Here is a 368,278-nt window from a genome sequence, read left to right on the forward strand (position 1 = left end):
CAGTCGTGGACATCGAGGTCGTCCGCGCCGACGGGTCACGCATCGGAGTGGAACGCGTCCCCAGCGGCAATGCGTTCAGCGGAAATGATCCTCATGACGATGGCGTGATCATGGTTCTCCACACCGAGGAGATGCTCGATCCGTCACCCGATGAGCGGCTGCTGTTCATGGTGACGCTGGACGTCGCCGATGGGCGCACGCAGACGTCGCGTGTGCGAGCAGACGTCATACGTTGAAGCGGAACTCCACGACGTCGCCGTCCTGCATGACATAGTCCTTGCCCTCCAGGCGCGCCTTGCCCTTGGCGCGCGCCTCGACGACAGACCCCGTCGCGACCAGGTCGTCGAACGAGATGACCTCGGCCTTGATGAACCCTCGCTCGAAGTCGGTGTGGATGACGCCTGCCGCCTGCGGCGCCTTCCAGCCCTTGCCGATCGTCCACGCGCGGGCCTCCTTGGGGCCGGCGGTGAGGTAGGTCTGAAGGCCCAGGGTGTCGAACCCGATGCGGGCCAGCTGGTCGAGGCCCGATTCGTCCTGACCGGTGGATGCCAGCAGCTCCGCCGCGTCTGCGGGGTCGAGGTCGATGAGCTCCGACTCGATCTTCGCGTCGAGGAACACGGCCTGGGCGGGGGCGACGAGGGCTTCAAGCTCGGCCTTGCGGGCAGCATCCGTCAGCACGGTCTCGTCCACGTTGAAGACGAAGATGAAGGGCTTCGCGGTGAGCAGGCCCAGCTCCTTGATCGGTGCGAGATCGATGCGCGAAGCCGAGAGCAGTTCGCCGCGCTGAAGCGCGTCGCGCGCCTCGACCGCCGTGGCCAGCACGGAGGGGTCGAGCTTGCGGCCCTTGACCTCCTTCTCGTACCGCGTGATCGCCTTCTCGAGCGTCTCGAGGTCGGCCAGCTGCAGCTCGGCGTTGATGGTCTCCATGTCGCTCGCCGGGTTCACCGCGCCGTCGACGTGCACGACGTCGTCGTCAGCGAAGCCGCGCACGACCTGCGCGATGGCGTCTGCCTCGCGGATGTTCGCGAGGAACTTGTTGCCGAGCCCCTCGCCCTCGCTCGCGCCGCGGACGATGCCCGCGATGTCGACGAACGAGACGGCGGCGGGCAGGATCCGCTCGGAATGGAATATCTCGGCGAGCGTGTCGAGCCGCGGGTCGGGCAGGTTGACGACGCCGATGTTGGGCTCGATCGTCGCGAACGGATAATTCGCCGCAAGCACCTGGTTCTTGGTCAGCGCGTTGAACAGGGTCGACTTGCCGACGTTGGGGAGACCGACGATTCCGATGGTAAGAGCCACGGGACTCGAGTCTACGCGGGCTGCCCGGGCCGTTCAGTCCGGATCGACCCGCCACCGCATCAGCACGTTGCCCGATTCCTCCCACACCCGGGTCTCGAGCAGCTTCAGCGCGACCGCCGGCCGCTCGTCGAACAGCGCCACTCCCCCGCCCGCGATCAACGGGAAGGTCACGAGGTGCAGCTCGTCGACGAGTCCCGCGCGCATCAGGTCGTTCCACAGCACGCGACCGAGCAGGACCAGGATGCTGCGGCCCTCCGCCTCTTTGAGTGCGGCGACCTCGGCGCGGGCGTCGGCGACCCGCACGATGCGTGTGTGCGGATACGGAGCGATGTCGTCTTCGGTGATCGTGTCGGAGACGACGATCTTCTCGACTCCGAGAATGAGGTCGGCGAACTCGCGGCGGATGGCGGTGGCCTCCGGATCGTCGCGCACACCCGTCCAGTACCCCAGGTTGCCCAGGAAGGACCGCCTGCCGCTCAGCAGCAGTGTGTCGGCATCGCGCAGCAGACCGGTCGTGTAGTGATCGAAGGTGTCGGCGCCCCCGTAGTCAGGATGCTGGTGCTCGAAGAACGACCCGATGTCGTGGTCGTCGTCTTCGTAGAAGCCGTCGACGGTGGTGAAGTTGCAGACGGTGAGGGTGCGCATGCTCACTCCCTGATCGCTCGGAACGCCTCGGTCACGTAGGGCAGCTCGACGGCAGCCTCGCCGACTGCTCCGACCTCGTCGAACAGCGCCGCGAGCTCGCTCTCGATGCGCGCGCGCTCGACCGGCTCGGCCGTGATGACGTAGCTGCGCGAGCGGACCATCGCCAGCAGCCCCGCGCGGGTCATCGGGCGCGACCAGGTCCAGCGCGCCCGCTCGAGCGCGCCGAACGGCGCCGCCACGCGCACGTCGTCGTCCGAGATCATCTGCTCGGCGTTGCTGCCGTGCATGATCGCGGTCATCCGCCTCACCCAGTCGACGCCCTCGTCGCGGATGTTCCACACGAGACCCAGCACCCCGCCCTGCCGCACGACCCTGCCCACTTCGAGCGACGCGGCGCCCGGTTCGACCCAGTGCCATGCCTGCCCGAACACGGCCGCATCCAGGCTCGCATCGGGCAGCGGCAGCGCCTCGGCCGAGCCGACGAAGGTCGGCACGGTCGGCAGCACGGCGTGCAGCCGGGCGAGCATCTGCGCGTCCGGATCGACCGCGACCACCTGTACCGCCTGATCGACGAGCGCCCTCGTCAGCTTGCCGGTGCCGGCCCCGATATCGGCCACGCGCGGCGCGTGCGTCGTCGCGCCGAGCGGCTGCAGCATCCACTCCACAGCTGCGACCGGATACCCGGGCCGCCCCTGTTCGTATGCCTCGGCGGCGGAGCCGAAGGAACGGGACATCTCGTCGCGAGTCGCCATGATCGCACCCTACTCGCCGCGCTCGACGCAGAGCCATCGGCCGCGGCGCGTGGGACTCCCAGCTACTCGTGATGCAGATGTGACCGCGTGTTCCCAGGGTTCTCTGGCAGAATCGATCCCGGTGTCAACGTGGACGCATCCGCCTTTCCGAGGATTCACCCAGGGGGTCTCGATGTCTGTTCAGGTGAACGGTTCCGCGCCGCAGACCGGCGCGCACGCGGTCATCGCCGACGCGACCGACCCCTCTCGCCGCCCTGACGTTCTCTTTCGCGTGCGTCGCGATGAGGGCCACCAGGTGTCGGCGTGGTGGATGATCGGCGCGTTCGTCGCCGTCTCCGGCGCCGTCATCGCACTGCTCAGCCTCGTCCCCGGCGGCGCCTGATCACAGGCGCTCGCGCAGTTCGCCCAGGTCGGCCGTCGGCAGCGAGTCGGTGGTCGTCTCGAGCAATTCGGGCGCGGTCAGTCGACGGGCCGCCTTCTCGATCGGCTCTGGGCCGTTGACGGCATCGAGCTTCGTCTCGTCGATGCCGGGGAATCGCCGCGCCGTGACGAGCACGCGCGACTCCAGCGACCCGACGAACCGGTTGTAGCTGTCGACCGTGCGCTCGATCGCCTTGCGCAGATCGTCGGCGTGACCGGCGAGTCCGCCGAGCCGTTCGTAGAGCTGCGTGCCGAGGTCGAACAGCGTGCGTGCCTCGGCCGACACGCTCTGCTGCGTCCACGTGTAGGCGATCGTCTTGAGCACGGCCCACAGGTTGACCGGCGATGCGAGCGCGACGCGCTTGCCGAACGCGTAGTCGAGCAGGCTCGGGTCGGCCTCCAGCGCCACGGCCAGGAGTGACTCGCTCGGCACGAAGCAGATGACGAACTCGGGGCTGGTCGGAAGACCGGCCCAGTAGGCCTTGCCGGCCAACGCGTCGACATGCGCGCGCACGGCCTTCACGTGCTTGTCGAGCAGGCCCTGGCGGCGGCGGGCCTCGTCGCCCTGCGCCGTGAGCGGAATCGCGCTGGCCTCGAGGTACGCGGCCAGCGGCACCTTCGCATCGACCGCGATCGCCTTGTCGCCCGGCAGGTGGATGACCATGTCGGGGCGGCCGGCACCGGCGTCGGACGAGATCGAGGCCTGCAGATCGAAGTCGACGTAGCGGGTGAGCCCCGCCGCCTCCACGACACGCCGCAGCTGCGTCTCGCCCCACACCCCACGGGTCGAACTCGAACTCAGCGCACTCGCGAGCGACTCGGTGGTGGCCCGCAGGACCTCGTCGGATTCCTGGGCACGTCGCAGCTGCTCTGCCAGCGTGCCGAACTGGCTCTGCCGGTCGCGCTCGAGGTCGTCGACTTTGACCTGCATCGTCTGGAGAGTCTCGCGCACGGGTTCGAGCGCCCGCAGCACCGCCTGTTCGCGCCGCTCGCGCTCTTCGCGCGATGCCTGGTCGTGCCGCGTCTGGGCAGCCAACTCGCGATAGAGCGTCTGCTGGTGGTCGAGCTGAGCCTGCACGCCCGCACGCGCCGCTTCGGCGGCGGCCGCGCGGGCCGTCAGCTCCGACTGCGCGCGCGCCGCGCGGGCCGTCGCCCGCGCATGACCCAGCGCCCAGCCGAAGAGGGCTCCGGCCAGAAGGCACCCGATGACGATGAGCGACAGCATCCCTGCATCCATGACGACAGCATGACGCGGGCCTCCGACATCGGAGCGCAGCCGCGCTCAGGCTGCGGCGAAGTGCGCCGGCTCTTCGGCGGGCATCGACATCTGCGACACCTTGACCCCAGACAGCGCCGCGAGCTCGACGATGTCGGCAGCCCCCGTGCGACGCGCCGCATCGATCATGATGTGCGCGCAGGCGAGCGCATCGGCCGAGGCGTCGTGATGAGCGAATCCGGTGAAGCCGGCTGCCTCCGCGGCCAGCGGAAGGCGGTACGAGGCCAGGTCGTAGGTCTTCCGTGCCACCTGCAGGCTGCAGACGTACCGGTAGGGCGGGTGCGCATCACCGGTCGCCTCGCACGCGCGGCGGATCACCGTCATGTCGAACCCCGCGTTGTGCGCCACGAGCACATCGGCGCCCGCGAAGGCGGCGAGATCATCGAGCTGATCGCTCCAGCCCTTCGCGCCGACGACGTCTTCTGCGCGGATGCCGTGGATGCGGGTGTTCAGCTCGAAGAACCGGTCGTGGCCGGCGGGAGGCCGGATCAGCCAGCCGGCCGTCGCCACGACCTGACCGCCGCGCACCCGCGCGAGCCCCACCGCGCAGGCGGACGCATTGGAGGAGTTCGCCGTCTCGAAGTCGATCGCGGTGAAGTCCAATGCCACGCCCCCACCCTCGCCCCGAGAGCCTGGTCGATAACGGAGGCGCGCCGAGGACGCGGATGCTGCGGGCTCAGCCCTCGGGGGTCGTCACAGCCACTTCGACGTGAGGTGCTCCGACGTGATGCGACGCAGGGTTCCCGATGCGCCGCGCAGCACGACGCTCTCGGTGAAGAGGTAGTCGGGTCCGGCACGCCGCACCCCCGCGACCAGCTCGCCGTTGGTCACACCCGTGGCCACGAAGATCGTGTTCTTGCCCTTGACCATCTCGTCGGCTTCGTAGACATAGCCGTCGAGCTTGAGTCCCGCATCGACGCCCTTCTGCTTCTCGTCGTCGTCGCGCGGCCACAGGCGCCCCTGGATGTGGCCGCCGAGGGCCTTGATCGCGCACGCCGTGACGATGCCCTCGGGGCTCCCGCCGATGCCGACGCACATGTCGGTGCGGGCGTTGTAGCGCGCGGCGTTGATGCCGCCGGCGACGTCGCCGTCGCTCATGAGGCGCGTTCCGGCACCCGCCTCGCGGATCTCGTCGATGAGGCTCTCGTGCCGGGGGCGGTTCAGCACAGAGACGACCATCTCGTCGACCGGCTTGCCGAGCGCCTTCGCGAGCAGGCGGATGTTCTCGCCGATCGGCAGCCGGATGTCGACCACCCCGACGCCGGCGGGACCGGTGACGAGCTTGTCCATGTAGAAGACGCTCGAGGCGTCGAGCATCGTGCCGCGGTCCGAGACCGCGAGCACCGAGAGTGCGTTGTTGCGCCCCTCGGCGGTCAGCGACGTGCCGTCGATCGGGTCGACGGCGATGTCGCACTGGGGCCCGCGGCCCGTGCCGACATGCTCGCCGTTGAAGAGCATGGGCGCGTTGTCCTTCTCGCCCTCGCCGATCACGATCACGCCGTCGAAGTTCACGGTCGTCAGGAACGCCCTCATCGCGTCGACGGCGGCGCCGTCGGCGGCCTCCTTCGCACCTCGGCCGATGAACGGCACCGAGCGGATCGCCGCGGCCTCGGTGGCCCGAACGAGTTCGAGGGCCAGATTTCGATCGGGATGCAGCGGGCTCATGTCCGCGGTAAGGCTCACCATGCCGCCAGAGTACCCATTTCAGGCGCCTCACACGGCGTCTTTCGCCGCAACCGGCGCGAAGGAATCGTGTTTCTTTCACCACCGGCAGGACGCCGACGGCCCGTCATTTGTCCGGGCGACGGCATCCCCCGCGCCCACCCTCCTTCGCTAGGCTGGCCATGAACGCACGCCGACCGGAGGAGCTGTCATGCCCGTCGCCACCCCAGAGCAGTACGCCGAGATGCTGGACCGCGCGAAGGCGGGTGGCTTCGCCTACCCCGCCATCAACGCGGCCAGCTCGCAGTCCGTCAACGCGGTCCTCCAGGGCCTCACCGAGGCAGGTTCCGACGGCATCCTGCAGGTCACGACGGGAGGTGCCGACTACTTCGCCGGCCACACCGTCAAGGCCCGCGCCACGGGCGCCCTCGCCTTCGCCGCCTATGTGCACGAGGTCGCCAAGAGCTACCCCATCACGGTCGCCCTGCACACCGACCACTGCCCCAAGCCCGCACTCGACGACTTCGTGCTGCCGCTGATCGCCGCGTCGGAGCAGGTCGTCGCCGACGGAGGCCAGCCCATCTTCCAGTCGCACATGTGGGACGGCTCGGCCGTGCCGCTCGACGAGAACGTCGAGATCGCCAAGGAGCTGCTGCCGCGGCTGAAGGCCATCAACGCGATCCTCGAGGTCGAGATCGGCGTCGTCGGCGGTGAAGAGGACGGCGTCAAGCACGAGGGAACCAACGACGCACTGTACACGACCACCGGTGACGTCGCGAAGTTCGTCGAGGCTCTCGGCCTCGGCGAGAACGGCCGCTACATCGCCGCCCTCACCTTCGGCAACGTGCACGGCGTCTACAAGCCGGGCAACGTCAAGCTCAAGCCCGAGCTGCTCGGCGAGATCCAGGCGGGCATCGCCGAGCGTTTCGGCACCGGCCCCAAGCCCCTCGACCTCGTCTTCCACGGCGGCAGCGGCTCGACTCCGGAAGAGATCGCCGAGGCGGTCAGCAACGGCGTCGTCAAGATGAACATCGACACCGACACGCAGTACGCCTTCACGCGCTCGGTCGCGGGCTTCATGTTCCAGAACTACGACGGCGTGCTCAAGGTCGACGGCGAGGTGGGCAACAAGAAGGCCTACGACCCTCGGGCCTGGGGCAAGGTCGCCGAGTCGGCGATGGCCGCCCGCGTCGTCGAGGCGACCCGCGAGCTCGGCTCCTACGGGCACTCGCAAAGCTGACACACCGAATGACGAAGGCCCGGGGAACTACCCCGGGCCTTCGTCATCTCGGGTCCCGATAGCCCTCGAGCAGCCCGGGCGCGCCCTCGGGGCGGTGCACGACGACGATCTCGTCGCCCGCGCGCACGCGACCACCCGTCACGACCCGCAGATACGGTCCGAGGCGGCGTTCGGCCGAGAAGCGCTTGACCCAGCCGCGCTCGTCGGGCCCGCCCACCCAACGCGCGAAGGTCTGGCACGGCGTGCGCGGCATCGTGACCTCCACCTCGACGCGGTCGCCGATGCGCCAGCGCTCGCCGATCAGTGCGGCGTTGACGTCGATGCCCTCGGTGCGCAGGTTCTCGCCGAAGAATCCGGGCGGCAGCTCGCGGCCGAGCTCCCCCTCCCAGTGCGCGGCGTCTTCCTGCGCGTAGGCGTAGAGCGCCTTGTCGAGCCCCCCGTGATGCTTGCGGTCGGCCTGCACGTCGGCGTAGACGCCGTACGGCCCGATCTTCACGGCGCCCTCGACCGGCTGCTTGTCGATCGCGGTCACCCCGATCGTGCCCGCATCGGGCAGCAGCTGGCGGACGACGCAGACGGCGAGGAGGCGCGGCATGCTCCGAGGCTACCGTTCCTGCGCGGCGCCCTCAGGCGCCCGCGAGGACGTAGTCGATGAACCCGGGATCCGACAGCAGCGGGACGAGCAGGCAGGCGTAGACGCCGATGAAGCTGACGACGGCTCCGACCAGCGGGATCCACCACGCGATGCGCCCAGAGCGCATCACGCGGAACGAGATGAAGGCGGTCGCCAGGTAGCCGATCACCAGCACGCCGGCGGCGATCGGGCCCCACAGCTGTGCCGAGGCGGTGTTGGTGAAGCTGCCGTCGATGCCGATGATCTCCCACGCGTTCTGGATGACGGCAGCCAGGTCGAGATAGCCGAACGCAGAGAAGAGCACGTTGACGAAGCCGAAGCCCAGCAGGCCCGTCGTCACGACGCGGTCGACCGGATGCTGCCGCGTCGCGGCCGCCGGCGCCGCCTGCGGGTCGTGTCCGACGCCGTTCGGCGACGGAGCCGTGGTCGGCGCCGGCACGGCGTGCCCCGCATCGTAGGCGGCCGTCACGTCGGGCTGCCGGATGCGGGCGCGCTGCTCTTCGGGCGTCGCATACTCGCCGTAGCGGGGGCGCGACGGCGCGCCGCTCGCCGGGTGCTCGTCGGGCGCGGGCGTCGCGGCGTCGGTCACGCGCGGGTCCGTCCGCCCAGCGCGCGCGCGTCGCGGGAGCCGGCGGCATCCTGCCGGAGCTCCTTGGGCAGCGAGAACATCAGGTCCTCCTCGGCCGTGCGCACCTCTTCGACGTCGCCGTACCCGGCGGCGGCCAGGTCGGCGAGCACCTCCTGCACCAGCACCTCGGGCACCGAAGCGCCACTGGTGACGCCCACGGTCTCGACGCCGTCGAGCCACGCCTGCTCGACCTCATCGGCATAGTCCACCCGGTAGGCGGCCTTGGCGCCGTACTCCAGGGCCACCTCGACCAGTCGCACGCTGTTCGACGAGTTGGCCGAGCCCACCACGATCACGAGGTCGGCATCCTTCGCGACCTTCTTGATCGCGACCTGACGGTTCTGCGTCGCATAGCAGATGTCGTCGGAGGGCGGATCGTGCAGCTCGGGAAAACGCTCGCGCAGACGCCGCACCGTCTCCATCGTCTCGTCGACCGAGAGCGTCGTCTGCGACAGCCACACGACCTTCGATGGGTCGCGCACCTCGACCAGCGCCGCCTCTTCGGGCGAGTTCACGACCGTGACATGGTCGGGGGCCTCCCCCGCCGTGCCCTCGACCTCCTCATGCCCGGTGTGGCCGATCAGCAGGATCTCGTAGTCGTCGCGGGCGAACCGCACCGCTTCGCGGTGCACCTTGGTCACGAGCGGACACGTCGCGTCGATGGCGCGCAGGCCGCGCTCCGACGCCGCGCTGACGACCGCAGGCGACACGCCGTGGGCGCTGAAGACGACGTGGGCGCCCTCCGGGACTTCATCGACCTCGTCGACGAAGATCGCCCCCAGGGCTTCCAGCTCGGTCACGACGTGGATGTTGTGCACGATCTGCTTGCGCACGTACACGGGGGCGCCGAAGCGCTCGAGGGCCTTCTCGACCGCGATGACCGCGCGGTCGACGCCGGCGCAGTATCCACGGGGCGAGGCCAGCAGCACCCGCTTGTGTCCGGGCACCGGGATATCCTGAAGCAGCTCGCGGCGCCGCGGTACGCGGGGCACGGGCATGCGGATCGCTGTGCTGCTCATCGACAAGAGTCTACGGCGACCGCCCTGGGCGAGCGCCGCATGACGGCGGGCCCCTGCCCGGCGACGAACACCGAGAGGACCGGATGACGACCTTCCAGGCCGAGCCCGTGCCGGGCGAGCCGCCCCCAGCCGACTCGGTCTCGCCCCGCGACTCGACGCTCGACGCGCCGACCTCGGTCTCACGGCTCAACGACACCATCCGCGGATTCATCGAACGCTGGGGGTCGGTGTGGGTCGAGGGTGAGATCACGTCGTGGAACGTGCGCGGCGGCAATGTGTTCGGCCGCATCAAAGACCTCGTCACCGATTCGACCATCTCGATCCGCATCTGGTCGAGCACCCGGCAGCGCCTGCCCGCCGATCTCAAGGTCGGCGATCACGTCATCACGTGCGTGAAGGCCGACTACTACCCCCGAAGCGGCGACTTCACCTTCGCCGTCTCGGCCATGCGCCACGTCGGTCTCGGCGACCAGCTCGAACGGCTCGAGCGGCTGCGCGCCCAGCTGAAGGCGGAGGGGCTGTTCGACTCCGCCCGCAAGAAGCCGCTGCCGTTTCTGCCGCATCTCATCGGGCTCATCACGGGAGAACGGTCGGATGCCGAGAAGGACGTGCATCGCAACGCCGAGCTGCGCTGGCCACAGGTGCGCTTCCGCACGCAGCACGCGGCCGTGCAGGGCGACCGGTGCGTGCCGGAGACGATCGCGGCACTGAAGGCGCTGGATGCCGATCCCGACGTCGATGTCATCGTCATCGCCCGCGGAGGAGGCGACCCGCAGACCCTGCTGGGCTTCAGCGACGAGCGGCTGCTGCGCGCGGTGGCCGCGGCATCCACCCCCGTCGTCAGCGCCATCGGCCACGAGAACGATCACCCCCTGCTCGACGATGTCGCCGACCTGCGCGCCTCCACCCCGACCGATGCCGCCAAGCGCGTCGTGCCCGACGTCTCGGAGCAGCGGGCGCTCGTGGCTCACCTGCGCTCACGCCTGACCGGCCGGCTCACGCAGCGGGTCACCCACGACATCGCCCAGCTCGAGCAGCTGCGCTCGCGACCCGTGCTGCGAGCGCCTGACACGCTCATCGACGCGCGCGCGCAGCAGCTGTGGCTGCAGGTGTCTCGGGGCAGAGACCTCATCGACCGCCGCATCGAGACCGGCGCGCGGCGCGCCGCGGAGCTGCGGGCGACACTGCGTGCGCTCTCACCCGCGTCGACGCTGGCGCGCGGCTATGCGATCGCACACCTCGGCGACGGCGTCATCGTGCGCGATGCCGCGCAGGCGCCGAACGGCACGACCGTCGTCGTCACCGTCGCCGAGGGGTCGTTCGCGGCCCGCTCGCAGGGACCCGTCGCCGAAACCGGCGATGCCGTGTCGAACTAGGATGGACACCGTGACCGAGACCTCCCCGGCCAGCACCGACGTGGCGAGCATGTCGTTCGAGCAGGCCCGCGACGAGCTCGTGCGCGTCGTCGCCGAACTCGAGCAGGGCGCGCCCACGCTCGAGCAGTCGCTCACCCTCTGGGAGCGCGGCGAGGCCCTCGCGGCCCGCTGCGAGGAGTGGCTGCTGGGCGCCAAGCGGCGCCTGGATGCGGCGCGGGCCGAGGCCGAGGGGCCGGAGGCCTGATGGCGCAGCGCATCGTCGCCGAGCTCGGCCGGCCCGAGACGCCGGACGAGACCGCCGCGCGCAAGGCGGAGTCGTCGCGCGTCTACCGTTCGTCGCAGACGGCGCGCAACCTCGTCGCCGCACTGATCGTGACCGTCGCCGTGGTCGCCGTGATCTTCTTCGCCGTCCCCAGAGGCACTCTCGCGGAGGCCGATCCGATCGACGTCACCGCCGTCGCGGCGCAGGTCGCCGACACCGAGGGTCAGCCGATCGTCGCGCCCGACATGGGTGAGGGCTGGGTCGCCAACCTCGCGCAGCTCGACGACGTCGGGGGCCTGCGGGCCTTCGCCGTGGTCTGGGCGCAGGACGACGATCAGGGCACGAGCTTCGTGCGGGTCGCGCAGGGCTTCGAAGCCGATGCCGGCTGGCCCGCCCGCGTGCTCACCGGCGCCGCCGTCGGCGAGACCGTCGTGATCGACGGCATCGACTGGATCCGCTACGAGATCTCCGATGCTCAGCGCGCGGGCAACATCTCGGCGGCCCTGAGCACCCAGGCGGGCGCCGACACCGTCATCGTCTACGGCTCCGACGACGCGAGCCTCGAGACCGCCGCCGCCTCGATCGCCGACGATGTGTCGGCCCTGCGTGAGGAGACCCCGTGACCGAGCAGCAGACCCCTCGATCGGTGTGGCACGACATGCGCGCCGGCAACGCTCGCTTCGTCGACGGGGCGCCGCAGCATCCGCGTCAAGACGCCGACCGCCGCCACGAGCTGGCCACCGTGCAGACTCCGCGCGCGGTGCTCTTCGGCTGCTCCGACTCGCGACTGGCGGCAGAGATCATCTTCGACCAGGGCCTCGGCGACCTGTTCGTCGTGCGCAACGCGGGCCAGGTCGTCTCCGACTCGGCCATCGCGAGCCTCGAATACGCCGTCGCCGTGCTGAAGGTGTCGCTGGTGGTCGTGCTCGCCCACGACGGATGCGGCGCCGTGCGCGCCGCGATCGACTCGACGGACCCGGAGGCGGCGGAGCTTCCTCCGGCGATCTGGCGCCTCATCGCCCGCATCGTGCCGGCCGCGCGCACCGTGCTGAGGGCCACCCCCGACGCGACGGCGCACACCGTCGACGCCGAGCTGGTCGGCCGCGAGCACCTGCGCAACACGGTCGACGACCTGCTGGCGTCGTCGAAGCTCATCAGCGACGCCGTGGCCGAGGGGCGCCTCGGCATCGTCGGGGCCAACTACCGGCTGGCCGAAGGCACCGCCGTTCCGCACGTGAGCGTCGGGCTCGACGCCTGACGCCGCACAGACACCACCACCAGGAAACGAGGACGTGACCGAGATGACCGACGCGATCGAGTACCGCATCGAACACGACACCATGGGCGAGGTGCGCGTGCCCAAAGACGCGCTCTACGCCGCTCAGACGCAGCGTGCCGTGGAGAACTTCCCGATCTCGGGCAAGGGGCTCGAGCCCGGTCAGATCGCCGCGCTGGCGCGCATCAAGAAGGCCGCGGCCCTCGCCAACAAGGAGCTCGGCACGCTCGACGGAGCCATCGCCGACGCGATCGCGGCCGCCGCCGACGAGGTCGTGACCGGCGCCTACGACGCGCACTTCCCCGTCGACACCTACCAGACCGGCTCGGGCACATCGTCGAACATGAACATGAACGAGGTGCTCGCGACACTCGCGACCCGTCTGCTCGGCGCCACCGTTCACCCCAACGACCATGTCAACGCCTCGCAGTCGTCGAACGACGTCTTCCCGACGTCGGTGCACATCGCCGTCACCCAGGCGCTCATCGACGACCTGATCCCGGCGCTCGACCACCTCGCCGTCGCCCTCGAGGCGAAGGCCGAGCTGTGGAAGGACGCCGTGAAGTCGGGCCGCACGCACCTCATGGACGCGACCCCGGTCACGCTCGGCCAGGAGTTCGGCGGCTACGCCCGCCAGATCCGCCTCGGCATCGAGCGTGTGCAGTCCGTCCTCCCCCGCGTCGGCGAGGTCCCGCTGGGCGGCACGGCCGTCGGCACCGGCATCAACACGCCTCTCGGTTTCCCGCAGAAGGTCATCGAGCTGCTCGTCGCCGAGACGGAGCTGCCGATCACCGAGGCGAAGGACCACTTCGAGGCTCAGGCCAACCGCGACGGCCTCGTCGAGGCATCCGGCGCGCTGCGCACGATCGCGGTGTCGCTGACCAAGATCAACAACGACCTGCGCTGGATGGGCTCCGGCCCCAACACCGGACTCGGCGAACTGCACATCCCCGACCTGCAGCCCGGCTCGTCGATCATGCCGGGCAAGGTCAACCCCGTCGTCCCCGAGGCGACCCTCATGGTCTGCGCACGCGTGATCGGCAACGACGCGACGGTCGCGTGGGCCGGCGCCTCCGGCTCGTTCGAGCTGAACGTCGCCATCCCCGTGATGGGCACGGCGCTGCTCGAGTCGATCCGCCTGCTCTCCAACGCGATGCGCGTGCTCGCCGACAAGACCGTCGACGGGCTCGAGGCCAACCTCGAGCGCGCCGCGGCGTTCGCCGGCATGTCTCCCTCGATCGTGACGCCGCTGAACAAGGTCATCGGCTACGAGGCCGCCGCGAAGATCGCGAAGCACTCCGTGGCCAAGGGCATCACGGTGCGCGAGGCCGTGATCGACCTCGGCTACGTCGAGCGCGGCGAGATCACCCTCGAGCAGCTGGATGCCAAGCTCGATCTGCTCTCGATGACGCATCCGGGTTGACCCGCGCGGAACGGGCGAGCGCGCGCGATAATCAGGGGGTGACCACGTCGTCCCGCCCGATTTCGGCGCGCGCTCGCATTCTCGCGGCGATCCTCGCCGTGGCGTGCGTCGGCCTCGCCGTGGTCGGCAGCGTCACCTTCCTCGTGCAGCGCGACCGCGTGCTCACGGCGGTCAACGCCCGCCTGCAGGACCAGGTGACGAGGCTGCAGACGGTCGCGACCCCCGATCCGACCGCGTCGGCGACGCCGAGCCCCTCTGGCACGCCCGATCCCGACGGCGAGGTCACGGCGACCGAGACGATCAACCTCGACCAGTTCGACTCGGTGGAGGACTATCTGCACGCCGTCGTCGCCCGACTCGTCCCGGCGCGCAACGAGGGGTCGGTCGCCGTGATCGACGGAGAGCCCCGGTTCAAGCCGTCGACGCTGTCGGGGTTCGATCTGTCGCAGAATCAGGCGCTCATCGATCGCGCCGTCGCCGAGACGGCCGACGGTGAGGTCAAGCGCGGCACGTTCAACGACGGGACCGCGTCGCTGCGCTACATCGCCATTCCCGTGACGATGGAAGGCGACCCCGAGCAGGGCGTCTACATCAGGGCGATCGACCTGGGCGCCGAGCTCGAGCCGGTCACCGCCACCATGACGACCTTCGTCGTGGCGGCCCTCGCGGTGCTCGCCGCGATCGGCGTCGTGGGCTGGTTCGTCGCCGGGCGGCTCCTCTCGCCGATCCGGTCGCTGCGCGACGCGGCCGACTCCATCACGATCGCCGACCTGTCTCCTCGCCTGCCCGCAGAGGGCAACGACGACATCTCCGACCTCACCCGCACGGTCAATTCGATGCTCGACCGACTCGAAGGGTCGGTCGACGTGCAGCGCCAGCTGCTCGACGACGTGCGGCACGAGTTGAAGACGCCCATCACCATCGTGCGCGGCCACCTCGAGATGATGGATCCCACAGATCTCGACGACGTCGCCGCGACGAGGGAGATCGGCATCGCCGAACTCGACCGCATGACCCGCCTGGTCGACGACATCGACCTGCTCGCAGCCGTGGAGGGCGACGCGTTCTCGATGGGTGAGATCGACCTCGCCGCGCTCACGGCACGGGTCGGCGAGCTGGTCGCCGTGATCCCCGGGCACACGTGGGAGGTGGCCGACACCGCGCAGGGCGACATCGTCGGCGACTCCGACCGGCTGCTGCAGGCGTGGCTGCAGCTGGCCGACAACGCTGCCAAGTACACCCCGGCCGGCTCCCCCATCGAGATCGGGAGCGTGCGCACCGCCGATACGGTGCGGCTGTGGGTGCGCGACCACGGGCCGGGAATCCCGCCGGCCTACCGCCACCGCATCTTCCGTCGTTTCGATCGGGCCCAGGGCAAGCGCACCGTGGGCGGCTCGGGGCTGGGGCTGGCGATCGTGGATGCGATCACCAAGGCTCACCACGGTCAGTGCACGGTCACCGACACGCCGGGCGGCGGCGCGACGTTCACCATTCAGCTGCCGGTGGCCGCAGCGGAGCTGCCGGCACCGGTGCGCGCCGGTGACGTGGTGTTGCAGAGAGAGGCTGCCGAATGACCAAGATCCTCATCGTGGAAGACGAGGCACGGATCGCTTCGTTCGTCAGCCGCGGACTCCAGGCGAACGGCTACGAGACGACGATCGTCGACGACGGCGCGGTCGCCTTGGAGCGCATCGTGCGCGACGACTTCGACCTCGTGCTCCTCGACATCGGCCTTCCCTCGCTCGACGGCTACGAGATCGTGCAGCAGGCGCGCGCGCAGGGCATCGGCATCCCCATCATCATGCTCACGGCCCGCACGAGCACGCGAGACACCGTCGAAGGACTCGATTCGGGTGCCAGCGACTACGTCGCCAAGCCGTTCACCTTCGAGGAGCTGCTGGCGCGCGTGCGCTCACGCCTGCGCGAGAGCTCCGTGCCCACCGGCATGGTGCTCACGCACGGTGACGTGGTGCTCGACATCCTGGCGCGCAAGGCGAGCGTCGACGGCGTCGAGGTCGAGCTGTCGACGCGGGAATTCGCGCTGGCCGAGCAGTTCCTGCGCAGCCCCGGTCACGTGCTCACCCGCGAGCAGCTCTTGAGCCGGGTGTGGGGGCTCGATTTCGACCCGGGCTCCAATGTCGTCGACGTGTACGTGCGGTACCTGCGCGGCAAGCTCGGCGCGCACCATATCGTCACGGTGCGCGGAGCCGGCTACCGCTGGGAGTAGCGGGTATCGCCCGCCGACGAGGAAGCCCCCGGTGCTGGGGGACACCGGGGGCTGGGGAGGGGCCGCGCTGGGGACGCAGGCCCATCATCAATCGCGATCGCTAGGGGAATCGTGCGATTGACCTTTCCTCCATCCGTCGTGCGAGCTTCGTCGGTCGCTCGCGGATGATTCCTCCGTGGGGTCGGAGGAAGACTGTCGTGCCCTGTCGGCTCTGTCGCCCACGCGAGCATCGTCGCCGCCCATGGTGGCCTGAACCTTCTCGAGCCAGGCTGCCGTGCGCTTCTGCGACCACCCCTGGTTCTGCGCCCACTCGCGCACCGCGTCGGACGCGCCGCGCTCGCCCGCACTCTCATCGCGGCTCTTCTCGGAGCGCGAAGACGACGATGTCGAGGACTTCGACGAGGTCGAGGTCGACGACGTCGCGGGCGACGTCTGGGTCTGTGCGACCGGCGCGACGACCACCGGCTCGGGAGCCGGGACCGTCTCAGGGGCGTCGACGTGATCGATCTGAGGCGCCTCCGCGCTGGCCGAAGCAGACGGCGACGGTGCCGGCGCGGCGGCCGTCGACGCGGAGGGAACGACGACGCGCGCTCCCGTGAGCGTCACGCCGCTCGAGTCCGCCAGGGCGGCGCCGTTGGAGAGGGCGACGGCGCACACGACGGCGACACTGGCTGCGACGGTGGCCGCGCCACCGAACGCCAGTCGTGCCCGACTGTCCACTGTGCACTCTCCCCGCAGCGCGCCCCTCGCGCTTCTCATCCATGGTCGCACTACACGGTGAGACTGGGAGGAGATGGGGATGAGACTCTTCTCATCTCCATCTCCTCCACACAGGACGCGGAGCCGGTCAGGCCAGTTCGCCCGCCTCCAGCAGGTCGGTGACGAGCGCCGCGATCGCCGAGCGCTCCGAGCGCATGAGTGTCACATGACCGAACAGATCGTGCCCCTTGAGCGTCTCGATCACCGAGGCGACGCCGTCATGGCGGCCCACGCGAAGGTTGTCGCGCTGGCCCACATCATGGGTGAGGACGACCCGGGAGTTCTGCCCCATGCGGCTGAGCACCGTGAGCAGCACGTTGCGCTCGAGCGACTGCGCCTCGTCGACGATCACGAACGCGTCGTGCAGAGACCTGCCGCGGATGTGGGTCAACGGCATGACCTCCAGCATCCCCCGTTCGACGACCTCTTCGAGCACGTTGCCGGAGACCACCGAGCCCAGCGTGTCGAACACCGCCTGGCCCCAGGGGTTCATCTTCTCCTGCTGGTCGCCTGGAAGATACCCGAGCTCCTGCCCGCCGACGGCGAACAGCGGCCGGAAGACGATGATCTTCTTCTGCTGCTGACGTTCCAGCACGGCTTCGAGACCCGCGCACAGCGCGAGCGCCGACTTGCCGGTGCCGGCGCGGCCGCCGAGCGACACGATGCCCACGTCGGGGTCGAGCAGCAGATCGATCGCGATGCGCTGCTCTGCCGAGCGCCCGTGCAGACCGAACACCTCCCGGTCGCCGCGCACGAGCCGGAACTCGCCGTCGCCGCTCACCCGGCCCAGGGCCGACCCCCGTTCGGAGTGGATGATCAGGCCCGTGTTGACGGGAAGCCCCCGCACGTCGTCGCTCGAGGCGACTTCGCTCTCGTAGAGGTCGCTGATGTCGTCGCCCGAGACGTCGATCGTGGCGATGCCTGTCCACCCCGAGTCGACGGCCTGCTCGGCCAGGTACTCCTCCGCACTGATACCGAGCGATGCGGCCTTGACGCGCATCGGCAGGTCCTTCGAGACGACGGTCACCTCCTGCCCGTCCTGGGCGAGGTGCATCGCGACAGCCAGGATTCGGCTGTCGTTGTCGTTCAGGCGGATGCCCGAGGGCAGAACCGAGGAGTCGGTGTTGTTGAGCTCGACCCGCAGCGTGCCACCCGCGCCGACCGGCACGGGAAAGTCGAGCCTTCCGTGCTCCACACGCAGCTCGTCGAGGTGACGCAGCGCCTGCCGGGCGAAATAGCCGATCTCCGGATCGTGGCGCTTGCCCTCCAGTTCGGAGATCACCACCACGGGGATGACGACGCTGTGCTCGGCGAAGCGGAAGAACGCCCGCGGATCGCTCAGCAGAACCGAGGTGTCCAGAACATACGTGCGCAGATCGGTCTGATCATCGACCCCCTGCGCACTGTCGAGACGGTGCTGCTGATGTGGTGCTCGTGTGGTCACAACCCACTCCCGCCCCGGGTGTTGCACCCGGCTGTCGCGAGTCGACCGTGGTCACGAGTCGTGTACCGCTGGGCCGACCCGACCGGGCTCCTTGCCCGATGACGCCAAGCTACGTCCGCCTGGCACAACGGCGGTCAGCGACACGCTGGCGTGTCGGTTACGTCCGCGTTAATTCCGCGGTGCCTCGGCACTCACCACGCGCGGCCCGACGCCGCCGTCGCGAGCGCGTCGACCAGCATCCGCATCGTCGCCTCGTCGGTGCCGGCGTGGGGGGCGATGCGCAGCACACCCTCGCGGGCGGTGAAGACGAGCCCGTGGTTGGCCAGCGCCGCAGCGATCGGGCCGGCGTCGGCCGGTTCGGGGGCGAGCGCGACGATGCCCGCGCGGCGCACGGGGTCGCGAGGGGTCACGACGGCGATGCGGTGCGAGTCGGCGATGGCGATGACCTCGTCGACCCGCTGCCGCAGTGCGGCTTCGATGGCGTCGAGCCCCGCATCGCGCACGTCACGGAGGGCGGTGGTCAGCCGCGCCGCCGCGAGCGGGTCTGGCCTGCTCACGCTGAATCCTCTGGCCGCCCGCGCGGCCGGCGGCAGCTCGCCGGGCTGATCGGCCTCGCCGAGACCGGTGAGCCCCGAGAAGACCGGGGTGAGACGCTCGAGCGCGCGATCGCCGAACCACGCGAAGCCCGTGCCCCTCCCCGCCCGCAGCCACTTGTAGCCGTGCGCGCAGACGACGTCCGCGGCGGCGTAGTCGGCGTCGACGACGCCGAACCCCTGCACGGCGTCCACGATCAGCAGGCGGTCGCCGATGACCTCGCGCAGCCCTGCGAGGTCGGCACGGTAGCCGGTGCGGAAGTCGACGAGGCTCACCGCCACTGCTGTCACGTCGTCGGTGAGGGCTTCGCGCACCGCCTCGGGCGAGACGACGGCGTCGTCTGGTTCGAAGCGCACCACCTGCAGATCGGGTCGCGCCTGCGCCGCCCGCGCGGCCGCCACCCGCAGGCTCGGAAACTCCGCGTCCGAGACGAGCACCGCGCCCGACAGCCCGAACAGCGCCTGCATCAGTCCGTCGGTCGTCGACGGCTGCAGCACCACCTGGTCGACCGGCACGTCGAGCATCTCGGCCACCAGCGCGGCGGCATGACCCGGGTTCTCACCGACGAGGTCGATGCTCGAGCGTCGCCCCGTGCCCAGCAGATCGGCGTCTGCTCGCACCTCGGCGCGCACCGAGGGCGAGAGGGGCCCGAAGGCCGCCCAATCGAGATACCCCGGTTCGCCGTCGAACGAGGCCAGATACGACTCGATCGTGCTCATCGTCCGATTCTCGCAGTTCAGCCGCCGTAGCGGCGATCGCGGGACCCGTAATCGCGGATGGCCCGGAGGAAGTCGACCTCGCGCAGGTCGGGTCCGAGCGCCTCGACGAAGTAGAACTCGCTGTGCGCGCTCTGCCACAGGAGGAAGTCGCTCAGCCGCTGCTCCCCCGACGTGCGGATGACCAGATCGGGGTCTGGCTGACCGCCGGTATAGAGGTGCTCGCCGATCTGCTCGGGCGTCAGGCTCGCGGCAAGGTCTTCGAGCGAGCCGCCCTGGGCCTGATGGTGGCCGATGATGCTGCGCACGGCATCGACGATTTCACCGCGCCCGCCGTAGCCGACCGCCAGGTTGACGTGCAGACCCGCATTGCCCCGCGTTCGCTCCGCCGCGTCGGCGAGCACACGCGCGAGGTCGGGCGGCAGCAGATCCGCCCTGCCGACGTGCTGCACCCGCCAATCGGGCTCGCGGGAGAGCCCGTCGGCCAGCTCGGCGATGATCTCGATGAGATCGCTGAGCTCCTGGGTGTCGCGCTTGGTGAGATTGTCGGTCGACAGCAGGTAGAGCGAGACGACGCGGATGCCGACGGCGTCGCACCATCCCAGGAACTCCCGCATCTTCGCGGCCCCTGCCCGATGCCCGTGCGCGGCCGAGTCGTAGCCGAGCTGGCGTGCCCACCGGCGGTTGCCGTCGATCATCATCGCGACGTGACGCGGCACGGCCTCAGGCCGCAGCCGACGCCGGAGTCGACCGATGTAGAGCCGATAGAGCGGCCCTCTCCCCTCGTTCGACGCAGCCACGGCTCTACGCTACCGTCCACCGCCTACGAATCCCCTGCGGGTCTGCGGCCGCGTGCCCGGCTCGGCATATGCCACGGCGTAGGCTCGGCAGCGTGACCCGACCCCGCGACGCCGCGCTGCCCGACGACGGCGCCGAGATGCCCCAGCTGCCCCTGCTCGAAGCCGGCGCCGTCAGCGCGCAGGTCGAGCTCAAGCCCTCGTGGCGCGGCTGGATCCATGCCGGCACGTTCCCGGTCGCGATCGCCGCCGGCATCGTGCTGATCTGCCTCGCGCACAGTGGTGCGGCCAAGTGGGCGTCGGCCGTGTTCATGGCCTCTTCGCTGCTGCTGTTCGGCAACTCCGCGCTCTACCACCGGTTCAACTGGGGCCCCACCACCAAGGCGGTGCTCAAGCGGATCGACCACGCGAACATCCTGCTGCTGATCGCCGGCACCTACACGCCGCTGGCCGTGCTGGCGCTGCCCCCCGACCAGGGCAAGATCCTCCTGATCGTCGTGTGGACGGGGGCCCTCCTCGGCATCCTCTTCCGCGTCTTCTGGATCGGCGCCCCCCGCTGGCTGTACGTGGCGCTCTATCTGCTGCTGGGCTGGGCCGCCGTGATGTACATCGTGCCGCTGTTCCACGCGAGCGCTCCGATGATGGTGCTGGTCATCGTCGGCGGACTGCTCTACACGGGGGGCGCGATCGTCTACGGCCTCAAGAAGCCCAACCCGTGGCCCGGCCACTTCGGCTTCCACGAGATCTTCCACGTGTGCACGGTGCTCGCGTTCCTGTGCCACTGGACCGCGTGCCTGATCATCGCCCTCGACCCCGTGAGCCCGTCGCTCGGGGCCTGACGGCTCAGCGGCGCGCGTCGGGGTCGATGTCTTCGTCGTCGGTCTCGGTCGCGCTCTCGGCCGCATCGGCCTGCGCTGCCGCCTCGGCGTCGAGCTGCTCGTCGATATCGGCGCGCACGCGGCCTCGCCGGATGCGACGCATCATGTCCCACACGAGCAGGATCACCGCGACGGCGATGAACACGATCGCGGCGAACCCCCACGGGCCCGGCGTCACCAGATCGGGGTCGACCGTCGAGGTCGGCGTGGGTGTCGCTGAGGTCACTGCCACCGCGAAGGCGACGAGTGCGTCGTGCATGGGATTCCTCGTTCCGCGCCGAAGCGCCTAGCCTGGAAGTCCAGCCTAGATCGCACGACCGGAACCCGATGACGACCACTCAGCAGAAGCTCGACGACCGCTACGGTCGGCGCAGCCCTGCGCGCACGCGCTGGACGCTCGGGATCGTCGGCGCCATCGCGGCGGTCGTCGTCGTGCTGTTCGCGTGGATGACGGTCGCCGCCGCGATGGACGACGTCAGCGCGGATGCCACGGGCTTCCACATCGTCGATCAGCACAGCGCGACCATCTCGTTCCAGATCACGGCGCCTCCCGGCCGCACGGTCGCGTGCGCGCTCGAAGCACAGGATGTCGAGCACGGGGTCGTGGGCTGGAAGATCGTGGAGTTCGCAGCATCCGAGCAGCACGCGCGCGCCTTCGAAGAGACGATCCCGACCGTCGCCGAAGCGACGACCGGTTTGGTCAACTCGTGCTGGGTGACGTAATCTGACCACACCGCAGTCGACGCCCTGGCCCAACGCCGGGGCGTCTTGCCATATCGACCCCCGTCGCCGTTCGAAGGAGTCTGACGTGTCCGCCGATGCCCCCGTGACCTTCCTCACCCAGGAGGCGTACGACCGCCTCGCCGCCGAGCTGGAGCACCTCTCCACCGTCGGCCGCGAAGAGATCGCCAAGCGCATCGAGGCGGCCCGCGAAGAGGGCGACCTCAAGGAGAACGGCGGCTACCACGCGGCCAAGGACGAGCAGGGCAAGCAGGAGGCGCGCATCCGCACCCTCCAGCAGCTTCTCAAGGACGCCACCGTCGGCGAAGCGCCGGAGAGCAACGGCGTCGTCGAGTCGGGCACCGTGGTGACCGCCGTCGTCGCCGGAGGCGAAGAGGTGTTCCTGCTGGGCAGCCGCGAGATCGCGGCGAACTCCGAGCTCGACGTCTACAGCGAGGCTTCTCCGCTGGGCGCCGCCATCCTCGGCCTCAAGGAGGGCGAGAAGACCTCGTACACGGCCCCCAACGGCCGCGAGATCGCCGTCGAGGTCGTCAAGGTCGAGACCTACGCGGGTCAGTAGGCCCGGCTCTCACCCCGCCTCGAGGTGCTCAGTCCTCGACGACGCGCGGAGCGAACCCGGCGTCTTCGAGGGCGGCGATCACCTGCGCGCGGTGCTCTTCTCCGCGCGTCTCGACGCTCAGCTGCAGGATGACCTCGCTGATCTGCAGCCCCTGGCCGTGGCGCGTGTGCAGCACCTCGATGACATTGGCACCGACCTGTGCGAGCAGCTCGGAGACGCGCGCGAGCTGCCCAGGACGATCGGGCAGCGGGATCTGCAGCGACATGTACCTGCCGGATGCCGCCAGCCCGTGCGCGACGACGCGCTGCAGCAGCAGCGGGTCGATGTTGCCGCCGGAGAGGATCGACACCGTGGGGCCCGTCGCATGGATCTTGCCGGCGAGGATCGCCGCGACCCCGACCGCACCCGCGGGCTCGACGACCTGCTTGGCACGCTCGAGCAGCACCAGGAGCGCTCGGGCGATGTCGTCGTCGGTGACCGTGACGACCTCGTCGACGAGATCTCTGATGATCTCGAACGGGATGTCGCCGGGGCGGGCCACCGCGATGCCGTCGGCGATCGTCGGGGTGGTCTCGACGGTGACGGGCTGTCCCTCGACCAGCGACGACGGGTACGCCGCGGAGTTCTCGGCCTGCACGCCGATCACCCGCACCGTGCGACCGTCGGCCGCCGCGCGAGCCTTGACGGCCGCCGCGACGCCGGCGATGAGGCCTCCGCCGCCGATGCCGACGATCACGGTGTCGAGGTCGGGAACCTCGTCGTAGAGCTCGAGCCCGAGCGTGCCCTGCCCCACGACGATGTCGTCGTGGTCGTAGGGGTGGATCAGCACCGCGCCGGTGCGCTCGGCGAACTCCGCCGCCAGGCGCAGCGGCGTCTCGACGGTCGCACCCTCGAGGATCACGTCGGCGCCGTAGCCGCGCGTCGACAGCAGCTTGGGCACGGGCACCCCCAGCGGCATGAAGATCGTCGCGGGGATGCCGAGGGCCTGTGCCGCCATCGCCACGCCCTGCGCGTGGTTGCCGGCCGAAGCGGCGACGACGCCCCGCGCCCGCTCCTGGGCGCTCAGTCGCGAGAGCCGATAGGCGGCGCCGCGGATCTTGAACGAGCCGGTGCGCTGCAGGTTCTCGAACTTCAAGTGCACGGGCACCCCGAGCAGATCGCTGAGGTACTGCGATTCGTCGAGCGGCGTGTGCACGATGACGCCATCGAGCGTCGCGGCGGCGTCTTCCAACGCCGCCAGGGTCGGGCGGGTCACTGCGGGGTCCTCCTCGGGCGGGGCACGGTGCTCCAGATGAGATCGCCGGTGGGTCTGGCGCCGGGCTCCCACGCCCGGGACCCGACATAGACGGCGACGACGTTGACGAATGCGGCCAGCGGCACGGCGAACAGGGCGCCTGGGATGCCGGCGATCATGGCGCCGCCGGCGACCACGAGCACGACGGCGAGCGGGTGCACCTTGACAGCGGAGCCCATCAGCAGCGGCTGCAGCACGTGGCCCTCGAGCTGCTGCACGCCGAGCACGACCACCAGCATCCACAGCGCGATCCACGGTCCGTTGTAGACCAGGGCGAGGAAGACGGCGAGGGTGCCGGTGACGACGGCACCGACGATCGGCACGAAGGCGCCCAGGAAGACGAGCACGGCGATCGGGATCGCCAGAGGGACCCCGAGCAGGAAGGCGCCCAGCCCGATGCCGACGGCGTCGATCGTGGCGACAAGCAGCTGCGTGCGCGCGTAGTTGACGACGGTGACCCAGCCGGCCCGGCCGGCGCCGTCGGCGGCCGCCCTGGCGCGCCGGGGGAACAGCCGCACCGTCCACCGCCAGATGCCCGACCCGTCGGCGAGCAGACACAGCAGGATGAACAGCGACAGCACCGCTCCGGTCGCGACGTGCCCCACGGTCGTGCCGATCGCGAGGGCGCCCGACCACAGCAGCGAGGCCTGCTGCTGGATGAAGTCGAGCCCCTGCGCGAGCAGTTCGTCGATCTGCTCGGCGGTCAGATGCAGCGGGCCGTCGATGAGGTAGGCGCGCAGCTGATCGATCGCGACGACTGTCTTGGCCTGCACGCTCGCCCACTGCAGCGAGATCTGCCAGCCGACGAGCCACAGGAGTCCGGAGATCACCACGACCGTGCCGATGATCGCGACCACGATCGCGAGCCAGCGCGGCACGCGGTGCCGCAGCATCCACGCGAATCCCGGCCACAGCAGCGCCGTCACGAGGATCGCGACCAGGAGCGGGATGACCAGGAGCTTGAGCTCGATGACGAGCCAGATCGCGACGCCGATCGCCGCGGCGATCACGAGGAACCGCCACGCGTAGGCCGCCGACAGGCGCAGGCCGTGCGGCAGGGCCGAGACGACGCTCTCTTCGCCTGCGCGCCGCTCGGTGCGAACGGTCGCCCGCACCGCGGGCCGACGCGACGGATGCTGACGCGCACTCATCTGGCCAGTCTAGAGTCGCGCGGCGGCTGTGCCGTGTCGGTGGCCGTGGTTAGGCTCGTCGGCGTGAAGGAGTCGCTGAGCGCCGCCGAGGCCCGCCGCATCGCCCTGGCCGCACAGGGCTTCGGCCGCCCCCGTCCCACGGCCCCCGGCACGCGCCAGCTCAACATCGAACTGCGGCGCATGCGGGCGCTGCAGATCGACTCGGTGAACGTGTTCGCCCGCTCGCACTACATGCCGCTGTTCTCGCGGCTCGGCCCCTACGACACGGCGGCACTCGACCGGCTGCTGTTCGCCCCGCGTCCGCCCTATGTCGAATACGTCGCCCACGAGGCGGCGCTCGTGCCCGCCGCCGACTGGGCGCTGTTCGGCTTCCGCATGGACGAGATGCGCGCGAAGTACGGCACCTCGGCCGACGGCTGGTACCAGCGGCACCGCGAGATCGTGGACTGGGTGCGGGCCGAACTCGCCGAGCGCGGGCCGCTGCGCCCCGCGCAGATCGACCACGACGCCAAGCAGGCGCGCCGCGGCCCGTGGTGGGACTGGGACGTCGTCAAGCACGCGCTGGAGTTCCTGTGGATGTTCGGCGACGTCGCCATCGCCGGGCGCCGCGGTTTCGAGCGGCGTTACGGCCTCGCCGAGCACGTGATCCCCGCCGAGGTGCTGGCCGCCCCGGTCTCGCGCGACGAGGCGATCCTCGAACTGGTGCGCCGTGCCGCCGAAGCCTATGGCGTCGCCGGCGCGGCCGATCTCGCCGACTACTGGCGCGTGCGCGACAGACGTGCCGTCACGGCGGCGGCCGAGACGCTCGTCGACCTGGGCGAGCTGCAGCGGGTGACCGTCGAGGGCTGGACCACGGGCGGGCGACCGATGCCGGCCTGGGTGCACCGCGACGCGCGGCTGCCGCGGCGCATCGAGGGCGCGGCGCTGCTGACGCCGTTCGACCCCGTGGTGTGGTTCCGCGATCGGGCCGAGCGCCTGTTCGACTTCGAGTACCGCATCGAGATCTACACACCGGCCGCCAAGCGCCGCTTCGGGTACTACTCGCTGCCCGTGCTCGTCGGAGACGACATCGTCGGCCGGGTCGACCTCAAGGCCGACAGGGCGGGCTCGACGCTGCGTGTGCAGTCGGCGTGGTGGGAAGACGGCCGCCCCGCCCATGCCGCCGAGCTGATCGCCGGCGAGCTGCAGGCGGCGGCCGAGTGGCAGCAGCTCGAACGCATCTCGGTCTCAGACTGGGGCGACGCCGTCGACGAGCTCGCCGACGCGCTGCCGGGGGCCGCCCGCCACGACCGAGGTGCCGCCGATGCGGTCGCACTCGCCCCCGACGAGCCCGACCCGCTGCCGACCATCGCCTAGCCGGTGCGGACGACCTCGAGACCCAGCCAGTGGGCCAACTCGGCGATCTCGCGGTCGACGTCGGCGGCGGCCTGCTCGTCGAACACCACATCTTCGTGCACGGCCGCGACCCGCAGCACGCCCGCCTTGCGGTCGGCTCTGGCGTCGAGCTTGCCGACGAGCGCATCATCGCGCAGGATCGGCAGCGCGAAGTAGCCCCAGCGGCGCTGGGCGGCCGGCTTGTACATCTCGAGGATGTACTCGAAGCCGAAGATGTCGGCGATGCGGTCGCGGTCGAACACCAGGCGATCGAACGGGGAGAGCAGCGCCGTCCGACCGGCGAACGGCGCATCCCGCAGCACCGGATCGAGGTGCCACTCCCCCTGGGTGCCCGCCACCTGCACGATCTCGCCGAGCTCGGCGGGATCCACGTCGTCGCCGCGCTCGGTGAGCGCCTTGCGCCGGGCGATGCCGAGCGAGCCGAGGCGCCGCCATGCGCGACCGAGCGCAGCATCCGCCTCGGTCAGGTCGTCGACATCGGCCGGATATACGCGCTCGGCCAGATCGAACAGCCTCCCCTTCGCGTCGCGCCCCGACACCGCCACCTGGCCGCACGCGAGCAGGATCTCGAGCATCTGCGACGAGTTGCGGTTGTTGGTCCACCCGGTCGATCGCCACGAGACCTGCGCCGTGTCGGGGATGTCGACGGGATGCTGCGGCCCCCGCTCTCGGAGCTGCGCGAGCACGTCGCGGCGGAACGCGGCGTTGGCGTCGAGCCACTCGCGCGGCTCGCGGTAGCGCGGCCCTGCCCGCATCACCGGCAGGAACAGCGGCAGGTCGGCCATCGGGCGCAGGAACCCGCCCCACTCGAAGACGGCGCGATCCTGCTCGATTAGCCGCGCCAGATCGGAGGGCTGATAGGGCCAGCCGAGCCGCGTCCACAGCACGAGATCCGTCGCACCGGCGACCGCGGCGGTGGGCTCGGTGTCGATCGCGCCGAGCCCGTCGAGGGCCTCCATGATGTCGGCGGGGCGCTCGGCGCTCAGAAGCTGCGCCGTGACCGCGACGCGGCGGGCCTCGCCACGGCTGAGCGTGCGCATCTCAGAACTGCCCGCCGATCGTGTGCAGGCGCGCGATGCGGTCGGCGATCGGCGGATGCGTGGCGAACATGCGCGCCATCGCGTTCGGCCGCAACGGGTCGGCGATCCACAGATGCGCCATCGAGGTGTTCGCCCGCGTCAGCGGCTGGGCGTGCTCCTGGAGCTTCTCCAAGGCCGAGGCGAGACCGTCGGGATCGCGCGTGGTGAGCGCACTCGTCGCGTCGGCGAGATACTCGCGCTGCCGCGAGACCGCCGCCTGCACCGCTCCCGCCAGCAGGGGCGAGACGATCGCGGCGACGACGCCGAAGATGAGGAACAGCAACTGGGCCTGGTTGTTGCCGCGGCCGCGGCCGCCGAAGAACGCGATCCGCATCATCGAATCGGCCAGCACGCCCACGGCGACCACCAGTCCGAAGACGATCAGCGAGACACGGATGTCGTAATTGCGGATGTGCGCGAGCTCATGGCCCAGCACGCCCTCGAGCTCGCGGTCGGTCATGATCTCGAACAGCCCCGTGGTCACCGTGATCGATGCCGTCTCGGGGGTGCGACCCGTCGCGAAGGCGTTGGGTGCGGCATCGGTCACCACGAAGAGCTTCGGCATGGGCGTGCCCGTCGAGATGCAGAGGTTCTCGACGAGCCGATAGTACCGCGGGGCATCTGCCCTGCTCACCTCGACGGCGCCCGACAGCGCGAGCGCCTCGCGGTCGGCCATGAAATACTGCAGCGTCGCGTAGCCGGCCGCGAAGATCAGGATGAACGCCGTGATCCACCAGTTCTCACCGGCGAGCCACCCCGCCACGAGGCCGATCGCCCCGAGGAAGAGAACGAAGGCGATGACGATGAACCAGGTGTTGCGCTTGTTGCGGGCGATGGCTGAATACACGCTCTATCTCCCGGGTTTCGATACGGCCGCCTTCGGCGGCCTACTCAACCTTGACCCGTGACGCCTCAACGCCGCTGCGCGGCATTGACCCGTCACGCGTCAAAACTGCACGCGCGGCGGCTCACTGATCGCGGCGCCGTCGACGACCTCGAAGAACTCGCGCTCGTGGAAGCCGAGATTGCGGGCGAACAGGTTGTTCGGGAACACCTTGATCTTGGTGTTGAGCTCGCGGACGCCGCCGTTGTAGAAGCGGCGGGAGGCCTGGATCTTGTCTTCCGTGTCGACGATCGACTGCTGCAGTTGCAGGTAGTTCTGACTGGCCTGCAGCTGAGGGTACGACTCGGCCACGGCGAACAGCGATCGCAGCGCCTGCTGCATGTGGCCTTCGGCGACGCCCGCCTCGGCGGGCCCGCCGGCGCCGAGCGTCTCGGCGCGGGCACGCGTGACGTTCTCGAACACGGCCTTCTCGTGGGCCGCGTAGCCCTTGACCGTCTCGATCAGGTTCGGCAGCAGATCGGCGCGTCTCTTCAGCTGCACCGTGATATCGCTCCACGCCTCATCGACGCGCACATTCAGCGCGACGAGCGAGTTGTAGGTCGCCCAGAGGTAGATGCCGACGATCGCGACGAGAGCGACGACGATCAGGACCGGAATCAGCCATTCCCACATGTGCACATCCTATCCACGCGCCTGCGCGCGCCCAGGGGAGCCTGCGCGACTCCCAGTCGTTACTCACCCAGCACGCGATCGAGGTACCGGTTGCGGAAGAGCCGGTCGGGGTCGAGCCGGTCGCGCAGCGCGACGAAGTCGTCGAAGCGGGGATAGCGCCCCCGCAGCACCGACGCGTCGAGGGTGTGCATCTTGCCCCAGTGCGGCCGACCCCCCAGCGACAGCATGATCTGCTCGACCGCCTCGAAGTATTCGGTCGGGTCTTCGCGCCAGTACCGGTGCACCGCGAGGTAGCCCGACGCGCGCCCCGATGCCGTCGACAGCCACAGGTCGTCGGCTGCGGCGAAGCGCACCTCGATCGGGAACGAGATCCGCCAGCCGCGGTCGTCGATGAGGGCCCGAACGGCATCGATCGCAGGCCGCAGGTTGTCGGCGGGCACCGCGTACTCCATCTCGCGGAAGCGCACGTCGCGCGCCGTCGCGAACACGCGGTGCGAGCGGTCGGTGAACTCGCGGTCGCCCCAGATCTTGGCGGCGGTGCGGTTGACGAAGGGGATGCTCCCCGGCGCGATCTTGCCCAGGCGGCACACGGCTTCGTGCACCGCCGTGCCGATCAGCACGTCGTCGACCCATTTGCCGGCGGCCGACAGCGGATGCAGCGGCGCGTCGGCGGGAAGCCGCGTGTTGGTCTTGGTCATCGCCACGTCGGTGTGCGGAAACCAGTACAGCTCGAAGTGGTCGGCGCCCGTGCCGCGCTCGTCGAGTTCATCGAGCACCGCTTCGAGCGGCTCCGGGCGTTCGAGGGCGTGGATCACGAACGCCGGCACGCACTGCAGGGTGACCTCGACGAGGATGCCCAGTGCACCGAGGCCCACGGCGACGGCGGGCAGCAGGTCGGCGTTCTCGTTCTCGTCGACCGTGAGCAGCTCTCCCGTGCCGGTGACGAGCTTCGCGCCCACGACCTGCGTCGAGATGCCGCCGAAGCGGGATCCGGTGCCGTGCGTGCCGGTGGAGATGGCGCCGGCGATCGACTGGCGGTCGATGTCGCCGAGGTTCTGCATGGCCAGGCCATAGGGCGCCAGGAGCGCCGGGATGCGGTGCAGCCGGGTGCCGGCCAGCAGCGTCACGCGGCTCCGCTCGCGGTCGACCGAGACGATCCCCGACAGATCCGTGAGATCCAGCAGCACCCCGGGGGCGACGGCGATGCCGGTGAAGCTGTGCCCCGCCCCGACGGCCTTGATCAGCATCCCGCGCGTCTTGGCCGCCTCGACGGCGCGCACGACCGCGCCGACCGAGCGGGGGAACTCGACCCGCTGCGGGCGCACGCGCGCCGAGCGACCCCAGTTCTGCCACGTGCCTTCGGGTCGAGTCATAGGAACGCCTTTCCCTCTCCACGGTAGGTCGCGCTCTCGCCCACGACGCGATCGCCGTCGACGAGGTGATAGCTCTCGACGCGCTCGGCCAGCTCGCCGCTCTTGGCGTGACGGAACCAGACGCGGTCGCCGACCGACAGCGTGCGGGCCGCCTCGCCCTGGAGCGGAGTCTGCACCTCGCCCGCACCCTCGCGCGCGAGCGTCTTCAGCCCCGCGGGCCATACCGGCAGCGGCTGCCGCGAGGCCACCGGCGGCCCCGAGGCGATCCAGCCGCCGCCGAGCACCGTCGCGATGTCGGCCGCGGGCTTGCGCACCACTTCGAGCGAGAACGCCGCGGCCGGTGCGGGGTCGAACACCCGGTAGCCGTCGAACAGGTGCCCGGCCAGCAGCCCGCTGCCCGCCGTGAGCTCGGTGACCGACAGGTCGGATGCCGTGTATTCCAGCGATCCGGTGCCGCCGCCGTTGACGAACTCGAGCGGGGCGACGGCGTGCACGGCCTCGACGATCGCGCCTCGGCGGTCGAGCAGCTCCTGCGACGAGCGGCGCTGCATCCAGCGGATGACGGCGTCGCCCGAGCCCGTGGCATCCGGCTGACCGGCGATCTGCGCCTCGTACATCATGAGGCCGACGAGGTCGAAGCCCGGTCGCGCGGCGATCGAGCGGGCCAGGGCGGCGACCTGTGCCGGCTCGTGCACGGGAGAGCGCCGCACGCCGATGTGGCCGAGCCCGGGGGCGCGCCACGACGCATCGGCGTCGATCGCGAGGCGGATGCGGTGGCGCGCGGTCGGCGCGACGACGCCGTCGACGAGATCGAGCTGGGCGAGATCGTCGACCATGAGGGTCACCCGAGCCGCCGCGCGCTCGTCGGAGGCGAGCGCTGCGATGGCGGCACGGTCGGCCGTCGGGTAGCCCAGCACGACATCGTCGTGGGTCTCGGCCAGCCACAGCGCCTCAGGGAGCGTGAAGGCGAGGATGCCCTGGTAGCCCGCGAGATCGAGCGTCGCGTCGAGCACCTCGCGCACCCGCACCGACTTGCTCGCGACACGGATCGGAACGCCTGAGGCGCGCACCCCCATGTCGAATGCGTTGTAGGCGAGGGCGGGGAGACTGATGGCGGCCACGGGGCCCGAGAGGTGCGCGACGGCGCGTGTCATCGCCGGCCAGTGCGCGGCCGGGTCTTTCCAGGTCTCCGCGGGCGCGCCTGTCGCACGCCTGAGGTCGATGCTCATCGGTTCGGGCTCCTTCGCGCTCGACGCAGACGCCCAGACTACGCCGTCCCGCGGGCTGCTCCGGCACGACGCCACGCCGCGCGTGAGCCGGTGCCGGGCGGTGCGCGGCGGGGGCCGGAGGCACCGCCCGGGGATCGATCAGCTGCGGGCGACGGCCGCCTCGGCCTCGCCCGTCGATGCGGCCTCTGACCCCGCGCCGGCCATGTGCCTCGCGGCGATGAGCCCGAAGACGCAGGCGGGGCCGATGGTGGAGCCGGGGCCCGGGTAGGTGTGTCCCATGACCGCGGCCGAGTTGTTGCCGGCCGAGTAGAGCCCCTCGATCACGGAGCCGTCTGCGCGCAGCGCCCTGGCGTGCTCGTCGGTGACGACACCGCCCTTGGTGCCGAGGTCGCCGATCACGACCTCGTACGCCGTGAACGGGCCGTTCTCGATCGGGGCGAGGTTGTTGTTGGGCAGAACGGTGGGGTCGCCGTAGTAGCGGTCGTAGGCGGAGTCGCCGCGGTTGAAGTCCTGGTCGCGTCCCGTGCGGGCGAAGCCGTTGAACTTCTCGATCTCGGCGGCGAACTTCTCCCGGTCGACGCCGATCTTCTCGCCGAGTTCGGCCAGGGTGGGCGCCGTGACCTTGATGCCCTGAGCGACCATCGCCCTGTTGGCCTTGGGGTCGACGGCGAACGTGAGGAAGTAGCGCTTCGTGTACCGACCGTCGAGGATCATCCAGTAGGGCCCGGTCGCACCGTCGTGCTCCAGCATGTGGTGACCGAGGTCGACATACGACTCCGACTCGTTGGCGAACCGGCTCCCGTCCTTGTCGACCAGGAGCGAGTGCGGCATCGACCGCTCCCCCACGATGAAGGAGCTGAGACCGCCCTCGACCGGGCGCACGGTCGCGCCCCACCAGGCATCTTCCATGTACTCGAGGTCTGCCCCGACCTCGACCGCCATGTCGATGCCGCCGCCGAGCGCCCCGGGCGACCCGGCGGGGTTGCCCTCGACGCCCTGCAGCTGCTTGCGTCGCTGCCGGTCCTGATCGAACCCGCCGGCGGCGAGCATGACGCCGCGGCGGGCGCGCAGCGTGACGGCCCGCCCCTCGTGCTCGACCTCCACACCCACGACGCGGTCGCCCTCGACGACGAGGCGGCGCGCCGGCGAATCGAGCCACAGCGGCACCTTGCCGTCGACGACGACGGTCCCCGCGAACGACGTCGCCACCGCGGCGCCCATGCCGACCAGGATGCGGCCCGTCACGAGCCCGCCGAGAGTGCGGAAGACGAGGCGCACCCCCTGCCAGAAACCCGAGAAGGTCGACCAGGCACGGCCGAGCAGATACATATCGCTGTTGAGCATCGGGAACGGCAGCAGCGCGCGCGACTTCTTGCGCCAGGGGCCGATCTTCCTGCTGTCGACGGGGGCGAGCTCGATGGAGCGGCCGATCTTGCCGCCGGGGAGCTCCGGATAGTAGTCGGGGTACTTGTCGGCGCGGATCCAGCGGAACCCGTGCTTCTCGGTCGTGAGCACGAAGTCGGCGACGCCGTCGACGAACGCCTCCTTTCGGGCGCGGTTCGACGAGCGTCCCGGCTCGCCCACCGTCTCTTCGAGGTAGCGAAGGGCCTCCTCGCGCGAGTCGCCGGCGCCGTCGCGCTGCATGAGCGGATTGTTCGGCAGCCAGAGGCCGCCGCCCGACATCGCGGTGTTGCCGCCGAAGCGGTCGGTGCTCTCCACCATGATCGCGGTCAGGCCCTCGTCGACGGCGCCGAGCGCGGTGGCGAATGCCGCCGCTCCTGAGCCCACGACGACGACGTCGTATTCGAGAGCGGATGCTGCAGGGTCGGTCATGAATCCTCCTTGATCGATGACGCGACTCATATTACGTAACGGAACGTTTTGTGAATAGTGCTACTGTCGGCGCCATGTCGGGGCGAGGCCGTGGGGCGGTGCGCAGCGAGGTCGCACGTGTCGCCGTGCTGCAGGCGACGGCCGCTCAGCTGGCCGAGCGCGGCTGGGACCAGCTCACGATCGAGGGCATCGCGGCAGCTGCCGGGGTGGGCAAGCCGACGATCTACCGCTGGTGGCCGTCGAAGAGCGCGCTGATCGCCGATGCGCTGCTGGAGGGCATCCTCACTCCCCCGTCGCCCGTCCCCGGCGACACCGGCGACCTGCGGGTCGACCTCGTCGCATGGCTCGATGAACTGCTGCGGCTCTCGGCCGACCCCGAGTCGACCGCGCTGACGCGCTCTCTGATCGCCGCGGCGGCCGAAGACGAGGTGGTGGGGCGCCGACTGGACGCGGCCGATCCGACGTCGCGCGTGCTCACGGAGCGGCTCACCAGGGCGCACGAGAGAGGTGAGCTGGCAGCATCCGCGTCGGTCGAGATGATCGTCGACGCGCTCATCGGAGCCTTCGTGCTGCGCGTGCTGCGGCGCGCGGTCCACGCGCCGGGCGAGGCCGAGGCCCTCGTCGAGACGGTGCTGGCCGACCAGCTCGGGTGACCATCGGGGCGGAGATGTCAGCCGAGTCCCATCGCGGCCAGCACGTCGGTGTGCGTGCGCGTGAACGCTCGCACCCAGCCCTCGCTGTGCTCCCCGAAGCTGACGGAGAACGCGGTCGCCTCGTCGTCGTCTGCGAACAGCGCCTCGACCGACGCCGAGAGGTCGGCCAGCGGCGTGATCTCTCCGACAGGCACGCCCAGCCCCGGGACGACGTAGACATCGACGTGCTGCTGTTCGGCGACGGGGACCGATGCGACGAGGGCGGCCTCGAGCACCGCGCGGGGAACCTCGTACCGGGGGAATCCGTTGTCGGGAAGATCGGATCGGTCGATCTCGGTGAGCGCCGAAGGATCGACAGGCTCGATACTGACCTCCACCCTGAGATTGCAGGCGCCTTCACAGTTGTCAGCCCCCGACTCGGCCACGGCGCGCCACGCGGGATCGACGTCGCCGACGTCATCGAGTGCGTCCTGAACCAGCGGCAGCGCCGCGGCGATCTGCGCCCGACTCGCATTCGACGGCTCGTCGAACGGCGATCGGCCGTCGAGGAGGGGACCCATGAAGCAGCCCGTCGTCATGACCGCGGGGACCACCAGGACCAGCGACAGGGCGATGATCCTGACCCGTGCGCGCACGTACTCCTCCATTCCGGGTTGCGGGGCCGGGCCGACGGCCGGCTCGCGGATCACCCATGCTAGCGTTGCCCGGCGGCGTGCCTCTCGGCGGTCGTGCCCCGTCGCCTCGAGCACGGAACATGCGCCGAAGCCCGTCTGCCGACGAACGACGGGAGATCGCGTGTATCGGATGATCCTCGCCGAGACGATGCCCGATGTGCTCGTTGCCGAAGCGGGTGCCGACCGCGATGTTCGCCCCGTCGACGCCGACGCAGCGGCGGCGCGCACGCGCGAGGACTACGGTCGGCTGACGCGATGGCTCCTGGGTCTGCTGGGCACATTCGGCGCGCTCATCGCGACCGTCGTCGTCAGCATGGCCGCGTGGGTCTTGACCGAACCCGGCGACCCGATGACCGCCGTCACCGTCGCCGCCGTCCTCGTGCTCGCGCTCGCGCTCGGCATCCCGTCGATCTGGCTCCTGCTCAGCCTTCACCGCTCCGGCCGGCGCCTCGCGCGCGCCGCCGGCTACTGGGCGGGACTGCCCTACCGGAGTGGTCGACGCCGGCCGACCGGAGGCGACTGGTTCGCCGTGCGCTTCCTCTCATTCTCACCGGACCTCTTCCTGCGCGTGACGACCTCGGCACTGGCCGCCTTGGCGACGACGTTCTTCGCGGCGCTCGCGGTCCGCGCGCTCGTCATCGGCGCCCCAGGATGGGAGCTCGTGCTGTGGGCAGGCGGGGCGCTGCTGTTCGCTGCTGTGTGCGCCGGCCAGTTCGGAGGAGTCCAGCGCATCCAGAACGGCCACCTCGCGCGAGAGCCGCGACGCCAGCCACGGTGAGGCGGGTGGCGCACGTGATTGGCCCGTTCAGGAGTCGCGTGCGACGATGCAGGAATGATCGTCGACGCGTATCGCCTCGTGCGGCCAGGATCTGAACCTGCGATGCGCGCTGCCAGGCGATCGCGGCGCGCGATCGCGACGGCGGGCACGGCGCTCGGCATCCTCGCGGGATCGGCGGCGGCCGCACTCGCCCTCATGATCACGGTGCCCGCGGCCCTGGGCCGCGACAGCGTGCTGCCGGCGTCGATGCGGCTCATCTGGCCGGTGTTCGTCGCCCTGCTCCTCGTGGTGGTCTGTGCCGTGGGCGCCTGGCTGATCTCGCTGCGCATCGCGGAGGCTCGCTATACCCGCCGCCGAGATGCGCTGACGCGGAGTGCGTACTCGATGTACGACTACTGGGCCGCCATTCCGGATCTTTCCCCGGCCGAGCTGTGGGCGCTCTTGGACCGCTACGAGAACGAGGGCCCCTCCGCCTACGCCGACGTCCCCTCGCCCTGGGGTCCGTCGCCTCAGCGCTGAGCAGGCATCGATCGAGTCACCGAGCGATCCGAACGTACCCCCGCTGGGACTCGAACCCAGACTGAAGCGATTTTAAGTCGCCTGCCTCTGCCGATTGGGCTACGGGGGCCCTGACACCAGGCTAGCCCGCCGGAACGAGCGAACCCCCGCGCGGGCGTGCCGCGGCGGGGGTTCGATCATGACGATGCGTCAGGCAGAAGCATCCGCCTTCTCTTCCGTCTTGGATGCTGCGGCCTTCGCCTTCGCGGGCGCCTTCTTGGCCGGCGTCTTGCCGGCCTTCTCGGCTTCGACCGACTTGGGATCGATGGCCGCAGCAGCGGGCGCCGCGGCAGGGGCAGCGGGAGCGGCCGGACGCGGGCGCGCGGCGAACTCCTCGAACACGTAGCGAGGGTTCTGCACGGTCTGCAGCGACACGTTGTCGCGGTGCAGCCAGAAGTTGTGCCACCAGTCGCCGATCACGCGCCACTTGCGCTCCCACGACGGCATCGCCAGGCCGTGGTAGCCGCGGTGCGCGCACCACGCGAGGAAGCCCTTGAGGGCGAACTTGCCGGACTGGAAGACACCGCTGTACAGACCGAGACCCGCGACGGCACCGAGGTTCTTGTGCACGTACTCGTGCGGGGCCTCGCCGCGCAGCACCGCGACGATGTTCTTCGCCAGAAGCTTCGCCTGCCGAACCGCGTGCTGTGCGTTGGGCACGCAGTAGCCGCCCACACCGCCGCCGGTGAGGTCGGGCACCGCCGCGACGTCGCCGGCCGCCCATGCGCCCTCGACGGCCTCTTCTGGCGTGCCGACGCGCAGGTCGGCGCGGGTGCGGATGCGGCCGCGCTCCTCGGCGGGCAGGTCGCTGCCGCGCACCACCGTGGGGTTGGCCATGACGCCGGCCGTCCAGATGATCAGGTCGGTGGGGATCGTCTCGCCCGTGGACAGTTCGACGTTGCCGTCGATGGCGCCCGTGAGCTGGGTGTCGAGGTGCACGTTGGCACCACGGGTCGCGAGGCTCTTGAGCACCCACTCGCTCGTCTTCAGCGACACCTCGGGCATGATGCGGCCCATCGCCTCGACGAGGTGGAAGTGGGTGTCTTCGAAGCGCAGCTGCGGGTAGTCCTTCAGCAGCGACGATGCGAGCGCGCGGGTCTCGGCGAACACCTCGATGCCGGCGAAACCGCCGCCGACGACCACGACGGTCAGCAGCCGGTCGCGCTCGGGGCCCGGAGGCAGGTTGGCCGCGCGGTCGAAGTTGGTCAGGATGCGGTCACGGATCGCGACGGCCTCTTCGATGGTCTTGAGCCCGATCGCATTGTCGGCGATGCCGGGGATCGGGAAGGTGCGCGAGACGGCGCCCGCGGTCACGACGATCTGGTCGTAGCTCTGCTGCCACGGCTCGCCGTCGGCCGGCGTGATCGTCGCGGTCTTGGTGGCGTGATCGATGCCGGTGACCTTGGCGGTGACGACGTTGGTGTGCTTGAGGTGGCGACGAAGGCCCACGATGACGTGGCGAGCCTCGATCTCACCCGCGGCGACCTCGGGCAGGAAGGGCTGGTAGGTCATGTAGGGCAGCGGGTCGACGATCGTGACCTCGGCCTCACCCTTGCGCAGGTGCTTCTCGAGCTTCCATGCCGTGTAGAAGCCGGCGTAGCCTCCACCGACGATGAGGATCTTGGGCACAGCGGTGACGGTGCTGGACACGATGGGTGGGACTCCTCGCGGATCAACGGCTCGGCGTGCGGGATGCGCGCGCCAATCGGATGCGTCGGACAGCAGCGGTGACGCCGAGCCCGATCAGTATACCGCCCACCGTGAACCCCATCAGCGGCACCGACCCGTAGAGAAGGGTCTCGCGCGACGGCAGCAGGGGCGAGGTCGCGCGCGTCGGCACGTCCGCGGGCGGCAGCGGATCGAGGGCGATCGGCGTCGAGGTCGGCGTGGGCGCCGGGGTGGCGTCGGCCCGACGGTACAGCCGGATCCAGTCCTTCAGGCTCCCCATCGGGTTCGCCGTGACCGACGGCACGTCGGCCTCGACGGCGGCAGCGGCATCCACGAGTCCGTAGCCGTAGATCGGATCGGGCACCGCTGTGGCGTCTTCGGCCGGATCGGCCGTGCGGATGATGCGGTTGATGACGTTGGCCGCATCGAGCTCGGGGTGGGCCGAGCGCACGAGGGCGGCGATGCCGGCGACGATCGGCGCGGCGCCGCTCGTGCCGCTCCACTCGACGAGGTCTCCGTCGGCCGACACCCCGAGCAACTGCTCGCTGGGGGCTGCGACGCCGATCGTGATGCCCTGAGTGGATGCTTCGACACTCGCCTCACCGTCGCGGTCGACGCCCGCGACGGTGAGAACACCGGGGATCGTGGCAGGGGCGCCCACCCTCGACGTGCCGCTGCCGCGGTTGCCCGCTGCCACGACGACCACGACATCGTGGTCGAACGCGTACAGGAACGCGTCGTCCCAGCTCTGATCCCAGTCGGGCATGTTGGTGGTGAGGGACAGGTTGATGACGTCGGCGCCGTGGTCGACGGCCCAGTACATCGCGTCGGCGATCTGCTCCGAGAACGGCACAGTGGCCGATGCGCCGAACCCGACCGAGATCGAGAGAAGCTGCGCCTCCGGCGCGACGCCGATCATGCCGGTGTCCTCACCCGTGCCTCGAGCCGCCGCCAGCGAGGCGACCCAGCTGCCGTGGTCGCCGTCGACGGCACCGACCGGCGTGCGGCCGTCGTCGGCGCCGACGCCCGAGACATCGGTGCCGTCGACGACGGCACCCTGGAACTCGACCGGGCCCCTGCCGATGCCGGTGTCGATGATGGCGATGCGCACGCCGGCGCCGCGGCTGGTCTTCCACGCGTCGGAGATGCCGTAGTCGTCGAGCCAGTACTGCGCGGAGCGCACCGGATCGGGTTCGGGTGTCGCCTCCACCTCGACATCGGGATCGGCGACGTCCGGCACCGGCACGGCTGCGCCGGTGAGCAGGAACGCCGCCAGCAGTGCCGCGACAGCGGCGCCGGCCCGAGCGATCATGCGCCCCCGCCGGGGTGGGCGCAGACGCAGCGATCGGGCGACCAGTCCGACAGCGCGAGCGCGCGATCGCCGATCGGGTTCACGCCGGGGCCGGCCGCGAGCGCGTGTGCGGCGAGGGCGTGCAGGCACTTGACCCGCGTCGGCATCCCGCCGGCCGAGATCCCGTCGATCTCGGACACGTGCCCGTAGGGCTCGCGGTCGTGCAGGTAGGCCACGTGGGCGGCCGCATAGGCCGCAGCGAGCTCTTCGTCGTCGGCGAGCTCGTCGGTCAGCATCCGCATCACCTGCGTGGCTTCGAGCGTCGACATCGCGGCGGTCGCCCCCGGATGCGTCAGGTAGTAGAAGGTGGGGAACGGCGTGCCGTCGGGAAGCCGCGGCGCCGTGGCGGCGACAGTCGGATTGCCGCACACGCAGCGGGCGGCGATCCCCACCACTCCCCTGGCGGGGCGTCCGAGCTGCTCGCGGAGGGCCGCGAGGTCCTCGTCGGTCACGGGCGGATACGGCGGGGTGCTCACCTCGCCAGGGTACCGGGCGCCGGCCGCGAACCGGCTGTCAGCCCTGGTCAGCGGCCACCGACTGGGCGAGACCGGCCTCGGTCACCGAGCGCACCAGCTGCGACATCCAGTCGGTGCGGGTCGCCTCGACCTCGGCGCTGACCGGCGCCTCCTCCTGCGGAGTCGCGGACTCGGGCAGGTCGTCGTCGACGAGGAAGACGACTTCGCCGGGCTTGACGTAGTAGAGCCGCTCGCGCGCCTGCGTCGTGATGTAGGCGGGGTCGCGCCAGCGCTCACGCTGCTCTTCGAGCGCCGCGACCTCGTCTTGAGCGAGAACGACCTGCTGCTGGAGGGCGGCGACCTGCTGACGCTGATCGACGTAGGTGCCGACGGTGGGCACCAGCACGAAGGCGGCCAGCACGACCAGGCCCAGCATGATCACCGTGAAGCCCGAGAGACGGATGCCGCCGAGCCAGCCGCGCACGTCGACGCGGCGAGGAGCCTGCCGGCGGGCACGGGAAGGGGGAGCCGTCGTATCGCTCACGGCTCCCCCTCTCGTCATGCGTCAGCCCTTGTAGCGCGGGAAGGCCTTGCGGCCGATGAACTCCGCCGCGTCGCCGAGTTCCTCTTCGATGCGCAGAAGCTGATTGTATTTCGCGACGCGCTCGCTGCGAGCGGGCGCGCCGCTCTTGATCTGACCCGAGTTCACCGCGACGACCAGATCGGCGATCGTGGTGTCTTCGGTCTCACCCGAACGGTGCGAGAACATCGTGGTGTAACCCGAGCGGTGGGCGAGCTCGACGGCGTCGAGCGTCTCGGTGAGCGAGCCGATCTGGTTGACCTTGACCAGCAGCGAGTTGCCGACGCCGAGGTCGATGCCCTTCTGCAGGCGCGCCGGGTTGGTCACGAACAGGTCGTCGCCGACGAGCTGCACCTTCTTGCCGAGGTCGTCGGTGAAGGCCTTCCAGTTGTCCCAGTCGTCCTCGTCGAGGGCGTCTTCGATCGTGACGATCGGGAAGTCCTTGACGAGCTGGTCGAAGTACGAGATCAGCTCGGTGGCCGACCAGCTCTTGCCCTCGACGGTGTACACGCCGTCGTTGTAGAACTCGGATGCGGCGACGTCGAGGCCCACCCCGATGTCGCGTCCGGGGGTGAACCCTGCCTTCTCGATGGCCTTGACGAGGAAGTCGAGGCCGTCGCGGTTGCTGGGCAGGTCGGGAGCGAAGCCGCCCTCGTCGCCGAGGCCCGTGTTGTAACCGGCTGCCTTCAGTTCGCCCTTGAGCACGTGGTACACCTCGGTGCCCCACCGCAGCGCCTCGGAGAAGCTCTCGGCGCCGTAGGGCGCCAGGAAGTACTCCTGGAAGTCGATGCCGTTGTCGGCGTGCTCGCCGCCGTTGATGACGTTGAACAGCGGAACGGGCAGCACGTGCGCGTTGGGGCCGCCGATGTAGCGGAACAGCGGAAGGTCGGCGCTGTCGGCGGCCGCCTTGGCGACCGCGAGCGAGACGCCGAGGATGGCGTTCGCGCCCGTGCGCGACTTGTTCTCGGTGCCGTCGGTGGCGATCAGGATCTCGTCGACAAGGCGCTGCTCGCTGGCCTCTACGCCCTCGATCGCGGGGCCGAGCTCGTCGATGACGGCGGCGACGGCCTTCAGGACGCCCTTGCCGCCGTAGCGGCTCTTGTCGCCGTCGCGCAGCTCGTACGCCTCGAATGCGCCCGTGGATGCGCCGGAGGGGACGGCCGCGCGCTGGACGATCCCGTCGTCGAGCAGCACCTCCACCTCGACGGTCGGATTGCCGCGCGAATCCAGGATTTCGCGCGCGCCTACTGCCTCGATAAGTGCCACTGGGGACTCCTCGTGTTGTGGGTGGATCGCGGAGCGTCGTCGGTCCGGTTTCGAGTCTAGTGAGATGGATGCCGTCGCCACAGGGTCCGCCGACCGGGAGTTCTCACACCACGACGGCCAGTGCCACCCCGTCCCATCCCTTGAGGTCGAGGGTCTGCAGGGCCGTCGCATCGAACCGCGGATCGGCGCCGAGCATCTCGAGTCCGCGGCGCACGCCGTCGATCTGCGATCCAGGGTCCGCGGGAGCGGCCACCCGCCCTGCACGGCCGATGTTGTCGACGACGACCACGGTGCCCGGCCGACCGAGACGGGCCGCCCAGTCGAGGTAGAGCGTGTTCGACTCCTTGTCGGCGTCGATGAAGACGAGGTCGAACGGCGCCGAGCCGGCGAGGGTCGGCAGCACGTCGGCAGCGATCCCCTCCACGACCTCGACCTTGTCGGCCACCTCCGCGCGCTCGAGGTTCGCCCTCGCGATCGCGGCGATGCGCGGCTCGGCCTCGATCGTGACGACTCGGCCGTCGGCGGGGATGCCGCGGGCCAGCCAGATGGTCGAGTAGGCGCCGAGCGTGCCGATCTCGAGCACTCTTCTCGCCCCCGAGATCCTGGCGAGCAGGTGCAGGAATTTTCCGTTCAGCGGCGCCACCTCGATCGCCGGCAGATCGGCCGCGTCCTGGTCGCGCACGGCGGCCTCGAGGGCCGGGTCGTGCCCGACGAGCGTCTCTGTGAGGTAGGCGTCGACGGCGAGCCACCCCTCGGGCGTGGGCAGCGGATCGGGTTCACTCATCCCCCCACCCAACCGCTACCGCCCTCGGGACTGCAACGGGGCAGGAGCGAGAACGCTCGGGCGGAACTGCCCGCACAGCGCCAGCACCGCGACCACGACACCCAGCACCGCCCACGACAGCACGCCGAGCGGGCCGACGACGGCCAGATCGGGCTGCTCGCCGGCTGCGGCCAGCAACACGATCAGACCGCCCACGGCGTTCAGCGAGCCGTGTGCGAGCGCGGCGGGCCACACCGAGGCACTGCGCAGCCGCATCCATCCCAGCAGCACTCCCCACGCGACGCAGCCGCCCACCATGAGCAGCAGCCCCCACACGTCGGGGCGCGCGAAGTTGTAGCCGAGCAGGATGACCGGCGCGTGCCACAGCCCCCAGATCGCACCCGTGATCAGCAGTGCCGGCCACACCCCGAGCGGCCGCAGCGCCGGCAGCAGCCACCCGCGCCACCCGATCTCTTCGCCTGCGGCCGGGATGAGGTTGACGACGGCCCCCACCGGGACCAGAAGCAGCTGCAGCCCCACGAGCACCTCGACGGGCGGGAGCGGCGTGCCGGCCGGCACCGCGGCAGCGAGGGTCTGGGCGAAACCCGAGAAGCCGACGAGGTCAAGCCGCACGATCCCCAGAGCACCGGCGAGCAGTGCCACCGCCGCGACGATCAGGATCGGCGCCACGAGGGCGATCGCCATCATCGCGACTAAGCGGCCCGTCGGCCGCAGCGGCCAGATGCCCAACCACCGCCGTCGATCCGTGGCGGGAACGCGCATCGCGAGGACCACCAGCAGGGTCGCCAGCGTCGGCGTGAACATCATCGCCGGCAGCAGCACGACGGCCCACGGGTTCGCCAGTCCGCCGTCGAGCCACAGCGGGAGCGCAGCCAGCCAGGCGAGCGCCATGGCCGTGAGCGAGAACACCGCCACCGCCCGCACATCCACACCGGGGCGCGGGGCGCTCAACGCAGGCTCCCCGCGCGCTCGGCGAGGGCAGACAGCAGCGCGGCGCCGGTTGCCGCGTCATCGACGGTCACGACGAAGCGCCTGCCGCTGCGGCGGGTCACTTCGATCGCCTCGCCGGTGCGCAGCACGATGCCGAAGCGGCCCGGCGCCGAGCGCAGGCCCCAGCCGCCGAACTCGCCCATCGGGTTCACCTGCGAGACGCCGACCTCGACGATGTCGGAGAGCCCCACGCGGAACCGCGGCAGACCCGCGATCGAGGTGACGGTGAGGCCATCGGCATCCACCCGCACGTGGAAGACGACCGTCGTCGCCGCCAGCGCGACCATGACCAGGGCGAGGATGCTGATGAGCACGGCCGCGCCCAGCGGTGCGCCGAAGATCCACATCGCGATCGCCACGAGCACGAGCACGGCGCACGCGGCGGCGATGGCGATCGACGCAGCCCGCGACAGCGCCGCCGTGCCGAGCCACACGGCACGCTCCCCCGGCGCGAGGACCAGCGGGTCGACGGCGGCTCCGCGGTGCTGCGGCTGCTCCTTGGGCTGCAGGAACCACGCGCCGACGCCGGCGAGCACCGCCAGTGCGATCGACACGACGCCGGGCACGAGGATCGACCCCGCGGAAGCCGCATCGTCGAGGCCCACTTGGACGACGAGCATCCAGGTGAGCAGCACCACCCCGAGCACCGAGGTGCCGGCGGCGACGGCTCCCATGAGCCGGTAGCTGCCGCCCCGGTCGCCTCGGCGCAGGCCCGCGACGGAGGTCAGGGCGATTCCGAGCGGGATGCCGAGACCGATCACGACGGTCACCACCGGCTGCAGCCACGCCGGCCCGAACGCGTCGGGGGCGCCGCTGACGCCCCAGTGGATCGCGATCGGCGACGGCACCAGCGGCAGCGCGATGAGCTGCACGATGACGGCCGCGACGGTGAGCACGATCGGCAGTGCGATCGCGACGAGCACGAAACGGCGGACGGCGAGCGGTGGGCGCTCAGCGGTCATGGGAGGTCTCCTTCACGAGTGAGGCGAGGGCTTCGGGCGAGAGCCCGGCCTCGCGGGCCTTGCGGACGAGTGCGGCCACGTCGTCGCGCAGCGCGGCGAGCGGGGCCGCGGCATCGGTCACGACGGCCCCGCGCCCCCGCCGCATGTCGACAAGGCCCTCGTCTCGCAGCTCCTGATAGGCGCGCAGCACCGTGTGCAGGTTGACGCCGAGGCCGTCGGCGACCTCGCGGGCGGCCGGAAGCCGGTCACCCGCACGCAGCCGTCCGGCTGCGGCGTCGGCGCGCACCGATGCCGAGATCTGGGCGAACAGCGGCACGTCGCTGTTCGGATCGACTCTCAAGAGCATGCGTCTATTCTATAACAACTAGAACAGTTGTAGGGATCGCACGAGCGAAGTGCGCAGCATCCGTCGCATCGGGCACACTCTCGCGCATGCGCATCACGCCCCGACGCCTCGCCATCGGCATGAGCCTGTGGATCCCGAACCTGTTCAGCGGCATCCGCGTGCGGCGGTTCGCCGACGACTGGACCACCGCCGACGTCGAGCTGCACGTCAACGTCTTCACTCGCAACTACGTCAAGACCGCGTTCGGCGGGTCGATGTCGGCGATGACCGACCCGTACTTCTTCATGCTCGTGATGCACCAGCTCGGCCGCGACCACGTCGTGTGGGACACGCGGGGCGAGATCGAGTTCGTCAAGCCCGGCCGAGGTGTGCTGCGCGCGCACTTCGCGGTGCCGCGGGAGAAGGCCGACGAGCTGCGCGAGCGGGCGCGCGGCGGCGCGAAGGTGCTCGAGTGGTTCGAGACAGACATCGTCGATGCCGCAGGCGACGTGGTCGCCCGGGTGCGCCGAGAGGTCTACGTGCGCGAGAAGAAGCGCGTGACTGAAGCCGGCATCAGCTCAGCGGCTTGAACTCCAGGCCGTCGGCCACAGCCCCGGCCGAGACCGTCGCGAACGACGTGTAGCCGTCGGCGGCGGCGCGCTCGAGCAGCCCCTTGAGGTTCTTCGGACGCTGCTCAAGCCGCACGCGGGCGCCGCCGGCGACGACGGCCGACTTCAGCGCGAGCAGTTCGCCGAGCGGCAGGTCGCGGTCGTGCACGAGCACGACGGCGGGCGCGGCATCCGGCTCCGCCGCCGCCACGAGGTCGACGAGCCGCTCGAAGCCGATCGAGAAGCCGACCGCCGGCACCTCCTGCCCGAGGAACCGCCCGATCATGCCGTCGTACCGGCCGCCGCCGCCGAGCGAATACGGCACGCTCGGGTGCGCGATCTCGTAGATCGTGCCGGTGTAGTAGCCCATGCCGCGCACGAGGAAGGGGTCGAAGACGAGGGGCACTCCCCCGGCCTCGCCGCCGGGCCGCGCGGCTGCGACCGCCTCGCCGAGCGCGACCAGGTGCGCCACGACGTCGTCGGGCGCCCCCTCCGGCAGCGCCTTGCGGATCTGCCCCTCGCCGTACGGTCGGTACTCGAGGGTCTGCGGACGGCGGAGGAACGCGCCGAACGCATCGACGGCGGATGCCGTGGCCCCGCGCTCCGCGAGCTCGGCGACCACCCCCTCTGCGCCGATCTTGTCGAGCTTGTCGATCGTGATGAGCACGCCCGGCTTCTCGTCATCCGAGAAGCCGAAGCTCGCCAGCATCCAGTCGAGTGCCCTGCGGTCGTTGATGCGCACGGTCGCGCCGTCGAGCCCGAGGGCGTCGAGGGTGTCGAGGGTCGCCGTGATGAGCTCGGCCTCTGCACGCGACGAGCCGTCGCCGATGATGTCGATGTCGCACTGCACGAACTGGCGGTAGCGGCCCTTCTGCGGGCGCTCGGCGCGCCAGACCGGCGCGATCTGCACGGCGCGGAAGACGGCCGGCAGCTCGGAGCGGTGACTCGCGTAGAAGCGCGCGAGCGGCACCGTGAGGTCGTAGCGCAGACCGAGGTCGCTGAGGGCCGCCGGGTCGTCGGCCGCGGCGCGGATCGCGTCGGCGTCGAGCCCGCGCCGCAGCAGGTTGAAGGCGAGCTTCTCGTTGTCGCCGCCGATGCCGGCGTGCAGGCGTTCGTAGTCCTCGACGACCGGGGTCTCGATCTCGTCGAAGCCGTGCGCGCGATAGCGCTCGCGGATGACGGCGAGCACGCGCTCTCGGCGGGCCTTGTCTGCGGGCAGGAAGTCGCGCATGCCGCGCGGCGGGTTCACGGTGGGCACGGCTCTATTGTCCCTGTTCGGCCGAGCGGATGCTGTCGCGCAGGGCGCGGAGCCGCTCACGCAGGGCCCGCTCGGCGTCCCACCCCTGGGCGCGGGCCGTCGCGACGAGCTCGAGCAGGGCGTCACCGAGCTCTGACTCGCTGGCCGGCTCGGCGACCTCCGATCCGCGAGACTGCATCTGCCCGCCGAGACCGCGGGCGGCCCCCGCATCCTCGTCCGGCGATTGCAGTCTCGCGGTGGCGGCGGGCTCGAGCCCGACCTGGGCGGCCTTCGACAGCAGCTTGTGGGCGAGGGCGAGCGACGGCATCCGCTCGCTCACACCGTCGAGCACGCTCGTGCGCTCGTGCTTCTCGAGCGCCTTCGCCGCGTTCCAGTGCACGAGCACCTCGGCGGGCGTCTCGGCCGTCTCACCGGCGAACACGTGCGGATGCCGGCGCACCATCTTGTCGGTGAGACCCGCGGCGACGTCGTCGATGTCGAAGGGGTCGTCGGGGTCGCGCGAGGCGATCTCGGCGTGGAACAGCACCTGCCACAGCAGGTCGCCGAGCTCTTCCCGGAGGTCGGCGCGCGACCCCTCTTCGACGGCGTCGATGAGCTCTGCGCTCTCTTCGACGAGGTAGGGCACGAGGTCGCGGTGCGTGATCTGCTGGGTCCAGACGCAGTGGTCGCGCACGGCGTGCATCGTCTCGGCGGCGGCGCGCAGGGCGTCGGCGGTCGTCTCGCGCGGGTCGGGCGCCTGGCTCATGCGTCGATCTCCATGCTCCGATGATGCCGTGCCCTCAGCGACACCAGCACGGCTGCCGCGACGAGGGCGACGAGCGAGCCGGCGAGCACGCCGAGGATCGCCTGGTCGCGAAGGCCGGCGTCGGAGGCGAAGGCGAGCCCCGCCAGCAGCAGCGAGACGGTGAACCCGATGCCGCCGAGCGCCCCCGCAGCGGCCAGGTCGCCGAACGCGATGCGCGGTCCGCCGAGGAGGCGCTGCCCGATCCACCCGGCGCCGGCGATGCCGACGAGCTTGCCGATCGGCAGGGCCACCGCGATGCCCCAGAACACCGGCGAGAGTCCGGTGCCGGCGGCGGGGATGACCACGAGCGCGGCGAGGAAGGCGAACAGCGGCAGCACGACGCCGTTGATCCACGGCTCGAGGGTGTGGCGGGCGATCAGGGCGGGGCTCTGCGCCATCGCGAGCCCCAGCACGACGCCGGCGATCGTGGCGTGCACGCCGGAGAGATAGACGAGCACCCACGTCGCCACACCGAGCACGATGAGCGCGACCACCATCCACGGTCGCACCCGCTCGCCCATCACCCGGCTCACGATCGCGAAGCCCGCCGCGGCGAGCAGGGCCAGCAGCAGCATGACGCCGTCGAGGTCGGTGGCGAAGAGCACCGCGATGAACACGATCCCCACGATGTCGTCGAGGATCGCGAGGGCCAGCAGGAACACGCGCACCCCGGAGGGCAGGCCGCGACCGAACACCGCGAGCACGCCGAGGGCGAAGGCGATGTCGGTCGCGGTGGGCACCGGCCACCCCTGCGCGAGTCCGGCAGGAGCGGCGACGGCGAGATACACCGCGATCGGCACCAGCACTCCCCCCGCAGCAGCGATCGCCGGCAGGGCGGCGCGCTTCGGGGAGCGCAGTTCACCCCGTGTGAGCTCGAACTGCAGCTCGACCGACACCGAGAAGAAGAAGATCGCCAGCAGCCCGTCGGAGACCCAGTGGGCGATCGACAGGTCGAGCGGCGCGATGCCGACGTGCACGTGCGACAGATCGATGACAGCCTGCCCGACGGGCGAGTTCGCCACGATCAGGCCGAGGGTCGCTGCCGCCAGCAGCAGCACGGCGGGAAAACGGTCGGAGCGGAGCAGTCTCATGCAGAGCGGCCTTCCAGGGTCGGTGAGCGGACGCCGACCAGACTTCCCGGCACACCTCCCGGCATCGTAGTCCGTCACGAGCACGTAACAGCGCGCCGGTAGCGTGGAGGGATGCGCGAACTCACCCAGACCGAGGCCATCGACCTCGTCGGCCGCTTCGAAGCAGGTCAGGAGATCCCGGCCCGCATGCGCAAAGACGTGCGGATGCTGGGGGCCCTCCTCGGCCGTGTGCTGCGCGAGAGCGGCTCCGCGGGGCTGTACGACGACGTCGAGCGGCTGCGGGCGGCAACCATCCAGGCCTACACCGACGAGACGCCGGAGGCGTTCGAGCGGGCCGCCGCCATCGCCGACGGGTTCACGATCGAGCGCTCCGCCGAGGTCGCCCGCGCCTTCACGTGCTACTTCCACCTCGTCAACCTCGCCGAGGAGCAGCAGCGCGTGCGCGTGCTGCGCGAGCGCGACGGACGCCCCGACCGCGAGGATGCGACCGACTCGGTCGCCGCCGCCTTCGTGCGCCTGTCGGCCGAGGTCGGCGACGAGACGGCGCTGCAGCGCCTGCAGGGGCTGCGGTTCCACCCCGTGTTCACCGCCCACCCGACCGAAGCGCGCCGGCGCGCGGTGTCGTCCAGCATCCGTCGTTTGGCCGCGCTGCTGGGCGAGCACGAGGCGTCGCTGCAGGGCGGCGCCGACCAGCGTCGGGCCGAGCGGCGGATGCTGGAGGAGATCGACACCCTGTGGCGCACGGCGCCGCTGCGGCCAGAGAAGCCGACGCCGGTCGACGAGGTGCGCTCGGTGATGGCGGTCTTCGACGAGACGCTCTACACGGCCGTGCCGCACGTCTATCGGCGTGTCGACGACGCACTGCAGGGTCCCGCTGCGGGCAGCCGCGAACCCGTCGTAAAGCCGTTCGTGCGGATCGGCTCGTGGGTCGGCGGCGATCGCGACGGCAACCCGTTCGTCACGGCGTCGGTGACCCGCACCGCGGCCGCGATCGCGAGCGAGCACGTGCTGCGAGGTCTCGAGAACACCGCGGCGCGCATCGGGCGCACCCTCACCGTCGACGGCGAGAGCACTCCCGCCTCGCCCGAACTGACGGCTCTGCTCGACGACCTGGCGGCGGCAGACCCCGGCGCCGGCACCGCTGCCGCCCAGCGCTCCCCCAACGAGCCGCACCGCGCCGCGCTGCTGCTGATCGGCGCCCGCATCGCCTCGACGCGCGCGGGCGACAGCGAGCACGCGTACACGGACCCCGAGGAGCTGCTGGCGCACCTGCGCACGGTGCAGCAGTCGCTGGCGGCCGCGGGCGCCGGGCGGCAGGCCTACGGCCACCTGCAGCAGCTGGTCTGGCAGGTCGAGACCTACGGGTTCCACCTCACCGAGCTCGAGGTGCGTCAGCATTCCGCCGTGCACGCGCGCGTGCTCGCCGAGCTGGAGGCCGGCACGGCGCGCACCGAGCTGACCGAGGAGGTGCTCGAGGTGTTCCGCACGATCGCGCACCTTCAGGAGGCCCACGGCCCGCGTGCGGCCGGTCGTTACATCGTCTCCTTCACGCAGTCCGCGGCCGACCTCGACGCCGTGCATCTGCTCGCCCGCCACGCGGTCGGCCCCGACGCAACGCCGCCCGTGCTCGACGTCATCCCGCTGTTCGAGACCTTCGCCGACCTGCAGGCCGCGCCGCAGATCCTCGCCGAGGTCATCGGGCACCCCGCGTTCGCGGAACGGCTCGAGGCCACCGGGCGGCGCCTGGAGGTCATGCTCGGCTACTCCGACTCGTCGAAGGACGTCGGTCCCGTCGCCGCCAACCTCGCGCTGTACGAGGCCCAGGCGAGGATCGCGGCCTGGGCCCAGGAGGAGGGCATCGAGCTGACGCTCTTCCACGGCCGCGGCGGTGCGCTCGGCCGCGGCGGCGGCCCCGCCAACTCGGCGGTGCTCGCCCAGCCGCCGCACTCGGTCGACGGTCGGTTCAAGCTCACCGAGCAGGGAGAGGTCATCTTCGCCCGCTACGGCGACCCGGCCATCGCCATGCGCCACATCGACCAGGTCGCCGCGGCGGTGCTGCTGGCCTCATCGCCCACCATCGAGCGCCGCAACCGAGCCGCCGCCGAGCGGTACGCCGACATCGCCGAGGTGATGGACCGCACGTCACGGCAGCGCTTCTTCGATCTCGTCAAGGCACCGGGCTTCGCACCGTGGTTCGCCCGGGTGACCCCCATGGAAGAGATCGGGCTGCTCGCCCTGGGCTCGCGGCCCGCCCGCCGCGGCCTGTCGGTCGAGTCGCTGGAGGATCTTCGGGCGATCCCCTGGGTGTTCGCGTGGACGCAGGCCCGCATCAACCTGGCCGGGTGGTTCGGCCTGGGAACGGCGCTCGAGAGCGTCGGCGACGAAGAGCGGCTCCGGGCCGCCTACGACGATTGGCCGCTGCTGCACACCCTCATCGACAACGTCGCGATGAGCCTCGCCAAGGCCGATGCGCGCATCGCGCGGCGCTACCTCGACCTCGGCGACCGCGCCGACCTCGCCGAGCTCGTGATGGAGGAGATGGAGCTCACCCGCTCGTGGGTGATCCGCCTCACCGGCGGCACGGAGCTGCTCGGCAACAAGCCGGTGCTCCAGCGCGCCGTCAAGATGCGCAGCCCGTACGTCGACGCCCTCTCGCTACTGCAGCTGCGCGCACTCCGATCGCTGCGCGATGCGCCGGAGACGGCCCCCGCCGATCCCGACGTGCAGCGCCTGCTGCTCCTGTCGGTGTCGGGCGTCGCCGCCGGTCTGCAGAACACGGGCTGACCCGCATCCCACCCCGCGACCTGGCACCTGTTGCCGCTCGAACCCGCCCCGAGGCGACCGGAAGTGCCAAGTCGCGGGACACGGGGCGTGCTGTCAGTCGGCGGGGCGGTCGGCGCGGTGCCGGCCGAGGGCAGAGCCGTAGCGCTCGGTGAGCTGCACCATGTAGTCGGGCGCCGAGCGGTCGAGCCCAAACACGTACCCGGGAAAGTCGAGCTCTTCGCGGGCGGCGCCGATCGCCTCGGCCTCGGCGGCGGGCAGCAGCTGCACCGGGTCGCCGATCGCGACCCAACCGAGGGGCACGACGGTGCCCTCGGGAAGCGTCGTGCGCAGATGCACGACGGCGTTGGTGCGCACGAGGCTCCCCCGGCCCACCCGCGCGCCGTTGACGACGCGACTGCCGGTGGCCAGATACACCTCGTCTTCGATCTCGGCGCCCGAGATCGAAGCCATGGGGCCCACCAGCACGTGGTCGCCGATGTGCACGGGGTGCACGGCGCTCGCGCGGATGAGCGCGTTCTCCATGACGATCACGTGCGCGCCGATGCGGATCGGCGACCCCTCGGCGGTGATCACGGCACCGTGCAGGATCTGGCATCCCGCCCCGATCTCGACATCGCCGCTGATGACGGCCGTCGATGCGACGACGGCGTCCGGGTGGATGCGGGGGCTCGCCCCGAGATGTTCGAACCGCACTGTTCCTCCTCGCTGTCAGCGTAATCCCCCTCCGCGACCTGGCTAGAGTGAGGACGTTCTATCCGACGCGTCGCGTCCCCCCAGAGAGCTCCACCCCCATGCCCGACACCCTCGTCGCCCTGCCCGCTTCCGTCTCGACCGTCTTCGACTCGGTCGTCACCCGCAATCCGCACGAGCCGGAGTTCCAGCAGGCGGTCCACGAGGTGCTCCACTCGATCTCCCCGGTGCTCGAGGCGCATCCGCAGTTCGAGGAGGGCGGCATCCTCGAGCGCATGGTCGAGCCCGAGCGGCAGATCATGTTCCGCGTGCCGTGGGTCGACGACGAGGGCACGCTGCAGGTCAACCGCGGCTTCCGCGTGCAGTTCTCGTCGGTGCTCGGCCCGTACAAGGGAGGGCTGCGCTTCCACCCGTCGGTGAACCTCTCGATCGTGAAGTTCCTCGGGTTCGAGCAGATCTTCAAGAACGCGCTCACCGGCCAGGGCATCGGGGGCGCCAAAGGCGGCAGCGATTTCGATCCGCACGGGCGCAGCGACCGCGAGATCATGCGCTTCTGCCAGTCGTTCATGAGCGAGCTGTGGCGTCACCTCGGCGAGCACACCGACGTGCCCGCCGGCGACATCGGCGTCGGCGCCCGTGAGATCGGGTACCTCTTCGGCACCTACCGCAAGATCACCAACCGTCACGAGTCGGGCATGTTCACCGGCAAGGGCGTGCAGTGGGGCGGCGCGGAGGTGCGCACCGAGGCCACCGGCTACGGAGCCGTGTACTTCGCTCAGGAGATGCTCGCCGTCCACGGCCGTTCGCTCAGCGGCACGCGCGTCGGCGTCTCGGGGTCTGGCAACGTCGCGATCTACGCGATCGACAAGGCCTACCAGCTCGGCGCGACGCCGGTGACGGCATCCGATTCGTCGGGCTATGTCGTCGACGACGCGGGCATCGACCTGGCGCTGCTGCGCCGTCTCAAAGAGGTCGAGCGCGAACGCATCTCAGCGTATGTCGCCCACCGCCCTGGCGCGCGCTTCGTCGAGGGCGCCAGGCCCTGGGAGGTCGCCGTCGACGTCGCGATCCCCGCCGCCACCCAGAACGAACTCGACGAGCTCGACGCCCGCACCCTCATCGGCAACGGCGTGCGGGTCGTCGTCGAGGGCGCGAACATGCCGACGACTCCCGGCGCGATCAGCGCACTGCAGCAGGCGGGGGTGCTGTTCGCCCCGGGTAAGGCCGCCAACGCGGGCGGAGTGGCGACCTCGGCGCTCGAGATGAGCCAGAACGCCGCGCGCCAGCGCTGGAGCTTCGCCGACAGCGAGGCCAAGCTGCACGCCATCATGAAGGGCGTGCATGACGCCGCCTTCTCGGCCGCCGAACGCTACGGGCGGCCGGGCGACTACGTCGTGGGCGCGAACGCCGCCGGTTTCGAGCGGGTCGCGCACGCGATGCTCGCCCAGGGCGTCATCTGACCCGGAGGCGGCCCGCTCTGCCATTGTGGAGGGCGTGAGCGCAGACGAGGCGGCGCCGGCCGCGAAGCTGTCGATGCCCACGATGGGCGGGCTCGTCGTGGGCTCGATGGTCGGCGCGGGCGTCTTCTCGCTGCCGGCGCGGTTCGCCGTCGAGACGGGGGTCGCCGGCGCCCTCATCGCGTGGGCGGTCGCCGGCGGCGGCACGTTCCTCCTCGCGCTGGTCTTCCAGCAGCTCGCCGTGCGGCGCCCGCACCTCGACGCCGGCGTCTACGCCTACGCGCGGGCCGGCTTCGGGGAGTACTTCGGGTTCTTCTCGGCGTTCGGCTACTGGGCGAGCGCCTGCGCGGGCAACGTCTTCTACCTCGTGTTCATCATGTCGACGCTCGGCGCCTTCTTCCCCGCGCTCGGGGCGGGCGACACGCCACTGGCGATCGGCATCGCCTCGGTGCTGCTGTGGACGTTCTTCCTGCTGATTCGCGGCGGCGCGCGCCAGGCCGCGGCGATCAACCACGTCGTCACGGTGGCCAAGGTCGTGCCGATCCTCGTGTTCGTCGCGCTGTGCGCGTTCGCCCTCGACCCCGCCGTGTTCGCGGCGAACTGGGGCGGCGGAGCGGATGCCGGATCGCTCCTATCGCAGGTGCAGGGCACGATGCTCGTGACGGTGTTCGTCTTCCTCGGCGTCGAGGGGGCGAGCGTGTACTCCCGCCACGCGAAGCGTCGCCGCGACGTCGGCCGCGCCACGACGCTCGGCTTCCTCAGCGTCTTCGCGATCTTCGCATCGGTGACGATCGTGTCGTACGGCATCCTGCCGCGCGACCAGATCGCCGCGCTGCACCAGCCGTCGATGGCGGGCGTGCTCGAGGCGGTCGTCGGTCCGTGGGGCGGGATGCTGGTGAGCATCGGCCTCATCGTCTCGGTGCTCGGTGCGTACCTGGCGTGGGTGCTGATGGCCGCCGAGGTGCTCCTGGTGGCCGCCCGCGACGGCGACATGCCCCGGTTCCTGCGCGCCGACGACCGCCGAGATGTGCCCACCTCCGCTCTGCTGATGTCGTCGGCCGTGGCGCAGGTGGGCCTGATCGTCGTGCTCTTCTCGGCCGACGCGTTCGATTTCGCCCTCAACCTCACGAGTTCGCTCGTACTGATCCCGTACCTGCTGGCCGCCGGCTACGGCGTGCGCGTCGCAGCGGGCCGGGATGCCGCAGCGCCGGATGAGTCCCGCCGCCCCGGGGCGCTCCTGATCGCCGTCGGGGCGGCCCTGTACGCGGTCTTCCTCCTCGTGGCCGCCGGGGTCACCTATCTGCTGGTCTCGGCACTCATCTACGCCCCCGCGACGGTACTGTTCGCGATGACCAGGCGCGAGGCGGGCCGAAGGGTGTTCTCCCGCCGCGAGGCGGTCGTGTTCGCCGTCGTGCTGGTCGGCGCGGTGGTGGCCATCGTCGCCCTCGCCGCGGACTGGATATCGATCTGAGGCCCGCACCTCGCGTGGGCCTCCGCGCACCTGCGACGTGCGAGACCGGCCGTCCCCTGCGGTCTCAGATCCTGCGGTTGTGCCGCCGCCACCTCACACCTTCTGCGACTGCCCCGTCCGGGCGGTCACAGAACCGGCGCCCACCGCGCGCTGAAGTCGCACGTTGTGCGACCGGGTGGGCGGCTGGGTCGCAGAAGCGGCGCGAGGTTACACCGCGGGCGAGGCCGCGGCATCCTTCGCCGGCCACAGCTGATCGATCAGCTGGCCGACCCATGCGATGAGGTCTGCGTCGCCGACCGGCTCCCCGCCGGCGCTCGGCAGCGGCACGACCAGCGCGTCGCCGCCTGCCAGCAGCTTCGCCTTGGGGTGCAGCCGCTGCAGGCGCACCCGCATCGAGTCGGGCAGGTGCGCCGGGGCGATCCGCAGGTTCGGGCCCATCGCCACGACGTCGGCGAGTCCCGCCTTGGCCGCCCGCCGGCGCAGCCGCGCGACCGCGAGCAGCCCCTCTGTCTCGGCGGGCGGCTCGCCGTAGCGGTCGCGCAGCTCGTCGATGACGAGGTCGATGGCGTCGTCCTTCGCCGAGGCGGATGCTGCGGCAGACAGCTTCTGGTACGCCTCCAGTCGCAGCCGCTCGCTGTCGATGTACTCCTCGGGGATGCGGGCCTGCACGGGCAGCTCGAGCCGCAGCTCGGTGGGTCCCTCGGTGTCCTCGCCGCGGAAGGTGGCCACGGCCTCGCCGATCATGCGCAGATACAGGTCGAAGCCGACCCCGGCGATGTGGCCGGCCTGCTCGGCGCCGAGGAGGTTCCCGGCGCCGCGGATCTCGAGGTCTTTCAGCGCCACCTGCATGCCGCTGCCGAGGTCGTTGTTGACGGCGATGGTCTCGAGCCGGTCGGCGGCGGTCTCGCTCAGGGGCTTGAGGTCGTCGTAGAGGAAGTACGCATACGCCCGCTCACGCCCTCGGCCGACGCGCCCTCGCAGCTGGTGCAGCTGCGAGAGGCCGTACTTGTCGGCGCGGTCGATGATGATCGTGTTGGCGTTGGAGATGTCCAGGCCCGTCTCGATGATCGTCGTCGAGACCAGCACGTCGCTCTTGCGCTCCCAGAAGTCGTCGACGACCTGCTCGAGCTGGTGCTCGCCCATCTTGCCGTGGGCGACGGCGATGCGCGCCTCCGGCACGAGCTCGGCGAGGTCGGCTGCGACGCGCTGGATCGACTGCACGCGATTGTGCACGTAGAACACCTGCCCCTCACGGAGCAGCTCGCGGCGGATCGCGGCGGCGATCTGCTTGTCGTTGCGCGCGCCGACGTACGACAGGATCGGGTGACGGTCCTCTGGCGGCGTCGCGAGGGTCGACATCTCGCGGATGCCGGTCACCGCCATCTCCAGCGTCCGAGGGATGGGCGTCGCGCTCATCGCGAGGATGTCGACGTTGGTCTTGAGCTTCTTCAGCTGGTCCTTGTGCTCGACGCCGAACCGCTGCTCCTCGTCGATGATGAGAAGGCCCAGGTCTTTGAAGATGACCTTCTCGGTGAGGATGCGGTGGGTGCCGATGACGAGGTCGACGGTGCCGTCGGTGAGCCCCGCGAGGGTGTCGGCGGCCTGCTTGTCGGTCTGGAAGCGCGACAGCGGTCGCACCTTCACCGGGAAGCCTGCGAACCGCTCGGTGAAGGTGTCGAGGTGCTGCTTGACCAGCAGCGTCGTCGGCACGAGCATCGCGACCTGCTTGCCGTCCTGGATCGCCTTGAACGCGGCACGCACCGCGACCTCGGTCTTGCCGAACCCCACGTCGCCCGACAGCAGCCGGTCCATCGGGATGGGCTTTTCCATATCGGCCTTGATCTCGTCGATCGTCTGCAGCTGATCGAGGGTCTCCGCGAACGGGAACGCCTCTTCGAGCTCGCGCTGCCACGGGGTGTCGGGGCCGAAGGCGTGCCCCTTGGCAGCCATCCGCGCCGAATAGAGCTTGACGAGCTCCACCGCGATGTCGCGCACGGCCTTCCGTGCCTTGCCCTTGGCGGCCGCCCAGTCGCTGCCGCCCATCTTCGAGAGCACGGGGGCCTCGCCCCCGACGTACTTCGACAGCAGGTCGAGTTGATCTGTGGGAACGAACAGCTTGTCGCCCGGGTAGCCGCGCTTGCTGGGGGCGTACTCGAGCACGAGGTACTCGCGCTTGCTCTTGACGGGATTGCGACCGCCCGACGACACCTCTCGCTGGGTGAGCTCGACGAAGCGCCCGATGCCATGGGTCGCGTGCACGACGACCTCGCCGGGCTTGAGCTGCAGCGGGTCGACGACGTTGCGCCGCCGCGAGGCGAGCTTCTTGACGACGCGCGTGTCGCCGCCGATCGTGCGGCCGTAGAACTCGCTCTCGGTGAGCACCGCGAGCTTCGCCTCCGGCGACTCGAAACCGCGCTCGAGCGTCGCGGCCACGACGTGCACGACGCCCGGCTCGGGGGCCGTGAGCACCTCGTCGACCCGGCGCGCCGCGATGCCGCGCTCGGAGAGCACGTCGCGGGCACGGTCGACCAGGCCTGCGCCCGACGCCGCCACGACGACCCGCCACCCGTCGGCGACGAGCGCACCGACATGGGCGGTGGCCCCGTCGACGTTGCCCTGGAAAGAGGGCACCGCGGTGCCGGGCACACGCACGACGGCCGCGTTCTCGAGCGCCGCATCGATGTCGATGAGGCCGTCGGCCGCCGCATCCGCCTCCCCTGAGTCGAACGCGGAGAGCCCCCACCACACCTGCTCGCGCTCGCGCGCGGCCGCATGCAGGGCGGGAAGCGTCAGGAAGTCGCCCGAGCCGAGGTCGACGGGAGCGCTCGCCCCCGCCGTCGCCGCGCTCCAGGCCGCCTCGAGGAACTCGCGGTTGGTCTCGCCGAGGGTCATGGCGCGCGTCACCGAACGCTCGGGGTCGAGCAGCGCGATCGCACCGCCGACCGGCAGGTAATCGGCCAGCGACACCACACGGTCCACGAGCGCCGGGGTCAGCGACTCCATCCCCTCCACGGGGATGCCCGCCGTCATCTTCTCGAGCATGCCGGCAAGGCCGGGGAAGGCCGCCTTGAGCTGCTCGGCGCGTTCGCGCACGGATGCCGTGAGCAGCAGTTCGCGGGCCGGCACGAGCTCGACGGTGGCCACAGCCTCGGGCAGCGACCGCTGATCGGCGACCGAGAAGGCCCGGATCTGGTCGACCTCGTCGCCGAAGAACTCGACGCGGCAGGGGTGGTCGGCCACGGGAGGGAACACGTCGAGGATGCCGCCGCGCACCGCGAACTCGCCGCGGCGCGAGACCATGTCGACGCGGTGGTAGGCGAGCTCCACAAGGCGCTCGGTCACGGCACGCAGCTCGTGACCCCTGCCGCCGACGGTGAGGGCGAGCGGCTCGACGTCGGCGAGGCCCGCCGCGAGCGGCTGCAGCGCCGCGCGCACCGATGCCGTGACGACCAGGGGCGACGCGGCGTCCCATCGGGCGATGCGCCGCAGCACATCGAGTCGCTGACCGACCGTCTCGGCGCTCGGGCTCAGCCGCTCGTGCGGCAGCGTCTCCCATGCCGGGAAGTGCAGCACCTCGGCGCCGGGCAGCAGCGCCGAAAGAGCAGGGCCCAGGGCATCGGCGCGGCGGCCGGTGGGAGTGATCGCCAGCAGCACGCCCGGCTTGCCGCCTGCGCGCCGCCGCTCGATGAGGGCCGCCAGCAGCGGTGCGTCCAGGCCCTCGACGAGCGAGAAGTCGCCGTCGCGGGATGCCGCGACCACCGCCTCCCGGAACGGTTCAGCCTGCTCGAGGGCGCGCACGATCCCGGGAACTGTCACCGGACGAGTCTACGCGCCGCCTCTCACACCCGGGGCGCGTGGTGGCGCTGCTGGGCGGCCAGAAGCCCCTCGTCGATGAGCTGCTCGACGGCATCCGCCGCGTCGCCGACGAGGATCGGCAGGTTCTGGCGCTCGGCGGCGCCGAACGGATCGAGCACCCAGTCCGCGGCCTCCTGACGGCCGACGGGCCGCCCGATGCCGACCCGCACCCGCGGGAAGTCGGCGGTGCCGAGCGCCTTGGCGACGTCGCGCACGCCGTTGTGGCCGCCGTGGCCGCCGCCGGTCTTGAGCTTGATCGTGTCGAACGGGATGTCGAGTTCGTCGTGCACGACGACGATGCGCTCGGGGGCGATCCCGTAGAACTTCGCGAGGCCCGCGACGGGGCCGCCGGAGACGTTCATGAACGAGGTGGGCTTGGCGAGGATGAGCTTGGCCGCCCCGGGGCGCAGCCACGTCTCGGCGACCCGCGCGTTCGCCTTGTGCGCCTTGAAGCCCTCGCCGCGGCGGGCGGCGAGCTCGTCGATCACCATCTGGCCGACGTTGTGCCGGGTCGCCTCGTAGCGGGGACCGGGGTTTCCCAGTCCCACGACGAGCCAGGTCTCGGCCATGGTGCTCCTTCCGACGACGGAGCCCGCCACCGCCGGTCAGGCGGCGACGGGCTCCGTCACACGATGAATGCTTACTCGGCGGCTTCGGCCGACTCCTCGGCCTGCGCCTCGGCCACAGCCTCGTCGGCCTCGGCGATCTCCTCTTCGGCGGCCAGCGCGGCGGCGGGCACCGAGACGGCGACGATGAGCAGCTCGGGGTCGGCGACCAGCGCCGCGCCCTTGGGGAGCGTCAGGTCGGCGGCGGTGATGCGAGCGCCCTCTTCGAGGCCCTCGACGTCGACCTCGATGTGCTCGGGGATGTGCGTGGCCTCGACCTCGAGCGCGACCGAGGTGTTGTCGAGGTTGGCGATCGTGCCGGCGAACGACTCGCCCACGACGACGATCGGCACCTCGACCTGCAACTTCTCGCCCTTCTTCACGACGAGCAGATCGATGTGCTCGATGATCTGGTGCACCGGATCCTTCTGCACGTCCTTGACGAGCGCGAGCTGGCTCTTGCCGGCGATGTCGAGCTCGAGGAGGGCGTTGGCGCGACGCAGCAGCAGCGCGACCTGGTGGCCGGGGAGGGCGACGTGCACCGGGTCGGTGCCGTGGCCGTAGAGCACGGCGGGGATCTGGCCGGTCGCGCGCAGGCGACGGGCGTAGCCCTTGCCGAAGTTCTCGCGGAGCTCCGCGGTGACCTTGTTGTCGGTCTCGGTCGACATTCTGATTCTCCTTGCAGGGCACACGGGCCCGGGATGTGGGGTCTGTGGTTCGACTCGAACGCATGCGCGTGAGGAAAGCCGTGAGCCTGCTTCACCGCGTCGATCACGGATGCGCTCGCTCCCTCTCGGGCAGCGGAGGCATCCCTCGCCGAAGTACGATCGTCAAGTCTACCAGCGCCACGCCGGGCGCGCCGACGATGCCCGCAGCCCCACCCGGAGGAACGATGATCGACAGCCAGACCGCCACCAACATCCTCATGGGCGTCATCGCCCTCATCGCCCTCGGCGGCGTCGTGGGAACGGCCGCCGCGTTCTTCTCGCTGGGTCGCGCCGGCTACCGCAAGGACTGATCCAGCGCCGCCTGCGCGGCCGCGGCGACGCCGTCCACGTCGCGCCAGGCGACGGCGACGCGCACACCCGGCTCATCGGCGGCGAGGTGCTCCCACACGGCCAGCTGCGAGTCCAGCAGCGCCGGTGGCATGAAGTGGTCGCGCGCTCGCATACGCCGCTCCAGCTCGGCCCGCTCGACGTCGAGCTCGACGAAGATCGCCTCGTGCGCCACCGCGAGGATCCGTTCGCGGTAACGCCGGGCGAGCGCCGAGCAGGCGACCACGACGTCGTCGTGTGCGGCCAGGGCGGCTCCCACGAGGTCGAGCCACGGCATCCGGTCGTCGTCGTCGAGCGGCACGCCCGCCGTCATCTTGGCGACGTTCTCCGGCGGATGCAGGTCGTCGGCGTCGATGAAACGCAGGCCCGATCGATTCGCGAGCGCCGCTCCGACGGCGGATTTTCCCGACCCCGAGGGCCCCATCACGACGATGCGCACGTTCAGACTCTAGGCTGGAGGCGACCCCCTCTCGATTCTCTCTGTCAAGGAGTGCGTGTGTCCCAGGCCAACATCGGAGTCGTCGGTCTTGCCGTCATGGGCTCGAACCTCGCTCGCAACCTCGCATCACGCGAGGGCAACACCGTCGCCGTCTTCAACCGCTCGCGCTCGAAGACCGACGAGCTGGTCGCGGCGCACCCGGAGGCGGAGTTCGTGCCCGCCTTCACGTACGACGAGTTCGCGGCGTCGCTGGCCAAGCCCCGCACGGCGATCATCATGGTCAAGGCGGGCGCGGGGACGGACGCCGTCATCGACGCGCTCGTCGACGTCTTCGAGCCCGGCGACATCATCGTCGACGGCGGCAATGCCCTCTTCACCGACACGATCCGCCGCGAGAAGGCCGTGCGCGCCACGGGCATCAACTTCGTCGGCGCCGGGATCTCCGGCGGCGAGGAGGGCGCCCTCACGGGGCCCTCGATCATGCCCGGCGGCTCGGACGAGTCGTGGGTGACCCTGGGGCCGATCCTGCGCTCGATCGCTGCGGTCGCCGAGGGCGAGCCGTGCGTGACGCACGTCGGCCACGACGGCGCCGGCCACTTCGTCAAGATGGTGCACAACGGCATCGAGTACGCCGACATGCAGCTCATCGCCGAGGCCTACGACCTCATCCGCCGCGGCACCGGCAAGAGCCCCGCCGAGATCGCCGACGTGTTCGCCGAGTGGAACCGCGGTGAGCTCGAGAGCTATCTGATCGAGATCACCGCCGAGGTGCTGCGGCAGACCGACGCCGCCACGGGGCAGCCCCTCGTCGACGTCATCGTCGATCAGGCCGGAGCCAAGGGCACGGGAGCCTGGACGGTGCAGACCGCGCTCAACCTGGGCACCCCGGTCTCGGGCATCGCCGAGGCCGTGTTCGCGCGGTCGCTGTCGAGCCACCCCGAGCAGCGCAGCGTCGCGGGCGCGCTCCCCGGCCCCGTCGAGGCGCTCACGGTCGACGACGCCGACGCGTTCATCGAAGACGTGCGGCTGGCCCTGTACGCCTCGAAGATCGTCGCCTACTCGCAGGGCTTCGACGAGATCCGCGCCGGCGCCGCCGAGTACGACTGGTCGATCGACCTGGGCGCGATCGCCAAGATCTGGCGCGGCGGCTGCATCATCCGCGCGCAGTTCCTCAACCGCATCTCCGACGCCTACGCGGCGACCCCGGAGCTTGCGGTGCTCATGACGGCGCCGTACTTCGTCGAGGCGCTCGGGCGCGCACAGGGTGCGTGGCGCCGCATCGTGTCGACGGCCGCGGGCGCCGGCATCCCCGCTCCCGCGTTCGCCTCATCGCTGGCCTACTACGACGGGCTGCGCGCCGACCGGCTGCCGGCCGCCCTCATCCAGGGGCAGCGCGACTTCTTCGGCGCCCACACCTACAAGCGCATCGACCGCGAGGGCACGTTCCACACCCTGTGGTCGGGCGACCGCACCGAGGTCGAGGCAGAAGACACGCACTGACCCTCAGAGCCAGTCGCGCTTCTTGAAGACGACGTAGAGCAGGCTCGAGACCGCGATCATGAGCCCGAGGGCGAACGGGTAGCCCCACGGCTGGTCGAGTTCGGGCATGTAGCGGAAGTTCATGCCGTAGATGCCGGTGATCACCGTGGGGGCGAGGCCGATCGCCGCCCACGACGAGATCTTCTTCACCTGGTCGTTCTGCAGCAGGCTCTGCTCGGTCATGCGGCGCATCGACTCGTTGTTCTGCTGCTCGACGAGGGTCGCGTGCACGGTGAGGGCGGACTCCAGCGTGTGACGGAAGCCGTCGACGCGCTCGACGACATGCTGCGCCCGCTCTCGGCTCAGCCGCAGCGCCTCCGCCCGCAGCGGTGCCTCGCGGTCGGCGACCACCTGCTCGAGCTGCTCGAGCATGTCGACCAGCGGCGTCGTGGCGTGCTGCAGGTCGATGACCTCGCGCTGCAGCGCGAAGATGCGGTGCGAGACCTGCGGCTGCTCGCTCAGCAGCTGCGCCTCGATCTCGTCGATGTCGTTCTCCACGCCGTCGGTGACGGGGCGATACCCATTGATGACCTCTTCGATGAGCGCCCACACGATGCCGTACGACCCCCTGCGGAGCACTTCGGGATGCGTCTCCAGCCGCGCCCGCACGGCGTCGGTGTCGACCGCATCGTCTTCCTGCACCGTGACGATGTAGTCGGGCCCGACGAACAGGTCGACCTCCGAGACCTCCACCGTCTCGGTGTCGTCGTGGTACTGCGCCGGCTGCAGCACGAGGAATGCCATCTCGCCGAACTTCTCCAGCTTGGCGCGCTGGTGTCCGCGCAGGCAGTCGCGCACGGCGAGCGGATGCAGCCGCAGCAGGTCGGCGAGAACCTGCAGCTCCGCCGCATCCGTCCTCCTCAGGCCGATCCAGACGAGCCCGCCGCGCGAGCGTGCCTCGTGGATCGCCGCGAACGGGTCGGATGCGCGCGCGACGAGCTCCCCATCGAGGTAGACCGCGGTGTCGATGACAGACATGTCGCCACCCTACGACCACCTCGATCGCAGACTCACAGCCATCGCATAACATCCCCCATAGGAATCGCATAGCCGGCAGAGCACAATGGTCCCCATGACCGCCACAGCCCCCGCCACCTCCCTGCACCGCCCCGACGGCTCCGCGCTGCGTGTGCTCGTCGTCGACGACGAGCAGATGCTCACCGACCTGCTCTCGATGGCACTGCGGATGGAGGGCTGGGACGTGCGCACCGCGGCGAGCGGCTTCCAGGCGCTGCAGTCGGCGCGCGAGTTCGAGCCCGACGCCATGGTGCTCGACATCATGATGCCCGACCTCGACGGCATGGCCGTGCTGCAGCGGCTGCGCCAGTCGGGCAACGACGTGCCGGTGCTGTTCCTCACCGCGAAGGACTCGGTCGGCGACCGCGTCGCGGGCCTGACCGCCGGCGGTGACGACTACGTCACCAAGCCCTTCAGCCTCGAAGAGGTGGTCGCGCGCCTCCGCGGCCTCATGCGCAGGGCCGGCAGCGCCCTGGCCGACGAGTCGGAGCCGATCCTGCGGGTCGCCGACCTCTCGCTCAACGAAGACAGCCACGAAGTGGAGCGGTCGGGCCGCCAGATCGAACTGACCGCGACCGAGTTCGAGCTGCTGCGCTACCTCATGCGCAACCAGCGCCGCGTCGTCTCGAAGGCCCAGATCCTCGATCGGGTGTGGAACTACGACTTCGGCGGACGCTCGAGCGTCGTCGAGCTGTACATCTCGTACCTCCGCAAGAAGATCGACGCCGGCTTCGAGCCGCTCATCCACACGGTGCGCGGCGTCGGCTACATGATCAAAGCGCCGCAGTGACCTCCGCCACCGCGGAGGCGACGACGCGTCGACCCCGCCGGCGCTGGAGCCTGCAGACCAAGCTCATGATCACGATCACCGGGATCGTGGCGCTGATCCTCATCGCGGTGGGCCTGGCCACCAGCGCGATCCTCGGCAGCATCCTGCAGCAGAACCTGCGCTCGCAGCTGAAGGACACCGCCAATCGCGTGCAGCTGTTCCAGCCCGGCTACCCGATCGACTCGCGCGATGCGGCCACCGTGCTGCAGGAGAGCAGGGTCGAGCAGGGTTTCCTCCTCGTGCTGAGCTCGACCAGCGGTGACCCCACCGGCGCCTACATCGACGCCGACGACGAGGTCGTCGAGCTCACCTCCGCCCAGATCGACCAGCTCGTGGCGGGAGTCGACGACCCCAACGGGAGCGTCGTCGACGTGACGGGCCTGGGCGACTACCTCGTCGCCCCGATCGGGCTGGGCAACAGCAACACCGTGGTGGGGCTGGCCGGCGTGCCGATGAGCGAGATGCGCACGACGATCGCGCAGATCCTCACGACGGTGGGCCTGGTCACCGCGGGCGGCCTCGTGCTGCTGGCCCTCGCGATCGCCGTCGTGGTGCGCGTGAGCCTGCGTCCGCTGCGCTCGGTGGCCGACACCGCCACCCGTGTCGCGGCCATGCCGATGTCGGAGGGCTCCGTCACGATCGCCGAGCGCGTTCCGGCCGATCAGACAGACGAGCACACCGAGATCGGCCGGGTCGGCCACGCTCTGAACACACTGCTCGACCATGTCGACGCGTCGCTGGACGCCCGCCAGCGCAATGAGGAGCGGATGCGGTCGTTCGTGGCCGACGCGAGCCACGAGCTGCGCACGCCCCTCGCCTCGATCCGCGGCTTCTCGGAGCTGTCGCTGCGGGCGCTCCGCCAGCCCGGCGCACAGAGCGCCACCGAGACGACGGAGTCGTCGCTCGAGCGCATCCAGGCCCAGTCGCTGCGGATGACGACGCTCGTGGAGGACCTGCTGCTGCTGGCCAGGCTCGACGAGGGTCAGGAGCTGGTCTACGGCACCGTCGACCTCTCGCAGCTGGCGATCGAAGCCGTCGCCGACGCGCGGCCCGCGGGGCCCGACCACGTGTGGAAGCTCGATCTCGGCGAAGAGCCCGTCGTCATCGCCGGTGACGGCGCACGGCTGCACCAGGTGGTCGCGAACCTGCTCGCCAACGCCCGCACCCACACGCCGGCAGGGTCGGTCGTGACGGTCTCGGTCGCCCGCGACGGGCGCGAGGCGGTGCTGCGCGTGCACGACGACGGCCCCGGCGTCGACCCGGCGATCGCCGACGCGCTGTTCGAGCGCTTCTCCCGCGCCGACCGCTCCCGCGCCCGCAAGACCGGAGGCACGGGCCTCGGGCTGTCGATCGCGAAGGCGATCGTGAGCGCGCACGGCGGCAGCATCCGCGTCGACAGCGTGCAGGGCGACACGACCTTCGAGGTGCGCCTGCCGGCCAGGCCCGCGGTGCCCGGCGCCGATCAGTAGCCGCTGAAGGCGTCGGTGGTCAGTCCGTGTGCGCGCTCGAGCGCGGGGGCCAGGTCGGCGATGAGCCCAGGAGGGCCCGAGATGTAGGCGTGGCGCCGCGCGAGATCGGGAACGGCGCGCTGAAGCGACTCGACGGTCAGCCGCTCGCCCTGCGCCCACGTCCACCGCTCGGGAAGACCCGCCGGCTCGTCGCGGGTGAACACGACGACGGGGATGCCGGCGTCTTCCAGGTCTGAGCGGAAGGCGAGGTCTTCTGCCCCCGACGCGACGTAGACGAACACGACGTCGCGCGCGTCGCCGGCCAGCCGCAGGTGGCGCAGCTGCGAGACGAACGGCGTCACCCCGATGCCGGCGGCGACGAGCACGACGGGTGTCTGGGCGTGACGGGGCAGCACGAAATCGCCCCACACCCCCGTGACCGACAGTTCGGCGCCCGGTGCGGCCTCGGCCAGGGCCTTCTTGTAGGTCGACTGCGACCCCCGGCGCATGGCGATCTTGACGACGGGCAGCTCCTCCGGAGCCGAGACGATGCTGAACTCCCTGCGCGTGCCGCGCGCGTCGGCGTGGGCATGCGGCACCTCGAGCTCGAGGTACTGCCCCGCCTCGAAGCGCAGCATGCGGCTCGCGCGGAACGAGAGCTCCTCGACGCTCGGGGTCAGCTGCTCGCGGCCGATCAGGGTCAGCGTGAGCCTGGCACGGGTCGCGAAGGCGAAGGCGAACGCCACGATGTTGCCGGCGACGACCGCCGCCTCCGGCCCGAAGGTGAGGATGCCCACCGTCAGCGGCCAGCCGGCCAGAAGCCCCACGACGACGGCGACGATGTACTGCTGCCAGCGCCGCGGCGGCTGGGTGAGGGGCTCCGAGAACATGAAGGCCGCGAGGAAGAAGAAGGGCGACGACAGCAGCGCCATCGACACGATCTGCCCGGGCGGCACCGACTGTCCCGCCGACGCGTAGGCGGTGGCGACGCGCAGGGCGTAGACCGGCAGGGCGATCACGAGGAACAGCAGCACGGGGCGCAGCTTGTCGGCGCGGGCGACGACGAGGAACCCGAGCACGATGACGGGCGCGGCAAGGGCGGGCGTGCCCACCCACCAGCCGGCGGCGCCCAGCGCGTAGAGGCCGGAGACCGCCGTCACGATCGACAGCACCGTCGCCCCGAGCGCGGCCGGATTGAGGATGTGCCGACCGCGCCACGCGATGAGGTACTTCGATGCGGATGCGGCGGCGCCCGCGATCGCGATGCCCGCCAGGCCCGCCGGCTCCACCGTGGGGTAGAGCACGAACACCAGAATCAGCGCGGTGATGAGCGACGACTCGTAGCGCCAGACGCGACCCGTGACCCGCTGGCCGATGAGATCGACGACCAGGCACGACACCGCCAGCACGGCGGAGGTGGCCAGGAGCGCGAGCGGAGAAGGCGTCACGAGCTGGAAGAACGAGAGCACGAAGGCGAGCGACTCGAGCCCCACCAGTGCCAGCAGCACGAGGCGATACATCGAGAAGCGGCCGACGAGCGACAGCAGGCGGTTCCAGACGGCAGCGAGGCGAGACATCGTCTTCCAAACTACCGGCCGCAGGTCACTGTGGGGCGAAGACGTCGGCCGTGCAGCCCGGCGACCACTGCACCGCGCCGTCGGTGGTCATGCGCACCCACTGCACGCCCCACAGGTGCGCGAGAGCCGGTCCCCCGTCGAAGAACAGGGCGGTGGCCGCAGCATCCGCCGTCATGGCATCTGCCGCCAGCGCCCACGTCGCCGCGAAGGCGCGCACCGGCTCGCCAGTGCGCGCGTCGAGCACGTGGTGGAGCCCCTCGCCCCACGCGCGGCGATTCACCGCGGAGGCGCACAGGGCGGCATCCGTCACCTCCCACACGCCGATCGCGCGCCGCGTGTCGAAGGGGTGCTCGAGCGCGATGCGCTCGGTGCGCCCCCGCACCGCGATGTCGCCGCCCGCGTCGACCGTGACGGCGCCTCCGAGGTGCGCCGCGACGGCATCGGCGACGAGGTCGACCAGCCGCCCCTTGCCCAGTGCGCCGACATCGATCGTCGCGGCCGCGCGCAGCGCGAGCCGCCCGCCAGACCACGAGAGCACGTCGCGCCAGTCGGCAGGCGCCGGCTGCGCACCGCTGTCGACGAGCCGGTACTGCGCGTCGTAGCCCCGGCGGGCGAGCGCGTCTCCGACGAGCGGATTGACAGCGCCGCCTGTCGCCTCGTCGAGGGCGAGATACAGCTCGAGCATCGCGGCGGCGTCAGCGGGAGCGTCGACCTCTCCCCCGGCAGCCGCGAGGCGGGAGACGACGGAGTCGCCTCGGAACCGCGACCACTCCCGATCGAACCGATCGATGATGGCCGCCACCGCGGTGCGCGTGTCGAAGGGGAGCTCGCCGTCCGTGTCGATCTGCCAGCGCGTGCCGATGGCATCGAAGCGCCACACGGCAGGGCTCGGGGTCATGCCGCCGCTTCGGCCTTGATCGTCTCGAGCGCCGCGTTGAACCCGCCGCTGGTCAGCGAGGATCCGGCCACCTTGCTCACCGCGAGATCGTCGATGTCCTTGCCCACGACGACGTCGGCGACGCCCCCGATGAAGGCCTCCTGGTACTGCTGGGACTGCGGGCTCTTCGCGTCGCCCGACACCTGCACGTCGGTGACGACGTCGCCTTCGAGGGTGAGGGTGACGCTGATCGTCTCGCTCTGTCCGCCGCCGTCGACGTAGGTGCCGTCCGCCGTGTAGGTGCCGTCGGCGTAGTCGCCTGTAGCGGTGGAGTCGGTCGTCGACGAGTCGCTCGTGTCAGCCGTCGCCGCGGTCGACGGCGCCGTCGTCGCGGCGGTGTCGTCGGTCGTGTCCGTCGTGTCGGCGGCGCCGGCGGAGCACCCCGCGAGCACGATGACCCCCGCGACGCCGACGAGGGCGGCGGAGGCGCGGACGGGTCGGGGGGCGGCCTGGATGCGGTTCATGCGGTCCTCCTGGTGCGGCTCGGCTGGATGGCCCACGCTATGCGGGCACCTCTGCGATCCTCCAGGAGCAGCCTATGAACCGGCTTTGAGCGCGGCCGCCTCGCGTGCTCGGAGCACCGCCTTGAGCGCCTCGACCGCGAAGAAGATCACGATCGACAGCAGGATCGGGACGATCCACGACTGGGCGCCGATGGGCGCCGACTCGAAGAGCACGTTCATGAAGGGCACATACGTGAACGCGAGCTGGAGCACCAGGAGCCCCGCGGAGCAGATCCAGATCATCCGGTTGCCGCGGAACACATCGACGGTGATGCTCGAGCGCCCCATGAAACGGGCGTTGAAAAGGAACGCGAGCTGACCCAGCGCCAGCATGAGGACTGCCTCGGTGCGCGCGTAGACCAGGTCGGCGCCGATCGCCAGCTGCGTGTAGAACAGTCCCATCGTCGCGGCCGCGATGATCGCCGACACCATGAGCACGAAGCCCAGCTCGCGCCCGTCGATGATCGGTCCACCCGTCTTGCGCGGCGGACGCGACATGATGCCGCGCTCGGCCGGCTCGTAGGCGAGGGCCAGCGACAGGGTGACGGCCGTGATCATGTTGATCCACAGCACCTGCACGCTGGTCAGCGGCAGAGTGAGGCCGAAGACGACCGCGATGAGGATCACGAGCGATTGCGCGCCGTTGGTGGGCAGGATGAAGACGATCGACTTGCGCAGATTGTCGTAGATGCGCCGTCCCTCGTGGATGGCGCTGCGGATGGTGGCGAAGTTGTCGTCGGCCAGCACGATCTCGGCGGCCTCTTTGGTGGCCTCCGTGCCCTTGATGCCCATCGCGATGCCGACGTTCGCGCGCGTGAGCGCGGGGGCGTCGTTGACGCCGTCGCCGGTCATCGCGACGATCTCGTCGTGTGCCTGGAGCGCCCGCACGATGCGGATCTTGTGCTCTGGACTCGTGCGGGCGTAGATGTCGACGTCGCGAACGATCTGGGTGAGCTGGTCCTGACTGAGGGCCTCGAGTTCGGCGCCCGTGAGCACCCGGGGGTTCTCGCCGCTGACGATGCCCATCTCCCGGCCGATCGCGAGTGCCGTGCCGGCGTGGTCGCCCGTGATCATCTTGACCGCGACACCGGCGTGATGACAGTCGGCGATCGCATCGATGGCTTCGGGCCGCGGCGGATCGACGATGCCCCAGAGCCCCAGGAACTCGAGGTCGTGCAGGTCGTCGATCTCGACGCCGTCGGTGTCGGAGCCCACGGGGCGACGGGCGGCGGCGAGCACGCGCAGGCCTTCGGAGCTGAGCTCGTCGATCGCACCCTCCCACCGCACGATGTCCAGGGCCTCCGGCCCGCCGGCACCGCGCTGCGACGCCGATCGCTCCAGCAGCCGGTCGGGGGCGCCCTTGACGAGGATCGCGCGCGAGCCGTCGGCACCCTGGTTGAGGGTCGCCATGAACTTGTTGGCCGAATCGAAGGGCACGACGGCCACCCGCTTCGAGCCGTCGGCGCTCGCGCCGCCCTTCATCGCGACGACCTTGAGCGCGCCCTCGGTGGGCTCGCCCACCAGGGTCCACAGCTGCGGCGCGCCGGCATCGCTTCGGACGATGTGCGCGTCGTTGCAGAGGGTCGCCACCGCCAGCACCGCGGCCAGGTCGCCTCCGGCCGTCCCCGCTCGCGCGACGATCTCGCCGTCGGGGTCGTAGCCGAGACCTGTCACGTCATAATCGGCGACGGGAGTGACGACACGGCGCACCGTCATCTCGTTCTTGGTGAGCGTGCCGGTCTTGTCGGAGCACACCGTCGTGACCGACCCCAGCACCTCGACTGCGGGGAGCTTGCGGATGATCGCGTGGCGGCGGGCCATCTGCTGCACGCCGAGCGCGAGTGTGATCGTGACGAGTGCGGGAAGGCCCTCGGGGATCGCCGCGACGGCGAAGCCGATCGCCGCCGAGATGAGGTCGTCGAACGGCATCTGATGCAGGAATCGGCCGATCATGAGCATGACGGCGGCCATGCCCAGGATGATGATCGTCAGCAGCTTGCCGAACTGGTCGAGCTGGCGGGTCAGCGGCGTCGCGAGCGCGCCCGCCTCGTCGGCGAGGGTCTGGATCTTGCCGATCTCGGTCGTCACGCCCGTGCCTGTGACGACGCCGCGGCCCTGACCGGCGGCCACGATCGTGCCGGAGAAGGCCATCGACGATCGGTCGCCGACGCCGGCGTCAGGGTCGACCGCGTCGAGCGACTTCGACGCCGGCACCGATTCGCCCGTCAGCGCCGACTCGTCGATGCGCAGCTGGAAGGTCTGCGTGAGCCGTACGTCGGCGGGCACCCGGTCTCCCGGCATGAGCCGCACGATGTCTCCGGGGACGAGGTCGGCGGCGGCGACGGTGGCCCACCCGCCGTCGCGGCGCACGCTGGCGTCAGCCGAGAGCATCGCGCGGATGCCCGCGAGCGCCTTCTCGGCCCGACCTTCCTGGATGTACCCGATGATCGCGTTGATGATGACGACCGCCATGATGACCCAGAAGTCCAGCCAGTCCCCCATGACGGCCTTGATCACCGCGGAGGCCAGCAGGATGTAGATCAGAACGTCGTTGAAGTGCGACAGGAAGCGCACGATCGCGGGCTTGCGTTTCGGCTCGGGGAGCTGATTCGGCCCCACCACCTCGAGTCGCTCTCGCGCCTCGTCCGAGGTCAGCCCCGACGTGCTCGAGTGCAGCGATGCGAGCGCGTCGTCGACGTCGCGCGCGTGGGGGCGGACGAGCGTGAGATCCGCATCGGTGAGCTGAGCTGCCATGAGTCCTCCGAATCCGATGCCGTCAGGCTAGTGGTCAGGCGGCCCCGTCGAACATGCTGGTGACCGATCCGTCTTCGAACACCTCGCGGATCGCGCGCGCCAGCAGGGGCGCGATCGGCAGGATGGTCAGCGTTGGGAAGCACTTCTCCTCGGGCAGCGGCACCGTGTCGGTGACGACGACCTCGTCGATGGCCGGGCTCTGCAGGCGCTGCGCTGCCGGATCGCTGAAGATCGCGTGGGTCGCCGCGACGATGACCCGCTCGGCCCCGTTGGCCTTGAGCGCTTCTGCCGCCTTCACGATCGTGCCGCCGGTGTCGATCATGTCGTCGACGAGCAGGCAGACGCGACCGGCGACCTGACCGACGATCTCGTTGACGGTGACCTGGTTGGCGACGTTCGGGTCACGACGCTTGTGGATGATGGCCAGCGGCGCGCCGAGGCTGTCGGACCACTGATCGGCGACGCGCACCCGGCCGGTGTCGGGCGAGACCACGGTGAGCTTCTCCCGGTCCTCGGGCGAGAGGGTGCGCTCGAAGTAGTCCAGCAGCACGGGCTTGGCGAAGAGGTGATCGACGGGGCCGTCGAAGAAGCCCTGGATCTGCGCCGCGTGCAGATCGACGCTCATGACGCGGTCGGCGCCGGCGGTCTTGAGCAGGTCGGCCACCAGACGCGCGCTGATGGGCTCTCGTCCGCGGCCCTTCTTGTCCTGGCGGGAGTAGGGGTAGTACGGCGCGACGACCGTGATGCGCTTCGCCGAGGCGCGCTTGGCGGCGTCGAGCATGATGAGCAGCTCCATGAGCCACTCGTTGACGGGCGGGCCGAACGACTGGATCAGAAAGGCGTCGCATCCGCGGATCGAGACCTCGAAGCGGGTCAGGATCTCGCCGGAGGCGAAGGTGCGGTGCTCGGTCGGAACCAGCTCGGTGCCGATCGCCTCCGCCACCTGCCGTGACAGCTCGGGATGCGAGCTCCCCGACGCGATGACCAGTCGCTTCTTGGTCTTCGCCACCACGCCGGGCGCGATGTCGTGTTCGCGATCCAGGTCAACCGTCTTGCTCTTGCGTCCCATCGTCCGCTTTCTGTGACGACCCGGCCTGCGCCGCAGCCTGCGCCGCGCCTGTTCCCGGTCTGTTCTTCTCGACCCACCCCTCGATGTTGCGCTGAGGGGCCACGCTCAGAGCGAGGGCACCGGCGGGCACATCCTTGCGGATGACCGCTCCGGCACCGGTCTTCGCTCCATCTCCGATCCTAACCGGCGCGACGAACACGTTGTGCGAGCCGGTGTGCACCTCGTCGCCGATCTCGGTGCGGTGCTTGGCGAGGTCGTCGTAGTTCGCCGTGATCGCCCCGGCGCCGAGGTTGACGTGCGCGCCGATCGTGGTGTCGCCGATGTACGACAGATGCGGAACCTTGCTGCCGGCGCCGATCGTGGAGTTCTTGGTCTCGACGAACGTGCCGATCTTGCCGGAGGCTGCGAGCACGGTTCCTGGGCGCAGGTACGCGAAGGGCCCCACCGTCGCGCCGGCGCCGATGACGGCGAGCGTCGCATCGGTGCGCTTGACCGTCGCGCCCTCCCCCACCTCGCAGTCGACGAGCGTCGTGTCCGGGCCGATGACCGCGCCGGCGGCGACCGCCGTCGAGCGCAGGATCTGCGTGTTCGGCAGCACCGTGACATCGGGCGCGAGCGTCGCGGTGACATCGATCCACGTCGTCGCGGGGTCCACGATCGTCGCGCCCTCGAGCTGCCACCGCCGCACGGTGCGGGCATTGAGCAGTCGTCCGGCCTCCGACAGCTGCGCGCGGTCGTTGACCCCCAGCGTCAGCGCGACGTCGCGGACGACGGATGCCGCCACCACCCGGTCCGCCGAGCGCAGGAGCCCGACGACATCGGTGAGGTACTTCTCGCCCTGCGCGTTGTCGGTTCCCACCAGCGACAGCTGGGTTCGCAGCGAGGCCGCCTGGAAGACGTAGACGCCGGCGTTGACCTCCGTCACCGCCGCTTCCACCGGGGTGGCGTCCTTCTGCTCGACGATGCGCGCGACGGTGCCGTCGGCGTCGCGGAGGATGCGCCCGTACCCGGTCGGGTCGTCGAGCACGGCCGTCAGCAGCGTGGCCGCGGCCGCCGAAGCGCGGTGGTCGTGCACGAGGGCCTCGAGGGTCTGCGCGTCCAGCAGCGGCACGTCGGCGCTCAGCACCAGCACGTCGCCGTCGAAGTCGGGCACCGCCGTCAGCGCCACCTCGACGGCGCGACCGGTGCCGGCGATCTCGTCCTGGTCGACGACGACGACCTCGGGGGCCACGCCCAGCACCGCGTCGGCGACCTGATCGCGCTCATGCCGCACGACGACGACGACGTGCGCGGGCGCGAGATCGCGCGCCGTGTCGAGCACGTGGCCCACGAGGGGCCGGCCGCCGATGCGGTGCAGCACCTTCGGCAGCGCCGACCGCATCCTGGTTCCCTGCCCCGCGGCGAGGATGATGACGGCCAGGGACTCGTCGATGCGCGTCTCAGTCATGCTCCGCCGCCAGGATTCGAACCTAGACCTCACAGCTCCAAAGGCTGTCGTGCTGCCATTACACCACGGCGGACCGCGGCCGGATCGGGCCGCCCCTCAAGTCTGCCAGGCCGGGGCGCCGGTTCCGGCCACCGCGATCATCGGGGCGGCCGATGCGCGCCGGAGAGATCGCCCACGGCGATAATGGGCACGTGCCGCACCATTCCGACGAGGTCGACCGCATCGTCGAGGCCTGGCTCGCCCAGCGACCCGACCTCGACTTCTCTCCGCTGGAGGTGCTCTCACGCGTCGACCGGCTCTCGCGCCACCTCGACCGCGCGCGCAGGGAGGCGTTCCGCCGCAGCGAGCTCGAACCGTGGGAGTGGGACGTGCTGTCCGCGCTCCGCCGGGCCGGGGAGCCCTACCGCCTGAGCCCGAAGCAGCTGCTGCAGCAGACCCTCGTCTCCAGCGGCACGATGACCAATCGGATCGACCGCCTGGTCGGGCGCAGGCTCGTGCGCCGCGAAGCCGACCCCGACGACGGGCGCAGCATCCTGGTGATCCTCAGCGAAGACGGGCGGGTGCGCGTCGATGCCGCCATCACGCGTCTCGTCGACGCCGAGGCGGCGCTGCTGGGGTCGCTGTCCAAGAGCGACCGCGAGCGGCTGGCCGCGCTGCTGCGCAAGCTGAGCCTCAGCTTCGGGGTGTGACGGACCTCAGTCGAGCTGCTCGGTGATCTCGAACCACCGCGTCTCGGCCTCGTCGCGCTCGGTCTCCAGCGCCCCGATGCGCTGCATCTCGGCGCCGAGGCCCACATAGTCGGACTGGTCGTGATCGGCCAGCGCCGCGCGGGCCGTCGAGATCTGCGCCTCGAGCTTCTGCATGCGCCGCTCGAGGGCTGCGAGCTCCTTCTGCGCGGCGCGCAGCTCGGCGCCGGAGAGACCGGTCGAGACCGGGGCGGATGCCGTCGGCGCTGCCGCGTGGGCCTCGTCGAGGGCGCGCAGCCGCAGGTATTCGTCGACGCCGCCCGGAAGGTGCCGCAAGCGCCCGTGCAGGATGGCGAACTGCTGGTCGGTGACCCGCTCGAGGAAGTAGCGGTCGTGCGAGACGACCAGAAGGGTGCCGGGCCACGTGTCGAGCAGGTCTTCGAGGGCCGCGAGCATGTCGGTGTCGAGGTCGTTGGTGGGCTCGTCGAGGATCAGCACGTTGGGCTGGTCGAGCAGGATCAGCAGCAGCTGCAGTCGCCGCTTCTGCCCTCCGGAGAGGTCTTTCACGGGTGTGGACAGCTGCGCGCTGGAAAAGCCCATGCGCTCCAGGAGCTGCCCCGGGGTCAGCTCGGTCGCCTTCGATCCGGTGCCGAACGAATAGGTCGTGCGCAGTCGCCCGATCACCACCCGCACCGGGTCGTCGAGATGCGCGTCGAGCTCGTCCATCCGCTGAGTGAGGGTCGCGACCTTGACGGTCTTGCCCCGCTTGACCCGCCCGCTCGTGGGCTCGACGGTGCCGGCGATGAGCCCGAGGAGCGTCGACTTGCCGGCGCCGTTGACGCCCAGCACGCCCGTGCGCTCGCCAGGGGCGATGCGCCATTCGACGTCGCGCAGCACCTCACGCGCGGGGTCGGCCCCGACCGGAGGGTAGGTGACGCCCGCGTCGAGCAGGTCGACGACGTCTTTGCCCAGCCGCGAGACGGCCAGCGACTGCAGCTCGGTCTTGTCGCGGATCTCGGGCACGTCGGCGATGAGGGCGTTGGCCGCATCGATGCGGAACTTGGGCTTGGAGGTGCGGGCCGGAGCGCCGCGGCGCAGCCACGCGAGCTCTTTGCGGGCGAGGTTCTGCCGACGCGCCTCGATCGAGGCCGCCTGCCGGTCGCGTTCGACCCGCTGCAGGATGTAGGCCGCATAGCCGCCGTCGAACGGCTCGACGATGCGGTCGTGCACCTCCCACGTGCGTGTGCACACCTCGTCGAGGAACCAGCGGTCGTGCGTGACGACAAGAAGGCCGGCCGCGTTCGCGGCCCAGCGCGTCTTCAGGTGGGCCGCGAGCCACGCGATGGCCTCGACGTCGAGGTGGTTGGTCGGCTCGTCGAGCATGATGACGTCGTCGTCGCGCACCAGGAGCGCCGCCAGTGCCACCCGTCGGCGCTGCCCGCCCGAGAGCGTGTCGACCTGGGCGTCCCACGGGATGCCGCCGAGCAGCCCCGCGATCACGTCGCGCACGCGAGCGGAGCCCGCCCACTCGTGCTCCGGGGTGTCGCCGACGACCGCCTCGCCCACGCTCCGGCCGCTCTCGAGGGTGTCGGCCTGGTCGAGCACGCCGACCCGCACGCCTCCTCGGACCGTGACGCGCCCCGCGTCGGGCTCGAGCCGCCCGGCGAGCATCGCCATCAGGCTCGACTTGCCGTCGCCGTTGCGGCCCACGATGCCGATGCGGTCGCCCTCGTCGACGCCCAGCGAGACGGAGTCGAAGACGATGCGGGTGGGGAACTCGAGATGCAGGGCTTCGGCCCCGAGAAGATGCGCCATGTCCCTACCAGGGTAGGCGCTCGGCCGCCGCGGCCCGCTCAGTACCAGTAGCTCAGCCGAGGGGCGCGGTGCCACGAGAAGGCGGATGCCGTCGCCTCGACATCGTCAGAGCGCAGCCGCCCCGCCGCCGCCAGGGCGATCGCCGACACTCCGCCGAGATACAGCGCCGACAGCTCGGCGGTGCCCAGGCTCACCCCGACCGCGTCCGTCGGCGCGTCGCCGGTGAGCGGATCGACGGATGCGGCGCCCTCGGCGTCGATGCGCAGCAGGAATCTGCCCCCGCCGATCCCCAGCGGGTCGTGCACGTCGAGGGCGAAGACCCCCGGCCGCGCGTAGCGGCGCGCGGTGAGCGCCGCGGGCACATCGAGGATCCGCACGTAGTGGTGGTCGGTGACCGTCACCGTCGCCGCCCGCTGGTCGGCGATCATCCACAGGAGCGCCTCGTCGACGGCGAGCTCTCCTGCACGCACCTCGGCGACGAGGTCGAGCTGCAGCAGGAACCGCCACAGCGCCGCGGAGGCGTCGTCCGTCTCGGCCATGAGCGCCGCGACCTCCACCGTCCACTTCGTGAAGTCGTCGTGGTTCTCGCTCAGCGTGTACAGGGCGACGCCGCGCACCGCGCCCTCGGCATCGGTGTACTGCACGGCGCGGAGCTTGCCCGCCTCTTCGGCATCCGGCCGCGTCCGTGCGAATCCGTCCCAGTGGCCGGGGGGGAACCGACAGCTCGCCGGGGCGCGAGGGGCGCAGCCGCTCGTGCACCGCAGGGGCGACCTCGCGCCAGCGCTCGCGCGAGATGAAGTCCACCCGCCCTGCCGGCTCCGGCCCGACCCATCCGGCTCGGCGAGCCTCGATGCGCCAGCTCGCCCCGGCCGCCGCCGGTGCGAAGCCGTAGCGGCCGTAGAGGGTCGACTCGCTCACGGTGAGGGTCGCGATCGGCACGCCCACCGCCGCGGCGTGACGCAGCTCGCCCTCCATCATGGCGCGGGCGATGCCGCGGCGGTGGTGGGTGGGGGCCACGGTGACCGAGCTGACGGCGCACGCGGGCACGATCGCACCGCCGGGGACCGTGAGCTCGGCCACCCACGACGCGAACGTGCCGACGGGCGTCTCGGGTTCGGGCGCCGTCGTGTCGAACACGCCGATCAGCCGGCGGTAGCCGAGCCGCTCGTGCGCGGCGTCGCGCTGCACCTGAGTGCGCTCGCCGCCGAGAAAGCCCCTCGTCATCGCCTCGAGCCACCGGTCGAAGGCCGCGCGGTCGTCGTGGGGCACGGTGCTCAGGTCGAGCCCGCGCTCCGCGAGCGCCGTGCGGGCGGCGGCATCGGCGGGCGCGCGCAGATGCGCGGCGACGACGGTCTCCGAGTCTTCATCGTGCGACATGATCTTCTCCGTTCAGCCGGCCATGACGCGCGCGCCGGCCACCGGACCGTGCACGTGCAGCGAGCGGTATCCGGTCGCCGTCAGCGTCACCTGAAGTTCCAGGGCAGACTCGGCGTCGGCGGTCAGCAGCGCGAGGGTCGGCCCCGACCCCGAGACGATGCCCGCCAGCGCGCCCGAGCTCTCCGCCGCCTCGAGCGGCTCGCGCAGATCGGGGCGCAGCGACAGCGCCGCGGCCTGCAGGTCGTTGCGCACGTACTCGGCCAGCGCGACCGGATCCCCCGCGCGCAGCGCGTGCAGCACTCCGGCGTCGACGGTGGGCACCTCGGGGGCGGGGCCGATGTCGGTGCGGGCGCGCAGGTCGTCGAGGTGCCGGTAGACCTCGGGCGTCGAGAGTCCGTGCTCGCTCGTCACGATGACCCAGTCGAAGCGCCCCTTCGCGAGGGCAGGGCTGAGCTGGTCGCCGCGGCCGGTGCCGACGGCCGTGCCGCCCATGAGCGCGAACGGCACATCGGCGCCCAGTCGCGCCGCCAGCCGATGCAGCCCCTGCGTGCCGAGGTCGCCGCCCCACAGCGCATCGCACGCCACGAGGGCGGCAGCAGCATCCGCCGAGCCTCCGCCCATGCCGCCGGCGACCGGCACGTGCTTGACGATCTCGAGGTGCACGCCGCCGTCGTGGCCGAGCTCCCTGGCGACCAGACGCGCCGCGCGCAGGGCCAGATTGCGGTCGTCCTGCGGCACGCCGGCGGTGTCGACGGACCCCGAGACCGACACCGTGAAATCGTCGCCCGGCTGCGCCCAGACGTCTTCGTAGAGCGAGACGGCCTGATAGGCCGACGCGACGTCGTGGTAGCCGTCGCTGTGCACCCCGCCGACCTCGAAGAACACGTTGAGCTTTCCCGGGGCGCGAACGTGCACGCGAGGAGGCGTGGCGGGAAGCGTCACCGGGTCGTCGATTCGGCCCACAGGTCGACGTCGAGGTCCACGCCGTCTGCGAGCGCGTCGATCTGCTCGAGCTCTTCGGTGGTCAGCGCGGGGCCGTCGAGAGCCGCGAGGTTCTCGTCGAGCTGATCGGGCCGCGAGGCGCCGATGAGCGCGGAGGCCACCACGCCGTCGCGCAGCACCCACTGCAGCGCGAGCTGGGCGAGGGTCTGACCGCGCTCCTTGGCGATGACGTCGAGCCCGCGCAGCGTCGCCAGGCCCTTCTCGGAGACGCGACGCTGCGGCAGCGACGCGCGCTGCTGCGCACGCTGCGCCGTACCGTCGCCGAGGTACTTCTCGGTCAGCAGGCCCTGCGCCAGCGGGGTGAAGGCGATGGCCCCCATCCCCTCCTGCCGCAGCACACCGGTGAGACCGTCTTCGACCCAGCGGTTGAGGATCGAGTACGAGGGCTGGTGGATCACCAGCGGGGTGCCGAGGTCGCGTGCGACGGCCGCCGCGACGGCGGTGCGCTCGGCGCTGTACGACGAGATGCCGACGTACAGGGCCTTGCCCTGGCGCACGAGGGTGTCCAGGGCCCCCACGGTCTCTTCGATCGGGGTGTCGGGGTCGACGCGGTGCGAATAGAAGATGTCGACGTAGTCGACGCTCATGCGCTTCAGCGACTGCTCGCAGCTGGCGATGAGGTACTTGCGCGAGCCGTTGTTGCCGTAGGGACCGTGCCACATGTCGTAGCCGGCCTTCGACGAGATGATGAGCTCGTCACGGCACGGCGCGAAGTCCTCGCGCATCATCCGGCCGAAGTTGGTCTCGGCCGACCCGTACGGCGGGCCGTAGTTGTTGGCCAGGTCGAAGTGGGTGATGCCGCGGTCGAAGGCGTGGCGCAGCAGTGCACGCTGGCTGTCGAACGGGATGTTGTCGCCGAAGTTCCACCACAGGCCGAGCGAGATGGGAGGCAGCAGCAGCCCGGAGGCGCCGACGCGGCGATAGGTGGCCTGATCGTAGCGATCGGATGCGGCGGCGTAGGGCCGGAGGAGGTCTCCCCCGCGGGACAGGTACGGCGAATCGGTCACGTTCCGAGCGTATCGGCCGCGCGCGCGATGCGCTGGAAGTCGGAGACGTCGAGCTCTTCGCCGCGTGCCGTGGGGGCCACCCCTGCCGCCTCGAGCACGGCGGACGCCGTCGCCGCCGAGCCGCCGAGCAGGCCGGAGAGCCCTTGGCGCAGCATCTTGCGCCGCTGCTGGAAGGCGGCGTCCACGACGCGGAAGGTGCGGCGCCGCTCGTCGTCGTCGCCGCGGGCCACGGCATCCCGTTCGAAGGCGACCAGGACGCTGTCGACGTTGGGCACCGGCCAGAACACCTGCCGCGAGACGGTTCCGGCCAGTCGCCATGGCCCGTACCACGCGGCCTTGACGCTGGGCGCGCCGTAGATCTTCGACCCGGGGGCGGCGGCGAGGCGCTCGCCGACCTCGGCCTGCACCATCACGACCCCGCGCTGGAGCGACCCGAACGTCTCGAGGAAGTGCAGCAGCACCGGCACGCTCACGTTGTAGGGCAGGTTCGCCACGAGCACGGTCGGGTCGCCCGGCAGCTCGGCGACCCGCAGCGCGTCGGCGTCGACGACCGTGAGGGCGCCCCCGGCGACCCCGTGGGCAGCGGCGGTCGACGGCAGCCGTTCGGCGAGGCGGTGGTCGATCTCGACGGCGGTCACCGCAGCGCCCGTCTCGAGGATCGCGAGGGTCAGCGAGCCCAGGCCGGGCCCCACCTCGACGACCCGCTCGCCGGCCTGCACGCCGGCCACGTGCACGATCTTGCGCACCGTATTGGCGTCGACGACGAAGTTCTGCCCGAGCCTCTTGGTGGGGGTGACGTCGAGTTCAGCGGCGAGCGCGCGGATCTCGGCGGCGCCGAGCAGGGAGACGGGCATGGCCTCCACAGTACCCACCGGGCTGCGCGCGATCGTCCAGCCAATCGTCACGCAGCGTTCACACGCGCGGAACACCGCGGATGCGCCGCGGCGCGCATGCTGGTCTCGGGAAGGGCGGCGGGTCGGTCGTCGCCTTCGCACACAGGTGTCGCACTCACCTGTGCGGCGCTGATCATCTGATCCGGGGGGACAGGATGACGATCCCAGCAGAGGCTCGAACCCATCTGACGAGATTCGATCGCAACGGGCGCACCGTGCGTGTGAGCGAGACCTCGGCCCTGTTCGTGCTCGTCTCGGTGCTCGCGACGCTCGGGGTCGTCGCCTACGCGCTGTTCCTGCTCGACCCGAGCCACCGCGGCGACCTGCTCCCCTACGGCCTGGTGATCGTCGCCGAATCGGTGCTCGTCGTGCAGGCGCTGCTGTCGATGTGGACGATCCTCTCGTCGGGATACGAGCCGCGCGACTTCCCCTATCACGAGGCCAGGCGCACGCTGATGCCCGCCGCCGATCTCGGCGACGACACGATGCGACTGGGCGCGGACGATCTGCTCGTCGACGTGTTCGTCACGGTGTACGGCGAAGACATCGACACGGTGCGCCGCACCGTCGCGGCGGCCGTCGCGATGCGCGGCGCGCACCGCACGTGGGTGCTCGACGACGGCCGATCGGATGCGGTGAGGGCGGCAGCCGAGCAGCTCGGCGCCTGGTACATCCGCAGGCTCAGCCCCAACGGGGCCAAGGCCGGCAACATCAACCACGCGCTGTCGGTGGCCAAGGGCGAGTACTTCGCCGTGTTCGACGCCGATTTCGTGCCCGATCCGGAGTTCCTCGTCGAGACCGTGCCGTTCTTCATCGACGGCAACGTCGCGTTCGTGCAGACGCCGCAGGCCTACGGCAACCTGCACACCGTCATCGCCAGGGGCGCGGCGTTCATGCAGACGGTATTCTACCGCTTCGTGCAGCGCGGCCGCAATCGGTTCAATGCGGCCTTCTGCGTGGGCACCAACGTGATCTTCCGCCGGGCCGCGATCGACGAGATCGGCGGCATGCACACCGACTCGAAGTCGGAAGACGTGTGGACGGCGCTCACCCTGCACGAGCACGGCTGGCGCTCGGTCTACATCGCCGACATCCTCGCCGTCGGCGAGGCCCCCGAGACGATCGAGGCCTACAGCAAGCAGCAGCTGAGGTGGGCGACCGGCGGCTTCGAGATCCTGCTCACCCACAACCCGCTGAGCCCCCGGCGGCGCCTGACCGGCGATCAGCGCGTGCAGTACTTCGTCACCGCGACCTTCTACCTCACCGGCATCTGCCCGCTCCTGCTGCTGCTCGTGCCCCCGCTGGAGATCTACTTCGACCTGCGCCCGATGAACCTCACGATCACCCCGGTGACGTGGCTGCTGTACTACGCGGGGTTCTATGTCCTGCAGATTGTGCTCGCCTGGTTCGTCGTGGGCTCGTTCCGCTGGGAGACGCTGACGCTTGCCACCGTGTCGTTCCCGATCTACGCGAAGGCGCTGTGGAACGTCGTGTGCGGACGAGACGTCGGCTGGCACGTCACCGGGTCTGGGTCGACCCGATCGCCGTTCGAGTTCATCGTGCCGCAGGTGCTGTTCTTCGTCTTCCTCGCACTCACCTCCGTCGTCGCGATCTGGCGCGACGTGCAGAACGGCACACTGACCCTCGCCACCGCGTGGAACGTGACCAACACCGCGATCCTGGGAGCCTTCGTCGCGACCGCCCTGCGCGAGGGGCGGGCGGTGCGGAGGGCGGCGGCGCCGCCGGCCGCCGCCGCGCCGCCCGCGCCTACGACGATCGTCGCGCGCCCCCTGCCGCGCATTCCGGCGCCGGTCCCGGCGCTCACCGCGACGCGCCTGATCGACGACGCTCCGCGCTCCCGCGCCGCCGCCCGAGCGGTCGCCGCCGGTGGAGGTGCGCGATGACGTGGGCCGGCCGCATCCGCCTCGCCGTGGGGCTTCTCGTCGTGTTCGCCGTCGTCGGCGCGTGCACGCTCGTGTTCACCCAGCGCCAGACCAGGGCCGACAGCGTGAGTGCCGCCATGACCGCCGATGCGTTCTCGCTGGGCAGCGTCTATGCGGGCACGGTCGTCGATCAGAACGTCTCGGCGGGCGACACCGTGGCGCAGGGCGACACGCTGTTCACGGTGCGCAGCCCGCAGCTCGCCCGTGATCTCGAACAGAAGGCGATCACCGCCGACGACCTCGGCGTGCCGGTCGACGACGACGGCACCTACGAGGTCGTCGCGAGCGTCGACGGCGTCGTCGCCGAGGTGCTGGCGCCCGCCGGCGACTTCGTGCAGGCCGGAGAGCTGCTGGCGACGATCGACCAGGCCGGTTCTCTGGCCGTGGCGGCGCAGTTCCAGCTGACCGCCCGCGACTACGGCAGGGTCGAGGCCGGCAGCACGGTGGAGCTGCTGCTGCCGGACAACCGGCGCATCTCGGGCCGCGTCGCCGAGATCGACGTCGAGACCGACAGCGGCTCGGCCCGCTCCACGATCGTCGTGGAGAGCCCGGCGCTGGCCGCGCACGCGATCGGCGGCCTCTATCAGCCGGGCACCCCGGTGACAGCGACGCTGCAGCTGCGCGACGACGGCCCCCTGGCGGGCATCACCGACGCGTTCGGCGACTTCGTGCGGAAGATCGGCCTATGAGGCGGGCCCTGCGCGCGGCCGGCGCGGCCGGCGCGATCGCGGTGGCGCTCGTGGCGACGGCGTGCGCCCCGATGCGCGACGCGGGGCCGGCGGCCGGCCCCACGACCGTCGCCTCGCTGCCTGTGCAGCGCGTCGCCGACACGGGGACCGTGCGCGTCGCCGACGGCCTCGCTCCGCCGACCAGCCGGTGGTTCTCGGGTCTCGCCTTCGGCGAGGCGCCGCAGCCGGTCTACCCGTACCCGATCGCGTTCGCCGTCACCGGCGGCGGGTTCGCGATCGACCTGCCCGCCGTCACCGCGACCGCCGACACGATCGCGGCGGGCTTCGCCGGTGGCCTCGAGGTCGACCTGGGCGCGAGCGGATTCGAGATCGTCCGCTACGACCCGGTCTCGGTGACGCTGCGCCTGTGGGACGCCGCCGGCGACCTCGGCGACCTCACGATCGCCGAAGGCTCCCCCGTCGTGGCGTTCACGGCCTCCCGTGCGCTCACCCTCCGCGTGGGGGCGGAACTCTCCCCCGTCGCGGGAGGCTGGACGGCGACCGCCGACGACACCGTCTTCGCCCTCTCGGCCCCCGGCGCCGCCGTCAGCGGGACGAGCGTCGGGATGGATGCCGGTGGCACGGCCCAGTTCGTCGCGCCCGCTCCGGGGGCCGATCCCGCAGAGTGGCTCGCGGCGCTCGCCGCACCTGTCGCCGCCGTCGATGTCACATGGTCGACGGGCCCCACCGAAGTCCGCACACGCCTGACCTACCAGGGCACCTCGTCGACCGTGCTGGTGTCCTTTCCCGGCCACGACGACGCCGGCGGGCCCGACTGCGGCCTCGGCACGTACGACACCGCCTACGGCCGGGCCACGGCCTGTGCGGGCACCGAGCTGACCTGGTCGACGGCGGCGCTCACCCCCACCGATTCGTACGACCTCTCCGGACTCCCCACGGCCGATCGCCGTCAGCTGGTCGACCAGGTGGCGGCCGATCTCGACGCCACGGCGCCGGCACCCGGCGACATCTATTACGGCGGCAAGGCGCTCTCGCGACTGGGCGCCCTGCTCTCGATCGCGCGGGGCCTCGGCGACGAGGCGCTCGCCGAACGGACCGCCGACAGACTCGAGACGGAGCTCGACCCGTGGGTCGACGCAGCGGCCTGCTCGGCGGCGAGCGCACGCTGCTTCGTCTACGACGACGCGCTGCACCTGGTCGTCGGGCGCACACCGTCGTTCGGCTCGGAGCAGGGCAACGACCATCACTTCCACTACGGCTACTTCTTCAGCGCGGCCGCGGCCCTCGTGGAGTACCGACCCGACGCGGCAGAGCACCTCGCCCCCGTGATCGATGCGCTCGCCGCCGACGTCGCGACGGGCTCGGTCGATCCCGAGATCCCGGCGCTGCGCGTCTTCGACCCCTACCGCGGACACTCGTGGGCGTCCGGACAGGCGCCCTTCGCCGACGGCAACAATCAGGAGTCCAGCTCCGAGGCGGTCGCCGCGTGGAACGGTCTGGCGCTGTGGGCAACGGCGACCGGCGACGACGATCTCGCGGCGCGGGCGACGTGGATGCTGTCTGTCGAAGCCGCGGCCGCGCTGAGCCTGTGGCTCGCCCCCGCCGAGCTTCCCTCCCCCTACGCCCACCAGATCGTCTCGCTCAGCTGGAGCGCCAAGCGCGACTACGCGACGTGGTTCAGCGCGGAGCCCTCGGCGATCCTCGGCATCCAGCTGCTGCCGCTCGGGCCGATCGCCCTGCAGTACCTGGGCGGCGACTCCGAGCAGGTGGCGCGCGCCGTCGACGAGGCGGGCGGTGCGGCGGCGTTCCCCCGCGCGCTCGGCGACTATGTGCTGATGTATTCGGCGCTCGGCGGTGACGAAGCGGCCGCCGCGGCCGCCGCGGCTCTCGACGCACTGCCCGACACCGCGATCGACGACGGCAACTCGCGGTCGGCGATGCTGGCGTGGCTCGCGGGGGTCAGCAGCCGTCACTAGGGTGACAGGATGAGCGACTCCGGCACGATCCCCTCCGACGCCTTCTCGCTGCGCAGCCCCTACGGCCGCCGTGCGATCGCGCTGTCGATCGCGGCCGCCGTGGGCGGATTCCTCTTCGGCTTCGACTCGTCGGTCATCAACGGCGCCGTCGACTCGATCCAGCAGGATTTCGGCCTCAACGACGTCGTCACGGGGTTCGTCGTCGCCGTCGCGCTGCTGGGCTGCGCCGTCGGCGCCGTGCTCGCCGGCAACCTCAGCGATCGGTGGGGGCGGCTGAAGGTCATGCTGCTGGGCGCCGTGATGTTCTTCGCCAGTTCGATCGGGGCCGCGTTCGCGTTCTCGGTGTGGGACCTCGGGCTCTGGCGCGTGATCGGGGGCCTGGGCATCGGCATCGCCTCGGTCGTGGCGCCCGCCTACATCGCCGAGGTCGCCCCTCGCCAGATCCGCGGCGGGCTCGCCTCGCTGCAGCAGCTGGCGATCACCCTCGGCATCTTCACGGCGCTGCTGAGCGACGCCCTGCTGGCGGGCACTGCGGGCGGCGCCGACGAGGTGCTGTGGTTCGGCATGGAGGCGTGGCGGTGGATGTTCCTCGTCGGCACGATCCCGGCGGCGGTCTACGGCATCCTCTCGTTCACGGTTCCGGAGTCGCCGCGCTTCCTCATCGCGCAGGGGCGGTCGGACCAGGCCCGCGCGATCTTCGAGCGCCTCGTGCCGCCCGCCGATCTCGAGCACACGATGCGCGACCTGCAGACCGCGATCGAGGCCGACCGGCGCAACGCCGGCGTCTCGCTGCGCGGGCCGGTGTTCGGGCTGCAGCGCATCGTCTGGATCGGCATCATCCTGTCGGTGTTCCAGCAGTTCGTCGGCATCAACGTGATCTTCTACTACTCGACGAGCCTGTGGGCCTCGGTCGGGTTCGACGAGAGCGATTCGTTCACGATCAGCGTCGCGACGGCCGTGACGAACGTGCTCGTCACCCTCGTGGCGATCTTCCTCGTCGACCGCATCGGGCGAAAGCCGATCCTGCTCACCGGATCGGTGCTGATGGCGGTGTCGCTCGCGACGATGGCGGTGGCCTTCGTCTTCGCCGAGGGCACGGGAGACGACGTGTCGCTCCCCGGAGCGTGGGGGCCGATCGCCCTCGTCGCCGCGAACGTGTTCGTGGTCGGGTTCGGTGCGTCGTGGGGCCCGCTCGTGTGGGTGCTGCTCGGCGAGATCTTCCCGAGCCGCATCCGCGGAAAGGCGCTGGGCGTGGCGGCGGGCGCCCAGTGGATCGCGAACTTCCTCGTGACGGTCACCTTCCCCGCCATGAGCGGCTGGTCGCTGCCGGCGACCTACGGCATGTACGCGGTGTTCGCGGCTCTCTCGTTCGTCTACGTCGCCTGGCGCATCCCCGAGACCAAGGGCATGGAGCTGGAGCAGACCGAGACGCTGTTCACGAGGTGATCGGGGAGTTCATCGCGCCCCGGCGTCTGGGCCGGGACTTCCGGTGGCTGCTGGCGTCGTCGTGGACGAGCAACCTCGGCGACGGCATCGCTCTGGCGGCCGCTCCGCTGCTGATCGCGTCACTGACCTCGTCGCCGCTGCTGGTGGCGGCGGGCGCCATGATGCAGTACCTGCCCTGGCTGCTGTTCGGCCTGCTCGCGGGGGCCGTCGCCGACCGGCACGACCGGCGCAGGCTCGTGATGCTCGCCAACGGCCTGCGTGCGGTGATCGTGCTCGCGCTGGTCGCCGTGCTGGTGACCGGCCACGCCACCGTGTGGATGGTGCTGGCCACGGCGTTCCTCTACGGCACGGCCGAGGTCTTCGCCGACTCGGCCGGCAGCACGCTGCTGCCGATGCTCGTGGGCCCCGCCGACCTCGGCATCGGGAACGCGCGGATGCAGGCCGGATACCTCGTCGCCAATCAGCTCGCGGGGCCGCCGCTGGGTGCCTTCCTGTTCGCGCTCGGGTCGTTCTGGCCGTTCCTGCTGCAGGTGCTGTGCGTCGCGCTGGCGGTCGTGCTGATCTCTCGGATCGCGCACACTCCCGTCCCCGACCGAGGCGCAGGCACGGCCACGACGCACGCCATCCGCGAAGGCCTGACGTGGCTCAGACACAACGCCCCGGTGCGCACCCTCGTGATCATCATCCTGGTGTTCAACATCACCTGGGCGGCCCCCTGGAGCGTGCTCGTGCTCTATGCCACCGAGCGGCTGGGACTGGGGCCGGTCGGCTACGGCGCCCTGACGACCGCGACCGCCGTGGGCGGAATGATCTCGGTGTTCGCCTTCGGGTGGCTCGAGCGCCACGTGTCGTTCTCGACGCTCATGCGGGTGTGCCTGTCGGCGGAGGTGCTCATGCACCTCGGGTTCGCCCTGACGACCTCGCCGCTCGTGGCGTTCGCGATCATGTTCGGCTTCGGTCTGTATGCGTTCGTCTGGGGCACGATCTCGACGACCGTGCGTCAGCGGCTCGTTCCCCTCGAGCTGCAGGGACGCATCGCGTCGGTGAACATGGTGGGCGTGTTCGGCGGGCTCGTGATCGGGCAGTTCATCGGGGGCCTGCTCGCCCAGAGCTTCGGGCTGACGGCGCCCTGGTGGTTCGCCTTCGCCGGCTCCGCACTCACGCTCGCGATCGTGTGGCGACCGATCACGGCCATCGCCGCCGCCCCGCCGGTGCGGGAGGGGTGAGTCGCCGGCTCAGGCGCCCTCAGTCGTCGAACGAGCCGTAGACGGCGAGCGTGTTGGCCGCCAGCTGCGCGCACAGCTCGTCGATGTCGACGTCGAGTTCGGCCGCCATGAAGCGCACCGTCACCGGCACGAGGTAGGGCGCGTTCGGGCGCCCGCGGTGCGGCGTGGGCGTGAGGAACGGCGCGTCGGTCTCGACGAGGATGCGATCGCGCGGCGTCACGGCGAGGGCATCGCGCAGGTTCTGCGCGTTCTTGAAGGTGATGTTGCCCGCGAACGAGAGGTAGCACCCGCGCCCGGTCGCGATGCGGGCCATCTCGGCGTCGCCCGAGAAGCAGTGGAAGACCGTGCGATCGGGCGCCCCGACGCGTTGGAGGGTCTCGAGAACGGCGTCGTGGGAGTCTCGGTCGTGGATCTGCATCGCGATGTCGTGCTTCTTGGCCAGCGCGATGTGCGCCTCGAAGCTCGCGAACTGCGCCGGCAGTCCCTCATCGCCGGTGCGGAAGAAGTCGAGTCCCGTCTCGCCGATCGCGCGCACGCGCGGCTGTGCCGCCAGCTCGTCGATCACGGCGATCGCCTCGTCGAGCATTCCCTGCTCGGCATAGGCCGGCGCCTCGTTCGGGTGGATCGCCACGGCGGCGAGCACCCGGGGATGGGATGCCGCCGCCCACGCCGACCATCGGCTCGAGTCGATGTCGCCGCCGGCCTGCACGACGCCGGCCACCCCGACCGCGGCGGCGCGGTCGAGCTGCTCGTCGAGCGACAGGCCGCCGGTGCCGGAGCCGGCCGAAGGGCCGTCTTCGATCTCGAGGTGCGCGTGGTTGTCGTACACGGCCACGGCGAGCGGCTCGGGCGCGTCGGGGTAGGTCACATCGCGCGCGCCCTTCTCGCGCTGCCGCACGTATTGGCTCGGATCGGTCATACCGACTGCTCGACGCGGGGGAACAGCGGCGCGAGCCCGTTGACCGACGTGCCGGGGCGCAGCACCCCCCACCGACCCGCCTCGCGCAGCGGCTGATCCTGCAGGCGGCCGATCGCCTCGGCGGCACCCAGGGCGATCCACAGCTTCTCGGTCGAGATCGGCATCACCGGCGACAGCAGCACCGCGAGCGCACGCAGGCCCTCCGCCGCCGTGTACAGCACAGTGCCCAGGCGCGCGCGCTGTGCGTCGTCTTTGGCCAGCGCCCACGGCTCGTTGTCGGTGATGTAGCCGTTGAGCGCATCGACGATCGTCCAGATCGCCGAGATCGCCTCATCGATGCGGAATCGCTCGATGGCGTCGTCGGCGGCGGCAGCCGCATCCGCCACGACCTTCTGGATCTCGAGGTCGCCCTCGAGGTAGTCGGCCGCGGGCGGCAGCACGCCCTCGTAGTAGCGCTCGATCATCGCCGTCGTGCGCGAGGCGAGGTTGCCGAATCCGTTGGCGAGCTCGGCCTGGTAGCGGGCCGAGAGGTCTTCCCACGAGAACGAGCCGTCCTGACCGAAGGCGATGGCAGAGAGGAAGTAGAACCGGTACGCGTCGGAGCCGAACACGTCGGTGATCTCGGTGGGTGCGATGCCGGTGAGCTTCGACTTCGACATCTTCTCACCGCCCACCAGCAGCCAGCCGTGCGCGAAGACGCCGCGGGGCACGTCGAGGCCGGCAGCCATCAGCATCGCCGGCCAGATGACGGCATGGAAGCGCAGGATGTCTTTGCCGACCACGTGATAGGCCGGCCAGCGTCGCGCGAACTCGGCCTGATCCTCGCCGAAGCCGACCGCCGTCGCGTAGTTGAGCAGCGCGTCGACCCACACGTAGATGACGTGCGACGGGTCCCACGGCACCTCGATGCCCCAGTCGAAGGCGCTCCGCGAGATCGAGAGGTCCTTCAGACCCTGCTTGACGAACGAGACGACCTCGTTGCGCGCCGAATCGGGGCGGATGAAGTCGGGCTGGGTCTTGTAGAGCTCGAGCAGGCGATCGCCGAACTCGCTGAGCTTGAAGAAGTAGTTCTTCTCCTGCAGCAGCTCCAGCGGCTTGGAGTGGATCGCGCAGACCTTGAGCCCCTCGAAGGCGCCGGTGCCGTCGACGATCTCGGACTCGGGCTTGAACTCCTCGCACCCCACGCAGTACAGCGCCTCGTACTCGCCGGCGTAGATGTAGCCGCGGTCGTAGATCGCCTGCACGAACTTCTGCACGCGCTCCTCGTGACGCGGCTGGGTCGTGCGGATGAAGTCGTCGTTGGCCACGTCGAGGGTCTGCAGCAGCGGGAACCACGCCTCGGTCACGAGCTTGTCGACCCACTCCTGCGGGGTGACGCCGTTGGCCGCGGCAGCACGCAGCATCTTCTGGCCGTGCTCGTCGGTGCCCGTCAGCATCCAGGTGTCGTCGCCCGACTGGCGGTGCCAGCGCGCGAGGGTGTCGACCGCCACGGTCGTGTAGCCGTGGCCGATGTGGGGCACGTCGCTCGGATAGTAGATGGGCGTCGTGATGTAGAAGGAGCGGCCGGAAGTCACCAGTGAATTCTAGTTCGCGCGGATGCCGCCGCTTCGCGTATGACGTGGCCGGCCAGGCGAGGGCTCAGGCGCTGACGCGTCGAACGAGGGTCGTGGGCAGTACGACGGACTCGCGCGGGTGACCGGCGATCAGGTCGAGCACCATCTCGACCATCATCGTCGAGATCTCCGGCCAGGGCTGTCGCATCGTCGTCAGCGGCGGATCGTGGGTCTCGGCCAGCCCGGAGTCGTCGAAGCCCGCGATGGCGAGGTCTTCCGGCACCCGCCGGCCGAGCTTGCGGGCCGCGGCGGTCGCACCGACGGCCATGATGTCGGACGCGGCGAAGACGGCGTCGATGTCGGGCGCGCGCTCGAGCAGCCGCGTCATGGCGGCAGCGCCAGCTTCGCTGTCATAGCGGTCCTGCTCGACCAGCCCGGGGTCGAACCGGTCGCCCATCACCTCGCGGAATCCGTCGAGCCGGTGGCGACCGCCCGGAGTGTCGTTGGGGCCCGTGATGATGGCGATCCTGCGGTAGTCCTGCTCGAGGAGGTAGCGCGTCATGACGCGCGCAGACTCGACCTCGTCGACCGACACGGTGGGAACGTGGATGCGGTCGCCCAGGGGAACGCCGGTGCACACGGTCGGCACTCCCGCGGCGATGAGCGAGGCCAGCAGCGGGTCGGACTCGTGCGACGAGATCAGCAGCACGCCGTCGACGTGGCCGGCCCGCACGTAGTGCTCGACATTGGCGCGCTCGGCGGGGCTGTCGGCGATGAGCAGCACGAGGGTCATCGACCGCTGGGCGAGCGCTTCGGTGGCCCCCCGGAGCAGGAGCGCGAAGGTGGGGTCGGCGAACAGCAGATGCTGCGGCTCTGTGAGCAGGAACGCGACGGAGTTCGCCCGCCCGGTGGCGAGGCTGCGTGCCGCGTGATTGGCCGTGTACCCCGTGCGACGGATGGCGTCGTCGACGGCCGCCCGCGCGTCGGGCGACACCCAGTGCCCGCCGTTGATGACGCGCGAGACGGTGCCGCGCGAGACGCCCGCCGCCGCCGCGACGTCGCGGATCGTGGGGCGCCGGCGTCCGTCGGCGGACTCCGGCGACTGTTCCATGACTCGTGACTCTACATCGTCGGCGGCGCGAGGGTGGGACCGGTCACAGTTCGATAACGGCATGTGGTCTGACCTTGCAATCCGGAAACACGTACGTAACACTGGGACCGGTCACAGTTGGCGAAGAGAGCCAGGTGACCGTGAGAGTCCGGCGGAGATCCCGCCCCCTGATCCGAAGGAGGGTCTTCATGACCTCGACGCCCGCCTGGCCCGACCTGGGTGGAATCGCCTACGGCGGCGACTACACCCCGGAGCAGTGGCCCCGCGAGACGTGGCTCGAGGACGTGGAGCTCATGAAGCAGGCGGGGGTCAACCTCGTCAGCATCGGCATCTTCTCCTGGGGCCTCCTGGAGGTGCGCGAGGGCGAGTACGACTTCTCCTGGCTCGATGATGTGATCGAGCTGCTGCATGCGAACGACATCCGCGTCGACCTCGGCACTCCCACCGCCTCTCCCCCCGCGTGGTTCTTCGCCCACCATCCCGACGCCCGCGCCGTCACGCGCGACGGCGTCGTGATGGGCTTCGGCGCGCGCGGCATGGCCTCGCACTCCGCCCCCGCGTATCGCGAAGCCTCCGTGCGCATCGCCTCCGAGCTGGCGCAGCGCTACGGCGACCACCCCGCCGTCGTGCTGTGGCACGTGCACAACGAGTTCGGCGTCCCTGTGGGCGAGGACTACTCGGCGCACTCCGTGCGGGAGTGGCGCCTCTGGCTGCAGCAGCGCTACGGCTCGCTCGACGCCCTCAACGCCGCGTGGGGCACCGCCTTCTGGGGTCAGCACTACGGAGAGTGGGATCACGTCGGCGCGCCGGCGGCCGCACCCTCCGTCGTCAACCCCGCCCAGCGTCTCGACTTCGCCCGCTTCACCGACCACCAGCTGCGCCAGTGCTTCATCGCCGAGCGCGACGCGATCCGCGCGCACAGCGACCGGCCGATCACCACGAACTTCATGGCGAACCAGCACAACGGCTGCGACCTGTGGGCGTGGGGCCGCGAGGTCGACATCGTCTCGGACGACCACTACCTGTGGGCGGCCGACGAAGAGGGCGAGATCGGCCTGGCCATCGCCGCCGACCTCACCCGCTCGGTCGGCGGCGGCGCCCCGTGGATCCTCATGGAGCACTCCACGTCGGCCGTCAACTGGCAGCCCCGCAACGTCGCCAAGCGCCCGGGAGAGATGGCCCGCAACTCGCTGTCGCACCTCGGCCGCGGTGCCGACGGCATCCTCTTCTTCCAGTGGCGCGCCTCCCGGTCGGGCGCCGAGAAGTTCCACTCCGCGATGCTGCCGCACGCCGGCACCTCGTCGCGCGTCTTCCGCGAGGTCGTCGACCTCGGTGCCAAGCTCGGCCGGGTCTCCGACATCCGCGGTTCGCGCGTGCACGCCGACGTCGCGATCCTGTGGGACTTCGAGTCGTTCTGGGCGCAGGATCTCGAATGGCGCCCGTCGGAGGACGTCACCCACGATGAGCGCATCCGCGCCTACTACGAGCGGCTCTGGCGCGACGGCATCACGGTCGACTTCGCCCTGCCCGGCCAGGACCTCTCCGGCTACAGACTCGTGGTCGCCCCCGCGCAGTACCTGCTGAGCCGCGCCGACGCCGACAACCTCAACCGCTATGTCGAAGCCGGCGGCACGCTGGTCGTGTCGTTCTTCTCCGGCGTGGTCGACGAGCACGACGCCGTGCACGAGGGCGGGTTCGCCGCCCCGCTCGAGCCCGCGCTCGGCCTCACCGTCGAAGAGCACCTGCCGCTGCGTCAGGGCGATGTCGCCGAGATCTCCTTCGCCGGCGCGACCTACCCCGCCGACGTATGGCAGGAGGACCTCGCGCTCACGACGGCCGAGGTGCGCGGCACCTATCTCGACGGCCCCGCCGCCGGGCGCGCCGCCGTCACCCGCAACGTCCACGGCGCGGGCGCCGGGTGGTACGTGGGCACCCGACCGGATGCGGCGGGCCTGGCCGCAGTGATGACCGCGGTCTACGCCGACGCCGGCGTCGCTCCCGCCGGACTTCCCGAGGGGGTCGAGACCGTGCGTCGCCACGGCGACGACGCCGACTTCCTCGTGGTGATCAATCACGGAACCGAGACGGTTTCGTTGCCTGCTTCGGGCCTGAACCTGCTGACGCAGGAGCAGACCGAGGACAAGCTGGTGCTGCCGGGTGGGGACGTCGCCGTCCTCCGTCAGCCGCACACAGCCGAAGGGGGTGGTCATTGACCGACCACTCTCACGCGGGGAGACTCGCAAATCAGCAGCACTGAGAGAAACACCCGTCACGGCTGACCGGCCGTGACACCCACCATCGGTCGTGACGACGCGACCTCGCACAGAGGCCGCGTCGGATCGTCCACCCTATGGAAGGAAAATCCATGCGCAAGTTGGGTATCGGCATCGCTGCACTCGCAGCGGGCACCCTTCTGCTGGCCGGTTGCTCGGGCAGCAGCACCCCCACCGCCACCGAGTCAGAGGACACGGCGATCGACGCCTCCGGCGTGACGCTGACGATCTGGACCGACGAGAACCGCAAGCCGGCGATCGAAGCGGCCGCGAAGGTCTTCGAAGAGGAGACGGGCGGCAAGATCGAGCTCGTCCAGAAGAACTTCGACGACATCCGCACCGACTTCATCAACCAGGTCCCCACCGGCAACGGCCCCGACCTGACGATCGGCGCGCACGACTGGCTGGGCGCCCTCGTGGCCGCCGGTGTCGTCGACACGATCGACCTCGGCGACAAGGCCAGCTCGTTCGAGCAGGTCGCCCTCGACGCGATGACCTACGACGGCCAGCTCTACGCGCTGCCCTACTCGTTGGAGACCATCGCGCTCATCCAGAACACCGACCTGGTCGGCGAAGACGTTCCCGCCACGTGGGACGACCTCGTCGCGCAGGCGGATGCCGCAGGCGCCGAGCGTCCGATCGCGATCAACACCGCCGGCCAGACCGGTGACGCCTACACGATGTACGGCTTCCAGACGTCGTTCGGCGCCCCGGTGTTCGTGCAGGACTCGTCGGGCTCGTACACCACCGAGGTGGGCATGGGCGGCGAGGCCGGCGAGGCGTTCGCCCAGTGGCTCAGCGACAACGGCAAGAAGGGCACCGGCTACATCTCGACGACTGTCGACTACGACATCAACAACGAGCTGTTCGCCAGCGGCAAGGCCGCCTTCACGGTGCAGGGCCCCTGGGCCGTCGAGGCGCTCACCGCAGACGGCGTCAACATCAAGGTCAGCCCGATCCCCTCGGCCGGCGGCGAGACCGCTTCGCCGTTCGTGGGCGTGCAGGGCTTCTACCTGAGCTCGCAGAGCAAGAACGCTCTGGTCGCCCAGGAGTTCCTCGTGAACTACATCGCCACCGAAGACGCCCAGCAGGCGCTCTACGACGCCGACCCGCGCATCCCCGCGTGGAGCACGGTCGCCGAGAAGGTCTCGTCCGACCCGGTGATCGCCGGCTTCCTCGCCTCGTCGCAGAACGGCGTGCCGATGCCCTCGATCCCCGAGATGGGTTCGGTCTGGGACCTCTGGAACGCCGCTCAGGTGCAGATCATCGACGGCGCTGACCCGGTCAGCACGTGGAACAAGATGATCGACGACCTCAACTCGGCGCTCGGCTGATGACACGCGCGGGGGCAGGGTGCCTCGGCATCCTGCCCCCGCTACATTGAACCCAACTCGTCCCACGAAGGAGACGCCCATGTCGACGCCGAACGGAACGGTCGCCGCACCACCCACGCCCTCCGGCGACGACTCGACACCCCCCGCCGCCCGCGAATCCCACGCGCGCAACTGGAAGGGCATGGGCTGGGCGTTTCTGGTCAAGGTGCTGCTGCTGGCCGTCATCAACGCCTTCGGCATCTTCACGATCATCGCCGGCATCGAAGCCGGCAACTGGATCGTCGTCGGCGCGATGGTGCTCATCGTCGTCGCCGCCGACTGGATCTACTTCTCCAAGCGCCCCATCGCGCTGAAGTACCTCTTCCCCGGACTCGTCTTCCTCTTCGTCTTCCAGGTCTTCATCTTCGGCTACACCGCCTACATCGCCTTCACCAACTACGGCACGGGCCACGTCGGCACGCAGGAGCAGGCCGTGCAGGCCGCCCTCATCCAGGGCGAGCGCCGCGTCGAGGGCTCCCCCACCTATCCGCTCGTCGTCGTCGAGCAGGGCGACACGCTCGGCTTCGCCATCAACGACGAGGGCGAGGTCAAGGTCGGCAGCGAGGAGCAGCCTCTCGAGACCGTCGCCACGACCGGCGACTCCGGCGCCCCCACCGAGGTTCCGGGGTGGACGATCGTCCCCCGCAACCAGCTCATCAGCGACCCCGACATGGCCACCGCCGTGCAGGATCTGCGCGTGCCCGTCTCAGACGACCCGAACGACGGCTCGATCCGCACCCGAGAGGGCAGCACCGGCGCCGTGTACACCTCGACGATGGTGTGGGACGCAGAGGCGCAGACGATCACCGACACGACCAGCGGCACCGTCTACACCGCAGACGATCACGGCAACTTCGTCGCCGAAGACGGCACGACCCTTCCCACCGGCTGGGTCGCCCACGTCGGCTGGGAGAACTTCGCCCGGCTGTTCACCGACCCCGCGATGGTGCAGCCGCTGGCGATGGTCACGGCCTGGACCTTCGCCTTCGCGATCCTCTCGGTGTTCGTGCCGTTCGCGATGGGCCTCGTGATGGCGATCATCTACAACGATCCGCGCGTCCGAGGTCGCAAGATCCTGCGCACCCTGTTCGTGCTGCCCTACGCCTTCCCCGCCTTCATGTCGGCGCTGCTGTTCCGCGGCATGTTCAACGCCGAGTTCGGCATCATCAACGAGCTGTTCTTCGGCGGGGCCAACATCAACTGGCTGGGCGATCCGTGGCTCGCTCGAGGCGCCGTGCTCTTCGTGAACATCTGGCTCACGTATCCGTACTTCTTCCTCGTGTGCACGGGCGCCATCCAGGCCCTCCCCGCCGACGCGCTGGAGGCGGCATCCATCGACGGCGCGAGCAAGTTCCGCCAGATGCGCTCGATCATCCTGCCGCTGGTTCTCGTGTCGACCGCGCCGCTGCTGATCTCGTCGTTCGCGTTCGCGTTCAACAACTTCACGATCATCTACATGTTCAACAACGGCGGGCCCGCGATACCAGGGGCGCCATATGCCCTGGGTGCGACCGACATCCTGATCTCGGCCATCTACGACATCTCCGGCGTCTCGGGAGGCGCCGCCGACTACGGCCTGGCGAGCGCCCTGTCGATCCTGGTGTTCATCGTCGTCGGAATCATCGCCGCGCTCGCCTTCCGCCAGACCAAGAAGCTCGAGGAGTTCTAGAGATGTCTGCGACCACGACTCAGGCCCCTGCCACCTCCGCCTCCCCTGCGCGGGAGAAGCGGCGGGCCGGTCAGAACCGCCGCTGGTTGCTCGAAGTCGGCTGGAAGTACCTGCTGGCCCTGGTGATCCTGTTCTACGCGATCTTCCCCCTGCTGTACGTGCTGTCGGCCTCGTTCAACCCGAAGGGGAGCCTCGCCGCCTCGACCGCGATGTTCTCGGCCTTCGACCTGTCGAACTACGCCGCGCTCGGCGACACCCGCTACTGGACCTGGTACGCCAACACCCTCATCGTCGGCATCTCGGCCGCGGTGGGTGCGGTCATGATGGGAGCCGCCGCCGCCTACGCGTTCTCGCGGTTCCGCTTCAAGGGGCGCCGCACGAGCCTGACGGCGCTGCTGATCATCCAGATGTTCCCGCAGGCCCTCGCGTTCGTCGCCATCTTCCTCATGCTGCTCTCGCTCGGAGAGGTGATCCCGGCGCTGGGCATCGACTCGAAGATCGCCCTCATCTGCATCTACCTCGGCGGCGCGCTGGGCGTGAACACCTTCCTCATGTACGGGTTCTTCAACACGATCCCGATCGAGATCGACGAGTCGGCCAAGATCGACGGCGCCACCCACGCCCAGATCTTCTGGCGGCTGATCATGCCGCTGGTGACCCCGATCCTCGCGGTCGTCGCCCTGCTGGCCTTCATCGCGGCCTTCGGCGACTACATCATCTCGAAGATCGTGCTCGTCTCGGAGCAGAACTGGACGCTCGCGGTCGGCATGTTCCAGTGGGTGTCGAACCAGCTCTCGGCCAACTGGGGCATCTTCGCCGCCGGTGCGGTGCTGGCCTCGATCCCCGTGCTGGTGCTCTTCTTCTCACTCCAGCGCTACATCGTGGGCGGCCTCACGGCCGGATCCGTCAAGGGCTGATCCCTCGACTTCAGGCGGCGCTCGCCGTCAGTTCCTGACCGCGAGCGCCGCCTGATAGAGCTCACGGGACGAATGCCCGGTGTGCGCCGAGACCTCGGCAGCGGCATCCTTCAGCCGTCCGCCGTCTCGGACGATCTCGAGCACCTGCGTGACGGCGTCGGGGAACGCCACCTCGCGTGCCTGCGCCCCCGCCACGACGATCACGAGCTCGCCCCGCGCGCCCGCCTCGGCCCACGCGGCGAGCTCGGCGAGCGTGCCGCGGGCGACCTCCTCATGCAACTTGGTGAGCTCGCGGCACACCGCCGCCCGACGGTCGGCGCCGAAGCCATCGGCCATGTCGGCGAGGGATGCTGCGACCCGGGTCGGCGCCTCGAAGAACACCATCGTGCGCTGCTCGGCCGACAGCGCACGGAAGACGGAGCGCCGCTCCCCCTGCTTGCGAGGGAGGAACCCCTCGAACGTGAAGCGGTCGGTGGGAAGGCCCGAGACCGCCAGCGCCGTCAGCACGGCGCTGGGGCCGGGGATCGCGGTGACCGTGACCCCCTGCGCGGCGGCTTCGGCGACCAGGCCGTATCCAGGGTCGCTGACGGTGGGCATGCCCGCGTCGCTGAGCACGAGCACGTCGACGCCGCGCGCGAGCTCGACGATCTCGGCCGCCCGCTGCTTCTCGTTGTGGTCGTGCAGCGCGATCAGCCGCGGCCTGTTGTCGATGCCGAGCGCGGCGAGCAGGCGCTGGGTCGTGCGGGTGTCCTCCGCCGCGACCACCGACGCCTCGGTGAGCGCCTCGACCAGGCGGCGGGAGGCATCGCCGAGGTTTCCGATCGGCGTCGCGGCGAGGATGATCACCGCCCCAGCATAGGCTGGGGCGGTGACGACGACCGCCCCCGCCCAGCACGCGGAGCGCCTGCCGCTGCTCGACCGCGTGCGACTGCAGATCGCCGCCGACCCTCGGCGCGTGCGGCTGTGGCGCTGGCTCGCGCCGACCCTCATCGTGCTGCTGGCAGGCATCCTGCGGTTCTGGAACCTCGCCCACCCGCACGCGCTGATCTTCGACGAGACGTACTACGCGAAAGACGCCTGGACGCAGTGGAATCTCGGATACCCCTCGACCTGGCCCGAGGGCGCCGACGAGCGCTTCCTCGCCGGAGAGACCGACATCTTCTCGGCCGACGGCAGCTACGTCGTGCATCCGCCGCTGGGCAAGTTCCTCATCGGCATCGGCTTCGCCCTCTTCGGCCCCGACACCGCCCTCGCCTGGCGCTTCATGCCGGCCGTGTTCGGCACGGCCCTCGTGCTGCTCGTCTACCTCGTCGCCCGCCACCTCACCGGCTCGATCGCGTTCGCGAGCGTCGCGGGGGTGCTCCTGGCCGTCGACGGCCTCGCGATCGTGCTCAGCCGGGTGGCGCTGCTCGACATCTTCCTCGCCTTCTTCACCGTGCTGGCGTTCTGGTTCGTGCTGCTCGACAGACGCCGGCACCTCCCGCGGCTGACACGGGCGATCGGAGCGCGAGCCGAGACGCCTCCCGCCTGGGGTCCGCTGCTGTGGAACCGCCCCTGGATCATCGCGGCGGGTCTCGCCGTGGGGGCGGCGACCGCCGTCAAGTGGTCGGGACTCTACGTCGCGGCCGCCCTCGGCATCTACCTCGTGGTCACCGACGCGCTCGCGCGGAGGCGCCTGGGGGTGACGTTCTGGCCGATGGATGCGGTCCGTCAGGGTCTCGTGGACTTCGTGCTGTTCGTGCCGGTGGCCGCTCTCGTCTATCTCGCCTCGTGGACGGGCTGGCTCACGACCGACGGGGGGTACGGCCGGCACGCCCTCGACGAGACGCCGTGGAGCGGCTTGTGGTCGTGGGTGCCGCTGCCGCTGCAGAACCTGTGGGCGTACCACGAGCAGATGTACGGCTTCCACGTGGGGCTGACCTCGGGGCACAGCTACGCCTCACCGGCGTGGCAGTGGCCGCTGCTGACCCGCCCGACCTCGATGTACTACCAGCAGGACGGCGACCTGGTGCAGAACATCTACAGCATGCCCAATCCGCTCATCTGGTGGGCGGGCGTGGCGGCGGTGCTGTGGCTGACCTACCGGTTCGTCGTCGCCCGCGACTGGCGGCACGCGGTCGTGCTCACCGGCATCGCCGCGACGTACGTGCCGTGGCTGCTCTACCCCGAGCGCACGATCTTCCAGTTCTACACGATCGCGATCGTGCCCTTCATGGTGCTCGCCCTCACCTTCGCGCTGCGCGACGTCGCCGGGCGCCCCGACGACTCGGCCTCCCGCCGCATATCGGGCCAGCGCGTCGTGATGGTGTTCCTCGTGGTCGCCGTCGCGATCTCGGCGTTCTGGTACCCGATCCTCACCGCGACCAGCGTGCCCTATGAGTTCTGGCAGCTGCACAACTGGATGCAGAGCTGGATCTGACGCTTCGACAGGCTCAGGGACCACCCTTCGACAGGCTCAGGATCAGGGCGCCGTGGCGGATGCCGCCGCCGTGGCCGCGACCGGCAGTGCCGCCCGGATGCGCTCGAGCGCCGACTCGTCATGCGCCGCCGTGAGGAACCACGCCTCGAACACGCTCGGCGGCAGGGCCACGCCTTCGGCGAGCATCGCGTGGAAGAAGGGCGCGTAGCGCCACGCCTCCTGCGCCTTCGCGTCCGCGTACGTGCGCACAGGGTCGGCGCGGAACGCGATCGAGAAGAGGCTGCCCGCACGCGAGATCGTGTGTGCGACGCCTTCGGCCGCCAGCGCCGCATGCGCGGCGTCGGCGACGGCCGAGGCAGCCGCATCCACGCGTCGGTAGACCTCCGCGTCGGCGAGACGCAGCGTCGCGATGCCCGCGGCGACGGCGAGCGGATTTCCGCTGAGGGTGCCCGCCTGATAGACGGGGCCGAGCGGCGCGAGGAGGTCCATGATCTCGGCGCGCCCGCCGATGGCGGCCAGCGGCATGCCGCCGCCGATGACCTTGCCGAAGGTGACGAGGTCGGGGGTCCATCGCTGGCCCGCCTGCTGCTCGAGCCCCCACCAGCCGGCGGAGCCGACGCGGAAGCCGGTGAGCACCTCGTCGAGGATGAACAGGGCGCCGTGGGCGTGAGCGGTGTCGACGAGGAAGGCGTTGAAGCCCTCGTCGGGGGCGAGGACTCCGGCGTTGGCTCCTGCGGCCTCCGCGATGATCGCGGCGATGCGGCCGGGGTGCGCCGCGAAGGCGGCCTCGACCGCCGCGCGGTCGTTGTAGGGCAGCACGAGGGTGAGCCCCGCGATGTCGGCCGGGACCCCCGCCGAGCCCGGCAGCCCGAGGGTCGCGACGCCCGAGCCCGATTCGGCCAGCAGGCCGTCGGAGTGGCCGTGGTAGTGGCCGGCGAACTTGATGATGACGTCGCGGCCCGTCGCCCCGCGGGCGAGGCGGATGGCGGTCATCGTCGCCTCGGTGCCGGTCGAGACCAGGCGCAGGCGCTCGATCTCGGCGCGCCGGCCTGTCTGCAGCCGGTCGATCACGAGCTCGGCGAGCTCGGTCTCGCCGGGGGTGGAGGCGCCGAACGAGAGGCCGCGGGCGGCCGCCTGCTGCACGGCGGCGACGACCTCGGGGTGGGCGTGGCCGAGCAGGGCCGGCCCCCACGATGCGACGAGGTCGACGTAGTCGCGGCCGGTCACGTCGCGCACGGTCGCCCCCGAGGCGGAGACGATCGACAGCGGCGTGCCGCCGACCGAGCCGAAGGCGCGGACGGGCGAGTTCACGCCGCCGGGGATGACGGCGCGCGCGCGGGCGGCGGCCTGTTCGTTGGAGGTCATCGATTCCATCTCTCGGCGAGCTCGAGAGCCCAGTAGGTGAGCACGGCGTCGGCGCCAGCGCGGAAGATCGAGACGACCGACTCCTCGACGGCGCGGTCTCGGTCGATCCAGCCGTGGGCGGCGGCGGCCTCGATCATGGCGTACTCCCCCGACACCTGGTAGGCCCACACCGGAACGGGAGAGGATGCGGCAGCATCCGCCAGCACGTCGAGGTAGCTCATGGCGGGCTTGACCATGACGACGTCGGCGCCCTCGGCGACGTCGAACGCCACCTCCCTGGCGCCCTCGCGACGGTTGGCGGGGTCGAGCTGGTAGGTGCGGCGGTCGCCCTCGAGCGACGACTGCACGGCCTCGCGGAAGGGGCCGTAGAAGGCCGACGCGTACTTGGCGGCGTAGCCGAGGATCGCGACGTCGCTGCGGCCCGCGCCGTCGAGCGCCGCGCGCACGACAGCGGTCTGGCCGTCCATCATGCCCGACAGGCCCAGCAGGGCGGAGCCCGCCTCGGCCTGAGCGAGCGCCATGTCGCGGTAGCGCTCGAGGCTCGCATCGTTGTCGACGCGACCCTGCGCATCGAGCACGCCGCAGTGGCCGTGGTCGGTGAATTCGTCGAGGCACAGGTCGGTCTGCACGACGAGGGCATCGCCCACCTCGGCCACGGCGACCCGGGTCGCGACGTTGAGGATGCCGTCGGGGTCGGTCGCGCCCGAGCCCTGCGCGTCTTTGCGCGTCGGCACGCCGAAGAGCATGACGCCGCCGATGCCGGCCGCGGCCGCCCGGTTCAGTTCGGCTTTGAGCGAATCGAGCGAGTGCTGCACGACGCCGGGCATCGACGAGATCGGCACGGGCTCTGCGCTGTCTTCCCGCACGAACAGCGGCAGCACGAGCTGCGCGGCCTGCGGTCGGGTCTCGCGCGCCAGCCGCCGCCAGGCGGGGCTCTGGCGCAGGCGGCGCAGGCGAGCAGTGGGGAACTCGGCGGTCATCTCTTCTCCTCGAGGTTCGGGCGGCGCCCGATGCGGGTCAGTTCAGCGGCGCGAGGTCGGCCGCGCCCTGCGCGAGCAGCTCGTCGGCCACGCGCACGGCGAGCTCTTCGGCCACATCGACGTCGTCGGCGGCGGCGTGCGAGCTCGTCAGGTGCGCCGAGCCGTCGGGCGCATAGACGCGGGCGCTCAGGAACACGAGGTCGTCTTCGAAGAACGCGTGCACGCCGATGGGTGCGGCGCAGCCCGCCTCGAGACGCGCGAGCACGCCCCGCTCGGCCTCGGCCGTGACGCGCGACGGACGGTGGTCGATGCGGCGGGCGAGCCGCTCGTCGCCCGCGCGCACCTCGATCGCCAGCGCCCCCTGCGCCGCGGCAGTGGGCCACGCGTCGGCGTCGAGCAGCTCGGTGGCGGCCTCGTCGAGGCGACCCAGGCGCTTCAGGCCCGCCGCCGCGAGCACGACGGCGTCGAGGTGGCGTTCCGGATCGGTCGCGGCGAGGCGCCCCAGGCGCGTGTCGACGTTGCCGCGGATGTCGACGAGCACGAGGTCGGGGCGTCTGGCGGCCAGCTGCGCCCGGCGCCGCGGCGAGCCGGTGCCCACGCGCGCGCCCTCGGGCAGTGTGTCGAGGGTCAGTCCATCGCGCGCGCACAGTGCGTCGCGCACATCGGCGCGCCGCGGCACGGCGGCGATGGCGAGCCCCGGCTCGGGCGCCGTGGGGAGGTCCTTAAAGGAGTGCACGACGGCATCCACCTCGCCCGCCAGCAGCGCATCGCGCAGCGCCTTGGCGAACACGCCGGTGCCGCCCAGCGAGGCGAGAGAGGCGGTCGAGGTGTCGCCCTCGCTCGTGATCTCGACGAGCTCGCCGCCCAGCTGCTGGGCGACGGTGCCGGCCTGCGCCGTCGCGAGTGCGCTGGCGCGGGTGCCGATGCGCAGGGTCATGCCGACTGCGCCGCTTCGCTGCGCACCGAGCCCTGCGGCTCGTGGTCGGGCCAGGGGCCGAGGTCGGTCAGGTGCGGACGCTCCGCATGCGGGATCTCGTTGACGCGCTCGAGCACGAGGTCGACGAGGCCGCTCACGAACACGGGGTCGACGCCGGGGGTCGGGATGCGCTCGACGTGCAGGCCGTGCCCGGTCGCCGTCTCGACGGCTTCGGTGTCGAGGTCCCACATGACTTCCATGTGGTCGCTGATGAAGCCGAACGGCACGATGATGACGCCGGGCACGGCGCCTGCGAGCTCGTCGATCGCGTCGTTGATGTCGGGCTCGAGCCACGGGATGTGCGGGGCGCCGCTGCGCGACTGGTAGACGAGCGACCACGGCGCGTCGGTCGCGCCGGCCTCTCGGAGGATCGCCTCGGCGCCGGCCAGGTGCTGAGCGACGTAGGCGCCGCCCTCGCCGTGCTCCGGACCGGATGCGGCTGCCGCGGCCGTCGGGATCGAGTGCGTCACGAACATGACGTGCGTGCCCTCGGGAGCCCGATCCAGGGCCGCCCGCAGGTTGGTCGCGAACGGACCGATGAAGCCCGGGTGGTCGAAGAACTCGCGGATGCGCGAGATCTCGAGCTCGTCGCGCAGCCCGGTCTCGTCGAGAGTGCGGTCGAAGTCCTCGCGGTACTGCCCGACGCCCGAATACGACGTGTAGGCGCTCGTGATGAGGGCGATGACGCGGCGGTGGCCTGCCTCGTGGAGCTCGCGGAAGGCCTCGTCGAAGTAGGGCGCCCAGTTGCGATTGCCCCAGACGACCGGCAGGTCGATGCCGCGCGCCTCGAGCTCGGCCTCGAGGGCCGCCTTGAGGTCGCGGTTCTGCTGGTTGATGGGGCTCACCCCGCCGTTGGCGCGGTAGTGGTGGGCGACCTCTTCGAGGCGCTCGTCGGGGATGCCCTTGCCGCGGGTGACGTTGCGCAGGAACGGGATGACGTCGTCCTGGCCCTCCGGGCCCCCGAAGCTCGCGAGCAGGATCGCGTCGTAGGCACCGGCGCTCATCGCAGCACCTCCGCGACCTCTGCGGCGTCGATGCGGCGCCCGGTGAAGAACGGGATCTCTTCGCGCACGTGGCGGCGGGCCTCGGTGTTGCGCAGGTGCCGCATGAGGTCGACGAGCTCGGTCGGGTCGTCGGCCTCGAGGCCCAGGAGCCACTCGTAGTCGCCGAGGGCGAAGCTCGCGACGGTGTTGCTGAGCACCTCGGGGTATTCGCGGCCCTTGAGGCCGTGGTCGCGCAGCATCGCACCGCGCTCGGCGGGGTCGAGCAGGTACCACTCGTAGCTGCGGACGAAGGGGTAGACGGTGAGCCACTGCTTCGGCGCGAGTCCGCGGGCGAAGGCGGGGGCGTGGTCGCGGCTGAACTCCGCGTCGCGGTGCACGCCGAGGGCGTTCCACGTCGGAAGCAGCGCGTGCAGCTCGGCCGTGCGGCGCAGCATCCGCAGGTCTGCCTGCAGCTTCTGCGCCGACGAGCCGACCAGCCAGATGAGGATGTCGGCGTCGGCACGCAGGCCCGAGACGTCGTAGAGGCCGCGGACGGTGTCGCCGAGCTCGGCGACGGCATCGGCCAGGGCGGGGCGGGTCTCGGTGTCGACCGAGGGGTGCGGGTCGCGCCGCAGCACGGCCCAGAGGGTGTAGTGGTGGGTCTGGTCGCTCACCCTTCCATCCTCCCCCGGATGCCGCGACGAGGCGAATCAGGTGTGCGTTTCGTGCACGAGCTCCACGATGCGGGTGAGCACCCCGGGGTCGGTCTCTGGCGGAACGCCGTGGCCGAGGTTGACGATGTGCGCGGGGGCCGCGCGGCCTCGGTCGACGACGTCTTCGACGTGGCGGGCGATGAGGTGCTCGGGCGCCGTCAGCATCGCCGGGTCGATGTTGCCCTGCAGGGGCACCCTGTCGCCCAGGCGCTCGCTGGCGACATCGAGCGGGAGGCGCCAGTCGATGCCGACGACATCGGCGCCGAGGCCGGGGATCAGGTCGAGCATCTCGGTCAGCCCGAGTCCGAAGTGGATGCGGGGAACCTCGAGCCCCCGCAGGGCGTCGAAGGCACGGCGGCTGTGCGGCGCGACGCGGCGCTGGTAGTCGGTGCGCGAGAGCGAGCCCGCCCACGAGTCGAACAGCTGCACGACGCTCGCGCCCGCCTGCACCTGGGCCAGGAGGAAGGCGCCGGTCACGTCGGCGCACCAGTTCAGCAGCGCCGCCCACGTCTGCGGGTCGGTGCGCATGAGCGCCCGCGCCCGCAGCTGCTCGCGCGACGGCCCGCCCTCGACGAGGTAGCTGGCCAGCGTGTACGGCGCGCCGCCGAAGCCGATGAGCGGCGTCGAGCCGAGCTCGGCGACCGTGATCGCGACCGCCTCGCTGATCGGCGCGAACGCCTCGGGGTCGATCGGGCGCAGCGCCAGCACGTCGGATGCCGTTCGGATCGGCTGGTCGATGACGGGGCCTCTGCCCGGCACGATCTTGACGTCGATGCCCGCCAGCAGCACCGGCACGACGATGTCGCTGAAGAAGACGGCGGCATCCACCCCGTGGCGTCGGACCGGCTGCAGCGTGATCTCGGCCGCGAGTGCCGGATCGAGGCACGCGTCGAGCATCTCGGTGCCCGCCCGCGACGCACGGTATTCGGGGAGCGAGCGGCCCGCCTGGCGCATGAACCACACCGGCGGCTGCTCTGGGCGGTCGCCGCGGGCGGCGCGCACGAGGGGCGATGACGCCGTGCGCCCGTCGACGAGCGGATGCTGGGCGGGCAGGGTCAGGGGCTCGAACGGCATGTCTCCAGGCTAAGCGCCCGGGGCCCGTGCAGACGGCGGGTAGAATCACCTGGTGCTGTTCTGCGTCACGGCGAATCATCGAAACACCGAGTTCGACGTGCTCGACCGCATCTCCCAGGTCTCCGCCGCCACGGCCGCCGACGTCCTGCACGCGCACGAGTTCGTCCGAGGTGCCGTCGTGCTCTCCACCTGCAACCGCTTCGAGGCCTACCTCGAGCTCGACGAGCCGGTCACCGGCGCCGCCGCTCTGGCCCACGAGGCCGTCTTCGACGCCGTGGCCGCCGCGGCGGGCGACGACGCCGAGGTGCTGCGCGCCTCCGCGACGGCCCTGGTCGGCGACGACGCCGTACGGCACCTGTTCGCCGTCTCGAGCGGCCTGGAGTCGATGGTCGTGGGCGAAGAGGAGATCACCGGCCAGGTGCAGCGGGCCCTCGCATCCGCCCGCGACAACGGCACGACCTCGACCGAGCTGGAGCAGGTGTTCCAGCGCGCGGCCTACGCGACCCGCGCCGTTCGGGCCAAGGCCGACCTCGCCGGCGCCGGCCGCTCGCTCGCGCGGCTCGCGCTCGACCTCGTCGACACCCGCGTGACCGACTGGGCGCACACGCCCGTGCTGCTGGTGGGCACCGGGCAGTATGCCGCCACGACGATCGCGGCGCTGCAGGCCCGCGGCGCCGCCGACATCCGGGTGTTCTCGGCCACGGGGCGCGCGCAGCAGTTCGCGGCGCGCTACGGCGTGCGGGCCGAGTCGGAGCTCGCCGCCGCGATCGCGAGCGCCGATATCGTCATCACCTGCACGGCCCGCTACGTCATCACCCCCGACGACATCCCCGATTCGCGCGAGCGCCTCGTGATCGACCTGGGCCTGCCCCGCAACGTCGACCCCGCCGTCGGCGAGGTCGGCGGCATCGAGCTGCTCGATCTCGAGCTCATCGGCCGGCACGCGTCGCTGCCCGAGCTCAGCGCCGGGGCGCACGAGGTGGTGGGGTCGGCGGTCGCGACGTATGCCGCCGAGCGCGCCGCTGCGCCCGCCGTCGTCGCGCTGCGCTCACACATCCAGCAGTCGCTGCTGAGCGAGCTCAGCCGCCTCCGCGTGCGCGAGGACGAGCCGCGGACCGAGGCCGCCCTTCGTCATTTCGCCGGGATGCTGTCGCACGGCCCCTCCGTGCGCGCTCGCGAGTTCGCCGCCCAGGGCCGCATGGCCGAGTTCGAGGCCGCGCTCGAGATGGTGTTCGGCGTGGCCGTGGCCGAGCTCGCCTCCGACGAGGCCGCCGGCGACGAGGGACTCGCCGCCGGCTGAGCCGCGTCAGTTCAGCTCGTCGGGGTGGGCGCTGACGCGCCCCTTGCCCTCCGGCACCTCGAGGCCGTCGATCGCCGTCATCTCGTCGGCGCTCAGCTCGAAGCCGAACACGTCGAGGTTCTCGGCGAGGCGCTCGCGGCGCACCGACTTGGGGAACACGATGTTGCCGTGCTGCAGGTGCCAGCGCAGCACGACCTGCGCGGGGGTGCGCTCGTGCGCCGCGGCCGCGTCGGCGACGGGAGCGGCGCCGAACAGGTCGTACTTGCCCTGCCCGAGCGGGCCCCACGCCTCGATGCGCACGCCGTGGGCGGCGGCCCAGTCGGTGATCTCGCGCTCCTGGTAGGCGGGGTGCAGCTCGATCTGGTTCACCGCGGGGGTGACGCCGGTGGCGGCGACGATCTTCTCGAGGTGCGGCACGAGGTGGTTCGACACGCCGATCGAGCGCGCCAGGCCCTGCTCGCGGATCTCGATGACCTTCTCCCACGCGTGCACGTAGTTGTCGCGGGCCGGCGTCGGCCAGTGCACGAGGTAGAGGTCGACCTGCTCGAGGCCGAGCTTGTCGAGGCTCTCGCGGATCGCGGCGTGCGGCTCGTCGCCGTCGTGGCGGTCGTTCCAGAGCTTGGTCGTGACGAACAGCTCGTCTCGGGCGATGCCGCTGGCGGCGATCGCGGCACCAACGCCCTCTTCGTTGCCGTAGATGGCAGCCGTGTCGATGTGGCGGTAGCCGAGCTCGAGGGCTTCGCTCACGGCCTTCTCGGTCTCGGCGGGCGCGACCTTGAAGACGCCGTAGCCGAGCTGCGGGATCGTGTGGCCGTCGTTGAGGGTGATGGTGGGAATGCTCATCCCTCCAGAGTATGCGGCGCTACCGCTCGGCGGCGCGGCGCGGTAGACTCGTGTGGTCCGACCACAGAGGGAGAAGCTGTCGTGCGCACGATCGAAGACGCACTGGACGTGCAGGCCGACGCCGCCGTGCACAAGGCCGACGGCCTGCGCACCCCCGGCCGGTTCGCCGTGTCGGGCATGCTCGCGGGCTCCTACATCGGCGTCGGCGTGGTGCTCATGGTCTCGACCGCCGGCCCGCTCATCGCGGCGGGCGACGGGCTCGCGAAGCTCGTCGCGGGGCTCGTGTTCGGCGTCGCGCTGACGATCGTCGTGTTCGCGGGAGCCGACCTCGTGACCTCGTCGATGATGACGCTCACCCAGGGCGCCGCGATGCGCGCGATCGGCGCCGGTCGCGCGGCCGCGGCCCTCGTGTTCACGTTCGTCGCCAACCTCGTCGGCGCCGTGCTCTTCGGTGGCCTCATCGCGCTCTCGGGCGTGCTGCACACCAACCCCGCCGCAGGCGCCATGCTCGACGACATGCTCGCCGCCAAGGCAGCCGAGGGTCCGCTCGAGCTGTTCGTGCGCGGCGTGCTCTGCAACGTGCTGGTGTGCGTGGCGATCTGGATGTGCGCGCGCCTGACCAGCGACGGCGCCAAGATCGCCGTGATCTTCGCCGCGATCCTCGCCTTCATCTCGTCGGGCTTCGAGCACGTCGTGGCGAACATGACGACGTACTCGATCGGTCTGTTCACCGGCTCCCCCGACGCGACCCTCGCACTCTTCGGCTCGAACCTGCTGTGGGTGGGCCTGGGCAACCTCGTCGGAGGGGCCGTCGTGATCGGCCTGGGCTACTGGCTGCTGGGCGGTTCGCCGCGCGTCGCAGCCGCAGCATCCGCCCTCGCCTCCCCCGCAGAGGAGCCCACCCTGCGCTGACCGGGCCGCCTGGCGGATACGATGTAAGGCTGTGTCTGCGCCCGCCCCCGTCATCATCTACCCGCCCGAGCTGCCCGTCAGCGCCGCGCGGGACGAGATCGCGCGCGCCATCGCCGACCACCAGGTCGTGATCGTCGCCGGCGCCACGGGCTCGGGCAAGACGACGCAGCTGCCCAAGATCTGCCTCGAGCTCGGTCGCACCGCGATCGCGCACACCCAGCCCCGACGCATCGCGGCCCGCACGATCGCCGAACGACTCAGCGAAGAGCTGCAGGTGCCGCTGGGCTCGACCGTGGGCTTCACGGTGCGCTTCACCGACACCGTCTCGGCCGACACCCGCATCCGCGTGATGACCGACGGCATCCTCTTGAACGAGATCCATCGGGATCGGATGCTGCGCCGCTACGACACGATCATCATCGACGAGGCGCACGAGCGGTCGCTGAACATCGACTTCTTGCTGGGGTATCTCACGCAGCTGCTGCCCAAGCGCCCCGATCTCAAGGTGATCATCACCTCGGCCACGATCGATCCGGAGTCCTTCGCCCGCCACTTCGGCCGTGGCGAGACCCCCGCCCCGATCATCGAGGTCTCCGGCCGCACCCACCCCGTCGAGGTGCGCTACCGCCCGCACGACGAAAACGCCGACGACGACGTCGACGGCATCACGGCGGCCCTCCGCGAACTCGATCGGGAGCCCGCGGGCGACGTTCTCGTGTTCCTCCCCGGCGAGGCCGAGATCCGCGATGCGGCCGATGCCGTCCGCGGCATGTACGCGAAGGACGCCGCACCCACCGAGGTGCTGCCCCTCTACGGCCGGCTCAGCGCCGCCGAGCAGCACCGGGTGTTCGAGCGGTCGCGGGTCGCGGGCGTGCGACGGCGCGTGATCCTGGCGACCAACGTCGCCGAGACGAGCCTCACCGTCCCCGGCATCCGCTACGTCGTCGACACCGGCACGGCGCGCATCTCGCGCTACAGCGCGCGCACCAAGATCCAACAGCTGCCGATCGAGGCGATCTCGCAGGCCTCCGCTCAGCAGCGCTCTGGCCGCGCAGGCCGCACGGCGCCCGGCGTCGCGATCCGCCTCTACGCCGAAGAAGACTTCGACAGGCGCCCCGAGTTCACCGAGCCCGAGATCCTGCGAACGAGCCTCGCCTCGGTCATCCTGCAGATGCTCTCGCTCGGGTTCGGCGACATCTCGTCGTTCCCGTTCCTCACTCCGCCCGACTCGCGCGGGGTGCGCGCTGCGATGGACCTGCTCGTCGAACTCGGCGCCGTTTCGTCTCGCTTCGTTCGCGGGGCGCCCGGTTCAGGTCGGGCGCCGAAGGACACGGCACCCAGCAGAGCCCGGGCGTTGAGCGAGGAGCGCAGCGACGAGACGAAGCGCCGCAGCACCCTCACCGACCTCGGCCGGCGCATCGCCCGCCTGCCGATCGACCCGCGGTTCGCGCGGATGCTGGTCGAGGCCGAGAAGCGGGGTGTGCAGCGCGACGTGCTCGTCATCGTGGCGGGGCTGTCGATCCAGGACGTGCGCGAGCGGCCGGAGGAGCAGCGCGAGCAGGCCGACCGGCTGCACGCCCGCTTCACCGACCCCACGAGCGACTTCCTGAGCCTCCTGAACCTGTGGAACCATCTGCAGGAGCAGCAGGCGGCGCTCGGCTCGAGCGCCTTCCGGCGGCTGTGCCGCAGCGAGCACCTCAACTATGTGCGCGTGCGGGAGTGGCACGACGTGCACCGACAGCTGACGAGGCTCGTCGGCGCGAAGACGCGCAAGGGCGAGGCCCAGGCCGCCGACCCCGACGAGATCCATCGCGCGATCCTCTCCGGCCTGCTCTCGCACCTGGGCATCCACGACGCCCGCGACAACCCCAAGGGCGACTACGTGGGTGCGCGGGGCGCCCGATTCGCGATCTTCCCCGGGTCGGGGCTCAAGAAGAAGCGCCCGAACGCGGTCATGGCCGCCGAGCTCGTCGAGACCAGTCGCCTCTTCGCCCGCACGGTCGCCGCCGTCGACCCCGCCTGGGCGGAGCAGCTCGCGGGCGACCTCGCCAAGCGGCAGCTCAGCGAGCCGCACTGGTCGAAGTCGGCGGGGGCGGCATCCGCCTACGAGAAGGTGACGCTGTTCGGCGTCGAGATCATCCCGCGGCGGCGCGTGCAACTGGCCCGCTTCGATCGACCCCTCGCCCGGGAGCTGTTCATGCGGCATGCGCTCGTCGACGGCGAATGGGACTCGTCGCACCTCGACAAGCGCCTCACGGCGTTCGAGCGCCGCAACCTCGAGCAGCGCCGGCGCCTCGAGAAGATCGAGGAGCGTGAGCGGCGCCGCGACATCCTAGTCGGCGACGAGGCCGTGTTCGCGTTCTACGACGCCCGCCTCCCCCGCGACGTCTTCGACGCGCGCTCGTTCGAGGCGTGGTGGACGGATGCCGTCGCCCGCACGCCGCGTCTGCTCGATCTGACCGAGGCCGACCTGCTGGGCGATGCCGCACGCAGCGGCGAGGGCGAGTTCCCCCCTCGGTGGACGCAGGGCGACCAGGTGCTCTCGCTCGCCTACCGCTTCGAGCCAGGGGCGCACGACGACGGCGTCACGGTCGTCGTGCCGCTGGCCCTGCTCGCGCAGCTGCGCCCCGACGGGTTCGACTGGCAGGTCCCCGGCATGCGCGATGAGCTGATCGCGGGGCTCATCCGGTCGCTCCCCAAGGCGATCCGCCGCCATGTCGTGCCCGCCGCCGACTGGGCGTCGCGCTTCGCCGAAGAGCTCGCGGGCCAGGGGCCCGAGAGCAGCGACGGGCTTCCGGGTTCGCCGCTGCGACAGGCGCTCGCCACGCGCATCCAGCGCGTCGCCAATCAGCCCGTGACCGCCGACGACTTCGAGCTCGACCGTGTGCCGGGGCACCTGCAGGTGTCGTTCCGCGCCGTCGACGAGCGCGGGCGCACGGTCGGCTCCGACCGCGACCTCACGGCGCTGCAGCAGCGCCTGTCCGGCCGCGCCCGCGCCTCGGTGTCGCGCTCGATCGCGAAGGGCCGGCAGCGCGTCGAGGGTGCCACCCCGGCACCCGGCGTGCACACGTGGGGCGGCGCGTCCGGCGGCTTCGCCGAGCGCACGGGCCTGACCACGTGGGACCTCGACGAGCTGCCCGAGGTCGTCGACACGCGCGTCGCCGGCGGCGTCGTGCGCGGCTACCCCGCGCTCGTCGACGAGGGCCCTGGCGTCGCCTCCCGCATCGAGGCGACGCCCGAGGCCGCCGATGCCGCCACGAGGGCTGCCGTGCGCCGCCTGCTGCTGCTGGCGGTGCCCTCCCCCGCCGCCCACGTGCTCGAGCACCTCACGGCGCCCGAGAAGCTCGCGCTGGCGGCCTCGCCCTATCCGTCGGCGAAGGCGCTCATCGAAGACGCGCGCGCCGCCGTCGCCGACGCGGTGACCGCGCGGGTCACCGGCGGCCGCCTCGTGCGCACCCGCGCCGAGTTCGAGGCCCTGCGCGAGGCCTTCTCGGCAGCCGTCGTCGACGACCTCTTCGCCGCCGTGTCGCTCACCGCCCGCATCCTCACCGCCGCGCGCGAGGTCGAGCGGGCCGTGCGAGGGCAGAACTCCCTGACGCTGCTCGGGGCTCTGAACGACGTGAAGTCCCAGCTGGCGGGCCTCGTCTTCCCCGGCTTCGTCGCGCGCATCGGCCTCGTGCGCCTCGCGCACGTGCCCCGCTACCTCGCCGGCGCGCTCGCACGGGTGCGGGCCCTCTCCGACAACCCGGGGCGCGACCGGCAGCGCATGAGCGAGTACGAGCGCGCGAGCGCGATCTTCGCCGACGCCGGCGGCACGATCCCGCCGGGGCCCGCCGCATCCGCCGCGCTCGTGCACACCCGGTGGCTGCTCGAGGAGTACCGGGTGAGCCTGTTCGCCCAGCAGCTGGGCACCGCGGAGCCCGTCTCGCTGCAGCGCGTGCAGAAGGCGCTGAAAGAGCAGCCGGTCACACCCGGCTGAGCGGGCCGTCGGGCGAGGGACCGCCGGCCGCGAACCTGCCGGGCGTGTTCGCCCATTGGCTCCATGATCCCGCGTACAGCGCGATCTCGATGCCCGCGAGCTCGCCCGCCAGCACGGTGTGCGCGGCGGTCACCCCCGACCCGCAGTACGCGGCCACCGGGATCGAGCCGTCGGCGCCGACAGAGGCGAACGCGGCGCGCAGCTCGGCCGGGGGGCGCAGGCGTCCGTCTGCGAGGTGGGTCGTGGTCGGGAGGTTCACGGCGCCGGGGATGTGCCCGGCGACAGGGTCCATCGGCTCGACCTCTCCCCGGTAGCGCTCGGGCGCCCGCACGTCCAGCAGCACACCCGTCGCCGACCACCGCTCCGCCTGATCGATCGTGATGCCCTCGGTGATCTCCGCCAGCACGACGTCGCCGCGCGGCGGCTGCACGTCGCCGGTCTCGACGGCGCCGCCGCCGGCGACCCACGCGCGCCATCCGCCGTCGAGCACGCGCACATCGGCGACACCGCTGCGGGTGAGCAGCCACCACGCGCGGGCCGCGGCGACCGAGGCGACGTCGTCGTAGACGACGACGGTGTCGCCCTCGCGCAGCCCCCAGCGGCGGGCGGCGTCTTCGAGGTCGTCGCGACGCGGCAGCGGATGCCGCCCCTCGGCCGGTTCGCCTCGCCTGCTCAGCTCGCGATCGAGGTCGACATAGACGGCGCCGGGAATGTGCCCCTCGAGGTAGTCGGGCCGCCCCTCCGGACGGTCGAGCCGCCAGCGCACATCGAGCAGCCGCGGGTGGTCCCCCGACGCGCGCAGCGCGGTGACCTGAGCGGGCGAGATGAGAACGGCCATACCCCATGGTGCCCCCGCCGCGACAGGGCCGGCGGCGACGCGCTGCAACAGTTCGACACACGGGCAGTCGGCGGCGGCATCCGACCACGAGAATGGTCGTCATGCCCGAAGGATCCTGTCACCCCGCGTTCGCCACCACCCAGGTGCAGGCCGGCTATGTCGCCGGCGCTCCGGTGGCCAGCGCCGTGCCCCCGATCCACCAGTCGAACGCCTACGAGTTCGGCTCCCTCGCCGAAGCGAGGGACCTGTTCGCGCTGCGCCGCGAGGGCAACGTCTACAGCCGCACGGGCAACCCCACCGCGACGGTGCTCGAGACCCGCGTCGCCGCCCTCGAGCACGGCGTCGGGGCCGTCTCGGTCGCCTCGGGTCAGGCGGCCGTCGCGCTGGCCCTGCTCACCCTCGCCCGTCAGGGCGAGCACATCGTGGCGGCCAACCAGCTGTACGGCGGCACGATCTACCTGCTCAAAGACACCTTCGCCGACTGGGGCATCGAGGTGAGCTTCGTCGACCTCGACGACCCCGACGCGTGGCGGGCCGCCGTGCGCCCCACCACCCGCGCCTTCTTCGCCGAGACGATCACCAACCCGCTCGCCCAGGTGCTCGACGTGCGGGCGCTGGCCGACGTCGCGCACGAGGCCGGTGTGCCGCTCGTGATCGACAACACCGTCGCGACCCCGTTCCTGCAGCGCCCGAAGGAGTTCGGCGCCGACATCGTCGTGCATTCGGCGACGAAGTTCATCGGCGGGCACGGCTCGTCGCTGGGCGGCATCGTCGTCGATCTCGGCACGTTCGACTTCGCCGCCGACCCCTCCCGATGGCCGCAGCTGAACCAGCCCCTGCACCGCGTGCCCGGCGCGTCGCTCGTCGAGCAGTTCGGCGACCGCGCCTACCTCACGCTCCTGCGCACGAAGTACTCGCAGGACCTCGGGCCGTCGCTGCCGGCGTTCAACGCCTTCCAGCTGCTGCAGGGCCTGGAGACCCTCGACCTGCGCATGGCACGGCATTCGTCGAGCGCCCTCGCCGTGGCGGAGGCGCTGGAGACCCACCCCGCCGTGGCGAAGGTGCACCACCCCGGGCTCGCCTCCAGCCCCGATCACGCGCTCGCCCAGACCTACCTGCCGCGAGGGGCCGGCTCGGTGTTCGCCTTCGAGCTGCACTCCACCGGCGACCCCGACGACGATTTCGCGCGGGTGGCATCCGTCATCGATGCACTGCGCGTCGTGCGCCTGGTCGCCAACATCGGCGACGCGCGCAGCCTTGTCGCCCACCCCGCCTCGATGACGCATGCGCACCTGGATGCCGAGCAGCTGGCCGCCGGCGGCATCTCGCCGACCACGATCCGGCTCTCGATCGGGCTCGAAGACGTCGATGACGTCATCGCCGACCTCACGGTCGCGCTCGACCGGCGCTGACCCCTCCCGCGAACGCAGAAGCGCCCCGCCGATCGGCGGGGCGCTTCTGCTGGTTCGGGGCTCAGCTGTTGCCGGAGCGCCGCTTGTTGTAGACGTCGAAGGCGACCGCCAGCAGCAGCACGAGGCCCTTGACGGCCTGCTGCCACTCGATGCCGATGCCCATGATCGACATGCCGTTGTTGAGCACGCCGATGATGAGACCACCGATGATCGCGCCGCCGATCGTGCCGACGCCGCCCTGCACCGCCGCGCCGCCGATGAACGCCGCCGAGATCGCCTCGAGCTCGAAGCCGTCACCTGCCTTGGGGCCGGCGAGGTTGAGGCGCGCCGTGAAGATGAGGCCGGCGAGGGCCGCGAGCACGCCCATGTTCACGAACAGCCAGAAGTCGACCCGACGGGTCTTGATGCCCGACAGCTCGGCCGCGTGGCGGTTGCCGCCGATCGCGTAGATGTGACGGCCGAACACCGTGCGGTTCATGACGACGCCGTAGATCAGCACGAGCGCGGCCAGGATGATGAGGGTCACCGGGATGCCCTTGTACGACGCGAGCGCCCAGCTGAACCAGCCGATGACGACGGCGATCAGCACGAGCTTGGCGACGAACCACACGCCGGGCTCGACCTCCTGGTCGTACTTCTGACGGCCGCGGCGGGTGCGCACCTGCTGCACGACGAACGCGACGATGGCGATGGCGCCGATGACCAGGGTGAACAGGTCGGGGTCGGTCTCACCGAAGATGCCGGAGAGGAACCCGTTGCCGATCGCCCGATATTCCGTGGGGAACGAGCCGATGTTGGCGTTGCCGAGCACGACGAGTGCGAGGCCGCGGAAGATGAGCATGCCCGCCAGGGTCACGATGAACGCCGGGATGCCGACGAACGCCACCCAGAAGCCCTGCCACGCGCCGACGAGGGCGCCGATGAGCAGCGACAGCACGATGGCGAGGAACCACGGGAGCTCCCACTTGACGGCGAGCACACCGGAGACGGCACCGATGAAGGCGGCCACCGAGCCGACCGACAGGTCGATGTGGCCCGCGATGATGATCATCACCATGCCGATCGCGAGCACGAGGATGTACCCGTTCTGCACGACGAGGTTCGAGATGTTCTGCGGGCGCAGCAGGATGCCGTTGGTGAGGATCGTGAACAGCACCACCACCGCGATCAGCGCGAGGAAGATGCCGTTCTTGCCCAGGTCGCTGAGCACGTGGCTGAGCCAGCTGGTGAACTTGTTCTCGGTCGGGTTGACGAGTCCGCCGGCGGCGGTGGACTCGTTCGAGAGGTTGTCGTTGGACATTTCTGTGTCTCCTGCGGGCCCCGTCAGCGGGGCTTCTCCATGGTCATGAGCTTGAGGACGGATTCGGGGGTGGCCTGTTCGACGGGGAGCTCGCCGGTGATCCGGCCCTCCGAGATCGCGTAGACCCGATCCGAGATGCCGAGCAGCTCAGGCAGCTCGGAGGAGATCACGATGATCCCCTTTCCGGATGCTGCGAGCTTGTTGATGATCGTGTAGATCTCGTACTTCGCGCCGACGTCGATGCCCCGAGTGGGCTCATCGAGGATGAGCACGTCGGGGTCGGAATAGATCCACTTCGACAGCACGACCTTCTGCTGGTTGCCGCCGGAGAGCTTGCCGGTGGGCACCAGCACGTTCGGCGCTTTGATGTTCATGCTCTTGCGGAACTCGTTGGCGACCTTGAACTCCTCGTTGTCGTTGACGAGGCCGCCCTTCTCGAGCTTTTTGAGCGAGGCCATCGAGATGTTGCGTTTGATGTCTTCGATGAGGTTCAGGCCGTAGGTCTTGCGGTCTTCCGTCGCATACGCGATGCCGTTGTCGATGGCCTCGGCGACCGTGCGGGTCTTGATCTCCTTGCCGCGCATGAAGACCCGGCCCGAGATGCGCGAGCCGTAGCTGTGGCCGAACAGGCTCATCGCGAACTCGGTGCGTCCGGCGCCCATGAGTCCGGCGATGCCGACGATCTCACCGGCGCGCACGTTCAGCGACACGTTGTCGACGATGACACGAGAGGGGTCCTGCGGGTGGTGCGCCGTCCACTCCTCCACCCGCAGCAGCTCGTCGCCGATCTGCGGTTCGTGGTCGGGGTATCGGTGCTCGAGGTCGCGGCCCACCATGTCTTTGATGATGCGGTCTTCTGTGACGTCGTGCTTGGCGATCGTCTCGATGGTCTTGCCGTCGCGGATGACCGTGACGGTGTCGGCGACCTTCTTGATCTCGTTGAGCTTGTGGCTGATGATGATCGACGTGATGCCCTCTTCGCGGAGGCTCAGGATCAGATCGAGCAGGTGATCGGAGTCCTCGTCGTTCAGGGCGGCCGTCGGCTCGTCGAGGATGAGGAGCTTGACCTCCTTCGAGAGGGCCTTGGCGATCTCGACGAGCTGCTGCTTGCCGACGCCGATCTGGTTGACCTTCGTGGTCGGGTTCTCTTTGAGCCCGACGCGGCGCAGCAGGGTCTGCGCCTCGAAGTTGGTCTTGTTCCAGTCGATCAGACCGCCGGCGCCCTTGCGCTCGTTGTTGAGGAAGATGTTCTCGGCGATCGAGAGATAGGGGCTGAGGGCGAGCTCCTGGTGGATGATGACGATGCCCTTGGCCTCGCTGTCGCGCAGGCTCTTGAACGCCACCTCCTCACCGGCATAGACGATGTCGCCGTCGTAGGTGCCGTGCGGGTAGACACCCGAGAGCACCTTCATGAGGGTCGACTTGCCGGCGCCGTTCTCGCCGCAGATGGCGTGGATCTCGCCGCGCTCGACCTCGAAATTCACGTTCGCGAGCGCTTTGACGCCCGGGAACGTCTTGGTGATGCCGCGCATCTCCAGGATGTTGTTCGTCACGTTTCCGACTTCCTCGTGGTCCCGTCACCGGGAGAGTACTGGAGGCGACGGCGGTGGGGAGGTATCCCCCACCGCCGCCGCCGATTCGACGGGGTGCGTCGGCCTCTTACAGGCCGAGCTCCTCGGCGGTCCAGTAGCCGGTGTCGACCAGAGCCTCCTGGACGTTGTCCTTGACGACCGGGACCGGAGCCAGCAGGTACGACGGGACGACCTTCACGTCGTTGTCGTACGTGGTGGTGTCGTTGACCTCGACCTCTTCGCCGTTCAGGATCGAGATCGCCATGCCGGCGGCGACCTTGGCCAGCTCACGGGTGTCCTTGAAGATCGTCGCGTACTGCTCGCCCGCGAGGATCGCCTTGACCGAGTCGACCTCGGCGTCCTGGCCCGAGATGATCGGCCACTCGTCACCGGTCGAGTAACCGGCGTCGGTGAGGGCCGAGATGATGCCGCGCGAGATCCCGTCGTAGGGCGAGAGCACCGCGTTGACCTTCGTGCCGTCCGAGTAGTTGGCCGTCAGGATGTCCTCCATGCGGCTCTGGGCGGTCTCGCCGTCCCAGCGCAGCGTGGCGGCCTGCTCGATCGTCGTCTGGCCCGACTTCACGACGAGCGTGCCGTCGTCGATCAGCGGCTGGAGCACGTCCATGGCGCCGTTGAAGAAGAAGAAGGCGTTGTTGTCGTCGAGCGAGCCGGCGAACAGCTCGATGTTGAACGGACCCTCGGGTGCGCCGTCGAGCGGGTTGCCCTCGAGGTCGGTGAGGCCCAGGCCGTTGAGGACCGTCCACGCCTGCTGCTGGCCGACGAGGAAGTTGTCGAACGTCGCGTAGTAGTCGACGTTCTCGGTGCCCTTGATGAGACGGTCGTAGGCGATCACCGGGATGTCGCTGTCGGCCGCGGTCTGGAGCACCTCGGAGAGGGTGGTGCCGTCGATCGAGGCGATGATCAGCGCCTCGGCGCCCTTGGTGATCATGTTCTCGATCTGCGAGACCTGGGTGGGGATGTCGTCCTCTGCGTACTGCAGGTCGACCGAGTAGCCGGCGTCTTCGAGCGCGGCCTTGACGGCGTCGCCGTCCTGGATCCAGCGCTCCGAGCTCTTGGTGGGCATCGCGACGCCGATGAGGCCGCCGTCGCCGGAGCCGCCGTCGCCCGCGTCGCCGTTGTCGGTCGAGCCCGAGCAGGCGCTCAGCATGAGCGCGCCCGCGGCCACGGCCGCGATGGCGATCTTCTTGAACTTCACTGTGGTTCCTTTCCAGTGGACATCACTGTCTTGGTGTCGATATTCAGTTGTGACCGCGCTCGGCCTGACGGGTCAGGAGAGCTACCGGCGGTCGTCGGTGGCCTGTCCGTAGACGTTCTGGTACCGGGCGTAGAGCCCGTCGATCGCGTCCTGCGGGATGGGGATGAGCGGGCCGCCCTGCGCGGCGACGTGCACCGTGCGGGCGACGTCTTCGAGCATCACGGCGGCCTTGACGGCGTCCTTCGCCGTCGCGCCGATCGTGAACGGACCGTGGTTCTGCATCAGCACGGCACGGCTGCGATGCCCGGTGAGCGTCTCGACGATGCCGCGGCCGATCGAGTCGTCGCCGATGATCGCGAACGGCCCGACCGGGATCGGTCCGCCGAACTCGTCTGCCATCGCCGTGATGACGCACGGGATCTCTTCGCCTCGGGTCGCCCACGCCACGGCGTAGGTCGAGTGCGTGTGCACGACGCCGCCCACGTCCGGCATGTTGCGGTACACGTAGGCGTGGGCCGCCGTGTCGGAAGAGGGCGAGCGGTCGCTCCCCGGCGTTCCCTCGATGACGGTGCCGTCGAGGTCGCACAGGATCATGTTCTCGGGCGCGAGGTCGTCGTACGAGACGCCGGAGGGCTTGATCACGAAGAGGTCTGCGCCCGGCACGCGGGCCGAGACATTGCCGCCGGTCCAGACGACCAGGCCGTAGCGCACCAGCTCGGCGTGGAGGGCCGCGACGTCGGCGCGCACTCGCGCGATCGCGACCTCCGTCTTCACGCCCGCGAGGTAGCTGTCGCTCTCGGGAACACTGGCACCCTGCACCACTGCGCCGACTCCTTTGTCTGATCTGTTGCGTGAGCCGTCATGTGACAGCCGATGTGACAGTCCATGTGACCGTTCACATCGAAACTATAGTCAGCCGGTGCGCACCCCTGTCAACACGACATGATCTCGGGTTGGTAACGGATGCCGCACGCTCACCGCAAGGGCGCCGTGGAGCGCCGGACGATCAGCTCGGGCATGATCGTGGGCAGCGGCGCGAGATCGCCGTCGTGCGGGCCCAGCAGCAGATCGACGCAGCGGCGACCGAGCTCGCTGAAGTCCTGCCGCACGGTCGTCAGGGGCGGCCAGAAGTGCGCCGCCTCGGGAATGTCGTCGAATCCGACGATGCTGATGTCGCCCGGCACATCGAGTCCCGCGTCGCGGATCGCGTGCATCAGGCCCAGCGCCATCTGGTCGTTCGACGAGAAGATCGCCGTGAAGTCGCGCACCCGCAGCAGCTCCTGGCCGGCGTAGTAGCCGAACTGCGCCGTCCAGTCCCCCAGGATCGGCGCGGTCGTCGGGATGTCGTTGGCGCTCATCTCGTCGAGGAACCCGCGCATGCGCGCTTCGGCCTCGATCCAGTCCTGCGGACCGGCGAGGTGGTAGATCGCCCGATGTCCCTGGCTGATCAGGTGTTTGGTCGCCAGGCGCGCCCCGGCGATCTGGTCGACGGTCAGGGTGTGGTCGGGGTCGAGCCCCGTCGACTGCAGCGTGACGTAGGGCACGTCGAGGTGCTGTGCGGCGAGCGCCCGGAAGACGCGCACCTGGGGCGCGATCACGACGACCCCCTCCACCGACTGCGCCGTCAGGTGCGCGATGCCGTCGGGGATCGACTGCGGATCGTGCGCGTCGATGTTGGCCGTGCTCACCCAATAGCCGCGCCGCCTGGCCGCCTCCTCGATGGCGGCGATGCTCGAGGCCGGACCGTACTGCTCGCTCGAGGCCGACAAGATGCCGATCGTCTGCGAGCGGCTCGTCACGAGCGCCCTCGCCGCGCGGTTGGGGCGATACTGCAGGTCGCTCATGACCTGCTGCACGCGCTGCTTGGTCTCGGGGCGGATGCTGGGATGCTCGTTGAGCACACGCGAGACCGTCTGATGCGAGACTCCGGCCAGCCGTGCGACGTCGCGGATGCTGGGCCTGCGGCCGCCGGCGTCGTCGCTCATGTGGTGCTCTCCGTGGGGAACGGCCATGTGCACGGTCACACGGCCCCGGTGCCATTATGCACGGGCGCTTCGGCGCGCGCCTACACTGGCGGGGTGTCGGACTTCGCGCGCTTCCTTCCGCTGAACGGCCGCCCGCACGGCGACGAGGCCGCCGTCTCGAGCGACCGACGCGCGGCCCTCGCCGATGTGGTCGCCGAGGCCGCACATCTGCTCGAGCGGACGGAGCTCCCCCGGCGCGCCGAACTCGCCGCGGCCTTCACCGCCGACGCCCGCCTCGACCTCGACCCCACGGCGCTGTCCGCCGCGGCCGATCACGTGCGCGCGGGCCGCAGGCGCAGCATCCGCTCGCTCGCCCGCGCGACGCGTGCGCTGCTCGTGCTCGGCGAGGCGGTCGGCGCGGCGCCGGAGCTGTCGGCGGCGACGACCGGCGCCGTGGCGCTCTACGGCGCCACGAGCGGTCCGTTCGATCGGCGCGCCGTGCTCAAGGGCCGCACGGTGGCCGCCACCGACGCCGACTGGTCGTTCGGCCGCGGCCCGACCGTCAGCGCGCCGGCGCTGCAGATCGTGGCTTTCGTGCTCGGGGTCTCTGACACGCCGCCCACCGCGCCGCGGGCGTGAGTACGCTCGAGGACATGACCGGACTTCGCTGGGGAATCCTCGCCACGGGCCTGATCGCCCGCCTGTTCACGAGCGACCTGCGCACGGCAGGGCTCGACGTCGCCGCGGTGGGTTCGCGCAGCCCGGGGTCGGCCGAGCGCTTCGCCGAGGAGTTCGGCATCGCCCGCGCCTACGGCTCGTACGAAGAGCTCGTCGCCGATCCCGACGTCGACATCGTCTACGTCGCGACGCCGCACCCGATGCACGCCGAGAACGCGCTGCTGGCGATCGCGGCGGGCAAGCATGTGCTGGTCGAGAAGCCCTTCACGCTGACCGCGGCCGAAGCACAGCAGGTGCGCGATGCGGCCGCGGAGCGCGGAGTGCTCGCGATGGAGGCGATGTGGACGCGCTACCTGCCGCACATGGCGCGCATCCGCGAGATCATCGCCGACGGCACCCTGGGCGAGGTGCGCACGGTGTTCGCCGACCACACGCAGCAGATCTCGGCCGACCCCGCGCACCGCCTGAATGCCCTCGAGCTCGGCGGCGGGGCGCTGCTCGACCTCGGCATCTACCCCGTGTCGTTCGTGTGGGACGTGCTCGGCGCGCCTTCGACCGTCGTCGCCTCGGCACGGCTCGGCGAGACCGGCGCCGACACCGAGGTCGCGACGATCTTCACGCACGCGAGCGGCGCAGTCTCGACGACGGTGTCGTCCTCGCGCGCAGCCGGCCCGAACACGGCGCACGTCGTGGGCACGAAGGCCCGCATCGACATCGACCGCGTCTGGTACAACCCCACGACCTTCCGCATGACCGCCCCCGACGGCACGGTGCTCGAGGAGTACGTCTCCGAGGTCGAGGGCCGTGGCATGCAGTACCAGGCGATCGCCGCCGAGCGGCTGGTCGCGGCGGGCCTCACCGACAGCGACCTGCTGCCGATCGACGAGACGGTCGCGATCATGGGCACCCTCGACGAGGTGCGCCGGCAGATCGGCGTGCGCTACCCCTCGGAGCACTGACCTCCACCTGTCAGACTTGAGCCATGCCGGATCTGCAGAACCCCCGCGTGGCCGTGTACCTCGACTTCGACAACATCGTCATGAGCTGGTACGACCGCGTGCACGGGCGCAACTCGTATTCGCGTGATCGGCAGCGCATCGTCGAAGATCCCACCGTGCCCGAGATCGCCGAGCGCCTGGCCGCGGCGACCGTCGACGTAGGCGCGATCATCGACTACGCGGCCTCGTTCGGCACCCTCGTGCTCACCCGTGCCTACGCCGACTGGTCGCAGCCGGTCAACGCCGACTACCGCTCGCAGCTTGTGGCCCGCGCCGTCGACCTCGTGCAGCTGTTCCCGGCCGCCGCGTACGCCAAGAACGGCGCCGACATCCGCCTGGCCGTCGACACGGTCGAAGACATGTTCCGCCTGCCCGACCTCACCCACGTCGTGATCGTCGCGGGCGACAGCGACTATGTGCCGCTCGCACAGCGCTGCAAGCGCCTCGGCCGGGTCGTCGTGGGGGTGGGCGTCGCCGGCTCCACCGCGAAGTCGCTGGCCGCCGCGTGCGACGAGTTCACCGCGTACGACACCCTCCCCGGCGTCCCCCGGCCCGAGACGAAGAAGGCGGATGCCTCGGCCCCCGCGACCCGGTCGCGTCGCAAGAAGCCGCAGGATCCGGCGGCGGGTCTGCTCGAGCGCGCCATCCGCCTCGAGACCGAGCGCGCCGACGAGGAGTGGGTGCACCTGTCGGCGGTCAAGAACCTTCTCAAGCGCATGGACCCCTCCTTCAGTGAGAAGGAGCAGGGCCACCGCGCGTTCTCCGACTTCGTGAAGGCCTACCCCGCCGTCGCCGAGCTCGACGAGTCGACCAACATCGTGCGCGTGCGGCTGTCGCCCGACCGCTGAAGGCCGGGCGACAGAATCCGGTTCTATGCCGCGAGCGGAATGGAACCCACGAGCACTCCGACGGCGAGCATCACGAGCGAGACGATCGTCGCGCGCCACAGCACCTTCTTGTGGTGGTCGCCGAGGTTGACGCCCGCCAGCGACACCAGCAGCAGGATGGCCGGCACGAGCGGGCTCTGCAGGTGCACCGGCTGGCCGGTGATCGACGCCCGCGCCATCTCGACGGGGGCGATGCCGTAGTTCGCGGCGCTCTCGGCGAGGATCGGCAGGATGCCGAAGTAGAACGCGTCGTTCGACATGAAGAACGTGAACGGGATCGACAGGATGCCGGTGATCACGGCCATGAAGGGTCCGAGCGACGGCGGGATGACCGTCGTGATCCAGCTCGCCATCGCGTCGACCATGCCGGTGCCGCCGAGGACTCCCACCAGCACGCCGGCGGCGAGCACCATCGAGACGACCCCGACGATCGAGGGCGCGTGCGCGACGATCTCGTCGGCCTGGCTCTTGAGCTTCGTGAAGTTCACGACCAGGGCGATCGCCGCGCCCACCATGAACACGTAGGGCAGCGGGAACAGGTCGAGCACCAGCAGCACCATCACGGCGACGGTCAACGCGAGGTTGAACCAGATGAGCTTCGGCCGCAGCGTCGGCCGGTTCGGGTCGAGCATCGTGTCGGCCATCGCGGTGTCGGTCTGGTCGACGAGCTCTGCGACGGCGACGCCGCCGCGGCCGCCCTGCACCGTGACGATGTTGCCGGTGCGCAGCGACGCGCGTGCGCCGGGCTTCGACTCCGCGCCGCGGAAGATCCGCGGGCCGCCGAGCACACCGTCTCCGCCGCTGAGCTTCGAGGTGTCGATCGAGCCGGCGAGCCGGCGGCGCTCCGAGAGCCCCAGCATCCACGAGAACGTGAGCGCGATCACCAGGCCGGCCGCGAGCGACGGGAGCATGGGCACGAAGATGTCGGTGGGCTCCAGGCCCAGCGCGGTCGCCGCCCGCACGGTGGGCCCGCCCCACGGCACGATGTTGAGCGTCCCGTTCATGAGGCCCGCGACGCAGGTGAGCACGACGGGGCTCATGCCCAGGCGCAGATAGATGGGCAGCATCGCCGAGGTCGTGATGATGAACGTCGTCGACCCGTCGCCGTCGAGCGAGACGGCGCCCGCCAGCAGCGCCGTGCCGAGCACGACCTTGGCGGGGTCGTCGCCCAGCACCCGGGTGATGACGCGGATGAGCGGATCGAAGAGTCCGACGTCGATCATGATGCCGAAGTACATGATCGCGAACATCAGCAGCGCCGCCGTGGGCGCCATGTTGCCGATCGCGTCGATGACCATGTCGCCCAGGCCCAGCCCTGCCCCGGCGAACAGGCCGAAGATCGTCGGCACGAGGATGAGGGCGACCATCGGGGTGAGGCGGCGCGTCATGATGAGCGCCATGAAGGTGAGCACCATCGTGAACCCGAGGATCACGAGCACGGCGTCCGGCGGCACGAACGCCGTGGCGTAGGCCTCGTCGGCCTCCGCCGCGAGGGTGAGCGTGGTGGCGAGCATCTCGACTCCTTCGTCCTGGCACACTCCGCCGTGTGCGATTGTGCGAATCTAGGCGGGCCGCGGGTGCGGCGCGGGGTATGTCGCATTGCCGCGGCTTGTGCGCGTAGCGTGTGTTGAGCGCATTGTGCTCACGAGCGGAGGAACCGGTGCGATTCACGACGAGGGTGCTGGTGCTGCAGCTCGTGCTCGTCGCCGCGGTGGTGGCGGTGTGCACGACCGTGTTCGTGGTGCTCGGCGTGCAGCAGCTGCGCGCAGAGTCGGAGGCGTCGGCCCTCAACATCGCCCGCACGGTCGCGGAAGACCCCGATGTGCGCGCCCTCGTCGCGGAGTTCTCGGCCGACCCCGGCACTCCCGCCGCCGCAGAGCTGCGCGACGGCCCGCTGCAGGAGCTGGCCGTCGACGTGGCGGTGCGTACGGATGCGCTGTTCGTCGTCATCACCGATGACCACGGCATCCGTCTCGCCCACCCCAACCAGGAGCTGCTCGGCCAGGAGGTGTCGACCCCGTATGCCGAGGTGCTCGCCGGCAACGAGGTCGTCGACTGGGAGCGCGGCACCCTCGGCGAGTCGGCTCGGGCGAAGGTGCCGATCTGGCCGGAGAGCGGGGGCGAGCCGGTCGGCGAGGTCAGCGTCGGGTTCGAGCGGGCGAGCGTGTTCGACGACCTGCCCGCGCTCATCGTCGCCGTCGGCCTCGCCGCCCTGGGCGCGCTCGCGCTGGCGGTGCTGGCGACGCTGCTCATGCGCCGCCGCTGGGAGCGACTGACCCTCGGCGTGCAGCCGGAGGAGCTCGTGGCGCTCGTGCAGAACCAGGCGGCCGTGCTCGACGGCGTGGGCGACGGCGTCATCGCGCTCGACCCCGGCGACGTCGTGCGCGTCTGCAACGCGGCGGCGGCGCGGATGCTGGGGCTCCACGACCCGGTCGGCAGGTCGCTGGGCGACCTCGGCGACGCGGCGGGGCTCATCCGCTCGGTGCGGGAGGGCGGCCCCGGCGACGGCGTCGTGCTTGGCGACCGTGTGCTCTACCTCGATGTGCGCCCCGTCGCGCGCGAGGGCCGCGCCCTCGGCGACGTCGTGGTCGTGCGCGATCGCACCGACCTCGTCGCCCTCAGCGAGCGCCTCGACACGGTGCGCACGATGGCGGGAGCGCTGCGGGCGCAGCGGCACGAGTTCGCCAATCGCCTGCACGTGGCGACGGGCCTCATCGACGCGGAGCGCGTCGGCGACGCCCGCGCCTTCTTGGCCGAGCAGGGCGAGCGCGGGTCGGTCGACTTTCCCGTCGAGGGCGTCGAGCGGGTCGGCGAGCCGTTTCTGCAGGCCTTTCTCGGCGCCAAGGCGATCGAGCTCGGCGAGCGAGGCGTCGCGCTGCGAGTCGACGACGACACCCTCGTGCTCGGAACGATCGAGGCCGCAGAAGACGTCGCGGCGATCCTCGGCAACCTCGTCGACAACGCGGCGACGGCCGCCGTGCGCGCACCGGAGCCGCGCGGGGTGAGCGTCGCCTTCTTCACCGAGGCGACCGAACTCGTCTTCACCGTTGCCGACTCCGGCGGCGGCGTGCCCGACGGTGTCGATGTGTTCGCGCCGCGTGCCGGCGGCACCGCAGAGCATGCCCTCGAGGGCGAGACGGCGGGACGGGTGCACGGCCTGGGCATCGGCCTGCCTTTCTCGCGTGAGCTCGCCCGCCGCCGCGGCGGCGAGGTGTGGCTCATCGACCGGGGCGGCGAGGGCGCCGGCGCGGTCTTCGGCGCGCGCCTGCCGGATGCGGTGCGCCCCGCATCCGAGAAGATCTCGAAGGAAGGCCCCACCCCATGACCATCCGCGTGCTCGTGGTCGACGACGACTTCCGCGTCGCCGGCCTCCACCACGGCATCGTCGCCGCCCACAGCGGCTTCACGGCCCTCGACCCCGTGCGCTCGGTGGGCGACGCGGTGTCGGCGATCCGGGCGCACCGACCCGAGCTGCTGCTCGTCGACGTGTATCTGCCCGACGGCGACGGGGTCGAGCTCGTGCGCTCGGCCGACACCGACGCGTTCGTGCTCTCGGCGGCCGACGACCCCGCCACGATGCGCCGCGCCCTGCGCGCGGGTGCGCTCGGCTATCTCGTCAAGCCGTTCGAGGCGCGGCTGCTCGAGGACCGGCTCGACCGGTACGCGCGGTTCCGCAACCTCGTCGGCGGCGACCGCGCCCTCGGGCAGGAGGAGTTCGACCGTGCACTCGCGATCCTGCACGGCGGCGGCGAGCAGCCGTCGGCCTCGCGGTCTGCGACCGAGCAGTTGATCCTCGAGAAGCTCGGCGAAGGCGAAGCCTCAGCGCTCGAGGTCGCCGAGCGGGCCGGCATCTCACGGGCGACTGCCCAGCGGCACCTGTCGACGCTGGCCGCCCGCGGGTTCGTCGAAGTGCGGCTGCGCTACGGCACGACGGGGCGCCCCGAACACCGCTACCTCGCCGTCGGCGGCTGATGCAGGGACTCTGTCAGGGGCGCGTGCTCCACCACGCCCACGCCACCAGCACGGGCTGGAACACGAGGCGCACGAGGCGCTTGAGGTCGGTGTCGAGCCCGAAGCCGTCTCGGCGATTGATGTACTGCGAGATGTTGCCGGGGAAGACGGCGACGAAGAAGGCCGCGAGGATGAGCCCGACGCGGCTGCGCTCCTTCGGGAAGATCACGAGCGCTGCGCCCAGCGCGATCTCGACGACCCCCGAGGCCACGACCACGCCGTCTTCATCGATCGGCACGAGCTCGGTGACGAACTCGGGCACCTGCGCCTGGAACTCCTTGCGCGCCCAGAACAGGTGACTGACGCCGGCGAAGATCATGGAACCGGCGAGGAGGAGGCGCGCGAAGGTCTTCATGCGTCGAGTATTGCGGTCACCCGGTGATCTCGTCGACCCATTCCGGCACGATCATCGTGGCAGGACCTGCGCGCACCTCGCGTTCGGCTCGGCGGATGCGGCAGCCCGCCGCCGCGCGTCAGAGAAGCGCTGCACGCGATCGGGATCACCGGCGAAGCCCTCCGGGGTCGCGACGTCGTCGACGCGCTGCCCCTCCCACAGTCCTCCGGCGCCGCGGAAAGTCGCCAGCCCGCTCTCGGCCGAGATGCCGGCACCGGTGAGCACGACCACACGCATAACCCCATTGTCGCGCGGGCGCCGTCGTAGGCTGGCGGGGTGAGCGAAGACGCGTCATCGACCCCGCTGCGCCGGCTGCCCGACGGCACCGTCAAGCAGATCGGACCGCTCACGGGAACGCGCGTGTGGACGGTGCCGGGTCGCGGCAACAGGCCTCTGGCCGCCGCACGCGACGAGCCGCGGCGACTCGGCCGCGGCGAGGAGCGGCGCCTCTGCGCCTTCTGCGAGGACCGCTACCTCGAGACCACGCCCGAGAAGACGAGGCTCGTCGGCCCCGACTACGCCGAGCTGCGCCGGGTGCCGGCGCGTGAGCTGCACGACACCGTCGCCGAGTTCCGCCGGTTCGGCAACCTCTTCGAGATCGTCTCGGCCGAGTACTGGCGCGAGGACCACGGGTTCCGCCAGCCCCGCGAGATCGTGGAGTGGGCCCGCGAGTATCTCGCCGACCCGCAGGGGCGGGCGCACATCGCGGCGCTGCAGCAGGTGCGCGAGCGGGCGTCGGGTGCCGCGCAGAGTATCGAAGAGGCGGCGCTCGACCTGGTCGGCGGATCGCACGACGTCGTGGTGGCGCGCCGGCACGTCGTCGACGGCGCCCGCACCGATGCCGAGCTCGTCGGCTCGGGGGTTCTCACCGCCGACGAGCACGCGCAGTACTTCGCGCTCACCGTGCGCTCGCTCGCCGAGATCGCCGCGGCGCAGCCGAATGCCGCCTCCGTCGCGGTGTTCCAGAACTGGCTGCGACCGGCCGGAGCCTCGTTCGACCACCTGCACAAGCAGCTCGTCGCGATCGACGAGCACGGCCCGCAGGCCGAGCGGGAGCTGCGGATGCTCAGCGAAGACCACGATCTCTATCAGCATGCGATCGCCGATCTCGCCGTGCGCGAGGGGCTGCTGGTCGCCGCGAACGACGGGGCGGTCGCGTTCGCCGGCGTCGGCCATCGCTACCCCGCGTTCGAGGTGTACTCGACGTCTCGGGCGAACCTGCCGCAGGAGCATTCCGCCGACGAGGTGCGTGCCGTCTCCGATCTCGTGCACGCGCTGCACGCGGCGACCGGAGTGTTCGTGCCCACCAACGAGGAGTGGCACTACCGCCCTCCGCGTGCGGGGTGGCCGATGCCATGGCGCGTGGTGCTGAAATGGCGCATCTCGAACCCGGCGGGCTTCGAGGGCGGCACCAAGATCTACGTCAACACGATCGACCCGTGGGAGCTGCGCCGCCGCGCAGTCGAGGCCCTGCGGATGCTGCGCGATGAGGGGCGGGTGGCCGACGGCATCCGCACCGGCGACGAGGTGACGGCAGTCGACGCGCGCCTGCGCTACGCCGAGTGACCGCGGTTCACCCGCGCAGCAGCAGCCGCAGATCCTGGATCGTGTCTGCCTCGTCTGCCCGCTTGTCGGGCCGGTAGCCCTTGACCCTGGCGAATCGCAGCGCGACGCCGCCGGGGTAGCGAGAGGAACGCTGCACGCCGTCGATCGCGATCTCGACGACCGTGACCGGTTCGACCTCGAGGGCGTAGCGTGTGCGGTCGGTCGCGATCGTGGGAAAGTGCGCCGTCTGCCACCGAAGCAGCTCGTCGGTGAGCCCCTTGAAGGTCTTGCCGACCATGACGAACCCGCCGCCGAACTCGCCCGTCGCATCGCGCGCACCGAGGTGCAGGTTCGAGAGCAGCCCCGTACGCCGCCCCGACCCCGGCTCGACGGCGAGCACGACGAGGTCGAACGTCAGCACGGGTTTGACCTTGATCCAGCTCTTGCCGCGCCGCCCGGCGGCATAGGGGGCATCGAGCGCCTTGACCATCACTCCCTCGTGGCCGGCGGCGAGGGCCTCGCGCGAGAAGGCGGCAGCCGCGTCAGGGTCGTCGGTCGTCGTGCTCGGGATGCGCAACGCGCCCGCCACCCGCTCGAGTTCGGCGCGGCGCACGTGCAGCGGCTCGTCGAGGAGGTCGCGGCCGTCGACATGGAGGATGTCGAAGAACCACGGCCGCAGCGCGAGCTCTCGGGTCGCGTCGGCCCCGAAGCGCGCCATGGTGTCTTGGAACGGCCGCGGACCGCCGTCTTCATCGAGGGCGAGCGTCTCGCCGTCGAGGATCACCGCGGATGCCGGCAGCTCCCGCACCGCCGCGACGATCTCGGGTACCCGGTGGGTGATGTCGGCGAGGCTCCGCGTGAACACGCGCACCTCGTCGCCGTCGCGGTGCACCTGGATGCGCGCACCGTCGAGCTTGTACTCGACCGATGCGGGACCCGTGATCGCCACGGCCTCGTCGGTGGTCGCCGCCGTGGAGGCGAGCATCGGGGCGACGCCCCGGCCGACGACGAGTCCCACGCCCTCGAGCTCGTCGACGGTGCCGGTGAGGGCGATCACCGCCGTCTCGCCGAGGTCGCCCGTGAGCATCGCGGCGCGCCGCACGGCCGCGATCGGCCGATCCGCGGCCTTCGCGACGGCGTCGGTGAGCACGCCCTCGAGGGCTCCCGTACGCAATTCCCCCATGATCACGCGGGCGATGAAGTCCCATTCACCCGGTGCGGCGCGAGCTGCCAGACCGTCGAGGATCGCTCGGCGCGCCGCCGTCGATCCCTCGCCCTCGGCCGCGGCCAGCGCGTCGAAGGCGGCGTCGACATCGAGGATCGTGAGCGCCGGCTCACGTTCGAACTCGCGCTCGGGCCCGGCGGCTTGCTCGCCGATGGCGGCGAGCGTGCGCCAGCCGACGCCGAGCCGACCCTGTCGCGGCCGCGCGGTCAGGAGCCCGACCGCCGGGCGGATCTCATCGGCCTCCAGCTCCGACAGCATCGCCGCGAGCATGGCGACCTTGGCGAGCCGCGACGGTGTCGACGTCACGGCGCCGACGGCCTCGACGAGCTGAGCGAGCAGCATCTTCGCATTCTGGCACCGACCTGCGACATCGGCGCCCGAAGGGGTGATCCCCCGTCTACCCACGCCTCCCGATCCGGATCGCTGCCGGACCCCCCGGGTCAGAAGGGCGGCGGGGGCCCGATATCCTCGCCGGCGGCCGCCGCGGGCAGCGGCGCCGCTGCCCGGTGGTCAGGATCCGGCAGGAATCTCACCATCCCCGGCGGCCGGTCCCGGTGGGTGCGGCCGGTCGGACTCGTCCATTCGAGCACTCCCCCGCCCAGTTGGCGCACCCGCCAGTCGGTGTGGTGCTTCATCGTGTGATGCCGTCGGCACAGGTGGGCGAGGTTGCACGTGCTGGTCGCTCCACCGGTGGCCGCATCGACCGTGTGGTCGACGTCGCACCGTTCGACCCGGCGTCGGCACCCGGGGAACCGGCACCGTTCGTCGCGGGCCGCGAGAAAGCGGCGCTGCGCCGCCGTCGGCTGGTAGCTGTCGACGGTGAAGACCTGGCCGCTGAACGGATCGGTGAACAGTCGCGACCAGGTGGGAATGGCCGCCGCGAGCCGCCGTACCGTGGCCGCGCACACCACGCCGAACCCCGCCAGCAGCGCCGGACCGTCGGGCTGCCCCTCGGACCGCGGCTGCGACGTGGAGCCCTGGTCGTCGAGAGGGACGAGCGCATCGCCGGCGTCGGCGTCGGCGTCGGCCAGCAGCGTCATTGCCGGAATCATGACCTGCACGCGCCCGTGGACCGCCGTGTCGGGGTCGCCGTGGGCGATCGGGGTGGCGGTCAGCAGCAGATCGGTGAACGCATCGGCCCGCAGCTGGTCCATCGTGCGGCCATCCACCGGGGGCTCGGCGCTCGCGCCGCCACCCTGGACTCCCCCGGCTGGTGCGCCCTCGCGTGTCTCGCCCTCGACCGCGCCGCCCTCTACCGCGCCGCCCTCAAGGTCGCTCCGGCCCTGCGGGCCGCCGGTGCGCACGACGACGGCCCCGCCCTCGCGTGGCGCGTCGTCGCCGGCGAGCGGCTGCCGATACATGCTGCGGGCGATCTGCGTGAGCCGGTCGTCGATCGCATAGGCGAGCACGGCGTCGATGTCGGCCTGCACGCGCGCGAGCCCGTCGCCGAGCGGTCGCACCCGAGTGTTGCGCTCCGACGCTGCACGCCCGAGACGCGCGGCCGTCGCTTCCGGGTCGATCCGTGCGGCGATCACCTGGGCGGGTTCCCGCAGCCGGCCCGCAGATTCGACGAGTGCGACCTTGAGCACCTTCCGCTCGAAGCGGCGGCGCCCCTTCTCGGTGGAGATCGTCGTGCCGGTCTCTCTGATCACGGCGACGTGTGCGGCGTCGATGCGCCCCTTTCGCCAGGCGCGCAGCACCTTGGGAAACTGCGCCACGACGACCGCGGCGTCGCCTATGCGGCACTGCATCGCCTGATCGCCGACCCTCACGGCCGCACCGAGCTCGGCGCTGACCTCGCGCACCGCGAGACGTGAACTGAGTCCAGGGGCTGCCGCTGCCAGGCAGTGCCGCTCGCGCTCGGCGATCAGATCCACGGCCCGTGCCAGCACCTGCGCCTCTGCGGCCTGCGCCGCCGCCAGCGTCGCCCTGGCCGAGGCCACCTCGATCACCAGCGCGTCCAGATCGTTCCGCCAGATCTCCTGGTCGACCGCGTCACCGCGAGGTGCACCCATACTCGACTCCCACGTCGGGCTCTTTCGAGCCGTTCACGTGGAGGATCGGGCACTACCCTCCGACTACCACTCCATCATCGTATACCGTTTCGGATTTCGCAAGCATTCAGGATACATTATTCGTTCCTATGTTCTCCCCAGTCCACAGCGCCCACGCCACCGGCACCGGCTGCAGCAGCAGCCGCACGAAGCGCGCACGATCGGTGCGCAGCAGCGGTGCCGAGCGCCGGGTGCGCCACTGATGCACGTTGCCGGGGAACACGGCCATGAAGAAGCCCGCGATCAGTGCACCCACCGTGCGCCGCTCGCGCGGCAGCGCGACCAGCGCCGCTCCGAGCATGATCTCGGCCGCACCCGAAGCAACCACGATCGCATCCTTGTCGAGGCGCAGCCCCCGCACCGCCCAGTCCGGCACGACGATGCGGTACCCCCGGCGACCCCACGTCAGGTGGGAGACGCCGGCGGCCACCAGCAGTGCCGCCAACAGCAGGCGGGCGACAATCCGCACCGCTCTCACTCCCGCACCGCCCTGGCCACCTCGCCGGCTGCGGCGAAGAACTCCGACAGCACGGCATCCGCCGTCGGCAGCAGAACCACCGAGTCCACGCCTGCCGTGGCGTACCCGCGCACCGCCGCCACGACGTCGTCGACCGACCCGGCGGCGACCCTGGCTGCCGCATCCGCCGGCGCCTCGGCTCCGAACACCGCGAACTCCGCGCTCGCCCGCGCGACCGCATCCGCTCCGAACGCCGTGAGCACATAGGCGACGATGTCGGGAGCACCCGAGCGCCGCGCGGCGGCCCGGGCCGACCGCACCGCAGCGACTGCGGCGGCGATCTCGTCCACGGTGTGCCGGCTGTCGAGCACGACGCCATCAGCGACCTCTCCGGCCAGGACGAGCGTCTTGGGCCCCTCCGCCGCCGCGTACACGAGCGGCGCGGCGGCCGGCGGCCAGTCGAGTCGCACCGCATCGAGGTGCACATAGCGCCCATCGGCCGTCACCTCGTCGCCGGCGAGCAGCGTCCGCAGCGCCGGCACGTACTCGCGCATGAGGGTGAGCGGCGACGCCACCCGTGCCCCGACCTGCCCCATCCACGGCAGCACGCCGTGGCCGACTCCCGGCAGCAGGCGACCAGGGAAGAGCCGCTCCACCGTCGCGATCTCCATGGCCCCGATCGCGACGTTTCGCAGCGGCATGGGTGAGATGCCGATGCCGACCTTCAGCCGCGTCGTCCAGGCGAGCACGGCGGATGCCGCGGCATACGCCGACTGGCGGAAGCAGTCCTCCCACAGCCAGAGTTCATCGAGCGCCGCGCTCTCTGCGGCCAGCGCCGCGTCGTGCAGCGCCTCGGGCGCGTTCGGGTAGGGACTGAAGATCGCACCGATGCGGGTCATGCATCGACTCTGCCAGAGACCCCCGACCTCACCAGCCGCCCATGCGGCGCCGCGCGAAGGTGTCGAGGCGCTCCTGCTTGGTGCGCGCCAGGTGCGCGACGATCGCGCGGCCGGCGGCGTCGGCATCGCGCGCTCGCAGTGCCGCGAGCACCAGGTCGTGCTCACCCGACGTGTCGACCCGGTCGTCGCGATGCTGCGTCTCCTGATCGAAGATGCGCAGGCGCGCAACGAGGCCCGCGAGCATCGACTGCAGCGTCGCGTTCTGCGACGCCTCCCACAGCACCTCGTGGAAGCGCGAGTGCAGCCGTCGCGACAGCGCCGGGTCGCCCGCGGCCTCGGCAGACTGCCGCTGCAGCTGATCGAGTTCGGCGAGGTGCAGTTCGGTGCGCACGGATGCCGCAGCCTCGGCCGCGGCCCGCTCGAGCGCGATGCGCACGTCGTAGATCTCGATGACATCCTCTGGGCTGCCCGACCGGATGCGGAAGCCGCGAGAGGCGCGCACGATGAGCCCCTCCTGCTCGAGCCTGTTCAGCGCCTCCCGCACCGGGGTGCGCGAGACGCCGTAGTGGTCGGCGATCCGCGCCTCGACGAGCTGATCGTCGGCGGCGAACCGCCCGGCCACGAGGTCGGAGCGCAGCTGCGTGTGGAGGGAGGCGCGTTCAGTCATCACCTCAACTGTATACATCTAGGCCCCCACTGCATACGCCAGCTACACATGACGACACATTTGCACACCGATCACTCCCGCCGACGCATACTTGAGCGTCCCGAACCCGCTCCGCACCGAGGAAGCACCATGACCGACCAGCAGACCACCACCCGCGGCGAGACCTCCGCGGTCGCCGCGCCCGCTCCCAGCCTGCTGCGCTGGCGTGTCATCGACATCGTCGTGGCCAGCGTCGTCGCCGTCGCCGCCGGCCTCGTCTTCGTGCTGTGGAACATCGCCTCCAACCCGATCAGCGCTCCGCTGAGCGCACTGCTGCCGGGGCTGCAGGGACTCGTCGCCGGCGGGTGGCTCTTCGCCGGCGTGCTCACGGCCCTCATCATCCGCAAGCCCGGCGCCGCCCTGTACGGCGAGCTGCTCGCCGCGAGCGTGTCGGCCCTCGTCGGCAACCAGTGGGGCGTGCTGACCCTCGAGTCGGGCCTCGTGCAGGGCCTGGGCGCCGAGATCGTCTTCGCGGTCTTCCTCTACAAGCGCTGGAATCTGCCGGTCGCGGTGCTCGCCGGGGCCGTCTCGGGTCTCGCGCTCGCGATCAACGACCTCATCCTCTGGTACCCGGGCTCGGGCACCGCGTTCACCGTGATCTACACCGTCTCGGCGATCGTCTCCGGCGCTCTCATCGCCGGCGTGCTGTCGTGGTTCGTGGTCAAGTGGATCGCCAAGACCGGAGCCCTCAGCCGCTTCGCCGCAGGTCGCGAGGCCCGCACGGCCGGTCGATGACGGCGGCTGCAGCAGCCCCGGCCCGCGGGGCGCAGATCAGCGCCGCGGGCTGGGGCTGGCGCCACGCCGGCCGCGACGACTGGGCGGTCGAGGGGCTCGACCTGCGCATCGGCGCGGGCGAGCACGTGCTGCTGCTCGGGCCCTCGGGCGCCGGCAAGTCGACGCTGCTCCACGGCATCGCGGGCCTGCTCGGCGGCCACGAAGACGGCGACGAGACCGGCGCTCTGCTGGTCGACGGCGCCCGACCTGCGCAGCGCCGCGACCGCATCGGCATGGTGCTGCAGGACCCCGATTCGCAGGTGATCCTCTCCCGCGTGGGCGACGACGTCGCGTTCGGCATGGAGAACCTGCGCGTACCACGAGGGAGCATCTGGGCGCGCGTGCGCACGGCCCTCGCCCGCGTGGGTCTGGTCGCCCCCGACGATCACGACACCTCCGAGCTGTCGGGCGGGCAGAAGCAGCGCCTCGCCCTCGCGGGGGTCATCGCCATGGAGCCCGGCCTCATCCTCCTCGACGAGCCGACGGCGAACCTCGACCCGGCCGGCGTGCGGGAGGTGCGGGATGCTGTCGCCGCCGTCGCCGACGAGACCGGCGCGACGCTCGTCGTCATCGAGCACCGCACCGAGATCTGGCTGCCGGTCGTCGACCGCGCCGTCGTCTTCGGCGAAGGAGGCATCATCGCCGACGGCCCCGCCGCCGCCACGATCGAGCGGGAACGGGAGCGGCTGCTGGCCGCAGGAGTCTGGGTGCCCGGCGCGCCCCTCCCCCGGCTGCAGCGCACCCGCAGCGCCGACGATCGGGTCGTCCTGACCGCATCCACTCTCGCCGTCGGGTATCCGTCGGCGACCCACCTGCCGCCGCGCTTCGACTTCGAGATCCGCCGCGGGCGCACCACGGTGGTCACCGGTCCCAACGGCGCGGGCAAGTCGACGCTGGCGCTCACCCTCGGCGGCCTCATCCCCGCCGCGGCGGGCGAGCTGGCCGCATCCGCCGACTTCGCCCCCGATCCGCGCCGGCCAGCTCCCGCGACCTGGAAGTCGCGCGAGCTGCTCACTCGCATCGGCAGCGTCTTCCAAGACCCCGAGCACCAGTTCCTCGCCGCCACCGTGCGCGACGAGCTGGCGATCGGACCCCGCGCGCTGAAGTTCGACGACGCGCGCATCGCCGAGATCACCGACGACCTGCTGCGCCGCCTGCGCCTGGGCCACCTGGCCGACGCGAACCCCTACACGCTCTCGGGCGGCGAGAAGCGGCGGCTGTCTGTGGCCACGGTGCTCGCCACCGCGCCGAGCCTCATCGTGCTCGACGAGCCGACCTTCGGGCAGGACAGACGCACGTGGGAAGAGCTCGTGCGCCTCATCGCCGGGATCGTCGACGCCGGCACCGCCGTGGTCGCCGTCACCCACGACGAGGAGTTCGCCGAGCTGCTCGCCGACGACCGCATCGAACTGCCCGCGTGGGCGAGCGCCGAGGAGGTGGTCGTGCGATGACCGTCGCCCTGGTCGACGTCACCCGCGCCAACCCCGTCGCGAGGCTGCTCTCGGCGCTGCTGATCGCCGTCGCGCTCGTCTTCAGCATCGACTGGGTGTCGGCTCTGACCGCCCTCGTGCTCGAGACGATCGTGCTGCTGACCAGCGGCATCGCGCTGCGCAAGTTCGTGCAGCGGAGCCTCCCCGTCGTGATCGCGGCGTTCTTCACCGCGGTCACGATCCTGCTCTACGGACAGGCCAGCGGCACCGTGCACGCGCAGTTCCTCCTCATCGTCGTCAGCGACGGCTCGATCGCGCTGGCCGCGGCCACCTTCCTGCGGGTGCTGGCGATCGGCCTTCCGTCGATCCTGCTGTTCCTCGACATCGACCCCACCGATCTCGCCGACGGTCTCGCGCAGATCCTGCGGCTGCCGGCGCGCTTCGTGCTCGGTGCGCTGGCCGGCTTCCGGCTGATCGGGCTGCTGCAGCACGACTGGCAGTACCTCGGCTACGCGCGCCGCGCGCGCGGCGTCGCCGATCACGGTCGCGTGCGCCGATGGGCGGGGCAGGCGTTCGCGCTGCTCGTGTTCGCGGTGCGCCGCGGATCGAAGCTCGCCACCGCGATGGAGGCGCGCGGCTTCGGCGCCTACCCCGACCGCACGTGGGCACGCGTGTCGACGCTGTCGCGCGCCGACATCGTCGTGATCGCGCTCGGCGCGCTCATCGGCATCCTCTCGATCGCCGCGGCGGTCACGGCAGGCACGTGGAGCTTCATCGGTGCTCGCTGACCTCCTCACCGCGTTCGACGGCGCGCGCACGCTCCTCATCGACGGCCGCTCGGGCTCGGGCAAGTCGAGCCTCGCGGCAGCGATCGCCGCCGCGCGCCCCGGCACCGTCGTCGTGCGCCTCGACGACATCTATCCGGGCTGGGACGGCCTGCAGTGGGCGAGCGACCACGTGCGCGCGTCACTGCTCGAACCGCGCGCACAGGGCGATGCCGGGCGCTGGCGCGCGTGGAACTGGGCCGGCTCCTCCCCCGCGGACTGGAGCACCGTCACGGCCGATTCCGCCCTGATCGTCGAGGGCGTCGGCGCGCTCACCCCTGCGAACCGCGCCCTCGCCGACCTCGCCGTGTGGGTCGACGCGCCCGACGACGTGCGCAAGCGTCGCGCCCTCGCCCGCGACGGTGCGACCTATGTGCCGCACTGGGACCGCTGGGCCGCGCACGAAGACCGCTTCATCGCCGCCCACCGTCCGCAGGACGCCGCCGACCTCATCGCCCACGCCGCCGACGGCGGCTTCCGCCTCATCCCCACCGGAGTGACCGTATGACCCGCCTGAGCCTCGCCCTCGAGTACTTCCACCCGTGGCCCAACTCGGTGGGCTTCTACGTCGCCCGTGATCAGGGCTGGTACCGCGACGCCGGCATCGAACTCGAGATCCGCACCGTCGACCCCGGCATCGGCGACACGCTCGAGCACCTCGTCACGGGCCGCGCCGACCTGGGCATCTTCCCGACCAACCGCCTGCTCGTGCGGCGCGAACTCGGCCAGCCGCTGCGAGCCGTCGCCGCCGTCAATCAGCGCGGACTCGAGACCGTCCGCACACTCGAGAGCTCCGGCATCCGCTCGCTCGCCGACCTCGCCGGCCGCCGCCTCGCCCTCAACCCCACGCCGCGGGGACTCGCGATCGTGCGCGACCTCGTCGCGCGGGCAGGCGGCGACCCCGACGCCGTCGAGATCGTCGACGCGGGGGCACGCGAACTCACCGCCGACGATCTCGAGGCGGGGCTGGCCGATGCGACCTTCGGCTCGTACTGGTCGTGGGACATCCTGCTCTCGGAACGCGCCGACCGCCCCGAGCGGGTGTGGCGCGTCGACGACGAGCTCGGCATCCGCTATCACAGCTATCTGCTCGGGGGCCGCGACGATCGGCTCGACCCCGGCCTGGTCGCCGCCTTCGTCGAGGCGACCGCGGCGGGCTTCACCCACGCCGCGGCGCATCAGGCCGAGGCGGCTGCGCTGTTCGCGACGGTGACGCCCTATTTCGCGGATGCCGTCATCCGCCGCTCCGTCGAGCTCATCGCCCCGACGTGGTTCCACGACGGCACGTGGGGTGAGATCAGAGGCGAGGCGATGGAGCCCTACGCGCAGTGGCTCGTCTCGCACGGGATCCTGCAGCATCCGCTGGCGTGGACCGACGCGATCGCGCCGCTGTCTGGCGCCGCGGAGACAGCCGCATGAGTGCGGTCTTCGTCTCTGCGGCCGAGCTGCGCTCCGAACTCGCCGGCGCCACGCCCCCCATCGTCTTCGACGCGACCCTCGTGCTGCGCCGGCCGCGGCACGACGGCGACTTCACCGCAGAGAGCGGGCGCGCACGGTGGGCGGCCGGCCATATCCCCGGGTCGCGCCACGTGGCGATCGACTCCGAGTTCTCGGTGCCGCACCCCGTCACCCACGACCACCACCCCGAGCCGCAGCAGCTGGCCGATCGGCTCGCGGCCCTCGGCGTCGCCCTCGGCGACCGCGTCGTCGCGTACGACACCGTCGGCGGGCTGTGGGCGGCGCGGCTCTGGTATCTGCTGTCGGGCATCGGCGTCGACGCGCGCGTGCTCGACGGCGGCCTGGCCGCGTGGCGCGACGCCGAGGGCCCGGTGAGCGACGACGACGCCCCCGCACGGCCTCCCGTCGCACCGTGGCCCGCGCGAGCGATCCGCCCGCAGTGGGTCGAGCGCGACGAGATCGTCGCGCTGCCGCCGCACGGCAACCTCGTCTGCGGGCTCGGCCGCGCCGCGTTCGCCGGCGCCGAGCCGACCCGATATCACCGCCGCGGACACATCCCGGGGAGCGTCAACGTGCCGGCCCGTGAGCTGTTCGACGACGACGGACGCGTGCGCTCCCCCGACGAGATCCGCGACGCCTTCGCGGCGGAAGGCGTCGACCTCGACGCGGAGGTGCTGCTGTACTGCGGCGGCGGCATCTCGGCCACCGCGAACGCCCTCGCCCTCGCGCACGCCGGCGTCGATGACGTGCGTGTCTACGACGGGTCGCTCGAGGAGTGGAGCGCCGATCCCGTGCTCCCGCTCGTGACGCTCGCGCCTGCGCTCTGAGGCGCGCGCCGCATGGCGCGCGTCAGCCGGCCGCGCGGTCGGTTCCGCCGTATGGCTCCTCGTGCAGGCCCTGCAGCGCGTTGGACAGGGTCGGCACTCCGGCGCGCAGGCGCGCGTCGAGCGCGGCGAGGCGCACCTCGGCCTCGGCCAGCGCACGGCGCCCCTTCGCCGTCACCCGCAGATCGGAAGCCGCCCCGGCGTGCGACATGTCGTCGCGGGCGAGCCCGTCGTTCACGAGTGCACGAACGGCGGTGTGCGCCGTCTGCACCGTGATCTGCGAGCGCCGCGCGAGCTCCGAGAACGAGATCCCCGGGGTCGCATCGATGTGCGCGAGCAGGCCGTACTTGCGGGTCGTCAGCCCCAGGTCCTTCAGCGCAGCGCCCAGCTGCGCGTCCCACACGCTCGACACCGTCAGCAGAGCGATGACGGGGCTGAAGGGCGGGCGCTCTGGCATGGCTCTCATGGTATCGACCCCGACCCCTTCGCGGCGGTGCCGCGCGGCGCATTACCGTGGGCAGGTGACCTTCCCCTTCGATGCCCTGCGCCGGTGGCCCGACATCGAAGCGCCCGAGCTTGTCGCGGCGGATGCTGCCGACCGCCTCATCCTCGACGAATCGGCGTCGGCGCGGGCCGGGCTCGGGGCGGAGGAGTTCGTCGTCATCGGCGACGCGTACGGTGCACTCACCCTCGGCGCGGCGGCCGCGGGGGTCACCGGCATCCGCGTGCATCAGGATCCCCTCACCGGCGAGCAGGCCCTCGCGGCCAATGCGGCCGCCCTCGGCGGCGCGGAGGCGTTCCGCTCGCTGCCGCTCGAGCCCGCGCTCGTGCGCGGCGCCCGCGTCGTGCTACTGCGCCTCCCCCGCTCGCTCGACGCGCTCGACGACATCGCGGGGCTCATCGCGGCGCACGCCGCGCCCGACGTCACGGTGTTCGCCGGCGGCCGCCTCAAGCACATGACGGTCGCGATGAACGGTGTGCTCGGCCGGAGGTTCGCGCGGCTGGATGTCACCCACGCGCGCCAGAAGTCGCGTGTGCTCGTCGCCCGCGAACCGCACGACGGCGTCGATCCGCAGCCGCGGCGCTCCGAGCACGACGGACTCGTCGTCTGCGCCTACGGCGGGGCCTTCGCCGGTTCCGCGATCGACATCGGCACGCGTCTGCTGCTCGAACACCTGCCCGCAGCGATCGACGGTGACGGGATGCTGGTCGATCTCGCGTGCGGGACGGGTGTGATCGCGACGCGGCTCGCGCTGCAGCATCCGTCTCGACGCGTGCACGCGAGCGATCAGTCGGCGGCCGCCGTGGCGTCGGCACGCGCGACGGTCGCCGCGAACGGCGTGGCCGACCGAGTGGACGTCGTGCGCGACGACCTGCTGTCGTCACTGCCCGCTGCCTCGGCCGACTTCGTGGCGCTCAACCCGCCCTTCCACTCCGGCGCGGCCGTGACCGACCTCATCGCCCCCCGGATGTTCGCCGACGCGGCGCGGGTGCTGCCGCCCGGCGGCGAGCTGTGGGTCGTGTGGAACTCGCCGCTGCGCTACCGCCCCGCACTCGAGCGGCTCGTCGGGCCCACGAGGCAGATCGCGCGCAACGCCAAGTTCACCGTCACTGCGTCGGTGCGCCGCTGACGATGCGCGATGCCACAGGTCGGCGGGTTATGCTCGCCGACGTGTTCTCCACCGCCCGCGCCGCCGTGCCCCTGCTCGCCCTGACCGCCGTGCTGCTGGCCGGCTGCTCCGCCGCCTCCGAGGCCACGGCCGCCGAAGTCGCCGAGAAGTGCGGCGGCGAAGACGCCGGCATCGTCGTCTCGGGCGATGGGATCGCCTACACGCAGGCGCAGGACACCACCGGCGACGCCTACACGTGCCTCCTCGACGAGCTGCTCGACGACCAGGCCGACCGCGACGAACTGCTCAGCGCGATCGAGACGGGCGCGAGCGCCCCGCAGACCACGAGCTACGGCGACCTCGCGATCGCGTGGAACAACACCGACGGCACCGACATGTGGATCGCGTTCGACCCGCAGTAGTCGCCGCTCAGTCGGTCGTGCTCCGCTCCTGGCGTCGCTCGACGCGCCGCCGGTCGTCTTCGTGCGCGCCGCGAAGCGCCTCGACCGCGCGATCGAGCGTCGCCGAGTCCGGGTTCACGATGCTCACCCACCCGTAGGCGCCGTAGAGCGGATGCGGGATGAACACGTCGACGGCGCTGTAGTCCACCGCTGCATCGTCGGCCTGCTCGGGGGCGCGACCGATCAGCTCGGTGAAGACGGCCGATCCGACATGGATGTTCAGCCGCCAGCGGTCGGGGGCGCCGAGGCGCGACTCCTCGTCGTCGGGGTAGTCCTTCGTCACGATCGTCGCGTACGGCTGACGGTTGCGCGGCACCTCCCCGTCGGGCGCGTAGTAGAAGAAGTGATCGCCCCACGAGATCTCGGGGTGCTCGCTGCCCGGCCCGGGGGCGAGCTCGAGGATGCCGTCGAATGCGCGGACGGCGGTGAGGATCGGGGTCATCGACATGACTCCAGTGTGCTCTCGTGCCCGCTCTGCCGCCGCGCCGCACGGCAAGAGCACTCGGCATACCGCGGATGCGGTACGCCCCTGCCTGCGCCAGGGCGACGCGACGAGCCAGGGGGCGAAGCGAAGGTTGGTGATGCGGGCCTCGCTCGCGCCGCTTGTCGAAAGGACGTCCCCCATGGCTGTGCTTCTTGCTCGTCTCGGCCGCTTCTCCGGCCGCCACCGGCGGTCGATGCTGGTCACCTGGCTGACCGTGCTCGTCGCAGCGGGCGGCATCGCGATCGCCGGCATGAGCTTCGCCGATGGTGGCTTCGACGTGCCGGGCACCGACTCGAGCCGCGCGATGTCGGCCCTCGAAGACGCGTTCGGCGATCAGGATGCCGCTCCCACGCTCCAGCTGGTGGTCGAGCACGACTCCGGGGCGATCGCCGACGAGGCCGCGCAGCTGGAGGCGGCGAGGCAGGAAGCGGCAGAGCTGACACACGTGACGTCGGTGTCCGACCCGCTGGACCCCGCTCGGCCCGTCGTGTCGGAGGACGCCACGACGGTGGTGATCCAGGTCGAGTTCGACGAAATGGATGAAGAGCAGGCACACGTCGCGGCCGACGGCCTCTCGGCGATCGCAGACGAGCTGCGCGCCCACGGCCTGACCGTGGAGGTCGGCGGATCGCTGGCCGGCGGCGTCCCCGAGATCCTCGGGCCGAGCGAGGTCGTCGGCGCAGCCGTCGCGTTCCTCGTCCTGTTCCTCACGTTCGGCTCCCTCGTCGCCGCAGGAGCGAACATGCTCGTGGCATTGGTCGGCGTCGGTGTCGGTGTCCTCGGCATCCTCGCGTTCTCGGCACTCTCGCCCATCGGCACCGTCACCCCCATCCTCGCCGTCATGCTCGGCCTGGCCGTCGGCATCGACTACGGACTGTTCATCCTGTCGCGATTCCGCAGCGAGCTCCAGCACGGACGGTCGGTCGACGAGGCTGTCGGACGCGCCGTCGGAACAGCCGGCTCCTCGGTCGTGTTCGCCGGTACGACAGTGATCATCGCCCTGGTGGGGCTCACCGTCGTGGGCATCCCCTTCATCGGCGAGATGGGGCTCGCCGCCGCGTTCGCCGTCGCGGTGGCGGTCGTCATGTCGCTCACCCTGCTGCCCGCGCTGATGACGTGGATGGGACCCCGCGCGCTCTCCCGCGCGCAGCGCGCCGCGAGGCGCACCGCGGAGCGCACTCCGCGGTGGGCTGGTCTGTGGGCGCGCAACGTCACCCGCCGGCCGTGGGCCGTTCTCGTAGGGACCGCCGCCATCCTGATCATCGGCTCGCTGCCCGTGCTGGACATGCAGACCACCCTCTCCACACCGGGCGGCGAAGACCCGCAGTCCACGCAGCGCGCTGCCTACGAACTGGTCGCTGAGAAGTTCGGCGACGGCGCGCAGGATCCTCTCGTCGTCCTGGTCGAGACGGACTCCGACGTGACCCCGGCGCAGGCAGATGCGCAGGAGGCGATCAGCGACCTGTCGGATGTCGCCTCCGTGATCCCGAGCGGCGTCTCCGACGACGGACGCACGGCCATGCTCACCGTGTTCGCCGACTCCGGCCCCCTCGACGAGAGCACCGTTCAGCTGGTGCGCGATATCCGCTCTCTCGACATCGACGATGCGGAGCTGGCCGTCACCGGCGCCACCGCTGTGGGTCTGGATTCGGACGAACAGCTGCGCACCGCACTCGTGACCTACCTCGCCGTCATCGTCGGCCTCTCGCTGCTGCTTCTGGTCTTGCTCTTCCGTTCGCTGCTCGTGCCGCTGATCGCCACGGCGGGGTTCCTCCTGTCGTTGGGCGCAGGACTCGGGGCCACCGTCGCCGTCTTCCAATGGGGGTGGCTGGATGCCTTCGTGCAGGCTCCGCAGGGCAATCCGCTGCTGAGTCTGCTGCCCATCGTGGTGACCGGCATCCTGTTCGGCCTGGCGATGGATTATCAGGTCTTCCTCGTCTCGCGGATCCAGGAGGCGTACCGGCACGGCCTGACCCCGCGCGATGCGATCCGTGCCGGATTCGAGCGTTCTGCCCCCGTTGTGGTCGCCGCGGCGGCGATCATGACGGCCGTGTTCGCCGGCTTCGCGCTCAGTCCGTCGTCTCTTGTGGGCTCGATCGCCCTGGCGCTGGCCGTGGGAGTGCTCGCCGACGCCTTCCTGGTGCGCATGGTGCTCGTGCCGGCGACGCTCAGCATCCTGGGACGATCCGCATGGTGGCTGCCGCGGTGGCTCGATCGCATGCTGCCCGACCTGGACGTCGAGGGTGCGGGGCTGGACGTCTCACCGACCCCTGCCCCCCATGTCGAGCCGGTCGGCGCACGGTGACGGGCGGGCCGCGCCCGGGGAGAATGGAAGGATGACGTCGACGCGGGCGCGGCTGGGGTCGCGGTGGGAGGAGTTCTTCGACCTTGTCGGCGGAGTGACGCTGGCCGGTGTCGTCGGGATGCAGGTGATCAACGGACGCCCCCTCGCGCCGCACTGGGCAGCCGCTGTGCTCCTACTCACATCGGTCGCACTCCTCGTCGTCCGCAGGCGCGCGCCCCTGGAGGCCGCGGGCGGATCGGTCATCACGAGTGCGCTCGCCCTGCTGTTCCCGCAGACGGCGCTGGTGGTCTGGGTACTGGCGGAGGTGTGCCTGTTCTCGGTACCACTGCGCCGATCACGCGGTGCGACGGTCGTGGTCGGTTCCGCGCACGCAGCGGTGCTGTACTTGGGCGCACCGCTGGCGTTCGGCGTGCCGCTGTGGGACCCCGTCGCACTCGCGCTGCCGGTGTGGACCGGAGCGGTGATGGCGTTCGGCACAGCCCTTCGCACGCAACAGGACCACGTCGACTCGCTCGAGGAGCAGGCCCGCACATCCGCCGCGGTGCGGGAGAGCGAGGTCCTCCGGCGGGTGGGAGCCGAGCGGCTGCACATCGCGCGGGACCTGCACGACTCGGTCGCGAACTCGCTCGCCGTCATCAACCTCGAGAGCACCAACGCGCGCCGCCACCTCGAAGACGACCCCCAGCGGAGCCGCCGCTCGCTGGAGGTCATCCGGGCGGTCACACGATCGACCATCGGTGAGCTGGCCGACATCCTCACCGTGCTGCGCGAGACCGAGGACGACTCCGACCGCACTCTGGCAACCGCCGCGAACATCCCGCGCGTGATCGAGCTGCTCGCCCGCTCCGGTCGTCGGATCGAGGCGAGCCTGGGCGCGCTGGAGACCGCCAGGCTCGACCCGCTGGCCGACGCCGCACTGTTCCGCGTCGCGCAGGAATCCCTCACCAATGCGCACCGACACGGCGCAGGCGACATCTCGATCTCGGCTGAGACCGACGTGGGCATGGTGACCCTCACCGTCGCGAACGACCTGGCATCCCCACTGGAGCGGAGCGGCGAATCCGGTTTCGGCCTGGTCGGCATGCGCGAGCGGGTCGAACTGGCCGGCGGCAGCATCCAGGCCGGTCTCCGCGACGGTCGCTTCGTGGTTCGCGCGCGTCTGCCCCTCACCCCGGGCGAGAAGGAGAATCCATGACCACCGTCGTGCTCATCGACGACCAGGCGATGATCCGTGCCGGGCTGCGCGGCATCCTCGAAGATGCCGGCATCTCCGTGGTCGCCGAGGCCGCTGACGGCAGGCAGGGTGTCGAGGCGGTCCAGCGCACCCGGCCCGATGCCGTGCTGCTCGATCTGCGGATGCCGATCATGGACGGAGTCGAGACGGTGCGACGGCTTCGCGCCGACGAGGGGACCACGGGCGTGAGAATCCTCGTGCTCACGACGTTCGACGCCGACCAGGATGTCATCGCGGCCCTCAGCGCCGGTGCCGACGGATTCCTCGGCAAGACGGCGGAGCCCGAGGAACTCGTCGCGGCAGTCGGCGCCGTCGCGCGCGGCGAAGCGAGTCTGTCGCCGCGCGCCGCGCGGGCGGTGATCGCCCACCTGGGATCGCGAACGGCGCAGCCCGCAGACCCCGCACTCGTCTCTCGGGTCGAGAGCCTGACCGCACGCGAGCGCGACCTCGTCCGCTACGCAGCAGAAGGCTGGGACAACCAGCGCATCGCCCGCGAACTCGTCATCTCGCCGCACACCGTCAAGACCCACCTGAACCGGGCGATGATGAAGCTCGATGCCCGCGACCGCGGCCAGCTGGTGGCCTTCGCGTTCAGATCGGGGATGCTGCGCGACGCACCGACCGGCCACTGACCGCGGCGCCTTGTCCGCTCATCCGTGAGCGGCACCCACACACATCGTCCGGGCTCTCCTCGATTCAGCCGACCCAGGGGGATTCGACTCCGAACGCATCGGCGACCGCGCGGACCTCCTCGGGGAGGAGACCTTCGCCCCTGCCCCCGGCGAGAAGATTCATGTATTCGTACTTGGCGCCGGTCTCCGCGTACTCGACGCGGTCGACTGCCCGTGTCACCGAGACGTCGGATCGAGACATCGTGCCGTGCTTGCTCCACAGGACGATCTCGACGTCGCGCAATCGGGCCACGTTGGCATCCATCAGAGTCGTGGACCCCGGCACCATGAATTCGAGCACACCGATCCCCTTCGACAGCGCGACGATCGACTCGGGTTCCCACCGAAGGATCGCGGCATTCATCGCACGATCGCTGCGGTAGGCGGGGATATGGCTGAGGTGGGTCAGATGCGGCGGCTGCGCGTGGACGACGGCGTGGAACGGCAGGTCGCGCCGACCCACCTGGTCATCGTGCACGCCGAGGTGCGAGTTGAACTCGCTCGTGAGTCTGTCGAACGCGCGTCGCGGTGAGGTGAGCATCTCTGCCCGCAGACCGTCCCCGTCCACGACGACCGCACCGATCGCAGCCGCAGGATCGTCGGCGATCTGACGCAGGCGCCGACCCGAGCCCGTCACGAGAAGCGTGCGACCCACGAGGTGCGGTGCGGGCAGCGGCAGTTCGATGCGCTCGGAGATCGGAAAGACGTCGCGCAGGCGCGGCAACTCGTCGACGCAGATCGAGATGTTGCCGGCGCCGGCTTCGCTCGCGTCGATCTCGCAGATCCGGCGGCCGGCGGCACCCATCGACGCCAGGTGCTCTTCTACCGTAGGCCGCTTGTTCATGACTGCACTCCTCCATGCCTGAAACGATTCATTTCACCCTATCAGTGGTCCGACCACACTGGGTGTCCTCCGTATTCCTGGAACGCGAAAAGGGGCCGAGGACCGCACGATGCCGCGGTTCTCGGCCCCTTTCAGGCGTCTCGCGTCAGAAGTCCCAGTCCTCGTCTTCGGTGGCGACGGCCTTGCCGATGACGTAGCTCGATCCACTCCCGCTGAAGAAGTCGTGGTTCTCGTCGGCGTTCGGCGAGAGGGCCGACAGGATCGCCGGGTTGACGTTCGTCACCGTCGAAGGGAACATCGCCTCGTAGCCCAGGTTCATGAGGGCCTTGTTGGCGTTGTAGTGCAGGAACTTCTTGACATCTTCGGTCAGTCCGATGCCGTCGTAGAGGTCCTGCGTGTACTGGATCTCGTTGTCGTAGAGCTCGTACAGCAGCGAGAACGTGTAGTCCTTGATGTCGTCGCGCTCGGCCTGCGAGATGCGCTCCAGGCCCTTCTGGAACTTGTAGCCGATGTAGTAGCCGTGCACGGCCTCGTCGCGGATGATGAGGCGGATGATGTCGGCCGTGTTCGTGAGCTTGGCCTTCGACGACCAGTACAGCGGCAGGTAGAAGCCCGAGTAGAACAGGAACGACTCCAGCAGCGTCGAGGCCACCTTGCGCTTGAGGGGCTCGTCACCGCGGTAGTAGTCCATGACGATCTGAGCCTTCTTCTGAAGGTTCGGGTTCTCCACCGACCAGCGGAACGCGTCGTCGATCTCGGGCGTCGAGCACAGCGTCGAGAAGATCGACGAGTAGCTCTTGGCGTGCACCGACTCCATGAACGCGATGTTCGTGTAGACGGCCTCTTCGTGCGGGGTGATCGCATCGGGGATGAGCGAGACGGCGCCGACCGTGCCCTGGATGGTGTCCAGCAGGGTGAGCCCCGTGAACACCCGCATCGTGGTGGTCTGCTCTTCAGGCGTCAGCGTCGCCCACGACTGCACGTCGTTGGACAGCGGCACCTTCTCGGGCAGCCAGAAGTTGTTCACCAGGCGGTTCCAGACCTCGAGGTCCTTGTCGTCCTGGATGCGGTTCCAGTTGATCGCCTGCACGTGGTCGACGAGCTTGAGCGGTTCGGGAGTCATGTCGATGTTCCTCGGTCTTCTGAGTCGATGAGGGCGGTGGTGCGGCTGGTCACAGCATGCAGCTGACGCAGCCGTCCACTTCCGTACCCTCGAGGGCCATCTGGCGCAGGCGGATGTAGTAGATCGTCTTGATGCCCTTGCGCCACGCGTAGATCTGCGCCTTGTTGATGTCGCGCGTGGTGGCGGTGTCTTTGAAGAACAGCGTCAGCGACAGACCCTGGTCGACGTGCTGGGTGGCCGCCGCATACGTGTCGATGACCTTCTCGTAGCCGATCTCGTAGGCGTCCTCGTAGAACGGCAGGTTCTCGTTCGTCATGAACGGCGCCGGGTAATAGACGCGGCCGATCTTGCCTTCCTTGCGGATCTCGATCTTCGACGCGATCGGGTGGATCGAGCTCGTCGAGTTGTTGATGTACGAGATCGATCCGGTCGGCGGAACGGCCTGCAGGTTCTGGTTGTAGATGCCGTGCTCCTGGATCGAGGCCTTGAGCTCGCGCCAGTCGTCCTGCGTGGGGATGTCGATGCCGGCGAACAGCTCGACGACCCGCTCGGTCTGGGGCACCCACTCCTCGTCGATGTACTTGTCGAAGAACTCCCCCGACGCGTAGGTCGAGTCGGCGAAGCCGTCGAAGGCCGTGCCGCGCTCGATCGCGATGCTGTTCGACGCGCGCAGGGCGTGGAACAGCACCGTGTAGAAGTAGATGTTCGTGAAGTCCAGACCCTCTTCGGAGCCGTAGCGCACGTGCTCGCGGGCGAGGTAGCCGTGCAGGTTCATCTGCCCCAGGCCGATCGCGTGCGAGCGGTCGTTGCCGTCTTCGATCGAGCGGACGGAGGCGATGTGGCTCTGGTCGCTGACGGCGGTGAGGGCGCGGATGCTGGTCTCCACCGTGCCGGCGAGGTCCTTGCCGTCCATCGCGAGCGCGATGTTCATCGAGCCCAGGTTGCACGAGATGTCCTTGCCGATCTCGGCGTACGAAAGGTCTTCGTTGTACGACGTCGGCGTGTTGACCTGCAGGATCTCCGAGCACAGGTTCGACATGTTGATGCGGCCCTTGATCGGGTTGGCCTTGTTCACCGTGTCTTCGAACATGATGTACGGGTAGCCCGACTCGAACTGGATCTCGGCGAGGGTCTGGAAGAACTCGCGCGCATTGATCTTGGTCTTCTTGATGCGCGCGTCGTCGACCATCTCGCGGTACTTCTCGGTGACCGAGATGTCGCCGAACGGCACTCCGTAGACCTTCTCGACGTCGTACGGCGAGAACAGGTACATGTCTTCGCCGTTACGTGCCAGCTCGAAGGTGATGTCGGGGATCACGACGCCGAGCGACAGTGTCTTGATGCGGATCTTCTCGTCGGCGTTCTCGCGCTTGGTGTCGAGGAACTTGAGGATGTCCGGGTGGTGCGCCGAGAGGTACACGGCACCCGCGCCCTGACGTGCGCCGAGCTGGTTGGCGTACGAGAAGGAGTCTTCGAGCAGCTTCATCACGGGGATGATGCCGCTGGACTGGTTCTCGATCTGCTTGATCGGGGCGCCGGCTTCGCGGATGTTCGACAGCAGGAGTGCGACGCCGCCGCCGCGCTTGCTCAGCTGGAGGGCCGAGTTGATGCCGCGGGCGATCGACTCCATGTTGTCTTCGATGCGCAACAGGAAGCAGCTCACGAGCTCGCCGCGCTGCGCCTTGCCGGTGTTGAGGAAGGTGGGGGTCGCCGGCTGGAAGCGACCGGAGACGATCTCGTCGACGAGCGCGACGGCCAGCTGCTGGTCGCCGTCGGCCAGGCCCAGCGCCGTCATCACGACGCGGTCTTCGAAACGCTCGAGGTAGCGCTTGCCGTCGAAGGTCTTCAGCGTGTAGCTCGTGTAGTACTTGAACGCCCCGAGGAACGTCTCGAAGCGGAACTTCGCGCCGTAGGCGCGGTCGTTGAGCTGCTGGATGAACTCGAAGGGGTACTTCTCGAGCACGGCGCCTTCGTAGTACTGCTTCTCGACGAGGTAGTCGAGGCGCTCCTTGAGGGAGTGGAAGAACACCGTGTTCTGGTTCACGTGCTGCAGGAAGTACTCCCGCGCGGCGCGCTTGTCGGCGTCGAACTGGATCTGGCCGTCGGCGCCGTAGAGGTTGAGCATCGCGTTGAGCGCGTGGTAGTCGAGACCCTCGAATCGCGGGTCGGTCTTGAATTCCGCCTCGGTCTTCACTGCAGATTCCACCATCGTTCCAATCCGTCGCTCACGCGATCGACGTCGTCCTGCGTGCCGAAAAGTTCGAGCCGGTACAAGTGCGGCACACGGCACTTGCGGCTGATGATGTCTCCGGCGACGCAGAACTGCTCGCCGAAGTTGGTGTTGCCCGCGGAGATGACCCCGCGGATCAGGCTCCGGTTGCCCTCATCGTTGAGGAATCGGATGACCTGCTTGGGAACGGCGCCCTTCTCCACACCGCGCCCCTGGCCTCCCCCGTAGGTGGGGGTGACCAGAACGAACGGCTCCTCGACGGTGAGCGGGCCGTCCGACGCGTGGAGAGGGATGCGCACCGCCCGCAGATCGAGCTTGTCGATGAAGCGGGCGGTGTTCCCCGAGATGCTGGAGAAGTACACGAGCAGCGGGGCGCTCGTGGCCACCGTGCTCATGAGGGTCAACCCAGGCGCGAGGCGAGCTCGTCGATCTTGTCGGGGCGGAAGCCCGACCAGTGGTCTTCGTCGGTGATCACGACGGGCGCCTGCAGGTAGCCGAGCGCCTTGACCTGCTCGAGCGCGGCCGGGTCCTGCGACAGGTCGTGAACCTCGTACTCCAGGCCCTTGGAGTCCAGCGCGCGGTACGTCGCGGTGCACTGCACACAGGCCGGCTTCGTGTAGACGGTGATCGCCATGGTGTCCGTCTCTCCCCTCGTTCTCAACGTTCTGACCGGCAGAGCCCCCGCCGGGAGTCCAATACTACATATGGGTGCCGACATTGGATAGCACCACAAGGGATAGTAGTTACATCCGTGTAGTTTTCCACCGCTCTCCCCATGTACAACACAGGTTCTCCACCGTTTCATCCACAGTCGACAGGTTCGCCAAAACGCCTGAATCATGCGGAATTCGGATGCCGCCGCATCCGCTGTCCACAGATCACACGCTAGAAGGGGCCTCCGACATCGCGAGAGCCTGTGGAGGACGCCCGTCGGCGTGTCGCGGCTGCGGCCGGGGCGAGTAGCGTTGAGGAGTGCCCACCTACCGCGAACTCCTGCGCACTCCGGGTGTCGGGCGCATCATCGCGGCGCAGCTGACGGCGCGGTTCCCCAACGGCATGACGAGCCTGGCGATCCTGCTGCACATCGAGCACGTCACGGGCTCCTACGGCGCGGCAGGGCTGGTGTTGGCGGCGACCTCCGTCGGGCAGGCGATCGCCGGCCCCGTCACGAGCCGGTGGATGGGCATCTGGGGCATGCGCAAGGTGCTCACCCTCACCCTCACGATCTGCGCCGTCGCCCTCACGGTGCTCGCCCTCGGCGAGATGGTGCTGCCGGCCTACATGGCGCTGGGGCTCATCGCGGGGCTGTCCACGCCGCCCGTGCAGTCGGCGGTGCGCACGATCTATCCGAAGCTCGTCAACTCCCGCCAGCTCACTCCGCTGTTCTCGCTCGACGCGTCGTTGCAGGAGATCATCTGGATCCTGGCGCCCGTTCTCATCACCTTCGTCGCGACGCAGGCGGGTACGGTGCCCGCGCTGCTGCTGATCGTCGTCATCCTGATCGGCGGCGGGGCGTGGTTCATCCTCTCCCCCGAGGTCGGGCGTGTGCGCATCCCGCGCAGCCGTCGCAGCTTCGGCAAGGTGCTCGCCAAGCCCGCCGTGCTGCTGGCGACGATCATCGGCCTGCTGCTCATCGGCGCCTGCGCGGCGGTCGAGGCCGGCGTCGTGGCCTCGTTCGGCCATGGGGGGCTGGAGGCCGGCATCGTGCTGGCCCTCTTCTCGGTGGGGAGCCTCGCCGGCGGCCTCAGCTTCGGACACGTGCCGATCGGGCCGTGGGCGATGGCGCGGCGCCTCGGGATCGTCACGGTCGGCATCGCCCTGACGACGGTCTCGCTCAACGTCTGGTGGCTGGGCGGCACCCTCGTGCTCGCCGGCATCGGCATCGCACCGGCCCTCGCGGTGCTGTTCGCGATGACCTCTGCCAGCGTCAAGTTCAGCGACACGGCAGAGGCCTACGGCTGGGTCGGCACGGGCCAGCTCATCGGCGCGGCCGCCGGCTCCGCCGTCGCGGGCTTCCTCATCGACGGCACCGGACCGGTCGGCGCGTACTGGGCAGCGGCCGGCTTCGCCGCCGTGGGCCTGATCGTCTCGGTCGTCTTCGTGCGCGGCTTCCCCGACCTGAGGGGCCGCGACGCGAGCCCCATCCCCGACACCGAGCCGGTGCCCGTCATCACCTGAGCGCGCGGTCGTAGGCTGAAGCCATGCCCGCACCCGTCACGCTCCCCCGCCTCTCGTGGGGCGACCCGCTCGCTCCCCGTCGTGCCCTGCTGGTGCACGGCCTCGGCTCGAACGGCGCACTCATGTGGCGCTACGGCGCGGCGCTGGCCGATGACGGCTGGCGGGCCGACGCCGTCGACCTGCGCGGCCACGGCGCCGCTCCCCGCGCGCTGGACTACACGATCCCGGCTTACACGGCTGATATCGCCGCCACACGCCCCGACGGCGCGGCCGGCAGGTGGGACCTCGTGATCGGCCACTCGCTCGGCGGCGCGGCCGCCACCCTCGCCGCGGCCGACGACCCGGAGTGGACCCGCCGCCTCGTGCTGATCGACCCGGCGATCCACCTGTCGGCGCACGACCGCGAGATCGTCCGCGAGAGCCAGGAGGCGTCGTTCGCCGATCCCACGGTCGCGTTCGTGCGCGCGGAGCATCCGAACTGGCATCCCCAAGACATCGAGCTCAAGGCGGTGTCGGCCCAGCAGGCCAGTCGATGGGCGGTCGAGCAGACCAGCATCCAGAACTCGCGCTGGGACGTGCGTGAGGCCGCCCTGCGTCTGCGCGTGCCGACCCACGTCATCGCGAGCGATCCGCGGGTCTACTCGATCTTCGCGGGCGCGCTCGTCGACGAGGTGCGGGCCAATCCCGTCGTGACGGTGTCGGTCGTCGCCGGCGCCGGGCACTCGCCGCACCGCGACGACCCCGACGAGACCCTCCGACAGCTGCGCGAGGCGCTCGCATGAGCGGCGTCTTCGATCCGGCGTCGATCCTTCCCGACGACCTGCTCGACCGCATCCGCGAGCGCGCCGCCGTGCACGACCGCGACAACACCTTTCCGCAGGACGACCTCGACGAGTTGACCGCGGCCGGCTATCTCGCGATCCTCGTGCCGACCGAGCTGGGCGGCGCGGGACTGGGGCTCGCCGAGGCCTCGCTGCTGCAGCAGCGTCTCGCCGGCGCCGCGCCCGCGACGGCGCTCGCGATCAACATGCACCTCGTCTGGACGGGCGTCGCCAAGGTGCTCGCCGACCGCGGCATCGACGACCTGACCTTCGTGCAGGCCGGCGCCGCCGCCGGTGAGGTGTTCGCCTTCGGCATCAGCGAGGCCGGCAACGACCTGGTGCTCTTCGGCAGCGACACGGATGCCGCACCCCAGCCCGACGGCGGCTACGCGTTCACCGGCACCAAGATCTTCACCTCGCTCGCCCCGGTGTGGACGCAGCTGGGCCTGCACGGCCTCGACACCACTTCACCAGGCGCCCCGAAGCTCGTCTACGCCTTCGTGCCGCGCACCGAGGCGGTCGTGACCCGCGGCGACTGGGACACCGTGGGCATGCGCGGCACGCAGTCGCGCACGACCGAGCTGCACGGGGCCGTCGCCCCCGCCGACCGCGTCGTGCGGCGGGTGCCGCCTGGGCCCACCCCCGACCCCATCGTGTTCGGCATCTTCAGCGTCTTCGAGCTGCTGCTGGCCTCGGTCTACACCGGCATCGCGCGACGCGCGCTCGACCTCGCGGTGGAGACGGCGAACAAGCGCCCCTCGAAGAAGACGGGTCGCAGCTATGCGCAAGACCCCGACATCCGGTGGCGCATCGCCGAGATGGCCCTCGCCTACGACGCCCTGCCCCCGCAGATCGAGGCCCTCTGCCGCGCCGTCGACGAGGTCGCGCCCACCGACGCCCGCTGGTTCTCGTACATGAGCGGCGTCAAGCACCGCGCCGTGACGACGGCGAAGTCGGTCGTCGACGAGGCCGTGCTGGTCGCCGGCGGCTCGTCGTACTTCTCCCGCTCCGAGCTCGGCCGCCTCTACCGCGACGTGCTCGCTGGCCTCTTCCACCCCTCCGACCCCGAGTCGGCGCACTCGACCGTGGCCGCGGCGTGGCTGGGGCCGGCGGAGGACTGAGCCGATGGCACGCCCCGCCGCCGCGCCGCTGAGCCCCGCCGACCTCGAACGGCGCCGCGGGCTGCGCACGATGAAGGGCGTGGCCCTCGGTGCGCTGCTGTTCATGGCGGTGCTGTTCGTCGTCGCGTTCACGCTGCAGACCACCTACCCCGCGATGGCCTACGTGCGCGCGGCGGCCGAGGGCGGCATGGTGGGCGCGCTGGCCGACTGGTTCGCGGTGACGGCGCTGTTCCGGCATCCGCTCGGCATCCCCATTCCGCACACCGCGATCATCCCGAACCGCAAGGACGAGATCGGGGCGACCCTCGGCGAGTTCGTCGAGACCGAGTTCCTCCGCGGCGACGTCGTGCGCGCGAAGCTCGAGACGACGGCGATCGCGGCGCGCCTGGGCGAATGGCTCGCGGTGCCCGAGCATGCCGAGCGTGTCGGCGCCGAGGCGTCGCTGATGGCCTCGGGCGTGCTCGAGGCGCTCAGCGACGACGACGTGCAGGACGTGTTGACCGACCTCGCACGCGAGCACCTCATCGCCCCCGAGTGGGCGCCGGCCCTCGGCGGATGGCTGGAGCGGATCGTGGATGCCGGCGCCCACCGCGGCGCGGTGGACCTCGCCGTCGACAGCATCGCCGTGTGGCTCGCCGCCAATCGGGCGGCCTTCGGCGGCCTCGTCTCCCGACGGCTTCCCGGGTGGGTGCCGTCCATCGCGCACCGCCTCGTCGACGACACGGTCTACAGCGAGGCGGTGAAGTTCGTGGCCGCCGTTCAGGCCGACCCGCAGCATCCGGCCCGCCGCGCCGTCGACGGCTACCTCGCCCGGCTCGCCGACAACCTGCAGCACGACCCCACGACGATCGGGCGCCTCGAAGACGCGAAGGGATCGGTGTTCGACAGCCCGCGGGTGCGCGAGCTCGCGGCGCAGGCGTGGGAGACCGCGAAGGCCGGGCTCCTGACGTCGCTGGCCGATCCGGGCAGCGCGCTGCGCCGGCGGCTGGCCGACGCCCTCGGCGAGATCGGCACGCGCCTGGCCACCGAGAGACCGCTGCAGCAGCGGGTCGACGGGTGGGTGACCGATGCCGCCGTCTTCCTCGTCGATCGCTACCGTCACGACATCGCCTCGATCATCACCGATACCGTCGAACGCTGGGATGCCGCCGAGACGACGGCCAAGATCGAGCTCATGGTGGGGCGCGACCTGCAGTACATCCGACTCAACGGCACGATCGTCGGAGCCCTCGCCGGACTCGCGATCTTCACCATCGCGCACGCCCTCCTCGGCTAGGTAGCCTGAGCGCATGAGCACGACCGCCGACCAGCTGCTGTTCAGCTACGGCGCGCTGCTGGGCGACGATCTGCGCAGACTCACCTTCGGGCGCATCATCGCCACGGAGGCCGCCGTGCTCACCGGCTACACCGTCGACTACGTCGAGGTCGAAGACACCCGCTTCGGCGAGCTGACCGGCCTCGCCTCGCACCCCATGCTGCGACGGACAGGCAACTCGCACGACAAAGTGGTCGGCGAGCTGCTCCTGCTGACCGAACAGGAGCTCGACGCGGCCGACCAGTTCGAGATGTCGCTGTTCCGCCGGGGCACCGTGACGCTCGACAGCGGCCGCGAGGCGTGGGCCTACTTCTCGAGCCGATGAGCCCTCCCTTCGACCACCACGACCACTCCGACGACGGAAGCCGATGAGCCTCAGCCACGACCCCTTCTGGCCCCGCGCAGGCGGCTGGCCTGCCTTCGACGACCTCGCGGGCGACCTCGACGCGGCCCTGCTGGGCGTGCCCGCCTGGCGCACCTCGCTCTCGCCGACGGGCGCCCACGAGACTCCCGCCGCTGTGCGCGCGGCGCTCGCCCGTTACAGCCCGACGCTCGTGGGCGAAGCGCTCGACCTGAACGAGGCGCTGCGCATCGTGGACGCCGGCGACATCGTCGAGCCCGACGGCGCCGAGGGCGAGGCGCGCACCCGCGCCCGCGTCCGCGAGCTCCGAGAGCGGGCGGGTTTGGTGATCGCCCTCGGCGGTGACAACTCCGTCACGGTCGCTGTCGCACAGGGGTCGGCCGCGGCGGGCCTCGTCACGCTCGACGCGCACTTCGACCTGCGCGACGGCGTCTCCAACGGCTCGCCGGTGCGCCGGCTCGTCGAGGGCGGGCTCGACCCTCGACGTATCGTGCAGATCGGCATCGCCGACTTCGCCAACTCCGTGGCCTATGCCCGGCGCGCCGCCGAATGGGGCATCACCGTCATCACGCTCGACGAGGTGCGCAGGCGCGGGATCGACAATGTCGTGGCGACCGCGCTGGAGGTCGCCGGGGCCGGCGGCGGCAGCATCCATCTCGATGTCGACGTCGATGTGTGCGACCGCGCCGTCGCCCCCGGCTGCCCCGCGTCCGTGCCCGGAGGGCTGGCCGCGTGGGAGCTACGCGCGCTCGTTCGGGGCATCGCCCGCGAGCCCAGAGTGGTCAGCGCCGACATCGCCGAGGTCGATGCGACCGCCGATACCGACGATCAGCGCACGGTGCGGCTGGCGGCGCTGTGCGTGCTGGAGCTTCTCGCGGGGAGGGTCGGATGACGATCGAACTGGTGCTCGTGCGGCACGCCAAGAGCGACTGGGGGCACGCGGGTCTCCCCGACCACGATCGACCGCTGAACGCCCGAGGGCGCCGGGACGCGCCCGCGATGGCGCGGCGTCTGGTCGCCACCGGATTCCGCCCCGACGTGCTGCTGGCGAGCACCGCCGTGCGCGCGCAGTCGACGGCGGCGGCCTTCGCCGACGCCCTCGGGCTCGCGGTGACCAGCGACGAGGAGCTCTACGGCGCACCCGCGTCGGTGCTGCTCGAGGTCGCGGCGGCTACCGGGCTCGGGTCGGTCATGGTCGTGGCGCACGACCCCGGCATGACGGTGCTCGCCGAGCGGCTGTCGGACGGCGGCATCTCGCACATGCCGACCTGCGCCGTCGCGCGCTTCATGTGGGCGGCCTCCAACTGGGACGTCGCGACCGCGCTCGACCCCGACCGGTGGGAGTTCGACGCCCCCGGCATCGGCTAGAGGGGCGAGCCGCTCTTCCACACGGTGCCGACGAGCGGCACACCGGGCCGGTAGGCGAGGTGCGTGCGGCTCGGAGCGTCGAGCAGTACGAGATCGGCGCGCGCCCCGGGCGTGATGACGCCCACGTCGTCGCGGCGCAGTGCCCGCGCTCCGCCCGCGGTGGCCGCCCAGACCGCCTCGGCGGGTGTCATCCCCATCTCGCGCACGGCCAGGGCGATCATGAGCGGCATCGAGCTCGTGAAGCTCGACCCCGGGTTGCAGTCGCTGGCGATGGCCACCGTCACGCCGGCATCGATGAGCCGCCGCGCGCTCGGATAGGGCTGGCGGGTCGAGAACTCGACGCCCGGCAGCAGCGTCGCGACGGTGTCGCTCTCCGCCAGCAGCGCGATGTCGTCGTCGGTCAGGTACGTGCAGTGGTCGACGGATGCCGCGGCGTACTCCACCGCGAGACGCACACCGTCGCCGGGGCCGAGCTGATTGCCGTGCAGCCGCGGCGCGAGGCCGTGCGCGATGCCGGCGGCGAGGATGCGCTCGGTCTCGTCCGGGGTGAAGGCGCCGGTCTCGCAGAACACGTCGATCCAGCGGCTGTGCGGCGCGCAGGCGCGCAGCATGGGGCCGGTGACGAGGTCGACGTAGTCGTCTCGTCGGTCGGCGTACTCCGCGGGCACGACGTGGGCCCCCAGGAACGTGACCTCCGGCGTGACTTCGGCTGCCAGCCGGGCGAGGCGCTCCTCGTCGTCGACCGTGAGCCCATAGCCGGTCTTGATCTCGAAGGTCGTCGTGCCCTGCCCGTGCAGTTCGGCGACGAAGCCGGCCAGGCGGCGGCGCAGCTCGTCATCGGTCGCGGCGCGGGTGGCTGCCACCGTCGTGCGTATGCCGCCGGCGGCATAGGGCTGCCCCGCCATGCGCGCCGCGAACTCCTCGGCCCGGTCGCCGCCGAACACGAGGTGCGTGTGCGAGTCGACGAATCCCGGGATGACGGCGCGTCCGCCCGCGTCGACGACCCGTACGTCCAGCGGGGCGTCGGCGGCAGGGCCCACCCACGCGATGCGGTCGCCGACCAGCAGCACGGCGGCGTCCCGCAGCGTGCCGCACGGGTCGCCGTCGGAGCCGACGTTGGTGGTCAGCTCGCCGATGTTCGTCAGCAGCGTCGCCGCCGCATCCGCCTCGCCCGCCGGTATGCCGTTCACAGCATCGGCACCTTTAGGCCGCGCTCGGCGGCCACCTCGCGGGCACGCTCGTAGCCGGCGTCGACGTGGCGCATGACGCCGGTGCCGGGGTCGTTGATCAGCACCCGCTCGAGCTTCTCGGCGGCGAGGGCCGACCCGTCGGCGACCGTGACCTGCCCGGCGTGGATCGAACGGCCGATGCCCACCCCGCCGCCGTGGTGCAGCGACACCCACGAGGCTCCGCTCGCGGTGTTCAGCAGGGCGTTCAGCAGCGGCCAGTCGGCGATCGCATCCGAGCCGTCGGCCATCGCCTCGGTCTCGCGGTAGGGCGAGGCGACCGAGCCCGAATCGAGGTGGTCGCGACCGATCACGATGGGCCCTGCCAGTTCGCCAGAGGCGACCATCTCGTTGAACTTCAGGCCCGCCAGGTGCCGCTCCTTGTAGCCGAGCCAGCAGATGCGCGCCGGCAGCCCCTCGAAGTGCACCTTCTCGCCGGCCTTGTCGAGCCAGCGGTGCAGCGCGGCGTCTTCGGGGAAGAGCTCGGCGACGGCCCGATCCGTCTTGGCGATGTCCGCAGGGTCACCCGAGAGTGCGACCCAGCGGAACGGTCCCTTGCCCTCGGCGAACAGCGGCCGGATGTAGGCGGGCACGAACCCCGGGAAGGCGAAGGCGCGGTTGAAGCCGCCCAGCTCGGCCTCGCGGCGGATCGAGTTGCCGTAGTCGAAGACGGCGGCCCCGGCATCCTGGAAGCCCACCATCGCCGCGACGTGCGCCGCCATCGACGTGCGGGCGCGCTCGGTGAAACCCTCTGGGTCGGCGGATGCGGCGGCCTTCCAGTCGTCGAACGCCACCCCGATCGGCAGGTACGCGAGGGGGTCGTGGGCGCTCGTCTGATCGGTGACGATGTCGATCGGCACCCCGCGGCGCAGCAGCTCGGGGAAGATCTCAGCGGCATTGCCGACCAGGCCCACAGACAGCGCCTCGCCGGCCTCCTTCGCACCGACCACCCGCGCGATCGCGGCGTCGAGGTCGGTCGTGTACTCGTCGAGGTAGCCGTGGGCGACCCGGCGGGCGAGCCGCGACTCGTCGACGTCGACGATCAGCACGGCGCCGTCGTTCATCGTGACGGCGAGCGGCTGCGCGCCGCCCATGCCGCCGCAGCCGGCCGTCAGGGTGAGGGTGCCGGCGAGCGAGTCGCGGCCGAGCGACCGCGCGACCGCCGCGAAGGTCTCGTAGGTGCCCTGGAGGATCCCCTGCGTGCCGATGTAGATCCACGACCCGGCCGTCATCTGGCCGTACATCGTGAGTCCGAGCTCTTCGAGCCGCCGGAACTCGGGCCACGTCGCCCAATCGCCCACCAGGTTCGAGTTGGCGATCAGCACCCGCGGCGCCCACTCGTGCGTGCGGAACACGCCGACGGGCTTGCCCGACTGCACGAGCAGCGTCTCGTCGGGCTCGAGCTCGTCGAGGGTGCGCACGATCGCATCGAACGCCTCCCAGCTGCGGGCCGCGCGTCCGGTGCCGCCGTAGACGACGAGGTCCTCAGGATGCTCGGCGACCTCGGGGTCGAGGTTGTTCATCAGCATCCGCTTCGCCGCCTCGGCTCCCCAGCTCTTCGCGGTGCGCTCGGGGCCGCGCGGTGCCCTGATCGATCGTGTCATCTCGTCTTCCCCTTCTCTTCCCATCCGATTACGGTCACGACGCGCCGTCCGACCTCGCGCCCGCGCGGCGCGTCGCGTCCGTAGACGGAAGCCCGGCGCGGGCTACGTCGCCGGCGCGCACCAGTGCGGTCACGGTCTCGATGTCGGGCGAGACCCAGTGGTCGGGCCCAGGGCCGGCGACACCGGCCGCACGCACGAGGTCGCGCACGGCGCCGGTGCCCGGCCCCGGCTGCAGCGGAGCGCGCAGGTCGAGCGCGCGGGCGCCCGTGATGACCTCGACAGCCAGCACGCGGGCCAGACCGTCGAGCGCCCGGCGCAGCTTGCGCGCGGCCGACCAGCCCATCGACACGTGGTCCTCCTGCATCGCCGACGACGGGATCGAGTCGACCGACGCGGGCACGGCGAGGCGCTTGAGCTCCGAGACGATCCCCGCCGCCGCGTACTGCGCGATCATGAGCCCGGAGTCGACGCCGACCTCGTCGGCCAGGAACGGCGGCAGGCCGTGGCTGCGGGCGACATCGAGCGCGCGGTCGGTGCGCCGCTCCGAGATCGAGGCGACGTCGGCCACCGCGATCGCGAGGAAGTCCAGCACATACGCGACCGGAGCCCCGTGGAAGTTGCCGTTCGAGCGCACCCGGCCGTCGTCGGCGATCACGGGGTTGTCGACGGCGGCCGCCAGCTCGCGCGAGGCGATGAGCGCGGCATGGTCGGCGGTGTCGCGGGCGGCGCCGTGCACCTGCGGCGCGCAGCGCAGCGAGTAGGCGTCCTGCACGCGGCCGTCCTCGGGGCCGGCGTGCGAGGCGACCATGGGCGACGAGGCCAGCAGCGCACGCAGGTTCGCGGCCGACGCCGCCTGCCCCACCTGTGGCCGCAGCGCCATGAGGTCGGCGGCGAAGACGGCATCGGTGCCCAGCTGGCTCTCGATCGACATGGCCGCCGCGATGTCGGCGGTCTCGAGCAGCACCGACAGGTCGTCGAGGGCGAGCAGCAGCATCCCGAGCATGCCGTCGGTGCCGTTGATGAGGGCGAGCCCCTCTTTCTCCTCCAGCACGAGCGGGGAGAGGGATGCCGCCGCGAGCGCCTCTGCGGCGGGCTGCACGACTCCGTCCACGCGCACCTCACCCTCGCCCATCGCGGCCAGGGCCACGTGCGACAGCGGCGCGAGGTCGCCAGAGCAGCCGAGCGAGCCGTACTCCCGCACGAGCGGCGTGATGCCGGCGTCGAGCATCGCGGCATAGGTCTCGACGACGACCGGTCGCACGCCGGTGCGGCCCGACATCAGAGTCTGCAGACGCAGCAGCTGCAGAGCGCGCACCACTTCGTCTTCGACGGGGTCGCCGGTGCCGGCGGCGTGCGAGCGGATGAGGCTCGCCTGCAGCTGACGACGGCGCTCGGGCGCGATGAAGGTCGTCGCGAGGGCGCCGAACCCGGTCGAGACGCCGTAGTGCGGGTGCGGGTCGTCGGCGAGGCGCTCGATGAGGGCGCGAGAGGCCGCCACCCGCTCGAGGGCCGCGGCGTCGAGCGAGACGCGGGCCCCGTGACGGGCGACGGCGACGACGTCGGCGGGGCTCAGCGGCGCCGCGCCGACCAGGACGGAAGTGCTCATGCCTCGATTCCACACCCGCGGGGTCGCCGTTGGCAGCGTGTCGTGTCATGCTGTGTCTGGTATGCCAGACAACTCACCGGTCCCCGCGGCCGACCAGACGCTGCGGATGCTGTCGTTCCTCGCCCGCCAGCGCGGCCCGGTCGCCGCGCGCACCCTCGCCGAGCAGCTGCAGATCCCCCGATCGAGCGTCTACCACCTGCTCTCGGTGCTCGCCGCGCACGGCTACGTCGTGCATCTGCCCGCCGAGCGCCGCTGGGGCTTGGGCACCGCGGCGTTCGAACTGAGCGGCGGCTTCGCCCGGCAGGCGCCGCTCGCGCGGGTCGGCCGCCCCCTCATCGCGGGGCTGGCCGACAGGGCGGGAGAGAGCGCGCACCTCGCTGTCATGAGCGGTCGCGACGTCGTCTACATCGTCGAGGAGCGCGCGCCTCGACGTCCGGCTCTCGTGACCGACGTCGGCGTTCGGCTGCCGGCGCACCTGACTGCGACCGGTCGCGCGATGCTCGCGGCGCTCCCGGCCGAGCAGGTGCGTGCGCTCTTCCCCGATGCCGGAGCCTTCGCCGACCGCACCGGCCGTGGCCCCGGCACCCCGGGCGCGCTTCGGGCCCTGCTGAGGGCCGTGCGCGCCGACGGATACGCCTCCGAAGACGGCGAGATCACGCTCGGCCTGCGGTCTGTCGGCGTCGCGGTGCGCGACCACACCGGGTGGCCCGTGGCTGCGGTCGCCGTCACCTGGCCCGCGGAACAAGGCCGGGAGGCGGCATCCCTCGTCCCCTTCGTCGAGGCCGCGGCGCTCGAACTCTCCCGCCGCCTCTACGGTCGCGCCTAGGTTCCGCGACTTGGCAGCTCTTGCCGCGTGTACCTCGGCAGCAGCGACCGAAGCTGCCAACTCGCGGTGAGTGGAGACCGACGGCGGGCCTGGCGGGGTGGGGGTCAGCGCAGGATCAGCCGAGGCGGAACCAGCACGTGCGCTTCGCCGGGCACGGCGGGCCGCGGCGCGATCTGGCGGCCCTGAGCGCCCATGAGCAGGTTCAGCACTCCGGCGGCGACGAACTCGGGGCGCTGCTCGACGCTCGCCAGCCCCAGCGCCTCGGCGGCCGGGGTGTTGTCGAACCCGACGATCGGCAGCCCCGGAAGCCCCGCGGCGACGGCGGCGAGATGCGCGCCGATCGCCAGCGAGTCGCTCGCGCACACGAGGGCGTCGAACTCGTGCACGCGCAGCGCGACGGCCACGGCCTCGCGGGCCAACGCCACGCTCTCCTCGCTCGACAGCCGCACGCCCGCACGCTCCCCCATCGCCTGGAGCCAGCCGCGCTCGCGGTCATCGCCGGTCTCCGAACCCGCCGGCCAGCCGACGAAGCCGACGCGGTCGCCGAAGCCGAGGGCGTGTGCGGTCGCCTCGCGGGTGCCTGCCGCCCCGTCGACGTCGACCCACAGATGCGCCGGGTCCGCGATGTCGTCGGCGCCCCATGGCCTGCCGAAGGACACGAACGGCACGTCGCGCTCGGTGAGCCATCGGGTGCGCGGGTCGTCGTGGAAGGTGCCCGTGATCACGACGGCGTCGATGTCGCCGCCATCGCGGAGGTCTGCGATGCGCCGGATCTCCTCTTCGGGCGATCCGGCGGCATAGACCAGCACCCGCATGCCGCGCGCCCCCGCCCGCTCGGTGAGCGCGTGCACGAAGCGGTCGAGCACGACGCCGGAGATCCCCCCGGCGTAGGGATCGAGGTGGATGCCGATGGTGGAACTGCGCCGAGTGCGCAGGCGCCGAGCCGACGCGTGCGGCGCGTAGCCGAGTTCGGCGATGGCGGCCTCGACCCGCTCGCGCGTCGAGAGGCGCACGATGTCTGGCGCGTTGAGCACGTTGCTCACGGTCTGCCGCGACACTCCCGCGACCCGCGCGACATCTTCGATCGTGGCGGGATGCTGCATCCCGGCCTCCTTCGCAACCCCTTGACAGTCCTGTCGAACCGGCTCTAGCTTGGCACCACTTCCCAAATTTGAACGATCAAACCACGGCACGCGACATCACGGTTTGAACGATCAAGAGTTTCGTGATCGAAGGAGATGCGATGCAACGGCACACAGCACAGCGCCTGCTGGCCACGGGAGGGCTCGCGGTCACCGCGATGCTCGCCCTCAGCGCCTGCGGCGGGCAGGGGTTCGACAGCGACACCGGCGGCGGCTCCAGCGAGGGCCCGACCGAGCTCACCTCGTCGGATGACCCGCTGACCGTCATGATCGGCTCGAGCGGCGATGCCGAGACGAAGGCGGTGCAGGACGCGACGGCCGCGTGGTCGGCCGATTCCGGCGTCGACGTGACAGTCGTGGCGGCCACCGACCTCACTCAGCAGCTCTCGCAGGGGTTCGCCGGCGGCTCGCCGCCCGACCTCTTCTATCTTGCGCCCGAGCTGCTGGCCGGCTACGCCGACAACGGCTCGGTGATCGCCTACGGCGACATGCTCGAGAACAAAGACGACTTCTATCCGTCGCTCGTGCAGAACTTCACCTACGACGGCGCCTTCTACTGCGCCCCGAAGGACTTCTCGACGCTTCAGCTCATCGTCAACAAGGGGCTGTGGGAAGACGCGGGGCTCACGGATGCCGACCTCCCGACCGACTGGGACGGCCTCGCCGATGTGGCTGCCACCCTGACGCAGGGCGACACCACAGGGCTCGTCTTCAGCGGCGAGTACGCCCGCCTGGGCGCGTTCATGGCCCAGGCCGGCGGCCGGCTCGTCTCGGAAGACGGCGCGACGGCCACGGCGAACAGCCAGGAGAACGTCGACGCCCTCACCTACGTGCAGGAGCACCTCGCCGACGGCTCGTTCGCCTATGCGTCGGATGTCGGCGCCGGGTGGGGCGGTGAGGCGTTCGGCAAGGAGCTGGGCGCCATGACGATCGAGGGCAACTGGATCACCGGAGCCATGGGCGACTACCCCGACGTCGACTACGAGGTCGTCGAGCTTCCCGCCGGCCCCGCGGGCCAGGGCACCCTGCAGTTCACCAACTGCTGGGGCATGGCAGCCGACAGCCCCAACCAGCAGGCTGCGCTCGACCTCGTCCAATACCTCACCTCGGCCGACCAGCAGCTCGCCTTCTCGGAGGCGTTCGGCCCGATGCCCTCGGTGCAGTCGGCCGCCGACCAGTGGAAGAGCGACAACCCCGACATGGCGGCGTTCCTCGACGGCGCCGACTACGCGCAGGGCGTGCCGTTCAACAAGGGAGTGGCCGACGTCATCAGCGACTTCAATGCCCAGCTGGCTTCGCTGAAGACCGACGATCCGAAGACCATCCTCGATTCGGTGCAGACCAACCTCGAGGCGATCATCGGGTGACGTGATGACCGCGACCGCGACACCGGCGGCCCCGGTCACGAACCCCTCCTCTCGGCGCAGGCGCACTTCGGGCCTGCGCCGGGGGGAAGGGGTGGCGGGATGGATCTTCGTCCTGCCGATCCTCGTGATCCTCGGCGTCTTCCTCTTCCTCCCCGTGCTCATGGCGCTGTGGGTGAGCTTCTCCGACTGGTCGGGCAGAGGCAGCCCGCTCTCGTCGAACGTGAGCTTCATCGGCCTCGACAACTACGCCGCCATCACGGTCGACGGGGGCCTTCCCACCCGCGACTTCGGCATCGCCCTTCGCAACAACTCCTGGTACGTGCTGCTGGTGGTGCCGCTGCAGACGGCGATCTCGCTCTTTCTCGCGGTGCTCGTGAGCCGGCGCATCCTCCGTGGCCGCGGCTTCTTCCGCACCGCCTTCTACTTCCCCTCGGTCACCAGCTCGGTCGCGATCGTGGTGCTGTGGCTGTTCCTGTTCTCGTTCACCGGTCCGGTCAACGCGATCATCGCCGCGCTCGGCGGAGAGGGACCGAACTGGTTCAACGACCCTCGGGGCATCGTGCACATCGCCCTCGGTCAGGTCGGGATCACGGCGGGGCCCGACTGGCTCGTCGACAACCGGTTCCTCGGCATCTCGTGGTGGGAGTGGCTCGCCGGCCCCTCGGTGGCGATGTCGGCGCTCATCCTCATGGCCGTGTTCACCACGAGCGGCACCTTCATGCTGCTGTTCATCGCGGCCCTGCAGAACGTCGGCTACGAGCTCACCGAGGCCGGAATGATGGACGGCGCCAACGGCTGGCAGCGCTTCTGGCGCATCACCCTCCCCCAGCTGCGCCCGACGCTGTTCACGGTGCTCACGCTGGGATTGATCGGATGCTGGCAGGTCTTCGACCAGATCTACACCGGCACGCAGGGGGGTCCTGCCAAGACGACGATGACCCCGGCCTACCTGTCGTACTCGGCCGCCTTCATCAACCAGGACTGGGGCGTGGGCGCGGCGATCGCCTTCATCCTCTTCCTCATCATCATCGCGTTCACGATCTTCCAGCGGTGGGTGCTCCGAGAGCGACCGGTCTCGAGGCGCCGCATCCGCGCGATGCTGCCGCAGGGCTACAGGTCGAAAGGAGGCGCGCGATGACCGACACCGGCACGTCCGCCGCGCACGCGGCGACGGCGGAGCAGACAGCATCCGCCGCTCCCCCGCGTCCGCATCGACGCCACCTCACACCCGGCCAGCGGGCCTCGCAGCTGCTGCTCTACGCACTGCTGGCCGCGCTCGCGCTCGTCTACATCTACCCGTTCCTCGTGCAGGTGGCGACGTCGTTCAAGACCGAGCCCGAGGCCGCCGCGAACCCCATCTCGCTCATTCCGCAGACCTTCACGGTCGCCGCGTACGAGCGGCTGTTCCTGCACAGCGACTTTCCGCTCTGGTTCGCCAACTCGGCGATCGTGACGATCTGCGTCACCATCGGGCGGGTCTTCTTCGTCTCGCTCGCCGGCTACGCCCTGGCCCGTCTGCACTTCCGCGGGCGCGGAGTCGTGTTCGCCCTCGTCGTCGCCGTGATGGCGGTGCCGGCGGTCGTGCTGCTGATCCCGCGGTTCCTCGTGCTCAATCAGCTCGGCCTGTACGACTCGTATGCCGGCATGATCCTGCCGCTGCTGGTCGATGCGGCGGGGGTGTTCATCATGAAGAACTTCTTCGAGTCGATCCCCGTCTCAGTCGAGGAGCAGGCGCGCATCGACGGCGCCGGCTCGTTCCGCGTGTTCTGGTCGGTCGTGCTGCCGATGGCACGGCCGGCCCTCATCACGATCGTGATCCTCTCGTTCCAGGGGTCGTGGAACGAGCTGAACCACTTCATCGTGTCGACCCAGTCCCCCGAGCTGACGACGCTGACCAAGGGCGTCGCGGGCCTGGCGTCGGGGCAGCTCAGTCAAGGCACGCAGTACCCCCTCAAGCTCGCGGCCGCGGCGATCATGACGATCCCGGTCGCGGTGATGTTCTTCGTGTTCCAGAGGCGCATCATGAACACCAGCGAAGGGGCGGTGAAGGGATGAGCGCGCCACGACAGCCCTTCCTCACCGATGCGATCATGACGCTGCACGCGCCCACCCAGGTGTGGAGCGCGCGCGACGGCGATCTGGGGACGGGTGCGATCGAGGGGATCTACCACGGCGACACGCGATTCGCGCACGTCGTCGAGCTCACGAGCGCGGGTGCACACCCTGAGGTGATCTCGACGGCGTCGCCGGCGGCATCACGGCTGAAGGTCGAGGCCGTGCTGCGCGATGTCGACGGCGACCAGCCCGACCCCCAGGTGCGCCTGAGCCGCGACCGCACCGTCGGCGACGGGCTGGTGCGAGAGCGGATCACGGTGCGCTCGCACCGCGACGCCGAGATGCGGGTGGCTCTCGAACTGCGCCTCGTGCCCGAGTTCGCGCCTCTGCAGGAGGTGAAGGCCGGCGCCCCCGCGCCACGCGAGTGGACCGCCGAGGTCGGTGACGGGCTCGTCACCGTGACCGGCACCGGCAGCCGCATGACGCTCTCGGCCCCCGCCGCGCGGCTGAGCGCCTCCGGGGCGGTGCGGGCGGAGTGGATGCTGGTGTGCCCCGCCCGCGGTGAACTCTCAGTCGAGTGGGCGATCGCCCTGCACGATCCGTCGCTGGTGGTGCGCGGTGCTCCTCCCGCAGGCTGGGAGGCCGAGCTCGCACCGGAGGCCGACCCGCGGCTGCGCCTGTGGGTGCGCCGTGCGCTGAGCGACCTCGAGGCGCTGAGGCTCGTCTTGCCCGCCCATCCCGACGACGTCTTCGTCGGAGCGGGGGCGCCGTGGTTCCTGACGCTGTTCGGCCGCGACTCGCTGTGGGCGGCGCGCCTGCTGCTGCCGCTGGATGCCCGACTGGCGGCATCCACGCTGCGCGTCCTCGCCCGCCTCCAGGGCACGACACACGCTCCGGAGCGCGCCGAGGCGCCGGGAAAGATCCTGCACGAACTGCGCGCCGGCGCTCTGGAACTGCCGGGCGAAGGGGTCGTGCTGCCGCCGCTGTACTACGGCACCGTCGACGCGACGCCGCTGTGGGTGTGCCTGCTCGCCGAGGCCGCCGAGCGCGGCATGCCCGATGACGAGGTACGCGCGCTGCTGCCGGCCCTGCGGGCGGCGCTCGACTGGATGCTCGAGAGCGCCGGTGACGACGGCTTCCTCGATTACGTCGACGAGACGGGCCACGGGCTCTCGAACCAGGGTTGGAAGGACTCGGGCGACTCGATCCAGTGGCGCGACGGCACGCTCGCGGCGGGGCCCATCGCGCTGTGCGAGGTGCAGGGCTACGCCTACGAGGCCGCTGTCGAGGGGGCGCGGCTGCTGGAGCGGTTCGACGAGCCGGGCGTCGCGCGCCTGCGCGCGTGGGCCGCCGGGCTGCGGGCGCGGTTCGCCGAGCGGTTCTGGGTGACCACGCCCGAGGGCACGTATCCCGCGATCGCGCTCGACCGCGACGGCTCGGCGGTCGACACGCTCACCAGCAACATCGGGCATCTCCTCGGCACCGGCATCCTCGATGCCGACCAGGAGCGCGCCGTCGCCGGGCTGCTGGTCGGCCCGACCATGTCATCGGGGTTCGGCGTGCGCACGATGTCGACCGCTGCCGCCGGCTACTGGCCGCTCAGCTACCACGGCGGGAGCGTGTGGGCACACGACTCGGCGATCGTCGCGCACGGCATGGCGAGGGCGGGCTGCCGCGCCGAGGCCGCCGCAGTCGTCGCGGGGCTCCTCGCCGCGGCCGAGGCGTTCGATTATCGGATGCCGGAGCTGCACGCCGGCGATTCCGACGCCGACGCGCCCGTTCCCGCTCCCTATCCCGCCGCGTGCCGGCCGCAGGCGTGGTCGGCCGCCGCCGCCGTCACGTGCTGGGACGTGTCGAGGGAGTGAGGTCAGTCGACCTTCGCGACCGTGCCGCCGGTGAGCGCGATCAGCTCGTCGTAGGTCAGCGGGAAGACGGTGTGCGGGGTGCCGCCGGCCGCCCAGATCTCATCGAAGGCGGCGAGCGCCTCGTCGACGACCGTCGTGATCGGCTGCGGGTGACCGGTCGGGGCGACACCGCCGATCGCATGGCCGGTCGCCTCACGCACCTGATCGGGCGTGGCGCGCGCGATCGTGCCGCGCCCGAGGCGCTCGGCGAGCGCTGCCGTGTCGACCCGGTGCGCGCCGCTGGTCATCACCAGCAGCGGCGCGCCGTCCGAAACGAACACGAGGCTGTTCGCGATCGCGCCCACCTCGACGCCCAGCGCCGCGGCCGCGAGCACGGCCGTCGATGCGGCGTCGGGCAGAACAACGATGTCTCCGGCGATCCCCGCCTCGCGCAGTCGGTCGTGGACGAGTCTGCTGCGTGCGGGGAGGTGTTCGGTCACCGCCCCAGCCTACGGCCGCGGTGAGGTCGCAGATGCAGGGCGAACCGAGCGCCGCCGGGCGACTCCGGCGGCACCCGCGCGATCCTCCCTGTGTCTGTGACACCTCGCGCCGCGGTACCCGGGTACGACCCCGGAGTCAGAGACTGCGCGCCGTCACGAGTCCGCGCAGCGCACGCAGCACCGCCTCCGGGTGCCAGAGGATGTCTTCCGCCACGACCCTGAGCACGGCGTACCCGCGCTCGGCCGCGGCAAGATCTCGCCGTCGATCTTTGAGTTGCTCCTCCCACGACGAGTGGAAAGCCTTGCTGTCGCACTCGACGATGAGCCACCCGTCGACGACGAAGTCGACGCGTCCCACCGCCGTGATCTTTACCTGCAGCTCGAACCGGCATCCGAGAGATCGGAGCATCAGCCGCACCATCGTCTCGGGGCCGGACTCCGCCCGGCCATCCACCAGCCCACGCAGTCTGCGGTAGCGCCGGGGCAGGGCGTCGAACAGGTCGTCCAAGTCGTCGGCCCCGATGACGCGGTGATGGAGCGCGGAATCGATCGTCGCGATCCCCGCCCGGGGCGGTTGACATCTGACGGCCTGCACCACCGCGTCGAGCACTTCGACACTCATGGCGCACGGGTCGGGTGTGCGCACCAGCCGACAGCGGTGCACCGTGTGCCCTGCCGGCATTCTCGGCAGCCGAGACGAGGTCGACGGAACGTGGATGTGAGGCTTGCTGCGCTCGAGCACGAAGATCCCGCGCCGTTTGAGTTCGGAGACGCAACTGAGCCGCCCGTGCAGCCGAGCAGCGCCTACGCACCCCTGATTCTGATCTGGAGTGCTGAACGCCCCCTCGCGCAGACGAATCAGCGTGCCATCCGCAACGGCCGCGCGGATCGCGCGATCGCTCATCCCCTGCGCCTTCAGCTCACGTGTGCGCAGCAGCCTGGGCCCGGGTCCTGCGTCGACAACATGCTGCGTCGCCATGAGGCGAGCATGCCCATCGCGCGATCACGCCGGGACCGCAAGGCCTCTGATCGCGTGCAATTCGACGCGAGGTCCGAGCTGGGGAGGAGCATTGCGCCGCTCAATGGCGCCCGCCCACCTGTCACTGTCGCAGGCGCAGGCCCGATCCGATGTCGTGAGGCACCACGAGGCCACACAGCCGATTCCGACCTGCATCTGCAACTCCACGGCCACGAGCACACCCGATCCGACCTACCGCCCCGCCGCAGAATGCCCTGGATTCGCTCAGGAAGTCGTGCACAATGAAGAGCGGATGCGGCAACGCCGCCGCATCCTGAGTGCACAGCCCACAAGGCCGGCCGAAAGAGGATGCGATGACCGCTCTGCCCCTGCCCGATCTCACGCACGAACGCGTCGAGGTGATCACCGGCCCTCGGAGCGGCCTCGAGATCGTCGTCGCTCTGCACTCCTCGACGCTCGGGCCCGCTCTCGGCGGCGCGCGTCTGTGGTCGTATCCTCGCTGGAGCGACGCGCTCGGCGACGCCCTGCGCCTGTCGGCGGCAATGACGTTGAAGAACGCGACGGCCGGACTCGACGCCGGCGGCGGCAAGGCCGTCATCCGCATGCCCGAGACCGGCGAGCTCGACGCGGAGCGCCGACGCGCAGCGTTCCTCGACCTCGGCGACGCCGTCGAGTCGTTCGGCGGCCGCTACCGCACGGCCGAAGACGTGGGATCCACCGCCGACGACATGCTCGTCGTGAGCGAGCGCACCGCCCACGTCGTGGGCCTGCCCGACGCCGTCGGCGGATCGGGCGAGCCCGCCGGCCCCACGAGCCTGGGCGTCTACGAATCGCTGCGGGCGACGCTCGACGAGGTGTTCGGCTCGCCCGAGGTCGCGGGTCGGCACATCACCGTGTCGGGGCTCGGACAGGTCGGCAGCCGCCTGGCCGTGCGGCTCGCCGCCGAAGGCGCCGTGCTCACCGTCACCGACGTGAACCCCGCCAAGCGCGACCTCGCCGCAGAACTGGGTGCCACGTGGGCGATGCCGGGCACCGAGCACCTGGTGCCAGGCGACGTGCTCGTGCCGGCCGGCATCGGAGGACTGCTGACCCCCGACGTGATCGCCAGCCTCGGCGTGCGCGCCGTCTGCGGTCCCGCCAACAATCCTCTGGCGGAGCGATCGGGCGCAGAGCTGCTCGCCGAGCGCGGCATCCTCTATGCACCCGACTTCGTGGTCAACGCCGGAGGGGTGATCTGGCTCGATCTCGAAGCGCGCGGCGTCGACTCGCGCGCCGAGATCATGCAGCGCGTCGCAGGGATCGGCGACACGCTGCGGCGCATCTACGACGATGCGCGCGAGCGCGGCATCCTTCCCCTGATCGCCGCAGAAGAGCTCGCCGCCGACCGCCTGGCCCGTGGCACATCCATGCTGGCGCGCTGAGCGGATCTCCTGCTAGCCTCCCAGCCGGGGGGAGATCAGGAGACTCCTCGTCGTGCCTTCCCCCCGCACTTCGCGCCGCCAACCGTCCAGAATCGTCGCACTCGTCCTGACCGCCGGCCTCGCGCTGACCGGGGGGACGACACTCGTCGTCGCGCCCGCCGTGCCCGCGCAGGCAGCCGTCACGGTGTCGGGGCTCAGTACGTCGCAGATCCAGAAGCTGATCTTCGACGAGGTGAACGCGCAGCGCAAGAAGGCCGGCGTGAAGCAGCTGACGATGAACAGCGGCCTCAACTCGGTCGCGACATCGTGGTCGGGCAAGCAGGCCAAGGCCAAGACGATGTCGCACAATCCGAACTACTCGTCGCAGATCCCGAAGGGCTGGAAGGCCGCCGCCGAGAACGTCGCCGCCGGTTTCAGCCCCGCGGCGGTGGTCGATGCCTGGATGAACAGCGCCGGCCACAAGAAGAACATCCTCAGCACCTCCTACACCCACATCGGCATCGGGGTGGGTGTCGACAGCAACGGGCGCGCCTATTACACGCAGAACTTCGGCGGTTACACGTCGGCACCGGCCGGCACCAACACCGCCCCGAGCGGTGCGACGACGACCAGCTACACGCGCTACCTCACCAAGAAGGTCGCCCTGCGCGCTTCCGCCTCGACGTCGGCGAAGGCGGTCGTCACCAAGGCCGCCTTCACCAAGGTCACCGTCACCGCGTCGAGCGGCTCGTGGCGCAAGGTCAGTGTGTCGGGAAAGACCGGCTGGGTGGCCGCGTCGAACCTCGTCGCGGGCAAGAAGACGACCGCGAAGCTCAATATGCGAAGCGGCCCGAGTACGAGCAAGAAGGTCGTACTCGTGATCCCGAAGGGCGTCTCGGTCGGTCCCGTCAAGGCGACGAGCGGCTCGTGGCGCAAGGTCACCTACAAGGGCACCACCGGCTGGGTGCACAAGGACTACCTCAACTAGACACCCGGTTCCACGCTTCGAGATACCCGGTCTCGCGAGCCCGTGACATGATGGTCGCCACGGCGACGATGCCGCACGCACGCGATTCGAAGGAGACCACGTGTTCGAAAGCCCGTACCCGGATGTCGAGATCCCCGATGTCACCGTCTACGACTACCTGTTCGCAGACCTCTCCCCCGAAGACGCCGCGCGCATCGCGCTGATCGATCCGGGAACCGGCGCCGAGACGACCTATGGGGCACTCAAGGCGCAGGTCGACGCCTTCGCCGGCGCACTGGCGGCCCGCGGGGTCACCGTCGGCACGGTGGTGGGCCTGCTCTGCCCGAACGTCCCCGCCTTCGCGACCGTCTTCCACGGCATCCTGCGCCTGGGGGCCACCGTCACCACGATCAACTCGCTCTACACCGCCGGTGAGATCGAGAAGCAGCTGAAGGATGCCGAAGCCACCTGGCTCATCACGGTCTCGCCCCTGCTCGCACAGGCCGAGACCGCGGCGGCGGCATCCGGCATCCCCGCCGATCGGCTCATCGTGCTCGACGGCGCCGAGGGCCACCCCAACCTGCGGGAGCTGCTCACCTCCGGTGCCGTGCCGCCGGCGATCGAAGTCGACCCCGCGACGCATGTGGCGGTGCTCCCCTACTCGTCGGGGACGACCGGCATCCCCAAGGGCGTGATGCTCAGCCACCGCAACCTCGTCGCCAACGTGCAGCAGTGCCGCGTCAACATCGACCTGCGCTCGAGCGACCGTGTGCTGGCGGTGCTGCCGTTCTTCCACATCTACGGCATGACGGTGCTGCTGAACCTCGCGCTGCGCCAGCGCGCGAGCCTCGTGACGATGCCGAAGTTCGATCTGGTGGAGTTCCTCACCAACATCCAGACCTTCCAGTGCACCTACCTCTACATCGCCCCGCCGATCGCGGTGGCGCTGGCCAAGCACCCGATCGTCGATCAGTTCGACATCTCGAGCGTGCACACCGTGTTCTCGGGCGCCGCCCCGCTCGACGGTGAGACGGCGGAGGCCGCGGGCGCCCGCATCCACGCACGCATGATGCAGGGCTACGGCATGAGCGAGCTCAGCCCCGTCTCGCACGCCATGCCCTACGAGCGCGACGACATCCCGGTCAGCTCGGTCGGAGTGGCTCTGCCCAACACGGCATGCAAGCTGATCGACACCGAGACCGGCGACGAGATCACCGAGCTCGAGAACGGCCAGACCCGCCCCGGCGAGCTGTGGGTGAAGGGCCCGAACGTCATGCTCGGGTACCTGAACAAGCCGGAGGCCACCGCCGAGACACTCGATGCCGACGGGTTCCTCCACACCGGCGATGTCGCCGTCTACCACGAGGGCGGCTACTTCTCGATCGTCGACAGGGTCAAAGAGCTCATCAAGTACAAGGGCTACCAGATCGCACCCGCCGAGCTCGAGGCGCTGCTGCTCGGTCACCCCGCCGTGCTCGACGTCGCCGTCATCGGGGTTCTCGACGACGAGCGGCAGGAGATCCCGAAGGCCTTCGTCGTGGCGGCGCCCGATTCGGCGCTCACGCCGGAAGACGTCATGACCTTCGTCGCCGAGCACGTCGCGCCCTACAAGAAGGTGCGCAGGGTGGAGTTCGTCGATGCGATCCCCAAGTCGAGCTCGGGCAAGATCCTGCGCAAAGACCTGCGCGCGCGAGAGACCGCGGCGGTCTGACGCGTCGGCATCCCGCCGCCGTAGGGTGAGGCCATGGGAGTGTGGCTGGCCGCCCTGAGCGGTGTCATCGGCGGCGGGATGCTGTTGGTCGGTGCCGCGATCGCGTGGTTCGTCGAGATCCCTCAGCGCGTCGTCGCCGCGATCATGGCGGTCGGCGCAGGCGTGCTGATCTCGACGCTCGCCTATGAGCTCGTCGCGGAGGCCGCAGACGACGGAGGGCTGTGGCCGACCGTGGCGGGCTTCCTCGCGGGAGCGCTCATCTACACGGTGGCCGACTGGGCCGTCTCCCGGCCAGCCAAGCCGCGACCCGCCGACGCACCGGCCGGTGTCGTCGCCCGCCGCTCCGCCGCCAAGCTCGGCGGAGGAAGCGGGGTCGCGATCGCGATCGGCGCCCTGATCGACGGCATCCCGGAGTCGATCGTGATGGGGCTCTCGGTGATCGGCGGCAGCCTCAGCATCCCCATCGTCGCCGCCGTCGCGATCAGCAACATCCCCGAGGGCCTCGGATCGACCGCCGCTCTCAAGCGCGGCGGAGCACCGGCGGGCAGGGTGTTCGCGCTGTGGAGCGGCATCGCCGCGATCACCGTCGTCGCCGCTGTCGTGGGGTTCACGGCCTTTCAGGCGGCTCCGCCCGAACTCACCGCCGTCGTCACAACAATCGCCGCCGGCGGCCTCCTGGCGATGGTGTGCAGCACGATGATCCCGGAGGCGTTCGAGCAGCAGCACCTGCTGACGGGGCTGTGGGCCACGGCCGGCTTCCTCGCCGCCTTCGTGCTGCACGAGGTCTCGTGACGGGCGTCCCCTGAACCAAGAGAGAAGCGCCCCCTCGCGGAGGCGCTTCTTCGTTTCGGTGGACCTGAGGGGACTCGAACCCCTGACCCCCTGCATGCCATGCAGGTGCGCTACCAGCTGCGCCACAGGCCCATCTTCTGCCGCCCCGAACCTGCCGGGGCAACTCGTCCAGCTTACTACATGCCGGGCGATGCTCCGCACCACCGGTGCCCGTCAGGCCGTCGGCGACGCCGGCTCCGGCAGGTCGAACGGCACCACGGGGCAGTCCTTCCAGAGGCGCTCGAGACCGTAGAACACGCGCTCCTGCTCGTGGAAGACGTGCACCACGAGGTCGCCGAAATCGAGCAGCACCCAGCGGGCCTCGGTGCGGCCCTCACGGCGCAGCCGCTTGTAGCCGGCCTCGACCATGCGGTCCTCGATCTCGTCGGCGATGGCGGCGACGTTGCGCTCGCTGCGCCCCGTGACCAGCAGGAAGATGTCGACGAGCGGCAGCGGCTGCGACACGTCGAGCGCAACGAGGTCTTCGCCGCCCTTGGCGTCGGCCGCCTCGACGGCGATCTGCAGCATGCGCTTCGCGTTGTCGGTCGCCGTCACTGGAACACTCCGGTCACGATCGCCACGATCAGCACACCCACGAGCGCCACCGCCAGCACACCGGCGGTGATGGCGAGCGTCAGCATGAGGCGGCTGCCCTTCTCAGGCGCCGGCGGCTGGATGATCTCGCCCGCGCTCTTGACCGTGCTGATCGCGGCGCTGGCGGCGATCGGCGTGGGCGACGAGTGCGCGGGAAGCTCGCCGTCGACCAGGACGGCGTCGACCTCTTTGCCGTCGGCGGTGCCGACGGCGTGCCCCGTCGAGCCCAGCCCCTCTGGCAGGTTGAACGTGCCCGTGATGAGGATCTCGCCCGTCGAGGTGACGGGGCCGTCGATGGGAGCGCTCGCGGGCGTCTGCGAGAGGATCAACGCGTTGGTCGCGGCGACCGACCCCGTCGCCGAACGCGACAGCAGCTGATCGAACGAGGGCGGCGTCTCGATCGACACAGGTTCGCCGCCGAGCAGCTCGGCACCCAGCTCGGGGTGCACCAGCGGGCGATCCTCGATCTCGGCGGGCGACTCGGCGACCACCGATGCGTCCTGCAGGGCGGATGCCGCCTCTTCCGGCTGCGTGTCAGGGGTTTCCTCGACCGCTTCCGCCTCGGCGGCGGTGTCGGCGGCCTCGATGTCGGCGGCGGCCTCGGCGGCGCCGTCGGCCTCGGCGGCCGGTGCCTCGGGCTCTGCGGCCGGCACGGCGTCGACGACGGGTGCGGGTTCGGCCAGCTGCGACGCCAGGTCGGGGGTGATCACGGGCACCGACGCCGTGCGGATGCGCTCCTGCTGCCGCGCCTGGCGTCGGGTGAGGGGCGAAGTGCCCAGATCGACCGCGGCGTCTGGGGTGGGCGCCGGCGGGATGACAGCGGGCTCGGCGGCCCGCGGCAGGGGCGCCGCGACGGGAGCCGGCGCCTCTTCGACGGCCGGCTCGACGGCCGCATCGGCAGCCGAGGGCTCGTCGGAGGTCGCGTCGTCGGGGGTCACGACGGGAACGGCGCCGGTCTGGCGCAGCTCGCGCAGCTGCCTGCGGGTCAGCGCGGGGCTGTCCGGCTGGTCGGGTGTGCTCATGCCTTGCTCCGATAGAGGTGGTGCTTCGCAATGTATTGGACAACCCCGTCGGGAACGAGGTACCACACCGGGTGTCCGCGACGAACACGGTCCCGGCAGTCCGTGGAAGAGATCGCCAGTGCGGGGATCTCGAGCTGGCTGACGTCTTCGGTGGGCAGGCCGTCGGTGTTGAGCACGTGCCCCGGCCGCGACACGGCCACGAAGTGCGCCAGGTCCCACAGCTGGGCGTGGTCGCGCCAGCTGAAGATCTGGGCGACGGCGTCTGCTCCCGTGATGAAGAACAGCTCGGCCCCTGGGCGCTCGGCCTGCAGATCCCGCAGCGTGTCGATCGTGTAGGTCGGGCCCGACCGGTCGATGTCGACCCTGCTCACGGTGAACCGCGGGTTCGATGCCGTCGCGATCACCGTCATGAGGTAGCGGTGCTCGCTGGGACTGACCTTGTGCTTCTGCCACGGCTGGCCTGTCGGCACGAACACGACCTCATCGAGGTCGAACGACTCGGCGACCTCGCTGGCCGCGACCAGGTGACCGTGGTGAATGGGATCGAACGTGCCGCCCATGACCCCGATCCGCGGGGCGCGTGCCACCGTCATCCAGCCGGCCTAGTGGCCGTGCCCCGCCTGCTGCACGTCGTTCGCGTGCGCGCGGGCATACGCCTCGGCCTTGTGCGCGTGGCGGTTGGCCACGTTGCGGTACGAGAGGGTCACGACGGCCAGTGCGCCGAAGACGAGCAGCGCCACGATGCCGTAGCCCACGGTCTCGAGGGCCACGTTGCCGTGGTGCTCGGCCTCCTCTGCGGCGAAGGCGAGAAGCGTGGCGAGAGTCATACGTGCTCCGTTTCGGGTCTGCGCCGGGGGGCGGCGCGCGGGTATCAGTCTAGGCGCTCAGGCGCGCACCTGCCCGGCGCCTCGCGCGAGCCATTTGCTGCTCGTCAGCTCGGGGAGGCCCATGGGACCCCTGGCGTGCAGCTTCTGGGTCGAGATGCCCACCTCTGCGCCGAAGCCGAACTCGGCGCCGTCGGTGAACCGCGTCGACGCGTTGGCCATCACGACGGCCGAATCGACCTCGGCCAGGAACCGCTCGGCGGAGGCGTCGTCATCCGTGATGATCGACTCGGTGTGGTGCGTGGAGTAGGTGCGGATGTGCTCCAGCGCCTCGTCGAGGTCGTCGACGACGCGCATCGCGAGGTCGAGGCCCAGATACTCCGTCGCCCAGTCCTCGTCGGTGGCGGGCAGGATGCCGTCGGCCCTGGCCGCGACGTCGGCATCGCCATGGACCGTCACGCCGCGCTCCTGCAGCGCGGCCACGACCGGCCCGATCAGCCGGTCGGCCGCCGCGCGGTGCACCAGCACCGTCTCGACGGCGTTGCAGACGCTCGGGCGCTGCACCTTGGCGTTGACGACGATGTCGCGCGACCATTCCAGCGGGGCGGAGGCATCGAGCACGATGTGCACGACGCCCGCTCCGGTCTCGATCACGGGCACCGACGACTCGGTGACGACGGTCTCGATCAGCTGGGCGCTCCCCCGGGGAACGAGAACGTCGACGATGCCGCGCGCCTGCATGAGTTCGCGCGCACCCTCACGGCCGAACTCGTCGACCGTCTGGATGCCCTCAGGGTCGATGCCCTCTGCCGCCAGCGCCGCGCGCATGGCGGAGACCAGCGCCGCGTTGGTCTTCTCGGCCGCGGTGCCGCCGCGCAGCACGACCGCGTTGCCCGAGCGCAGCGCGAGGGCCGCGATGTCGACCGTCACGTTGGGGCGGGCCTCGTAGATCGAGCCGACGACGCCGAACGGCACGCTCACCTTGGTGAGCTCCACCCCACCGGCCACCGTACGGCGGTCGAGTACGCGGCCGACCGGGTCGGGCAGCTCCGCGACGTCTCTGACCGCGGCCGCCAGCGCAGCCACGCGCGCCTCGTCGAGCCGGAGTCGGTCGAGGAGGGCCGCACTGAGTCCCCCCGCCTCGCCGCGGGCGAGATCTTCGGCGTTGGCGGCGACGATGTCGGCCGAGGCCGCCTCGATGGCATCGGCGATCGCGCGCAGCGCGGCGCTCTTGCGATCATCGGAGAGCAGACCGATGGTGCGGGCCGCACGCTGGGCCGCCAGCATCCGATCCCGCGCGGAAAGGGCCGTCGTGGTCATCCGGTCAGTTTACCGAGGCGACCGGTATCGCGGCCGTGGGCGCGGGGTTGGCGGCGAACCAGGTGCCGATATCGGCGCCCTCCAGCGCCTCCGCCACACGATCGGCGCTTGTGACGAGCACTCCGACCCCGGCGGATGCGGCGAGCCTGGCGGCGGAGACCTTCGTCGCCGCTCCCCCTGTGCCCACGCTGTTGACCACCGTCGAGCCGAACTCGAAGTCGTCGAGGCTCTCGCCGTAGGCCACCTCGCGGATCGGCCGGGCGCCCGGCTGGTCGGGCGGGCACGTATAGAGCGACTCGATGTCGCTGAGCAGCACGAGCGCGTCGGCACCGATGAGCTGGGCGACGAGGGCGGCGAGCCGGTCGTTGTCGCCGAAGCGGATCTCGTGGGTCGCGACGGTGTCGTTCTCGTTGACGATCGGAAGGATGCGCAGGCCCAGCAGGCGGTCCATGGCGCGGCGCGCGTTGGAGCGGTGCGTCGGGTTCTCGAGGTCGCCGGCGGTGAGCAGCACCTGCCCCGCCACGATCTGGAACTCGCGCAGCGCCGCCTGATAGCGGTAGATCAGCACGTTCTGGCCCACCGCGGCCGCGGCCTGCTGGGTGGCGAGGTCGTTCGGGCGCTCGTCGAGCTTCAGGAACGGCATTCCCGTCGCGATGGCGCCGGAAGAGACCAGCACGATCTCCACTCCGCGCCCGTGCGCGGCGGCGAGCGCCTCGACGAGGGGCTGGATGCGGTGCGCGTTCTCTCCGCTGATCGACGACGAGCCGACCTTGACCACGACCCGGCGAGCCGTGGCGATGCCGGTGCGATCGGCGAGGCTCACTTCTGATCGTCCTCGTCGGCCAGGGTGGCCAGGCGCTCGGCCTCGAGCTCGGCGCGGGCCTCGGCCTTGGCGTCCATGCGCTCGTGGTAGCGCTCGCGGCGCTGCGACGTCGTGCGGCGCGTGCTCTGGTCGAGTCGGGGGTCGGTGCCTCGGGGCGCGGTCATGAGCTCGGCGGCCGAGCTCAGCGCCGGCTGCCAGTCGAACACGATGCCGTCGCCCTCGCCGATGACGACGGTGGCACCGGCCACCGCGCCGGCGCGGTAGAGCGCATCCTCGACGCCGAGCTTCTCGAGGCGATCGGCCAGGTAGCCCACGGCCTCTTCGTTCTGGAAGTCGGTCTGCTGCACCCAGCGCACCGGCTTCGCGCCCAGAATGCGGTAGATGTCGCCGTAGCTGCCGCCCTCGACGCGGATGCTGAACTCGGCCTCTGAGCCCTTCGGGCGGATGACGACGCGCTCGGCGACGGGCTCCGCCGCCGCCACGGCACGATGCTCGGCGACGATCTCGCCGAGTGCGAAGGTGAGCTGACGCAGCCCCGCATGGCTGACCGTGGAGATCTCGAACACGCGGAAGCCGCGCGCCTCGAGCTCGGGACGCACGAGGTCGGCGAGATCCTTCGCCTCGGGCACGTCGACCTTGTTGAGCGCGACGACCTGCGGGCGCTCGAGCAGCGGCACCTGGCCCTCGGGCACCGGGTAGGCGCCGAGTTCGGCGAGGATGACGTCGAGATCGCTCAGCGGGTCGCGGCCGGGCTCGAGCGTCGCGCAGTCGAGCACGTGCACGAGCGCCGTGCAGCGCTCGACGTGACGGAGGAACTCCAGGCCGAGCCCTCGGCCCTCGCTCGCGCCCTCGATGAGGCCCGGCACGTCGGCGACCGTGAAGCGCACATCGCCGGCCTCGACGACCCCGAGGTTCGGGTGCAGCGTCGTGAACGGGTAGTCGGCGATCTTCGGACGCGCAGCCGAGACGGCGGCGATGAGGCTCGACTTGCCGGCCGAGGGATAGCCCACCAGGGCCACATCGGCGACGGTCTTCAGCTCGAGCTGGACGTCGCCCTCCCACCCGGGGGTGCCCAGCAGCGCGAAGCCGGGAGCCTTGCGCTTGGGGTTGGCCAGCGACGCGTTCCCGAGTCCGCCGATGCCGCCGGGGGCGACCACGACGCGCATTCCCGGCGTCAGCATGTCGGCGAGCACGTCGCCGTCGGCGCTCTTGACCACGGTGCCCAGAGGCACCGGCAGGTCGAGCGATTCGCCGGCGGCGCCGGAGCGGTTGTCGCCCATGCCGAAGCCGCCGTTGCCGGCGGCGCGATGCGGCGAGTGGTGGTACGACAGCAGCGTCGTCACCTGCGGGTCTGCGACGAGCACGACCTCGCCGCCGTGACCGCCGTTGCCGCCGTCGGGGCCCGCGAGAGGCTTGAACTTCTCGCGCCGCACCGAGACGCATCCATTTCCGCCCTTGCCCGCACGAAGGTGCAGGGTCACGCGATCGACGAACGTCACCATGACGGGCGGCTCCTCACTTGTCGGTGAAACAGACGAGGGGCGAGCCGAAGCCCGCCCCTCGTCGAAGAATCAGTCGGATCCCGCGATCACTCCGCGGCTGCGACGATGTTGACGACCTTGCGGCCGCCCTTGCTGCCGAACTCGACAGCGCCCGCCGCGAGGGCGAACAGCGTGTCGTCGCCACCACGGCCGACGTTGACGCCGGGGTGGAAGTGCGTGCCGCGCTGACGGACCAGGATCTCGCCGGCGTTGACGGTCTGGCCGCCGAAGCGCTTCACGCCGAGACGCTGTGCGTTGGAGTCACGACCGTTGCGGGTGGAGCTTGCGCCCTTTTTGTGTGCCATCTCTCGTGCCTCTTCCGCTTACTTGATGCCGGTGACCTTGACGCGCGTCAGGTCCTGACGGTGACCCTGGCGCTTCTTGTAGCCGGTCTTGTTCTTGAACTTCTGGATCACGATCTTCGGGCCGCGCTCTTCGCCGAGCACCTCGGCGGTGACGGTCACCTTCGCGAGCTTGTCGGAGTCGGTCGTCACGGCGTCGCCGTCGACCAGGAGCACAGCGGGAAGCTCGATCTTCTCGCCGACCTTCGCCTTCTGACGGTCCAGGACGACGATCGTGCCGACCTCGACCTTCTCCTGCCGGCCGCCGGCGCGCACTACTGCGTAGACCACTTCACACCTGTTTCATCTGGGAGCGCACCGCTCCGGTTCTGTCTGGAAAGACTTCGTCTGGGAATTCCCGAGAGTCACGGTGCGGAACCACAGCTCTCGACTGGTCGCCGTTGCGGCGGCGACACGCCACGCACCAAGGATCGAGTTTACCCGATGCCTGCCCGATCCTCCAAAGCGTGCCGCCGGTGGCGTGTCGGCCGAGGCTCGGGCTCCCCTAGGATCGCCCCGTGACCATCCTGATCGACGACCCCCGCTGGCCGGCGCACGGCAGGCTCTGGGCCCATCTGGTCAGCGACACGTCGCTCGACGAACTGCACGCCTTCGCCGCGGCCAACGGCATCACTCCGCGCGGATTCGACCTCGACCACTACGACGTCCCCGATGAGATGCACGCCAGGCTCGTGGCCGCCGGCGCCCGGCATGTCGACGGGCACACGCTGGTGCGTGCGCTCATCGCATCCGGGCTGCGCGTCACGACGCGCGAGCGCCGCGGACGCTAGCGCCGACTACTCGTCCGAGGCCGTCGCCTGCCCGACCGGCGGGTGGGCGACCGGCGTGCCGGTGAGCGCAGCCGTCGTCACCCGACGACGGGAGCGCCCCTCACCGGGAGCCTTGGGCTCTGGGAGCGCATTGAGCACCGAGTCCAACAGCAGGTCGGTCTCGGTGCGCGCACCCGCACGGGCCGGCTCCTTGCGCTTGCGGCGCGGCTTCTTGGGCCGGTCGGCGGCGGGCTGGTCGGCGGCGGATGCTGCCGGCACCGGCTCTTCGACGGTCTCGATCGTGCCGGTCGTCGGGTGAATGGTCGAGGCCGCGATCTGGGCGAGGGCGGACTTCATGCCCTCGGTGATCGTGTGCGTTCCGGTCGACGGGGCCGCCGAGCTCGTCGGAGCGGGGCGCGAGCGGCGGTTCGAGCCGTTGGAGCCGTTCGAGGCGCCGGAGCCCGACGGGCGGTGCTTGACGACGGGGTCGTGGTGCACGATGACCCCGCGGCCGGCGCACACCTCGCACGCCTCGCTGAAGGTCTCGAGCAGCCCCAGGCCCAGCTTCTTGCGGGTCATCTGCACGAGACCGAGCGAGGTGACCTCGGCGACCTGATGCTTCGTGCGGTCGCGGCTCAGGCACTCGACGACGCGGCGCAGCACGAGGTCGCGGTTGGACTCGAGCACCATGTCGATGAAGTCGACCACGATGATGCCGCCGATGTCGCGCAGGCGCAGCTGGCGCACGATCTCTTCTGCGGCCTCGAGGTTGTTCTTGGTGACCGTCTCTTCGAGGTTGCCGCCGGTGCCGACGAACTTGCCGGTGTTGACGTCGATGACCGTCATCGCCTCGGTGCGGTCGATCACGAGCGATCCGCCCGAGGGGAGCCACACCTTGCGGTCGAGCGCCTTCTCGATCTGCTCGGTGATGCGGTACTCGTCGAACGGGTCGCCGTCGCCCTCGTAGGCGGTGACGCGCTCGAGCAGGTCGGGCGCGACGCCCTCGAGGTAGCGGGTGATCGTGTGGTGCGCCTCTTCGCCCTGGATCAGCATCCGCGAGAAGTCCTCGTTGAACACGTCGCGCACGATCTTGACCAGCAGGTCGGGCTCGGAGTGCAGCAGCGCGGGCGCCTGGCCGTTCTGAGCCTGGGCGCTGACGTGCTCCCACTGGCTGGTCAGACGCTGCACGTCGCGGGTGAGCTGCTCTTCGGTGGCGCCCTCGGCGGCGGTGCGCACGATGACGCCCGACGACTCGGGCAGCACCTCTTTGAGGATCTTCTTCAGGCGCGCCCGCTCGACGTCGGGGAGCTTGCGCGAGATGCCGTTCATCGCCCCGCCGGGCACGTACACGAGGTAGCGGCCGGGCAGTGAGATCTGGCTGGTCAGGCGGGCGCCCTTGTGGCCGACCGGGTCTTTCGTGACCTGGACGAGCACGCGGTCGCCGCTCTTGAGCGCCAGCTCGATGCGGCGGGGCTGATTGCCGGTCTCGACGGCGTCCCAGTCGACCTCGCCCGAGTAGAGCACGGCGTTGCGACCGCGGCCGATGTCGACGAACGCGGCCTCCATGCTGGGCAGCACGTTCTGCACGCGGCCGAGGTAGACGTTGCCGATGAGCGACGCCTCCTGGCTGCGCGCCACGTAGTGCTCGACGAGCACGTTGTCTTCGAGCACGGCGATCTGGATGCGGCCGTTCTTCGAGCGCACGATCATGTCGCGGTCGACGGCTTCGCGGCGCGCGAGGAACTCGGCCTCGGTCACGACAGCGCGGCGGCGACCGGCTTCACGGCCGTCGCGGCGGCGCTGCTTCTTGGCCTCCAGGCGCGTCGACCCCTTGATGCGCTGCGGCTCGGTGATGAGCTCGACCGGGCGCTGACGGGGCTGGCGCTCGGTCGGAGCGGATGCCGCCTCCCGGCCCTCCCCCGAACCGCTGCGCGAGCGACGACGGCGCCGAGACGAGCTCGACGCGGGCTGCGCCTCGTCTTCGGGCTCTTCTGGGGGCGCCGGCAGGGCGATGACCTCGGGGGCATAGAAGTGCAGCTGCGTCGTCACCGACGAGACGAACACCTCGGGCAGGAGGCCCAGCGTCACGGCGGTGACGGGCTCGGGCGCCGTCTCGGGCTCGGTCTCCGGCTCGGGCGCGGGGTCCTGGCCGGGCTCGGGCTCGGCGGTCTCCGACTCGGGCGCGGGGTCCTGCCCGGTCTCCGACTCCGGGGCGGAGTCAGCCTCGGGCGTCGCCTCGGCCTCGGGCGTCGCCTCAGCCTCCTGCTCGGACTCGGGCTCTTCGGCGGCCTGGGGCGCGGCGTCGGCCTCCGACTCTGCCGGGGCCTGCTGCTCGTCGGGCGCCGCGGCATCCGCTGCCGGTTCGGCCACCGTCTCGACGGGAGTCAGCGACGCGTCGCCCGCCATGTCGAGGGTCTGATCGTCGTGTGCATCTGTGCCATCGGCCATCACTGGCTTACTCCTAGCGGGGCGACACCGCGCGTCGCCCGGCGAAATCTCGGCGGCGCCGCACCTGCGGTGCCGCGAACTCACTCGGTCTGCAGCGAGCCCGTGGCTCAGGCTGCGAAGGGCGGTCGTCGCCCTGAAGTCTTCTGTGATGTCTGTCACGGCGCGGCCGCGACACATCGACAGCCATTATCGCACCTTCGGGCATTTCTCGCTCGTTCGGCCGTTCGGCCGTGTCGTCGACGTCCACCGAGAACCCCGCTGGCACCGCCGACGGGCACTCCGATGGGATAATCCGACCATGCCCGCAGAGCCCTCCCGCACGCGTCCCACCGCCCTCGCCGTCTGGCTCGTCCTGGCCGGAGCGATCGGCTGGTGGGCGGCGTTCTCGCTGACCATGGAGCGCTTCCACCTGCTGATGAACCCCGGCGCGACGGCATCCTGCGACTTCTCCCCGCTCGTGCAGTGCACGGCGAACCTCGAGTCGTGGCAGGGCAAGGTGTTCGGCTTCCCGAACCCGATCCTGGGTCTTGCCGGATGGGTCGCGCCGATCGTGGTGGGCATGGCGATCCTCGCCGGGGCACGCTTCGCCCGCTGGTTCTGGTGGGCGTTCACCCTGGGCATCACGTTCGCGTTCGGGTTCGTGGTGTGGCTGATCAGCCAGAGCATCTTCGTGCTCGGCACCCTCTGCCCGTGGTGCATGGTCACGTGGGCCGTGACGATCCCGACGTTCTACGCCGTGTGGCTGCACGTGCTGCGCACGGGCATCGTGCCGTCGCCGTCGGCTCTGCGGCGCGGCGCGGGCACCCTGATGAGCTGGGTGCCGCTGCTGGCGGTCGTCAGCTACGCGATCATCGCGGTGCTCGCCCAGGTGCGCCTCGACGTGCTCGGCGCCCTGTTCTGAGCCGCGCCGCGGCCCTCGCCCGGCGCCATCCGCCCCTTCAGCCGTTCAGGCGTCGGAGCGGTGGGGCGGATGCTGCCGCCTGCGGCTCATCAGACAGCACCGGCGCCACGCATCCGACAGCTGAACGGCACGCACGCGCGCGACGCGCGTCAAAACCAGATCGCGAGCTCGCGGGCGGCCGACTCCGGGCTGTCGGAGCCGTGCACGAGGTTCTGCTGCACTTTGAGGCCCCAGTCGCGGCCGAAGTCGCCGCGGATCGTGCCGGGGGCCGCCGTGGTGGGGTCGGTGGTGCCGGCCAGCGACCGGAAGCCCTCGATGACACGGTTGCCGGCCAGGCGGATCGCCACCGACGGGCCCGAGAGCATGAACTCCAGCAGCGGCTCGTAGAAGGGCTTGCCCTCGTGCTCGGCGTAGTGCCGGGCCAGGAGGTCCCGGTCGGGTTCGACGAGCTTGATGTCGACGAGGGCGTAGCCCTTGGCCTCGATGCGGGCCAGGATCGCGCCGGTGAGGCCGCGGGCCACGCCGTCGGGCTTGACGAGGACGAGGGTTTCTTCGGTGGCCATGAGGTCAGTCTCCGTTCGAATCTGCGAGCTCTGCCGCCAGCCGCGCATTGCGGCGGTCGAGCGAGGCCCCCTTGATGGTCGCATACGCCCACATCGCCCCGAAAATGAGACCCACGAGCGCGAGGGCCGGCACGAGCAAGCCGGCGAGCACGACGAGCAGCTGCAGCATCCATCCGACCGCCATCGCCCAGCGGTGCCGCAGCAGACCGCTGACAGCGATCATGAGCACGGCGAGCACCGTGCCGCCGACGATCCCCCACCAGGGGGCGATGCCCGCGGGCAGCACCCGCAGCCCGTAGACGGTGAGCCCGCCCAGGAACACCACGATCGACTCGAACACGAGCACGATCGACCCGAGCGACTCGGCGGCGCCGCGGCGCCGCCGCTCGCGCGGCGCGCTCACGACTGCCACCCGCTCTTCCAGTCCTCGTCCTGGGCGAGCGTGATCGCCTCCCCGGCCAGCACGACCGAGCCGGCGATCACGACGGCACGGCCCTCGTGCCCCGCCGCCCACTCGCGCGCAGCCTCGGCCGCGTCGTCGAGCCCGGGGTGCACCGTCACCGGCAGCCCCGCGGCCTCGGCGAGATCGGCGACGGCCTCGGCATCGCTCGCCCGATCCGAGGCGGGCGAGGTCGCGAAGACATGCGTCGCGACGGGGGCGAGCGCCGCGACGATGCCGGCGGCATCCTTGTCGGAGAGCACGCCCAGCACGACGCCCCACTCCTCGAAGGCGAACGATTCGCGCAGCGCCGAGGCCAGTGCACGCGCGCCGTGCGGGTTGTGCGCGGCGTCGACGAGCACGGTGGGCTCGACGCCGACCAGCTGGAGGCGGCCGGGCGACGTGGTCTCGGCGAGGCCTTCGGCCAGCACTCCCTCGTCGATCGGCTGCGACGCGCCGCCCACGAGCGACTCGACGGCGGCGATCGCCAGCGCCGCGTTCATGCCCTGGTGGGCGCCGTACATCGGCAGGTACAGCTCGGGGTAGTCGCTCGCGAGGCCCCGCACCGAGATCTGCTGACCGCCGACGGCGAGCCGGCCCTCGCGCAGGGCGAAGTCGGCGCCCTCGAAGGCGATCGTCGCGCCGGCGGCGGCGGCGGCCGCGCGCAGCACGCGTTCGGCATCCGGATGCTGGCGCGCCGACACGGCGGCGGCGCCCGGCTTGATGATCCCCGCCTTGACCTCGGCGATCGCCTCGATCGTGTCGCCGAGCCGGTCGGCGTGGTCGATGTCGATCGGTGCGAACACCGCGACGTCGCCGTCGGCGGTGTTCGTCGAATCCCACGCGCCGCCCATGCCGACCTCGATCACGGCGACGTCGACCGGAGCGTCCGAGAAGACGACGAAGGCGAGCACCGTGAGCAGCTCGAAGAAGGTCAGCGGCGGCTCGCCGGATGCGGCGAGCTCGTCGTCGACGATCGCGACGAACGGCGCGATCTCGTCCCATGCGTCGGCCACGGCCGCGTCGGCGACCGGCTCGCCGTCGACCATGATGCGCTCGGTGTAGCGCTCGAGATGCGGACTCGTGAACAGTCCGGTGCGCAGCCCGTGGGCCCGCAGCACGCTCTCGACGATGCGACTGGTCGAGGTCTTGCCGTTCGTGCCGGTCACGTGCACGACGCGGTAGGTGCGCTGCGGGTCGTCGAGGTACTCCAGCACGCGGCGGGTGCGCTCGATGCGCGGCTCGACCCAGCGCTCGCCCTGGCGCTGCAGCAGCTGCTCGTAGACGGCGTCGGCCCTGCGGCGGTCGTTCATGCCGTCACCTCCGATCGGCTCACGGCGACGGCGAATGCGCCGCGGTTGGCGTAGGTGCCGGCGGTCACGAGACCGACGTATTCCGGCGCGAACCCGGGCGAGGGCGGCCAGGCGGCTGCCGCCGCCTCGGCGGTGCCCTCGACATCGGCGCCCGCCTGCAGCAGGACGAGGTCGACGGCGAGCGTCTCACCGGCGACGTCGGCCGCGCTCTGCCCCAGCCCGACCGCGACCGCGTCGGCCGCGTCGTCGAAGACGAGGCGCAGGCGGATACGGTCGCTGACCTCGAAGCCTGCGGCCTTGCGGGTGTCCTGCACGGCGCGGATCACGTCGCGCGCGAGGCCCTCGGCCTCGAGCTCGTCGGTCGTCGTGGTGTCCAGCAGCACGAAGCCGCCGTCCTTGAGCAGCGCGATCGCGGTGCCCTCCGCGACCCCGCCGGCCTCGAGGGTGAGGTCGTACTCCCCCGGCTCCAGGGCGACGCCGTCGACGACGACGCCTTCGGCGGTCGCCTCCCACAGCCCTGCGCGAGCGCCGGCGATCACGTGCTGGACCTGCTTGCCCAGCCGCGGACCCGCCGCGCGGGCGTTGACGCTCAGGCGCTGCGAGATGCCGTAGCGGTCGGCCACCTCGTCGCTCAGCTCGACCAGCTCGACCGCCTTGACGTTGAGCTCGTCGCGCACGATGCCGTCGAACTGCGCCAGGGCGGCAGCATCCGTCACCGCGACGGTGAGCTTCGGAAGGGGCAGGCGCACGCGCTTGCCCTGCTTCTTGCGCAGCGCGTTGGCGACGCTCGAGACCTCGCGCACGGCGTCCATCGCGTCGCGGATGTCGGCAGCGGGGGCGAAGGCGTCGGCATCCGGCCAGTCCTGCAGGTGCACACTGCGCCCGCCGGTGAGCCCCTGCCATACCCGCTCCGCCACGAGCGGCAGCAGCGGCGCGGCGACCCTCGTGAGGGTCTCGAGCACCGTGTAGAGGGTGTCGAAGGCCTCGGTGGATGCGGGGGCGTCGGTCACTCCGACCCAGAACCGGTCGCGCGATCGACGGATGTACCAGTTGGTCAGCACCTCGACGAAGTCGCGCAGCTTGGCCGCCGCCGTCGTGGAGTCGAGGGCCTCGAGGTCTTCGGCGACGCCGCGCACGAGGTCGCCGGTGAGGGCGAGGATGTGGCGGTCGAGCACATCGGTCGAGTCGGTGCGCCAGCGTGCCTGATATCCGCTGCCTTCGGGGCCGCCGGCGGCAGATCCCGCTGAGCCTGTCGAAGCGGACCCCGCTGAGCCTGTCGAAGCGGACCCCGCTGAGCCTGTCGAAGCGGACCCCGCTGAGCCTGTCGAAGCGGACCCCGCTGAGCCTGTCGAAGCGTTCGCGTACGTCGCGAAGAAGTACCAGGCGTTCCACAGCGGCAGCATGAACTCGCGGACCCCCGCGCGGATGCCCTCTTCGGTGACGATGAGGTTGCCGCCGCGGAGCACGGAGCTGGCCATGAGGAACCACCGCATGGCGTCGGAGCCGTCGCGGTCGAACACCTCGGAGACGTCGGGGTAGTTCCGAAGCGACTTCGACATCTTCTGTCCGTCGCTGCCCAGCACGATGCCGTGGCAGGCGACGCCGGTGAAGGCGGGGCGGTCGAACAGCGCGCCCGAGAGCACGTGCATGACGTAGAACCAGCCGCGGGTCTGCCCGATGTACTCGACGATGAAGTCGGCCGGGGCGTGCGAGTCGAACCACTCGCGGTTCTCGAACGGGTAGTGCACCTGCGCATAGGGCATCGAGCCCGAGTCGAACCATACGTCGAAGACGTCTTCGATGCGCCGCATCGTGCTCCGGCCGGTGGGGTCGTCGGGGTTCGGGCGGGTGAGATCGTCGATGTAGGGGCGGTGCAGGTCGACCTCGCCCTGCTCGTTGCGGGGCAGCCGGCCGAAGTCGCGCTCGAGCTCTTCGAGCGAGCCGTACACGTCGACCCGCGGGTGCTCGGGGTCGTCGCTGCGCCACACCGGGATGGGCGAGCCCCAGTAGCGGTTGCGGCTGATCGACCAGTCGCGCGCGCCCTCGAGCCACTTGCCGAACTGGCCGTGCTTGACGTTCTCGGGTGCCCACGTAATCTGCTCGTTGAGCTCGACCAGGCGGTCCTTGATCTGCGTCACGCGCACGAACCAGCTCGAGACGGCCTTGTAGATGAGGGGGTTGCGGCACCGCCAGCAGTGCGGATACGAGTGCTCGTAGCTCGCCTCGCGCACAAGACGCCCGTTCGCCTTCAGCAGGCGGATGAGCGGCCGGTTGGCGTCCATCCACAGCTCGCCGGCCACATCGGTCACCTGCGGGAGGAACCTGCCGCCGTCATCGAGCGAGAGGATCGTCGGCATGCCGGCGGCCTCGGCGACCCGCTGGTCGTCTTCACCGTAGGCGGGCGCCTGGTGCACGATGCCGGTGCCGTCGGCGGTCGTCACGTAGTCGTCGACGAGGATGCGCCACGACGTGCCGGTGCCCCACGTCTCGGCGTCGGCGTAGTAGTCGAACAGGCGGTCGTACGACACGTCCGCAAGGTCGGCGCCGAGCACCGTCGCGGTCACGGCGTCGCGCGCAGCATCCGCCGATTCGTAGCCGAGGTCCTTCGCATAGCCGCCGAGCAGGTCTTCTGCCAGCAGGTAGCTGTGCGAGGTCGCCTCGAGCGGGTCGTCGCCGGCGTGCACATCGGCAGCGCCCAGCGGGCCGCCCGGCACCACGACGTAGCGGATGCCGGGGCCCACGGCCAGGGCGAGGTTGGTCGGCAGCGTCCACGGCGTCGTCGTCCACGCCAGCGCGCGGACGCCGGTCAGGCCCAGCGCCTCGGCCTTGACGCCGACGAGCGGGAACGACACGGTCACCGACGGATCCTGCCGCATCTTGTAGACGTCGTCGTCCATGCGCAGCTCGTGGTTCGACAGGGGCGTCTCGTCTCGCCAGCAGTAGGGCAGCACGCGGTAGCCCTGGTAGGCGAGGTCTTTGTCGTAGAGCTGCTTGAACGCCCACAGCACCGACTCCATGAACCCGGTGTCGAGCGTCTTGTAGCCCCGATCGAAGTCGACCCAGCGCGCCTGGCGGGTGACGTAGTCCTGCCACTGCTGCGTGTATTCGAGCACCGACTCGCGCGCCTTGCTGTTGAAGGTGCCGATGCCCATCTGCTCGATCTCGCTCTTCTCGGTGATGCCGAGCTGCTTCATCGCCTCGAGCTCCGCCGGAAGACCGTGCGTGTCCCACCCGAACACGCGGTCGACCTTGTGGCCGCGCATCGTCTGGAACCGCGGGAAGAGGTCTTTGGCATAGCCGGTGAGCAGGTGCCCGTAGTGCGGCAGGCCGTTGGCGAAGGGCGGGCCGTCGTAGAAGACCCACTCGTCGGCGCCCTCGCGCTGCGAGATGGAGGCGCGGAAGGTGTCGTCGCGCTCCCAGTACTCGAGGATCTCGCGCTCGACGTCGGGGAACCGAGGACTCGGGACGAGCGGCTCGCCGGTCCCTGAGGGTGTCGAAGGGTCGAGAGGATAGGTCATTGTCACTCCGGCAGGTTGCGATGCTTCCTGCGAGGACGATCGTGCGACCGCGGTACCACCCCGCTTGCGGACTCCAGACCTTCTGATCCGTGGTCGCGCCACTCGTGCTGCGGCTGTGACGGGCCTGCCCCGCTCGGTTCTACTGGGCGGCGGACCGCTGTTCTTCCGAGAGCTCCCCGGTGATGGCCGGATCGATGCTTTCGCGCCAGTCTACCCGGCCGCGGAGTACTACGACCATCGGGCAATGGTGCTCGTCCGCGCGGCCTCGAAGACTGGTGGGCGATGAGAGATGCCTCATACAGCCCATGCGGTTGCATGCGGCACGACACAATCGACGAAGGACGATGACATGAAGCGACTGATTCTCGGAAGCACCGCCGCCCTCACCATCGCGGCGGTACCCGCCGTGTTCGGACTGTGGGGCAACGCCTCGTTCTCCCAGGAGGTGCCCGTCGTGGTGCCGGCGTCCGCAAAGATCGTGGAGGCGCCGGCATCCACTCCCACGGCCACGCCGACGGCCACGCCGACGGCGACCCCCACAGCGACGCCGACGGCCACGCCGACTCCGAAGCCGGACAAGACGAAACAGGACCACGTCAAGGGCGACCCTGCCGCGGTGAAGCCCGACAAGACCAAGAGCGACGACGAGCGCACGAAGAACGACAGGGAGTGCGACGACCGCGACGCGAAGAACGACGGGTCTCGCGACACGAAGTCGGAGCGCGACGACAGGAGTTCGAGCGATCAGCAGGCCAAGGGCGACCGCAGCGGGAAGAGCGGCGGTCATGGCGACAAGCGCGGCGGCGACCACGGCGGTGATCGCGGCGGCAAGGGCGGCGGCGACCGCGGAGGGCGCGGCTGAGTGACCCCGGATGCGCCGGTCGCGGCCCCGACGGAAGACGTCGTCGGGGCCGCGACTGCGCGCGCGGAGTGGATCGTCGTCGCCGCTGCGGACGGCGCGTCGGCGGCGCGGCCGCGGATGCTGTCGACCCGACGCGTCGTCTGGGGGCTGGTCGGCGGGCTCGCGCTCGTGCTGGTCGCGGTGTCGCTGCTCGGGATCTGGGCGGGGCGGCTGCTCGCCGAGCGCGAGGCCGTCAACGGGGCGGCGGGATTCGCCGATCTGTTCGCCGAGGCGATCGTGCAGCCGGCCCTGGGCGAGGGCATCGCCGAGGGTGACGACGAGGAGATCGCGGCGTTCGGCAGAAGTGCACGGGAGGGCATGCTCAGCGACGCCGTGCTCGGCATCCGCCTGCAGACCCCCGAGGGCACGATCCTCTTCGACGCCGACCCGTCGCTGATCGGGCAGACGCGGCCGCTCGACACACCGCGCGCCGCCGCGCTCAGCGACCCGCAGACCCGCGCACAGGTGATCGACGCGGAGGAAGGCGAGCGCATCGTCGACGTCTACCGCCCGGTGTGGACCTCGTCGGGCCGCGAGCTGCTGCTGGAGCTGCACCTGCCCTCGTCGTCGGTCGCCGGGCGTTCGGCCGACCTCTCGCGCGGCTTCGCCGGCGTCACCCTCAGCAGCCTGCTGCTGCTGGCCGCGCTGGCCGCTCCCCTGGTCTGGCAGCTCGTGTGCCGCGTGCGCGACGCCGAGGCGCAGCGGGCGATGCTGCTGCAGCGGGCGATCGACGCCTCCGACGCCGAGCGGCGGCGCATCGCCGGGTCGCTGCACGACGGCCCCGTGCAGGAGCTCATCGCCACGAGCCTGGCCCTCGAAGGCTCGGCCGCGCAGGCCGCGTCGGAAGGCGACGGCGACGGGGCCGCGCGGCTGCGCCGGGTCGCCGGCCAGGTGCGCGGCGGGGTGCGGGCGCTGCGGTCGCTGCTGGTCGACATCTATCCGGCTACCCTCGCCCGCGCGGGGCTCGGCCAGGCCCTCGCCGACCTCGCCGATACCGTGACGACCCACCGCACCCGCGTCGAGCTCGACCTTGCCCCCGTCGCGCTCACCGAGCGGCAGCAGAAGCTCGTCTACCGGGTCGCCCAGGAGTGCCTGCGCAATGCCGCCGCCCATGCCGGCCACTGCACCGTGACGGTGCGGCTGAGCGCCGAGCCGCGCGGCGTGCAGCTGGAGGTCGCCGACGACGGAATCGGGTTCGACCCCGCGCTCCTGAACAGCCCCGCCGAGGGCCATCTCGGTCTGCGTGTGCTCGCGGACCTCGGCGAAGAGGCCGGCGCCGAACTCTCGCTGCGCACGGCACCCGGTGCCGGCACCGCCTGGCGCCTCGTGATCCCGGACGGCCTCACGTGATCCGCGTGCTGGTGGTCGACGACCACGCGATGGTGCGGGCGGGCCTGTCGGCCGTGCTCGCGACCGACGGCGACATCGAGGTCGTCGCGCAGGCCGAGAACGGCACGGATGCCGTGGCCCAGGCCCGCACGCAGCGCCCCGACGTCGTGCTGATGGACCTCTCGATGCCCGTCAGCGACGGCATCGAGGGAACCCGCGGCGTACGCGCCGCGGTTCCCGATGCGGCGGTCGTGGTGCTGACGTCGTTCTCCGACCGCGAGCGCGTCGAGCGCGCGCTGCGCGCCGGAGCGGTGGGCTACCAGCTCAAGGATGCCGAGCCCGAGGCCCTGCGGGCCGCGGTGCGGGCAGCATCCGTCGGTCAGGTGCCGCTCGACCCGCGGGTCGCGGGCGCCCTGCTGCCGAACGCGCCCACGCATGCGCTCAGCCCCCGCGAGCGCGAGGTGCTGCTGCTGGCCGCGAAGGGCCTCGCCAACAAGCAGATCGCGCGGGCGCTGGAGATCACCGAGCGCACCGTCAAGGCGCACCTCGGCAGCGTCTACCGCCAGATCGGCGTCGCCGACCGCACCAGCGCCGCACTCTGGGCCCGCGACCACCTCTCCGCCTGAGTCTCCTTCTCCGGGCCAGGGCGTAGAATCGAGCCACATCCCACACTCAGGCACGCTCACACAGTGCCGCACATAACGCTCTGGAGACTCCCATGGCCGACGCCACCATTCCCGACAAGCCCGCCCTGGAAGGTCTCGAGCAGAAGTGGGATGCCGCCTGGAGCGCGCAGGGCACGTACCTGTTCGACCGCGACGCCGCCAAGGCCAAGGGCCGCGCGGGCGTGTTCTCGGTCGACACGCCGCCGCCCACGGCATCCGGATCCCTGCACATCGGGCACGTCTTCAGCTACACGCACACCGACGTGAAGACCCGCTTCGAGCGGATGCGGGGCAAGACCGTGTTCTATCCGATGGGGTGGGACGACAACGGGCTTCCCACCGAACGCCGGGTGCAGAACTACTACGGCGTGCGCTGCGACACCTCGCTGCCCTACGACCCCGACTTCACTCCCCCGTTCCGCGGCGACGCCAAGAGCCTGAAGCCCTCGGATCAGGTGCCGATCAGCCGCCGCAACTTCATCGAGTTGTGCGAGGCCCTCACCGAAGAGGACGAGAAGGCGTTCGAGGCGGTCTTCCGCCAGCTGGGTCTGAGCGTCGACTGGACCCAGACCTACCGCACGATCTCCGATGAGACGATCCGCACGAGCCAGCTCGCGTTCCTGCGCAACCTCGAGCGCGGCGAGGCCTACCAGTCGCTCGCGCCGACCCTGTGGGACATCGACTTCCGCTCGGCGATCGCCCAGGCGGAGCTCGAAGACCGCGAGCAGCAGGCCAGCTACCACCGCATCGCGTTCCACAAGACCGACGGCTCGGGCGACATCCACATCGAGACGACCCGCCCCGAGCTGCTGGCGGCCTGCGTCGCCCTCGTTGCCAACCCCGACGACGAGCGCTACCAGCCCTACTTCGGCAAGACCGTGCGCACGCCGGTCTTCGACGTCGAGGTGCCCGTGCTCGCCCACCACCTCGCCCAGCAGGACAAGGGCTCGGGCATCGCCATGATCTGCACCTTCGGCGACGTCACCGACATCGTGTGGTGGCGCGAACTCGACCTGCCCAACCGCACGATCCTCGGCATGGACGGCCGCATCATCGCCGAGGCGCCGGAGGCGCTGACGACGGATGCCGCCAAGGCCGCCTACGCCGAGCTCGCGGGGCTCACCGTCTTCAGCGCGAAGAAGAAGATGGTGGAGCTGCTCACCGCCTCGGGCGAGCTTCTCGAGGTCTCCAAGCCCTTCAGCCACCCCGTGAAGTTCTACGAGAAGGGCGACCGGGCGCTCGAGATCGTCTCGACGCGCCAGTGGTACCTGCGCAACGGCGCCCGTGACGAGGCGCTGCGCGACAAGCTCATCGCGTTCGGCCGCGAGATGGACTGGCACCCCGATTTCATGCGGGTGCGCTACGAGAACTGGACGAACGGCCTCACCGGCGACTGGCTCGTGAGCCGCCAGCGCTTCTTCGGCGTGCCGATCCCGGTCTGGTACGGCCTCGACGAGAACGGCGAGCGCGACTACGACCGCGTCATCACGCCCGACCTCGCCGCCCTGCCGGTCGACCCGACCACCGACGCGCCGCACGGGTACACGGAAGACCAGCGCGGCGTCCCCGGCGGATTCGAGGGCGAGAAGGACATCTTCGACACGTGGGCGACCTCGTCGCTCACGCCCCAGCTCGCCGGCGGCTGGGAGCGCGACGAGGAGCTGTGGAACCTCGTGGCGCCCTTCGACCTGCGCCCGCAGGGGCAGGACATCATCCGCACGTGGCTCTTCTCGACCATGGTGCGCTCGGTGCTCGAAGACGACCGCGCCCCGTGGACGGATGCCGCCATCAGCGGCTTCATCGTCGACCCCGACCGCAAGAAGATGTCGAAGTCGAAGGGCAACGTCGTGACCCCGGCCGACATCCTCGAGGCGCACGGCACGGATGCGGTGCGGTATTGGTCGGCCTCCAGCCGCCTGGGCGCTGACGCCGCCTTCGACCCGCAGAACCCGACGCAGGTCAAGATCGGCCGGCGCCTGGCGATCAAGGTGCTCAACGCCGCCAAGTTCGTGCTGTCGTTCCCGGTGCCGGAGGGTGCCGAGGTGACCCACTCCCTCGACGCAGCGATGCTCGCGACCCTCGATCGGGTGGTGCGCGAGGCGACCGCGGCGTTCGAGGCCTACGACCACGCCAAGGCCCTCGAGGTGACCGAGGCCTTCTTCTGGACGTTCTGCGACGACTACCTCGAGCTCGTCAAGGAGCGCGCCTACAACCGGGCGGATGCGGGCCAGGCTTCTGCCGCCCTCGCGCTGCGACTCGCGCTGTCGACCCTCCTGCGCCTGCTCGCCCCCGTGCTCGCGTTCGCCACCGAAGAGGCGTGGTCGTGGTTCGAGGAGGGCTCGATCCACACCTCGAGCTGGCCGGAACCCCTCGGCATCGAGGGTGACCCGGCGGTGCTGAGCGCCGCCAGCGCCGCACTCATCGGCATCCGTCGCGCGAAGACCGAGGCCAAGGCGTCGCAGAAGACGCCGGTGAGCCGGCTGGTGCTGCGCGCCGACGACGTGACCATCGCGGCGCTGCGCCTGGCCGAGGGCGACCTCAAGGCCGTCGGCCGCATCGCCGAGCTCGAGCTGCTCGACGGCGCCGAGGCGCTCGTGGTCGACACGGTCGAACTCGCCCCGCAGGAGGCATGATGCAGCTCGGAACCCGCTGGGCCGCCCGCACGCAGCCACCGGCTGCCGTGCCGGCCGCGCTGCACGCTCAGATCGCGGCGGTGGAGGCATCCGTCCCGCCCGATGCCCTCGGGCAGCCGGCGCCGTACTGGACGCTGACGTGGCTCGAGGGGCGGCCGGTCGTCGAGCTCGACACCGGCGTGATCGTGACCCTCGATCGCGACGGCACGGTCGTCGTGCGCCACGACGACGAGGACGAGTTCGCCTAGGAGTCTGCGGCGAACTCCGCACCCGCGCGACGGGTGCCGCCGATCAGCAGCGGCAGCGACACGAGCACGGCCACGAGCATGATCGCACCGGCGAGGTAGAACGGCAGCCGCAGATCGAAGCGGCCGATCCACCCGCCGATCAGCGTCGCGATCGGGAAGAGCCCCCACGTGAGCGTGCGGATCACCCCGAGCACGCGGCCGAAGATCTCGCCGGGGACGATCTGCTGACGAAGCGCGCCCCACGGCACGTTCCACACCGACACGGCGCCTGCCGCAAGTGCGAAGAGCGCCACGGCGCTCATCGCCTCGGGTGCGGCTCCGGTCGCCGCCGTCATGACGGCCCCGACGACCACCGACCACACCATCACCCGCCCTCGTCCGAACCGGTTCACGAGCCGCGGAGCGATCAGCGACCCGGCGAGGGCGCCCACGCCGATGCCGGCGGTGACGAACCCGACGGCGGCGTACGGGATCTGCTGCGTCTGCAGGAAGAACAGGATGATGACCGCCTGCGCCAGCGACAGCGCCGAGCCGATGACCGAGGTGAACACGACCATCGCCCGGAGGTAACGGTGGTGCCACAGGTAGCGCAGCGCCTCGCGCGTGGTCGTCGCCGATGCGGCCTCGGGCGTCGCCACAGGCTCTGCCATGACGCCCACCGTGACATCGGGCGCGTCGGGGTCGACGGCCGCCGGTGTGCGCAGCGCCCGCGCGGCACTCACCGGCAGCAGCAGGGCCAACACGATCGGCACGATGAAGCCCGCAGCCCCCGCCCACAGCGGAACGGCGAGTGACAAGGCGAAAAGCACGCCGGCGATGGGCGTCGCGATGAAGTTGTCGATCGTCACCTGCGCGGCCTGCAGCCACCCGTTCGCGCGATCCAGCTGCTCGCGGCGCACGACGCCCGGCACGACCGCGTTGGTGGCGTTGTCGAACAGGGTCTCGCCCAGACCGAAGACGAGCGTGCCGACGATGAGGGCCCACAGGCTCAGCTCTCCCGCGACCCCCAAAGTCGCGAGCCACACCGCGACGGCGCCGCGCAGCGTGTTGGCGAGGGCCATCACGATGCGACGGTCGAAGCGGTCGACGATGATCCCCGCGGGGAGGCCGAACACGAGCCAGGGCACGAAGGCGACGGCGCCGATCGCAGAGATCGCCAGCGGATCGTGCGTGAGCGTCGTCGCCACGAGCGGCACGGCGGTGCGCCCGAGGCCGTCGGCGAGGTTGCTGAAGGCGGCGGCGGTCCAGAGCTTGCCGAAGTCCCGCCCCAGTGGTGCGCGGCGCGCAACGCGCTCGGTCACGGCGGCGGTCATCGGGGCAGCAGGCCCACGTGGCCGGCGGCCAGGGCATCCCGACGGCGATCGACGGATGCCGCAGCCACCGACGCGGCCGCGATGGCGGCACGCCGGTGCGCGATGCGCGCGAGGGCGAGGCGCTTCAGACGTCGCGAAGCGGTCAGCAGCAGTCGGTCTGCGGAAGTGAGCTGCGCAGAGCGGGGTGCGCTCAGTGCGATGGAAGCCATGTCAGTTCCCCTCGGTGGGAAGCGGGAAGACGTCGGCGCGCAGCGTGAACGGACGCACCCCGTCTCCTTGCTGGTCTCGGTACTTCTCGACGGTCTCGTCGATGACGGCCTGCAGCTTATCGATGAGCGCGATCGTCTGCTCATCGGTCATCCGCGCCGTCGCGGTGGAGATCATCGCCTCTTCCGCCTCCGGCGGAATCGAGGCGAGACTCTGCGACACATAGCGCATCAGCTGCTGGTGTCGACGGTTCAGGAACTCGGTCATCACGACCTGGGTGGCGGCGCGCCCCGAGGGCGTCTTCATCGCCTCGGGGTTCGTGAACGAGATGCCGCCCTTCGGGCGCTCCCACCAGCGCTCGCGCGCGGAGCCTCGGCCTTCGACCTCGCGGATGAGATCGTGCTTGGCCAGGGCCCGCAGGTGGTAACTGGTGGCACCCGAGGACTCCCCCGTCATCTCCGCCAGCGTGCTGGCGGTCTGCGCGCCGTACTGCGACAGGATGTCGTAGATCTGCACGCGCAGCGGGTGCGCGAGCGCGCGCAGTGCGCCGGCATCCAGCATCCGGTCGGCGCGTGCGGCGGTGGTCTTCGGCTCGTCCATAGATGCAAAGATATCTTTGCAATAGGAGTTATGCAAGCATTTCTTTGCAAGAGATTCTTTGGATGCTGACGCCCTACGCTGGAGGGATGACCGACACCACCGCGAACCCCCTGCTGGCACCGAGCACGCTCCCCTATGGACTGCCCGACTACTCGCGGATCCGCCCCGAGCATTACCTGCCCGCGTTCGAGGAGGCCTTCGCCCAGCATCGCGCCGAGATCACGAACATCACCCGCGTGCGCTCGATGCCCACCTTCGAGAACACGATGGTGCCGCTCGAGACCGCCGGCAGGCTGCTGAGCGATGTGGCGCACGCCTTCTACACGGTCTCCTCCGCCGATGCGACGGCCGAGATCCAGCAGCTCGACGAAGAGCTGGCACCGCTGATGGCCGCCCACCAGGACGCGATCCAGCTCGATGCCCAGCTGTACGCGCGCATCAGAACCCTCCACGAGCAGCTCGACGCGCTCGACCTCGCCCCCGAGGCGCGCTACCTCGTCGAGCGGCACTTCCGCGAGATGACCCACGCCGGCGCGGCGCTCGACGACGGCGCGAAGGAGCGCCTGACCGCCCTGAACCAGCGGCTGTCGACTCTCACGACGACCTTCGAGAAGAACCTGCTGGCCGACACGAACGACCTCGCCGTGGTCTTCCACGATGTCGCAGAGCTCGACGGGCTCACCGAGGGCGAGCTCTCGGCGGCCGCGCAGAACGCCGTCGACCGCGGGCTCGAGGGTACGTGGGTGGTCACGCTCACCCTCTTCACCGGGCACCCCTACCTCTCGACTCTGACGAACCGCGAGAGCCGCCGCCGCATTCTGGAGGCCTCGCGCGCACGCGGGTCGCGCGGCAACGAGCACGACAACCGCGCCGTACTGCGCGAGATCGTGCGCCTGCGCGCCGAGCGCGCGGCGCTCCTGGGCTACGACTCGCACGCCGCCTATGTCACCAGCGACGAGACGGCCGGCTCCCCCGAGGCCGTGCACGCGCTACTGCGCCGCCTCGCCGTGCCGGCCGCGGCCAACGCACGCCGCGAGCAGGAGGCGCTGCAGCGCATCATCGATGCGGATGCCGCCCCCTTCGCCCTCGAGGCGCACGACTGGGCGTTCTACACCGAGAAGGTGCGTGCGGCCGAGTACGACCTCGACCGCACGGCGCTGCGCCCCTGGTTCGAAGCCGAGCGGGTGCTGCAGGACGGCGTGTTCCGCGCGGCCACCGAGCTCTACGGCGTGACCTTCACCGAGCGGGCCGATCTGTCGAGCTACCACCCCGACGCCCGCACGTTCGAGCTGCACAACGCCGACGGGTCGGCGCTGGGGCTGTACGTGCTCGACCTGTATACGCGCGACACCAAGCGCGGCGGCGCCTGGATGAACTCGATCGTCGCCCAGTCGCGGCTGCGCGGCACCGCGCCCGTGGTCGTCAACAACCTCAACGTGCCCAAGCCCGCGGCCGGAAAGCCGACTCTCCTCACCCTCGACGAGGTGACGACCCTCTTCCACGAGTTCGGCCACGCCCTGCACGGGCTGTTCGCCGTGGTCACCTATCCGCACTTCGCCGGCACCAATGTGTTCCGCGACTTCGTGGAGTTCCCGAGCCAGGTCAACGAGATGTGGATCTACTGGCCCGAGATCCTCGACTCGTACGCGCGGCACATCGACACCGGCGAGCCGCTCCCGGCCGAGGTGGTGGAGAAGATCCAGGCCTCCGAGAGCTTCAACCAGGGCTTCGCCACGAGCGAGTACCTCGCCGCATCCTGGATCGACCAGGCCTGGCACTCGCTGACGCAGGCCGAAGCCGCGGAAGACCTCGACGTCGCGGCGTTCGAGGCGGCAGCGCTGGCCGATATCGGCCTCGACAACCCCGTCGTGCCGACCCGCTACTCGTCGACGTACTTCGCCCATGTCTTCTCCGGCGGCTACAGCGCCGGCTACTACTCCTACATCTGGAGCGAAGTGCTCGACGCCGACACCGTCGAGTGGTTCCGCGAGAACGGCGGACTCACGCGCGCGAACGGCGACCGGTTCCGCGAGCGTCTGCTGGGCGTCGGCGGCTCGAAGGATCCCCTGGAGGCCTACCGCGACTTCCGCGGACGCGCTGCCGAGATCGAGCCGCTGCTCACGCGCCGCGGGCTCGACGCCTGACGCGCGGGGGCGCCTGGCTCCCGCGCGGGGTCAGGCGCTCTTGCGCTTCTGCCGCAGCACGACGGTGGGCGGCGCGCCCTCGTCGACCGAGGCGCGCGTGATGACGACCTTGGTCACGTCGTCGGCCGAGGGGATCTCGAACATGATCGGGCCGAGCACGTCTTCGAGGATCGCGCGCAGGCCCCGGGCGCCGGTCTTGCGGCTGACCGCGAGGTCGGCGATCGCCTCGAGCGCCTCGGTGTCGAACTCGAGCTCCACGCCGTCGAGCTCGAACATGCGCTGATACTGCTTGACGAGCGCGTTCTTGGGCTCGGTGAGGATCTCCATGAGCGCGGCGCGGTCGAGCGGCGCCACCGAGGCGACGACCGGAAGACGGCCGATGAACTCGGGGATGAGTCCGAACTTGTGCAGGTCTTCCGGCTGCACCTCGCTGAACAGCGTCAGGTCGTCGCCCTTGTTGTGCAGAGGTGCGCCGAAGCCGACGCCGTGCTTGCCGACGCGCGACGAGATGATGTCTTCGAGGCCGGCGAAGGCGCCCGCCACGATGAACAGCACGTTCGTCGTGTCGATCTGGATGAACTCCTGGTGCGGGTGCTTGCGCCCGCCCTGCGGCGGCACCGAGGCGACGGTGCCCTCGAGGATCTTCAGCAGGGCCTGCTGCACGCCCTCGCCCGACACGTCGCGCGTGATCGAGGGGTTCTCGGCCTTGCGGGCGATCTTGTCGACCTCGTCGATGTAGATGATGCCCGTCTCGGCGCGCTTGGTGTCGAAGTCGGCGGCCTGCAGGAGCTTCAGCAGGATGTTCTCGACGTCTTCGCCCACGTAGCCGGCCTCGGTGAGCGCCGTCGCGTCGGCGACGGCGAACGGCACGTTGAGGCGCTTGGCGAGCGTCTGGGCGAGGTAGGTCTTGCCGCAGCCGGTGGGGCCGAGGAGAAGGATGTTGCTCTTGGCGATCTCGATCTCGTCGGCGCGCTGCTCGGCGCTCTGCAGGGTGCCGTGCGCGCGCACGCGCTTGTAGTGGTTGTAGACGGCGACCGACAGCGCGCGCTTGGCGTCATCCTGCCCGACGACGTACTCGTCGAGGAACGAGAAGATCTCGCGCGGCTTGGGAAGCTCGAACTCGCTGACCTCGCCCGACGACGACTCCGCCATGCGCTCTTCGATGATCTCGTTGCACAGCTCGACGCACTCGTCGCAGATGTACACGCCGGGGCCGGCGATCAGCTGCTGCACCTGCTTCTGGCTCTTTCCGCAGAACGAGCACTTGAACAGGTCGGCGCTCTCACCGATGCGAGCCATGTGCAGCCTCCAGATCCCCCAGCGCCCTCCCGGGCCCCGACATGGTTCGAGCCTAGACGCTCCCGACGACACCGGCGGGCATTGGCGACACGCGGCGCAAGGTTCGCCGGCCGCGAACGACGAAGGAGAGGATGCCGCAGCATCCTCTCCTTCGTGCGAACGGCGTTACTTGGTGATCGCCGCGGGCGTGCGCTTGCGCGTCGTGAGCACCTGGTCGACCAGACCGTACTCGACCGCCTCGGTGGCCGAGAGGATCTTGTCTCGGTCGATGTCGCGGTTGACCTGCTCCTGCGAGCGGCCGGAGTGCTTGGCCAGCGTCTCTTCGAGCCACGTGCGCATGCGCAGGATCTCCTGCGCCTGGATCTCGATGTCGGACGCCTGGCCGTGGCCGGCCTCCCCCATCGCGGGCTGGTGGATGAGGATGCGGGCGTTGGGAAGCGCCAGGCGCTTGCCGGGGGCACCCGCGGCCAGCAGCACGGCCGCGGCGGATGCCGCCTGACCCAGCACGACCGTCTGGATCTGGGGCGAGATGTACTGCATCGTGTCGTAGATCGCCGTCATGGCCGTGAACGAGCCGCCGGGCGAGTTGATGTACATGATGATGTCGCGATCGGGATCCTGCGACTCGAGCACGAGCAGCTGCGCCATGACATCGTCGGCCGAGGCGTCGTCGACCTGCACGCCGAGGAAGATCACGCGGTCCTCGAACAGCTTGTTGTACGGGTCCTGGCGCTTGTAGCCGTAGGCCGTGCGCTCCTCGAACTGCGGCAGGATGTAGCGGCTTCCGGGTGCCTGCAGGCCACCGTGTGCCGTGCCTCCGAAGGTGGGGACGTTCATTCGGGTTTCTCTCTCTTTCGCCTTCGGATCGTTCAGGCCGCGGTTCCGCCGCCGCCGATGACGTCGGCCGCCGACTCGCGGATGTGGTCGACGAAGCCGTACTCCAGCGCCTCCTGGGCCGTGAACCAGCGGTCGCGGTCGCCGTCTTCGTTGATCTGCTCGACCGTCTTGCCGGTCTGGGCCGCAGTGATCTCGGCGAGGCGGTTCTTCATCGAGACGATGAGCTGGGCCTGCGTCTGGATGTCGCTCGAGGTGCCGCCGAAGCCGCCGTGCGGCTGGTGCAGCAGCACGCGGGCGTTGGGCGTGATGTAGCGCTTGCCCTTGGTGCCGGCCGTGAGCAGCAGCTGGCCCATCGAGGCGGCCATGCCGATGCCCACCGTGACGATGTCGTTGGGCACGAACTGCATCGTGTCGTAGATGGCCATGCCGGCCGTGATCGATCCGCCGGGCGAGTTGACGTACAGGTAGATGTCCTTCTCGGAGTCCTCCGCGGCCAGCAGCAGGATCTTCGCGCAGATCTCGTTCGCGTTCTCGTCGCGCACCTCCGAGCCCAGCCAGATGATGCGGTCCTTCAGCAGCCTGTCGAAGACGCTCGTCGCGACAAGGGGTTCGGCCATGTTCACTCCCGTTCCGGTGTTGTGCTTCGAATCTACCGGCGCGTCGCGACCGACCCGCCCGTGTTCGCCGTGGGCAAAGCGATGGGGGACGGATGCCGTCGGCATCCGTCCCCCGAATCGCTGCTGCGGGCGCGCGCCTTACTCGGCGGCGGCCTCGTCGGCCTTCTTCTTGGCGGCGGGCTTGCGCGCCGGCGCCTTCTTGGCGGGCTTGGCGTCGGCGTCGTCGGCGGGAGCCTCGGCGGCGGCCTTCTTGGCGGCGGGCTTGCGCGCGGGAGCCTTCTTGGCCGGCTTCTCCTCGGCCTCGATGATCGCGTCGGCGTCGGCTGCGGCATCCGCAAGCTCCTGCGCCTCTTCGACGACCTCTTCTTCGTCGTCGAGCGCGGCGAAGCCGGTCAGGTCGACCGCCTTGCCGTTGGTGTCGACGACGGTGACCTTGCCGAGCGCGACCGCGAGGGCCTTGTTGCGGGCGACCTCGCCGATGACGACGGGCAGCTGGTTCTGCTGCTGCAGCGCGTCGACGAACTCCTGCGGGGCCATGCCGTACTGCGCGGCCGACTGGATGAGGTACTGCGTGAGCTCGTCCTGCGACACCTGCACGTTCGCCTTCTCGGCGATGGCGTCGAGGATCATCTGGGTGCGGAACTGCTTCTCGCTGGCCTCGGTGACCTCGGCGCGGTGCTCGTCGTCCTCCAGGCGACCCTCGCCCTCGAGGTGCGCGTGCACCTCGTCTTCGACGAGCTGGGCCGGCACGGGGATGTCGGACTGCTCGAGCAGGGTCTCGACGAGCTTGTCGCGCGCGGCCGAGGCCTGCGTGAACGCCGACTGCTGGCCGACGCGCTCGACGAGGCTCTCGCGGAGCTCTGCGATCGTGTCGAACTCGCTGGCCATCTGAGCGAAGTCGTCGTCGGCGTCGGGGAGCTCGCGCTCTTTGACCGCCACGACCGAGACCGAGACCTCGGCCTCGTCGCCGGCGTGGTCGCCGCCGATGAGCTTGGAGCGGAAGGTGGTGTCTTCACCGGCGGTGAGCGAGTCGATGGCCTCGTCGATGCCCTCGAGCAGCTCGCCCGAGCCGATCTCGTACGACACGCCCTCGGCGCGGTCGATCTCGTTGCCGTCGATCGTGGCGACGAGGTTGAGCTCGACGAAGTCGCCGGTCGCGGCGGGACGGTCGACGGTCACGAGCGTGCCGAAGCGGGCGCGCAGGCGGTCGACCTCGGCGTCGATGGCGGCCTCGTCGGTCTCGACGGCGTCGACCTCGATCGTGGTGCCCTCGTAGGCGGGGAGCTCGAACTCGGGGCGCACGTCGACCTCGACGTCGACGATCAGGTCGCCCGAGAAGTCCTTCTCGGCCGGCCACTCGACGATGTCGGCCGACGGGCGGCCCAGCACGCGCAGCTCGTTGGCGGTGACGGCCTCGCGGTAGTAGCCGTCCAGGCCCTCGCTGACGGCGTGCTCGAGCACGGCGCCACGGCCCACGCGCTGGTCGATGATCGGCGCGGGGACCTTGCCCTTGCGGAAGCCGGGCACCTGCACGTCCTGAGCGATGTGCTCGTAGGCGTGTGCGATGGCGGGCTTGAGCTCGTCGGGCGAGACCGTGATGTGCAGCTTGACCCGGGTGGGGCTGAGCTTCTCGACGGTGCTGTTGACCATGCCTGTTCGTTCTCCTTCTGATCGCCGCGCACGTGCAGCACGGCTGAGATCTGGGTTCGTGGGGCCGACAGTCGGGGCGACAGGATTTGAACCTGCGGCCTCCCGCTCCCAAAGCGGGCGCTCTACCAAGCTGAGCTACGCCCCGGGCGGGTGCGCACGCGCGCGTGCGCCCTTTTCGACCCCCACGAGTCTAGCCGACGCGCCCGCATCCGGATGTCGCCGGTGCACAGGGGGGTCTCGACGTCCAGTAGACTCGTGGATGCTGTCGCCTCGGCGGCCGCGGGGATGTAGCTCAATGGTAGAGCCTCAGTCTTCCAAACTGATTACGCGGGTTCGATTCCCGTCATCCCCTCGCAATAGCAGAGAGGCCCGGAAATCCGGGCCTCTCTGCTATTGCGGCTGTCTGGTGGTCACTGCTCGATAGCCGGTCGTGCCAGATACGTGCCCGCCGGCGCCGCCGGCGTGTGAAGGGGTGGACGTGAGGAGAGGCGGAGTGACCGATTCCCGTCATCCCTCTCGCGCTAACCCCGTCGCGCCTGCTCGAGTCGCCGGGCGACCTCTTCGATGCCGGCGAGCACCACTGCGCCGACGGCGCACGTGATGCCGGCGGTGACCGTGACGGCGGCCCACACCATGAGATCGACCTTCGTCGAGGGATCTCCGCCTGCCGCAAGGGCGAGGACCACGGCCAGAGCGATCAGACCGATCGCCGAGTAGGCCAGCACGTGCAGGTGCCGCAACGGCGCGCTCAGCGGGGAGGGAGTACGGGGCCTGGCCGCTTCGGCGGGGTCGGGCGATGAGGTCATAGCCGGATCATAGATCCCTGCGGCCCGCCGTCTCACTCGGTCGTCACACACGGCGACCGCGTGGCCGATCGAGCCGCCATTTACGACGACTGAGGCTTCCGGCATCCGCTTCGGTCGTCACATACGGCGACCGCGAACGCGCCGGAGCCGCCGTATGTGACGACTGAAGCAAGGGCGGGCGGGGCGTCAGCCGCCCAGCACCTCGACGAACTCCGCGGGGAGCACGACGTTCGGCCCCGCGCCGCGGAAGAACGGTGCGACCTGGGCGGGCACATAGCCGGCGATGCCGCAGCCGACCTTGGTGACGAGGAACGTCAGTTCGGGATGCTGCGCCGCGAACGCGACGAAACGCGCCGCCTGCGCGGCGAACACAGCCGGCCCCGACATCGTGTCGATGCCGTACGACTGCCCCTGCATCCCCTCGGACTGCCCCATGATCGCACCGAAGTTCTGCACGGCGTACAGCGCGGCGCCCGCCCCGTGGATCCCGCCGCCGTTGGAGCCGAAAACGAAGATCTCGTTGGGGGCGAGTCGGGTGATGTGCATCAGCGGGCCTCCTCGGCGGCGATGTGGTTCTCAAGATGCGCGCGATAGGTCTCGGCATTGCGCAGGATGCCGGCCTTCTCGTCGTCGGTCAGCTCGCGCCGCACCTTGGCGGGCACCCCCGCCACGAGCGAGCCGGGCGGGATCACCGCGCCCTCGAGCACGACCGCTCCCCCGGCGACGAGAGATCCGGCGCCGATGACGGCGCCCGACAGTACGACGCTGCCCATGCCGATGAGGCACCCGTCCTCGATCGTGCAGCCGTGCACGACGGCGTTGTGGCCGACCGAGACGTCTCGGCCGATCACGACGGGAAGACCGCGGTCGACGTGCACCGAGACGTTGTCCTGCAGGTTGCTGCCGGCTCCCAGGGTGATGCTGTCGCCGTCTGCGCGCAGCACCGCGTTGTACCAGACGCTCGAGCCCTCTTCGAGGGTGACGGCGCCGATCACACGGGCGCCGGAGGCGACGAACGCGCTCTCGTCGACGACGGGCGCGTGGCCGGAGACGGACAGGATCGAGGCATCGGCGGCGATGGTCATGATCAGACGATAACGGCTGATTAGCCCAGCCTTCGCTTGCTTGCGGAATGCCCCGCCCTGAGTAGCGTTGACACCATCGAGGCCACTGCCTCTCGAAGGGAGACGAGAACATGACCAAGAACCAGACCATTTCCGCCACCGCCGCCGACCCCACGGTCGCCGCAGGCACCGCGCAGTTCCTCACTCCCGTCGTGATCGGACTGCAGGCGCTCGTCGTCAACGGCAAGCAGGCCCATTGGAACGTGCGGGGCACGAACTTCCTGTCGATCCACGAGCTGCTCGACTCCGTCGTCGACCACGCCCAGGCCGCCTCCGATGAGGCCGCCGAGCGGATCGTCGCCCTCGGCCTTCCGGTCGACGCGCGACTGTCGACGATCGCGTCCAAGGCGCCCGCATCGACGATCGCCGCCGGCTTCTCGCAGTGGGACAAGACGGTCGCCGCCATCGTCGCCGACATCGACGCGATCCTCGCCGACGTGCAGGCCGCGATCGACGGTCTCGACGAGGTCGACCTCACGAGCCAGGACGTCGTGATCGGCATCAAGGCGACGCTCGAGAAGGACCGCTGGTTCCTCTCGGCGCACCTTGCGGAGTGATCTCGCGCGACCCAGAGTGAACGAAGCCCCGGCCCGACGGCCGGGGCTTCGTGCCGTTCAGGCCAGGTGTGTGAGGCGTCCGCCGAGCAGCGTCGCCGTGACCTCCATGCCGCGCATGGCCGGCTCGTCGGCGGTCAGCGGATCGGCCGCGCACAGCGCGAGGTCGGCGACGACTCCCGGTGCGATCACGGCCGGATCCGCCGAGCCGCCTCGAGTGGATGCCGCCAGCGCCGTCGCCGCATCCAGCGCCTGCTCGGGGCGCCACGCCGGCCGGCCGTCGCGCGTGCGGAAGACGGCTGCGGCCATCGCGGCCCACGGGTCGAGGGGCGACACGGGCGCGTCGGAGCCGAACAGCAGGTTCGCACCGGAATCTGCGAGCGCCCGGAGCGGATAGGCCAGCGCCGTCTGATCGGCCCAGATCGTGTCGGTGAGGTCACGGTCGTCGACGGCGTGCTCGGGCTGCACACTGGCGCCCACTCCGAGACGGGCGAACCGCGGGATGTCGGCGTGCGCGACCAGCTGCGCGTGCTCGATCGTGCCGGTCGCCCCCGTCGAGGCGAACGCCTCGAGCGCGTGGGAGTTGGCGACGTCGCCGATCGCGTGGATGGCGCACGAGAGCCCACCGGCCGTCGCTCGCGTCATGAGCTCGAGCAGTTCGGCGGGCGGCACCGTCAGCATCCCGTGGTCGTGTCCGTCTCCTGGGTAGGGGTGCGAGCATGCCGCGGTGCGGGTGCCCAGCGACCCGTCGGTGATGACCTTGAGCGAGCCGACCGTCACCAGCCCACCCTCGCCGACGGCGTCGCCGGTGCGCAGCCCCTCGGCGAGCGCGCGGTCGAGCAGGTCGGGATAGATGCCGAACTCCGCCCGCAGCGTGTCGAACCCGCCGGCGAGCCTCCGCGCCCACGACTCGACGTTCCATGCCATGTCGAGGTCGACGAGGCCGACCACGCCCCTGCGTGCGGCCGCGCGAGCCGCATCGGCGACCAGCCCGTCGGCGATGATCGGGTCGGCGGCGTTGAGCCGGCGCGAGATCTCGAACGCGGGCGCTTCACGCAGCATCCCGTCGGGTCCCGTCTGCAGTCCCTCGCGGTGCTGGGCGGCCGAGTTCAGCCACACGCTGTGCACGTCGGCGTTGATGAGATAGGTCGGGATGCCGCCGGTGGCGGCATCGAGCAGCTCGAGGTCGGCGGCGTCGGGCCAGAGGGCGTCGCGGAAGCCCGTGCCGATGCGACGACCGTCGGCCAGCACGGGAGCCCCACCCATCACGCGCGCGGCACCGGCCGCCGAGCCGACGGAGCCGAGGTCTTCGCGCTGCGCGACGAGGGCCCACTGCACGGTGTGCACGTGGTGGTCCCACAGTCCAGGGATCAGCCAGCCGCCGTCGGCGCGCAGTACGTCGCCGACGGGGCGCAGTGCGCGCGTGGGCGCGATGTCGACGATGCGGCCGTCGGCGATGACGACGTCGAGCAGTCCCTCAGGGAGCAGCTCGCTACCCGGCCCGGAGACGCGGGCGCCGACGATCGTGCCGACCGAATCCCCCACGTTCACCTGGGCCGCCTGGCGTCGCGCGCGCGAACCATCTCGGCGGCGAGCGCGGGGTTCGCCCACGCCGCGTCGCCTGACAGCTCCGCGATCACCGTCTCGACGACCTCGTCGGTCTTGTTCTGGCTCAGCTTTCGCTTGGCGACGACCGTGCTCGGCGTGAGGCGGAAGCCGACCGTGCCGCGCTCGAGCCGCCGCACGTAGTCCTCGTCGTTGGGGCGCTCCCACATGAGCCGGGGCTGCGGCATCCCGCCCTCGAAGTGGGCCACGAGCCGGTCGAGCACCCGGAGGTTCTCTTCGGGGCTGAGGATCTCGGGGACGCCTGTGAGGTGGGCCGACACGAAGTTCCAGGTGGGCACGCTCGCGACGTCGCCGTACCAGCCGGGTGAGATGTAGCCGTGCGGCCCCTGCACCACCACCATCAGCTCCCGCTCCCCCAGCCCGTGGATGAGGTCGTCCGGCTTGCCGACGTGGCCGACGATCGTGAGGTCGTCGCGCTCGTCGTCGAGCAGCACGGCGTAGTGCGAGGCGACGAGTCCGTCGTCGGTGTGCGAGACCAGCGTCACCCACGGGTTGCGGGCGATCAGCCGCCGCAGCTCGGCCGTGTCGGTGAGCGCGAAGCTCGGATTCTGTCTCATTCGTTCACCTCTGCACCATCAGCGCTGGCACGACGGGCACCAGTACAGCTTGCGGGTCGCCATCTCTTCGAGGGCGATCTCGGTGCCGCACACGCGGCAGGGGAGCCCCGCACGGTGATAGACCCAGTGCCGATCGTCGCGGCTGGCCATCGCCCTGCGGTAGTCGTCGGGCGACAGGTCGTCCATCGTCATCATCTGGCCCGTCTCGACGCCGATGCGCAGCAGCCGCGTCCAGTCGTGCCACAGGCCCCGCACGACCTCTTCCGGCACGTCGCGCCCCGGGGTGTGCGGGTTCAGCCGGGCACGGAACAGCAGCTCGGCGCGGTAGACGTTGCCGATGCCGCTGACGACCGACTGATCCATCAGCAGCTGCCCGATCGCGGTGGGCTTGCGGCGTACGACGGCGGTGAAGCGCTCCTCGCCCTCGGCGAGATCGTCGACGAGCGGGTCGGGGCCGAGCTTGGCGATGGTCGCCGCCACCTCGTCGGCGGTCTGCAGTTCGCACGCGGTGGGGCCGCGGAGGTCGGCGCAGGTGGTTGGGCCCACGCGCCCCGAGGCTCCGCCCGACGCGTCAGCGTCGAGCGGAGAGGGCGTGGGGACTGTCATGAGGCGCAGCCGCACCTGCCCGACCACCGGCGGCGGCCACTCGGTCTCTTCTGCGAGGCCCGTCGTCTGCTCCGACATGCGCACGTGCACTCGGGTCCTGCGCGGTGCGCCGATGGAGGTCAGTGAGTTCTCGCCCGCGGCATCCATGATGGCGTCGAGGTCGGTGCCGCGCTGATTGGTCTGCCCCATCCGGCCGTTGGCCGAGGCGATGGTCGGGTCGACGATGATCTCGCCGGCGAAGTCCCACGCGCCGTACATGCCCAGATGCACCCGCAGCCAGATGTCGTCGTCGAACTCGAGGAACATCTGCTTGCCGACGGCGCGCACGGCGGTCGCCTCACGGCCGTCGATGACGGTGGCGCCTTCGGCGAACCTGCCCTGGGGACTGGATGCCGACACCCGGCGCCCGACGATGTTGCGGTCGAACTGCCGGGCGATGCGGTGGACGGAGTGCCCCTCGGGCATCAGCCGGCTTCGGGGTCGAACGAGCTGTCGGAGGCCGCGAGCACGTCGGGGCCCCCCGCCGTCGCCCGCGGGTCGGGTTCGAGGATGCCCTCGGTCTCATAGGCGGCGAGCTGCGCGATGCGCCGGGCGTGCCGCTCCTCGCCCGGGAAGGGCGTCGCGATGAAGCGGTCGATGAACGTCGTCGCCTCGTCGAAGGTGTGCTGGCGGGCGCCGATGGCGATGACGTTGGCGTCGTTGTGCTCGCGGGCCAGTTCTGCCGTGGCGAGGTTCCAGACGAGGGCCGCGCGGATGCCGCGCACCTTGTTGGCCGCGATCTGCTCGCCGTTGCCCGACCCGCCGAACACGACGCCGAGCGTGACGATGCCCGCCTCCTGGTCGCGCACGACCGCCTGGGCGGCGCGGATGCAGAACGCCGGGTAGTCGTCGAGCGGGTCGTACTCGATCGGACCGTGGTCGACGACCTCGTGCCCTTGCGCGGCGAGGTGGTGCTGCAGCTGCGTCGAGAACTCGAGGCCGGCGTGGTCGGTCGCGATGTGGATGCGCATGGGTCCATCCTACGGAGCGCCACGGGCGGCTGTGCCGACGGCATCGCTCGATATGATGACTTCATCATGCCGCTAACACGTGTTCAGAAGCCGCTCTACGAGGTCAAGGCCGGGCTGTTCAAGGGGCTGTCGCATCCGCTGCGCATCCGCATCCTCGAACTGCTCAGCGCAGCCCCCGAATGCACGGTCGCCGAGCTCCAGCACGAGACGGGGCTCGAGCCGTCCCACCTCTCGCAGCACCTCGCAGTGCTGCGACGTCACCGACTCGTCGAATCGGAGCGCCGCGCGAGCCACGTGTACTACCGGCTCGCCTCCCCCGCCGTCGCCGACCTTCTCGCCGTCGCCCGTGGCCTGCTGCTGAGCCTGCTCGCCGGCGACCGCGACCTGCTCGCCGACGCCGCGACGCTGCCCGCCCTGCCGGGCGAGGCCACCGGGTCGCGATGACCACCGCGGCGCGCACGCTGCGCGGCCTGCTGCCGGCGGCATCCGACTACCGCTCGATCGCCCGCACGTGGCGCGCCGATCTGCTGGCGGGAGTGACCGTCGGCATCGTCGCCCTCCCCCTTGCACTCGGGTTCGGGGTGAGCGCGGGCCTGAGCGCCGAGGCCGGCCTGGTCACCGCGATCGTGGCGGGCCTCGTCGCGGCCGTGTTCGGCGGCTCGAACGTGCAGGTCTCCGGACCCACCGGCGCGATGGTCGTCGTGCTGATGCCGATCGTCGCCACGCACGGCGCCGCGGCGGTCGCGGCGATCAGCGTGCTGGCCGGTGTCGTGGTGGTGGCGGCGGGGATGCTGCGACTCGGCCGTGCCGTGTCGTTCATCCCCTGGCCGGTGATCGAGGGGTTCACCCTCGGCATCGCGACGATCATCTTCTTCCAGCAGGTGCCGCTGCTGGCCTCGCCGCACACGGCGGCGGCCGGCGAGCACAGCTCGAACGCCGTCGTGGCGGCCGTGCAGGCGCTCGTGGCCGCCGACCCCGGCTACCTGCCGTGGTCACTGGCGGCAGCCGGTCTCGTCGCCGTCTGCATGGTGCTCGCTCCCCGGCTGCGTCCTGGCCTGCCGGGCTCGCTCATCGGCATCGCGCTGGTGACGGTGATCGCGCTGGTCGTCGCCACCCCGCTGGCGACGATCGGGGCGCTGCCGGCCTCGCTTCCCGCGCCCGCGCTGCCCGACATCGACCTCACAACCCTGGGCGCCCTCGTCGGCCCCGCCCTCACGGTCGCCGCCCTCGCGGCGATCGAGTCGCTGCTGTCGGCGCGGGTCGCCGGCGCCATGGCCGACACCGGTACCTTCTACCCCGACCGCGAGCTGGTCGGGCAGGGGCTGGCCTCGATCGGCTCCGGTTTGTTCGGCGGCATGCCCGCGACGGGGGCGATCGCCCGCACCGCGGTCAACGTCCGCTCGGGTGGCCGCACGCGACTCGCGGCGATCACCCACGCCGTCGTGCTGCTGCTGGTCGTGCTCGTCGCCGCCCGGCCCGTCGGCTTCATCCCGCTGGCGGCGCTGGCCGGTGTGCTCATGGTCACGGCGGTGCGCATGGTGCACCGCGCGACGGTGCGCTCGATCCTGCGGTCGACCCGCGCCGACGCCGTCGCGTTCGTCGTGACGGCGCTGGTCACGGTGTCGTTCGATCTCATCGTCGCCGTCGCGATCGGCGTCGTCTTCGCCGGCGTCTTCGCGCTGCGGAGTCTGTCGAAGGCGACCACCGTGCACCGCGAGCCGCTCCCGGGCGATGCCGAACCCGGCGACGAGCGCATCGCGCTGCTGCGGTTCGACGGGCCGCTCTTCTTCACCGCCGCCGACCGGGTCTTCGACGAGGTCACCGCGACCAACGGGGTCTCGGTCGTGATCCTGCGCATGTCGCAGCTCGAGCTCGTCGACGCGACCGGCGCCAGGGTGCTCGGCGACATCGTCACCTGGCTCGAGCGCCGCGGCGTCACGGTGCTGATCAAGGGGGTGCAGCCCGGCCACGAGGAGCTCTTCCGCACGGTCGGGGTGCTGGATGCGCTGCGGCATCACAAGCACCTGTTCACCCGACTGGAGGATGCGGTGGCCCACGCGCGCAGTCACGTCGCGCGCGAGCGCGCGAGCGGTGCCGCCTGAGGGCCGATGTCAGCCGAAGCGGCCGTGCACGTAGTCGGACGTGCGCGGATCCTGCGGCGCCGAGAACATCGCCGCCGTGTCGCCGTGCTCGACGATGACCCCCGGAGTGCCCTGCGAGGCGAGGAAGAACGCGCACTGGTCGCTCACGCGCTGAGCCTGCTGCATGTTGTGCGTGACGATGACGATCGTCACGTCACGGGCGAGCTCGCCGATCGTCTCCTCGATCCGGCGGGTCGAGGTAGGATCCAGCGCCGAACACGGCTCATCCATGAGGAGCACGCGAGGACGCACCGCCAGGGAGCGGGCGATGCACAGGCGCTGCTGCTGCCCGCCCGACAGGCCCCCTCCCGGCTGGGCGAGTCGGTCTTTGACCTCCTTCCACAGCCCTGCCTTGATCAGGCACTCCTCGACGAGGTCGCGCTTGGCCGTCTTGGTGGCGCGGATGCCGGTGAGAGTGAGTCCCGCCAGCACGTTGTCGGCGATGCTCATCGCGGGAAAGGGGTTGGGCTTCTGGAACACCATGCCGATCTGGCGCCGAGCGTCGGTCACCCGAAGGGTCGCGTCGTAGATGTCCACGCCATCGATGCGCACCTCACCGGCGAGGCTCGCGCCGGGGACCAGCTCGTGCATGCGGTTGAGGATGCGCAGAAACGTCGACTTGCCGCATCCGGACGGGCCGATCAGTGCGGTGACCTTTCCCGAGGGCATGGCCAGCGAGACCTGGTCGAGCACCTTGCGATCGCCGAACCAGGCAGAGACCGCCGAGGCTTCGAGCGCAGCGGGAACGGCCGTCGTGATGACCTCGGTGGGGGCGGTGCTGACGGCGGGCGTCTCGATCATGGGGTCCTCGGTTTCGGGGGTGGGAGTCAGAACAGGTTCGGAAGCAGAATGACCGTCTGCGTGGCCACGAGCGCTCCGGCGACCAGCAGCACGGGTGCCGCGGCGACCCAGACGTGCCATCGCCCCCAGCGCCTGCGCCCCACGGCGCACGCCCAGACGGCGACGACGGCGAACTCGAGGCTGAGGAGCAGCGGAAGCCCGGCGGACGGGTCGGGCGCCATGGCCTCCTCCGCCGCCGTGAGCGAGCCCACCAGCAATGCGCGCTGCGGTGTCGCGTACGGTGTCGAGATCAGTTCGGCATCGATCCGCAGGATCCCCTCCGGAAGCCACGGGTCACCGCCGGCGGTGACCAGCGTGAGCCGGCCGGCCCCGTCGACGGCGGCCGGCGAGGTGGCGGTATCGCGGATGCCGACCACACGGTAGGTGGAGGTGCCCTGGCCCGTGGTCGCCGAGATCGCGTCGCCCACGGCGAGTTCGTGCAGGCGCGAGAACGGGCCGCCGTAGGCGCCCTGCCTGCCCATGATGACCGAAGTGCCGCTCTGACCGGGGAGCACGCTGTCGCGGCGGTGACCGGGACCGGCCAGGAGAGCAGCCGAAGTGGTGCCTTCGACCACCACCTCCTTCACCCCGATCGAGGGGATCGAGAGGATCGCCATCGGCGTGCCGAGCGGGTACAGCGCACCCTCGGCGTCGACCTGTCCGACAGGGGCGGTGGCGTCTGCGAGCGAGTGTCGGTACTGGTCGTACAGCGTCGCCTGGGTGCGGGTGTGGCTGAGCGCAGAGACGCCGGCCGCCTGCACGACGAAGCCGAGCATGATCACCCCGACCATCGTCAGCACTCCTCCGGAGAGGCGGAACAGCGACCTGTCGCTGGGGCGGCCGACGGCTCGCTGCAGGGCCGGTTCGGAGTGCGTGCCGGCGGCGGCGGCGCGATCGGCCGCTGCCGCGGCTCGCGCGGAGACCGCGTGGACGGGGCGCAGCACGGTCGCGGCGGCGCGGCGGAGCGCCGACCGGGAGTCCCGGCCGGCGCCCCGCACTGAGGTGGTGCCGATCACCGATTACTTGGTGATCTTGGAGGTGAGGGTGCCCGTGCTCGAAGCCAGCGTCGAGCTTCCCGAGTAGACCACCGTGAGCTTGCGCGTGCCGGCTGCGAGCTTGGGCAGCACGATGCTCGCCTTTCCGCTCTTGACGGTGGCCGATGCGAGCGTCTTCGTGCCGCTCTTGACCGACACCGTTCCGGTCACCGCGACACCGCTCGGGCCCGTCACGGTCGCGACGACCGTCTGCCGCTGCGACGCCTTGACCGACTTGGCTGTGGCGGTGACCTTCGTGCTGCCCTTCGCCACGACGATCGACGCCGCAGGCGAATCGGCGGCGGCCACACCCGAGAGGGCGGGGATGAAGGTCGCCACGATCGAAGACGTGCCCACGCCGAGCGTCTTGGACGCGAAGGTGGCCTTGGCGGTGGTGGCGCCGGCGGCGATCTTCACCGTCGCAAGCACCGTGGTGCCCTTGGCGAACTCGACCGTGCCGCCCTTGTCGGAGTTCGAGGCGACGGTCGCGGTGACCGTGGCGTTCGAGCCGTACTTCACCGAGGCGCCCCCGAGCGTGACGGTCGGGGTGCTGGGGCGGTAGGCGCGCACCGACGTGTCGCCGCACGCGCTCGGGCCCGATGCGTCCGTGAGCAGGCCGAACCCGTACCGGGAGATGACCTCCTTGTTCGAGCAGACCAGGGACCCCTTGCCGACGAACATCCAGTTCGTCTTCGAGTCGGGATCGTCGGCCTGTGCGGACGGCACGATGTTGTAGACCAGTCGGGTGAGCGCCTTGGTCGCGGCGCTCGTTGCGAACTCGGGGTTGAGCGCGAACGAGGCGCCAGAGCCGGTGGTCGCCGCGACGCCGCCGAGCTCGCCGAGCACTGCTCCGTGGCGTCGATCGGCCGAGACGTCGTTGGCCTGCGCGACCCACTGCGCCACCGAGAACGGGGCGATCGCGTACGGATCGCCGACCAGCGCCGAGCCGTCGTGCTCCTGCACCGCCGAGTTCGACGGGCCGTAGATGGCCTTGAGGGGGAAGGTGCTGTCGGCGATCGCCGTCTCGGTGATGCCGAACTTGCCGATCCAGAAGCTGCGCGTACCCGAGCCCGCCTGCGGGATGTAAGCGTTGATCGCGTGCTCGGTCTGGCCGGCCGCCGCGGTGTAGGCCGAGGCCTTGACCAGCGCGACGAAATCGCCGTCGGCGTCGACCACGACCGAGTCGACGACGTTGCGGTAGATGGCGTAGAGCGTGTTCGGACCGACGCCGGAGGCGTCCACCGCGTCGCTGGCCGAGCCGTACGACAGCGCGGGCAGCTTGGAGTCCGACGAGACCGCATAACTGACCGCGTCGCGGGCGAACGGGATGTAGGCGAGCGTGCCGTCGGAGGCGACCTCCGTCGCGGGCGCGCCCGACGACGAGCGGGCGAAGTCGATCTGGCCGACGGTCTCGGCCCCCCAGGTGCCCGCGGCGCCCGAGAAGGTGGTGCCGGTGGCGCCCGCGCTCTGACCGATCGCGACACGCAGCGCATCGCGGCCCTGACCGGAGCCGTTCGGTCGGAAGATCTGGGCGCCGCCCGCGCGCGTCACGATCTGCGCACCACCGGTGGCGTCGTACGAGGCCAGACGCAGGCCGGAGGTGCCGCCGATGGCGGTCGACAGCCCGCCGAGCACGTCCTGAGTGGTGTCGGAGCCGACACCGACGAGGGTGCCGTAGGTGGAGTCGGCGGGGTCGGCCGATGCCGGGGCGGCGATGCCGGCCACGACGAGTGCGGACAGACTGATCCCCATTGCCACAGTGCTGAACGCAGAGCGCTTCATGCGATGTATTCCCTTCGGGTGATGATCCGGCTCAGAGCGACGGGCGTCGTTCCTGTGCGGACGCTGAGAATGTAGGGACGGCGAGCGAACGCGCGGAACACCGCCGGGTGTACGGATGCTGAATATTCGATGGCGAGCATGCTCAGCGCCCCCTGCGCAGCAGGAGCGGGCCGCCCAGGAGGCAGGGCGCGGCCAGCAAGGCGCTCGCGAGGAACGCGTAACGCGCCGCTCCCCCGGTCTGGTTGGCGGCGAACTCGGCAGGCGCCGACGCCTGGGCACCCGCCGTCGGGCTCGGCTGCGGCGCAGGGGTGTTCTCCGTCACGGGTGCCGGATCTGCCGGAGTGTCGACGGAGGCCGGCGGGTCGGCTGAGGCATCCGGTGTCGGCGTGGGGGTCGGCTGCGGTTGATGCTCATCGCAGGTCGGAGTCTTCACCTCGGACCGAAGCGCCGCGGCCGCGGCCGCCAGCGTCGCCCTCTGCTCCTCGTTGAGCGGCACGTATCCGCGCGGCAGCGCCCCGACGCCGTCGCCGGCCACCTGCCCGGCTCCCCCGACGTAATCCAGCAGCCCCGCGTAGGAGGTCAGCGACGAGAGCGAGGCGCCGCAGACGTCGACGACCGCGTACTCGGTGTAACTGAGCGGGTACGCGGACTTGGATCGCACGTCGGGATCGGTGACCCTGACCTCCGCCACGTCGCCGGGCTGCATGACCTCGACGCCGGCGGCGACGGCTGCCGCGGTCGGCGCGAGCGCGACACCCGCCGCGTTGACCAGGCGCGCCATCGTCAGTCCGTAACGCTGCGCCGACGCGGTGTCGGTGATCGCCAGCTCGAAGCGGCTGCCCGGCAGCTGCGGTGCAGCGGCGACGAAGCCCGCCGGCGTCTTGGCCGCATCCCACACGATCTTCATGCCGGCGTCGGCGCGACGCGCGCGGTATGCCGCTTCGTGCATGTCGTTGACGTAGGGACGCAGATCAAGGGTTCCGTAGCCGGGCACGCCGGTCGCCTGGTCGCCCGCAGTCGTCGTCAGATCCGCCTTCGGGAAGCTGTCCGAGCCCGCGCCGGCGAGCCCGAGAGCGAGATAGGCGTCGTTGACCGTCATCCCCCACGCGTCGGGCTGCCCCTGGAGGAAGGCCGCGGCGTCGGGGTCGGAACGCACCCAGTTCCACACCAGCTCATTGGCATCGGAAGACCCGAGCGCGACGATGAGGCCGTCGGGCCCGGCGCTGGAGAGGAAGTCGGCGAACTCCGGATTCAGCGCCAGGAACTCCGGGTCGTTGCGGATCGTCCGCGGGTTTCCGGCGACCTGGGCCGCGGCGTTCCCACCCGGCACGTCGGCCCGGTAGCTCTGCGTCAGGAGCTTGGCGACCAGCCGCGGATTGAGCACGAGGTCGGTGACGGGCGTGCCGTTGCGCCCGTAGATCTGCGAGGTGCGCCCGAGGGCGTAGTCGATGTTGAACGCGATGCCGATCGACCCGTTCACGACGGGTGCGTACCGCAGCGTCTCGCCCTCACTCTGCTCGGCGTCGAGCGCGCGGCCCACGAAGGCGAGACTCGCCGCCCCGTCCATGTCGCTGACCAGCTGGGTGCGCGCCTCGTCATCGCCGATCTGCGAATAGCCGTACACCGAGCCGTCGGAGCAGAGGGCGGCCTGCCACGACGTCATCGCTTCGGCGACCGGCTCCGAGCCGACCGTGCGCACCTCCTGTGCGCCGATCGGGCATGACGTGCTGACCGCGCGGAACCCGAGTTCGACCGCGATGCGGTTCTTCCACGCGGATGCCGACAGCGCCGATCCGCTCAACCGTCCGTTCGACGACGTCGTGGCCGGCGTGCCGTCGAGATTGGTCGAGCCGCGCGGCACGATCACGAGCCAGCACGATCGGGGCTCCCCGGTGGCGGCTTCCGTCGCCCCGCACCCGAGGTGGGGAGCCTCGAGCGAGGTCTGCGTCTCGAACACTGCCGTGCCGGTGCCATCGTCACCGGTGCGCACGGCGGTGAGCTCGTTGGTCGTCGCTGCCGACCAGTACGGCGAGATGTCGAAACCGCTGGTGCCCTTGACACTTGTGAAGGGCATCGCGAAGCTGCGCAGCCAGGGGTTCGTGCGCGTGGGCGGCACCTTGACATCGTCGTCGTACGGCTGCTCGGGGTCTTCGCCCTCGACGAATGCGCGGCCGCCCACGTTGGGGCCGGTCAGCGCACCGAGACTCGACGACGGAGCGCCGAACTGACACTGCTGCGGCTCGGGGGCGACGCCTGCGTCCGACCAGCACTGCATGATCTGCAGGAAGTCGCTCGTGAAGTCGCCTTCGCTGGTGGGGACTCCGCCGGTCCACGACACCGTGATGCCTTGATTGGTCAGATCCTCGGTCTGGCTGACGGTCACCGACAGCTGCTCGAAGGCGGCGTAGTCCGGGGCGTCGGCGTCGCGGGTGCCGTCGTTCCACAGCATCGTCACGGCACTGGATGCCGTGTCGTCGTCTGCCGCTGCCGCGCTCACGGCCAGGCCGGCGAACACTCCCCCGGCGGTGAGGTCGACGGCCAGCGCCGTGGCGGCTAAGAGGACGAGTCCGCGACGGCGGGTCCAGGTGCGCAGGCGCATCTAGCGCCTCCTTCCGAGCATCAGAGCCAGAACCGGCGGTCCCACGATGAGCAGACCGATCAGCGCGACGATGAGCAGCACGATCGTGTGGGCGAGGCTCCACCCGACGGGAGCCGGCGCCTCCACCGGAACCGCGGCGACGGCCGAGCACACGCCGGTGTCGGCGTCGCAGGCGGTGGGGCCGACGAGTCCAGACGTGACACCGGCGACCGAAGCGTCTTCGCCGGCGGCGACCTGGGCGTCGCCGTCACCGGATGCCGCAGCATCCGCCGCGGTCTGCGCGGTGTCGACGTCGGAGCCGGTCGTCGATCCACCGGAGCCCGACGACGCCGTCGTGCCGCCTCCGGCACCCGCTGCCGCGCCGCCCGTCCCCTGCGTGCACTGCGTCACGCCCTTCTTGTCGCACTCAGAGGGCATGGCGGCCTTCTTCGCGAGCGTGTTGGTGCCGTCGGAGGAGAACGTGGGGTTGTTGCACTTCTTGATGTCGACCTTGACGCTGCCGGCGCCCGGAATCCGCTCCACCTGTGCGAGCCCCGCCTTGACGAGGTTGATCGGCAGCGGCGAGTACCCCAGCACCTCGGCCTGCTGCTGCCCCTCGCACAGGAAGTACGAGGCGAACGCGGCCAGCGTCTGGCCCTTGTCGGTCGTGAACGACCCCTGCGCCTGGGTGGGGACGATCATGTAGGAGTAGCTCGACAGCGGGTAGGACCGAGGGTCGGTCGAGCGGTAGACGCCCTCGAGCTTCTGTGTGAGGTACTGCGCAGACCCCTCGTCCTGGTTGATCTTCGCGCCGAGCAGTCCGACGGCGACGTTCGACGCCGTCGGCTCCACGTAGTATCCGGCCGCATTGAGCACCTTCGCCACGGGGAACCCCGTCTTGAGCGCGTAGGAGTACTCGACGTACGTGATCGTGCCCTCGTTCGCCAGCTGCGCGACGTAGCCCGACACGCCCTGCGAGTTGGGTTGGGCGACGAAGCCGGCCCCGGCGAGCACGGGGAAGTTCGAGGTCTGCCCGCACGGCGTCGAGCGCCCCGCCCTCTTGCAGTACGCATCCCAGGCCTTCTGGTGCTCGGTGGCCATCCACAGCGTGAACTGGGCGGTCGATCCCGACCCGTCCGACCGCACGACGGGCACGATCTTGCGCTTGGGCAGCGTCAGCCCCGGGTTGTCGGCGGCGATGCGCTTGTCGTTCCACTGCGTGATCTCGCCTGTGAAGATCAGGGTGAGCACGTCGCCCGACAGTCGGAGGTTGGTGATGCGCTTGCCGCCGGAGGTGAGGTTGTACATGAACGACGTGCCGCCGGCGACGATCGGCATGTACGCGAAGCCGCGGGAGGGAAGGGCCTCCACGATGCCGTTGTCCTTCAGCCCGTACGGCGTCTCGGACACCGCGAAGTCGACCGTGCCCGCCTTGAACTGATTGCGTCCGTCGCTCGACCCTGTCGAGGCGTAGTTGACCCGCATCCCGTACTGCTGCACGTTGCGGCGCCACTGGTCGACCGCGTTCGACGACCACGACGACCCCGCACCGTTGATGGGGACGTAGTCGGCCGCCGCGGCCGGGGTGGCGGGAGCCGCGATCAGCCCCACCAGAAGCAGCGCGAAGAAGGCGCTCAGTCGTCGCATGGTCGGTCGTCCTCGGTTCGGGGTGAGAATGCTCGGTCCAGTTCGGCGATCTCGGGGCTGCCGGCGCTGGCCGGGTCGTCGAGGGGAAGTGTGCGATAGCCCGCGAGCAGCCGATCGCTGAGCGCGAGCAGCCGAAGGTGCCCTGCGCGCGCACGGTCGGCGAGCCACGCGCCGGCGGGCGCCGCGCTGCGCGCGAGCAGTCTCCGCAGCGGCGCCAACGCGTCGTGCACGCGCCGGGGCACCGCGCCGATCGCACGTCGTGCACGCGCCCAGCGGGCAGCCCGACGTGCGCGCGCAGCGACATCGTCGCGACCGATCATCCTGGCGACCACGAAGAGGATCAGCACCAGCAGCATGAGCACCGCGGCCGTGCCGAACCCGCGGGCGACCATCGAGGGCTCGGGCGACTTGACGAACTCGAACACGGCGAGGGGCAGCGAGACCATCGGGTCGGCGGTGGGATCGAGATTCAGCGCCGCCGTGAAGCCGCTCGTCAGCAGCACGGGGCTCGTCTCGCCGATGCCGCGCGCCGTCGCGAGGATCACGGCGGTGGTGAGCCCCGACTTGGCCGTGGGCAGCGTGACGTGCCACACCGTGTGCCACTGACCCGCCCCGAGCCCGATGGAGGCCTCCTTGAGGGTCGCCGGAACCAGTCTGAGCACGACGTCGGCCGAGCGGATCATGATCGGCAGCATCATGACGCTGATCGCCAGGGCCGCAGCGAGCCCCGATTTCTGCACGCCGAGCACGAGGATGAACGACGCATAGACGAACAGTCCCGCCACGATCGAGGGCAGCGCGGTCATCGACTCGACGATCGTGCGCACGAACCGCGAGAACCGCCCAGGCACCTCGGTGAGGAACAGCGCCGTGGTCAGCCCCAGCGGGATGGTGATCACCAGCGCGATCGAGATCTGGATGAGGGTGCCCGCGATCGCGTGGACGATGCCGCCCGCGGAGAGCGGATCGAGCGGACCCGCCAGCGACATGTCCTCGACATAGAAGTTGGAGTACGTCAGCGCTTCGGCGCCGCGCGCGAGGGTGAAGCCCACGACGAAGACGAGAGTGGCCAGCACCGTGAAGGCGAGGCTGTGGATGACGACCGCGATCAGCCGGTCGGCGACCACCGGCCCCGGCTCGTCGAGCGCGACGATCAGCACATAGGCGGCCACGAAGAGCACATAGGCGATCGCCGCGAACGCGATCGGCCCCTCCAGCGGCGCGATCATGAACAGGAACACCGTCAGCGAGACCGCCGACATCGCCGCTCCACCGATCGCGAGCAGGTCGGCGGCGCGTACTCCCCCGGTCTGCCGGCGCGGCGGATCGGATGCCGGAGCGCGGGCGGGCAGCACCGTGCGGGGTTCCGATACCGGAGCGCCGGTGCCGGCGGGCGCTCGGAGCGCGTCGTCGACGACCGTCATCAGCTGCTGGCCCCCGAACGCGAACGCGCCACGATCGCGGATGCTCCGAAGTTGACCACCAGGGTGAGCCCGAACAGCGCAAGGCCCGCCGCCATCAGCGCCGACATGCCGAAGGGGCTGGCCTCGCCGTAGCGGAGCGCGATGAGACTCGACACCGAGCTGGTGCCGTTCTTGAGGATGAACGGCTGGATCGCGAAGACCGGCGAGATGATCATGTACACCGCGATCGTCTCGCCCAGCGCGCGGCCGAGTCCGAGCATGGTGCCGCCGATCATCCCGCCGCGCCCGTAGGGCAGCACGACTCGTCGGATCATGCCCCAGCGGGTCGCTCCGAGCGCGAACGCGCCCTCCCGTTCGCCGATCGGCGCCTGGGAGAACACCTCGCGCATGATCGAGGTGACGATGGGGGTGATCATGAGAGCCACCACGATCCCCGCGATGAAGGTGGAGCTCGTGAAGATCGTGGTGGTCGCCAGCGGATCGGACGGGTCGTACTCGTCGACGCGGAAGAGCGGGATCCAGCCGAGGGTGACGGCGATCCAGCGTGCGACGGGGGTGATGGCCGCCTGCAGGAAGAAGAAGCCCCACAGCCCGTACACGACGCTCGGGATGGCCGCCATCAGATCCACGAGCGCGATCAACGTGGCGCGCAGCCGACGCGGAGCGTACTCCGAGATGAACAGGGCCATCGAGGTGGCCAACGGCACGGCGACAGTGATCGCGACGAGCGCGATCAGGATCGTGCCGACCAGCACCGCGGCGATGCCGAAGGTGCCGGAGTCGGGCTCCCAGCGCTGCTCCGTCAGGAACGACGGCCCCGCGGCGGCGAGCGCCTCTCCTGCGCGCACCGCGAGGAATGCCCCGACCGCGCCCATCGTGACCAGAACGAGAACGCCGCCGGTCCCGGCGACGCCGCGGAACACCGTATCGACGGGCGCGCGCAGGGTCGTGAGTGTGCGCGGAGAATCCACTGACACGTCCTTCGGGTCGACGAGTGCGCTGCAGCTCCGACTCGGGTCGGCCGGAGCGAGATGACCGTGACAGCGCAGGATGACGCGGCACATGCATTCGCATGTCGTGTCGGTGAACTCTCCGTTGACGGACGATGCCGCCGCTCCCGCCGACCTGCGCAGACCGGCTTCGTGCCCGCGCAGGCAAGGCGCGTAGGCTGATCAGGTTGCGGCAGCATCCCCGCCGCACTCAGACTCACCCCACGGGAGCAAAGCAGTGCCTGGAGAGAACCTCACCCGCATCGAGGCGCAGGAGCGCCGCGCGATCGTCTCGACCGACTCCTACGAGGTCACCCTCGACCTCACCACGGGGCCCGAGACCTTCCGCTCGCGCACCGTCGTCCGGTTCACCGCGACCGAGGGCGCGTCGACCTTCATCGACCTCATCGCCCGCACCGTGCACGAGATCACCCTCAACGGGCGTGCGGTCGACCCGAGCGCGGCCTTCGCCGACTCGCGCATCGCGCTCGACGGGCTGGCTCAGAGCAACGAGCTCGTCGTCGACGCCGACTGCCTCTACACGAACACCGGCGAGGGCCTGCACCGCTTCGTCGACCCCGTCGACGGCGAGGTCTACCTCTATTCGCAGTTCGAGGTGCCCGACTCCCGACGCATGTTCGCCGTGTTCGAGCAGCCCGATCTCAAGGCCACGTTCCGGTTCACCGTGACCGCGCCCGCCGCCTGGAAGGTCGTCTCGAACTCGCCGACGCCCCAGCCCGCCATCGACGGCGACAGCGGCACCTGGGAGTTCGAGCCCACCCCGGTCATCTCGTCGTACATCACGGCCCTCATCGCCGGTCCCTACGAGGCCACCTTCTCTGAGCTCACCAGCGCCTCGGGTCGTGTGATCCCCCTCGGCGTCTACGCCCGCAAGAGCCTGTGGCCGTTCATGGACGCGGACTACGTCTTCGACAAGACCCGCGAGGGCTTCGCCTACTACGAGGAGAAGTTCGACTACCCCTACCCCTTCGCCAAGTACGACCAGCTGTTCGTGCCGGAGTTCAACGCGGGCGCGATGGAGAACGCGGGCGCGGTGACCTTCACCGAGACCTACGTCTTCCGCAGCAAGGTGACCGACGCCGTCAAGGAGCGGCGCGTCGTCACGATCCTGCACGAGCTGGCCCACATGTGGTTCGGCGACCTCGTCACCATGAAGTGGTGGAACGACCTGTGGCTCAACGAGTCGTTCGCCGAGTGGGCGTCGACGATCGCCACCGCCGAGGCGACCGAGTGGACCGAGGCGTGGACGACCTTCAACGCGATGGAGAAGACCTGGGCCTACCGTCAGGACCAGCTGCCGTCGACCCACCCCGTCGTCGCGACGATCGACGACCTCGAAGACGTGCAGGTCAACTTCGACGGCATCACCTATGCCAAGGGCGGCTCGGTGCTCAAGCAGCTGGCGGCGTGGGTCGGCATCGAGGAGTTCTTCGCCGGGGTCTCGGCCTACTTCAAGAAGCACGAGTACTCGAACACCGAGCTCGTCGATCTGCTGCGCGAACTCGAGACGACGAGCGGTCGCGACCTGAGCGGCTGGTCGAAGAAGTGGCTCGAGACGGCGGGCGTGAACACCCTCGCCCCGGCCATCACGACCGACGCGAACGGCGTCATCACGCGCTTCGCCGTCGTGCAGACGGCCCCAGCCGACTACCCGACGATCCGCCCGCACCGTCTCGGCATCGGCTTCTACGACCTGCAGGGCGACGCGCTCGTGCGCACGCACCACATCGAGCTCGACGTCGACGGCGACCTCACCGAGGTCGCCGAGCTCAAGGGCCGACGCCAGCCCGACCTGGTGCTGCTCAACGACGACGACCTCGCGTACGCCAAGATCCGCCTCGACGACCGGTCGCTGGCCACCGCCGGCGCACACCTCGCGAAGATCTCCGACCCGCTGGCACGGTCGCTCGTGTGGGGCGCCGCGTGGGACCAGACGCGGGATGCCGAATCCGCCGCATCCGACTACGTCGATCTCGTGCTGCAGAACATCGGCTCCGAGACCGAGTCGACGACGGTGCGCACGACGCTCGCGCAGCTGCAGCTCGCCGCCAACTCGTACGTCGTCGCCGACAGGCGCGACGCGACGCGCGAGAAGGTCGCCGACGGTCTGTGGGCGCTCGCGCAGCAGGCTGCGGCCGGCAGCGACAGCCAGCTGCAGTTCGTGACGGCCTTCGCATCGGCCGCAGCCACCCCCGCGCACTGGGAGACCGTGCGCAAGGTGCGTGACGGCGAGATCGCGTTCGACGGCTTGGCGATCGACACCGACCTGTCATGGCAGCTGCTGGTCTCGCTCGCCGCCGGCGGCGCAGTCACCGCCGAGCAGATCGATGCCGCGCTCGAGGCCGACAACACCGCCAAGGGCGGCGAGTTCGCCGCGCAGGCCAAGGCCGCCCTTCCGACGGCAGAGGCCAAGCAGGCTGCCTGGTCGTCGCTCATCGACAGCGACGACCTGCCCAACACCATCGTGCGCTCGGCCGCGCTCGGGTTCACCCACCCCGCCGGCCGCGATCTGCTCGGCGAGTTCGTGCAGCCCTACTTCGACATGCTGCTGCCGGTGTGGGACTCGCGCACGTACAAGATCGCCGAATACCTGATCGCGGGACTCTACCCGGCGGCTCTGGCCAGCCGCGAGCTGCGCACGGCGACCCGCGAATGGCTGGGCGCCCACACCGGGGCCCCTGCGGCCCTGCGACGCCTCGTCAACGAGAACCTCGCCGGTGTCGAGCGGGCACTCGCGGTGCAGGAGCGCGACGCCCAGTGAGCCGCCGTCACGCGAACTGATGCACCTCCGGCCCCGGCCCCGCTCTCAGGCGGGACCGGGGCCGCATCGTTAGGATCGGGACGATGATCTCCCTCGATACCCTCGTGCTCGCCGCCGACGACGCCGACCCCACCTTCTGGGAGAAGGTCGGCTCGATCGCCTGGACGGTCGGCGGCCGGCTGCTCGCGGTCGCCGTGATCATCGTGAGCGCCTTCGTCGCGGCATGGCTGCTGCGGTTCGTGATCCGCCGGGTCGTGAACCGCATCGTCTCGGGCGCCAAGAGCAAGGCGAACGTCGACGACACGCAGGCGCTGGAGCGGTCGCCGCTCGCGTCGATGCGCCTCGTGCAGCGCACCCGCACGCTCGGGTCGATCCTGCAGAACATCGTCAACGTCATCATCGTGATCATCGCGATCGTGCTGATCGTCAATGTGATCGACCAGTCGATCCTGGGGTCGTTCGCGCTGCTGTCCGCCGCGATCGGCGCGGGCCTCGGCTTCGGGGCGCAGAACATCGTCAAAGACGTGCTCAACGGCATCTTCATCGTCGCCGAAGACCAGGTGGGCATCGGCGACGTCGTCGACATGGGGCTGGCGACCGGCATCGTCGAATACGTGAGCGTGCGCATCACCCACGTGCGCGACGTCAACGGCACGCTCTGGTACGTGCGCAACGGCGAAGTGACCCGCATCGGCAACATGTCGCAGGGCTGGTCGCGCGTCATCGTCGACCTCGCCGTGCCGGTGGATGCCGACATCTCCGAGGTCGAGCGCGTCATGCTCGAGGCGGCGCTCAGCATCCAGAAAGACCCCAAGTGGCGCACCCGCGTCATCGAGAAGCCGGAGATCTGGGGCCTCGAGTCGGTCTCCGGCGATGCCCTCGTCATCCGCGTCGTCATGAAGACGCGCGCAAACGCGAAGGACGACGTCGCCCGCGAACTGCGCATGCGCCTCAAGCACGCGATCGACGAGCTCGGCCTGACGCTCCCGGCCCTGAACACCATCACGCTGGCCGGCATCGAGGGCGCCCAGCGGGTGCGCGGCGCCAATCCGCCCAAGACCAAGCCCACCCCCACGCCCGCCGTCGAGCGGCCGGTATGGAAGCCCAAGAAGACCGGCAAAGCCGCGAACGCCGATCAGGGCGCGGCCGACGAGGGCGATGCGTCCGGCTCGACGGGGACGGCGAAGCCATGACCGACGAGCCGATCAGCTTCTACGACGAGATCGGCGGCCACGACACCTTCGTACGGCTCGTCGACGCGTTCTACCGCGGCGTCGCCGACGACGAGGTGCTGCGCCCGATGTACCCGGAGGAGGACCTCGGGCCGGCGAAGGAGCGCCTCACGCTGTTCCTCGCGCAGTACTGGGGCGGACCGTCGACCTACAGCGAGCAGCGCGGGCACCCGCGGCTGCGGATGCGGCACGCGCCGTTCCACGTCAACCCCGACGCCCGCGACCGCTGGCTGGCCCACATGCGCGTCGCCGTCGACGAGCTCGGCCTGTCGGCGCTGCACGAGGCGACGCTGTGGGATTATCTCCAACGTGCCGCGTTCGCGATGGTGAACACCTTCGAGCCGACCGGCATCGGTGCCGACGCGCAGGGGCGCGCAGCATCCGGGATCCCCCTCCACCCGACGACGAAGGAGTCGCCATGACCACAGCCACCCATTCCGCCGATCTGCTCGTGATCGGCTGGGGCCTTGCCGGCCTCGTCGCCGCGTCGGAGGCCGCGGCACTCGGCAAGAGGGTGGTGATCGTCGATCAGGAGCCGCGGACGAACCTCGGCGGCCAGGCCTGGTGGTCGTTCGGCGGGCTGTTCTTCATCGACTCGCCCGAGCAGCGACGCCTGGGCATCAAGGACTCACTCGAGCTCGCGCGGCAGGACTGGTTCGGCAACGCCGGGTTCGACCGCGAAGAAGACGCCTGGCCGAAGCGGTGGGCCGAGGCCTATCTGCAGTTCGCGCACACCGAGAAGCGCGCGTGGCTGCGCGAGAAGGGCGTCGGGTTCTTCCCGATCGTCGGGTGGGCCGAGCGCGGCGGCTACACGGCTCTCGGGCCAGGCAACTCCGTGCCGCGTTTCCACATCACGTGGGGCACCGGGCCGGGACTCGTCGCCCCGTTCCAGGCGGCGGTCGAGAAGGCAGAGGCCGAGGGTCGCGTCACGATCCTCCCCCGCCACAAGGTCACCGCGATCACGATGGCGGACGGAGTCGTCACCGGCGCCTCCGGAGACGTGCTCGGTGCGTCGGACGCGCAGCGCGGTGTCGCGACCTCCCGCGAGGTCGTCGGATCGTTCGAGGTGACCGCCGCGGCGACCCTCGTCTCGTCGGGCGGCATCGGCGGCAACCACGACCTCGTGCGCAAGCAGTGGCCCGCGCGGCTCGGCACGGCGCCGGAGACCATGATCACCGGGGTGCCCGCCTACGTCGACGGCTCGATGTACCCGGTCGCCGAGGGCGCGGGGGCACGCCTGATCAACGGCGACCGCATGTGGCACTACGTCGAGGGCATCCAGAACTGGGATCCGGTCTGGCCGCAGCACGGCATCCGCATCCTCCCCGGCCCGTCGTCGGTGTGGCTCGATGCCACGGGCACGCGGCTGCCGGTGCCGCTGTTCCCCGGCTTCGACACGCTCGGCACGCTCGCGCACCTCCGGCAGACCGGCCACGACCACTCCTGGTTCGTGCTGTCGCAGAAGATCATCGAGAAGGAGTTCACCCTCTCGGGGAGCGAGCAGAACCCCGACCTCACCGGCAAGGACGTACAGCTGCTCGTCAAGTCGCGCCTCGGCAAGGGCGCGTCCGGTCCCGTGCAGGCGTTCATGGACCGAGGTGCCGACTTCGTCGTGCGCGACACCCTCGACGACCTCATCGCGGGCATGAAAGCACTCCCCGGTGGCGAGGCGCTCGACGGCGATCGCGTGCGACGCGAGGTCGAGGCCCGCGACCGCGAGATCGACAACGACTTCACGAAAGACGCACAGATCGCGATGCTGCGGTCGGCGCGCGCGTTCACCGGCGACAAGATCATCCGCACCGCCAAGCCCCACCGCATCCTCGATCCCGAGTCGGGGCCGCTCATCGCGGTGAAGCTGCACGTGCTCACCCGCAAGTCGCTCGGCGGCATCGAGACCGACCTCGATGGTCGCGCGCTCGGCGCCGACGGCGCGCCGATCCCCGGCCTCTACGCCGCGGGCGAGGCCAGCGGCTTCGGCGGCGGCGGCGTGCACGGCTATCGGGCGCTGGAGGGCACGTTCGTCGGCGGCTGCCTCTTCTCGGGCCGCACGGCGGGCCGCGCCGCCGCTCGCGCCGTCTGAGCCCTGGCTCGCGGCTGCGGCTCGGTCCCGGGCAGCTCGGTCGCACTAAAGTGCGACCCCCGCCGGGCGCCGGTCGCACAACCCGCGAGCTGCGCCCCCATAAGCCGCAGGTACTGAGACCGCGCCCCGAGGCGGGTCGCACAACCCGCGATTTCCCCGACCGCCGGTCGCACTAAAGGGCGACCGGCGGTCGGGGCGCACGCCGCCGCTCACCGTGGTTCGCCGACTCAGGTGTCGGACGGGTGGGGCGGATGCTGCGTGCCGTGCCGTCCGAGCAGACACTGGCCCCGCCGATCCGACGGCTGGGTCAGTCCGCCGCGCCCGTGGTGCGCACGGGGGTCAGCCCGACCCGCTGCGGACCGCGCACGAGCACGTGCCCCCTGGCGAGGGTGAAGCGGGTCCAGACGCCGGACGACAGCATCCGCGCGTCTTCCTCTCCGCCGATGAAGCCCATCGCGAAGGCGGCGAAGGCCGCCCCGAGCGGGCGGCCGGCGAGCTCGGCGTCGGGCGCGCCCCACACGTCGGCGCGCACGATGCGCACGACGTCGTCGCCGGGGTCGGCCGGAAGCGCCTCGGCGACCGCCGCGATCCCCCACTGGGCACGGGAGGCCAGCGTCGCGGCGGGCACGGCGCCGACAGGCTCCCAGCCGCCGCGCGGCGGAGAGACGCCGGCCCACGCGGGCGCGAGCCCCGCCTCGGGCAGTACGAGCGCCGCGGCATCGTCGGCGGCCGCGCTCAGCGACGCCGCGTCGACCACGAGGTCGCACACGAGTTCGGGGTCGACCTGCAGTGCGCGCATCGCCAGCACCGTCGGGGTCGCGTCGAACAGTCCGCGCGGCGCGAGGGGAGCTGCGGTGAGCACGATCGTGCCGGCCTCGGCGCGCAGCCGCACCGAGCCGTCGCCCACCGTGCGCGCGCGCCCCGCGAAGGTGAGCACGTCATGCGCGGAGGCCGCATCGGGAAAGATCAGGCGCTCGGACACCCGCCCTAAACTACCAAGGTGACCGCCTCGCCCGAACTCGACCCCGTCGGAGCCCTGCTGCGGGTGCTCGACCTCTCGGGGTCGGACGCCCGCACCACCGAAGACATCTTCACCGGGCAGTCGCAGGCCATGCCCCTCGGCCGCGTGTACGGCGGACAGGTGCTCGCCCAGGCGATCGTCGCGGCCGGTCGCACGACGGCACCCGACCGCGTGGTGCACTCGATGCACGGCTACTTCCTGCGCCCAGGCGACTCGTCGCAGGGAATCACCTTCGCCGTCGACCGCATCCACGACGGCCGCTCGTTCTCGACGAGGCGCACGCAGGCGTTCCAGGACGGCGTGCCGATCTTCTCGATGATCTCCTCGTTCCAGGACGAGGACCCGGGGCTCGAGCACCAGCAGGACCGTCCAGAGGGGATCCCCGAACCCGACGACCTGCCCGATCTCGAGGATCACCTCACCGGGCTCCACCCCGTCTCACGGCGCCTCTTCACCGACCGGCCCGCCGATGTGCGCCACGTGCCGTCGCCGATCTATGTCGCCGTCGACGGCGAGCGGGTGCCTCGCCAGGCGGTGTGGATGCGGATCCGCCGCGCTCTCCCCGACGACCCCGCGATCCATCGTGCCGCCCTCGCCTATCTCAGCGACCTCACCATCCAGGAATCGATCCTGCGCGCCCACGGCGTGCCGTGGTCGACCCCGGGGCTCAAGGTCGCGAGCCTCGACCACGCCATGTGGTGGCATCGCCCTGGGCGCGTGGACGAGTGGATCCTCTATGTGCAGGAATCCCCCAGCGCCCGCGGCGGGCGGGGGCTGGCGACCGGGCGCATCTACACGCGCGAGGGGATGCTGATCGCCAGCGTCGCCCAGGAGGTCATGGTCAGGGTGCCAGAGGCGGAGTGATCAGCTGCGGTGGGCGTGACGGATCGGCTCGCCCAGGTACGGCTCCCAGGCCGTGCGCTCGACGTCGCTGAGCCGCTGCGGGCGCCCGGTGGCAGCATCCACCTTCACGACGACCGTCGTCGCGCGCGCATACACCGTCTGTCCTTCGGCGCCCGCCGTCTCGATCGGGCTGCAGACCTCGTAGCAGACCTCGATGCTCGAACCGCCGAGCTTGCCGAACCACAGCTGCACGTCGAGCGGGTCGCGCTGATACGGCACCGGCGCGAGGTACTCGATCTCCTGCCTGGCGATGAGAGTGAGGGTGCCCACCGCCAGTCCCGACTCGATGACGGCTGTGGGCGGCGCCGTCTCGCCCGGCTGCGGCAGCCAGAAGGCGCGCACGCGCGCCTCTTCGAGCAGCTTCAGCATCGACGTGTTGTTGACGTGGTTGAACGCGTCGAGGTCTCCCCATCGCAGGTGGATGGGGATGTGGAGTCGCCCATGGGGCCCGATGACTGAGCCTGCCGAAGGATCAGTCACGCGTGAGCTTGCGATACGTCGAACGGTGGGGCTTGGCAGCGTCGGGGCCCAGACGCTCGATCTTGTTCGCCTCGTAGGCCTCGAAGTTGCCCTCAAACCAGTACCACTGGTCGGGGTTCTCGTCGGTGCCCTCGTAGGCGAGGATGTGGGTCGCGATGCGGTCGAGGAACCACCGGTCGTGGGTGATCACGACGGCGCAGCCGGGGAACTCCAACAGCGCGTTCTCGAGCGACTGCAGCGTCTCGACGTCGAGGTCGTTGGTGGGCTCGTCGAGCAGCAGCAGGTTGCCGCCCTCTTTGAGGGTGAGGGCGAGGTTGAGCCTGTTGCGCTCACCGCCCGAGAGCACGCCTGCGCGCTTCTGCTGGTCGGGGCCCTTGAAGCCGAACTTCGACACGTACGCGCGCGAGGGGATCTCGGTCTTGCCGACCGTGATGATGTCGAGCCCGTCCGAGACGACCTCCCACAGCGTCTTCTGCGGGTCGATGTTGGAACGCGACTGGTCGACGTAGCTGATCTTGACGGTCTCGCCGACCTTGAGGTCGCCGCCGTCGAGCGGCTCGAGACCGACGATCGTCTTGAACAGCGTGGTCTTTCCCACGCCGTTGGGGCCGATGACCCCGACGATGCCGTTCGGCGGCAGGCTGAAGCTGAGGCCGTCGATGAGCGAGCGACCGTCGAAGCCCTTCTGCAGCTTCTTGGCCTCGATCACGATCGACCCCAGGCGCGGCCCCGGCGGAATCTGGATCTCTTCGAAATCGAGCTTGCGGGTGCGGTCGGCCTCGGCCGCCATCTCCTCGTAGCGCGCCAGACGCGCCTTCGACTTGGCCTGACGGCCCTTGGCGTTGGAGCGCACCCACTCGAGCTCCTCGGCGAGACGCTTGGCGAGCTTCGCGTCTTTCTTGCCCTGGATCGCGAGGCGCTCGCCCTTCTTCTCGAGGTAGGTCGAGTAGTTGCCCTCATACCCGATGAGCCGCCCGCGGTCGACCTCGGCGATCCACTCCGCCACGTTGTCGAGGAAGTACCGGTCGTGGGTGATCGCGATCACGGCGCCGGGGTACTTCTGCAGGTGCTGCTCGAGCCAGAGCACGCTCTCGGCGTCGAGGTGGTTGGTCGGCTCGTCCAGCAGCAGGAGGTCGGGCTTCTGCAGCAGGAGCTTGGTCAGCGCCACGCGGCGCTTCTCACCGCCGGAGAGGTTCGAGATCTCGGCATCGCCCGGCGGGGTGCGCAGGGCGTCCATCGCCTGTTCGAGCTGGGAGTCGAGGTCCCACGCGTCGGCCGCGTCGATCTCCTCCTGCAGCACGCCCATCTCGGCCAGCAGCGCATCGAAGTCGGCGTCGGGATCTGCCATGAGGCCCGAGATCTCGTTGAAGCGGTCGACCTTCGCCTTGATCGCGATGCCGTCCTGGATGTTCTCCAGCACCGACTTGGACTCGTCGAGCTCGGGCTCCTGCATGAGGATGCCGACGGTGAAGCCGGGGCTCAGCTTCGCCTCGCCGTTGGAGGGCTGATCGAGCCCGGCCATGATCTTGAGGATCGTGGACTTTCCTGCGCCGTTGGGACCGACCATGCCGATCTTGGCGCCCGGCAGGAACGCCATCGTCACGTCGTCGAGGATCAGCTTGTCGCCGACCGCCTTGCGGGCGCGGACCATCGAGTAGATGTATTCAGCCATGGGTGGAACGAACTCCTCTGAGCGACGACGTCAGCCTCCAAGCCTACCGCCGCCCGGCGGACTCCCCCGCCGGGATCACCAGTCGATGGGGCGCGTCTGACCGAGCAGGCAGGCGCCGCCCGCGAGCCCGGGCAGCACCACGGTGACGGGATCGCCGGTCGCGGGCCCCACCTGGCCAACGAGGCACTCGTCGCCCCAGCGCACCGAGAACTGGATGCTCTCGGCCGGGTTGCCCACCGTCGACTCGTCTTCGGTGACCTGCATGGCCGATTTGTCGAACCCGGCTTTCACCAGGGCATTGATGTAGGCGCGGCCCTTGACCTTGTCATCGCCCTTCCACACCTTCGCGACGACCGCCGTGAACAGCGGCAGGTTGTCGTTCGCCGTGCCGTCGGCGACGAAGACCGGGCCGGTCGGGGTCGGCGTGGGCGTCGGGGTGTCGCTCGCGGTCGCGGAGGGCGTCGCGGCGGCCGTGGATGCCGTCGGCTGCGGCGTCGCCGAGCATGCCGCGAGTCCGAACACGAGCAGTGCGGCCACCGACGACGCGAGCAGCGGCACGGCGACGATCGGGCGTCGGGTCGGGGGGCGACGGGGCACGAGTCGAGTCTACGTGCCGAGGTGGTGGTCTCCCCTCGGTCAGAACGGCACCGTCTCGGGCTCGGGATCGCGCGCGGCTTCGCGCTCGGGTTCGGGGGTCGGCGGCTCTGCCGGTGCGCCGCCGGTCGATGCAGCCGGCATCGGCTCGGCGCCAGGCACGGCCCACCCGGCGGCCCCGCCCGCATCGGGCGCTCCTGGCACCGCCGGCGTCGCCCACGCGTCGGTGGGCGACGCCGGCGCGGCGCCTGTGGGCGGGGCGTCTCGGGTGAACAGCGTCGTGCCCCACAGCAGGTCGTGGCCGACGGCATCGGCGTCGATGTCGACCGAGGTGCCGTGCTTGTCACCGGCCTCCCAGTCCCGGATGCGCAGACGCCCGGTCACGATGACGCGCTCGCCCTTGCGCAGCGACGCGAAGGAGTGGTCGGCGAGGGCGCGGTAGGTCGACACCGAGTACCAGTTGGTGTCGCCGTCGCTCCAGGCTCCAGTAGCCCTGTCTTGCACCCGCTGGGTGCTCGCCAATCGGAAGGAGGTGATGGTCACGCCGTTCTGCGATCGACGGAAGTGGGGGTCTGTCGCGATGTTGCCGACGATGGTGATGGAATCCGACATGGGATGCGCCTCTCGGTGTGCGTGGGCCGGGTTGGGAGTCACCGCATCGGCGCCTGCGTGCCCGTCAGGCGCCGATGCCCCTCCAGGGTGCGCGTGCCGACGCATCCGTGGGGCGCCGGAGGCGGGATTCGGGCAGAGCGCGGCAGAACCCGTCGTTGGGGAGGAGCAGGCACCGCCCGACCGTGTGCGCCGCCGGCGCCCACGGGCGCGGCGATGTCGGAGGTCGCCCGTAGCGTCGTGGGCGAGGAGGACCATGAGCACACTCACCATCCGGGCACTGCAGTCGGCGCCCGAACTCACCCGCAACCGCACGGTGCGCCTGGCCGCCGCCGGCCCGCAGCTGTGGCGCGTGCTGGGCCCCGATGCGCGCGTGATCGGCCACCTGCACCGCCTCGCCCACGCCGACGGCACGCGCTTTCGCGCCCGGCGCTTCCACGAGGGCGCGCGGGCGTTCCTCGATCTCGGCGACTTCTGGTCGGCCGACGACGCCGTCGACTGCCTGCGCCTGACCCGCTGATCAGACGACGGCGTCGTACAGCTCGTGCACGGCCACCGGCGCGCCGGAGCGCACCCGCTGCCAGCTCTGCTCGAGCACCGCGACGGCCCGCACGAGTTCGTCGGCGGGTGCGGTGAACGGCAGCCGGAGGTGCCTCTCGTATCCGCCGTCGACCGAGAAGCGCGGACCCGCGCTCAAGAGCACCCCGTCGGACCGTGCCGCCATCACGAGCGCCGAGCTCAGCGGCGCGTCGAGCTCCACCCACAGCGACACACCGCCGTCGGTGTGCGGCACCCGCCAGCGCGGCAGGTGCTCGGCCAGCGCCGCGCTCAGGGCGTCTCTGCCTTCACGCAGCACGTGGGCGCGTTGCGCGACGATCTGCGGATGCTGTGCGAACAGCGCCGCGGCCACGGCCTGGTCGAACTCGGGTGTGCCCAGATCGTGCGCCGAGCGGGCCGCCACCAACCGTCGGATCACGTCGCGCTCCGCCCGGATCCACCCCACCCGCAGGCCGCCCCAGACCGTCTTGCCGAGCGAGCCCAGGCGCACGACGCCGGTCGGATCGCCGTCGAAGCCCGCACGCACGGGCCCCCGATCGATGTCGAGCTCGGCGGTCGTCTCGTCGATGACCAGCATCGTGCCTGCCCGTTCGGCCGCCGTCTGCACGGCCGCGCGCTCCTGGTCGGTCATCGAGCGGCCGGTCGGGTTGTGGAAGTCGGGCATGAGGTAGGCCAGCACGGGCAGCGTGCGCGCAAAGGCCTGCTCCATGCGATCGAGGTCCCACCCGGCATCCGTCGTCACCGGCACCCCGACGAGCCTTGCTCCGGCGCGCTGCAGCGCTTCGGCCGCGTGCGGATAGGTGGGCGTCTCGATCAGCGCACGGTCGGCGCGGCCGAGCATCACGGTCGCGAGCAGATGGATCGCGCTCTGCGCTCCCGTCGTGACCATCACTTCGGTGGGATCGGTCGCGATCCCCCTCGCCGAGTAATGCGCCGCGATCGCCTCACGCAGCTCTGGCGCCCCCACGACGTCGTATCCGACCCGCGAGATGAGGGCGGCCGACGAGGAGGCGACCTCGGCGAACACTCCGGCCAGTCCCGGCCAGGCCGGAGGACTCGCCTGCTGCAGGTCGATCGCCCCGGGGAACGGAGTGGCTCGCCCGGGCACGCGGTCGCGAGAGGGCAGCGTCACGCTCCCCGATCCGCGCACGCTGTCGATGTGACCCGTCTCGCGCAGGCTCCGATAGGCGGCGGTGACGGTGCTGCGGCTGACCCCCAATGCCGCCGACAGCTCTCTCTCGGCCGGCAGTGCGGTGCGGGGAGCGAGCCGATTGTCCAGGCACAGCAGGCGGATGCCGTCGGCGAGCGCCTCGTAGGCGGGTTCGCGCGTGCGCCACCCGCCGAGGGCTGCCGAGAGAGCACGCGCGGAGATGCGGTAGTCCATGCAGACCAGCCTACGCAGATTGGCCTGATAAGCGTAGGCCAATTCTGCGATTGGATGGGCTCATGACACGGAGGATCGTCCAGCTTCTCGTCGGCCTGGTGCTGTTCGGCATCGGCTGCGCACTGACCGTCGAGGCGGGGCTGGGCGTGGACCCGTGGACCGTGCTCGCACAGGGCATCTCACTGCGCACCGGCATCGGCATCGGCTGGGTCGCCAACATCCTCGGCGCCATCGTGCTGCTGGCCTGGATTCCGCTGCGCCAGAAGCCGGGTGCGGGCACGATCGCCAACATCCTCCTCGTCGGCACGAGCATGCAGTTCGCACTCGACGTGCTGCCGGTCGCATCGGGCTTCGGCTGGCAGCTGCTCACGGTGCTCGCCGGCATCTGCCTGGTCGCCCTGGCCTCCGGCCTCTACATCGGCGCGCGGTTCGGCCCAGGACCCCGCGACGGCCTCATGACCGGGCTGAACTCCCGCTTCGGCTGGCCGATCTGGCGCAGCCGCGCCATCGTCGAGATCACCGTGCTCGTGATCGGATGGATGCTGGGCGGCACCGTAGGCCTGGGCACCGTGCTGTTCGCCGCCCTCATCGGGCCGCTCGTGCACGTCGCACTGCCGCTGTTCGACACGCGTCCGCGGGCCACCGCATCCGCCTCCGTCGCCGCGGAGGCCTGAGGGGCGTCGCGTCGACGCTCAGTGCTCCTGGAATCGCGGCCAGTCGCTCCCAGGGGGCATGTGCGCGTGGAGGGCGCTCTTGGCGACCTCCATGGTCGGATAGGTGCCCGTCGAGGCGTCGGCACCCGCCATCGTGACGGTGTAGCCCTCCTCGGACTTCCTGATCGTCCCTGCCACCGCACCGCCAGAGCCATAGGCGAGCCAGAGGGCGTGGTGGGTCTCGGTCGTGCTCATGGGAACTCCTTCCGATGTGAACGACGGTACGCCGTGTCGCCAGACGGCGCTAGGCTGGTCGCACCCCATCCCTCCGTAGCTCAGGGGACAGAGCGAGCGGTTTCTACCCGCAAGGTCGGGGGTTCGAATCCTCCCGGGGGGGCTCGCACTGTGCGCCGGCAGCATCCGCACCGGTCGCTCCACGAGAGGAACACATGGTCGGCGCTTCCGAGAACGACAGGCTCGTCTGGATCGACTGCGAGATGACCGGTCTCGACCTCGAGGTCGACGAGCTGGTCGAGATCGCCATCGTCGTCACCGACTTCGAGCTGCGCCCGCTCGACCCCGGGTTCCAGGTCGTGATCAAGCCCGACGCGTCGGCGCTCGAGCACATGAACGACTTCGTCACCGCGATGCACGAGAAGTCGGGGCTGTTGCAGGAGATCCCGCAGGGCGTGAGCGTCGCCGAGGCCGAGTTCGAGGCGCTGCAGTACATCCAGCGCTTCGTGCCGCAGGCCGGCAAGGCGCCGCTGGCGGGCAACACGATCGGCACCGACCGGATGTTCCTGGCCAAGTACATGCCGCGCATCGACCGGTGGCTGCACTATCGCAACGTCGACGTGTCGTCGATCAAGGAGCTCTCCCGGCGCTGGTATCCCCGCGCCTACATCCACGCTCCCCGCAAAGACGGGGGCCACCGCGCCCTCGCCGACATCCTCGAATCGGTGCAGGAGCTGGCCTACTATCGCGCGGCGGTGTTCGTCGCGGAGCCGGGGCCGACCAGCGACGACGCGAAGGCCGCAGCGGCCGCCGCGGTGTCATCGTTCGCTCCACGGGTGTGAGAGAATGGTGAGGTTGTCCGCTCAGGCGGGCGCTTGGTGGGTATAGCTCAGTTGGTAGAGCACCTGGTTGTGGTCCAGGGGGTCGCGGGTTCAAGTCCCGTTACTCACCCCAAGATGGAAATGGATGCCGAGGCTTTCGAGTCCCTCGTCGTGCAGGAGCTCGATCTGCTCCCCGACGACATGGTCGAGGGACTCGACAACGTCGTGTTCGTGGTGGAAGACCGTCCGGACGACGGGAGCCTCGACCTCCTCGGCCTCTACGACGGCTGGGCGCTGACCGAGCGCGACCGGTACGGCGTCGGCGAGCTCCCCGACCGCATCCTGATCTACCGCGAGCCGCACCTGGCGGTGTGCGACGACGAAGACGAGCTGCGCGACGAGGTGCACACGACGCTCGTGCACGAGATCGCGCACTTCTACGGCATCGACGACGAGCGCCTGCACGAGCTCGGGTGGGCCTGATGCCGCTGGCCGCGCCCGAACTCGACGACCTGACCATCGCGCAGGACGCCGTCGATCCGGCACGACCGTGGCAGACCGTCGTGTGGGACGATCCGGTCAACCTCATGAGCTATGTGACGTATGTCTTCCGCGAGTACTTCGGGTTCCCGCGCGAGCGGGCGGAGCAGCTCATGCTGGCCGTGCACCACGAAGGGCACGCGGTGGTGGCCGAAGGTGCGCGCGAGCAGATGGAGCTTCACGCCAGGGCGATGCACGAATACGGCCTGTGGGCGACGGTGCGGGAGGCGCCGCGATGAGCGAGGACGCCGCGGTCGTGATCGAGTTGGCGCGGGGCGAGGCGGCGCACTTGGCCGCACTCGTCGAGCAGTTCGTGCGGCTTCTGTCCGAATCCCCGCCGGCCGATCCGGCACTGCAGCGCCTCTCTCCGCCGGTGTACCCCGACGACGCAGAGGCCAGCGCCGAGTTCCGCGCGCTCACCGCGGACGATCTGCACGATCGGCGCCGTGCCGACGCGCAGCTGCTGCTGACCTCGCTCGGCGAGCTGGCCGAACCGACCGCCACCGACCATGAGCCGGCGCAGCATCCGCTGCCGCTCGATCGGCTCACGGCGCAGGCGTGGCTGCGCACCCTCGCGGGCGTGCGGCTCGTGCTGGCCACCCGCCTGGGCGTCGCCGATGACGACGCGCACGACGACGATGACCCTCGGTTCGCCGTCTATGACTGGCTGGGCTACCGCCTCGACAACCTCGTGGGAGCGCTCGAGGGGCGCTGATCAGGGCACGTCGAACACGTGCGTGGCGAGCTCGCGCGGGCGGTCGCGCTCGAGGTGCGCGACTTCTTGCGCCGCCCACCTCTGCCAGTGCGGTCGATAGGTGTCGCCGTCGCGATCGAGCGCGCGATGCCGGCGCGACCGTTCGGGCGACTCCAGCCACACCCGCACGTCTCCCAGTCGCGCCGTGCGAGCGGTGAGCAGTCCGGACCCCTCGATGATCAGCGGCAGCGCGGGGTCGATCGCGTGCGCCTCGGCGAGCTGTTCGGTCGGCCAGTCCCAGCGCTGCCAGACCCCCAGCATTCCGCGCGCGTGCGGGATGAGGACCGCGTCCAGTGCGGTCGTGACCCCCGCTTCGAGCCCGTCCCAGCCGGGATAGAGCGAATCGAGGGCCACCAGCTGCACCCTCCCCCGCAGCGGCCACGCCGCCACGAGCAGGCGGGCCAGCGACGACTTGCCCGCGCCGCTTCGCCCGTCGATCAGCACGACGGGGTTCGTCGCACCGAGCGCGGTCACCCGCGAGGCGAGCGACGTCGCGGCGGCGGACAGCGCCGCGGTGACCGGGTCGCTGCTACTTCTTGATGGCGCGGACGACACGGCTGAGGGCTCGCCCGGCGAGCCACACGAAGGGGATCGCGACGGCCAGGAGCGAGATGATGTTCGGCTCGAAGCGCAGATCGTCGCCGCGGCGGATGTAGGCGCCCAGCGGCACCGAGACCCCGCCGCCTCCGCCCCCGCCGTTGCCGGAGTCGTCGGATCCGCCGCCGTAGCCTGACCACGTCAGCGCCACCGGAACGATGCGGACGCCGTCGACGTCCTGCTGCTCGCCGTAGGCGGCCGAGACCCCGAACGATGCGGACTGCTTGCCGAGATCGAGTGCGATGTTGGGCATGCTCCCACCGTAGACCGTCGGGCCGAACGTGTCAGGCGCCGGATTCGAGATCGCGCAGCCGCGGGTTCGTGGGCAGGGCATCCACGTCGCGCCGCGCACCCAGCACGCTCGCCCTCGTCACGGCGCCACGGCCGAAGCGCTCGCGTGCGCCGTCGAGCGCCTCGTCGACGCGACGCCACTCCTCGTCGTCGTCCCACAGCGCTGCCCCGGCGAACCCCGCCGCCCGCAGCTTCTCGCCTCGCACCCCGATCAGCCGCACGGGCTGGTCGAGAGGGATGCGCTCGAACAGCTCGATCGCCGTGTCGCCGATCCGCTGACCGACGTTGGTCGGCTCGCCGAGCGTCTGCGAGCGCGAGAGGGTCGTGAAGTCGGCGAAGCGGAGCTTCAGGGCGACGGTCGCCGCCTCCCACCCGCCGTCGCGCAGCCGCGCGGCGACCCGGTCGGCGAGGCGCCGCAGCTCGGTGCGCAGCACGACCGCGTCGCGGATGTCTTCCAGAAAGGTCTCTTCGTGGCCGACGCTCTTCTCGATGCGCTCGGTCGAGACCTCACGCGCGTCGAGGCCGCGGGCCAGATGCCAGATGCGCTCGCCCATCGCGGGCCCCAGCGCCCGGTTGAGCACGGCGCGCGGGGTGTCGAGCACGTCGGCGACCATGCGGATGCCGCGGGCTTCCAGCGCCTCGGCAGCCTTGGGCCCCACGCCCCACAGCGCCCGCACCGGCCGCGCCGCGAGGAAGGCGGCCGTCTCGGGCTCGCTCACGATGAGCAGGCCGTCGGGCTTGGAGATCGTCGAGGCGATCTTGGCGACGTGCTTGGTGGCGGCCACCCCGATGCTGCAGGTGAGCCCGGTCTCGCTCTTGACGCGGGCGCGCAGCATCCGCGCGATCTGGGCAGGACTCCCCCAGAGCCGGCGTGCTCCCGAGACGTCGAGGAAGGCCTCGTCGATCGACAGCGGCTCCACGAGCGGAGTGACGTCGTGGAAGATCGCCATCACCTGCCGGGAGAGCGCGGCATAGCGGTCGAAGTGCGGCGTGACGACGATCGCCTGCGGGCACAGCCGCAGGGCGACGCCCATCGACATCGCCGAGCGCACCCCGAACTGCCGTGCCTCGTAGGACGCGCTGGAGACGACCCCACGCCCCTCGGCGCCCCCGACGATGATCGGCTTGCCGGCCAGCGACGGGTCGTCGAGCACTTCGACCGACGGATAGAACGCATCCATGTCGACGTGCAGGATGCGGGTGCCTCGGTCATCGGCGCCGTCGGGCGAGACGAGCCTGCCCGTGCCGTCACCGCGTCCCATGCACCCATTCTCCGCTCCCCCGCCGACATCCGCGCCGAGGCGAAGGGTCAGGCCGAGGCGCGCTCCAGCACGAGCTCGCGCACGCGCGCGGCGTCGGCCTGGCCGCGCATGGCCTTCATGACGGCGCCGATGACGGCGCCGGCGGCTTGCACCTTGCCGTCGCGGATCTTCTCGAGCACGTCGGGCTGGGCCGCCAGTGCCTCGTCGATCGCCGCGATGAGCGCCCCGTCGTCGGAGACGACGGCGAGCCCGCGGGCGTCGACGATCTGCTGCGGCGTGCCCTCGCCGGCGATCATGCCCTCGAGCACCTGGCGCGCGAGCTTGTCGGTGAGAGTGCCTGCGTCGACGAGCTTCTGCAGCTCGGCGACGGCAGCCGGCTCCACCAGAGCGGCGGGCTCGGTGCCGGCGGCGTTCGCGACGCGGGTGAGCTCGCCCGTCCACCACTTGCGGGCGGCGGCCGGTGCTGCTCCCGCGGCGACGGTGGCCTCGACCTCGGCCAGGAGGCCGCCGTTGACGACGTCCTGGAACTCGAGGTCGGTGAAGCCCCAGGCCGTCTTCAGACGACGACGGTGCGCGGCGGGCGCCTCCGGCAGCGCGGCGCGCAGCTGCTCGATGAGCTCGGGCGCCGGAACGACCGGCAGCAGGTCGGGCTCGGGGAAGTAGCGGTAGTCGTCGGCGTCGGACTTGGGGCGACCGGGCGAGGTCGTGCCGGTGTCTTCGTGCCAGTGCCGCGTCTCCTGCGTGATGGTGCCGCCGGCGGCCAGGATCGCGGCCTGCCGCTGGATCTCGTAGCGCACGGCGCGCTCCACCGAGCGCATGGAGTTGACGTTCTTGGTCTCGGTGCGGGTGCCGAGCTTCTCCTGGCCCCGCGGGCGCAGCGACACGTTCGCGTCGCAGCGCAGGTTCCCGCGCTCCATGCGGGCCTCCGAGATGCCCAGGGCCCGCACGATGTCACGGATCGTGGCGATGTAGGCCTTGGCGATCTCCGGCGCACGCTTCTCGGCGCCGAAGATCGGCTTCGTCACGATCTCGACGAGGGGAACGCCCGCGCGGTTGTAGTCGACGAGCGAATACTCTGCGCCCTGGATGCGGCCGGTCGCGCCACCCATATGGGTGAGCTTCCCGGCATCCTCCTCCATGTGCGCGCGCTCGATCGGGATCGTGACGATGTCGCCGCCGTCGAGCTCGATCTCGACCTCCCCCTCGAAGGCGATCGGCTCGTCGTACTGCGAGATCTGGTAGTTCTTGCCGAGGTCGGGATAGAAGTAGTTCTTCCGCGCGAACCGGCTCGACGGCGCGATCTGGCAGCCGAGGGCGAGGCCCAGGCTGATCGCGTAGCGCACAGCCGTCTCGTTGACGACCGGCAGCGAACCGGGGAGCCCCATGTCGACGGGGGCGACGAGCGTGTTCGGCTCGGCGCCGTGGTGCGCCTCGTTGGCGGGGTTTCCCGCGGCCGAGAACATCTTGGTCCCGGTGTTGAGCTCGACGTGGATCTCGAACCCGAGAACGGGCTCGTAGATCTCGAGCGCCTTGTCGTAGTCCATGAGCGCGACCTTGGCCATCAGCGTGCCCCTCCCGCGCCGAGCGACGGCGCCCTGTCGAGGAGCGGGCCGCCCCATGAATCCACCAGCACGGCCTCGAGCGCCGCGCCCACGCGGTACAGCCGCGCATCCTGCATCGCCGGCGCGAGGAACTGGATGCCCACCGGCAGCCCGTCCTCCTCGGCGAGCCCCGAGGGGATCGAGATGCCAGGCACCCCGGCGAGGTTCGCGGGGATCGTCGTGACGTCGTTGAGGTACATCTGCAGCGGATCGTCGATCTTCTCACCCAGGCGGAAGGCCGTCGTCGGCGCCGACGGCGTCGCGATGACGTCGACCTGCGCGAACGCGGCGTCGAAGTCGCGCTGGATGAGCGTTCTGACCTTCTGCGCCGAGCCGTAGTACGCGTCGTAGTAACCGGCCGACAGGGCGTAGGTGCCCAGGATGATGCGCCGCTTGACCTCGTCGCCGAAGCCCGCGTCGCGCGTGGCCGCCATGACGTCTTCGACGGTGCCGCCCGGCACGTCGACGCGCAGACCGAAGCGCACCGAGTCGAACTTCGCGAGGTTGCTCGATGCCTCGGCGGGGAGGATCAGGTAGTAGGCGGCGACGCCGTACTCGAAGTGCGGTGCGCTGATCTCGACGATCTCTGCGCCCTGCGCCTCCATCGCCGAAAGGGCGGCGCGGAACGATGCCGATACCCCGGCCTGGAAGCCGGAGTCGGGCAGCTCCGCGATGACGCCGACCTTGAGCCCCTTCAGCACGTCGCCGCGGGCGCCCTCGCGGGCAGCATCCGCGAACGACGGCCAGGCGTGCGCGAGCGAGGTCGAATCGTGCGGGTCGTGGCCGCCGATGACGTCGTGCAGCAGACCCGCGTCGAGCACCGTGCGGGTGACGGGGCCGACCTGGTCGAGCGAGGAGGCCAGCGCGATGGCGCCGAAGCGGCTCACGCCGCCGTAGGTGGGCTTGATGCCGACGGTGCCCGTGACGTGGGCGGGCTGGCGGATCGATCCGCCGGTGTCGGAGCCGAGGGCCAGCGGTGCTTCGAAGGCGGCGACGGCCGCGGCCGACCCTCCGCCCGAGCCACCGGGGATGCGGTCGAGGTCCCACGGGTTGTGCGTGGGGCCGTAGGCGGAGTGCTCGGTCGACGAGCCCATCGCGAACTCGTCCATGTTGGTCTTGCCGAGGGGCACGAGCCCCGCGGCGCGCGAGCGCGCGACGACGGTCGCGTCGTAGGGCGACAGGTACCCCTCGAGGATGCGGGAGCCGCTCGTGGAGGGCATGTCGGTCGTGACCAGCACGTCCTTGACCGCGAGAGGCACGCCCGCGACGGGGCCGAGCTGCTCGCCGGCCGCGCGGCGGCGGTCGATGTCGGCGGCGACCTGAAGAGCATGGTCGCTGACGTGCAGGAAGGCGCGGACGTCGCCGTCGACGGCGGCGATGCGGTCGAGATGGGCCTGCGTGGCCTCGACACTCGAGACCTCGCCCGCGGCGAGACGGTCGGCGAGGTCGGCGGCGGTGAGCCTGGTGAGATCGGTCATCACTGCTCCTCCCCCAGGATCGCGGTGACGCGGAAGCGACCGTCGGCGGCATCGGGGGCGTTCTGCAGCACCTCGCCGAGGGAGAGCATGCCACCCACGACGTCGGGGCGGAAGACGTTCTCCAGCGCGATCGGGTGGCTCGTGGCCGGCACGTCGGGCGTGGCCACCTCCGCCACCTTCGCGATGTTGTCGACGATCACATCGAGCTGGCCGGTGAGGCGCTCCACCTCGTCGTCGCTGAGCTGGATCCGGGCGAGCACACCGAGGTGCCGCACGAGGTCGGGGGTGATTTCAGACACCCGACCATTCTAGGCGGGGCCCGGTGCGCGGCCTGCCCCCGGCGTAGGCTGGGGCCGTGACCGCGTACGACCCTCCTCGCCCCTGGATCGCCAGCTACGCCGCGGGGGTGCCGGAGGATCTCGCACCCGTCACCGGCTCGCTCGTCGACATCGTCGACGCGTCGGCACGGGACTACCCCGACGCCCCGGCGCTGCAGTTCTTCGGCCGTGAGACCTCGTACCGGCAGATGCACGACGCCATCGAGCGCGCGGCGGCCGGCCTGCGCGCGATGGGCGTGAGCGCGGGCGACACCGTCGCGATCGTGCTGCCCAACTGCCCGCAGCACATCATCGCGTTCTACGCGATCCTGCGGCTGGGTGCCGTCGCCATCGAGCACAACCCGCTCTACACGGCGCGCGAACTGCGCAAGCAGTTCGAAGACCACGGCGCCAAGACGGCGATCGTCTGGAGCAAGGTCGTGAGCACGGTGCAGGAGTTCCCCGCCGACCTCGCGGTGCGAAACCTCATCTCAGTCGATGTCACCAAGGCCATGCCCCCGCTCATGCGACTGGCGCTCAAGCTCCCGATCGCGAAGGCGCGCGAGTCGCGCGAGGCCCTCACCGAACGGGTCAGCGGAACGACCCACTGGGAGAAGCTGGTGCAGCACGAGCCGCTCCCGGCATCCTTCCCCCGGCCCGCCACCGACGACCTCGCGATCATCCAGTACACGAGCGGCACGACAGGCACGCCCAAGGGCGCCGCCCTGACGCACCGCAACCTCATCGCCAACGCCGCGCAGGCGCGCGCGTGGGTGCCGTCGATCCAGCGCGGCAGGGGATGCGTCGTCTACGCCGTGCTGCCGATGTTCCACGCCTACGGGCTCACCCTCTGCCTGACCTTCGCGATGTCGATGGGCGCGCGCCTCGTGCTGTTCCCGAAGTTCGACCCCGACATGGTGCTCGAGGTCACCCGCAAGCACCCCGCGACCTTCCTGCCGCTCGTGCCGCCGATCGCCGCCAGGCTGCTGGCGGCCGCGAAGGAGAAGGGCGTGTCGCTGAAGGGCACCGAGGTCGCCATCTCGGGCGCCATGGCTCTGCCGCACGAGCTCGTCGTGCCGTTCGAGGCCGAGACCGGCGGCTTCCTCGTCGAGGGGTACGGCCTCTCGGAGTGCTCCCCCGTACTGATGGCCAACCCCGTCGCCGACAACCGCGTGCCCGGCACCGTGGGGCTGCCCATCCCCGGCACCGAGTGCCGCGTCGTCGACCCCGACGACCCCACGAAAGACGTGCCGGCCGGCGAGCGCGGCGAGCTGATCGTGCGCGGCCCGCAGGTGTTCCAGGGCTACTACGGAAAGCCGGAGGAGACCGAGGCGGTGTTCGTCGACGGGTGGTTCCGCACCGGCGACATCGTGCAGATCGACGAGGCCGGGTTCGTGCGCATCGTCGACCGCATCAAGGAGCTCATCATCACGGGCGGCTTCAACGTCGCCCCCACCGAGGTCGAGAGCGTGCTGCGCCAGCACCCGCAGGTCGTCGACGCCGCCGTGGTGGGGCTGCCGAACGAGAAGTCGGGCGAAGAGGTCGTCGCGGCGGTCGTCGCCGCGCCCGGTGCCGAGGTCGACGTCGAGGCGATCCGCACCTTCGCCCGCGGCATCCTGACCCCCTACAAGGTGCCCCGGCGCATCTTCGTCGTCGACGAGCTGCCCACATCGCTCATCGGCAAGGTGCTCCGTCGCCAGGTGCGCGACTCGCTGCTCACGCTCACGACCGGAGCGTAGCCAGGGCGGTCAGCCCGCGTCGGGGTCGAGCGCGTCGAGGGCGGCGGGCCCCTGCTCGATGAGGATGCGGAACTGCGCGGCATCGAGGATGCGGATGCCGAGCTCTTCGGCCTTGGCGAGCTTCGAGCCCGCGCCGGGCCCCGCGGCCACGAAGTCGGTCTTCTTCGAGACGCTCGAGGCGGCCCTGCCGCCCGCGGAGATGATCGCCTCCTGCGCGCCATCGCGGGTGTAGCCCTCGAGCGAGCCCGTCGCCACGACCGTGAGCCCATCGAGCACACCCCCGGCGGCCGCCGCGGCGCCCGGCCCCGGGTGTCCGGGGATCTCGAGCCTGGCGCCGGCCGCACGCCAGCGGTCGACGATCTCGCGATGCCAGTCGACCTCGTACCACTCGCCCAGCGAATCGGCGATGATGCCGCCGACGCCCTCGACGGCGGCGAGATCATCCCTCGAGGCCGCGAACACGGCCTCGAGGGAGCCGAACCACTGCGCGAGGGCTCGGGCCGCAACGGGGCCGACGTGGCGGATGTTGAGGGCGACGAGGAACCGCCAGAGGTCCTTGGTCTTGGCCTTCTCGAGTTCGTCGAGCAGGGTCACCGCCTGCGCCGACGGCTGCGGGCCCTCGAGCCCCTCCTTCTTCTCGGCCGCGCTCGGATTGCGCCGGAACGGCGCCCGCCGCACGAGCTCGCCGGTCTTCTCATCGACCTTCTGCTCGCCCGTCTCGGCGTCGCGCACGACGACCTCGATCGGCACGAGCTGGTCGAGGGTGAGGTCGAACAGGCCCGCTTCGGTGTCGAGGGGCGGCGTCTCCGGCACCTCGGGCTGGGTGAGCGCCGACGCCGTCACCTCGCCGAGCGCCTCGATGTCGAGAGCCCCGCGCGACCCGATGTGCTCGACCCGCCCTCGCACCTGGGCGGGGCATGAGCGCGTGTTGGGGCAGCGCAGGTCGATGTCGCCCTCTTTGGCGGGCGCGAGCGGCGCCCCGCACTCGGGGCACTCCGCCGGCATGACGAACGCGCGCTCGGTGCCGTCGCGCAGTTCGACGACCGGTCCCAGAACCTCGGGGATGACGTCGCCGGCCTTGCGCAGCACGACGGTGTCGCCGATGAGCACGCCCTTGGCCTTGACGACGTCTTGATTGTGCAGCGTCGCCTGCCGCACGACGCTGCCGGCCACGCGCGCCGGGGCCATCACGGCGAAGGGCGTCGCACGGCCCGTGCGTCCCACCGACACGACGATGTCGAGCAGCTTCGTGTTGACCTGCTCCGGCGGGTACTTGTAGGCGATCGCCCAGCGCGGCGCGCGGCTCGTGGCACCCAGCTCGTCGTGCAGGGCCAGCTCGTCGACCTTGACGACGATGCCGTCGATCTCGTGCTCGACGTCGTGGCGGTGCTCGCCGTAGTGCGCGACGAAGTCGAGCACGCCCTCGACGTCGTCCGAGGTGCGGAAGTAGGGGCTCGTCGGCAGCCCCCACTCGGCCAGCAGCGCATAGACCTCGCTCTGCGAGGCGACCGGCGGATGCTGCCACGCACCGATGCCGTGCACGAACAGCCGCAGCGACTCGAGCCTCGCGCGGCCCGCTTCGAGCTCCATGCCGCTCTTCTTGTCGAGCTGCTGGCGCAGGCCCCCGCTTGCGGCGTTGCGCGGATTGGCGAAGGCGGGGAACCGCCGCAGCGCGCTGCGGGTGGCCTTCTCGTCGTCGACGCCCTTGGCGCGCGCCTCGTCGAGCACGCGGTCGCGCAGCCGCGACTGCAGCGCGTTGAGCTCGTCGAAGGCCGCGACCGGGATGAAGACCTCGCCGCGCACCTCGACCAGCGCGGGATGGCCCGTGCCAGACAGCCGCTGCGGGATGCCGGCGACGCGCACGGCGTTCTCGGTGACGTCCTCCCCCACGCGCCCGTCGCCGCGGGTGGCCGCCGAGGTGAGCACGCCGTTCTCGTAGCGCAGGCTGATCGCGAGTCCGTCGATCTTCAGCTCGGTGAGCCAGCGCACGCGGCGCCCTGCGCCGGCTTCGGCCTTGAGGCACCACTCCCGCAGCTCGTCGAGGCTGAACACGTTGTCGAGGCTCAGCATGCGCTCTGCATGCTCGACGGGCGCGAACATCGAGCTCTGCGCGGCGCCCACGGTGAGAGTCGGCGAGTCCTGCCCCTGCAGCTCGGGGTGAAACCTCTCGAGCTCTTCGAGCCGCCGCATCCACTCGTCGTAGGTGGCGTCGTCGACGAGCTCGGCGTTGCGGCCGTAGTAGGCCTCGCGCGCGTCGAGGATGCGCTCGGTGAGCGCCTCGGCCTCGCCGCGGGCGTCGTCGAGAGAGATCGTGGGGCCGGTCGCTTCGGTCACTCCGTCAGTCTACGAGCGGGCGCCGACACGGCTCAGCCGACCGGCACCGCCGAGACGGTGCGGGCGATCGTGAACTGCCCGAGCACCCGGGTGCCGTCGTAGAGCACCGCCGTCTGTCCCGGCGCGACGCCGTCGAACGGCGCGGCGGGGACGACCGCGAGTTCGCCGTCGCGCAGGGTGGCGACCGCGTCGACCGGGTCGGCGTGCGCGCGGATCTGCACCTGGCAGTCGAAGGTCCCCTCCGCCGGCGCGTGCCCCGTCCAGCTCATCCGGTCTCCCGCGATCTCGGCGGTCGCGAGAGCCTCCTTGGGGCCCACGACGACGGTGTTGCTCACCGGGCGCACCTCCAGCACGAACCGCGGCTTGCCGTCCGCGGCGGGAACCCCCAGCTGCAGCCCTCGGCGCTGACCCACCGTGAAGGCGTGCGCCCCCGCGTGGGTGCCGACGACGGCGCCCGTTCGGTCGACGATCTCGCCCTGCTCGGCGCCGACCTTGTCGGCGAGCCAGCCCCGGGTGTCGCCGTCGGGGATGAAGCAGATGTCGTGGCTGTCTGGCTTGTGCGCGACCGTCAGGCCACGGGCCTCGGCCTCCGCGCGCACGAGCGCCTTGGAGGGCGTCGAGCCGAGCGGGAAGTACGTGTGCGCGAGCTGGGCGGCCGTGAGCACCCCGAGCACGTACGACTGATCCTTCGCACTGTCGGAGGCGCGGTGCAGCTCGAGACCCGCCGGCCCCTCGACCAGCGTCGCGTAGTGCCCCGTGCACACGGCGTCGAAGCCGAGTTCGAGGGCGCGCTCGAGGAGGGCGGCGAACTTGATCTTCTCGTTGCAGCGCATGCACGGGTTCGGCGTGCGGCCGGCGCGGTACTCGGCCACGAAGTCGTCGATCACGTCGTCGCGGAAGCGCTCGGAGAAGTCCCACACGTAGAACGGGATGCCGAGGCGGTCGGCCGCGCGACGCGCGTCCATCGCGTCTTCGATCGTGCAGCATCCGCGGCTGCCCGTCCGGAGCGTCCCTCCCGCCCGCGAGAGCGCCAGATGCACCCCCACGACCTCGTGCCCGGCCTCGACGGCGCGCGCAGCGGCCACCGCGGAGTCGACTCCACCGCTCATCGCCGCCAGCACACGCATCCCACGATTCTACGGCGGGCGGATGCGGCAGGGCCCAGGCGACTGTCAGCGTCGGGCGTGGGCGGCTCGCGCCCGCGCCACCGCATCCGGCAGCGCCGCCACGAAGGCGTCGACGTCGGCCTGGGTCGAGGGGCGGCCGAGGGTGATCCGCAGCACGTGGCGGGCGTCGTCGTCGCTGCGGCCGAGGGCGAGCACGACATGGGAGGGCTCCGGCACCCCTGCCTGACAGGCGGAGCCGGTCGACACCGAGATGCCGGCCTGATCCAGCAGGAACAGCAGCGTCTCTCCCGCCGCATCGTCGAACAGCAGGTGCGCGTTGCCCGGCAGCCGATCGTGAGGGTCGCCGAGCAGCGTCACACCGTCGACGGCCGCCCGCACCCCCGCCACGAGCCGGTCGCGCAGCGCCGCGAGGCGGGCCGCCTCCCCTTCGCGCTCCGCTTCGGCGAGCTCGGCCGCCACCGCGAAGGCGGCGGCTCCGGCGACGTCCTGCGTGCCGGCGCGCAGTCCCCGCTGCTGGCGCCCGCCGTGCAGCAGCGGGTCGGGGGTCGCACCGCGGGCCACCACGAGCGCGCCGACGCCGGTGGGGCCGCCGATCTTGTGCGCCGAGACGCTGAGGGCCGCGAGCCCGGTCGCACCCCGCGCGTCGGCGCGCCAGCGCGAGAACGCGACAGGCACGTGCCCGAAGGCGGCGACGGCGTCGAGGTGCAGCGGCACCCCCGCATCCGCGGCGAGCGCGGCGAGGGCGGCGGCGGCGTTGAGGGTGCCGACCTCGTTGTTGGCGACCAGCGCCGTGGCCACGGCGGCGCCTCCCAGCGCCGCACCGAACGTCTCATGGCCGATGCGCCCCACCGCATCGAGGGCGACGGGGCGCACGGCGGCGCCCTCGTGGGCGGCGAGCCAGGCGACGGCGTCGATCGTGGCGTGGTGCTCTCCATCGGGCAGGACGACGGCATCCGCGCCGCGGGGGCGCGCCCACCACAGTCCCTTGAGGGCGAGGTTGACCGCCTCGGTGCCCCCCGAGGTGAAGACCACCTCGATGGGGTCGCATCCGAGCACCGCCGCGAGCCGCTCCCTCGCCTCTTCGAGAAGGCGGCGCGCGGCCTGACCCGCCCCGTGGATCGACGACGCGTTGCCGCCGACTCCGGCGGCCGCGAGCCACGCGTCGCGCGCCTCCGGCCGCAGCGGAGCGGTCGCGGCGTGATCGAGGTAGACGACCATGGGAGCCTCCCTGCCGCACGGACCGCACGGCGTTACTACTGTAGAACCCATGGCTCAGCCCGATCCCGCGACGCCCATCGAGCCGAACCTGCTCTCGACCGATCTCGACCGGCTCGGCGTGACGCTGCACTCCGGCGGCGGAACCCTCCGCGTGTGGTCGTCGGCTGCCACGTCGATGGAGCTCGTGCTGTTCGACGACGTCGACCTCGACTGGGCGGTCGACACGCTGCCGATGACGCGCGCCTCCGGCGACGTGTGGACCGTGACGACGCCGCTCCTGCGCCCGGGTGCCCGCTATGCCGTGCGCGTCGACGGCCCCAGCGGCGGCGGCGACGCCTTCAATCCGCAGACGCTGCTGCTCGACCCCTATGCGCGCGGCCTCATCAGCGGGGGCCTCGGCGACTGGCGCGCCGCGGTCATCGACGACGGCTTCGACTGGGGCGGTGTGGCCAAGCCCCGCATCCCGTGGGACCGCACGGTCGTCTACGAGGCGCACCTCAAGGGCCTCACCAAGCGCCATCCCGACATCCCGCCCGCCCTGCACGGCACCTATGCCGGGCTGGCGCATCCCGCGATGATCGCGCACCTGCGGGGCCTCGGGGTGACCGCCGTCGAGCTGCTCCCGGTGCAGGCGTTCCTCAGCGAACCGCGCCTGCTGCAGCACGGTCTGGTCAACTACTGGGGCTACAACACGCTCGGCTTCTTCGCTCCGCACGCGCCGTACGCCACCGAGGCGGCCAGGCACGAGGGGCCGGACGCCGTCCTGCGCGAGTTCAAGCAGATGGTCAAGGCTCTGCACGAGGCAGGGCTCGAGGTGATCCTCGACGTCGTCTACAACCACACCGCCGAGCTCGAGCTCGGCGGCCCTCGGCTGAGCTTGCGTGGCATCGACAACCGCGCGTACTACCGGCAGCATCCGGACGGCGCCTACATCGATGTGACCGGATGCGGCAACGCCGTGGACACCTCGACGGATGCGGCCGCGCGCCTCGTGCTCGATTCGCTGCGGTACTGGGCCGACGACCTCCAGGTCGACGGGTTCCGCTTCGACCTGGCGGTGACCCTCGGCAGAGACGCGACCCACAGCTTCACCCCAGAGCATCCGCTCCTGCAGGCGATCACGACCGATCCGGTGCTGTCGGGATCGAAGATCATCGCCGAGCCGTGGGACGTCGGCATGGGCGGGTGGCAGACCGGCGCGTTCGGCCGAGGCTGGCACGAGTGGAACGACCGCTACCGCGACGGCGTGCGCAACTTCTGGCTCAGCGACATCGACTACGCCCGTCGCGCGGCGGTCTCGCCCGTCGGCGTCGGCGGGTTCGCGACGCGGCTCGCGGGCTCCTCGAACGTGTTCAGCCGCGAGCGGGGGCCGTTGGCGGGGGTCAACTTCGTGACCGCCCACGACGGGTTCACGCTGCACGACCTCGTCGCCTACGACGTCAAGCACAACATGGGCAACGGCGAGCAGAACCGCGACGGCACCGATACGAACCGCTCGTTCAACCACGGCGCGGAGGGCGCCACCGACGATCCGGCGATCCTCGCGACCCGCCGCCGCGCGATGCGCAATCTGCTGGGCACGCTCCTGCTGTCGGCCGGGGTGCCGATGATCACGGCGGGCGACGAGTTCGGCCGCTCGCAGCGCGGCAACAACAACGCCTACTGCCACGACTCCGCCCTCACGTGGCTCTCGTGGACGCACGCGCCGTGGCAGCGCGACCTGCACGCGCACGTGCGCCGGCTGCTGCAGCTGCGCCGCGACAACCCGGCCCTCCGGCCGAGCCGATTCGCCCACGAAGAGCTCGAGGTGCCCAACGCCTCGGTGATCGACTGGTACGACGAGCACGGACGCACGATGTCGCAGCAGCAGTGGACGGACCCCTCCCACCGCACTCTGCAGTACGACGCCGAGGCGACCCCCGACGAAGAGGCGGCCAACCGCATCCTCCTCATCGTGCACGGCAGCGAGACCCCCACCGAGGCGACGCTGCCGGTGGTGGAGGGCGTCACCCGCTACGTCTCGCTCTGGTCGAGCGTCGACGACGTGCCCGACACCCGCGAGAGCGTGCACCTGCCGGGCGAGACCGTCGCGCTCCCCGGCACCTGCCTGCACCTGTTCCGGGCCGAGTGAGCGGGGCGGCGACGGCGCGGAGGGTGCCCTCCGAGCAGGTCGCGCGATAGGTTCGCATCGTGGCAACGACGACTCGCACCGATCCCGCCGCCCGCTGGCGCAGCGCCGACGCGATCCCCCTCCGCCCCCTCGATGCACCGGCCTCGCCCGCCGGCACGCGCACGTCCCGCATCCCGCTGACGGCGCTGCATCCCGCCACTCCAGGCGACGTGTTCCCCCCGAAGGCGTATGCCGGCGAAGTCGTGCCGTTCCGTGCCACGGCGTTCCGCGAGGGCCACGACCGCATCGGGGTGCAGCTGCGGCTCACCTCCCCGTCCGGCGACGTCTCGCTGCACCGCCTGTCGCCCCTCGACGACGGCTTCGACCACTGGCAGAGCGAGGTCGCCCTCCTGGAGGAGGGATGCTGGAGCTTCCGGTTCGAGTCGTTCGCCGACGACTTCGCCACGTGGGAGCACGCCGCGGCGGTCAAGATCGCCGCGGGAGTCGATGCTCCCCTCATGCGCGAGATGGGGGCACTGCTGTTCGATCGGGCAGGCACCGAGAAGTCGCGCCCGATCGCGGAGCGCCGTGAGCTGGCCGCCGCCGCGGAGCGGCTGCGCGATCCCGCCGTCGACGACGACGCCGCGCTGAGCGTGGTCGGGAGCCCCGCGATCGCCGCGTTCTTCCGCCGCCGCCCCGTGATGTCGCTCGCCTCGGCCGGAGCCGACCGCGTCATCCGGGTCGAGCGCACCCGCGCGGGTGTCGGCGCGTGGTACGAGTTCTTCCCGCGCTCCGAGGGTGCCAGGCGCCTCCGAGACGGATCCATCAAGAGCGGCACCTTCCGCACCGCGATCAAGCGGCTGCCGGCAGTCGCCCAGATGGGCTTCGACGTGCTCTATCTGCCGCCCATCCACCCGATCGGCCGCATCAACCGCAAGGGACCCAACAACACGCTCGACGCCGGCCCGGCCGACCCGGGGTCGCCGTGGGCCATCGGCGCCGCCGAGGGCGGGCACGACACCGTGCACCCCGACCTCGGCACCCTCGCCGACTTCCGCGCGTTCGTTCGCGCCGCCGCCGCCGAAGGCATCGAGATCGCCCTCGACTTCGCCCTGCAGGCAGCCCCCGACCACCCGTGGGTGGCACAGCATCCGGAGTGGTTCACGACGCTTCCCGACGGCACCATCGCCTTCGCCGAGAACCCGCCGAAGAAGTATCAGGACATCTATCCGATCAACTTCGACAACGACCCGGAGGGCATCAGGACCGAGGCGCTGCGGATCCTCGAGCACTGGATCGCACAGGGCGTGCGCATCTTCCGTGTCGACAACCCGCACACCAAGCCCCTGCAGTTCTGGGAGTGGCTGATCGCGGCGGTGACCGCCGCGCACCCGGAGGTCGTCTTCCTCGCCGAGGCCTTCACGCGCCCCGCGCCGATGCAGGGCCTGGCGATGGCCGGATTCCAGCAGAGCTACTCCTATTTCACGTGGCGCAACACGAAGGAGGAGCTCGAGGAGTTCCTCACCTCGGTGTCCACCGAGACCGCCGACTTCATGCGGCCCAACCTGTTCGTGAACACCCCCGACATCCTCACCGAGTACCTGCAGTACGGAGGGCGCGCCGCCTACCGCATCCGCGCCGCCGTCGCCGCCACGGCCGCGCCGTCGTACGGCGTGTACGCCGGCTACGAGCTCTACGAGAACGTCGCGCGCCCGGGCGCCGAAGAGAACATCGACAACGAGAAGTACGAATACAAGCTGCGTGACTGGGCGGGCGCCCTCGCCCGCGGGGACTCGCTGGCCCCCTACCTCACCCGCCTCAACGAGATCCGTCGCGCCCACCCCGCACTCGGGCAGCTGCGCAACTTCTCGGCGCACTGGAGCGATGACGACGCCATCCTGGTGTACTCCAAGCACCTCGACGCCGCGGTGTCGCAGACCGGTCGCGCCGACACGATCATCGTGGTCGCCAACGTCGACCCGCACTCGGTGCGCCAGACGATGGTGCACCTCGACACCCGCATCTGGGGCGTCACGCCGGGCGACCCGTTCGAGGTGCACGAGCTCGTCACCGACCAGCACTGGACCTGGTCGGATCACAACTTCGTCCGGCTCGACGCGTTCAGCGAGCCGGTGCACATCCTCCACGTGAAGGGCACCCGATGACCGCGATCGACGACCATATCCTCAACGCCGTCTCCTCGGGTTCGTACTACGCACCGCACGACGTGCTCGGCATCCATGAGGGCAGGGATGCCGCCGGCGCGTCGGTCTGGACGGTGCGCGCCCGCCGGCCGCTGGCCACGAGCGTCACCGCCGTCTTCGCCGACGGCGAGGAGGTCGCGCTGCACCACCTCGCCTACGGAATCTGGGAGGGCGTGCACACCGGCAGCCCCGGCGCCTACCAGCTCGTGACCGCATACGACGGGGCGCCCGATTTCGTCGCCGACGACCCGTACCGGCACACGCCGGTGATCGGCGAGCTCGACATCCACCTCATCCGCGAAGGCAGGCACGAAGAGCTCTGGCGGGCGCTCGGCGCGCATCTGCGCGACCACGGCGGCTCGCGGGGCGTCGCGTTCGCCGTCTGGGCGCCCAACGCCCAGGCGGTGCGCGTGGTGGGCGAGTTCAACACGTGGGACGGCAAGGGCCACGCGATGCGCTCGATGGGCTCCAGCGGCGTGTGGGAGCTGTTCGTCCCCGGGCTGGGTGCGGGCTCGACCTACAAGTTCGAGATCCTCACGCGCGACGGACGCTGGATCCTCAAGGCCGACCCCCTCGCCCGTGCCGCCGAGGTGCCGCCGGCGACGGCATCCGTCGTCACCGAGTCGACGTACGAGTGGAGCGACGGCGCGTGGATGGCCAGAAGGGCGTCCTCGCAGCCGGTGTCCGAGCCGATGTCGGCCTACGAGGTGCACCTGGGGTCGTGGCGTCAAGGGCTGTCGTACCGCGATGCCGCCGACCAGCTCATCGACTACGTGGGTGCGCAGGGCTTCACCCACATCGAGTTCCTGCCGCTGGCGGAGCACCCCTTCGGCGGTTCGTGGGGCTACCAGGTCAGCGGCTACTACGCGCCCACGAGCCGGTTCGGCCACCCCGACGACCTGCGCTACCTCATCGACCGCCTCCACCAGGCCGGCATCGGCGTGATCATGGACTGGGTGCCCGGGCACTTCCCCAAAGACGCGTTCGCGCTGGCCCGCTTCGACGGCGAAGCGCTGTACGAGCACCCCGACCCCCGCCGCGGCGAGCACAAGGACTGGGGCACCCTCATCTTCGACTACGGCCGCTCGGAGGTGCGCAACTTCCTCGTGGCGAACGCGCTCTACTGGTTCGAGGAGTTCCACGTCGACGGCCTGCGCGTCGACGCCGTCGCCTCGATGCTGTACCTCGACTACTCGCGCGAGCCCGGCGAGTGGGAGCCGAACGTGCACGGAGGGCGCGAGAACCTCGAGGCGATCGGGTTCCTCCAGGAGGTCAACGCGACCGCTTACAAGCGCTATCCGGGTGTCGCGATGATCGCCGAGGAGTCGACGAGCTTCCCCGGGGTCACCGCACCCACCGACCACGGCGGACTCGGCTTCGGGTTCAAGTGGAACATGGGCTGGATGAACGACTCTCTCGAGTACATCAAGCGCGACCCGATGTACCGCTCGTACCACGAGGGCGAGCTGTCGTTCTCGTTCGTCTACGCCTTCAGCGAGAACTTCGTGCTGCCCATCAGCCACGACGAGGTCGTGCACGGAAAGGGGAGCCTGTTCGGACGGATGCCGGGAGACCACTGGCAGAAGCTCGCCAACATGCGCGCCTTCCTGGCCTACATGTGGGGACACCCCGGAAAGCAGCTGCTGTTCATGGGGCAGGAGTTCGGGCAGATGTCGGAGTGGTCCGAGGCCAGGTCGCTGGACTGGTGGACCCTCGACCAGCCCGCGCACGCGCAGCTGCAGGGCTTCGTCGCCGCACTGAACCGCACCTATCGCGACCACTCCGCGCTGTGGGCGCGCGACCACGACGGCGAGGCGTTCTCGCGGCTGGGGGCGCCCAGCTGGAACCCCAACGTGCTCGCCTTCGCCCGCCGCGACTGGCACGGCAACACCGTCGCGGTGGTGTGCAACTTCTCGGGCGCTCCGATCGACGCGTACGAGCTCGATCTGCCGGAGCAGGGCGTATGGCACGAGGTGCTCAACACCGATGCGCAGGCCTACGGCGGTTCAGGCGTCGGCAACCTCGGCACGGTCACCGCCGGCGCGGGCGGACGCGCGCGCATGGTGCTGCCGCCGCTGGGCGTGCTCTGGCTGCGGCACGAGAAGTAGCGAGATCAGAACAGGAGCGAGGCCAGCCGGCCGCGTGCGCGGATGACGCGCGGATCGGCGTCGCCGATGAGCCCGAACAGCTCGAGCAGTCGCTCGCGCACCGGGGCGCGGTCGTCGCTCGGCAGCGCCGCGAACAGATCGAGCAGCCGGCCGAACGCATCGTCGACATGCCCGCCGGCGACGTCGAGGTCGGCGGCGGCCAACTGGGCGGGCACCGACAGCGGCTCGGCCGCGGCGGCCGCGCGCACCTCGTGCAGGTCGAGTCCCTGCACCCGCTCCAGCATGCGCACCTGGCCGAGCCCTGCGCGGGCCTCCTCGTCGCGGGGGTTCTCCACGAGGGCCTTCTCGTAAGCGGTGACCGCCGCCGCGTAGTCGCCCGCCTCGATCGCGGCGAACGCCTCGGCGTGCAGCGGAGGAAGGGGCGCGGGGGCCTCGGCATCGTCGGCCGGTGCGGCGTCGCCGACCGGCACCGTGCCGGTGATGCCGTTCTGCGCCGCGACCTCCAGCAGCTGGGCGAACACGTCGCGCACCTGCTGCTCGGGCACCGCGCCGGTGAACATCGGAACCGGCTGTCCTGCCAGAAGCGCCACCACGAGCGGGATCGACTGGGCACGGAAGCTCTGGGCGAGCTGCGGGTTCGCGTCGACGTCGACCTTGGCCAGCACGACCCGGCCGGCCAGCTCGTTCACGACCTTCTCGAGGATCGGCGAGAGCTGCTTGCACGGCCCGCACCACTCGGCCCACAGGTCGACCACGACCGGCACGCTGCGCGACAGCTCGAGCACCTGCGCGAAGGTCGCGTCGGTGACGTCGACCACGAGCGAGGGTGCGCCGGCCGGCCGGTCGCCCGACGCACCGGGAGCAGCCGCCGCCGGTCGGTTGCGCAGTGCGGACAGGTCGACGGCACCTCGCAGTGCGGCCCCGTTGAGTGCATTGCTCACTTGTCGATCACCTTTGCTCCGAGGATGTCGCTGGAATAGCCCAGCAGCTGGATCTTCTCGTTCGAGCCCTGACCCGGCACATAGAAGAACAGCTGATCGCTGAAGGTCGTCGTGAAGCCGGTGGCCGACTGCGTCTTGCCGGCGAGAGTGGCCACCGTGGGGTTCTTCGGCAGCTTGATGACGGCGGCACTGTCGGTGGGCTTGGCGATGTCGGTCTCGTGGGTGGTCACCGCGACGATCGCTCCGCTTTCCAGCGTCGCCAGCGACACGGGGCTCTCGGGCCCGGCCGCCGACGAGAAGCTCAGCTTTCCGGTGTCTTCGCCGGTCTTCTCGAAGTCTTCGAGGCGCTGCGCGCGGTCTTCGGCGACACTCTGGCGGAACATGTCGGTGTCGGCGTCGAACAGGCCGTAGTACTCGCTCTTCTCGCCCTTGGTGAGGATGTCGGCGTACGCGCCGGCGACGTCCTGCGGCGCCAGCAGCAGGAACGACGAGTCGGGCGGCACAGCGCTCGCCCCGACGTACTCGGGCGCCAGCGCCGGCATCTCGGTGGCGGCCTCGAGGTTCGCGCTGTAGACGAGCTTGTAGTTCGACCACGGGTCGTCTTGAGTGAGCATCATGATGTTGGCCGTCTTGGCCTCGGCGTCGTTGACGACCGCCATGAAGGTGCGCGGCCACGCGTCGTACGCCTGCGGCAGCAGGATCTCGACCGGTTTGGTCGGAATGGCCGCGGGGGCGTCGTAGTCGTCGATCTCGTCGCGCAGCGTGTAGTTGGTCTTGCGCACCGCGAGCACCGCTCCCCCTGCCCGCTCTGCGAGCTGGGAGGCATCCATCGCCTCGTCGGCCGCGGCGATGGTCTCCGAGACCTCCTGCAGGATGCGGCTCGCCTGAGCTTGTGTGACCGCCGGCGCCTGCTGGCCCTCCGGCACGAGGGTCGTGGTGGGCGTCGCAGTGGGGGTGCTGCCGAACTGCGGCCACGCGTCGGCCGAGCAGCCGGACAGGGCCAGTGCCGAGACCAGCGCGATCGGGACGAGCGCGAACGGCCGCTTGCCGCCGGTGATCGCGCGGCCGCGCCGCGTCGCACTGATGACGCCCTTGTCGGCCTGCTCGACGCTCAGGTCGATGGGCTCGGTGACCGGCACCGGCAGGCCCTTGCGGCGCGGCCCGCGCGAGCGGCGCACGTGGCGGATGCCGAGGATGTACAGGAACACGCCGAGCGCCATGAGGATGCCGCCCAGCACGATGAGGGGTCCGGCCCAGGGCGTCGGGTTCGCGATCGGCCAGGTGATCGTGATGTCGGTGGGTGCGGCCGCCGTGCCGTCGGTCGCGATGAGCAGGCTCATGTCGGTCGGCAGCTGCAGCGGCGCGATGAGCACGTCGTCCTGCTGGAACTCGTCGAGCCACAGGTCCGAGCCGACCGGGTCGCGACCCTGCGCCTGGGCGGCCTCATCCGTCGGCGCGGCCGACTCCTCGCCGGCGGCGTCGGTCGACTCGGGCGCGGGGGCGGTCACGAGGGCGGAAGCGAGCGTGCCGTCGGCACCCGCCGTGACGGCGGTGTAGTCGGAGTCCGCCAGCCAGGCCTGCACGTCGGCGGTGCGCCCGTAGGCGGCGAAGATGGTGCCCTCGCCCTGCGCCCGCAGCGTCTGAGCTCCCGGAACGGCATTGAGCGCCGCGCCGTCGATCAGCACGAACGGCGTGCCCTCTTCGACGGCGACCGCGGCGGTCGTCTCGGTGTCGCCCTGGAACACGGTGCGCTGGGCGATGCCCGCCCCGATCAGCAGCGCGGCGAGCACGAAGGCGGCGACCGCCCAAACGAAACGCACGGATTTCACCTCTTCCCGGCCCGCTCGCGCTCCGGCGGCCCGTCGACTCGACGTTCCAGACTAGCGAACCACGGCTGAAAGTCCCCAGAGAGCAGCCGAGGTGCGCCTATTCTGGCCAGACCGGCCGACCGTCAGGAGTGCTCATGAAGATCTACAACCCGTTCCGGGTGGCGTTCGTGGCGACCCTCGGCGTGGGACTCGGCCTGCTGCTGATCGGCAGCGTGCAGACGCTGTCGACGATCCTGCTCTACGTCGGCACGGCGCTGTTCCTGTCGTTGGGCCTCGAGCCCGTCGTGTCGTGGCTGGAACGGCGACGGCTCCCCCGCTGGGCGGCCGTGCTCATCACGATCCTCGCCCTTCTCGGGCTGTTCGCGGGGATCATCCTCATGGTCGTGCCGATCATCGTCGGGCAGATCTCGCAGCTCGTGGGTCAGATCCAGGACCTCGTCGACTCCGGCTCATGGGATCCGATCGGCACCATCAAGTCGTGGCTGCACTCCACCTTCCCCGCCCTCAACGTCGACCAGGTCTTCGAGTACCTCGAGGAGTGGTACTCGTCCATCGACTTCGGGCAGGTCGGCGAGACCGTCGGCAGCAGCATCATCGCCATCGGCGGTGCCCTGATCGCGGGGTTCACCGGCGCGTTCATCGTGCTGATCCTGACCATCTACTTCACGGCATCCACCCCGTCGCTCAAGGCGGCGGTCTACCAGCTCGTTCCGGCCTCCAAGCGTGCACGGTTCATCGACCTCGCCGAGCAGATCACCGACTCGGTCGGCCACTACGTGATCGGCCAGCTCACCCTCGGCGCGATCAACGGCATCCTCAGTGCGATCTTCCTCACGATCATCGGGGCGCCGTTCCCCGCCGTCCTCGCCGTCATCGCGTTCTTCTTCTCGATCATCCCCCTGGTGGGAACGCTCACCGGCTCGATCATCATCGTGCTGACGTGCTTCATCCCGCCGGGCGGCCCGACGACGGCCCTGATCGCGGCGATCTACTACCTGATCTACATGCAGATCGAGGCCTACATCATCTCGCCGCGCATCATGAACCGCGCCGTGTCGGTGCCAGGCGCCGTCGTCGTGATCGCCGCCCTCGCCGGTGGCGCGCTGCTGGGCCTGCTCGGCGCACTCGTGGCGATCCCGGTGGCCGCCAGCATCCTCATCATCTATCGCCAGGTGATCATCCCGCGGCAGAACGAGAGGTAGCGCGTCAGCGCACCTGCGATCCGTCGCCGTGCCATTCGGTCGGCAGCGGCAGCGCGTCGGGGTTGACGGCCGCGACGATCTCGGTGAGCACGCGCCTGGTCTGGGTCTCGCCCACCCACAGATGCTTGCCGCCCTCGACGGCGATCAGCACCGCCTCGGGGATGGCCGAGAAGCGCTCCGCGGCCTCGGCGGGGCGCAGGTAGTCGTCGAACTCGGGCACGAGCGCGATCACGCGACGCGCGTCGCCCGCCCATGCGGCGACCTCGTCGGCCGTGGCCCGGTGCAGCGGCGGCGAGAGCAGCACGACGCCTTCGACGTCGTGGTCCCTGCCGTACTTCAGCGCCAGCTCGGTGCCGAACGACCATCCCACCAGCCAGGGGCGGGGAAGCCCCGCCTCCCGCACGAAGTCCATCGCGGCGGCGACGTCGAAGGCCTCCGCCCTGCCGCCGTCGAAGGCACCGTCGCTCGTGCCCCGCGGAGACGTCGTGCCGCGCGTGTTGAAGCGCAGCACGGCCAGGTCTGCGAGGGCGGGCAGGCGCCCGGCGGCCTTGCGCAGGATGTGCGAATCCATGAAGCCGCCCGCCGTGGGCAGCGGATGCAGCGTCACGAGCGTCGCGACGGGGTCGCGCTCGAGGGGCAGGGCTAGTTCGCCGACGAGGGTCAGCCCGTCGAGCGTGTGCAGTTCGATGTCTTCCCGGCGGGCGGGAAGGGCGAGGGGTCCTCGGATCTCCATGTCAGGCGATGCTCCAGCAGTGTGTGTGCCAATGGCGGCGGGCGGCGAGGTCTGCGGCGTCGCCGAGCACGCCGTCGGAGCGCCACGCGACGATGTGCGCGACACCTGCCGCGACGGTGCGCCCGCATCCGGGGCAGGTGTACTCCTTGACGGCCTGCGCGGCACTGACCGGCTGCACGGTCCAGGCGACGCCGCGTCGCGTCTCGGTGCGCTTCCAGCCCGCCAGCATCCGCTCGAACGAGTCGTCACCTCCCGGCGTCTGCCGACGCCGGTTCGCCCGCGGCATGGATCAGTACCAGCCGGCGCTCTGCGAGTGGCTCCACGCGCCGCAGGGCGTGCCGTAGCGACCCGAGATGTAGCCCAGGCCCCACTTGATCTGGGTCGCGGGATTGGTCGCCCAGTCGGCGCCGGCCGACGCCATCTTGCTGCCGGGGAGAGCCTGCGGGATGCCATAGGCACCGCTGCCGGAGTTGTAGGCGTTGACCCGCCAGCCCGACTCCTTCTTCCACAGCGCGACGAGGCAGTCGTAGTCCGCATCGTCCCAGCCGCGGGCGATCACCATGTCGTACGCGATCGCCTGCGCGCTGCCGGGGTCGGGCGCGACGGCGGGGGGCGCCCAGCCGGTCGTGGCCGTCGTCGTGGTCGCGGCGACGGCGGTGGGAGTGGGCGTCGGGGTCGGCTTGACGTAGACGGAGTAGCCGGCCCGATCGAGGTCGGTCGGCTCAGCCTCGGCCGCGGGGTCGCCCTCCATCGACTGGGCGTCGTCGATCGTGCTGGCGTACAGCGTCACGGCCGCGTCGTCAGGTGCGGCGTCGGCGAGAGCCATGCCGGTGGGGCCGACCGATGCCGCCACGAACCCCATCGCCGCGAGCGCCGCGAAGACCCCGAGCACCCCGCGACGGCGCGACCAGCGCGCCGTGCGTGGGGGTGACGGATGCCGTCGCGACACCGCCGTCGGGGGCATCGGCGTCGCGAGATCGGCGCGCTGGGCGCGCCGCGAGGTCATCTCGTTGCCTGAAGTCACAGTCGTCCGAGTCTACCGACGCCATGCTGAACGCGCCATCCGAGTGAACGCATCCTCATGAGACGGCGAGCATGACCTCGATCACGGCATCGAGCAGAGCGTCGACCTGCGCCTCTCGATATCCGCGGCGCTGCATGCGGAAGGCGACCGCACGCACCTGCTCGAGCGTCACGGCGTCGCCGGTCTCGAGGTAGCGTGCGATCTTGTCCGTGACGAGGTCGACCTCGTCGCGGCGATAGCCGTAATGCAGGACGCCGACGCGGTCGAACCGCTCCCCCGCCGGGCGGCTCACCCTGTCCAGGATCTCCTGCGCGCTCGTGCGGGCCTGATCCACCCACTCGTGCGCACCCGAGACGGCCAGAGCACTGTCGCGCTCCCGCGCGGCGAAGGCGTCTTCGATGCGCCCGAGTGCGGCATCCACGGGGGCGACCTGGTACCCGTGGCGGCGCAGCGGAAAGGCGGCCTGACGCACCTCGACGGCCGTCAACGAGCCGTCGGCCCGTTCGAACGCCTCGCGCGCGCGCTCGAGGAAGGCGTCGACCGCGGCCCGGTCGTAGCCCTTCTCGCGCCCCCGCACCTCGGGGAACACACTCGTGGGGGCATCAGGGGTGATCGTCATATCGTCGCCATAGGTGAGAGCAGGTAGTACAGCGCGAGCGCGCTGATCGTGGAAGGGAGGATCGAGTCGAGCCGGTCGAGGACGCCGCCGTGGCCGGGCAGCCACGAGCTCATGTCCTTGATGCCGAGGTCGCGCTTGATCATCGACTCGCCGAGGTCGCCCGCGGTGGCCGTGAGCAGCACGGCTGCGCCGAACACCAGGCCCGCCCACCAGGGCAGACCCAGCATGAACAGAGCCAGCAGCACGCCCGCCGCGAGCGCCGCAGCGGCGGCGCCGGCGAAGCCCTCCCAGGTCTTGTTGGGGCTGATCCGCGGCGCCATCGGGTGCCGGCCGAAGGCGAGCCCCGACGCGTAGGCGCCGGTGTCGGAGACGACCGCGACGATGATGAACCCCAGCACCCACCACTCGCCGTGGTCCTGTCGGAGAAGGACCAGGCACAGGCTCGCCAGGAACGGCACGTACAGCTGCAGGAGCGAGCCGGCCAGCACGTCGTCGAGCACGGCGCCGTAGGTGCGGCCGTCGGCGGCGATCATCTGGGCCACCAGACGCCAGACGATCACGAGCGCCACCGCGACGAAGACGACGACCCAGTGCAGCCCGACATCGGCGAAGTAGCCCGAGAGGGTCAGGGCGACGCCGGCCACCAGCTGCGGCACGATGTCGATGCGGCGGCCAGAGGCCGTCAGCGCCCGCGAGAGCTCGAAGATGCCCAGCACTGCCGCAGCCAGGGCGAACAGGATGAACGCCTGCTTGAAGAACAGCAGCGACGCCAGCAGCACCAGCCCGATCGCCGCGCCGATCGCGATCGCCTTGAGCAGATCACGCCCGGTGCGCTTGTTGATGCGGTCGTTGACCTCTTCGAACTCGGCGCGGGCGTGCGCGACCTGCGACTCGAACTCCGCGCGCGCGTGCGCGACCTGCGACTCGAACTCCTCGCGCGCCGCCCGCCGATGCGACGGCGCCTCCGCACTGTCGCCGGAGGGCGCGACGGAGTGCCGATCGACGCCTCTGCGCCTGAGCGGCGGGTCGCTCTCGGCGGCCTCGTCGCGCGATCCACCCGCGTCGGTCATGGCGGTCTCGTCAGACCTCGAGCAGCTCTGCTTCTTTGCGCTTGAGCGCCTCGTCGATCCCGTCGACGTGCGACCGCGTCAGCGCGTCCAGCTCCTTCTCGGCACGGGCGAGGTCGTCATCGCTGACCTCCCCCTTCAGTGCGTCGAGGTCGTCCTTCGCCTTGCGGCGGATCCCTCGGACGTGCACCTTGGCGTCTTCGCCCTTGGAGCGCACGAGCTTGACGTACTCCTTGCGCCGCTCCTCGGTCAGCTCGGGAAGCGTCACCCGCACGAGGTTGCCGTCGTTGGTCGGGTTCGCGCCGAGGTTCGGCGTGCTGCGGATCGCGTCTTCGATCGCCTTGAGGGCGGACTTGTCGTAGGGCGTGATCACGACGGTGCGCGCCTCGGGGTTGTTCAGCGACGCGAGCTGGGCGAGCGGGGTCGGCGTGCCGTAGTAGTCGACCAGGATCTTCTGGAACAGCTGCGGGTTGGCGCGTCCCGTTCGGACGGTCGCGAAGTCCTCCTTGGCGGCCTCGACGGCCCGATCCATACGCGAACCGGCATCAGCCAGAGCTTCGGCGATCACAGTGTCTCCCATCAGATATGACCAGAACAGCAAGTCTAGTCGGGGCGGTGCGGCTCAGACCGTGACGACGGTGCCGATGGACTCGCCCAGCAGCGCCCTGGTGACGTTGCCGGCCGGCTCCATGCCGAACACGCGCATGTCCATGCCGTTGTCCATGCACAGGCTGAACGCGGTCGAGTCGACCACCTTGAGGCCACGCTGCAGCGCATCCTGGTAGGTGATGCGGTCGATGCGGGTGGCCGAGGCATCCTTCTTGGGATCCGCCGTGTAGACGCCGTCGACGCCGTTCTTGGCGACGAGCACCTCGACGGCGTTGATCTCGAGGGCCCGCTGGGCGGCGACGGTGTCGGTGGAGAAGTACGGGAGCCCGGCGCCGGCGCCGAAGATGACGACGCGGCCCTTCTCCATGTGTCGCTCGGCGCGACGGGGGATGTAGGGCTCGGCGACCTGCGTCATCGAGATCGCCGACTGCACCCGGGTGGCCGCGCCCGCCTGCTCGAGGAAGTCCTGCAGGGCGAGGGCGTTCATGACCGTGCCCAGCATGCCCATGTAGTCTGCGCGACCGCGGTCCATGCCGCGCTGGCTCAGTTCGGCCCCGCGGAAGAAGTTGCCGCCGCCCACGACGATCGCGACCTCGACGCGGTCGACCGCCGCAGCGATCTCCCTGGCGATCTGACTGACGATGTCGGGGTTGACGCCCAACTGGCCTCCGCCGAACGCCTCTCCGGAGAGCTTGAGCAGAACGCGTCGGCGTCCCGTGGCCTCATCGATCACAGTGGGTTTCCTCTCGTCGCGTACAACTTATCGAAGCGGGCATGGAAAGGGCCCGCATCGACTCATCGATGCGGGCCCTTTCGAGGCGTTACGCCCCGACCTTGAAGCGGGCGAAGCCCGTCAGGGTGAGACCGGCGTCCTTGGCGACCTGGGCCACGGACAGCTTGTTGTCCTTGGCGTAGTCCTGGTCGAGCAGCGACACCTGCTTGAAGAACGCGTTGACGCGTCCCTCGACGATCTTGGGCAGAGCCGCCTCGGGCTTGCCCTCGTTGCGGGAGATCTCGGTGACGATCTCGCGCTCCTTCTCGACCTCGGCCTCGGGCACCTCGTCGCGCGAGAGGTACGAGGGGTTGGCGAACGAGATGTGCTGCGCGAGGCTGCGCGCCGTCTCGGCGTCGTCGCCCGTGTAGGCCAGCACCACGCCGACCTGCGGGGGCAGGTCCTTGTTGGTGCGGTGCAGGTAGATCTCGAACTTGTCGCCGGTGAGCGTGCGCACGCGGCGGAGCTCGACCTTCTCGCCGATGATGGCGGCGTCGTCGGAGATCAGCTGCTCGACGGTCTTGCCGTCGACCTCGGCGGCGAGGGCTGCCTCGACGGAGTCGGCCGAGACCGCGGCGGCGGCGTCGGCGACCTTGTCGGCCAGCGCGATGAAGCGGTCGTTCTTCGCGACGAAGTCGGTCTCGCAGGCGAGCTCGATGAGCGTGACCTTGCCGTCGCCCTCACGGGCGGCGATCAGGCCCTCGCTGGTGGAACGGTCGGCGCGCTTGGCGTTGCCCTTCGCACCCTTCAGGCGCAGGATCTCGACGGCCTTCTCGACGTCGCCGTCGGCCTCTTCGAGAGCCTTCTTGGTGTCGACCATGCCCGTGCCGAGCTGCTCGCGCAGGGCCTTGATGTCGGCGATGGTGAAGTTTGCCATGTGTGGCGGCTCCTTGGATCGGATCTGGATGCCGGGGGCGCGGCGGGCGCCCCCGGCGAAAGGGTGTGTCTTACTCGGCGGTCTCGACGCCGGCTGCCTCGGCCTCGGCCTCGGCGACCTCGGCCGGAGCGTCGGTGGCCTCGGCGACCTTCTCGGTCGACGCCGACGACTGCTCGGGGGCGCCCTGCTCGAGGAGCTCGCGCTCCCAGTCGGCCAGCGGCTCGGCCTCGGCCGACTCGTCGGTCGGGTTGTGACGCTGGATCAGGCCCTCGGCGGCAGCATCCGCGATGATGCGCGTGAGCAGGCTCACCGAGCGGATCGCGTCGTCGTTGCCCGGGATCGGGTACTGGAACTCGTCGGGGTCGGCGTTGGTGTCGAGGATGCCGATGACGGGGATGCCGAGCTTCTTGGCCTCGTCGATGGCGAGGTGCTCGCGCTTGGCGTCGACGACCCAGATGGCCGACGGCGTCTTCTGCATGTTGCGGATGCCGCCCAGCGACTTGTGCAGCTTGTCGAGCTCGCGCTTCTTGAGCAGCAGCTCCTTCTTGGTGAAGCCGCTCTCGGCCGGGTTCTCGTAGTCGAGCTCCTCGAGCTCCTTCATGCGCGCGAGGCGCTTGGAGACCGTCTGGAAGTTGGTGAGGAGGCCACCGAGCCAGCGCTGGTTGACGTAGGGCTGGCCGACGCGGGTCGCCTGCTCGGCGAGCACTTCCTGGGCCTGCTTCTTGGTGCCGACGAAGAGGATGGTGCCGCCGTGGGCGACCGTCTCCTTGACGAACTCGTACGCCTTGTCGATGTACGACAGCGACTGCTGGAGGTCGATGATGTGGATGCCGCTGCGCTCGGTGAGGATGAAGCGCTTGACCTTCGGGTTCCACCGGCGGGTCTGGTGTCCGAAGTGAACGCCGCTGTCGAGCAGCTGGCGGATGGTGACGACGGCCATGGCCGTTCTCCTGTTCTCGGCGCGATGCGCCGCTTGCGGTTGTTCCGCCGGACGGTTCCGGCGAGCCTGGTGCCCGACACACTCCCGCCTCGAGAAGAGGACCGATGGGAGGATGTGCCGCGGATCCGGAGGATCGCTGCGGGCACGCGTAGTCACCCCGAAGTCGAGGTGCGGTCTCCAGTGTATCAGCAGGCGCCTCCTCCCCGCTGTGCGCGCAGCGGCGAACCGTCCACAATCCGGGTCGCGGTGCGCCCCGGCGCACGGCACCCGCGGCAGGCTGGGCGGATGCTGCTGCGCTGGGGTCTGATCGGAGCGCTCGTGATGGCGCTCGCGGCCCCACCAGCGGCACCGGGCTGGCAGTGGCCGGTGTCGCCCGTGGCGGCCGTCCGCGAGTACGTCGCGCCCGCCCACGCCTACGCTCCCGGGCACCGCGGCATCGATCTGCGGGTGGGCGCCGGGGAGCCGGTGCACGCTCCGGCGGCCGGCGTCGTCGCGTTCGCCGGCCAGGTCGCCGGGCGCCCCGTCGTGACGATCGACCACGGCGGGGGTCTGGTCACCACGCTCGAGCCGGTGCGCACCGATCTCGCCGTGGGCGCGGCGGTCGCGCAGGGCGCCGTGGTGGGCCTGCTCGCCGAAGGCGGCCACGCGGCCGCCGGCGACCTGCACTTCGGCGTGCGCCGTGACGGCGCCTACATCAACCCGCGGCTGCTGCTCGGAGGCGTTGCACGGGCGGTGCTGCTGCCGTGCTGCTAGCTGCCGGACTCGTAGACGTTCGCGTTGCCGTTGTCGAAGACGTGCGGCAGGTGCAGCGCCTCGATGCTGTTCTCGTTGCCGTTCACGGTGAGGGTCTCGATGGTGCCCGCCGCGTCGATCTCGTTGCGGTCGCCGCTGATCGTCGCCGAGCCGATGGCCCCGGCATCCACGTCGTTGTCCTGCCCGGCGATCGTGAGCGTCTCGACGTCGGCGGCGTCGATCTCGTTGCGGTCGCCGCTGACGGCGAGGGCTCCGACCTCGGCGCCGCTGAGGTCGACCTCGATGTCGGCGCCGCTGAGGGTCACCTGCGGGCAATCGCCGGTGATGACATAGGCGGCCCCGCCGGAGAGGGCGAGCTCGTCTCCCCCGCAGTCCTGGTCCGCGTCGACGGGATCGGCCGCCGAGGACTCAGACGCCGGCGTCGAGGCCGCGACGGGGGTCTCCGGTGCGCCGGGGCGCACGGTGGTGATCGGGTCGGCACTCGCGACGCATCCGGCCAGCGCGAGTCCGAGCACCAGCAGCAGGGTCGGGGCGGCGATGCGGGGGCTCATGCGCCCCACGGTACGCGGCTCAGGCGCGCGGATGGGCGAGGCGGTAGGTCGCGGCGAGTCGCTCGCTGGAGACGTGGGTGTAGATCTGGGTCGTCCCCAGGCTCGCGTGCCCCAGCAGCTCCTGCACCGTTCTGAGGTCTGCGCCGCCGTCGAGCAGGTGGGTCGCGGCCGAGTGGCGCAGCGCGTGCGGCCCCGCCGTGCCGCCCACGAGCGGCCCGACGGCGCGTGCGACGACGTCGTAGACTGCGCGGGGCCCGATCGGGCCTCCCCTGGCACCGAGGAACAGCGCGGAGCCGGCCGTGTCGGCGCGCGCCGAGAGGGCCGGGCGCGCCCGCACCAGGTAGGCGTCGAGGGCGGCGGCCGCCGGAGCGCCGAAGGGCACGACGCGCTCCTTCGCGCCCTTGCCGAGCACGCGCACGGTGCGCCGGTCGTGGTCGATGTCGTCGAGCCCCAGCCCGCACAGCTCGGCGACCCGCACGCCGCAGCCGTAGAGCAGTTCGAGCATCGCGTGGTCGCGCAGCGCCAGCGGGTCGCCCGCAGCGGCCTGCTCGCGCAGTCCGTCGAGCAGACCCGCCAGCGCCGGGGCCGCCGCGACGCGCGGCAGGTGGCGTCCGCGCTTGGGCGTGGTCAGCCGCAGCGCGGGGTCGCCGTCGAGGTGACCCTCCTCGAGCGCCCACGCGAAGAATCCGCGCGCCGCCGCCGTGCGCCGAGCGATCGTCGATCGCGCATCACCGCGCTTGGTGGCCGCCCACAGCCATTCGCGCAGCACCTCGATGTCGACCGTCGACAGCTCGGGGTCGCCGGTCGCCGCCGCCAGATCGGCGAGATCCCCCCGGTAGGCGCGCACCGTCGCCGGCGACAGCCGGCGCACCTGTGCGAGCCCGCGCAGGTACGACTCGGCGGCGTCGGTGATCCTCACCCTGCCAGCATGCCCCCCGCACCGCCGCCGCGGCGGCACCGTCGACGCGCGCCGTGCCTCCTCCCCAGCGAGCGCGGACCGCCGATCGGTCCACGGATGCGGTCGGCGCCCGCACCCGCATGCCGCGCGCACGCGAGCATGCCGTCATGGCGCACAAGGACATCCTGGGGCGAGCGGGCGAAGACCGCGCAGCCGACCACCTCCGCTCGATCGGCTTCGACATCGTCGCGCGCAACTGGCGGTGCCGGCTCGGCGAGATCGACATCATCGCGCTCGACGGCGACGACCTGGTCGTGATCGAGGTCAAGACGCGGCGCGGCGTCGGCTTCGGGCATCCGTTCGAGGCGATCGACCCTCGGAAGCGCCGCCGGCTCTGGCGGCTCGCGATGGCGTGGATGCGCGAGCACCCCAATGCGGCGCGCGGTCGCCGCCTGCGCTTCGACGCCGTCGGCATCATCGGCGAGGTGCCGGCGCTCGCCCCCGTCGAGCACCTGCGCGATCTGGAGATCGCGTGAGCGTCGCGCGCACGTGGTCGGTGGCGCTCGCCGGCGTCGAGGGCACGATGGTCGAGGTCGAGGCGTCGCAGTCGAACGCGACCCCCGAGCTGCGCATCATCGGCCTGCCCGACAAGGCGCTCGGCGAGGCCGGCCACCGCGTGCGCAGCGCCTGCGCCAACCGCGGGCTGCCGCTGCCCCGCCGCAAGGTCACCATCAACCTGTCGCCGGCGAGTCTGCCCAAGCAGGGCTCGGCGTTCGATCTCGCGATCGCGATCGCCGCGGTGGCCACGGAGCTCACGATGGCCGCCGAGCGGCTGGCCGAGACGGTGCACCTGGGCGAACTCGGCCTCGACGGGCGCCTCCGCGCCGTGCCAGGTGTGCTGCCGGCCGTGGTCGCCGCGGCCGCGGCCGGATTCCGCCGCGTCGTCGTGCCGGTGGCGAACGTCGCCGAGGCGGAACTCGTGGCGGGCATCGAGGTGCAGGGGGCGGCGACCCTCAGCGAGGTCGCGCGCAGCCACGGCGCGATCGTCGACGTAGATGAACCGCCTGCCGCCCCCGAGGCGGCGCCCGACGAGCCCGCGCCGCCGCCGCCGCCCGACCTCGCCGAGGTCATCGGGCAGCGCGAGGCGGTCGAGGCGCTCGTGACCGCCGCCGCCGGCGGCCACCACCTGCTCATGTGCGGGCCGCCGGGGGCGGGCAAGACGATGCTCGCGCAGCGCCTCCCCGGCATCCTCCCCGACCTCGACGATGCGGCCGCGCTGACGGCGGCCTCCATCCGATCGCTGACGGGGGTGCCGGTCACCTCTCTCGAGCGCACGCCTCCGTTCGAGGCACCGCACCACTCGGCGAGCATCGCCGCGCTCGTGGGCGGAGGCAGCCGCGGCGTGCGGCCGGGGGCGATCGTGCGCGCCAGCGAAGGCGTGCTGTTCCTCGACGAAGCAGGCGAATTCGCCGCGAGCGCCCTCGATGCGCTCCGCCAGCCGCTCGAGAGCGGCCGCATCGTCATCCACCGTGCGGCCGGCACGGCCGCCTTCCCCGCCAGGTTCCAGCTCGTGCTCGCCACCAACCCCTGCCCGTGCGGCAATCACGGCATCCGCGGCGCGGTCTGCGAATGCCCGCCGGCGGCGATCCGGCGCTACCTCAACCGGCTGTCGGGGCCGCTGCTGGACCGCATCGACATCCAGCTCACGATGACCCGCGTCGTCGTCGCCGACAGCCGCCTGCTCTCGCCGGGGCCGACCACCGCGCAGGCGCGTGCCCAGGTGCGCGAAGCCAGGGCGAGGGCCGCGCACCGGCTGCGCGACACCCCGTGGCGCACGAACGCCCAGGTGAGCGGTGCGTGGCTGCGCGACGGCCCGCACGCTCCGCCGCCGGTGATCCGCCGGCCGCTCGACGCGGCCCTGCACCGCGGCGCCCTGACCCTGCGCGGATTCGATCGCGCCCTGAGAACGGCGTGGAGCATCGCGGACATCGCGGCCCGGCCCCAGCTGTCGCTCGACGACATCGCCCATGCCCTGTACCTGAAGAAGGGATTCGCCTCATGACCATGCCCAGCGACGACCTCGCCGCCGCGCGCGAACTGCTGCGGCCCGTCGCCGACGTCGACGCCCTCTCCGACGAGGCGATCCGCGAGCGACGCGCTCTGCTGGAATGGAACGCGGTGGCGGAGCCAGGAGACGGCGTGGCCGGTGCGCTGATCGCCGCGGTGGGCGCGCACGAGGCGCTGCACGTCGCGCACGACCGCGGCCTGCTGCGCCACGAGATCGAGGGCATCCCGGCCGACGCCCTGCGCGACGCGCTGGCCCGCTGGCAGCCGCGGCTGAAAGCCGCGTCGGCCGTCGAGGCGCTGCGCGCTGCGGCGCGCGTCGGCGCGCGGATGCTGACCGCCGCCGACGCCGAGTGGCCACCGGGTGCGACGCTGCTGAGCGCCCACGCGCCGCTGTGCCTGTGGGTGCGCGGCGACGCCTCGCTGCTCGCGCAGCCGACGCCCGCCGTCGCCATCGTGGGGGCGCGGGCGGCGACCGGCTACGGAGAGCACGTCGCGATGGAGCTGGCTGCGGCGCTGGCCGCCGACGGCACCCGAATCGTCTCGGGCGCCGCATACGGCATCGACGGCTGCGCCCACCGCGCGGCACTGCACGTCGACGGGCGCACCATCGCCTTTCTCGCCGGGGGCGTCGACCGCCCCTACCCCGCAGGGCACGCCGAGCTGATCGGCCGCATCGTCGCCCACGGCGCCGTCGTCAGCGAGGTGCCATGCGGCACCGCCCCGACCAAGTGGCGGTTCCTGGCGCGCAACCGCACCATCGCCGCCGTATCGGATGCCGTCGTCGTGGTCGAGGCGGGATGGCGCAGCGGCTCGCTGAACACGGCGGCCCACGCCTCTCAGCTGGGCATCCCGCTCGGGGCGGTGCCTGGGCCGATCACCTCCGCGGCCTCTACCGGGTGCCACCGGCTGCTGCGAGAGCACGACGCACGGTGCATCACCGGTGTCGACGACGTGCGCGAGCTGCTCGGCGGCGCGGGGGCGCAGCATCCGTCGCCCGACGGCGCAGCGGCCGCGCTGACCCGCGTGGCCGACGCGCTCAGTCGGCGTGTCGACCTCACCCCCGACGAGATCGCCGCACGCGCCGGAATGGACCCCGCCGACGTGCGCGAAGCGCTGCTGACCCTGCAGCTGTCGGGCGTCGCCGAGCCCGCGGGCAACGGCTGGCGACGGCTGACCGCTCGGCGCTGACTCAGCTGTCGAGCGAGAGCTCTTCAGGCAACTGGAAGTCGCGGCGCTGGAGCTCTTCGACGTTGACGTCTTTGAAGGTGAGCACCCGAACGCTCTTGACGAACCGGTCGGCGCGGTAGATGTCCCACACCCAGACGTCGTTCATCGACAGCTCGAAATAGAAGTCGTGCTCGGTGTCCCGACGCACGACGTTGACCTCGTTGGCGAGATAGAAGCGCCGCTCGGTCTCGATCACGTACTGGAACTGCGAGACGACGTCGCGGTACTCCCGGTACAGGGCGAGCTCGAGCTCGCGGTCGTAGTCTTCGAAGACCTCGTCATCCATGGTGAGTCCATCCTACGGCCGCTTCAGAACAGCGTCGGCGCATCGGCGATCGACCACGACGCCCGGTGCAGCGGGCTGAGCCCCTGGGCCCGGATCGCCTCGCGGTGCTCTGGGCTGGCATAGCCCTTGTTGCGGGCCCAGCAGTAGGCGGGATGCTCGTCGTGCAGGCGCACCATCAGCTCGTCTCTGGCGACCTTGGCGATCACCGATGCCGCGGCGGCGCTCGCGCAGTCGCGGTCGGCCTTGATCACGGGTCGCACGTCGAGTCGCGTGCCGGCGGCCGGATTGATGTAGTCGTAGTTGCCGTCGAGCACGACGACCGCGTCGGCTGCCACCACCCCGTGGGCCTCGAGGTCGGCGAGGGCGCGCGCGGTGGCGAGACCCAGTGCGCGCATGATGCCGATCTCGTCGATCTCGGCGGCGCTCGCCCACCCGACGGCGCTCGCGGCCACCCAGTCGGCAGCCCGGCGGGCGAGGTCGGCCCGGCGAGGCTCCGGCACGAGCTTGGAGTCTCGGAGCCCCACGGGGATGCGCTTTCGCGCGCGCGGCGCGTCGATCATGACGGCGCCGACCGCGACCGGACCGGCCAGAGCCCCTCTCCCGACCTCGTCGCACGCGATCACGAGCGCGTGCTCGCGCAGCAGGCGGCGCTCGAGGGTGAGGCGGGGCTCGACGACCGTCACTGCGAAGACGCCTCCGGATCGGGTACGCCGGCGAAGACGTCGTGATGACTGTCGAGCGGGCCGAATCTGTCGAACGGCCAGGTCAGCAGGAACGCGCGGCCGACGACGTTGTCGAGGGGCACGAAGCCCTTGCCCGGCTGGTCGGTGTTGTAGCGGGAGTCCTTCGAGTAGTACCGGTTGTCGCCCAGCACCCACAGGCTCCCCTCGGGCACCGTGACGTCGAACGGGTCGGCCGAGGCCGCCGTCTGCCCCTCCGGGAGCTTGAGGTAGGCGGTCTCGTCGATCGGCACGCCGTTGACGGTGATCTGACCGATCGCGTTGCAGCACACGACGTGGTCGCCGGGCAGTCCCACCAGTCGCTTGACGAGGTGGTCGTCGCTGTCGGAAGCCGAGAGCCCGACGAGCGAGAGCACCCAGTCGACGGCTTCGACGAACGGCGACTGCTGCTCCTGCGGGCTCACCGGCAGCCATCCGCCCGGGTCTTCGAAGACGATGACGTCACCGCGCTCGTAGCCGCCGAAGCGCGGCGTGAGCTCGTCGACGAGGATGCGGTCGTTGACCAGCAGCGTGTCTTCCATCGACGACGACGGGATGTAGAACGAGCGCACGAGGAACGTCTTGACCAGGAACGAGACCAGCACCGCGATGATGACGATCACCACGACGTCGCGCGCGAACGAGAGCCAGCCGCGCCGGCGGTCGCGGCGGGTGGCGGGTGCGGCGGTCTGCTCGGTGGTCATCGGTACCCTCCCCGGCGCACGTGCACCGCTGGTGTCAAGGTTCGCACATTCTGCAGCGACGACGACGCCCCGAGGACGGATCCTCGGGGCGTCGACGTGAAGTCGCGGGGCGCGTCAGTTGTCGCGCTTCTCCTTGATCTTGGCCTTCTTGCCGCGGAGCTCGCGCAGGTAGTACAGCTTGGCGCGGCGGACATCGCCACGGGTGACCAGCTCGATGTGGTCGATCACGGGGCTGTGAACCGGGAAGGTGCGCTCGACGCCCACCTGGAAGCTGATCTTGCGCACGGTGAAGGTCTCGCGCACACCGTCGCCGGAGCGGCCGATGACGACACCCTGGAAGACCTGGATGCGCGAGCGGTTGCCCTCGGTGATGTTCACGTGCACCTTGACGGTGTCACCGGGGGCGAAGGACGGGATGTCCGAGCGGAGGGATGCCGCGTCGACGGCGTCGAGGATCTGCATGATCGTCACTCTCTGCGACCGCCACAGGTCGAACGCGAAGGATTGGGTAAGAGGTCGTTCCGTGCCCGAGGTCGCTGACGATTTCTCCCGCGACCGCTCCCCTGTGGCAGAGCCGATCAGGGCACAAACGTCAATTCTGCCATGGATGCGGCATACCCGCCAAAACGGGTCAGCTCCGCTCGTCGGTGCGCTTCTCGTTGATCACGAAGATCTCCGGCTCCCCCGCCCGCGCGCCGGGCGCGGCATCCGTGGGCGGCGGGATGTAGGCGGCGCCGGCGCTCGTGCGCAGCGTCGCACCGGGTCGCGCCTCGCTCCACAGCTGCGACAGCAGCATCCAGAACATCGCGATGCCGACCGCGACGGTGATGAAGAACACCGGCCACCACCACGACGGGTCGAAAAGGCCCAGCGCGATGATCAGCACGTGCCAGGCGCCGAAGCCGGCGACATCGGTCCAGGAGACGGCCCGGTGCGCCCGCACGGTGCCGCGGGCACGCACCAGAAAGGTGAACACCAGCTGCAGCACGAACACGATCGGGATCGAGAGGAACACCCACAGCAGCGCCCAGGCGCTCGCCCCGAACGCGATCCAGCCGATCAGCAGCCATGCCGGCAGAACGAACGCCGCCGGGATCAGCCAGCCGTACATCGCGCGACGCACCCACATGCCTCGATGCTACGCCCCGCGCGCATCGGCGAGAATGGAAGTCGTCGAGAGGAATCCCATGATCGAACTGCGCACCCCGGCCGAGATCGACGCCATGCGCCCGGCCGGCCGCTTCGTCGCCGAGACCCTGGCGACTCTGCGAGCCGAGACCGCGGTGGGCACCAACCTCCTCGCGATCGACCGCCGCGCCCACGAGTTGATCCGAAAGGCCGGAGCGGAGTCGTGCTACATCGACTACCACCCCTCGTTCGGCGCCAGTCCGTTCGGAAAGGTCATCTGCACGTCGGTCAACGACGCCGTGCTGCACGGGCTGCCGCACGACTACGCACTCAGGGACGGCGATCTCGTCTCGCTCGATTTCGCCGTGTCGATCGACGGCTGGGTGGCCGACTCCGCCGTGTCGTTCGTCGTCGGCACGCCGCGCGACGAAGACCTGCGGCTGATCGAGACCACCGAGCGGGCCCTCGACGCCGCGATCGCGGCCGCCACGGTCGGGCACCGCATCGGCGACATCTCGCACGCGGTCGCGCAGGTGGCGCACGGCGAAGGCTACTCGATCAACACCGACTTCGGCGGACACGGCGTGGGCCGGGTCATGCACGGCGACCCGCACGTGCCCAACGACGGCAAGCCGAACCGCGGCTATCCGCTGCGGGCCGGCCTCGTGGTCGCCCTCGAGCCGTGGTTCCTGGCGACGACCGACGAGCTGGTCACCGACCCCGACGGGTGGACGCTGCGCAGCGCCGACGGGTCGCGCGGTGCACACTCGGAGCACACCGTCGCGATCACCGCGGACGGACCCATCGTGCTCACCGACCGTTCGTTCCTCGGCGTCGACTGACGACGCCTCAGCGCGGCGCGACGACGATCGCCGAATCCGGCGGCAGCCGCACGTCGCCCGCGGCGACGGCGACGGCCTCGACCGTGCTCAGCAGCACGTCGACGTCGCCGACGGCGAACGCCACCGCATCCGCCGTGAGGTTGACGAGCACCTCCAGCTCGCCCCGACGCAGCCGATAGCTGCGGTGAGCGGGATCGATGCCCTCGTCGGCCTCCGCCGACAGCGACGACAGCGCAGGGTCGGTGAGTTCGGGACGCATGCGGCGCAGCCGCGCCAGATCGCGATACAGCGCGAGCAGCCGCGCATGGTCGCCGCCTGTCGCCTCCGCCCAGTCGAGGTGCGAGCGCTCGAAGGTCGCGGGATCCTGCGGGTCGGGCACCACAGACGGATCCCAGCCCATCTGCGCGAACTCCCTGACGCGGCCCTCCGCCGTGGCGGCGCCGAGCTCGGGCTCGGGATGCGAGGTGAAGAACTGCCACGGCGTCGAAGCGCCCCACTCCTCGCCCTGGAAGAGCATGGGCGTGCCGGGCGCGGTGAGGGTGAGCACGGCCGCCACGGCGAGCCGTCCGTACGGCATCGTCTGGCTGAGCCGGTCGCCGGCGGCGCGGTTGCCGATCTGGTCGTGGTCCTGCGCGAAGGTCACCAGCCGCCACGCCGGCAGGTCGTCGGGCAGCGGCGCGCCGTGGTCGCGGCCGCGGAACGACGAGTGCGTGCCGTCGTGGAAGAACCCGCCCACCCACACCTTTGGCAGCGCCTCGAGGGCGGCGAAATCGGCGTAATAGCCGACCGTCTCTCCGGTGAGGGCGACGTGCACGGCGTGGTGCCAGTCGTCGCTCCACTGCGCGTGCAGGCCGTAGCCGCCGGCCTCGCGCGGCAGGACGAGGGTCGGATCGTTCAGGTCGCTCTCGGCGATGAGCGCGAGCGGCCGGCCGAGGTGGGCCGACAGCGCGTCGGTCGCCTCGGCGAGCTGCTGCAGCACGTGCGGCGAACGCTCGTCGTGCAGCGCGTGCACGGCATCGAGCCGCAGCCCGTCGACATGCAGATCGCGCATCCACATCAGCGCGTTGTCGACGATGAAGGCGCGCACGACGTCGTCGTCGAGGTTGACGCTGAGGCCCCACGTGTTGCTGTGCGCGTCGCGCAGGTACGGGCCGAACTCGGGCAGGTAGTTGCCGCTGGGACCGAGGTGGTTGTAGACGACGTCCTGCACGACGGCCAGGCCCTCGCGGTGCGCGGCGTCGACGAACCGCTGATAGGCCCGCGGCCCCCCGTAGCCCTCGTGCACGGCGTACCAGGCGACGCCGTCGTATCCCCAGTTGTGGGTGCCGTTAAATCCGTTCACCGGCAGCAGCTCGATGTGGGTGACCCCGAGTGCGGCGAGGTGCCCGAGCCGGTCGATCGCCGCGTCGAGCGTTCCCTGCGGGGTGAAGGTGCCCACGTGCAGCTCGTAGATGAGCCCGCCCGCCAGCTGGCGCCCCGTCCAGCGCTGATCCGTCCACTCGAACGCCCGGGGGTCGAACCACGCCGACGGCCCGTGCACGCCGTGCGGCTGACGCCGCGACCGCGGGTCGGGGCGGGCGGCCTCGAGCTCGCCGAGCACGAAGGCGTATTCGGCGCCGTCGGCCAGTTCGATGCCGGCGCGCCACCATCCGCCCGCGGATGCCGTGAGCTCCAGATCCTGCTCGCCCTCGCGGCGCAGCCGCACCCGCTCCGCCCGCGGGGCCCAGACTTCGATCATGACTCCTCCTCGGTCGCCAGCAGCGCCACCGGATAGTCGGCCAGCACCTCCGCCATCGGCACTTCGCCGCCGCCGAAGCGGCGCCCCGTGATGACGTCGACCGTCGGCCCCTCGTGCCTCAGCAGCACCGCGTCGCCCCAGCCGCCGCGGTCGGCCAGGCCCGCGGGCAGCCGTGTGGCCACCGCGACCGCTCCCCCTCGATCGAACGCGACCGCGTGCGCGGCGGCCGCGCCGGTGATCGTCATCGGCGTGCATCGGGTGAACAGCTCCGGCCGGCCGCGGCGCAGCCGCAGCGCCCGGCTCGTGACCAGCAGCTTGGCGGCGCCGATGTCGTCGATCAGCGGCAGCGGGTGTTCTGCGTCGAGGTCCGCCAGCATCCGCCGACGTGCGTCGTAGTCGACCGGGCGCCGGTTGTCGGGGTCGACGAGCGAGAGATCCCACAGCTCGGTGCCCTGGTAGACATCGGGCATGCCGGGCCCGGTCAGCTGCAGCAGCTTCGCCGAGAGGGCGTTCGACCGGCCGAACCCGGCGATCTCGGCGACGAACGCGTCGAGCACCGTGCGCGCCGGACCGACGGCCGCATCGACGACGGCGTGCACGGCGCTCTCGAAGGCCGCATCGGGCTCGGTCCAGCTCGTGCGCTCCTTGGCCTCGCGCGCCGCCTTCTCGGCGTAGGCGTGCAGGCGGTCGGCCGATGCCGGCCACACCCCCACGACCGCCTGCCAGAGCAGGTTGTCGAAAGGTCCGTGGCCGGTGGTGGCGACCTGCCGCAGCTGCGTGAGCACGTCGCTCCAGCGATCGGGGCGCTCGCCGAGCACCGCGATGCGCGCCCGCGCGTCTTCCGACCGCTTCGTGTCGTGCGTCGACAGCGTCGTCATGGCGTGCGGCCACTGCGCCTGCCGCAGCGCGAAGGCGCGGTGCAGCCCGTCGACGTCGAGGGCGAACACCGACGGATCACCGCCGACCTCGGTCAGGCTCGTGAGGCGCGTTCGACGGTAGAACGCGGTGTCTTCGACGCCCTTGGCCATGACCGGCCCCGTCGTCTGCTCGAAGCGCACGGCCAGGGCGGACCCTGCCGCCCCGACGGCCGGCAGCAGGTCTTCGATAGCGGCGGCGAGGTCGGGGCGCCGGCGGGCGGCCTCGGCCGCCGTCTGAACCAGGATCGCGCGACCGGCGGGCAGGTAGCTGCGGTACACCGGGAAGCAGGCGAGCAGCTCGGCGACGGCATCCGCGCGCACGGCGTCGGGCGTCGACGAGGCCGGGAGCTCCCGTACGAGGCGGGCGACCTCCGCGGCGAGCGCCGTGTCGGCGACGGCGCGTTTGGTGTCGTGCGCCTCGTCGAGCCAGGGCTGCACGGGGGCGAGCCCCGTCTCGGCGCGCAGGCGGGCGTCGAGTTCGGTGAGCGCGCGCTCCCCCGCCGGGTCGACCAGCACTCTGTCGATCTCGGCGAGCGCGTCGTACCCCGTCGTGCCGTCGGTCGCCCACCAGCCCGGCAGCGCCTCGGGGTGGTCGGTGGCGGCGTGCTCGAGGATCTTCTCGACGACCACATACGGCTCGCGGCGCCCGCGCAGCGCTGAGCGCAGCGCACCGTCGAGCCGGTCGAGGTAGCCGCCGGGATCGGCGAGTCCGTCGGGGTGGTCGATGCGCAGGCCGTCGACGAGGCCGTCGCGCACCCAGCCGAGGATCTCGGCGTGGGTCTCATCGAACACCCACGGCACCTCGACCCTGACCCCGGCGAGCGAGGTCACGGTGAAGAACCTGCGGTAATTCAGCCGGGCGTCGCCGTCGCGCCAGAACAGGAGCCCCCAGTGCTGAGCCGACAGCACCTCGGCGACCGTTCCCGCCCCGGTGCCTTCGGCGAGGGGAAGCTCGTGCTCGAAGTAGCGCACGACGCCCTCGTCGGCGTCGACGACGACGTCGCCGAGCGCGTCTTCCAGGGGCGCGCCGAGGATCGGCAGCAGCACCCGCCCCTCGCCGGCGTCCCAGTCGATGTCGAACGCCTCGGCGTAGCGCGATGCCCGCCCGCGGGCCAGCACGTCCCACCACCACGCGTTCTGCCGCGGGTCGCCGACGCCCATGTGATTGGGCACGATGTCGACGACGACGTCGAGGCCCGCCTCGTGCGCCGCGTGCGCGAGGCGCTCGAGCCCCGCTCGTCCGCCGCGCGAGACGTCCACCCTGCTCGGGTCGACGACGTCGTAGCCGTGCGTCGAGCCGGCCGATGCCTGCAGCAGCGGCGACAGGTAGACGGCGCCGACCCCGAGATCGCGCAGGTACCCCACGACGTCGGCGGCGGCATCCAGATCGAAGTCCGCCGTGATCTGGAGGCGGTACGTCGACGACGGGAGTCGGGTCACCGCGAGACTTCCGCCTTCGGAGCGGCCGCCGGCACCTCGTCGATCGAGACGGTGTGCGCCTGCGCGAGCGATGCCGCGACCGAGTGGTCGCCGTCGGTGTCGGGCACCGTGTGCTCGCGCAGCACCATGAGCGAGCGGGGAAGCAGGGTGACGACGTCGCCGGGGGCGAGCGTCAGATCGCCTGCGTGCTCACCGGCGGTGTCGACGATGACGTCCCAATCGGGGCTGAACGACACGTCGGGCACCTGGAACTCGACCGCGCCGTCGCCGGCGTTGAACAGCACGAGGAAGTGCCGGTCGGTGATGGCCGACCCTCGGCGGTCGCGCTCGCGGATGCCGTTGCCGTTGAGGAACATCCCGACCGCCCGGCCGAAGCCCGATTCCCAGTCCTCGGGCTGCATCTCGGTGCCGTCGGGGCGGAGCCATCCGATGTCGGGGATCTCCTCACCCTCACGTCGGCCGACGGGTCGACCGTCGAAGAACCGGCGGCGGCGGAACGAGGGGTGCTCCCTGCGGAGTCTGGCCACGGCCGCGGTGAACTCGATCAACGGCAGATCCGCGGACTCCCAGTCGACCCAGGTGAGCTCGTTGTCCTGCGCGTAGCCGTTGTTGTTGCCCTGCTGCGTGCGGCCGAGCTCGTCGCCGTGCAGCAGCATCGGCACGCCCTGACTCAGCAGAAGGCTGGCCAGCAGATTGCGCTGCTGGCGCGCGCGGAGGGTGAGCACGGCGGTGTCGTCGGTGGGGCCTTCGACGCCGCCGTTCCACGAGCGGTTGTCGTCGGCGCCGTCGCGGCCGTCTTCGCCGTTGGCCTCGTTGTGCTTGTCGTTGTACGAGACGAGGTCGCGCAGGGTGAACCCGTCGTGCGCCGTGACGAAGTTGATGGATGCCACGGGGCGCCGCCCCGAGTGCTCGTAGAGGTCGGCCGAGCCCGTGATGCGCGAGGCGAACTCGCCGAGCGCCTGCGGTTCGCCGCGCCAGAAGTCGCGCACCGTGTCGCGATACTTGCCGTTCCACTCCGTCCACTGCGGCGGGAAGTTGCCCACCTGATAGCCACCGGGGCCGATGTCCCACGGCTCGGCGATGAGCTTGACCTGGGAGACCACCGGATCCTGCTGCACGAGCTCGAAGAAGGCCGCCAGGCGATCGACCTCGTAGAACTCGCGGGCGAGGGTGGCCGCCAGGTCGAACCGGAACCCGTCGACGTGCATCTCGAGCACCCAGTAGCGCAGCGAGTCCATGATCAGCTGCAGCGTGTGCGGGTTGCCGACGTTGAGGCTGTTGCCGGTGCCCGTGTAGTCGGTGTAGTAGCGCTTGTCGCCGTCTTCGACCCGGTAGTACGCGAGGTTGTCGATGCCCTTCATCGACAGCGTGGGGCCGAGGTGATTGCCTTCGGCGGTGTGGTTGTAGACGACGTCGAGGATCACCTCGATGCCGGCCGCGTGCAGGGCCCGCACCATCCCCTTGAACTCCTGCACCTGGCCGCCGCGCTGCGCAGAGGCGGCATAGGCGTTGTGCGGTGCGAGGAAGGCGATCGTGTTGTAGCCCCAGTAGTTCGACAGCCCCTTCTCCTGCAGCGTCGAATCGTTGACGAACTGATGCACCGGCATGAGCTCGATGGCCGTCACCCCGAGCTTCTTGAGATGCTCGATGATCGCGGGGTGGGCGATGGCGCTGTAGGTGCCGCGGATCTCTTCGGGGATCGCCGGATGCCGCATCGTCAGGCCCTTGACGTGCGCCTCGTAGATGAGGCTCTCGGAGTAGGGCGTCTTGGGCTGGCGATCGCCTCCCCAGTCGAAGAAGGGGTTGATCACGACGCCCTTCATCATCGCCGCGGCCGAATCGTCGTCATTGCGCGAATCGGGGTCGCCGAAGTCGTAGCCGAAGACCGACTGGTTCCACTGAACCTGACCGTCGACGGCCTTCGCATAGGGGTCGAGCAGGAGCTTGCTGGGGTTGAAGCGCCGACCGGATGCCGGGTCGTACTCGCCGTGCACGCGATAGCCGTACCGCTGCCCCGGGCCGATGTTGGGGAGATACGCGTGCCACACGTAGGCGTCGACCTCGACGAGGTCGACGCGTGTCTCGCCGCCGCGCTCGCCGAACAGGCACAGCTCGACGCGCTCCGCGCCCTCGCTGAACAGCGCGAAGTTCGTGCCGTTCCCGTCGAATGTCGCCCCGAGGGGATAGCTGGATCCTGGCCAGGTGTGCATGCGAACCTTCCGCTCGGGTGCTCCCCACCCTAGTGCCGGAGGATTCACCCGCAGGGGGGCTTGCGCCGGTCAGCCGAGCAGGTCAGGACGCCGCTCGCGGGTGCGCTCGAGCTGCTGCTCGCGGCGCCACCGGGCGATCTCGCCGTGGTTGCCGCTCAACAGCACGGGAGGCACCTCCAGCCCCCGCCACTGCTGCGGCTTGGTGTAGACGGGGTACTCGAGCAGGCCGTCTTCGTGCGACTCCTCGACGAGGCTCTCCGGGTTGCCGACGACGCCGGGGATGAGGCGGGTCACCGCCTCGACGACCGCCATCGCGGCGACCTCTCCGCCATTGAGCACGTAGTCGCCGAGGCTCACCAGACGCACCCGCCCGCGCTGGGCGTAGTGATCGACGACCCGCTGGTCGATGCCCTCGTAGCGGCCGCAGGCGAAGACGAGCTGCGCCTCGTCGGCGAACTCTCTGGCCAGCTTCTGCGTGAACGGCTCGCCCGCCGGGGACGGGACGATGAGCACGCCGTCGTCGGCGAGGATCTCATCGAGCGCCTCACCCCACGGCTCGGGCTTCATGACCATGCCGGCACCGCCCCCGTAGGGCGTGTCGTCGACCGTGCGGTGACGGTCGTGGGTCCACGCGCGCAGGTCGTGCACGCCGATCGTGACGATGCCGCGCTCACGCGCCTTGCCGATCAGCGAGACGTCGAGCACATCGAAGAACGTCGGGAAGATCGTGACGATGTCGATGCGCACCGGCGTCAGTCCTCGTCGGAGTCGTGCGGGCCTTCGTCGGGCTCGGTGTCGCCGTCGGGCAGCGCCTCGAACAGGCCAGCGGGCGGGGTCACGACGACGCGACCGGCTGCGACGTCGACCTCAGGCACGATCGCCTTGACGAACGGCACGAGGATCTCGTCGTCTTCGGCCCCCTCGACGGGGCGGACGATCAGCAGATCCTGAGCGGGCAGGTGGTCGACGCGGGTCACGCGGCCCACGACCTCGTCGTCGCGCACGACGTCGAGGCCGACGAGCTGATGGTCGTACCACGCGTCGTCTTCGACCGGGGGGGCCGCGGCATCCTCGTCGATCCACAGGATCGCGCGCACGAGTTCGTCGGCGCCTGAGCGGTCGTCGACGCCCTCGAAGAAGGCGACGGGATGACTATTCATCCAGCGGAACTCGCGCACCGTGAGGGTCTTGCCGTGCCACGGCGACGAGGTGGGCACCTGCAGAGTGAAGGTGGCGCCGGGGACGAAGCGCCCGTCGGGGTCGTCGGTGTAGAGCTCGAGTTTGAGCGCACCCTTGAGACCGTGCGCCTTGACGAGGCGGCCGACGCGCAGCTGCGTCTTGCCTGACCCCTTCGAGCCGGAGGCCTGTGCGGCCACGTCAGTCGTCCGCGACGTCGACGCGGACGCGCTTGCCGTCGGCCAGCGCAGCGATGAGGGTGCGCAGGGCCTTGGCCGTGCGTCCGCCGCGCCCGATCACGCGCCCACGGTCGTCGGGGTGCACACGCACCTCCAGCACGTCGCCGCGGGGCGACGTGGACGAGTGGATGCGGACGTCGTCAGGGTGATCGACGATCCCCTTGACGACGTGCTCGAGCGCGGCGGCCAGCACTTACTCGGCCGACTCGTCGGCGGCGTCCTCGGCGGGCGCCTCGGCGGCGGGAGCGGGCTCCTCGGCCTTCTTCTCAGCCTTGGGCTTGATGACCGACTTCTTGGCGGCGTCGACCGAGAACTCGGCCTTGGCGTCGGCGGTCTTCACGGTCGAGACGGCGTTCTTGTCGCCCTTGAACTTGCCCCAGTCGCCCGTCAGCTTGAGGATGGCGGCGACCTGCTCGGTCGGCTGCGCGCCGACCGACAGCCAGTACTGCGCGCGCTCGGAGTCGACCTCGATGAACGAGGGCTCCTCGGTGGGGTGGTACTTGCCGATCTCTTCGATGACACGACCGTCGCGCTTGGTGCGCGAGTCGGCCACGACGATGCGGTAGTACGGCGCACGGATCTTGCCCAGGCGCTTGAGACGGATCTTGACAGCCACGATTCTCCAGAATGTGTGAAAGGAAACGAACCGGTCGCCTGGAGCGTGGGGTGCACACCCGGCGGAAGCTCTGCGGAGGACACCCACACCGGATAGAGGGTCGAGCGGGGCGTCCGACCCTCTATTCTGCCAGATCACGACGCACGTCGCGAACACCGGGGCGCGCGAGAGCCGACGTGTCAGACTGTGCCGATGACCGTGCCCTTCGCACCCTCCGCCCGATCCTCGGTGGGCCTGGAGTGGGAGCTCATGCTCGCCGACGCCGAGACGGGCGACCTCGTGGCTCGAGGGCCCGAGATCCTCGAGGGGCTCGAAGAGGCTTCCGCGCTCGAGCGGTACACCGTGACCGGAGAGCTGCTGACCAACACGGTGGAGGTCACCAGCGGCGTCGGCGACACGGTCGCCGCCGCCGTCGACGACATCGCCGACGCGATCGAGGCGGTGCGCACCGTGTCGGACCCCGCCGGCATCGCCCTGCTGTGCGCAGGGAGCCACCCGTTCGCCCAGTGGTTCGACCAGAGCGTGACCGACAAGACCCGCTACCACAAGCTCATCGAGCGCACGCAGTGGTGGGGGCGCAACATGATGATCTGGGGCATCCACGTGCACGTCGGGGTCGACGATGTCGACAAGGTGCTGCCGATCGTGAACGCGCTGGCCACGTATCTGCCGCATCTGCAGGCGCTGTCTGCCTCGAGCCCGTTCTGGGCGGGCGAGCGCACCGGCTACGCCTCCAATCGCGCCCTGGTGTTCCAGCAGCTGCCGACCGCGGGGCTCCCTTGGCCGCTCGAGACCTGGGCGGAATACGAGTCGTACCTCGACGACATGGTGCGCACGGGGGTCATGGAGGATGCCACCGAGGTGCGCTGGGACATCCGGCCCGCTCCGCGCTGGGGCACCATCGAGGTGCGCGCGTGCGACGGCATGTCGACGCTGCCCGAGCTCGCCGCCGTCGCGGCGCTCGTGCAGACGCTCGTCGAAGACTTCTCCCGCCGGCTCGACGAGGGCGAGACCCTGCCGCGCCTGCAGCCCTGGTATGTGCGCGAGAACAAGTGGCGCGCGGCCCGTTACGGCCTCGACGCGCGCGTCATCGTGGATGCCGAGGGCACGCAGCGCCCCGTCGTCGAGCACCTGCGCGAGACGATGGAGCGCATCGGCGACATCGCCGTGGAGCTCAAGTGCGCCAAGGAGTTCGCCGGCGTCTCGGCCATCCTCGATCAGGGCGCCAGCTACGCCCGTCAGCTCATGGTCGCCGATGCCGCCGAGGGCGACCTGCGCGAAGTCGTGCAGCACCTGATCCGCGAGTTCCGCGCCGGTCCCACCCTGCGCGAGCACCTGGCTCAGCTGCGCTGAGCGGCAGCATCCGCCGTCTTCTCGTGCGCGAGATCGGGAGACCTCGCCTCTCCCGGCCCGCGAGATCAGGAGATCTCGCCTGGACAGGACGATCGGATGCTGAACGACCTGTCCCGGCCGGATCACCTGATCTCGCACAGGCCCCGGAAGCCGGCCTCAGCGGCGGCGCAGCTCCCACAGAGCGACGGCGCTGGCGGCGGCGACGTTGAGGGAGTCGACCCCACCTGCCATCGGGATCGTCACGACCGTGTCGGCCTCGGCGAGCGCGCGGCGCGAGAGCCCATCGCCCTCGGCGCCGAGCATGAGGGCGACGCGCTCGTGGCCCGCGGCGGCGAAGTCGTCGAGGGCGACGGCGCCGTCGGCCAGGGCGAGCGCCGCCAGGTGCAGTCCCGCCTCCCGCAGCATCGGGCCGGCCTCGGTCCACTCGGGCAGCCGGGTCCACGGCACCTGGAAGACCGTGCCCATCGACACCCGCACGCTGCGCCGGTACAGCGGATCGGCGCACCGCGGCGCCACCAGCACCGCGTCGGCGCCGAGCCCGGCGGCGGCGCGAAAGATCGCGCCGACGTTGGTGTGGTCGACGATGTCTTCGAGCACGACGACCAGACGCGCCCCGGCGACGACCTCGGCGACCGGGCGCATCGCCGGGCGGTGCATGGCGGCGAGGGCACCGCGGTGCACGGCGTAGCCGGTGAGCCGCTCGGCGACCTCGGCCGTCACGACGAGAACCGGCACATCGCGCCCGGCGAGGAGCTGCTCGAGGTCGCCCAGCCACTTCTCCTGCACGAGCACCGAGCGCGGCGCATGCCCCGCGGCGAGCGCCCGCGCGATGACCTTCGCCGATTCGGCGATGTAGAGGCCGCCGGCCGGCTCCTGCACGCGGCGCAGGGCCACATCGGTCAGGTCGCGGTAGTCGGCCAGGCGCGCGTCGGCGGCATCGTCAACTCGTTCGATCCGCACCCGTCCACTCTCGCACGCCGTAACACGCCCGAAAACCGCGGAGCCTAGACTCGCGGCGAGGGGATGACGTGACCACCACCGCAGCTTTCGACACCGCGACGACGGATGCCGTCGCCGCCGCCGTCGACGCGCTTGCAGGGCGCCGCATCGCCGTGCTCACCGGCGCCGGCGTGTCGACCGACTCCGGCATCCCCGACTATCGCGGCAAGGGAGCGCCGGTGCGCACGCCCATGACGGTGGACCAGTTCCTCGGCAGCGACGCGGCCCGCCGCCGCTACTGGGTGGGCAGCCACCTCGGCTGGCAGTCGTTCGCCGCAGCCTCCCCCAACACCGGCCACCGCGCCCTCGCCGACCTCGAGCGCAGAGGCATCGCCTCGGGGATCGTGACGCAGAACGTCGACGGACTGCACGTGCGCGCCGGAAGCCGACGCGTCGTCGAGCTGCACGGCACCATGCGGCGCGTCTTCTGCACCCACTGCGGCCAGGTCTTCGACCGCCGCGACCTCGCCAGCCGGGTCGAAGCCGACAACCCGTGGATCACGGTGCCCGAGAACGTTCCGCTCGGCCCGGACGGCGACGTGCTGCCCGAGAGCACCGAGGGCTTCCGCATCCCCGCCTGCAGCGTCTGCGGAGGCATGCTCAAGCCCGACGTCGTGTTCTTCGGCGAGTTCATCCCGGCCGAGAAGTTCCGCGAGGCCGAGCAGGTCGTGCGCACGAGCGATGCGCTGCTGATCGCAGGATCCTCGCTCGTGGTCAACTCCGGCATCCGACTGCTCGAGCGCGCCCGGCGGCGCCGGCTGCCCGTCGTCATCGTCAACCGCGGCGCGACGCGGGCGGATGCTCGGGCCACCGTCAAGATCGACGCCGGCACGAGCGAGGTGCTCGCCGCCCTCGCCTCGGCGCTGCCGGAGCTGTGAGCCCGGTTACCCTCGAAGGGTGACGATCCTCACCCTCGTGCGCCACGGCGAGACCGACTGGAACAGCCAGCGCCGCATCCAGGGCTCCACCGACATCCCGCTCAACGACACGGGGCGGGCGCAGGCGCGGGATGCGGCGGCCTCGCTGCGCGAGCTGCTGCCGGCCGATGGGCCCATCGCCATCGCGACGAGCGATCTGTCGCGCGCGCGGGAGACGGCCCAGATCATCGCCGAGGGGCTCGGCGTCGACGGGCTGCGACTGTACCCGCAGCTCCGCGAGCGCGGCTACGGCGAGGCCGAGGGGCTCGACGTCGCCGAGTTCCGCAGCCGATGGGGTGAGTGGCACGATGCCGAGGTCCCCGGGGCCGAGGCGTGGCCCGACGTGCGGGTGCGGGGCCTCGAGGGCCTGCGCGCAGCCGTGCGCGACGCGCACCTCGACACGGCGCCGGTGGCGGCATCCCTCATCGTCGTGAGTCACGGCGCACTCATCCGCGAACTCATCCGCCACGCGACCTCGGGCGAGTTCCCGCTGCCGGGCGAGCGGCTGGGCAATGCGTCGCTGCATTCGCTGCGCTACGAGCGCGACCGCATCACGCTGCTCTCGTACGACCCCGTCAGCGCGTAGCCCTGGCGACCGTCTCGCGAGCGTGACGGAGCACGGGCTCGTCGATCATGCGCCCGTCGTGCACGAACACCCCGTCGGCGTGCGCAGCGGCCGCCGCCAGCAGCGCTTCGGCGGCACGCACCTGCGCCGCCCCCGGCCGGTAGGCGCCGCGGATCACCTCGACCTGCCCCGGATGGATGCAGGCGGTCGCCGCGAAGCCGGAGGCCGCGGCGTCGCGCGCCTCCTGTCGCAGGCCCCTGAGATCATCGATGTCGAGGTGCACGGCGTCGATCGCGGCCTTGCCTTCTGCCCCCGCCGCCAGCAGCACGCGGGCGCGCGCGTGCCGCGCCACGTCGCGATAGCGGCCAGAAGGCCGGCGGCTCGACGTGCCGCCGAGGCTCGCGACGAGGTCTTCTGCACCCCACATCAGCGCCACGACGTTGTGCTGCTCGGCGATGCGCTCGGCGTGCACGACGCCGCGCGCCGTCTCGAGCAGCGCGACCACCGCGAAGCGCGGGTCGAGCCGTGAGATGCGCTTGGGCGATTCGGCCTTGGCGAGCATGATCGTGCGGTAGTCGGTCTGCGACAGCGTCGCGAGGTCGGAGACGAACTCGGCGGAGCCCAGCGGATTGACCCGAACGATCACGCGGTCGGGGTCGAGGTGGCTGTCGATGAGCGCGCCGCGGGCGGCGGCCTTGGCCTCGCCCGCGACGGCGTCTTCGAGGTCGAGGATCACGGCATCCGCGCGGTCGAGGGCCTTCTCGAACCGCTCGGGCCTGTCGGCGGGGCAGAACAGCAGGGCGGGCCCGAGAGAGAAGGTCGGCGTCGACGTCATGCCTTCACGCTACCCGCGTGCACCGGGGACGTCGGATGCCGGCCGGCACCGCACCAGCACGGTGCGGGTCGCGACGGCGACGATCTCGCCGTGCTGATTGCGGCCGGTGTGGGTGAGGGTGACGATCCCCTCGCCGGGGCGGGAGGCCGACGGGCGCGCGGCGACGACCTCGGTGTCGGTCGACAGGGTGTCATCCGGAAACAGCGGCGCCGGGAACGAGATGTCGCCGAAGCCGAGCTGGGCCACGAGCGTGCCCTGCGTGAGCTGGGCGACCGACATGCCGACCATCGTCGCGAGGGTCCACATCGAGTTGACGAGAGGGCGGCCGAACGGCTGGGTCTGGGCGTACGCCACGTCGACGTGCAGCGCCTGCGGGTTCATCGTCAGGGCGCTGAAGAGGGCGTTGTCGGCCTGCGTGATCGTGCGGCCCGGTCGGTGCGCGAAGCGGGCGCCGACCTCGAACTCCTCGAACCAGAGGCCGCGCTGCTCGATCGGCTCGCCCACGGCGCTCACGCCACCCCGAGTGCGCGGGCGATGACGAGCAGCTGCACTTCGCTGGTGCCCTCGCCGATCTCGAGGATCTTCGCGTCGCGGAAGTGCCTGGCCACCGGGTACTCGTTCATGAAGCCGTTGCCGCCGAAGATCTGGGTGGCGTCGCGCGCGTTGTCCATCGCTGCGTCGCTCGCGGTGAGCTTGGCGATGGCCGCCTCGGTCTTGAAGGGCTTGCCCGCATCGCGCAGGCGCGCCGCGTGATGCCAGGCGAGGCGCGCATTGTGCACGCGCAGCTGCATGCGGGCCAGCACGAACTGCGTGTTCTGCCGCCTCGAGAGCGCCTCGCCGAAGACGGTGCGCGTGGCGGCGTAGTCGAGCGCTGCCTCCAGACACCCCTCCGCGGCGCCGGTGGCGAGGGCGGCGATCGCGATCCGCCCCTCGTCGAGCGTGTACAGGAAGTTGGCGAACCCTCGGCCGCGCTCGCCGAGCAGGTTCCCCTCCGGAACGCGCACGTCGGCGAAGCTCAGCGGGTGGGTGTCGGAGGCGTGCCAGCCGACCTTGTCGTAAGCCGGCTCGACGGTGAAGCCGGGCGTGCCGCCCGGCACGATGATCGTCGAGAGCTCCTTGCGCCCGTCGCGCTCCCCCGTGACGGCGGTGACCGTCACGAACCGCGTGATGGCGGTGCCGGAGTTGGTGATGAACTGCTTGGAGCCGTTGATGACCCACTCGCCGCCGTCGAGGCGCGCCGTCGTGCGGGTGGCCCCGGCATCCGACCCCGCTTCGGGCTCGGTGAGCCCGAAGCCGGCGAGCGCGCGGCCCGCGAGCAGGTCGGGCAGCAGCTCCGCCCGCTGCGCGTCGGTGCCGAACCGGTGGATCGGCATGGCGCCCAGGCCCACGGCCGCCTCCAGGGTGATCGCGAGCGACTGGTCGACGCGGGCGATGCCCTCGATCGCGAGGCCCAGCGCGAACAGGTCGCCGCCCTGGCCGCCGACCTCTTCGGGGAAGGGCAGACCGAACAGGCCGAGTTCGCCCATCTGCGCGACGACGTCGAGCGGCAGCGTCTTGGTGCGGTCGGCCTCGTACGCCACCGGCGCGACGACGGTGTCGGCGAACTCGCGCACCATCGCGGAGAGCTCGCGCTCCTCGTCGGTCAGGTCGTAGCTGATCATGCGGTCTTCCCTTCTGGGGTCTCGGCGACGCGGGCCAGCACCTGGTCGCGTCGCACCTGGTCGCCGGCGGCGACCAGCAGTGTCACGGTGCCCTCGTGGGGGGCCGTGACGGGGTGCTCCATCTTCATGGCCTCGATCGTGAGGATGCGGTCGCCTGCGGCGACGGAAGCGCCCGGCTCGACGTGCATCGCGACGACGGCGCCGGGCATCGGCGCGCGCAGATCGGGGTCGGCCGCGCCCTGCGGGCGGTGGGCCTCGGCGAGCCGCCGCTCCATCGCCGCGCGGCGGTCGATCGGCCGCAGCCGCCACATGCCGCCGTCGGCATGTACCCATACACCTCCCTCCGCGTCGATCGCCGCGGTGGCCCCTGCATCCCCCCGCAATGTGGCACTTCCGGCCGCTCCCCCCGCCGCCGAGCGACCGGAACTGCCAACTTGCGGAGAGGAAGTAGTGACCGCGGCGGCCGGCGAGCCGGAGCTTCCGTGCGGGGAGGGAGGCGCGGTGTGCACGCGCCCCGCGTCGTCGAGCAGGGCGATCGGCGCGGGCTCGGCGTCGACGCCGAGCCGCCAGCCGGGCAGCGCGTGCCACGCTTCACCCGCGCGAGACCCGTGTTCGGCCGCGAAACCACCCGCGGGAGCGAGGGTCTCGCTCACGCAGGCGGGTCTCGCCGGGGCAGATGCGGGTCTCGACGAGCGGAAGGGCGCGGATGCGGATGCCGCGAGCGTGGCGGCGGCAGCCGCCTCGAGCACGGCGCCGGTCGGCGCGGGGTCGCTGTAGGGCGGGAGGCGGTCGATGAGGCCCGTGTCGAGGTCGCCCTCCTGAACCGCGGGGTCGGCCAGCAGCATCCGCAGGAAGCCGACGTTGGTGTCGACGCCCAGCACCACGGTGCCCTCGAGCGCCGCGTCGAGCCGCTCGAGGGCGCCCGCACGATCCGCGTCGTGCGCGACGACCTTCGCGATCATGGGGTCGTAGTCGGCGGTCACGCTCGAGCCCGTATCGACAGCGCCGTCGGTGCGCACCCTGGGGGCCGCGCGCCAGGCGAGCACCTCGCCGGTCGCGGGGAGGAACCCTCGGGCGGGGCTCTCGGCGTAGACCCTCGCCTCGATCGCGTGGCCGGTCAGCACGACGTCGTCCTGCGCGAGGGCGAGCGGGAGGCCCGCCGCGATCCGCAGCTGCTGCTCGACGAGGTCGATGCCCGTGACGAGCTCGGTCACGGGATGCTCGACCTGCAGCCGCGTGTTCATCTCGATGAAGAAGAAGTCGTCCGGCCGATCCCCCGCCACGAGGAACTCCACCGTGCCGGCTCCGCGGTAGTCGACGGATGCCGCCGCGGCACAGGCCGCGGCTCCGAGCCGCGCACGGGTCGCCGCGTCGACCACCGGCGACGGCGCCTCCTCGATCACCTTCTGGTGGCGCCGCTGCAGCGTGCACTCGCGCTCGCCGACGTGGATCACGGCGCCGTGCGCATCGGCGAGCACCTGCACCTCGATGTGCCGCGGGCGCTCGATCAGGCGCTCCAGCAGCAGCGTGTCGTCCCCGAACGCGGCCGCGGCGACGCGCCGCGCGGTGGCGAGCGCTTCCGGCAGCTCGGCCGCGTCGCGCACGATCTGCATGCCCTTGCCCCCGCCGCCCGCGGAGGGCTTGACCAGCAGGGGGAGCCCCGCGGTCTCGGCGGCGACGGCGATCTCGGCATCCGTCATGCCGACCGCGCTGAACCCCGGCACCGTCGGCACGTCGTGCGCGGCGACGTGCGCCTTGGCACGGATCTTGTCGCCCATGACTTCGAGGGCCCGCTCCTCCGGCCCGACGAAGACGATGCCGCGCGCAGCACACGCCCTGGCGAACGCCGCGCTCTCGGAGAGGAAGCCGTAGCCGGGGTGCACGGCCTGCGCCCCCGTGTCTTCGGCCGCCGCCAGCACCGCGTCGATCGACAGGTACGACTCGGCGGCCGCGGCCGGCCCGATGCGCACCGCGACGTCGGCCTCGCGCGCGTGCGGCGCATCGGCGTCGGCGTCGCTGTAGACGGCGACCGAGCGGATGCCGAGGCGACGGAGCGTGCGGATGACGCGGCGCGCGATCTCGCCGCGGTTGGCGACCAGAACGGTGTCGAAGAGCGGTTGGTGAGCCTGCCCCGGTTGGTGAGCCTGTCGAACCACGGCCATCACATCCGGAAGACGCCGAAGCGCGGGTCGGGAAGGGGAACGCGGGAGACGACGTCGAGGGCGAGCCCGAGGAGGTCCCTCGTGCGCAGCGGATCGACGATTCCGTCGTCCCACAGCCGCGCCGTCGCGTAATACGGGTCGCCCTGCCGCTCGTACTGCGCGCGGATGGGCTCTTCGAAGGCGGTGCGGTCGGCATCCGCCCACTCCTGCCCGGCCGCGGCGAGCTGGTCGCCCTTCACCGTCGACAGCACCGAGGCGGCCTGCGGCCCTCCCATCACCGAGATGCGCGCGGCGGGCCAGCTCCACAGGAACCGCGGCGAGTAGGCGCGGCCGCACATCGAGTAGTTGCCGGCGCCGAACGAGCCGCCGATGATGACGGTCAGCTTGGGCACGCGCGTGGTCGCGACGGCGGTGACCATCTTGGCGCCGTCTTTCGCGATGCCGGCGACCTCGGCGTCGCGGCCCACCATGAACCCCGAGATGTTCTGCAGGAACAGCAGCGGAATGCCGCGCTGGTCGCACAGCTCGATGAAGTGGGCGCCCTTGAGGGCGGACTCTCCGAAGAGCACGCCGTTGTTGGCGACGATCCCCACCGGGTGGCCGTGCAGCCGCGCGAAGCCGGTGACGAGGGTCGTGCCGTAGAGCGCCTTGAACTCGTGGAACGACGAGCCGTCGACCAGCCTCGAGATCACCTCGTGCACGTCGTAGGGCTGGTTGACGTCGACCGGCACGAGGTCGTAGAGCTCGGCCGCGTCGGCCGAGGGCGCGACGACCGGCTGCACCTCCCAGGCGGGGGCAGCGGGCGCCGGCAGCGTCGCGACGATGTCGCGCACGATCTCCAGCGCGTGCTCGTCGTCGTCGGCGAGATGATCGACGACGCCCGAGCGTCGCGCGTGGAGGTCTCCGCTTCCGAGCTCCTCCGCCGAGACGACCTCGCCGATCGCGGCCTTGACCAGCGGCGGGCCGCCGAGGAAGATCGTGCCCTGCTCGCGCACGATCACCGTCTCGTCGCTCATCGCCGGCACGTAGGCGCCGCCGGCGGTGCACGATCCGAGCACGGCGGCGATCTGCGGGATGCCGGCCGCCGACATGCGCGCCTGGTTGAAGAAGATGCGCCCGAAGTGATCCCGATCGGGGAAGACCTCGTCCTGCATCGGCAGGAACGCGCCGCCGGAGTCCACGAGACTGATGCACGGCAGCCGGTTCTCGAGGGCGACCTCCTGCGCACGCAGGTGCTTCTTGACGGTCAGGGGGTAGTAGGTGCCGCCCTTGACGGTCGCATCGTTGCAGATGACCATGACGTGGCGGCCGTGCACCAGCCCGATGCCGGCGATGACCCCGGCGGCGGGCGCCTCCGCCCCATAGAGGCCTTCGGCTGCCAGCGGCGCGAGTTCGAGAAAGGGACTGTCCTCGTCGAGCAGCCGCGTGACGCGGTCGCGCGGCAGCAGCTTGCCTCGGGCGACGTGCCGCGCGCGGGAGGCCTCGGGACCTCCGAGGGATGCCGCGGCCAGCCGCTCGCGGAGACGCTCGGCGAGCTCTGCCTGGGTCGTGGCGGTCGCCACAGCATCCATCGTCATTCCTGTCTCCGTCGACAGCCGGGCGGCTCGCGCCCTATAGTTAGTGCCCATTAACCGGACTCAATCAGGTTAGCGAGGATTAACCGAAATGACAACCACGTCGCGAGAGCGCGCCAAGGCCGATCGCCGCACCGCCATCGTGCGCGCCGCCGCCGCACAGTTCGCGCGACGCGGCTTCAGCGGCGTGAGCCTCGAAGAGATCGGCGCGGCCGTCGGGGTGAGCGGCCCGGCCGTCTATCGCCATTTCGCCAGCAAGCAGGCGCTGCTGGGGACGATCCTGGTGGAGACGAGCGAGGGGCTGCTCGCCGGCGGCCGGGAGGTCGCGGCGGCGCACGCATCGGCAGAAGACACGCTCGCGGCGCTCATCGGGTTCCACCTCGACTTCGCCCTGTCGAGCCCCGACGTCATCCGCGTGCAGGACCGTGACCTGGCGAGCCTCGGCGCAGCCGACAACCACGCCGTGCGGCGCCTGCAGCGGGAGTACGTCGACCTGTGGGTCGAGGTGCTGGCGAGACTCCATGCCGAGTGCACCGGCGACGACCTGCGCGTGCGGGCCCAGGCGTGCTTCGGCCTGCTCAACTCGACACCGCACTCCACCCGCACCTCCGATGCGCGGGCGCGCGGCATCCTCACCGCGATGGCCCTCGCCGCCCTCTCCGCGTGAACGTCAGGGCAGCCTGATCACCGCAGCAGCATCGCCCTGCCGGGCTCGCGCAGCACGTCGCCCACGGCAGCGAGGAACCGCGCGCCCTGCTCGCCGTCGACGAGCCGGTGATCGAACGACAGGCTGAGTGTCACCACGTCGCGCAGGACGATCTCGCCTCGGTGCTCCCACGGCAGGCGCCGCACCGCGCCGAGGGCGAGGATGCCGGCCTCGGGCGGATTGAGGATCGGCGTGCCGGCATCGACGCCGAACACCCCGACGTTGGTGATCGTGAACGTGCCGCCGGTCATCGCCGCGGGCGCCGTGCGCCCCGCCCGCGCTGCCGCCGTCAATTCGCCGATCGCCTCGGCGAGCGCGTCGAGGGCCAGGGTGTCGGCAGCGCGCACGTTCGGCACGACGAGCCCGCGCTCGGTCGCCGCCGCGATGCCCAGGTTCACGCGGTGGTGCTGCACGATCTCGCCGGCCTCGTCGTCCCACCGCGCATTGAGCATCGGATGCTGCGGCAGCGCCAGGCAGACCGCCTTCGCCGCCAGCGCCGTGATGCCGATGCGCTGCCCCTGCCGGGCGCGGTCGGCCGCGAGCGAGGCGAGGAGCTCCATCGAGGCGGTGACGTCGACGGTGAGGAACGTCGTGGCGTGCGGCGCCGTGAAGGCGCTGCGCACCATCGCCTCGGCGGTGAGGCGGCGCACGCCCTTGATCGGGATGCGGGTCTCTCCTTCCGCTGTCGACCGGTGGGCATCGGCCATGGGGCCAGCGGGCGCGAGCGGCGCCGCTCCGACCCGCGCGGCGTAGGCGTCGACGTCGGCGCGCGTGATGAGCTCACCGTCGCCGGAGGGCGTCACCAGGGCGAGGTCGACGCCGAGCTGCTTGGCGTGCGCGCGCACCGGCGGAGTCGACCGCGGGCGCTCGCGCAGCGCGTCGTCGCGCGCGGCCCCCTCGCACTCGGCTGCCTCGGCGCGTCCCAGCACGTCGTGGGGTGCCGCCTCGAGCACGGCCGTGTCACCGGCGGCGATCGCGGCGACCGTGCGCGCCCGCCGCCGAGGGCGCCCGTCGGCGCGCGCGGCCGCACCATAGCCGACCAGCAGCGGCGTGGCGGGCTCGGCTGCGCTCTCGGGCCGGTCGTCGGCGGGCCCGTCGACCTCGAAGGAGATGAGCACCGCGCCCACCGCCACGACGTCTCCCGGCTGTGCGCGCAGCTCGCGCACGCGGCCGGCGTGCGGCGAGGGCAGGTCGACGACGGCCTTGGCCGTCTCGACCTCGGCGATCGGCTGGTTGAGCGACACCTCGTCGCCCGCCGCGACGAGCCACTGCACGAGCTCTGCCTCCGGCAGCCCCTCACCGAGGTCGGGAAGTCGGAACTCGGCGATCATGACCGCTCCACCCCCGACAGCGAGTTCGGCCGATCGAGCACCCGGTCGACGCCGTCGAGGATGCGGTCGAGGTCGGGCAGGTGATGCTTCTCGAGCTTGGCCGGCGGGTATGGGATGTCGTGCCCCGTGACCCGCACGGGCGGCGCCTCGAGGTGGTGGAAGCAGCGCTCGGTGACGCCGGCGACCAGCTCCGCCCCCAGGCCCGCCTCCTTGGCCGCCTCGTGGGTCACCACGACCCGGCCGGTCTTGCGGACGGATGCCGTGACCGTGCGGTAGTCGACGGGCGACAGCGAGCGCAGGTCGATCACTTCGAGCGAGATGCCCTCGTCTTCGGCGGCGGTCGCCGCATCCATCGCCGTCGTGACCTGCCCGCCGTACGTGAGCACCGTCACGTCGGCGCCCTCGCGCACGACGCGCGCCAGGCCCATCGGCGGCGCGTCGGCGAGATCGGCGTCGACGTCGACCTCGCCCTTGGCGTGGTAGAGCCGCTTGGGCTCGAAGAACACGACGGGGTCGTCGCTCGCGATGGCCTGGCGCAGCATGACGAACGCATCCTGCGGGTTCGAGACCGCGACGACCCGCAGGCCGCTCGTGTGCACGAAGTAGGCCTCGGGCGACTCGGAGTGGTGCTCGGCCGCTCCCACCCCGCCGGCCCACGGCACCCGGATCGTGATCGGCATGCGCACGGCGCCGCGCGTGCGGTAGTGGAGCTTGGCGACCTGCGCGACGATCTGGTCGAAGGCGGGGTAGACGAAGCCGTCGAACTGGATCTCGACCACCGGCCGGTAGCCGCGGTAGGCCAGCCCCACCGCCGTGCCGACGATGCCGGCCTCAGCCAGCGGAGTGTCGACGACGCGCTGCGCGCCGAACTCGTCGAGCAGGCCATCGGTGACGCGGAAGACGCCGCCCAGGCGCCCGATGTCCTCCCCCATGAGCAGCACACGCGGGTCGTCGGCGAGCGCGCGGCGCAGCCCCGCTCCGAGCGCCTTGACCATCGTGAGCTCCGTCATGACTCCTCCTCTGGGGCGAAGCCGGCCAGATAGCCGGCGTAATCGGCCCGCTCCTGGTCGAGACCCGCATGCGGTTCGGCATAGACGTGGTCGAACACCGACAGCGGGTCGCGGTCTGCCGCGGCCAGGCATGCCGCCCGCATGCCGGCGCAGAACTCGTCGGCGGCCGCCTTCTCGTCGGCGGCGAACTCGTCGTCCCAGCCGCCCTCGGCGCGCAGCAGCGCCTCGAGCCGGGCGATCGGGTCGCGCGCCTCCCAATGCTCCACCTCGGCGGCGTCGCGGTAGCGGCTCGGGTCGTCGGACGTGGTGTGCGGGCCCATCCGGTAGGTGACCGCCTCGAGATAGGCGGGGCCGGCGCCCGAGCGCGCGTGGTCGGCCGCCCACCGCATCGCCGCGAGCGAGGCCAGTACGTCGTTGCCGTCGAAACGCAGGCTCGGAATGCCGAAGCCCGGCGCGCGGTCCGCCAGCGGAAAGCGGCTCTGCACGCCGACGGGCTCCGAGATCGCCCACTGGTTGTTCGTGCACACGAACACCACGGGGGCCTCGAACGACGCGGCGAACACCATCGCCTCGTTGGCGTCGCCCTGACTGGTCGCTCCGTCGCCGAAGTAGGCGACCGCGATGTCGTCGACACCGTCGCGCTGGATGCCCATCGCGTACCCCACGGCGTGCAGCGTCTGCGCGCCGATGATGATCTGCGGCGTCGCGACGCCGATGCGATAGGGGTCGTAGCCCGAATGCGCCTCGCCACGCCAGTTCGGGATGAACTCGTCGGGGCGCGCGCCCCGCACGAACAGCACACCGGCCTCGCGGTAGCTCGTGAACGGGAAGTCCCCCGTCCGAAGCGCGTGCGCCGTGCCCACCTGGGCGGCCTCCTGGCCCCGGCACGGAGCCCACAGCCCCAACTGCCCCTGCCGCTGCAGGGCGATGCCCTCGGCGTCGAGGCGGCGCACGATCGTCATGTCGCGATGCAGCATCCGCAGCATCGGCACGTCCACGTCGGTCAGCCAGGCGTCCAGCTGCGGATGCGGGATGCGGCTGCCGTCGGTTGCGAGCACTCCTGCGAGTTCGTCGGTGCCTGTTGTCAGGTCGTGGTCGGTGCGGGGATACATCATCGTTCCTCCTTGTTCGATGCACCCTCGTGAGGCGATCGGACGAAAGACCGCCGGCAGCGTCGCCGACAGCCCGACGATACGTCCGACATGCACCTAGCTCAAGCATCCGAAGACTCGTTGAGCATGTTGCGCAACTACGGGCGAGGGTGACCTGCTATCTTCGGGCACTATGACCACGCTGGATCACATCGACCTGGAGCTTCTCGCCGCACTGTCGGCCGACCACCGCGCCACCGTCGTGGCTCTGGCCGAGCGCCTCGGGCTCTCGCGCAACACCGTGCAGGCGCGCATGGCGCGGCTCGACCGCTCCGGCGTGTTCCTCTCGTTCGAGCGGGCGATCTCGTCGGCGGCGCTCGGCTTTCCCATCGAGGCGTTCCTGAGCGTCACGGTGCATCAGGCCGCCCTCCCGCGGATCACCGAGGAGCTCGGCAGGATCCCCGAGGTTATCCAGGCGCACGGACTGAGCGGTCAGGTCGATCTGCTCGTGCGGGTCGCCTGCCGCGACACGCAGCACCTGTTCGACACCGACGCCCGCATCCTCTCGATCGACGGCGTCGAGCGCACCGAGACGTCGCTGGCGATGGGCGAGGTGATCGGCTACCGGGTCGCGCCGCTGCTGGAGCTGGCCAGAGCCGACTCCTGACCCGAGTCGGCGCGCACCAGCACGACGCCGGCGAGGATGAGCACGCCGCCCACGAACTGGATGGGCGCCGGCACCTCGCTCAGGAAGATCCACGAGAACATCAGCGCGAACAGCACTTCCGAAAGCCCCACGAACGACGCCACCCGCGAGCCGAGCCGCGGCACCGCGCCGACGCCGAGCGCGTAGCCGAGGGTCGTGCCGACGGCGGCGACCCACAGCAGCGGCACCCACCAAGGCACCGTGACGCCGGCCAGCACGACGTCGACCGTCGGCGCGGCGAAGGGCAACACGCCCGTGGCGATGAGCACGACCATGAGTGCCGCACCCACCAGCAGCCCGCCCGAGGCGAGGGCGAGCGGCGGCAGGTCGTCGCCGGCGCGCTCGGAGACGAGGAAGTACGCCATGACGCAGACCGCCGCACCGAGCGCCAGGAGCGTCCCGAGCAGATCGAACCGCGCGCCGGCGATGTCGACGACGAGCACGAGCCCCGCGACCGCCACGATCGAGCCGATCACCACGAGGCGCGAGGGCGCTCGGCGGGTGCGCAGCCACGTGAGGCCGACCAGCAGCACCGGGGCGAGGTACTGGATGAGCAGGGCCACGGCCACCGGCATCCGCTGCATCGCCGAGAAGAAGAGCAGCTGGCAGCCGGCGACGGCGGTGAGCCCGAACGCGACGATGATGCGCCAGTGGCGACGCAGGAACGAGCGCTCGCGCAGGATCGCGCGGACGAGGAAGGGCGCGAGGATGAGCCCCGACACGCCCATGCGCACCTGCAGCGCCGCTCCGAGCGACCAGCCGGCCTCGAGCAGGGGCTTGACCAGCGGGCCGGACGACGAGAACGCGAGCGCCGACACGACGCCCATGATGAGCCCAGACGTGCGATGCGACGAGGGCGCGATCTCGCGGCCCATGGTCGGGATGACGGCGATCGGGGCGGTCTGCGTTGACATGGCGGCATCCCACTGTCAGGAGTGAACTGTGACTACACTGGTGACACCAGCGAGACGACACTAGTCCCCCGGACTGTCAGGAGTCAACATGGTCTTCATTCATGACACCAAGCGCGCCCTCATGGCCGCCGTCGACCTCGTCAACACCCTTCCCGGCACCGACGGCGACGACCGGATGCTGACGGCCCGAGACCTCGACGACTACGTCGCCGCCAACCCCTACTCCGGCCCCATCCCCCGCGACGACGCCTCGCTCGCGGCGATCCGGGACGTGCGCTCGCGACTGCGCGGCCTGTGGAACGTCGGCCGCGACGACGCCGTGCCGCTCGTGAACGCCATGCTCCGCGACGGCGGCGCCCTCCCCCGGCTCGTGATCCACGAGGGCTACGACTGGCACATCCACGCCACGAGCGACGACGCGCCGCTGGCCACCCGCATCCTCGTCGAGGCGGCGATGGCCTTCGTCGACGTCATCCGCTCCGACGAGTACGGCCGCGTGCGCGTGTGCGCGGCCGACGACTGCGACGCGGTCTACGTCGACTACTCGCGCAACGGCTCGAAGCGCTACTGCGACACCGGCAACTGCGGCAACCGCATGAACGTCATCGCCTACCGAGAGCGCAAGGCGCAGGCCTGAGGCTCGGCATCCGCCCTCCGCCCCTCGCCGAGATCAGGTGATCTCGCCAGGACAGGACGATCAGACACGAAACGACCTGTGCCGGCGAGATCTCCTGATCTGGATCCCGGATGCCGGGGCCGCTGCTCTCAGTGCGCCCCGAGAAAGCGCTCGATCGCGGCGGCTGCGGGCACCGGCGTCTCGTAGTGGATGAGGTGCCCCACATCGGGGATCTCGACGAGCTCGGCGGCGGGGAAGATGCGCGCGAGTTCGCGCTCCTTCTCGATGGGGGTGATGTCGTCGCGCACCGCGGCGATCAGCAATGTCGGCTGGGAGATCGCGGCGGCGAACTCGCTCACGTCGTGCGACACGCTCGTCACGAAGGCGTCGTGCAGCACGTCGCGGTCGGCGAAGCGCGAGAAGTAGGTGTCGTGCTGGTCGTGCACGAACCGGCGCAGCTGCGGGTCGCGCGTCTTGGCCATCGACACGCTCATGACGCGCACGATCAGGCGGTTGCGCAGCAGTGCGTCGCCGAGCTTCGCGGGGAGCTTCGCGCCCGCCCAGTAGTAGAAGACCGCGAGCCGGGTGAGGATGCCTCGGGGGCCCTCCAGCGCGGGCGCGCCGATCGGGTTCACCAGGATCAGTCTCGGAGTCTCGAGACCTCGGCTCACCGCCGCCGCCGAGACGATCGATCCGAAGCTGTGGCCGAGCACCACGGCACCGGGGGCGACGGCCGCGGCGAAGTGCTGCAGCCACTGCGCGTACAGATCGAGGTCGTGCGCGCGTCCGGGGATCGGCTCGGTCTCGCCGAACCCCGGCAGATCGGGCATGACGACGCGGATGCCGTGCAGCTGCGCGACGACCGGCTCGAGGCCGTGGTGCTCGCCGCGGAAGCCGTGCACGGCGAGGATCGTCGTGTCGGCGTCGGCCGGGCCGTAGACCCAGTAGGCCGTCGTGCCGCCGAGCACCTCCGCCTCGCGACGCTCGACGGGAGTGCGCGTGAGCTGGTCGGCATAGGGGTTCACCACGGTCACCCGCCCAGTCTACGGGCGGGCCAGCGGCGCGCCTGGGCGGCGATGTCGGAGGGGGTGCATACCGTTGGCGGCATGGAAGCACTGCGGATGGTGGGGGTCTTCGACCTCGAGACGACGGGAGTCGATGTCACGGCCGACCGCATCGTGACAGCGCACGTGGGCCTCCTCGACGCGTCTGGAACGGCGCTGCGCGCCAGGGACTGGCTCGCCGACCCCGGCGTCGAGATCCCCGAGGGCGCGGCCGCCATCCACGGCGTGACCACCGCGCGCGCCCGCGCCGAGGGGCGCCCCGCAGCAGAGGTCGTGTCCGAGGTCGTCACGGCCCTGCGCGACCTGTTCGCCGCCGGCATCCCGGTCGTCGCCTACAACGCGCCGTTCGATTTCTCGCTGCTCAAGCACGAGGCGGTGCGTCACGGCATCGCCCCGATCCTCGAGCCATCGCCGGTCATCGACCCGCTCGTGGTCGACAAGGCCTACGACCGCTACCGCCGCGGCAAGCGCACCCTCGAGGTGGTCGCCGCCCACTACGCCGTGACCCTCGAGGGCGCACACGAGGCCTCGGCGGATGCCGTGGCCGCCGGCCGCGTGGCACAGGCGCTCGCCGCGCGCTTCGGCGGGCAGCTGCCGCCGTCTGTCGACGAACTGCACTCGCAGCAGATCTCGTGGGCGCGCGCGCAGGCGGCGAGCCTGACCGACTACTTCATCCAGATCGGCCGGCTCGCCCCCGACGAGACCGTCGACGGCAGCTGGCCGATCCGCTGACGCACAACGACGAAAGCCCCGCCGAGGCGGGGCTTTCGCTGGTGGCTGCTTACTTGGAGGAGCCGCCGAAGTTCTTGAAGCGCTGGTTGAACTTCTCGACACGACCGGCCGAGTCCATGATGCGCTGCTTGCCCGTGTAGAACGGGTGCGACGCCGACGAGATCTCGACGTCGATGACGGGGTACTCGACGCCGTCGAGCTCGATCGTCTTGTCGCTGGTCACCGTCGAGCGGGTGAGGAACGTGTCGCCCGAGCCGAGGTCGCGGAAGACGACCGCGTGGTAGTCGGGGTGGATGTCAGTCTTCATGAGGAGTCCTTTGTGGGGATGGCGTCCCTGCCGAGAACCAGGGACCAAGTCCGCGGTGCGAGAATGCACCAAGTAGCGATTCTATCAGGAGCGAGCCCTGGCCGCGAACCGGCCCTCGTCCTCGGTCAGGGCGATCTGCATTCCGAAGGTCGCCGTGAGGTTCTCGGCCGTCAGCGTCTGGGCGATCGGCCCTGCCGCGACGGCGGCTCCGTCGCGCAGCAGCAGCACGTGGGTGAAGCCCACCGGGATCTCTTCGACGTGGTGGGTGACCATGACCATCGCGGGCGTGCTCGGGGCCAGCGCATAGCCGCTGAGCAGGCTCAGCAGCTCTTCGCGCGCCCCGAGGTCCAGGCTCGCGGTCGGCTCGTCGAGCAGCAGCAGCTCGGGGTCGGTCATGATCGCCCTGGCGATCTGCACGCGCTTCTGCTCGCCGTCCGACAGGGTGCCGAACGTGCGGTCGGCGAGGTGGTCGAGCTTCCACTCGGCGAGCACCCGCAGCGCGCGGCGCTCATCGAGGTCTTCGTACTCCTCGCGCCAGCGACCCGTGACCGAGTACGCCGCCGTCAGCACGACATCGAGCACGGTCTCCTCCGGCGGCAGCCGCTTGGCCATCGCCGACGAGGCGAAGCCGATGCGAGGGCGCAGTTCGAAGACATCGCTGCGGCCCAGCTGCTCGCCGAGGATGCGCACGGTGCCCGATGTCGGGTGCATGAGCGTGTCGGCCAGCTGCAGGATCGTGGTCTTGCCGGCGCCGTTGGGGCCGAGCACCACCCAGCGCTGGTCGTCGCCGACCGTCCAATCGAGGTGGTCGACGATCTCCCTGGCGTTTCGGCGGACGACGACGTCGGAGAACTCGAGCACCTCTGGCATGCCGCTAGCCTATCGGCCGCTCGCGGTCACCTCGCGGTACAGGTCCTGGGCCTGCTCGGCGATTCGCGCCCAGCTGAACTCCTGTGCGGCACGCTCGCGGCCGGCCCTGCCGTACGCCGCCGCGCGGTCGCGGTCGGCCACGACGTCGGTGAGCACTCGGGCGAGATCGTCGACGAAGCGGTCGGGGTCGATGGGGGTGCCGGTGCCGTCCTGCACCTGCTCGATCGGCACGAGCCGACCGGTGACCCCGTCGACGACGACCTCGGGGATGCCGCCGGTCGCGGTGCCGACGACGGCCGCGCCGCAGGCCATCGCCTCGAGGTTGACGATGCCGAGCGGCTCGTAGACGGAGGGGCAGACGAAGGTCGTCGCGGTGGTGAGGATCGCGCACAGCTGATCGCGCGGCAGGAACCGGTCGATCCAGATCACGCCGTCGCGCTCGGCCTGCAGCCCGCGCACGAGCCCCTCGACCTCGGAGAGGATCTCCGGGGTGTCGGGCGCGCCGGCACACAGCACGAGCTGCACCTCCGGCGGCAGCTTCGCCGCGGCGCGCAGGAAGTAGGGCAGCCCCTTCTGGCGGGTGATGCGCCCCACGAAGACGACCGAGGGCCGAGCGGGGTCGATGCCCAGCTCGGCGAGCAGCGCGGGGTCGTCGACCGGCCGCCAGGCCTGCACGTCGATGCCGTTGTAGATGACGCGCACCTTGGCGGGGTCGAGGCTCGGATAGCTGCGCAGGATGTCGTCGCGCATGCCGTTGCTGACGGCGACGACGGCGGCCGCGCCCTCGTAGGCGGTCTTCTCGATCCAGCTCGAGACGGCGTAGCCGCCGCCCAGCTGCTCGGCCTTCCACGGCCGCAGCGGCTCGAGGCTGTGAGCGGTCACGACATGCGGGATGCCGTGCAGCAGCGAGGCGAGGTGCCCTGCGAAGTTGGCGTACCAGGTGTGCGAGTGCACGACGTCGGCACCGGCGACGTCCGACACGATGTCGAGGTCGGTGCCGAGCGTCTGGATGGCGGCGTTGGCGCCGGACAGTTCGACCGGAACGCCGTACGAGGTCGTGTCGATCTCGTCGCGTTCGGCGCCGAATGCGCGCACCTGCACCTCGACGCCGTCGGCGCGGAGGGCCTTGACGAGCTCGGTCGCGTGCACGCCTGCGCCGCCGTAGATCTCCGGTGGGTATTCCTTCGTGACGATGTCCACCCGCATGTCTGGAAACGCTAGTACACGGCCCGGAGGGCGGCATAGTGTGGTGCCATGCCTGCAGAGCCGAAGGTCTTCGGAATCGTCCTCGCCGGTGGCGAGGGAAAGCGCCTCATGCCGCTGACGGTCGACCGCGCCAAGCCCGCGGTGCCGTTCGGGGGGCAGTACCGCCTGATCGACTTCGCGATCTCGAACCTCATCAATTCGGGACTGCGCCAGATCGTCGTGCTGACGCAGTACAAGTCGCACAGCCTCGACCGCCACATCTCTCAGACCTGGCGCATGTCGGCGCTGCTGAACTCGTATGTCGCGTCGGTCCCTGCCCAGCAGCGCCTCGGCAAGCGGTGGTTCTCCGGCTCGGCCGACGCGATCCTGCAGTCGCTCAACCTCGTCAACGACGAGCGCCCCGACATCGTCATCGTCATCGGCGCCGACCACGTGTACCGCATGGACTTCCAGCAGATGCTCGATGCTCACATCGCCTCCGGCGCGCGGGCGACGGTCGCCGGCATCCGCCAGCCGATCTCACTGGCCAACCAGTTCGGGGTGATCGCCGTCGACGACGACGACCCCACGAAGATCAGCGAGTTCCTCGAGAAGCCGCAGAACCCCAAGGGGCTGGCCGACAGCCCCGGCGAGGTGCTGGCTTCGATGGGCAACTACATCTTCGACACCGACGCCCTCATCGAGGCCGTGCAGACCGACGGCGAGCTGCCGACGTCCAACCACGACATGGGCGGCGACATCATCCCCTACTTCGTGGGCCGCGGCGAGGCCGGCGTCTACGACTTCAAGCGCAATGACGTGCCGGGGTCCACCGACCGCGATCGTGACTACTGGCGCGATGTCGGCACGATCGAGTCGTTCTTCGACGCGCACATGGATCTCATCTCGACCCTGCCGATCTTCAACCTCTACAACACGAAATGGCCGATCCACTCGCAGTCGGTCAACTCTCCGCCGGCGAAGTTCGTGCGCGACAGCGTGGGCCGCATGGGCAATGCGATCGACTCGATCGTCTCGCTCGGCTCCGTGCTGTCGGGCACCCACCTCGAGCGCAGCGTCGTGGGCCCGTGGACGCTCTCTGGCGGCGGCTCGACGGTCACCGACTCGGTGCTGTTCGACTACGTGTCGGTCGGCGCCGGCGCCCGCGTGCACCGCGCGATCCTCGACAAGAACGTCGTGCTCGCCCCCGGCGCCACCGTCGGCGTCGACCGCGAGCGCGACCTCGCCCGCGGATTCACGGTCACCGACTCCGGCATCACCGTCGTGGGCAAGAACGTCGTCGTCGAGGCGTGAGGGGCATCGCCTGCGGCCGATAGCGTAGGAGGGTGGCAGCATCCCCCTTCCTTGTCGTGCTCGACGCCGACTCGACGCTCATCCGCAACGAGGTCATCGAGCTGATCGCCGACGAGGCGGGCCGCGGGCCCGAGGTCGCCGCGGCCACCGAGGCGGCGATGCGCGGCGAGGTCGACTTCGCGACGAGCCTGCGCTCGCGAGTGGAAGCGCTGCGGGGCGTGCCGGTCACGGCCTTCGCCCGTGTGCTGGCCCGCATCGAGCCGACGCCGGGCGTGCGCGAGCTCGTCGACGCCGTGCACGCGCGCGGCGGCACGGTCGCGGTCGTCTCCGGGGGCTTCCACGAGGTCCTCGACACGGTGGCGCCCGACCTCGGAGTGGATCTCTGGCGCGCGAACCGCCTGCACGTCGACGAGGGGATGCTGACCGGTCTGGTCGACGGCGACATCGTCGACGCCGAGGGCAAGGCGGCAGCCCTGCGTGAATGGGCGGGTGAACTCGATGTGCCGCTGCGTTCGACGATCGCCATCGGCGACGGCGCGAACGATCTCAGGATGATGGATGCGGCGGGCCTCGGTCTGGCCTTCAACGCCAAGCCCGCCGTGCGTGCGCAGGCGAACCTCGTGGTCGGCCCCGTCGACCTGCGCGCCGTCATCCCCCTGCTGCCGTAGCCGGTGTCGGAGGGCCGGCGTAGCGTGGCGCCATGGACGTCATCCTGATCCCGGGCCTGTGGCTCGACGCAGACTCGTGGAGCGACATCGCTCCCGCCCTCGCGGCGGCCGGGCACACCCCTCGACCGCTCACCATGCCGGGCGTCGGGGTCGCCGCGCCCGAATCCAGCGGCATAGGCATCGCCGACTGGGTGGCCGCCGTCGTCGCCGAGATCGACGAGACCGAGGGCCCGGTCGTGCTGGTCGGCCACTCCGGGGGCGGCAACGTCGCGTGGGGCGCCGCCGACGCCCGCCCCGACCGCGTCGCCAGAGTGGTCTTCGTCGACACGGTGCCCCCGCCGGACGGCGGCGACATCTCCGAGTTCGACCTCGTCGACGGGGTCGTGCCCTTCCCGGGGTGGGACTTCTTCGACAGCGACGAAGAAGACGGCGCGGCCGACCTCGACCAGGCGACCCGCGAGCGCACGGCCGCCCTCACCCGCAGCGTGCCCGCGCGGGTGCCGTCCGATCCGATCGCGCTCGGCGACGAGCGCCGATGGAACGTGCCGGTGACGCTGCTGTCGGGAGCGATGGACGAGCAGCAGTTCCGCGAGGCGATCGCGCAGTGGGGCCGCTACGCCGCCGAGTTCGAGGCGATCCGCGACGCCGAGGTCGTGCGGCTGGGCACCGGCCATTGGCCGCAGTTCTCGAATCCCGCCCTGCTCGCAGACAAGCTCATCGCCGCGATCCGCTGAGCGTCAGTGCCCCATGCCGAGGCCGCCGTCGACGGGGATCACGGCGCCCGACACGTAGGCCGCATCGTCCGATGCCAGCCACGCGACGACCCCGGCGACCTCGTCGGGGGTGGCGAAGCGCCCGGCGGGGATGTTCTTCTTGTACTCGGCTTGGGTGTCCTCGGGCAGTTCGGCCGTCATGTCGGTCTCGATGAACCCCGGCGCCACGACGTTCGCGGTGATGCCGCGCCCGCCGAGCTCCCGGGTCAGTGAGCGCGCGAAGCCGACCAGGCCGCTCTTGGACGAGGAGTAGTTGATCTGACCGGCTGAGCCGTAGAGCCCGACCACGCTCGAGATCAACACGACCCGGCCCCAGCGAGCTCGCAGCATCCCCTTCGACGCGCGCTTGACGACGCGGAACGCACCGCCGAGGTTCGTGGCCACGACGCTGTCGAAGTCGTCTTCGCTCATGCGCAGCAGCAGGGTGTCCTTCGTGATGCCGGCGTTGGCCACGACGATCTCGACGGGGCCGAGCTGCTGCTCGACCTCGGTGAACGCCGCGTCGACGGCGGCGGCATCGGTGACGTCGGCCCGGACGGTCAGCGTGCCCTCCGGTCCCTCGCCGCTGCGCGCGGTCACGGCCACCTTGTAACCTTCGCGCACGAAGCGCTCCGCGATGGCGCGGCCGATGCCGCGGTTTCCTCCCGTGACGAGCACGACGCGATCGGTGGACATGGAGCACTCCTGTTCGGCGGACGATCCGCACCAGCCTACCGGCGGGCGTTTGACACGCTCCGCGACGCCCGGAAAGCTGGAGAGCACCAGACGAAAGGCGCCCTCCGTGAGCGACCAGAACCCCACTCCCCCGGCCGCCGACCAGCCCGAGCCCCCCGCCGCTCCCGCCGGATACCCGCAGACGCCGCCGCCCGCGGCGCCGACCTACGGCCAGCCGACCCCCGGTGCCGCACCCGTCTACGGCCAGCCGCCCGCGTACGGCGCAGCCCCTGCCTATGGTGCGCCGCCCGCCTACGGCACCGGCCCCGCCTACGGCTCGGCTCCGGCCTACGGCGCCTACGCCCCGGCCAAGACGAACTCGCTGGCGATCGTCTCGCTCATCGCGAGCATCGCCGGGCTCACCGTGATCCCGCTCATCGGCACGATCGTCGGCATCATCACGGGCCACATGTCGCTTTCGCAGCTGAAGACCAGTGGCGAAGGCGGCCGCGGCATGGCGCTGGCCGGCGTCATCATCGGCTGGGTGAGCCTGGCGCTGGGCGTGCTGTTCGTGATCCTCGCGTTCGCGCTGTTCATCCCGCTCGCGATCGCCGGCAGCACCTACTCGGCCTGAGGGGCATCCGGCCTGCGCCGCGCGGCGTAACCTGGATGCACCGTGAAGCACACCCCTCACCCGCAGTCCGCGACGTCGCTGCCCCGTGCACCGCGCGACGACGCGGGAGCGCGCTCCAAGCGCTACCTGACGATGATGGGGGTGCGCATCGCATGCTTCATCGCGATGGTGCTGATCACCCCCTACGGCTGGTACACGTGGGTGCTCGGGGCCGCCGCGATCTTCCTCCCGTACATCGCCGTGGTGGTGGCCAACGTCGGCTCCGATGTGCGTGGCACCACCCCGGAGTCGCCGGAGCGCGCTCTGCCGGCCGCCGCCCCGAAGCCCGATGCCCGCCCCGACACGGGCACGCAGCATCCGGTCATCCGCATCGACGAGAAGCGATCCGACCCCGACGAGCGCGCATGAGCGCCGAGTGCTCCCGGGCGGGCTGCCGGGATGCGGCCACGTGGCGCATCGAATGGCGCAACCCCCGCATCCACACCGATGGCCGCAGCAAGACGTGGGTCGCCTGCGACGCGCATCGGGGGTTCCTCACCGAGTTCCTGGCCGCGCGCGACTTCCCGCTGCAGGTCACCCCTCTGGAAAGCGCAGGAGAGACCGCGTGAGCAGACGCACCGCCCCCGCCGCCGTGCGATGGACCGCCTACGTCGCCGTCGCGATCGTGTTCGCGATCGCCTGCGCCTTCCTGTCGAACTGGCAGTTCACCCGCAACGCCGAGCGCGCGAACGAACTCGCCCTCGTCGAGGCCAACTACGACGCCGAGCCGGTCGCCCTCGCCGACGTGCTGCCCGAGGGCTCGCAGCTCGCGGCGACCGACAAGTGGCAGCCGGTCGTGCTCACCGGCACCTACCTCAGCGACCAGCAGCTGCTCGTGCGCAACCGCGCGCACGGCGGCACCGCCGCCTACGAGGTGCTGGTGCCGCTGCAGCTCGACGACGGCCGCGTCATCGTCGTCGACCGGGGCTGGCTGGCACCCGGCAGCGCCCAGCCCGAGCCCGACGAGATCCCCGCCGCGCCCGAGGGCGACGTCACCGTCGTCGCCCGGCTCATGCCCGGCGAAGCGCTCCCGTCGTCTGGGCGCTCCGCCCCCGAGGGGCAGGTGCCCACGATCAACCTGGCGCTCATCGCCGAGACGCTGCCCGCCGCGCAGGCCGACCGCCTCGAGCTCTCGGCATACGCGCTGATGGCCTCGGAAGACCCGGCTCCCGCCACCAGCCCGCAGCAGATCGACGCCCCCGATGCCGACCCCGGCCCGCACCTGTCGTACGCGATCCAGTGGATCCTGTTCGCGATCATGGGCTTCGTCTTCATCGGCTACATCATCCGCACCGAGAAGCGCGCGCGCCTCGAAGACGCCGAGGAGCGCGAAGAGCGCGAGCACCGCGCGCGCCTGCGCAAAGACCGCGACGCCGCAGAGGAAGATGCCCTGCTCGACGCCGCCGAGCGCTGAGCACGCCGCTCCCTGTCCAGGCGTCGGAGCCGTGGGGCGGATGCTGCCTGCCGTTGCACTCCCGACGCCACCGGCCCCAGGCATCCGACAGCTGGACGGGCCCTCTCGCTGGCACGAGCGTGTGATCTCGATACGCCGCGGCTGAAACCGCGGCTACTCGATCAGCGTGCTTCTGATCCCGCTCGCTAGCGCGAGCGGAATCAGGCGAGCGTGATCAGGTCGATGTAGTCGCGGCCCCAGATGTCTTCGACGCCGTCGGGCAGGATCAGCACGCGTTCGGGGTTGAGAGCCGTCACAGCGCCCTCATCGTGCGAGACGAGCACGACCGCGCCCTCGTAATGGGCGAGGGCACCCAGGATCTCTTCTCGGGAGGCCGGATCGAGGTTGTTGGTGGGCTCGTCGAGCAGCAGCATGTTGGCGCTCGAGACCACGAGGGTCGCCAGCGACAGTCGGGTCTTCTCGCCGCCGGAGAGCACTCCTGCGGGCTTGAGCACGTCGTCGCCGGTGAACAGGAACGAGCCGAGCACCTTGCGCGCCTCGGTCGCGTTGATGTCGGGCGCGGCCGACATCATGTTGTCGAGCACCGAGCGGTTGACGTCGAGGTTCTCGTGCTCCTGCGCGTAATAGCCGATCTTCAGGCCGTGCCCCGGCTCGATGACCCCGGTGTCGGCCTTGTCGACGCCGGCGAGGATGCGCAGCAGCGTCGTCTTCCCCGCACCGTTCAGGCCCAGCACGACGACCTTCGAGCCCCGATCGATCGCGAGGTCGACATCGGTGAAGATCTCCAGCGACCCGTACGACTTCGACAGCCCCGACGCCATGAGCGGAGTCTTGCCGCACGGCGCAGGCTTGGGGAAGCGGAGCTTGGCGACGCGGTCCTCCTGGCGCACCTCCTCGAGGCCCGAGAGCATCTTCTCAGCGCGGGCGACCATCTGATGGGCCGCGGCGGCCTTCGACGCCTTGGCGCCGAATCGGGCCGCCTGCAGCTGCAGCGCGGTCGCCTTCTTCTCGATGTTGACGCGCTCCTTCTTGCGGCGCTCCTCATCGGCCACCCGCTGGCGCAGGTAGTTCTTCCAGTTCATGTTGTAGACGTCGATGACCTGGCGGTTCGCATCGAGGTAGAAGACGCGGTTGACCGTCTCGCCGACGAGCTCGACGTCGTGCGAGATGACGATGAGCCCGCCCTTGTAGCCCTTGAGGAACTCGCGCAGCCACACGACGCTGTCGGCGTCGAGGTGGTTGGTCGGCTCGTCGAGGATCATCGTCTGCGCATCGGAGAACAGGATGCGGGCGAGCTCGATGCGTCGGCGCTGACCGCCCGAGAGGGTCTTCAGCGGCTGGTCGAGGATGCGGTCGGGCAGCGACAGGTTGTGCGCGATCGAGGCGGCCTCCGCCTCGGCGGCGTACCCGCCGAGCGCCTCGAAGCGCTCGGTGAGGTTCGCGTACTTGCGCATGGCGCGTGCCGCGGCATCCGCGTCGTCGTCGCCCATCGCGAGCGATGCCTCGTGCATGCCGATCGCGAGGGTGCCCAGGCCCCTGGCGTCGAGGATGCGCGTGCGCGCGAGCATCTCGGGGTCGCCCGAGCGGGGGTCCTGCGGCAGATAGCCGAGTTCGCCCGAGCGGTCGACGCGCCCGTCGGAGGGCAGCAGATCGCCCGCGAGCACCTTGGTCAGCGTCGTCTTGCCCGCGCCGTTGCGGCCGACGAGTCCGATCTTGTCGCCGTCGGAGACGCGGAACGAGACGTCGGACATGAGTACGCGGGCGCCCACGCGGATCTCGAGGTCGTGCACGGCGAGCACAGCGATTGTCCGTTTCGTTCGGTGAAGGGGTACAAGGGGCGGCCGATGGCCAGCCCCCTAGTATAAGTCGCGACGGCCCAGCGCTGCTTCCCGGGCCCCCACCCAGAAGGAGTCCCATGTCGCTCGCCGCCCCCGCGCCCCGTGTGCTCGCCGATGTCATCGTCCGCCCGTCCAGCCGCGCCCGCGCCTTCGCCGTCGACGCCGTGCTCGTCGCCGCCGGAGCAGCGATCGTGGCCGCGCTCGCCCAGGTGACGATCCCGATGTGGCCGGTGCCGATGACGGGCCAGACGCTCGGCGTGCTGCTGGTGGGTGCCGCTCTGGGCGCGGGCCGGGGCGCGACCTCGATGGCCCTGTACGCCGCACTGGCCCTGGCCGGACTCCCCGTCGTCGCCCCGCAGACCGACGGCAGTCACATCACCGGCCTCGCACTGCTGGCGACGCCGAGCTTCGGCTACATCGTCGGATTCGTCCTGGCCGCGGCCGTCGTGGGATGGCTGGCCGCCCGTCGGTGGGACCGCAGGGTGCCGCGGGCGATCGTGGCCTTCGCCGCAGGATCGGTCGCGATCTACGCGGTGGGACTCCCCTGGCTCGCGGTCGTTCTCGCCAACCTCGGCGTGGCGCAGGGCGACCTCCTGGCGACGACGCTGAGCGCGGGTCTCGTGCCCTTCGTGCTCGGCGACATCGTCAAGGCCCTCGTCGCGGCAGCCCTGCTCCCGCTGGCCTGGAAGGGCGTGCGCGCGGCCGACGCCGCAGCCCGCGACTGAGTCCCCCCAGCAGCCGCATAGGCCCTTCATGGGTTTGTGGGGGTGCGGACTCTGCGGATAAGGTTAGGCGACCCTTACACCTTCACCGGGAGTTCACCGTGCCCAGAATCCGCACCGCCGCCGGCATCGCCGCGGCATCCGTCCTGCTTCTCACCGGCTGCGCCACGGGATCCTCGACGGCCGAGCCGTCGAGCGACTCGAGTGCCGCTGCCGAGGACACCTTCCCCGTCACGATCACGCACGCCCTCGGCGAGACCACCATCGACGCGAAGCCCGAGCGCGTCGCGACGATCGGCTGGAGCAACCAGGACGTCGCCCTCGCCCTCGGCGTCGTGCCGGTCGGCATGGACACGCAGGTCTGGAACTGGACCAACGACGCCGACCTCGGCGTCTACGAATGGACGCAGGACGCGATCGACGAGCTCGGCGGCGAGGCCCCCGCGCTGTTCTCGACCTCCGACGGCACCGACTTCGAGGCCGTCGCCGACACCGCCCCCGACGTCATCCTGGCCGCGCAGTCGGGCCTCGACGAGGCGAGCTACGCCACGTTGAGCGAGATCGCCCCGGTCGTGGCCTACCCCGACGTCGCCTGGTTCACGTCGTGGCGCGACACCATCACGCTCAACGCCGAGGGACTCGGCCTCTCGGCGCAGGGCGATCAGCTCGTCTCCGACCTCGAGGACCAGATCGCCGACGCCACCGCTGACGCCGACTTCGCCGGCAAGACGGCGGCGTTCTTCTCCATCAGCGCCTCCGACCTGTCGTCGGTGTACATCTACACCGGCGGCGACGCGCGCACCGCGTTCCTCGGCGACCTCGGGTTCGACCTGCCGCAGGTCGCGATCGACGGCGCCGAGACCGGCTCGTTCTACGAGCAGTTCAGCGCCGAGAACGCCGACAAGATCCAGGACGTCGACGTGATCGTCACGTACGGCGACGGCACGGTCCTCGAGGCCCTGCAGGCCGACCCGCTGTGGAGCACGCTTCCCGCCGTGAAGAACGGCGCGGTCGTCGAGGTCGGAATGGGCGACGCGTACAGCGCCGCCGTCAGCCCGACCGCGCTGTCGATCCCGTGGGTGCTCGACCAGTACGTCGGCGACCTCGAGGCCGCGGCCGCGAAGGTCCAGTGACCTCGGACACCGCGACTGCGCGCCGCGCGTCCACCCCTGCGGTGGGCGCGCGGCGCCGCGTGGTCGTCCTGGCCGTCGCCGTCGTCGCGGTGCTGGTGTCGGTGGTGCTCTCGCTCTCGTTCGGCTCGCGCCCGGTCTCGTTCGACGAGGTCGTCGAGGGCATCTCGGCGTGGTTCCGCGGCGAGATCCCGACCGACATCGGCGCGATCGCCGTGCAGAGCCGCATCCCGCGCACCACTCTGGCCCTGCTCGCCGGGGCAGCGCTCGCCCTCTCCGGCGCCCTCATGCAGGCGATCACGCGCAACCCGCTCGCCGACCCGGGAATCCTCGGCGTCAACACCGGCGCCGCCCTCGCCGTCGTCATCGGCATCGCCTTCCTCGGCATCTCGTCGCCCTTCCAGTACCTCTGGCTGGCGATGGTCGGCGCCTTCCTCACGGCGTTCTTCGTCTACTTCGTCGGCTCGGTGGGGCCAGGCGGCACGACGCCGATCAAGCTCGCCCTCGCCGGCGCGGCGACCACCGCCGCGCTCTCCTCGCTCATCTCGGCGATCCTGCTGCCCCGCCAATCCGTCATCGACGAGTTCCGCTACTGGCAGGTCGGCAACGTCGGGCGCGCCGGGTGGGACACGATCGGCGTCATCGCCCCCGTGCTCGTCGTGGGAACCCTCATCGCCCTGCTGTGCGCGTCGTCTCTGAACGCGCTCGCCCTGGGCGACGACGTCGCCGTGGGGCTCGGCGTCCCGGTCGGGCGCACCCGCATCGTCGCCGCGATCGCCGGCGTCACGCTGTGCGCCGCGGTCACCGCCGTCGCCGGCCCGATCGGCTTCGTCGGTCTCATGGTGCCCCACGCGGTGCGCCAGGTCGCCGGCACCGATCAGCGCTGGCTGCTGCCCCTCTCCGCCCTCGGCGGCGCGGTGCTGCTCACCCTCTCCGACACGATCGGTCGCATCGTCGGCTCCCCCGGTGAGGTCGAGGCCGGCATCATCACCGCGTTCCTCGGCGCCCCCGTGCTCATCGCGATCGCCCGCCGCACCCGCATGAAGGCCCTGTGATGACCGCTGTCCTGCCCCGCATCGACGACGCCACCCTCGAGGTGGTGCGCACGGGCCGACGTCGGCGTGGCCGCCGGCGCGCGGTCGCGGTCGCCGTCATGGTCGCCCTCATCGTCGTGCTGTTCGGCGCGATGCTCATGCTCGGCAACACGATCTACCCCGTCTCCGACGTGATCGCGGTGCTCACCGGGCAGCAGGTGCCCGGGGCGTCGTTCACCGTGGGCACTCTGCGCCTGCCCCGCGCCCTCACCGCCGTGCTGGTCGGCATCGCGTTCGGCGTGGCTGGGTCGACCTTCCAGACCATGCTGCGCAACCCCCTCGCGAGCCCCGATGTGATCGGCATCACCTCGGGGGCCAGCGCCGCCGCGATCCTCTCCCTCGTGGTGCTGCACTGGAGCACCACCGCCACGATGGGGCTGTCGCTGGTCGCGGGGATCGCCACCGCCCTCGTGATCTACCTCGCGGCCCGCGGCGGCGAGTCCACGGGCGGCCGCCTGATCCTCATCGGCATCGGCGTGGGAGCGATGCTCGACGCCGTCGTGGCCTTCCTGCTGCTGCGGGCGGCCGTCTGGGACGTCGCGGTCGCGATGCGCTGGATGACCGGCAGCCTCAACGGCTCGCGCATGGAGGCCATCCCGCCACTGGCGATCGCGGTGATCGTGATCGTTCCCGTCGTGCTGCTGCTCGGTCGCAATCTGCGGATGCTGGAGCTCGGCGACGCGTCGGCGACGGCCCTGGGGGTGCGGGTCGACCTCACCCGGGTGCTGCTCGTGGTCGCCGCCGTCGCGCTGGCGTGCTTCGCCACCGCCACGACGGGGCCGATCGCCTTCGTCGCCTTCCTCGCCGGCCCGATCGCCGCCCGCATCGTCGGGCCCGGATCCCCCGCGATCGTCCCTGCGGCTCTCACCGGCGCGATCCTGGTGCTCGGAGCCGATCTGCTCGGCCAGTTCGCCTTCGACACCAAGTTCCCGGTCGGGGTGATCACCGGCATCCTGGGCGCCCCGTATCTCATCTATCTGCTCATCCGAACCAGCCGTCGCGGAGGCTCCTCATGACCACGCTGCACACTCTGCGCACCGAAGGACTCGTCGCCGGCTACGGACGCACGACCATCATCGACGGCATCGACCTCGAGATCCCGACCGGGCGCATCAGCGTCATCGTCGGGGCGAACGCGTGCGGCAAGTCGACGCTGCTGAAGACGATCTCGCGTCTGGTGCCCGCGCAGGGCGGCGCCGTCGTGCTCGACGGCAAGCGTATCGACCAGATCCCCACGAAAGAGCTCGCCCGCACTCTGGGCCTGCTGCCGCAGCAGCCGATCGCACCGGAGGGGATCGTGGTCGCCGACCTCGTCGGCAGAGGACGCCACCCCCACCAGAAGCTCTTCCGCTCGTGGACGGCAGACGATGATCGCGCCGTCACGGAAGCCCTCGCCGCCACCGGTGTGCTGGAGCTCGCCGATCGCGCCGTCGACGAGCTCTCCGGCGGGCAGCGCCAGCGCGTCTGGATCGCGATGGCCCTCGCGCAGCAGACCGATGTGCTGCTGCTCGACGAGCCCACGACCTTCCTCGACGTCTCGCACCAGATCGAGGTGCTCGACCTGCTCACCGATCTCAACGCCACGCGCGGCACGACCATCGTGATGGTGCTGCACGACATCAACCTCGCCGCACGCTACGCCGATCACCTGTTCGCGCTGCGCGAGGGGCGCCTCGTCGCCGACGGCGCACCCCGCGACGTCATCACAAGCGACCTCGTCAGAGAGGTGTTCGAGCTCGACTGTCGTGTCATCGACGACCCCGTGTCGGGCACTCCCCTCGTCATCCCCCGCGGACGCCACCGCATCCTCCCCGACCCCTCGAACTGACGGAGCCCCATGTCCCTGCCGATGAGCGCCTTCTTCCGTGCCCGTGTCTCGAAGATCGTCGATGTGACCCCGAGCTTCCGACGGTTCACCTTCACCGGAGACGACCTCGCCGACTACGGCGACCCAGGACTCGACCAGCGCATCAAGGTCGTGTTCCCGACCGCCCAGCTGAGCCTCGACGCGATGCCGCTGGGCGACGACTGGTACGCGCAGTGGCGCGAGCTGCCCGAGGCCGACCGCCTGCCGTTCCGCACCTACACGACCAGGTACGTGCGCAACGACGTCGCCGAGGTCGACATCGACATGGTCTCGCACGATGTGCTCGGGCCGGCCTCGGACTGGATCTCGCGCGCGCAGATCGGAGACGAGGTGCTGATCTACGGCCCGACGACGGCGCACACCGGCGTCAGTTACGGGATCGACTTCGTGCCGCCGGCGCAGAGCGAGCAGATCCTCCTCGCCGGCGATGAGACCGCCGCGCCGGCCATCGCGGTGATCCTCGAGCAGCTCCCGGCCGAGGCGCGCGGCGTGGTCGTGCTCGAGGTGCCCGCGGCCGGAGACGTCGACTACCTCCCCGCCCACCCGGGCTTCGAGTTCCACGTCGCCGCCCGCACCGGCGACGACGGCCGGCACGCCCACCTGGTCGCCGGGGTCGAGGCCGCCGCCGAGCGCCTCGTGCCGGCGGGCCGCGGCGCCGAGGTCGAAGAGGTCGACATCGACCACGACATCCTCTGGGAGGTGCCGCGCACCGCCAAGGGCGGCGCCGCGCTGAAGAGCGCGCCGCTGTACTCGTGGCTGGCGGGCGAGGCGAGCGCGATCAAGGCGCTGCGACGTCACCTCGTGACCGGCATGGGCGTCGACCGCCGCGCGGTCGCGTTCATGGGCTACTGGCGGCTGGGCAGGGCCGAAGGCGCCTGAGTCCCCACCTCGTGCGCGTGCCCGAGCCGCAGCCCGGGCACAAGGGCGGCGAGGGCCAGCACGAGAGCCACGAGGAACACGGCGGGGAACGCGAGACCCGAGCCTGCCAGCGCCGTGAAGACGAGGCCCATGACCGCGATCGAGGTGGCAGACCCCACCGCGTCGAAGATCGACAGCGCCGCCGAGTTGAAGCCCTGGTTCTGGGGTGTGGAGTAGGCCAGCGTCAGCACGGTGAGGCGCGGGTACATGAGCCCCATGCCGGCGCCCGCGAGCGCCCAGCCGACGATGACGACGGCGGGCGGCAGGTGCCACCACGCCGTCAGTGCCGCCGCGATCGTGGCTGCCGACAGCATCCCGAGGCCGACCAGGGTGATGCGCGCGTTGCCGATGCGGTCGCCGAATCGTCCCTGCACGTCGGCGGCGCCCGCCCACGCGAGCGCCGCCGCCGTCAGCCCGAGCCCCGCCCACGTAGGCGAGAAGCCGTAGTCGTCGATGAGCAGGTAGGGCACATAGATCTCGGCCCCGAACAGGGCTCCCGCGATGAGCCCGCGCATGAGCACGACGCTCGGCAGTCCGCGCGCCGCCCTGAGCGTCCCGCGGGGCACCAGCGGGCGCACCGCGATGACCACCAGCAGGGCGGATGCCGCCACCACCGCGGGTGCCCACGCACCGGCTCCGCCGGCCAGGCTCAGCGCGAGAGCGCCGGCGGCCACCGCGACGGCGCAGGCCAGCCGCGCCCCGATGCGCGCCCGCACAGGATCGTCCGTGTGCAGCGGGAGGGCGTGCAACCGCACCGCGACCGCGGCGAAGGCCAGCACCGTCAGCACTGCGACGCCCAGGAACACCCAGCGCCAGTGCAACAGCTCGGTGACCGCTCCCGCCAGGAACGGCCCGATCAGCGACGGCACCACCCAGGCGGCGGAGAACGCCGCGAACACGCGCCCGTGCAGATGCGCGGGATACACCCGCGCGACGACGACGTACAGGGCGACCGTCTGGCCTCCCGTGCCGAGTCCCTGCACGAGCCGCCCGACGACGAGCAGCTCCATCGTGGGCGCGAGGCCCGCGATCAGGAGGCCGACGGTGAACAGCGCGACCGAGGCGTAGAGCGGCCCCTTCGGACCCGACCGGTCGCACCACGCTCCCACGGCGACCATGCCGATCACGCTCGTCGCGAGCGTGCCCGCGAACGCGACGGCATAGAGATGGTCGCCGCCGAGGTCCGCGCTGACGACGGGCATGACCGTCGTCAGCGCCAGCGCCTGCAGCGCAGCGAGGAAGATGAGCGCGACGGCACCCGCCGTCACCCCGACGTTGCGCGGCGACCAGATGCTCTCCGCCGTGACGTCGCTCACGATGCCGCGAGCGCTCCGATGCGGGTGATCGCCTCGCGCAGCACCTCGGGTGCGCAGGCGAAGTTGATGCGCACGTGGCCGGCGCCCTCCGCCCCGAAGTACGGGCCGAAGTGCAGTGCCACTTTGGCCTCGCGGAGGATCTTGACGGCGGGATTGTCCCCCCAGCCGAGGTCGGTGAGATCGACCCAGGCGAGGTAGCCGGCATCGGGGATGCGGTAGCGCGCCGCAGGCAGGTGCTCGGCGAGCAGGTCGGCCAGCAGTCGTCGGTTCTCGTCGAGGGCTGCCAACAGGCTGTCGAGGTAGGCGTCGCTCTCGGGGCTCAGCGCCGCCACACCCGCGAGCGCGCCGAACAGTCCGGTGCGCCACTCGACCTCGTCGGGCATGTCGGCGACGATCTTCGCGGTCTCGTCGCCGGCGGTGACCATGACGGCGCACTTGAGGCCCGCGAGATTGAACGCCTTGCTGGCGCTCGTGACGGCGAACCCTACCTTGGCCGCCGTCTCAGAGGCCGCGAGGAACGGCGTGAACGACGCTCCGGGCTGCACGAGCGGCGCGTGGATCTCGTCGCTGATGACGGCGGCGCCGAAGCCGGCGGCGAGGTCGGCGAGGGCCGCGAGGGACTCGCGCGCGTGCGCCGTGCCAGTGGGGTTGTGCGGGTTGCACAGCAGCACGGCACGCGCTCCGCCGGCCAGGGCCGCCTCGATGCCGAGCAGGTCGAGCTCCCATGCGTCGCCGGTGTCGACGAGCGGCACGGTCTCGGGCTCGGCGCCGACCTCGCGCACGCAGTCGTAGAACGGCGGATACACGGGAGGAGTGACGATGACGCGGTCGCCGGGGTTCGTGACGACGCGCAGGATCTCGACCACGCCCATCATGACGTCACACGTCGAGCGCACGCGGGCGGGGTCGACCTCCCACCCGAAGCGGCGCAGCGCGAACTGCGCGAACGCGTCGCGGATGCCGGGGTCGGGCGGCGTGTAGCCGGTGTCGCCCAGGCCGACCGCCTCGGTCAGCCTCGCCGTGATCGCCGGCGCCAGCGGGTAGTCGGTCTCGGCCACGAACAGCGGCAGCACGTCGTCGGGATAGCGGCGCCACTTCGTGCTCGAGCGGCGGCGCAGCTCATCGACGGACAGGGCCTGCAGGGGGGCGACACTCACCCTCCGAGCCTATCGGCGGCGGCGGATGCGGGAGCCTCCGCGTGTCGTCAAATGGCGAAGCCCAACGCCCGCATCATGTCGCGCCCGTCGTCGGTGATGCGCTCGGGGCCCCACGGCGGCATCCACACCCAGTTGATGCGGAAGCGCTCCACGACGCCGTCCAGCGCCTGAGCCGTCTGCTCCTCGAGCACGTCGGTCAGGGGGCACCCGGCCGACGTGAGGGTCATGTGGATGACCAGCGCGTCGTTCTCGTCGTCCCACGCGAGGTCGTAGATGAGCCCGAGGTCGACGACGTTGATCCCGAGCTCGGGGTCCATGACGTCTTTGAGGGACTCGGTGACCTCGTCGTACTTCTCCGGCGTGAGGGTCGCGGTCATGGGTGCGATCCTACGCTCAGGCCTCGACGGCGGGCTCGGGCTCGCCGGCCAGGAACCGGTCGTAGCCCTCATCCTCGAGGCGCTCGGCCAGCTCGGGCCCGCCTTCCTCGGCGATGCGGCCGGCGACCATGACGTGCACGAAGTCGGGCTTGATGTACTTGAGGATGCGCGTGTAGTGCGTGATCAGCAGCACGCCGAGGTCGGTCTCGGTCTTGGCGCGGTTGACGCCCTCCGAGACGATCTTCAGCGCGTCGACGTCGAGGCCGGAGTCGGTCTCGTCGAGCACCGCGATGGCGGGCTTGAGCAGCTCGAGCTGCAGGATCTCGTGGCGCTTCTTCTCGCCGCCGGAGAAGCCCTCGTTGACGTTGCGCGCGGCGAACTTGGGATCCATGCGCAGGTTCTTCATCGCGCCCTTGACGTCTTTGGTCCAGGTGCGGATGGAGGGCGCCTCGCCGTCGATCGCGGTCTTGGCGGTGCGCAGGAAGTTCGTGACGGTGACGCCGGGGATCTCCACCGGGTACTGCATCGCGAGGAACAGGCCCGCACGGGCGCGCTCGTCGACCGACATCGCCAGCACGTCTTCGCCGTCGAGCGTGATCGTGCCGCCGGTCACGGTGTACTTGGGGTGGCCGGCGATCGTGTAGGCCAGCGTCGACTTGCCCGAGCCGTTGGGGCCCATGATGGCGTGCGTCTCGCCGGTGCGGATGGTCAGGTCGACCCCGTTGAGGATCGGCGTGGTGCCGGCCTCGGTCTCGACCGTGACGTGCAGGTCGCGGATCTCCAGAACAGTCATCTTCGGTTCCTCACTCAGTTCACTTCTTTGGTCACGGCAGGGTCGATGAGCACATCGTCTCCGTCGATCGTGACCTCGTAGACGGGCACCGGCTCGTAGGCCGGAAGGTTCAGGGGGCGGCCGGTGATCAGCGAGAACGCCGAGCCGTGCGCCCAGCACTCCAGCGTCTCGCCCTCGACGAAGCCGTCGGCGAGCGAGATGTCGCCGTGCGTGCAGGTGTCGCCGATCGCGTGCACCTCGCCGTTGGAGTCGAGCACGACCGCGATCGGCACTCCGTCGACCTCGACGCGCACGGCGGCGTCCTGTTCGAGGTCGGACAGGCTCAGCACCTTCTGCGCGGTCATCCCTGCGCCCCAGCGGCCAGCTCCGCCTCGACGGCCGCCGACAGCTCCTCCTCGAGGGAGGGCACGCCGATCTTCTGGATGATCTCGGCGAGGAAGCCGATCACGACCAGGCGCCGCGCCTCCTCCTCCGGGATGCCGCGGGCCTGCAGGTAGAAGAGCTGCTCGTCGTCGAACCGGCCGGTGGCGCTGGCGTGGCCTGCGCCCTGGATGTCGCCGGTCTCGATCTCGAGGTTGGGCACCGAGTCGGCACGGGCGCCGTCGGTGAGCACGAGGTTGCGGTTGGCCTCGTACGAGTCCGTGCCCACGGCATCCGGTCCGATCAGCACGTCGCCGATCCAGACGCTGCGCGCCCCGACGCCCTGCAGAGCGCCCTTGTAGAGCACGTCGCCCTTGGTCTGCGCACCCTTGTGGTGCAGATACACCTGGCTCTCGAGGTGCTGGCCGGCGTCGGAGTACGACAGGCCGTACAGCTCCGCCTCCGAACCGGTGCCGGCGAGCTCGACCGAGGGGTTCACGCGCACGACGCCGCCGCCGAAGCTGACGACGATGTGACGCAGGTAGGCGTCCTTGTCGACGCGTGCCTGGTGGGATGCCGCGTGCACGGCGTCGTCCTGCCAGTTCTGCACCGTGACCACCTCGAGGTGGGCCCCGTCGCGCACGATGATCTCGACGTTCTGCGCGAGCTGGGCGGTCCCCGAGTGGCGGATGACGATGGTGGCGCGGGAGTTCGGGAGCGCCTCGACCACGACGTGGGCGTGGGCGCGACCGCCGTTGCCGTGCACGTCGACGACGATGGGCTCGGCGAGCTCGGCATCCGCCGGCACCCGCACGAGGTGCGCCTCCTGCTCGCGGCTCCACGCGATCGCGGCGGAGAGGTCTTCGGGGGTGAACACCTCGCCGCGCGGGGCGTCGCCGACGGCGAGGAGCCCCGTCTCGGGGGCGCCTGTGACCGTCACGGCGACCGCATCCGGGTCGCCGGCGACATCCTCGAACAGCGCCGAGAGCCGCGCGACGGGCGTGTAGCGGAAGTTGACCTCGCGGCCGGTCGGCGTCGCGAAGTCGGCGGGGTCGAACGAGTGCGGCCGCTCCGAGCGGGTCTGCACGGGCACGAACGCCCCTGCGCCGTCGGAATGCGCGGTGGAACCCGGCACCACCTGGGGTGCCTCTGTCGTGGTCGTCATGTCAGCCGACCGATCCTTCCATGCCCATCTCGATGAGCTTGTTCAGCTCGAGGGCGTACTCCATGGGCAGTTCGCGGGCGATCGGCTCGATGAAGCCTCGGACGATCATGGCCATGGCCTCGTCTTCCGGCATGCCTCGGGACTGCAGGTAGAACAGCTGCTCTTCGCTGACCTTGGAGACGGTGGCCTCGTGGCCCAGCTGCACGTCGTCGACGCGGATGTCGATCGCCGGGTACGTGTCGCTGCGCGAGATCGTGTCCACCAGCAGCGCATCGCAGCGCACCGTGTTGGCCGAATGGTGGGCGTTCGCGTCGACGCGCACCTCGCCGCGGTAGCCGGCGCGACCGCCGCCTCGCGCGATCGACTTCGAGACGATCGAGGACTGCGTGTAGGGCGCCATGTGGATCATCTTCGCGCCCGCGTCCTGGTGCTGGCCGGGGCCGGCGAAGGCGACCGAGAGGGTCTCGCCCTTGGCGTGCTCGCCCATCAGGAAGATCGACGGGTACTTCATCGTGACCTTCGAGCCGATGTTGCCGTCGACCCACTCCATCGTGGCGCCCTCGTGGGCCATGGCGCGCTTGGTGACGAGGTTGTAGACGTTCGTCGACCAGTTCTGGATCGTCGTGTAGCGCACGCGGGCGTTCTTCTTGACGATGATCTCGACGACGGCCGAGTGCAGCGAGTCGCTCTGGTAGATCGGAGCGGTGCAGCCCTCGATGTAGTGGACGTAGGAGTCCTCGTCGGCGATGATCAGCGTCCGCTCGAACTGACCCATGTTCTCGGTGTTGATGCGGAAGTACGCCTGGAGCGGGATCTCGACGTGCACGCCCTTGGGCACGTACACGAACGAACCGCCCGACCACACGGCCGTGTTCAGCGCGGCGAACTTGTTGTCGCCGGCGGGGATGACCGTGCCGAAGTACTCCTCGAAGAACTCCGGGTGCTCCTTGAGAGCCGTGTCGGTGTCCATGAAGATGACACCCTGCGCCTCCAGCTCCTCCTGGATCTGGTGGTAGACGACCTCGGACTCGTACTGCGCGGCGACGCCGGCGACCAGGCGCGCACGCTCGGCCTCGGGGATGCCGAGCCGCTCGTAGGTGTTGCGGATGTCTTCCGGGAGGTCTTCCCAGGTCTGCGCCTGCTTCTCGGTGGAGCGCACGAAGTACTTGATGTTCTCGAAGTCGATGTCGCTGAGGTCTGCACCCCACGTCGGCATCGGCTTGCGGCCGAACAGCTGCAGACCCTTCAGACGGGTCTTCAGCATCCACTCCGGCTCGCTCTTGAGGGCCGAGATGTCGCGCACGACGGCTTCGCTGAGCCCGCGTTTGGCGCTGGCTCCGGCGGCATCGGGGTCGTGCCAGCCGAACTCGTACACCCCCAGGCCTTCGAGCTCGGGTCGGTCGATCAGCACATCGGACATCGTCACACTCTCCTCAATGGGCCTCAACGGTGTCATCCGCCCCGGCATTCCGGTTCTTCCTGGGAGTTCGGAAGGGGGATGCCGCTCTGCGGGCCACATAAACCGGCGCTGTCCATCGCGCCTAGACTGTCAGGGATGCGGTGCGCATCACGCGCCCGCCATCCAACCCCTCAAGTCTACAGGCAACGCCTCACCCGCGGCGTGCCCGGCGTCCACTCGGACGCGCCACCCAGGAGGACCGGCGCATGACCCTCGCGCAGACCACGTCCAGAACACGCTTCTCGCCCATGCCCGGCGAGATCACCGGCTGGACGAGGGCGATGGCGTGGCTGCTGCTGATCGTCAACATCGGCATCGTCGGCACCGGCGGCCTCGTGCGCCTCACCGGCTCCGGCATGGGCTGCGAGACCTGGCCGTACTGCACGTCCGAGTCGCTCGTGCCCACTCCGGAGCTCGGCATCCACGGCCTCATCGAGTTCGGCAACCGCACGCTCACCGGCGTGCTCGTGATCGTCGCGCTGCTGGCGTTCCTGTCGGTCGTGCGGCTGCGCCGCGAGCGCCCCGAGCTGATGTGGCTGACCTTCGCGGTCGGCATCGGCATCATCGTGCAGGCCGTCGTGGGCGGAATCACGGTGTGGATGCACCTGCACCCGAGCGTCGTGGGCGTGCACTACCTGATCTCGGCGGCGCTCGTCGCGATCGCGACGGTGCACCTCGTGCGCGTCTACGCCGTGCCGGGGCCGCGCGAGCGCCTCGTCGATCGCGGCTACGCGATCCTCACCCACGTGGCCTCGCTCGCCGTGCTCGTCACCGTGATCGTCGGCATCCTGCTCACCGGGTCGGGCCCGCACGCGGGCGACGACGCGGCGGCGCGCAACGGCCTCGACCCGATCTTCTGGCAGCACGTGCACAGCTGGCCGGCCTACGCGACCCTCGCTCTGACGATCGCGATCTTCGCGTGGTCGTTCCGTCAGCCGCGGCAGCTGCACCTCACCCGGTGGACGGGGATGCTGCTGGGCGTCGAGTTCGTGCAGATCGGGGTGGGCCTGTGGCAGGCCCGCACGGGTCTTCCGATCGCGCTGGTGAACATCCACATGGTGCTCGCGGTCTGCCTGGTGGCGGCGATGACGGTCGTCGTCATGCACCTCAAGGCGCCGATCGCGCGTTCATAGCGAACTCATCGCAAACTCCGACCGACGGCCCATTCGGGCGGGTGACACTGGAACACGCCGTGCCGCCCGGGCGCGGCGTTGAGGAGTTCGCACACCATGCACACCCGTACCCGCCTGCTGCGCAGCATCCCGTTCTGGGTGCTCGTCGTCGGCTCGCTCGCATCCATCGTCTACGGCGTCCTGCAGCTGATCGAGAAGCTCTCGGTGATGGAGACCACACTCACCGACGGCACCGCCACCGGCGTCGAGGTCTACGTCGGTCAGTCGGTCGTCGTGGTCGCCGCCATCCTGATCGGCGCCGGCATCGTGGGCCTGGCCCTCGCCCTGTCGCTCGCGACCGCCGCGAAGGTGTTCGCCCCGGTCGCCCCCGCCGTCGAGGTCATCGACTGGGACGCCGACGAGGTCGCCGACGAAGAGCCCGCCGCCGAAGCCCTCGAGACCGAGCAGCCCGTCGCAGAGGAGCTCGACGCCGACGCCGCCGAGGTGGAGGCCGCACCGGCCCGCTGACCCGCAGCATCCGCGAGACCCGCGGTTCCGCACGAGACCCCGCTCCCCCCAGCGGGTCTCAGCCGGGATCGCGGGTCTCAGCTTTGCACGGGAGGGTTTCGACTCGCGCCTGCGGCCCTCGCTCAACCTTGACCCGCGCCGCATCAACGCTGCTGCGCAGCATTGATCCGTCACGCGTCAAAACGGCAGGAGCGGGTCGATCGCGATCGCGACGAACAGCAGCGTGAGATACGTGATGGATGCGTGGAACACGCGCATCGGGCGCGGCTCGGTGCCGCGCACGGCGCGGTTGTAGAGGCGGTGCGACTCGTAGATGAACCAGCCGCCGAACACGATCGACGACGCCGTGTAGACGAGTCCCATCTGCGCGACCGGGATCAGCAGCAGCGAGCATGCGACCGTCGCCCACGCATAGAGGATGACCTGAAGGCCGACCTGGGAGCCGTTGCGGGTCGCGCCGAGCATCGGCACGTCGGCCTCTTCATAGTCGCCCTTGTACTTCATCGACAGAGGCCAGTAGTGCGGCGGAGTCCACAGGAACACCAGCACGAACAGGATGACCGGCGGCCAGGCCAGCGAACCCGTCACCGCGGTCCACCCGATCACGACGGGGAAGCAGCCGGCGATCCCGCCCCACACGATGTTCTGCTCGGTGCGGCGCTTGAGCACCATCGTGTAGATCACGACGTAGAAGAAGATCGCGGCCGCCGACAGGGTCGCCGCGAGCCAGTTGGTGGTCAGCCACAGCCACACCGTCGAGAAGACGGCGAGCGTCCACGCGAAGATCAGCGCACCGCGGGGCGACACCTCGCCGGTGACGAGCGGGCGACCGGCCGTGCGCTGCATGTGCGCGTCGATGTCGCGGTCGATGTACATGTTGAACGTCGCGGCGGAGCCGGCGCTCAGGGATCCGCCGATGACGGTGGCCAGCACGAGCCACAGCGACGGCATGCCGTTCTGCGCGAGGATCATGACCGGGACCGTGGTCACCAGCAGCAGTTCGAGCACGCGGGGCTTGGTGAGCGTGATGTAGGCGCGGACCGTGCGTCCGATCGAACGCGGGGCCGTCGCCACCGGTTCGTACGACGTCGTCGAGATGTCCATCGTCCCCCGCATCAGCCTCTTCGGATCGCCGTCCAGTCTAGGGCACGACGGCGTCACAGATCGTCTCCGACCGCCGCAGCGCCACCCCCCTTCGCTATGCTGGGACCACGCGCGCCCGCGTTGCGCCGATCCCCCTTCTCCCGCTCGGACGAGGGCCGCGACCGGACATGAAGGGCGCCCCACTGAGAAAGGCGGCCGCGTGTCGGAGCTGGTTTGGGATGAGATCGATCGGCGCGCGGTGGACACCGCTCGCGTGCTGGCTGCCGACGCGGTGGAGAAGGTCGGCAACGGCCACCCCGGCACCGCGATGAGCCTGGCTCCGGCGGCCTACCTGCTGTATCAGCGGGTGCTGCGCCATGACCCGGCGGATGTCGACTGGCTGGGCCGCGACCGCTTCATCCTCTCGGCGGGCCACTCGTCGCTGACGCAGTACGTGCAGCTCTACCTGGGCGGCTTCGGCCTAGAGCTCGATGACCTGAAGTCGCTGCGCACGTGGGGATCGAAGACTCCCGGCCACCCCGAGTACGGCCACACGAAGGGCGTCGAGATCACGACCGGCCCGCTCGGCCAGGGTCTGTCGTCGGCGGTCGGCTTCGCGTACGCGGCGCGGTACGAGCGGGGTCTGTTCGATCCGGATGCTGCCGCCGGCACCTCTCCGTTCGACCACTTCGTCTACGTGGTCGCCGGCGACGGCGACCTGCAGGAAGGCGTCACGAGCGAGGCGTCGTCGCTGGCGGGCCACCAGGAGCTCGGCAACCTCATCGCGATCTACGACTCGAACCAGATCTCGATCGAAGACGACACCAACGTCGCCTTCACGGAAGACGTCGCGAAGCGCTACGAGGCGTACGGCTGGCACGTGCAGACGGTGGACTGGAAGAAGACCGGCCAGTACGTCGAAGACGTCGCCGAGCTGCACGCGGCCATCGAGGCCGCGAAGGGCGAGACGGCCAAGCCCTCGCTCATCATCCTGAAGACGATCATCGGCTGGCCCTCCCCGGGCAAGCAGAACACCGGCAAGATCCACGGCTCGGCCCTGGGCGCCGACGAGCTGGCCGCCACTAAAAAGGTGCTGGGCTTCGACCCCGCCGAGACCTTCGTCGTCGCCGACGACGTCATCGCGCACACCCGCGCTCTGGCGGACCGCGCCGCCGACGCCCACGCGGCGTGGCAGGAGTCGTTCGACGCCTGGGCTGCCGCGAACCCCGAGCGCAAGGCGCTGCTCGATCGCCTCGAGGCGGGTGAGCTGCCGGCGGACCTGTCGGTGCCGTCGTTCGAATCGGGCAAGGACGTCTCGACCCGCGCCGCCGGCGGCGTCGTGCTCAACGCGCTGGCCGACCAGCTGCCCGAGCTGTGGGGCGGCTCTGCCGACCTCGCCGAGTCGAACCTCACGACGATCAAGAGCGCCAAGAGCTTCATCCCGGCCGAGTGGTCGACCCACGAGTGGTCGGGCGACCCCTACGGGCGAGTGCTGCACTTCGGCATCCGCGAGCACGCGATGGGCGCGATCGTCAACGGCATCAAGCTGCACGGCCCCACCCGCCCGTTCGGCGGCACGTTCCTGATCTTCAGCGACTACATGCGCCCCTCGGTGCGGCTGGCCGCCCTCATGGACATCCCGTCGATCTTCGTGTGGACCCATGACTCGGTCGCCCTCGGCGAAGACGGCCCCACCCACCAGCCGATCGAGCAGCTGGCGACCCTGCGCGCGATCCCGAACTTCACCGTCGTGCGCCCCGCCGACGCCAACGAGACCTCCGCCGCGTGGCTCGAGATCGTCCGCCGCACCAGCGGCGGCCCTGTCGGCATCGCCTTGACCCGCCAGAACATCCCGGTGTTCCCCCGCGGCGAAGAAGGATTCGCGACCACCGACGGCGTCGCCAAGGGCGCCTACGTGCTCATCGACGCCGACGGCACCCCCGACGTGATCCTCATCGCCACCGGGTCCGAGGTGCAGCTGGCCGTCGCCGCCCGCGAGACCCTCGCGGCCGAGGGCATCCAGGCCCGCGTCGTGTCGGCTCCGTCGCTGGAGTGGTTCGCCGAGCAGGACGAGGCGTACCGCGAGAGCGTGCTGCCGTCATCCGTCACCGCGCGCGTCTCGGTCGAGGCCGGCTCCGCCCTCACCTGGCGAGGCATCGTCGGCGACAAGGGCCGCTCCGTCGCGATCGACCACTTCGGCGCCTCCGCCGACTACAAGACCCTGTTCGAGAAGTTCGGCATCACCGCCGAGGCCGTCGTCGAGGCGGCACGCGAGTCCCTCAAGGAGAACGCATGAGCACGCCCACCCAAGACCTCGCCGCCGCCGGCGTCAGCATCTGGCTCGACGACCTGTCGCGCTCCCGCATCACCAGTGGCAACCTCGCCGAACTGATCGCCACCCGCAACGTCACCGGCGTCACCACCAACCCGTCGATCTTCCAGGCCGCCATCGGCAACACGAGCGACGACTCCTACGCGGCCGGCCTCGCCGAGCTCGCGCAGCAGGGCGCCGACGTCGACGCGGCGATCTTCGCGCTGACGACCGAGGACGTGCAGGCCGCGGCCGACATCTTCCGCCCCGTCTTCGACGCGACCGGCGGTGTCGACGGACGCGTGTCGATCGAGGTCTCCCCCGACCTCGCGCACGACACCGAGGCGACGATCGTCGAGGCGAAGCAGCTGTGGGCGAAGGTCGACCGGCCCAACACCCTCATCAAGATCCCCGCCACGAAGGCGGGCCTTCCCGCGATCACGGCCGTGATCGCCGAGGGCATCTCGGTCAACGTGACCCTCATCTTCAGCCTCGACCGGTACGCGGCGGTCATCGACGCATACCTCGCCGGCCTCGAGCAGGCCAAGGCCGCGGGCCGCGACCTGTCGCAGATCCACTCGGTCGCCTCGTTCTTCGTCTCGCGCGTCGACACCGAGGTCGACAAGCGCCTCGCCGCGCTCGGCGCTGCCGACGCGCTCAAGAGCAAGGCCGGTGTCGCCAACGCTCGCCTGGCGTACGAGCTCTACGAGAAGGCCTTCGCCGCCGACGGCGCGCGGGCGCTCGTCGCCGCCGGCGCCAACGTGCAGCGGCCGCTGTGGGCCTCGACCGGTGTGAAAGACCCCAACCTGCCCGACACGCTCTACGTCACCGAGCTGGTCGCCCCCGGCACCGTCAACACGATGCCCGAGAAGACCCTCGAGGCCACCTTCGACCACGGAGTCGTCACCGGCGACACCGTCACCGGCGCCTACGCCGAAGCGCACGGCGTGTTCGACGACCTGGCCGCCGCCGGCGTCGATTTCGCCGACGTCACCCAGGTGCTCGAAGACGAAGGCGTCGACAAGTTCATCGCCTCGTGGCACGACCTCCAGAAGACCGTCGCGGACGCCCTCGCAGCGGCGCCCGAGGCCGCGCGATGAGCGTTCGCCTCCACCTGTCGGGTCACGTCAAGTCGGTCGTCGACGAGGCGCTCCCCCGACTGACGGCCGAGCTGGTCGCCTCCGGCATCACGGCGGGCGACCCCACCCTGTGGGGCCCCGCGGCCGAGGCCGAGGCGAGCAAGCGCCTGGGCTGGGTGCAGGCTGTCAGCGTCTCGCGGCCGCTCGTGGCCGAGATCGCGGCGCTGCGGGCCGAGTTGGTCGCCGCCGGAGTCACCCGCGTCGTGCTGGCCGGCATGGGCGGCTCCTCGCTGGCACCCGAGGTCATCGCGCAGACGGCCGGCGTGCCGCTGGTGATCCTCGACACCACGGTTCCCGGTCAGGTGCTGGCCGCCATCGACGGCGACTCCGAGAGCGGCGGGCTCGCCGAGACCGTGCTCGTGGTGGCGTCGAAGTCGGGTTCCACGATCGAGACCGACTCCGCGAAGCGCGCGTTCGAGGCCGCCTTCCGCGACCTCGGCATCGACCCGGCCGAGCGCATCGTCGTCGTCACCGACCCCGGCTCTCCCCTGGACGAATCCGCGCGCGCCGAGGGCTTGCGCGTCTTCACCGCCGACCCCACCGTGGGCGGGCGCTACTCCGCACTCACGGCGTTCGGCCTCGTGCCGACGGGCCTCGCCGGCGTCGACCTCGACGAACTGCTCGACGAGGCCGAGGCGTCGCTGCTCGAAGTCGCGATCGACAGCCCCGACAACCCCGCCCTGGTGCTCGCCGCCGCGATCGCCGGCGGCAGCCCCCGCAAAGACAAGCTGGGACTCATCACCGACGGCACGCACATCGTCGGCCTGCCCGACTGGATCGAGCAGCTGATCGCCGAGTCGACCGGGAAACAAGGCACCGGCATCCTTCCCGTCGTGCTGCTGCCCGTCTCGCCCGAGGTCGAGAACCCTCCCGCCGATCTGCAGATCGTGCGCCTGGTCGACGAAGCCGACGAGTTCCACTTCTTCGAGCACCACGAGAACGAGGTCCTCGTCAGCGGCACCCTCGGTGCACAGCTGATCGTGTGGGAGTACGCGACGGCGATCGCGGGGCGGATGCTGGGCATCAACCCGTTCGACCAGCCCGACGTCGAGTCGGCCAAGGTGGCGGCCCGCGGGCTGCTCGACGCCCGTCCTGAGCCGTCGGCGCCGGCCTTCACGGTCGACGGCGTCGAGGTGCGCGTCTCGGATTCCGCACTGGCGGCATCCGGCACGATCGCCGGAGTCCTCGACGCCCTGTGGGCGCAGCTGCCGTCCGACGGCTATGTCTCGGTGCAGGCCTACGTCGATCGACTGCGCCTGCCCCAGCTGCAGGGACTGCGCGAGCTCGTGGCGGCCGACTCCGGACGCCCCGCCACCTTCGGGTGGGGTCCTCGATTCCTCCACTCCACCGGCCAGTACCACAAGGGCGGTCCCGCGACCGGCGTGTTCCTGCAGATCCTCGAGCGCACCGACGTCGACCTCGAGATCCCCGGGCGCCCCTTCACGTTCGGCCAGCTGGTGCAGGCCCAGGCGCTCGGCGACGCGAGCGTGCTCGCGGCGCACGGCCGCCCGGTGGTCACCCTCACCCTCACCGACCCGCAGACCGAGGTGCTCTCGCTCTTCGAGGCCGCCCAGTAGGAGCAACTCCCCTATGACCGTGAACACCTCTGAGGCGAGCGGCGCAGCATCTTTCGCGCCCGCCGAGATCTCGCGCGGACACAATCCGCTGCGCGACCCGGACGACAACCGCCTCAACCGGATCGCAGGGCCCAGCGCCCTGGTCATCTTCGGTGTGACGGGAGACCTCTCCCGCAAGAAGCTCATGCCCGCCGTGTACGACCTCGCCAACCGTGGCCTGCTGCCGCCCGGCTTCGCGCTGGTCGGATTCGCGCGCCGAGACTGGGCGGACCAGGACTTCGCCGACGTCGTGCAGGAGGCCGTGAAGGCCCACGCCCGCACCGAGTACCGCGAAGAGACCTGGCAGCAGCTGCTGCAGGGCATCCGCTTCGTCTCGGGCGAGTTCGGCGACGACGACGCGTTCCGTCGACTGCGCGAGACCGTCGAGCGTCTCGACCTCGAGCGGGGGACGATGGGCAACCACGCGTTCTACCTGTCGATCCCGCCGAAGGACTTTCCCATCGTGGCCGACCAGCTCAAGCGCTCCGGGCTGGTCGACGACACCGCCGACCAGCCAGAGCGCTGGCGACGCGTCGTGATCGAGAAGCCGTTCGGCCACGATCTGGCCTCGGCCCGCGAGCTCAACGACGCGCTGCGCAGCGCGTTCCCGACCGACTCGATCTTCCGCATCGACCACTACCTCGGCAAGGAGACGGTGCAGAACATCCTCGCGCTGCGCTTCGCCAACGAGCTGTACGAGCCGATCTGGAACCGCAACTACGTCGACCACGTGCAGATCACGATGGCCGAAGACATCGGCGTGGGCGGACGTGCGGGCTACTACGACGGCATCGGCGCGGCGCGCGACGTCATCCAGAACCACCTGCTGCAGCTGCTGGCGCTCACGGCGATGGAAGAGCCGATCAGCTTCGACGCGACCCAGCTGCGGGCGGAGAAGGAGAAGGTGCTCGCCGCCGTCACCCTTCCCGCCGACCTCGGCGCGACCACCGCGCGCGGGCAGTATGCGGGCGGCTGGCAGGGCGGGGAGCAGGTCACGGGGTTCCTCGACGAAGACGGCATGGACCCGGCGTCGACCACCGAGACGTTCGCCGCCGTCACCCTCGAGGTGAACACCCGCCGCTGGGCCGGCGTGCCGTTCTATCTGCGCACCGGCAAGCGACTGGGCAGGCGCGTCACCGAGATCGCCGTGGTCTTCAAGAAGGCGCCCGACGTGCTGTTCCGCGAGACGGGGGGCCAGGGACAGAACGCCCTCGTCATCCGTGTGCAGCCCGACGAGGGCGTCACCATCCGGTTCGGATCGAAGGTGCCGGGTGCGGGAAGCCAGGTGCGCGACGTCACGATGGACTTCGGCTACGGCCACGCCTTCACCGAGCAGAGCCCTGAGGCCTACGAGCGCCTCATCCTCGACGTGCTCCTGGGCGACCCGCCGCTGTTCCCCCGGCACGAAGAGGTCGAGCTCTCGTGGAAGATCCTCGACCCCATCGAACAGTACTGGGCGGCCGAAGGCGGCACGCTCCAGCAGTATTCGCCTGGTTCGTGGGGGCCGCCCTCGGCCGAAGCGATGCTCGCCCGCGACGGACGCGTCTGGAGACGACCGTGATCATCGATCTGCCCGACACCACTGTGAGCAAGATCACGCGTGCGCTGGTCAGCGTGCGCGAAGAGGGCGGCGCCGTCGCCCTGGGCCGCGTGCTCACCCTCATCATCGCGACACGCCACGGTGCAGAAGAAGAGGTGATCGACGCCGCCAATGCCGCCTCCCGCGAGCACCCCATGCGCGTCATCGTGCTGATGATCGGCGACGAGGAGGGCGCGCCGCGCCTGGACGCCCAGATCCGCATCGGCGGGGATGCCGGAGCCAGCGAGGTGGTCGTGCTGCGGGCCCATGGGGCCGCCGGATCGAACACCGAGAGCCTCGTGACGGGACTGCTGCTGCCCGACGCGCCTGTGATCGCGTGGTGGCCGGGCGAGACGCCCGACGTGCCGTCGACGACGGCCCTCGGCCGCATCGCGCAGCGCCGTATCACCGATGCCTCGTCGCAGACCGATCCGGCCGCCTGGGTGCGGTCGCTGGGCACCCACTACGCCCCCGGCGACACCGACTTCGCCTGGACCCGCGTCACCCGCTGGCGCGAGCAGCTGGCCGCCGTGCTCGATCAGCCGCCGTACGAGCCCGTGCTGTCCGCCACCGTGCGCGGCGCCGCCGACTCGCCGTCGACGAGCCTGCTGGCCGCATGGCTGCGCCTCAAGCTGGGCGTGCCGGTGACCTACGAATACCTTCCGACCGACGACTGGGCGCACGGCATCAAGTCGGTGCGCCTCGAGCGACCGAGCGGGGCCACCGTGCTGGAGCGCCCCGAGGCCGGCGTCGCGGTGCTGACCCAGCCCGGACAGCCGAGCCATGACCTCGCCTTCCCGCGCCGCACCCTGCGGGAATGCCTGGCAGAGGAGCTCCGCCGGCTCGACCCCGACGTCCTGTATGGTCGTGTCATCACCGAGGGCTGGGAGCTCTTGGGCCGGCCGCAGGAGAGCGATGTCTGAGTTCGGTGCAGAGAAGCGAGTGGTGATCTCCCCGGATCCCACCGCGCTGGCCGAGTCCGTCGCGAACCGGCTGCTGCATCGTCTGCTCAAGCGCACGCGCGCGGGAATCGTCGAGCACATCGCCGTCACCGGCGGCGACATCGCCCTCGCGGTGCTGGCCGCGGCGGGAGCCTCTCCCGTGCGAGAAAAGGTCGACTGGTCGCTGGTGCACGTCTGGTGGGGAAACGAGCGCTTCGTCGCCGCCGACTCGCCTGAGCGCAACGAGTGGCAGACGCGCCGCGCTCTGCTCGATCACATCGCCGTGCCGGCAGAGAACATCCATGCGGTCGCCGCCGCCGACTCCGGCCTCGACCTGGATGCGGCCGCGGATGCGTATGCGCAGGAGCTCGCCCTGTTCGCCGCCGACGGGAACCCGTGGCCGCACTTCGACATCTGCCTCTTGGGCGTCGGCTCGGACGCTCACATCGCGTCGCTGTTCCCCGATCGCGCCGAGATCACGGTCACGGATCGGAGCGTGCTCCCGGTGCGCGAATCGCCCAAGCCGCCGCCGGAGCGGGTCACGCTCACCCGGCCCGTCATCAACTCGGCAGCGCGGGTGTGGCTCGTGCTGGCCGGCAGCGACAAGGCATCGGCGCTGGGCCTGGCACTGGCCGGCGCCAGCTACACGAACGTGCCGGCGGGCGGCGCGAAAGGCACCAAGCGCACGATCTTCTTCGTCGACGCCGCGGCCGCCGAGCGCGTTCCGGCCGAGCTGATCGACCAGGAATACTACTGACGCTCCGGCGACGCCGAAGCGTCGCCGAAGCGAGGCCGAGGGCTACTGGCCTCGGCGCTCGCGCAGCTGCTGCAGCGCGTCGTCGAGCAGGCTCTCGGCCTCTTCTTCGGTGCGGCGCTCCTTGACGTAGGCCAGGTGCGTCTTGTACGGCTCGGTCTTGGCGACCGCCGGCGGGTTCTGCTTGTCGCGCCCGGCCGGAAGTCCGGAGTGCGGCGAGTCGATGACGTCGGGGATCTCGTCCTCGGGGATGCCGGCGGCGAAGTAGCGCACCGTCTCGTTGCCGAGGGCGTCCCAGTACGAGATGGCGACGCGCTCGGCGTGGAAGCCGTGGTCCTGCTCGCCCATCGGGCCTGCGCCCACCCGCGTGCCGCGGATCGCGTTTCCGCCGGTAGCCATCAGACCATCCCCTGGAACTTGGTGATGAGCCCCAGCGCGACGATCGCGACGAACCACACGAGCGCCAGGATCACGGTGAAGCGGTTGAGGTTGCGTTCGGCCAGACCCGACGAGCCCAGCGCGGAGGTCATGCCGCCGCCGAACATGTCGGACAGGCCCCCACCGCGCCCCTTGTGGAGCAGGATGAGCAGGGTCAGCAGCAGGCTGGTGATGCCCAGCAGCACCTGCAGGATGAGCTCGAGGATCTGCACGGACCTCCGCCTTTCGCCGCGCCCGAGCGGGCGCACAGTCTCCCAGTATAAAAGGTCTGCGCGACCGATCAGACGCCGACGTGCTTCTGATAGCGGATGATCGAGGCGAATTCGTCCACGACGAGGCTCGCACCGCCCACCAGGGCACCGTCGACATCAGGCTCTCGCATGAAGCTCGCGATGTTGGCCGCCTTGACGGATCCGCCGTACAGCACGCGGGTGCGGGCTGCGGCATCCTCCCCCAGCGTCTGCGCGATGACGCCGCGCAGGGCAGCGCAGACCTCCTGGGCCTGCTCGGGCGAGGCCACCTGGCCGGTGCCGATCGCCCAGACCGGCTCGTAGGCCACGACGAAGTCCGCATCGGCGGGCACATTCGCGAGGGCCGCCTGCAGCTGGGCCACCGAGACCGCGGTGGGTCCGGACTCTTCGCGCTGCTCCAGCGTCTCGCCGACGCAGATCACCGGCACGAGACCGTGCTTCAGCGCCGCCTGCACCTTCGCCGCCACGACATCGTCGCCTTCGGCGTGGTACTCGCGCCGCTCGGAGTGCCCGATGATGACGTAGCGCGCGTCGAGCTTCGCCAGGAACGCGCCCGAGACCTCGCCGGTGTACGCACCGGAGTCGTGCGTCGACAGGTCCTGCGCCCCGAGGGCGAACGGGATCTTGTCGGCGTCGAGCAGCGTCTGCACCGTGCGCAGGTCGGTGAACGGCGGGAAGACCCCGACCTCGACTCTCCCCTGCTCGTGTCCGGCGTCCTTCAGCGTCCAGTGCAGCTTCTGCACGAACGCGACCGCCTGCAGGTGGTCGAGGTTCATCTTCCAGTTGCCGGCGATGAACGGGGTACGGGGCGTCACGCCCATCCGAGGACCTCCAGTCCGGGGAGCTTCTTTCCTTCGAGGAACTCGAGGCTGGCGCCGCCACCCGTCGAGATGTGGCCGAACTGGTCGTCCGAGAAGCCGAGCTGACGCACGGCGGCCGCGGAGTCTCCGCCGCCGACGACGCTGAGTCCGTCGACCTCGGTCAGCGCCTGCGCGACGGCCTTGGTGCCGTCGGCGAAGGGCGCGAGCTCGAACACGCCCATCGGACCGTTCCAGAAGACCGTCTTGCTGGCGCGGATCGCGTCGGCGAACAGCGCGGAGGTCTTCGGCCCGATGTCCAGGCCCAGCCCGTCGGCTCCGGCCGGGGTCTCTTCCAGCGCGTCGGCGTCGGCGACCTCGTGGGCGGCATCCGCCGAGAACGAGGCAGCCACGACGGCGTCCACCGGCAGCACGAACTCGACGCCGCGCTCGGCGGCCTGCGCGAGGTAGCCCTTGACGGTCTCGATCTGGTCCTGCTCCAGCAGGCTCTTGCCGACCTTGTGCCCCTGCGCGGCGAGGAAGGTGTACATCATGCCGCCGCCGACGAGGATCTTGTCGGCCCGCGGGAGGAGGTGCTCGATGACACCCAGCTTGTCGCTGACCTTCGAGCCGCCGAGCACGACCGCATACGGCCGCTCGGGGTTCTCGGTCAGGCGGTCGAGCACGTCGACCTCCTTCTCGATGAGGAACCCGGCGGCCGACGGCAGGAGCTCGGCGAGGTCGTAGACCGACGCCTGCTTGCGGTGCACGACACCGAAGCCGTCCGAGACCAGCACGTCGCCGAGGGCGGCGAGCTGCTCGGCGAACGCTCGGCGCTCGCCCTCGTCTTTCGCCGTCTCGCCCTGGTTGAAGCGGAGGTTCTCGATGACGGCGATCTCGCCGTCGGCAAGGCCCGCGGCCGTGTCGGTGGCCGAGGCGCCCACGGTGTCGGCGGCGAACGCCACCGGCTTGCCCAGCAGCTCGCTCAGGCGCTCGGCGACGGGAGCGAGGCTGTACTTGGGGTCAGGGGCTCCGTCGGGACGCCCGAGGTGCGAGCACGCGATGACACGCGCTCCCTGGTCGAGCAGGCGCGTGAGCGTGGGAAGTGCCGCCCGGACACGCCCATCGTCCGTGATGACGCCGTCCTTCAGGGGGACGTTGAAGTCAACACGGACGATGACGCGCTTACCGGCCAGCGAACCCAGCGAATCGAGGGTGCGCAGTGCCATCGGTCTGCCTCAGAGCTTCTCGCCGACGAGCTCGGTGAGGTCGACCAGGCGGTTCGAGTAGCCCCACTCGTTGTCGTACCAGGCCGACACCTTGACGAGGTTGCCCGACACGTTGGTCTGGCCGGCGTCGAAGATCGACGAGTACGGGTCGTGCACGATGTCGGTCGAGACGATCGGGTCGGTGTTGTACTTCAGGTAGCCGACGAGGGCTCCCTCGGCCGCAGCCTTCTCGTACGCCGCGTTGATCGTCTCGACGGTCAGGCCGTCGGTGGGCGTGATGATCGTGAGGTCGACGATCGATCCCGTGGGGATCGGCACGCGGTACGACGAGCCGCTCAGCTTGCCGTTGAGCTCGGGGATCACCAGGCCGATGGCCTTGGCGGCACCGGTCGAGGCGGGGACGATGTTCAGCGCCGCCGCGCGGGCACGGTGGAGGTCGCTGTGCGGGCCGTCCTGCAGGTTCTGGTCGGCCGTGTAGGCGTGTGCGGTCATCATGAAGCCGCGCTCGATGCCGAAGGCGTCGTTGAAGACCTGCGCGAGGGGCGCGAGGCAGTTCGTCGTGCACGAGGCGTTGGAGATGATGTTCATCGTCGCCGAGTCGTACTCGCCGTCGTTGACGCCCATGACGAAGGTGCCGTCGACATCGGTGCCGGGGGCCGAGATGATGACCTTCTTCGCGCCGCCCTCGATGTGCTTCTTGGCGTCGACGGCCTTGGTGAACCGGCCGGTCGACTCGATGACGATGTCGACGCCCAGGTCGCCCCAGGGGAGGTTGGCGGGGTCGCGCTCTTCGAAGACCTTGATCGCCTTGCCGTTGACCGTGATGGAGTCCGCGTCGTACGAGACGTCGGCGTCGAGGCGTCCGCCGACGGAGTCGTACTTCAGCAGGTGTGCGAGGGTCTTGTTGTCGGTGAGGTCGTTCACCGCGACGATGTCGAGGTCCGCGCCCTGCTCCAGGGCCGCGCGGAGGAAGTTACGCCCGATTCGGCCGAAGCCGTTGATTCCGATCTTGACAGACACGTTGTCTCCCGTTTCCTGTCGCGCCAGCCGCGCCTGTTCGGCGCGCTGAAACGCGATCGTTTCATGAAAGAGGAAAGGATGCCGGATGGCTCCCGTCACCGGGAGGAACCCGGCATCCTCACCTTTCTTGCGACACTACTACGCGAGCAGCCCGGCCGTCTTGTCCTTTGCCGTCGAAAAACGCTCGGCGACGTTCTGCCAGTTCGCGATGTTCCAGATCGCCTTGACGTAGTCGGCCTTGACGTTGAGGTAGTCGAGGTAGAAGGCGTGCTCCCACATGTCGACCTGGAAGATCGGCACGGTGCCCATGGCGGTGTTGGCCTGCTGGTCGAACAGCTGCTGGATGATCAGCTGCGATCCGATCGGGTCCCAGCTGAGCACGGCCCAGCCCGACCCCTGGATGCCCGTCGCGGCGGCGGTGAAGTGGGCCTGGAACTTGTCGAATCCGCCGAAGAACTCGTCGATCGCCGCCTTCAGCTCACCCTCGGGCTGACCGCCGCCCTCGGGTGAGAGGTTCGTCCAGAAGATCGAGTGGTTGACGTGCCCGCCGAGGTTGAACGCGAGGTCCTTCTCGAGCTTGTTGACGTTCGCGAGGTTGCCGGTCTCCCGCGCCTCGGCGAGCTGCTCCAGCGCCGTGTTCGCGCCCGTGACATACGCCTGGTGGTGCTTGTCGTGGTGCAGCTGCATGATCTTGCCGCTGATGTGCGGCTCCAGCGCTGCGTAGTCGTAGGGGAGGTCGGGCAAGGTGTACTGCGCCATGTTCTCTTCTTCCTGTCGGCGCCGCGCCGAAGACCTCGACGCGACGAGGGGACGCTCTCATCCTACTGAGCGGCAACCCCGTCGGGAGGGGGTTGATTCCCCGAGAGACGGCGGGTAACGATCAGTCTTCGAGGCCCGCGGGAACGGCCGACTCGGTGTCGGGGATGCCGTCGTGCTCGGCCTTCTTGTCGGCCATCGCGAGGAGGCGCCGGATGCGGCCGGCCACGGCGTCCTTCGTCAGCGGAGGATCGGCGTGATGGCCGAGTTCGTCCAGGCTCGCGTCGCGGTGCGCGAGGCGCAGGTCGCCGGCCTCGCGCAGGTGATCGGGGACGTCGTCGCCGAGGATCTCGAGTGCGCGCTCGACGCGCGCGCACGCGGCGACGGCGGCCTGGGCCGAGCGGCGGAGGTTCGCGTCGTCGAAATTGACGAGGCGGTTGACGCCCGCGCGCACCTCGCGGCGCTGACGCAGCTGATCCCACGCGGCGGCGGCCTTCTGCGCCCCCATCTCGGCCAGCGCCGTGCGGATGGGCTCGCCCTCCCGCACGACCACGCGCGGGACGCCGCGCACATCGCGGGCCTTGGCGGGGATGCCCAGGCGATGCGCCGCGCCCACGAGGGCCATGGCCGTCTCGCCCGAGGGGCAGCTGATCTCCAGCGCCGCCGAGCGACCGGGTTCGCTCAGCGCACCCGACGCGAGAAAGGCGCCGCGCCAGATCGCGGCGAGGTCGGCGCGCGAACCGGTCGTGAGCTTGTTGGGGAGCCCCCGCACGGGGCGGCGTCGCTGGTCGAGCAGCCCGGTCTGGCGGGCCAGGGTCTCGCCGCCGTCGATGACCCGGACGGCGTAGTGGCTGCCGCCTCGCCCTCCGGAGCCCTGCACGTGCACGAGCTCTGGACGCACTCCGTAGAGCTCCATGAGGTCGCGGGCGACGCGGCGGGCGAGCAGATCGCTCTCGAGCTCCGCCTCGACGGCGACGCGACCGGCGATCGAGTGCAGCCCTCCCGAGAACCGCAGCAGCGCGGTCAGCTCGGCGACCCTGGCGGTGGGGCGGGGGTCTCGGACGGCAGCGAGCTCTGCCTTCACGTCAGCGGTCAGCGACACGGATCTCCTCGCGTGGGGTCAGGGGGTGAACAACAAGCCTAACCGGCGCGGACTACTCCCGCCCGAGGTCGCGATGCGTCACCCGCACGGCGATGCCCGGGGCGTCCGACAGTCGGGCCGCGAGCGCGCGGGCCATCGCGACCGAGCGGTGCTTGCCGCCGGTGCAGCCGATCGCGATGACGGAGTGGCGCTTGTTCTCGCGCTGGTACCCCTCCAGCACGGGCAGGAGCGCTGCGGAGTAGGCATCGAGGAACTCGGTGGCCCCCTCCTGCGCGAAGACGAACTCCGCGACGGCGTCATCTTCGCCGGTGAACCCGCGCAGGCTCTCGTCCCAGAAGGGATTCGGCAGGAAGCGCATGTCGGCCACCATGTCGGCATCCGGCGGGAGTCCGTACTTGAAGCCGAAGCTGACCACCGTGAGGGTGTGCCGCGCGGCGCCGTCTTCGCTGAACAGCTCGACGACGCGGGTGGCGAGCTGGTGGATGTTGAAGCGCGACGTGTCGATGATGACGTCGGCGCCCTCGCGCACTGCCGCGAGGCGATCGCGCTCGCGGTGGATGCCGTCGACGATCGTGCCGTCGCCCTGCAGCGGATGCGGCCTGCGCACCGCCTCGAACCGGCGCACCAGCACGTCATCGGAGGCGTCGAGGAACACCACGCGGATCTGCCGGCGCTCGCGCAGCGCCCGCATCGCCTCAGGGAGGTCGGCGAAGAGGTCGCGCCCCCGCACGTCGACGACGACGGCCACCCTCGGCAGCGCGCCGCTCGCGAGCTCGGTGAGATCCAGCAGCGGCCGCAGCATCTGCGGCGGGAGGTTGTCGACGACGTACCAGTCGAGGTCTTCAAGGGCGTCGGCGACGGTCGATCGCCCCGCGCCCGACATGCCGGTGACGATCAGCACCTCACCGGTCTCGTGCTCGGACATTCCCGCTCCCTCGTCGCGCCCAGCCTACCCGGCGGCCAGGTGGCCGTGGACGGCGGCGGCCAGCGTGGGACCGATGCCCGGCAGCTCCGCGATCTGCTCCGGCGTGGCCTGGCGCAGCGCCGCGACCGATCCGAAGTGCCGCAGCAGCGCCCTGATGCGGGCGGCCCCGAGCCCTGGCACCTCCGAGAGCACCGACTGGATGTCGCGCTTGCGGCGCTTGCGCTGGTGGGTGATGGCGAAGCGGTGCGCCTCGTCGCGCAGTCGCTGCAGCAGATAGAGCGCCTCAGAAGTGCGAGGGAGCACCACGGGATAGTCCTCCCCCGGCAGCCACACCTCTTCGAGTCGCTTCGCGATTCCGCACAGGGCGATCTCGGGGTGCCCGGCGTCGGCGAGTGCGCGCGCCGCGGCGGCGACCTGCGGCTGCCCGCCGTCGACCACCAGCAGCTGGGGTCGATAGGCGAACCGCGGGCGCTTGCGGGTCGTGACCACCTCGCCGTCGGCGGTGACCTCGGGTTCGGGGTCCGCCTCGGCCTCGTCAGGGCGATCGAGATGCGCGAGCCGGCGCGTGAGCACCTGGTAGAGCGAATCGGTGTCGTCGGTGGTCTCGGGCACGCCGAACGAGCGGTACTGGTCCTTCCGAGGGAGCCCGTCTTCGAACACGACCATCGAGGCGACGACGTTGGTGCCCGACAGATGGGACACGTCGAAGCATTCGATGCGCAGCGGCGCCTCGGTCATGCCCAGCGCCTCCTGCAGGTCGGTGAGCGCCTGCGAGCGGGCGACGTAGTCGCTCGTTCGGCGCGTCTTGTGCAGCATGAGCGCCTGCTGCGCGTTGAGCGTCGCCGTCTTCATCAGCTCGGCCTTGCGGCCGCGCTGGGCGACCTGCACGGTCACCCGCCGCCCGCGGCGGCTGCGCAGCCACTCCTCGAGCTCGGCCGCGTCGTCGGGCATCACCGGAACGAGCACCTGCCGCGGGATGTCGTCGGCGGATGCCTCGCCGTAGGCGCGCTGCAGCACCTGGTCGACGAGCTCCGCGCCGGATGTGTCGATCTCCTTCTCGATCGTCGTGGCACGCACGCCCCGCACGCGGCCTCCGCGGATGACGAAGTGCTGCACCGTCGCGGCGAGCTCGTCTTCGGCGATGCCGAAGAGGTCGGCATCCGTGTCCTCCGCCAGCACGAGCGCGCTCTTGCTCAGCACGGCGTCGATCGCCTGCAGCCGGTCGCGGTAGAGCGCGGCGGCCTCGTAGTCCATGGCGGCGGCGGACTCCTGCATCCGCTTCGTGAGCTCGCGCGTGAAGCGCTCATCGCCTCCCGACATGAAGGCGACGAAGTCGTCGACGATCGCGCGGTGCTCTTCGACGGTGACCTTCATCGAGCACGGGCCGCCGCAGCGGCCGATCTGCCCGGGGAAGCACGGGCGCCCCGTGGCCATCGCCTTCCTGTACGACGCGTCGGAGCAGGTGCGGATCGGGAAGACCCGGATCATGAGGTCGATCGTGTCGTGCACGGCCCACACCTTGGGGTACGGGCCGAAGTACTTCGCGCCCGGGATGCGGCGATTGCGCGTCACGATCACCCGCGGCGCCTCATCGGCGAGGGTGATCGCCATGAAGGGGTACGACTTGTCGTCTTTGTAGCGGACGTTGAAGGGCGGCGAGAACTCCTGGATCCACATGTACTCGAGCTGCAGCGACTCGACGTCGCTGGCCACGACCGTCCACTCCACCGATGCCGCGGTGGTCACCATGCGCCGCGTGCGCTCGTGCAGCGTATGCAGCGGCGCGAAGTAGTTCGACAGCCGCGCGCGCAGGTTCTTCGCCTTGCCGACGTAGAGGATGCGCCCGTCGGCGTCGCGGAAGCGGTACACCCCGGGGTTGGTCGGGATCTCGCCCTGCTTCGGCTTGTATGCGAGCTGGTCGGCCACGTCAGCCGGCCTTGCGGCGCGGCTCCGCTCGCACGCCGAGCACTTCGGCCAGGAACGCGCCGGTGTGGCTGGCCTCGGTGCGCGCGACCTTCTCGGGCGTGCCCGTGGCCACCACCTGCCCTCCGCCCGAACCACCCTCTGGGCCGAGGTCGATGATCCAGTCGGCCGACTTGATCACGTCGAGGTTGTGCTCGATGACGATGACCGTGTTGCCCTTGTCGACGAGGCCGTTGAGCACCTCCAGCAGCCGCGAGACGTCCTCGAAGTGCAGGCCCGTCGTCGGCTCGTCGAGCACGTAGACGCTGCGGCCGCTGCTGCGCCGCTGCAGCTCGGTGGCGAGCTTGACGCGCTGCGCCTCGCCGCCCGACAGGGTCGTGGCGGACTGCCCCAGCCGCACGTAGCCGAGCCCGACGTCGACGAGGGTCTTGAGGTAGCGGTGGATCGCCTGGATCGGCTCGAAGAACTCGGCGGCCTCCGCGATCGGCAGCTCGAGCACCTCGGCGATGTTCTTGCCCTTGTAGTGCACGGCCAGGGTGTCGCGGTTGTACCGCTTGCCGTGGCAGACCTCGCAGTCGACGTACACGTCGGGCAGGAAGTTCATCTCGATCTTGATCGTGCCGTCGCCCGCGCACGCCTCGCAGCGCCCTCCCTTGACGTTGAAGCTGAAGCGCCCAGGCTGGTAGCCGCGCGCCTTCGCCTCCGGGGTCTCGCTGAAGAGGGTCCGGATGCGGTCGAACACGCCCGTGTAGGTCGCCGGGTTCGACCGCGGGGTGCGGCCGATCGGGGCCTGGTCGACGTGCACGACCTTGTCGAGGTTCTCGAGGCCCGTGATGCGGGTGTGCTTGCCCGCCACGCGCCGGGCGCCGTTGAGCTTGGTGGCCAGCACTTCGTAGAGGATGCCGTTGACCAGCGACGACTTGCCCGACCCGCTGACGCCGGTGACGGCGGTCAGCACGCCCAGCGGGAAGTCGACCGTGACGTTGCGCAGATTGTTCTCGCGGGCGCCCACGACGGTCAGCTGACGCTTCTTGTCGATCGGCCGCCGCTTGGTCGGCACCGGGATGGCGCGGCGCCCTGCGAGGTAGTCGCCGGTGACCGACTCGGGCTCTTCGAGCAGCTCGGACAGCGGACCCGAGTGCACGACGGCGCCGCCCTCGACGCCGGCCCGAGGGCCGATGTCGACGATCCAGTCGGCCGCGTGGATGGTCTCCTCGTCGTGCTCGACGACGATGAGCGTGTTGCCGAGGTCGCGCAGGGTCACGAGCGTCTCGATGAGGCGCCGGTTGTCGCGCTGGTGCAGGCCGATGGAGGGCTCGTCGAGCACGTACAGCACGCCGGTGAGCCCAGATCCGATCTGCGTCGCCAGACGGATGCGCTGGGCTTCGCCGCCCGAGAGCGACCCGGCCGAGCGGCTGAGGCTCAGATAGTTCAGGCCCACCTGGATGAGGAAGTCGAGCCGCGCGCGGATCTCGCGCAGCACCTGCGCGCCGATCTTCGCCTCGCGGGCGGTGAGCTGCAGGTCGGCGAAGTAGCGCTGCGCGTCGCCGAGGCTCAGCGCCGAGGCATCGGCGATCGAGTGGCCGTGCACCGTGACGGCGAGCACCTCGGGCTTCAGACGCGCGCCCTGACACACGGGGCACGGCACCTCTCGGAGGAACTCGCCCCAGCGCTGGCGCTGCGTGTCGGACTCGGCCTGCTGGTACTGCCGCTCGATGTAGGGCACAACGCCCTCGAAGCCCGAGGCGTAGCGCATCTCGCGACCGTAACGGTTCTTCCAGCGCACCGTGACCTTGTAGTTGTCGCCTCGGAGCACCGCCTCTTTCACGTCGGCGGGCAGCATGCGCCACGGCGTCTCGAGCGAGAACCCGAGGTCGTCGGCGAGACCCTCCAGCAGGCGCTCGTAGTACTGGAACAGGCCCTTGCCCTGCGTGGTCCACGGGATCACGACGCCCTCGCGGATCGAGAGGTCCTCATCGCCCAGCAGCAGGTCGGTGTCGACCGACATGCGGGTGCCCAGGCCCGAGCAGGCGGGGCATGCGCCGAACGGCGCGTTGAACGAGAAGGTGCGCGGCTCGATCTCGGTGAGCTGCAGCGGGTGGCCGTTGGGGCACGCGAGCTTCTCGCTGAAGCTCTGCCAGGCGGCATCCCCCTCTTCGTCGACGAAGTTGACCTGCATGATGCCGCCGGCAAGACCCAGCGCGGTCTCGACCGAGTCGGTGACGCGACCCAGGATGTCGGGGGCGGCGACGAGGCGGTCGACGACCACCGCGATGTCGTGCTTGTAGCTCTTCTTCAGCGTCGGCGGCTCCGACAGCTGCACGAGGTCGCCGTCGACGACGGCGCGGGCATAGCCCTTGGCGGTGAGCTCCTTGAAGAGGTCGACGAACTCGCCCTTCTTCTGGGTCACCACCGGCGCGACGATCTGGTAGCGGGTGCGCTCGGGCAGCTCCATCAGCTGGTCGGCGATCTGCTGCACGGTCTGACGCTGGATCTCCTCGCCGCACTCGGGGCAGTGCGGCACGCCGATGCGCGCCCACAGCAGACGCATGTAGTCGTGGATCTCGGTGATCGTTCCGACGGTGGAGCGCGGGTTGCGGTTGGTCGACTTCTGGTCGATGCTCACGGCGGGGCTGAGCCCCTCGATGAAATCGACGTCGGGGCGGTCGACCTGACCGAGGAACTGGCGGGCGTAGGAGCTCAGCGATTCGACGTAGCGGCGCTGCCCCTCGGCGAAGATCGTGTCGAATGCGAGGCTCGACTTGCCCGACCCCGACATGCCCGTGAAGACGACGAGCGAATCGCGCGGGATGTCGAGGTCGACGTCTTTGAGATTGTGCACGCGGGCGCCGCGAACACTCAGCTTTCCGCTGGTGTGGCCGGGCAGGGAGACAGGGACGATGGGCACCACACAAGTCTAGGCGGGGCCTCCGACACTTCGGCCGGGCTCAGTGCATCGCACTCGGGCCGGGGCCTCCGCCTAGACGCGAGAGTCAGCGGACGATCACCGGCACCCGCGGCCCCGTCGAACCGGCGTGGTCGTCGTCGCCGCTGTAGGTCGCCGACAGCAGATGCACGCCCTTCGACAGCGCCGGCAGCGTGACCTTCGCCGTGCCCTTGCCCGTCAGCTCCGCCTCGGCGATGGCCTTCTTGCCGTCGGAGACGACCACGGTGCCGGTGGGTGCGGAGCGGTCGGCCGCGAAGACGCGCACCGTGTAGGTGATCGTCTGCCCCTTCTTCGCGAAAAGCTTCGAGGGGGCGCCGATCGTCGTGGTCTTCGTCTTCTCGTAGACGGTGATCGGCACCTGGGCGACGGTGCCGGTCGGCGTGGTCACCTGCAGCGTCGTCGATCCCTTCGCACCGCGGGGAACGACGACCGACAGCGAGGCCGTGCCGGTGAGGTCGTTCGCCGTCGTGAGTGTGCGGTCGACGTCGGCTCTGCCGACCTTCTTGCCGCCGATCGACAGGGTCACCGTGCCGGCCGGGGTCTCGGTGGTCGTGAAGTCGAGCGAACTGAGATCGACGTCGATCGTGCTGCCGACCGCGTAGCCCTTGTCGGTGGGCGCCGAGAGGCTGATGCCGACCGCACGCTGGGCGAGATCGGGCGTCGCCGTCTCGTTCGCCTCGAACCACTGCACGGCCGACTCGAGATCGACCTTGCCGGAGTCGGCCTTGCCCGTGCCCAGCGTGAACGCGCCGAAGTTGTCGCCGCCCGCGGCGAGGAAGCTGTTGACCACGACTCCGTACGACGCGTCGGGGTCGAGGGCAGCGCCGTCGAGCGTGATCGAGGTGATGCGCGAACCGGCGGCCGCGGTCGGGTCGAAGGTGTACTTCAGCCCCTCCGAGACGCCGAGCTTGAGGAAGGGCCGCGAAGCGGCGGCCGGCTGCCACTGCTGCTCGAGCACCTGACGGATCTGGTCGCCGGTGAGGCTCAGCGTCACGAGGGTGTTGGCGAACGGCTGCACGGCGGCCGCCTCTTTATAGGTGACGTTGCCGTCGGGATCGGTGGCGGTGCTCGACGCGTACTTCATGTCGGCGCGCAGGCCCCCGGGGTTCATGAACGCGATCTGCGTGTCCGGCTTGTCCTGCTGTGCAGCCCACAGCTGCACGTCGGCCACCCAGTTGCCGAGGGTCGACTCACCGCCGCGGTTCTCGACGAGCGCCGGATTGCCGTTCGCATCCAGCCCCGGCTGCAGCGCGCGGTTGAAGTCGGCGGTGATGGAGCCCAGACTCACGGCCCCCTTCTCATCGGCGACCTTCTTGGCGGGCGCCACGATGTCGCTGAGGATCTGGGGGTCCTCCGGGTACTGCAGCACCCCGCCCACCTTCATGTCGTGGATCGTGTTGACCATCGACAGGATCTGCTTGGTGTCGGGGTCGACCTGGATCACCATGTCGCTGAACTTCTCGCCGTACTGGCCGGAGGAGATCACCGGCCGCCCGTCGATGACGTGGTTGTAGGCGAGGTGGGTGTGCCCGGAGACGATCGCGTCGACGTCGTCGTCGACGCCGTTCACGATGCGCCCGAAGGGTGAGGCGGGGTCCGTCGCCGACGATTCGGCCGTCGTCGCCGCGCCCTCGTGCACGAGCAGCACGACGACATCGGCCTCTCCGTTGGCCGGGTCGCCGTCGCTCAGGTCGTCTGCGACACGATTGACGTTGTCGGTGACGTCGCCCACCGTGACATCGGCGATGCCGGCCGGGCTCACCAGGCTCGGCAACTCGTTCGTGACGGCGCCGACGAACCCGATCGAGACGCCGTCGAACTCGGTCACCCAGTACTCCGGCAGGATCGGGTCACCCGTGGCCTTGTCGAAGAGGTTCGCAGCGAGGTAGTCCCAGTCGGCGAGCGGCTCGACCCGGTCGCGCAGGTCTGCCCAGCCCTTGTCGAACTCGTGGTTGCCGACCGAGCTGACGTCGAGACCCGCCGCGTTGAGTCCCGCGATGGTGGGCTCGTCCTGCTGGATGAACGACGTGAAGGTCGAGGCGCCGATGAGGTCGCCCGCCGCGGCGAACACCGTGTTCGCATTCTTCTCGCGGATGCTGTCGACCGCCCCCGCGAGTGCCGCGATGCCCGCAGCGCTCCCCGACTCGTTCTCGAGGCGACCGTGGAAGTCGTTGACCGTGACGAGATCGATGACGACGGGATCGGCGGCCTGGGCGGCGGGAGCCGCCAGAAGCGCGGCGGTGACGGTCAGAGCGGTGGCTCCGACGGCGATGCGCGCACGGTGGGCGCGACGAGGGGGGAAGGAGGGGGTGTCCATGGAACCGACCCTATGAATGTGCTGAACGACCCGCTACGAAGATGAGAGAAGCCTCACCATCGCGCGGCGGCGGTTGACCGGTCCGTCAGCGGCGTCGACCGGCGAAGGGCTGCAGCGCGTCGCGCAGGCCGCGCAGGGCCGCCGCGTCGGCGCCCACCTCGGTCATCACCCGCTGCGGAACCTCCAGCGCGCGCTCACGCAGCGCGCGACCCTCGTCGGTGAGGGTGATCGACAGCATCCGCTCGTCGATGCCGTCGCGGGCGCGGGCGACCCTCCCCTGCGCCTCGAGGCGCTTGACGAGCGGCGAGAGGGTCGCCGGCTCCATCGCGAGCTCGTCGGCGAGCTCGCCCAGCGAGCGCGGCGTGCGCTGCCACAGCGCGAGCATGACGAGGTACTGCGGATGCGTGAGCCCCAGCGGCTCCAGGATCGGCCGGTAGATCGCCACGACATTGCGGGCGGCTGTCACGATCGCGAAGCACACCTGGTTCTCGAGCGCGAGCGGGTCGTCGTTCTCGACCATCGGGCCTCCCGTCGATTTCATTAGTACACTAATCATCATGACACGAAAGGATGCTGCGCCGCTGCGCGATCGGATCCGTGCCGCAGGCGGCCTCTACGCCTGGATCAACGCTTCGCTGATCCGCGTCGCGGGGCCCGCGTCGGTGGGTCCGTATGAGACGACGCCGGCTCCGTCGCAGGCCGAGCGCGCCGAACGCGCCTGCCCCCTCTGCGGCCGTCCGATGAGCGCGCACACGTTCGATCGGTCAGGTCCGAAGCCCCTCATGCACTGCCCCTGATCAGGTTCTGTCCAGGTTCTGCCCAGGTCAGCGAACAAATGCACGGCTAAGGTCTCAGGGTTCGGTTCCGGTTCGGGTTCCGAACTACCCGAGAGAACGGATCCGTGCATGCGCAAGCGCACGTTCACCACCGCCCTGGCTCTGACCCTCTGCGTGGGCCTCGCCCCCGTGTCCGCCACCCTCGACGCGACGCCCGCGAGCGCCGCGAGCGTGGCCAGCCCCACCGCCGCCAAGAAGATCGCCAAGACGCTCGTCGCCAAGCGCGGCTGGAGCTCGAAGCAGTACAGCTGCCTCGTCAAGCTGTGGCAGCGCGAATCGGGCTGGCGGGTCACCGCCGGCCGTACGTCGAGCGCCTACGGCATCCCTCAGGCCTACCCCGGCAAGAAGATGGCCTCGAAAGGCAAAGACTGGCGCACCGGCGCGACCACCCAGATCAAGTGAGGCCTGGGCTACATCGACTCGCGCTACGACACCCCATGCCGCGCCCTGAGCCACTCCAACCGCTACGGCTGGTACTGATCGGACTCGTCGAGGCTGACGGTTCCGTCGAGCGCGAGCGGCCACCCCGGGTTGTGCGCGACCTCCCACGGATGTCCGTCGGGGTCGATGAACACTCCTGAATAGCCGCCCCACTCGGTGGGCGCCCCGCGGCGCGCGATGACCGCGCCGGCCTGGGCGGCGGCCTCGAGCACGACGTCGACGTCTTCGGGCGTGCGCACGTTGTGGGCCAGCGTGATGCCGCCCCATCCGCCGCCGTCGGCGACCCCCGAGTCGGCCGCCAGCGCCGCCCTGCCCCACAGAGCGAGCGCCATGCCGCCGACCTGGAAGAAGGCGACCTCGCCCGGAACCGACGACGGATGCGGCTCCCACCCCAGCGCGCGATAGAACGCGAGAGCGCGCTCGAGGTCGGCGGTGCCGAGGGTCACCAGGCTCAGTCGCTGCTCCATCGATGCTCCGTTCAGGCGTGCCCGGCGCGCTCCATGGCGCGCAGCTCCTTCTTGAGGTCCTGCACCTCGTCGCGCAGCCGCGCGGCGAGCTCGAACTTGAGCTCTTCGGCGGCGCTGAGCATCTGCGCCGTGAGGTCGCCGATCGTCGCCTCCAGCTGATTGGCGCCCTCGGCGGCGATCCCCTCGCGGCGGAGTGCCGGCGTGGGGCTCTTGCCCTTGCCGCTCTTGGTCTTGCCCGCGCCCCGGCGCGACAGCATCCCGTCGGTGTCGCTGGCCTCTCGCGACAGCGCCTCGGTGATGTCGGCGATGCGCTTGCGCAGCGGCTGCGGGTCGATGCCGTTGGCGGTGTTGTAGGCGATCTGCAACTCGCGGCGACGTTCGGTCTCGTCGATCGCGTTGCGCATCGAATCGGTCATCGTGTCGGCATACATGTGCACCTGACCCGAGACGTTGCGCGCCGCGCGCCCGATCGTCTGGATGAGCGAGGTGCCGCTGCGCAGGAAACCCTCTTTGTCCGCATCGAGGATGGCCACCAGAGACACCTCGGGCAGATCGAGGCCCTCGCGGAGCAGGTTGATCCCCACCAGCACGTCGTAGACGCCGCTGCGCAGCTCGGTGAGCAGTTCGACGCGGCGCAGCGTGTCGACATCGGAGTGCAGATAGCGCACCCGTACCCCGTGCTCGCCGAGGAAGTCGGTGAGCTCTTCTGCCATCTTCTTCGTCAGGGTCGTCACGAGCACCCGCTCGTCGCGCTCGACGCGCACCCGGATCTCTTCGAGCAGATCGTCGATCTGCCCCTTCGACGGCTTGACGACGATCTCGGGGTCGATCAGGCCCGTCGGGCGGATGATCTGCTCGACGACGCCGTCGGCGATCCCCATCTCATAACGCCCGGGGGTCGCCGACAGGTAGACGGTCTGGCCGATGCGGTTCTTGAACTCGTCGAACCGCAGCGGCCGGTTGTCGAGGGCACTGGGCAGTCGGAAGCCGTGCTCGACGAGCGTGCGCTTGCGCGACGCGTCGCCCTCGTACATCGCCCCCACCTGCGGCACGGTGACGTGCGACTCGTCGATCACCAGCAGGAAGTCGTCGGGGAAGAAGTCGAGCAGCGTGTGCGGCGGCTCGCCGGGCCGCCGCCCGTCGAGGTGCCGCGAATAGTTCTCGATCCCCGAGCAGAAGCCCAGCTGCTGCAGCATCTCGAGGTCGAACGTCGTGCGCATGCGCAGCCGCTGGGCCTCCAGCAGCTTGCCCTGGCGCTCGAACTCGGTCAGGCGCTCTGCCAGCTCGGTCTCGATCGTGCCGATGGCGCGCTGCACCGTGTCGGTTCCCGCGACGTAGTGCGAGGCGGGGAAGATCGGCACCGAATCCATGCGCTGCACGACATCTCCCGTGAGCGGATGCAGCATGTAGAGCGCCTCGATCTCGTCGCCGAACAGCTCGATGCGCACGGCGTACTCCTCGTACACCGGAATGATCTCGATCGTGTCACCTCGGACCCGGAAGTTGCCCCGCGAGAAGTCGACGTCGTTGCGGTTGTACTGCATCGCGATGAACTTGCGGATGAGCGCGTCGCGGTCGTACCGCTCCCCCACCTGCAGGGCGACCATGGCCCGCAGGTACTCCTCCGGCGCACCCAGACCGTAGATGCACGAGACCGTCGAGACCACCACGACGTCGCGGCGGCTCAGCAGCGAGTTCGTCGTCGAGTGGCGGAGGCGCTCGACCTCGGCGTTGATCGACGAGTCCTTCTCGATGAAGGTGTCGGTCTGCGGCACGTAGGCCTCTGGCTGGTAGTAGTCGTAGTAGCTGACGAAGTACTCCACCGCGTTGTGGGGCATGAGGTCGCGGAACTCGTTCGCCAGCTGCGCGGCGAGGGTCTTGTTGTGGGCGAGCACGAGCGTGGGCCGCTGCACCTGCTCGATGAGCCAGGCGGTCGTCGCCGACTTGCCGGTGCCGGTGGCGCCCAGCAGCACCACGTCGGTCTCACCGGCGTTGATGCGCGCCGCGAGTTCGGCGATCGCCTGCGGCTGGTCGCCGCTGGGCTGGTATTCGCTCACGACCTCGAACGGCCGCACGGATCGCGTGGTCTGCATCACTCCAGCGTAGGCCTGGGCACGGACACTTCGGCGGGCTCAGTGCGGCGCACTTCGGCCGGGAGCTCTTCCCACAGCCGGTCGACCTGCCGCAGGGTCGAGTCGAGGTCGCCCGAGGTGTCGATCACGACATCGGCGATCGCGAGGCGGGCCTCGTCGCCCACCTGCGACGCCATGCGCGCCGCCGCGTCGGATGCGGTCAGTCCCCGCAGCTCGACCAGCCGCCGCTCGCGCTGCTCGGCCGGCGCATGCGCGACCACGATCAGATCCCACGGATCGTCCGCCCGCGCCTCGACCAGCAGCGGCACGTCGTAGACGACCACGGCGGCGGGGTCGGCGGCGAAGGCCTCGGCGAAGCGTCGCGCCGATTCGGCGCGTACGGCGGGGTGCACGATCGCGTTGAGGGCCGCGATGCGGGCGGGATCGCCGAAGACGTGGCCGCCGAGGGCAGCGCGATCCAGCGTGCCGTCGGGGCGCAGCATCCGATCGCCGAACTCCGCCGCGATGGCGGCGAGCACGGGCGACCCCGGCTGCTGCACGTCGCGCACGATCGCGTCGGCGTCGACGATGACGGCGCCGTGTGCGGCCAGACGGCCGGCGATCGTGGACTTGCCGGAGGCGATGCCGCCGGTGAGCGCGACGAGGGGCATGCCTCCGAGGATGCCATGAACCGGTCGGCAGGTGGGCACGGGGGCGGACGAGTACGATGGGACGGTTCCGCCAGCCCACCCGAACGCAAGGCCACCCGTATGCAGCCCACAGCCGTCGTCGTCGAAGACGAAGCCGACATCGGCGGTCTCATCGCGACGGTGCTGGAGTCCAGCGGCTACCGCGTTCACACCGCCGCCGACGGACTGGCGGCCGTCGAGCTCATCCGCGACGTCGCCCCCGACCTGATCACCCTCGACATCGGCATCCCGGGCATCGACGGCATCGAGGTCGCCCGCCGCGTGCGCGCCTTCAGCGACGCCTACGTCATCTTCATCTCGGCGCTGAGCGAGCCCGCCGACGCCGAGCGCGCCCGCGCGGCAGGCGGCGACGAGTACTTGGGCAAGCCCTTCCGCCCGCGCGACCTGCGGGCCAGGGTCGCCCACATCCCCGCGCGGCACGCGGCCGAAGGGTTCTCGACCGCGCCCGATGTCTCCGGGCTGCGCAGCGGCTCAGACCGGCTCGGAGAGCAGAACGGCTGAGGCGAGACCGGAGGCCGCCCTGGTCGCGGCCGCCCTGGCGTGCCGCACGAGTCGGTCGGGGTCGTAACCGGCACCGTCGCTCAGGGCGATGCCGACGCCGATCGCCGGCAGCACGCCCCCCGTGACGTCGCTGAGGTCCTCGAACAGCGATCGGTACAACCGCATGCCCTCGCGGCGCGCGTCGGCCGGAGCGAGCACGATCGAGACCACCGCCAGCTCACCCGGACCGATCTCGCCGGTGGCCGACAGCGTCGGCGCCGACCGCAGCACCGAGCTGCGCCAGGTGAGCAGCAGCTCCTCCTGCACGTCGAGTCCGAAGGCGGCGGCGATGTAGTCGAGCTCCTCGAGGTGGAGCACGGTCACGGCGACCAGCTGCTGCCGCGCACGCGCCTTGTCGCAGATCGCCGCGAGCGCCGCCGAGAATCCGGCCTCCGAGCGGATGCCGTCCACCGCTCCGGCCGCCAGCGGAGCCGTGCCGCGCAGCGATGCCCTCGAGGCGCGCAGCAGGCACGTGCACACGACCGCCGTGATCGTGAGCACGACGGTCAGACAGCTCGTCATGAGTGTGCCGAACCAGGTCTGGAAGAGATCAGATTCGGGCCCCGCCGCGAAGAAGACGACCGTGCGTGCCGTGTAATAGGCGGCCTGCAGTCCGAAGACCAGCCCGAGGGCGACGGCGGTGCCGGTGGCTCCGAGCGCGCCGCGGAAGCACTCCACGCAGGCCGCGCCGGCGCCCAGGGCGAGGGCGATGAACATCCACGCCGCGCCCGCCCAGTCGCCGCCATCGGCACCGGGGAGGGCGGCGGCGACGCCCGCGGCCGCCGCGGCGGCGGCGACGAGCACCCCGCTGACGATGACCGAGCGGTCGTTGAACTGCCGGCAGCCCAGCCACATCGACCCGGTGCCGATCACGAACGAGGCGTTCCCCAGGGCGACCGCCCACCAGATGTCGGGCTGCCACGCCCACACGAGATAGAGCAGCGTCGTCAGGATCGCGGCGAGATACCCCAGCGCCCAGAGCTGACCCGACCGCTCTTGTCGGCGCAGCAGCGTCTCGAACACGAACAGCACGCCGCTGACCACCACGACCAGCGCGGTGACCACCGAGACCGAGAACTGATCGATCATGCGTCGCCCTCCCGTTCCAGCGTGCCGGGGCGCGCTGCCGGCAGGGTGACGGTGAATGCCGTGCCGACGCCCACCGTGCTGCGCACGGTGATGTCGCCGCCGTGCCGACGCACGATGTCGCGACTGATCGCGAGGCCCAGTCCCGTGCCGCTGACGTCGCTGCGCCGCACGGCCGCGCCGCGGTAGAACCGCTCGAAGATGCCGGTCAGATCCTCCGGCGTCATTCCGACGCCGGTGTCTTCGACCAGCACGGTGGTGCGGATGCCGTCGCTCGCGGTCGCGACCGAGACGCGGCCGCCGACGCGGTTGTACTTGACGGCGTTCGAGAGCAGGTTGTCGAGCACCTGCTGCAGCCGCCGGGGGTCGGCGTGGACGGGAGCCTGGGTGAGGCGCGACGTGTCGATCGCGATCTGACGCCTGCCCGCGCTCACGAGGATCGACTCGACCGCCGCCCGCGCGATGGGCGCGATGTCGACCTCCTGCGGATCGATCGACAGCTCGGCCGAGCGTGCCGCGGTGCTCGAGGCGGCCATGACGTCGCCGACGAGCTCGAGCAGGTGCTCCGCATTGCGGTCGGCCACCTGCAGGTGGCGGGCCGCGGCCTCAGGAAGCCCCGGCGTATCGGCTGCCAGTTCGATGTAGCCCATGATCGAGGTCAGCGGCGTGCGCAGCTCGTGCGAGACGGTCGCCACGAGGGCATCGCGCTCGCGCATGGCCTCGAGCTCGGCGGTCACGTCCCTGGAGACCACGATGGCCCCGGCATCCGCCCCGTCGTCGTCGAGGATGCGGTGACATGTGACGCTCAGCACACGGGCGGTGGCCGGGTCGGCGCCCAGCCGCACCCGCGCGTCGTCGAAGGCCTCCCCTCGACGAGCCCTGGCCAGCGGATAGTCCTCGGCATCCAGAGGGGTCGTGCCGTCTGCCGCGAACATCTCCGCCTCGGACCCCCCGGCGCCCGTCGCCCACTGCAATCGGGTGTGCGCGTCGTTGGCGAGCGACGTCGTGCCGTCGCGTTCGATGCGGGCCACACCGAAGTCGATGCCGTCGAGAGCTTCGGTGACCACGTGCTCGTGACGGCGCGCGCGCTCGAGCGAACTGGTGAGCATGTGCGCCTGACGATCCAGGAGCAGGCGCTGCGCGGCGGCGCGGCGCGCGCCGATGTACGAGATCGTGCCGACGGCGATCATCAGCAGCGGAAGAAGCAGAAAGGCGAAGGACGACGACTGCCGGGGGTCGATCGCCGACGAGATGCCGAACGCGGTCAGCGCGGCGGCGACCCCGCCGATGTAGCCGGCGAGCCCGAAGCTCGTGGCCAGCCAGATCACGGGGAAGACGAACAGCAGCCCGAACCCCGCGGTGGGGTCGCTGAGGCGCAGCAGGCCGAAGGCGACGACGTCGCCGAGCGGGATCAGCGCGAGCGCACCGGCCGGCAGGCGGTGCCACGGCAGCAGGAAGGTGCACGCCGTGAGCACGAAGATGAGCACGACAGCGGCGAAGAACAGGTCGATGTGCAGGGCCACCCCACCGGCGAGCACCATGATGGCCACGACCATGATGACGGCGCAGATGAGGATCTGGTTGAGCATGGCGGTGCGGGCGCGGCCGCGCTCGCCCTGCACGATGTCGCCCCATCGCGGCGCCGGCACGGCCTCGCCGTGCGGCGCCTGCGTCTGGATTCCCACCCCACGACGCTACCGCGTGGCGGTGCCGCGGCCGGGTCTGACACGGCCCCGGAACGGCCACGGGGCCGGAACCCGAAGGTTCCGGCCCCGTGGGGTGAACTGCGTCGACTCAGCGACCCGAGAGCTTCTCGCGAAGCGCTGCGAGCGCCTCGTCGTCGGCCAGCGTGCCGCCGGCGCTCGACGAGTCGGAGGAGAACGACGAACCGCCGAGCTCCACGGGAGCGGCGGCCTCGGCCTCGAGGGCCTTGGCGACGGCGGCCTTGTGAGCCTCCCAGCGACCCTGGGCGGCGGCGTACTCGGCCTCCCAGGCCAGACGCTGCTCGTCGAAGCCGTCCTTCCAGGCACCCGACTCGGGGTCGAAGCCCTCGGGGTACTTGTACTCGCCGTTCTCGTCGTACTCGGTCGCCATGCCGTACAGCGCCGGGTCGAACTCGGTGCCGTTGGGGTCGACCGACTCGTTGGCCTGCTTGAGCGACAGCGAGATGCGGCGACGCTCCAGGTCGATGTCGATGATCTTGACGAACACCTCTTCGCCGACCGAGACGACCTGCTCGGCGAGCTCGACGTGCTTGCCCGAGAGCTCCGAGATGTGCACGAGACCCTCGATGCCGTCTGCGACGCGCACGAACGCACCGAACGGAACGAGCTTGGTGACCTTGCCCGGCGCGACCTGTCCGATCGCGTGGGTACGGGCGAACACCTGCCATGGGTCTTCCTGCGTCGCCTTCAGCGACAGCGAGACGCGCTCGCGGTCGAGGTCGACCTCGAGGATCTCGACGGTGACCTCCTGGCCCACCTCGACGACCTCGCTGGCGTGCTCGATGTGCTTCCACGACAGCTCCGAGACGTGCACGAGGCCGTCCACGCCGCCGAGGTCGACGAACGCGCCGAAGTTGACGATCGACGAGACCGTGCCCTTGCGCACCTGACCCTTGTGCAGGTTGTTGAGGAACGTGGTGCGCGACTCGGACTGCGTCTGCTCGAGCAGGGCGCGGCGCGAGAGCACGACGTTGTTGCGGTTCTTGTCGAGCTCGAGGATCTTGGCCTCGATCTCCTGGCCGAGGTACGGCGTCAGGTCGCGCACTCGGCGCAGCTCGATGAGCGACGCCGGGAGGAAGCCACGCAGGCCGATGTCGACGATGAGGCCGCCCTTGACGACCTCGATCACGGAGCCGGTGACCACACCGTCGTTCTCCTTGATCTTCTCGACGTCGCCCCACGCGCGCTCGTACTGCGCGCGCTTCTTCGACAGGATGAGGCGGCCTTCCTTGTCCTCCTTCTGGAGAACGAGGGCTTCGACCTCGTCGCCGACCTTGACGACCTCGTTGGGGTCGACGTCGTGCTTGATGGAGAGTTCGCGCGAGGGGATGACGCCCTCGGTCTTGAAGCCGACGTCGAGCAGAACCTCGTCGCGGTCGACCTTCACGACGGTTCCTTCGATGAGGTCGCCGTCGTTGAAGGACTTGATGGTCAGTTCGACCGCGGCGAGGAAGTCCTCAGCGGATCCGATGTCGTTGATCGCGATCTGCTTGGTCGCCGGGGCGGTCGTTGCGGTAGTCATGTAGTGGGTTGTCCTTGGATGGTTTTGTGTTCGGGCTGCGCCTCGCCGGCACGCGCGAAGGCGGACGGATGCCGAGTGCAGCAGGTGGATTGTTCGTGCGATGTCGCCCGTGCATGCCGAAACGGCCACATGAGTGACACTCCAGAGTATCAGAACGCCCGTGTCGCCTGGGAGATTCCCCCGGGTCAGCCCCGCAGTGGATCGGCAGGGTGCTGCGGGTCGAGCGCCGGTGCTCCCGGACGGGAGAGGGTGAGCACCGCCCACGCGACCCGCGGGCTCTTCGCCATCGCATCCTCGATGTCGTTGAGGGTCGCCGCGACCTCGTGCTCGGCGGTGTCGCCGACGAGATCCACGGCGGCGACGACGAAGACGCGCCCCGGGCCGACGTACTCGATGTGCAGATAGGTGATCTGGGCGATCGCCGGGTGCTCGAGCAGCTTCTGCAGAGTCGCCGCGCGGATCGCGGGGTCGACGACGACCCCGACCAGGAACCGTCGGTTCTGCGCGATGAGCACGATCGCGACGACGGCCAGCAGCATCCCCACGAGGATCGACCCCACCGCGTCGGGCACGGGCGAGCCGGTGAGCTGGTGCAGCAGGATGCCGGCGAACGCGATCACGAGGCCGATGAGCGCCGCGGCGTCTTCGAAGAACACGGCCCGCAGCGTCGGGTCGGAGGTGCGCATGACGTGCTCGAGCAGGTCGTGGCCGCCGCGGCCGGCCTCGCGCTTGCCCTGCCTGGTCGCCTGCAGAAAAGACGTGCCCTCCAGGGCGAAGGCGATCGCGAGCACGATGTACGAGATGAAGAAGTCGCTGGCCGGCTCCGGGTCGAGCAGCTCCTGCACGCCGTGCACGATCGACACGACCGACCCGACGGCGAACAGCCCGAACGCGGCGAACAGCGCCCACACATAGGCATCGCGCCCGTACCCGACCGGATGCCGGGGGTCGGCCGGTCGCGCAGACCGGCGGTTGGCGATCCACAGGAAGATCTCGTTGCCGGTGTCTGCCCATGAGTGCGCCGCCTCGGCGACCATCGACGCGGCGCCGGTGAGGCCGGCCGCGATCGTCTTCGCGATCGCGATGAGCGCGTTGGCCCCGAGCGCGATGAGCACCGTTGTCAGCGACTCCGGCTGCGCGGCGTCGTCGACGGCGCGGGCGGTGTCGGGTCTCGTGGGCGTCATGCCGTCATCTTGGCACCGGCCGTGCATCTGAGGCAGACCGGTTCAGCGCACCCGGCCGTCGAGGTACCACCAACGGCCCGACTGCTTCACGAAGCGGCTGCGCTCGTGCAGCACGCCCGACGCACCTCCCTCGCGCCAGTGGGCGCGGAACTCCACGACGCCGCGCGTGTCGTCTGGACCTCCGGCATCGACCTCGACGATCTCGAGGCCCGTCCAGCGGAGCCCCTCGTCGAGGTCGAGGGAGTCGGGGCGGGTGCCGGGGTGCCACGACTCCGACAGATACCGCGCGTCGCCGACCGCGAAGGCGGTGTAGCGCGACCGCATGAGGGCCTGCGCCGTCGCCGGAGGCGTGCCGCGCAGGGCCGGGGCGCAGCATCCGCCGAAGGGTTCTCCGCTGCCGCACGGGCAGGGGTCGGTGTCGCGCACGGGTGAGCCGCCCACGTCAGAGGCCCGCCCTGGCGGCGCAGTCGATGCAGCGCACCGCCGTCGGCCGCGCCGCGAGACGTGCCGCGGGGATGCGGCGACCGCAGTCGACGCAGACGCCGTAGGTCCCCTCCTCCACACGCGCCGACGCCTGCTCGACCTCGGCGCGCTCGCGGAGGGCGTCGTCGCGCAGGCCCGCGATGCGCGACCACTCGCCCGACAGCGTGACCCCCTCGGGGTCGTGTTCGTCGTCGGCCGACTCGGCGCCGCGGTCGGCGCGCAGCTGGGCGATCTCGACGTCGAACGCGGCAATGCGCGCCTCGACGTCGGCGGCGAGCGCGGCCAGCGCAGCAGCGGCAGATCCCATGGCGCTCGAGCCTACGCCGCGTGTGGATAACTCCGGCGCGATGACGGATGCCGTCGCTACGGTGATCTCGTGATCCGTCGCCTCGTCGCCACCGCCCTCGCGGTGCTCGTGGTGGTCGCCGCCGCGAGCGGATGCACGCCGGAAGCGACCCCGACACCGACGTCCACGGCGCCGACGTTCGCGACGGAGGAAGAGGCGTTCGCCGCAGCCGAGGCGACGTATCGCGCGTACGTCGACGCCCTGAACCAGGTGGATCTCAGCGACCCGGAGACCTTCGAGGCCGTGTATGCACTCACTACGGGCGACCAGAACGCTGCGGACCGCTCCAGTTTCTCGGAGTGGCATGCGGAGGGCATCGCCATGACAGGGAATGCAGTCGTCTCATCGGCGCAATTGGAAGACGTGAGCGGGCTTCGGAACGGAGATCTGGAGGTCGGCATGCTTGTCTGCTATGACGTGAGCGCTGTCGACGTCGTCGATTCGTCGGGGCAGACTCTGGTGTCCGAGGACCGCCCGTCGATTCAGCCGCTCCGAGTTGAGGTCGTCGCAACTAAGAATGGCCTCGGCATCGCACTGATTGAGAATGCAGATGGGGCAATCTCATGCGACTAGCAGTCGCTCTGTTACTGGCGTCCGTCGCACTCGTCTCGCCGCCCATTGTCCACGACCAGGCCTGCACTCCTCTCGAGTCAGCAACCACAGGCTGCGCCACCACCACCAACACCGGAACCCAGCTCGACATCTCGGGCTCCGAGACCCGCCCCGGCGGCGATCCCGACGGCGGCTCCGGCGCGCCGCCGGTCGTGACGCAGCCCGTCGTCGACCCCGACTACGAAGACACCTGCGAAGACAGCCTCCTCGGCTGCCGCGCGCAGTACGCCGTCGACGCGCCGCCCGACGTCACGCTCGAAGATCTCGCCTCGTTCGTCCCCGACCGCCCGACCCTCGTGGGCGAGCCCGAGGGCTTCGGCGTCGTGGGCATGCCGACGAACCTGGTCGCGGCGGCATCCGAACAGCACCTCACCGGCGAGATCCTCGACTGGCCCGTGACGGTGCGGTTCACGCCGGTCGCGTTCGTCTTCGCGCACGGCGACGGCACCTCGGCGCGCTCGGCGAGCGGCGGGTCCAGCTGGCAGGCGCTCGGGCAGGGCCAGCTGACGCCGACGGCGACCAGCCACGTCTACCGTGAGCGGGGCACGTACACGGCCTCGGTCACGGTCGAGTTCGCGCCCTACGTCGACTTCGGCGGCGGGTGGGTGCGGGTGCCCGGTGTCGTCACCGCCACGACCGGGGGCTACGGCATCCGCGTCGTCGAACTGCACACCGCGCTGGTCGACAAGACGTGCCTCGAGAACCCGACCGGGCCGGGCTGCTGACGGCGCGGCGGGCCGGCGTGTCAGGATGAGGCCGTGACCGACCGCCTCATGCTCCTCGACAGCGCCAGCCTCTACTTCCGGGCGTTCTACGGCGTGCCCGACAAGGTGCGCTCCCCCGACGGCACCCCGGTCAACGCCGTGCGCGGACTGCTCGACATCATCACCAAGCTCGTCACGATCTACGAGCCGACGCACCTCGTCGCCTGCTGGGACGACGACTGGCGCCCGCAGTGGCGCGTGGATCTCATCCCCTCGTACAAGGCCCACCGCGTCGCCGAACAGGTCGCGACCGGGCCGGATGTCGAAGAGGTGCCCGACCCGCTCGAGACGCAGGTGCCGATCATCCGCGACGCCCTCGCGGCCTTCGGCCTCGCGGTCGTCGGGGCGCCGGAGCACGAGGCCGACGACGTCATCGCGACCCTCGCGACCACCGCCGCCATTCCCGTCGACATCGTCACGGGCGACCGCGACCTCTTCCAGCTCGTCGACGACGCCCGCGACGTGCGCGTGATCTACACCGCCCGCGGCATGAGCAACCTCGAGGTCGTCACCGACGAGGTGGTGGTCGCCAAGTACGGCGTGCTGCCCATCCAGTACGCCGATTTCGCGACCCTCCGCGGCGACTCTTCCGACGGCCTGCCCGGCGTCGCCGGCATCGGCGAGAAGTCGGCGGCGACCCTGCTGGCAGCCCATGGCGACCTCACCGGCATCGCGGCGGCGGCCGCCGCCGGCACCGGCATGTCGGCCGGCGTTGCCGCCAAGCTCACCGCCGCGCACGACTACCTCGCCGTCGCCCCGACGGTCGTCAAGGTCGTCACCGACCTCGAACTGGCCGTCGGCGACACTCGACTGCATCCGCTCGATGCGCAGCAGAAGGCGGATGCCGACGCCCTCGCAACCCGATGGGGCCTCGGCGCGGCCGTCGAGCGTCTCGCCGCCGCCCTCGAGCGCACGGCCTGACCCCCCTCGCCCCGCCCCGCCCGGCCCGCCCGCCAGATCAGGTGATTCGGCCAGCACAGGCCGATTCGCCGCCGAACGACCTGCATCGGCCAAAGCTCCTGATCTCGCCCCCAGGGCATGGTCGGATGCCGGGGCCACCGCATCCGCCCGCCAGATCAGGTGATTCGGCCTACGCAGGACGATCGGATGGGCGGTCTCAAGGGGTCAGTGCAACACCCTGATGTGAGGGGTGTCGATGCTGTTGGTGTTGAGGTCGGTGAAGCGGGGGTTTTGGCGGG

At 70.7% G+C, this 368,278-nt stretch carries 350 protein-coding genes, 7 tRNA genes and 1 pseudogene (1 of these 358 only partly in view); 143 read left to right on the plus strand and 215 right to left on the minus strand.

Annotated features, from left to right (window positions below):
* A protein-coding gene (locus OAW74_RS06845; protein ID WP_262873557.1) for a hypothetical protein crosses the window boundary here: on the plus strand, positions 1 to 236 show its 3' portion. 157 nt of this gene lie to the left of the window's left edge; only the last 236 of its 393 coding nucleotides appear in the window; the start codon falls outside the window, past its left edge; it ends in the stop codon at positions 234 to 236.
* Here OAW74_RS06845 and ychF read toward each other — a convergent pair.
* The 3 genes from ychF to OAW74_RS06860 are packed head-to-tail and all read right to left on the minus strand — an operon-like array spanning position 226 to position 2,696.
* Positions 226 to 1,299: a redox-regulated ATPase YchF gene (ychF, locus tag OAW74_RS06850; protein WP_262873558.1), complete on the minus strand. Its 1,074-nt coding sequence runs from the start codon at positions 1,297 to 1,299 to the stop codon at positions 226 to 228. The two genes, OAW74_RS06845 and ychF, sit on opposite strands and share 11 nt — an antisense overlap.
* 33 nt (positions 1,300 to 1,332) lie before the next feature.
* Positions 1,333 to 1,944 carry a dihydrofolate reductase family protein gene (locus OAW74_RS06855; RefSeq protein ID WP_262873942.1) on the minus strand — a complete coding sequence of 204 codons (612 nt, stop codon included), beginning with the start codon at positions 1,942 to 1,944 and terminating at the stop codon, positions 1,333 to 1,335.
* 2 nt (positions 1,945 to 1,946) lie between these two features.
* Positions 1,947 to 2,696: a class I SAM-dependent methyltransferase gene (locus tag OAW74_RS06860; protein ID WP_262873559.1), complete on the minus strand. Its 750-nt coding sequence runs from the start codon at positions 2,694 to 2,696 to the stop codon at positions 1,947 to 1,949.
* Between the two features lie 172 nt (positions 2,697 to 2,868).
* Between OAW74_RS06860 and OAW74_RS06865 the strand changes: the two genes are divergently transcribed.
* Positions 2,869 to 3,078 (plus strand): UDP-N-acetylmuramyl pentapeptide phosphotransferase, encoded by a 210-nt coding sequence (locus OAW74_RS06865; protein WP_262873560.1) that lies wholly within the window; start codon positions 2,869 to 2,871, stop codon positions 3,076 to 3,078.
* Here OAW74_RS06865 and OAW74_RS06870 read toward each other — a convergent pair whose 3' ends face one another.
* The 3 genes from OAW74_RS06870 to glpX form a co-directional block, all read right to left on the minus strand.
* Positions 3,079 to 4,353, minus strand: a complete 1,275-nt coding sequence (locus OAW74_RS06870) for a DNA recombination protein RmuC (protein ID WP_262873561.1) — start codon at positions 4,351 to 4,353, stop codon at positions 3,079 to 3,081. It abuts the gene before it with no gap.
* A 45-nt stretch (positions 4,354 to 4,398) separates the two neighbouring features.
* A complete protein-coding gene (locus tag OAW74_RS06875; protein ID WP_262873562.1) occupies positions 4,399 to 5,001 on the minus strand; it encodes a 3'-5' exonuclease in 603 nt (200 codons plus the stop codon).
* A gap of 84 nt (positions 5,002 to 5,085) precedes the next feature.
* On the minus strand, positions 5,086 to 6,078 hold the full coding sequence (gene glpX, locus OAW74_RS06880; protein WP_262873563.1) for a class II fructose-bisphosphatase: 993 nt from the start codon (positions 6,076 to 6,078) through the stop codon (positions 5,086 to 5,088).
* A 187-nt stretch (positions 6,079 to 6,265) separates the two neighbouring features.
* Between glpX and fbaA the strand changes: the two genes are divergently transcribed.
* Positions 6,266 to 7,294 carry a class II fructose-bisphosphate aldolase gene (gene fbaA / locus OAW74_RS06885; RefSeq protein ID WP_262873564.1) on the plus strand — a complete coding sequence of 343 codons (1,029 nt, stop codon included), beginning with the start codon at positions 6,266 to 6,268 and terminating at the stop codon, positions 7,292 to 7,294.
* A gap of 43 nt (positions 7,295 to 7,337) precedes the next feature.
* On the opposite strand, the gene OAW74_RS06890 is transcribed toward fbaA, so the two are convergent.
* The 3 genes from OAW74_RS06890 to OAW74_RS06900 are packed head-to-tail and all read right to left on the minus strand — an operon-like array spanning position 7,338 to position 9,575.
* Complete coding sequence (locus OAW74_RS06890) at positions 7,338 to 7,889, minus strand: MOSC domain-containing protein (protein WP_262873565.1); 552 nt, start codon at positions 7,887 to 7,889, stop codon at positions 7,338 to 7,340.
* 31 nt (positions 7,890 to 7,920) lie between these two features.
* The gene (locus tag OAW74_RS06895) at positions 7,921 to 8,517 is read right to left on the minus strand and encodes a DUF6264 family protein (protein ID WP_262873566.1); all 597 of its coding nucleotides are present in this window, start codon (positions 8,515 to 8,517) and stop codon (positions 7,921 to 7,923) included.
* A complete protein-coding gene (locus OAW74_RS06900) occupies positions 8,514 to 9,575 on the minus strand; it encodes a 4-hydroxy-3-methylbut-2-enyl diphosphate reductase (RefSeq protein WP_262873567.1) in 1,062 nt (353 codons plus the stop codon). The genes OAW74_RS06895 and OAW74_RS06900 overlap by 4 nt, the downstream gene beginning before the upstream one ends.
* Positions 9,576 to 9,658: 83 nt before the next feature.
* Here OAW74_RS06900 and xseA point away from each other — a divergent pair, with 83 nt between their 5' ends.
* From xseA to OAW74_RS06940, 8 genes are all read left to right on the plus strand, one after another.
* The gene (gene xseA / locus OAW74_RS06905; protein WP_262873568.1) at positions 9,659 to 10,951 is read left to right on the plus strand and encodes an exodeoxyribonuclease VII large subunit; all 1,293 of its coding nucleotides are present in this window, start codon (positions 9,659 to 9,661) and stop codon (positions 10,949 to 10,951) included.
* 10 nt (positions 10,952 to 10,961) lie between these two features.
* On the plus strand, positions 10,962 to 11,195 hold the full coding sequence (locus OAW74_RS06910; RefSeq protein ID WP_378733527.1) for an exodeoxyribonuclease VII small subunit: 234 nt from the start codon (positions 10,962 to 10,964) through the stop codon (positions 11,193 to 11,195).
* Positions 11,195 to 11,836, plus strand: coding sequence for a DUF4245 domain-containing protein (locus tag OAW74_RS06915; protein ID WP_262873570.1), 642 nt, complete (start codon positions 11,195 to 11,197; stop codon positions 11,834 to 11,836). The genes OAW74_RS06910 and OAW74_RS06915 overlap by 1 nt, the downstream gene beginning before the upstream one ends.
* 35 nt (positions 11,837 to 11,871) lie before the next feature.
* Positions 11,872 to 12,471 (plus strand): carbonic anhydrase, encoded by a 600-nt coding sequence (locus OAW74_RS06920; RefSeq protein WP_262873943.1) that lies wholly within the window; start codon positions 11,872 to 11,874, stop codon positions 12,469 to 12,471.
* A gap of 43 nt (positions 12,472 to 12,514) precedes the next feature.
* Complete coding sequence (locus OAW74_RS06925) at positions 12,515 to 13,912, plus strand: class II fumarate hydratase (RefSeq protein ID WP_262873944.1); 1,398 nt, start codon at positions 12,515 to 12,517, stop codon at positions 13,910 to 13,912.
* Positions 13,913 to 13,950: 38 nt separating this feature from the next.
* Positions 13,951 to 15,486 (plus strand): sensor histidine kinase, encoded by a 1,536-nt coding sequence (locus OAW74_RS06930; RefSeq protein WP_262873571.1) that lies wholly within the window; start codon positions 13,951 to 13,953, stop codon positions 15,484 to 15,486.
* Entirely contained in the window at positions 15,483 to 16,139 is a 657-nt protein-coding gene (locus OAW74_RS06935) for a response regulator transcription factor (RefSeq protein ID WP_262873572.1), read from the plus strand. The genes OAW74_RS06930 and OAW74_RS06935 overlap by 4 nt, the downstream gene beginning before the upstream one ends.
* Positions 16,140 to 16,413: 274 nt before the next feature.
* Positions 16,414 to 16,641: a hypothetical protein gene (locus OAW74_RS06940; RefSeq protein WP_262873573.1), complete on the plus strand. Its 228-nt coding sequence runs from the start codon at positions 16,414 to 16,416 to the stop codon at positions 16,639 to 16,641.
* A 345-nt stretch (positions 16,642 to 16,986) separates the two neighbouring features.
* Here OAW74_RS06940 and OAW74_RS06945 read toward each other — a convergent pair whose 3' ends face one another.
* The 3 genes from OAW74_RS06945 to OAW74_RS06955 all read right to left on the minus strand — a co-directional run bounded on the left by OAW74_RS06945 (position 16,987) and on the right by OAW74_RS06955 (position 20,452).
* Positions 16,987 to 18,342 (minus strand): PhoH family protein, encoded by a 1,356-nt coding sequence (locus tag OAW74_RS06945; RefSeq protein ID WP_262873574.1) that lies wholly within the window; start codon positions 18,340 to 18,342, stop codon positions 16,987 to 16,989.
* Between the two features lie 191 nt (positions 18,343 to 18,533).
* A complete protein-coding gene (locus OAW74_RS06950) occupies positions 18,534 to 19,655 on the minus strand; it encodes an aminotransferase class V-fold PLP-dependent enzyme (protein ID WP_262873575.1) in 1,122 nt (373 codons plus the stop codon).
* Positions 19,656 to 19,672: 17 nt separating this feature from the next.
* Positions 19,673 to 20,452 (minus strand): isoprenyl transferase, encoded by a 780-nt coding sequence (locus OAW74_RS06955; RefSeq protein WP_262873576.1) that lies wholly within the window; start codon positions 20,450 to 20,452, stop codon positions 19,673 to 19,675.
* A gap of 137 nt (positions 20,453 to 20,589) precedes the next feature.
* On the opposite strand from OAW74_RS06955, the gene trhA reads away from it, so the two are divergent.
* Entirely contained in the window at positions 20,590 to 21,288 is a 699-nt protein-coding gene (trhA, locus tag OAW74_RS06960) for a PAQR family membrane homeostasis protein TrhA (protein WP_262873945.1), read from the plus strand.
* A gap of 4 nt (positions 21,289 to 21,292) precedes the next feature.
* Here trhA and OAW74_RS06965 read toward each other — a convergent pair whose 3' ends face one another.
* On the minus strand, positions 21,293 to 21,586 hold the full coding sequence (locus tag OAW74_RS06965; RefSeq protein WP_262873577.1) for a hypothetical protein: 294 nt from the start codon (positions 21,584 to 21,586) through the stop codon (positions 21,293 to 21,295).
* Positions 21,587 to 21,654: 68 nt separating this feature from the next.
* Between OAW74_RS06965 and OAW74_RS06970 the strand changes: the two genes are divergently transcribed.
* Together OAW74_RS06970 and greA are read left to right on the plus strand one after the other, a co-directional pair.
* On the plus strand, positions 21,655 to 22,050 hold the full coding sequence (locus tag OAW74_RS06970; protein ID WP_262873578.1) for a DUF4307 domain-containing protein: 396 nt from the start codon (positions 21,655 to 21,657) through the stop codon (positions 22,048 to 22,050).
* Between the two features lie 85 nt (positions 22,051 to 22,135).
* Complete coding sequence (gene greA / locus OAW74_RS06975; RefSeq protein WP_262873579.1) at positions 22,136 to 22,627, plus strand: transcription elongation factor GreA; 492 nt, start codon at positions 22,136 to 22,138, stop codon at positions 22,625 to 22,627.
* Positions 22,628 to 22,655: 28 nt separating this feature from the next.
* Here greA and ilvA read toward each other — a convergent pair whose 3' ends face one another.
* Together ilvA and OAW74_RS06985 are read right to left on the minus strand one after the other, a co-directional pair.
* Entirely contained in the window at positions 22,656 to 23,882 is a 1,227-nt protein-coding gene (gene ilvA, locus OAW74_RS06980; RefSeq protein ID WP_262873580.1) for a threonine ammonia-lyase, read from the minus strand.
* On the minus strand, positions 23,879 to 25,072 hold the full coding sequence (locus OAW74_RS06985; protein WP_262873581.1) for an AI-2E family transporter: 1,194 nt from the start codon (positions 25,070 to 25,072) through the stop codon (positions 23,879 to 23,881). The genes ilvA and OAW74_RS06985 overlap by 4 nt, the downstream gene beginning before the upstream one ends.
* A gap of 63 nt (positions 25,073 to 25,135) precedes the next feature.
* Here OAW74_RS06985 and OAW74_RS06990 point away from each other — a divergent pair, with 63 nt between their 5' ends.
* Positions 25,136 to 26,428, plus strand: coding sequence for a winged helix-turn-helix domain-containing protein (locus OAW74_RS06990; RefSeq protein ID WP_262873582.1), 1,293 nt, complete (start codon positions 25,136 to 25,138; stop codon positions 26,426 to 26,428).
* Here OAW74_RS06990 and OAW74_RS06995 read toward each other — a convergent pair.
* The 6 genes from OAW74_RS06995 to OAW74_RS07020 all read right to left on the minus strand — a co-directional run bounded on the left by OAW74_RS06995 (position 26,425) and on the right by OAW74_RS07020 (position 33,497).
* Positions 26,425 to 27,507, minus strand: a complete 1,083-nt coding sequence (locus tag OAW74_RS06995; protein ID WP_262873583.1) for a DNA glycosylase AlkZ-like family protein — start codon at positions 27,505 to 27,507, stop codon at positions 26,425 to 26,427. The two genes, OAW74_RS06990 and OAW74_RS06995, sit on opposite strands and share 4 nt — an antisense overlap.
* Position 27,508: 1 nt before the next feature.
* The gene (locus tag OAW74_RS07000; protein WP_262873584.1) at positions 27,509 to 28,393 is read right to left on the minus strand and encodes a M48 family metalloprotease; all 885 of its coding nucleotides are present in this window, start codon (positions 28,391 to 28,393) and stop codon (positions 27,509 to 27,511) included.
* Positions 28,394 to 28,492: 99 nt separating this feature from the next.
* Complete coding sequence (locus OAW74_RS07005; RefSeq protein WP_262873585.1) at positions 28,493 to 29,062, minus strand: LemA family protein; 570 nt, start codon at positions 29,060 to 29,062, stop codon at positions 28,493 to 28,495.
* A 59-nt stretch (positions 29,063 to 29,121) separates the two neighbouring features.
* Complete coding sequence (locus OAW74_RS07010) at positions 29,122 to 30,435, minus strand: D-arabinono-1,4-lactone oxidase (protein ID WP_262873586.1); 1,314 nt, start codon at positions 30,433 to 30,435, stop codon at positions 29,122 to 29,124.
* Positions 30,432 to 31,664, minus strand: coding sequence for an alanine racemase (locus tag OAW74_RS07015; protein ID WP_262873587.1), 1,233 nt, complete (start codon positions 31,662 to 31,664; stop codon positions 30,432 to 30,434). Before OAW74_RS07015 ends, OAW74_RS07010 begins: the two co-directional genes overlap by 4 nt.
* Before the next feature lie 138 nt (positions 31,665 to 31,802).
* Positions 31,803 to 33,497, minus strand: a complete 1,695-nt coding sequence (locus OAW74_RS07020) for an FAD-binding protein (protein WP_262873588.1) — start codon at positions 33,495 to 33,497, stop codon at positions 31,803 to 31,805.
* Positions 33,498 to 33,571: 74 nt separating this feature from the next.
* Here OAW74_RS07020 and OAW74_RS07025 point away from each other — a divergent pair, with 74 nt between their 5' ends.
* Positions 33,572 to 34,150 (plus strand): TetR/AcrR family transcriptional regulator, encoded by a 579-nt coding sequence (locus tag OAW74_RS07025; RefSeq protein ID WP_262873589.1) that lies wholly within the window; start codon positions 33,572 to 33,574, stop codon positions 34,148 to 34,150.
* Positions 34,151 to 34,167: 17 nt separating this feature from the next.
* Here the strand turns inward: OAW74_RS07025 and OAW74_RS07030 are convergent, their stop codons facing one another.
* Entirely contained in the window at positions 34,168 to 34,839 is a 672-nt protein-coding gene (locus tag OAW74_RS07030; protein ID WP_262873590.1) for a hypothetical protein, read from the minus strand.
* A 115-nt stretch (positions 34,840 to 34,954) separates the two neighbouring features.
* Between OAW74_RS07030 and OAW74_RS07035 the strand changes: the two genes are divergently transcribed.
* Positions 34,955 to 35,602, plus strand: coding sequence for a hypothetical protein (locus OAW74_RS07035; RefSeq protein WP_262873591.1), 648 nt, complete (start codon positions 34,955 to 34,957; stop codon positions 35,600 to 35,602).
* Positions 35,603 to 35,656: 54 nt separating this feature from the next.
* Entirely contained in the window at positions 35,657 to 36,121 is a 465-nt protein-coding gene (locus OAW74_RS07040) for a hypothetical protein (RefSeq protein WP_262873592.1), read from the plus strand.
* A gap of 35 nt (positions 36,122 to 36,156) precedes the next feature.
* Here the strand turns inward: OAW74_RS07040 and OAW74_RS07045 are convergent.
* The 10 genes from OAW74_RS07045 to OAW74_RS07090 all read right to left on the minus strand — a co-directional run bounded on the left by OAW74_RS07045 (position 36,157) and on the right by OAW74_RS07090 (position 44,562).
* Positions 36,157 to 36,230, minus strand: a tRNA-Leu gene (locus tag OAW74_RS07045).
* 80 nt (positions 36,231 to 36,310) lie between these two features.
* Positions 36,311 to 37,789: an NAD(P)/FAD-dependent oxidoreductase gene (locus tag OAW74_RS07050; RefSeq protein WP_262873946.1), complete on the minus strand. Its 1,479-nt coding sequence runs from the start codon at positions 37,787 to 37,789 to the stop codon at positions 36,311 to 36,313.
* A gap of 43 nt (positions 37,790 to 37,832) precedes the next feature.
* Complete coding sequence (locus OAW74_RS07055; RefSeq protein WP_262873593.1) at positions 37,833 to 39,140, minus strand: S8 family serine peptidase; 1,308 nt, start codon at positions 39,138 to 39,140, stop codon at positions 37,833 to 37,835.
* Entirely contained in the window at positions 39,137 to 39,655 is a 519-nt protein-coding gene (locus tag OAW74_RS07060; protein ID WP_262873594.1) for a DUF501 domain-containing protein, read from the minus strand. Before OAW74_RS07060 ends, OAW74_RS07055 begins: the two co-directional genes overlap by 4 nt.
* Positions 39,656 to 39,692: 37 nt before the next feature.
* Positions 39,693 to 40,178 carry an FtsB family cell division protein gene (locus OAW74_RS07065; RefSeq protein WP_262873595.1) on the minus strand — a complete coding sequence of 162 codons (486 nt, stop codon included), beginning with the start codon at positions 40,176 to 40,178 and terminating at the stop codon, positions 39,693 to 39,695.
* A gap of 21 nt (positions 40,179 to 40,199) precedes the next feature.
* Positions 40,200 to 41,480 (minus strand): phosphopyruvate hydratase, encoded by a 1,281-nt coding sequence (eno, locus tag OAW74_RS07070; protein ID WP_262873596.1) that lies wholly within the window; start codon positions 41,478 to 41,480, stop codon positions 40,200 to 40,202.
* Between the two features lie 103 nt (positions 41,481 to 41,583).
* Positions 41,584 to 42,264, minus strand: a complete 681-nt coding sequence (locus OAW74_RS07075; RefSeq protein WP_262873597.1) for an O-methyltransferase — start codon at positions 42,262 to 42,264, stop codon at positions 41,584 to 41,586.
* Between the two features lie 15 nt (positions 42,265 to 42,279).
* On the minus strand, positions 42,280 to 43,215 hold the full coding sequence (locus OAW74_RS07080) for a CPBP family intramembrane glutamic endopeptidase (RefSeq protein ID WP_262873598.1): 936 nt from the start codon (positions 43,213 to 43,215) through the stop codon (positions 42,280 to 42,282).
* Complete coding sequence (locus OAW74_RS07085; RefSeq protein ID WP_262873599.1) at positions 43,212 to 44,216, minus strand: DUF1648 domain-containing protein; 1,005 nt, start codon at positions 44,214 to 44,216, stop codon at positions 43,212 to 43,214. Before OAW74_RS07085 ends, OAW74_RS07080 begins: the two co-directional genes overlap by 4 nt.
* Positions 44,206 to 44,562, minus strand: a complete 357-nt coding sequence (locus OAW74_RS07090) for a GntR family transcriptional regulator (protein WP_262873600.1) — start codon at positions 44,560 to 44,562, stop codon at positions 44,206 to 44,208. Before OAW74_RS07090 ends, OAW74_RS07085 begins: the two co-directional genes overlap by 11 nt.
* A gap of 86 nt (positions 44,563 to 44,648) precedes the next feature.
* On the opposite strand from OAW74_RS07090, the gene OAW74_RS07095 reads away from it, so the two are divergent.
* Entirely contained in the window at positions 44,649 to 45,131 is a 483-nt protein-coding gene (locus OAW74_RS07095) for a DUF4442 domain-containing protein (RefSeq protein ID WP_262873601.1), read from the plus strand.
* Here OAW74_RS07095 and hisS read toward each other — a convergent pair.
* Genes hisS through OAW74_RS07110 form a run of 3 tightly spaced genes read right to left on the minus strand, consistent with a single transcriptional unit; the run spans position 45,115 to position 48,282 of the window.
* Complete coding sequence (gene hisS, locus OAW74_RS07100) at positions 45,115 to 46,380, minus strand: histidine--tRNA ligase (RefSeq protein WP_262873947.1); 1,266 nt, start codon at positions 46,378 to 46,380, stop codon at positions 45,115 to 45,117. The genes OAW74_RS07095 and hisS overlap by 17 nt on opposite strands.
* 31 nt (positions 46,381 to 46,411) lie before the next feature.
* Complete coding sequence (locus OAW74_RS07105; RefSeq protein WP_262873602.1) at positions 46,412 to 47,152, minus strand: MazG family protein; 741 nt, start codon at positions 47,150 to 47,152, stop codon at positions 46,412 to 46,414.
* The gene (locus OAW74_RS07110) at positions 47,149 to 48,282 is read right to left on the minus strand and encodes a Na+/H+ antiporter NhaA (protein ID WP_262873603.1); all 1,134 of its coding nucleotides are present in this window, start codon (positions 48,280 to 48,282) and stop codon (positions 47,149 to 47,151) included. The genes OAW74_RS07105 and OAW74_RS07110 overlap by 4 nt, the downstream gene beginning before the upstream one ends.
* Before the next feature lie 111 nt (positions 48,283 to 48,393).
* Between OAW74_RS07110 and OAW74_RS07115 the strand changes: the two genes are divergently transcribed.
* Positions 48,394 to 51,066, plus strand: coding sequence for a phosphoenolpyruvate carboxylase (locus OAW74_RS07115; RefSeq protein ID WP_262873604.1), 2,673 nt, complete (start codon positions 48,394 to 48,396; stop codon positions 51,064 to 51,066).
* A 93-nt stretch (positions 51,067 to 51,159) separates the two neighbouring features.
* Here OAW74_RS07115 and OAW74_RS07120 read toward each other — a convergent pair whose 3' ends face one another.
* Positions 51,160 to 51,759, minus strand: a complete 600-nt coding sequence (locus tag OAW74_RS07120; RefSeq protein WP_262873605.1) for a gamma carbonic anhydrase family protein — start codon at positions 51,757 to 51,759, stop codon at positions 51,160 to 51,162.
* Between the two features lie 98 nt (positions 51,760 to 51,857).
* Here OAW74_RS07120 and gdhA point away from each other — a divergent pair, with 98 nt between their 5' ends.
* Together gdhA and OAW74_RS07130 are read left to right on the plus strand one after the other, a co-directional pair.
* Positions 51,858 to 53,216, plus strand: coding sequence for an NADP-specific glutamate dehydrogenase (gdhA, locus tag OAW74_RS07125; protein ID WP_262873606.1), 1,359 nt, complete (start codon positions 51,858 to 51,860; stop codon positions 53,214 to 53,216).
* 34 nt (positions 53,217 to 53,250) lie between these two features.
* Positions 53,251 to 54,684 (plus strand): basic amino acid/polyamine antiporter, encoded by a 1,434-nt coding sequence (locus tag OAW74_RS07130; protein ID WP_262873607.1) that lies wholly within the window; start codon positions 53,251 to 53,253, stop codon positions 54,682 to 54,684.
* Between the two features lie 207 nt (positions 54,685 to 54,891).
* Here the strand turns inward: OAW74_RS07130 and mfd are convergent, their stop codons facing one another.
* The 3 genes from mfd to OAW74_RS07145 all read right to left on the minus strand — a co-directional run bounded on the left by mfd (position 54,892) and on the right by OAW74_RS07145 (position 59,812).
* Positions 54,892 to 58,500: a transcription-repair coupling factor gene (gene mfd, locus OAW74_RS07135; protein ID WP_262873608.1), complete on the minus strand. Its 3,609-nt coding sequence runs from the start codon at positions 58,498 to 58,500 to the stop codon at positions 54,892 to 54,894.
* A 23-nt stretch (positions 58,501 to 58,523) separates the two neighbouring features.
* Entirely contained in the window at positions 58,524 to 59,108 is a 585-nt protein-coding gene (gene pth / locus OAW74_RS07140) for an aminoacyl-tRNA hydrolase (RefSeq protein WP_262873609.1), read from the minus strand.
* A 71-nt stretch (positions 59,109 to 59,179) separates the two neighbouring features.
* On the minus strand, positions 59,180 to 59,812 hold the full coding sequence (locus OAW74_RS07145; protein WP_262873610.1) for a 50S ribosomal protein L25/general stress protein Ctc: 633 nt from the start codon (positions 59,810 to 59,812) through the stop codon (positions 59,180 to 59,182).
* Positions 59,813 to 60,036: 224 nt separating this feature from the next.
* On the opposite strand from OAW74_RS07145, the gene OAW74_RS07150 reads away from it, so the two are divergent.
* Positions 60,037 to 60,162, plus strand: coding sequence for a hypothetical protein (locus OAW74_RS07150; RefSeq protein WP_262873611.1), 126 nt, complete (start codon positions 60,037 to 60,039; stop codon positions 60,160 to 60,162).
* Here OAW74_RS07150 and OAW74_RS07155 read toward each other — a convergent pair.
* On the minus strand, positions 60,147 to 60,623 hold the full coding sequence (locus OAW74_RS07155) for a gluconokinase (protein WP_262873948.1): 477 nt from the start codon (positions 60,621 to 60,623) through the stop codon (positions 60,147 to 60,149). The genes OAW74_RS07150 and OAW74_RS07155 overlap by 16 nt on opposite strands.
* Positions 60,624 to 60,695: 72 nt before the next feature.
* Here OAW74_RS07155 and gndA point away from each other — a divergent pair, with 72 nt between their 5' ends.
* The gene (gndA, locus tag OAW74_RS07160; protein ID WP_378733545.1) at positions 60,696 to 62,138 is read left to right on the plus strand and encodes an NADP-dependent phosphogluconate dehydrogenase; all 1,443 of its coding nucleotides are present in this window, start codon (positions 60,696 to 60,698) and stop codon (positions 62,136 to 62,138) included.
* Positions 62,139 to 62,141: 3 nt separating this feature from the next.
* On the opposite strand, the gene OAW74_RS07165 is transcribed toward gndA, so the two are convergent.
* A complete protein-coding gene (locus OAW74_RS07165; RefSeq protein WP_262873613.1) occupies positions 62,142 to 63,155 on the minus strand; it encodes a magnesium and cobalt transport protein CorA in 1,014 nt (337 codons plus the stop codon).
* A 94-nt stretch (positions 63,156 to 63,249) separates the two neighbouring features.
* On the opposite strand from OAW74_RS07165, the gene OAW74_RS07170 reads away from it, so the two are divergent.
* Positions 63,250 to 63,984 carry a response regulator transcription factor gene (locus tag OAW74_RS07170; protein ID WP_262873614.1) on the plus strand — a complete coding sequence of 245 codons (735 nt, stop codon included), beginning with the start codon at positions 63,250 to 63,252 and terminating at the stop codon, positions 63,982 to 63,984.
* The gene (locus OAW74_RS07175; protein ID WP_316250207.1) at positions 63,981 to 65,492 is read left to right on the plus strand and encodes a sensor histidine kinase; all 1,512 of its coding nucleotides are present in this window, start codon (positions 63,981 to 63,983) and stop codon (positions 65,490 to 65,492) included. Before OAW74_RS07170 ends, OAW74_RS07175 begins: the two co-directional genes overlap by 4 nt.
* Here the strand turns inward: OAW74_RS07175 and OAW74_RS07180 are convergent.
* The 7 genes from OAW74_RS07180 to OAW74_RS07210 form a co-directional block, all read right to left on the minus strand.
* Complete coding sequence (locus OAW74_RS07180; RefSeq protein WP_262873615.1) at positions 65,486 to 67,048, minus strand: FAD-dependent oxidoreductase; 1,563 nt, start codon at positions 67,046 to 67,048, stop codon at positions 65,486 to 65,488. The genes OAW74_RS07175 and OAW74_RS07180 overlap by 7 nt on opposite strands.
* A gap of 25 nt (positions 67,049 to 67,073) precedes the next feature.
* Entirely contained in the window at positions 67,074 to 67,946 is an 873-nt protein-coding gene (locus OAW74_RS07185; RefSeq protein ID WP_262873616.1) for an FAD:protein FMN transferase, read from the minus strand.
* Positions 67,943 to 68,449: a hypothetical protein gene (locus OAW74_RS07190; protein WP_262873617.1), complete on the minus strand. Its 507-nt coding sequence runs from the start codon at positions 68,447 to 68,449 to the stop codon at positions 67,943 to 67,945. The genes OAW74_RS07185 and OAW74_RS07190 overlap by 4 nt, the downstream gene beginning before the upstream one ends.
* Before the next feature lie 72 nt (positions 68,450 to 68,521).
* Positions 68,522 to 71,242, minus strand: a complete 2,721-nt coding sequence (locus OAW74_RS07195) for a cation-translocating P-type ATPase (protein ID WP_262873618.1) — start codon at positions 71,240 to 71,242, stop codon at positions 68,522 to 68,524.
* Positions 71,243 to 71,276: 34 nt separating this feature from the next.
* On the minus strand, positions 71,277 to 72,311 hold the full coding sequence (locus OAW74_RS07200; protein WP_262873619.1) for a ribose-phosphate diphosphokinase: 1,035 nt from the start codon (positions 72,309 to 72,311) through the stop codon (positions 71,277 to 71,279).
* Positions 72,286 to 73,758, minus strand: a complete 1,473-nt coding sequence (gene glmU, locus OAW74_RS07205) for a bifunctional UDP-N-acetylglucosamine diphosphorylase/glucosamine-1-phosphate N-acetyltransferase GlmU (protein ID WP_262873620.1) — start codon at positions 73,756 to 73,758, stop codon at positions 72,286 to 72,288. Before glmU ends, OAW74_RS07200 begins: the two co-directional genes overlap by 26 nt.
* 1 nt (position 73,759) lies before the next feature.
* Positions 73,760 to 73,831 (minus strand) — tRNA-Gln (locus OAW74_RS07210).
* A gap of 79 nt (positions 73,832 to 73,910) precedes the next feature.
* Between OAW74_RS07210 and OAW74_RS07215 the strand changes: the two genes are divergently transcribed.
* Entirely contained in the window at positions 73,911 to 74,447 is a 537-nt protein-coding gene (locus tag OAW74_RS07215; RefSeq protein WP_262873621.1) for a MarR family winged helix-turn-helix transcriptional regulator, read from the plus strand.
* A gap of 6 nt (positions 74,448 to 74,453) precedes the next feature.
* Here OAW74_RS07215 and OAW74_RS07220 read toward each other — a convergent pair whose 3' ends face one another.
* From OAW74_RS07220 to rsmA, 6 genes and pseudogenes are all read right to left on the minus strand, one after another.
* A complete protein-coding gene (locus OAW74_RS07220; protein WP_262873622.1) occupies positions 74,454 to 76,259 on the minus strand; it encodes an ABC-F family ATP-binding cassette domain-containing protein in 1,806 nt (601 codons plus the stop codon).
* 38 nt (positions 76,260 to 76,297) lie between these two features.
* Complete coding sequence (locus tag OAW74_RS07225) at positions 76,298 to 77,023, minus strand: sterol carrier protein domain-containing protein (RefSeq protein ID WP_262873950.1); 726 nt, start codon at positions 77,021 to 77,023, stop codon at positions 76,298 to 76,300.
* Between the two features lie 172 nt (positions 77,024 to 77,195).
* A pseudogene (locus tag OAW74_RS07230) lies at positions 77,196 to 77,636 on the minus strand (GNAT family N-acetyltransferase); the annotation flags it as partial.
* A 12-nt stretch (positions 77,637 to 77,648) separates the two neighbouring features.
* Entirely contained in the window at positions 77,649 to 78,578 is a 930-nt protein-coding gene (locus tag OAW74_RS07235; RefSeq protein ID WP_378733550.1) for a 4-(cytidine 5'-diphospho)-2-C-methyl-D-erythritol kinase, read from the minus strand.
* Complete coding sequence (locus OAW74_RS07240; RefSeq protein ID WP_316250208.1) at positions 78,575 to 79,645, minus strand: aldo/keto reductase; 1,071 nt, start codon at positions 79,643 to 79,645, stop codon at positions 78,575 to 78,577. Before OAW74_RS07240 ends, OAW74_RS07235 begins: the two co-directional genes overlap by 4 nt.
* Positions 79,642 to 80,499: a 16S rRNA (adenine(1518)-N(6)/adenine(1519)-N(6))-dimethyltransferase RsmA gene (rsmA, locus tag OAW74_RS07245; protein ID WP_262873624.1), complete on the minus strand. Its 858-nt coding sequence runs from the start codon at positions 80,497 to 80,499 to the stop codon at positions 79,642 to 79,644. Before rsmA ends, OAW74_RS07240 begins: the two co-directional genes overlap by 4 nt.
* Before the next feature lie 254 nt (positions 80,500 to 80,753).
* Between rsmA and OAW74_RS07250 the strand changes: the two genes are divergently transcribed.
* From OAW74_RS07250 to OAW74_RS07270, 5 genes are read left to right on the plus strand one after another with little or no spacing between them, the layout of a single operon-like run.
* The gene (locus OAW74_RS07250) at positions 80,754 to 82,442 is read left to right on the plus strand and encodes a glycosyltransferase family 2 protein (RefSeq protein ID WP_262873625.1); all 1,689 of its coding nucleotides are present in this window, start codon (positions 80,754 to 80,756) and stop codon (positions 82,440 to 82,442) included.
* Positions 82,439 to 83,170: an HlyD family secretion protein gene (locus OAW74_RS07255; protein WP_262873626.1), complete on the plus strand. Its 732-nt coding sequence runs from the start codon at positions 82,439 to 82,441 to the stop codon at positions 83,168 to 83,170. The genes OAW74_RS07250 and OAW74_RS07255 overlap by 4 nt, the downstream gene beginning before the upstream one ends.
* Positions 83,167 to 85,146, plus strand: coding sequence for a glycosyl hydrolase (locus OAW74_RS07260; protein WP_262873627.1), 1,980 nt, complete (start codon positions 83,167 to 83,169; stop codon positions 85,144 to 85,146). The genes OAW74_RS07255 and OAW74_RS07260 overlap by 4 nt, the downstream gene beginning before the upstream one ends.
* 9 nt (positions 85,147 to 85,155) lie before the next feature.
* Positions 85,156 to 86,592, plus strand: a complete 1,437-nt coding sequence (locus OAW74_RS07265; protein WP_262873628.1) for a sugar porter family MFS transporter — start codon at positions 85,156 to 85,158, stop codon at positions 86,590 to 86,592.
* Positions 86,589 to 87,818: an MFS transporter gene (locus OAW74_RS07270; protein WP_262873629.1), complete on the plus strand. Its 1,230-nt coding sequence runs from the start codon at positions 86,589 to 86,591 to the stop codon at positions 87,816 to 87,818. The genes OAW74_RS07265 and OAW74_RS07270 overlap by 4 nt, the downstream gene beginning before the upstream one ends.
* Before the next feature lie 19 nt (positions 87,819 to 87,837).
* Here the strand turns inward: OAW74_RS07270 and OAW74_RS07275 are convergent, their stop codons facing one another.
* The 3 genes from OAW74_RS07275 to OAW74_RS07285 form a co-directional block, all read right to left on the minus strand.
* Complete coding sequence (locus tag OAW74_RS07275) at positions 87,838 to 88,737, minus strand: TatD family hydrolase (protein WP_262873630.1); 900 nt, start codon at positions 88,735 to 88,737, stop codon at positions 87,838 to 87,840.
* Positions 88,734 to 90,311: a methionine--tRNA ligase gene (gene metG, locus OAW74_RS07280; protein WP_262873631.1), complete on the minus strand. Its 1,578-nt coding sequence runs from the start codon at positions 90,309 to 90,311 to the stop codon at positions 88,734 to 88,736. Before metG ends, OAW74_RS07275 begins: the two co-directional genes overlap by 4 nt.
* Positions 90,312 to 90,375: 64 nt before the next feature.
* Positions 90,376 to 91,401, minus strand: coding sequence for a LacI family DNA-binding transcriptional regulator (locus OAW74_RS07285; protein WP_262873632.1), 1,026 nt, complete (start codon positions 91,399 to 91,401; stop codon positions 90,376 to 90,378).
* 188 nt (positions 91,402 to 91,589) lie between these two features.
* On the opposite strand from OAW74_RS07285, the gene OAW74_RS07290 reads away from it, so the two are divergent.
* The 4 genes from OAW74_RS07290 (at position 91,590) to OAW74_RS07305 (ending at position 97,633) form a co-directional block, all read left to right on the plus strand.
* Positions 91,590 to 93,614: a beta-galactosidase gene (locus OAW74_RS07290; protein ID WP_262873633.1), complete on the plus strand. Its 2,025-nt coding sequence runs from the start codon at positions 91,590 to 91,592 to the stop codon at positions 93,612 to 93,614.
* Positions 93,615 to 93,766: 152 nt separating this feature from the next.
* The gene (locus tag OAW74_RS07295; protein WP_262873634.1) at positions 93,767 to 95,008 is read left to right on the plus strand and encodes a sugar ABC transporter substrate-binding protein; all 1,242 of its coding nucleotides are present in this window, start codon (positions 93,767 to 93,769) and stop codon (positions 95,006 to 95,008) included.
* A gap of 79 nt (positions 95,009 to 95,087) precedes the next feature.
* On the plus strand, positions 95,088 to 96,716 hold the full coding sequence (locus OAW74_RS07300; protein ID WP_262873635.1) for an ABC transporter permease subunit: 1,629 nt from the start codon (positions 95,088 to 95,090) through the stop codon (positions 96,714 to 96,716).
* A 2-nt stretch (positions 96,717 to 96,718) separates the two neighbouring features.
* Positions 96,719 to 97,633: a sugar ABC transporter permease gene (locus OAW74_RS07305; protein ID WP_262873636.1), complete on the plus strand. Its 915-nt coding sequence runs from the start codon at positions 96,719 to 96,721 to the stop codon at positions 97,631 to 97,633.
* A 27-nt stretch (positions 97,634 to 97,660) separates the two neighbouring features.
* Here OAW74_RS07305 and rsmI read toward each other — a convergent pair whose 3' ends face one another.
* Complete coding sequence (gene rsmI, locus OAW74_RS07310) at positions 97,661 to 98,479, minus strand: 16S rRNA (cytidine(1402)-2'-O)-methyltransferase (RefSeq protein ID WP_262873637.1); 819 nt, start codon at positions 98,477 to 98,479, stop codon at positions 97,661 to 97,663.
* Between the two features lie 22 nt (positions 98,480 to 98,501).
* On the opposite strand from rsmI, the gene OAW74_RS07315 reads away from it, so the two are divergent.
* Complete coding sequence (locus OAW74_RS07315) at positions 98,502 to 100,052, plus strand: dolichyl-phosphate-mannose--protein mannosyltransferase (RefSeq protein ID WP_262873638.1); 1,551 nt, start codon at positions 98,502 to 98,504, stop codon at positions 100,050 to 100,052.
* Between the two features lie 42 nt (positions 100,053 to 100,094).
* Here OAW74_RS07315 and OAW74_RS07320 read toward each other — a convergent pair whose 3' ends face one another.
* The 6 genes from OAW74_RS07320 to hemE are packed head-to-tail and all read right to left on the minus strand — an operon-like array spanning position 100,095 to position 106,143.
* Positions 100,095 to 101,417, minus strand: a complete 1,323-nt coding sequence (locus tag OAW74_RS07320) for a glutamate-1-semialdehyde 2,1-aminomutase (RefSeq protein WP_262873639.1) — start codon at positions 101,415 to 101,417, stop codon at positions 100,095 to 100,097.
* On the minus strand, positions 101,414 to 102,397 hold the full coding sequence (hemB, locus tag OAW74_RS07325) for a porphobilinogen synthase (protein ID WP_262873640.1): 984 nt from the start codon (positions 102,395 to 102,397) through the stop codon (positions 101,414 to 101,416). Before hemB ends, OAW74_RS07320 begins: the two co-directional genes overlap by 4 nt.
* Before the next feature lie 37 nt (positions 102,398 to 102,434).
* Positions 102,435 to 103,334: a hydroxymethylbilane synthase gene (gene hemC / locus OAW74_RS07330; protein WP_262873641.1), complete on the minus strand. Its 900-nt coding sequence runs from the start codon at positions 103,332 to 103,334 to the stop codon at positions 102,435 to 102,437.
* Positions 103,331 to 104,377, minus strand: coding sequence for a ferrochelatase (locus tag OAW74_RS07335; RefSeq protein WP_262873642.1), 1,047 nt, complete (start codon positions 104,375 to 104,377; stop codon positions 103,331 to 103,333). The genes hemC and OAW74_RS07335 overlap by 4 nt, the downstream gene beginning before the upstream one ends.
* A complete protein-coding gene (gene hemQ / locus OAW74_RS07340; protein ID WP_316250209.1) occupies positions 104,374 to 105,030 on the minus strand; it encodes a hydrogen peroxide-dependent heme synthase in 657 nt (218 codons plus the stop codon). Before hemQ ends, OAW74_RS07335 begins: the two co-directional genes overlap by 4 nt.
* A 36-nt stretch (positions 105,031 to 105,066) precedes the next feature.
* Complete coding sequence (gene hemE / locus OAW74_RS07345) at positions 105,067 to 106,143, minus strand: uroporphyrinogen decarboxylase (protein ID WP_262873643.1); 1,077 nt, start codon at positions 106,141 to 106,143, stop codon at positions 105,067 to 105,069.
* A 52-nt stretch (positions 106,144 to 106,195) separates the two neighbouring features.
* Between hemE and OAW74_RS07350 the strand changes: the two genes are divergently transcribed.
* Positions 106,196 to 107,443, plus strand: coding sequence for a glutamyl-tRNA reductase (locus tag OAW74_RS07350; protein ID WP_262873644.1), 1,248 nt, complete (start codon positions 106,196 to 106,198; stop codon positions 107,441 to 107,443).
* 6 nt (positions 107,444 to 107,449) lie between these two features.
* Here OAW74_RS07350 and OAW74_RS07355 read toward each other — a convergent pair whose 3' ends face one another.
* Complete coding sequence (locus tag OAW74_RS07355) at positions 107,450 to 108,286, minus strand: aldo/keto reductase (RefSeq protein ID WP_262873645.1); 837 nt, start codon at positions 108,284 to 108,286, stop codon at positions 107,450 to 107,452.
* A gap of 81 nt (positions 108,287 to 108,367) precedes the next feature.
* Here OAW74_RS07355 and OAW74_RS07360 point away from each other — a divergent pair, with 81 nt between their 5' ends.
* Both OAW74_RS07360 and hrpA read left to right on the plus strand, forming a co-directional pair.
* Positions 108,368 to 109,198 (plus strand): formate/nitrite transporter family protein, encoded by an 831-nt coding sequence (locus OAW74_RS07360; RefSeq protein WP_262873646.1) that lies wholly within the window; start codon positions 108,368 to 108,370, stop codon positions 109,196 to 109,198.
* A 31-nt stretch (positions 109,199 to 109,229) separates the two neighbouring features.
* Positions 109,230 to 113,177: an ATP-dependent RNA helicase HrpA gene (gene hrpA, locus OAW74_RS07365; RefSeq protein ID WP_262873647.1), complete on the plus strand. Its 3,948-nt coding sequence runs from the start codon at positions 109,230 to 109,232 to the stop codon at positions 113,175 to 113,177.
* Here hrpA and OAW74_RS07370 read toward each other — a convergent pair.
* Positions 113,164 to 114,015, minus strand: a complete 852-nt coding sequence (locus OAW74_RS07370) for a sulfurtransferase (RefSeq protein ID WP_262873648.1) — start codon at positions 114,013 to 114,015, stop codon at positions 113,164 to 113,166. The genes hrpA and OAW74_RS07370 overlap by 14 nt on opposite strands.
* Before the next feature lie 101 nt (positions 114,016 to 114,116).
* Between OAW74_RS07370 and OAW74_RS07375 the strand changes: the two genes are divergently transcribed.
* Positions 114,117 to 115,427, plus strand: coding sequence for an O-acetylhomoserine aminocarboxypropyltransferase/cysteine synthase family protein (locus OAW74_RS07375; protein ID WP_262873649.1), 1,311 nt, complete (start codon positions 114,117 to 114,119; stop codon positions 115,425 to 115,427).
* Positions 115,428 to 115,488: 61 nt separating this feature from the next.
* Here the strand turns inward: OAW74_RS07375 and mmsB are convergent, their stop codons facing one another.
* The 5 genes from mmsB to OAW74_RS07400 all read right to left on the minus strand — a co-directional run bounded on the left by mmsB (position 115,489) and on the right by OAW74_RS07400 (position 121,499).
* Positions 115,489 to 116,727 carry a multiple monosaccharide ABC transporter permease gene (mmsB, locus tag OAW74_RS07380; RefSeq protein ID WP_262873650.1) on the minus strand — a complete coding sequence of 413 codons (1,239 nt, stop codon included), beginning with the start codon at positions 116,725 to 116,727 and terminating at the stop codon, positions 115,489 to 115,491.
* Between the two features lie 23 nt (positions 116,728 to 116,750).
* Positions 116,751 to 118,280 (minus strand): multiple monosaccharide ABC transporter ATP-binding protein, encoded by a 1,530-nt coding sequence (mmsA, locus tag OAW74_RS07385; RefSeq protein ID WP_262873651.1) that lies wholly within the window; start codon positions 118,278 to 118,280, stop codon positions 116,751 to 116,753.
* 106 nt (positions 118,281 to 118,386) lie between these two features.
* Complete coding sequence (chvE, locus tag OAW74_RS07390; protein ID WP_378733674.1) at positions 118,387 to 119,466, minus strand: multiple monosaccharide ABC transporter substrate-binding protein; 1,080 nt, start codon at positions 119,464 to 119,466, stop codon at positions 118,387 to 118,389.
* A 129-nt stretch (positions 119,467 to 119,595) separates the two neighbouring features.
* Complete coding sequence (locus OAW74_RS07395; RefSeq protein ID WP_262873953.1) at positions 119,596 to 120,288, minus strand: L-ribulose-5-phosphate 4-epimerase; 693 nt, start codon at positions 120,286 to 120,288, stop codon at positions 119,596 to 119,598.
* A 200-nt stretch (positions 120,289 to 120,488) separates the two neighbouring features.
* Positions 120,489 to 121,499 carry a LacI family DNA-binding transcriptional regulator gene (locus OAW74_RS07400; RefSeq protein ID WP_262873653.1) on the minus strand — a complete coding sequence of 337 codons (1,011 nt, stop codon included), beginning with the start codon at positions 121,497 to 121,499 and terminating at the stop codon, positions 120,489 to 120,491.
* Between the two features lie 93 nt (positions 121,500 to 121,592).
* Here OAW74_RS07400 and OAW74_RS07405 point away from each other — a divergent pair, with 93 nt between their 5' ends.
* From OAW74_RS07405 to OAW74_RS07415, 3 genes are read left to right on the plus strand one after another with little or no spacing between them, the layout of a single operon-like run.
* Complete coding sequence (locus tag OAW74_RS07405) at positions 121,593 to 122,117, plus strand: hypothetical protein (protein ID WP_262873654.1); 525 nt, start codon at positions 121,593 to 121,595, stop codon at positions 122,115 to 122,117.
* A gap of 14 nt (positions 122,118 to 122,131) precedes the next feature.
* Complete coding sequence (locus OAW74_RS07410) at positions 122,132 to 123,115, plus strand: Gfo/Idh/MocA family protein (RefSeq protein ID WP_262873655.1); 984 nt, start codon at positions 122,132 to 122,134, stop codon at positions 123,113 to 123,115.
* A 23-nt stretch (positions 123,116 to 123,138) separates the two neighbouring features.
* Entirely contained in the window at positions 123,139 to 124,002 is an 864-nt protein-coding gene (locus OAW74_RS07415; RefSeq protein WP_262873656.1) for an NYN domain-containing protein, read from the plus strand.
* Between the two features lie 23 nt (positions 124,003 to 124,025).
* Here the strand turns inward: OAW74_RS07415 and OAW74_RS07420 are convergent, their stop codons facing one another.
* Positions 124,026 to 125,555, minus strand: coding sequence for a CitMHS family transporter (locus OAW74_RS07420; protein WP_262873657.1), 1,530 nt, complete (start codon positions 125,553 to 125,555; stop codon positions 124,026 to 124,028).
* A gap of 146 nt (positions 125,556 to 125,701) precedes the next feature.
* Here OAW74_RS07420 and OAW74_RS07425 point away from each other — a divergent pair, with 146 nt between their 5' ends.
* Together OAW74_RS07425 and OAW74_RS07430 are read left to right on the plus strand one after the other, a co-directional pair.
* Positions 125,702 to 127,366, plus strand: coding sequence for a sensor histidine kinase (locus tag OAW74_RS07425; RefSeq protein ID WP_262873658.1), 1,665 nt, complete (start codon positions 125,702 to 125,704; stop codon positions 127,364 to 127,366).
* A complete protein-coding gene (locus OAW74_RS07430; RefSeq protein ID WP_262873659.1) occupies positions 127,363 to 128,013 on the plus strand; it encodes a response regulator in 651 nt (216 codons plus the stop codon). Before OAW74_RS07425 ends, OAW74_RS07430 begins: the two co-directional genes overlap by 4 nt.
* 13 nt (positions 128,014 to 128,026) lie before the next feature.
* Here the strand turns inward: OAW74_RS07430 and OAW74_RS07435 are convergent, their stop codons facing one another.
* Both OAW74_RS07435 and OAW74_RS07440 read right to left on the minus strand, forming a co-directional pair.
* The gene (locus tag OAW74_RS07435; protein ID WP_262873660.1) at positions 128,027 to 128,407 is read right to left on the minus strand and encodes a DoxX family protein; all 381 of its coding nucleotides are present in this window, start codon (positions 128,405 to 128,407) and stop codon (positions 128,027 to 128,029) included.
* Positions 128,408 to 128,458: 51 nt separating this feature from the next.
* Complete coding sequence (locus OAW74_RS07440) at positions 128,459 to 128,683, minus strand: Sir2 family NAD-dependent protein deacetylase (protein ID WP_262873661.1); 225 nt, start codon at positions 128,681 to 128,683, stop codon at positions 128,459 to 128,461.
* 39 nt (positions 128,684 to 128,722) lie between these two features.
* On the opposite strand from OAW74_RS07440, the gene OAW74_RS07445 reads away from it, so the two are divergent.
* Positions 128,723 to 130,012 (plus strand): DUF4921 family protein, encoded by a 1,290-nt coding sequence (locus OAW74_RS07445; protein ID WP_262873662.1) that lies wholly within the window; start codon positions 128,723 to 128,725, stop codon positions 130,010 to 130,012.
* A gap of 7 nt (positions 130,013 to 130,019) precedes the next feature.
* On the opposite strand, the gene OAW74_RS07450 is transcribed toward OAW74_RS07445, so the two are convergent.
* From OAW74_RS07450 to OAW74_RS07470, 5 genes are all read right to left on the minus strand, one after another.
* Positions 130,020 to 131,558 carry an ATP-dependent DNA ligase gene (locus tag OAW74_RS07450; protein ID WP_262873663.1) on the minus strand — a complete coding sequence of 513 codons (1,539 nt, stop codon included), beginning with the start codon at positions 131,556 to 131,558 and terminating at the stop codon, positions 130,020 to 130,022.
* Positions 131,559 to 131,656: 98 nt separating this feature from the next.
* Entirely contained in the window at positions 131,657 to 133,231 is a 1,575-nt protein-coding gene (locus tag OAW74_RS07455; RefSeq protein ID WP_262873664.1) for an HNH endonuclease signature motif containing protein, read from the minus strand.
* 106 nt (positions 133,232 to 133,337) lie between these two features.
* Entirely contained in the window at positions 133,338 to 133,739 is a 402-nt protein-coding gene (locus tag OAW74_RS07460; protein WP_262873665.1) for a DoxX family protein, read from the minus strand.
* Between the two features lie 5 nt (positions 133,740 to 133,744).
* Positions 133,745 to 134,626, minus strand: a complete 882-nt coding sequence (locus OAW74_RS07465; RefSeq protein WP_262873666.1) for an LLM class flavin-dependent oxidoreductase — start codon at positions 134,624 to 134,626, stop codon at positions 133,745 to 133,747.
* A 28-nt stretch (positions 134,627 to 134,654) separates the two neighbouring features.
* A complete protein-coding gene (locus OAW74_RS07470; RefSeq protein WP_262873667.1) occupies positions 134,655 to 135,293 on the minus strand; it encodes a GntR family transcriptional regulator in 639 nt (212 codons plus the stop codon).
* A 129-nt stretch (positions 135,294 to 135,422) separates the two neighbouring features.
* Between OAW74_RS07470 and OAW74_RS07475 the strand changes: the two genes are divergently transcribed.
* The 6 genes from OAW74_RS07475 to OAW74_RS07500 are packed head-to-tail and all read left to right on the plus strand — an operon-like array spanning position 135,423 to position 140,645.
* Positions 135,423 to 136,067, plus strand: a complete 645-nt coding sequence (locus tag OAW74_RS07475) for an ECF transporter S component (protein ID WP_262873668.1) — start codon at positions 135,423 to 135,425, stop codon at positions 136,065 to 136,067.
* The gene (locus OAW74_RS07480; RefSeq protein WP_262873669.1) at positions 136,064 to 137,557 is read left to right on the plus strand and encodes an ABC transporter ATP-binding protein; all 1,494 of its coding nucleotides are present in this window, start codon (positions 136,064 to 136,066) and stop codon (positions 137,555 to 137,557) included. The genes OAW74_RS07475 and OAW74_RS07480 overlap by 4 nt, the downstream gene beginning before the upstream one ends.
* Positions 137,554 to 138,324, plus strand: coding sequence for an energy-coupling factor transporter transmembrane component T family protein (locus tag OAW74_RS07485; RefSeq protein WP_262873670.1), 771 nt, complete (start codon positions 137,554 to 137,556; stop codon positions 138,322 to 138,324). The genes OAW74_RS07480 and OAW74_RS07485 overlap by 4 nt, the downstream gene beginning before the upstream one ends.
* Positions 138,314 to 138,868: a hypothetical protein gene (locus tag OAW74_RS07490; RefSeq protein ID WP_262873671.1), complete on the plus strand. Its 555-nt coding sequence runs from the start codon at positions 138,314 to 138,316 to the stop codon at positions 138,866 to 138,868. Before OAW74_RS07485 ends, OAW74_RS07490 begins: the two co-directional genes overlap by 11 nt.
* Positions 138,865 to 139,779, plus strand: a complete 915-nt coding sequence (locus tag OAW74_RS07495; protein WP_262873672.1) for an ABC transporter substrate-binding protein — start codon at positions 138,865 to 138,867, stop codon at positions 139,777 to 139,779. The genes OAW74_RS07490 and OAW74_RS07495 overlap by 4 nt, the downstream gene beginning before the upstream one ends.
* A complete protein-coding gene (locus OAW74_RS07500; RefSeq protein WP_262873673.1) occupies positions 139,776 to 140,645 on the plus strand; it encodes a sulfurtransferase in 870 nt (289 codons plus the stop codon). The genes OAW74_RS07495 and OAW74_RS07500 overlap by 4 nt, the downstream gene beginning before the upstream one ends.
* Positions 140,646 to 140,667: 22 nt before the next feature.
* Here OAW74_RS07500 and OAW74_RS07505 read toward each other — a convergent pair whose 3' ends face one another.
* Positions 140,668 to 141,099, minus strand: coding sequence for a MarR family winged helix-turn-helix transcriptional regulator (locus tag OAW74_RS07505; RefSeq protein ID WP_262873674.1), 432 nt, complete (start codon positions 141,097 to 141,099; stop codon positions 140,668 to 140,670).
* Positions 141,100 to 141,163: 64 nt separating this feature from the next.
* Between OAW74_RS07505 and OAW74_RS07510 the strand changes: the two genes are divergently transcribed.
* Together OAW74_RS07510 and OAW74_RS07515 are read left to right on the plus strand one after the other, a co-directional pair.
* Positions 141,164 to 142,273: a class I SAM-dependent methyltransferase gene (locus OAW74_RS07510; RefSeq protein WP_262873675.1), complete on the plus strand. Its 1,110-nt coding sequence runs from the start codon at positions 141,164 to 141,166 to the stop codon at positions 142,271 to 142,273.
* Between the two features lie 41 nt (positions 142,274 to 142,314).
* Complete coding sequence (locus OAW74_RS07515; RefSeq protein ID WP_262873676.1) at positions 142,315 to 142,674, plus strand: hypothetical protein; 360 nt, start codon at positions 142,315 to 142,317, stop codon at positions 142,672 to 142,674.
* A 7-nt stretch (positions 142,675 to 142,681) separates the two neighbouring features.
* On the opposite strand, the gene OAW74_RS07520 is transcribed toward OAW74_RS07515, so the two are convergent.
* On the minus strand, positions 142,682 to 143,161 hold the full coding sequence (locus OAW74_RS07520; RefSeq protein ID WP_262873677.1) for a DUF6194 family protein: 480 nt from the start codon (positions 143,159 to 143,161) through the stop codon (positions 142,682 to 142,684).
* 175 nt (positions 143,162 to 143,336) lie between these two features.
* Between OAW74_RS07520 and OAW74_RS07525 the strand changes: the two genes are divergently transcribed.
* The 3 genes from OAW74_RS07525 to OAW74_RS07535 are packed head-to-tail and all read left to right on the plus strand — an operon-like array spanning position 143,337 to position 147,368.
* Positions 143,337 to 145,502, plus strand: a complete 2,166-nt coding sequence (locus tag OAW74_RS07525; protein WP_262873678.1) for an MMPL family transporter — start codon at positions 143,337 to 143,339, stop codon at positions 145,500 to 145,502.
* Positions 145,503 to 145,533: 31 nt separating this feature from the next.
* The gene (locus tag OAW74_RS07530; RefSeq protein ID WP_262873679.1) at positions 145,534 to 146,697 is read left to right on the plus strand and encodes a sensor histidine kinase; all 1,164 of its coding nucleotides are present in this window, start codon (positions 145,534 to 145,536) and stop codon (positions 146,695 to 146,697) included.
* Positions 146,694 to 147,368 carry a response regulator gene (locus OAW74_RS07535; RefSeq protein ID WP_262873680.1) on the plus strand — a complete coding sequence of 225 codons (675 nt, stop codon included), beginning with the start codon at positions 146,694 to 146,696 and terminating at the stop codon, positions 147,366 to 147,368. Before OAW74_RS07530 ends, OAW74_RS07535 begins: the two co-directional genes overlap by 4 nt.
* Positions 147,369 to 147,432: 64 nt before the next feature.
* Here the strand turns inward: OAW74_RS07535 and OAW74_RS07540 are convergent, their stop codons facing one another.
* From OAW74_RS07540 to nrdH, 5 genes are all read right to left on the minus strand, one after another.
* Positions 147,433 to 148,251: a class II aldolase/adducin family protein gene (locus tag OAW74_RS07540; RefSeq protein ID WP_262873681.1), complete on the minus strand. Its 819-nt coding sequence runs from the start codon at positions 148,249 to 148,251 to the stop codon at positions 147,433 to 147,435.
* A 145-nt stretch (positions 148,252 to 148,396) separates the two neighbouring features.
* Positions 148,397 to 149,374 carry a class 1b ribonucleoside-diphosphate reductase subunit beta gene (gene nrdF / locus OAW74_RS07545; RefSeq protein ID WP_262873682.1) on the minus strand — a complete coding sequence of 326 codons (978 nt, stop codon included), beginning with the start codon at positions 149,372 to 149,374 and terminating at the stop codon, positions 148,397 to 148,399.
* A 49-nt stretch (positions 149,375 to 149,423) separates the two neighbouring features.
* The gene (gene nrdE / locus OAW74_RS07550) at positions 149,424 to 151,583 is read right to left on the minus strand and encodes a class 1b ribonucleoside-diphosphate reductase subunit alpha (RefSeq protein ID WP_262873683.1); all 2,160 of its coding nucleotides are present in this window, start codon (positions 151,581 to 151,583) and stop codon (positions 149,424 to 149,426) included.
* A complete protein-coding gene (nrdI, locus tag OAW74_RS07555) occupies positions 151,565 to 151,999 on the minus strand; it encodes a class Ib ribonucleoside-diphosphate reductase assembly flavoprotein NrdI (protein WP_262873684.1) in 435 nt (144 codons plus the stop codon). The genes nrdE and nrdI overlap by 19 nt, the downstream gene beginning before the upstream one ends.
* A gap of 5 nt (positions 152,000 to 152,004) precedes the next feature.
* On the minus strand, positions 152,005 to 152,238 hold the full coding sequence (gene nrdH / locus OAW74_RS07560) for a glutaredoxin-like protein NrdH (protein ID WP_262873685.1): 234 nt from the start codon (positions 152,236 to 152,238) through the stop codon (positions 152,005 to 152,007).
* A 338-nt stretch (positions 152,239 to 152,576) separates the two neighbouring features.
* Between nrdH and OAW74_RS07565 the strand changes: the two genes are divergently transcribed.
* The 7 genes from OAW74_RS07565 to OAW74_RS07595 are packed head-to-tail and all read left to right on the plus strand — an operon-like array spanning position 152,577 to position 158,768.
* Complete coding sequence (locus tag OAW74_RS07565; RefSeq protein ID WP_262873686.1) at positions 152,577 to 153,782, plus strand: MFS transporter; 1,206 nt, start codon at positions 152,577 to 152,579, stop codon at positions 153,780 to 153,782.
* A 23-nt stretch (positions 153,783 to 153,805) separates the two neighbouring features.
* Positions 153,806 to 154,564, plus strand: a complete 759-nt coding sequence (locus OAW74_RS07570; protein ID WP_262873687.1) for an alpha/beta fold hydrolase — start codon at positions 153,806 to 153,808, stop codon at positions 154,562 to 154,564.
* Positions 154,561 to 155,724, plus strand: coding sequence for an acyl-CoA dehydrogenase family protein (locus OAW74_RS07575; protein WP_262873688.1), 1,164 nt, complete (start codon positions 154,561 to 154,563; stop codon positions 155,722 to 155,724). Before OAW74_RS07570 ends, OAW74_RS07575 begins: the two co-directional genes overlap by 4 nt.
* Positions 155,725 to 155,728: 4 nt before the next feature.
* On the plus strand, positions 155,729 to 157,000 hold the full coding sequence (locus OAW74_RS07580) for a DUF445 domain-containing protein (RefSeq protein ID WP_262873689.1): 1,272 nt from the start codon (positions 155,729 to 155,731) through the stop codon (positions 156,998 to 157,000).
* 13 nt (positions 157,001 to 157,013) lie between these two features.
* Positions 157,014 to 157,364, plus strand: a complete 351-nt coding sequence (locus tag OAW74_RS07585; protein ID WP_262873690.1) for a gamma-glutamylcyclotransferase — start codon at positions 157,014 to 157,016, stop codon at positions 157,362 to 157,364.
* Between the two features lie 43 nt (positions 157,365 to 157,407).
* Positions 157,408 to 158,292 (plus strand): agmatinase family protein, encoded by an 885-nt coding sequence (locus tag OAW74_RS07590; RefSeq protein WP_262873691.1) that lies wholly within the window; start codon positions 157,408 to 157,410, stop codon positions 158,290 to 158,292.
* Positions 158,289 to 158,768 carry a SixA phosphatase family protein gene (locus OAW74_RS07595; RefSeq protein WP_262873692.1) on the plus strand — a complete coding sequence of 160 codons (480 nt, stop codon included), beginning with the start codon at positions 158,289 to 158,291 and terminating at the stop codon, positions 158,766 to 158,768. The genes OAW74_RS07590 and OAW74_RS07595 overlap by 4 nt, the downstream gene beginning before the upstream one ends.
* Here the strand turns inward: OAW74_RS07595 and hutI are convergent.
* From hutI to hutH, 3 genes are read right to left on the minus strand one after another with little or no spacing between them, the layout of a single operon-like run.
* Positions 158,765 to 159,958 (minus strand): imidazolonepropionase, encoded by a 1,194-nt coding sequence (gene hutI, locus OAW74_RS07600; protein WP_262873693.1) that lies wholly within the window; start codon positions 159,956 to 159,958, stop codon positions 158,765 to 158,767. The genes OAW74_RS07595 and hutI overlap by 4 nt on opposite strands.
* The gene (hutU, locus tag OAW74_RS07605; RefSeq protein ID WP_262873694.1) at positions 159,955 to 161,598 is read right to left on the minus strand and encodes a urocanate hydratase; all 1,644 of its coding nucleotides are present in this window, start codon (positions 161,596 to 161,598) and stop codon (positions 159,955 to 159,957) included. The genes hutI and hutU overlap by 4 nt, the downstream gene beginning before the upstream one ends.
* A 34-nt stretch (positions 161,599 to 161,632) precedes the next feature.
* Complete coding sequence (gene hutH, locus OAW74_RS07610) at positions 161,633 to 163,204, minus strand: histidine ammonia-lyase (protein ID WP_262873695.1); 1,572 nt, start codon at positions 163,202 to 163,204, stop codon at positions 161,633 to 161,635.
* A 61-nt stretch (positions 163,205 to 163,265) separates the two neighbouring features.
* On the opposite strand from hutH, the gene OAW74_RS07615 reads away from it, so the two are divergent.
* On the plus strand, positions 163,266 to 164,030 hold the full coding sequence (locus tag OAW74_RS07615) for an IclR family transcriptional regulator (protein WP_262873696.1): 765 nt from the start codon (positions 163,266 to 163,268) through the stop codon (positions 164,028 to 164,030).
* Between the two features lie 104 nt (positions 164,031 to 164,134).
* Here the strand turns inward: OAW74_RS07615 and OAW74_RS07620 are convergent, their stop codons facing one another.
* On the minus strand, positions 164,135 to 165,133 hold the full coding sequence (locus OAW74_RS07620) for a LacI family DNA-binding transcriptional regulator (protein ID WP_262873697.1): 999 nt from the start codon (positions 165,131 to 165,133) through the stop codon (positions 164,135 to 164,137).
* 140 nt (positions 165,134 to 165,273) lie between these two features.
* On the opposite strand from OAW74_RS07620, the gene OAW74_RS07625 reads away from it, so the two are divergent.
* The 4 genes from OAW74_RS07625 to OAW74_RS07640 are packed head-to-tail and all read left to right on the plus strand — an operon-like array spanning position 165,274 to position 170,459.
* Positions 165,274 to 166,539 (plus strand): sugar ABC transporter substrate-binding protein, encoded by a 1,266-nt coding sequence (locus tag OAW74_RS07625; RefSeq protein ID WP_262873698.1) that lies wholly within the window; start codon positions 165,274 to 165,276, stop codon positions 166,537 to 166,539.
* Positions 166,540 to 166,543: 4 nt separating this feature from the next.
* Entirely contained in the window at positions 166,544 to 167,677 is a 1,134-nt protein-coding gene (locus tag OAW74_RS07630; protein ID WP_262873699.1) for a carbohydrate ABC transporter permease, read from the plus strand.
* Positions 167,674 to 168,594 carry a carbohydrate ABC transporter permease gene (locus OAW74_RS07635; RefSeq protein WP_262873700.1) on the plus strand — a complete coding sequence of 307 codons (921 nt, stop codon included), beginning with the start codon at positions 167,674 to 167,676 and terminating at the stop codon, positions 168,592 to 168,594. The genes OAW74_RS07630 and OAW74_RS07635 overlap by 4 nt, the downstream gene beginning before the upstream one ends.
* Positions 168,591 to 170,459 carry a glycogen debranching N-terminal domain-containing protein gene (locus tag OAW74_RS07640; RefSeq protein WP_262873701.1) on the plus strand — a complete coding sequence of 623 codons (1,869 nt, stop codon included), beginning with the start codon at positions 168,591 to 168,593 and terminating at the stop codon, positions 170,457 to 170,459. Before OAW74_RS07635 ends, OAW74_RS07640 begins: the two co-directional genes overlap by 4 nt.
* 2 nt (positions 170,460 to 170,461) lie before the next feature.
* Here the strand turns inward: OAW74_RS07640 and OAW74_RS07645 are convergent, their stop codons facing one another.
* Entirely contained in the window at positions 170,462 to 170,938 is a 477-nt protein-coding gene (locus OAW74_RS07645) for a YbaK/EbsC family protein (RefSeq protein ID WP_262873702.1), read from the minus strand.
* Between the two features lie 136 nt (positions 170,939 to 171,074).
* Entirely contained in the window at positions 171,075 to 171,842 is a 768-nt protein-coding gene (locus OAW74_RS07650) for an endonuclease domain-containing protein (RefSeq protein ID WP_262873703.1), read from the minus strand.
* 428 nt (positions 171,843 to 172,270) lie between these two features.
* Here OAW74_RS07650 and OAW74_RS07655 point away from each other — a divergent pair, with 428 nt between their 5' ends.
* The 4 genes from OAW74_RS07655 (at position 172,271) to OAW74_RS07670 (ending at position 176,787) form a co-directional block, all read left to right on the plus strand.
* Positions 172,271 to 173,338, plus strand: coding sequence for a Glu/Leu/Phe/Val dehydrogenase family protein (locus OAW74_RS07655; RefSeq protein WP_262873704.1), 1,068 nt, complete (start codon positions 172,271 to 172,273; stop codon positions 173,336 to 173,338).
* A gap of 52 nt (positions 173,339 to 173,390) precedes the next feature.
* Positions 173,391 to 174,305, plus strand: a complete 915-nt coding sequence (locus tag OAW74_RS07660; protein WP_262873705.1) for a CAP domain-containing protein — start codon at positions 173,391 to 173,393, stop codon at positions 174,303 to 174,305.
* 100 nt (positions 174,306 to 174,405) lie between these two features.
* The gene (locus OAW74_RS07665; RefSeq protein WP_262873706.1) at positions 174,406 to 175,995 is read left to right on the plus strand and encodes an AMP-binding protein; all 1,590 of its coding nucleotides are present in this window, start codon (positions 174,406 to 174,408) and stop codon (positions 175,993 to 175,995) included.
* 33 nt (positions 175,996 to 176,028) lie between these two features.
* A complete protein-coding gene (locus OAW74_RS07670; RefSeq protein ID WP_262873707.1) occupies positions 176,029 to 176,787 on the plus strand; it encodes a ZIP family metal transporter in 759 nt (252 codons plus the stop codon).
* 59 nt (positions 176,788 to 176,846) lie between these two features.
* On the opposite strand, the gene OAW74_RS07675 is transcribed toward OAW74_RS07670, so the two are convergent.
* The 10 genes from OAW74_RS07675 to rplU form a co-directional block, all read right to left on the minus strand.
* Positions 176,847 to 176,919: transfer RNA gene (locus tag OAW74_RS07675), tRNA-Ala, on the minus strand.
* A gap of 81 nt (positions 176,920 to 177,000) precedes the next feature.
* Positions 177,001 to 177,354, minus strand: coding sequence for a ribosome silencing factor (rsfS, locus tag OAW74_RS07680; RefSeq protein ID WP_378733676.1), 354 nt, complete (start codon positions 177,352 to 177,354; stop codon positions 177,001 to 177,003).
* A gap of 23 nt (positions 177,355 to 177,377) precedes the next feature.
* The gene (locus OAW74_RS07685; RefSeq protein ID WP_262873709.1) at positions 177,378 to 178,442 is read right to left on the minus strand and encodes a hypothetical protein; all 1,065 of its coding nucleotides are present in this window, start codon (positions 178,440 to 178,442) and stop codon (positions 177,378 to 177,380) included.
* On the minus strand, positions 178,439 to 179,035 hold the full coding sequence (nadD, locus tag OAW74_RS07690) for a nicotinate-nucleotide adenylyltransferase (protein ID WP_262873710.1): 597 nt from the start codon (positions 179,033 to 179,035) through the stop codon (positions 178,439 to 178,441). Before nadD ends, OAW74_RS07685 begins: the two co-directional genes overlap by 4 nt.
* Positions 179,036 to 179,044: 9 nt before the next feature.
* Positions 179,045 to 179,269 carry a hypothetical protein gene (locus tag OAW74_RS07695; RefSeq protein ID WP_262873711.1) on the minus strand — a complete coding sequence of 75 codons (225 nt, stop codon included), beginning with the start codon at positions 179,267 to 179,269 and terminating at the stop codon, positions 179,045 to 179,047.
* Between the two features lie 57 nt (positions 179,270 to 179,326).
* Entirely contained in the window at positions 179,327 to 180,586 is a 1,260-nt protein-coding gene (locus tag OAW74_RS07700; protein ID WP_262873712.1) for a glutamate-5-semialdehyde dehydrogenase, read from the minus strand.
* 4 nt (positions 180,587 to 180,590) lie between these two features.
* Positions 180,591 to 181,409, minus strand: a complete 819-nt coding sequence (gene proB / locus OAW74_RS07705) for a glutamate 5-kinase (RefSeq protein ID WP_262873713.1) — start codon at positions 181,407 to 181,409, stop codon at positions 180,591 to 180,593.
* On the minus strand, positions 181,406 to 182,911 hold the full coding sequence (gene obgE / locus OAW74_RS07710; RefSeq protein ID WP_262873714.1) for a GTPase ObgE: 1,506 nt from the start codon (positions 182,909 to 182,911) through the stop codon (positions 181,406 to 181,408). Before obgE ends, proB begins: the two co-directional genes overlap by 4 nt.
* Positions 182,912 to 182,997: 86 nt before the next feature.
* Positions 182,998 to 183,255, minus strand: a complete 258-nt coding sequence (rpmA, locus tag OAW74_RS07715) for a 50S ribosomal protein L27 (protein ID WP_262873715.1) — start codon at positions 183,253 to 183,255, stop codon at positions 182,998 to 183,000.
* A gap of 18 nt (positions 183,256 to 183,273) precedes the next feature.
* Positions 183,274 to 183,582 (minus strand): 50S ribosomal protein L21, encoded by a 309-nt coding sequence (gene rplU / locus OAW74_RS07720; RefSeq protein WP_262873716.1) that lies wholly within the window; start codon positions 183,580 to 183,582, stop codon positions 183,274 to 183,276.
* 227 nt (positions 183,583 to 183,809) lie between these two features.
* On the opposite strand from rplU, the gene OAW74_RS07725 reads away from it, so the two are divergent.
* Positions 183,810 to 184,082, plus strand: coding sequence for a DUF4031 domain-containing protein (locus OAW74_RS07725; protein WP_262873717.1), 273 nt, complete (start codon positions 183,810 to 183,812; stop codon positions 184,080 to 184,082).
* Between the two features lie 6 nt (positions 184,083 to 184,088).
* On the opposite strand, the gene OAW74_RS07730 is transcribed toward OAW74_RS07725, so the two are convergent.
* Positions 184,089 to 186,509 carry an Rne/Rng family ribonuclease gene (locus tag OAW74_RS07730; protein WP_262873718.1) on the minus strand — a complete coding sequence of 807 codons (2,421 nt, stop codon included), beginning with the start codon at positions 186,507 to 186,509 and terminating at the stop codon, positions 184,089 to 184,091.
* Between the two features lie 298 nt (positions 186,510 to 186,807).
* Here OAW74_RS07730 and OAW74_RS07735 point away from each other — a divergent pair, with 298 nt between their 5' ends.
* The gene (locus OAW74_RS07735; protein WP_262873719.1) at positions 186,808 to 187,410 is read left to right on the plus strand and encodes a vitamin K epoxide reductase family protein; all 603 of its coding nucleotides are present in this window, start codon (positions 186,808 to 186,810) and stop codon (positions 187,408 to 187,410) included.
* A 149-nt stretch (positions 187,411 to 187,559) separates the two neighbouring features.
* Here OAW74_RS07735 and ndk read toward each other — a convergent pair whose 3' ends face one another.
* From ndk to ileS, 4 genes are read right to left on the minus strand one after another with little or no spacing between them, the layout of a single operon-like run.
* Positions 187,560 to 187,973 carry a nucleoside-diphosphate kinase gene (gene ndk, locus OAW74_RS07740; RefSeq protein ID WP_262873720.1) on the minus strand — a complete coding sequence of 138 codons (414 nt, stop codon included), beginning with the start codon at positions 187,971 to 187,973 and terminating at the stop codon, positions 187,560 to 187,562.
* A 4-nt stretch (positions 187,974 to 187,977) separates the two neighbouring features.
* Entirely contained in the window at positions 187,978 to 188,385 is a 408-nt protein-coding gene (locus OAW74_RS07745; protein WP_378733584.1) for a DUF4233 domain-containing protein, read from the minus strand.
* Positions 188,373 to 189,725, minus strand: coding sequence for a bifunctional folylpolyglutamate synthase/dihydrofolate synthase (locus tag OAW74_RS07750; protein ID WP_262873721.1), 1,353 nt, complete (start codon positions 189,723 to 189,725; stop codon positions 188,373 to 188,375). Before OAW74_RS07750 ends, OAW74_RS07745 begins: the two co-directional genes overlap by 13 nt.
* The gene (gene ileS / locus OAW74_RS07755) at positions 189,722 to 193,243 is read right to left on the minus strand and encodes an isoleucine--tRNA ligase (RefSeq protein ID WP_262873722.1); all 3,522 of its coding nucleotides are present in this window, start codon (positions 193,241 to 193,243) and stop codon (positions 189,722 to 189,724) included. The genes OAW74_RS07750 and ileS overlap by 4 nt, the downstream gene beginning before the upstream one ends.
* A 349-nt stretch (positions 193,244 to 193,592) precedes the next feature.
* Between ileS and OAW74_RS07760 the strand changes: the two genes are divergently transcribed.
* The 5 genes from OAW74_RS07760 (at position 193,593) to OAW74_RS07780 (ending at position 199,019) form a co-directional block, all read left to right on the plus strand.
* On the plus strand, positions 193,593 to 194,105 hold the full coding sequence (locus OAW74_RS07760) for a hypothetical protein (protein WP_262873723.1): 513 nt from the start codon (positions 193,593 to 193,595) through the stop codon (positions 194,103 to 194,105).
* Complete coding sequence (locus OAW74_RS07765; RefSeq protein ID WP_262873724.1) at positions 194,106 to 195,494, plus strand: sensor histidine kinase; 1,389 nt, start codon at positions 194,106 to 194,108, stop codon at positions 195,492 to 195,494.
* Positions 195,491 to 196,099 carry a response regulator gene (locus tag OAW74_RS07770; RefSeq protein WP_262873725.1) on the plus strand — a complete coding sequence of 203 codons (609 nt, stop codon included), beginning with the start codon at positions 195,491 to 195,493 and terminating at the stop codon, positions 196,097 to 196,099. Before OAW74_RS07765 ends, OAW74_RS07770 begins: the two co-directional genes overlap by 4 nt.
* A 92-nt stretch (positions 196,100 to 196,191) precedes the next feature.
* Positions 196,192 to 198,771 carry a valine--tRNA ligase gene (valS, locus tag OAW74_RS07775; RefSeq protein WP_262873726.1) on the plus strand — a complete coding sequence of 860 codons (2,580 nt, stop codon included), beginning with the start codon at positions 196,192 to 196,194 and terminating at the stop codon, positions 198,769 to 198,771.
* Positions 198,771 to 199,019 (plus strand): hypothetical protein, encoded by a 249-nt coding sequence (locus tag OAW74_RS07780; protein WP_262873727.1) that lies wholly within the window; start codon positions 198,771 to 198,773, stop codon positions 199,017 to 199,019. The genes valS and OAW74_RS07780 overlap by 1 nt, the downstream gene beginning before the upstream one ends.
* Here OAW74_RS07780 and OAW74_RS07785 read toward each other — a convergent pair.
* Genes OAW74_RS07785 through OAW74_RS07795 form a run of 3 tightly spaced genes read right to left on the minus strand, consistent with a single transcriptional unit; the run spans position 199,016 to position 201,139 of the window.
* The gene (locus tag OAW74_RS07785) at positions 199,016 to 200,320 is read right to left on the minus strand and encodes an MFS transporter (RefSeq protein WP_262873728.1); all 1,305 of its coding nucleotides are present in this window, start codon (positions 200,318 to 200,320) and stop codon (positions 199,016 to 199,018) included. The genes OAW74_RS07780 and OAW74_RS07785 overlap by 4 nt on opposite strands.
* An 8-nt stretch (positions 200,321 to 200,328) precedes the next feature.
* Positions 200,329 to 200,541, minus strand: coding sequence for a hypothetical protein (locus OAW74_RS07790; RefSeq protein WP_262873729.1), 213 nt, complete (start codon positions 200,539 to 200,541; stop codon positions 200,329 to 200,331).
* 1 nt (position 200,542) lies between these two features.
* Positions 200,543 to 201,139, minus strand: a complete 597-nt coding sequence (locus tag OAW74_RS07795; RefSeq protein ID WP_262873730.1) for a winged helix-turn-helix domain-containing protein — start codon at positions 201,137 to 201,139, stop codon at positions 200,543 to 200,545.
* An 86-nt stretch (positions 201,140 to 201,225) separates the two neighbouring features.
* On the opposite strand from OAW74_RS07795, the gene OAW74_RS07800 reads away from it, so the two are divergent.
* Positions 201,226 to 203,283: a M3 family metallopeptidase gene (locus tag OAW74_RS07800; protein ID WP_262873731.1), complete on the plus strand. Its 2,058-nt coding sequence runs from the start codon at positions 201,226 to 201,228 to the stop codon at positions 203,281 to 203,283.
* Positions 203,284 to 203,313: 30 nt separating this feature from the next.
* On the opposite strand, the gene clpX is transcribed toward OAW74_RS07800, so the two are convergent.
* The 5 genes from clpX to OAW74_RS07825 all read right to left on the minus strand — a co-directional run bounded on the left by clpX (position 203,314) and on the right by OAW74_RS07825 (position 207,831).
* Positions 203,314 to 204,582, minus strand: a complete 1,269-nt coding sequence (gene clpX, locus OAW74_RS07805; RefSeq protein ID WP_262873732.1) for an ATP-dependent Clp protease ATP-binding subunit ClpX — start codon at positions 204,580 to 204,582, stop codon at positions 203,314 to 203,316.
* A gap of 165 nt (positions 204,583 to 204,747) precedes the next feature.
* The gene (locus tag OAW74_RS07810) at positions 204,748 to 205,419 is read right to left on the minus strand and encodes an ATP-dependent Clp protease proteolytic subunit (protein WP_262873733.1); all 672 of its coding nucleotides are present in this window, start codon (positions 205,417 to 205,419) and stop codon (positions 204,748 to 204,750) included.
* Between the two features lie 32 nt (positions 205,420 to 205,451).
* On the minus strand, positions 205,452 to 206,036 hold the full coding sequence (locus OAW74_RS07815) for an ATP-dependent Clp protease proteolytic subunit (protein ID WP_262873734.1): 585 nt from the start codon (positions 206,034 to 206,036) through the stop codon (positions 205,452 to 205,454).
* Positions 206,037 to 206,174: 138 nt separating this feature from the next.
* Entirely contained in the window at positions 206,175 to 207,686 is a 1,512-nt protein-coding gene (tig, locus tag OAW74_RS07820) for a trigger factor (RefSeq protein ID WP_262873735.1), read from the minus strand.
* Positions 207,687 to 207,757: 71 nt separating this feature from the next.
* A tRNA-Pro gene (locus OAW74_RS07825) sits at positions 207,758 to 207,831 on the minus strand.
* A 136-nt stretch (positions 207,832 to 207,967) separates the two neighbouring features.
* Between OAW74_RS07825 and OAW74_RS07830 the strand changes: the two genes are divergently transcribed.
* Positions 207,968 to 208,038, plus strand: a tRNA-Gly gene (locus OAW74_RS07830).
* Positions 208,039 to 208,207: 169 nt separating this feature from the next.
* Here the strand turns inward: OAW74_RS07830 and OAW74_RS07835 are convergent.
* The 3 genes from OAW74_RS07835 to OAW74_RS07845 form a co-directional block, all read right to left on the minus strand.
* A complete protein-coding gene (locus OAW74_RS07835) occupies positions 208,208 to 208,492 on the minus strand; it encodes a hypothetical protein (RefSeq protein WP_262873736.1) in 285 nt (94 codons plus the stop codon).
* Between the two features lie 186 nt (positions 208,493 to 208,678).
* Entirely contained in the window at positions 208,679 to 209,038 is a 360-nt protein-coding gene (locus OAW74_RS07840; RefSeq protein ID WP_262873737.1) for an A1S_2505 family phage non-structural protein, read from the minus strand.
* Complete coding sequence (locus OAW74_RS07845) at positions 209,038 to 209,577, minus strand: gamma carbonic anhydrase family protein (protein WP_262873738.1); 540 nt, start codon at positions 209,575 to 209,577, stop codon at positions 209,038 to 209,040. Before OAW74_RS07845 ends, OAW74_RS07840 begins: the two co-directional genes overlap by 1 nt.
* A gap of 110 nt (positions 209,578 to 209,687) precedes the next feature.
* Between OAW74_RS07845 and OAW74_RS07850 the strand changes: the two genes are divergently transcribed.
* Positions 209,688 to 210,173 carry a Dps family protein gene (locus OAW74_RS07850; protein WP_262873739.1) on the plus strand — a complete coding sequence of 162 codons (486 nt, stop codon included), beginning with the start codon at positions 209,688 to 209,690 and terminating at the stop codon, positions 210,171 to 210,173.
* A gap of 57 nt (positions 210,174 to 210,230) precedes the next feature.
* Here the strand turns inward: OAW74_RS07850 and OAW74_RS07855 are convergent, their stop codons facing one another.
* From OAW74_RS07855 to OAW74_RS07870, 4 genes are read right to left on the minus strand one after another with little or no spacing between them, the layout of a single operon-like run.
* Positions 210,231 to 211,721: an amidohydrolase gene (locus OAW74_RS07855; RefSeq protein WP_378733592.1), complete on the minus strand. Its 1,491-nt coding sequence runs from the start codon at positions 211,719 to 211,721 to the stop codon at positions 210,231 to 210,233.
* A complete protein-coding gene (locus OAW74_RS07860; RefSeq protein ID WP_262873740.1) occupies positions 211,718 to 212,353 on the minus strand; it encodes an FMN-binding negative transcriptional regulator in 636 nt (211 codons plus the stop codon). The genes OAW74_RS07855 and OAW74_RS07860 overlap by 4 nt, the downstream gene beginning before the upstream one ends.
* Before the next feature lie 18 nt (positions 212,354 to 212,371).
* Positions 212,372 to 213,424, minus strand: coding sequence for an Fpg/Nei family DNA glycosylase (locus OAW74_RS07865; protein WP_262873741.1), 1,053 nt, complete (start codon positions 213,422 to 213,424; stop codon positions 212,372 to 212,374).
* Positions 213,424 to 213,969 (minus strand): ribose-5-phosphate isomerase, encoded by a 546-nt coding sequence (locus tag OAW74_RS07870; protein ID WP_262873742.1) that lies wholly within the window; start codon positions 213,967 to 213,969, stop codon positions 213,424 to 213,426. Before OAW74_RS07870 ends, OAW74_RS07865 begins: the two co-directional genes overlap by 1 nt.
* 66 nt (positions 213,970 to 214,035) lie before the next feature.
* On the opposite strand from OAW74_RS07870, the gene OAW74_RS07875 reads away from it, so the two are divergent.
* Together OAW74_RS07875 and OAW74_RS07880 are read left to right on the plus strand one after the other, a co-directional pair.
* Positions 214,036 to 214,413 (plus strand): ArsR/SmtB family transcription factor, encoded by a 378-nt coding sequence (locus OAW74_RS07875; RefSeq protein WP_262873743.1) that lies wholly within the window; start codon positions 214,036 to 214,038, stop codon positions 214,411 to 214,413.
* On the plus strand, positions 214,410 to 216,071 hold the full coding sequence (locus OAW74_RS07880) for a SulP family inorganic anion transporter (protein ID WP_262873744.1): 1,662 nt from the start codon (positions 214,410 to 214,412) through the stop codon (positions 216,069 to 216,071). The genes OAW74_RS07875 and OAW74_RS07880 overlap by 4 nt, the downstream gene beginning before the upstream one ends.
* A gap of 9 nt (positions 216,072 to 216,080) precedes the next feature.
* On the opposite strand, the gene OAW74_RS07885 is transcribed toward OAW74_RS07880, so the two are convergent.
* From OAW74_RS07885 to pstC, 7 genes are all read right to left on the minus strand, one after another.
* Complete coding sequence (locus OAW74_RS07885) at positions 216,081 to 216,911, minus strand: phosphate ABC transporter ATP-binding protein (protein ID WP_262873745.1); 831 nt, start codon at positions 216,909 to 216,911, stop codon at positions 216,081 to 216,083.
* A 26-nt stretch (positions 216,912 to 216,937) separates the two neighbouring features.
* Positions 216,938 to 217,966, minus strand: a complete 1,029-nt coding sequence (locus OAW74_RS07890) for a sortase (RefSeq protein WP_262873746.1) — start codon at positions 217,964 to 217,966, stop codon at positions 216,938 to 216,940.
* 3 nt (positions 217,967 to 217,969) lie between these two features.
* Positions 217,970 to 219,736, minus strand: coding sequence for an Ig-like domain-containing protein (locus OAW74_RS07895; RefSeq protein WP_262873747.1), 1,767 nt, complete (start codon positions 219,734 to 219,736; stop codon positions 217,970 to 217,972).
* A gap of 172 nt (positions 219,737 to 219,908) precedes the next feature.
* The gene (locus tag OAW74_RS07900; protein ID WP_262873748.1) at positions 219,909 to 222,365 is read right to left on the minus strand and encodes a hypothetical protein; all 2,457 of its coding nucleotides are present in this window, start codon (positions 222,363 to 222,365) and stop codon (positions 219,909 to 219,911) included.
* Positions 222,366 to 223,991, minus strand: coding sequence for a phosphate ABC transporter substrate-binding protein PstS (gene pstS / locus OAW74_RS07905; protein WP_262873749.1), 1,626 nt, complete (start codon positions 223,989 to 223,991; stop codon positions 222,366 to 222,368).
* The gene (pstA, locus tag OAW74_RS07910; protein ID WP_262873750.1) at positions 223,979 to 225,415 is read right to left on the minus strand and encodes a phosphate ABC transporter permease PstA; all 1,437 of its coding nucleotides are present in this window, start codon (positions 225,413 to 225,415) and stop codon (positions 223,979 to 223,981) included. The genes pstS and pstA overlap by 13 nt, the downstream gene beginning before the upstream one ends.
* Positions 225,415 to 226,386, minus strand: coding sequence for a phosphate ABC transporter permease subunit PstC (gene pstC, locus OAW74_RS07915; RefSeq protein ID WP_262873751.1), 972 nt, complete (start codon positions 226,384 to 226,386; stop codon positions 225,415 to 225,417). Before pstC ends, pstA begins: the two co-directional genes overlap by 1 nt.
* 256 nt (positions 226,387 to 226,642) lie before the next feature.
* On the opposite strand from pstC, the gene pepN reads away from it, so the two are divergent.
* The 4 genes from pepN (at position 226,643) to OAW74_RS07935 (ending at position 232,501) form a co-directional block, all read left to right on the plus strand.
* Positions 226,643 to 229,186, plus strand: a complete 2,544-nt coding sequence (gene pepN / locus OAW74_RS07920) for an aminopeptidase N (RefSeq protein WP_262873752.1) — start codon at positions 226,643 to 226,645, stop codon at positions 229,184 to 229,186.
* An 83-nt stretch (positions 229,187 to 229,269) separates the two neighbouring features.
* Positions 229,270 to 230,379, plus strand: coding sequence for a mechanosensitive ion channel family protein (locus OAW74_RS07925; protein ID WP_262873753.1), 1,110 nt, complete (start codon positions 229,270 to 229,272; stop codon positions 230,377 to 230,379).
* Positions 230,376 to 230,840 (plus strand): globin, encoded by a 465-nt coding sequence (locus tag OAW74_RS07930; protein ID WP_262873754.1) that lies wholly within the window; start codon positions 230,376 to 230,378, stop codon positions 230,838 to 230,840. The genes OAW74_RS07925 and OAW74_RS07930 overlap by 4 nt, the downstream gene beginning before the upstream one ends.
* A complete protein-coding gene (locus OAW74_RS07935; protein ID WP_262873755.1) occupies positions 230,837 to 232,501 on the plus strand; it encodes an FAD-binding dehydrogenase in 1,665 nt (554 codons plus the stop codon). The genes OAW74_RS07930 and OAW74_RS07935 overlap by 4 nt, the downstream gene beginning before the upstream one ends.
* 307 nt (positions 232,502 to 232,808) lie before the next feature.
* On the opposite strand, the gene OAW74_RS07940 is transcribed toward OAW74_RS07935, so the two are convergent.
* Positions 232,809 to 233,483 (minus strand): hypothetical protein, encoded by a 675-nt coding sequence (locus tag OAW74_RS07940; RefSeq protein ID WP_262873756.1) that lies wholly within the window; start codon positions 233,481 to 233,483, stop codon positions 232,809 to 232,811.
* Between the two features lie 18 nt (positions 233,484 to 233,501).
* Here OAW74_RS07940 and OAW74_RS07945 point away from each other — a divergent pair, with 18 nt between their 5' ends.
* Positions 233,502 to 234,386, plus strand: a complete 885-nt coding sequence (locus OAW74_RS07945) for an acyl-CoA thioesterase (RefSeq protein WP_262873757.1) — start codon at positions 233,502 to 233,504, stop codon at positions 234,384 to 234,386.
* On the opposite strand, the gene OAW74_RS07950 is transcribed toward OAW74_RS07945, so the two are convergent.
* The 4 genes from OAW74_RS07950 to ssb form a co-directional block, all read right to left on the minus strand.
* Complete coding sequence (locus OAW74_RS07950; protein WP_262873758.1) at positions 234,387 to 234,905, minus strand: acyl-CoA thioesterase; 519 nt, start codon at positions 234,903 to 234,905, stop codon at positions 234,387 to 234,389.
* Entirely contained in the window at positions 234,898 to 236,577 is a 1,680-nt protein-coding gene (gene ettA, locus OAW74_RS07955) for an energy-dependent translational throttle protein EttA (protein ID WP_262873759.1), read from the minus strand. The genes OAW74_RS07950 and ettA overlap by 8 nt, the downstream gene beginning before the upstream one ends.
* A 75-nt stretch (positions 236,578 to 236,652) precedes the next feature.
* Positions 236,653 to 237,174 (minus strand): DUF6993 domain-containing protein, encoded by a 522-nt coding sequence (locus tag OAW74_RS07960; protein WP_262873760.1) that lies wholly within the window; start codon positions 237,172 to 237,174, stop codon positions 236,653 to 236,655.
* Positions 237,175 to 237,213: 39 nt separating this feature from the next.
* The gene (gene ssb, locus OAW74_RS07965; protein WP_262873761.1) at positions 237,214 to 237,783 is read right to left on the minus strand and encodes a single-stranded DNA-binding protein; all 570 of its coding nucleotides are present in this window, start codon (positions 237,781 to 237,783) and stop codon (positions 237,214 to 237,216) included.
* Positions 237,784 to 238,036: 253 nt separating this feature from the next.
* Here ssb and OAW74_RS07970 point away from each other — a divergent pair, with 253 nt between their 5' ends.
* Entirely contained in the window at positions 238,037 to 238,300 is a 264-nt protein-coding gene (locus OAW74_RS07970) for a hypothetical protein (RefSeq protein WP_262873762.1), read from the plus strand.
* Here OAW74_RS07970 and yczR read toward each other — a convergent pair whose 3' ends face one another.
* The gene (gene yczR, locus OAW74_RS07975; protein WP_262873763.1) at positions 238,301 to 239,722 is read right to left on the minus strand and encodes a MocR-like transcription factor YczR; all 1,422 of its coding nucleotides are present in this window, start codon (positions 239,720 to 239,722) and stop codon (positions 238,301 to 238,303) included.
* 62 nt (positions 239,723 to 239,784) lie between these two features.
* On the opposite strand from yczR, the gene yczE reads away from it, so the two are divergent.
* Positions 239,785 to 240,396, plus strand: a complete 612-nt coding sequence (yczE, locus tag OAW74_RS07980) for a membrane protein YczE (RefSeq protein ID WP_262873764.1) — start codon at positions 239,785 to 239,787, stop codon at positions 240,394 to 240,396.
* 18 nt (positions 240,397 to 240,414) lie between these two features.
* On the opposite strand, the gene OAW74_RS07985 is transcribed toward yczE, so the two are convergent.
* Entirely contained in the window at positions 240,415 to 240,630 is a 216-nt protein-coding gene (locus OAW74_RS07985; RefSeq protein WP_262873765.1) for a methyltransferase, read from the minus strand.
* A gap of 69 nt (positions 240,631 to 240,699) precedes the next feature.
* Here OAW74_RS07985 and OAW74_RS07990 point away from each other — a divergent pair.
* From OAW74_RS07990 to OAW74_RS08015, 6 genes are all read left to right on the plus strand, one after another.
* Positions 240,700 to 240,772, plus strand: a tRNA-Arg gene (locus OAW74_RS07990).
* Between the two features lie 52 nt (positions 240,773 to 240,824).
* Positions 240,825 to 241,451, plus strand: a complete 627-nt coding sequence (gene orn / locus OAW74_RS07995; protein ID WP_262873766.1) for an oligoribonuclease — start codon at positions 240,825 to 240,827, stop codon at positions 241,449 to 241,451.
* A gap of 36 nt (positions 241,452 to 241,487) precedes the next feature.
* Positions 241,488 to 241,563, plus strand: a tRNA-His gene (locus OAW74_RS08000).
* A gap of 8 nt (positions 241,564 to 241,571) precedes the next feature.
* A complete protein-coding gene (locus tag OAW74_RS08005) occupies positions 241,572 to 241,913 on the plus strand; it encodes a metallopeptidase family protein (RefSeq protein WP_262873767.1) in 342 nt (113 codons plus the stop codon).
* Positions 241,913 to 242,209 (plus strand): ATP-dependent Clp protease adapter ClpS, encoded by a 297-nt coding sequence (gene clpS / locus OAW74_RS08010; protein ID WP_262873768.1) that lies wholly within the window; start codon positions 241,913 to 241,915, stop codon positions 242,207 to 242,209. Before OAW74_RS08005 ends, clpS begins: the two co-directional genes overlap by 1 nt.
* A complete protein-coding gene (locus OAW74_RS08015; RefSeq protein WP_262873769.1) occupies positions 242,206 to 242,685 on the plus strand; it encodes a DUF2017 domain-containing protein in 480 nt (159 codons plus the stop codon). The genes clpS and OAW74_RS08015 overlap by 4 nt, the downstream gene beginning before the upstream one ends.
* Here the strand turns inward: OAW74_RS08015 and OAW74_RS08020 are convergent, their stop codons facing one another.
* The 6 genes from OAW74_RS08020 to gatC are packed head-to-tail and all read right to left on the minus strand — an operon-like array spanning position 242,686 to position 248,252.
* Positions 242,686 to 243,279 carry a hypothetical protein gene (locus OAW74_RS08020; RefSeq protein ID WP_262873770.1) on the minus strand — a complete coding sequence of 198 codons (594 nt, stop codon included), beginning with the start codon at positions 243,277 to 243,279 and terminating at the stop codon, positions 242,686 to 242,688.
* Complete coding sequence (locus OAW74_RS08025; protein WP_262873771.1) at positions 243,254 to 243,574, minus strand: hypothetical protein; 321 nt, start codon at positions 243,572 to 243,574, stop codon at positions 243,254 to 243,256. Before OAW74_RS08025 ends, OAW74_RS08020 begins: the two co-directional genes overlap by 26 nt.
* Before the next feature lie 31 nt (positions 243,575 to 243,605).
* On the minus strand, positions 243,606 to 244,874 hold the full coding sequence (locus OAW74_RS08030) for a DNA polymerase IV (protein ID WP_262873772.1): 1,269 nt from the start codon (positions 244,872 to 244,874) through the stop codon (positions 243,606 to 243,608).
* Between the two features lie 47 nt (positions 244,875 to 244,921).
* Complete coding sequence (gatB, locus tag OAW74_RS08035; RefSeq protein ID WP_262873773.1) at positions 244,922 to 246,436, minus strand: Asp-tRNA(Asn)/Glu-tRNA(Gln) amidotransferase subunit GatB; 1,515 nt, start codon at positions 246,434 to 246,436, stop codon at positions 244,922 to 244,924.
* Positions 246,436 to 247,953: an Asp-tRNA(Asn)/Glu-tRNA(Gln) amidotransferase subunit GatA gene (gene gatA / locus OAW74_RS08040; RefSeq protein WP_262873774.1), complete on the minus strand. Its 1,518-nt coding sequence runs from the start codon at positions 247,951 to 247,953 to the stop codon at positions 246,436 to 246,438. The genes gatB and gatA overlap by 1 nt, the downstream gene beginning before the upstream one ends.
* Positions 247,953 to 248,252, minus strand: coding sequence for an Asp-tRNA(Asn)/Glu-tRNA(Gln) amidotransferase subunit GatC (gene gatC, locus OAW74_RS08045; RefSeq protein ID WP_262873775.1), 300 nt, complete (start codon positions 248,250 to 248,252; stop codon positions 247,953 to 247,955). Before gatC ends, gatA begins: the two co-directional genes overlap by 1 nt.
* A gap of 56 nt (positions 248,253 to 248,308) precedes the next feature.
* On the opposite strand from gatC, the gene OAW74_RS08050 reads away from it, so the two are divergent.
* Positions 248,309 to 250,009: a long-chain-fatty-acid--CoA ligase gene (locus OAW74_RS08050; protein WP_262873776.1), complete on the plus strand. Its 1,701-nt coding sequence runs from the start codon at positions 248,309 to 248,311 to the stop codon at positions 250,007 to 250,009.
* 9 nt (positions 250,010 to 250,018) lie between these two features.
* Here the strand turns inward: OAW74_RS08050 and ligA are convergent, their stop codons facing one another.
* From ligA to OAW74_RS08065, 3 genes are read right to left on the minus strand one after another with little or no spacing between them, the layout of a single operon-like run.
* A complete protein-coding gene (gene ligA / locus OAW74_RS08055) occupies positions 250,019 to 252,343 on the minus strand; it encodes an NAD-dependent DNA ligase LigA (RefSeq protein ID WP_262873777.1) in 2,325 nt (774 codons plus the stop codon).
* A 32-nt stretch (positions 252,344 to 252,375) separates the two neighbouring features.
* Complete coding sequence (gene mnmA / locus OAW74_RS08060) at positions 252,376 to 253,470, minus strand: tRNA 2-thiouridine(34) synthase MnmA (protein WP_262873778.1); 1,095 nt, start codon at positions 253,468 to 253,470, stop codon at positions 252,376 to 252,378.
* Between the two features lie 45 nt (positions 253,471 to 253,515).
* Positions 253,516 to 254,688: a cysteine desulfurase family protein gene (locus tag OAW74_RS08065; RefSeq protein WP_262873779.1), complete on the minus strand. Its 1,173-nt coding sequence runs from the start codon at positions 254,686 to 254,688 to the stop codon at positions 253,516 to 253,518.
* Positions 254,689 to 254,737: 49 nt separating this feature from the next.
* Here OAW74_RS08065 and glgX (OAW74_RS08070) point away from each other — a divergent pair, with 49 nt between their 5' ends.
* Genes glgX (OAW74_RS08070) through glgB form a run of 3 tightly spaced genes read left to right on the plus strand, consistent with a single transcriptional unit; the run spans position 254,738 to position 261,110 of the window.
* Positions 254,738 to 256,819, plus strand: a complete 2,082-nt coding sequence (gene glgX / locus OAW74_RS08070; protein ID WP_262873780.1) for a glycogen debranching protein GlgX — start codon at positions 254,738 to 254,740, stop codon at positions 256,817 to 256,819.
* Positions 256,820 to 256,878: 59 nt separating this feature from the next.
* On the plus strand, positions 256,879 to 258,963 hold the full coding sequence (locus tag OAW74_RS08075; RefSeq protein ID WP_378733607.1) for a maltotransferase domain-containing protein: 2,085 nt from the start codon (positions 256,879 to 256,881) through the stop codon (positions 258,961 to 258,963).
* Positions 258,960 to 261,110 carry a 1,4-alpha-glucan branching protein GlgB gene (glgB, locus tag OAW74_RS08080; protein WP_262873781.1) on the plus strand — a complete coding sequence of 717 codons (2,151 nt, stop codon included), beginning with the start codon at positions 258,960 to 258,962 and terminating at the stop codon, positions 261,108 to 261,110. Before OAW74_RS08075 ends, glgB begins: the two co-directional genes overlap by 4 nt.
* A 5-nt stretch (positions 261,111 to 261,115) precedes the next feature.
* On the opposite strand, the gene OAW74_RS08085 is transcribed toward glgB, so the two are convergent.
* Positions 261,116 to 262,051: a tetratricopeptide repeat protein gene (locus OAW74_RS08085; RefSeq protein WP_262873782.1), complete on the minus strand. Its 936-nt coding sequence runs from the start codon at positions 262,049 to 262,051 to the stop codon at positions 261,116 to 261,118.
* A complete protein-coding gene (locus tag OAW74_RS08090) occupies positions 262,048 to 263,871 on the minus strand; it encodes a glycosyl transferase (protein ID WP_262873783.1) in 1,824 nt (607 codons plus the stop codon). Before OAW74_RS08090 ends, OAW74_RS08085 begins: the two co-directional genes overlap by 4 nt.
* 143 nt (positions 263,872 to 264,014) lie before the next feature.
* On the opposite strand from OAW74_RS08090, the gene OAW74_RS08095 reads away from it, so the two are divergent.
* Positions 264,015 to 265,082 carry an AI-2E family transporter gene (locus OAW74_RS08095; RefSeq protein WP_262873784.1) on the plus strand — a complete coding sequence of 356 codons (1,068 nt, stop codon included), beginning with the start codon at positions 264,015 to 264,017 and terminating at the stop codon, positions 265,080 to 265,082.
* Between the two features lie 4 nt (positions 265,083 to 265,086).
* Here the strand turns inward: OAW74_RS08095 and OAW74_RS08100 are convergent, their stop codons facing one another.
* From OAW74_RS08100 to rpsB, 9 genes are all read right to left on the minus strand, one after another.
* The gene (locus tag OAW74_RS08100; protein ID WP_262873785.1) at positions 265,087 to 265,815 is read right to left on the minus strand and encodes an alpha/beta hydrolase; all 729 of its coding nucleotides are present in this window, start codon (positions 265,813 to 265,815) and stop codon (positions 265,087 to 265,089) included.
* 1 nt (position 265,816) lies between these two features.
* Positions 265,817 to 266,101, minus strand: a complete 285-nt coding sequence (locus OAW74_RS08105; RefSeq protein ID WP_262873786.1) for a hypothetical protein — start codon at positions 266,099 to 266,101, stop codon at positions 265,817 to 265,819.
* Between the two features lie 3 nt (positions 266,102 to 266,104).
* Complete coding sequence (locus OAW74_RS08110; protein WP_378733611.1) at positions 266,105 to 266,839, minus strand: aggregation-promoting factor C-terminal-like domain-containing protein; 735 nt, start codon at positions 266,837 to 266,839, stop codon at positions 266,105 to 266,107.
* Between the two features lie 55 nt (positions 266,840 to 266,894).
* On the minus strand, positions 266,895 to 267,458 hold the full coding sequence (locus OAW74_RS08115) for a DivIVA domain-containing protein (RefSeq protein ID WP_262873787.1): 564 nt from the start codon (positions 267,456 to 267,458) through the stop codon (positions 266,895 to 266,897).
* Positions 267,455 to 268,528 carry a phosphatidate cytidylyltransferase gene (locus OAW74_RS08120; protein ID WP_262873788.1) on the minus strand — a complete coding sequence of 358 codons (1,074 nt, stop codon included), beginning with the start codon at positions 268,526 to 268,528 and terminating at the stop codon, positions 267,455 to 267,457. The genes OAW74_RS08115 and OAW74_RS08120 overlap by 4 nt, the downstream gene beginning before the upstream one ends.
* A 10-nt stretch (positions 268,529 to 268,538) precedes the next feature.
* Entirely contained in the window at positions 268,539 to 269,093 is a 555-nt protein-coding gene (gene frr / locus OAW74_RS08125; protein WP_262873958.1) for a ribosome recycling factor, read from the minus strand.
* A gap of 54 nt (positions 269,094 to 269,147) precedes the next feature.
* Positions 269,148 to 269,867 (minus strand): UMP kinase, encoded by a 720-nt coding sequence (gene pyrH, locus OAW74_RS08130; protein WP_262873789.1) that lies wholly within the window; start codon positions 269,865 to 269,867, stop codon positions 269,148 to 269,150.
* A gap of 88 nt (positions 269,868 to 269,955) precedes the next feature.
* Positions 269,956 to 270,783, minus strand: coding sequence for a translation elongation factor Ts (tsf, locus tag OAW74_RS08135; RefSeq protein ID WP_262873790.1), 828 nt, complete (start codon positions 270,781 to 270,783; stop codon positions 269,956 to 269,958).
* 70 nt (positions 270,784 to 270,853) lie between these two features.
* Positions 270,854 to 271,723 (minus strand): 30S ribosomal protein S2, encoded by an 870-nt coding sequence (rpsB, locus tag OAW74_RS08140; protein ID WP_262873791.1) that lies wholly within the window; start codon positions 271,721 to 271,723, stop codon positions 270,854 to 270,856.
* Between the two features lie 285 nt (positions 271,724 to 272,008).
* Here rpsB and OAW74_RS08145 point away from each other — a divergent pair, with 285 nt between their 5' ends.
* Complete coding sequence (locus OAW74_RS08145) at positions 272,009 to 272,476, plus strand: M23 family metallopeptidase (protein ID WP_262873792.1); 468 nt, start codon at positions 272,009 to 272,011, stop codon at positions 272,474 to 272,476.
* Here the strand turns inward: OAW74_RS08145 and OAW74_RS08150 are convergent.
* Together OAW74_RS08150 and OAW74_RS08155 are read right to left on the minus strand one after the other, a co-directional pair.
* On the minus strand, positions 272,473 to 273,027 hold the full coding sequence (locus tag OAW74_RS08150; RefSeq protein ID WP_262873793.1) for a DUF3060 domain-containing protein: 555 nt from the start codon (positions 273,025 to 273,027) through the stop codon (positions 272,473 to 272,475). The two genes, OAW74_RS08145 and OAW74_RS08150, sit on opposite strands and share 4 nt — an antisense overlap.
* 19 nt (positions 273,028 to 273,046) lie before the next feature.
* Positions 273,047 to 273,946 (minus strand): tyrosine recombinase XerC, encoded by a 900-nt coding sequence (locus OAW74_RS08155; RefSeq protein WP_262873794.1) that lies wholly within the window; start codon positions 273,944 to 273,946, stop codon positions 273,047 to 273,049.
* 146 nt (positions 273,947 to 274,092) lie between these two features.
* Here OAW74_RS08155 and OAW74_RS08160 point away from each other — a divergent pair, with 146 nt between their 5' ends.
* Genes OAW74_RS08160 through dprA form a run of 3 tightly spaced genes read left to right on the plus strand, consistent with a single transcriptional unit; the run spans position 274,093 to position 277,180 of the window.
* Entirely contained in the window at positions 274,093 to 274,461 is a 369-nt protein-coding gene (locus OAW74_RS08160) for a YraN family protein (RefSeq protein ID WP_262873795.1), read from the plus strand.
* Complete coding sequence (locus tag OAW74_RS08165; RefSeq protein WP_262873796.1) at positions 274,458 to 275,987, plus strand: YifB family Mg chelatase-like AAA ATPase; 1,530 nt, start codon at positions 274,458 to 274,460, stop codon at positions 275,985 to 275,987. The genes OAW74_RS08160 and OAW74_RS08165 overlap by 4 nt, the downstream gene beginning before the upstream one ends.
* On the plus strand, positions 275,984 to 277,180 hold the full coding sequence (gene dprA / locus OAW74_RS08170; protein WP_262873797.1) for a DNA-processing protein DprA: 1,197 nt from the start codon (positions 275,984 to 275,986) through the stop codon (positions 277,178 to 277,180). The genes OAW74_RS08165 and dprA overlap by 4 nt, the downstream gene beginning before the upstream one ends.
* Position 277,181: 1 nt before the next feature.
* On the opposite strand, the gene OAW74_RS08175 is transcribed toward dprA, so the two are convergent.
* The 5 genes from OAW74_RS08175 to OAW74_RS08195 all read right to left on the minus strand — a co-directional run bounded on the left by OAW74_RS08175 (position 277,182) and on the right by OAW74_RS08195 (position 280,057).
* On the minus strand, positions 277,182 to 277,505 hold the full coding sequence (locus OAW74_RS08175) for a DUF2469 domain-containing protein (RefSeq protein WP_262873798.1): 324 nt from the start codon (positions 277,503 to 277,505) through the stop codon (positions 277,182 to 277,184).
* 23 nt (positions 277,506 to 277,528) lie between these two features.
* On the minus strand, positions 277,529 to 278,188 hold the full coding sequence (locus tag OAW74_RS08180) for a ribonuclease HII (RefSeq protein ID WP_262873799.1): 660 nt from the start codon (positions 278,186 to 278,188) through the stop codon (positions 277,529 to 277,531).
* Positions 278,185 to 278,928, minus strand: coding sequence for a signal peptidase I (lepB, locus tag OAW74_RS08185; protein WP_262873800.1), 744 nt, complete (start codon positions 278,926 to 278,928; stop codon positions 278,185 to 278,187). Before lepB ends, OAW74_RS08180 begins: the two co-directional genes overlap by 4 nt.
* 114 nt (positions 278,929 to 279,042) lie before the next feature.
* On the minus strand, positions 279,043 to 279,390 hold the full coding sequence (rplS, locus tag OAW74_RS08190) for a 50S ribosomal protein L19 (RefSeq protein ID WP_262873801.1): 348 nt from the start codon (positions 279,388 to 279,390) through the stop codon (positions 279,043 to 279,045).
* Positions 279,391 to 279,559: 169 nt separating this feature from the next.
* Entirely contained in the window at positions 279,560 to 280,057 is a 498-nt protein-coding gene (locus OAW74_RS08195; protein WP_262873802.1) for an MFS transporter permease, read from the minus strand.
* 58 nt (positions 280,058 to 280,115) lie between these two features.
* Here OAW74_RS08195 and map point away from each other — a divergent pair, with 58 nt between their 5' ends.
* Positions 280,116 to 280,898 (plus strand): type I methionyl aminopeptidase, encoded by a 783-nt coding sequence (gene map, locus OAW74_RS08200; RefSeq protein ID WP_262873803.1) that lies wholly within the window; start codon positions 280,116 to 280,118, stop codon positions 280,896 to 280,898.
* A gap of 7 nt (positions 280,899 to 280,905) precedes the next feature.
* Here the strand turns inward: map and treZ are convergent, their stop codons facing one another.
* The 7 genes from treZ to rpsP form a co-directional block, all read right to left on the minus strand.
* Entirely contained in the window at positions 280,906 to 282,636 is a 1,731-nt protein-coding gene (gene treZ / locus OAW74_RS08205) for a malto-oligosyltrehalose trehalohydrolase (protein ID WP_262873804.1), read from the minus strand.
* On the minus strand, positions 282,633 to 284,993 hold the full coding sequence (treY, locus tag OAW74_RS08210) for a malto-oligosyltrehalose synthase (RefSeq protein WP_262873805.1): 2,361 nt from the start codon (positions 284,991 to 284,993) through the stop codon (positions 282,633 to 282,635). The genes treZ and treY overlap by 4 nt, the downstream gene beginning before the upstream one ends.
* Positions 284,990 to 287,203: a glycogen debranching protein GlgX gene (gene glgX, locus OAW74_RS08215; protein WP_262873806.1), complete on the minus strand. Its 2,214-nt coding sequence runs from the start codon at positions 287,201 to 287,203 to the stop codon at positions 284,990 to 284,992. The genes treY and glgX (OAW74_RS08215) overlap by 4 nt, the downstream gene beginning before the upstream one ends.
* Before the next feature lie 69 nt (positions 287,204 to 287,272).
* A complete protein-coding gene (gene trmD, locus OAW74_RS08220) occupies positions 287,273 to 287,950 on the minus strand; it encodes a tRNA (guanosine(37)-N1)-methyltransferase TrmD (protein WP_262873807.1) in 678 nt (225 codons plus the stop codon).
* A gap of 5 nt (positions 287,951 to 287,955) precedes the next feature.
* Positions 287,956 to 288,579 (minus strand): ribosome maturation factor RimM, encoded by a 624-nt coding sequence (gene rimM, locus OAW74_RS08225; protein WP_262873808.1) that lies wholly within the window; start codon positions 288,577 to 288,579, stop codon positions 287,956 to 287,958.
* A 1-nt stretch (position 288,580) separates the two neighbouring features.
* Entirely contained in the window at positions 288,581 to 288,811 is a 231-nt protein-coding gene (locus OAW74_RS08230) for an RNA-binding protein (RefSeq protein ID WP_262873809.1), read from the minus strand.
* Positions 288,812 to 289,234 (minus strand): 30S ribosomal protein S16, encoded by a 423-nt coding sequence (rpsP, locus tag OAW74_RS08235; RefSeq protein WP_262873810.1) that lies wholly within the window; start codon positions 289,232 to 289,234, stop codon positions 288,812 to 288,814.
* 192 nt (positions 289,235 to 289,426) lie between these two features.
* Between rpsP and OAW74_RS08240 the strand changes: the two genes are divergently transcribed.
* Positions 289,427 to 290,587 (plus strand): glutamate--cysteine ligase, encoded by a 1,161-nt coding sequence (locus tag OAW74_RS08240; RefSeq protein WP_262873811.1) that lies wholly within the window; start codon positions 289,427 to 289,429, stop codon positions 290,585 to 290,587.
* A 156-nt stretch (positions 290,588 to 290,743) separates the two neighbouring features.
* Here OAW74_RS08240 and OAW74_RS08245 read toward each other — a convergent pair whose 3' ends face one another.
* Positions 290,744 to 291,547 (minus strand): TrmH family RNA methyltransferase, encoded by an 804-nt coding sequence (locus OAW74_RS08245; protein WP_262873812.1) that lies wholly within the window; start codon positions 291,545 to 291,547, stop codon positions 290,744 to 290,746.
* A gap of 68 nt (positions 291,548 to 291,615) precedes the next feature.
* Between OAW74_RS08245 and OAW74_RS08250 the strand changes: the two genes are divergently transcribed.
* Complete coding sequence (locus tag OAW74_RS08250) at positions 291,616 to 292,464, plus strand: Sir2 family NAD-dependent protein deacetylase (RefSeq protein WP_262873813.1); 849 nt, start codon at positions 291,616 to 291,618, stop codon at positions 292,462 to 292,464.
* 19 nt (positions 292,465 to 292,483) lie between these two features.
* Positions 292,484 to 293,089 carry a histidine phosphatase family protein gene (locus OAW74_RS08255; protein WP_262873814.1) on the plus strand — a complete coding sequence of 202 codons (606 nt, stop codon included), beginning with the start codon at positions 292,484 to 292,486 and terminating at the stop codon, positions 293,087 to 293,089.
* Here the strand turns inward: OAW74_RS08255 and OAW74_RS08260 are convergent.
* Genes OAW74_RS08260 through OAW74_RS08280 form a run of 5 tightly spaced genes read right to left on the minus strand, consistent with a single transcriptional unit; the run spans position 293,079 to position 299,303 of the window.
* Entirely contained in the window at positions 293,079 to 293,903 is an 825-nt protein-coding gene (locus tag OAW74_RS08260; RefSeq protein ID WP_262873815.1) for an HpcH/HpaI aldolase/citrate lyase family protein, read from the minus strand. The two genes, OAW74_RS08255 and OAW74_RS08260, sit on opposite strands and share 11 nt — an antisense overlap.
* A 9-nt stretch (positions 293,904 to 293,912) precedes the next feature.
* Positions 293,913 to 294,416, minus strand: coding sequence for a MaoC family dehydratase (locus OAW74_RS08265; protein ID WP_378733622.1), 504 nt, complete (start codon positions 294,414 to 294,416; stop codon positions 293,913 to 293,915).
* Positions 294,413 to 295,564 (minus strand): acyl-CoA dehydrogenase family protein, encoded by a 1,152-nt coding sequence (locus OAW74_RS08270; protein WP_316250210.1) that lies wholly within the window; start codon positions 295,562 to 295,564, stop codon positions 294,413 to 294,415. The genes OAW74_RS08265 and OAW74_RS08270 overlap by 4 nt, the downstream gene beginning before the upstream one ends.
* Entirely contained in the window at positions 295,561 to 297,726 is a 2,166-nt protein-coding gene (locus tag OAW74_RS08275; RefSeq protein ID WP_417568597.1) for an acetyl/propionyl/methylcrotonyl-CoA carboxylase subunit alpha, read from the minus strand. The genes OAW74_RS08270 and OAW74_RS08275 overlap by 4 nt, the downstream gene beginning before the upstream one ends.
* A complete protein-coding gene (locus OAW74_RS08280; RefSeq protein ID WP_262873817.1) occupies positions 297,726 to 299,303 on the minus strand; it encodes a carboxyl transferase domain-containing protein in 1,578 nt (525 codons plus the stop codon). Before OAW74_RS08280 ends, OAW74_RS08275 begins: the two co-directional genes overlap by 1 nt.
* A gap of 88 nt (positions 299,304 to 299,391) precedes the next feature.
* Here OAW74_RS08280 and OAW74_RS08285 point away from each other — a divergent pair, with 88 nt between their 5' ends.
* Positions 299,392 to 299,967: a TetR/AcrR family transcriptional regulator gene (locus tag OAW74_RS08285; RefSeq protein ID WP_262873818.1), complete on the plus strand. Its 576-nt coding sequence runs from the start codon at positions 299,392 to 299,394 to the stop codon at positions 299,965 to 299,967.
* Between the two features lie 17 nt (positions 299,968 to 299,984).
* On the opposite strand, the gene OAW74_RS08290 is transcribed toward OAW74_RS08285, so the two are convergent.
* The 3 genes from OAW74_RS08290 to OAW74_RS08300 are packed head-to-tail and all read right to left on the minus strand — an operon-like array spanning position 299,985 to position 303,462.
* A complete protein-coding gene (locus OAW74_RS08290; RefSeq protein ID WP_262873819.1) occupies positions 299,985 to 301,337 on the minus strand; it encodes a dihydrolipoamide acetyltransferase family protein in 1,353 nt (450 codons plus the stop codon).
* The gene (locus tag OAW74_RS08295; RefSeq protein WP_262873820.1) at positions 301,334 to 302,347 is read right to left on the minus strand and encodes an alpha-ketoacid dehydrogenase subunit beta; all 1,014 of its coding nucleotides are present in this window, start codon (positions 302,345 to 302,347) and stop codon (positions 301,334 to 301,336) included. Before OAW74_RS08295 ends, OAW74_RS08290 begins: the two co-directional genes overlap by 4 nt.
* Complete coding sequence (locus tag OAW74_RS08300; RefSeq protein ID WP_262873821.1) at positions 302,344 to 303,462, minus strand: thiamine pyrophosphate-dependent enzyme; 1,119 nt, start codon at positions 303,460 to 303,462, stop codon at positions 302,344 to 302,346. The genes OAW74_RS08295 and OAW74_RS08300 overlap by 4 nt, the downstream gene beginning before the upstream one ends.
* Before the next feature lie 169 nt (positions 303,463 to 303,631).
* Here OAW74_RS08300 and OAW74_RS08305 point away from each other — a divergent pair, with 169 nt between their 5' ends.
* Complete coding sequence (locus OAW74_RS08305) at positions 303,632 to 304,105, plus strand: Lrp/AsnC family transcriptional regulator (protein ID WP_262873822.1); 474 nt, start codon at positions 303,632 to 303,634, stop codon at positions 304,103 to 304,105.
* Here the strand turns inward: OAW74_RS08305 and OAW74_RS08310 are convergent.
* On the minus strand, positions 304,060 to 305,058 hold the full coding sequence (locus OAW74_RS08310; RefSeq protein ID WP_262873823.1) for an EamA family transporter: 999 nt from the start codon (positions 305,056 to 305,058) through the stop codon (positions 304,060 to 304,062). The genes OAW74_RS08305 and OAW74_RS08310 overlap by 46 nt on opposite strands.
* 88 nt (positions 305,059 to 305,146) lie before the next feature.
* On the opposite strand from OAW74_RS08310, the gene OAW74_RS08315 reads away from it, so the two are divergent.
* The gene (locus OAW74_RS08315) at positions 305,147 to 305,695 is read left to right on the plus strand and encodes a CGNR zinc finger domain-containing protein (RefSeq protein WP_262873824.1); all 549 of its coding nucleotides are present in this window, start codon (positions 305,147 to 305,149) and stop codon (positions 305,693 to 305,695) included.
* 128 nt (positions 305,696 to 305,823) lie between these two features.
* On the opposite strand, the gene OAW74_RS08320 is transcribed toward OAW74_RS08315, so the two are convergent.
* Positions 305,824 to 306,708 carry an alpha/beta fold hydrolase gene (locus tag OAW74_RS08320; RefSeq protein ID WP_262873825.1) on the minus strand — a complete coding sequence of 295 codons (885 nt, stop codon included), beginning with the start codon at positions 306,706 to 306,708 and terminating at the stop codon, positions 305,824 to 305,826.
* 42 nt (positions 306,709 to 306,750) lie between these two features.
* Here OAW74_RS08320 and OAW74_RS08325 point away from each other — a divergent pair, with 42 nt between their 5' ends.
* Positions 306,751 to 307,470, plus strand: a complete 720-nt coding sequence (locus OAW74_RS08325) for a 3'-5' exonuclease (RefSeq protein WP_262873826.1) — start codon at positions 306,751 to 306,753, stop codon at positions 307,468 to 307,470.
* A 49-nt stretch (positions 307,471 to 307,519) separates the two neighbouring features.
* On the opposite strand, the gene OAW74_RS08330 is transcribed toward OAW74_RS08325, so the two are convergent.
* The 3 genes from OAW74_RS08330 to glgA all read right to left on the minus strand — a co-directional run bounded on the left by OAW74_RS08330 (position 307,520) and on the right by glgA (position 309,853).
* Positions 307,520 to 307,777: a type B 50S ribosomal protein L31 gene (locus OAW74_RS08330; protein ID WP_262873827.1), complete on the minus strand. Its 258-nt coding sequence runs from the start codon at positions 307,775 to 307,777 to the stop codon at positions 307,520 to 307,522.
* Positions 307,778 to 307,861: 84 nt separating this feature from the next.
* A complete protein-coding gene (locus OAW74_RS08335; protein ID WP_262873828.1) occupies positions 307,862 to 308,647 on the minus strand; it encodes an ABC transporter ATP-binding protein in 786 nt (261 codons plus the stop codon).
* A 9-nt stretch (positions 308,648 to 308,656) separates the two neighbouring features.
* Complete coding sequence (gene glgA, locus OAW74_RS08340; protein WP_262873829.1) at positions 308,657 to 309,853, minus strand: glycogen synthase; 1,197 nt, start codon at positions 309,851 to 309,853, stop codon at positions 308,657 to 308,659.
* A 48-nt stretch (positions 309,854 to 309,901) separates the two neighbouring features.
* Between glgA and glgC the strand changes: the two genes are divergently transcribed.
* The 3 genes from glgC to OAW74_RS08355 are packed head-to-tail and all read left to right on the plus strand — an operon-like array spanning position 309,902 to position 312,548.
* Entirely contained in the window at positions 309,902 to 311,146 is a 1,245-nt protein-coding gene (gene glgC, locus OAW74_RS08345) for a glucose-1-phosphate adenylyltransferase (protein ID WP_262873830.1), read from the plus strand.
* Between the two features lie 32 nt (positions 311,147 to 311,178).
* Positions 311,179 to 311,814, plus strand: coding sequence for a phosphoserine phosphatase SerB (serB, locus tag OAW74_RS08350; protein WP_262873831.1), 636 nt, complete (start codon positions 311,179 to 311,181; stop codon positions 311,812 to 311,814).
* 32 nt (positions 311,815 to 311,846) lie between these two features.
* Positions 311,847 to 312,548, plus strand: coding sequence for an alpha/beta fold hydrolase (locus OAW74_RS08355; protein WP_262873832.1), 702 nt, complete (start codon positions 311,847 to 311,849; stop codon positions 312,546 to 312,548).
* Positions 312,549 to 312,551: 3 nt separating this feature from the next.
* On the opposite strand, the gene fabG is transcribed toward OAW74_RS08355, so the two are convergent.
* Positions 312,552 to 313,262, minus strand: a complete 711-nt coding sequence (gene fabG, locus OAW74_RS08360) for a 3-oxoacyl-ACP reductase FabG (protein WP_262873833.1) — start codon at positions 313,260 to 313,262, stop codon at positions 312,552 to 312,554.
* A 106-nt stretch (positions 313,263 to 313,368) separates the two neighbouring features.
* On the opposite strand from fabG, the gene OAW74_RS08365 reads away from it, so the two are divergent.
* From OAW74_RS08365 to OAW74_RS08380, 4 genes are read left to right on the plus strand one after another with little or no spacing between them, the layout of a single operon-like run.
* A complete protein-coding gene (locus tag OAW74_RS08365; protein ID WP_262873834.1) occupies positions 313,369 to 313,875 on the plus strand; it encodes a DUF4190 domain-containing protein in 507 nt (168 codons plus the stop codon).
* Between the two features lie 42 nt (positions 313,876 to 313,917).
* Complete coding sequence (locus OAW74_RS08370) at positions 313,918 to 314,283, plus strand: DUF3099 domain-containing protein (RefSeq protein ID WP_262873835.1); 366 nt, start codon at positions 313,918 to 313,920, stop codon at positions 314,281 to 314,283.
* Complete coding sequence (locus OAW74_RS08375) at positions 314,280 to 314,483, plus strand: hypothetical protein (protein ID WP_262873836.1); 204 nt, start codon at positions 314,280 to 314,282, stop codon at positions 314,481 to 314,483. The genes OAW74_RS08370 and OAW74_RS08375 overlap by 4 nt, the downstream gene beginning before the upstream one ends.
* On the plus strand, positions 314,480 to 315,328 hold the full coding sequence (locus tag OAW74_RS08380; RefSeq protein WP_262873837.1) for an SURF1 family cytochrome oxidase biogenesis protein: 849 nt from the start codon (positions 314,480 to 314,482) through the stop codon (positions 315,326 to 315,328). The genes OAW74_RS08375 and OAW74_RS08380 overlap by 4 nt, the downstream gene beginning before the upstream one ends.
* A 200-nt stretch (positions 315,329 to 315,528) precedes the next feature.
* On the opposite strand, the gene OAW74_RS08385 is transcribed toward OAW74_RS08380, so the two are convergent.
* On the minus strand, positions 315,529 to 317,127 hold the full coding sequence (locus tag OAW74_RS08385) for an ABC-F family ATP-binding cassette domain-containing protein (RefSeq protein ID WP_262873838.1): 1,599 nt from the start codon (positions 317,125 to 317,127) through the stop codon (positions 315,529 to 315,531).
* Positions 317,128 to 317,243: 116 nt separating this feature from the next.
* Here OAW74_RS08385 and OAW74_RS08390 point away from each other — a divergent pair, with 116 nt between their 5' ends.
* The 6 genes from OAW74_RS08390 to OAW74_RS08415 all read left to right on the plus strand — a co-directional run bounded on the left by OAW74_RS08390 (position 317,244) and on the right by OAW74_RS08415 (position 322,858).
* Positions 317,244 to 317,891 (plus strand): biotin transporter BioY, encoded by a 648-nt coding sequence (locus OAW74_RS08390; protein WP_262873839.1) that lies wholly within the window; start codon positions 317,244 to 317,246, stop codon positions 317,889 to 317,891.
* 98 nt (positions 317,892 to 317,989) lie between these two features.
* Complete coding sequence (locus tag OAW74_RS08395) at positions 317,990 to 319,021, plus strand: iron-siderophore ABC transporter substrate-binding protein (RefSeq protein WP_262873840.1); 1,032 nt, start codon at positions 317,990 to 317,992, stop codon at positions 319,019 to 319,021.
* Positions 319,018 to 320,073 (plus strand): FecCD family ABC transporter permease, encoded by a 1,056-nt coding sequence (locus OAW74_RS08400; RefSeq protein WP_262873841.1) that lies wholly within the window; start codon positions 319,018 to 319,020, stop codon positions 320,071 to 320,073. The genes OAW74_RS08395 and OAW74_RS08400 overlap by 4 nt, the downstream gene beginning before the upstream one ends.
* Entirely contained in the window at positions 320,073 to 321,128 is a 1,056-nt protein-coding gene (locus OAW74_RS08405) for a FecCD family ABC transporter permease (RefSeq protein ID WP_262873842.1), read from the plus strand. Before OAW74_RS08400 ends, OAW74_RS08405 begins: the two co-directional genes overlap by 1 nt.
* Positions 321,125 to 321,940 carry an ABC transporter ATP-binding protein gene (locus OAW74_RS08410; RefSeq protein WP_262873843.1) on the plus strand — a complete coding sequence of 272 codons (816 nt, stop codon included), beginning with the start codon at positions 321,125 to 321,127 and terminating at the stop codon, positions 321,938 to 321,940. Before OAW74_RS08405 ends, OAW74_RS08410 begins: the two co-directional genes overlap by 4 nt.
* 9 nt (positions 321,941 to 321,949) lie before the next feature.
* Entirely contained in the window at positions 321,950 to 322,858 is a 909-nt protein-coding gene (locus tag OAW74_RS08415) for a siderophore-interacting protein (RefSeq protein ID WP_262873844.1), read from the plus strand.
* On the opposite strand, the gene OAW74_RS08420 is transcribed toward OAW74_RS08415, so the two are convergent.
* From OAW74_RS08420 to sufB, 7 genes are read right to left on the minus strand one after another with little or no spacing between them, the layout of a single operon-like run.
* On the minus strand, positions 322,825 to 324,213 hold the full coding sequence (locus tag OAW74_RS08420; protein WP_262873845.1) for an MFS transporter: 1,389 nt from the start codon (positions 324,211 to 324,213) through the stop codon (positions 322,825 to 322,827). The two genes, OAW74_RS08415 and OAW74_RS08420, sit on opposite strands and share 34 nt — an antisense overlap.
* Positions 324,210 to 325,370, minus strand: a complete 1,161-nt coding sequence (locus OAW74_RS08425; protein WP_262873846.1) for a MalY/PatB family protein — start codon at positions 325,368 to 325,370, stop codon at positions 324,210 to 324,212. The genes OAW74_RS08420 and OAW74_RS08425 overlap by 4 nt, the downstream gene beginning before the upstream one ends.
* A gap of 47 nt (positions 325,371 to 325,417) precedes the next feature.
* Complete coding sequence (locus tag OAW74_RS08430) at positions 325,418 to 325,747, minus strand: metal-sulfur cluster assembly factor (RefSeq protein ID WP_262873847.1); 330 nt, start codon at positions 325,745 to 325,747, stop codon at positions 325,418 to 325,420.
* A 16-nt stretch (positions 325,748 to 325,763) separates the two neighbouring features.
* Positions 325,764 to 326,540 carry a Fe-S cluster assembly ATPase SufC gene (gene sufC / locus OAW74_RS08435; RefSeq protein ID WP_262873848.1) on the minus strand — a complete coding sequence of 259 codons (777 nt, stop codon included), beginning with the start codon at positions 326,538 to 326,540 and terminating at the stop codon, positions 325,764 to 325,766.
* A gap of 14 nt (positions 326,541 to 326,554) precedes the next feature.
* Positions 326,555 to 326,884, minus strand: a complete 330-nt coding sequence (locus OAW74_RS08440; RefSeq protein ID WP_262873849.1) for a non-heme iron oxygenase ferredoxin subunit — start codon at positions 326,882 to 326,884, stop codon at positions 326,555 to 326,557.
* Positions 326,881 to 328,065 (minus strand): Fe-S cluster assembly protein SufD, encoded by a 1,185-nt coding sequence (sufD, locus tag OAW74_RS08445; protein WP_262873850.1) that lies wholly within the window; start codon positions 328,063 to 328,065, stop codon positions 326,881 to 326,883. Before sufD ends, OAW74_RS08440 begins: the two co-directional genes overlap by 4 nt.
* Position 328,066: 1 nt before the next feature.
* A complete protein-coding gene (sufB, locus tag OAW74_RS08450; protein WP_262873851.1) occupies positions 328,067 to 329,485 on the minus strand; it encodes a Fe-S cluster assembly protein SufB in 1,419 nt (472 codons plus the stop codon).
* A 287-nt stretch (positions 329,486 to 329,772) separates the two neighbouring features.
* Between sufB and OAW74_RS08455 the strand changes: the two genes are divergently transcribed.
* Entirely contained in the window at positions 329,773 to 330,657 is an 885-nt protein-coding gene (locus OAW74_RS08455) for a COX15/CtaA family protein (RefSeq protein WP_262873852.1), read from the plus strand.
* Positions 330,658 to 330,753: 96 nt separating this feature from the next.
* Positions 330,754 to 331,164: a dinucleotide-utilizing enzyme gene (locus OAW74_RS08460; RefSeq protein ID WP_262873853.1), complete on the plus strand. Its 411-nt coding sequence runs from the start codon at positions 330,754 to 330,756 to the stop codon at positions 331,162 to 331,164.
* Between the two features lie 177 nt (positions 331,165 to 331,341).
* On the opposite strand, the gene OAW74_RS08465 is transcribed toward OAW74_RS08460, so the two are convergent.
* On the minus strand, positions 331,342 to 332,268 hold the full coding sequence (locus tag OAW74_RS08465; RefSeq protein ID WP_262873854.1) for a heme o synthase: 927 nt from the start codon (positions 332,266 to 332,268) through the stop codon (positions 331,342 to 331,344).
* 199 nt (positions 332,269 to 332,467) lie between these two features.
* Between OAW74_RS08465 and tkt the strand changes: the two genes are divergently transcribed.
* The 6 genes from tkt to pgl are packed head-to-tail and all read left to right on the plus strand — an operon-like array spanning position 332,468 to position 340,590.
* Entirely contained in the window at positions 332,468 to 334,543 is a 2,076-nt protein-coding gene (gene tkt / locus OAW74_RS08470) for a transketolase (RefSeq protein ID WP_262873855.1), read from the plus strand.
* Positions 334,540 to 335,658: a transaldolase gene (tal, locus tag OAW74_RS08475; RefSeq protein WP_262873856.1), complete on the plus strand. Its 1,119-nt coding sequence runs from the start codon at positions 334,540 to 334,542 to the stop codon at positions 335,656 to 335,658. The genes tkt and tal overlap by 4 nt, the downstream gene beginning before the upstream one ends.
* A complete protein-coding gene (locus tag OAW74_RS08480) occupies positions 335,655 to 337,274 on the plus strand; it encodes a glucose-6-phosphate isomerase (protein ID WP_262873857.1) in 1,620 nt (539 codons plus the stop codon). The genes tal and OAW74_RS08480 overlap by 4 nt, the downstream gene beginning before the upstream one ends.
* Positions 337,275 to 337,287: 13 nt before the next feature.
* Positions 337,288 to 338,874 (plus strand): glucose-6-phosphate dehydrogenase, encoded by a 1,587-nt coding sequence (gene zwf / locus OAW74_RS08485; RefSeq protein ID WP_262873858.1) that lies wholly within the window; start codon positions 337,288 to 337,290, stop codon positions 338,872 to 338,874.
* Positions 338,871 to 339,815: a glucose-6-phosphate dehydrogenase assembly protein OpcA gene (locus OAW74_RS08490; protein WP_262873859.1), complete on the plus strand. Its 945-nt coding sequence runs from the start codon at positions 338,871 to 338,873 to the stop codon at positions 339,813 to 339,815. Before zwf ends, OAW74_RS08490 begins: the two co-directional genes overlap by 4 nt.
* The gene (gene pgl, locus OAW74_RS08495) at positions 339,808 to 340,590 is read left to right on the plus strand and encodes a 6-phosphogluconolactonase (RefSeq protein WP_262873860.1); all 783 of its coding nucleotides are present in this window, start codon (positions 339,808 to 339,810) and stop codon (positions 340,588 to 340,590) included. The genes OAW74_RS08490 and pgl overlap by 8 nt, the downstream gene beginning before the upstream one ends.
* A 42-nt stretch (positions 340,591 to 340,632) precedes the next feature.
* Here the strand turns inward: pgl and OAW74_RS08500 are convergent, their stop codons facing one another.
* The 12 genes from OAW74_RS08500 to OAW74_RS08555 all read right to left on the minus strand — a co-directional run bounded on the left by OAW74_RS08500 (position 340,633) and on the right by OAW74_RS08555 (position 354,812).
* On the minus strand, positions 340,633 to 340,986 hold the full coding sequence (locus OAW74_RS08500) for an RNA polymerase-binding protein RbpA (RefSeq protein WP_262873861.1): 354 nt from the start codon (positions 340,984 to 340,986) through the stop codon (positions 340,633 to 340,635).
* On the minus strand, positions 340,986 to 341,237 hold the full coding sequence (gene secG / locus OAW74_RS08505) for a preprotein translocase subunit SecG (RefSeq protein ID WP_262873862.1): 252 nt from the start codon (positions 341,235 to 341,237) through the stop codon (positions 340,986 to 340,988). Before secG ends, OAW74_RS08500 begins: the two co-directional genes overlap by 1 nt.
* 68 nt (positions 341,238 to 341,305) lie before the next feature.
* Positions 341,306 to 342,097, minus strand: a complete 792-nt coding sequence (gene tpiA / locus OAW74_RS08510; RefSeq protein ID WP_262873863.1) for a triose-phosphate isomerase — start codon at positions 342,095 to 342,097, stop codon at positions 341,306 to 341,308.
* Positions 342,088 to 343,302, minus strand: coding sequence for a phosphoglycerate kinase (locus tag OAW74_RS08515; RefSeq protein WP_262873864.1), 1,215 nt, complete (start codon positions 343,300 to 343,302; stop codon positions 342,088 to 342,090). Before OAW74_RS08515 ends, tpiA begins: the two co-directional genes overlap by 10 nt.
* 9 nt (positions 343,303 to 343,311) lie before the next feature.
* Positions 343,312 to 344,322, minus strand: coding sequence for a type I glyceraldehyde-3-phosphate dehydrogenase (gap, locus tag OAW74_RS08520; protein WP_262873865.1), 1,011 nt, complete (start codon positions 344,320 to 344,322; stop codon positions 343,312 to 343,314).
* 138 nt (positions 344,323 to 344,460) lie between these two features.
* Positions 344,461 to 345,081, minus strand: coding sequence for a superoxide dismutase (locus OAW74_RS08525; protein WP_262873866.1), 621 nt, complete (start codon positions 345,079 to 345,081; stop codon positions 344,461 to 344,463).
* A 121-nt stretch (positions 345,082 to 345,202) separates the two neighbouring features.
* Entirely contained in the window at positions 345,203 to 346,180 is a 978-nt protein-coding gene (gene whiA / locus OAW74_RS08530; RefSeq protein WP_262873867.1) for a DNA-binding protein WhiA, read from the minus strand.
* A gap of 52 nt (positions 346,181 to 346,232) precedes the next feature.
* Positions 346,233 to 347,105 carry an RNase adapter RapZ gene (rapZ, locus tag OAW74_RS08535; RefSeq protein WP_262873868.1) on the minus strand — a complete coding sequence of 291 codons (873 nt, stop codon included), beginning with the start codon at positions 347,103 to 347,105 and terminating at the stop codon, positions 346,233 to 346,235.
* A 24-nt stretch (positions 347,106 to 347,129) separates the two neighbouring features.
* A complete protein-coding gene (gene uvrC, locus OAW74_RS08540; RefSeq protein ID WP_262873869.1) occupies positions 347,130 to 349,031 on the minus strand; it encodes an excinuclease ABC subunit UvrC in 1,902 nt (633 codons plus the stop codon).
* A gap of 1 nt (position 349,032) precedes the next feature.
* Positions 349,033 to 351,936: an excinuclease ABC subunit UvrA gene (gene uvrA / locus OAW74_RS08545; protein ID WP_262873870.1), complete on the minus strand. Its 2,904-nt coding sequence runs from the start codon at positions 351,934 to 351,936 to the stop codon at positions 349,033 to 349,035.
* Positions 351,937 to 352,021: 85 nt separating this feature from the next.
* Positions 352,022 to 354,292, minus strand: a complete 2,271-nt coding sequence (locus OAW74_RS08550) for a 5'-nucleotidase C-terminal domain-containing protein (RefSeq protein ID WP_262873871.1) — start codon at positions 354,290 to 354,292, stop codon at positions 352,022 to 352,024.
* Positions 354,293 to 354,377: 85 nt separating this feature from the next.
* On the minus strand, positions 354,378 to 354,812 hold the full coding sequence (locus OAW74_RS08555) for a MarR family winged helix-turn-helix transcriptional regulator (RefSeq protein ID WP_345448633.1): 435 nt from the start codon (positions 354,810 to 354,812) through the stop codon (positions 354,378 to 354,380).
* Positions 354,813 to 354,849: 37 nt separating this feature from the next.
* Between OAW74_RS08555 and OAW74_RS08560 the strand changes: the two genes are divergently transcribed.
* Positions 354,850 to 355,089 (plus strand): hypothetical protein, encoded by a 240-nt coding sequence (locus OAW74_RS08560; protein ID WP_262873873.1) that lies wholly within the window; start codon positions 354,850 to 354,852, stop codon positions 355,087 to 355,089.
* Between the two features lie 108 nt (positions 355,090 to 355,197).
* Positions 355,198 to 355,530 carry an aggregation-promoting factor C-terminal-like domain-containing protein gene (locus tag OAW74_RS08565; protein ID WP_262873874.1) on the plus strand — a complete coding sequence of 111 codons (333 nt, stop codon included), beginning with the start codon at positions 355,198 to 355,200 and terminating at the stop codon, positions 355,528 to 355,530.
* Between the two features lie 62 nt (positions 355,531 to 355,592).
* On the opposite strand, the gene OAW74_RS08570 is transcribed toward OAW74_RS08565, so the two are convergent.
* Genes OAW74_RS08570 through coaE form a run of 3 tightly spaced genes read right to left on the minus strand, consistent with a single transcriptional unit; the run spans position 355,593 to position 358,779 of the window.
* Positions 355,593 to 356,036: a VOC family protein gene (locus tag OAW74_RS08570; protein WP_262873875.1), complete on the minus strand. Its 444-nt coding sequence runs from the start codon at positions 356,034 to 356,036 to the stop codon at positions 355,593 to 355,595.
* Positions 356,037 to 356,047: 11 nt separating this feature from the next.
* Entirely contained in the window at positions 356,048 to 358,129 is a 2,082-nt protein-coding gene (uvrB, locus tag OAW74_RS08575) for an excinuclease ABC subunit UvrB (protein WP_262873876.1), read from the minus strand.
* Positions 358,129 to 358,779 (minus strand): dephospho-CoA kinase, encoded by a 651-nt coding sequence (gene coaE / locus OAW74_RS08580; protein WP_262873877.1) that lies wholly within the window; start codon positions 358,777 to 358,779, stop codon positions 358,129 to 358,131. Before coaE ends, uvrB begins: the two co-directional genes overlap by 1 nt.
* A 99-nt stretch (positions 358,780 to 358,878) precedes the next feature.
* On the opposite strand from coaE, the gene OAW74_RS08585 reads away from it, so the two are divergent.
* Entirely contained in the window at positions 358,879 to 359,319 is a 441-nt protein-coding gene (locus tag OAW74_RS08585) for a response regulator transcription factor (RefSeq protein WP_262873878.1), read from the plus strand.
* On the opposite strand, the gene OAW74_RS08590 is transcribed toward OAW74_RS08585, so the two are convergent.
* From OAW74_RS08590 to OAW74_RS08615, 6 genes are all read right to left on the minus strand, one after another.
* Positions 359,290 to 360,447, minus strand: a complete 1,158-nt coding sequence (locus OAW74_RS08590) for a hypothetical protein (RefSeq protein WP_262873879.1) — start codon at positions 360,445 to 360,447, stop codon at positions 359,290 to 359,292. The two genes, OAW74_RS08585 and OAW74_RS08590, sit on opposite strands and share 30 nt — an antisense overlap.
* Positions 360,444 to 362,129 carry a PAS domain-containing sensor histidine kinase gene (locus OAW74_RS08595; protein ID WP_262873880.1) on the minus strand — a complete coding sequence of 562 codons (1,686 nt, stop codon included), beginning with the start codon at positions 362,127 to 362,129 and terminating at the stop codon, positions 360,444 to 360,446. The genes OAW74_RS08590 and OAW74_RS08595 overlap by 4 nt, the downstream gene beginning before the upstream one ends.
* 109 nt (positions 362,130 to 362,238) lie before the next feature.
* Positions 362,239 to 363,690 (minus strand): 30S ribosomal protein S1, encoded by a 1,452-nt coding sequence (gene rpsA / locus OAW74_RS08600; RefSeq protein ID WP_262873881.1) that lies wholly within the window; start codon positions 363,688 to 363,690, stop codon positions 362,239 to 362,241.
* A gap of 185 nt (positions 363,691 to 363,875) precedes the next feature.
* Positions 363,876 to 364,874, minus strand: a complete 999-nt coding sequence (locus tag OAW74_RS08605; RefSeq protein ID WP_262873882.1) for a cation diffusion facilitator family transporter — start codon at positions 364,872 to 364,874, stop codon at positions 363,876 to 363,878.
* A gap of 42 nt (positions 364,875 to 364,916) precedes the next feature.
* Positions 364,917 to 365,300, minus strand: a complete 384-nt coding sequence (locus OAW74_RS08610; RefSeq protein ID WP_262873883.1) for a YchJ family protein — start codon at positions 365,298 to 365,300, stop codon at positions 364,917 to 364,919.
* Positions 365,301 to 365,316: 16 nt separating this feature from the next.
* The gene (locus tag OAW74_RS08615) at positions 365,317 to 365,664 is read right to left on the minus strand and encodes a TraR/DksA family transcriptional regulator (protein ID WP_262873884.1); all 348 of its coding nucleotides are present in this window, start codon (positions 365,662 to 365,664) and stop codon (positions 365,317 to 365,319) included.
* A gap of 69 nt (positions 365,665 to 365,733) precedes the next feature.
* On the opposite strand from OAW74_RS08615, the gene OAW74_RS08620 reads away from it, so the two are divergent.
* From OAW74_RS08620 to OAW74_RS08630, 3 genes are read left to right on the plus strand one after another with little or no spacing between them, the layout of a single operon-like run.
* Positions 365,734 to 366,276 (plus strand): hypothetical protein, encoded by a 543-nt coding sequence (locus tag OAW74_RS08620; RefSeq protein ID WP_262873885.1) that lies wholly within the window; start codon positions 365,734 to 365,736, stop codon positions 366,274 to 366,276.
* Positions 366,267 to 367,040, plus strand: coding sequence for a hypothetical protein (locus OAW74_RS08625; protein WP_262873886.1), 774 nt, complete (start codon positions 366,267 to 366,269; stop codon positions 367,038 to 367,040). Before OAW74_RS08620 ends, OAW74_RS08625 begins: the two co-directional genes overlap by 10 nt.
* A 33-nt stretch (positions 367,041 to 367,073) precedes the next feature.
* A complete protein-coding gene (locus OAW74_RS08630; protein ID WP_262873887.1) occupies positions 367,074 to 368,000 on the plus strand; it encodes a 5'-3' exonuclease in 927 nt (308 codons plus the stop codon).
* Positions 368,001 to 368,278 lie beyond the last annotated feature (278 nt).

The organism is Microbacterium fluvii (assembly GCF_025515205.1).
Classification (GTDB): Bacteria; Actinomycetota; Actinomycetes; order Actinomycetales; family Microbacteriaceae; genus Microbacterium; species Microbacterium fluvii.

Coding starts and splice junctions, on each gene's coding strand:
- obgE (WP_262873714.1), bottom strand. CDS start 182,911: ATGGTGACGTTCGTCGATCGCGTGACCCTGCACCTTCGTGCGGGCAAG.
- OAW74_RS07285 (WP_262873632.1), bottom strand. CDS start 91,401: ATGGAACAGTCGCCGGAGTCCGCCGACGGACGCCGGCGCCCCACGATC.
- OAW74_RS08375 (WP_262873836.1), top strand. CDS start 314,280: ATGAGCGCCGAGTGCTCCCGGGCGGGCTGCCGGGATGCGGCCACGTGG.
- pth (WP_262873609.1), bottom strand. CDS start 59,108: ATGGCCGAGACCTGGCTCGTCGTGGGACTGGGAAACCCCGGTCCCCGC.
- hisS (WP_262873947.1), bottom strand. CDS start 46,380: ATGCGCGACTTCCTGCCCGCAGACAAGGCCCGCCGAGAGCGCGTGCTC.
- OAW74_RS07110 (WP_262873603.1), bottom strand. CDS start 48,282: ATGAGACTGCTCCGCTCCGACCGTTTTCCCGCCGTGCTGCTGCTGGCG.
- hutU (WP_262873694.1), bottom strand. CDS start 161,598: ATGACACGATCGATCAGGGCACCGCGCGGCCCCGAGCGCACCGCGAAG.
- OAW74_RS07095 (WP_262873601.1), top strand. CDS start 44,649: ATGCGCATCACGCCCCGACGCCTCGCCATCGGCATGAGCCTGTGGATC.
- OAW74_RS07625 (WP_262873698.1), top strand. CDS start 165,274: ATGCAACGGCACACAGCACAGCGCCTGCTGGCCACGGGAGGGCTCGCG.
- OAW74_RS08560 (WP_262873873.1), top strand. CDS start 354,850: ATGACACGAAAGGATGCTGCGCCGCTGCGCGATCGGATCCGTGCCGCA.
- OAW74_RS07450 (WP_262873663.1), bottom strand. CDS start 131,558: ATGCTGCTCGCTCAGCTCGTCGAGGCCGTCGGCGCCGTGACGTCGACA.
- OAW74_RS08550 (WP_262873871.1), bottom strand. CDS start 354,292: ATGGACACCCCCTCCTTCCCCCCTCGTCGCGCCCACCGTGCGCGCATC.
- OAW74_RS08465 (WP_262873854.1), bottom strand. CDS start 332,268: ATGGACATCTCGACGACGTCGTACGAACCGGTGGCGACGGCCCCGCGT.
- OAW74_RS07895 (WP_262873747.1), bottom strand. CDS start 219,736: ATGGGGATCAGTCTGTCCGCACTCGTCGTGGCCGGCATCGCCGCCCCG.
- OAW74_RS08280 (WP_262873817.1), bottom strand. CDS start 299,303: ATGACGATGGATGCTGTGGCGACCGCCACGACCCAGGCAGAGCTCGCC.
- OAW74_RS07860 (WP_262873740.1), bottom strand. CDS start 212,353: ATGAGACAGAATCCGAGCTTCGCGCTCACCGACACGGCCGAGCTGCGG.
- OAW74_RS06900 (WP_262873567.1), bottom strand. CDS start 9,575: ATGAGCAGCACAGCGATCCGCATGCCCGTGCCCCGCGTACCGCGGCGC.
- OAW74_RS07185 (WP_262873616.1), bottom strand. CDS start 67,946: ATGACCCCGAGCCCTGCCGTGTGGCGCTTCGATGCCATCGGCACGCGC.
- OAW74_RS08065 (WP_262873779.1), bottom strand. CDS start 254,688: ATGGTCGTCTACCTCGATCACGCCGCGACCGCTCCGCTGCGGCCGGAG.
- glgX (WP_262873780.1), top strand. CDS start 254,738: ATGGCTCAGCCCGATCCCGCGACGCCCATCGAGCCGAACCTGCTCTCG.
- tsf (WP_262873790.1), bottom strand. CDS start 270,783: ATGGCAAACTTCACCATCGCCGACATCAAGGCCCTGCGCGAGCAGCTC.
- yczE (WP_262873764.1), top strand. CDS start 239,785: ATGACACGGAGGATCGTCCAGCTTCTCGTCGGCCTGGTGCTGTTCGGC.
- OAW74_RS07810 (WP_262873733.1), bottom strand. CDS start 205,419: ATGAACGTCCCCACCTTCGGAGGCACGGCACACGGTGGCCTGCAGGCA.
- valS (WP_262873726.1), top strand. CDS start 196,192: ATGGCCGACGCCACCATTCCCGACAAGCCCGCCCTGGAAGGTCTCGAG.
- OAW74_RS06970 (WP_262873578.1), top strand. CDS start 21,655: ATGACGACCACTCAGCAGAAGCTCGACGACCGCTACGGTCGGCGCAGC.
- OAW74_RS07420 (WP_262873657.1), bottom strand. CDS start 125,555: ATGCTCGCCACCACGCTCACCCTCGCGGCGGAGGCCGACGAGGCCTAC.
- OAW74_RS07090 (WP_262873600.1), bottom strand. CDS start 44,562: ATGCTCTTGAGAGTCGATCCGAACAGCGACGTGCCGCTGTTCGCCCAG.
- OAW74_RS07040 (WP_262873592.1), top strand. CDS start 35,657: ATGATCGTCGACGCGTATCGCCTCGTGCGGCCAGGATCTGAACCTGCG.
- OAW74_RS07520 (WP_262873677.1), bottom strand. CDS start 143,161: ATGTCGATGACCCCGATCCTCACCGCCGTCCGCGCATTCGACGGCATC.
- OAW74_RS07530 (WP_262873679.1), top strand. CDS start 145,534: ATGACGTCGACGCGGGCGCGGCTGGGGTCGCGGTGGGAGGAGTTCTTC.
- mmsB (WP_262873650.1), bottom strand. CDS start 116,727: ATGTCCAACGACAACCTCTCGAACGAGTCCACCGCCGCCGGCGGACTC.
- nadD (WP_262873710.1), bottom strand. CDS start 179,035: ATGACGGTGGCACGCGCCCCGCGGATCGGGGTCATGGGCGGCACGTTC.
- OAW74_RS07800 (WP_262873731.1), top strand. CDS start 201,226: ATGACCGACACCACCGCGAACCCCCTGCTGGCACCGAGCACGCTCCCC.
- nrdE (WP_262873683.1), bottom strand. CDS start 151,583: ATGGTGGAATCTGCAGTGAAGACCGAGGCGGAATTCAAGACCGACCCG.
- OAW74_RS07540 (WP_262873681.1), bottom strand. CDS start 148,251: ATGAACAAGCGGCCTACGGTAGAAGAGCACCTGGCGTCGATGGGTGCC.
- OAW74_RS08570 (WP_262873875.1), bottom strand. CDS start 356,036: ATGGAGCAGCGACTGAGCCTGGTGACCCTCGGCACCGCCGACCTCGAG.
- OAW74_RS07985 (WP_262873765.1), bottom strand. CDS start 240,630: ATGAGCACGACCGAGACCCACCACGCCCTCTGGCTCGCCTATGGCTCT.
- OAW74_RS07670 (WP_262873707.1), top strand. CDS start 176,029: ATGGGAGTGTGGCTGGCCGCCCTGAGCGGTGTCATCGGCGGCGGGATG.
- treZ (WP_262873804.1), bottom strand. CDS start 282,636: ATGATCGAAGTCTGGGCCCCGCGGGCGGAGCGGGTGCGGCTGCGCCGC.
- OAW74_RS07150 (WP_262873611.1), top strand. CDS start 60,037: ATGATCGACAGCCAGACCGCCACCAACATCCTCATGGGCGTCATCGCC.
- OAW74_RS07455 (WP_262873664.1), bottom strand. CDS start 133,231: ATGGGTGCACCTCGCGGTGACGCGGTCGACCAGGAGATCTGGCGGAAC.
- tal (WP_262873856.1), top strand. CDS start 334,540: ATGAGCACGCCCACCCAAGACCTCGCCGCCGCCGGCGTCAGCATCTGG.
- OAW74_RS07640 (WP_262873701.1), top strand. CDS start 168,591: ATGAGCGCGCCACGACAGCCCTTCCTCACCGATGCGATCATGACGCTG.
- gatA (WP_262873774.1), bottom strand. CDS start 247,953: ATGACCGATCTCACCAGGCTCACCGCCGCCGACCTCGCCGACCGTCTC.
- OAW74_RS07700 (WP_262873712.1), bottom strand. CDS start 180,586: ATGACCACGACGGCCCTTTCCGCGCGGGATCGGATGCTGGCGGCCCAG.
- OAW74_RS08390 (WP_262873839.1), top strand. CDS start 317,244: ATGTCGCTCGCCGCCCCCGCGCCCCGTGTGCTCGCCGATGTCATCGTC.
- OAW74_RS08440 (WP_262873849.1), bottom strand. CDS start 326,884: ATGACCGCGCAGAAGGTGCTGAGCCTGTCCGACCTCGAACAGGACGCC.
- OAW74_RS08260 (WP_262873815.1), bottom strand. CDS start 293,903: ATGACGTCGACGCCGACCTTCTCTCTCGGGCCCGCCCTGCTGTTCTGC.
- rpsA (WP_262873881.1), bottom strand. CDS start 363,690: ATGACTACCGCAACGACCGCCCCGGCGACCAAGCAGATCGCGATCAAC.
- OAW74_RS07465 (WP_262873666.1), bottom strand. CDS start 134,626: ATGACCCGCATCGGTGCGATCTTCAGTCCCTACCCGAACGCGCCCGAG.
- nrdH (WP_262873685.1), bottom strand. CDS start 152,238: ATGGCGATCACCGTCTACACGAAGCCGGCCTGTGTGCAGTGCACCGCG.
- hemC (WP_262873641.1), bottom strand. CDS start 103,334: ATGACCCTGCGCATCGGCACCCGCGCCAGCGCACTCGCGACGGCGCAG.
- OAW74_RS07505 (WP_262873674.1), bottom strand. CDS start 141,099: ATGCCAGAGCGCCCGCCCTTCAGCCCCGTCATCGCTCTGCTGACGGTG.
- OAW74_RS07020 (WP_262873588.1), bottom strand. CDS start 33,497: ATGACCGACCCTGCAGCATCCGCTCTCGAATACGACGTCGTCGTCGTG.
- OAW74_RS07525 (WP_262873678.1), top strand. CDS start 143,337: ATGGCTGTGCTTCTTGCTCGTCTCGGCCGCTTCTCCGGCCGCCACCGG.
- OAW74_RS08025 (WP_262873771.1), bottom strand. CDS start 243,574: ATGCCCAACATCGCACTCGATCTCGGCAAGCAGTCCGCATCGTTCGGG.
- OAW74_RS07025 (WP_262873589.1), top strand. CDS start 33,572: ATGTCGGGGCGAGGCCGTGGGGCGGTGCGCAGCGAGGTCGCACGTGTC.
- uvrB (WP_262873876.1), bottom strand. CDS start 358,129: ATGCAGACCACGCGATCCGTGCGGCCGTTCGAGGTCGTGAGCGAATAC.
- OAW74_RS08295 (WP_262873820.1), bottom strand. CDS start 302,347: ATGACGGAGCTCACGATGGTCAAGGCGCTCGGAGCGGGGCTGCGCCGC.
- OAW74_RS08625 (WP_262873886.1), top strand. CDS start 366,267: ATGCGACTAGCAGTCGCTCTGTTACTGGCGTCCGTCGCACTCGTCTCG.
- OAW74_RS06935 (WP_262873572.1), top strand. CDS start 15,483: ATGACCAAGATCCTCATCGTGGAAGACGAGGCACGGATCGCTTCGTTC.
- OAW74_RS07430 (WP_262873659.1), top strand. CDS start 127,363: ATGACCATCCGCGTGCTCGTGGTCGACGACGACTTCCGCGTCGCCGGC.
- tig (WP_262873735.1), bottom strand. CDS start 207,686: ATGGTCAACAGCACCGTCGAGAAGCTCAGCCCCACCCGGGTCAAGCTG.
- OAW74_RS07750 (WP_262873721.1), bottom strand. CDS start 189,725: ATGAACGACCGCCGCAGGGCCGACGCCGTCTACGAGCAGCTGCTGCAG.
- OAW74_RS08330 (WP_262873827.1), bottom strand. CDS start 307,777: ATGAAGACTGACATCCACCCCGACTACCACGCGGTCGTCTTCCGCGAC.
- OAW74_RS08455 (WP_262873852.1), top strand. CDS start 329,773: ATGCCCGGCGAGATCACCGGCTGGACGAGGGCGATGGCGTGGCTGCTG.
- glgB (WP_262873781.1), top strand. CDS start 258,960: ATGACCGCGATCGACGACCATATCCTCAACGCCGTCTCCTCGGGTTCG.
- dprA (WP_262873797.1), top strand. CDS start 275,984: ATGACCATGCCCAGCGACGACCTCGCCGCCGCGCGCGAACTGCTGCGG.
- OAW74_RS08150 (WP_262873793.1), bottom strand. CDS start 273,027: ATGAGCCCCCGCATCGCCGCCCCGACCCTGCTGCTGGTGCTCGGACTC.
- OAW74_RS08415 (WP_262873844.1), top strand. CDS start 321,950: ATGTCCCTGCCGATGAGCGCCTTCTTCCGTGCCCGTGTCTCGAAGATC.
- OAW74_RS08145 (WP_262873792.1), top strand. CDS start 272,009: ATGCTGCTGCGCTGGGGTCTGATCGGAGCGCTCGTGATGGCGCTCGCG.
- hutH (WP_262873695.1), bottom strand. CDS start 163,204: ATGAGCACTTCCGTCCTGGTCGGCGCGGCGCCGCTGAGCCCCGCCGAC.
- OAW74_RS07145 (WP_262873610.1), bottom strand. CDS start 59,812: ATGTCGACCGAGACCGACAACAAGGTCACCGCGGAGCTCCGCGAGAAC.
- OAW74_RS08300 (WP_262873821.1), bottom strand. CDS start 303,462: ATGATGTATCCCCGCACCGACCACGACCTGACAACAGGCACCGACGAA.
- OAW74_RS07655 (WP_262873704.1), top strand. CDS start 172,271: ATGACCGCTCTGCCCCTGCCCGATCTCACGCACGAACGCGTCGAGGTG.
- OAW74_RS07295 (WP_262873634.1), top strand. CDS start 93,767: ATGCGCAAGTTGGGTATCGGCATCGCTGCACTCGCAGCGGGCACCCTT.
- OAW74_RS07335 (WP_262873642.1), bottom strand. CDS start 104,377: ATGAGCGCCGGTGCCTACGACGCGATCCTGCTCGCGAGCTTCGGGGGC.
- OAW74_RS07575 (WP_262873688.1), top strand. CDS start 154,561: ATGAGCGGCGTCTTCGATCCGGCGTCGATCCTTCCCGACGACCTGCTC.
- orn (WP_262873766.1), top strand. CDS start 240,825: ATGGTCGGCGCTTCCGAGAACGACAGGCTCGTCTGGATCGACTGCGAG.
- OAW74_RS07595 (WP_262873692.1), top strand. CDS start 158,289: ATGACGATCGAACTGGTGCTCGTGCGGCACGCCAAGAGCGACTGGGGG.
- OAW74_RS06925 (WP_262873944.1), top strand. CDS start 12,515: ATGACCGACGCGATCGAGTACCGCATCGAACACGACACCATGGGCGAG.
- xseA (WP_262873568.1), top strand. CDS start 9,659: ATGACGACCTTCCAGGCCGAGCCCGTGCCGGGCGAGCCGCCCCCAGCC.
- OAW74_RS07195 (WP_262873618.1), bottom strand. CDS start 71,242: ATGGCAGCTCAGCTCACCGATGCGGATCTCACGCTCGTCCGCCCCCAC.
- OAW74_RS07845 (WP_262873738.1), bottom strand. CDS start 209,577: ATGACCATCGCCGCCGATGCCTCGATCCTGTCCGTCTCCGGCCACGCG.
- hemB (WP_262873640.1), bottom strand. CDS start 102,397: ATGACCGCCGAGTTCCCCACTGCTCGCCTGCGCCGCCTGCGCCAGAGC.
- OAW74_RS06865 (WP_262873560.1), top strand. CDS start 2,869: ATGTCTGTTCAGGTGAACGGTTCCGCGCCGCAGACCGGCGCGCACGCG.
- OAW74_RS07300 (WP_262873635.1), top strand. CDS start 95,088: ATGTCGACGCCGAACGGAACGGTCGCCGCACCACCCACGCCCTCCGGC.
- OAW74_RS08500 (WP_262873861.1), bottom strand. CDS start 340,986: ATGGCTACCGGCGGAAACGCGATCCGCGGCACGCGGGTGGGCGCAGGC.
- OAW74_RS06985 (WP_262873581.1), bottom strand. CDS start 25,072: ATGAGTGCGCGTCAGCATCCGTCGCGTCGGCCCGCGGTGCGGGCGACC.
- OAW74_RS07970 (WP_262873762.1), top strand. CDS start 238,037: ATGAGCACACTCACCATCCGGGCACTGCAGTCGGCGCCCGAACTCACC.
- OAW74_RS08555 (WP_345448633.1), bottom strand. CDS start 354,812: ATGGTCGAGAACGACGACCCGCTCGCGCTCGAGAACCAGGTGTGCTTC.
- OAW74_RS07685 (WP_262873709.1), bottom strand. CDS start 178,442: ATGAGCACACCCGACCAGCCGGACAGCCCCGCGCTGACCCGCAGGCAG.
- zwf (WP_262873858.1), top strand. CDS start 337,288: ATGACCGTGAACACCTCTGAGGCGAGCGGCGCAGCATCTTTCGCGCCC.
- OAW74_RS07305 (WP_262873636.1), top strand. CDS start 96,719: ATGTCTGCGACCACGACTCAGGCCCCTGCCACCTCCGCCTCCCCTGCG.
- OAW74_RS07260 (WP_262873627.1), top strand. CDS start 83,167: ATGAGGCGGGCCCTGCGCGCGGCCGGCGCGGCCGGCGCGATCGCGGTG.
- OAW74_RS07835 (WP_262873736.1), bottom strand. CDS start 208,492: ATGACCTCATCGCCCGACCCCGCCGAAGCGGCCAGGCCCCGTACTCCC.
- clpS (WP_262873768.1), top strand. CDS start 241,913: ATGCCGCTGGCCGCGCCCGAACTCGACGACCTGACCATCGCGCAGGAC.
- OAW74_RS07580 (WP_262873689.1), top strand. CDS start 155,729: ATGGCACGCCCCGCCGCCGCGCCGCTGAGCCCCGCCGACCTCGAACGG.
- OAW74_RS07255 (WP_262873626.1), top strand. CDS start 82,439: ATGACGTGGGCCGGCCGCATCCGCCTCGCCGTGGGGCTTCTCGTCGTG.
- OAW74_RS07320 (WP_262873639.1), bottom strand. CDS start 101,417: ATGACCTCCAACGAACAGGCCGCCGCCCGCGCGCGCGCCGTCATCCCC.
- OAW74_RS08115 (WP_262873787.1), bottom strand. CDS start 267,458: ATGACGATCACCCCTGATGCCCCCACGAGTGTGTTCCCCGAGGTGCGG.
- OAW74_RS08310 (WP_262873823.1), bottom strand. CDS start 305,058: ATGTCAACGCAGACCGCCCCGATCGCCGTCATCCCGACCATGGGCCGC.
- OAW74_RS08005 (WP_262873767.1), top strand. CDS start 241,572: ATGGATGCCGAGGCTTTCGAGTCCCTCGTCGTGCAGGAGCTCGATCTG.
- OAW74_RS07115 (WP_262873604.1), top strand. CDS start 48,394: ATGCGCGAACTCACCCAGACCGAGGCCATCGACCTCGTCGGCCGCTTC.
- OAW74_RS07010 (WP_262873586.1), bottom strand. CDS start 30,435: ATGACTCGACCCGAAGGCACGTGGCAGAACTGGGGTCGCTCGGCGCGC.
- OAW74_RS06965 (WP_262873577.1), bottom strand. CDS start 21,586: ATGCACGACGCACTCGTCGCCTTCGCGGTGGCAGTGACCTCAGCGACA.
- OAW74_RS07200 (WP_262873619.1), bottom strand. CDS start 72,311: ATGGGACGCAAGAGCAAGACGGTTGACCTGGATCGCGAACACGACATC.
- OAW74_RS08275 (WP_417568597.1), bottom strand. CDS start 297,726: ATGGCCGTGGTTCGACAGGCTCACCAACCGGGGCAGGCTCACCAACCG.
- OAW74_RS07780 (WP_262873727.1), top strand. CDS start 198,771: ATGCAGCTCGGAACCCGCTGGGCCGCCCGCACGCAGCCACCGGCTGCC.
- OAW74_RS07865 (WP_262873741.1), bottom strand. CDS start 213,424: ATGCCCGAGGGGCACTCCGTCCACCGCATCGCCCGGCAGTTCGACCGC.
- gdhA (WP_262873606.1), top strand. CDS start 51,858: ATGCCCGACACCCTCGTCGCCCTGCCCGCTTCCGTCTCGACCGTCTTC.
- rapZ (WP_262873868.1), bottom strand. CDS start 347,105: ATGTCCGAGCACGAGACCGGTGAGGTGCTGATCGTCACCGGCATGTCG.
- OAW74_RS07165 (WP_262873613.1), bottom strand. CDS start 63,155: ATGTCTGTCATCGACACCGCGGTCTACCTCGATGGGGAGCTCGTCGCG.
- coaE (WP_262873877.1), bottom strand. CDS start 358,779: ATGCCCCTCGTCGCGCTCACCGGCGGCATCGCCTCCGGCAAGTCCACG.
- ndk (WP_262873720.1), bottom strand. CDS start 187,973: ATGGCCACCGAAGAAACCCTCGTCCTCGTCAAGCCCGACGGCGTGGCC.
- OAW74_RS07585 (WP_262873690.1), top strand. CDS start 157,014: ATGAGCACGACCGCCGACCAGCTGCTGTTCAGCTACGGCGCGCTGCTG.
- OAW74_RS08585 (WP_262873878.1), top strand. CDS start 358,879: ATGCAGCCCACAGCCGTCGTCGTCGAAGACGAAGCCGACATCGGCGGT.
- OAW74_RS08285 (WP_262873818.1), top strand. CDS start 299,392: ATGACAACCACGTCGCGAGAGCGCGCCAAGGCCGATCGCCGCACCGCC.
- OAW74_RS07035 (WP_262873591.1), top strand. CDS start 34,955: ATGATCCTCGCCGAGACGATGCCCGATGTGCTCGTTGCCGAAGCGGGT.
- OAW74_RS08030 (WP_262873772.1), bottom strand. CDS start 244,874: ATGGGACGCGGTGACGGCACGGGCAGGCTCGTCTCGCCCGACGGCGCC.
- OAW74_RS08615 (WP_262873884.1), bottom strand. CDS start 365,664: ATGGGATCTGCCGCTGCTGCGCTGGCCGCGCTCGCCGCCGACGTCGAG.
- OAW74_RS07400 (WP_262873653.1), bottom strand. CDS start 121,499: ATGAGCGACGACGCCGGCGGCCGCAGGCCCAGCATCCGCGACGTCGCA.
- nrdI (WP_262873684.1), bottom strand. CDS start 151,999: ATGAGCACGGTGGCCACGAGCGCCCCGCTGCTCGTGTACTTCTCCAGC.
- OAW74_RS07925 (WP_262873753.1), top strand. CDS start 229,270: ATGATCTCCCTCGATACCCTCGTGCTCGCCGCCGACGACGCCGACCCC.
- OAW74_RS08175 (WP_262873798.1), bottom strand. CDS start 277,505: ATGGATGACGAGGTCTTCGAAGACTACGACCGCGAGCTCGAGCTCGCC.
- OAW74_RS07500 (WP_262873673.1), top strand. CDS start 139,776: ATGAGTGCGGTCTTCGTCTCTGCGGCCGAGCTGCGCTCCGAACTCGCC.
- OAW74_RS07480 (WP_262873669.1), top strand. CDS start 136,064: ATGACGGCGGCTGCAGCAGCCCCGGCCCGCGGGGCGCAGATCAGCGCC.
- pgl (WP_262873860.1), top strand. CDS start 339,808: ATGTCTGAGTTCGGTGCAGAGAAGCGAGTGGTGATCTCCCCGGATCCC.
- OAW74_RS06995 (WP_262873583.1), bottom strand. CDS start 27,507: ATGCGCACGCTCAGCCGTGGCGAGGCCCGCCGCGTCGCGGTCACGGCG.
- glgX (WP_262873806.1), bottom strand. CDS start 287,203: ATGCACACCTGGCCAGGATCCAGCTATCCCCTCGGGGCGACATTCGAC.
- OAW74_RS07535 (WP_262873680.1), top strand. CDS start 146,694: ATGACCACCGTCGTGCTCATCGACGACCAGGCGATGATCCGTGCCGGG.
- OAW74_RS07470 (WP_262873667.1), bottom strand. CDS start 135,293: ATGACTGAACGCGCCTCCCTCCACACGCAGCTGCGCTCCGACCTCGTG.
- OAW74_RS08335 (WP_262873828.1), bottom strand. CDS start 308,647: ATGCCAGAGGTGCTCGAGTTCTCCGACGTCGTCGTCCGCCGAAACGCC.
- OAW74_RS08105 (WP_262873786.1), bottom strand. CDS start 266,101: ATGCCGCGGGCGAACCGGCGTCGGCAGACGCCGGGAGGTGACGACTCG.
- OAW74_RS07870 (WP_262873742.1), bottom strand. CDS start 213,969: ATGCGCATCCACATCGCGACCGACCACGCCGGCCTCGAGTTCTCGACG.
- OAW74_RS07410 (WP_262873655.1), top strand. CDS start 122,132: ATGACCGGACTTCGCTGGGGAATCCTCGCCACGGGCCTGATCGCCCGC.
- OAW74_RS08240 (WP_262873811.1), top strand. CDS start 289,427: ATGACCGTGCCCTTCGCACCCTCCGCCCGATCCTCGGTGGGCCTGGAG.
- OAW74_RS06870 (WP_262873561.1), bottom strand. CDS start 4,353: ATGGATGCAGGGATGCTGTCGCTCATCGTCATCGGGTGCCTTCTGGCC.
- OAW74_RS07815 (WP_262873734.1), bottom strand. CDS start 206,036: ATGGCCGAACCCCTTGTCGCGACGAGCGTCTTCGACAGGCTGCTGAAG.
- OAW74_RS07275 (WP_262873630.1), bottom strand. CDS start 88,737: ATGACCGATCCGAGCCAATACGTGCGGCAGCGCGAGAAGGGCGCGCGC.
- OAW74_RS07850 (WP_262873739.1), top strand. CDS start 209,688: ATGACCAAGAACCAGACCATTTCCGCCACCGCCGCCGACCCCACGGTC.
- gatB (WP_262873773.1), bottom strand. CDS start 246,436: ATGGCCAAGGTCGCGCTCATGGACTACGACAAGGCGCTCGAGATCTAC.
- OAW74_RS08605 (WP_262873882.1), bottom strand. CDS start 364,874: ATGACGCCCACGAGACCCGACACCGCCCGCGCCGTCGACGACGCCGCG.
- hemE (WP_262873643.1), bottom strand. CDS start 106,143: ATGCCGTTCGAGCCCCTGACCCTGCCCGCCCAGCATCCGCTCGTCGAC.
- OAW74_RS07615 (WP_262873696.1), top strand. CDS start 163,266: ATGCCAGACAACTCACCGGTCCCCGCGGCCGACCAGACGCTGCGGATG.
- OAW74_RS07215 (WP_262873621.1), top strand. CDS start 73,911: ATGCGCGCCGGAGAGATCGCCCACGGCGATAATGGGCACGTGCCGCAC.
- OAW74_RS08590 (WP_262873879.1), bottom strand. CDS start 360,447: ATGATCGATCAGTTCTCGGTCTCGGTGGTCACCGCGCTGGTCGTGGTG.
- ettA (WP_262873759.1), bottom strand. CDS start 236,577: ATGGCTGAATACATCTACTCGATGGTCCGCGCCCGCAAGGCGGTCGGC.
- pstA (WP_262873750.1), bottom strand. CDS start 225,415: ATGACGGTCGTCGACGACGCGCTCCGAGCGCCCGCCGGCACCGGCGCT.
- OAW74_RS07015 (WP_262873587.1), bottom strand. CDS start 31,664: ATGAGCATCGACCTCAGGCGTGCGACAGGCGCGCCCGCGGAGACCTGG.
- OAW74_RS07190 (WP_262873617.1), bottom strand. CDS start 68,449: ATGAACCGCATCCAGGCCGCCCCCCGACCCGTCCGCGCCTCCGCCGCC.
- tpiA (WP_262873863.1), bottom strand. CDS start 342,097: ATGGGCGTGACGCCCCGTACCCCGTTCATCGCCGGCAACTGGAAGATG.
- OAW74_RS08480 (WP_262873857.1), top strand. CDS start 335,655: ATGAGCGTTCGCCTCCACCTGTCGGGTCACGTCAAGTCGGTCGTCGAC.
- map (WP_262873803.1), top strand. CDS start 280,116: ATGATCGAACTGCGCACCCCGGCCGAGATCGACGCCATGCGCCCGGCC.
- OAW74_RS07495 (WP_262873672.1), top strand. CDS start 138,865: ATGACCCGCCTGAGCCTCGCCCTCGAGTACTTCCACCCGTGGCCCAAC.
- rpsB (WP_262873791.1), bottom strand. CDS start 271,723: ATGGCCGTCGTCACCATCCGCCAGCTGCTCGACAGCGGCGTTCACTTC.
- OAW74_RS06855 (WP_262873942.1), bottom strand. CDS start 1,944: ATGCGCACCCTCACCGTCTGCAACTTCACCACCGTCGACGGCTTCTAC.
- OAW74_RS08015 (WP_262873769.1), top strand. CDS start 242,206: ATGAGCGAGGACGCCGCGGTCGTGATCGAGTTGGCGCGGGGCGAGGCG.
- OAW74_RS07650 (WP_262873703.1), bottom strand. CDS start 171,842: ATGAGCGATCGCGCGATCCGCGCGGCCGTTGCGGATGGCACGCTGATT.
- glgC (WP_262873830.1), top strand. CDS start 309,902: ATGCCTGCAGAGCCGAAGGTCTTCGGAATCGTCCTCGCCGGTGGCGAG.
- OAW74_RS07590 (WP_262873691.1), top strand. CDS start 157,408: ATGAGCCTCAGCCACGACCCCTTCTGGCCCCGCGCAGGCGGCTGGCCT.
- OAW74_RS08270 (WP_316250210.1), bottom strand. CDS start 295,564: ATGATCAGCTACGACCTGACCGACGAGGAGCGCGAGCTCTCCGCGATG.
- OAW74_RS07695 (WP_262873711.1), bottom strand. CDS start 179,269: ATGACTCTCGCCACGCTTCTCGCCTTCGCCGCAGAGGAGGCCGAGCAC.
- rsfS (WP_378733676.1), bottom strand. CDS start 177,354: ATGCTGCAGATCGCCGTCGAGGCGGCCGACGCCAAGGGCGGCGAAGAC.
- OAW74_RS08525 (WP_262873866.1), bottom strand. CDS start 345,081: ATGGCGCAGTACACCTTGCCCGACCTCCCCTACGACTACGCAGCGCTG.
- trhA (WP_262873945.1), top strand. CDS start 20,590: ATGCCCCAGCTGCCCCTGCTCGAAGCCGGCGCCGTCAGCGCGCAGGTC.
- nrdF (WP_262873682.1), bottom strand. CDS start 149,374: ATGACTCCCGAACCGCTCAAGCTCGTCGACCACGTGCAGGCGATCAAC.
- OAW74_RS07475 (WP_262873668.1), top strand. CDS start 135,423: ATGACCGACCAGCAGACCACCACCCGCGGCGAGACCTCCGCGGTCGCC.
- OAW74_RS06860 (WP_262873559.1), bottom strand. CDS start 2,696: ATGGCGACTCGCGACGAGATGTCCCGTTCCTTCGGCTCCGCCGCCGAG.
- OAW74_RS07085 (WP_262873599.1), bottom strand. CDS start 44,216: ATGACCGCTGAGCGCCCACCGCTCGCCGTCCGCCGTTTCGTGCTCGTC.
- OAW74_RS07875 (WP_262873743.1), top strand. CDS start 214,036: ATGCCGCTAACACGTGTTCAGAAGCCGCTCTACGAGGTCAAGGCCGGG.
- OAW74_RS08160 (WP_262873795.1), top strand. CDS start 274,093: ATGGCGCACAAGGACATCCTGGGGCGAGCGGGCGAAGACCGCGCAGCC.
- OAW74_RS07795 (WP_262873730.1), bottom strand. CDS start 201,139: ATGGACGAGCCGAAGACCACCGCCGCACGCGCCGACCGGATGCTGGAT.
- OAW74_RS08100 (WP_262873785.1), bottom strand. CDS start 265,815: ATGGAGATCCGAGGACCCCTCGCCCTTCCCGCCCGCCGGGAAGACATC.
- chvE (WP_378733674.1), bottom strand. CDS start 119,466: ATGCTGAGCGCCTGCTCGGGCTCGACCGACAACGGCGACGCGGGCGAC.
- glmU (WP_262873620.1), bottom strand. CDS start 73,758: ATGACTGAGACGCGCATCGACGAGTCCCTGGCCGTCATCATCCTCGCC.
- rsmA (WP_262873624.1), bottom strand. CDS start 80,499: ATGCCCGTCTCCCTGCTCGGCGCCGCCGAGATCCGCGCGCTCGCCGCT.
- OAW74_RS08315 (WP_262873824.1), top strand. CDS start 305,147: ATGGTCTTCATTCATGACACCAAGCGCGCCCTCATGGCCGCCGTCGAC.
- OAW74_RS07105 (WP_262873602.1), bottom strand. CDS start 47,152: ATGAGCCAGGCGCCCGACCCGCGCGAGACGACCGCCGACGCCCTGCGC.
- OAW74_RS07075 (WP_262873597.1), bottom strand. CDS start 42,264: ATGAGTGAACCCGATCCGCTGCCCACGCCCGAGGGGTGGCTCGCCGTC.
- sufD (WP_262873850.1), bottom strand. CDS start 328,065: ATGACGACCACGACAGAGGCACCCCAGGTGGTGCCGGGTTCCACCGCG.
- OAW74_RS07885 (WP_262873745.1), bottom strand. CDS start 216,911: ATGATCGAGACGCCCGCCGTCAGCACCGCCCCCACCGAGGTCATCACG.
- OAW74_RS07155 (WP_262873948.1), bottom strand. CDS start 60,623: ATGGGGCCCTCGGGGTCGGGAAAATCCGCCGTCGGAGCGGCGCTCGCG.
- glpX (WP_262873563.1), bottom strand. CDS start 6,078: ATGGTGAGCCTTACCGCGGACATGAGCCCGCTGCATCCCGATCGAAAT.
- OAW74_RS07935 (WP_262873755.1), top strand. CDS start 230,837: ATGACCACAGCCACCCATTCCGCCGATCTGCTCGTGATCGGCTGGGGC.
- OAW74_RS07265 (WP_262873628.1), top strand. CDS start 85,156: ATGAGCGACTCCGGCACGATCCCCTCCGACGCCTTCTCGCTGCGCAGC.
- OAW74_RS08120 (WP_262873788.1), bottom strand. CDS start 268,528: ATGACCGACGCGGGTGGATCGCGCGACGAGGCCGCCGAGAGCGACCCG.
- OAW74_RS07415 (WP_262873656.1), top strand. CDS start 123,139: ATGCCGGATCTGCAGAACCCCCGCGTGGCCGTGTACCTCGACTTCGAC.
- OAW74_RS07055 (WP_262873593.1), bottom strand. CDS start 39,140: ATGATCGCTCGGGCCGGCGCCGCTGTCGCGGCACTGCTGGCGGCGTTC.
- OAW74_RS07290 (WP_262873633.1), top strand. CDS start 91,590: ATGACCTCGACGCCCGCCTGGCCCGACCTGGGTGGAATCGCCTACGGC.
- OAW74_RS07735 (WP_262873719.1), top strand. CDS start 186,808: ATGCCCGCAGAGCCCTCCCGCACGCGTCCCACCGCCCTCGCCGTCTGG.
- OAW74_RS07930 (WP_262873754.1), top strand. CDS start 230,376: ATGACCGACGAGCCGATCAGCTTCTACGACGAGATCGGCGGCCACGAC.
- OAW74_RS06920 (WP_262873943.1), top strand. CDS start 11,872: ATGCGCGCCGGCAACGCTCGCTTCGTCGACGGGGCGCCGCAGCATCCG.
- lepB (WP_262873800.1), bottom strand. CDS start 278,928: ATGACCACCGAGCAGACCGCCGCACCCGCCACCCGCCGCGACCGCCGG.
- glgA (WP_262873829.1), bottom strand. CDS start 309,853: ATGCGGGTGGACATCGTCACGAAGGAATACCCACCGGAGATCTACGGC.
- OAW74_RS08410 (WP_262873843.1), top strand. CDS start 321,125: ATGACCACGCTGCACACTCTGCGCACCGAAGGACTCGTCGCCGGCTAC.
- OAW74_RS08290 (WP_262873819.1), bottom strand. CDS start 301,337: ATGATCGCCGAGTTCCGACTTCCCGACCTCGGTGAGGGGCTGCCGGAG.
- OAW74_RS07570 (WP_262873687.1), top strand. CDS start 153,806: ATGCCCGCACCCGTCACGCTCCCCCGCCTCTCGTGGGGCGACCCGCTC.
- OAW74_RS07485 (WP_262873670.1), top strand. CDS start 137,554: ATGACCGTCGCCCTGGTCGACGTCACCCGCGCCAACCCCGTCGCGAGG.
- OAW74_RS07900 (WP_262873748.1), bottom strand. CDS start 222,365: ATGCGCCTGCGCACCTGGACCCGCCGTCGCGGACTCGTCCTCTTAGCC.
- OAW74_RS07220 (WP_262873622.1), bottom strand. CDS start 76,259: ATGGCGCATCTTCTCGGGGCCGAAGCCCTGCATCTCGAGTTCCCCACC.
- OAW74_RS08355 (WP_262873832.1), top strand. CDS start 311,847: ATGGACGTCATCCTGATCCCGGGCCTGTGGCTCGACGCAGACTCGTGG.
- OAW74_RS06890 (WP_262873565.1), bottom strand. CDS start 7,889: ATGCCGCGCCTCCTCGCCGTCTGCGTCGTCCGCCAGCTGCTGCCCGAT.
- OAW74_RS07180 (WP_262873615.1), bottom strand. CDS start 67,048: ATGTCTCGCCTCGCTGCCGTCTGGAACCGCCTGCTGTCGCTCGTCGGC.
- OAW74_RS07620 (WP_262873697.1), bottom strand. CDS start 165,133: ATGCAGCATCCCGCCACGATCGAAGATGTCGCGCGGGTCGCGGGAGTG.
- OAW74_RS08565 (WP_262873874.1), top strand. CDS start 355,198: ATGCGCAAGCGCACGTTCACCACCGCCCTGGCTCTGACCCTCTGCGTG.
- OAW74_RS07170 (WP_262873614.1), top strand. CDS start 63,250: ATGACCGCCACAGCCCCCGCCACCTCCCTGCACCGCCCCGACGGCTCC.
- OAW74_RS08325 (WP_262873826.1), top strand. CDS start 306,751: ATGTCGGAGGGGGTGCATACCGTTGGCGGCATGGAAGCACTGCGGATG.
- pstS (WP_262873749.1), bottom strand. CDS start 223,991: ATGCGACGACTGAGCGCCTTCTTCGCGCTGCTTCTGGTGGGGCTGATC.
- fabG (WP_262873833.1), bottom strand. CDS start 313,262: ATGTCCACCGATCGCGTCGTGCTCGTCACGGGAGGAAACCGCGGCATC.
- mnmA (WP_262873778.1), bottom strand. CDS start 253,470: ATGCGTGTGCTGGCGGCGATGAGCGGTGGAGTCGACTCCGCGGTGGCC.
- ssb (WP_262873761.1), bottom strand. CDS start 237,783: ATGTCGGATTCCATCACCATCGTCGGCAACATCGCGACAGACCCCCAC.
- OAW74_RS07880 (WP_262873744.1), top strand. CDS start 214,410: ATGACCACCGCGGCGCGCACGCTGCGCGGCCTGCTGCCGGCGGCATCC.
- OAW74_RS07635 (WP_262873700.1), top strand. CDS start 167,674: ATGACCGACACCGGCACGTCCGCCGCGCACGCGGCGACGGCGGAGCAG.
- OAW74_RS07440 (WP_262873661.1), bottom strand. CDS start 128,683: ATGCGTGTGGTCGTGCTCACCGGTGCCGGCATCTCGGCCGAGAGCGGG.
- OAW74_RS07630 (WP_262873699.1), top strand. CDS start 166,544: ATGACCGCGACCGCGACACCGGCGGCCCCGGTCACGAACCCCTCCTCT.
- fbaA (WP_262873564.1), top strand. CDS start 6,266: ATGCCCGTCGCCACCCCAGAGCAGTACGCCGAGATGCTGGACCGCGCG.
- rpmA (WP_262873715.1), bottom strand. CDS start 183,255: ATGGCACACAAAAAGGGCGCAAGCTCCACCCGCAACGGTCGTGACTCC.
- clpX (WP_262873732.1), bottom strand. CDS start 204,582: ATGGCTCGCATCGGTGAGAGCGCCGACCTGTTCAAGTGCTCGTTCTGC.
- OAW74_RS07730 (WP_262873718.1), bottom strand. CDS start 186,509: ATGGCCGATGGCACAGATGCACACGACGATCAGACCCTCGACATGGCG.
- OAW74_RS07355 (WP_262873645.1), bottom strand. CDS start 108,286: ATGAGCATTCCCACCATCACCCTCAACGACGGCCACACGATCCCGCAG.
- OAW74_RS06950 (WP_262873575.1), bottom strand. CDS start 19,655: ATGAGCACGATCGAGTCGTATCTGGCCTCGTTCGACGGCGAACCGGGG.
- sufC (WP_262873848.1), bottom strand. CDS start 326,540: ATGACTGTTCTGGAGATCCGCGACCTGCACGTCACGGTCGAGACCGAG.
- OAW74_RS08460 (WP_262873853.1), top strand. CDS start 330,754: ATGCACACCCGTACCCGCCTGCTGCGCAGCATCCCGTTCTGGGTGCTC.
- OAW74_RS06915 (WP_262873570.1), top strand. CDS start 11,195: ATGGCGCAGCGCATCGTCGCCGAGCTCGGCCGGCCCGAGACGCCGGAC.
- OAW74_RS07005 (WP_262873585.1), bottom strand. CDS start 29,062: ATGTGGGAATGGCTGATTCCGGTCCTGATCGTCGTCGCTCTCGTCGCG.
- sufB (WP_262873851.1), bottom strand. CDS start 329,485: ATGTCCGATGTGCTGATCGACCGACCCGAGCTCGAAGGCCTGGGGGTG.
- ileS (WP_262873722.1), bottom strand. CDS start 193,243: ATGACCTATCCTCTCGACCCTTCGACACCCTCAGGGACCGGCGAGCCG.
- OAW74_RS08515 (WP_262873864.1), bottom strand. CDS start 343,302: ATGGCACTGCGCACCCTCGATTCGCTGGGTTCGCTGGCCGGTAAGCGC.
- OAW74_RS07840 (WP_262873737.1), bottom strand. CDS start 209,038: ATGCACATCACCCGACTCGCCCCCAACGAGATCTTCGTTTTCGGCTCC.
- OAW74_RS08405 (WP_262873842.1), top strand. CDS start 320,073: ATGACCGCTGTCCTGCCCCGCATCGACGACGCCACCCTCGAGGTGGTG.
- OAW74_RS07370 (WP_262873648.1), bottom strand. CDS start 114,015: ATGGCCGTTCTCATCTCGCCCGCTCAGGTCACCGCGCTGCGCGCGTCG.
- OAW74_RS08305 (WP_262873822.1), top strand. CDS start 303,632: ATGACCACGCTGGATCACATCGACCTGGAGCTTCTCGCCGCACTGTCG.
- OAW74_RS08095 (WP_262873784.1), top strand. CDS start 264,015: ATGAAGATCTACAACCCGTTCCGGGTGGCGTTCGTGGCGACCCTCGGC.
- rplS (WP_262873801.1), bottom strand. CDS start 279,390: ATGCAGATCCTCGACGCCGTCGACGCGGCATCCCTCCGCTCGGACATC.
- OAW74_RS07375 (WP_262873649.1), top strand. CDS start 114,117: ATGCCCGAAGGATCCTGTCACCCCGCGTTCGCCACCACCCAGGTGCAG.
- yczR (WP_262873763.1), bottom strand. CDS start 239,722: ATGGACTACCGCATCTCCGCGCGTGCTCTCTCGGCAGCCCTCGGCGGG.
- OAW74_RS08430 (WP_262873847.1), bottom strand. CDS start 325,747: ATGACCGCGACCCTCACGCCGGAGAAGTACGACGAGGTCACCGAGTCC.
- OAW74_RS07760 (WP_262873723.1), top strand. CDS start 193,593: ATGAAGCGACTGATTCTCGGAAGCACCGCCGCCCTCACCATCGCGGCG.
- OAW74_RS07790 (WP_262873729.1), bottom strand. CDS start 200,541: ATGGCTTCCATCGCACTGAGCGCACCCCGCTCTGCGCAGCTCACTTCC.
- OAW74_RS07435 (WP_262873660.1), bottom strand. CDS start 128,407: ATGAAGACCTTCGCGCGCCTCCTCCTCGCCGGTTCCATGATCTTCGCC.
- OAW74_RS08195 (WP_262873802.1), bottom strand. CDS start 280,057: ATGTGGGTGCGTCGCGCGATGTACGGCTGGCTGATCCCGGCGGCGTTC.